Raw genomic sequence first — 461373 nt, forward strand, 5'->3', positions numbered from 1 at the left:
ATGCCCCCGGTGAACACGGTGCTCGGCACCATCGACCAGGCCGGCCTGTCGGTCCTCGACAAGATCGCCGCCGCGGGGGTGGCCGGTAATCGCGACAGCGGTCTGCCCACTTCCCCGGTGACGATCAGCTCGGTACGGATCGGCTGACACGAAAGCTGTTGCGCCGACTTGGCGCGCGCAACGGCTTATGGTCGGTGGGTGTCGACGGATGTATTCGGACATTACGAACTGCGCGAGTTGCTGGGCCGCGGTGGCATGGGGCAGGTTTTTCGTGCCTATGACACCAGCACGGATCGCGTGGTTGCGCTCAAGGTGCTGCCCGCGCATCTGGCCGACGACGAAGAATTTCAAACCCGCTTCCGCCGGGAAGCACGCATCGCGGCGAGCCTGAGCGATCCGCACATGGTGCCGATCCACAGCTACGGCGAGATCGACGGCCGGCTCTATGTCGACATGCGGCTGATCGAGGGCCGCGACCTGGCCGCCTACATCGGCGAAAACGGGGGCCGGCTCAGCCCCGAACGCGCCGTCGCGGTCGTCGAACAGGTTGCCGCAGCACTGGATACCGCCCACGGAGTCGGGCTGATCCACCGCGACATCAAGCCGTCTAACATCTTGGTGTCGGCCCGCGATTTCGTCTATCTGATCGACTTCGGGCTCGCGCGCACCGCCGCCGACACCGCGCTGACCCACACCGGGCACACGATGGGCACGATGGCCTACATGGCCCCGGAGCGCTTCCGCGGTATCGCCGATCACCGCGCCGACGTCTACGCGCTGGCCTGCGTGCTCTACGAATGCCTGACCGGACGCCTACCCTACCCCGGCGACAGCATGGAAGAGCAGCTCAACGGGCATCTGAACATCTCGCCGCCGCGACCTTCGGCCGCCTCGGCGGACGTATCGCAGGCACTCGACGCGGTGGTGGCCCGCGGCATGGCAAAAGACGTCGACCAGCGCTTCCAGACGGCCATCGAACTCGCGCAAGCGGCCAGGGCGGCGCTGACGGGCCCCACCGCCACGGCGGCGTGGAGTCCGCCCCCACCCCAAGCTCCGGCTGGGGCGTCGCAGCCGGCCGGTTCGTCGCAGCAACCCAACCCGGGGAATTCACGGCGATTGATCCTGGGCATCGTCGGCGGATCGGTGGTGGCACTCGCCGCGGTGGTGGCGCTGGTGATCGTCCTGGTCACCCACAGCGGCGGTGGATCCTCAACGGGCACAACCAGTACGGCGGTGCGGTTTCCGGTGCACACCAAGGCGCCCCGGCCCGGCGTCGCGCCGGGTGCCCCCGTTCCGGCACTGCCGGTGTTTGCGCCGCCTCCCGACCTCGGCGCCAACTGCCAGTACCCGCCGACGCAGGATCAGGCACTCAAGCCCGCCAATCCTCCGCCGTCCGGCAGGGTGTCCACCGATCCGCCCGTGATCAGAGCCACGATCTCCACCAACGTCGGTGACATCGGCCTAGAACTTGACAATGCCAAGGCCCCGTGCACGGTGAACAGCTTCGTCAGCCTGGTGAAACAGCAGTTCTTCAACGGCACCCAGTGCGGCAGGCTGATTACCCAGTCCGACTTCGGACTGCTGCAGTGTGGCGGTCCGGAGAACGAGGGCAGCGGCGGACCCGGTTATCAGTACGCCGACGAATACCCCGTCAACCAGTACGGCCCGAACGACCCCGCGCTCAAACAGCCCGTGTTGTATCCGCGCGGCACCGTGTCGATGGCCAATGGCCTCGCACCCGACACTAACCAGAGCCAGTTCAACATGTTCTACAAGGACAGCGTGTCGGAGCCGACCTTCACGGTCTTCGCGACGATCGACGAAGCGGGCCTGGCGACGATCGACAATATCGTGAAGGCAGGTGTTCTCGGCAACACCGACGACGGCCTGCCCGCCAAGACGGTCACGATCACCTCGGTGCGGATCGACTGAAAACTACGCGGCAGACGTCACGCGGTAGACGTCGTACACGCCTTCGACATTGCGCACGACGTTGAGCAGGTGCCCGAGGTGCTTGGGGTCGCCCATCTCAAAAGTGAAGCGGCTGATGGCAACTCGGTCACCGGAGGTGGTGACCGACGCCGACAGGATGTTCACCTTCTCGTCGGCCAGTACCCGGGTGACATCGGAGAGCAGCCGGTGACGGTCGAGGGCCTCGACCTGAATGGCCACCAGGAATACCGACGACGGCGACGGCGCCCAGAGCACCTCGATGATCCGCTCGGCCTGCTGCTGCAGTGACGCGGCATTGGTGCAGTCGGTGCGGTGCACGCTGACTCCGCCGCCGCGGGTGACGAAGCCCATGATCGGATCACCCGGCACCGGGGTGCAGCACTTCGCCAGTTTGGACAACACACCCGGGGCGCCTGGCACCGAAACGCCCACGTCGTCGGTGCTGCGCGGCCGGCGCAACATCGTTGTCGGCGTGGACCTTTCGGAGAGGTCATCTTCGGCCTGGTCGATGCCGCCGAGCTCGGCCAGCAGTCGCTGCACGACGTGGCGCGCCGACACATGTCCCTCACCGATCGCGGTGTACATCGCGGACACGTCGGTGTAGTGCAGCTCGCGGGCCACCGCCGCCATGGCCTCACCATTGACCAAGCGCTGCAACGGAAGTCCGCCGCGGCGGACCTCGCGGGCCATCGCCTCCTTGCCGGCCTCCAGCGCCTCCTCGCGGCGCTCCTTGGCGAACCACTGCCGGATCTTCGCCTTCGCCCGCGGCGACACCACGAACTGCTGCCAGTCCCGCGACGGCCCGGCGTTGGGCGCCTTCGAGGTGAAAACCTCGACGACTTCCCCGTTTTCGAGCTTGCGCTCCAGCGCCACCAGTCGCCCGTTGACGCGGGCGCCGATGCACCGGTGGCCGACCTCGGTGTGCACGGCGTAGGCGAAGTCCACCGGCGTCGACCCGGTCGGCAGCGTGACCACGCCCCCCTTGGGGGTGAACACGAAAAGTTCTTGCACCGCAAGGTCGTAACGCAACGACTCCAGGAACTCGCCCGGATCGGCGGCCTCACGTTGCCAGTCAAGCAGCTGACGCATCCAGGCCATGTCGTCGATCTCGGCGGCGGCATGCGGATGCAGAACACCGTTGCGGCCCTTGGCTTCCTTGTAGCGCCAGTGCGCGGCGATGCCGTATTCCGCGGTGCGGTGCATGTCGCGGGTGCGGATCTGCACCTCCAGCGGCTTGCCCTCCGGCCCGACGACCGTGGTGTGCAGTGATTGGTAGACACCGTATCTGGGCTGGGCGATGTAGTCCTTGAACCGCCCCGCCATCGGCTGCCAGAGCGAGTGCACCACGCCCACCGCGGCGTAGCAGTCCCGGATCTCGTCGCACAGGATGCGGATGCCGACCAGGTCGTGGATGTCGTCGAAGTCACGGCCCTTGACGATCATCTTCTGATAGATCGACCAGTAGTGCTTCGGGCGCCCCTCCACGGTCGCCTTGATCTTCGATGCCCCCAGCGTGGCGACGATTTCAGCGCGAACCTTGGCCAGGTAGGTGTCCCGGGACGGCGCGCGCCCGGCGACCAGGCGAACGATCTCCTCGTACTTCTTCGGGTGCAGGATCGCGAACGACAGGTCTTCCAGCTCCCACTTGACGCTGGCCATGCCCAGCCGATGTGCAAGCGGCGCAATCACTTCCAACGTCTCGCGGGCTTTGCGTGCCTGCTTTTCCGGCGGCAGGAAGCGCATGGTCCTCATGTTGTGCAGCCGGTCGGCCACCTTGATCACCAGCACCCGTGGGTCGCGCGCCATCGCGGTGATCATCTTGCGGATGGTCTCGCCCTCGGCGGCGTTGCCCAGCTCGACGCGGTCCAGTTTGGTGACCCCGTCGACGAGGTGGCCTACCTCTTCGCCGAATTCCTCGCTCAAGGCCTCCAGCGTGTACCCCGTGTCCTCGACGGTGTCGTGCAGCAGCGCGGCCACCAAAGTGGTGGTGTCCATGCCCAATTCGGCGAGAATGTTGGCGACGGCCAGCGGGTGCGTGATGTAGGGGTCGCCGGAACGCCGCAATTGACTGGCGTGACGCTGGTCGGCTACCTCGAACGCCCGGTTGAGCATCGAGAAGTTCGCCTTCGGATAGATCTCCCGGTGCACCGCCACCAGTGGCTCGAGCACGGGATTGAACGCGCTGCGCTGGGCGGTCATCCGCCGGGCCAGCCGGGCCCGGACCCGACGAGACGCGCTGCTCGTCGTCTTCAGGGTTTCGGTTGGTGGCTCCGGCGCCTCAACAGGCGGTAGCGAGTCGGTGGGCGGCACAACGGCTTGCGCCGTGCCTTGCTCATCCGCCACGTTGGTCACCTCCGACCTCGAGGATATCCCGCGCGGCTAGACGCGGCTCAAGCTTTGTACCTCCAAAGGCGCTACCGCCTCCCGGCCGCCCAGCGCGGTGATCTCCACCAGCACGGCCGCGCCGGCCACATTGGCTCGGGCTCGCTGCAACAGGCGGTTCGCCGCGCCGAGAGTCCCGCCGGTGGCCAGCACGTCGTCGATGATCATGATGCTGGTTCCGCGTAAGTCCAGACCGTCGGCCGGAATCTCGATCGCCGCGGGACCGTACTCGCGGTCGTACTCCTCGTGCAGCACCGGCGGCGGCAGCTTTCCCTCCTTGCGGATGGACAGCACCCCGGTGCCCAGCCGGGCGGCGACGGCCGCGGCCACCAGCGACCCGCGTGACTCGATGCCGGCGACAAGATCGACGCCGGCGCAGATCTCGGCCAGCGGGCCGATGACCGCGGTCATGGCCGTCCGGTCGGCGAACAGCGGGGTGAGGTCCTTGAACTGGACTCCCTGCTTCGGGAAGTTGGCAACGTCACGGGTCAACGATGCGATGAGGTCGGCCAAGGCCCTGTCCTCGCGAGTACTCGTCACTGCATCAAAGCCCATCGGTCCATGTTCCAGCCCGCGCCCCAGCGGGTCGGATTCGCGCTGACTGCGTACATCTTTTTCGACATCAGCAACGTGCGCTGCTGGCGATAAAGGGGCAAGGTCGGCATATCTCCCCAGAGTACCGGGGCTCCCTCCGCAAGCAGGCGAACGCGCTCGGCCGGGTCACCGGACACCGCAAGCGCCCCGATTATCCCGTCGACCTGCGGATTCTCGTAGGCGGACAGGTTGTTGCCGTTGCCGCTGTGCAGATCGTAGGCGTCCATCGCCGACGATCCGGTGGACCCGCTGCCGCTGGCTCCACCCGTGCTGGCCAGCAGAACGTCGATCTTTCCGTCCCGCAGCGCCTGGGGTCCCGAGGTGTCGAGGGTGACGTTGGAGACAGCGATGCCGGCCGCGGCGCACGACTTCGTGATGGTCCCGACGGTGACGGCGAGCCGGGCGTTGGGCCCCTGGTAGCCGATCCGCACCGCCAGCGGCGCGCCGGTCAGCGCGGCGCGGGCGGCGACGGGGTCCGCCTTGTTGAACGGGCCCGCCTCGGCGGCACCGTCGGCCTGCGCGACGGCATCCTCCGCGACCGGAGACAGTCGCGAGTTGGCGATCGGGACCCCGGCGTCGTGCGCGATCACGTCACGGGGCGTGCACAGCGCGAACGCGTGGCGGGCGTTGGGCTGCGCCAGCGGTCCCTGCGGGGCGAAGATCAGCTGCTCGATGCCCGCCGACGCCGCGTCGATCCGCTCGTAGTTGTCCGGCGTGGCCAGCGTTCCCGACGACCCGGCCGCGACATCCACGACGTCGACGCTGCGGTTGTTGACCCGGTCCTGGATGTCGGGGGCCTGCGGCGACACGGTGATCCGCTTGGTGATCGCCTTGGGACCCCACCATCGGTCGTTGGCGACGAGCACCACCGCGCCGTCGTCGAGAACGGATTCGATTTTGTACGGGCCCGACGACGGGAAGCGCTTGAGGATGTCGTCGTGTTTGAGCCCGGGCTTGAGGTCCCAGGTGGTGTTCCACAGCTGCGCGATCTGGGCGACCAACGCCGCGTTGTTGCTGAGCAGCGTCGCGGTCACGTCGATGTTCAGCTGATCGGCGATGACGTGCGACGGCATCATCGTGGTCGCGGCGAAGAGCTGGGTGTAGTCGACGACGCCGCGGTCCGGGATGAACGACACCCGCGCCTTCTTCTGCCCCGGTATGCATTCGATGTTGGCGATGTCGACGTAGCCGGCCTGGGTGGCGGCGTCGAAGCCGGGAAACCGGCCCGACTGGGCTGCCCAGGCGAGCACCAGGTCGTCGCAGGTTAACGGCTTGCCGTCGGAGTAGACCGCGTTGTCGGCGATCTGATAGTCGAGGACCAGTGGCGAACCACTCACCACCGAGACGGAGCCGAAGTCGTGGTCGGCAACGACCTGTCCGTCGGGTCCGTGATAGCCGAACCCGGTCAGCGTGCGGGCGAACGCCTGCGCCCCGGCCGACGCGAATCCGACCGTGGTGTTGGTGTTGTAGGTGCTCAGCCGGCCGTCGACGACGTAGTCGATCTGTGAGGCGGCGCTACTCGAGCACCCCGTGACCGTGGCCGCGACGACGAGCGGCGCGGCCAGGGCAACGGTCGCGGCCCGCCTGAGCATCCCGGCTACCGCCGGCCGGCGTTTCGCTTGCCGCTCGGGCGCCGGGTACCGGTGGGTCGGACGGGCCGGGCACCCGGCGCCGGCTTGCTCGGTGCGGACCCGGCCGACGCGGCCGCGGGCTTCTTGGTCTCCCGCGTGGTGGTCTCGGTGCCGGAAGCATCGTCGCTGGAACTGTCCGCCGGCTCGGGCGTGCCGGGCTTGCGTCGCTTGAGGACGCGGCGGGTGTGGGTTCGCACCAGCTCGGTGCGCTCACGCAGCGTGACCAGCAGCGGGGTGGCGAAGAAGATCGACGAATAGGTGCCGACCAGGATGCCGACCAGCTGCACCAGCGCCAGGTCCTTCAGCGTGCCGACGCCCAGCAGCCACACCGCCACCACCATCAACGCCAGCACCGGCAGGACCGAGATCAGGCTGGTGTTGATCGAGCGCATGAAGGTCTGGTTGATCGCCAGGTTGGCTTCCTCGGCGAAGGTGCGCCGGTTTCTGTGCTGGAAGTCCTTGGTGTTCTCTTCGACCTTGTCGAAGACGATGACGGTGTCGTACAGGGAGAACCCGAGGATCGTCAGCAGGCCGATCACCGTGGCCGGGCTGACCTCGAAGCCGACCAGCGAATACACGCCCGCGGTGACGGTCAGGTCGAACACCATCGTGGTCAGCGCGGAGATGGACATGTAGCGCTCGTAGCGCACCATGATGTAGACGCTGACCAGCACCAGGAACACGCCCAGCGCCATCAGCGCCTTGTTGGTGATCTGATCGCCCCAGGTCTCCGAGACCGCCGAGTCACTGATCGCCGCTTTGTTGGGCTTGCCGTCGGTACCCTTCGGTTGGAATGCGTCGAACAGCGCGTTGCGCAGCTTCGTCGTCTGGTCGTTGGACAGCGTTTCCGAGCTGATCTGCACGGTCGCCGAGGAGCCGTTGCCGACGATTACCACCGACTCGGCGTCACGACCCAGCGTCTTGCGGAACACGTCCTGCACCTGCGAGGTCGCGACGTTGCCGCGCGGGAACGAGACCGTAGTGCCGCCCTTGAAGTCGATCCCGAAAGTAAAGCCGCGCAGCAGGATCGACAGGATCGCGATGGCGACGATCGCCGCGCTGATGCCGTACCACAACCGGCGCCGTCCGATCACCTCGAACGCACCGGTTCCGGTGTAGAGCCGCGAGATGAAGCTGTGGTGCGGCTGCTGCGCGCTGGAATCCGACGTCAGCTCAACCGCGTCGTCACTCGCTTCGGTGAGTTCGGCCTTATCCTTCGACGTCATCGCGTTACCCCCGTCCCGTCTTCACGTTCGGCGAAGCGTGGCGTTCGCGGGCGACCTGCTGGACCGCGCCCAGACCGTTGTACGCGGGCTTTGCCAGCGTCCGGGACTTCGAGGCCAGGAACACCAGCGGCCAGGTCACCAGGAACACCACGACGACGTCGAGGACCGTGGTCAGCCCCAACGTGAAGGCGAATCCGCGCACCTGGCCGATCGCCAGGCCGTACAGCACCGCCGCGGCGAGGAAGGTGACGGAGTTACCCGACAAGATCGTCCGGCGGGCACGGTCCCAGCCTCGTGGCACCGCCGACCGGAAGCTCTTGACTTCGCGTATCTCGTCCTTGATGCGCTCGAAGAACACCACGAACGAGTCGGCGGTGGTACCGATACCGATGATCAGACCGGCGATACCGGCCAGATCCAGGGTGTAGTTGATCTGTCTACCCAACAGCACCAGGATCGCGAAAATCATTGCGCCGGAAGCGATCAGGGATACCGCGGTCAGCAATCCCAGCACCCGGTAATACAGCAGCGAGTAGAGCAGCACCAGGATCAATCCGATTCCGCCCGCGATCAGCCCCGCGCGCAGCGAGGTCAATCCCAGTGTCGCAGAGACGGTTTGGGCCTCCGACGATTCGAAGGACAGCGGCAGCGAGCCGTATTTCAGGACGTTGGCCAACTGCTTGGCGGTCGTGGCGGTGAACGGCGGGTCGCCGCCGGAGATCTGGGTGCGACCGCCGGGGATCGCTTCCTGGATCATCGGCGCGCTGACGACCTGGGAGTCCAGCGTGAACGCGGTCTGGGTGCCGATATGGGCAGCGGTGAAATCGGCCCAGGTGTTCGCCGCGGCGGGCTTGAACTGAACGTCGACGACGTAGCCGATGCCGCGCTGGTTCATCGTCGAGCTGGCGTCCTGGATCTGATCGCCACTGATGATCGAGGGCCCCAGCATGTATACGTACTTGTGGTCGGTGGAGCAGGTGATCAGGGGCAGCGCAGGGTCGTCGTTACCGGCCAGAATGTCCTCTTTGTCGCAGTGGGCGGCCATCCACTGCTGAGCAACCATCTGGATGTAGGGGTTGTTGCTCTGCCGGAAGTCCTTCATCACCTTGATGCGGTCGGCGAGGTCCTTGCGCGGATCGGGCGGCCCCGGCACCTCCGGCGGCGGCGCATCGGCGGCCGGGCCGCCGGGTGCCGGCGCGGGGCTTGGAGCGGGTGCCGGGCTAGGCGAAGGCGGGGGGGCCTGCGGGTAGGGACGCGGCTGCGGCGCCGGCCGCCCGGACGGTGCGGGGTGGCCGGGAGGCGGTGCGGGCTGCCCGGCGGGCGGCGGTGCGGGCTGCCCAGCAGGCGGCGGTGCGGGCTGCCCGGCAGGTGGCTGGCCGGCGGGCGGCTTGGGTTCGGCGGCCTGCGCCGGCGAGGAGTTCAGCACCGGGCGAATGTAAAGCCGGGCGGTCTGTCCCAGGTTGCGGGCCTCGTTGCCGTCGTTGCCGGGCACGGTGATGACCAAGTTGTCTCCGTCGACCACGACCTCCGAACCGGAGACGCCCAGACCGTTGACGCGCGCGCTGATGATCTGCTGCGCCTGGGCCAGCGCTTCCCGGCTCGGGCGCGAGCCGTCCGGGGTGCGCGCGGTCAGCGTGACCCGGGTGCCGCCCTGCAGGTCGATGCCCAGCTTCGGGGCGGCGTGCTTGTCCCCGGTGAGAAACACCAGCAGGTAAGCGCCGATCAGCAAGACGAAGAAAACCGACAGGTGGCGGGCGGGGTGCACCGGCGCCGAAGACGATGCCACTTTCCTTATATCTCCTTGGTGATCGGTCTCTTACCCCGACAGAGCCTACGTGTCCGCCGCGCGGAAACCGCCCATCGGACCCGGGTGGTTACTGATCTTTGGTCACGCGACTCTCGTCCGCGGGACCTTGGGCGTCGGATTCCTCCAAGTCGGATTCCTCCAAGTCGTCGTCCTCGTCGAAGTCGTCCTCCGGCAGGATCTTGTCGCGGATGGCCAGCTTCATCCAGGTGGTCACCACGCCGTCGGCGATCTCGAGGTCGACGGTGTCGTCGGTGAGGGCGACGACGGTGGCCTCCATACCGGACGTCGTGTGCACGCGGTCCCCCGGCTGCAGCGACTCGTGCAGGTCGATGGTGGCCTGCATCGCCTTCTTCTGGCGACGCGACGCCAGGTACATGAACCCGCCCATGATGAGCAGGAACGGCAGGAACAAAACCAAACTCTCCATCGAACGTGCCTGTCTTTCGTATCGGTATTGCTGGGCTTTCGAGGATCCAGTGTGCCCGTCCAGTCTGGCAGGCCGCGGGTCGCAACCGATCGGCACCTGCGTGGACCGTCCGGGACGGGCGCCGCAGCCGAATCCTCGGCAGGCGTCAAGACGCCTGGAACAGTTAGGCTTTCAGCGCGACGCGACGCGCGTGTCGCCGGGAGGAGGATGTCGTGGCCAGCCTCGAACAGACCCGCCAGCTGGTTACCGAAATCCCCGGTCCCCGGTCGCTGGAGCTCAACAAGCGCCGCACCTCGGCGGTGTCCCACGGCGTCGGCGTCTCCCTGCCCGTGTTCGTCGCGCGGGCCGGCGGCGGCATCGTCGAGGACGTCGACGGAAACCGGCTGATCGACCTGGGCTCCGGCATCGCCGTCACCACGATCGGCAACTCCTCGCCTCGGGTGATCGACGCGGTGCGCGAGCAGGTCGCCGAGTTCACCCACACCTGCTTCATGGTCACGCCGTACGAGTCCTACATCGCGGTGGCCGAAGAGCTGAACCGGATCACCCCGGGTTCGGGCGAGAAGCGTTCGGTGCTGTTCAACTCCGGCGCCGAGGCCGTCGAGAACGCCATCAAGATCGCGCGCTCCTACACCCGCAAACCCGCCGTCGTCGCCTTCGACCACGCCTATCACGGCCGCACCAACATGACGATGGCGCTGACGGCCAAGTCGATGCCGTACAAGAGCGGCTTCGGCCCGTTCGCACCGGAGATCTACCGGGCACCGATGTCCTACCCCTACCGCGACGGCCTGCTCGATAAGGATCTGGCCACCGACGGCGAACTGGCCGCCGCGCGGGCGATCAGCGTGTTCGACAAGCAGATCGGCGCCGCCAACCTGGCCGCCGTCATCATCGAACCGATCCAGGGCGAGGGCGGATTCATCGTCCCGGCCGAGGGCTTCCTGCCCGCGCTGGTGGACTGGTGCCGCAAAAACAATGTGGTGTTCATCGCCGACGAGGTGCAAAGCGGCTTCGCGCGCACCGGGGCGATGTTCGCCTGCGAGCACGAAGGCATAGAACCTGACCTGATCTGCACCGCCAAGGGCATCGCCGGCGGCCTACCGCTCTCTGGGGTGACGGGTCGCGCCGAGATCATGGACGCCCCGCACGTCAGCGGCCTGGGCGGCACCTTTGGCGGCAACCCCGTCGCCTGCGCGGCGGCCCTGGCCAGCATCGAGACCATCGAGAAGGACGACCTGATCGCGCGGGCCCAGCAGATCGAGCGGCTGACCACCGACGTGCTGCTGCGGATGCAGGCCGGCGACGACCGGATCGGCGACGTGCGCGGCCGCGGCGCCATGATCGCCGTCGAGCTGGTCAAGTCCGGCACCAGCGAACCCGACGCCACGCTGACGAACAAGCTGGCCACCGCGGCCGGCGCCGCCGGAGTCATCGTGCTGACCTGCGGCATGTTCGGCAATGTGATCCGACTGTTGCCCCCGCTGACCATCAGCGACGAGCTCCTGATCGAGGGCCTCGAGGTCCTGCGCCTGCTGCTGGCCGACCTGTAACTCGCGGCCTACCGTGGCCGACTGGTCCGCCGGCACGCACACCCGGCCCGCCAGCGCCTTGCTTCGACCGGCCGGGCATCGCATCGTCGGTCCGTACCCTGGTGGGCGATCTCACAGCGAAGCCCCAGGCAAAATCCATTGAGGAATACCTTTAGCTTCGCTAACGTTCTAACTGTCAGCGCAACGTCGCGCCAACAGCCTGAACTTCTCAGCAATGCAAGGAACTGTTATGTCGACTACCACTCGCGAAGAGCGGCTCGAACGCCGCATTGAGAATCTGACCGCCACCGACCCACAGTTTGCCGCCGCCAAGCCGGACCCGGCGGTCGTCGAGGCCCTCGATCACCCTGGACTGGGACTTTCGCAGATCGTCCAGACCGTGCTCGATGGCTACGGTGACCGCCCGGCCCTGGGCCAGCGCGCCGTCGAATTCGTCGAGGACCCCAAGAGCGGGCGCACCGTGCTGGGTCTGCTCCCCCGCTTCGACACCATCACCTACACCGAGCTGCGCGAACGCGTCGACGCGGTGGCCCGCGCCCTGACCGACGACGGGCTGCGGCCGGGCGACCGGGTGGCGGCGCTGGGCTTCAACAGCGTCGACTTCACGACGATCGACGTCGCACTAGCAATGGCCGGCGCGGTGTCCGTCCCGCTGCAGACCAGCGCGGCCGTCGCGCAGCTCACGCCGATCGTGACCGAGACCGAACCCGCCGCCTTCGCGGCGAGCGTGAACCAGCTGGCCGACGCCGTCGAGCTGATCCTCGGCGCCGACCACCGGCCCAGCAAGCTCGTGGTGTTCGACTACCACCCCGAGGTCGACGACGAGCGAGAAGCCGTGGACAGCGCCCGCGCGCGGTTGACCGACGCCGCGGTCCCCGTCGAGCCGCTAGCCGATGTGCTGCGGCGCGGCGCTGCGCTGCCTGCCACACCGGCCGCGGACGTCGACAACGACGCACTGGCCCTGTTGATCTACACCTCCGGCAGCACCGGCGCGCCCAAGGGCGCGATGTATCCCGGGCGCAACGTCGGCAAGATGTGGTGCCGGTCCGGCCGCAACTGGTTCCGCGAGACCGTCGCGTCGATCACCCTGAACTTCATGCCGATGAGCCACGTGATGGGACGCGGCATCCTCTACGGCACGCTCGGCAACGGCGGCACGGCCTACTTCGCCGCCCGCAGTGACCTGTCCACCCTGCTGGAAGACCTCGAGCTGGTGCGGCCCACCGAGATGAACTTCGTGCCGCGCATCTGGGAGACGTTGTACAGCGAATACCAGCGCCGCGTCGACCGCGGCGGCACCCACGCCGAGGTGATGCACGAGATCGCGCAGGATCTGCTGGGCGGGCGGTTCATCTTCGCGGCGACGGGCTCGGCACCCACCTCCCCGGACCTGAAGGCGTGGGTGGAAGAGCTGCTCGACATGCACCTGCTGGACGGCTACGGCTCGACCGAGGCCGGGATGGTGCTGTTCGACGGCGAGGTGCAGCGTCCGCCGGTAATCGACTACAAGCTGGTCGACGTGCCGGACCTGGGCTACTTCGCGACCGACCGGCCGTACCCGCGCGGCGAGCTGTTGCTCAAGACGGAGAACATGTTCCCCGGCTATTACAAGCGCCCGGAGACCACCGCCGGGGTGTTCGACCCGGACGGCTGCTACCGCACCGGCGACGTCGTGGCGGAGATCGCGCCCGACAAGTTGGTGTACGTCGACCGACGCAACAACGTGCTCAAGCTGGCGCAGGGCGAGTTCGTCACCGTGGCCAAGCTGGAGGCGGTGTTCGGCAACAGCCCGCTGGTGCGCCAGATCTACGTCTACGGCAACAGCGCGCACCCCTACCTGCTGGCGGTCGTCGTGCCCAGCGAAGAGGCACTGCAACGCTATGGCGCCGACGAGCTCAAGCCGCGCATAGCCGACTCGCTGCAGTCGGTCGCCAAGGAGGCCGGCCTGCAGTCCTACGAGGTGCCGCGCGACTTCCTAGTCGAGACAACACCTTTCACGCTGGAGAACGGTCTGCTGACCGGCATCCGCAAGCTGGCGTGGCCAAAGTTGAAGCAGCACTACGGCGAACGGCTCGAACAGCTGTACGCCGACCTGGCCGCAGGTCAGGCCAACGAGCTGAGCGAGCTGCGCGGCAGCGGCGCCGACGCGCCGGTGCTGCAGACGGTGAGCCGGGCCGCGGCCGCCCTGCTGGGTGCGGCCAGCACCGAGCTGACGCCCGACGCCCACTTCACCGATCTGGGCGGAGACTCGTTGTCGGCGTTGACATTCGGCAACCTGGTGCACGAGATCTTCGAGATCGACGTGCCGGTGGGCGTGATCGTCAGCCCGGCCAACGACCTGGCCGCGATCGCCGCCTACATCGAGGCCGAACGCCAGGGCACCAAGCGGCCCAGCTTCGCTTCTGTTCACGGGGGGGTGCACGGTCGCTTCGAACCCGGGCAAGCCGTCGAGGTGCACGCCAGCGACCTGACGCTGGACAAGTTCCTCGACGCCGAGACCCTGGCGGGCGCACCGAACCTGCCGGCGCCCACCTCGGACGTGCGCACTGTGCTGCTGACCGGCGCCACCGGCTTCCTCGGCCGCTACCTGGCCCTGGAATGGCTGGAGCGCATGGACCTGGTCGACGGCAAGGTGATCGCGCTGGTCCGCGCCAAGTCCGACGACGACGCCCGCGCCCGGCTGGACAAGACCTTCGATAGCGGTGACCCCAAGCTGCAGGCGCACTACCAGCGGCTGGCCGCCGATCACCTCGAGGTCATCGCCGGCGACAAGGGCGAGGCCAACCTCGGCCTGGACGCGGCAACCTGGCAGCGGCTGGCCGACACCGTCGACCTGATCGTCGACCCGGCCGCGCTGGTCAACCACGTGCTGCCCTACAGCGAGCTGTTCGGCCCCAACGCATTGGGCACCGCCGAGCTGATCCGCATCGCGCTGACCGGTAAGAAGAAGCCGTACGCCTACGTGTCCACGATCGGTGTGGGCGACCAGATCAAGCCGGGTGCGTTCGTCGAGGACGCCGACATCCGCGAGATCAGTGCCACCCGCCAGATCAACGACAGCTACGCCAACGGCTACGGCAACAGCAAGTGGGCCGGCGAGGTGCTGCTGCGGGAGGCCAACGACCTGTGTGGCCTGCCGGTGGCGGTGTTCCGCTGCGACATGATCCTGGCCGACACCAGCTATGCCGGTCAGCTCAACGTGCCGGACATGTTCACCCGCATGATGCTGAGCCTGGTGGCCACCGGCATCGCGCCGGCGTCGTTCTACGAGCTCGACGCCGACGGCAACCGGCAGCGGGCGCACTACGACGGGCTGCCGGTGGAGTTCATCGCCGAAGCCGTCTCCACGCTGGGGGCGCAGAACGTGGAAAGCTTCCAGACCTACCACGTGATGAACCCCTACGACGACGGCATCGGAATGGACGAGTTCGTCGATTGGCTGATCGCGGACGGCAACTCGATTCAGCGGATCGCCGAGTACGGCGACTGGCTGCCGCGGTTCGAGACCGCGCTGCGGGGGCTACCGGAGAAGCAGCGCAATGCCTCACTGTTGCCGCTGCTGCACAACTACCAGAAGCCGGAGCACCCGATCCGCGGATCGATCGCCCCGACCGATCGGTTCCGCGCGGCGGTTCAGGACGCGAAAGTCGGCCCGGGCAAGGACATCCCGCACATCTCGGCGCCGATCATCAACAAGTACATCAGCGACCTACACCTGCTGGGTCTGCTGTAAGAACAGAAAGGTCGCCGGCCCGTCGAGGGCCGGCGACCTTTCTGTTTGATTGCCTAACTCTGGGGGTGCGGCCAGCGCATGTACGACGACGCGCCCGGTGCGGGCGCGGCGTCCGCGCGGTGCTTGCGCCAACCGCCGGTCTTCGGCCCGTCGGACGATTCCACCCGCGGGGTGGTCAGGGCGTCCGGCTGCACCTCGCGATGCGGCTCTTCGAGCCCTGACATGTAAACGGGCTCGCTGGCCGCCGGCACCGCTGCCGACCGCACCCGCGCGAGGGCCTCGATATCGCTGGCCAGTCGCACCGCCAGCCGCGCCAGCGCGATGCCGCCGACGAAGACGATCAACGCGCCGAGACCGGAGAAGTATGAAATCTCGAGCGCCGCGCGCTTGCGGTCGGTCACTGCGACCGGGTCTCCGGCAGACCCGATCCCCAGCATCGGGGCGACCTGACCACCGATTACGAACCAGGCGCCGGCGACCACCGCCAGCCACCCGCCCACAATCGCGGTGATCCGATTTCCGGAAAAGATCAGCAGTAGGCCGCCGAGCGCGGTGACGCCACCCGGCAACACCTCGAGCCAGCCGCGAGCCGTGTTCCATGCCCACTCTTTGTCGGGCGTGTACGCGAAATCGAAGTACGGGCCGATGAACGGTATCAACGCACCCCAAGCACCCAGAACGATCAGGACCAACCCGCAAACCGCACCGCGCGAGCGTGGCATCCACAGCCTGCCCGGATGGCCATCTTGTGCGTAGTTCATTTACATCCCCCTATTGACGCCGGACTACTTCAGCATCGCGTGGGTACCCTGCGCTGCACGGTTGTAACCTCTGGCGGCTCCCCGATGCCGTGACCAGAGTGAACCGTGATTCTCGTGTTATGTAACGAGGCCGATGACCAGCAGCACGATGGCGATCAACGGAAATATCCCCTGTGCCACCGCGGCCCGGGCCTTGTCCGGCGCCGACACCACCAGCACGACCGCGGCCGCGGCCATCGATCCGACGCCGGCAAAGACCAGCGCGGCGCCCACCGCCTGATGTCTCATCGCGAACTCGGCGATCCCGATCCCGGTGACGATCCCCAGGAAAAGGTTGTAAAAGCCCTGATTGAAGGCGAGCAGCTTGGTGGTCTCGGCCTCCTGCTCCGTGGTACCGAAGGTGGCGCGGGTACGCGGTGAGGTCCAGGTCAGCGACTCCATCGTGAAGATGTAGACGTGCAGCAGCGCCGCAAGCGCGGCGAATGCCAATCCGGCGGTGATCATGGCGCCTCCTCTTCCGATGGTCGCGACCCGCTTCGCCCAGCGCGCAACGCTCGCGATCGCTGCTACTCGAACAGCCCCGGTTGGGCCCAGCTGGTGGCCCCGGCCGGCGGTGTCATACCCAGATGAGTCCAGGCCAGCGCGGTGGCCACCCGGCCCCGCGGCGTCCGCGCGATCATGCCGGCGCGCACCAGGAACGGCTCGCACACCTCCTCGACGGTGGTCGACTCCTCCCCGACCGCCACCGCGAGCGTCGAAACCCCGACCGGCCCGCCACCGAAGCTTCGGGTCAGCGCCGACAGCACCGCCCGGTCCAGCCGGTCGAGCCCCAGCTCGTCGACGTCGTAGACCTCCAGCGCGGACTTGGCGACATCGCGGGTGATCACCCCGTCGGCCCGCACCTCGGCGAAGTCCCGGACCCGGCGCAACAGCCGGTTGGCGATCCGCGGCGTGCCGCGCGACCGTCGCGAAATTTCCACGCTGGCCGGAGGTTCCAGCTCGATGCCGAGGATCCCGGCCGAACGTACCAGCACCCGTTCGAGATCGGCCGGCTCGTAGAAATCCATGTGCGCGGTGAAACCGAAGCGGTCGCGCAGTGGCCCGGTCAGCGCGCCGGACCGGGTGGTCGCGCCGACCAGCGTGAACGGCGCCACCTCCAGCGGAATCGACGTTGCCCCAGGGCCTTTGCCCACCACGACGTCGACCCGGAAGTCCTCCATCGCGAGGTAGAGCATCTCCTCGGCCGGCCGGGCGATGCGGTGGATCTCGTCGATGAACAACACGTCGTGCTCGACCAGATTTGACAGCATCGCGGCCAGGTCGCCGGCGCGCTCCAGCGCCGGCCCCGAGGTCACCCGCAGCGAGGACCCGAGTTCGGCGGCGATGATCATCGCCAGCGACGTCTTGCCCAATCCCGGAGGGCCGGACAGCAGGATGTGATCCGGTGTGCCGCCTCGATTTTTGGCGCCCTCGAGGACCAGCTGCAGCTGTTCGCGGACCCGGGACTGGCCGATGAACTCCCGCAGCGAGCGGGGCCGCAGGCTGACGTCGATATCGCCCTCCCCGACGGTCAGCGCCGGCGACAGGTCGCGATCCGCGTAGTCCTCGGAGTCGTCGCTCATTTGGACTTACCGAGCAGCGACAGCGCGGCCCGCAACGCGTCGGAAGTCGTTGCCTGCTCGCCCTTTTCGCGGCTGGCCGCCAGCACGTTGTTGGTGGCATCCTCGGCCTGCTTGGCCGCGAAGCCCAGGCCGACCAGCGCCTCGACCACCGGGCCCCGCACCGCGTGGCCATTGATGCCCGCCCCCGCCGGCGCCGCCACGGGCGTGCCGGCCGCATAGATCTTGTCGCGCAACTCGAGAACCATCCGCTCGGCGCCGCGCTTGCCGATCCCGGGCACCCGGGTCAGCGCCGTGACGTCGCCGTCGGCCAGGGCCTGACGCAGCGCCGCGGCGTCGTGCACGGCCAGGGTCGCCATCGCCAGCCGCGGCCCGACGCCCGACACCGACAGCAGCGTCAGGAACAGGTCGCGTGTCTCGCCGTCGATAAAGCCGTACAGCGTCTGCGAATCCTCGCGAACGATCATCGCGGTGATCAGGCGGGCTTCGCTGCCGGTGCGCAACGTCGCCAGCGTCGACGGCGTGGCGTTCACCCGGTAGCCGACTCCGGCGGCTTCGATCACTACATGGTCGAGCGCCACCTCTAGCACCTCACCGCGCACCGAGGCGATCATCGGCCCGCTCCCGCCCTCGTGGCCTTGGCCTTCGCCGCCAACTTGGCCCGGTAGGCCTGGCGCGCCTCGGCGGCCATCGCCTCGGCCGCCGCCATCCGGGCCAGCATCGGCGCTCGCCAGCAATGGCAGATCGCCAGCGCCAACGCGTCGGCGGCGTCGGCCGGCGTCGGTTTGGCTTGCAACTCAAGGATTCTGGTGACCATCGCGGTGACCTGAGCCTTGTCGGCGGCGCCGTTGCCGGTGACCGCGGCCTTGACCTCGCTGGGGGTATGGAAGTAGACGCCGATATCGCGTTTGGCCGCCGCGAGCGTGACCACGCCACCGGCTTGCGCGGTGCCCATCACGGTCGACGCATTGTGCTGGGCAAACACCCGCTCGATCGCGACGACGTCGGGACGATGCGTGTCCATCCAGTACTCGACGGCGTCGCTGATGGCCAGCAGTCGTGCGGACAGCACGGCATCCGACGGGGTACGCACCACGTCGACGTCCAGCGCGACGATATTTCGGCCGCGCCCGCTTTCGACCACGGACAGCCCGCATCGGGTGAGTCCGGGGTCGACGCCCATCACGCGCATAGCAGCTCCAACTCCACTTCTTGCAAATACGGTGGCCCGAACAGCTGTTCGATAGCGTAGCGGTCGGGTCCGACGGCACCGGACAGGACACGCGGACCCGGGAAAAGCTGTTAACTTAAGCCGACGTTCGCTCCACCGCCGCGGCGACGGGAGGGTTTGCGTGGGAACAGTGCTGGTGGTGCTGGCTGCGGTGCTGTTCATCGCGTCCATCGTCGTGCTCGTCATCGCGGCACGGCGACCTAAGTCGGCGGCCGCGCCGCGCGGGCGCCGCGACCCCCTGTCCTTCGACGCGATGCCGCAGTTCGGGCCCCGGCAGCTGGGACACGGCGCCATCGTCAGTTACGGCGGCATCGACTACGTGGTCCGCGGGTCGGTGACGTTCCGCGAGGGGCCGTTCGTGTGGTGGGAGCACCTGTTGGAGGGCGGCCAGCTGCCGACGTGGTTCGCGGTCGAGGAGGACGACGGTCGCCTCGAGCTCGTCATGTGGGTCACCCGCAAGGACATCACGCTGCAGCCCGGGGACCGGTACCTGGTCGACGGGATGGCGTTTCACGAGTCGGAACGCGGCCGCGCTTCGTATACGACCGAGGGCACGACGGGCCTGCCGGCCGGCGGCGAGATGGAGTTCGTCGACTGCGCCAACGCCGACCAGACCGTGCTGCTCTCCTTCGAGCGCTGGGCACCCGGCACGCCCTGGGAGATCTCGACGGGCAAGCCGGCGTCGCCGGGCGAGCTCACCGTCTACCCGGCGCCCGCGCCGGGCTCCCCGTAGGACCGCGAGGTGCCGCTCTATCAGCTCGCCGTAGCTCCCGCCGACGTGTCCGGGAGCAGGCTGCGGCTCGCACTCAACGCTCCTGCGCCACCGCTGCTGGCCAGTCATTCCCTGCGGCATCCCGACGGCAGCGCGCTGCGGCTCGGGGTGCTCGGCGCCTCCCACCTCGTCACGGTCGATCACGTTGCCCACACGTTCTCCGAGCAGGTGTCCTGCACCGCCGACAGCGAGGCCGGCAAGCTGCCCGAGCGTGCCGAAGCCTGCGGATATTCGCTGGAATCGGCCACCACCACGCGCGACGAGGCCACGTTTCGCCAACTGGCGCGTGAGCTGCGCGAGCGGTGCCGAGCCGATACCGCTTGGCTCGGCGGCACCTTCCCCGGTGATGATGCGGCACTGACCGTGCTGGCCGCCGAACCCGACGGCCCCGGCTGGCGCTGGCAGACGTGGCACCTGTACCCGCAGCGTCCGCTGGGGTCTGGCGGGGTGGTGGTTCACACGGCGAGCCGGTGGCGGCCGTGAGCCGCAAACAACTGTTCTGGCTCGGCGGCGGACTCGCCGCGGCGTCGGTGGTGTCCTTGGTCATCGGAATCGTATTGCTGCAGAAGGACATTGGCGGATATATCGCGAGCAACTATCGCGAGTACGCTCGCGACGTCAACGCCACGCGATACCTGTGCAGCGGATCGCCCGATCAGGTGGCCGACGCGCTCGCCGACTATCAGGAACCCGAGGCTCGGGCCGACAACGACAACACCGAGTACCTGCGCTACAGCGACAACATCGTGACCGTCGGCCCGGATGGCAGCCACCCGTGCAGCATTCGCGTCGAAAGCCTCAGCGCCGGTTACAGCCACGGGTCCTACGTCTTCCTCGGCCCCGGGTTCAGTCCCGGATCCCCGTCGAGTGGTTCCGGCGGCAGCCCCGGCGGCCCGGGCGGCACCAAATAGCAAAGGAGACAACCGTGTACCTCGCCTTCGATATCGGAAACGTGGATCTCGATCCCGTCCTGAAAGGCGTCGTCGCGACGCTGCTGTACTTCGTCGTCGGCATGGCCGTCCTGCTCGTCGGGTTCTACATGGTCGACGTGCTGACCCCGGGCAAGCTGCGCCAGCTGGTCTTCGTCGACCGCCGGCCCAACGCCGTCGTGGTCGCCAGCGCCATGTACGTCGCGCTGACCACCGTGATCGTCAGCGCCATCGTGAACAGCTACAGCCAGCTGGCGCAGGGACTCGTCGGCGTGGCGGTGTACGGGTTCATGGGTGTGATCCTGTTGGGAATCGCACTGCTGACACTGCATCTGGTGATCCCGGGCAGCTTCCACGCGCACGTCGACGACCCCGAGCTGCACCCCGGCTCGTTCGCGGTGGCGCTGATGCTGTTGGCGGTCGGAGGAGTGACCGCCGCCGCGGTGTCATGACCACTACGCAGGAGGCCGCACGGTCGGCGACGACGCGCTGGCGAGCCCTGCTGCTCGCCGCTGTCGCGGCCTGCGCGGCGTGCGGCATCATCTACGAGTTGGCGCTGCTGACGCTGTCGGCCAACCTCAATGGCGGCGGCATCGTCGCCACCTCGCTGATCGTCGCCGGCTATATCGCGGCGCTGGGCGTGGGTGCACTGCTGGTCAAGCCGCTGCTGCGGCATGCGGGCATCGTCTTCGTCGCGGTCGAGGCGCTGCTGGGCATCGTCGGCGGGCTGTCGGCCGCGGCGTTGTATGCCGTGTTCGCGTTCCTGGACGGCGCGATCGGGTCGACGTGGGTGCTGGCGCTGGGCACCGCGCTGATCGGCGGTCTGGTCGGCGCCGAGGTGCCGCTGCTGATGACGCTGCTGCAGCAGCGGCCGGGTGGCCCCGCCAGAAACGCAGCAACGGATTCCGGCCGCACGCTGGCCAATCTCAATGCCGCCGACTACCTGGGGGCGCTGGTCGGCGGGCTGGTCTGGCCGTTCGCGCTGCTGCCGCATCTCGGGATGATCCGCGGCGCCGCGGCGACCGGCGTCATCAACCTGGTCGCGGCGGCCATTGTGGCGATGTTCCTGCTGCGGCGGGTGATCTCCACCGCGCAGCTGGCCACGGCGCTGTGCGCCCTCACCGCGGCCCTCGGGCTGCTGATCGTGCTCCTGGTGCACGCGCACGACATCGAAATAACAAGCCGCCAAAGGCTTTACGCCGACCCGATCATCGCCTACCGGCACACCGCCTACCAGGAGATCGTGGTCACCCGCCGCGGCAACGACACCCGGCTTTATCTGGACGGCGGCTTGCAGTTCTCCACCCGCGACGAATACCGCTACACCGAAAGTCTCGTCTATCCGGCGCTCGGCAGGGGCGCCCGCTCGGTGCTGGTGCTGGGCGGCGGCGACGGGCTGGCGGCACGAGAGCTGTTGCGCCAGAAAGGTATCGACAAGATCGTGCAGGTGGAGCTCGATCCCGCGGTGATCGAGATCGCCCGCACCACGTTGCGCGACGCCAACGCCGGGGCGCTGGACGACCCGCGGGTGTCCGTCGTGATCGACGACGCGATGCGCTGGCTTCGGGCCTCGGCTCCGCAGCTGCGACCGCCCGGCGGATTCGACGCCGTCATCGTCGACCTGCCCGACCCGGACACCCCGGTGCTGGGCCGGCTGTATTCAACCGAGTTCTATGCCCTCGTCGCGCATGCACTTTCACCGAACGGGCTGGTCGTCGTCCAGGCCGGCCCGTTTTCCACGCCGACGGCGTTCTGGCGCAAGGTGTCATCGATGCGTTCGGCCGGATATGCGGTCACGCCATACCACGTGCATGTGCCGACGTTCGGCGACTGGGGTTTCGCCCTCGCCCGGCCCGGCGACATCGCGCCGATCCCCACGATGCCCACCGACGCGCCACCGCTGCGCTACCTTAATCCGCAGGTGCTGGCGGCCGCGACGGTGTTCTCCGACGACATCGCGCCGCGGCCGCTGGAGCCGTCGACGCTGGACAACCCGCGCATCGTCGAGGACATGCGGCACGGCTACGACTAGTTCGCTAGTCCTCGTCGAGAGCGGCCAGCACCTCGTCCGACAGGTCGACGTTGGTCCAGACGTTCTGCACGTCGTCGCTCTCTTCGAGCGCGTCGACGAACTTGAACACCTTGCGCGCGCCGTCGACGTCGACGGGCACGCTGACCGACGGCTGGAAGCTGGCCTCGGCCGAGTCGTAGTCGATGCCGGCGTCCTGCAGCGCGGTGCGCACCGCGACCAGATCGGTCGGCTCGGAGATCACCTCGAAAGTCTCGCCCAGATCGTTGACGTCCTCGGCGCCGGCGTCCAGCACGGCGGTCAACACGTCGTCCTCACTTAGCCCGTTCTTCTCCAGCGTGACCACGCCCTTGCGGGTGAACAGGTAGGACACCGATCCGGGATCCGCCATGTTGCCGCCGTTGCGGGTCACCGCCACCCGCACCTCGCCGGCCGCGCGGTTGCGGTTGTCGGTCAGGCATTCGATCAGCACCGCGACGCCGTTGGGCCCGTAGCCCTCGTACATGATCGTCTGGTAGTCGGCGCCACCGGCTTCCTCGCCGGCGCCGCGCTTGCGGGCGCGCTCGATGTTGTCGTTGGGCACCGAGGTCTTCTTCGCCTTCTGAATGGCGTCGTAGAGCGTCGGGTTGCCGGCCGGGTCCCCGCCGCCGGTCCGGGCGGCGACCTCGATGTTCTTGATCAGCCGGGCGAACTCTTTGCCGCGGCGCGCGTCCTTGACGGCCTTCTGGTGCTTCGTGGTCGCCCACTTGGAATGGCCGCTCATCGTCGTCCTACCTCGCTTTTCCTCTTGCTTCTTGACCAGACGAGTCTACGTGGACGCTCGGGGCGGGTTGCCCGGCCACTGCCACGGGCCGGTTTCGGACCCTGACATTTGGAGAACCCGGTACACGTGAATCAGCCGAAAGAACCCGAGGACGCGACGAAGTCGACCGAGGAACAGCGCCAGCATCAGGAACAACTCGAGCACCAGCACGAGGACCCGGACGCGCCGGGCTTGCACCAGTCCCAGCGCAATGTGCCGGACGAGACCACGCGCTAGCTGCGGCCCGTGACGATGTCGACGAACAGTTGATGGATGCGCCGGTCCCCCGTCATCTCCGGGTGAAACGCCGTCGCCAGCTTCGGCCCCTGCCGGACGGCGACGACGTGTCCCGCCGCCCTGGCCAACACCTGCACGCCATCACCGACGCGCTCGACCCACGGCGCCCGGATGAACACCGCCCGCACCGGGCCGTCCAATCCCGCGAACTCGACGTCACCTTCGAACGAATCGACTTGACGTCCAAAAGCGTTGCGTCGCACCGTGATATCGATCCCACGCAGCGGTAGCGCCTGGCGTCCATTGGCGCCGGCATCGAGAATCTCGCTCGATAGCATGATCATTCCGGCGCACGCGCCATACGCCGGCAGCCCGTCGGCCAGCCGCGCCCGCAGCGGCTCGAGCAGGCCGAGGTCGAGCAGCAGGTGGCTCATCGTGGTGGATTCGCCGCCCGGGATGACCAGCCCGTCGATTGCCTCGATCTCGCCGCGGCGGCGCACCGGCATCGACTCGGCTCCTGCGTCGCGCAGCGCGGCCAGATGCTCCCGGGTGTCGCCTTGCAGCGCCAAGACGCCGATCTTCGGGCGGCTCACGACTGGTATCCGCGTTTGAAGCGGGTCAGCCCCTCCTGCATGACCGCAGCGACCATCTCGCCGGACTGCGTGAAGATCTTGCCCTGGCACAGCGAGCGACCGCCGCTGGCCGACGGCGAGGACTGGTCGTAGAGCAGCCACTCGTCGGCCCGGAATGCACGCATGAACCACATCGCGTGGTCCAGCGAGGCAACCTGCAGATGCTCGCGCACGTCGAGGTGGGTGACCTGCGCCGAACCCAGCAGCGTGAGGTCGCTCATGTAGGCCAGGGCGCAGATGTGCAGCACCGGGTCGTTCGGCAGCGGGTCACGGTGCCGGAACCACACCTGTTGCTGAGATGCCTTGCCGGGCAACAACTCCAAGCGCTCGCGCGGCACGATGCAAACGTCCCACTCCTCGAACTGCTTGAATCCGGCATCGTCGAAGACCTTGATCGAATCCAGCCCGGGTAGGCCGTCGGGCGGCGGCGCGGCCGGCATCGGGTCCTGGTGGTGAATGCCTTCCTGATCGGTCTGGAAGGACGCCCCCATGTTGAAGATGATCTCGCCGTGCTGGATGGCGTTGACCCGCCGAGTGGCAAACGAACCGCCGTCGCGGGTGCGCTCGACGAGGAAAACCGTGGGCTCCCTGGGGTCCCCGGGCCGTAGGAAGTAGCCGTGCAGCGAGTGCACCTGGTAGCGCGGGTCGACGGTGCGCACCGCCGAGACCAGCGACTGGCCGGCGACGTGGCCTCCGAAGGTGCGCTGCAGGAATCCGGATTCCGGGCTAAAGACGCTGCCACGGTAGATGTTGACCTCGAGTTGCTCGAGATCAAGGATCTCTTCGATAGCCACAGATCGTTCTTACCAGCCGCGTTGGGCCAGGCGGTGCGGCTCCGGGACCTGCTCGACGTTGATGCCGACCATCGCCTCGCCGAGGCCGCGCGAGACCTTGGCCAGCACGTCCGGATCGTCGTAGAACGTGGTGGCCTTGACGATCGCGGCGGCGCGCTGGGCGGGGTCGCCGGACTTGAAGATGCCCGAGCCGACGAAGACGCCCTCCGCGCCCAGTTGCATCATCATCGCCGCGTCGGCCGGGGTCGCGATGCCGCCCGCGGTGAACAAGGTGACCGGCAGCTTGCCGGCCCGGGCCACCTCGACGACGAGATCGTAGGGTGCTTGCAATTCCTTTGCGGCAACGAATAATTCGTCTTGCGCCAACGATGTCAGACGACGGATCTCACCGCCGATGGCCCGCATGTGGGTGGCCGCGTTGGATACGTCGCCGGTGCCGGCTTCGCCCTTGGAGCGGATCATCGCCGCACCCTCGCTGATGCGCCGCAGCGCCTCACCGAGATTGGTTGCCCCGCACACGAACGGCACGGTGAACTTCCACTTGTCGATGTGGTGGGTGTAGTCGGCGGGCGTGAGCACCTCGGACTCGTCGACGTAATCCACGCCGAGGCTCTGCAGGATCTGCGCCTCGACGAAATGTCCGATACGAGCCTTGGCCATCACCGGGATGGTGACCGCGGAGATGATGCCCTCGATCATGTCGGGGTCGCTCATCCGCGACACCCCACCCTGCGCGCGGATATCGGCGGGTACTCGCTCCAGCGCCATGACCGCGACGGCGCCGGCGCCCTCCGCGATGCGGGCCTGCTCCGGGGTGACGACGTCCATGATGACGCCACCCTTGAGCATCTCGGCCATGCCGCGCTTGACGCGCGCCGTTCCCGTCACTGCCTGGCTGGACTGTGCGCCGCTTTCCACTAGCCCCTTCTCTCCTTGTCCCATTCGAGCTTCCACTCTAGTGGTTGGCACAAAATCGGTTTTTCCGCCGTTTGTGTGAGGTTTCTATGGCCGTTTGATGTTCATGTGAGTTTGCTATGGACCGGTTGACCTGTGTCACACACGCGGCAAATAGCCGCGAAATCGTGTTAGAAATACCGCCGGATATCCGCAGCACGCCATTGCGCTCCTTTGCCGGATATCCATCGGGGGGCGTTGGCCCTCGTCACTTCGGCCGCGTCGCTTAGCGTTTGGCGTTCGGCCTTCGGCCTTCGGCGTTTGGCGTTTGGCCGAGAACGACGACCAAGAAGGGGGTCTATGTTGCTGGACTACGGACTGTTGCCGCCGGAAATAAATTCCGCACGCATGTATGGGGGGCCGCGGTCGGGGGCGATGTGGGCAGCGGCCGAAGTCTGGGACACCGTGGCAGCCGAGTTGGGTTATACGGCAAGCGCTTTCGATTCGACGGTGTCGTCGCTGACCGGCGGGCCCTGGCGGGGCCCGGCGTCGAAGGCGATGGCGACCGCGGCCGCTCCGTACGTGCAGTGGTTGACCGCGACGTCGGCAAACGCGGAGCGGGTGGCCATCCAGACCCGATTATCGGCCGGTGCGTTCGAGGCGGCGTTTGCCGCGACGGTGCCACCCGAGGTCGTCGTGGCCAACCGCACGCTGCTGATGACGCTGATCGCGACCAACATCTTGGGTCAGAACACCGCGGCGATCGCGGCGACCGAGGCCGAATACGCCGAAATGTGGGCCCAGGATGTGGCGGCCATGGTGGGCTACGACGCCAGCACCACGGCGGCCGGGGCCGGGCAGACTCCGTTCAGCGCACCGCCGCTGACGCTGACCAGCCTGCCCACCGCTAGGTTCGTCCCCTTGGGTGAACAGTTGTTGGAATCGATGATGCAGACGCTGACGGGTCACCTGACGGATCCGATGACGCAGCTGCAGATGCTCTCGACGCCGGCCCAGTTCGCGATGGAACCGATGAATAACCTGATTGGCCAGGCCATGTCCGGCTCCAACTCGTTGCCGAGCACTGCCGGCGGCGTTTCGGCGGCCCATCCGCTGCTGGCGTCCGCCGTGAGTCCCGAGACGAGTCGCGTGGTCAGCGCGAGTACCGGACGGGCGGCCTCGATTGGTCCGTTGTCCGTGCCGGCGAGCTGGGTCAATGCCACGTCGGCGGCGCCCGCAATTCCGGCGATGGCCGAGGGGTCCACCGCCACCGTGAGCCCGATTTCGGCGAGCGCGGCCACAACACCACCCTCGATCAACATGCCCGCCCGATTGGCAGGCGCCGCGGCGGCCGCCGCGGCCCGCAAAGGCTCCGACATCGCGCCCGGTGCTGGCCTCGCCGTCAGGCGCTCCCGATGACGTTCGTGATCACCGACCCCGAAGCGATAGGGACGGCGGCCGGCGAGTTGCGCGCGCTCGGTTCGGCGCTGCATGAGACGAACGCCGCAGCGGCGGCCCCGATGACGGGAGTGCAACCGCCGGCGACGGATTCAGTATCGGTGCGAACGGCGGCACAGCTGGTCGCACAGGCTGAGCAGTATCAGGCGCTCAGCACGAAGGCGAAACTATTTCACGACCAGTTCGTCAATACCCTGCGCGTCGCGAAGAACGCGTATGCCGAAACCGAAGTCGCCAACAAAGCGACCATGCGGGCGGCGTCGGCGCAGGACAACGTCGCGCTGATCATGGGCGGCACCGGAAATCCGAAACCGAGCGTCGAGTACATGACCTCGGTCCAGCTGGCGTTCCTGCAGAAGTACCCGGGCTACCGACTGGTGAGTCTGCATACTCCGGAAGAGCTCTGGCCGATCACCGGCCTCAACAGCCGAACCTTCGGCAGATCGGTCGCCGAGGGTTTCGCAACCTTGAACAACGCAATACTGGACCAGACCGCCGCCGGCAACAAGGTTGTCGTGATGGGCTATTCGCAGAGCGCAACCATCGCCAGCATGCAAATGCGATATCTGGAGGGCCTTCCGGCCGCCCTACGGCCCAGTACGAACCTGCTGGACTTCGTCTTGGCGGCCAATCCGAACAACCCGGCGGGCGGCGTTCTGACGCACCTGATCCCGGGATTCGGAGAGTTTCGCTTCGCCACGCCGCTGACGACGTCTTATGCGACGTCGATATTCACGCTGCAATACGACGCGATCGCCGACTTCCCGAGGAATCCGTTGTGGCTTCCGACTGGCGTGAACTCGCTGTTCAGCTTGCTCAAAGCGCACCACATGGCTACCTACGTCACCGCCGCAGACACTGTCACCGCCATCCAAACTCAGATTGGCAACGTGACGATGAACTTCATGCCCAACCTGCAATTACCACTGCTCGATCCGCTACGGATGTACGTCCCCATCCTGGGAAATCCGGTAGCAGACTTGCTCCAACCGTTCCTCAAGCCGGTCGTCGACCTGGGCCATCTCGGGTTGCTCCCAAGTCCACTCAGCGTCACGGGAGCCATCGGTCCCGGCACCGCGGCGGGAATCACGAATCCGTTGGTGGCCGGGTTGCCGGCACCGGGCTCCACCGGAATGCCGCCACTGATCCCCACCGGTATGGCGAGCGGGTTCTAGCTCGGCGGATGGACTGCAGCCGGGGCAGCCGGCCCGATGTCGTGGTCGGCCACCGCGACGGATTTTCAACACCTGTTCAGCCGGTAGATGCGACGAGCGTCACATTGTGCTAAATATTGTGACGGCTATTTGCGCAGGCCGTGGCTGCTGGTGCGAATCAAAGGGTGGGATCCCTCGTCACACCGGCCGTAACGGTGGGCCGAGAAGAGGTCCCGGATGTTGCCGGATTTCGTGCTATTGCCGCCGGAGATCAATTCCGCCCGCATGTACGCCGGCCCGCGCTCGGGGACCATCTGGGCGGCCGCGGCGGCCTGGGACGCGCTGGCCGCGCAGTTGGCCTCGGCGGCAAGTGCCTTCGCGTCGACGGTGTCGACGCTGACCGGCGGGGTCTGGCAGGGCCCGGCGTCGATGATGATGGCAACCGCGGCAACTCCCTGCGTGCGGTGGTTAACCGGGACGTCGGCAAAGGCAGAGCTGGTGGCCAACCAAGCCCGCTTATCGGCGGGCGCGTTCGAGGCCGCGTTCACCGCCACGGTGCCCCCCGAGGTCGTCGCGGCCAACCGTGCCCTGCTGATGATGCTGATCGCGACGAACATCCTGGGTCAGAACACCGCGGCGATCGCGGCGACCGAGGCCGAATACGCCGAGATGTGGGCCCAGGACGTCGCGGCCATGACGGGCTACGACGCCGCCACCACCGCGGCCGAAGCCGGATGGACACCGTTCAGCGACCCGCCCCTGACGCTGTTTGGCCTGCCCCCCACCCCCACTTACCCCTCGCCCCTCGACCAGCTGATCAACTCGCTGCTCAATTCGCTGACCCAGCAGCTGACGAACCCGATGACGCAGCTGCAGATGCTCTCGATGCCCGCGCAGTTCGCGATGGAACCGATGCAAATGGCGATGGGCCAGCTCATGTCCGGCGCGAATCCGTTGCTGAGCAGTGCCGCCGGTGTCCCGTCGGTGAGTCCGGTGCTGACGTCGACGGTCGGTCCGGGGATGGGCGGTACGAGCGCGGTGCAGCTCGCCGGCACGGTCTCGGCAGGCATCGGCCGGGCCGCCACGGTCGGGCCGTTGTCGGTGCCCTCGACCTGGGCCAATGCCACGCCGGCGGTACCCCGGATTCCCGCGGCGACCGGGGTGGCCAGTGCCGCGGTAAGCCCGGTGTCGGCGGGCGTGGGTGCAACGCCGTCGCTGCCCTCGATCAACGTGCCGGGGCGATTGGGGCCACGGTCACTCCGGCGGTGGCCGCGGCCCCCAAAGCCGTGGCACCTCGCGCGGCAGCCGAGTAGGCAGGCGGCGCGCCGAATGAACTACGTGATCGCCGACCCCGACGCGATAGGGACAGCTGCCGACGAGTTGCAAGGGATCGGGTCGGCCCTGGAAGCCACGAACGCGGCCGCGGCAGCCCCGACGACCGGAGTGCTACCACCGGCCACCGATTCGGTATCGGCGCGCACCGCCGCATTTCTGGACGCGCAGGCCGCGCAATACCAGGCGCTCAGCGCGCAGGCGGAACTGTTCCACAACCAGTTCGTGCAAACCCTGATCACCGCGCAGAACGCCTACGCAGAAGCCGAGGTATCCAATACGGCCGCCCTGCAGTCGACCTCGGGCAACCAGATTGCGCTGATCATGGGCGGTACCGGCAACCCGACACCCAGTGACGCCTATTTGCAGGAGGTCTACCAAACGTTCGTCCTCCCGAATTACCCTGGCTATTCCGCGAAGGGTCGATACACGCCCGAGCAGTTGTGGCCGCTCACCGGCATCAACAGCCAAACCTTCGGGCAGTCGGTCCAAGAGGGCATCGCGATACTGAACAACGCGATCATGACCCATAGCGCCGCGGGCGACCAACTCCTTGTGGTCGGCTACTCGCAGAGCGCCACGATCGCCACCATGGAGATGCGCTATCTCGACTCCCTGCCCGCCGTCCTGCGGCCGAGCCCCAACCTGCTGAACTTCATGATGCTCGCCGATCCGAACAATCCGGTGACCGGCGGTATCCTGACCCGCTTTATCCCGGGATTCTTCACCGGATTTCACGTGCCGACGCCGTTAGACACCATCTACACGACCGCCATTTACGGCATCCAGTACGACCCCGTCGCCCAGTTTCCCGCAGGCATTTTCAATATCTCGGCCGACCTCAACGCCCTTTTCGGCTTTCCGCTGCACACCCAGACTCCGTTGCTGACCGCTGCGCAACTTGCCACCGCGATCCAACAGCAGATTGGCAACACCACCTACTTCATCGTTCCCACCATGAACTTGCCGCTGTTGGATCCGCTGCGGATGATCCCCATCTTGGGCAACCCCCTGGCCGACTTGCTGCAACCGTTCCTGCAGCCGTTGGTCGAGTTCGGCTACGCCACTGGGCTGCCCGGGCCGCTACAGTCCATCAGCTCGCTCGCCATTGCCGGCGCGAGCCCGGGTATCTCGGTCCCGCTGGCTACGGGACTGCCGCCGCTGGCCTCCGTCGCTGTCGCCAACGGGTTCTAGCTCAGCGGATGGACTGCAGCTGGGGCAGCCGGCCCGGTGCGTCGTTGTCGGCCACCGCGACCGCGTCGGAAAGCAGTTCGGCCAGCTGGCGCGGGTACACGGTCTGCCCCGCGGCCACCAGTTCGGCGATGTCGTCGGCGTCGCACCAGCGGTGGCAGTGAATGTAGCGGCGTTCCAATTCGGTTCGGCCCGTGCAGACCGGCTCGAAACGCTGGGTACGCCGCACGAAGAAGAATTCCTCGCTGTCGATCAGCACGTCGTTGAATTCGAAGACCTCGTCGCGCCGCCAGATCGGCCCGACCATGTCGGCCGCTTCGACCCGTAACCCGGTCTCTTCGCCCAACTCTCGCGCGGCGGCCTCGGCCAGCCGTTCGCCCGGGCGTACCTCGCCACCCACCGTGAACCACCACCGGGGCGCCGATTCCTCGATCGCCGGATCCGAACCGCACAGCAGCAGCACCGCGCCGGTCTCGTCGAGCAGCACCACCCGGGCCGAGGTCCGGTGTTTGGGCACCCCGTGACCGGTATACGACAGTGCATGCGGTCGCTCGACGATCTCGAAATAGCTTGGCAACGAAGCTGTTCCACCGAGCCGCAGGGCACGCACCGGCCGCCGCGCGCCGAGCGCGAGAGTGTCGCGGACCGCGTCGTTGTGGAACCGGCGGGCCAGCAGCAGCCGGGCCTCGGCGTCGGCCAGCTCGGCGATCAGGCCGGCCGGCACTGCCGCGGGGTCAACCATCGCCAGCGCCGCCGACAGCTCGTTTTCGGCGTTCTCCCGCGACTGCCGGGGCGCCCGCTCGGCGGCGTCGGCCAACCCGGCCAGTCGCCGGCCTTCGGGGCTATTCGTGGAGCCACCGTAGGCGTCGATCGCCACGGCGCGCGCGACCACCGCGCGCCGCGCCAGCGCGCTGTCGAGGGCTTGCCAGGACAGGTCGTAACGGATGTTCAGGCGGTTCAGCCGCTGCGCCGTCTGCAGTGCCCAGCCACCGATCGTCGCCAGCACGGCGATCAGCACGATCAGCAGCAGGATGACGAGCAGCGGCCAGGCCATCAGCCGGCCACCGTAACCTTGACGCCCGAGCCGGCGACCGTTTCGTATACCCGCATGATCTGGCTGGCCACCACCTGCCAGTCGTAGCGGGCGACCGCATCGCTGGCCGCGGCGACGTAACCCTCACGCAGCGCGTCGTTTTCGAGCATCTCGATCAGCCCGTCAGCCAGCCCGGCGGCATCGCCGACCGGCACCAGCCGGCCGGCCTCGCCGTCGCGCAGCACCCGGCGGAAGGCGTCGAGGTCGCTGGCCACCACCGGCGTGCCCGCGGCCATCGCCTCTACCAGGACGATGCCGAAGCTCTCACCGCCGATGTTGGGCGCGCAGTAGACGTCCGCACTGCGCATCGCCGACGCCTTTTTGGCGTCGTCGACCTGACCGAGAAAGCGCATGTGCTGCGCCAAAGCGCCTGCGTCCGTGCGCAATTCGTCCTCGTCGCCGTGGCCGACGACCAGCACCTGCAGGTCCGCAAAACGCTCCACCACCCGCGGCAACGCCTCCAGCAGCACCTCCATACCCTTGCGTGATTCGTCGAAGCGGCCGAGGAACAACACCGTCTTGCCCGGCCGTGGATACCCGTCCAGCCGCGGCGCCGAGCCCAGCGCGGCGACGTCGACCCCGTTGGGAATCTCCACTGCGTCAGACCCGAGCGCCTCCATCTGCCAGCGCCGGGCCAGGTCTGACACCGCGATCCGGCCGATGATCTTCTCGTGCAACGGCCGCAGCAGGCCCTGAAAGACGGACAGCGTCAGCGATTTGGTGGTCGAGGTGTGAAAGGTGGCCACGATCGGGCCCTCGGCGATCCGCAGGGCCCACATCGACAGGCTGGGGGCGTTCGGTTCGTGCAGATGCAGCACATCGAACTCACCTTCTAGGAGCCACTTTCTGACCCGGCCGTGCACCGCCGGATTGAATTGCAGCCGCGCCACCGAGCCGTTGTAGGGAATCGGGATGGCCTTGCCGGCAGAGACGACGTACTCGGGCAGGCAGACGTGCGGCGACGCGGGAGCCAGCACGCTGACCTGTTGGCCCCGGTCGCGTAACACCTCGGCGAGCTGCAGGACATGCGACTGCACCCCGCCCGGCACGTCGAACGAGTAGGGGCAGACCATCCCGATTCGCATCAGGCTTCCTTCAGCCGGGCACGTCTGTCGTCGGAGAGATCGGCCAGCCACTGCGGCTGCAGCATGTGCCAATCCTCAGGGTGGGCGGCGATGTTGGCGGCGAACCGATCCGCCAGCGCCTGAGTGATCGTTTTGACGTCGCCGCTGGAGCAGTCCAGCGGCGTGCTGATGGATACCCGCCAGGCGTCGCCCTCATTCCAGCAGTGCGCCGCGCACAGCGCCGCCCCGGTTTCGATCGCGAGCTTGGCCGGCCCGGCCGGCATCCGGGTGGGCTCGCCGAAGAAGTCGACCTCGACGCCGGTGCGGGTGAGGTCCCGTTCGGCCATCAGGCACACCACGCGGTTGGCCCGCAGCCGTTCGCTCAGCACCTCGAAGGGGGGCCGGTCGCCACCGGACAGCGGCAGCACCTCGAAGCCGAGGCTTTCCCGGTAGGCGATGAAACGGCGGTACAGCGATTCGGGTTTGAGTCGCTCGGCGACGGTGGTGAAGGTGCCGCGCGTCTGCGCCAGCCACACCCCGGCCATGTCCCAGTTGCCGCTGTGTGGCAGCGCCAACACCGCGCCCCGGCCCACGGCCAGGGCCGCATCGATATTGTCGGCCCCGAGGAACAACTCATCGATCTTCTGGGCCAACCGGCGATGGTCCATGGACGGCAGCCGGAAGGCCTCGCGCCAGTAGCGGCCGTAGGACGCCAGCGAGGCCCGCATCAGGCTGTCGGGCACCTGCGCCGGCGGCACCCCGATCACCCGGGCCAGGTTCTTGCGCAGCTGCTCAGGTCCGCCATTGCGGGCGGCGTAACGCGCCCCGGTGTCGAATACGTTGCGCGCGGCGAACTCTGGGACCGCGCGCACCGCCATCCAGCCGGCGGCGTACACCCAGTCGCTCGCCGTCCTGGTCAACAGGTCGCGCGGCGCCGTGAGCGCCTTGAGGCCGGGCGGAGTGGAGATCACGGCGTACCTGTTTCGCGGCTTCCCGGATTGGGCGGCAGGGGTTCGGCCGCGCCGGGCGAGGTTCGCACCGCACGCAACCGCTGTACGCAGGTGACCACGCTGGCCGCGGCGAGCACCCACATCGCCACCGGCAGCGCCGGCGGCCAGGCTACGAACGGAAAGTCCGACACCCCCGCGCCGACCAGCACAATGATCAGCCGCTCCGGTCGTTCGATCAGGCCGCCGTCGCCACGCAGGCAGCTGGCCTCGGCCCGGGCCTTGATGTAGGAGATCACCTGGGAGGTGACCAGGCAGATCAACGTCGCCACCGCCAGCGGTTTGTCGTGGAGGCTGAAGACAATCCACCACAGCAGACCGCTGAATACCGCGCCGTCGCTGACGCGGTCGCAGGTGGCGTCGAGCACCGCGCCGAACCGGGTGCCGCCGCCGCGCTCGCGGGCCATCGCACCGTCGACCATGTCGAAGAGCACGAAAAACCAGACCACACACGCACCGGCGAACAGCTTGCCCATCGGGAACAGCACCAGCGCTCCTGCCACCGACGCAATGGTGCCCACGATCGTGACGGCGTCCGGCGTCAAACCCAGCCGCAGCAGCGCCCGGGCCGTCGGAGTGGTGAGCCGGGCGAATGCGGCCCGGGACAGGAAGGGCGCCTTACTCACGGCTGCTTGGCCCACTCGGTGGCCAACAACTGCCGCGTCTCTCGCAACAGCTGCGGGATCACCTTCGCGCCGCCGACGATCGTGATGAAGTTCGCGTCACCACCCCAGCGCGGCACCACGTGCACGTGCAGATGTTCGGCCAGTGAGCCGCCTGCCGACGTTCCCAGGTTCAGGCCGACGTTGAAGCCGTGCGGCCGCGACACGTTCTTGATCACCCGAATCGCCTTCTGGATGAAGGCCATCAGCTCCGCACTCTCGGCGACGGTCAGGTCCTCGATCTCGGACAGCCGCCGGTAGGGCACCACCATCAAGTGCCCGGGGTTGTACGGGTAGAGGTTGAGCACGGCGTAGACGAGTTCGCCGCGCGCCACCACCAGACCCTCCTCGTCGGGCAGTTGCGGAATGTCGGTGAACGGCTCCTCGGGTTTGCCGTTGTCGCGCGTGGCCGGCGCCTCGGCCAGATACGTCATCCGGTACGGCGTCCACAGCCGCTGCAGTTGGTCGCGATCGCCGACACCCCTGTCGAGAATCGTGTCCTCGCTGTCCTGCTCACTCACCGCCGGCTACCTTCACCAGTTCTTGTGTGGGAGCGGCATTCTCGCGGTCTGCGATCCACTTCACGATGGTATCGATCGCGGCGTCGACGGGCACGCCGTTGATCTGGGTGCGGTCACCGAAGCGGAAGCTGACCGCCCCGCCCTCGACGTCACGGTCACCGGCCAGCAACATGAACGGCACCTTCTGGTTGGTGTGGTTCACGATCTTCTTGGCCATCCGGTCGTCGCTGGTGTCCACCTCCACCCGGACACCCCGCGACCTCAGTTGCGCGGCAACATCTTCCAGGTAGGCCGCGTGCTCGTCGGCGACCGGGATACCGACCACCTGAACCGGCGCCAGCCACGCCGGGAAGGCCCCCGCGTAGTGCTCGGTGAGGATGCCGAAGAACCGCTCGATCGACCCGAACAGCGCCCGGTGGATCAGCACCGGCCGCTGCCGGGTGCCGTCGGACGCGGTGTATTCCAGCTCGAATCGGTCCGGCATGTTGAAGTCGAGCTGAATGGTCGACATTTGCCAGCTGCGACCCAACGCGTCCTTGACCTGCACCGAGATCTTCGGGCCGTAGAACGCCGCGCCGCCGGGGTCGGGAACGAAATGCAACCCGGAGGCCACGGCCACCTCCTGCAGGACTTCGGTGGCCTCGTCCCACATCTCGTCGGAGCCCGAGTACTTCTCCGGGTCCTTGGTGGACAGCTCCAGATAGAAGTCGTTGAGCCCGTAGTCGGCGAGCAAGTCGAGCACGAAGCGCAACAGCGAGGTCAGCTCGTCGCGCATCTGCTCTCGCGTGCAGTAGATGTGCGCGTCGTCCTGCGTCATGCCGCGCACCCGGGTCAGCCCGTGCACCACGCCCGACTTCTCGTAGCGGTACACGCTGCCGAACTCGAAGAGCCGCAACGGAAGCTCGCGGTAGGAGCGACCGCGGGACCGATAGATCAGGTGGTGCATCGGGCAGTTCATCGGCTTGAGGTAATAGTCCTGCCCGGGCTTGCGGACCGTGCCGTCGGCGTTGAACTCCGCGTCCAGGTGCATCGGCGGGTACATGCCGTCGGCGTACCACTCCAAGTGACCCGAGGTGATGTACAGCTGCTCCTTGGTGATGTGCGGGGTGTTGACGAACTCGTAGCCGGCCTCGATGTGCTTGCGCCGCGAGTACTCCTCCAGCTCCCGGCGGATAATGCCGCCCTTCGGGTGGAAAACCGCTAAGCCGGAACCGATTTCGTCGGGGAAACTGAACAAGTCCAGCTCGACGCCCAGCTTGCGATGGTCGCGCCGCTGCGCCTCCTCGAGCAACTCCAGGTGCTTGTCGAGTGCCTCCTGCGACTCCCAGGCGGTGCCGTAGATGCGCTGCAGGCTGGCGTTGCTCTGGTCGCCGCGCCAGTAGGCCGCCGAGCTTCGGGTGAGCTTGAACGCCGGGATGTGCTTGGTGGTCGGGATGTGCGGGCCGCGGCACAGGTCGCCCCAGATCCGTTCGCGGGTACGGGGATTGAGGTTGTCGTAGGCGGTGAGTTCATCGCCTCCGACTTCCATCACGTCGGGATCGCCCGACTTGTCGTCGACGAGTTCGAGCTTGTAAGGCTCGTTGGCCAGTTCCTCACGCGCCGCGTCCTTGGATTCGTAGACCCGCCGGTCGAACAGCTGGCCGTCCTTGACGATCTGACGCATCCGCTTCTCCAGCTTGGCCAGGTCCTCGGGGGTGAACGGCTCCGCCACGTCGAAGTCGTAGTAGAAGCCGTCCGCGATGGGCGGCCCGATTCCCAATTTGGCCTGCGGGAACAGGTTCTGGACGGCTTGGGCCAGCACGTGCGCGGCCGAATGCCGGATGACGCTGCGGCCCTCGTCGGTGTTGGCCGCGACCGGGACCACCTCGGCGTCGGCGTCGGGTACCCAGCTCAGGTCACGCAGCTTGCCGTCGGCGTCACGCACCACGACGATCGCGTCCGGTGTACCCCGGCGCGGCAACCCCGCCTCCCCGACCGCCGCGGCCGCCGTAGTCCCGGCAGGAACCCGGATCGGGGCTGCTGGGATCGATTGTGCGGGGGCGCTCATTGCGTTGGGTCTCCAGGGCTTAGTTTGCGTTGGGGGTCACCAATCATCCTGATTGGTCGATGCCATGCTATCGGGGCGCACCTCAAAGAGCCCGGGGCATTACTGGTTAACCGGGCTCACCCCGTCTCGGCTACCGCCCAGTCGGCGGTTGCGCCGCGTGAGCGCGCACCGGATCCCGATGTGGCGCGGCCCGCAGCTGCGACACCGTGGGTCGACGGTTGTCGGTGTCATAGAAGAACCGCAGCACGCGGGCCGGGAAGTAGCCCACCAGCAGGACCGCGATCGTCGTGCGTGCTGCGCGGCTTTTGCCTCCGTGCGCCGTGATGGTTCTGGAGTAGCGCGTGGCATAGCGATAGAACTCGCGCGGGGAGCATTCCAGCCGTCGACCGGACGTGGCCGCAATCAGTGTCGGCTCGTAGCAGACATTGAAGTGGTTCTCGAAGAGCGTCAATGCCAGGTCGATGTCTTCATGCAGCAGATCTTCTGGATCCAGCCGCGTCTGCTCGCGGACCGCCCTCCATGCCGAGCTACGAATCGCCATATTCGCCCCGAGCAAGAACGGTTGGTCGCTGCAGCTGAATCGCAACCAGGCGCGGACCATGCAGTCCATCCGGAAGAACAGTCGCCGGATTGGCATGTCGTAATAGCTGACAGGTCCCGTTGCCGCGGCGATTTTCGGCTCCGCAAAGCGGCGGCGGACGGTGGCCACCCAGTCGGTGGCAATGACGGAGTCGGCGTCCACCCGGCCGATCACGTCGCTTCGCGCATGGTCGAATCCGCGGTTGCGGGTCGGCGCAATGCCCTGAGTCTCACTTTGATCGAGCAGGCAAATGCCCATCTGAGGCTGCTGCGCTTGGTATCGCCGCACGATGGACTCGGTGCCGTCGGTCGACCTGTTGTTGACGACGATGATTTCGTCCGGCGGCGACGTTTGGTGAAGGCAAGACTCGAGGCAGCTGCCGATGAAAAGTTCTTCGTTATGGGCCGGGATAACGATCGCGACGGACGGTCGGATGTCGGTCAATTGCGGACGCCGGGCCGGCCTGAGCGCAACCGCCGGCCTCGCCGCGAGTACCGCGGCGGTCACTGTGCGCCACATGCTGAACCTGGTCGTGACCATAGCTACCTCGGTAGCTGAATCTACACCTGTGCAATAGTCTGTCAAGACAATAATTTGTCAGGGTTATCATTCGCCGAAACGGGATGGGTCAGGGCTGGCCCGGCTTGAGTTTCACGAACAACGCGTCGGCTTCGGCCAGCAGCGTGTCGCCGTCGGTCAAGCTGCCCGACACAAAGATCTTGCGGCCGTCCACGCTGTCGACGCCGGCGTCGAACTGCAGCTCTTTTTCGATCGGCACGATGCTGCGGTAATTGATCTTCAGGTACGCGGTGCGCTGACGGGGGCTGCCGGTGAGCACCGACGCGGTCAGGCCGAGCACCGTGTCGAACAGCATTCCCAGCGATCCGCCGTGCACGGCGCCATTGCGGCCCAGGTGAAACCGAGCGAAGCGGGCCGTGCCCTCGATCCGACCGTCCTCGGTCTTGCGGGACGACAACGGCACGGTGAGGATGTTGCCGCGCACCGGCAGGTCCATCCGACGGCCCGACGGTGACGCCCATTCGTCGGCGTCGTACGGGCTGAGCAGCGCGGACAGCTTCTCCAGCGTGTCCGCGGCCTCGCTGATCACCTCATCGGGCGCGTCGACGGCGCGCGCATGATCCTGCAGCTTGCGCACCGCGTCGATGAACCGGCCGTAGTCGGGTCCACCCTGGGTCGTCGGTACGGGTGGGTTGAATCCCCCGCCCGGGTGTTCCTGATGCTCGCCGGCCACCAGACCACCGTATTGGGTGGCCCGCTACTGCGCTCCGGCAGCCGCCAGGGTCTCGAACTCCTCGTCGGTGAGTGTGATCTCGGCGGCGGCCACGTTCTCCTCCAGGTGCGACACCTTCGACGTGCCCGGAATCGGCAGCATCACCGGCGAGCGCTTCAGCAGCCAGGCCAGCGCCAGCTGCGACGGCGTGGCGTGGTGGTCCTTGGCGATCCGTTGCAGCGGGCCGTCGGCGGCGGCGAGCGGCCCGGCCGCCAGCGGGAAGTACGGGATGAAGCCGACGCCCTGTTCGGTCGCGGCGTCGAGCAGCGGTTCGGCCCGGCGGACCGTCAGGTTGTACATGTTCTGCACCGAGACGATCGGGGTGATCTGCTGCGCCTCGTTCAATTGGTCGACGTTGACCTCGGACAGCCCGATGTGGCGGACCTTGCCCTCGTCCTTCAGCTTGGCCAGCTCACCGACCTGGTCGGCCAGCGGCCACTTGGGGTCGACGCGGTGCAGCTGCAGGAGATCGATGGTCTCCACACCCAGGCGACGCAGGCTCATCTCGCATTCCTGGCGTAGGTAGGCCGGGAAACCCATCTCGATCCAGGCATTCGGACCGGTCCGCAAGAACCCGGCCTTGGTGGCGATCACCAGGTCGTCGTAGGGGTACAGCGCCTCTCGGATGATCTCCTCGGAGATGTACGGGCCGTAGGAGTCCGCGGTGTCGATCAGGTCCACGCCGAGCTCGACGGCGCGGCGCAACACCCGGACGCATTCGTCGCGATCGGCGGGTGGGCCCCAAACGCCCGTGCCGACGATGCGCATCGCCCCGAACCCGAGGCGGTTGACGGTCAGATCGCCTCCGAACGTGAACGTTCCGGACGCGGAGGCAACGGTTTTCGAGTTTTGTGCGGTCACCTCTACGACCGTACGCTCGGGCGCGTGGACCTAGCAGCGCTCGAGCAGCTTCCGCTGACATACCGGGAGGTGGGTGCGACGGCGGCCGGCGACCGGCCGGTCGGATATCACCACCAATACGTCGAGCGTCAGATCGGCACGGGGCGGCAGCGGTTCGAGCAGGCCGCCGATGCGGTCATGCATTGGGGCATGCAGCGCGGCTCGGGCCTGGGGGTGCAGGCCAGCAGCGAGGTCGTCGTGCTCGACGCGATCGTGGTGGTGCGATTGGTTTTTCTGCCCGCGCCGTGCCGGTTGTTTTCATCGTCGACGAGCCCGACATCCGGGGCTTCGGCTACGGCACCCTGCCCGGGCATCCGGAATGCGGTGAGGAACGCTTCGTGGTGCGGCGCGAGCCGGCGACGGACGCGGTTTTCGCGGAGGTGACGGCGTTCTCCCGCCCGGCGACCTGGTGGAGCAAGGCCGGTGGCCCGGTGGTGAAGATCGGCCAGCGCCTGATCGCGCAGCGCTACCTGCGCGCGGTCTGACGGCCGGGCTAGGCGCCCCAGCTAGTGAGCAGCCGCAAGGCGCCGGTGCACATCGCGTCGATGACCTCGGCGACCGATGCGTCGTCGCGGATCATGCCGACTGCCTGACCGGTGTGCACCGCGGCGATGCTACGGTCATCGGCTTTGATCGAGGCAGCCAACTCATCGTGAGCCGATTGGTCGCCGGCAAGCGCGTCCTCTTTACCCATCCAGCGCGTGACGAAGTCGTTCGCCAGCACCCGCGACGGAAACCGCGTTGGCCAAGCCAGATCCTCGGCGATATCGAAGATCCGAGTGACGACGGTGTCGGTGGCCTCGGCTGCGATCACCGCGCGGCGACTACCGTCACTAGTCAAACTCTCCGGACACGCCATCAACCGCGTGCCCACCCACGCTCCGCTGGCTCCAGCCGCCAGCACCGCAGCCAGGCTTCGTGCTGTGGCTACGCCGCCACCCACCAGGACCGGCACCGACACCGCGTCCAAAACTGTGTCGAGCAACGGTAGCGTCCCGAGCTTCGTATCACCGTGCCCGCCACCCTCCGAACCGCGCGCCACCACGATGTCGATGCCCCCGTCAACCGCTTGACGAGCTTCGGTAGCGTCGAATACTTGCGTGACAGTGGTGATTCCGACTTCATGAGCCTTGGCGACCCAGGACCAGTCGGTACCGAAACTGACCGACAAAAGAAGCGGGCGCGCCGCCAAGGCATCCTCTAACAGCCCCGGCTGGCCGCGTACCACCCAGTCCACCAGGCCGATTCCGAATCGCCCCTCGACATGTTGCAACTGGGCTGCCAGCGATTCCCTAGTTGCCGAAGTGCCCATGCCGACCATGCCCAAGCCACCAGCCGCGGTAACCGCTGCAGCTAGCCGACCGCCCGCGACCCCGCCTATTGGAGCGTTAACGATAGGCACCCGCAGGCCGAAATCCTTTGACCATGAAGTCAATAGCATGTGGCTAGTGTGTCACAGAAGGAATGGACTTCAGTACCGTCAGCACGACCACCGAATCCTCGATCGCGGCAAGAGCGTGCCGCTCCAGCGGTATCGCAACGTAGTCGCCCGTCTTACCATCCCAGGAGTCGCCGGCGGTCGTCAGGCGCACGTGACCCTGCAGCACCTGCAGCGTCGCCTCGCCGGGGCTGTCGTGTTCCGAGAGGTCGTGGCCGGCGAGCAGTGCGAGCACGGTCTGCCGGAGTTCGTGGTCGTGGCCGCCATGGATGGTGTGCGCGGCGCGTCCGCTGTGCGACTGCCGGGCTTCGGCCAGCTTTTCGGCGGCCAGGCTGGTGAGTGAGATCGATTGCATTGCTGCGTCCCCTTGGTGTGACGGTGGGCTATCCGTGGTGTCAAGCGGTCAATAGGAGTATCCCCGCCACGGTCAACGCGACGACCTTGACCACCTCTAAACCGACGTAGGCGTGGTGGGCGCGGGAGCGGGGTGCGTCCAGCCCGGCCAGCACCTGGTCCGAGCGTTGAGTCAGCCGGGGACGCACCGCGATCAGCTGGATCGCCAGCATGGCGAACGCGACGGCAAACGTGACGCCGATCCGCCTCGGCATCGGGCCGTCCACCACGACCGCCAGGATCACGATGGCGAACGCGACCTCGACGGTGTTGAGCGCCCGAAAGACCAAGCGCCCGATGCCAAGTCCGATCTGCAGGGTGACGTTCGGCGCCCGGAACTTCAGCGGCGCCTCCAGGAACGAGATCGCGAGCACCATGCCGAGCCAGACGAAGGTGACCGCGACTGCGACTGCCATTTCGGTGCTCACGGACAGGCCTCCTGCAACTCGAGATGTGCCACACACAGATCGGGTTCGGCGAACGCCTCGAGACGGTCGACGCCAACCGGGGCCCCCCAGGTTTCCAGCGCGCCCTGCATCAGTCCAAGGTGCACGGCACAAACGACGGCGGTTCGGCTTTCGGCGAGCTCCAGGAACGGGCAGTGCCGCAGGCCGACCTGCTGCTCCCCGTCGGCTCGCCGCCGCTCGGGTGCGAAGCCGAGCCGATCGAGCACCTCGACCAGGTGGTCGATGGCCTCATCCGGGGTCGGCGCCTCGCGCGGCGCCTGGCTCCAATCCAGCCGTCGTCCCCACGCCCGCCCCGCGGCCCGCGCCCGGGCGGCGGGATCCGTGTCGGCCGCGAACGCCATCGTCAGGATCTCGGCCAGCAACCGGTAGTGCCGCGTCCCGCCGCGATCCATCTGACGGACCGCCCGGAACATCAACGGCGGACGCCCCGGCCCCCTGCGGCCCGACTCAACCCGCTCCACCAGGTCGTCGCCGATCAGGCTGTCGAGGTGGAAACGAATGGTGTTGGGATGCACGCCCAGCGCGTCGGCGATCGCGACGATGGTCATCGGCTCGCCGGACGTTCGCAGTACCCGCAGCACCTCACGACGGCGGCTCGCGGACTCCCCCGCCGGCGTGGCTTCGGATGGCATGGGTGCCTCACGCTCCTTCGGAAACGTCGGCTTTCGGTGCGGCCACCACGGGCGCCTCGACGCCGAGCGCGCCGAGCTTGGCCGCTCCGCCCGGCCACCCCATACAGGGCCTTCCGACGCCGTAGGTCATGCGGTAGAGTTTACACAATTGCGATTGTGAAAACTAGAAGGACGGGAAAGACCATGGCTCCCATGTCAAGTCGCACCGACGACAGCGTTGCGGGCCACTGGCTGCTGGCGCGGCTCGGCAAACGTGTCCTTCGCCCCGGCGGCGTCGGGCTCACCCGCACGATGCTGGCCGGCGCCGAGGTCACCGACGCCGACGTCCTCGAGCTGGCGCCGGGCCTCGGCCGCACCGCCGCCGAGATTCTCACCCACCGGCCACGGTCGTACGTGGGCGCCGAGCAGGACCCCGACGCGGCCGAAGCCGTTCGCGGCGTGATCGCAGGATCCGGAACGGTCCGGCTCGCCGACGCCGCGGACACCGGACTGCCCGACGCCAGTCGCGACGTGGTGATCGGCGAGGCGATGCTGACGATGCAGGGCGACTCCGCCAAGCACGCCATCGTCGCCGAGGCCGCGCGCGTGCTGCGCCCGCGTGGCCGCTACGCGATCCACGAGCTCGCGCTGACACCCGACACCGTCTCGGAGGAGATCAGCACCGAGATCCGGCAGTCGCTGGCCCGCGCAATCAAGGTCAACGCGCGGCCGCTGACGATCGCCGAATGGTCGCGGTTGTTGTCCGACCACGGCCTGGTCGTCGACCGCGTCGTCACCGCACCGATGGCGCTGTTGCAGCCGCGCCGGATCGTCGCCGACGAGGGGCTCTCGGGTGCGCTGCGATTTGCCAGAAACCTGCTCCTCAATCCAGACGCGCGCAAGCGGGTGCTGACGATGCGCGCCACGTTCCGCAAGCATCGTGAGCGACTGACCGCCGTCGCGATCGTCGCCCGCAAGCCCGAATAGCCACCTGCCTCGTCCTGTTGCGTGCGACCAGCCGGCGCGCCATCCCTAGCGGGCGTTGCTGTTGTGCGGGACGCCCGCGGACGACCTCTCTACGCGGCGTTTGATGCCGAGCAGCAAGCCCCGCGTGCCGAAGGCGACCACCGGCCTGAGCAATTCCATGGCGAACACTTCACCCGGTCGGCGCAGCGCGACCCTGGCTCGGGTCAACAGTCGCACCCGGTCCTCCCAGTGCGGCTGAACGTGGAACGACCACACCGCATCCCAGCGCGGATCCGATGTCGTAGCGCGCAGCACCAGGTACTTTTCGGGCACGATCTCCGCGACGCTGAATGTCACGCCGTCGGGCAGGCCGAGCCAACCTTCGGGAGCCAGCCGGACGGGATCCCCCACCGCGAGTTGTTGCCATTGCGCGTGCACCCGATCGGTGTGGCGATAACCGAGACCGGCGAGGTTCATCACCGCCTCGCAGCCGTAGAAACCGCCGCGGTCCAGGCCCATCTGCATCAGCCAAGGCCAGACCGCCGCCGTGGGGGCGTCGATGTAAATCGCTTCGGTGGTCTGCACGGCGGGATCGGCCACCAACCTATCGCCGGGCAGCACCATCCGGCATTCCGCTTTGGTTGTGCCCCAGTTGCGGTAATAACGTCGGGCGCCGTACAGCAGCGCCAGCAGCACAGCGGTCTTGGCGACCGGTCTGATCAGGTGCGTCACCTTTCGATCTGACCACGTGTGCATCCGCACCGGTAGGGGCCGAAGTCCCCTTTGCCTGCATCAACGCACGCCTACGGCGGATTCGAGTTCGGCAAGGCAGTGCTCGGTAAGCGGTATCAGGGCGTCGATATCCGGCATCGCATCACGACCGGCCGCATAGCCGAATCCGATGCGGTCGGAATACGAGCAGGTCGTCACGTTGAGCGCCATTCCGTCGTAAACGGTCGACACCGGATAGATCTCTTCGACATGCGCACCGTTCCAATACATTTCGTCCGACGGGCCCGGCACGTGCGAAATCGGGATGTTGAACCCCGTCCGTATCCTCGGCGTGAACGGCAGCAGCGGAGAAATCACCGTGGCGGCGATGCTCGCCGCATTCGTCAGCAGCGACGCCGCCGATCCCCGTTTCGCCACCCAGTGTTTACCTTCCGACATCGACCGGTGAATCAGACCCAATCGCGCGATCGGATCATCGAGGTTGGTTCCCAACGGGCACAGCCATAGACCAAACATGTTGCCGTGCTGGTCAATCGACGGTTCGCCTCGGCGCGCGCGCACCGTGATCGGGCAGACGCCGACCAATGACTGGTTCGGCAATTCGCCGTGGTCCCGCAACCAGAGCCGCACCACGCCGGCGACCATCGCGGTCACCACGTCGTTCGCGGTGACCCCGGCCGAGTCCTGCACCGCCTGGATGCGCTGCTTGGACCAGCTGCCCGCGCAGACCGTCCGCTCGGAGCCCAGCCGGCCGTTGAATCGCGTGTAGGGCGCTCCAAATGGCCACCCGGTCGTGTAGCCCACCAAGCCGTCGACCATCGTCGATAGCTCTCCGGTGACGACCCGTTCGATCAGGCCGACCCCCGACGTCGCGGTGTCGACCAGAGCCCGCACCGGTGCCGTCAACCGGGACAGCAATCCCGTCGACTCGCGCGGCAACGCGGAGTCGTCGGTGTGGTCGGCATAAAACGGCGGCATCGACCGACGCTTCGGGTCACTCGTCAACGCGTCGGCGATCATTCGGAGACCGGCCACACCGTCGATCAGGGTGTGGTGCACCTTGATGTAGAAGGCGAATCGCCCATCGTCGAGACCGTCGATCAGATACGACATCCACATCGGACCGGACCTGTCGAGGCGTTCGGCATCCAGCTCGCCGATCAATTGCCAGAACGCGCCGTCGCCACCAGATATGGTGCGGCGCAAGCAATGTCGACTCATATCGAGGGTGGTGTACTCGCGCCACATCCAGATGCCGGCGGTGTCGACGCCACGGTGCGGATATCGGCGAAGCCTGGGATCGATCGATTCGTTTGCGGCGAGTGTCTCCCGATACAGTTCGTCGACGTAGGCCGGGCCGGCATCCGCGGGCGGCGCCAGGATCAGCACAGCGCCGGCATGCATGGGGCTCGACACCAACTCGGCGGCCATCATCGCCGCGTCCAGCGGGTCCAGCGGATGCATGTCAACCTCCGCAACTAGGCCGGGCGGTAGCGCTGCGTGGCCGCTGCGTCCAGAAGCCCGGACTGCAGCAGTGCCTCCCACACAAATCGCTGCACGGGTTGTGAACGAAAGAATCCGGTGTGGCCACCGCGGTACCAGACGATTTCCGGTTTGCCCCAATGCTCCCAGAGCCGCGTGACCTGCCGGCGTGGATGAACCACACGGTCGGCGATGCCGGCGTAGATGAAGCGGCCCCGCATGGGCACGAGCGGAGTCAGCGACAGCGGCGACACCATGCGCCCAATGGGCTCGGCCAATTCCATTGTCTGACGGCGAGGGTCGTCGGGCCCCAGACCGGAGTGGCGCCCGAGCAATTCGACCAGGTCAGCCACGGGTACGCCGAGTATCGCGCAGGTGAGGCCCTTGTCGAGGCTGGCGACCAGCGACGCGACATAGCCGCCGAGTGACAGGCTGTTCAAGCCGATCAGAGATTCGGGCTCCTGCAACCGAATCCAGGACAACAGCCGGCGGATATCCCACACCGCCTGGGCGGTCGCATGCACGTCGTCGAGCACATCCTCCCCCGGGAACACCGCCCCCTTTGGCAGGCCATGCGAGCGCGGCCCGTGCATCGGGAGGACCGGCATCACGACGTTGAGTCCGAGTTCATCGTGCAGTTTCCACGATCTGAACAGAGCGAGATCGAGTGCGGCACGACCCATTTCGGTTCCATGAACGCACACCAGCCAGGGACGTGGTTCCGGGTGGCGCAACAGCAACGCGTACTCGCGGTTGTTCGCGCTGTAGCTCAGCCAGCGTTGCGCGCCGGGCTCGCCCGCATGTGGTGCGTATCCGCTGCCGAAGAAGGTGCGGTGGAAGGAACGTCTGCGATCTTTGACCTTTCGAATCTCGACGTCGCTAAGCTCGGGCGGCTTCCCGAAGAAGCCCTGTGGCTTGTCCAGCCATCCCTTGTTCCCATAGAACGCGACTGCGTCGGTCACCTCGCGCGTGATGCGCGCGAAATCCTCCGGCCGGCTGACCGGTCGGCGTGCCTTGAGGCCCATCAAGACGATCTCGTCGCGAAAGGCTTGCGCCGCCAAGGCAATGGTGGGCCGGGCGATCGGAAGTTCGTCCGGCCCACCAAGGTAGTCGCGCCACGACCGGGTGATGTACTGCCCGGTGTGCACGAAGGGAGTGATGGCTCCACCCAAGGCGCCGGCGGGTGCGCCTCGCGCAAGCACGCCACGCTGGTGTGCGTCGTCTTCGGTGGGCATCGCCATGGCGGCACGCTAACACCTTGTCGAGCGGCGCGTTAGGGACCTACGGCCCGTTACACATCGCGAAAATCTCGCTGGGACAAAGGACTTTAGTCACTCGTGCCGGTCCGCGGAACGTCGTAGCGTCGGGGTGCACGCGAGAGGACTAGATGAGGGCGCTGGCCGGGCGGTTGCAGATCACCAACTGCCCGGCCACCGCGTATTCAACCGACGGCCCGGGAACTCTCGACCCGTTTGCGGAGGCGGGCCGCCAGTGCCGCGGCACGATCCAGGTCGTGATCATTGGGCCGGTCCCGGTTGATCCCGCCGATGAATCCGAACGGCCCCACCGTGTCGAATCCCCGGCTGGAAAACGAACCGATCACCTCGAAGCCCTTCGCCTCGAGCATCTTCCGTATCGGCTTGTGATAGCCCAACAATGGAATCTCCCGGGCACCGCTGGTGAAGAACGTGAAGGCCGAGACACGGTCCGCGCGTGGCACGTGGCGTATCAGGCTGCGCAGCCTGGGATCCACTGCCATGTAGTAGATGCCGGATCCGAAACCCACTAGGTCGTATCCGCCCAGCGTCGCGGGGTCGACCGACTCGGGTGTGACCACCTCGCATTCGAGCACCTGCGCCATCCGATCGGCGATGCGGCGGGTATTGCCGTGTGATTTCGAGGAGCACACGATCAGTGCCTTCATGGATGGACTCCTTTCTGCGGAATTCCATGCTGCGTCCCGCCCCGGGCATCCGGTAAAGGCGCAAAGGCACGAAGGACCCGGGGCGTTGGTCACTTGTCGGATGAGGGCAACCAGACCACGGGACTAAAGGCCCACACCAAAGGGCTAACGGCTCTGGCCGACCGCGCTCGCCCTTCATACGGTTGACCAACAGTAAAGGCCAGACAAACAGCGAAGGTATGCCATGCGATCCGAACGCCTCAGACGGCTGGTGAAGGCGGAAGGTCCTTTCGCCTCGGTGTATTTCGACGACTCACACGACACGGCCGGTGCTGTCGAGCAACTCGAAGCGAAGTGGCGCGATATCCGCAGAGACCTCGAAGACATGGGGGCGGGAACGGCGCTTCTCGGCACTCTCGAGGGTGTGGTGCTGCACCACCGCCCCGCGGTGGGCCGGCGCGGCCGAGCTCTGATCGCGACCAGTGATCGGGTGCTGGTCGACGAACAGCTCAGCAGCCCTCCCCCGAGCACGGTGGTTCGCTTCTCGGCGTACCCGTACATCTTGCCCCTGGTCACCGGTGAGATGCGGCGACCGGTTTACGTGTTCGCCGCGGTCGACCACACCGGCGCCGATGTCAGCCTGCACGAGGGCGAGACTGTCCGATCCACCAGCATCGAAGGTGCGGGCCGCCCGGCGCATAAGCCGGCGACCGCGGGCTGGAACGGGTACGGCGATCTCCAGCACGCGACCGACGAAGCCGTCCGGATGAACTGCCGCGCGATCGCCGATCACTTGACCCGGTTGGTGGACGACGCGGATCCCGAGGTCATTTTCATCAGCGGAGCGGTACCCGCCCGGGCGGATCTGCTTGCCGAGTTACCACAGCGAGTGGCCGAGCGGGTCTCGCAGTTGCCCGGCGGTGCCCGCAAAGGCCGTGCCGGCGAAGACGAGATCGACGACGTGACCACGGCGGAGTTCGCTCGGCGTCGCGGCCTCGAATTGACCGCCATCGCCGATCGCTTCGAATCCGAGATCGGGCGCGGCTCCGGCTTGGCGGCGCAAGGGCTCGGCGCGGTGTGCGAGGCGTTGCGTGCCGGCGACGTCGATACCCTGATCGTCGGTGAGCTGGGTGACACCACTGTGGTCACCGGCCACGCGCTGACCACCATCGCGCCGGATTCCGATGTGTTGTCCGAACTCGGCGAACCCGCCGAGCGCATCGCACGAGCCGATGAGGCGTTGCCCTTCGCCGCGATCGCCGTTGGCGCATCGTTGACCCGGGCCAACGATCTGATCGCACCCGCCGACGGGATTGCCGCCTTGTTGCGGTATGCCGCCAACGAACGCCTGTCCAGTCAGCAACCGTAGGAGCGGGGGCGATCACCATGATAGACAAGGAAATCCGGGTGGCCGTCGGGCCGGCATCGGTGGTCGGGCAGCTCACCATCCCCTCACACCCCAAGGGTGTCGTGGTGTTCGCGCATGGCAGCGGCAGCAGTAGACACAGCCCTCGTAATCGCTATGTCGCCGACGTCCTCAACAGGGCGGGGTTGGCCACGGTGCTTTTCGACCTGCTGACGCCCGAGGAAGAAGGTGATCGGGCCAACGTCTTCGACATCGGATTGCTCACGCGCCGATTGATCCACGTCACGGCGTGGCTGGCCGCGCAACCCGATACCGCGTCATTGCCGGTGGGTTACTTCGGCGCCAGCACCGGGGCGGGCGCCGCGCTGGCGGCGGCCGCTCATCCCGGTATCAAGGTCGCGGCGGTGGTGTCGCGCGGCGGGCGGCCCGATCTGGCGAACGGATTACTTCGCAAAGTGGAAGCTCCGACCCTATTGATAGTCGGTGGGCGCGACGAGACGGTTCTCGAGCTGAACCGGCAGGCGCAGGCGGCGATCCCAGCCGAGTGTGAAGTCGCCGTGGTTTCCGGTGCCACCCACCTGTTCGAGGAGCCGGGCACACTTGAACAGGTGGCCGCTTTGGCGCGCGACTGGTTCCTCGGCCACCTCGATCCGGCGGCGCCCGAGAATTTCACGAAATAGCCTGGCGAACAGCCGCTCTCGTGGTGTGCTGCGCATTGCTTTGAAAGCGGCGGTCCCGGAAGGGGTAGGAGGAGTCCGGGACCGCCGCGGCTTTCAACCCACCGGCAGGCGCAGAGATGCAGGCGCGTGACCGGTTCGTGGGTACTGGCCTGGATATCGATTGACGCCAAGGCGAACAGCTGATTCGCCAAGTCGGACAGTGCCCGGGCAATGGCGAGTTCGTCGCCGATCCGAGCCACCGGCTCGTCCGCCGGATCGAGTCGTGCCCAACCGACACCGACGAACTTCTGACCCGACCAGGACAGACGCGCCTTCGCCCGGGTGCGCTCCTCGCGTTCCTCACGGGTCTCCCTATCCTGCCGTCCGATTCGCCCACGTTGGCGCATCGTTGATCGATGTATTAGATGCGACCATCGCGGGGCAGGTACGAAGTAGGGGCGGAAGTCCCTACTCCCGGAGTCGTTTGTAGGTTGCGCGACGCGCCACTGCGCGATGTTGAACTTAATCGACATTCTCGTTCGTATTAATCAACAATTTCCCTGACATATATCGAGGTACCCCTAGGGTATGTGCAGTGTCCGACCCCTCGACGTCCACCGGGTACACGCACGCCTCGCGCGGCCGGCGGGCGTCGCATCACGCGGGCGACGACCGAGAGAAGGCAATTCTGGCCACCGCGGAGCGGCTCCTGGAAGAGCGGCCGCTGGCCGACTTCTCTGTCGACGATCTGGCGAAAGGCGCGGGCATCTCCCGCCCCATCTTCTACTTCTATTTCCGGTCGAAGAACGCGGTGCTGCTGTCGTTGCTGGACCAGATGAACACCAAGGCACACGCGGCCCTCAAGTCGCTGCGGGCCACGCTGTCCGGCGACCCGGCGACGCTGTGGCGCAACCGGATCGAGGCGTTCTTCGAGGTGTCGGGATCCCACCGCGCGGTCGCGGTGGCCGGTGCGGCGGCCAAGTCCACCAACCCCGAGGTCCGGCACGTGTGGGCGACGCTGATGCAGAAATGGATCACGTTCACCACCACCGCGATCAAGGCCGAACGTGAGCGGGGCGCCGCACCGGACACCATCGCGGCCGAGGATCTGTCCATCGCGCTGAACATGTTGAGCGAGCGGGTGATGGCCGCCACGTTCACCACCGAGGAACCGGCGATCCGCGAGGACCGGGTGATCGACACCCTGGTGCACATCTGGCTGGCCAGCATCTACGAGGACGGCAACGCCTCGGCCGGGCACGCCACGCTGGCGCTACGGGATACCGTGGCCTCGCTTGCCGACTACCCGCTCGGCACGACGTAGGCTCTCGTCGATCAACCGGTCGACGGCGCCGAAATAGGTTGGCGACGAAGGCTTTCCGGCTAGGTCGGCGATCGCCCGTTGCTCACCGAGCACCTCTGCCGCCCCGAGGTTCTCGGCCATCCGCGCGGCGTGCACCCGCAGCCCGGCCAGCAGCTCGCCGCACTGGGAGCCCGCAATCACGGTCCGCCGGGCCAGGGTCCGCAGCGTGTCCCACTCGGCATGCCACGCGCCGTCGGGACGTTCGTCGTTGGCCAGCGCCGCCGCGGTGTGCAGGGCAGCCGCCAGCTGCGGTGTGGATAGCGCGGTCCGCCGGATCATGATGGACAGCACCGGATTGCGCTTGTGCGGCATCGACGACGAGCCGCCACGCCGATCGGCGGCCGGCTCGCTCAGCTCGCCGATCTCGGGACGAGCCAGCGTGACGACGTCCGACGCGATCCGGCCCCAGCCGTCGGTGCAGCCGAGGAAGGCGTCGGCCGCGGCGGTAATCGGCGTCCGGGTGGTGTGCCATGGCGTCCGCACATGCAGGCCTAAAGTTGCTGCCGCAGTGTGCATTACCCGTTCGGCAACTTCCGTCGGGTCGCCCGCGCGGGTGAGCAGCGTCGCGAGTTCGGTGGTGGCCGACCATGTTCCGACGGCACCACCCAGCTGGATCGGGGTGACCAGACCGCTAAGCCGTTCGTACGCGTCGACGACGCCGTCGCACCACCGGGCCGCCTTGGCGCCGAACGTGCTGGGCGCGGCGTGCTGGGTGAGCGTACGGGCCACCATCGGGGTGCCCCGATGCAGGTTCGCGAGCGAGGTCAGTGCCGAAACCTGTTCGCGTAGCTGTGTTCTCAGCTCGTCGGCGACGGCACGCACGCCCAGCATCAGCGCGGTGTCCACGACGTCCTGGCTGGTGAGCCCGCGGTGGATCCACGGGCGGATGCCGGGCGTGGCCCGCTGGCGCAGCAGCTCGACCACACCGACGATCGGGTTGCCGCTGTCCTCGGCGCCCAGCGCGAGCGCTGCCACGTCCTCGTGGCCCACCAGCCGCGACAGGTCGGCGTCGGCCGGCGCCAGGCCCGCGGCAGCCAGGGCGCCCAGCCAGGCGGATTCCACCGCCACCATCGAGCCCAGCAGCGCGCGATCGGTCATGTGCTCGCCGGCGCGGTGATCGCCGGGCCACAACAGATTGGTCATCCCCCGGCATCCCGGTACGCCAGAAACACGGTCTCGCGCGGACCCTGCAGGTGAATGTCGAACCGGTAATCGGCTCGGCTTTCGGCCACGCACAATAGGGTTGCCCGCCGGCCGGCGTCGAGGGTCCCCAACACCGGGTCGAGTTGCGCGCCGGGCAGATAGGCGCGGGTGAACAGCCCGTCCAGCAGTCCGCGAGCGAAGACGACGAGGGCGAAGAACGGCGGGCTCGCGATGGTCGTGAAGCAATAGCTCCCGGCGGCGTCCGTTGCGGCCCTGCCCCATCCGGCGTCGGCCTGCCAGAGTTCGACGACCGCGTCCGGGACCGGCTCGCCGGCCCCGTCGAAAACCGTGCCGCGCAGCCGGATCGCCGCGGGGTCGTCGACCAGGTGGGTGCGGCACGGCAGCCCGAGATCGAGGAACGGACCGACGGTTTGCCCAGGGGTGCAAGCCAATTCAGTCATATCCGGAACCGCCGGCCAGCACGATGTCCCATCGATACCCGGTCGCGAACTCCGGCTCGGTGAGCCCGTGGTCGTAGTCGGCGATCAACCGTTGGCGCGCGGCGGGATCCAGCACCGACTGGAAGATCGGGTCCAGGCCGAACAACGGGTCGCCCGGGAAGTACATCTGGGTGACCAGGCGCTGGGTGAATGCCGTGCCGAATAGCGAGAAATGGATATGCGCCGGGCGCCAGGCGTTGTGGTGATTGCGCCACGGATAGGGGCCGGGCTTGACGGTCACGAATCGGTACGTTCCGTCGGGCCCGGTCAGGCAGCGGCCGGCCCCGACGAAGTTCGGGTCCAGCGGAGCGGGATGCTGGTCGCGCTGGTGACGGTAGCGGCCGCCGGCGTTGGCCTGCCAGATCTCCATCAGCTGGCCGGCCAGCGGTCGCCCCGACTGGTCGAGCAGGCGCCCGGCCACGACGATGCGCTCGCCGATCGGTTCGCCGGGATGGCCGGCCGTCAGGTCGGCGTCGAGGGGATCGACCTCACGCTCGCCGAAACACGGCGCGCAGCGCTCGAGGTCGTCGGGATCCACCAGCAGCAGGGGTTGTTTCGGGTGGCGCAGCGCGCTGCTGCGGTACGGCGGATAGTCCAGCCGGGGCCGCGGGTCCGTACCGCCGGCGTGCCGAGCCGCGAGTTCGGCGATCTCCGCCGTGATGTCCCCCTGCGACGCGACGCGCTCCGGTGCGGCCCTCACGAACCGTGAGGCTACCCGCCTAATTGACCAGCCCGGGCATTCTGCAAGATTCTACTAAGCGGAATTTATTTCTGTAAAACAGAGCAACGGGGTGCTGGTGGCAGAGAACGGCCTGTTCGAGAATGTGCGCCGCGGCATGATCCCCGCGCACATCTACAACGACGACGAACTGTTCGCGCTCGAGAAAGAGCGCCTGTTCAGCCGGGCGTGGACGTTCGTGGGCCACGAATCGGAGATCCCGCAGGACGGCGACTACGTGGTGCGCCGAGTCCTCGACGATTCGTTCATCCTGACCCGCGACGCCGACGGCGAGGACGACCGCACGCGGCGCCGAGTTCGGCGCGTCGCCGTTTCCGAAACCGGGAATGGCCCACTTCGACGAGGACAAGTACTCGCTGAGCCAGCGGGTCGCGCGGATGGGCACCGAACATGTGTGGGCCGAGGATCCGCCGTCGCGGCTGCGCCACTTCATCACCAACGTGCGCACCTTCGAAGACGACAATCCCGGGCACCTGGTGGTCGAGTCGGCGGAGCTGCTATTCCGCAGCCGCGGCGACGTCAACGAGAGCGCGCTGCTGTCATGCGGTCGCGAAGACGTGCTGCGCTGGTGCGATGATCGGTGGAAACTCGCCCGGCGCACGATCAATGCCGACGAGTCGGTGTTGCGGATGCAGAACCTGGCGGTGTTCCTGTGAATGACGAACTCGAGCGGCTGATGGCGGGTGCGGTCGGCGAACCGCTCACGGTGGCAAACGAATTCACCGAGATCGTGATGCAGCGGGTCGACACCCGCAACGGAGCGCGACTGCTGATCCGCGCACCCAGAACGGGACGGTGGATCAGCCTGGACGCACTAGAGGTGGAGGCGCTGACGTGGCAGAACCCTCGAACGCTGGCGGCGATGGTGGGGAACTCGGGGGCGCCGCTGCTCCCCGATCCGCAGTGACCGCCTGGTTGCACGGCAAACGTGCATTGGTCGTGGGCGGCGGATCCGGAATCGGGCAGGCCGTCATCGACGCCTTCCTCGCCGAAGGCGCCAGAGTTGCTGTCCTGGAACGCGATCGGCAGAAGTGTGACGCGCTGTCCACGCAGCTGCCCGATGTTCGGGTGGTTGAAGGGGACGCGATCACCAGCGAGGCCAACCAGCGCGCCGTCACCGCGGCGGTCGATTCGTTCGGCGGGCTGGACATCCTGGTCAACTGCGTCGGAGTGTTCGACTTCTACCGGGGCGTGGCCGATCTCGACACCGACAGTCTCGCGGCCGCGTTCGACGAGATGTTTCACACCAACGTGCTGAGCCATTTGCAGTCCGTCAAGGCTGCGGTGCCCGCGCTGCGAAACGGGACCGAGCCGTCGATCGTCCTGACCGAGTCCGCGTCGTCGTACTACCCCGGCCGCGGTGGCGTGCTGTACGTGTCGTCGAAGTTCGCCGTGCGCGGGCTGGTGGCGTCGCTGGCTCACGAGCTCGCGCCTGCGATCCGGGTCAACGGCGTGGCGCCCGGCGGCACCCTCAACACCGACCTGCGCGGCCTGAACAGCCTGGGGCTCAACGACACCCGGCTCGACGACTACCCGAACCGGGCACGTGACGTCGCCGCCCGCACCCCGTTGAATGTCGCGCTGTCCGGGCCCGACCACGCGTGGTCGTTCGTGTTCTTGGCCTCCAGCCGGTCCCGCGGGATCACCGGTGAAACCATCCACCCCGACGGAGGGTTCGGTATCAGCACACCGAAGGCCAAACCACGATAACCGGCGAGCTGGACGGTCAGCGGACCCTGGTCGCCCTGGGCTGCCGGGTGGCCGCGGCCCGCGGCCTGGTCGACGGGATGCTCGGCCACCTGAGCCTGCGCGTCGACGACCATCACCTGCTGGTGCGCTGCCGCAGCGAATCCGATACCGGCGTGGCCAACACCGTGCCCGGCGACATCCGCCTGATCCGATTAGACGGCAGCGCCGGCGCCAGTGGCGAACTCGAGGGGTACCACGTTCCCAACGAACTGCCCATCCACGTCGAGACCATGCTCGCCGACGCGCAGCACCGGGCCGTCGCGCACCTGCACCCTCCGGCCGTCGTCGCCGCGGATCTGGCCGGCATCACGATCCGGCCGATCTACGGGGCCTACGATATTCCCGGCGCCTGGCTCGCGCGCGGCGGCGTGCCGGTTTACCAACGCGCCGTGCTGATCCGCACCAACGCGCTGGGCAAGGAGATGGTGACCGCGATGCGGGGGCGGCCGGTGGCGATCCTCCGCGGGCATGGAATCACTAGTGCCGCAACCACTGTGCAGCAGGCCGTGCTGCAGGCGATCAGCCTCGACGCGCTGGCCCGGATGTCGTTGCGGGTGCTGTCGGCCGGCGGCACGCTGCACGACATCGACGACGCCGACTGGGAGGATCTGCCCGATCTGGGGCCGGCCTTCACCGCCGAGGCGGCCTGGCGGCATGAGGTCGCCCGGTTGCGGGCCGACTGACGTCAAGGTCACAAGTTCGCATCTGCTGGCGACACTCGACCGTTACGAACGGGATTGGCGCGGCGGCCGACTTAGCCTTTGCAGGTGACCGAACTGGACCGCCGGCGATTCCTGGTCGCGCTCGCCGCCACCGTCGCCGTCACGGGTATCTCGTTGTCGTCGGCGAACGGGACGAAGGAGACCGTGGCCCGCGCCGACGCTCTCGGACCCGCGCCCAACCCGGTCGCCCCGGCACCGCCCAAACTGTTGCCGCCGCCGGGACCGGCCGCGCGTGTCGCACTGCCCGGCGGTTCGGTGCTCAAACAGCTTCCCGGCAACGGCGATCTGCTAGCGTGGACCGTCGACGACGGGGTCGACACCGATGTGGTGCGGGCCTACACCCAATTCGCCAAGGACTCCGGCGTGCGGCTGACCTATTTTGTCACCGGAGTCTTCAAGTCCTGGACGGAGAATGCCGCGCTGCTTCGCCCGCTCGTGGACTCCGGGCAGATCCAACTGGCCAACCACACCTGGACGCATCCGGACCTGACGAAACTGTCGCCCAAGCAGATCGCCGACGAGCTGAAGAGCACCGACGCATTCCTGCACGACACGTATGGCGTGGACGCCGCACCATACTTCCGGCCGCCGTACGGCCACCACAACGCCGTGGTCGATGCGGTGGCCGCCGATCTGGGCTACCAGGTGCCCACGCTGTGGAATGGCGACTTACGCGATTCGGCGCTGCTTCCCGAAGACCAGATCGTCAAGCTCGCCGACCAGTACTTCACGCCGGAGAACATCGTGATCGGCCATCTCAACCACGCACCGGTCACCCGGGTGTACGGGCAGTTGGTGGAGATCATCCGGGACCGCAAGCTGCGAACAGTCACACTCAACGATGTTTTCCTGCGCCCGGAAATCCCGTACCGGACACCGAGTTTCGCTAACTAGGCAGCGGACTCAGCTCAGCTGGTCGCCAATCTCCTTGGCTGCCTTGACAAGTACGGCCGCCACCGCCGGGTGCCGCGCGCCGTCGAGGCGGTGCCGCGGCGCGGCCGCATTGAGCGCAAGCCGCAGTCCCGGAGCGCGGGTCGGTATGGGTACCGCGACCGAGGCGACGCCTTCCTCGCTCTCCTCCTCGTTGATGGCGTAGCCCCGGTCGCGGATGCGGGCGAGCTCGTCCTCCAACTCGGCGCGGCTGCCGATCGAGCGCGCGGTGATGCGCTCGAGTTGCTGGTCGGGCAGCAGCGCATCCAATTCCGGCGGCGACAGCTGGGCCAGCATGACCTTGCCCGTCGAGGTGCAGTGCGCCGGCATCGTGCGCCCCAACCGGGAGGCCACCCGGACGGCAGCCGGGCCCTCGACCGCGGCGACGAAGCGGACGTTGGCGCCGTCGAGCATCCCGATGTGCGTGGTTTCCCGGAGCTGCGCGGACAGACCGCGCAGGACCGGCGCGGCGGAGCCCTGAATGTCGATGCGGCCGAAGATCGCAAAAGCCACACCGGTGAGCGACGGACCGGGCAGGTAGGCCTTGGACACCGGGTCTTGCCGGACGAAACCGCGATAGGTCAGCATCGCCAGCAGCCGGTGTGCGGTGGACGATGCCACGCCCAGATAGCGAGTCGCCTCGCTCAGCCGGATCTGAGGCTGCTCGCCCAGCAGGAGCAGCAGCTTGAGCGCGTTGTCGACCGATTCGATCGGGTACTGCGGCACAAGCGAATCGGTGGCCGGCTCGTTCGCGGCCCGCTGCTGCTTCTTCGGCACGAATTCACGGTACTCAGCTGGCGCGGGCTGCACGACTCACAGCACGCTCAGAACCGCGGAGCCGAGCAGTCCCGCCGCGACGACCACACCCGTCGCCGTCACGATGGCCTTCCAGCCGAAACTGCGGGCGACCATGGCGACGCCGGGGACACTGATCGCGGGAAGCGTGATCAGCAGTGCACCAAGCGGGCCCGACGAAACGCCGAGCAGCGCCAGGCTCTGCAGGATGGGTATCTCCCCTGCCGTCGGAATGACGAGGAGGGTGCCGACGATCGCCGCCAGCACGACGATCAGCAGGCCTCGGTGCGGAGGCTGAGTCAGGGTCACCAACCAGCCGCGAAACGCCCCGACGACCAGCACCATGATCGCGTACTCCGGCAGCAGGACTAGGCATAAGCAGAGCAGTGAGCGCACGAATCTGCTTGCAGTTCAGCCGGATTCATTGGCAGGTGGCGCGATCGCCGTCGGCGCGGGTTGCCCGGACGCGCCGGTGACCAGTCCCACCGCCACCGCAACGCCGATCACCGTCACGACTCCGACGACCGCCCTGGTCAGCGTCCATTGCCAGGGGGCGACGAAGAACAGGAAAGCCAGTACCGCCGGATTCAGTAGCGGATTCCCGAGCCAGTAGGCGATAGCCGCGGTGCGCGTGACGCCGTTGCGCCGCAACGTGACAGCGATCGGAGCGGCGCAGCATGTGCACATCATCGAGGGCATGCTCGCGACTCCTCCGGCCAGCGCGCTCGACACCAAACCCCGGCGATTCAACAGCCGCGGCGGCGTACGCGTGAAAGAAGGTCGTGGCCGCATGCCAGGTCGGACCGTCGCCCGCCCGCACGCCACCGACCGCGAGGATGTTCGACCCCGACCAGTGACGAGTCCGCTGCGCCGTCAAGGCTTTGGCGAGATACGGCGTCCACTTCGCCCAGAGCAGCCCCAGCACGAACACACCCAGCGTGACGAGAACGCCGATCGTGACGCCCCGCCGCGGAGTCCAAGTCGATTCAGACATCTTGTGCAGCTTGATCTTTCGCCCACCGGTAGTCGGCCTTGCCGGATGGTGACCGTTGCAGACGATCGCGGAAGACCACCGCCTTCGGCAGTTTGTAGCGCGCGACATGGCGGGCCGCCTCGGCGATGATGCTGTCCGCCATTTGTTTTTCGGACGCCTTTTCTCCGTCGGCCAGCGCGACGATGGCGACGACTTCGTTACCCCACCGGGCGCTGGGCCGGCTCGTCACCACCACGTCGTACACCGCCGGGTGTTCGGCGATCGCGGCCTCGACCTCCTCGGCGAAGATCTTCTCGCCCCCCGAATTGATCGTGACCGAGTCGCGACCCAGCAGCTCGATCTCGCCGTCGGCGAACCAACGGGCACGATCGCCGGGCACCGAATGCCGGATCCCGTCGATCATCGGGAATGTCCGCGCGGTCTTCTCCGGGTCGCCGAGGTAGCCCAGCGGTATCAGGCCCTGCTGGGCCAGCCAGCCGATCTCGTCGTCGCCCGGGGTGAGGATCCGGGTCAGGTCCTCGCTGACCACCACCGCGCCCGGGTTCGGCGCGAAGCGGCCGGATGCGCTCTGCGCGCGGCTGCACGCCTGCATCATCTGGGCTCCGGATTCCGAGGCGCCACCCGCGTCCAGGATGGTCAGGTGGGGCAGCAGGTCCAGGAAACGCTGCTTGAGCGGTGCGCTGAGCGCCGCGCCGCCGGTGATCAGCAGCAGCAGCCCGGACAGGTCGTAATCCCCGGACTCGAGCGCGTCGAGCAGGGGCCGCCCGAAGGCGTCGCCGACGAAGGACATCGACATCACCCGTTCGCGGCTGGCCAGCGCCAACGCCTCGGCCGGATCGAAGTGGGTGGTCGTCGCCGCCATCACGAACGGCCGGCCGCCACACAGGCTGATGAAGGACGCCCACTGCGCCGCGCCGTGCATCAACGGCGCGCAGGTCATCGAGCCGGGTCCCGGCAGCCGCGACCGCTCGACGATGTCCTCGATGCTGGTCACCGTCTCGCCGCCGAACGGCGGCCGTCCGCCCATCGCGTTCATATAGATGTCGTGCTGGCGCCACAGCACTGCCTTGGGCATCCCGGTGGTGCCGCCGGTGTAGAGCACATAAAGATCGTCGGGCGACAGCGCGAGATCGAGGGGCTCGTCGGATAGCCCCCCCGTCGTGAGAAGCCAGCAGTTCCTCGTACCGCACCGCCCCGGGCAACGGATCGTTGCCGGACTCGTCGTCGACGTGGATCAGCCGCATCGGCGGCAGCTGGGTTGTCTCCAACGCCTCGGCCAGGGTCGGGGCGAACCGCGCCTGATACATCACGGCTTCCGCGCCGGCATTGCCCAGCAGATAGACCAATTCGTCGGCGACGTAACGATAGTTCACGTTGAACGGGGCGACCCGCGCCAGGTATGCGCCCAGCATGCCCTCGAGGTATTCGTTGCAGTTGGCCATGTACAGCCCGAGATGACTTTGCCCGGATTCGTGCGGAGCCAGTTCGTCACGTTCCCGGCGGGCGCCCAGTCCCCACGAGTGCAGCGCTTGCGCGAGCCGCCGGGCGCGTTCGGCAGTTTGCGAGTAGGTGAATCGTCGGTGTCCAAACACAATGCAGTCGCGATCCGGATTTGCGGCCGCGACCGCCGAGAACACTTGGGCGAGATTGAATTCCACTGACTCTCCTCACACCGACAGGCCCGGCGACAGTCACGCTACGCCAGCGTTTCGCGGCCGACGTCGCGCCTCGGGATTCGAATCGGGTTTACTCTCGGCATCGTGTACGGAGCTGCGCGGGCCGGATACTCCAGATACGTCGCCCTCGGCGACAGTCAGACCGAAGGTCTGTGGGACGGTGACGAAACCACCGGTCTCGTGGGATTCGCCGATCGGCTCGCCGTGATGCTCGACACCCTCTACCCCGGCTTGCAATACGCCAACCTCGCCGTCCGGGGTAAAAAACTGGGCGATGTGCTCACCGAGCAGATTCCGCCGATGCTGGCGATGAAGCCGGATCTGATCACCATCTGCGTCGGGATGAACGACGTCATCCAGCCCGGCCGACAGTTCCCCCGGGCGCTGGCCGAGCTCGACTACGTCTATGCGGCGCTGGCCAGATCGGGCGCAACGGTGGTGACGACGACGTTCCCGAACGTCGCGCAATTCCTGCCGTTCGGCCGCATCGTGTCCAAACGGCTGGCCCGGATGAACAACGCGATCACAGTCGCCGCCGGCCGCTACGGGTTCAAGCTCGTCGATCTGTACAACGCGGCCTCGATGCGCGATTGGGACACCTGGAGCTTCGACCGGGTGCACGCCTCGCCCAAAGGCCATATCCTATTCGCCGCTGCCGCCGCCGAGGCCCTCAATTTGCCTGACAGCAGCCATGATTGGGCCGCAGCGCACCCGAATCCAACGCAGCTGTCCATTGCCGCGGGCGCCTACGGGCGGCTGCGCTGGACGCAAGACAACTTCTTCCCCTGGCTCTGGCGGCGCATGCGCGGGCTGTCCGCGGCCGACGGGCGCTTCCCCAAACGCCCCGAACTGGGACCCGTGAGCATGCCGCACGCCGCGCCCATCGACGACATTGCGGTACCGGGTCGCCAACAGTCAGGCATCCTTGACCCATGAACGTCGAGGCTTTGCTGCAGTCCATCCCGCCGCTGGCGGTCTACCTCGTGGTCGGCGGTGTGGTCGGCGTGGAAAGCCTGGGCATACCGCTACCCGGTGAGATCGTTCTGGTCAGCGCGGCACTGATGTCGTCTCATCACCACCTTGCTGTGAACCCGGTCGGTGTCGGCGTCGCGGCCGTGATCGGGGCGGTGATCGGCGATTCGATCGGCTACTCGATCGGGCGGCGCTTCGGCATGGGACTCTTCGACAAGCTGGGCCAGCGGTTTCCCAAGCACTTCGGCCCCGGGCACGTCATGCTGGCCGAGCGCCTGTTCGACCGCTGGGGAATCCGGGCGGTGTTCTTCGGTCGCTTCATCGCACTGCTGCGGATCTTTGCCGGGCCGCTGGCCGGCGCGTTGAAGATGCACTACAAGCGGTTCCTGGCCGCCAACGTGTCCGGCGCCATCTGCTGGGCGGGCGGCACGACCGCGCTGGTCTATTTCGCTGGGATGGCCGCCGAACGATGGCTGGAACGGTTCTCCTGGATCGCGCTTGTGATCGCGATCATCGTCGGCCTGATCGCCGCAATCCTGCTGCGCGAACGTACATCCCGCGCGATCGCCGAACTCGAGGCCGAACACGCCGCGCAACACGGAAGCGCCGCCGCCGACCCGGCGTGATCAGCCGGCCGCCTCCCCGATCTCGGCGACGGTCGCCGGCCGGTGTTGCTCGATCAGCGGTACGGCCATCTTCTGCGCGCGTCGGGCCGCGTCCAGGTCGCCCACGGCCGCGAGAATGATGGCCCCCTTCATCAGGATGTGCCATGACGAGGCGAAGTCCTCGACGTCGGTGAGCCCCGCCGCCAGCGCCCGGCGGCGCACGATGTCGCGGACGTGGTCGATGTGGGCGATACAAGCCTGTCCGGCGGGATGATCGGAACCCAGCTCGAGCAGCACGTTGATGAACGAGCAGCCCTCGTAGCCGTCGCGGAGCTGGAACCACTCGTGCATGACGTCGAAGATCGCCAGCAGTTGTTCCTCGGGCGTGGTGCCGCGCTGCTCGGACTGCGCCTCGATCAACCCGTGCGTCCAGATCTCTTCGCGGCGCTGCAGGACGGCCAATACGAGGTCGTTCTTGGTCGCGAAATGCCGGTACAACGTCGCCTTGGCCACGCCGGCCCGGTCGATCACCTCGTCGGTGCCGACCGCATGAATCCCACGCCGGCTGAACAGCTCATATGCCGCATTCAGTATCCGTTCACGAGCAGACGGAGCAGCCGGCACGACGTCGGAGGTTGCCATATTTCGGCTTACGATACTCTTAACCGCCACAGGTAGACAGACCGCCCTGTCTCGTTATACAAAGGAGATCCGCACTTCGCGGAAGGTTCGTCTTCAGACACCAGGACGGACATCCATCGCGGCGCCAATCGGTGCCGGGTTAGGAGTCCCCCATGACGACGATTATCGAATCCTCGCCCCCTGCCTCGGGCCCGCGCTTGATGCTCAGCACTCGGCTGATCTACGAGCTCGGCGACCCGCACAGCACGCTGCGGGCGACCACCGACCGCCGCGGCACGGCGGTGGTCATCTACGCCGGCGGGGAGATCGATGCCTGCAACGAGGAAACCTGGCGCCGCCTGGTCAGCGAAGCGGCCGGCGTCGTCACCTGCCCCGGGCCTTTGATCGTCGACGTCACCGATCTGGATTTCATCGCCTGCTGCGCGGTCGAGGCGCTGGCCGCCGAAGCAGAGACCCTGCGCCGGCGCGGCGTCGAACTCCGTCTGGTCAGCCCGCAGCGGATCGTCGCCCGCATCGTCGACGCGTGCGGCCTCGGCGGCGTGCTGCCCATCTACCCGACCGCGGACTCCGCCCTGGCTCGCTGATCACGGTTGCCGGGCTGGATGCCTCACGTACCGAGCTTCGGCGTCGAGGAAGAGTTCCTCCTCGTCGACGCCGAGACCGGCGAGCCGGCGCCACGCAATGGGGAGGTCGCCGCGCAGGCCCAGCGCCGGGGCGTGGATCTGCAGCTGGAATTGAGCAGCTGCCAGGTCGAAACCGCCTCCGGTGTGGCCACCGACAGCGCCGCACTCGGTGCTGAACTCGCCCTGCTGCGACGCACCGCGGCGCAGGCCGCCGACGCCAGTGGAGTACGGCTCCTGGCGCTGGGACTGCCGCCGGTCACGCCGCACGAATTCCCCGTCACCGACACCCAACGCTATCGGCAGATCGGTGAGAAGTTCGGAATGGTCGCCCACGAGCAGGGCATCTGCGGATGCCACGTGCACGTCGAGGTACCCGGCCGGGCGGCCGCGATCAAGGTCAGCAACTGGCTGCGGCCGTGGCTGCCGACTTTGCTTGCGCTGTCCGCGAATTCGGCTCTCTATCGCAATACCGACACCGGCTACGCGAGCTGGCGCAGCATCCTGTGGCGGCGCTGGCCCGCCGCCGTTCTTCGCCTCACCGGAGCAGTACGACCACACCGCGCGCATGCTGGTCGACAGCGGGGTGATTCTCGATCGCAAGATGGTCTATTGGGACGTGCGCCCGTCGGCCAACTTGCCGACGGTCGAGGTGCGGGTGGCCGACGTACCGGCGACGGTCGAGGAAACGGTGCTGCTGGCCACCCTGATCCGGGCCGCGGTGATGACGGCGCTGCAGGCCGACGGCCGCGGCGACGACGGCGGGCGGCTACCGCCCGCAATCCTGCGAGCGGCGTACTGGAAGGCAGCCCACGACGGACTGTCCGGACACTTGATCGACTCCGTCGGCAGCGCGGCGCCGGCGCGCCAGAGGTTAGACGAACTGGTGCAGCGGGTCCGCCCGGCGCTCGACGAGCTCGGCGAATACGACCGCGTCACAGCCGAACTCGACCGCATCATGGCGCAGGGCAATGGAGCGATGAGGCAACGGAAGGCCTGGCAACAGCGCGCCGACATGATGGACGTCATCAACCAGGCCGCCGCCGACACCGCGGGTTAGACCGTGACCAGGCGATAGAGGCCGATCAGTCCGACCACGATGATCGTGGCGCGCAATGCATTCGGCGATAACCGTCGTCCGTAGCGCGCGCCCACCCACCCACCGATCAGGGAGCCCACCGCCGCAACGACATTCACCAGCAGCGCCAGCAAATTCTTGGCGGCGTTCATCCGCTGTACCGACTCCGGCAGCAGCGCACCCATCACCCCGACCAACAGGATGCCCTGGGCGGCGGTGAAGTATCCGCCGTACACACCGATGGCAAACGTTCCGAAGACGAGTACCGCCAGCCGGGCCGGCGTCACGTGTTCGGGTGATCGCCCGGCTTCTTCGGCCCGCCGTCGCGCCCACGCCTGAATCCGCGGCCCGACCAGGACCAGCACCAGGGCTAGCACCAGCAGTGCCGGCACAACCTTGGCGAACACCGTCTCGGGCAGGTGCAGTAGCAGGAACGCGCCCACCGCGGCGCCGGCCAGCGACGCCGGGATCTGCCAACGCAACCGATCCCACTGCCCGTTCAGTTCGACGCGGTAGCCCCAGGTGCCCGACACGCTGCCCGCCACCAAACCGACCGCGTTCGACATCGTGGACGTCACCGGCGGATAGCCCAACGCGACCAACGTCGGGAACGTGATCAAGGTCCCCGAACCGACGAGCGCATTGATTGCGCCAGCGGCGAACCCGGCCAGGGCGATCAAAACCATATGCGAATGCGACACTGCCGACGACGATAGTCCGGTGCCGGATTGCGCCGACAATCGGGCAGCTGAGCGGCTTTTCGTCAGGCCGGCGGTGCTTCGGAGCCACGGTCGACGCCGGTGCGCAGCCTGACCGAGGCCGAATACGCGAGGCTGCGGAAGTGCAGCACGGGGTCGTCGGACGGCTCGATGCCGTCGGTGACCCGCATCGGGTCGAATACGACGATGTCGCCGTCGTGTTCGCGCTCGGTGTCGAGACCGGTGATCTCGATGGTGCCGACGGTGACCGTCTCGGCGCTTCGCCACGGCGCCGACGGGTCGATCGTCGAATCCTGCGGCCCGGCGATCTGAACGCGGCAGTCGAACCGGACCGGCCCTTGTGCCAGACGCGCTTTCAGCTCGTCGGTGAGGAAGTCGGGAGCCGCACGGTGGGCGTCGGATCCGGACAGGTAGTGTTCGCCGGCGGCCGGAATCAGATGGTAGCGAACAAATCTGGCGTTGCCGTCGGCGCTGATCCACCGGAATGCGTGCAGGCCGTGGTACTCGATGGTGGCGTAGCTGGCCGGCACCTTGTTGGCGTCGCGCACCACCGGCAACGCGCCGAGCAGCCGGGGATGGGTGACGAAGTACTTCGCCAGCCGCAGCGGCGTAGTCAGGCCGGGCCGCATGGCCTTGAGCAGATCGACGAAGCCTTCGGGCTTGCTGGAGACGAACAGCCGGGCGGTCTGCGTCGACACGTCGGTGGTGGATCCGTCGGGCAGGGTGAACTTCACCGCCATCCCGCGCACCCCGGGCGAGCCGTCGGCCTGTTTCGGGTTTCCGGATCCGTTGGAGAAACGGATCAGCGCGGGAACTTCCGCGCCGTCGAGATGCTTTGCCAGGGAGAGCTCTCCCCCATCGCGGGTAGCGGTGAACGTACCGCGGTACAGCGTGCCTTTCGCGTGTAGCGCCCGAGCGCCGGGTTGGGCTCCCCCGGTGCCGCGAATCGCCTCGATCGCATCGTCAGCGGTGACCATGCGCGAATCTTAAAGCGCTACTGCGGAAAGCCGAAGAGTTTGACGACACCGTGATCGCGACCAGCGGTGTAACCGCCGTCGACGGCGATGGCCTGACCGCTGACGAACGACCCGTCGAGCGACAAAAGGAACGCCGCCGTGGCCGCGACCTCGTCGGGGCGGCCGAGCCGTTGCAGCGCATGCTCCTCGGTGATCGATGCCAGCGGACCCTCCATCCCCGGCAGGCCGAAAACACTTTGGGCCATCGGTGTATCGATGAAGCCGGGGCAGATGACGTTTGCCCGGATGCCGCTCGGGCCGTAGTCGAGCGCAATGTTCTTGGTGAGCAGCACCACCCCACCCTTGGCCGCGTTGTAGGAGCTGCCGCCGGCGGTGCCTTCCAGTCCCTCGATGCTGGCCACGGTCACGATCGAGCCGCGTTCGCCGTCGACCCGGTCTTGCTCGATCATCGTGGCCAAGGCCGCCTTGGCCACCAGGAACGTGCCGGTGAGATTGATCCCGATCACGCGATCCCACTCCGCGCGGTCGAGCAGATGGACCGGGCCACCCCCGGCGACACCGGCGGCGTGGAACACTCCGTCGAGACGGCCGGGCACCGCGGCGAACACGGCCTCGATGGCGGCCTCGTCGGTCACGTCGGCCGTCACGAAGTGGAAGTCGGGACCCAAGTCGGGCGGGGATTCCAGGTCGGCTCCGATCACGGTGCCGCCCTCGGCTACCAGGCGCCGCGCGGCAGCCAGGCCGATGCCCGATGCCGCGCCGGTGACGACGAACGTGCGATGACGGGCGCGATCAACATTGACCATGTGTTGATTCCTTCATGAGGGGGTTTGCCCAGTCATGGTTACACACGTTGTCAACACGATTCTGCTAGGCCGTAACTCCCACTGTCGCACTAACATTTTCAGTGTGGAGTTGCGTCATCTTCGTTATTTCGTAGCGGTCGCCGAAGAGCTCAATTTCGGTCGCGCCGCCAAGCGGTTATGCATTGCCGGACCGTCGCTTTCGCAGCAGATCAAGGTCCTCGAACGGGATCTGCGGGTGCGATTATTCGATCGCGACCGGCGCTCGGTCACCCTGACCGCGACGGGTGCGGCGTTGCTGCCGTCGGCCCGCACGCTGCTGGATCAGGCAGATCAGTTGCGGCGGTCGGCAATCGGGCTGTCGCTGGCCGAGCCCGTGCGGATCGGGTACGCGCAATGGCTTCCGCCGGACCTGGCCGACCGAACCTCCGCGGTGGCGAAGGTGCACATCGACACCTGGGTGCTGCCGTCGCACGCGCAGGTCACTCGGGTCGCCGAGGGCGGTGTCGATTTGGCGATCTGCGGGGTGCGCTCCTCCGATCTGGACCGGCATGGCCTGAATGCGCATCTCATTGGCGCCGAACAGCTCTACGCGGTCAGCGTCGGCTCGGACACGTCGGCGGTCGACGCGGCCGACACGGTCGTGCTGCTCGACGCGGACTCCGGCAGCTGGTTCTCCTGGAACCGGTACGGGGAGCAATTCGCCCGGGAGACCGGCGCGCGTACGGTGCGGATCAGCGACGGCGGGCTAGCTGCCCCAATGTTTTTCGAGCACGTCCGCCGGCTGGGCCGGCCGGTGCTCAGCTCTCCCAAGGCCCAAACCGTCGGGCTGCCAGCAGATCTCGTGCAGCGCCCGATCGCCCCGCCCGCACCCTTTTGGACGTGGTCGCTGGTGTGGCGGCGCATCGAGAACCGGGAGACCGTGCGTGGGGTGATCGACGCGCTGACGGACGCCGCCGAAGTGCCCGATCTGGACGAGGCCTGGCTGCCCTTCACCGACCCCTACCGATCACGAATCACCCTGGCAACCGCCTGATGTTGGCGTCTCGCCAATATTGTTGCAGTTGACTGGATTCCGCGAAGCTGCCGGCACCGTGCGCGTCGACCAGGATCGACAGCGCTTCGACGACCTGCTGGGCGGCATAGCCCAGCCGGGCGCGAAACTCCGCACGGGCGGCATAGCCGAATGTCCGCCCGTCGACGGCCGCGTCGTCGACGCTGGCAGCCATATCGAACGCGTGCAGCCGTGCCGTGGACAGGCGCATGGCGGCCTCGGCGATCCGTATCTGTAGGCCAACGGATTCGCGCTGCCGCGAAATCGTGGTGCCGGCAAGTCGTTTGGTCTGCGCGTTGTCCGCCACGAAACGCAGCGCCGCGCGGCCGACTCCCAGCAGCGGGGCCAGCAAGGGCACCATCACCGCCACGACGGCGGGCAGCCGGTACATCGGTCCGTCGGCCGTCGGCGGTAGAGTTCCCTCGGCGATCGCGCCGAGGGATACCGCCCGATAGTCGGGAACGAAGACATCGTCCGCGACCCAGGTGTCACTGCCCGTTCCCCGCATACCGACAGTGCGGCCCGAACCGGGCGGCCATCGAGCTCGCCGACGCCCCCAGCACCACCAACCACGACGCGGAGGCGTCGGCCTCGCCCAGTGCCTCGCCCACCTCCAGCACCGTGCGCGCACCGACGGCGTAGCCGCCGAAGCGCTTGGGCGTCTGCAGCCGAAACATCCCGGCCTTGGTGAGGGCGGCGTCGACCGGGTCCGGTAGCCGGCGCAGTGATTCACCTGTTGCGGCGTGTTTAACCAAAACAGGTTGCAACGCGCGGGCTTGGGCGACAACTTCCTCGTGGGTGGGGATGTCGCGTGCCAGGGCACCGTGATTCATCACAGCTGATCATTCGCTGGAAGCGGTGTCCATTTCCATGACCGGTTTGCTCCCAGGATAGAGTCTTCTACTCTCACCGAAACTCGTTGTGGACACGGTGACTAGCCTTGGCTTGACTGAACTTGGGGAATCCATGAGCTTCGATGAGCGGAGGAGTAATGCCGCCAGCCGACGTCACCACCGGGACGACGGAGACTCTCGTCGGGATGGTCGAGCAACACGCCCAGGGCCGGCCCGACGACGTGGCGATCCACTTCGGCGAGCAGCAGTGGTCGTGGGCACAGTGGGCGTCGCGGATTCGCCAGACCGCCGGCATGCTGCGGGCCGCCGGTTTGCAGCGCGGCGAGGTGGTGGCGTTTCTGGACAAGAACCACCCGGCCTGTCTGGAAACCCTGCTGGCGGCCACGTCGATCGGCGCGGTGGCCACGATCGTCAACTGGCGGGTGATCGGCGACGAGCTCGTCCACGTGCTCAACGATAGCGGTGCGCGTGTGCTTGTCGTCGGCGCCGAGCTGGCGTCCGCGGTCGAAGCGATCCGCGCGAAAACCCCTGGTGTGGACCGCATCATCGTGGTGGGCGGCTCCGGCGACGAATACGAGACCCTGGTCGCCGCGGCCTCACCCGTCGATGTCGACCCCGACGTCGCGGACACCGACGCAGCCATCACTATCTACAGCTCGGGCACCACCGGGCGCCCGAAAGGTGTTCAGCTGACTCAGCGCGCGCTAGTCAATCACATCGTGAATCTGTCTCCGCCGTTTCCGTTTTCGGATGGGGATGCCAACCTGGTCGCCATGCCGCTGTTTCACGTCGGCGGTATCGCGTACGCGTTCTTCGGCATCCGGGCGGGCGTACCGACATTCCTGACTCGCGAACCCGAGGCGGCGACACTGATCGGCGCCGTGAAAGCCGGTGCGACCCATGCCTTTTTCGTGCCGCCGGTGATCGCCCGGTTCCTGGACGCCGGGGAGGCCGCCATCGGGGCGCTCTCGGGTCTGCGCTACCTGGTCTATGGGGCGGCACCGATGCCCCTGCCGCTGCTGCAGCGCGCGCTGGCGGCCTGGCCCGAGATGAACTTCGTGCAGGTGTACGGCCAAACGGAGCTGTGCGGCGCGATCTCGGCGCTGGACGCTGACGACCACCGCAATGCCAGCCGGCCCGAGCTGCTGATGTCGGCCGGAAAGGCCGCGCAGGGCAACGAGATCCGCATCGTGGATCCCGAGTCGGGTGAGCAGCTACCGCACGGCGAGCCCGGTGAGGTGTGGGCGCGTAGCAATCAGCGGATGATCGGCTATCTCAACCGGCCCGAGGCGACCGCCGACACCATCACCGCCGACGACTGGCTGCGCACCGGCGACATCGGGCGCCTCGACGCCGACGGCTACCTGTTCATCGAGGACCGGCTGAAGGACATGATCATCACCGGCGGCGAGAACGTGTACGGACCCGAAGTGGAAAGCGTGCTCCTGCAACATCCCGAGATCGACGACGCCGCGATCATCGGGGTGCCCGACGACCAGTGGGGCGAATCGGTCAAGGCGATCGTGGTGACAGGTGCCGAGCTGGAGCCCGCCGGGGTCATCGAGTTCTGCCGGCAGCATCTGGCCGGCTATAAGTGCCCGCGCACAGTCGATTTCGTGGACGCGCTGCCCCGCAATGCGAGCGGGAAGATACTGAAAAATCAGCTCCGCGAACCATATTGGAAGGATCGCGACCGCAGGGTGTGACGCCGGCTGCATGATCCACGACGAAAGGGCGAAATGAGCAGACCGTTCGAACCCATCAACACCGGCATCGCCGCTCACATCGGCAAGTACGCCGACGCGGTACGCATCCCCGCAGGCTCGGAGGTTATCTACACCTCCGGCACGCCCGGGCTGCGTCCCGACGGAACACTGCCGAAGGACTTCACCGAAGAGGCCACCCAGGCGTGGCGCAACGTCGAGGAGGCGCTGAACCGCGCCGGGGCCAGCTTGTCCGACGTCGTCAGCGTGCGGCAGTGGCTGACCGACGCGGCCGACATTCCGGCCTACTCGGCGGTGCGCTCGTCGGTGATCACACACGAGCCCGTCGTCTCCATGCTGGCGGTGATCCCGGCGCTGGTCTGGCCGAATATCCGGGTGGAAGTGGAAGTCACCGCGATCCGCAGACCGGCGATGTTATGCCTGCACTCGACCCGATATCGATTCTCCGCGAATGCAATCAGGGGCGACATGGGCGAGGTAGTCGACGCGAAGCGACGGGACGGCGCGATCGCGGTCCTGGGTGGCCCCACGACGGTCATCGACATCGGCGGCCGCAGGATCGTGATGGACCCGACCTTCGACCCGCCCGGGCCGCACGACTACCTCGACAAACTGACCGGTCCGGCGGTCAGCGCCGAGGACTTGGGGCAGGTCGACGTGGTGCTGATCAGCCACGACCAGCATCCCGACAATCTGGACACCGCCGGCCGCCGGTTCGCCGAGGCAGCACCGTTGATCGTCACCAATCCCGGCGCCGCGGAACGGTTCGGGCCACCGGCGGTGGGGCTCAAACCGTGGCAGTCCTACTACTTGCCGGGCGGGCCCGGACGCGTTGCGGCACAAGCGGTTCCGGCTGTGCATGGTCCGGCCGACGGGATGCGCGACATGGAGGGCCACGTCAACTGCGAGGCGACCGGATTCGTGCTGTACGGACCCGGCCTGCCCACCATCTATCTCAGCGGGGATAACGCCTCGATGAGTGCGGTCGGTGAGGTGGCCGACCGGATCGGCGAGATCGACGTCGTGGTGCTGTTCGCGGGGGCCGCGAGCGTGCCGAGCAAGGAGCGCGGGCGCCCGCTGACGCTGACCTCGGCCCGCGCAGCCGCGGCCGCCGAGATTCTGGGCGCCAAGGTGGTGATACCGGCCCACGTCGACGGCTGGGCCCACTTGACCGAGGGCCCGGCCGAGCTCGCGGCGGCATTCGACCAGGCGGGCGTCAAACGGTTGCTGCGCACCGCCCCGCACGGTGAATGGATCGACCTGAAGGACTAGGTGCGGCGTTACACGTAGGGCAGGGTCGCGACCTCGACGGTCTCGGTCATGCTGAAGAGCAGGTTGCGGTGCTTGTCCTGCAGTGCGGTCGTCGCCTCGCCGACCGGTTTGCCGCACTGGGGGCAGGTCGTGGTGAACCGCGGCTGGTCGTGTTCGTCCGGCCAGAACCGGCGCGGTCCCACCTGCACTCCGGGGTCGTAGACGACTTGCTGATGCGGGGCCTCTTTGAGAATCCGGCCCACGGGATGCATTTGCGGACACTCGAGTTTCAGCGTGCCGATGCCTTCGTTGTTAACCATTGCTCGTCCCCGTCCTTAGTCGCGTCCGATGCTCATTGTTGTCCTCACGCGCTGGGCGTGAACGTGTAGGTCTCGCCGTGCGCCAAGTAGACGAACTTCGTCGTCGCCGACGACGCCTCGGCGGCCTTCTTGAAGTCGTCGAGGCCCGAGAGGAACACCGAGAAGTCGTTGTAGTGGATCGGGATCGCGGTGCGCGGCTGGGTGATCTCGACGGCCCGCACCGCCTGCTGGCCCGTCATCGTGACGACCGTGACCAGGAACGTCGTGCCACCGGTGTGGATCAGGCCGAGGTCGATGTCCGGGTAGCGGCGCGGAATGTCCTCGAGATCGTCGACGAGCATCGTGTCCCCGGTGATGTAGAGCCGGTAGAGCTGCTCGCCGTCGCGGCTGAAGTCGAGCAGGTGCCCGTTGACCGGCATCAGCAGCTCGTTGACCTCCTCTTCGGCGGAGTGCTTTCCCGGCATCGCGGTGATCGTCAGCGTCGCGTCGCCCTTGTGCACCCGCAGCGATTCCCAGGTGTCCAGCGGGTAGCCCCGCTGGAAGCCGAGGCCCCCGAGCTTGTCCACCGCGTCGGCCGTCGACACGATCGGCAGTGTCTTGTCGAGCTCTCGGGCGGCGACGTCGTCGAAATGGTCGCCGTGGTAGTGGGACAACACGATCAGATCGATCGGTGGCAGGTCGGCGATCTGGCAGGCCGGCTCGACTTCGCGGCGCGCCCAAATGCCATGGCCCAGAAAGACATGCTCGCCCTTGTGCAGGAAGGCCGGATCGGTCAGCACCGTCAGGCCGCCGAAGCGGATCAGGGTGGTGGCGTTGCCGATGAAGTAAACCTCGCCCTCGGTGAAATCCGCTGTCCCCGTGCTGGTTAGCTCTAAGGAAGTCATGGTGTGCTCTCCGGCCTCCGGTATGGCTTCGTTCAGTCTGGACCGGATCGCGCGGGCGTGCCAGGGGTGAAATGGCGCTCTAATCCGAGGACCGGGCGTGGACCCAGGCCGTTATCGGCCGGCGCTGCGCCTCATGAACCACTCTGATTGGACAGTGCGGGCAGCACGAGAGTGTCGGTGACCTGTCGCAGGAACTTCGCGTCGACGGTTTGCCCGTTCAGCACTCGTAGCAGGCTCATCGCGGTCAGGACGTTGGCGACCAGGGACCAGTCGCGGTCGGCGGGGATCTCCCCGCGGGCCACGGCGCGGGCCAGAACAATCGAGATCTGACGTCCGCCCCGCAGCAGCATCAAATCGTCGAGGGCCGTGGCGAGTTGGGGATCGCGGGTGGCTTCCAGCGCGACGCGCAGCAACAGGTCGTTGGTGATCAACCCTTCGTCGTGGCTGACGGCGCGGTCGATCAGGGTGTCGATGTCGCCGGTCAAACTTCCGGTGTCAGGGGCGTCGTCGGTGCGCAGGTCGGGTCGCCAGTAGACGAGGACATCGGTGATCAACGCCGCCTTCGACGACCACCGCCGGTAGATCGCGGCCTTGCCGACGCCGGCGCGCGCGGCGATGTCGTCCATGTTGGTGGCGTCGTAACCGTTCTCGGTCAGCGCGGCAAGGGCGGCGTTGAGAATCGCGATATCCAGCGATCGGTCGAGCTTGCCAGCGGTGCGTTGGCGAAGCTTCGGTTCCATCTCACTCGTATGCCCGATACCTGCCTGGGTGTCACGCTTACCCACGCGGACCACTACACCGTTGTCAGTTGCCGGACGGGTGCGGTGTCGCTCTCGGGTTCTGCGGCAGGCTTACGCATCTTGAAGGTATCCAGCGGCCACCAGAACCAGCGGCCCAGCGCGGCCGCGATCGCCGGCGTCATGAAGGCCCGGACGATGAACGTGTCGACCAGCAGGCCCATCCCGATCGCGGTGCCGAACTGCCCGATCACCACCAGGTCGCTGACGATCATCGACGCCATCGTGGCCGCGAAGATCAGGCCGGCCGCGGTGACCACCCGGCCCGACGCGCCCATGCCCCGGATGATGCCAGTGTTGAGGCCCGCCGGGATCTCCTCCTTCAGCCGGGAAACGAGCAGCAGGTTGTAGTCGGACCCGACGGCCAACAAGATGATGACCGTCAGCGGGAGCACGATCCATTGCAGGCCGATCCCAAGGATGTCCTGCCAGAGCAGCACGGACAGACCGCAGGCGGTGCCCAGCGACGCCAGCACCGTACCGACGATCACCAGGGATGCCACCAGGCTCCGGGTGATCAGCAGCATGATCGAGAAGATCAGGATCAGCGTCGCGATGCCGGCGATCGTCAGGTCGATCTTCACGCCGTCCTGCATGTCGCTGTACATCGAGGCGGTGCCGGCCAGCGACACCTTCGCGGACTCCAGCGGAGTTCCCTTGATCGCGTCGGCGACCGCCTGCTTGATGCCTTGGACGTGCCGGATGCCGTCCACCGAGGCGGGGTCGCCCTGGTGGGTGATGATGAACCGCACCCCCTTACCGTCGGGCGAGACGAACATCTTCAGGCCGCGCTTGAAGTCGGGGTTTTTGAAGACTTCGGGCGGCAGATAGAAGCTGTCGTCGTTCTTGGCCTCGTCGAAGTAGTTGCCCATCATCGTCGAGCCTTCGGCGTTTTCTTGCATGTGCTGCTGAATGCCCGCCATCGAGCTGTGGGTGGACAGCATGTAGTCGCGCATTCTCTGCATCGACTCGATGGTCTTCGGAAAATCAGCGAGCAGTTGCGGCATCAACGTATCGAGCTTGTCGATGTCCTTGGTTGTTTTCCCGATGTCGTCGGCCATCAGGTCGATGTCGTCGAGCGTGTCGAAGATCGACCGCAGAGACCAGCACACCGGGATGTCGAAGCAGTGCTTCTCCCAATAGAAATAGGAGCGAATCGGGCGCCAGGTGTCTTCGAAATCGGCGACGTGCTGGCGCACCCCCTCGATGTCGGACTGCAATACGTGCATATCGGCAGTCATCTCGTGGGTGGTATCGGTCATCTGCTTCATGACGCCATACATGTGTTGCATGACGGCGATCGTTCTGCCCATCTCGTCGGCCTGCTCGAGCATCGACGCCATGCTGTCGTTCATGAATTTCGCGGTCTGCAGGGTGCTGGAACTGTTCATGGCGATCACGAACGGGATCGAGCTGTGCTCGATCGGCGCGCCCAGCGGTCGGGTGATGGTTTGCACCCGCCCGATGCCGCGTTCATGGAAGACGCTCTTGGCGATTCGGTCGATGATCAGCATGTCCGCCGGATCGCGCAGATCATGGTCGGCCTCGACCATCAGCAATTCGGGGTTCATGCGCGCCGGGGTGAAATGCCGCTCGGCCGCCGTCTGCGCGACGTTGGCCGCGATGTCCGGCGGGGTGAACTTCTTGTCGTTGTAGGTCGGGACATAGGTGGTCAGGCTGACGAAACCGATCACGGCGATAAAGAACGTCACGACGATGATCGGTACTGGCCACCTCGTCACCATGGTGCCGACTTTGCGCCAACCCCGTTCCGACACTTTACGTTTCGGATCGAAGAAGCCGAATCTGGACGCGACCGCGAGTAACGCGGGAGCCAGCGTCAGGCCCGCCAGCATCGTCACCACCAAGGCGATGGCGCACGGGATGCCCATCGTCTGGAAGTACGGAAGCTTGGTCGCGGTCAGGCACAGGCAGGCGCCGACGATCGTCAGACCCGATCCCAGGATGATGTGCACGACGCCGTTGTAGGCGCTGTAGTACGCCTGCTCTTTATCTTCGCCGCGGGATCGGGCTTCGTGATAGCGGCCCAACAGGAAGATGAAATAGTCGGTTCCCGTGGCGATGGTCAGCATCGTGACCATGCTGACGGCGTACGGGGTCAGACCGATGATGTCCAGATTGCCGGCGGTCGCCACGATGCCTTCCGCGGCATAGAGCTCGAAGCGCACCAGGATCAACGCCAGGATCGCGTTCTTGAGCGAACGGTAGATGATCAGCAGCATCACGAAGATGACGCCGATCGTGACCAGCGTCATCAGTTCCATGCTGTTGTGCGCGGCGATCAGCGTGTCGGTATTGAGCGCGGTGTTGCCGGCCACGTAGGCCTTGACCCCCGGCGGGGGCGGCACGCTCTTGACGATCTTGCGGACCTCGGCGACCGACGCGTGGGCGGGAGTGGTGCCCTGGGCGCCGTCGAGGAAGACCTGCACGTACGCGGCCTTGCCGTCCGGGCTCTGGGAGCCGGCGGCGGTCAGCGGGTCGCTCCAGAAATCCTGGAGGAACTGGACGTGCTTGCTGGCCTTGAGCTTGGCGACGATCTGGTTGTAGAAGAGGTGCGCGCTGTCGCCGAGCTTGTCGTCGCCTTCCAACACGACCATCGCCGAGGAGTCGGTGTCGAACTCCTGGAACTTGTGGCCGATGTTCATCATGTGTTTGAAGGCCGTCGCGTCCCGCGGAGTCATGGGCACCGAGTGCTTGCCCGCCACCTCGCCGAGCCCCGGGGTGAACAGCGTGGTTCCGAGCGCGACCAGAAGCCAGAACAGGATGATCGGCACCGCCATGACGCGGATCAGGCGGGCGATGCGGGAGCGAGAGCCGGGCTCGTTACTCATACGGATTTCACCAAGCAGTAGATGAACGGTTGGTATTCGTCGAGACTGCGGTCGTCGCGGACTTGGCCGTCGACGATGACCCGGCATCGGATGTGGCGCATGCCGGTGTCGCCCTGGGCGACGATGTTGGCCGACATCGACGGCAACGTCGTCACGATGGTGTACGACCAGGGCAGCGGTGCGTTTTCGACGAGGTGGGGTTGCCCGTTTTCATCGAGGTAGTTGACGCTGACGCTGCCGCCGCCCGAGGGAGCCGTGACCTCGTAGGTGATGTGCTTGGGATTGAACGGCTTCGTCTCGGCATTCACATCACCGCGCGCGACGGCGGTGTTGGCACCGAAAGTGGCACGCACGCGAAGCACCACATATCCGCCGAGCGCGACGACGACGACAAGAAGTAGCGGTATCCACGCCTTCTTGAACCATCGATACACCCGTATCCCCTCCTCTGACGGCCACCGCCGAGCGCCCGCGACACCAAACATGTGTTGTCGGCACCCGCGTCGAGGTTGACGTGCCGGACCGCACCCGCCAACGGAACTGAAGTTCCACAGCTGGGTAGTTCAGAACTGTACAGCATTGGAGAGAGGTCCGCCGAGACGGGCCGTCCCCGCCTGGCGGGGGTAGCTTTGCTGCCCGCGGCTTGAATCCCTTGGATACCGGGATATTTGGGGGTGATGGGCCGGCTGACGGCCAGGCCTGCGATTTAAATGCAGGTCAGATTGTGTGGTCCCGGCTGGGATCGAACCAGCGACCTTCCGCGTGTGAAGCGGACGCTCTTCCACTGAGCCACGGGACCGGCGCCGAGAGGCGAACGACGTCGAAGACTAGCACGAACGGTCGGCTACCAGCACATGACTTATCCGCCCCCGGGGGTGTCGCGATAGCCTAGAGCGACAACGCGCCGAGAGATTTGTGCGTGCCCGCTCGGGTGGACTATCGTCGTTCTTCGCACCGGGCGACGATCTCGCTCGTTGCGCGCGGATGTAGCGCAGTTGGTAGCGCATCACCTTGCCAAGGTGAGGGTCGCGGGTTCGAATCCCGTCATCCGCTCGAAGGTGCAAGAGGCATCAACCCCAGCGGTGGAGTGGCCGAGTGGTGAGGCAACGGCCTGCAAAGCCGTGCACACGGGTTCGATTCCCGTCTCCACCTCCATATATTTCTCCCAGCGCGATTAGCTCAGCGGGAGAGCGCTTCCCTGACACGGAAGAGGTCACTGGTTCAATCCCAGTATCGCGCACCAGAGTTCTTGCAGGTAACCAGCTGTGCCTAGCCGGGCTAACTAGCACTCATGCAATAACCATGCAATAGCCGAATGGCTCGAACGATTCTTCCATGAGTCCACGGCAGCCCGACTCGCAAGTTGCCCGATTTCAGCAGCTTCAGCCGCAAACAACGCCGGATACACCACAATCAGTAGCCGTGGCCGCATCGCCATCGACTCCTGTGCGAAAACCTGTTGGTCCATACTGGTACGAGAACCTGGGCGAAGACGAGTTCCAGAAGCTTTGCCATGTCCTGATCACCAGCAAGTTTGACAACGTCACCTGCTATCCAGTCGGACAGAAGGATGGCGGTCGAGACATCAAGCAGCGGATCGCATCCGGCGAGATTATCTATCAGGTCAAGTGGTCAAAAGATTCGGTGAAGAACCCTCTGACGTGGCTGGAGCAGGCCATAGCTGGGGAGTCCAAGCAAATCAAGGCCCGAGTAAAGGCCGGGGCGACACACTACGTTCTGATGACCTCCGTTGCTGGAACGGCCGCGGCCGCTACCGGTCCGAAAAATTACGGCGCCGGCACAATCAACAAGCTTGAAACGGCGTTGGCAGGCTACGCAAGCGAATACGGCCTCGCCTCCATGGAGTGTTGGTGGCGTGATGAAATCGATGCGCGAGTTTCTGTGCTGCCCCGATCGGTACTGTGGCGGTTCCAACGAATGCTTGCTGGCCCAGAAGCAATGCGATTCCTGCTCCAGGCAGATGATTCAGAAGCTTCAGAGGCGAAGCTCGCGCTGCTCGTCCGCAAGGCGGTCCAAGCGCAGTGGTGGCAAGACATCAAGGTGAAGTTCAAGCAAGCCGAACTCGACAACGATGACTTAGAGGACCTGTTCGTCGATGTCAAAACCTATCCGAACCCGAAGCGGCTTAAGGACCACGCCGCTGTCATCCAGACTGGGGCGACGCCGATTGGTGCGGTGCACTACTTGGTGCATTCGCAGACGCCGTTCACGCTGGTGCGCGGCGAGCCGGGACAGGGAAAGTCGACTCTCGCACAATACGTTTCACAGGTCTATCGGTCAGAGTTTGTCCCTGACGAGCCGGGAACCATACTGAAGCGCCCTGCTCTCAAGGCGTCCCAATCGCGAGTGCCCTTAAGGATAGATCTGCGCGACTATGGAGCGTGGCTGGATGGCACCGATCCGTTCGTCGAGTCGAACCTGACTACCAAGTCACCAGCTAAGCCGCGCAAGTTCGGCGCCGTTGAAAGATTCCTTGCTGTCTTCCTAGCTGCCCTCACAGAATCCGACAGCATTGAGATGGCCACGGTGAATGACTTGCTGGACCGATTCCCCGTAATGCTCGTTTTCGATGGCCTGGACGAGGTAGCGCAGCGCGAAACGCGTCAGCGAGTGGTTACCGAGATTGAAAAATTCATTGGTCGATGGAGGGGCGGCAGTACGGTACCTCCGAAAATTGTTGTCACAACAAGGCCGAACGTCTCGAAGCTGCCCGAGCCAAGCTCTCAATGGTTCGAGCCAATCACGCTGTTAAAGCTCGATCACCAGCTACGCCTGGTCTACTTGCGCAAATGGTGCGCTGCGAGGGGCATCGTCAGCCGCGCCCGCCGGGAACTGATTCATAGCTTCGACACACGTACCGCTGAGCCACACATCGCACAACTGGCCGAGAATCCAATGCAGTTGACGATTCTGCTCTACCTCCTGCATCTGCAAGGCCATTCGGTCCCTGATAAGAGGACACCGCTCTATGACGATTACATGAAAACATTCCTGAACCGTGAGGCCGAAAAGAGCGCTTCGGTGCGCGAGAACCGCGACAATCTTGAAGAGGTGACCGCTTATCTCGGCTGGCATCTACAGGCTCTGGCCGAGCAGCACGGGAGCATTGGTCGGCTCAGCACTATCGATTTGAAGACCGAGATTTTCCGGTACCTGACAGCTGCACAGAAGGATACCGGTTTGGTCGATGCGTTGTTCACAGACGTAACCGACAGGGTATGGGCATTGGCCAGTAAGGCACAGGGCACGTTCGAGTTTGACGTTCAACCGGTCCGCGAGTTCTTCGCCGCCAAATACTTGTCTCAGTTCGCGTCCGCTGACAAATCCGAGGTTTTGAAAGCGTTAATCCGACGGCCTTTCTGGTTCAACACCAGTCGGTTTTTCGCAGGGTTTGCTCATGCGAACGAGGTCGGCGGACTGGTCGACGCCCTCACCGAAGAGCTGACAGAGGCCAGGCACCCACTATCTGAGCGTGTTGCAACGTGGACGCTGCTAGCAGATGGCGTCTTCTCTTCAAAGCAGACAGCACAACGCCGTGCAGTTAATTTGCTCAGTGATGACCTGGGCGTCCGTCTGCTTCGGTATATCAACGCTACCTCCGAACCGCTGCCTAACCTGCCGGCTGACCGCGGATGGGCGATGCTGTGTGAACAGTTGCTGGACGCGGCCTTGGCACAGCCCGTGAGCGCGCTGTCCTATGAGCGACTAGACCTGGCGGCCACACTCGCTACAGATGTGGAGCCGATCAGTCAGTGGTGGCTCCAACATGCCCGTCCCGAGTTTGGTACGGCAGACGAGCTGCCATGGTTGCGTCTTGGTGCGTCCGTTACAGCCGGACGCCTCCTCGAGTCCGGAGACTTGGACACACTGGCGCTCGCAGATTCCGCTGCGGCGCCCTCAGCGATCGCTTGCGGTGTCGCGCCGCCACTAGGGTCGTCAATGGAGCAGGCGATGTTGGCCGCGATCCTATCTGGGCACTGTTCGGACGTCATTTCGCCGCGGACCGGCTTCATTCCGGACTTCGTTAACGCGCTAGCACCTCGCGAGTTCATTCACCTAGCCAAGGCAAACGATCGGAGCATCTTCGAGATGCGCTCCGCCCACTGTGACGAGCTGATGCCAACGCTTAAGCGCCAGGATGCTTTTCGGCGCCTCAGAAAGCGAGAACCAGTGTTCGACAAGGTTCAGCGTGCAATGAACACAGTTCGCCGCTCACCCAACACCGTCGCGCCCTGGAGCGGCGCAGCGGAGCTTTTGCGCCAACTTTATGGGCCGTCCTGGTTATGCACCGAGATCGCGATTATCGGCGCTGCGATCGACCCGAATACGCGACGCGATGTCGGGCCGATGAATCCCAATCGTTCGACGTTTGGGCCCGAGATCGATTACGGCCGTCTCGTGAACGACACGCGACGTAACCGAAATAACGTGGGGTGGTGGCTCGACCAGCGCAGTGCGCTCGCTGCGTCGGACCGCGCGGTATGGGTATATGCACTTGCCGCAGTCGCGAGCCCCACTGTCGTACGCGCCTGCCTGGGTGAGTTAGCTGAAGATATCGATGCGCTCAATTCCGAGCGTGTTACTGCCCTCATGGCGAGCTCAAGCCGGCTGGGATTGTCACAAATTAGCCGCCGACTGCCATCAGACATAGCCGCCTCGGCAATGGCGCTATCGCTCTCCGTATGCCTACTGGTCGCCCATCACACGGATCTGCTGAACGCCGAGCCGAACCTTCTGACTAGCTTCACGCCTGAGCTAGCTACCCAAGCCGCCCAATTTGGCCCTGCAGGCTGGCCAGCGTTGTACATCGCAGGAATGGCCCTGTATAGCACGGAGTCGCAGGACTGGCTTGAGGTCCTTGAAGCCTTCGGAGCCGCTGCCGTAGGCGGTGTCGCATATGGCCCGCTGCCCGGAGGGCTATGCGAGCAAATCCTCAATAATTCGGCCCGTTACCCGTTGCAGTGGGTCCAGATCGCTGAAGCTTCTCGATCGCGACGGAATACAGAATTGCCATTACTTTCTGTTACCGGCTCGTGGTTCGAAGATTAACGCTAATGCTTGTATCTCGCTAATCGCACTGAGAAGTTGGAGTGGCTCCCTCATACCTTGCTCAATCAGGGAGGGAGCACGGAATATGAACTCTGGAACATACCGCAGGCAAGCCAATTGGAAGCAGGCGCTAAGGCTTGGACACAGCTGAACCTACGGGCACACCATCCCGAAGCTTCGGAGAATCAGGCGAGCGATAGTTCAGCTCGTAATGGCTAATTCTGATCCTGCCGGAAACTTCCTGGACGCAGAGTTGGGGAAATTCGGCTTCGCGAGTGTGTCAGCCCTAGCGCGGTCGAAGGGGACCACCCCCAGGCAATGCTCCATGGTTGCTATAGGACCCCGGTTGCTGCGGTTGTATGGTCCGAACTGCATAGCTAGCTATCTCCTGCATTTGCCCAGTTACCGCAATGCATCGGCATTTTCCGGGGTTGCGGTCTCATGATATTCGGCCCCAACGCGCTGGTTGCATGTTTGCGGACGAGGTCAGACCTGTTCCTGCTGGTCAGCTTCTTGGCAGTATCGTTTGCCAACCGGATAAGCCGGCTTCAGTTACAGATGCTTCAGAGTTAGCGGACAAGCCCACTCTGACTTTGCACGCCACTTGTCAGACTGCCCGCAAGAGTCGGTCAGCCGTTCACCAAGCCGGGACGACAATGGTCCATGGACAAAGACGCTGTGAGGCGGCGAAGGCGGAACAGGTGATCACCTACGACGCCTGGAGCGATGGTGCACACTGCCGTCACTGTCAGCGGCTCGTGGCTAAGGGGTCGGCGCACGAGGAGGGCGGCCTCCGATGTGATGCGCACTGGGACTGTGCCCGTCGCGCGAGGCTTGAGCAACGGGCCCGTGACGCCGAACCCAGCGCGTCGGAGCGCAGCCTGCGCGGTCGAATCGGTGCCTACACGCGGTGGGCCAACACCGGGGATCGGTACACGGCCACAAGGGCTATGCGGGAGGGCTTCTACGCGAAGTTTGAGCGCGAGGTCGACCCGGAAGGCAAGCTCACTCCTGGGGAGCGCGCCAAGCGCGCCGAGTACGCCCGCAAGGCTCATATGCAACGGATGGCGCTGAAATCCGCACAGGTGCGACGCAGGCGGCGTCAGCCGTGAGCCGGCGCTACATCAGCATTCCCGAAGCCGCCGAATACCTCGGCATCAGTACAAAGTTCGTGCGAAAACTGATCATGGAGGGCAAGATCAAGGGCTACCGCATCGGCAGCTATGCACGCCACCGCACGCTCAGGGTCGACCTGGATGAGATCGATGAGAAGCTCATGCAACCGATTGGGTTTTACTGGAACGATCCCTTTGCAATGCCACGCAAACGCGAGGGCCGACAAGTTCCGGATCGGTCAAACGCGGTCAAACGGGTCGAGGAATCAGCGGCGGTCAAGAAGATCGCCCAGCGAAGTTCGCGACCACCCAAGCGCTACTGCAAATGCGGGCACACCGATGCGGGTCACGGCCTCAAAACAACCATCGCACCCGGCACTATCAACCCACCCAAGATTGGCGCGTGCTGGACATGCGGGTGTAAGCAGTTTGTCGAAGACGCCGGTGGCCGAACGAAAGAGGGAAGTCAATGACGGTGGTTGAACGTAAGCTCCCAGGCCAACCCGCGACACGCGAAGAAGCTATCCGTGAATACGAGAGTTGGCGTTGGGCCAACGTGAAGGAAGGCCCTGGGCAAGCTGCGATCTTCGCTCTGCTCACCCCCAAGCCCGAGGAGATATTCCGGTGGCGCATCCAGCTGGACTGCGGCTGCATCCGCGAGGTGCAAACTCGTGGTGATGATGTTCAAGAGCTGCTGGCGCAATCGGATAGCTACCACTTCACCTCGGTAAAGGCGTCAGAACGGGACCGTAGAGAGGCCAACGAGCGGTTTAACGCAGACTGGCAAGAGGATCGTGAGGCCGAAGCCGCCGGTGAAGAGCCACCAGTTAGGCCAAAAAGACCCAGTTTGAAGGGCAAGGAAAAGCTGACGGCGGGTCAGTGGTTGTGCGAATACAACAGCGAGTGCCCGAGGTACCGGTGGTGGGGCGGCGGTCCCGTGCGGGAGATCGTCGAGTGGATCAGGCGCCGCGATCAACTACACATCTGCGAACCACTAGAAATCGACGGCGAGATGATCGGGTCCAGGAAAGAGTATGCCGTGTGGGAGGTGCTGCTCAGTTGTGGGCACTACGAGCAGAAATGGGTCGACGATCTCGACTGGAAGCCTGAAGACGGCATCGGCCACAAAAAGCCCGGCAAAAACGGGTTCCTGCCGCTCGATGAGCTTCTCTCCGAGATCGTCAAGGACAGGGAGCAGGACGACGAGCGGTTTTGGCGCCGCGTATATGCCGAGAACCACCCTGACCCGGTGCCGTTCGCCCAGTGCAAGACCTGCGGCAACTTGCGATCCATGGTGGCCTACGAGCGCGTTGGGTTCCTGGCGCCCAAGCCGAAGCCGATCAAACCCGTCAAGCCCAGACCGAAGCCCCGCAAAACGTTGGAGCGGCAGTTGCAGAAACTGGAAGCCGAAGCCGCGGCACTACGGAACGAGTTAGAGAGTCGCCGACCCGATGAGTGACGCCGACTGCTATATGACCGGGGGCTAACCTCGCCTGCGGGCGTCGTCCAGCCATTTCTCTACATCAGCGCGCCGGTACTTCACATGCCGACCAAGCCTGAATGATCCGGGCCCGGTACCGGCATATCGGAAGTATCGCAGGGTGGCGACCGGGATCTTCGTCATCGCTGAGACTTCGGCTGTTGTGAGGATTTCGCCGCCAGGATCTGGTGCAGACGCTAGCGGTTCCGGGGCTAGCAGGCTTTCCGCGATGGATAGCAGCGCGTAGGCACTCGCTAGCTTCCACGGCGAGACATGGGCCTCATCGATCCGGTTCGCCGCTTGGACCGCCTTGTCGTGCCAGTTCACCATTGACCTTCCTTATCGCGGATGCCGTCGACATGCGCCAGACTGACGACGTTTCGAAGCACATACGTGTCGGTCACAAGTCATAGACTGAGCGCGGCAGATTGGAGCCGCATGATTGCTGCGCGCGAGCTGGCCGCCGACTGCGGTGTCGATGTGGGCGACGTGCTTACAGCCCTTGCAGCAATGCACGAGTTAACGCTCGGACCTGATAGTGGTGTGCGCGAACACGCTGCCAACCTAATTCGCGAACGGTTTCGCGAGCCAAAGCCCCGCAGGACAGGGAATACTCCAACGCCCGGCCTGGGACCAGATGAGCAGCTACAGCGGCTACGTGACAAGCTCGCGAGTAATACGGGCCATCCTTCAACGCCAACCGTCAACTTCTCCGTGACACCATCGCGCCGGCCACGCAAAAAGGATCGAGGATGGCGCCCAGGCGACACACCCCTCCCCAAGGTAGTCAAAGCACTAGCAGACCAGATTGTCGAATGGAATTACGCCCCGAAACGCCCCGCTGGTGTGATCTTCGCCGAAGAACTCGCTACGGCGCGCCAACGGCAAACCGAATGGGCCAAGCAATGTTTTGAGCAAGGAGTACTGCTCAGCGACGAGATAATCGTAGGCTGGGTCAGAGCCTTCCCAGACATGGTGCTGCCGCCGCGCGAAGTAGTCCGACTCGCTGCCGCGGGCCTGACGCCAAACGGTGCCAAACTCCGCCTATGGTACGGGCGGTGCAGAGACGACCGACCAATGTTGTTGGACCAGATTCGTATGGGCGACATCTCGGTCGAACAGGCGGTCGCCGATGTGATGGAGTACGAGCGCGGACAGGGCGGTTAGCCAGGCCGAACGCTAGGCGGATACGGAAACCCCCGCGTTAGCTAACACCGCATTGCGTATCTGACCCGGCGTTTTTGGTCGCCGTGCGCTCGGGGAGCGAGTAAAAGAAAAGGCCCCCCGGGGCATCGCGCCTCGGAGGGTACCTTCTTTTTTCGCGAGGCTCATGTCCTCGCCTCTGGTACCAGTCTAGCAAGGAGGTAGCTTGTGCTTCAAGGAGCGAGGTTGCAGGCCGTGACCAGCCACATCACCCCGGCAAGATTCGCTACTTACCTCACTGCGACCCAGAACAATACAAGCGCCGCCTTAAACCTATATCGATGGAACATCGAGATGGCCGGTGCTATGTATGAAGCGCTTGGCGTCGCCGAGGTATTCCTGCGCAACGCAGTTGACGCACAACTCAAGCTCTGGAACGCCGCTCAGCCGCCCCATCGTGGACGTGGCATCTCCTACAACCACGAGTGGGTCAAAGTCCCAGCAGCCCCGCTATGGGGCGTCCTTAATCCCAGACGGCGCGGAGCGCCAGGCAACTATTCCACCTACGATGACGCATTTCGCCGTGCTGAAAACGACCGGAACGCACGTGCGCCGGGTCATCGCCGACACGGCCACGCCATAGACCACGACGACGTTGTAGCGCACCTGACGTTCGGGACCTGGAACTCACTGCTTCCCCCGGAAGGACCGGTCTACAACGCCACCGGGGCTCAAACCAAGGCCGCAAGCGGCATTATGGAACAGCGCAATCCAGCATGCCTTCCCCCATCACCGCGACCCGGTTGTGATCAAGTTCTGGGTAGAGCGCCTTCATAGTGTGCGCAACCGCGTCGCCCACATGGAACCCCTAGTAGACATCGAGCCGATGAGCTATCACCGCACCATCGCGCGGCTGCTCAACGCGATCGACCCGACGCTGAAAGATTGGTACACGGCAACGAGCCGTATCCCCGAGATCTGCCGACGTCGCCCAGTGCTCTAGGGCGCCCCTATATATCCAACTGCAGCTATATATCCAACTGCAGCGCGCGGTACACGGTTGCCCTGCTAACTCCCAACGTGGACGCGATTGTGCTAGCCGATTCACCGCTGGCGTGCATCCGCTGGGCTAAAGCAGCTTTGGAGGCATCGAGTGCCTTGGGTCGACCAATCGCCTGACCACGCGCCCGACGCGCCTCCCGCGCCGCCTCCCTACGCTCGCGACCTAGCTCAAGTTCAAGCTCAGCCAGGCTGGCGAGCACACCGGCAACCATCCGTCCCGTCGCGTTCGACGTGTCAATCCCCTCACGCAGCGAGCGGAGCACGATGTCACGCCGACCCAGGTCACGGATCGTCGTCATCACCTCGGCCGCGTTACGTCCAAGCCGGTCAATACCAACCACAACGATTGCGTCCCCAGGCCGGGCATAGTCGAGCAGTGCGCCTAGGCCCGGCCGCTGCTCGCGCGTTGACGTTCCCGACAGCTTGTCGCTGTAGACGCGCTTGGGATCAACCCCCGCCGCGGTAAGTGCATCAAGTTGTTGGTCTAGGGACTGGTGGCCGGTCGAGACGCGGGCGTAGCCGATCTGAACACCCGTGGGGGCGGTGGCGGTGGTCATGCCTCAAGTATGTCTCAAAAGTCTCAGAACTACAAGTATTGAGACGATGGTTTTGAGCCAACTTCTGCGACAGCACGACCTGGGACTTCCTACGCCACAATGTGACCTGTCCGAGGTGTCTCAGTTCTAAAGAATTGAGACAGTCGGAGAGGGGTCAAGCGCGGCAAACTCCCTACGTCGCCTGCCAAACCCAGCCGGGAAGCTGCCGAAGTCGCCGTTCCCGGTCAGCAGCGAGCGTGCCGTTGCGGTGAGCGGCGCGTTGGATGCCCACCCATGAACCTAGCCTCAAATCCTTCACGCTGTAGGCACCTGGTACGCGCGTGTGGCCATGTTCGTGCGCATACTTCTCAACTAGCTGGAACGCTCTCTCCCAACTGTCTGCGTGGGGATTCCACGTCCACCCTGGAACGTCTTCAAGGCGGAGTTGCCGTTTCACGTCAAGGCTGCCTCTGGCGTAGTCACGTCGTTGGCGGGCGAACCAGGTGCCGAGCGGGTAACCCATGAACGGGATGCGTTGAGGAACAAGGCAATGCCCCTCGTTTCTGACGAAGTCAATAAGTTTTTCCATGCCCTCCTCCCAGCTCGCTGCCCGATGGTCCCAAACCCAACCTGGAAGGCTTTCAAGCCTGCGGACACGCTCGGCGCTGAGGTTTCCCTTCCTGTGTGCACCTCGCTGGATACCGACCCACGCACCGAGTCTGAAGTCCTCAACCGTGTAAGAGTCGGGCACTCGGGTGTTGCCGGTAGCCTCAGCGTACTGCTCAAGCAGCCGGAACGCTCTCTCCCAACTGTCTATGTGGGGTTTCCACGTCCACCCCGGAACATCTTCAAGGCGGCGCTTGCGCTCTGGGGCAATGGTTCCGTCGACGAACGCAGCGCGTTGAGTCATAACCCACCCGCCGAGCCGGTAACTCCCGACCTTGTACGCGACGGGTACTAGCGCGTGCCCGTGTTCAGCGACGAACTTCAGCAACTCCGAGAAGCCCCGCTCCCATTGGTCAGTCTTAGGGTTCCACCGCCAGCCCTTGACTGCCTCCAGGCGTCGCACGCGGTCGGTGCTGAGATCGCCTCTGGCGTATGCGCGCCGCTGGCGCTCTACCCAGTCCCCGAGCTTTTAGCCCTCGAAAACACGGCCGCCCGGAACGTCTGGATTTCCCTCAGCTTTGGCGTACCGCTGGAGCAGCGCAAAGGCTCCCTCCCACTGCTCTCCTTTGACATCCCACATCCATCCGGGCAGCGCCTCCAGCCGCCGCTTGCGGTCTTCGGAAAGTTCTCCAGCCGCATTCTTACTTCTTTGAACACTCACCCATCCGCCCAGGGCGAACCCATCCAGCTTGCAGGACTGCGGTACAAACGAGGTGCCCTCGCGTTCAACATATTTCAACAGTTTCGCAAAGCTGTCCTCCCAGCGGGCGTCAAAGGTGTCCCACACCCAGCCTGGAAGAGCGTCGAGACGGCGGTATCGGTCGGGGTCCAGCCGCCCGGCAGCGGCGGCGCTGCGTTGGACAGCCGCCCAACTACCGAGAGCGACGCCCTTAAACACATACGCGCTCGGCACGTTCACGTTCCCGTGCTCTGAGGCATATTCCATCAGGAGGGAGAACTTCTCATCCCAGGCGTCGTTCTTAGTGTGCCAGGACCAGCCGGGCAGTGCTTCAAGGCGCTTCACGCGGGCGGGATCGAGATCGTCTCTATTTCGGAGCTGCCGCTGAGAGTTTGCCCAAGCCCCTAGCGCGAATCCGGATTCGTCGATGTACTTGACCGGCATCCGCGCGGTTCCGGTTCGCTCGACAAACTCGACGAGGTGCGCGAACCCCTCCTCCCATTGCTCGTCCTTGACATCCCACATCCACCCCGGAAGCTGCGAAAGGCGCTCTTGGCGTTCTCGTTCCAGCTTCCCGGTCGTGTAGGCGCGCCTCTGTGTCGTCACCCAGATGCCAAGTTTGAATCCCTCATAGACGCACTGGTACTGCACTCGGGCGTCGCCGAACTCATCGACGTAGCGGCGTAGTGCGGCATACCCGTCTTCCCATAATTGGAGCCGTGAGTTCCAACTCCACCCCTTGAGTTGTTCCAGCCGTTCACGCCGGTCATCGGTCAACGTGCCTGCGGCATAGGCGTTTCGTTGGACGTTGATCCACTGACCGAGACGCAGGCCATCCGGACTTCGGTAGCTGAAGGGCACCCGCGCGCTTCCACGTTCGGCGACGTAGGCGAGGAGGTGGTTGAACCCTTCCTCCCAACGCGCCGCGATGTCGTCCCAGGCCCAACCGAACAGACTCTCCAGCCGCGCTATGCGATCGGTGGTCAGCTCACCCTTAGTGTGCGCGACACGTTGTCTGCTAACCCAGCGGCCGAGCGGGAATCCTTCATAAGTTCCACCGCTTGGAACTCGTGCGTTCCCGTAGACGCCGACGTAGTCCGCCAGATGGGCGAATCCCTCCTCCCATTGCTCCATGAAGGGATCCCAACTCCAACCGGCGATAGCTTCCAGTCGTCGTCGTCTGTCGCCGTCAAGGGATCCCTTGCCGAACTTCTGACGCTGCGTCGAAACCCACCAGCCCAAATTGAAATCATCAACCCTGTACGCGCGTGGTACTCGGGCATTCCCATGGACCCGGACGTATTTCACGAGGAGTGCAAACCCCGTCGCCCACTGATAGTCATAGGGATCCCACGTCCAGCCGGCGAGAGATTCCAGTCGCCGCTGTCGATCGCTTTCAAGTGTTCCCTTGGCGAACTTCTGCCGCTGGGCTTGGACCCACGCGCCAAGTTGATCGTTCGACCGCGGCGCCCGAGCATGTCCATTGGCTGCTACGAAGTCCCGAAGGCTTCTGAATGTCTGTTCCCACTGTTCGTCGTGGGGATCCCACGCCCAGCCCGGCAGCTGCTCCAGACGCTGCTGACGTTCCTCGGAGAGAACTCCTCGGCGTCTGAACGCGCGCTGGTTGGTGACCCAGTTATCAAGTTTGTAGCTGTCGGACGAGTATCCCCGCGGTACGCGTGCATGGCCGTGCTCTTTGGTGAACTGCTCCAACAGCCCGTACCAGAACTCCCAGGGGGCGCTGGTTTCTTCGACCAGGCGGGCGTCAAATGCGTTGGAGAAGTCGCGCCCTATCGCGTTGGGGAGATCGACGTGAATCTTGTCCGGCAGCCGCGGACTTCCACCCTTGCGCCCGAGTTCGCGGCGTAGCTCATCAAGCTGGCGGCCCAGCTCCTCGTCGTGTGCCCGGCGCGCCCGCACCACGTCCCACACCGGCTTGAACACGGAACTGTTCAGAGCTATTTCGGGGTCGGCGTAGGTATCGACGAAGACCGGGATGACAATGGTGCCGACCTTCTTCTCGTCGGACTTGCGGATGGCACGGCCCACCGCCTGCACGATGTCCACCTCGGAACGGCGGGGGTCGATGAAGGCCACGCCGTCCAGCGTTGGCACGTCCACGCCTTCCGCCAAACAGCGGGCGTTCGCGAGTAGGCCCCGGTCGTCGTCGTCGAGGCGTCCGAGGTGCTGGAGCAAGACATACCGGTCACCGGCGGGCATCTCACCCGAGGCGTAGCGGGACCAGAGTTCACCCTTCGGGCGCTGCCGGGATGGCATCCAAGCCAGCACGTCCGGCATGGAGGCAGCGAACTCCCGCGCCCGCTTGACTCGTGAGTGGAACGATATAACTCGGTGTAGATCGTACTTCCGTATGGCCTTCATCAGCCCGATCTGTCCCGCCAGGGACGCGGCGTCGGTGACCTTTACGCCGTCACGGGTGACGAGCACTCCCTTCTTGGCCCACTCCAGATAGGTGGCATCATCCACACTGACGATGGCAACTTGGTAGTCCGTCAGAAGATCACGGTTGATGGCTTCTCCGAACCCGAGGCGGTGAAACACCTCGCCGAATCTGCCTTCGTCGTCCATTGAGGCGTACTCGAACTCCGCCTCCTCGGCGGCTTTCAGCACGCGACCGGTGAAGTAGCGCGGGGTCGCCGTCATGAACAGCCGCCGCTTCGCCTTGATCTCCATCGGGTCGAGGACCGTGGCGAAGTCGGACGAAACCGGTCCTGCACAGCGATGTGCCTCGTCGGCGACGACCAGGTCGAAGCTCGGAACCCTTCCCAACGTGAACGCTTTGGCGATCTGTGGCGAGGACTGGTAGGTGGCGAACACCACCTGCGGACCGGACCGCCGCCGCAGGAAAGCCGCTATCTCGGAAGGGTCGGTCTTGACAGGTACACAGAGGTCGCTGGTGTGCTCCAGCGCCACATCATTATCCCGAGCAACTGTATCGTCGGAACACACTGGCAGCGAGACGAACTCGGCGGCGCAGTTGGCTCGCCACACGTTAAGCGTCTGCTTCAACAGCGACAGCGACGGAACCAGAACCAGGGTCCGCTCGGCGGCCAGCTTCTCGCGAATGAACAGCGCCGTCAACGTTTTGCCGGTTCCACAGGCCATGATCAACTGCCCGCGATCCGCAGACCCGAACCCCTTGACGACCTTCTTGATCGCCTCGCGCTGGTAGTCGTGCGGGCGGGCTGGTTTGCGCGGGCGCGGCGCACGAAGCGCCGTCGGCGACGCTGGCCAGTCTACGTCGGCGGCCTGGAGGTCGTTGAGCCGGAAAAAGCTGACACGCTTCTCCTGATCCTGGATCGTGCGCTTGCCGATGCGGTCGATGAGATTGGTGGTGGCGATCAACATGCGGAAGGTGAACACTTCGCGCCCCGACTCAGCGAGGAACGTATTCACATCTCGCTTGGTGACCCTGTAGGCGGGGTCGTAAGCCTTGGCCTGAATAGCCCACAAGTTTCCGGTGCGGTCTTCAGCAACCAAGTCAATACCAGCATCCCCGCCCCATCGGCCCGTCCACTCGTTCCACAGCCAGACTCGGCGAAGTTCGTGTTTGTAGACCGGATCGTTGGTTAGGAACCACTGGCAGATGCGCTCGAACTGCTTGCCTCGCACCCTCGGGTCGGGGTCGAGGCGGGCGAACAGGTCGCTGAATGTCGCCACGGCGGGGATGCTAGTCGAGGCATACGACGGCAAAGACATTTTCGCAACGCTGCGGCGGGTTGTTAGCGCGGCGCCTTAAACGAGCTGTGTAAGGACGATTGGTCAACACGCCACGCAGGGCGACGGGGCAACGCCACAAACGTGCAGAGGTACATTACTTTGACTACTCCGCCGAAGCCGGTAACGCATGGCACGAGGACGTGAAAGCCCTAGTCAGCGCGTTACTCTTGGGTGCAACCCCTATGCGCGTATCGGTCGCGTAACACGTCACAAGGCGCACGCCTCTTCTAATGCCTGCTTTTTGATTCGCGGATCGATTCCCTTGACCAGACCGCTGTGCCCTATTTCCCTGCCTCTGGCAACTAGTCCTTCATCATCCCACCGAGATACCGCACGCTGGGCGCGACGGTTTGATGACCCCAAGGTGTTACGAGCTTCCCTTACGGTTGGTCTGGTGACGCGATGGGCGCGCAGCATCGCAAGATCCTCGGCGAGCTGTCTGACGTCATCCGCCTTCTGCTTGCGGGTTGTCGTGACCAGGCCACCGCGAAAGTTATAGCCTAGCTTGTTATCATCTTTGGCGAGCAGTTCAAAGGTGCCGATTACTGGCTTGATTTGGCCCGTGGGATAGTGCTTGCGAATCCCGCCATGCCTGTCTTTGTGTAGCTCCAATTTCGCCGTGCCGCCTTCTCCTGGCCGGAACTGCTTTTCGGCAGTAACCCGGACAGCTAGGCCACCTACCGCGCGGGTTTTAGCCATCGTGCCGGTTGGTCCGTGGGCTCTCGAATCAGCGTTCTTGGCAAGATGGTCAACCACTAGTACAGCTGCGCCTTCACGTGTTAACGGCTTGATGACTTCGGTATGCACAACAGTGAAGTCGTCAGCACTGTTTGAGTTGTACTTGAACAGTGGGAGAACTTCACCGAGTGAGTCAATCGTGACAACATCCGGTTTGAATACCAGCTGATCACCAACGACCTGTTTGAGACTTAGCGAGTCATGGGGTTCGGCAAGTCGGAAACGACTGGTGTCTGTCAGGATATCGAGGTCGACACCAAGATTGATTAGGTTGGTAACTATGCTTTCTGCACCGTTGTGGTCTAGATCAATGACGGAAGCTCTTCCCCCTTCCGCGAGCATCGAGGCGACAGCGGCTAGACATAGCCAAGTTTTCCCGGATTCTGTATCCCCGAAGATGAGGTTGAACTCACCGGAATAGAAGAGTGAAAAATCATCGGAGAATTGGAGCACATCCGGTTCCGGGGCGCTGAGACCACCAGCCAGGAGCGCAGCCACGTCTACATAAAGATCGTGCATTGTTACTCACCTTTGATAGATATAGGGGTTGCGACCACCGGTAACTCCTTAACCAGCGGTTTTGCCTTGCGGCGTGGTGCTGTTACTGCTTCAATGTGGGAACGACTCTCCCAGTTCACGTACCAGCAACGCTCGGACGACTCCCTGACGAGTGGTTGCCGAGAGTTCTGCATGCTCACGCAGGCGCGCATCGAGCCACGCCGGCAAAGACACAAATAGTGCTACTTCCATTTACTGCTCCAAAGCAAGATTCACAGACTGCGAATCAATGAGACGACGAGAATAATTTCTCGCTATTTAGGGGCCATGGAGTTACGTTTCACGGCTTTTCGTCCCACTTGCTGCGTAACTTCTCAAGTTTGAGAATGAATTCGTAAAACTGTTCGCCCGAAAACTCGATCGGTACGTCGTGGAAATATTCTTCCCCGTCATACCATGCGGGGGAGATTAAGAGGCAGTCATCTCTCTGCGCAAGGAAGATTGTCATGCCATCGCGAGCATGGACAAAATCGATCATCTGATACCGCCCACCGGACGCGCCAATCGGCTAATAGAATCCCTGTCGACTCGAATCAATCTTGGCCCTATTCGGGTAGCAGTTAGGCGGCCATTGGCGATCCACCTGCGCACCGTGCGCTCATCAACGTCGAAATACTTGGCCGTTCTTTGGATGGAGACTTTCGCGGGCAAGTCGTGGCTTGCCTGAGTATTAGTGTTCACGGATATAAGTTTACGAAGATTTGCTGCTTCCCGAATAGCAAACTTTGCGTCTATGCAATTCCGCAGCTCTCGCTATTCTTTCGCCGCCAAATCCGGTCTCTTAGCAAGCTCAGAGAGCGCCGCAGCTATGGCCTTGTCCCTGCCCTCGGCCTGGTGCTGGTATCTCATCGCAGCCTGTGGGGTGGAGTGACCTAACCGTGCCATCAGCTCGGCCAGGGTTGCTCCCGTTTGTGCGGCCATCACGGCTCCGCTGTGACGTAAGTCGTGAAACCTCAGGTCGGGCCGTTTTGCCTTAGCGCGGGCTCTATAAAAGTGCCGATACAAAGTTGATGGCTGTAGGTGGTGCTCCCCCGACTTGGGTGGGAACAGGAGCGAATCCGGCTCTTTGCCAACGTGTTCCGTCAAGTGACGTTTGACCGCCGGCAGTATGTGAGGCGGGATTGCAACGTCGCGTTTCCCGGCGTCGGACTTGGGGTCGCCAACCGACCACCCCTCCTCCACGCGAACGGCAGCCCTGCGAACGTTAATTACCGCGTCCTCAAGATCGATGTCGTTCCGCCGCAACTCAACCAGCTCCCCGAAGCGCAACGCGCACCAGGACGCCAACAACACCATCAAACTTAGGTTCTCGGGCATCTCTGCCGTGATGATGTCTAACTGTTCCAGGGTGGCCGGCTTGGGCTTGACCTTCCGCTCTGTGGTGCCAGCGCCACGAATCAGGCACGGATTCACATCTATGATCCGATCCCGTGTGCGGGCAGTTTCCAGAATGGTCCGCAACAGGCTGTACGTGTGCGCCCGGATTGTGGGCCTGTCCTTCAGCGTGCGGGCATACCACCTATCCACCGACTCCATGCTGATCTCTCGGAGCGCCTTCGCCTTGAAGGTTGGATAGACGTGATGCTTCAACAGCGCCTCGTAATGCTCGCGGGTGCGCGGCTTAATCGGTCGGCCCCGAACGGTGCGAGTCTCTAACCACTTCTTCGCGTAGTCACCGAACTTGATTTCAGCCTTCCGCTTGGCTTTCTTCTGCTCGATGGTCGCGGGTGGACTCCACAGTTCACGATCAATCTCGCGTCGGCGGTCGGCTAACCAGGCTTCAGCGTCCTCGCGCGCATCGAAAGTCTCGGGCGCCTTGTGCAACTTGTCGTCCGGGCCTACGTAGCTGGCTTGGTATCTGCCAGACGGCTGACACTGCCTGATACGTCCGAAACCGCGTCTTCTCCGGGCCATCGCTCCCCTCTATTGCATGCGCCGTTCCATGCAATATACATGCAATAACTATGTCGGGACGCGCCCCCTCGTGCCTGGTTGCGCCGGAGGTACTGTGTCGCATCGCAGCAGCTAAATCACTTGTTGGCGCAGTTCACACAGTTGCTCAATGGATTTATCTGGTACAAGTTCAATCCCAGTATCGCGCACCACAGTTCTTGCAGTTCGAGGCAGTTTCTGGCGTCGGCCACCGAGTTCGTGGCCTGAAAACACCTCGGACCAGGGCGGCGGCGTGACCGCGAAGTCCGTTCGGCATTGCCGCAATATGTGATTTGCCAAGGCTTTTCGCGTCGCGCCAAACGCCGCAAAAACCAGGTTTTCGAGCGTGAATGCCCGCTGTTGTGGGCAGAGCTGCGGATTGGGGAACCGGGAGATCCTGGTCTGATCACGACCGCCTGCCGGGAATAAACGCCACCACCTGCGAGTTCGGTCGAATTACGCCCACCGGTCCAGGGCCATGTGTGTCCCCCTCACTCGGAGGCTTCCGATGGATACCCCAGCAGACCTCGTCGTCACCGGAACGCCGGTGCACACGCTCGACCCGCAGATGCCCACCGCCGAGGCGTTCGCGGTGACAGGTGGGCGGATCGCCGCCGTGGGGGCGGCCGACGACATAGCCGCCCTGGCGGGACCGCGCACCGAGGTGCTCGACGCCGAGGCGATCGGCGGCCGCGCGGTGGTTCCCGGACTCGCCGACGTCCACATCCATCTCGGCCTGGGCGGTACTCAGGCGGTGTATGAGCTCGTTGTCGCTCCCACGGACTCTCTCGACAGCGTGCTCGACAAGGTGCGCGCGTGGGCAGCGGGGCTCGGCCCGGACGAGTGGATCGCCGGCGGCGTCGTCGCCAGTCCAATCATCGACGTGCTTTGCGGGAAGCGGGCGATCGAGCGGCTCGACGAGGCCGCCGGCGGCCGGGCGGTGGTGTTGCGCGACCAGTCCCTGCACAACCGATGGGTGAGCTCGCGGGCCCTGGAGCTGATGGGCGTCACCGAGAGCACTCCCGAACCCGACGACGGAAATTTGTACGCGACTCCGAAGGACGCCTGACGGGGGTGTTGGTCGAGCAGGCCTCGGTGATCGCCGAGGAGGCCATGCAGGCGTCGATCGTCGACCTGCCCGGTCGGCACCGCGCGGCATACCGCCGCGCTCTGGAGATCGTCAACTCGTGCGGCATCACCGCCGCGCAGGACGCGGCAATCCTGGAGTATGGGCTGGCGGCTCTCGCCGAACTCGACGACGCGGGGGCGCTATCGGCGCGCGTCGTCGGCTCTCTGCCCGTGCGCCCCTTCCTGGACGTGGGCCCGACCGGTGACCCCCTGCTCGCCGCAGCACCGGGCTACCGTCGCGAGCGCGTCCGGCCCGACTTCGTCAAGTTCTTCCTGGACGGGGTGCCGATGACGCGCACCGCGCTCATGCTCGGCCCGTACCGCTGCCACGGCGACCACGAGGACCCCGCCGACCGCGGCGCGCCTTTTTGGAGCCACGATGACCTCGTCGGTGAGCTGCGGCGCTGCGCCGATCTCGGCCTCGGCGCGAAGCTGCACTGCGCCGGCGACGGCGCTATGCGCCTGGCACTCGACGCTATCGAGCAGGTCCGCATGAGCCACGGCACCGGTCCGCGTTACCAGATCGCTCATGTTTTGTTCATCGACGAGGTGGACCTGCCCCGCTTCGCAGCGCTCGACGTCGTGGCGGACGCCGCGCCCTACATCTGGTCGCCGAGCCCGATGATCGACAGCATCGCCGAACAGGTACCCGAGTCGACGATGTCGCGCATCTGGCCGTTCCGTGACTTCGTCGAGTCCGGGACCCTGCTCGCCGCCGGGTCGGACTGGCCGGTCATGCCGCTGCCGAACCCCTGGCTGGGTCTCGGCACGATGGTCACTCGGTCTGACCCCGACGGCTTCTCGCCGGGACGGCTCAACGGTGCGCAGGCACTGTCGGTACAGCAGGCGCTCGCCGCATTCACCCGCAACCCAGCGCTCGCGATGGGCCTCGGGGACATCACCGGCGCGCTGCGGCCCGGCCTGTCCGCCGACTTCGCCGTGCTCGACCGAGATCCGTTCACCGTCGACCCGAACGAGATCGCCGGCACGGTCGTTGGACAGACCTGGTTCGAGGGCCGACGGGTGTACGAGCACGCGCTCTGAGTGCAAGCCGTTGCGTCCGTGGGCCGCGCGTAGCTCGCCAGGACGGTCATGTTGCCGTCTAACGCGATAGTCCATCTCAACGCGCCGATGCCCGCCGTCCCGAATAGTTGCGGGGAATTGCGAGACACCTTGCAATGCAAGCTATTCCGCCACAACGGGTTCACCAAGACGGACACGATGGCGACCCGTGAAACCGTGGGCTACCGTTCAATCATGCCGATCCCCGTAGACCTGTCATGGTTCTATACGCTCAATCTGCACGACCGAGTCAACCTGCTGAACAACCCGCGTCAATCACTGATATCTCAGTTCGTTGAACGCATTCTCGCTCAGGTCAAAGAGCACGGGATACGGCAGCAAGAGGTAGTAGACGAAACACAGTGGAGCGGCACCTCCAGCTGGAAGCTCACTGCGTCGATGGTGGCAAAACTGGAGGAGGACCGTCAAAGGCTTGATACGTGGTTCGACTCACTAACACCCACCGAGCGCACCCACGTCATCGCGCACCGCCGCGACGAGGGCACGCAAGCCGCATCCAAGGCACTCGGCGTCGACCCAGGCATGGCTCATCCCTATCTCGACATGAAGGCAACAAAACTCGGTCTGCCTTGAACCAATGTCACTGTGCTTGAGCGCAAATCGAACATAAGCCGTTTCCCGCACCCCATATCGGGTAGGCCACAAGCGTGACTGCCTCCGAGCAACCACCTCCAGAAGGTGACGAACAGCCCCCGCAAAAGGGCGAGCAAAAAGACGACGCGTCCCCCGACGACGATCCCACGTCGGCGCCACCGGGCGAGACTTTAACTGGAGGCGAGTGATCGGTGAAAGTAGTTGGGGTGGCCTGCGGCGACCTGCGTGCCGATGCGCCCGTCGACATCGGCGTCACGACCCGAGACCGAGACGCCTCATCCATAATGCAGTGGTGTCGATCGGCAATCGAGACCTGAGGGGTGCCATACGCTGTGCCCCTTAAGCGTGTCGACGAGTTGAGGCCGGGCGACCGGATACGGATGAAGATCGGGCGGGCCACCGTCGTTGCCGTCGAGCCCCTCGCCGACGATCGCACCTTGATCACTTTCGCTTACGGGACGAAAGGCGCCGCCGACAACGATCTGACGGTCGATGTCCTCGCCGAGGATGAGTGGGGCGATTGAGCCGACTCGACTGGACTCAGCGGTGACTCACCCGGTCAGGATCGTCGGGAACGGACTGCGGTCGGCCGGCAGGTCGGCGGGAAAACACGGCGAAATCGCTTGCAGCGTAGGCGCATAGCCAGGCTGATACCGGGCGATGATCTGCAGGATGTATCCGTCGGGTGCATAACCGAAGCGGTTGGGCTTGTAGAAGCCGTCGCGCTCGTACACCTGCCAGCCCCAGCTCTTCCAGACGTCACCGGCCTTGGCGACGATCGCATTCGTATCGACGCCCGCCGGCAGCGTGAGATCACCATTGGTCGCGAATTCCAATGGCGGAGTCCCAGTTTCGACGTCCTTGCACGGATGAACGGTGCCACCGCCGGCGTAGCGGCTGGCGTCCAGCGTCATCCCGGGCGGCAGCGCCTGCAGTGTCTTCTTGAGGTAGCCGATCACCGTATCCTGGGCCTGCTGTTGAGTTTTCGGGACAACGGGCTCAAGCTTCCATCCGGGCGGTGGCGGTGGTGTGGCTTCCATCGATGGACCTCCCAGTGGAGTAGCGCCGGTCGGCGTCTGCGGTCCCAGCGGACGATCGTGGCTGCAGGCACCGACCAATACGACAATCAACAGGACGCCGAGAACACGGTTCACCACGTCGAGCCTCCCCCACCGCCAGCCTGCGGCGGCGGGACACCGGCGATCACCGCACCGAGATTGAGCAGCGCCGGATTGCCCTCACTCCAGTAGCTGCTGTGGGCCGCGACGCTCGGCGTCAGGCCGAGCAGGTCGCTGCTCGGGCCGGCAGCCGCGAACAAGCGCGTCGCACCGAAGTCGTTGGCCGTCGGATCGTGGCCCAGCGTCATGTCGGTCACCAGCTCGATGATGTCATTGCGGGCCCGCATGGCATAGACATGCGCGCCGGGATCAAGATTCAGATCGCCGGCGTGCGCAACGAGCATGCCGGGGCTGCCGACCGCGACGACGTTGTTGGCGTCGAGATGATGCCCACCGGACGCGGCCCCGCCGACCAGCGTCGAGCCGTAACTGTGCCCGATCACCGTGTCGATCGACGGCGCTCCGACGTGCGACGCGCGCTGCCCGCTCTGGAACGCTTCCAGCGCTCCCCCGCCCGCCCGGGCTCGATCGGGCCACGCCGCCTCGACGAGATCCATCGGGCGGTCATAGCCCATCCAGGTCGTCACCGCGACATCGCCCGGCTTCAACCCAGGGTCGGCCGCCATCGCGGAGTTGTACATCGCCAGGGACTTCAGGTCGCTGCCCTCGAAGGCCGCGAGGTCCTGGCCGGTGCCGGGCACCAGGATCGCATTGCGCTTGGCATAGTCGGGGTTTCCGATGGCCACCGCCCCGCGGCCCCGGTCGTCGATCAGGCCGAGGTAGCGCGGCACGCCCTCCTTGCGGTCCAACGCGGTCTGCACCGCCCGGTAGCCGTCGAGGCTGTGCCGGGCCGACACCAGTTGGGGCGCCAGCGCATTGAATTCGCCGGCCGTCGCGTCGCTGTGATCGCCCATGTAGATCTGGGCGGCCAGTTCGTCGACGCGGTGCTGCAGACGGTCGACGTCGGCTTGCGCCTGCTGCTGCAGCTCGGGCAGATGAAGCCGGTTGTAGTGGTCCCGGCCCAGATGGTCCGGCGGGTCCCACCGCATCCCGGGGTGATTGCCGATGCTGTGGTCTTGGCTGTAGAGCCAGTCCTTCTCCTCCGGCGTGAGCTTGTTCCACAGCTCGGCGAACTGCCGGGGATCCTGCGGCAACGGCTGTTGCAGCGCCCGCTGCACGTCGGGCCGGTTGTCATGGGGCCCGGGTGGAATGAGCGCGTCGCCGTCGGCCATGTTGATCGCCTCCGCCAACTCCTGGTCCACGGCATTGGCCTCGGCGACGATCGCGTTCAGGCGTGTCTGCAGCTCGGCGCGCTGCGCCTGCATCCTCGCCCATTCGGCCGCGGTGTAGCGCGATTGGGGAATCGCCACCACCTGGCTGGTCGCGGCGTCGACCTGCAGGCGCGCACTGGCCGCGTCCGCGCGCAACGTGGCGAGGTCGGCCTTGACCTTGTCGATCCCGCCGGCGGCCTGTTCCGCGGCCCGCGCGACGACGAGCGCCTCGTTCCCGTGGGCGTCGAGGTCTTGTCGAACCGCCGCGTTCTGGTGCACGGCGGCCTCGCGTGACGCGCCCTCCCAGGTGGCGAACACCGACAGCGATGCCAACTCACGCGAGGTGTCGAAGGCGCTCCGCGAGCGCGCGGAGGCCGCGTGAAACACCTCGCGCACCGCATCGGCGTTCCAGCGGTCAATGTCTGCGACCGATAAGGCCATACCCCACTGTTCTCAGCCGCGACCACTGAGCGCGGCGGCCCTGGCTGCAACGTCGGCAAGCGCCTGCGCCCGCTGCGCCTCGGCCGCCGCATGCGCGACGGCGGCGTCTTGCAGCGCAAACCCGTGGTCCCCGACCCAGCCCACCAACGCCTGCGACACCGGCAGCCACCGGGCCGCCCGGGTGCTCAGCGCCGCCGCCGACGCACCGGCCCACCCGTATTGCGCGGCCTCCATCCGGTTGTCGGCCGTCAGGAACCCTGCCGCCAGATCTTCGGCCTGACCACTCACGTGCCGTCCCGACGTCGTCAACTGCTCGACATCGATTTTGATGTCAGACACCGTCGGGATCCCCTTCCCCCCAAGTGATCACGTCAGCACTGCGCATCTGCGGAGCCTAGGCACATCGGGCGCCGGACGCACTTCACCCTGTGCAAGGGACGCCGCCCGATAGCCAACATGCCGACAGTTGTAGCTCACCCGCCGAGAGAGCCCACGGGTATGAACTTCGCCGCGATTGCAGACTAAAGGATTTGCTCGAACCCGGTAAACGCACGAATCAGCACGATGCGGTATGGATTAATCGGAAATGGCAAACTCAGAGATTTGGCATAGCGGCATGAGAATTCATCAGCACGGATAACGCGGAAATAACAAACTTCGGGATTTATCGATTATTTATTGGACGCCTCAAATGTCACACCAGCCACAGACCACCATTGAGGGCGCGAGTCGGTGGCGGGCTAGTGCCCAGATGCGGCGAGGGTTGGCGATAGCGGGTCGAGTGAGTCGATGCCAGCCGGCGAAGACTGCCTGACGGCAGCGGAACGAAGCGTGCGAAGAGTGCTCTGAGCAGCGAGTTTCTATCCGAAGAACGGGGACATCCGGCTTTCGCCGTCGTGGGGAGAGTCGCAGGAAGTGCACTGCATCCCGGCGCCGTTGCCGACGCATTCGGCGACGCAATCGGAGCTTCCGATGCCGATCGTGAGCAGGAACGCCCCCACCGAAGCGAAAAATAATGCTGCGACAGTTTCCATTTCAGACCTCCCGCCCAACCCTGAATTAATTGCGACGCGCATACCACCAACTCAGAGAATCTAATCCACAAAAATGCTCTAAATTGTCGGCGGCGTCAAGTTCAAATTCGAAGTAATCAAGATCAATACGTTGCAGATCAAGATCAGTAGCTGGGCGCGCGTCTAGAACATCAAAATTTTCGAAAACCTAACGAATTCGGCAGGACGACGCGCCGGGGTGTGTGGTATCAAGCGAAGGCGCCATACGAAGTTCCAGCCCGCACTGCGAGGGCTACCGAGTCGGGGCGATGAGATTGTGCTACGTCCCAGCGACGTCGGGCGGGCGGTCCAGCGCAATAACCTTGGGACACAGGCAGACTCAGCGGCGTGCGCTGCGCAGAGTTCAGGGATGTCGACCGAAAAATTAAGTGAAGCGGCCACCGAGGATCCTCCCGGTGGCCGCCTCGTCGGCCATTGAATGATGCTAGCTTTCGGTCTCGATTCGCGTGCCGTTTTCGCAACTTCTTGCCGAGATCCGAAACCGCACACCGCAGGCGGCCGTAACGGCGCAGGTCACGGGCCCTCGACGGCCATGCGTGATGCCGTTGCGGTTGCCCGTCTTTCAGCGAGCCAGTGGCTTGTAGAACACCAAGCCGTTGCCTTTGTTGTCGTAGACGACGGCCCGGCGTTCGTGGGCGTCGTCATACGGCCCCTTCACGATGCCGCCGCCGCTGGCCTCAACCGCCTTGGCCGCCGCATCGACGTCGGCGGTCTTGATGCCGACGACGACCTGCCCGGGGATGGGATGGTCCACGTCGGTCGCCAGGGCAAGAGTGACCGGGCCACCGTCGAGAGCCGCGAAATGGGCGCCGTCGCGGAATTTCAGTGCCATGCCCAGGGTCTCGCTGTAGAACCTGATCGACTCGTCCAGGTCGTCGGTCGACAAGATGATCATCTTCACTTCGTGCTCGCTCAACGGATACCTCCTCTGTACTGGGTCGCTTCCAGACTAGGCAGAGGTCAGCGGCGAAACACCACCCATCTCATCGCGCTGTACATGTACGCCGCTTCGCACAGACCCGCCACGATGCGCGACAGCTGGTACTGCAGCCCGAGGGCCGTCAACAGTGTGGTCACCCCGAGGATGAAGGCCAGGTAGTTGACGACGACCACCACGACGTAGACCGCGACCTGGGAGCCGACGGCGCCGTGGGACTGAAAGTTGAAGGTGCGGTTGAGCACGTAGCTCAGTGCGAAGGCGCACACGTAGGAGACGGTGACGGCGATCGGCACCGCGAGGTCGAGCCCGTCGCGCAGCGTGGTGAGCAGTGCCAGGTCGACGCTGAAGGTGAAGCCGTTGATCACGCAGAAGCCGAGAAACGTCGGGGCGATGAGCGAACCGAGCCCGAACGGCAGCCGGCCCACGACGGCCTCGCACATCTTGTGGAAGCGGTCGACCGCCGGCGTCCGGCTGACCTGCGATTCGGCAGTCACGCGGCTACGGTGCCATGACCGGGTATCCGCCACATGATCAGTGGGCCAACTCTTCGCCCGGCGGGCATCACTTCGCCGGGAGCTTGACGACCCGGTCGCCGGTGTAGTCGGTGACGTAGATGTTGATGGCTTTGTCTACCGCGATGCCGCTGGGATGGTTGAGCCCGACGAACGGCAGCACCCTCTGTCGCTCGGTGCCCGCCTCCATTTTCAGCACCCGGTTATTCGTGTAGTCGGTGACGAAGATGTCGCCCCCGCTGTCCACCGCCACGCCGCTGGGGTCTCCGGGGGTGAACAGGCCGCTGAACGGCACCACGGTCTGGCGGCCCGTGTCCGCGGCCAGCTTCACCACCCGGCTGTTGCCCGAGTCGGCGATGTAGACGTTGCGGGCATTGTCCAGCCCCACCCCTTCGGGCCCGTTGAGGCCGGTGAACGGCAGTTCGATCGGGGTGGTGGAGCCGGGAGCCAGCTGTAGCACCCGATTGGCGTCGGTGTCGGCGAGATAGAGGGCACCCGCATCGTCGGTCGCCACCCCCTGGGGCCGGTGCAGGCCGGTGAATGGCAGCACGACCGGGGTGGTCGAACCGGCTGCCAGCTTGAGCACCCGATTGTTGTTGGTGTCGGCCACATACAGGTTTCCGGCGCTATCCCCCGCCACGCCCTCCGGCGAGTTGAGGCCGGCGAACGGCAACTCGACCGCGACGCTCGAGCCCACCGCCAGCTTCAGCACTCGATTGTTGATGTCCTCGGCGACGTAGACGTTGCCGGCGGAGTCGACCTCCACATCCGCCGGATGACCAAGCCCGTTGAACGGCAACGTGATTTGCGGACCGAATAAGGGGTCGTGATGTTCGGCGGACTGCTTACCGCGATCGCTCTCCAGCATCCCGACGATGACGACGAAGGCGACCACAACCGCGGTCACCGTCAACAGCGCAATGGGAATCAGGATGGCGGGCCGCCGCCACCACGGGGTCCGCGCCGCGGTGTCGTCCTCGCCGGCCGACGGCTGTTTGTACGGTTCCGGATCTGACCACTCGTCCGACGGCGCTTCGACCGCGAGATAGGAGGTGACCGGCGCTGGCGCGGGCGCGGGCGCGGAATACGTTTGTACGGCCCGGCGAGGCTCCGGTTGCGCCACCGGCTGTTCGGCTTGCGGCGGGGGCGGGTCCCGACGCGGCCGGTTGGCGGGCGGGGTGATGGCGTCGCGGGCGGCGCCGGCCAACTCGACGGCGGTGGCATACCGGTTGGCGGGGTCTTTGGCCATGCCGGTGGCGACGACCTTGTCGAGGTGGGCGGGCACGCCGGGCTGGATCACCGACGGCCGGGGCGGCGGGTTGCTCAGGTGCGCGGCGAACAGCCAGCTGTCCCCGGCGAACGGCGGCTGTGCGGTCAGACATTCGTAGAGGACACAGGCCAGCGAGTAGATGTCGGCGCCGGGGTCGGCCTCGCGAGCCCCGGACCGCTCGGGCGCCATGTATTGCCGGCTGGCAATCTCGTTGTCGGAGTTCGTCAATCGCGATTCGTACCAGGGTGCCAACCGGGCGATCCCGACGTCGACCAGATAGGCGAAGTCGTCGCGATCAAGCAGGATGTTGGACGGTTTGACGTCGCCGTGCACCAGGCCGACCTCGTGCACGGCGTGCAGGGCCTCGGCCACCTGCTCGACGATGTAGACCGCGCGGGCCGGCTCGAGCGGCCCGTCTGCCAACACCTGTTTGAGGTTGCTGCCTTCGATCAGCTCCATGTCGAGATAGAGGCGCTCGCCGATTTCGCCGAAATCGTGGATGGGAATGATGTGCGGGTTGTTCAGGCGTGCCGCCGCGGCCGCTTCCCGGCGAAACTGCTCCGCGATCGCGGGGTCGGCGGCCAGTTCGGGCGGGAGCACCTTGATTGCGGCGGCGCGGTTGGCGGTCGCGGTGTCGTACGCGCGCCACACCTGCCCCAGATCGCCTCGGCCCAACAACTCGACGAGCCGATAGCGGCCGAACTCCTCTCCCTGCACCGGCTCACCATACCCAGCCCGGCACCCCAGTGGAGGTCAAAATTCGGCGCCCGTCGTCGCCGTTAACCTGAAGCGCTCAGCTAACTTTCACGCGAATAACATCATGGTCACCAAAAGCCGCGGGTGGTGACCCGCAGTGCCAAGCCCGCTCTCGGAGCGAGCCCGGCCAGTCTACGACTTGGGCGCCTTCTGGGCGTCGATGTCCATGTCCGGGCAGAACGCCTCGACCGCCGCGAAGGCGATCAGCTTGGTCTGCTGCTGGCTGTAGCCCATGTTCTGAATGCGCTGCAGGGCTTGGTCCGGCGGGAGGATGTTGTTGCGCAGCTCATTGCACAGGGTGGTCCCCACATGGACGATCGTTTCGTGGTTGCTGTACTTGATGTTGTTCTGGTCGAGGTAGGAGATGTAGTCGGGCGTATTCTCCGGATCTGCGTTCGCGACTGCTGGCACTGAACACAGCAGTGCGGAGAAGGCGATGGAAGACGCCGCGAGTGCTGTTTTCATAGGTCGGAGCATAGGATCACTCCCGAACTTTTACGTGAACGAAAAGCAAACGGCCGCCCCCACGGTGGGCCACAGCAACAATCGGCAACGCTTGTTGCCGCGCCGGATCGGCCACGGTGGCTAGAGTTCCCCAGTTAATGGCACGACTGATCGACCTCGCCCCAGCCGCGATCCGGGAAACCGTGAAGAACTTCGCGGCCGGGTTGCTCTGCGCCGCCGGCGTCCCGGCGTTAGCCCGGCGACGCCACCGGGACATGCTCGCGATCGTGATGTTCCACGGCGTGCAGGACGAGCCGCTGTCACCGGCATGCTGGCATGTCCTGGACTCGGCGATGTACCGCCGCCAACTCGAATACATCCGCGATCATTTCACCGTCCTTGCCCTCGAGGAGGCGCTGACGCGGCTCGTCGCGGGGACGCTGCCGCCCCGCGCGCGCTGGCGATCACCTTCGACGACGGCACCCGCAACCTGGCCACGCACGCGGTCCCGGTGTTGCGCGAGCTCGGGCTCCCCGCGGCGGTGTTCCTGGCGACCGGCCCGATGGGCAGCGCCGAAACCCTTTGGCCCGACCGGCTTTGGCTCGCGATCGCACACACCACGGCGAGCGAGGTCGATCTGGGCGCGCTGGGACTGGGCACGCGTTCGCTCGACGGGACCGCCCACCGCGGCAAGGTCTACTCGACCGCGGTGCAACGGCTCAAGGACCTGCCCGACGCGCAACGGATCGCGGTGCTGGACGAGATTTTCGCCGCACTGGGCTTCGGCGATGACGGCGACGGGGGCCCGTTCCGGATGCTGTCCTGGGACGAAGCGCGGCAGATGGCCGGCGACGGTCTGGTGACGCTGTATCCGCATTCGGTGACCCACCCGATCCTGGCCCGCTGCGGCGACGACAAGCTGGAGCGCGAGATCGCGGATTCCTGCGCGGCTCTCGAACGCGAGACTGGCCGAATACCAACGGTTTTCGCTTATCCGAATGGCAGGCCGCAGGATTTCGACACCCGGGCGCGCGACATGCTGCGTGGCCGCGGCGTGCGGTGGGCGCTGTCGACTGCGCCGGGATTCGCCGACCGTCGCAGCGATCCGATGGCGCTGCCGCGGCTGGCGGTCGGCAGCAACTCGTCCTTCGACTACTTCCGGCTCATGGTGTCCGGCGGGCTGCCCCGGCGCTAACGCCACGTCAACGTCGCCGCGCTGCGGCGGCAAGCCACACGTCGTGCATCCCTTCGCGCCAGCGGTCGATGGCGAATTCGCGCGCACGCGCGTAGGCCGCCGCGGCGAGCCGATTGCGCAGCCCGGCATCGACGACGAGCGACTGCAGCACCTCGGCGAGCTGGGCCGCGTCGCCGGGCCTGACCAACACACCGTTGACACCGTCGTTGACCACCTCCGGTATCGCCCCCACCGCGGTGGTCACCGGGACCACGCCGTTGGCCATCGCCTCCAGCACCGCCATCGGGAGGCCCTCGCTGTAGCTGGGCAACAGAAAGATCGCCGACTCCGCCAACAGCCGGTCCCTGTCGTCCGGCCCGACCCAGCCAACGACGTCGATGGTGTCCTCCAGCGCGTTGGAGCGGACGAACTGCCGCACCTTGTCCACTTCCCCGTCGCCGGCCAGCGTGACCCGCACCCTGCCGCGAATCTTGTTGGGCAGCATATTGATCGCCCGGACCAGGTCGTAACTGCCCTTGTTGCTACCCAGCCTGCCCAGCGACACCACCCGCAGCGGCTCCTCGGTGTGCGGCGACGGGACGGTGGCGGGCATGACCACCGGGTTGTAGAGGACACGGATGTTGGCCTCGTTGAAACCGAGGCTCGAACGGAATCCCTCGAAGTGGGCGCGACCGAGCACCACCGAGAAGTCGGCACGCAGCGCCGCGCGTACGGCCCTGCGCTGCAGCCACGACAGATCGTCCAGCCACGCGAAGAAGTGGGAGCTGTGGCAGTGAACGATCGTCGGGATGCGGCGATGCCGCGCAACGAATAATGCACGTGCAGCACCTCGACGGAGCCGAACAACAGCAGCACCGACGCCCTCAGCATGCCCGAGATGCCCGTCCACAGCTGCGCGGCCAGCGAGTCGTCGACGTAGGTGGTGACCAGGCGCAGTCGGAATCGCGAATCGGCGTCCTCGATCAGCAAGCGCATCATCGTCGCCATGCCGCCGCGGCTGTTGGGTCCCGCCGGCGCGTTCCCGATCGTCAGCACCCGGATCGGACGGCTGACCGCGTCCGTCACTCGTGTGCCTTACATCCCAGCATCGTGCACCAGAGTTCTCACCACTCAAGCTAGCTTCACCACAGGACGCTGCGGAACAACAGCGCGTCCGCCACGAGTCCGACACCGACGACCAGAAATAGTATTCGAACCGAGATCGGACCGTAGCGGGTAAGCCCGCGCACGATGCCACGCTGGATCCGGACCGCTCGTTTGGTCTTTCGAGTGGCCAGGAACAGAATCAACAGCGACGGCGTGAGCGCCGCCGCCCAATAGACGTAGATCAGCAGCGGCCAGGCGGGCGGTCGCGGATGCAGCGCGGCGAGCATCGCCAAGCCCGTGATGTAGGGAATCGACGTCGGCGCCTGCCCGATGCCGACCGCGGCGCCCAGAATTCCGAGCAGCCAGGGGCGTTGGCGCATTGCCGCCAGCGCCCAGCCCGGAGCTGACGTCTGCGCCGTCAACGGAAAGTAGGCCAAGCACATCAGCACCACACCGAGCAACAGTTGGCACCAAAACCGAAGCGCCGGAGTGATTCTGAAGTCGACGGCGTGCGTCAAGAAGCCAAGTCCGAGTACCGTGCAGACGCCGAATGTGGTGGTGACCGCGAACAATCCGGCGATGAAACTCAAGCCGCCCGGGACCGGCGATCGGCGGTCGAGGCGGCTGGCGTAGACGACGGCTGAGACAACGCCCACGTTCAGGACATTCAGCGAGTCGAGGAAGGCCAGACCGGCAAGCGCCAGCAAAAGAGCTTCCATGATCGCACCGAAGTTACTGCATCCGATCCTGGACTGCCCTCACGTGCGTAACCAAACGGTCGTTCGCCCGAGAAAATAAGAGAACGCGAAGGACGCTGTGGCGCGGGTCGCCGTGCGGCTTGCGCCCCACCGGGACGAACCGGCAAGGTCGTACGTCGACGTGTGGGAAACTCCGCGAGTGAGGTTCTCCCCTTGAAATTTGCGCTCGCAGGCTACGGCAGCCGCGGCGACATCGAGCCCTTCGCGGCCGTCGGCAGGGAGCTGCTGCGTCGAGGTCACGATGTGTCCATGGCGGTCACGCCGAACATGATCGGCTTCGTGGAGTCGGCGGGGCTCGCGGCGGGCGCGTTTGGGCCGGATCCGCCGCAGAACAAGGACTTCTCGCACACGACGCTGCAGAACCCGATCCTGATGATGTCCGCGTTCACCGATCAGATCCGGGCGGCGTGGGTGCAGTGGGGCACGTCGTTGCTGACGCTCGCTGACGGCGCCGACCTGGTGCTGACCGGCAAGAGCGAGCAGGGACTGGCCGCCAATGTGGCCCAGCACTACGGCATTGCGCAGGCCGCGCTGCACTTCTTCCCGGACGGCGCGACGAGCCCGAATGACATGTTGGCGCGCCTTGCCGCCGAGGCCGAGGAGACTCAGCGCGGCGACCTGGGTTTGGCGGAGATTCCCGAATCCGCGCCGCTGGAGATCCAGGCCTACGACAAGCTCTGCTTTCCCGGCCTGGACGCGCAATGGGCCGAACAAGGTCTGCGCCGGCCCTTCGTCGGCGCGCTGACGCTAGAGCTGCCCGCGGATGCCGACACCGAGGCCCTGTCGTGGATCGACGCCGGCACGCCGCCGATCTACTTCGGCTTCGGCAGCGGCGTGCGGGTCACCTCGACCGACACCGTCGCGGTGATCGCCGAGGCCTGCAGGCAGCTGGGCGAGCGAGCGCTGATCTGCAGTGGTCCCAACGACTTCACCGCCGTTCCGCCGTTGGACCACGTCAAAGTGGTCGGCGAGGTGAACCACGCGACCGTCTTTCCAGCGTGCCGCGCGGTCGTCCATCACGGCGGCGCCGGCACCACGGCCGCGGGTCTGCGGGCCGGAGTCCCGGCGCTCGTCCTACCGCTCGGGGTCGACGATCAACAGGTGTGGGCGGCGACCGTGCAACGGTTGAAAGTCGGTGCAGGCCAAGAGTTTCGGGCGACAACCCTGGATTCTTTGGTGGCGGAGCTGCGCTGCATCCTTGCTCCGGAATACGCCACCCGGGCCCGCGCGATCGCCGCCTTGATGACCACGCCCGCCGAGAGCGTCACCCGGGCCGCCGATCTGCTGGAAGAGGCCGCCCGCGCGGGACGCTAGCGTCATATCAGCCGCGGCTGTATAGTTCTGCGAATGCTGACCTGTGAGGCGCGGGAATCCGCGCTGGCCCGGCTGGGACGGGCGCTGGCGGACCCGACGCGGTGCCGCATCCTGGTGGCGCTGCTCGACGGCGTGCGCTACCCCGGTGAATTGGCGGCCCAGCTGGGCCTGACCCGATCGAACGTCTCCAATCACTTGGCATGCCTGCGCGGTTGCGGCTTGGTGGTGGCCGCCTAAGAGGGACGACAGGTCCGCTACGCGTTGGCCGACCCGCACCTTGCCCGCGCACTGAGCGAGCTGGTCCAGGTGGTGCTCGCCGTCGACACCGATCAGCCGTGCCTCGACGAGCCCGCCGCCACCAAGAGCAAGACGGGCGTTACGCGATGAACGACAAGGATGCCCCGAGCCCGGTCGGCCCGATGTTGCCGCTCTCGGTGTCTGCGCCGGACTGCCGCAACGACGGGTGCTGCGGCACCGAGACCACGAATCTCGTTGAACCGCACCGTCGTACCGTTTTGCAACGACGGGTGCGGCTGCTCGTCTCGGCGACGATCACCTACAACATCATCGAGGCCGTCGTCGCACTCTCGGCCGGCGCGGTGGCGTCGTCGGCTGCGTTGATCGGGTTCGGGCTGGACTCGGTGATCGAGGTCTCCTCGGCCGCCGCGGTGTACTGGCAGTTCTCCGGGAGCGACCCCGAGGCCCGCGAACGCGCCGCGCTGCGGGTCATCGCCCTGTCGTTTTCGCGTTGGCGGGCTACGTGACGGTCGAATCTATTCGTTCCCTGGCCGGCGGGGAGACCGCCGGAACCTCCACCGCCGGAATCATTTTGGCGGCCGTGTCGCTGGTGGTGATGCCACTGCTGTCCTACGCCCAGCGCCGCGCCGGCCGCGAGCTGGGTTCGGCCAGCGCCGTGGCCGACTCCAACCAGACCCTACTGTGCACCTACCTGTCCGGTGTGTTGCTGGTGGGGCTGCTGCTGAACTACCTGCTCGGCTGGGCGTGGGCGGATCCGGTGGTGGCATTGGTGATCGCCGCCGTGGCGGTCCGGGAGGGCCGCACCGCCTGGCGGGGTGAGCACTGCTGTTGAGGTGAATTGTGCCGCATCGCGGCACAATTCAGCGGTCTAGCCGGGCTGCCCGGCCTTGATGGCCGCGTCCTGCTTGCGCGCCACGTCGAGGGCGATCTCCGGCGGCACCGGGTCGCTCGGTGCGCCCTCGAACTCGATCAGGGCGACGATCTTGCCCTCACCGAAGATCACCGACGTCTTCGCCTTGCTGCCGTCGGCCGAGGGCCCCGAGACGATCGTGCCGCCGACGCCCACGTCGGCGGGCGCCTGTGTTCCGCCCTTGATCGCGCCGTTCTGCGGGTCGGTGTAGGACTTGGTGAGCGAGTCACGGTCCTTGTCGGCCGCGGCGGGGTCGGGGTACACCAGCAGCGAGTCGATGATGCTGCGCGAGCCGGCCTGGTTGGTGTACACACCCTCGATGCCCGGCGCCGGGTCGGTCAGCTGCCGCGTCTTGGGCGGGTTGAAGCTATCGCCGGGCACCAGATGTCAGTGGCCTTGATCAGCAGGCCGCTGTAGTCCGTGGGCTGCGCGCTGGTCGACGTCGGTGCGGCCGACGAGGACGCCGCCGACGAACTCGATGTCGACGATTTCGATGACGACGACGGGCTGGACGACTTGTCGCCACCACATCCCGTGACCGCCACGCCGACCACCAGAGTGGTTGCCGCCAGACCGGCTGCCGCCACCGATACCTTCATCACGATTGGCTCCCTTGAGTGTCGTCCCGATTTGCTAGCTTCTCGCGCAACATAGCGGATCTCGGGCGAACTGGAAATGAATCACCCTAAATAATCTCCCGATTAACAAACCACACCGCGGCGCCGAACGCTACCGCCAAGGCGTCGGTCGCATTGCCGGGATCCGAACGGCGGCCGACGGCGCACGGGGCCGCTCAGCCCCGGCCGAACCGTTCGCGCATTTGCGGATCGTTCTCCCACCACAGCCCGGAGGGGGCAGCCCGTTCGCTCTCGACGGCGTCCGTGCGATCCAGTTCGGCATCGACCTCGACGGCGTGCGCCCGTTCATCGCGTGACAACGCGCGCATCAACAGCAGCACAAACGGCAGCCCGACCACGTCGCCGAGAATCCACAGCACGCCCGCGCCGATGGTCTGGTCGAGCCGCTGATCGGGACCCCACGTGCGGTGCAACGCCGCGTAATACGCCTCGGCGATCAACGAGCCCTGCCAGATGACCAGTCCCAGCAGTCCGTCGCCCAGGGTCTCGGCGACCGAGATCAGCAACGAGATCAGCTGGGGATACCTGCGGGGCACGGGATCTGATTGCAGCCGGGCGTAGAAGTAGCCAAACCCTATGACTACCAACCCTATTCGGGCAGGTGCGCCGACCCATTCGGATTCCAGGGCCGCCGGGTACCAGGGCGTCAGGTAGAGCAGCCACGGCGTGGCCAGCATCGCCAGCGATGTCGTCAGCGGGTGTACCAGCATCCGGGCCCAGCGGGTGCCCAGCAGCCGGTCGATGCCCTCACGGCCGACCGCGTCGCCCAGGACGGTGATCGGCTTGCCCTGCGCGAGGAAGAACGGCACCACATACAGCAGCAGCAACACCTGCAGCGCGCGCATCCAGAACAGCACGTAGGCGTAACTGCCGACCGCGCTGACGGTGGCCACGGCCCAGAACGCGATGCCGACGCCGAAGCATCCGGCCTGCGCCGCCCCGACCGTCCGGGCGCCGCGGGCGTTGCGGTAGCACCACGCGTACGCGGCCGCGGCCAGCACGATCACCGCCGCGGAGATGGGATCCAGATGTGCGGTCGCAACCAAGGCGCCCCATGTCAGCGGAGCCGGATCGGTGGGCATGGCCCCCAGCGTATTGCCGCCGCCTAGTTGCCGACCGCGCCCTCGGGCTTGGGGCCCCGGCCCTCGCCGGTCAGGTAGTGGGGGCAATACGCGCCGGCCGCGATCGCCGTGAACTTCGCCGCACCATTATCGGCGAATCCGGGATTGTGCAGCTGCAGGTTGTTGACGATCTCTTGGTCCGAATGTCCCGCGTCGACGAGCTCACACACCGTCTTGCCGGCCGATATCGCGGCGGCCGGGTCCTGGAAGGTGAGCCCCGCGTCCTTGAGCTCCTTGAGGAAGGCGGCGTCGGCGGCCGGATCCGGCGCCGGACTGGGGCTCGGGCTGGGATCGGCGTGGGCGGGCACAGCCAGGGCAATCGTGGTGGCGACGCTGAGCAGCGTCAGGAGGCGCCTCATCACTCCACAATCCCAGAGATGTGTCGACGATGCATCCGCCGAGTCGGGCGGGCGAGCGGAGTTCAGATGGTGTTGGCTTGGACGACGTGGCTGCCATCTTGATTGTTCTCGATGTCTTTGTCGGCATCATCGCCGTGGTCGGATTGATTTTTACCTGGAATCGGCTGCGGGCACGACGCAGAAGGTCGGGCGCCAAGGGTGTCGTCCTGGTTGTCGATCGACTCACCCCGCGCCGAAGGAATATGGCTCGCCTGCAGGTGAGCCTGCGGATGATCGGGCCGACCGTGCGCTACGAGGTGGGACTCGATCTCGAAGTGGACGGCAATCCGTTCGAGGTGTCGACACCCAAACCCGAGATACGTCCGTCGATGGGCTGCGAGGACGATGAAATGTCCTGGGGCTTCGAGATTTCCGAAGACGAACTGGACAACGTCTGGGTGATCGCGTCCTGGATGGCCGCCGAGAACGCCGACCTGCGGATGGCCGCGATCGCGTCGAATCTGAGCACGGAGCAAACCTACGAGTGGCGCTGGGCGGCTGACTGGCGCATCTCGGGTGCGGGCCATTGGCGAAAACGACGACACCCGACGACTCCCCCACGCACCGTGGCGGGAATGGGGCCCCTGGAACTGGGCCGGGCGCCGGGCCGGGGGCGGGCGGCGCGACCCGTGGCCGACGCCCCAGAACAGCAGTAGCGCGGCGTTATTGGGGGCCGTTGGTAGCGGTGGTGTGCGGCAGCGCACCGGGGCAATAGGCGGTGGCCGCGATCGCCGCAAACTTCGCGGCGTTCTCTTCGCGGAGTCCGGGATTGCGGTCTTCGACGGTTTTGACGACGTCCACCATCTGCGTGCCCTGGCCGACCGCCTGACACACCCACTTACCCGCCGCGATCGCCCGGCCCGGGTCGGGGAAGGTGACGCCGGACGCCTGCAGCGCGGCAAGGAACTGGTCGTCCATGGGATCGGCGCACGCGGGGGCAGCCGTGCAGAGCATCGCGACGGCGCTTACCAGCATCAGGAGGCGTGTCATAGCTCACTGATCGTCGCAGACCCGCGGCAAACTCGCATCCCTCTTTCGGGTGCCGGCGCCCAAACGGTCACCGGCACCGGCCGAGCGCTGGTCACGGCGGCTGGCCGGGGTTGTCCGGGCCGGTCCAACCCCTCCCGTTCGGCGGAGTCGGTGTGCAATTATTCGAAGATGCGCCGCTGGCTGATCGTCCTGTCGACCCTGCTCATCGCCGCCGCCAGCCCTGCCGGGGTTGCCGCGCCGCGCGCGTGGGCTCAGGACGCGCCGATCGGACACATCGGCGACACGCTGCGGGTGGACACCGGCACCTACATCGCCGACATCACCGTCAGCAGCGTGACCCTCTGCGACCCGCCGCCCGGGTTCGGCTACACCCGCAGCGGCGTGCCGATCAAAAGCTTCCCGGGCAGCACCCCCAACCGCGCCGACGTGACGGTCCGCGCGATCCAGGTGCCCAACCCGTACATCATGGCCGCCGCGTTCAGCTTCGACGGAGTGACGCCGTTCGCCGATGCCTACAAGCCGCGCGCCACCGACGCGCCCGACGCTCTGGACAACGTGCTCGTCAACGCGCCCAACGGCGCGATCGTGCGCGGCGGAGTGTATTGGGATGCCTACCGCGATCCCGTCTCCAACGTCGTGCTGCTGGACCGCAAGACGGGCAGGCACCTCGCACAGTGGAACCTCTGACGCTTGACATCCAGCGCGTCGCGGCGGATTCCGTCGACCTGACAGAGCTGGCTAACGTTGCGGCCCTTACCTTTCCGTTGGCATGCCCGCCCACCGCGACGCCGGAGAACATCGCGTCGTTCGTCTCCACAAACCTGACGCCCGCCCGCTTCGGCGAGTATCTCAACGACCCGAACCGGGCCATTCTGACCGCGCGGCGCGACGATCGGATCGTCGGTTACGCCATGCTTGTTCGCGGCGTCTCGCAGGACCCCGGCGTGCAGCGGGCAGTCGAAATCCGGCCGGCCGCAGAGCTATCCAAGTTGTATCTGCTGCCCGACTGCCACGGCAGCGGGGCATCGGCGGCACTGATGCAGCGCGCGCTGGCGGCCGCGGACGACTCGAAAGTGCGCTGCGTGTGGCTTGGCGTCAGCAAGGCAAACCAACGCGCACAACGCTTTTACGCCAAGAGCGGCTTTAAGGTCAACGGCACCAGGACGTTTCAGGTCGGCGATCACCTCGAGAACGACTACGTCATGATTCGCGAGGCTGGGTAGCCGCGGCGGTCAGCGCAAGCAACCGCGACGTGGCCCGCAGGTACTTCTTCCGGTAGCCACCGGCCAGCATCTCCTCGCTGAAGATGCTGTCCAGTTTCGCGCCGGACGCCACCACCGGAATGCCGGCGTCATAGAGGCGATCGGTGAGCGACACCAGCCGCAGCGCGACGTTCTGATCGTCGATACCGTGCACACCGGTCAGGAACACCACCGTCACACCCTCGATCAGGCTCAGGTAGCGCGACGGGTGCATGGTCGCCAAGTGCGCACACAGCGCATCGAAGTCGTCCAGCGTCGCCCCCGCCACGTCGGCCGCGCGGGCGACGACCTCGTCGTCCGACAGGGGCGGCGGCGCGGGCGGCAGACCGCGGTGCCGGTAGTCCGGACCCTCGATCCGCACGGTGGTGAAAATGCTTGCCAGCGTGTTGATTTCGCGCAGGAAATCCTGCGCGGCGAAGCGTCCCTCCCCTAGCTGCTCGGGCAGCGTGTTCGAGGTGGCGGCCACTGACACTCCCCGCTCGACCAACGACGACAGCATCCGCGACACCAGCGTGGTGTTGCCCGGATCGTCGAGTTCGAACTCGTCGATGCAGACCGCCGTGTAGTCGGCCAGCAGGTCGATGCATTCGGCGAAACCGAACACCCCGGCTAACTGGGTCAGCTCCCCGAACGTCGCGAACGCCTTGGGACGAGGGCCGGGCAGCCGGTAGTAGGCCGAGGCCAGCAGGTGCGTCTTGCCGACGCCGAATCCGCCGTCCAGGTAGATGCCCACGCCGGACAGCACCGCCCGTTTGCCCAACAGCTTGCGCCGGCCCGCGCGCCGCTCGACGGCCTCGCGGCAGAAGTCCTGACACGCCACCAGCGCGGCGGCCTGCGTCGGCTCCGCCGGATCCGGGCGATAAGTCCCGAAGCCCACGTCGGCGAACGTTGGCGGCGGCCGCAATTGGGCGATGAGCCGTTCCGGCGACACGGTCGGATGCCGATCCACCAGATGCTGCACGCCCCCGGAATCTTCCGCAGACACCGACCCGTGCATGCGCAAACTCTAACGGCGTGCTGCAATCGTCCTCATGCCCGAGTCAGGCACCGGCAAAGCCGCCGACACCGCGATGACCCTGCTCGGGTCGGGACGCGAACTCGACGACGGCGAACTCCCCCAGCTCTACGCCTACCCGGATACCGACGACACCTGGGTGCGGGCGAATTTCATCACCAGCATCGACGGCGGTGCCACCGCCGAGGGCAAGACCGGCCCGATGGCGGGGCCCGGTGACCGGTTGATCTTCTTCCTGCTGCGCGAGCTCGCCGACGTGATCGTCGTCGGCGCGGGCACCGTGCGGGTGGAGGGCTATTCCGGCGCGCACGCAGGAATAGCCGAACGCCAGCGCCGGCAGGCCCGCGGGCAAAGCGAAGTGCCGCAACTGGCCATCGTCACCAAGTCCGGCCTGCTGGACCGGGAGATGGGGGTATTCACCCGGACCGAGGTGCCGCCCCTGGTGCTCACCTGCACCGCGGCGGCCGACGAGACCCGCCACCTGCTCGGCGATCTGGCCGAGGTGATCGACTGCTCCGGCAGCGATCCCAACAAGGTTGACGAGGCCGCGTTGCTTGCGATCCTGCGGGCCCGCGGCATGCGCCGGGTGCTGACCGAGGGCGGCCCGATGCTGCTCGGCTCGTTGATGCAGCGAGACATGCTCGACGAGCTGTGCCTGACGATCGCGCCGTACATCATCGGCGGGCTGGCCCGGCGGATCGCGACGGGCCCGGGCCAAGCGCTGAGCCGAATGGACTGCCAGCACGTGCTGACCGACGACGCAGGCTACCTCTACACGCGCTACGTGCGGGCTTAGCCCGGTGACGATGCGCCCCGCGCAGCGAGGCGAGGAGGAGGCGGGCAATCCAGCACAGCCCGGGGCATGGCTACTGTGGTCGGCATGAGTCGGCACCTGACGCCCGCGACCGTCCTGGTCCCGTTGACGGTCGTCGTCACCGCTTTGCTGACCGCCTGCGTTCCCGGCCTGCCCGCCGACCCGCGCTTCGCGACCAACGCCGGCGCACGACCGCAGGGCGCGGCCACGACGAAACCCCCACCCGCCGGTCCGCCTCCGATCGCCGCCCCCAAGAACGACTTGTCGTGGCACGACTGCACGTCGAAGGTGCTCAGCGACGCCGGCGTGCGCAACGCCCCCGCCGGAGTTCAGCTGGATTGCGCGAACTACGACGCCGACCTCGACCCGGTCAACGGCGGGACGGGAACCGTCACCGTCGGTGTGGTCCGCGCGCGGTCGAGTCAGACCCCGAAGGACGCCGGGCCCGTCGTCTTCACCACGGGCTCCGACATGCCGTCGTCGGCGCAGCTGCCGGTGTGGCTGTCCCGGTCGGGCAACGATCTGCTGGCGGCCCACCCGATCGTCGCCGTGGACCGCCGCGGCATCGGCATGTCGAGCCCGATCGACTGCCGGGATCGCTCCGATCGCCAGGCGATGCGCGATCAGGCCCAATTCCAAACCGGCGACGATCCGGTCGCCAATCTGTCCGACGTGTCCAACACCGCGACAACCAGCTGCACTGACGCCATCGCCCCGGGTGACAGCGCCTACGACAACTCGCATGCCGCCTCGGACATCGAGCGACTGCGCAGCCTCTGGGACGTGCCATCGGTCGCGCTGCTCGGCATCGGCAACGGCGCCCAGGTCGCGCTGGCTTACGCGTCGTCGCGTCCCGACAAGGTCGCCCGGCTGATGGTCGACTCCCCGATTGCGTTGGGGGTCAACGCCGAAGCGGCCGCTGAGCAACAGGTCAAGGGCCAGCAGGCCGCGCTCGACGCGTTCGCCGCCCAGTGCGTCGCGGTGAACTGCGCGCTCGGTCCCGATCCCAAGGGCGCCGTCAGCGCGCTGCTGGCCGACGCCCGGGCCGGCCGGGGGCCCGGCGGCGCCTCGCTGGCCGAGGTCGTCAACGCCATCACCGTCGCGCTGGGCTTCCCGTCCGGCGGCCGCGTCAACGCCACGACGAGTCTGGCCAGCGCGCTGGCCGCGGCCCGCTCCGGTGACACCAACCAGTTGAACAGCCTGATCAACCACGCCGACGCCACCGAGGACTCCGACGGTCAGTTCGTCAACTCCTGCAGCGACGCGATCAACCGCCCGACCCCGGACCGTGTCCGTGAGCTGGTGGTCGCCTGGGGCAAGCTCTACCCGCAGTTCGGCACCGTCGCCGCGCTCAACTTGGTCAAATGCGTGCACTGGCCCACGATCTCGCCGCCGGCACCGCCCAAGGAGCTCAAGGTCGACGTCGTGTTGCTGGGCGTGCAGAACGATCCGATCGTCGGCTCCGAAGGCGTCGCCCAGACGGCGGCCACGATCATCAACGCCGGCGCGGCCAGCCGGCGGGTGATGTGGCAGGGCATCGGTCACGGCGCCAGCATCTACACGCCCTGCGCGATTCCGCCGTTGGTCGGCTATCTCGACACCGGCAAGGTGCCCGCAACCGACACATACTGTCCCGCCTGAGCTGACGGCCCCGCGCCGCGGTGTACGGTGCGCTGGTGACGGCAGCTGACTCGACCCGTACCGGCCTGCGCAATTCGGTGCTGGCCGCCTTCGGTCCCCAGACCGGGCCGCCGAGTACCGCGACCATCTTGCGGTCGGTGCTGTGGCCGGTGGCGATCCTGTCGGTGTTGCACCGCAGCATCGTGCTCACGCTGAACGGCAATATCACCGACGACTTCAAGCCGGTGTACCGCGCGGTGCTGAACTTCCGGAACCACTGGGACATCTACAACGAGCACTTCGACTACGTCGACCCGCACTACCTGTACCCGCCCGGCGGCACCCTACTGATGGCGCCGTTCGGATACCTGCCCTTCTCGCCGTCGCGCTACCTGTTCATCCTGATCAACACGGTGGCGATTCTGATCGCCTGGTATCTGCTGTTGCGGCTGTTCAAGTTCACGCTGGCGTCGGTGGCCGCACCCGCCCTGCTGCTGGCCATGTTCTGCACCGAGAGCGTGACCAGCACCTTGGTGTTCACCAACATCAACGGCTGTGTGCTGTTGGCCGAGGTGCTCTTCTTGCGCTGGCTGCTGGACGGGAAGGTCTCCCACCAGTGGTGGGCCGGGTTCGTCATCGGCCTGACGCTCACTCTCAAACCCGTGCTGGGTCCGCTGCTGCTGCTGCCCCTGCTCAACCGACAGTGGCGCACGCTGGTGCCCGCGCTGGTGGTGCCCGCGGTGATCAACGCGGTTGCCTGGCCGCTGGTCAGCGACCCGATGGACTTCGTCACCAAAACGCTGCCGTACATCGGCGGCACCCGCGACTACTTCAACAGCTCGATCGAGGGCAACGGCGTCTACTTCGGGCTGCCCACCTGGCTGATCGTGTTTCTGCGAATTCTGTTCATCCTGCTCACGATCGGCGCGCTGCGGCTGTTGTACCGCTACTACCGCACCCGGGATCCGCTGTTCTGGTTCACCGGCTCGTCGGGGGTGCTGCTGCTGTGTTCCTGGCTGGTGCTTCCGCTGGCCCAGGGCTACTACTCGATGATGCTGTTCCCGTTCCTGATGACGGTGGTGCTGCCGAACTCGCTGATCCGCAACTGGCCGGCCTGGCTGGGGATCTACGGCTTCATGGCGCTGGACGACTGGCTGATTTACAAATACATGAGGTACGGCCGCGCACTGCACTACCTGAAGATCACCTACGGCTGGTCGCTGCTGTTGATCGTCGCGTTCACCGTGCTGCTCTTCCGCTACCTGGACGCCAAGGCCGAAAACCGGCTGAACGACGGCATCGATCCCGCGTGGCTGACGGCTGGGCGCGAGCGAGCTAGCGTGGACGCATGACTTCCGACGTGTCGCAGCCCAAATTGCAGCTCACCGATGACGAGTGGCGCAAGAAACTCACTCCCGAGGAGTTTCGGGTGCTGCGTCGCGCCGGCACCGAGCGCCCGGGTGTCGGTGAGTACACCGACACCAAAACCCAGGGTGTCTACGAGTGCCGGGCCTGCGGGAAGGAGTTGTTCCGCAGTACCGAGAAATTCGACTCGCACTGCGGCTGGCCGTCGTTCTTCGACCCGGCCAACTCCGACGCGGTGATCCTGCGCCCCGACCATTCGATGGGCACGACGCGCACCGAGGTGATCTGCGCGAACTGCCACAGCCACCTGGGTCACGTGTTCGCCGGTGAGGGTTACCCGACGCCGACCGATCAGCGGTACTGCATCAACTCGATCTCGCTGCGCCTGGTGCCGACCGAGGGCTAAACCTTTTCCGCGACACGTAAATGGTTGCGAGGACACGCCGCACGTCGTCGCAATGGTTTACGTCTCGCGGCAGCAGCCGTCTCGCGGCAGCAGCGGGCAAGGCCGCGGCAGCGGGCCTGTCCGTCAGTCGGTTCGGGTGGCGTGGACTTCCCAGAACGGGGCGTGCACCCGACCGTTGACCAGCCAGGGTTCCATCGCCCGGAAGCGTTTCAGCATGTCCTCGGTCCGATCGGCCATGTCCGGGTTACGCGCGGCCATCATCTCGATCTGCTCGGCGCTGATGTTGACCTGGTAGGTGGTGGTGCCCAGGTAGCTGATCTCCCAGCCGCCGGCCGGTAGCACGTCACGAAAGTCGTTCTCGGACAACGACCGCATCATCGTAAATCCGTTGACGTCGTGCGCGCCGAACTCGAACATGTAGAGGCGGGCACCCGGCTTGGTGGCCCGCCGCAGCGCCTGCGCATACGACCGCGCGAGCTCGGGCTCGCTGCTGAAGGTGTGGTAGAAGGCGCAGTCGACGACGGTGTCGAACCGGTTCTCCAGCCCGTCCAGCTTGGTGGCGTCGGCCAGCTCGAAATTGACTGATACACCGGCATTTTGGGCGTTCTCCCGGGCCCGGTCCAGCGCGGCAGCCGACCCGTCAATGCCGGTCGCCGAATAACCCTTGGTGGCGTAGTAGATCGCGTGGTGCCCGGGCCCGGTGCCCGGGTCGAGCACCTCACCCTTGATCGCGCCGAGGGCGACCAGCTGCTGGACCACCGGCTGCGGACCGCCGATGTCCCATGGTGTGGCGGCGGGCAGACCGTGCGACATCCGCTCGTCGCGGTACATCTCCTCGAAGCGGGTGGGATCGTTGGGGTCGAATTCGGTTGTCATGGCAGCGAATTCACCAACTGCTCGATCGCCACCCGCGGGCCGGTGAAGAACGGCGTCTCCTCGCGGGTGTGCCGTCGGGCGTCGGTGGCGCGCAGCTCGCGCATCAGGTCGACGATGCGGTGCAGTTCGGGCGCCTCGAAGGCGAGGATCCATTCGTAGTCGCCCAGCGCGAACGCCGGAACCGTGTTGGCGCGCACGTCCTTGTACTCGCGCGCGGCCATGCCGTGCTCGGCCAGCATCCGGCGGCGTTCCTCGTCGGGCAACAGATACCACTCGTAGGACCGCACGAACGGATAGACGCAGATGTAGGCGCCGGGCTCCTCGCCGGCCAGGAACGCCGGGATGTGGCTCTTGTTGAACTCCGCCGGGCGGTGCAGCGCCACGCTGCTCCACACCGGCGCGCTGACCTGGCCCAGGGCGGTGGTGCGGCGGAAATCGGCGTAGGTGGCTTGCAACGCTTCGACGCGCTCGGCGTGCGTCCAGATCATGAAATCGGCGTCGGCCCGCAGACCCGCGACGTCGTAGAGGCCGCGCACCACGACTCCGCGTTCTTCCTGCTGCTTGAAAAACCGGGTCGCGTCGTCGATAACGGCGTCGCGCTGCTCCCCGAGCTCGCCGGGCTCCACCGAGTACACCGAGAACATCAGATAGCGAATCGTCGAGTTGAGAGCGTCAAAGTCGATCTTGGCCATGAGAACTATCGTGCCACTTCCGTGCCGGCGGCCTCGCCGGCACCGATCACGCGCTCGACGGCCTTGCCGGCCGCGCCGATACAGGCCGGCACGCCGATCCCGTCGAGGTAGCTGCCCGCCACGGCGAGGGTCGGCGGCAGCCCGGCCCGCAGCGCCGCGACCACGTCGGCGTGGCCCGGCCCATACTGCGGCATAGCCTCGATCCACCGCTGCACCCGAGCCTCCACCGGGTCGACGGTCAGCCCGAACACGGCCTTTAGGTCTTGGCGCGCCCAGGCCAACAGCTCCTCGTCGGAGGCGGTGGCGGCCAGATCGTCGCCGTATCGCCCGAACGAGAGCCGCAGGAATTGCAGGTCGCCGCCGATGCCCCATTTGCGCGACGAAAGGGTAATCGCCTTGCAGCGCAACCGCTCACCGCTGGCCGCCAGTACACCGGAGCACTGCGGGAACGCCGTATCGCCGGGCACCGCGAGCGCGACCACCACTGACGACGCGCTGGTGATGCGGCGCGCGGCGGCGTGCGTTTGCGGAGCCACACGAGAGATCAGGCGCGCCAGCCTCGGGGCGGGGATCGCCAGGATCACCGCGTCGGCATTGCACCGCGCGCCGGTGTCGTCGCCCAGCACCCAGCCCCGCCCGGCACGCTCGAGCCGGTCCACCGCGGCCCGAACCCAGCGTGCCCGGGCGCGCTCGACGAGCTCGTCGAGCAGCACCTGATAGCCGCGATCCAGCGCGCCGAACACCGGCGCGCCCGTCGTCGGCGGCAACCCCCGGCGGACCGCGTCGGTCAGGCTGGTAGCGCCGCGATCCAGCGCCGCGGCCACGCTGGGGGCCGCGGCGCGCAGCCCGATCGTGGCCGCCGAGCCCGCGTACACCCCACTCAGCAGCGGGTCGACGGAGCGCGCCACGGTCTGCTCGCCGAACCGGTCGCCCACCAATTCCGCGGCGGCCGGGTCGCTTCCGGGCTGCCAATCCAGCGGGCGGCCCGGCTCAGCGTCGATACGCGCGACGGTGGCCTCGTCGACCAGTCCGGCGACCGACGCCGCCGACGAGGGAATCCCGACGACCGTGGCCGCCGGCAGCGGGTGCAGTTCCCCCTGGCTGTAGATCAGCGGCCGGGCGCCGGTGGTGCCCAGCTGACGATCCGACAGGCCCAGCTCGGCCAGCAGCGCCGGCATCTCGGGCCGGCGCAACACGAACGCCTCGGCGCCCAGATCCATCGGCCGTCCGCCGAGCTGCTCGGTGCGCAAGATGCCGCCGAGCCGATCATCCGGCTCGAACAGCGTGATGGTGGCGTCGTCGCCGGCCGCCTGACGCAGCCGGTAGGCCGCGGTCAGGCCGGAAATCCCGCCGCCCACAACGCAATACGACCGCGGGGTCATAGCGAATGGACCAGCGACACCAGGTCGGTCAGCACACCGGGGTCCGTCTCGGGCAACACTCCATGGCCCAGATTGAAGACGTGTCCCGCCGCACCGGCGTCGACGGCACGGCGGCCGTCGTCGACGACGGCGCGCGCCGCGCGTTCCACCACCGGCCAGCCCGCCAACAACACCACCGGATCGAGATTGCCCTGCAGCGCCGTGCCGGGCCGCACCCGGGCCGCGGCATCGGTGAGCGATGTTCGCCAATCCACCCCGACGACCGTCGGGCCCGCTTCGCCCATCGCACCCAGCAATTCGGCCGTCCCGACCCCGAAATGTGTCATCGGAACGCCGTATTCGGCCAGCGTCGCGAACACCCGGCTGCTGTGCGGCAGCACATATTGGCGGTAGTCGGCCAGCGACAGCGTGCCCGCCCACGAGTCGAACAGCTGGATGGCGTCGACCCCGGCGCCGATCTGGGCGCGCAGGAATTCGACGGTGAGATCGGCCAGCTTCGACATCAGCGCGTGCCAGCTGGCCGGCTCAGCCAGCATCATCGCCTTGGTGCGGGCGTGGTTGCGGCTGGGGCCGCCCTCGACCAGATAGGACGCCAGCGTGAAAGGCGCACCGGCAAAACCGATCAGTGGCACCTTGCCCAGCGCGTCGACCAGCAGCGAAACCGCCTGACAGATCGGCTGAATGGCTTGTGGTTCAAGGGGTTTCATCGCTTCGATATCTGCGTCGGTGCGGATCGGATGCGCGATCACGGGTCCGACGTCGGGCACGATGTCCAAGTCGATGCCCGCGGCGCGCAGCGGAACCACGATGTCGGAGAACAAGATCGCGGCGTCGACGTCGTGGCGCCGGATCGGCTGCAGGGTGATCTCGCAGACCATCTCGGGCTGCAAGCACGCCGCCAGCATGCTGGTGCGTTCACGCAGCGCGCGGTACTCGGGCAGCGAGCGCCCGGCCTGCCGCATGAACCACACCGGCACCCGGTGCGGCTTGCGGCCGGTGACGGCGGCCAGGTGGGGCGACTCGGGAAGTTCGCGACGGGTACTCATCGGAGTCAATGCTGCCACGGGCGCTCGGGCGGCGACCCTGCAGCAGTGGCGCCGCTGCGTAACATCAACCCGGTGTCAGTCGCACCGATCTCCGTCAACTACGACGAATTCCCCAGCCTGCGCTTCGAACACGGCGACGAAACCGGTTTAGCAGGCGTCCTCACGGTGGTTCTCGATGCGCCCGGGCTGAACTCGGTCGGGCCACAATTGCACCGCGACCTCGCCGACGTTTGGCCGGCCATCAATCGCGATCCGGACGTGCGCGCCGTCCTGATCCGTGGTGAGGGCAAGGCGTTTTCGTCCGGTGGCAGCTTCGAGCTGATCGACGAGACCATCAACGACTACGAAGGCCGAATCCGCATCATGCGTGAGGCCCGCGACCTGGTGCTCAACATCGTCAACTTCGACAAGCCGCTGGTCTCGGCGATCCGGGGACCCGCCGTCGGCGCCGGCCTGGTGGTGGCGTTGCTCTCCGACATCTCGGTGGCCGGACGGAGCGCCAGGATCATCGACGGGCACACCAAGCTCGGGGTGGCGGCCGGCGACCACGCCGCGATCTGCTGGCCGCTGCTGGTCGGCATGGCCAAGGCCAAGTACTACCTGCTCACCTGCGACACCCTGCTCGGCGAGGAAGCCGAGCGCATCGGCCTGGTCTCGCTCTGTGTCGACGACGACGAGGTGCTGGCGCGGGCATCGCAGGTCGCCAACGACCTGGCGCAGGGTGCCCAGAACGCGATCCGGTGGACCAAACACAGCCTCAACTACTGGTATCGCATGTTCGCGCCCGCCTTCGAGACGTCTCTGGGCCTGGAATTCTTGGGTTTCAGCGGCCCCGACGTGCAGGAAGGGCTAGCGGCCCACCGCGAGAAACGACCGGCCCGATTCAACGGCTGAACACCGCTTGAGAAGGCTAAACAGCGAATGAATACGTCTTGACACAACCCGGTAACAGCTTGGTCGCGACGGGTTTGGAAACCGGCGCGCCTGTCGCGGCGTGTCGCGCGATAGGTCTAGCGTCGGACGCTGTGACCCGCGCATACGACGATGCGGAGCGGGAGCGACGAGAAGGAGTGGCGCCAGTGACCTCAGTCGAACCGGCCCCATTCCGCGAGGCGGTGGCGGCCATGAACGCCGTCAGCGCCCGGCCGGAGATCGAGCTGGGCCCGATCCGTCCGCCACAGCGCCTCGCGCCCTTCAGCTACGCGCTTGGAGCCGAGGTGAAGCACCCCGACCTCGAGATCGTCCCCGAGCGGTCGGAGGGCGACGCGTTCGGCCGGCTGATCCTGCTTTACGACCCCGACGGCGCCGACGCGTGGGACGGCACCACCCGCCTGGTCGCCTACATCCAGGCCGACCTCGACTCCAGCGAGGCCGTCGATCCCCTGCTGCCCGAAGTGGCGTGGAGTTGGCTGGTCGACGCCCTGGAGACGCGGACCGACCAGGTCACGGCGCTGGGCGGCACGGTCACCGCCACCACCTCGGTGCGCTACGGCGACATCTCCGGCCCGCCGCGCGCCCATCAGCTTGAGCTGCGGGCATCGTGGACGGCGACCACGCCCGCTGTCGGCGGGCATGTCGAGGCATTTTGCGAGGTGCTGGAGCACGCCGCGGGCCTGCCCCCCGCCGGGGTCACCGACCTGAGTTCGCGGTCACGCGCCTGACATGGGTGAACCGGCGGACCGCAGGCCCGACGGCACCGCGCCCGATAGCAGCGCGCCGGAGTCCACCCCGCTGCTGCACCCGGCCGAGGGCATACCCGACCTGTCGGTGACGGTCCACCAGATCGCGGACGCCGCGCAATTCCTCGCCGGCGGGCATGGGCCGTTCGCGGTGGACGCCGAGCGGGCGTCGGGTTTCCGCTACTCCAACCGGGCCTACCTGATCCAGATCCGGCGGGCCGGAGCCGGCACCGTGCTCATCGACCCGGTCAGCCACGGCGCCGATCCCCTGACCGCGCTGCGGCCCGTCGCCGAGGTGCTTGGCACCGATGAATGGATCCTGCACGCGGCTGATCAGGATCTGCCCTGCCTGGCCGAGGTCGGCATGCACCCGCCCGCGCTCTATGACACCGAGCTCGCCGGGCGCCTGGCCGGCTTCGAGCGGGTGAACCTCGCGGCGATGACCGAACGGCTGCTGGGCCAAGGTCTGGTCAAGGGCCACGGCGCGGCCGACTGGTCCAAGCGGCCGCTGCCCACCGAGTGGCTCAACTACGCGGCGCTCGACGTGGAACTGCTGGTCGAACTGCGCGCGGCGATCTCCGCGGAGCTGGCCGAGCAAGGCAAAACCGATTGGGCCGCAGAGGAATTCGATTATCTGCGCAGTGCGGGCAGCCGGGAGGCCACGCCGCGGCGGGACCGCTGGCGGCGCACGTCGGGCATCCATCGGGTACGCGACCGCCGCGGTCTGGCCGCGGTGCGCGAACTGTGGACCACCCGCGACAACATCGCCCAGCGCCGCGACATCGCGCCGCGGCGCATCCTGCCGGATTCGGCCATCATCGAGGCCGCGATCGCCAATCCGAAGACGGTCGAAGACCTGGTCGCGTTGCCGGTGTTCGGCGGGCGCAACCAGCGCCGCAGCGCGGCAACGTGGTTGAGCGCGCTGGAAGCCGCCCGCGAGAGTCAGGACCAACCGGAAGACGCCGAGCCCGCGAACGGGCCGCCCCCGCCGGCGCGGTGGAGCAGACGCAAACCGGAGGCGGCCGCGCGGCTGGAGGCGGCCCGGGCCGGGCTATCGGAACTGTCGGAGCGGCTGAAGATTCCGACCGAGAACCTGGTCTCGCCCGACCTGGTGCGGCGTCTGTGCTGGGACTGGGCCGACGCGCCGGACCCGGTCGAGGCCGTCGAACAGTTCTTGTGCGCCGGCCAGGCACGGGCCTGGCAGCGCGCGCTCGTCGATCCCGTGCTGGCGACGGCGCTGCAGCCGCCGCCCAAGGCCTAGGACAGCTGAGCGCGCTACGGGGCACTGGCGATCATGCGGCGCTCAGCCTGATAGGAACCTGTGGAAACCATATTGACTGCGGTAGAAATTCGTGCGGACCGGAAAAATTGGTGCGCTGGGCCTGGTCGAATCGCTGTTAGGCTCACGATAAGACACGATTCCCAGCGCCGAGAAGGATTCTTGAAATGGCCGTTGCAGCATCAGAAATTGGCGGCCTGGTGGGGAGTCTAGCCGGAATCGGCAGGAATATCGCCGCCAAAGATTGGATTGCCACGGGTATCGGCTCCGGCGCATTCGGGATGGAAACCACCAAAGTCATCGTCAAAGGCATCGCCGAGCGAAGAATAAAAGCTGAGATAGAGCGTGGCCTTCAGGAGCGAAGCAATCCCTGGGCGGCAGAGGTGCCGATTATCGAGTGGGGCATCGTCGCCGTCACGGTCTTCGAATACTGCCTCGGTCTCGGTGATGCCACCCAAGGAGTCGAATTCGAGAACGGCCGTTCGAAGCTCGACCTGCCCAAAAGGGACCTGGAGTCGGCCATCCCGGACAGCAGATGGCAGGGCGCCGCGTCGGAGGAGTACGCCAAGGACAACCAGGCCCAGTTGAATCGCGTAGTGCTGATGCAAAATCAAGATACGGCCATGATGGACGCCCTCGCCGCCGAAGTCGCTCAGCTCACCGAAATACGCCGCGCCGTCGCGGGAATAAAGGACGGGCTCACCGGATGCATCTTCGTTGCACTCTTGATCAAAACGTATGGCAGCGAGGCCTCGTCGTTGGTCTTTCAGAAAGTGGTCACCCTGGCCGCGATCGGTGCGACCGTGAGCGCTATCGGCTATATTGAATTTTATTCGGGCACCGAGATCAGACCCAAGGTAAAGAAGGTCGTCGAGGAATACGAGAAAATTATCGCCGAAATGACCAATTACCTGTCAGCTTCTCCCATCGCATCCACTGCCGGCACGGCGCCGGCGAAAGGTTCCACAGTCTCCAGTTTTTCCACCGGGCCCGGCGCGGTCGACATGCCGGACACGTCCGCGTCAGCCGGCGTGGCCACACCGACGGTCGTTTCCCGCCCGAGCCGGCCGATCCGCGCGCCGGGCCAACCGGCGAGCGACCAGCCCGCGTCGATCCAGCCGACCGAGGACCCCACCCGAGCCGAAGCGCCGGGGCAAACCTCGCCCCTGCCGAACCGGGTCGCGCCGCAGTCGGCCGGGACCGCTCGGCAGCGCAAAGCACGCGAACAGGCCGAACCCGCGGAGGCTGCCCCCGGGGAAACCACCCGCAGCGAGGGCGCAGCCGCCGGCACCGAGGCCGTCGCGCGCACCCCCGCCGAACTCGCGGAGCCCGGGGCCGAGCAGGCGTCGGGACCAAGCCGGCCACTGGCGAACTGAGTACGAGGAGAATCCGATGACGGATCTGAGCGTCACATCGAGATATCTCGTCGACGTGCTGGCGCCCGCGCACCAGCGGACGGCGGAGAACTTCAAGGGGTCCGCCACCGCGGTCGACGGAGTCGGCGTCAGCGTCTGGGTCAACCATGGTATGGCCTGCGGCCCCGGTAACGATGCGGTGGTCGAGGTCGAGGCTCGCCGCGCGCAGGCGATTGACCTCATGGTCAAGGTTGCCGGCGACCTTGCCACAAAGCTGCGTGAGGCCGCCCAGCTGTATGAGGCCACAAACCGTCAGGCCGCCGACAACCTCGACAGACAGCTGCGTCCCCGCTGACCCGGCCCATTGCCCAGCAAGCTTGACTTCCGAGAGTAGGACGCCATGCCCCAACAACCGCGTGAGAACGAAGACAACCTCTTCGCCGCGATGGATTTCTCCGCTGCTGACGAACCCGAGGTAACGGCGCTGGCGGCCATCGATGCGGTGACGCGGCCGCCCGCGCAGGAGGAATCCGAAGACGACGTCCCATTGTTTACCGTGACCAATCCTCCTGGGACGGTGTCGGTTTCGGCCCTCGGGGACGGCGCGATCGATCGGGTGGATCTATCGGCGGATGCCACCAGCCTGACCGAAGCGGAGCTGGCCGAGGAGATACTCGTGATGGCGCAGCTGGCGACGACCAAGGGGCAAGCCGCCCAGCATGAATTCCTGTTCGAGAAGATGTGCGAGCTCGGGGCCGACGACCCCGATGCACTGAACGATCTGCTGGAGAAGGGAATGGAATTGGCGTCGCCGCAACGCGCGGCCGAGGCGCAGGCCCGGATATTCGCGACCCGATACAAGAACGTCTGAAGTCGGTCAGGCCACGCCCAGCGTTTGCTTCATCAACCCGACAATGCCGGCCAGCGACTCGACCAGCCGCTGCTGCCCGACTTCGTTGGCCGCGTTCGCGGCGGCAACCGCGTTGCGCAGCGCCTCGTTGACGCGCTCTCGCACCGTTTCGGCACCCAACCGCAGCAGGCCATCCTCGATACGCAGGTCGGTGAGGTTACGCCGCCCGTTCACCGTTGCTTCGACAGTTTTGGATTCGTCTGTGGCCGTGAAGAGTTCGGTGTTGGTGCGGTACAGCTCATCTTCGAGGACCGACTGCAGTTGCTGCCCGTATTCCATCGCCTCGGCCATTTGCGGGTGGCGTTCTGCGCTCATAGACGAGGTCCTTCACGTTGGGCTGGTCTGGCTGTCGCGTGGACAAGCTTCGATTGTAGCCATAGTCCACGATTTCCATTGTAATGCTTCGGCCGCCCGTGCTGCGCACGAAATCGTCTAGTCGAGGTGCTCGCGAATCTCCGCTTCGGATTCGCTGCTGCCCAGCGCGGCAACCCAACCGGTGATCCGGCGGGCCACGTCCTGGTCTGTCAGCCCGAGATCGGCCAGTACCTCACCCCGTGAGGCGTGTTCGTAGAACTCCTGGTCCAGGCCGACGTCGCGGCAGGGGATGTCGATCTCCGCGCGGCGCAGCGCGCCCGAAATCGCGGACCCCACACCGCCGTTGACGCCATTGTCCTCACAAGTGACGAGCAGCTTGTGCTGCACCGCCAGCTCGAGAACACCCTCGGAGACCGGCAACACCCAGCGCGGATCGATCACCGTCACACCGATCCCCTGGTTGTGCAGCCGCTTGGCCACCGCCAGCGCCATCGAGGCGAACGCGCCGACGGCGACCAGCAGCACGTCGTGGTTCAGGCCATCGGCGGGCACCGCGAGCACGTCGACTCCCGACCGTTGCTCCAGGGCCGGAATGTCTTCGCCCACATCTCCTTTCGGAAACCGCAGCGCTGTCGGGCCGTCGTTCACCTCAAGTGCCTCGCCGAGCTCTTGGCGTAGCCGGGTGGCATCTCGCGGCGCGGCGACCCGCATGCCGGGCACGATGTTCAGCATCGACAGATCCCACATGCCGTTGTGGCTGGCGCCGTCGGACCCGGTGACCCCGGCGCGGTCGAGCACCAGGGTGACGGGCAGCTTGTGCAGCGCCACGTCCATCATGATCTGGTCGAACGCCCGGTTGAGGAACGTCGAGTAGATGGCCACCACCGGGTGCATCCCACCCATCGCCAGCCCGGCCGCTGACGTCATCGCGTGCTGTTCGGCGATGCCGACGTCGAACAGCCGGTCCGGGAACCGTTGCCCGAACGCCGTCAGGCCGGTGGGGCCGGGCATCGCGGCGGTGATCGCCACGATGTCGCGGCGCTTTCCGGCGTATCCGATCAGCGCCTCGGAGAAGGTGGCCGTCCAGCCCGGACCCGGGATCTTGGTGGCCTGCCCGGTCGCCGGGTTGATCGGCGCGGTGGAGTGCATCTGTTCGGCCTCGTCGGCCTCGGCCGGGGCGTAGCCCATGCCCTTGCGGGTGGCGACGTGCACGATCACCGGGCCGCCGAAGCCGCGGGCGCGGCGCAGCGCGGCCTCCACGGCCCGTTCGTCGTGACCGTCGACCGGGCCGACGTACTTCAGCCCGAGGTCGGTGAACAACAGCTGCGGGGCCAGCGAGTCCTTGATGCCGGCCTTGACGCTGTGCATGAAGTGATAGCAGATCTCGCCGATCAGCGGCACCGCGCGCACGACGTCACGGCCCTTTTCCAGCACCTGCTCGTAGGCCGGCTGCAGCCGCAGCATGGCCAGGTGGTCGGCGACGCCGCCGATCGTGGGCGCGTAGCTGCGGCCGTTGTCGTTGACGACGACGATGACCGGCCGTTTGGAGGCGGCGATGTTGTTCAGCGCCTCCCAGCACATGCCGCCGGTCAGCGCGCCGTCGCCGACGACGGCCACCACGTGCCGGTTGCGGTGCCCGGTCAGCTCGAACGCCTTGGCCAGGCCGTCCGCGTAGGACAGCGCCGCACTGGCGTGGCTGGACTCCACCCAGTCGTGCTCGCTTTCGGCGCGCGACGGATACCCAGACAGGCCGCCCTTTTTGCGCAGCGTCTCGAAGTCCTGGGCGCGCCCGGTCAGCATCTTGTGCACGTAGGCCTGGTGGCCGGTGTCGAAGATGATCGGGTCGTGCGGTGAGTCGAACACCCGATGCAGCGCCAGCGTCAGCTCGACCACGCCGAGGTTCGGGCCCAGGTGGCCCCCGGTCGCAGCCACCTTGTGAATCAGGAACTCGCGGATCTCCTGAGCCAGATCGCACAGCTGCTGTTGGGACAGGTATTGCAGATCAGCCGGGCCGCGGATCTGTTCGAGCATCACGTCAGTCTACGCAGCCGAGGCCGGATCTAGCCCGCTACGAAGGGCCGAAGAGCTCGGCGAGGGTGTCATGAAGTTCGGGATCGGCCAGGACGACGACCTCGTCGCCGGCCTCGAATGCGGTATCGCCCCGCACCGGCACCAGGCGTGTCGCGCGCACGACGATGCTCACCCAGATATCTCCGGCACGGTCACCAAGATCCTCGATCGTGCAGCCCTCGGCCGCGGATCCCGCGGCGACGTGCAGGCGGTGGACGCCCTCTGGTTCGTCCTGGAGCCGAACCCCGATCTGCCACGGCTGCGTCTCGACGGTGCGCAAGGGCAGACGCAGCAGTTGTGCGATGCCGGGCACCGAGCTGCCTTGCACCAGAACCGAGAACACGACAACCACCACCACGATGCCGTACAGACGTTCGGCGTCGGCGACGTGCGCGGCCCGCAGGAACTCCCCCAACAGAATCGGCACCGCACCCTTGAGCCCGGCGACGAGGATGAAGACGCGTTCGTTTCGCTGCAGCCGGACCGGAACCAGGCAGGCGCCCACTGCGATCGGCCGAATCACCACGGTCAGGGCCACGCCTAGGATGAGCCCGGGAATCCACACGTCGGCATGGGCAACCACGTTGAGGTCGACGGTCAATCCCAATACGGCGAATGCGACGATTTCGGCCAAACCGGCCAGGGCGGCGTGGAATCGCTTGATCTCCGGCTTGTACGGCGCGCGGGCGTCGCCGATCACGATGCCGGCCACGAACACGGCCAGAAATCCCGAGCCGTGCGCCAGCGTGGCGATACCGTACAGCATCAGGCTGGACGCCAGCGTCCGCAGCGGGTAGAGGCCTTCGCTGGGCAGCGCCACCCGCCGCATGAACACGAGCAGCGCGCGGCCGCCGAGGAGCGCGACGGCCAGGCCGATCACCATTTGCAGCACGAATTCGGTTCCCACACTGGCGAAGCCAGCCGCGCTGAGGCCGCCTGCGGCGATCAGGCTGCCCATCAGCGAGATGCCGACCGGATCGTTGGCGCCGGACTCGCCCTCCAGGATGGTGCTGCTGCGGCCGGCGATCTGTCGCTTGCCCAGGACCGAGAAAACGACGGCCGGATCGGTGGGAGCCACCGCGGTGGCGACCAGAACCGCAGGGAACCAACTGATTCCGCATGCGTAGTGCAGCATCAGTGCCCCGCCGACCGCGGTGAGGGCGGTGCCGACGACGCCGACCGACAGGATCGGGAGGACCGCCGCGCGAAACCGCGCCGGCCCGATGTGCATGCCGCCGTCGAAAAGCACCAATACCAGCGCGATGGTGATCACCCGCTCGACGGTCGACTCGGCCGGTGCCTGCACCGCGGGCACGGCGTGCACCACCACGGCGGCACCGACCAGCACCAGCAGGGGGACCGGGATTTTGACCCGCTCGGTCAGGCGGTTCGCCATTACCGCGACCAAACCGACGGCGCTGCAGAACAAGACGATCAGTGCGTAGCGGATGGTCTCGTTCACGACGACGATCCACCGGCGAGCATGAATGCCTTTCGATCGGTTGACAGTGTTCTTTCAAGACATCGCCGACCAGACTTCCCGGCACACCGTGAGGGAGTCTAGCGGATCAGATCTGCCGGAGCGTCATTGACCAGAGCACTCCACCCCGTTGTGTTGCCGCGCAGGAGTGCGCTTTTCGAGCCTGCGTTGATGGCGCCGAGCCTGCGCTCACGGGCGTGTGTAATCGTGTCACTGGCACTCTGAGCGCAGTCTCGCTGGGCGTTTGGACCGCCGGCGTACTAAACCTTTCGGGTCAGCAGCGCCACGCATTCGGTGTGATGAGTCAGCGGGAAGGCGTCAAAAACCTTGATCTTCTCGACGGCATAGTCATGACCGAGGTACAGACCGATATCGCGCGCGAAAGCCGCTGCCTCACAACCGATGTGCACGATCCGAGGAACACCGGCCACGGCCAGCAGACCGATCACGTCACGCCCGGCACCCGACCGCGGCGGATCCAGCACCGCGACGTCGGCGCCGGCTTTTTGCGTCGCCACCGCACGGCGCACCGAATCGCAGACGATATCCACCTGCGGCAGGTCAGCCAGTGCGGCCCGCGGGGCGCGCGTCGATGCGCGGGAGGTGTCGACGGTCAGGACCCGTCCGGACTCCCCCACCGGTTCGCCGAGGGCGGCCGCGAAAACTCCCACGCCGCCGTAGAGATCCCACACCCTCATGCCGGTGCCGGGTTGTGCCCATTCGGCGACCAGGCCGCTGTAGACCCGCGCCGCATCCCGGTGCGCCTGCCAGAACGCGGTCACCGGCACCTCCCAGCTGCGCGGCGCGACGCGCTGGATTGCCTCGTAATTGCCCTGCACCACATTGGTCGTCGTGCGCCCGCCCCGGCGCAGGGTGCGCACCACATGCCGGCGTCCGTCGTCGTCGAGGGCGATGTGCAGCTGTGCGGCAGGCGACAGGTCGGCCGCCGAACAGGCCTGGGCGACCCCGTCGAGCATGCCCGGCGGCAACTGCGCGCACCGCAGGTCGGTCACCAGCTCGTCACTGTGATAGCGGTGAAACCCGGGGCGGGCGTCGGCGCCCACCGCGAGGCGCACCCGGGTGCGCCAGCCGGTGGCGCCGGAGTCCGAAAGCGGTTCCGCCTCACCCCTCCAGTGATGCCCGCCGAGGCGCTCCAGCTGATTGGCCACGACTTGGGCCTTGAGCGTGCGAACCGCCTCCGGGGCGGCGAATGCCAGATCGCAGCACCCGGCGCCGTCGACCCCCGCGATCAGGCACAGCGACTCGGTCCGATCCGCCGACGCCTCGAGGACTTCGACAACCTCTGCGTGCCAATAAGATCCGCGGTCCGCGGTGACGCGCACCCGTACCCGTTCGCCGGGTAGCGCGTAGCGCACGAACACCACCCGGCCTTCGTGATGCGCCACGCAGCTACCGCCGTTGGCGGGGGCGCCAGCGACCAGCGTCAGCTCCCCGGCTGACAGTGATGCCTCAGCACTCACTGCGTTGTCCTTTAGTCGAAGATTCCGCGGCGGGTGTCACCGGGAGCCGCATGCGGCTGCAGGGTCTTGAGCCGCTCCGACGAACTCAGTTGCCAGGGAACCGAAGTCACCATTACGTTGGGCATGAACAGCAGCCGGCCCTTGAGCCGAAGTGCGCTCTGATTGTGCAGCACCTGCTCCCACCAATGGCCGACGACGTACTCCGGGATGAATACCGTCACCACCGTGCGCGGCGAGTCCTTGCTGACCCGCTTGACGTAATCGAGTACCGGGCGGGTGATGTCTCGATAGGGCGAGGCGATCACCTTCAATGGCACGCTGATCTCGCTCTCCTCCCAATCATGCACCAGCGCACGGGTTTCCACGTCGTCCACGCTGACCGTCACGGCCTCGAGCACATCGGGGCGGGTCGCGCGCGCATAGGCCAGCGCGCGCAGGGTCGGCAGATGCAGCTTGGACACCAGCACCAAGGCGTGGTTGCGGCTGGGCAGCACCACGTCGTGCTGGGCGGCGGCCTGCTCCTCCAATTCCCGGGAGACGGTGGCGTAGTGCTTGCGGATCATCTTCATGATTACGAACAGCGCGCCCATCGCGACGATCGCGATCCACGCCCCGGCAAAGAATTTGGTGACCAACACCACCAGCAGCACCGCGCCGGTGGACAGCAGACCGACGGTGTTGATCACGCGCGAGCGCTTCATCTTGCCCCGCGCCCTCGGGTCGGTCTCGGTGCGCAGCAGGCGAGTCCAGTGCCGAACCATGCCGATTTGGCTCAGGGTGAACGATATGAATACGCCGACGATGTAGAGCTGGATCAGTGCGGTCACCTCACCGCGGAACGCGATGACGAACGCGAGAGCCGCCGCCGACAGGAAGACGATCCCGTTGGAGAACGCCAGACGGTCTCCGCGGGTGTGCAACTGGCGCGGCAGATAGCTGTGCTGCGCCAGCACCGAGCCCAGCACCGGGAACCCGTTGAACGCGGTGTTGGCCGCCAGCACCAAGATCAGCGCGGTCACCGTGGCGATCAGCAGAAACCCGATGTGGAAGCTGCCGAACACCGTCTCCGCCAGCTGCGTCACCAGTGTCTTCTGGTAGTAGTTCGCCGGCGCACCACCGAGCTGAGTGGCCGGGTCGTCGACCAGCTGCACGTGGATCTGCTGGGCCAACACGATGATGCCCATCAACAGCGTCACCGCGATGGCGCCCAGCATCAGCAGCGTCGTTGCGGCGTTGCGCGACTTGGGTTTCTGAAACGCCGGCACGCCATTGCTGATCGCCTCGACACCGGTCAGCGCCGCGCAACCCGACGAGAACGAGCGGGCGAGCAGAAACGCGAACGCGAAACCGACAATCTGGCCGTGCTCGGCATGCATCTGGAAACCGGCGGACTCGGCCCGCAACGGATTGCCCAGCACGAAAATCCGGATCAGCCCCCACCCGATCATCACGACGATCCCGACGATGAATGCATACGTCGGGATCGCGAAGGCCACCCCGGACTCTCGGATCCCACGCAGGTTCAGCGCCATCACCAACACGATGGCGATCACGCAGAACCACACCTTGTTCTGTGCCACGACGGGGACCGCGGAACCGATGTTCGCCATCGCCGACGAGGTCGAAACAGCAACGGTAAGAACGTAATCCACCATCAACGCACTGGCCACAACCAGGCCGGCGGTCTCGCCCAGGTTCGTGGTGACCACCTCGTAGTCGCCGCCGCCGGACGGGTAGGCATGCACGTTCTGCCGGTAGCTGGCCACCACGACCAACATCACCGCGGCCACGGCGAGCCCGATCCACGGCGTCAGCGCATAGGCGGCCGCCCCGGCCACCGAGAGCATCAAAAAAACTTCCTCGGGCGCATACGCCACCGAGGACAGAGCGTCGGAGGCGAACACCGGCAAGGCGATGCGTTTGGGCAGCAGAGTGTGGCTCAGCCGGTCGCTGCGTTGCGGTCGCCCGATGAGCAACCGGCGCGCTGCGGTTGAAAGTTTGGACACGAGAGCCAAGAGTAAGCGCAACAGGCCAAGCCGGTAGCGTTCAGTGGGCGAGAATGTTCCGGACGGAAATCGGCTGGCCACGCAGTTCGCCGATGGAACGACACATACTCCGAAGCAGCCGAGAGGACCTGACGTGCGGGTGGTTGTAATGGGCTGCGGCCGGGTGGGCTCGTCGTTGGCCGACGGACTGTCCCGGATCGGCCACGACGTCGCGGTGATCGACCGCGACAGCTCCGCGTTCAACCGGCTGAGCCCCGAGTTCGCCGGCGACCGGGTGCTGGGCCAGGGGTTCGACCGGGATGTGCTGCTGCGGGCCCGCATCGAGGACGCCGACGCCTTCGCCGCAGTGTCGTCCGGGGACAACTCCAACATCATCTCGGCCCGGTTGGCGCGCGAGACGTTCGGCGTCAACCGGGTGGTTGCCCGCATCTACGACGCCAAGCGCGCCGAGGTCTACGAACGCCTCGGCATCCCGACGATTGCCACCGTGCCGTGGACCACCGATCGGCTGCTCAACGCGCTGACCCGGGAGAGCGAGACCGCCAAGTGGCGTGACCCCACCGGTACGGTCGCCGTCGCCGAGGTCGTCCTGCACGACGACTGGGTGGGCCGACGCGCCACCGAGCTGGAGCAGGCCACCGGCGCCCGCGTGGCCTTTCTGATCCGGTTCGGCACCGGCATCCTGCCCGAACCGAAGACCGTCATCCAGGCCGGCGACCAGGTCTACATCGCCGCGATCTCCGGCCGCGCAGCCGAGGCGGTGGCCATTGCCGCCCTGCCGCCCAGTGAGGACATCGATTCGGGGGCCGGGCATTGAGCCCGAGCCGCCCGACCGCGACTAAGGAGCACCGCTCATGAAGGTAGCCGTCGCCGGGGCCGGTGCGGTCGGCCGCTCGGTCGCTCGCGAGCTGATCGAGAACAACCACGACATCACCCTGATCGAACGCAACCCCGACCACGTCGACGTCGACGCGATCCCGGCCGCGCACTGGCGTCTGGGCGACGCCTGCGAACTGAGCCTGCTGGAATCGGTACACCTCGAGGATTTCGACGTGGTGGTCGCCGCGACCGGCGACGACAAAGCCAACGTGGTGCTGTCCCTGCTGGCCAAGACCGAGTTCGCCGTGCCCCGGGTGGTGGCCCGGGTCAACGACCCCCGCAACGAATGGCTGTTCACCGACGCCTGGGGCGTCGACGTGGCCGTGTCCACGCCGCGGATGCTGGCGTCGCTGATCGAAGAGGCCGTCGCCGTCGGCGATTTGGTGCGCCTGATGGAATTCCGCCGGGGTCAGGCCAACCTGGTCGAGATCACGCTGCCCGACGACACGCCCTGGGGCGGCAAGCCGGTACGCCGGCTCGAACTGCCCCGCGATGCCTCGCTGGTGACCATCCTGCGCGGGCCGCGCGTGATCGTGCCGGAGGACGACGAGCCACTGGAGGGCGGCGACGAGTTGCTGTTCGTCGCGACCACCGAGGTCGAAGAGGATCTGCGCAAGCTGCTGCTGCCGGCGGTCGCGCCGCCGGCCAGCTAGTCGGTGACGGTGTCGGCGTCGATCGCCGGTTCGAACGCCTCGCCGGCGCCCGCGATGGCGCGCTGCGCCGCCTTGATCGCAGCGTAGGTCACCAGCGCGGCCAGCGCGGTCAACGGCCAGCCCATCCCGATGCGCGCCGCGGCCAGCCAGCCGGTCTGATTGGCGTCGTAGAGCAGACGCTGCACCACGAACCGCGCCGCGAAGACCAGTACCCAGCACAGGGTGGCGATGTCGAACGCGTAGACGGCCCGGGACACGTTGCGCCAACCGCGGTCACGCCCGGTGGCCCAGCTCCAGGCGTAGCCGACCAGCGCCCGTCGGATCACGACCGACACCGCGAAGACCACGGCCCACAACAGCGACACCCAGATGCCGAGCAGGAAGTAACCCTTGGAAGCTCCGACGATGTAGGCGATCAGCGCGCAGACGGCCACCCCGATGAACCCGGAGAACGCCGGCTGGGTCGAGTCGCGGCGAATCAGCCGCCACACCAAGACCAGCGCGGCCACCCCGAGCGCGGCCCCGATCGCGGCCGGCAGACCCGTCAGGCTGGACGCCGCCACGAAGACGACGACGGGCAGCGACGAGTAGACGAGACCGCTCATCCCGCCTAGCTGGCTCAGCAGGCGTTCTGGGTTGATGCGATTGGACGTGTTACGGGGCAGAGTCAACGCTGAATTTCGTAGTGCGGGTTGTAGATGGCCTTTGTTCCGTTCTCCAGCTTGCCCATCCGGCCGCGCACCCGCAAAGTGCGTCCCGAGTCGATGCCGGGGATCCGGCGCTGGCCCAGCCAGACCAGGGTCACGGTGTCGCTGCCGTCGAACAGTTCGGCCTTCACGCCCCCCGCGCAGCCCTTGCCGTTACATTCCACGCTGCGCAGCGTGCCCACCATCGTGACCTCTTGGCCACGTTCGCAATCGATTGCGCGCTGTGCGCCGGTGCTGGCGACCTCGTCGGACAACTCCTCGGAATCGAGCTGCTCCGGGTCCTCCGTCAGCCGACGGGTAAGGCGGCGCAAATAACCCTGAGCCCCCATGGCCACTCCTGACAATTCCGAAAAGCTGCGGTGCTTTCACCTATGCCAACGCACACCGTAGACCTGTTGGTTCCCCGGCGCCAACCGAATGAAACTGTGATTGTGGAACGCGTGTCGCGCCGGGCAGTATCGGGGCGTGGGTGTGGATCTGCGCGGTATCACGACCGTGCTGTTGCCCGGAACGGGATCCGACGACGTCTACGTCAAACGGGCGTTTTCCGGGCCCATGCGTACCGCCGGCGCGCGGCTGATCACCCCCGCGCCGCGGCCCGATGGTTTGGTCGACGGCTACCTGTCCGCCTTGGACGACGCCGCGCGCGAAGGCCCGATCGCGGTCGGCGGAATATCGATCGGCGCGGCGGTGGCGGCGGCGTGGGCACTCGCGCATCCAGGCCAAACGGTGGCCGTGCTGGCCGCCCTGCCCGCCTGGGCGGGGCCGCCGGGGTCGGCGCCGGCGGCGCTCGCGGCGCGGTATTCCGCGTCGGCGCTGCGCGCCGACGGCCTGGCCGCAACGACCGCACAAATGCGCGCCTCCAGCCCGGCCTGGCTGGCCGACGAGCTGAGCCGGTCGTGGTGTGCCCAGTGGCCGCTGCTGCCCGACGCGATGGACGAAGCGGCCGCCTATGTCGCGCCGAGCTGTGACGAACTCAACACGCTCGCCGTTCCCCTCGGCGTTGCCGCGGCGGTCGACGATCCGATCCATCCGCTGCAGGCCGGCGTCGACTGGGTGGCCGCCGCGCCACGCGCGGCGCTGCGGACGGTGACGCTCGATCAGATCGGCGCCGACAGCGCCGCGCTCGGGGCGGCCTGCCTGGACGCCCTGGCCGACGCGTAGTCGCCTGCCGGCTAGCCGCCGGTCGTGGTGCGCAGTTGCTGCATCGCCGAGCCGTCCACGCTGCGGCGCGCGGCCGGCTCGTTGGGCGGCTGTTCCCCCGCGGCCTGCTCGGCGGTCTGCGCCTCGGCCTGCTGCACGGCGGCCTGACGCAACTGCTCGGCCATCGGCTCGGGGAGGTTCACGGCCAGCGGCGTGCGCACCGGCAGCGGGGTATCGCCGCGGCGAACCACGGTGTCCGCCAACGCCGCACGCGCCTCATGCTCGAGTGCCTCGATGGTTTCGTGCGGGCCGTTGACCACGCAACGGATCATCCAGCGGTAGCCGTCGACCCCGATGAACCGCACCACTCCCGACGCGGTGCCAACCACCTCGCGGCCCCACGGACCGTCCTTGATGCTGACTTCGGCCGAGTCCTTGCGCAGCGACTCGGCGAGCTCGCTGGCCACCTCACGCCACAGGCCGGCCGTCTTGGGTGCGGCGTAGGCGGCGATCGTGAACCGGCCGTTGGGCGTGACGACCCACACCGCGCTCGGGACGCCGGTCTCGGTCAGCTCGACCTGGAGCTGGCCGGCCTCCGGCATCGGGATGAGCACCGAGCCCAGATCGAGCCGGGCCAGCTCCGCGACCGAGGGGTCGTCGAAGTCGTCGATGTCGAACGGGCCCTCCAGCTCGTCCTCGAACTCGTCGTCGACGGGGTCGGCAGCGGCCACGACCGGCTCGCCGCTGTCGTCCTTGCCTGATTTACCGAATGCAGCCATCAGCGCCGTTCTCCCCCGCAAGCGGGTGGTACCCCCACCTCATCGCGGACCTCCTTGTGCATCGTCACCGGCGCTCACAAACTCGCATGTCCGCCGGAGGAACCGTGACCACCATCGCCACGGGATGTTTCGGCCAGGCCCGCCTCGTCGAACGAGGCGACCTCGACCAGCTCGACCAACTCAACCCGTTGCACCAGCAGCTGGGCGATGCGATCGCCGCGATGCACCACGATCGGCTCGGCCGGGTCGAGGTTGATCAGCGAGATCTTGACCTCGCCGCGATAGCCCGCGTCGATCGTACCCGGACTGTTGACGATCGAAAGTCCAACCCGCGCAGCCAATCCCGAGCGGGGATGCACCAAGCCGACCATCCCGAACGGGATGGCAACCGCCACGCCGGTGCGGACCAGGGCGCGCTGACCGGGGTTCAGCGTGACGTCTTCTGCGCTGAATAGGTCAACCCCCGCGTCGCCCTCGTGCGCGCGGCTAGGCAGTGGGAGCTCGGGGTCGAGACGAACAACTTTCACTTCAAGGCCAGACTGGCCGACACGGGGCCACAGACTACCCTTGACCGAGTGTCAAGTACGCGCGTCGCGCCGCACAGCGTGCGATATCGCGAGCGATTGTGGGTCCCATGGTGGTGGTGGCCACCGGCCTTCGCGCTGGCGACGTTGATTGCTGTCGAGGTCAACCTGGGAGTCGAGGCACTCCCCGACTGGCTGCCGTTCGTCGTGCTGTTCATCGTGGCCATCGGCGCGCTGCTGTGGCTGGGCCGCATCGAGATCCGAGTCACCGCCGGCGCGGACGGTGTGGTGCAGCTCTGGGCGGCCGAAGCCCACCTGCCGGTCACCGTGATCGCCCGATCCGCGGAGATCGCGCCGACGGCGAAGTCGGCGGCACTGGGACGCCAGCTCGACCCCGCGGCGTATGTGCTCCATCGCGCATGGGTAGGGCCGATGATTTTGCTGGTCCTCGATGACCCAGACGACCCGACGCCGTACTGGATGGTGAGCTGCCGTCGCCCCGAGCGGGTGCTGTCGGCATTGCGCAGCTGACTTACGCCGCGCAGTCGGTGCAGATCATCACGCCGTTCTTCTCGCTGGCGAGCCGGCTGCGGTGTTGAACCAAAAAGCAGCTCGAGCAAGTGAACTCGTCAGCTTGCTTCGGAATGACCCGAACCGATAGCTCCTCGCCAGACAGGTCGGCGCCAGGCAGTTCAAAGTTCTCGGCGGACTCGGATTCGTCCACGTCGACGACAGCCGATGCCGCCTCGTTCCGTCGAGCCTTCAGCTCCTCCAGCGAGTCCTCCGAAACGTCATCCGTTTCGGTACGCCGTGGAGCGTCATAGTCGGTAGGCATCGTCCAATCCCCTCACATGCCTGCGTTACCTCAAGCAACGCTTTGTACCAGCGTCGAACGCATCCACCAAACGATTCGTGCCCGGAACCCGGTGTATTCGGCTGTGATTTACCTCACACACCCGAATTGACCCTCATATTTGGCTTTAAACAGTGGATTTAGTGTGCGGCTAGAGTGCAGCTGTGGTCGCACAAATCACCGAGGGTACAGCCTTCGACAAGCACGGTCGGCCGTTTCGGCGACGCAATCCCCGACCGGCGATTGTCGTGCTGGTCTTCCTGGTGTTGGTGACGGGCGTCGCATGGACGGTGGCGCTGACGCGACCCGCGAAAGTTCGCGAAGCCGAGGTGTGCAACCCGCCCCCGCAGCCGACGAGCGGGTCGGCGCCGGCGCAACTCGGCGAGCAAATGTCACGCACTGCAATGGCCGACGTGTCGCCCGCCAAACTCAGCGACACCAAGGTTCGCGTTCTCAACGCCAGCGGCCGCGGCGGCCAGGCCGCCGACGTCGCCGGAGCGATGAAGGATCTGGGCTTCGCGCAGCCGACCGCGGCCAACGACCCGATCTACGCCGGCGCCCGGCTGAACTGCCAGAGCCAGATCCGCTTCGGGACGGCCGGACAGGCCACCGCCGCCGCGGTGTGGCTGGTCGCCCCGTGCAGCGAGCTGTTCAACGACAACCGCGCCGACGACTCCGTCGACCTCGCGATCGGCACGGAATTCACCGCGCTGGCCCACAACGACGACATCGACTCGGTACTCGCCAGCCTGCGTCCCGGTGCCACCGGAGCGTCAGATCCCCAGCTGCTGTCGAAGATTCACGCCAGCAGCTGCTGACTCAGTCGGCGATCGGCGCCAGCCCGCCGAATTGCTCGAGTGCCGCCAACAGTGCGTCGGCAATTCCGGGCGCGGCCGCCACCACCAGTCCGGCCTCCGATCCGGGCGAGCCGACGGCTGGCCCCAGCACCCGCGCGCCGGCCTCGGCGGCGATCAACTCGCCGGCCGCGCGATCCCACACCTGCAGCCCGTGCTCGTAGTAGGCGTCCAGCCGCCCGGCCGCGACCATGCACAGGTCCAGCGCCGCGGAACCGATCCGCCGCACGTCTCGCACCAACGGCAGCAGCCGCGCCAGCAGCGCCGCCTGGGTGGTGCGGCGTGGAATCGAATACCCAAATCCGGTGCCCAACAACGCCATCGACAATTCGCCGACGTCGGCGCACCGCAACGGCTGCGTGCCGTGCGCATCGACGACGTGCGCGCCGAGACCCTGTGCCGCCGAATAGACCCGGCCCCCGACGACATCGGCGACCGCGCCGGCGACCGACACGCCGTCGACCTGTACCCCGACCGACACCGCGTAGGCCGGGATCCCGTAAACGAAATTCACTGTGCCGTCGATCGGATCGAGCACCCAGGTGATCGCATCGTCGGAGACCGCTTCGCGCTCGTCCGGTCCACCGCCCTCTTCGCCGAGAATTGGGTCACCGGGCCGTAATTCGGCCAATCGATCGCGCAGTAGCCGTTCGGTCTCGGTGTCGACCACCGTCACCGGATCGGTCGGCGTGCTCTTTGACCGCACCGCGTCGCTGTCGGTCCCGCCCGCCCGGGCGCCGAACACCTCGGCGCGGCGAGACCTGACGAACTCGGCGGCTTCGGCGGCCAGCGTTTCGGCTACGGAGCGCAGCCCTGCGAGCTCGGCGTCGGATCGCGTCACCGGTCCATCGCAACACAGTCGGCCGGCGCGGCGCAGACCGGCGACACCCAACCGGATTGCCCGACCGCAATCGCATCGTCGCCAGCTAAGGTGTGACACAGCCCAGATCTCGCCAAGGAGATGTCGATGACCAGCACCGACTCGGCCACGGACACACCCGCTTCCGGGGCAGCTGCCGGCACGCCGCAGCGCCGCGGCTTCGGCATCGACGTCGGGGGCAGCGGAATCAAAGGCGGAATCGTCGACCTGGACACCGGTCTGCTGATCGACGACCGGGTCAAACTACTGACCCCGCAACCCGCCACGCCGTCGGCCGTCGCCAAGACCATCGCCAAGGTCGTCGACGAATTCGGGTGGACCGGTCCACTCGGCGTGACCTATCCCGGTGTGGTCACCCATGGCATCGTCCAGACCGCCGCCAACGTGGACAAAGCCTGGATCGGGACCAACGCGCGCGACGTGATCCGCGGCAACCTGAACGGTCAGCAGGTGACGGTGCTCAACGACGCCGACGCGGCCGGACTCGCCGAGGAACGTTACGGGGCGGGCAAAGGGCACGAGGGCCTGGTCGTGCTGCTGACGTTCGGAACCGGCATCGGCTCCGCCTTGATCCACAACGGGAAGCTGATCCCCAACACCGAGTTCGGCCATCTCGAAGTCGGCGGCAAAGAGGCAGAGAAACGAGCGGCGTCGTCGATCAAAGACAAGAACAAATGGAGCTACCCACGGTGGACCAAAGAGGTGACCCGGGTGCTGATCGCGATCGAGAACGCGATCTGGCCCGACTTGATCATCGCCGGCGGTGGCATCAGCCGAAAGGCCGATCAATGGGTGCCGCTGCTCAAAAACCGCACCCCGGTGGTGCCGGCAGCATTGCTCAATACCGCCGGAATTGTCGGGGCAGCGATGGCGTCGACCGCCGACGTAACGCACTGAATTTTCCCCGCTAGGGCGGTACGAGCGCACACTGTCGTTACAATGGTCCACGGCGAACCGCCCGACAGAAAGCGTGCGAGCCTCCACGCTCATACCAACGCCGACATTCGACATAGCAGACACTTTCGGTTAACCATGCCCAAACCCACCGAAAGTGAGTCCAACCGAAGGGGTGTAAGTGGCAGCGACCAAGACCAGCGCGGCAACCGATGAACCGGTGAAGCGCACCGCCACGAAGACCCCAGCCAAGCGGCCGGCGGCCAACGGCACCGCGCCGGCCAAACGCGCGACCAAGACCGCATCGCCGGCCGCCAAGCCCGCCGACGACGACGCCGAGAAGAAAACCCGCACCCCCGCCAAGGCCGCCGCGGGCAAGGCGCCGGCGGGCCGGGGCACCAAGGTCGCGCCCAAAGACGGCGACGACGAGAACCCGGACGGCGTCGACGAGACCGCAGCCGAGGACCTCGACGGCGAGCCCGATCTCGAGGGCGAAGACCTCGACATCGAAGCCGACCTCGTGCTCGACGACCTCGAAGACGAGGTCGTCGCCGACGACACCGAAGAGGGCGACGCCGAAGCCGCCGACGGGGACGACGACGACGCCGAAGAGGGCGCGACCGACGCGAAGCCGGCGGCGGCCAAGAAGCCGGCCGACGAGGACGAGGATATCGCCGAGCCATCCGAAAAGGACAAAGCCTCCGGCGATTTCGTCTGGGACGAAGACGAATCCGAGGCGCTGCGACAGGCCCGCAAGGACGCCGAGCTCACCGCGTCCGCGGACTCGGTTCGTGCGTACCTCAAGCAGATCGGCAAGGTGGCACTGCTCAACGCCGAGGAAGAGGTCGAGCTCGCCAAGCGGATCGAGGCCGGTCTGTACGCCACCCAGCTGATGGCCGAACTGGTCGGGCGCGGCGACAAGCTGCCCGCCGCCCAGCGCCGCGACATGATGTGGATCTGCCGCGACGGCGACCGCGCCAAAAACCATCTGCTGGAGGCCAACCTGCGACTGGTGGTCTCGCTGGCCAAGCGCTACACGGGCCGCGGCATGGCGTTCCTGGACCTCATCCAGGAAGGCAACCTGGGCCTGATCCGCGCGGTCGAGAAGTTCGACTACACCAAGGGATACAAGTTCTCCACGTACGCGACGTGGTGGATTCGCCAGGCGATCACCCGCGCGATGGCCGACCAGGCCCGCACCATCCGCATCCCGGTGCACATGGTCGAGGTGATCAACAAGCTGGGCCGCATTCAGCGCGAGCTGCTACAGGATCTGGGCCGCGAGCCCACGCCCGAAGAGCTGGCCAAGGAAATGGACATCACGCCGGAGAAGGTGCTGGAGATCCAGCAGTACGCGCGTGAGCCCATCTCGCTGGACCAGACCATCGGCGACGAGGGCGACAGCCAGCTCGGTGACTTCATCGAGGACAGCGAAGCGGTCGTGGCCGTCGACGCGGTGTCGTTCACATTGCTGCAAGACCAGCTGCAGTCGGTGCTCGAGACGCTCTCGGAGCGCGAAGCCGGCGTAGTACGGCTGCGCTTCGGTCTCACCGACGGCCAGCCTCGCACCCTCGACGAGATCGGCCAGGTCTACGGCGTGACCCGTGAGCGCATCCGTCAGATCGAGTCGAAGACGATGAGCAAGCTGCGCCATCCCAGCCGCTCTCAGGTGCTGCGCGACTACCTGGACTAGGGCACCCCAGACTGCTTGCCGTACAAGGCAACTCGTCTCGAACGCGCCGCAATGCGACGGAATCCGCTTGGGCACGCGGAAATTGAGCTGCGCCGGCCGTCGGCGTCGCCGTAATGTGACGCCCATGTCCACCACCCGCACGCTCGTCTCGTCAGGATCCGACTTCGAATCCATGGTCGGCTATTCGCGCGCGGTGCGAGTAGGCCCGCATGTGGCGGTGGCCGGTACTACCGGCACCGGACCCGAGGATGACATCGCCGCGCAAGCCCGGGACGCCTTGCGCCGCATCGAGATTGCCCTGGCCGAGGCGGGGGCATCGCTGAACGACGTGGTCCGCACCCGCATTTACGTCACCGACATTTCCCGATGGCGCGAGGTCGCGCGGGTGCATGCCCGGGTCTTCGGAGAGATACGTCCGGCGGCGACCATGGTCGAAGTCTCGGCGCTCATCGCTCCCGAGCTGCTGGTGGAGATCGAAGCCGACGCCTACGTGTCGTGAGAAGGGTCCCCCGCACCCTCTTGAGGACCCGCGAGAGGCGGAAAGGTTCCCGAGGGCCCCGGCGAATACGGCGTGACCCGTTTCACAGCAGCGACCGGCAGCGGTCCGTACAGATGCGGAAACAGCATCGCCTCCGGATCCGTCGGCACACCCGGCTCCCACCGCACGGGCGAGTCCAGCAAAGCCGGGTCGATGTACAGCAGCACCAAATCCCGACGGCCGCGGAAGAGTCGGTTGGCCGGCAGATGCACCTGTTCGGGCGCCGACAGATGGATGAAGGCGGCGCCCGCGGCGGCGTCGGGACGGATTTCACCGCGATGCGCAGCGTCGGACCACTCGTCGGTTCCGCACAGGTGTACTAGCAGGTCGGCAGCGTTTGTCACAGCCGTTAACTCTAGAAAACCCTACGAAACCAAACGTTTACAGCCCGTGAGAAACGACACACCCGATAACGATCGGGGAACAACGCCAAAACGCCGAACGTCTGAGAAAGTGGATCAAAGAGAACGGAGAAGCCAATGAATGCAACTCTGACAACACGCGAGCTGACTCGAGCTGACCGCTGCGACCGCTGCGGTGCCGCCGCTCGCGTACGCGCCAAGCTGCCTTCTGGAGCCGAACTTCTCTTCTGCCAACATCACGCGAACGAGCACGAGGCAAAGCTCGTTGAGCTCGCCGCCGTGCTGGAGGTCAGCGGAAGCTAGGTCCACCGAAACTCGCCCGTACACAATGTGAGGTGTGGGCGGATTCATCGGTAATGCTGGACCGGTATGAGTGATCAGACCGTAAGGCCTTCCCGCCATCACATCTGGCGAATCACGCGAAGGACGCTCGGAAAAAGCTGGGACGACTCAATCTTCGCCGAGTCCGCGCAAGCGGGCTTTTGGTCGGCGCTCTCGACACCACCGCTGCTGTTGGGAATGCTGGGCAGCTTGGCTTACGTGGCGCCGTTGTTCGGGCCGGACGCGCTGCCCAGCATCGAGAAGAGCGCGATCTCGGCAGCGCACAGTCTCTTCTCGTCGAGCGTCGTCAACGAGATCATCGAGCCCACCGTGCGCGACATCACCGCGCACGCCCGCGGCGAGGTGGTGTCGCTCGGCTTTTTGCTGTCGTTGTGGGCGGGGTCGTCGGCCGTCTCGGCTTTCGTCGATTCGGTCGTCGAGGCACACGATCAAACGCCACTGCGCCCTCCGGTGCGCCAGCGGTTCTTCGCGTTGTTCCTCTACGTGGTGGGGCTGGTGGCCGCCGTCGTGTCCGCGCCGGTCCTGGTGGTGGGCCCGCGCACCGTGTCCGAACACATCCCCGACAGCCTGGCCAACATGCTGCGCTACGGCTACTACCCGGCACTGGTCCTGGGGCTGATCATGGGTGTCGTCATTTTGTACCGGGTGTCACTGCCGGAGCCACTGCCGACGCATCGACTTCTCTACGGTGCCGTCCTTGCCACCGCCGTGTTCGTGATCGCGACGCTGGGCCTGCGGGTCTACCTGGGCTGGATCACCAGCACCGGCTACACCTACGGCGCGCTGTCCACCCCGATCGCGTTTCTGTTGTTCGCCTTCTTCGGCGGATTCGCGATCATGCTGGGCGCCGAGCTCAATGCCGCGATCCAGGAGGAATTCCCGGCGGGGCGCACCCACGCGCACCGGCTACGCAACTGGCTGTTTGCGCGTTCGCCCGCCCTGAAGAAGACGGCCGAAGCGCTGCAGAATCCGGTGACGACTAATCCCGCCACCCAAGACCGCGATGTCGTGCCGGCGGAGCCGACGACCTGATCAGCCCTTCTTGAGCTGCTCGTAAATCTTCTTGCAATCCGGGCACACCGGTGAGCCCGGCTTGGCCGCCCGCGTCACGGGAAAGACCTCACCGCACAACGCGACCACATGGTTACCCATGACCGCGCTCTCGGCGATCTTGTCCTTCTTGACGTAGTGGAAGAACTTGGGGGTGTCGCTGCCGGTCCCGTCGTCGACGCGTTCGTCGGTGTCGGTGCGTTCGATCGTCTGGGTCTGCATACGTGCCATTGTGCCTGCCAAGGCGCCCCAACCGGAATCGGCCGGATGTGGGACAGTGGAGTGATGAAGCGCGGCCCGGAGTTGGGGTTCGATGACGATGGCCGGCCGGTGCTGATCACTGCCGCCGAACCGTCATACGAAGAACAGCACCGCGCGCGGGTCCGTAAGTACCTGACGATGATGTCGTTTCGCATCCCGGCACTGATCCTGGCCGCACTGGCATACGGCGCCTGGCACAACGGCCTTATCTCGCTGGCAATCATCGCCGTGTCGTTGCCGCTGCCCTGGATGGCCGTCCTGATCGCCAACGACCGGCCGCCCCGCCGCAAGGACGAGCCCCGCCGGTTCGACGATGCCGCTCGGCGCACCCCGTTGTTCCCGACGGCCGAGCGGCCGGCACTCGAGGCGCCGCGCCCCCCGCGGCCGCAACCGGGCTCGCCCGACCGCGAGTACAACCCGGGTCCCGGATACGACGCCGGTTCCGGTTAACCGGCGTCTGAGCACACTTCTCAGGACATTCTCAGGTCGACGGCACATTTGTGCACGTCAAAGCGTGTGAGATGACGGCGGTGCGGGAACTCTCAGGGCTGAAATGTCGTTTAACACCGTAACAGCTACAAGCCAATCGGGAGGCCGCCATGGCGAATGCCATCACAGGCAGGATCGACACCAGCGATCTAGATGCTCAGAGCCCTGCAGCGGACCTCGTGCGCGTATATCTGAACGGCATCGGGAAGACGGCGTTGTTGACCGCCGCGGACGAAGTCGAACTGGCGAAGCGCATCGAGGCCGGACTATACGCCGAGCATCTGCTCGCGACGCGGAAGCGCCTTGGCGAGAACCGCAAACGCGATCTTGCCGCCGTCGTACGTGATGGGCAGGCCGCGCGCCGTCACCTGCTCGAGGCCAACCTGCGTCTGGTGGTCTCACTGGCCAAGCGCTACACCGGCCGGGGGATGCCGCTGCTCGACCTGATTCAGGAGGGCAACCTCGGACTGATCCGCGCGATGGAGAAGTTCGACTACACAAAGGGATTCAAGTTCTCGACGTACGCCACGTGGTGGATCCGCCAGGCCATCACCCGTGGTATGGCCGACCAGAGCCGCACCATCCGGCTGCCCGTTCACCTCGTTGAGCAGGTCAACAAGCTGGCCCGGATCAAGCGGGAGATGCACCAGAACCTGGGCCGCGAAGCCACCGACGAGGAACTGGCCACCGAGTCCGGCATCCCGGTCGAGAAGATCAACGATCTGCTCGAGCACAGCCGCGACCCGGTAAGCCTGGACATGCCGGTCGGTTCCGAGGAGGAAGCCCCACTGGGCGACTTCATCGAGGACGCCGAGGCGATGTCGGCGGAGAACGCGGTGATCGCCGAGCTACTGCACACCGATATCCGCAGTGTGCTGGCCACTCTCGATGAGCGTGAGCACCAAGTGATCCGGCTGCGTTTCGGTCTGGACGACGGGCAGCCGCGGACGCTGGACCAGATCGGCAAGCTATTCGGTCTGTCCCGCGAGCGGGTCCGTCAGATCGAGCGCGACGTGATGGCCAAGCTGCGTAACGGTGAGCGCGCCGACCGACTGCGCTCGTATGCGAGCTGAGGCACCCCACTCAGCCGCGTAGCGCCCACAGTATGCCCGCCGCAATTCCGCGGCGGGCATACTTGCTTGCCTAGGGATGCGTTAGACCCATTTCGGCAGCTGGCCAAGTAGACTCGGCGTCAATGGAGGGTGCTGAATGAACGACCTGGTTGATACCACCGAGATGTACCTGCGGACCATTTACGACCTCGAGGAAGAGGGCGCCACTCCACTGCGTGCCAGGATCGCCGAACGACTCGACCAGAGCGGGCCGACCGTCAGCCAGACCGTCTCCCGGATGGAGCGCGACGGACTGCTTCACGTGGCCGGTGACCGGCACCTGGAACTCACCGACAAGGGGCGCGCCCTGGCGATCGCCGTCATGCGCAAACACCGCCTCGCCGAGCGACTGCTAGTCGACGTCATCGGGTTGCCGTGGGAAGAAGTCCACGCCGAGGCATGTCGGTGGGAGCACGTGATGAGCGAGGATGTCGAGCGTCGGTTGGTCAAGGTGCTCAACAACCCGACCACCTCCCCGTTCGGCAACCCGATTCCGGGTTTGCTGGACCTGGGCGTGGGTCCGGATTCCGGCGGCGAAGACGTGAACCTGGTCCGGCTCACCGAGTTGCCGGCGGGGTCGCCGGTCGCGGTCGTCGTGCGCCAGCTCACCGAGCATGTGCAGGGCGACATCGATCTGATCGCGCGGCTCAAGGATGCCGGCGTCGTGCCGAATGCGCGGGTCACCGTCGAGACGGGCCCCGCCGGGGTCACCATCCTGATACCCGGGCACGAGAACGTCACGCTGCCGCACGAGATGGCGCACGCGGTCAAGGTCGAGAAAGTCTGACCCCTACCCGGCGCAGCGGCCGAACACCCGCTGCGGCGGCAGCTGCAACCCGAGCCGCTTTGCCAGCCGGTAGCCGGTCGCCGCGAGTTCGCGGATCTGTTCCGGTCGCAGACCGGATTGCAACGCCGTATCGAGCATGCCCGCCATCCGGTGGTTCGGATCGCAGCGCAGCGCGGCCTCCAGCGACACCCCGGCCAGCGGGCCGTCGCCGCGGACGTAGTTGCAAAATGCCAGCAACACCAGCGCCTCGACCCGCCACGGCGGGGGCAACGTGCGCGCCAGCGCCGCCCACAACGCCTCGGCTTCCCCGGCCTTCTCGCCGACCGCCAGCGCGTACAACATGTCGCGCACCTGTGCGTCGTGCAGCGCGCAGCCCAGCACGGCCAGCTCGGCGTCGGTCAGCGGTTGCCCGCCCCCGACGCGACCGGCCGCGGCCAGCGCGCTTTCCACGTCGCGACGGCCGCAGCCCGCCGGATCCGTGCGATGCGCCGTCGCACGGGTTTGCGCCTGCTCGCCGAGCACATCGGTCAGCGCGGCGCTGCGGGCCGGATCCTCGACCGCCAGAACGGCCTGCAGGTCGGCGCGACGTGGGTACAGCCGCCGGCCTTGCAGCACCGCCTCGGCGGCCAGGGGCGACGCGGACGGATCGTCGACTGTTCCGCTCGCGCCGCAGCCGTCCACGCAATGCCACCGCCCGCCGTGGGCCACCCGGTCCACCACATGCGCGGCCCAGAGCTCAATGTTGTACTCCGACAACATCTCTGCGAGCATCGTGCACAACTGCCGATACTCGTCGTTGCATTGCGGACATCCGGCGCCGTCCTCGTTGATGATCACGGCGATCGCGGCCTCGGGCGCCGCGGCGGCGGCCACCTCGACCAGGTGCCCGATTCGGCCGGTGAGCTCTTCGCAGAGATCGACCCTCAGCACCGCCCCGAGCTCACCGCCGTCCAACGACACCAAGACCAATGAATTCTCCGGAACAAAGCCGAGAACGGCCGGTAGCGCGGCGATCAGGGCGCCGGGACGGTTCAGTTCAAAATCGGGTGCATGCGGTGTCATGAGGCACAACGCTGATGGCCGCCACCGTCAGATCCCGCTCGCACACCGCCGTCGGGCCATTCGTCTGTGGAGAAAGTCTGGACTGTGGGCTTTATCGTCTATCCCATGGGATCGATGCAGGAATACGACATGATCGTGATCGGCTCGGGGCCGGGCGGGCAGAAGGCCGCCATCGCCTCGGCCAAGCTGGGCAAGTCTGTGGCGATCGTCGAACGCGGCCAGATGCTGGGCGGCGTGTGTGTGCAAACCGGCACCATCCCGTCAAAGACGTTGCGCGAGGCGGTGCTCTACCTCACCGGGATGAGCCAGCGCGAACTCTACGGCGCGAGCTACCGCGTCAAGGAGAAGATCACCCCGGCCGACCTGCTGGCCCGCACCCAGCACGTGATCGGCAAGGAAGTCGACGTGATCCGCAACCAGCTGATGCGCAATCGCATCGACCTGCTGATCGGACACGGGCGGTTCATCGACGCGCACACCGTCGAGATCGAAGACCCCTCCCGACGCGAAAAGCTAACCATCAGTGGCAAATACATCGTGATCGCCACCGGCACCCGGCCGGCGCGACCGCCCGGCGTCGAGTTCGACGAACACCGGGTGCTCGACTCCGACGGAATCCTCGACCTCAAGTCGCTGCCCACCTCGATGGTGGTGGTCGGCGCCGGTGTGATCGGCATCGAGTACGCGTCGATGTTCGCCGCGCTGGGCACCAAGGTGACCGTCGTGGAGAAGCGCAACGACATGCTCGACTTCTGCGACCCCGAGGTCGTCGAGGCGCTGAAGTTCCATTTGCGCGACCTGGCGGTGACGTTCCGGTTCGGTGAAGAGGTGACCGCCGTCGACGTCGGTTCGGCCGGCACCATCACCACTCTGGCCAGCGGCAAGCAGATTCCTGCCGAGACGGTGATGTATTCCGCTGGGCGCCAAGGCCAAACCGACCACCTGGATCTGCACAACGCCGAGCTGGAGGCCGACAACCGCGGCCGGATCTTCGTCGACGACAACTTCGCGACGAAGGTGCCCCACATCTACGCCGTCGGCGACGTGATCGGTTTTCCCGCTCTGGCCGCGACGTCGATGGAGCAGGGGCGCCTGGCCGCTTACCGCGCGTTCGGCGAAGCGTGCGACGGCATCACCGACCTGCAGCCGATCGGCATCTACTCGATTCCCGAGATCTCCTACGTCGGTGCCACCGAGGTGGAACTGACCAAGGACGCGATCCCCTACGAGGTGGGCATGGCCCGCTACCGGGAGCTGGCCCGAGGCCAGATCGCCGGCGACTCCTACGGCATGCTCAAGCTGCTGGTGTCCACCGACGACCTCAAGCTGCTCGGCGTGCACATCTTCGGCACCAGCGCGACCGAGATGGTGCACATCGGACAGGCCGTGATGGGGTGCGGCGGCACCGTCGAGTACCTGGTCGACGCGGTGTTCAACTACCCGACGTTCTCCGAGGCCTACAAGGTCGCCGCGCTGGACGTGATGAACAAGGTGCGCGCGCTCAACCAGTTCCGCCGCTGACGTCAGCCGCGATCGCGAGCGCGGCGACGCCGGGCGAGGCGGATCGCCGCCAACGGGTCTAGCAGGTGTCGTCCACGTCGACCGGCACCGAGTCACCCGGGCCGCCGGCTTCGGCGCGGGCCAACAGCGCGACGATGTGGTCGTCGAACGGTGCGGAGTAGGACACGTTCTCGGCGCAGCCCCCACGTTCGAGCCCGCCGATCAGCCCGACGACCGTGGTGCCGTTGACCCACGGCGCGCCACTGGTGCCGCCGACCAGGCCTTGGCATACCAGCGAGGGAAATCCGCCGTCGGTCACCGCCGTGCTGCCCTGACAGCCGATCGGCGAGCCGCCCACCCCGCTCGGATACCCCACCACGGTGACGCGGCTGCTGGGCGGCGGGGCCGAGCCCAGGGTCAGCGCCAGCCCCGCCCGCGCCTCCACCGAACCACCGTGGTCGCTGTTGACCCGCGCGATCGCGTAGTCGGCGTGCGGATCTTTACTGGCGACCCAGCGAGGGTCCAGATAAATGTTGTCGGCCGTCCACAGATCGGGGGGCACCCCGTCGCCGGACAAACCGGGCACGAAAGTGATCTGGGCAGCTCCGGCCAGGCAATGCGCGGCGGTCAGCACCAGGTTGCCGGTAGCGGAATGCAGCACCGAGCCCGTGCACACGTGCTGGGCGCTGCCGTCCAAGAAGATTGCTCCAACCCGCCGGTCCGGATCCACCGGGGCCGCGACGGGGCCCGGCTCGGGCTGACTGAGGCGCTGCACGGTTTTGGTCGGTTTCGGGGTCTGCGTGCTGGTGGGCAGCGACACATACAGCACGGAGTGCCCGCACGACGCGAGTATCGTCGCCAGGCTGACCAGTGGGCATAGCAGCAGCATCCGGACCTGCATCGGCTCCCATGATGCCCGACCACGGGGGTGGGAGCGGAATTCGACGCATCTCGCCGCGGCGGTAGATTTGCTGGCAGAGCCGGTGTCGCGGGAATTGTTCCATCCGGATTACGTTCGAGCGTCATCCCGTTTCAAGTACTGGTGCCAATTGATTCGGGGGACACTGGTTAGGGCACCCTGGAGCAACCCCCGAGAGGAGGCAAGCCCGATGTCTAACGAGCGCAGCGACGACGACCTGTACTACCAGCCAGGGCAACCCGGCATGTACGAGCTGGAGTTCCCGGCTCCCCAATTGGTGACGTCGGACGGCCGCGGCCCGGTGCTGGTACACGCTTTGGAGGGCTTCTCGGACGCGGGCCACGCGATACGGCTGGCCGCCGCCCACCTGAAGGCCGCCCTGGACACCGAGCTGGTCGCGTCGTTCGCGATCGACGAGCTGCTGGACTACCGCTCGCGCCGGCCGCTAATGAGCTTCAAGACCGACCATTTCACCAGCTACGAGGACCCGGAGCTGAGCCTGTACGCGGTGCGCGACAGCGTCGGTACGCCATTTCTGTTGCTGGCCGGTATGGAACCGGATCTCAAGTGGGAGCGCTTCATCAACGCCGTGCGCCTGCTGGCCGAGCGGCTGGGAGTGCGGCAAACCATCGGCCTGGGCACCGTTCCGATGGCCGTTCCGCACACCAGACCCATCACGCTGACGGCGCACTCCAACAACCGCGAGCTGATCACCGATTTCCAACCGTGGATCTCCGAGATTCAGGTCCCGGGAAGTGCGTCCAACCTGCTGGAGTACCGGATGGGTCAGCACGGCCATGAGGTGGTCGGTTTCACCGTCCACGTCCCGCACTACCTGACGCAGACCGACTACCCCGCCGCCGCGCATGCGCTGCTCGAACAGGTCGCCAAGACCGGGTCGCTGGACCTCCCGCTGTCGGGGTTGACCGAGGCAGCGGCCGAGATTCGGGCCAAGATCGACGAGCAGGTCGAGGCGAGCGCCGAGGTGGCTCAAGTGGTGGCCGCCCTCGAGCGCCAGTACGATGCGTTCATCGACGCTCAGGAAAACAGGTCGTTACTATCGCGCGACGAAGACCTTCCTAGCGGCGACGAGCTTGGTGCCGAGTTCGAGCGATTCCTAGCCCAGCAGGCGGAGAAGAAGCGCGACGACGACGACCCGGCTTAACCGTCCGACGGGGCGCGACAAAAAGGGTGGCGAGATGACTGAGCGGAAGCGCAAGAGCAATCTTCGTCCAGTGCGGGAAGCGACCACCCCCCGCCTCGAGTACCGCACCATCCACGGGTACAAGCGAGCGTTTCGCATTGCCGGCTCCGGGCCGGCGATCCTATTGATCCACGGTATCGGCGACAACTCCACAACCTGGAATACCGTGCAGGCCAAGCTCGCCCAGCGGTTCACGGTGATCGCCCCCGACCTGCTGGGACACGGGCAGTCCGACAAACCGCGCGCCGACTACTCGGTGGCCGGCTACGCCAACGGGATGCGCGACCTGCTGTCCGTGCTCGACATCGAGCGCGTGACCATCGTCGGGCATTCGCTCGGCGGCGGGGTGGCGATGCAATTCGCGTACCAGTTCCCACATCTGGTCGAGCGGCTCATCCTGGTCGCCGCTGGCGGCGTCACCAAGGACGTCAACGTCGCCTTCCGGTTGGCCTCACTGCCGGTAGGGACGGAGGCGTTGGCGCTGCTGCGGCTGCCCCTGGTACTGCCGGCCGTCCAGCTGGCGGGACGGCTCGCGGGGCTGGCGATCGGATCGACCGGGCTGGGTCGCGATCTGCCGAATGTGCTGCGCATCCTGGATGATTTGCCGGAGCCGACCGCCTCATCGGCGTTCAGCCGGACGTTGCGGGCCGTCGTGGACTGGCGCGGGCAGATCGTCACGTTCCTGGATCGATGTTATTTGACCGAGGCTATTCCGGTGCAGATCGTCTGGGGAACCAAGGATGTGGTGGTTCCCGTGCGCCACGCGTGGATGGCACACGCCGCGATGCCTGGATCCCGCCTGGAGATCTTCCAAGGCTCGGGCCACTTCCCGTTCCACGAAGACCCGGCCCGCTTCATCGACGTCGTCCAGCGCTTCATTGACACCACCGCACCCGCCGAATACGACCAAGCGGCCCTTCGCGGGTTGTTGCGCACCGGAAGGGAGTCCGCGGTCACGGGCTCGGCCGACACCCGCGTCGCGGTGCTCAACGCGATGGGCTCCGACGAACGCAGCGCGACTTAGACAATCGATCGGTTTGACCCGGCCCGTACAGTCGGGCCATGGGTATCGATGTGACGGTGTTGCGTGTCTTCACCGACCGAGACGGCAAATTCGGTAATCCCTTGGGCGTCGTCGACGCCGCCGCGGTCGCTCCCGCCGCGCGTCAACAGCTGGCCACCCAATTGGGTTACAGCGAAACGGTATTCATCGATCTTCCGGCCGCCGGCGCAACCACTGCCCAAGCCACCATCTACACCCCGCGCACCGAGCTTCCGTTCGCCGGGCACCCGACCGTCGGGGCGTCGTGGTGGCTGCGCGCCAACGGCACGCCGATCAACACGCTCGCGGTTCCGGCCGGCGTCGTGCAGGTGCACTACACGGGTGACCTGGTGGGCGTCACCGCCCGCTCGGAATGGGGTCCCGAATACGCCATGCACGAATTCGACTCCGTTGACCGGCTTCTCGCGGCCGACCCGGACGAGTTTCCCGAGGACACCGCTCACTACCTGTGGGCCTGGATCGACCGGTCGGCCGGCTCGCTGCGCTCCCGGACGTTCGTCGCGAACCTCGGTGTGCCCGAAGATGAAGCGACCGGCTCCGCCGCGCTACGGATTACCGACCATCTCAGCCGCGACCTGAGCATCACGCAGGGCCGGGGATCGATGCTAGAGACCGGGCGGAGCCCCGAGGGCTGGGTCCGGGTCGCCGGCCGCGTCGTCAACGACGGTGTGACACAACTGGACTGAGCGAGCGTATTCAGGACTCTCGATGCAGCACCGCACCGAGATGATGCTGCAGGGGCTGCCCTACCGCGCCCATCCGTACCGAATACGACAGCTGGTCGCCTTCGATGCGCAGGGAACGGCCAAGAGCGGAAACCTCTTTGGCGGTCGGAGTCAATCCGACCGACGTGGTGGCGAGTTCGATTTCGATCAGATCGCCAATCACGGAATAGGTGCCGACCTCGATTTCGGTGACGCCACTGGGGTGAGCCAGCACCAGCTCGACATGTCCGGGCTGCGGCACTCGAAGGTAGCCGGTCTCGGCGTGCATCGGCTTACCGTCGGCCGCCCCCTTCGTTTTTTGCCCGTAGGCCAGAAACGGTTTGCCCACATGGGAAAACACAATCTCTTCGAGGTACTCGAAGGGCTGGATCGTGGGGTATTCGCCCGAACCGCGGCCGGCCCAGGTGCCGAGCAGCGGCGCGAGCGCCTCGAGGTCAGGATGCAAGTCGCCGGGCATAGGCGTCAGCTCGGTGTCGATACTTTGCGGTGCTTGCGAAGCGCCGCGATCTCGCGTTCGAAATCGTCGGCAGACGAAAAGGATCGATATACCGAGGCGAAGCGCAAGTAAGCCACCTCGTCCAGGTCGCGTAGCGGGCCGAGGATCGCCAGGCCGACCTCATGGCTGGGCACCTCCGGCGAGCCGGCGGCACGCACGGCGTCTTCCACCTGCTGGGCCAGCAGATTCAGCGCATCCTCGTCGACCTGACGGCCCTGACATGCGCGGCGCACCCCCTTGATGACCTTCTCGCGGCTGAACGGTTCGGTGACACCGCTGCGCTTGACGACGGCCAGCACCGCGGTTTCTACCGTCGTGAAGCGGCGCCCACACTCCGGGCAGGACCGCCGGCGCCGAATGGCTTGGCCTTCATCGGTTTCCCGGGAGTCGATCACCCGGGAGTCGGGATGGCGGCAGAACGGACAATGCATGACCGCTCCTTCGCTGTGCCGGCATCTCGCGGAACACTCCGAGCGTACCCGTGCGCTCCCCCGCCGGGCCAATGCAGCCGTCACAAGCGGGCTGCCGCCGATGGGGGCCCCGAGGAGCGTTGGCGTACAGCGGTTTTCGCACCACGCGGTTGCGCGGTCAGCCGACCGGCGCAATCAGGGTCTGGCCGGCGGCCAGCGCCGGCGAGCTCAGGTTATTGAGTTCGCGGATGCGCTCGGCGACCTGGCGGGCCGGTGCCTCCGGGGCGACCCGGTGTGCGAGGTCCTGAAGGGACTCGCCCGGCTCGACCTGCACGACGGACAACCGGTCCGGCACCGGAGCGGCAGCGGAGTCGCCGTTGGCGATCTGGCCGAGATTCGCGACCAGGCCCAGCCAGAGGGTGATGATTCCGGCCATCAGGGCTAGCCCGATCGTCGTCCCCAGCTTGACCGGGCGGCTGCGATGCGGCGCGTCCGACATCGAGACACCGGTGCCGCGGTAGCACATCGGCGCTCCGGCGGGCCGTGACTGGGCAGACCGGCGCGACCGCAGCACGCGCTCCTGGTCGTAGCGAGGCCGTGCGACCAGCCCATCGCTCGGGCTCGGGCGCCGCACGTTGCTGGTCCGCGGTGAGACTGTGTGCATGAGCGTCATGTGCGTTCCTCCGGTCAACTAATCCTCGCTCGCGTGTTCGACACTATCGCTCGTGTGTTCGAAATTCGAACATTTGAGCGGAGCGTGTCGCACGAGCAAAACGCTAGACCACGCCACCGACAGAACTGGGGTGTCGCCAGAACTGTCATGCCGCCGCGAATACCCGGTCTACGTAAAAGTTACACACGTGTGATTCAGCCGTTCTAGGGTCTTTAGCCTCCATATGCATCGTCACGACACGCCAGTCGAACACATGTTTGATTCTCGGGTTCGGGGAGGCTACATTCAGTGCCATGAGCGACAGCAAGGACACCTCGGCAACCGGCTCCAACGGCCCGCTGCATTCCGTGGATTCATCGCTTACCCAGCGGCAACGCACCATCTTGAACGTCATCCGCGAGTCGGTGACCAGCCGTGGCTACCCGCCCAGCATCCGGGAGATCGGCGACGCCGTCGGCCTGACGTCGACCTCTTCGGTGGCTCACCAACTACGCACCCTCGAGCGCAAGGGGTACCTGCGCCGCGACCCGAACCGCCCGCGGGCCGTCGACGTCCGCGGCGCCGATGATGCGAGGGCGGCCGCGCCGGCCACCGAGGTCGTGGGTTCCGACGCCCTGCCGGAACCCACGTTCGTCCCGGTGCTCGGGCGCATCGCGGCCGGTGGACCGATCCTGGCCGAGGAGGCCGTCGAGGACGTCTTCCCGCTGCCCCGCGAGCTGGTCGGCGAGGGCACCCTGTTTCTGCTCAAGGTGGTCGGCGACTCGATGATCGAAGCCGCGATCTGCGACGGCGACTGGGTCGTGGTACGGCAGCAGAACGTCGCCGACAACGGCGACATCGTCGCCGCCATGCTGGACGGCGAGGCCACCGTCAAAACGTTCAAGCGTGCGGGTGATCAGGTGTGGCTGATGCCGCACAACCCGGCGTTCGATCCCATCCCCGGCAATGACGCGACCGTGCTCGGCAAGGTCGTGACGGTGATCCGCAAGGTATAGCGCCGGCACCTGCGGCGCGTCAGTCGGCTTTCACGAAGCCGTTGACCAGCGCGGCTTCCTCGCTGGACAACCAGATCTCGGCGAGCGTGTCGTGGTACAGGTCGCTGTCCGGGGTGTAGTAGAGCCCGAAGCGCGCGCTCGCCTTGATCGGATAGCCGTCGGGTATCTGGTACGGGTCTTCCAGGGGCAGGTGGATGGTCGGGCGCCCGGCCGGGCCGAGCGCACCGAAGCTCGCGGCCGACGCGATGTCCATTTCGTCGTCGGCGTCCGCGGCCGCGTGCCGTCCAGCTCTGCGGGCGGGGCCGGCTGCGGCACCGAGCGCCGCCGCCAGGCCGGATGCTGCCTCACCCGCGGCGGCACCACCGGCAGCCGCAGCGCCCGCGGCGGCAGCACCGGACGCGGCGCCGCCGGCAAGGTCCGGCGGGGTATGCGCCACGGCGACATCGGGATACGCGGCCTCCGGCTCTTCTTCGGGATAGGCCGCCCCCTCCTCGTCGGCACCGGGATAGCCCGCCTCCGCGTAGGCGGCATCCTCGTCGGGGAATTCCGGATAACCGGCGGCGACCGCATCGGCATAGTCGTCCTCCGCGACGGCCTCCGGATACGCGACCTCAGGCACGTCGGCATCGTCGGGGTAGCCCGCTTCCGGGAACTCATCGCCATAGCCGGCCTCGATCAGATCGTCCGCCGACACCACAGGGATGGAATCGGTGTCGACCGAGTCGGGATCCCGCTCGTCGACCGCTAACTCGTCCCACTCCTCCTCGGAGACGCGCCGCGCCGGCTCGCCATAGCCCCCGTCCTCGTCCAGGTCGGCCGATTCGGGTCCGTGCGGCCACCGAGCCACCGGCACACCAGCGGCGTCCCGGTGCTCGGGTGCGTGGGCGTCGCTGAACGACAGGTGTTCGGTGGAGCTGTCCGCGTAGTCGGGTCCCCAGCGCGGTTCGCCCGCATCGTCATAACCGCCGACGTCGACGTCGCGCTCCAGGTCGTACGGCGCGCTGTTGCGGCCGGCGCGATGCCGGCGCCACCGCAAGGCCACGAACACCGCCAGCAGCACCAGTACCAGCAGCGGTACCAGGGCGAACAGGTACCACCAGCTCCAGGTGAACCACTTCTTGGCGTGCGGCGGCATCGCTGTACTGCTGGGCTGGTTCTGCCCCGACACCTGCAGGCCCGACAACAGCGGGGCCAGGTTCGCCGGGTCGGTGGAGAAGGCGTTCTTGGCGCGGCTCCAGGAGATCTTGCCGCCGGTGAACTTCTGCGAGATCACGTCGCCGTCGACGGTCTGATCGCCGACCGGCGCGCCCAGCTTTCCGGTGGGACCACGCAGCTTGTCCCAGGCGGACTTCATCGCGCCGCGCACCACGAAGGCGCCGTGGTCGGAGGTCCAGAAGATCACCGGCTTATCGGCCGCCGAGAACGTGACGATCCGGCTGTTGGGGCTGACGCCGCCGTCGGACTCGTTGGCGGTCGGGAAACCCAGGTCGCTGCTGACCGGGCCGCCGACGGCCTCGTACTTCGCCAGGATGTCGCTTTCGACGGCGGCCGCCCCGGTGGCCGGGCTGAAGAACACCTTGCCACCGGCGAAGTTCTGGACGACGCCGTCGCCGCCGATCGGATTCGGACCACCCTGCTTGGCGCCCAGCGGACCGTTGACGCCGCCGGCCGCGCGCCAGGCCATGTTGATGGCCGCGGCGGGATCGATCGCAACCTGCAGGCCCTTGAGCTGTTCGGCCAAATTCGCCGGCTCGGTGGTGAACTCCTTGGTCTTGCGGTTCCAGGAGATCTGGCCGTTGCTGAACTTCTGCGACGACACCTCGCCGTCGTAGTTCTCGTCGGAGACCGGGGCGCCGAGCACGCCGCCCGAGCTGCCGAGCCGGTCCCAGGCGGCGTTCAGCGCGCCGCGCACGACGAACGCGCCGTGATCGGGCGTCCAATAGATCACCGGCTTGTCGCTGGCCGAGAACGTCGCCACGCGGCTGTCCGGACCGGCCAGGCCGGGCACCTCGTTGATGGTCGGAAAGCCCAGATCGCTGCCTGCCGCGCCGCCCAGCATGTCGTACTTTTCCAGGATCGGGCCGTAGATGAATTTGGCGCCGGTGGCGGTGGTGAAGTACATCTTGCCGCCGTCGAAGTCGCACACGAAGCCGTCGGCGACCGGGTAGACATCGCCCTTGCGGGGTCCGAGCGGTGAGGTGTCGCCGCCGGCCTTGCTCCACTCGGCCATGATGGCGGCTTCGGCGTCACCGATCGGCGACGCGGAGACGGTGGGTGCAAACAGCACGATGGCCAACGCTGTGGTCGCCACGCTGATCAGCGCCCGACCGGCGAGCCTGCGCACGTGACCTCTCTTCCCGTTCACCAAGCCTCCCAGCCGACGGATATGCCCTTATGTATGGCCATGCCCGTACCCTGTGGCCCCTGCGAGGGTTGGTATCCCAAACGCGGGTTACGAACCCCACCGAGTTCGTATTATCGCCGGGCTCGCATAACTTTGCTCCAGCGAACGAGAAATACGAAGGCAATTCGCGAATATTACGAAAACGGAGACCACTCCGATGTCGAAATGATGCGGGACGACGATCGTGTCGCGACCGATCCTGCCTTGGCACACGCCGAGGGTGGGCGATTACGCGCTGCACGCAACCGATAGGCGTGCGCCGACCGCACGCGCGGCGCCGGCTATCCACTCGAGCAAAAGAGCGATTCATGGGCAACGACTATTTTGCCGCAAACCCAAGCAATGACAGCGTAAGCCGACTAGTTCTGCTTGGTTCGTGTCACCATCCGCGCGGGCCGCGCCCGTACGTCGACGATTCGTTGTTGCGTGACAGCAAGATTGGTTCACCGCTGCCGACGTTAGCCGACCGGGGTCGCAACCACGCGGCTAGACCCCGAGGCTGCGCCCGACGATCTCTTTCATGATCTCGGTTGTGCCGCCATAGATGGTCTGCACGCGGGCGTCGAGATAGGAACGAGCGACTGGGTATTCGCGCATGTAGCCGTAGCCGCCGTGCAGCTGCAGACACCGGTCGATCAGGTGCACCTGCTTCTCGGTGGAGTACCACTTGGCCATCGCCGCCTGCTCGGCCGTCAGCTTCTTGTCCAGATGCAAGCGCAGGAACTCGTCGACCATGATGCGCACCACGGTGGCCTCGGTCGCCAGCTCGGCCAGCACGAAGCGGCTGTTCTGGAAACTGCCGATCGGCTTGCCAAAGGCTTTGCGCTCCTTGGTGTATTGCAGTGTCGCGTTGAGCACCTGCTCCATCGCGGCGGCCGCCATGACCGCGATGTTGATCCGTTCCTGGGGCAGATTCTGCATCAGGTAGATGAAGCCCTTGCCCTCCTCGCCGAGCAGGTTTTCGACGGGAACCTTGACGTCGGTGAACGACAACTCCGCGGTGTCCTGCGCGTCGAGTCCGATCTTGTCCAGATGTCGGCCGCGCTCAAAGCCTTCCATGCCGCGTTCAACGACGAGCAACGAAAAGCCTTGCGAGCCCTTGTCCGGATCGGTCTGCGCGACCACGATCACCAGGTCGGAGTTGATTCCGTTGGTGATGAACGTCTTTGCGCCGTTGAGTACGTAGTGATCACCCTGTTTGACCGCGCGGGTTTTGATGCCCTGCAGGTCGCTGCCGGTTCCGGGCTCGGTCATCGCTATTGCGGTGATCATTTCCCCGGTGCAGAACTTCGGCAACCAGCGTTGCTTCTGCTCTTCGTTGGCCAGCTCCAGCAAATACGGCGCGATGATGTCGTTGTGTAGTCCGAAGCCAATCCCGCTGTATCGCCCGGCGGTGGTTTCTTCGGTGATGATCGTGTTGTACCGGAAGTCGGGGTTGCCGCCGCCGCCGTACTCTTCGGGCACCGCCATGCCGAGGAATCCCTGCTTGCCGGCCTCCAGCCAGACACCGCGGTCGACGATCTTCGCCTTCTCCCACTCGTCGTGGTACGGCGCTACATGGCGCTCGAGGAAGGCCCGGTAGGACTCGCGGAACAAATCGTGCTCGGGTTCAAACAGGGTGCGCTGGTACTTGATTGCGCTGCTCATGGAAAACCTCCGGCCGCCAGGAACTCTGCCGCCCAACATATACCAACCAGACGGTTGGTCGGCAGCTGGCCCGGGGCGGATCGGGGTCGGGCCATCGCGCCGTGCCGCGGCTACGAGACCTCGCCGCCCCGGGCTAGGAGACCTCGTCGCCCGCCGCGCCGAACTCCCGCAGGCTGGCGGCCAGCGCCACCGGAACCCGGGCCTTGATCCGCGTGCCCACCGAGTTGTGCTCGGCCTGCTCGACGCGACCATCGGCGTGCACGCGCGCCACCAGGTCGCCGCGGTCGTAGGGAATCACCACGTCGACCGCGGCGTCGATGGGAGCGGCCAGTTCGGACATCCGCCGGTGCAGCGCGTCGATGCCGTCGCCGGTGTGTGCCGAGACAAACACCGCGCCGGGCAGCGCGTGCCGAAGCTTGGCCAGCATCAGATCGCTTGCCGCGTCGATCTTGTTGACCACCAGTAACTCCGGCGGCGGCTCGCCCTTGTGGTCGGAAATGACCTCGGAGATCACCTGGCGCACCGCGTTGATCTGGGCGACCGGGTTGACGTCGGAGCCGTCCACGACGTGCACCAGCAGATCGGCGTCGACGACCTCCTCCAGCGTCGAGCGGAATGCCTCGACCAGCTGGGTGGGCAGGTGACGCACGAAGCCGACCGTGTCGGTGAGCACGAACGGGCGTCCGTCATCGAATTCGGCACGCCGGGTGGTGGGCTCCAGGGTGGCGAACAGCGCGTCCTGCACCAGCACCCCCGCCCCGGTGAGCGCATTGAGCAGGCTGGACTTGCCGGCGTTTGTGTAACCGACGATCGCAATGGACGGCATATCGCTGTGCAGGCGACGACTGCGCCGGGTGTCGCGGGCCTGCTTCATGTCCTTGATCTCGCGGCGCAGCTTGGACATTCGCTCGCGGATGCGGCGCCGGTCGGTCTCGATCTTGGTCTCACCGGGACCACGCAGGCCCACACCGCCGCCGCTGCCGCCGGCGCGGCCACCGGCCTGCCGGGACATCGACTCACCCCAGCCGCGCAGCCGCGGCAGCATGTACTCCATCTGAGCCAGCGACACCTGCGCCTTGCCCTCGCGGCTGGTGGCGTGCTGGGCGAAGATGTCCAGGATCAGCGCGGTGCGGTCGATGACCTTGACCTTGACGGCCTTCTCCAGCGCGGTCAGCTGGGCCGGCGACAGCTCGCCGTCGCAGATTACGGTGTCGGCGCCGGTGGCCAGCACCACTTCGCGCAGCTCCTGGGCCTTGCCCGACCCGATGTAGGTCGACGGGTCGGGCTTATCACGGCGTTGAATCAGTCCCTCGAGCACCTGCGAGCCCGCGGTTTCGGCCAGGGCGGCCAGCTCGGCCAGGCTGGCCTGATTGTCGGCCGCACTGCCTTCGGTCCACACCCCCACCAGCACAACGCGTTCCAGCCGCAGCTGCCGGTACTCGACCTCGGAGATGTCGGCGAGTTCGGTCGACAGCCCGGCAACGCGGCGCAGTGCCGATCGGTCTTCGAGAGCCAGTTCGCCGACGCTGGGCTCGGCCGGCTGGTCGTGGTACGGGGTTTCAGGGTGTGTCATAGGCAATTAGCAATAGTGCACGCCAAATCCGAGACGTGCATCCGAATTATTGGGCGCTCCACCAGTCCTCGCTCACTAGGCCACGCGCCAACAGCACCGACGGCCCGCGCAGGTAGCTGGTGGCGTCGGTGACGGTGACGACGACGTCGCCCCCGGGCACCCGCACCGTCAACGTCCCGGTGTCCGCCCCGGCGTCGGCGAGTGCAGCCACCGCGGCCGCGACCGTTCCGGTTCCGCAGGAACGGGTTTCGCCCACCCCGCGCTCGTGCACCCGCATCTGCACCACGCCCCCGGTGGCCGCGGTCAGCACTTCGACGTTGACGCCTTCAGGAAACTGTGCCCGGTCGAACTGCACCGGCGCGGCGACATCCAGCGCGGCGAGCTCCTCGCCGGTCAGCTGCGGGTCGACGCACGCCAGGTGTGGATTGCCGACGTCGATGGCCAGCCCGCGCAGCCGCCTTCCTCCGACGAAGGCCTCCCCCGCCCCCAGCCGGTTGGCCTTGCCCATGTCGACGGTGACGTCGGCGTTGGTCGGGCCGACGTGGTGCATCGTGACCAGCCGCGGCCCCGCCAACGACCCGACGACGAAGTCGTCGCGGGACTCGCACCCGCTGGCGCGCAGGTAGTGCGCGAACACCCGCACGCCGTTGCCGCACATCTGCGCGGTCGACCCGTCGGCGTTGCGGTAGTCCATGTACCAGTCGTCCGCGCCGACGCCGTCGGGCAGTCGATCGAGCACTCCGGCCTCGCCCGCGGCGCGCGCGGTGGTAATCCGCAGCACGCCGTCGGCGCCCAACCCACGGCGGCGGTCGCACAGGGCGGCCACCCGCGCCGGGGTGAGCTCCAGCTCGGCGTCGAGGTCGGGCAGCAGCACGAAGTCGTTCTGGGTGCCGTGGCCCTTGGCGAAGATCATGCGCGCCGCTCCTCCGATCCCGGCTGCGCCGGGAGCATCGTCGCGGCGCGGATCACCTGTTCAGGGTACGTGCCGCCACGCCCGCAGCGCGTCCGAGACGACGCGGGCCCGGTCGGCCTCGGTCGCGGTGCCCACGTCGACCCAGTGCACCCGGTGGTCGCGGCGAAACCACGACCGCTGGCGTCGCACGTAACGCCGGGTGCCGACGAACGTCAGTTCCTGCGCATCGCGCAGGGCATCGGGGTCGTCGGCATCGAGAGCGGCAAGCACCTGCGCATAGCCCAGCGCTCGCGACGCGGTGACGCCGTCGCGCAGTCCGTCGAGCAGCAGTTCGCGGACCTCGTCGACCAGGCCTTGGGCAAACATCGTCTCGGTCCGGCGGGCCAATCTCTCGTCGAGAATGGTTGTGTCACAGTCTAATCCGACGATCGCCGTGCTCCACCGCGGAGCGCCGATGCGGGGCGCGGACGCGGCGAACGGCTGGCCGGTGAGCTCGACGACCTCGAGCGCGCGCACCGTGCGACGGGCATCGGTCGGCAGGATCGCCGCGGCGGCGGTCGGGTCGACGCGGGCCAGCTCGGCGTGCAGCATCCCCACCCCGACGTCGGCGAGGCGCTGCTCCCAGCGCGCCCGCACCGCGGGGTCGGTGGCGGGAAACGTCCAGTCGTCGAGCAGCGACTGCACGTAGAGCATCGAGCCGCCCACGATGACCGGCACGGCGCCGCGGGCCGCGATCGCCTCGATGTCGGCGGCGGCGGCTCGCTGATAGCGCGCGACGGTCGCGGTCTGAGTGACGTCCAGGACGTCGAGCTGGTGATGCGGGATGCCGCGGCGCTCGTCGACGGGCAGCTTGGCCGTCCCGATGTCCATGCCGCGGTAGAACTGCATGGCGTCGGCGTTGACGATCTCGGCGCCCACCTCGCCGCTGAGTTGCTCGACGACGTCGAGGGCCAGCTGCGACTTGCCGGTCCCGGTGGGGCCGATGATCGCCAGGGGTCTCATGCGTCGACCCGGCGCGCCCGGCGTACCGCCGAGCTTGCGATCGCCGCGGGTCTCACGGCTGCCAGGCCCCGGCGAAGTACCCCACCCCGTAGGGCGCTCCCCGATACAGCTCCTTGGCCGAATGCGGGCCCGGCTCGGTCAGCCCGGCCAGCACACCGAAGGCGACCCGCCCGAGGATCCGCTCCGGCAGCCGGGCCAGTGCGGCGCCGTCGCCGTCGGCGAGGGCGTCGTCGAGCGCCAGCTGGGCATCAAGGCCGGCGGGGTCATAACCGCCGGGCGCGCCGGGCGTCAGCGTGTTCGCGCCGTCGGCGACGACCAGCACGCCGACCGGGTCGGGTGCGTGGTCGATCTCGGCGCGCAGCCGCCTGCCGATCCCCAGCGCCGTGTCGGCGTCGTGGTCCCCGCGGTAGACCCGCACCAGCACGCCGGCGTCGGGGCGGGCCTGGCCGCGCAGCCAGCCGGCGATCAGCGCACACAGCGGGAAGTCGGCCACGGCCCCGGCGGCTCGCGGCGAGAGTTGGACGCGCACGTCGGCGCCGTATCCGGCGAAGCTGCCGATCACGTGGGGGCCCAGCGCATCGTCGGTGCCGCCCGTCCCGATCGCGATCCACCGCGGTGCAGGCAGCAGCGCGGCCGCCGCCTGCACCGCGGTGGCCAGGTCGGCCAACTCGGCGGCCGCCGCCCCGGCGAGCTCGGGCACCAGCAGCGGTGTGGAGGGGACGATCGCGATGGCGCTCAGCACGAGATCAAACTAATCGACGCCCAGTGGGCCAACCGTCAGCTGCGGCACTCCGCCTCGGCGAGACGCACCTCGCCCGATCGGCGCAGTGCTTTTTTCGCCAGCTTCTCCGCGAGACTGCTCGACATCGTCGCCGCCTCGCCGCGGGCCAGGGCCACGGTCGCCACGGCCACCACCACGACACCGATGGCGAGAGCCACCTTCGCGATCCCGTTGCAGTCGAGGTACTCACCGAGCACGGCCATGCCGAGGATCGAGCCGACGACCGGCTTGGCCACCACCGACGTCGGCAGCGAGGCGGTCAGCGAACCGGCGCGGAACGACGACTGCTGGAAGATCATGCCCGCGAGGGCGGCGGCGATCCACGCATAGAACTCCGGTGCGCTCAACAGCGCACCAACGCCATCGCCGACGATCACCACCACGGCCTTGGTCAGCACCGCGAACAGTGCCAACGACGAACCCGCGACGATGGCCAGCAGCACCGCGGCCACCGAGCCTGGCCACTGCCGGGCGCCCCACACGCAGAACACCAGTGCCGGCCCCATCACCAGGGCCACCACCATCCAGGTTTGCACCGAGCCACGCGAGGCACCGGGATCCGGATCGCCCACGACGACCACCACGGCCAGCGCGGCGGCGAGCAGCAGCGCCCAGGTCCATTCCCAGCGGGTGACCGAGCGCCGGGTCATCCGCGCATAGATCGGCAGCGCGAACAGCAGCGCCGTCACCTGCAGCGACGTGACCAGCATCACCGAGCCGAGCGTCAGCGCGGCGGCCTGCAGCGCGTAGTTGGCGATGGCTCCGCCGGCCCCCAGCCACCATTTGCCGTCGCGCACCGACATCCGGAAGAGCTCGAGGTGGCCCACCGGCTTGTCGGTGATCTCCTGCGCTGAACGCTGACGCACGACGTTCCCCAGTGCCGACGCGAACGCGGCGAGCAGGGCGAGAACCACGGCGATATCGGTTTTCTCCATCTGCGACCTCCTCCCCGACATCCAGCCGCATGGGCCATCATCTGCGGCGGGTATTCACTACCCGTTTCGGAACCGTTTCCGTCGTGTGAGCGGAGAAATGACCCGCGTCACATTCCGGAGAAACGGTCCTGCGCAATAACTAGTTCACGAACCTATGCGGAACCTGTGGCTCGGCTATGGCTGGCCGGTGACGTCCGAACGACCGAAAATCCCGCCCCCCATGGCGTCCCCGCCGCGAAGCCGGCCGTCGTTCCGCTCGGTTGACGACAACGATCCCGACCGCCGTGCAGCGGGTCAAGTCAGCGATCCCACCCACGCTATCTTGGCGTGCCCCCTCCAGCCCCACAAGTACCAGCAACACCAATTGTCACTCACACGGTACCGGCTCGGCGCGGTGCCCCTACGGCCCCGGAGACGGTGGAACCGAACCGTTACCCGGCCTCGGTGCGGAAGCTAGGCCAGTTGCCGAGCGGCGTCACCGAGCGCCGCCTCGACCCGTTTGCTGGTCGCGACGGCGTCGACGCGGGCGAGCTCGGCGGTCGCGGCCACCGCCACCGCTGATTGCGGGCCAGCTTTGCGAACAGCTGCATCTGGCCGAGCGAAGTGTCGGTGATCCGGTGCGTCGCGCGTTGCTGGAGGACGTCGCCGATCGCGACGCACAGCGCGGAACTCAACGCGAGCAGCGCGGCGATATCCACCTTGTCCATACGCGGGTTCTCTCCGAGGTCACGGGCGGTCGACGGGGAAACGTGCTGGGTGCACCCACTGTTGCACAGCGGGCGGTCCCAGTCGCGACAATCAGGTTGCGGCATACGGCCCCCAAGCTGCTTGAATACTGGTGGAATCGGTGACGGAGCAGCTGTCGACCGCAACAGTCTCCCGACCGTAGAGGCGCCGCTATGCGCGGCAGATGCGCGGGCAACCGAGCGCGCGAAAGGGTGTAAATGAGCATGACCGATGACGAGCTCCGCTCCAGCGACGCGCCCAAGCCGGCACCGCGTCCGGGGCCGCGACCGGGTCCCCGCCCAGGACCGACACCGCGACCCGGCGCCCACCCGGTGGTGTTGCCCCCCACCAGCAATCCGCACCAGTACGGACGCGTCGACGACGACGGGACGGTGTGGCTGGTCAGCTCGGCCGGCGAGCGCATCATCGGTTCCTGGCAGGCCGGTGACCGTGAGGCGGCATTCGCCCACTTCGGCCGGCGATTCGAGGACCTGAGCACCGAGGTCACGCTGTTGGAGGAGCGACTGGCCTCCGGGAGCGGCGATGCCCGCAAGATCAAGGCCAACGCCGCCGCGCTGGCCGACACGTTGCCGACGGCGTCCGTGCTGGGCGACATCGACGCGCTGGCGGGCCGGCTGACCACCTTGGTGGAGCAAGCCGATGCCACGGTCGTCGCCGACCGCTCGCGGCGCGACGAGCATCGAGCCGCCCAGACCGCCCGCAAGGAGGCGCTCGCCGCCGAGGCCGAGGAGCTGGCCGCCAACTCGACGCACTGGAAGGTCGCCGGGGACCGGATGCGCGAGATCCTCGATGAGTGGAAGACGATCAACGGCCTGGATCGCAAGGTCGACGACGCGCTGTGGAAGCGCTATTCGGCGGCGCGCGAAGCGTTCAACCGGCGGCGGGGTTCACACTTCGCCGAGTTGGACCGCGAGCGCGCCGGAGTGCGGCAGTCCAAGGAACGGTTGTGCGAGCGGGCCGAGGAGTTGTCCGATTCGACGGACTGGGCCGGCACGAGTGCCGAATTCCGCAAGCTGCTGACCGAATGGAAATCGGCGGGGCGCGCGACCCGCGAGGTCGACGACGCGCTGTGGAAGCGGTTCAAGGCCGCCCAGGACGCCTTCTTCTCCGCCCGCAATGCCGTGTCGGCGGAAAAGGATGCGGGATTCGCGGCCAACGCCACCGCCAAGGAGGCGCTGTTGGCCGAGGCCGAGAAGATCGACACCGGCAACCACGAAGCCGCCCGGGCGGCGCTGCGGGCGATCGCCGACAAGTGGGACGCGATCGGCAAGGTGCCCCGGGAGCGGTCGGCCGACCTGGAGCGGCGGCTGCGCGCCGTCGAGAAGAAGGTGCGCGACGCCGGCGAGGCGAATTGGTCCGACCCCGAGGCGCAGGCCCGCGCCGAGCAGTTCGCGACCCGCGCCGAGCACTACGAGCAACAGGCCCGCAAGGCGGCCGCGGCCGGGCGGACCAAGGAAGCCCAAGAGGCACAGGCCAACGCCGAACAATGGCGGCAGTGGGCCCAGGCCGCCGCTGAGGCGCTGACCCGCAGGTCCTAGCGACCCTCTGGTTGGTCCGGGGGCGACTCGGCTCCGGGACCCGCGGGCGTGTCCTGGTCGCCCAGGGTCTGCAGCAGCGTCCTGGACTGTTGCTCGGCGCTGATCCGGCGCCGCTGCTCCTCGGACGCGAGCTGCACGAGCGTGCGCGACCAGACCACGCGGGCCCAGTGAAACGTCAACAGAATCACGGTGATCCAGGCCACCCACAGCCCGACACCGGGGCCGGGACTGCCGGCGGCCGCGGTCTGGCGAGACCACACGGCCAACAGGCCGGTCGCGCCGGCTATCGACGAACCCGCCAGCGCGATCCAGGCCAGCACCCAGCGGCGGGTCAGCAACGCCAGCATCGAGAACCCGACGCCGAAAACCAGTGCCAGCCACGAGAAGACCTTCGACGGCAGCGACAACGCGGCCGCTGCGGCGCCATGGCTGCTGAACAATACGTCCCAACCGCGAACCTGGCCGGTGTGCGGCAGGATGAACGATCCCAGCAGCACGAACACCAGGATGGCGACGATGAATGCCCTTGGGCCGGGGTCGATTTCGCGCGCAACGCGACGTTCTGCAGCCTCAATTTCGGCGCGCAGGGCGTCAAAATCCGTGTGTTCTTTCTTCATCATCGATTACATCCCAACGGTTCGACCGATTCGATCGCCGGCCCGATGCCGGGCATGCCCAACCCGATACCGCGCGGGCGCTGTCCGGCGGCGTGCGCGTCACCGGCTCTGGTGCGGCGGTGGTTCAGGATGCCGGCGTCGGCGATCAGGTGATGCGGTGCGGCCTCGGTGACCGCGGTGGTGATGATATCGCCGGGCCGCACCGAGGTGTCGGCGGCGAAGTGGACCAGCCGGCCGTCGCGCGCCCGCCCCGTCATGCGGGAGGTGCGCGCGTCCTTGCGACCTTCGCCGGTGGCGACCAGCAATTCGACCCTCTGGCCGATCAGTGCGCGGTTGCCCTCCAGCGAGATCTGCTCCTGCAGTTCGATCAGCCGCATATAGCGTTCCTGCACAACATCTTTCGGTAGCTGCCCGGCGAGTTCGGCGGCCGGGGTACCGGGCCGCTTGGAATACTGGAAGGTGAACGCGGCCGCGAACCGGGCCTGGCGCACCACGTCGAGGGTGGCCGCGAAGTCCTCTTCGGTTTCGCCGGGGAATCCGACGATGAGGTCGGTGGTGATCGCCGCGTGTGGCATCACCGCGCGAACCCGGTCGATGATGCCCAGGTAGCGCTCGGCACGGTAGGACCTGCGCATCGCGCGCAGCATCCGGTCCGACCCCGACTGCAACGGCATATGCAAGGCCGGGCAGACATTCGGCGTCTGGGCCATCGCCTCGATGACATCGTCGGTGAACTCCGCCGGATGTGGAGAGGTGAACCGCACACGTTCGAGGCCGTCGATGCCGCCACAGGCCCGCAGCAATTCGGCAAAGGCGCCACGGTTGCGGGGCAGCGCCGGATCGGCGAACGAGACGCCGTAAGCGTTGACGTTCTGTCCCAGCAGCGTGATTTCCAGCACGCCGTCGTCGACCAGCGATCGCACCTCGGCCAGGATGTCCGACGGGCTCCGGTCGACCTCCTTGCCCCGCAGCGACGGGACAATGCAGAAGGTACAGCTGTTGTTGCAGCCCACGGAGATGGAAACCCAAGCAGCATAAGCGGATTCGCGAGCGCTGGGCAGCGAGGAGGGAAACTCCTGCAGCGCTTCGACGATTTCGACCTGGGCGACCTTGTTGTGCCGAGCCCGGTCGAGCAGCGTCGGCAGCGAGCCGATGTTGTGCGTGCCGAATACCACGTCGACCCACGGCGCCTTGCGCAGCAACGCTTCTCGGTCCTTTTGGGCCAGACAGCCGCCGACCGCGATCTGCATGTCGGGGTTGTCGCGCTTGCGCGGGGCCAGGTGGCTGATATTGCCGTACAGCTTGTTGTCGGCGTTCTCGCGCACCGCGCAGGTGTTGAAGACCACCACATCCGCGTCGGTGCCCTCGTCGGCGCGCTGATAGCCGGCCGCCTCGAGCAGACCCGCCAACCGTTCGGAGTCGTGGACGTTCATCTGGCAGCCGTAGGTGCGCACCTGGTAGGTACGCGCCTCCGAAACGTCTCGGGCCACCGTCGAAGTCACGGGGCCATGGTACGGCGACCAGCGCCCGAGGCATTAACCCGCAGGTTGTTACACCCGGCGGCGTTCCCGCTCGGCGTTCAGCTCGGCGAGGACGACCTCGCAAGCCAGGTTCTGGCTGTAGCCGCGGCGGGCCAGCATTCCCACCAGCCGGCGAGTGATCCGCGTGTCGTCCGCACCGAGCGTGTCGCGCCGCAACTTGGCCCGCACCAGTTCTTCGGCCCGGTCTCGCTCGGCGCCGGCGTCGAGGGCGGCCAGCGCCGTGTTGATGGTCTCTTTGTCGACGCCTTTGGTGTGCAGCTCGGCGGCCAAGGCGCGCTTACTCTTTCCCGCGCGGGCGTGCCGGGACCGCACCCACTGTTCGGCGAAGTCGGCGTCATCCACCAGCCCGGCGGCGGCCAGCCGGTCGAGCACCCGGGCGCTGACGTCGCCGGGATATCCGCGTTTTGCGAGCTGACCGGACAACTCGGCCCGGGTGTGCGACCTCGCGGTGAGCAGGCGCAGGCACAACGCCCGCGCCTGCTCTTCGCGGGATGGCTCAGAAATCGACGGGGGCGGGCAAGACGTCGTCATCGGTTACCACTGCGCCAATGCCCATCTTTTCCTTGATCTTCTTCTCGATCTCGTTGGCGATGTCGGCGTTCTCCATCAAGAAGTTGCGGACGTTCTCCTTGCCCTGGCCGAGCTGTTCGCCCTCGTAGGTGAACCAGGACCCGGACTTGCGGATGAAGCCCTGGTCCACGCCCATGTCGATCAGCGAGCCCTCTCTGCTGATACCCCGGCCGTAGAGGATGTCGAACTCAGCCTGCTTGAACGGCGGGGCCACCTTGTTCTTGACGATCTTGACCCGGGTGCGGTTACCGACCGCGTCGGAGCCGTCCTTGAGCGTCTCGATCCGGCGCACGTCCAGGCGCACCGACGCGTAGAACTTCAAAGCCTTTCCACCCGTGGTGGTTTCCGGGCTGCCGAACATCACGCCGATCTTCTCGCGGAGCTGGTTGATGAAGATCGCCGTTGTTCCCGAATTGTTCAGCGCACCAGTCATCTTCCGCAGCGCCTGGCTCATCAGCCGGGCCTGCAGGCCGACGTGGCTGTCGCCCATCTCGCCCTCGAGTTCCGCGCGCGGCACCAGTGCGGCCACCGAGTCGATGACCAGAATGTCCAGGGCACCGGAGCGAATCAGCATGTCGGCGATCTCCAGCGCCTGCTCACCGGTGTCGGGCTGGCTGACCAGCAGGGAATCGGTGTCGACGCCGAGTTTCTTGGCGTACTCCGGGTCCAGGGCGTGCTCGGCGTCGATGAACGCCGCGACGCCGCCGGCCGCCTGGGCATTGGCCACCGCGTGCAGGGCAACGGTGGTCTTACCCGAGGACTCCGGGCCGTAGATCTCCACGACCCGGCCGCGGGGCAGCCCGCCGATGCCAAGGGCCACGTCCAGCGCGATGGATCCGGTCGGAATGATTGAGATCGGTTGACGTGTCTCGTCGCCGAGACGCATCACCGAGCCTTTGCCGTAGCTCTTCTCGATCTGGGCCATTGCCAGTTCGAGGGCCTTTTCGCGGTCGGGCGCCTGCGCCATGGTGTCTCTCCTGTGGTCGTTGTTCTTCTGACCGGTATCGGTCGGTTGGCCGAGACGTTAGACAGCCCCACCGACAGATTCGCTCGAACGATCCCCACAGTAGACGAACACCTGTTCGATTCGAGTTCGACACGCCGTACGGATTCGGTGTGGCAATATCGTCCGAAAAGGCGTCGACGGGCCCGCGTACTACTGAGGAAACCGGTGCGAATCCGGTGCGGTCCCGCCACTGTGATCGGGCACATCACGACCCGAGAGCCAGATACTCACCGTCGGCGCTTCCTCACTAGACGCTGGGGCGGATCTCCCCAGAGAGGCTGGATGCGCACGCATGGATATCTCCGGCATGCTCGACGCAATATCGTCCTACAAGGGGTTTTCGCGCTGACCGTGGGCGGCGCCGCGACAGGATGGCACCCGGTCCGCCGGGACTACGCCGACGGCTTTGCCGGTTTGATCGACACCACCGCACAGCGCTACAACACCGCGGACCTACGGATCGGCGCCTCGCTGGTCCACCTCGGCCACGCCACCCGGCTGTGGTCACCGGTGCTGGCCTGCGCGTTGGCCCGCGGCGTCGTCCCGGACCTGACAGACCTGCAGCGTGCCGACGACGGGGCGCAGCTACGCCTGCCCAAACCCGTCGGAGAGCCGGTCACCGACGTCGCGGCACAGTTGTATCACGTTGTGGTGCAACACCATATGCAGCCGTTTGCGGCCGGCCTGCAGGTCAAACTGGCGCCTGCCCTGCTGGCGGGCAACATCGCGTCCGCGCTCGTCGGCGCGTCACGGGCGCTGCTCGCCGCCCGGCCCGACCTGCGCGCGCGGATCGTCGAGAGCACCGAAGCGCTGCTGAACACGGGCGTGCTGTCCGGGTCCGGCGCCATCACCGGCTCCCATCTGGGGTTCAAGCGCGACAGCTGCTGCCTGTTCTATCGTCTCCCCGGACGATCCGTGTGCGGCGACTGCGTGTTTCGCTCAGCGCCGCGAGCCGGCCGGCGCTGAGCGTGCCTGGCGGCTCACCACTGCTCGCGCGGCACGTCGAAGTCGACGCACAACGCCCGCCACACGTCGCGGGGCTCGACGCCATCCTCGATCGCTTGGGCGGCGGTCCGCCCTCCGAAACCCGGGAGCACGTGGTCTACCAGCACCGATGCGCCGTACGCCGCGCCGAATCGCAGCACCACCCGCTCGTTGAACTCCGTCAGCCGCACGCCAGCCAACATACCGAGCCGGGTCATTTCGTGAGCCCCAGCGCTTGGTGGCATACCCGCACCGGGTCGGCGACGCGGTGGATGCCAGACGCGGCGGTGCGCGCGGCTTCGCGGTAGCGGGGCGCCGCCAGCACATCGTTGACCGCCTCCACCAACGCGTCGGCGGTCAGCGGCCGGATCAGCCGCGCGCTCCCCTGCCGCGTCACCCGATTCGCGAGTTCCCACTGGTCGCCGCCGCCGGGCACCACCACCAGCGGCACACCGGCCAGCAGCGTCTTGGCCAGCATTCCGTGGCCACCGCCGCAGATCACCAGATCGGCGTGCGCCAGCAGCTCGTCCTGGCGTCCCAGCCCGACGGCCGCCCACGGCGGCACCGTCAGGTCCGGTCCGTCCAGCCGCGACACCAGCAGGCGCGACCCCGCCGGCAGCGTCTCCCCCGGCGTCAGACAGCCCAGCGCGACTTCGGCCAGCCCTTCGGTGCCGATCAGGGCGGTCGACGGCGCGATCACGACCACCGGCCCGGAACCGTCGGGCACCTCGAGGATGCGATCGGTCGGCTCGAAGTGCAGCGGTCCGACCACGACGGCCTCGTCGGGCCAGTCCGGGCGGGACACTTCCAGCGCGGGCAGCGTGGCGATCAGCCGTCGCAGCGGCCCGGGATCGCGCGCCGGCAGGCCGATCTCGGCCCGGGAGGCCTGACGCTGCCGCAGGCCCGCGCGCACCGATCGAGCCGTCAGCGCCCGCATCGTGGCATCGCGCAGCCGCCCGCGAATGCCGGTACCGGGCTCCAGCCCGCTGCCGATCGGCGGCAGCCCTTTCGACGGCAGGTACAGCGGATGCGGGTTGAGCTCGATCCACGGGATCCCGAGCAGCTCGGCGGCCATGCCGCCGCCGGCGGTGATGACGTCGGACACCACCAGGTCGGGTGCCAGGTCGCGCAGCGCCGGCACATTGAGCACCGCCATCCGGGCCGCACGCCGGTGGATTCGGGCCCCGGCGTCGACGTCCTCGTCGGTGGCGGCCAGACCGTCCAGCGCGACGGCGCAGACACCGGCGTCGCGGGCGGCCTGGATCCATTCCTCGCCGGTGAACAGCGTGGGCTCGTCGCCCGCGTCCCGGAAGCGCTGACACAGCGCGATCGCGGGAAACGAGTGCCCGGGATCCGGCCCGGCGACGACGGCGACTCGCACCGCCTTACCCTGCCACAGCGTCCGAGGAGCACGCGCCTACGCTGGCACCATGGCCGAGCTGACTGGGACAGCCGTCGCGAACACGCGCACGGTCGAGACTTTTCTGAACGCCCTGATGGACGCGGACTACGAAACCGCGGACGCCTCGCTGGACGACAACCTCGTCTACGAAAACGTCGGATTGCCGACGATCCATGGCCGCACCGCGGCGATGAAGCTGTTCCGCCGAATGGACGGCCGGGCGGGGTTCGAGGTCAAGATCCACCGCATCGCCGCCGACGGCGCTGCGGTGCTCACCGAGCGCAGCGATGCGTTGATCCTGGGCCCGCTGCGCCTGCAGTTCTGGGTGTGCGGGGTGTTCGAGGTCCACAATGGACGAATCACGTTGTGGCGGGACTACTTTGACTTCTTCGACATGACCAAGGCGTTGCTGCGCGGAGTGGCGGCGCTGGTATTGCCGTCGCTCAAAGCCTCGTTCTAGCCGATTCCCGGCGGCTTCTAGCGGCTTCTAGCGGGGCGGCAGACCGCCGAGTTCGTCGAATGCCCGCGCCCAACCGGTGAGGCGATCGGTGGTCTCGACCAATTCGGCCCGGTAGCGCTGGTGCGCGTCCGCTAATCCATCACCGTTCGCCGACGAAACCAACTGCGCTGCGGCGGTGACCATTTCGTTGTACTGCCGGACGCCGGCGCTGAGCTGAGCGGTGAACGCGTTGATGGTCGGCACCAGGTACGCCCGCGACGATTCCGAGTTGTGCGCTGCGCGCTCCATCGACACCACTTCCGCGGCGGTGGAGGCCATCGCCGCGGAGGTCTTGTTCGCCGCCGCGGTCAGGTCGCCGATCTCGTCGGAGGGCAGCATCGCGCCGCGCTCGATGACGCCCAGCAACGAGAAGAACCCGCGCTCGGAGGCGCCGAGCGCATACATCGCCGGGCGCGCCGCGGAGCCCGGGGGCGGCAGTCGTCGGGCGTTGAGCGGCCGGCTGGCCGGCAGCGGCTCGGCCTTGAGCCAGTGGTAGCGGAAGAACAGCAGCGTCGCGGGAATCACCTCGATCACCGCGATCGCGCCGGTGATCTGCAGCAGCAGCACGAACCAGCCCCACCACGCCAGCACGGCCGTGACCACACCCCAGAACACGCTGCCGACGGTGAAGATCCAGGCCCAGCGCAATGCTCGACGGCGACGGCGCAGCAGCCGGGCCCGCGGATCGGCGGCCGCACTGATCTTCTGGGCGACGAAGCCGGACAGATCGGCGGCGGTGTCCAGCCCGTGCTGCAGCAGTGCCCGCCAAGGACGGCGCTGCGCTGTCTTCACCGCCATGTCATGCCGACCGTCAGGCTACTGACCGAAGGGTTTCTCGGCGATTTGTCCCTCGGCGGGGGTGGCCGGCGTGGGTCCGGGGGCCGCGGGTGTTACGCCCGTCGGCAGGGCCTCGCCCCGCATCGACGCGCGGATTTGCTCGAGCCGGGAATGACCCGCCATCTCGACGCTGGCCTGCTGCACCTCGAGCATCCGGCCCTGCACCGAATTCTGGGCGAGCTCGGCGGAGCCGACCGCATTGGCGTAGCGGCGCTCGATCTTGTCGCGCACCTCGTCGAGGCTCGGGGTGTTGCCCGGCGGGGCGATCTCGCTCATCGACCGCAGCGATGCGCTGACCTGCTCCTGCATCTTCGCCTGCTCGAGCTGGCTGAGCAGCTTGGTGCGCTCGGCGATCTTCTGCTGCAACACCATCGCGTTGCGTTCGACGGCCTTCTTGGCCTGCGCCGCCGCGCCCAGGGCTTGGTCGTGCAATGTCTTGAGGTCTTCGACGCTCTGCTCGGCGGTGACCAGCTGAGCCGCGAACGCCTCGGCGGCGTTGGTGTACTCCGCGGCCTTGGCGGCATCGCCGGCGGCGGTGGCCTGGTCGGCCAGCGTCAGCGCCTGACGCACGTTGACCTGAAGCTTCTCGATGTCGGCCAGCTGCCGGTTGAGCCGCATCTCCAGCTGACGCTGGTTGCCGATCACCTGCGCGGCCTGTTGGGTCAGCGCCTGATGTGTTCGCTGGGCTTCCTCGATGGCTTGCTGAATCTGGATCTTGGGGTCGGCGTGCTCGTCAATTTTCGCGTTGAACAGCGCCATGACGTATTTCCACGCTTTGACGAGCGGATTGGCCATGAGTTAGGTCCGCCTTCGCTTCTTGTGCCGGTTGGGCCTGTCGCTCAATTTATCGGGTCGGCGCCGATCCCCCCACCCCTGGCGCGCTCAGACCGCCGCGAGCGTCGCCACCGGCGGGATGACGACCTTGGTGCTGGCATCGATGGAGGTCGTGCTCGCCTCGGCATTGGGCTGAGCGCGCTCCTCGCTCGCCATCCGCTCACCAGCATCGGTGAGCACCGTCGACACCGGGACGTCCAGCGCGTCGCAGATCGCGTTCAACAGCTCGCTGGAGGCCTCTTTGCGGCCACGCTCGACCTCCGAGAGATACCCGAGGCTCACCCGGGCCGTGTCCGATACCTCGCGCAGCGTTCGGCCCTGTGTCGTTCGGGCCAGGCGCAACACCTCGCCGATGACCTCGCGCACCGATGGCGACATCCTGCTCTCCTTCGTCTAGAGCAAAGCTGCTTCATCAGGTCAACGCCAGCAGCGGCCGTCTAGGTTCCCGTGCGCCGCACTTCCCTGACGGTCGAGACCACGTAGTCGATTCCGGTGACCACGGTCAGCAGGATCGCGGCCGCCATCACCACCGACGCCGCCACCAGGAACGGCCCCGACAGCGGCAGCACGAACAACCCGATGGCCACCGCCTGGACAAACGTCTTGAGTTTGCCGCCCCAGCTGGCCGGGATGACACCGCGCCGAATCACGGCCAGCCGCAACAGCGTCACCCCGATCTCGCGGCTCAGGATCAGCACGGTCACCCACCAGGGCAGGTCGCCGAGCATCGACAGTCCCACCAGCGCCGACCCGATCAGCATCTTGTCGGCGATCGGATCGACGAATGCGCCGAACTCGGTCGCCATGCCGTAATTGCGGGCCAGCAGGCCGTCCAGCCGGTCGGTGATACATGCCACCGCGAACACCACGAACGCCGCGATCCGCGCCACGGTTTCGTGACCGCCCCCGGCGAACAATGCGAGCAGGAAGATCGGAACCAGCACCAGCCGCGACAACGTCAGGACATTGGCGAGGTTGGCGATGCTGACACGCCCTGCCACGGGTCCTGTCTGCGGCTGCCCCGACACCGCAACAGAATAACCGGTGACCAGCACAGCCGCCCCGGATGTCAATACTGTTACCCGTGACCGAACGTTCTCTGGATAGCCAGAAGCTGGTAGTCCGGCGCGCGCGCACATCCGACGTCCCCGCGATCAAGCACCTCGTCGACACCTATGCGGGCAAGATCCTGCTGGAAAAGGCCCTGGTGACGCTGTATGAGGCCGTCCAGGAGTTCTGGGTGGCCGAACTGGACGCCCACGTGGTCGGCTGCGGCGCGTTACACGTGTTCTGGTCGGATCTCGGCGAGATCCGCACCATCGCGGTCGATCCCGCGGCGACCGGACACGGTGTCGGCCACGCGATCGTCACGCGGCTCATCGACGTCGCGCGAGAGCTGCAGCTGAAACGGATCTTTGTGCTGACCTTCGAAACCGAGTTCTTCGGCCGGCATGGGTTCACCGAGATCGAGGGCACGCCCGTCACCGCCGAGGTGTTCGAGGAGATGTGCCGCTCCTACGACATCGGTGTGGCCGAATTCCTGGACCTGAGCTACGTCAAGCCGAACATCCTGGGCAACACCCGGATGCTGCTGCACCTCTGACGCGCTGCCCATCCGCCTAACGTGCTCTGGTGGCTACTCGCCGTCGTCGTCGGATCCGTCGGCGTTGGCCCCGCCGCGGATCAAAGCCAGCGTCCCGGCCAGTTCGTCGGGCTTGACCAGCACCTCGCGCGCCTTGGATCCTTCGCTGGGCCCGACGATGCCGCGGGTCTCCATCAGGTCCATCAAACGGCCGGCCTTGGCGAAGCCGACGCGCAGTTTGCGCTGCAGCATCGACGTGGAGCCGAACTGGCTGGACACCACCAGCTCGACGGCCTGCAGGAAGACGTCCATGTCGTCACCGATATCGGGGTCGACGTCCGTGCGCTCGGCCGTGGGCTTGGCGGTGGTGACGCCGTCGGTGTATTCGGGTTCGGCCTGGTCCTTGCAGGCGGCGACGACGGCGTGGATCTCCTCGTCGGTGATGTAGGCGCCCTGCAACCGCAGCGGCTTGTTGGCGCCCATCGGCAGGAACAGGCCGTCGCCCATGCCGATCAGCTTCTCCGCACCCTGCTGGTCGAGGATGACCCGGCTGTCGGTCAGCGACGACGTAGCGAAGGCCAGCCGCGACGGCACGTTGGTCTTGATCAGGCCGGTGACCACGTCGACGGACGGTCGCTGGGTGGCCAGCACCAGGTGGATGCCTGCGGCGCGGGCCTTCTGGGTGATGCGCACGATCGCGTCCTCGACGTCACGCGGTGCGGTCATCATCAGGTCGGCCAGCTCGTCGACGATCGCCACCACGTACGGGTAGGGCCGGTACTCACGCTGGCTGCCCAGCGGCGCGGTGATCTCGCCACTGCGCACTTTCGCGTTGAAGTCGTCGATGTGACGCACCCGCGACGCCTGCATGTCCTGGTAGCGCTGCTCCATCTCCTCGACCAGCCAGGCCAGCGCGGCCGCGGCCTTCTTCGGCTGCGTGATGATCGGGGTGATCAGGTGCGGAATGCCTTCGTAGGGCGTCAGTTCCACCATCTTCGGGTCGATCAGGATCATCCTGACCTCTTCCGGGGTGGCCCGGGTCAGCAGCGACACCAGCATGGAGTTGACGAAGCTGGACTTGCCGGAACCGGTGGAGCCGGCCACCAGCAGGTGCGGCATCTTGGCGAGGTTGGCCGAGATCATCTCGCCCTCGATGTCCTTGCCCAGCCCGATGATCAGCGGGTGGTGGTCGCGGCGGGTCGACGGGTCGGTGAGCACGTCGGCCAGGCGCACCATTTCGCGGTCGGTGTTGGGTACCTCGATGCCGACCGCGGACTTGCCGGGGATCGGGGCGAGCATCCGGACGCTCTCGGTGGCCACCGCGTAGGCGATGTTCTTCTGCAGCGCAGTGATTTTCTCGACCTTGACGCCCGGCCCGAGCTCCACCTCGTAGCGAGTCACCGTGGGACCGCGGGTGCAGCCGGTGACCGCGGCGTCGACCTTGAACTGGGTCAGCACCTCGCCGATGGCCTCGCCCATCTGGGTGTTGGCGGCGCTGCGCTTCTTGGGCGGGTCGCCGGCCACCAGCAGGTCCATCGACGGCAGCGTGTACGGACCCTCGACGACCCGGTCCAGCACCTGGGTGTCCTGCTTCTTGGCGGCCCGACGGCGGCTTTTGGGGACGGCCGGAACGGTCGGCGTCTCGTCGGCCGGCGGCTCGTCGAGCGAGACGGGAGCCTTGGCGGCGGACGGCCACGCCGGCGGCTCCTCGTCGGGTGTGCCGTCGTCGTAGTAACCATCGGAAAAGTCTTCGCGCGCTTCGTCATCGGCGTAGCCGTCGTCGTCCTCGTCGGCGTAGTAGTCGTCCACGAACGGCATGCCGAACAGGGCCCGCGTCATCTCGGGCAGCTCGCGGATGGTAGTGCCGGTCAGCAGCAGCAGGCCGAACAGCGCGCCGATGAACAACAGCGGTGCGGCGATCCAGGGCGTCAGCCCGTCGGCCAGCGGGCCGCCGATCGCGAAGCCGATGAATCCCGCTGCGCAACGGCGCATTTCGGGGTCTCCCGGCGAACCCGACCACAGGTGACGCAGCCCGAGCAGCGAAAAGCTGATCATGCTCGCACCCAGAATCAGCCGCGGCCGTGCCTCGGGGTTGGGCGCGGTGCGCATCAGCACCACCGCGACCGCCCCGAGGACGGCCGGCAACGCCAGGACACCGGCACCGATGAACGTGCGCAGCACCGTGTCGACCCACGCGCCGACTGGCCGCGCCGCATCGAACCACGAGCTCGCGGCGACCACGACGGCAAGGGCCAACAGCACCAGTGCGACCCCGTCGCGGCGGTGCCCGGGATCGATGTCACGGGCCCGCCCGATCGAGCGCGCCGCGCCGCCGGTGCCCCGTGCCGCCATCAGCCAGGTGGCCCGGATGGCCCGCGCGCCGGTGATCCCGGCGGCAACAAGCAGGGACCGGTGGTGCCGTTTGCGGGGCCTATTGGCCTTCTTGCGGGGAGGTGCGGGTCGCGCACTTCGCGACCCGCTAGACCGCGAAGTGGCCTTTGACCTGCTCGTTCTGGTTCCGGAGCGAGCAGCGGTCTTACTAGCCATGGGCTCCAGCCTAGTCGCATGAACCCCATATTCACCATCTGCCACACGGGTCACAAACGGGTGTCAATTCGGTCGCCCAAACGCCTCGGCGGGGACGAAACGACCCCCCTCAGCCGCGACGGGCATGCCGGCAGCCGCTATTCGCGCGTGAGTCAGGGTGACAATCATCCCGCCGCTACCCCTCAAGGAGCTCCGCATGCCCGTCGTCGTCGCCACCCTGACCGTCAAACCCGAGTCGGTCGACACCGTCCGCGACATCCTCACCGCGGCGGTCGAGGAGGTTCACGAAGAGCCGGGTTGCCAGCTCTACTCGGTGCAACAGAGCGGCGAAACGTTCGTCTTCATCGAGCAGTGGGCCGACGAGGAGGCACTCAAGGTGCACAGCACGGCGCCCGCCATCGGCAAGCTGTTCGCGGCGGCCGATGAGCACCTGGCCGGAGCGCCGGACATCAAGACACTGCAGCCCATTCCCGCGGGCGACCCGGACAAGGGACAACTGCGCAAGTGACAGCGGATGGCCCGGGCGGGCCGCTGAAGGGAAAGGTCGCGCTGATCACCGGTGCGGCCCGCGGTCAGGGCCGTGCCCACGCGGTGCGACTGGCCAGCGACGGCGCCGACGTGATCGCGATCGACATCTGCGCGCCGATCGCCAGCGTTCCCTACGCCCTGGCCACGCCCGAGGACCTGGGGGCCACCGTCAAACTCGTCGAGGACACCGGCGCCCGCATCGTGGCCAAACAGGCCGACGTGCGGGATCGCGAGTCGCTGTCGGCCGCGGTGCGGGCCGGTATCGACGAGCTCGGTCGGCTCGACATCGTGGTGGCCAACGCCGGCATCGCCCCGATGCAATCCGGTGACGACGGCTGGCACGATGTCATCGACGTCAACCTCACCGGTGTCTACAACACCATCAAGGCCTCGATACCCACGATGGTCAAGCAGGGCGACGGCGGGTCGATCGTGCTGATCAGTTCGGCCGCGGGCCTGGCCGGCGTCGGCAGCCCGGACGCCGGCTCGGTCGGCTATGCCGCCGCCAAACACGGGGTGGTCGGGCTGATGCGGGTGTACGCGAATCTGCTTGCCCAGCAAATGATCCGGATCAACTCGATTCATCCCTCCGGCGTGGAGACGCCGATGATCAACAACGAGTTCACCCGCGAATGGCTGGCCAAGATGGCCGCCGCGACCGACACGCCCGGAGCCATGGGCAACGCGATGCCGGTGGAGACGCTGGACGCCGAGGACATCGCCAACGCGGTGGCATGGCTGATGTCCGACCAGGCGCGCTACATCACCGGGGTGACCTTGCCGGTCGACGCGGGCTTTTTGAACAAGTAGCTGCCATAGCGCGAAACCCCGCTGCACAGACCGCTTTTGGCCCGATGGTGTTGGCCGCCGTCGAACAGAACGAACCGGCCGGGCGCCGCCTGGTGGACGACGACCTCGCGGACCTGTTCTTGCCGGCCCCACTGCGCTGGCTAGTCGCCACCACCCGGTCGGCGCCGATCCGCCGCCTGATGATCCGTTCATCGGAATGGGCCGGCCCCGGACTGTGGGCAAACCTGGCCTGCCGCAAGCGTTTCATCGCCGATAAGATCACCGAATCGCTCGACGACATCAATGCGGTCGTGGTCCTCGGCGCCGGGTTGGACACCCGGGCCTACCTGCTCAACCGGCGGGTCCGCATCCCGGTCTTCGAAGTGGACCTGCCGGTCAACATCGCCCGCAAGGCCAAGACGGTGCAGCGGGTGCTGGGCGGCCCACCGCTCTCGGTTCGCTTGGTGGCCCTGGATTTCGAGCGCGACGACCTGCTCACCGCGCTCGCCGAACACGGCTATCACACCGATTACCGGGCGTTCTTCATCTGCGAAGGCGTCACGCAGTACCTCACCGAGGCCGGAGTGCGGCGCACCCTGGACGGACTGCGTGCGGCCGCGTCGGGCAGCCGGCTGGTGTTCACCTACGTTCGCCGCGACTTCATCGACGGGACCAATCGCTACGGCACCCGCACGCTGTATCGCAAAGTACGCCAGCGCCAACAACTTTGGCATTTCGGCATCGAACCCGACCAAGTCGCCGACTTCATCGCCGAATACGGATGGCGACTGGTCGAGCAGGCCGGACCGGACGAACTGGTCGGGCGTTACGTCGAGCCCACCGGCCGCAAACTCAAAGCGTCGCAGCTGGAATGGTCGGCCTACGCGGTCAAGACGTAAGGCGTCAGCGATCGAGGAGCTGTCGGTCGATATTCTTGCCCGCTTCGTCGTCGGCGCTTCCGTAGACGGCTTTCGCGGTGCGCAGCTTGCCGGCGAGCTCGGTTGACGCCTTGCTCATCGCGTCGGCCGTCTTCTTCCGCGCGGCGGCGGCTTTGGTGAAGGCCACATTGGACGCACCGCTGATGATGCCGTGGGTGACCCAAGTGGCGACTTCCACATTGGAGCCCGCCGATGAGGCAGTGGTGGCCTGGCTGGCCGCTTGGGTTTGCGATGTCGCCAACTTGTCGAGGTGTTCCGGTGTGACGGTTAGGTCAGCCATGGTTACTTCTCCTTAAACCCTGATTTGGTGAATCACGCTGTAGTCGGCGACTGCGCCGGTTCGTCGCGGACCGGTGTTACCGCGATTGGCGCGACCCCGGCCGTACCCGCACCAGCGCCCGCGGCGCCGTAGCCCGCGGGTGCTTCGTTGAGTAGCTCGGGCAGCACCGGCTCGTGCTCCTGGGCGGTAACGATGTCCTGCAGTTGCGTCTTGGCCTGGCTGACCAGGTTTTCGGGCCGGGACACCCGGCTGGACAGGTTGGTGGCCTGTCCTGACATGGCGGCCGCCTGAACCAGCGTGGGCATGGTGCCCGTCGGCGTGGACGAGGACGCGTAATCCGGCGCCGCAGGTGCCGCCGCGGGGGCTGCCGGCGCCGCAGGTGCCGCCGCGGGCGCTGCCGGTGCCGCGGGTGCCGCGCCGCCCGGGCCGGCCGCGCTCTGCTTCGGGCGCTCGTCGGCCGGCGGTGACGCGACCGTCGGGGCGCCGGCGACGGCGGAGAACGTCGACAGGCCAGCCGAGATGGTCTCGAAGCTCGATACGGTCGAGCCGCCCGAGGCGGCCACCTTCGACTGCGCAACCGAATCGTTCTGAACGGTCCCCGCGGCCAGCGCGGCGTAGCTCGACGCCAACGCATCTGCCTTCTTCCCGTTCTCGATCGAATAGCCCAGCAAAGTACCCAGGAAGGCAACAGCAGCCGAAATCCCCAAACTGGCAACGGAGATCGCGAAGACCTTCGCCGCGATGGGGCCGGCGGGGGCCGGCACCGCGAACGTCATGACCATCTCGATGATCAGAGCTGTCGCAAGCAGAGCGTTCAAGATGCCGAAAGCCAATTGCATGTGGGTGACCCAGTCGGCCTGGTTTTTCACCAGGGCCGCCAGCTGGTTGTCCAGGTCGGCCATCGTCTGCGCGATATTCTGCAGCGACTTATCTTGGCCGGCATAGGCTTCCGAAGCGTCGCCCACCCAATCGGTGTCGGGAAGCGCGGACTTCAGGTGGGCGGCGAGGGTGGTGAATTGCTGTGATCCGGTTTTGAGGGAAGCTCCGTCGTACGGTGTCCCGAATCCGGTTGTCAGCTGCAGAAGCTGGACGGTGGTCATGGTCCAGGAGATGATGCTGACCCCTTTGGCGAAGTCGTCGATCCCCTTTTCTCCGCCCATCTTCTGGCCCAAGGCGAATTTCTCGAGCGTCGAGAGGGACTGCACGTGGCGATCCATCGCCCTGCCCGCAATAAACCCCCCAAAAGACCCAAGGGCGGCGGCGGTATTGGTCGCCGACGTCGCCCAGCCTTCGGCGCCCGGTTCGGAGCCGCTCCAGCCACCGAAATCGAGGCCCAGGCCGGCACCCTGTTGACCCAGGTTGGCCAGGCTGGCGAGACACCTTGCGGCAGAGGTAAATACAGACATCGGAGGTTCCCTTCATGCTTTCAGATTTCGTGCACGACGGGCCCGGGCATCGCGTCGTCAACTGAGCGTAACCCCGGTCGCGGCGTGGTTGCTGCACCAATTTTTTCGCGCATCAACTGCAACTGACAATCAGATTCAATCAAGAAAACAGCCGATAAATGCGTGCGGTCGGGACGGAAAAGTAGCCCTAAACTTGAGGAAATACTGGACCGAAAACGTGACCAGTTCAGACCCGCATCAACGCTGCTGCCGGCAAGGAAAGGACGCCAACGATGACCGACCAAATGCACCCGCAGGTGGCCGAGGCGCTTCGGCAAGCGCAACAGTTTCAGTCGGTCCTCGACGACCACATGCATCGAACGGACACCGGCACCTTCGCGGCCACGGACGAAACCGAAACCGTCACAGTGACCCTGAACGCGCAACTGGTTTTGACCGACGTCGATATCGAACCGGGCCTGCTCAGGCTGGGCGCCGCGACGGTGGAGGAGCGCATCAACGACGCGCTGCAGAAAGCGGCTGCCGTAGCGACCGCTACCAACGAGGCCGAGGAAGAGCGCCTGGTCACGTCCCTCGCCGAAATCACCGGCTCGCTGAGCAGCATCCTGGGCGTGACCTAAACGAACACCGAAAAGTACCGCGGCAGTTTACGTTTCGCGGAACAGCGTCACACCTCGATGACGGTGGGCACGATCATAGGGTGCCGGCGATAGGTTTCGCCGACCCATTTGCCGACGGTGCGCCGCACACCCTGAGCGATCCGGACCGGGTCGGTCACGTTGTTGGCGACCAGCGCTTCGAGCTCTTCTTCCACCTTGCGCACGACGGGCTCGAGCGCCTTGGGATCCTCGGAGAATCCGCGCGAATGCAGATGCGGCGTCGCGGCCGGTCGCCCGGTGCCGCGGGTGACCACCACCGTCACCGCGACAAACCCCTCGGACAGAATCAGCCGCTCCCCCAGCGTGATATCGCCGACATCGCCGGTGACCAGCCCGTCGACGAACATCATGCCGACCGGCACCGCCCCGGCGATCGTCGCCCTGCCCCCGACCAGATCGACGCTGACGCCGTTCTCGGCCAACAAGATTGACTCCTCCGGCACTCCGGTGGTGGCGGCCAGCTTGGCGTTGGCGCGCAGCATGCGCCACGTGCCGTGCACCGGCATCACATTGCGGGGTCGCACCCCGTTGTACAGGAAGAGCAGCTCACCGGCGTAGGCGTGGCCCGAAACATGCACCCGGGCTTGGGCATTGGTAACCACCCGGGCGCCGATCTTGGACAGCGCATCGATGACGCCGTAGACGGCCTCCTCGTTGCCAGGGATCAGCGAGGAGGACAGCACGACCAGGTCTCCCGCGGTGAGCGTGATACTGCGATGCTCGCCGCGCGACATCCGCGACAACGCCGCCATCGGCTCACCCTGGGTGCCGGTGGTGATCAGCACCACCCGCTCGGGCGCCATCATCTCCGCCGCCCCGATGTCGATCAGGTCGGAATCGTCGACCCGCAGGAATCCCAAATCGCGGGCGATGCTCATGTTGCGCACCATGGACCGCCCGACGAACGACACTCGTCGGCCCAGAGCCACTGCGGCATCGATGATTTGCTGCACCCGGTCGACGTTGGAGGCGAAGTACGCCACGATCACGCGACCTTCCGCACCGCGGATCAGCCGGTGCAGGGTCGGGCCGACTTCGCTTTCGGAGGGCCCGACACCGGGATGCTCGGAGTTGGTCGAGTCACACAGGAACAGGTCCACCCCGGCGTCGCCCAGCCGCGACATGCCGGGCAGATCGGTGGGCCGGCCGTCCAGCGGGGTTTGGTCGAGCTTGATGTCGCCGGTGTGCAAGACCGTTCCCGCGCCGGTGTACACCGCGATGGCCAGTGCATCGGGAATGGAGTGGTTCACCGCGAAATATTCGCAGTCGAACACGCCGTGACGGCTGCTTTGCCCCTCTTTGACCTCGACGAACACCGGCTTGATGCGGTGCTCGCGGCACTTGGCCGCGACCATCGCCAAGGTGAACTTCGAACCGACCACAGGGATGTCGGGCCGCAGCTTGAGCAGGAACGGGATCGCCCCGATGTGGTCCTCGTGCGCATGCGTCAGGACCAGCGCCTCGATGTCGTCGAGCCGGTCTTCGATGTGGCGTAGGTCGGGCAGGATCAGGTCGACGCCGGGCTCGTCGTGGGTGGGGAACATCACCCCGCAGTCGATGATCAGCAGCCGGCCCAGGTGCTCGAACACCGTCATGTTGCGGCCGATTTCGCTGATGCCGCCCAGCGCAGTCACCCGCAACCCACCTGCGGTCAACGGACCTGGCGGGCTGAGGTCTGCTTCCACTGTCAGGCCACCCTTTGGGTCACCGAAGCACCGAGGCCGCACGCATGTCGGCGACCAGGGCGTCGATCTGCTCGGGCGTCGCCGCCACCTGCGGCAGGCGGGGGTCGCCGACGTCGATGCCCTGCAGTCGCAGACCGGCCTTGGACAGCGTCACTCCGCCCAGGCGGCTCATCGCGTTGCACAGCGGGGCGAGCGATACGTTGATCTTGCGGGCGGTCGCGACATCACCGGAATTGAAGGCGGACAACAACTCCCGTAGCTGGCCGGCGGCCAGGTGCGAAATCACGCTGATGAAGCCGATTCCGCCCATCGCCAGCCAGGGCAGGTTGAGAGCGTCGTCGCCGGAGTAGTAGGCCAATCCGGTTTCGGCGATGATCTGGCCGCCGCTGTGCAGATCGGCCTTCGCGTCCTTGATCCCGACAATGTTCGGGTGGGCGGCCAGCGCGCGGATGGTGTCGGGCTCGATGGGCACCACCGACCGCGGCGGGATGTCGTAGAGCAGCACCGGCAGCTCGGTCGCGTCGGCGACGGCGGTGAAATGGGCGATCAGCCCGCGCTGCGGCGGCCTCGAGTAGTACGGCGTGACCACGAGCAGCCCGTGCGCACCCTCGGCCGCGCAGGCCTTCGCCAGCTTGACGCTGTGCGCGGTGTCATAGGTGCCCGCGCCGGCGATCACGCGGGCCCGGTCGCCCACGGCTTCCAGCACGGCGCGCAGCAGCTCGATCTTCTCGTCGTCGGTGGTGGTCGGCGACTCGCCGGTGGTTCCCGAGACGACCAGGCCGTCGCAGCCGGCGTCGACCAGGTGGTTTGCCACCCGCGCCGCCGCGGCGGTGTCAAGCGAGCCATCGGCGGCAAACGGCGTCACCATTGCGGTCAGCAAGGTTCCCAGACGCGCGGGCGCATCGAATCCGACGGAGCTCACGGCTCCCAGATTACCTGGCGGTGCCAAACCGATTTCGCCGCCGCGCGCGCCCGAACCGCCGCGCCCCGCGCGAGTGTGCGTTGACGGCCGCGGGTGTGCATTGACGGCGCCCTGGACTCCCACTCGACGAGAGCCGCCACCTGCAGCCTTCCCCGGCTTCACCGCCTCAGGCTTCGGTGGCTAACGGACTGGTCGCGACCTCGGTTCCGTCGGCAAGAGTGGAGATCTCGAAATCGGCGAATACCGCCGGCGCCACCTCGATCAGCTGGCGCAGACATTCGATGGCCAGCCGCCTGATTTCCACGTCGGCGTGTTCGCTGGCGCGCATCGCGACGAAGTGCCGCCAGGCCCGGTAATTCCCGGTTACGACGATGCGGGTTTCGGTGGCGTTCGGCAGCACCGCACGGGCCGCCTGCCGGGCCTGCTTGCGCCGCAGCACCGCGTTGGGCTGGTCAGCGAACTTGGCTTCGAGCTTGGCCAGCAGTTCGGTGTAGGTGGCGCGGCTGGCGTCGGCGGCCTCGGCCAGGATCTGTGCCAGTTCGGGGTCGTCCTCCAGGCCCGGCGGCACGACGATCCGCGAGTCCACCTCCGGCACGTAGCGCTGGGAGAGCTGCGAATAGGAGAAATGCCGGTGCCGGATCAGTTCGTGGGTCAACGACCGCGAAATGCCGGTGATGTAGAACGACACGCTCGAGTGCTCGAGCACCGAAAAGTGGCCGACGTCGATGATGTGCTTGATGTAGCCGGCATTGGTCGCGGTCTTGGGGTTGGGTTTCGACCAACTCTGATAGCAGGCCCGGCCGGCGAACTCGACCAGTGCAGGCCCGCCGTCGGCGTCGGTGGTCCACGGCACGTCCGGCGGCGCCAAGAACTCGGTCTTGGCGATCAGTTGCACGCGCAGCGGCGCGGTCTCGGCCACGGCGCCTACCTTAGCCCGGCGACGATGCGCGCCGCGGAGTGGCGGGAGGTGGGGGACCCCCACCCTCTTGCGGGGGGCGAGCCGGGCAATCTAACTGGGGCGGGGGTCCTGCTCGATCCGGACCTGGCCCGACATCAGCAACGGCAGCAAGGCATCGCGGAAACCCGACAGCCGCAAGGATTCGCTGCGCCGCGCGTGACACAGCGCGCCCAAACCGGTGATCGTCTGCGCCGCATGGGCGGTCAGGCTACGGACGTCGCGCACCGCGACATCCATCAGGTCTTGCGGTGCAATCCGTTGCCGGCTGGTCGAGGTTCCGGCGACCTGTTGGCGCAGTCGCTGCGAGACGTCGGGTTGCCGCATCGCGGCCCACAGCGCCGAGGTGTCGACACCGTTGGGTTTGAGCACCACGAATTCCGTACTCGCCACTGCCATTTCGGAGGGCAGTTGCACCACATTCCAGATGCGCGGGATCCGGGGATTCAGCTTGGCGACCAGCACGCACGGTTGCGACAGCACGAATTTGCCGCTTTTCACCGCCGCCCGCTCGACGCGTTGGGGTGTGGCGCCGTCGTCGAACGCCGGAAGACTGAAATGTGCGACGAAGTCGTCGAATTGGCGCGGATCGCGAACTGCCGTGGACCGTTGCGCCAGGGTCGACAGCGCCACGTGGTCGGTGAGCGGTTCGACGAGTGCGAGCATCAGCTGCTCGGCGGCCTCGATCACGCGTTCATTCGCGGCGACCTTGTCGTCGAAAGCGCCGAGCAGCGCGGCAATCCGCCGCCGCTGGTATCCCGGGACGGCCGGCACCGAAACGTCGCGCAGAATTGCCTGATTGAGCAGGGGCTGCCCCGATCCGGCCCGGTGATCGCCCAGCCGGCAAGTTTGCAACGCGTAGTACCAATAGCGGGTCTCGGCGGGCTCCTTGGCCCGGCACACCAGCGCGTTGTCGGTGACCCACACGTCGGAATCGCAGTAACGCAAGCTGCCGCAATAGGATCCGACCCGACCGAGCACGATCAAGGAGCCGCTCGCGTTTGACTGCGCCGCAAAACCGATCGCGCCGTTGGCGCCGTAGACGGGAAACGGCCCCTCGGGCACCCGGGCCGGCAGGCCGGTGCCGGTGCGGAGGTCGAGATACTCGCCGAGCGTCGCCCTCAGCACAATCGACGCACCTGCTGTCGCAACGCCGTCTCCCAGCGCGCGGATTCGTCCAGCGCCGCCAAAAGATCCTGGGTCAGCCGCGCGATCTTCTCGGCGGCCGGCTCCGCGTCCTGGCCGGCTGCCGGAGCACCGACATAGCGCCCCGGTGTGAGCAGGTAACCCGCAGCGGCGATGTCGTCCAGCGACACGGATTTGCAGAATCCCGGAATATCCTGGTAAATCGAGCCTTTGGCGGATTTCGAGCCGTACCAGGCGTGATAGGTGTCACCGATCCGGGCGATATCCTCGTCGCTCAGGACGCGTTCGGCGCGATCGACGAGATGGCCGAGGCCGCGGGCGTCGACGAACAGCACCTGCCCGGACCTGTTCCCCTTGTCAGTCGCGAAGAACCATAGGCACACCGGGATTCCGGTGCTGCGAAATAGCTGCTCGGGCAGCGCGATCATGCACGACACCAGATCCGCGTCGACGATCCGCGCGCGAATGTCGCCCTCGCCGAGCGTGTTCGACGACATCGAGCCGTTGGCCATCACCACGCCGGCCTTGCCGCCCGGCGCCAGCTTGGCCAGGATGTGCTGAATCCAGGCGTAGTTGGCGTTGCCGGCGGCGGGAACACCGAAACGCCACCGCGGGTCGTATTCGTCGCGGGCCCAATCCTTGATGTTGAACGGCGGATTGGCCATCACGTAGTCCATCGCAACGCCGGCGTGCAGGTCGTCGACGAACGTGTCGCCCCGGGCTAGGCCCGCATTGTCGATGCCGTGGATGGCGAGGTTCAGCTTCGCCATTCGCCAGGTCTGTTCGACGCCCTCCTGACCGTAGATGCGGACTTGCGTCGGGTCACCGTCGCGAGCGGCGATGAAATTCTCGGTCTGCACGAACATCCCGCCCGAGCCGCAGCACGGGTCATAGACTCGCCCGCCGTCCGGTTCCAGAACCTCCACGATCAGCCGCGCGATGCTGGGCGGCGTGAAGAACTCCCCACCCCGTTTCCCTTCCGCGCGAGCGAAATTACCGAGGAAGTACTCGCACACCTCCCCCATCAGGTCCCTGGGGCCGCTGCCGAATTGCGCGTGTGCCAACAGCTCGATCAACTCGCCGAGCCGGCGCCGGTCGAGATCTTCGTAGATCAGCGGCAGCATTCCGGCCAGGGCCGGGTTCGCCGCCATCACGGCGCCCATCGCATCGTCGGCCAACCGGCCCACGTTGTCCGCTTTTGCGTTGTCCGCCAATATGTTCCAGCGCGACCCGGAGACGTACTTGAGGAACACCAACCCGAGGATGACGTCCTTGTACTGACTCGCCGACAGAGAACCGCGCAGTTTCTTGGCCGCCTTCCACAGCGTGGCCTTGAGTTCCTTGTCGGTCGCCATCAGCCGACCCGCTTGGCGGCGGTGCGCAACTGGCCGGCCAGATCGCCGCGGCCCGAGACGGTGACCCCGCCCAGCCCAAGCCAGGACGCCATCGAAGCCAGCTCGCCGGCCAGCGCGGCGGCCACCCGGGAGCGCGACGCCCGGTCGGCGCCGCCGGCCTCGGCGAACGCGCCGACCACCCGCAGCGTGCCGGCGGCGCGATCGGCCTTGAGGTCGACCCGCGCCATCAGCTCGCCGTCCACCAGCAGCGGCCACACGTAATAGCCGTACTGGCGCTTGGCCGCCGGAGTGTAGATCTCGATGCGGTAGTGGAAATTGAACAGCCGCTCCACCCGGGGCCGGAAGAAGATCAACGGGTCGAACGGACATAGCAGTGCGGTGCCGCGATCCACCCGGGGCACCGTCCGGCGCGCGTGCAGATACGCGGGCGCGGACCAGCCGTCGACCTGGACCCGCTCGATCTCGCCGGCGGCGATCAGCCCGGCGATGGCCGGCTTGACCTGTTGGGCGGAGAGCCGGAAGTAGTCGCGGATGTCGGCCTCGGTGCCCACGCCCAGCGCGGTGGCCGCGCGCAAGCAGAGCTCGCGGATGGCGTCGGCGTCGTCGATCTCGCGGGCCAGCACGGCGGCCGGTAGCACCCGTTCCACCAGGTCGTAGTGGCGGGCGAACCCGACCCGGGTGGCCGTGGTCAGCACCCCGGCCGCGAACAGCGCCTCGGCCACCCACTTGGTGTCGCTGCGACTGCCCCACCAGCTGCCCCGGGGTCCGGCCGTTTTGGCCTCGAGGTAAGCCTCGATCTGTCCGGCGGTGCTGGGTCCGAGTTCGCCAACCGCGTCGATGATCTTGTCGGCAAGCTTGGGATTGGCCTTGACGATGTGAGTGCCCCATCGACCGTGCCGGTACTGGCGCATCCGCCACCGCAACAGCGGCCAGTCGTCGACGGCCATCAGCGCGGCCTCGTGCGCCCAGTACTCGGCCAGCAGCCGCGACGAGCGCGGGCCCCAGGCGGCGCGGTCCAGCACGTCGCGGTCGTAGGGCCCGAGCCGGCTGAACACCGGCGCGTAATGGGCACGCACCGCCACGGAGACTGAATCCAGTTGCAACACTTGAATTCTCGAGATCAACCGGCGCAGGTGCGCGCGAGTGATCTCGCCGCCGGGTCGCGGCTCGGTAAACCCTTGGGCCGCAACGGCTATCCGCCGGGCCTGTGCGGCGGTCAGCCTCCTGATCGACACGCGCCGAGAATACCGGTCAAGGCGCCGCCTTCAGCGCAGGCTCACCCCGCGCTGACCTTATCCTGTGCCGGCACCTCACTCGGTGCCGGCAGATTCTGTTGTTCCCGGTACGCCGACTCGAGCGCGGCCGGAACATTCTCCAGATCGCGGTAGACGCTCAGGAGTTGCTCCAGGATCCTGATCCGACGCTCGGCGGCGGCGTCCACCACTCGCCGGGCCTCCTCCCGATCCCGGTCGATGCGCTCCTTGGCGTCGGCGAGCAGCTGCTCACGCACCCGCTGGGCATCGTCGCGCATGCTGGCCAGTTCGGCCTCGAGAGCTTCCTTGGTTTCGCGATACCCGGCCTCCATGGCCTTGTGCTGCGCGGCCATATCCGCCAACACCTCACGGTGCTTGCGTTGTTCGGCCTCGATCTCCGCTTCGGCCGCGCTGATCAGCGCCTCCGCCTCGGTCCGCGCCTCGGCCTGCATCTCGGAAATCTCGTCGACCGTGCGGGCCAGCATCTTTGCCGTCCGTTGTTGCATCGCATGCGGCGCGGGTGAGGTGTCGGTGAGCAGCGCGACCTCCTTGCGCAGCGATGCCGTCTCCTCAGCGGAGTCCTTCAGCCGGGCCCGCAGGCTTTCGACGTCGTTGAGCAGCAGATTCTGCTTGGTGGTCAACATCTCGATGTGCGCGTCGACCGCGGCCGAGTCGTAGCCCATGAACTTGCGGGTGAATGCCATTGCCGGTTCGGTGATCACTGCCAATTTCCCCTCCCTGGAAATGCCGTAAACCGCGTTGCGCCGACCCCACCGACCCCGTCGAGTATGTCAGGGCCGGGCCATCGGCGCAGAGAAGCCGCCGAGGCGAGCGCTCAGGCTCGACGATAGCTGTGGAAGCGATATCGCAGGCCAGAGCGGCTGACCTGCCATTCCCCCGTCTCGCCGAGCCATGTCTCGTCGAGGATCGGGGCCAGCGCGTCCTCGTCGTCGCGCACCAGGTCGACCTCGATCTCGGTGACCTCACAGCGGCTGGCGCGCGGCAGCGCGAGCGCATAGATCTGGGCACCGCCGATCACCCACGCCTCGGGGTCGGTCAGGGCCTCATTAAGGGCTGAGTCGATGGAGCCGACCACTTCGGCTCCATCGGCGACGAAGTCGGCCCGGCGCGACAGCACGATGTTTCGGCGCCCGGGCAGCGGCCGCACCTTGGCCGGCAACGAGTCCCAGGTGCGCCGGCCCATAACGACGGTGTGACCCACCGTCACCTGCTTGAAGCGGGCCAGGTCTTCGGGCACGTGCCAGGGGATGTCGCCATTGCGTCCGATGACACCGGATGTGGACTGAGCCCACACCAAGCCGAGACAGGTCATACAGCGACGGGAGCTTTGATCGCCGGGTGCGGATCGTAATTCTTGACGACGACGTCTTCGTAGGTGTAGTCGAAGATCGAATCACGGTGTGCCAAAAGAAGTTCCGGGTACGGCCGCGGATCGCGATCGAGCTGGGTCCGCACCTGCTCGACGTGATTGTCGTAGATGTGGCAGTCGCCGCCGGTCCAGACGAACTCGCCGACGCCCAGGCCCGCCTGGGCCGCCATCATGTGGGTGAGCAGCGCGTAGCTGGCGATGTTGAACGGCACCCCCAGGAACAGATCGGCGCTGCGCTGGTAGAGCTGGCAGCTCAGCCGCCCGTCGGCCACGTAGAACTGGAAGAACGCGTGGCACGGCGGCAGCGCCATCTGCGGGATTTCGCCGACGTTCCACGCCGAGACGATATTGCGCCGGGAGTCCGGATCGCTACGCAGCAATTCCAGCGCGGCGCTGATCTGATCGATGTGCTCTCCCGACGGAGTCGGCCAGGATCGCCACTGCACGCCATAGATGGGTCCGAGATCGCCCGTGTCGCTGGCCCATTCATCCCAGATCGTGACGCCGCGCTCCTGTAACCAGCCGACGTTGGAGTCGCCACGCAGGAACCACAGCAACTCGTAGACCACCGATTTGAGGTGGACCTTCTTGGTGGTCAGCAGCGGGAAGCCGGCGGACAGGTCGTAGCGCAACTGCCGGCCGAACAGGCTGCGGGTTCCGGTGCCGGTGCGGTCCGATTTGGCCGAACCCGTCTCGAGGACCAGGCGCAGCAGGTCCTCGTAGGGCGTGGGGATCGGCACGCGAAAAGCTTAGCGGCGATCGCAGGCGCGGCGAAGCCGGGCGCGGCGGGTCGGCGCCAATTATTTTCCGTCCACATCTCAGGAGTAGAACGGTGCCATGCCGAACATCACCGACACGATCGCCACCGCCGACGGCACCTGCACCGTCCATCTGTTCACCCCCGAAGGCCCGGACACCGGAGCCCCCCACCCCGCCGTCATCATGTACCCCGACGCGGGCGGCGTGCGCGACACCTTCCAGCAAATGGCGGCCAAATTGGCCGGATTCGGTTACACGGTGCTGCTGCCGGACGTGTACTACCGCAACGCCGGGTGGGCCCCGTTCGACATGGCCAGCGTGTTCGGCGACGAACAGGAGCGCAAGCGCCTGTTTTCGATGATCGGCAGCCTGACCCCAGACAAGATCACCGGTGACGCCCGCGCGTTCTTCAACTACCTGGCGGCGCGCCCCGAAGTCTCGGGTGAACGTTTCGGCGTCTGCGGCTATTGCATGGGTGGGCGCATCTCGGTGCTGCTGGCCGGCCGGGTTCCCGACCGGGTCGCGGCCGCGGCGTCCTTCCACGGCGGCGGCCTGGTGTCCGACACCGCGGACAGCCCGCACCTGCTCGCCGACCGGATGACGGCCACGGTCTACGTCGGCGGCGCCGAGAACGACGCGTCGTTCACCACCGACCACGCCGAACAGCTCGACAAGGCGCTGACGGCGGCCGGCGTGCGGCACACCATCGAGTGGTACGCCGCGGCCCACGGCTTCGCGGTCCCCGACAACGCGCCCTATGACGCGGCCGCCGCACAACGCCATTGGGAGGCGATGACGGAGCTCTTCGGTTCGGCGCTGGCGCGCTAGGGCTTTCCGCCGCTCACCGCATCGAGCAACAGCCTTGCGGCCACCGCCGCGCCGTCGGCGCGGGTCGTCGCGGCCACCGCCGTAGCTCGGGCGCGGGTCTCGTCGGCCAGGGTCACCTCGAGTGCGGCCGCTAGCGAGCCCGGGGGCGGGGTCCGGCCGTCGCATGCGGTGCCGATGCCCAGCTCGGCCACCCGGCAGGCCCAGTACACCTGGTCAGCGCCCTGCGGCACGACGAGCTGGGGCACGCCGGCCTGGGCTGCCGTCGTCGTCGTGCCCGCGCCGCCGTGGTGCACGACGGCGGCCACCCGACCGAACAGCGCCTGTTGGTTGACCTCACCGACACCCAGGCAGTCGTCGCGGTCATCGGTCGGGACCAGCTCGGCCCAGCCGCGAGACAGCAGCACGCGCCGGCCCTGGGCGCGGATCGCCTCGATCGCCATCGGGACGACCTCCTTGGAACCCCACAGCGGCATGCTGCCGAAGCCGACATACACCGGAGGCGTGCCGGCGTCCAGAAACTCCTCCAGCTCGGCCGGGAGCGGGCGTTCGTCGTGCAGCACCCACGCGCCGGTTTGTACGACGTGCAGGTCCGTCAGCCGCTGCCACGGGCCCAGCGTCGGGTCGGCCGCCAGCCAGGGGTGGTTGGTGTAGGCGTAGGAACGCACGTCGTCCACCGGGCCCAGGCCGATCGCCGCCCGGTGGCTGTTGAGCGTCGGGCCGAACAGCGCATTGGCGTTGCGGGCGTTGTAGTTCCACATCATCCGGTTGTCGATCTCGCTGGTCCCCATCGCCCGCCCGACGTACTCGGGCGGCGGGTGGTAGGGCGACGGCAGGTGGGTCGGGTGGTAGCTCGCGTAGATGTAATGGATGCCAAGTTTGTCGGCCACCGACCGTGCGCCGGCCGCCGTCCACACCAGGGCGGTCGACACGATCGCGTCACATCCCTGCGCCGCGGCGGCGACGGTGTCGAACTGTGCGGCGAGTAGCCCGAGCACGTGCCCGCGCAGGTCCTCCTCCGACGACTGCGCCGCCCCGATCGTCACCTCGCGCACCGAGGGACCGAATCCCACCAGTGGGATGCCGAAACCTGCTGCCCGATCGGCGAATTCGTCGTCGGGCGGCGCGCACACCACTGCCTGGGCCCCGAGCGCCTGCAGCTGCACCGCGACTCCAAGCAGTGGTTCGACGCCGCCGCGCGTGTCGTAGGTCGACAGCAACACCCGCATGGCGCTCAGCCGGCCGGCAGGTCTACCAGGCCGGCCAGCCGGGTCCGATGGCGGTAGGCGGTGCCGAACGCCAGCTGATCGCTCTTGGCCCGCTTGAGGTACAGATGGGCCGGATACTCCCAGGCATGCCGATGCCGCCGTGCAGCTGCACGCACTCCTCCGCGGCGTGCACCGCGATACCGCTGCAGTAGGCCTGCGCGACGGCCGCGGCGATGCTCGCGTCCGGATCTTCCCGGGCGCTGGTGTCCGCCGCGTAGCGGGCCGCCGCCGTCGCCGATCCGACTTCGAACCACAGATCCGCCAGCCGATGTTTGATCGCCTGATAGGACCCGATCGCGCGGCCGAACTGCTTGCGCTGCTTGGCATACGCCAGCGTGGTCTCGAGACACCACTGCGCCAGGCCCAGCTGTTCGGACGCCAGCAGCGCCGCACCGGTCTCTAGCGCGGCGGCCACGGCCGCATCCGCACCGGGGCCGATCACGGTGGACGATGCCGCCGAAAACTGAATATTGGCAAGCGATCTGGTCATGTCCAGGGCCAGCAGCGGTGACACCTCGACCCCGGCCGCATCGGTGGAGATGGTGTGCAATTCCAGTCCGTCGGCACCCGCGACCGGCACCACCAACACGTCGGCCTCGGCCGCACCGGCGACGCTGCTGACCGCTCCGGTCAGGCCGTCGGCGTCGCTGCTCACCCCCGCGATCGGGTCGCCGGGAGCGGTGGACAGCGGCACCACCAGCGCCGCGGTCAGCTCGCCTTCGGCCAGCGCGGAAAGGGTTTCGGTCGCGCCCGCCCTAAGCAGCGCGACGGTGGCGAGCACCGCACTGGACAGGAACGGCACCGGCGCCACCGCACGGCCGATCTCCTCCATCACGACCGCGGCCTCGCGGGCACTCGCGCCGGCACCGCCCAGCGATTCCGGCACCAGCAGACCCGCCACTCCGAGCTCACCCGCCAGCCGCCGCCAGACCCCGGAAAAGTCTTGCGGCGCCGGGTCATAAGCCCGGGCCACCACCTCGGGTGGGCACTGCTCGGCGAACAGCTGGCGGACGCTGTCACGCAACGCGTCTTCGGTGTCGGAGTAGAGCAGGTCCCCGGTGCTCATCGGGCCCCTTTTTCCAGGTCCGACCAAGGCCTGTCCTTGTCGACGCGGTGCTCGCCGGGCAGGCCGAGAATCCGCTCAGAAATCGTGTTGCGCAAGATTTCCGACGTGCCGCCCTCGATCGAGTTGCCGCGCGCCCGCAGGTATCGATAGCCGGGATTGCGACCGATCAGGTCGACGACTTCGGTTCTGCGCATCGTCCAGTCGTCGTACTGCAGGCCGGATTCCGCGTGCAGCTCGATATCGAAGCCCGAAAGGGCTTGCGCCAGTTTGGCGAACGCGATCTTCATACCGGCGCCCTCCGGTCCGGGCTGGCCCGCCTGGGCCTGCTGTCCGAGCCGGTCGGCGGCCAGCCGAAGGACCTCCGCCTCGACCCAGAGGCGCATCAGCTCGTCGTGCATCGCACAGTTGCGCAGCCCCGGCTCGTCCCGCCACGCCTGGGTGATCTTCCCGACCATTCCGCCCTCTCGCGGGACGCCGGAACTGGCGCCGATCGCGACGCGTTCGTTGTTGAGTGTGGTGGTCGCGACTCGCCAGCCACCGCCCACGGCCCCGAGGCGATTCGCGTCGGGCACCCGGACGTCGGTGAGGAACACCTCGTTGAACTCCGCCTCGCCGGTGATCTGACGCAGCGGCCGGACGTCCACGCCCGGTTGCGTCATGTCGCAGAGAAAGTAGGTCAAACCCGCGTGCTTGGGCACTGTCGGATCGGTGCGGGCAACCAGGATGGCCATCTGCGCGTGCTGCGCCATCGACGTCCACACCTTCTGCCCGTTGACAATCCAATCCTCAGGGTTATGCGCGTCGCGCACCGCGCGGGTGGCCACACCGGCCAGGTCCGAGCCTGCGCCCGGTTCGCTGAACAACTGGCAGTAGACTTGTTCGCCGGTGAACAACGGGCGCAAGAACTTTCGCTTCTGCTCGTCGGTGCCGAAAGCCGCGATGGTCGGGGCCGCCATGCCCATCCCGATGAAGTTCTGGGGAGTGCCGCCCACCGGTGCGCCCGCGGCGAACAGCCGCGCGTTCACCGTTTCCTGCGCCTTGCGCGGTAGATCCAGCCCTCCGAAGCCCTGCGGAAGGTGCACCCACGCCAGCCCGGCATCGAATTGCGCGCCAAGGAATTCGCGGGGCTCGGTGGTCGCCGGGTCGTGTTCGTCCAGGAGCGCCTGAATCCGTTTGTCGAGAAAGTCGGTGCTCATGATTTGACTTCGGGCCTCATCTGGAAGCCTTGCGCGCCGCCCAGCAGGAGACCGCCGTCCATCACCAACGTCTCACCGGTGATCCAGCTCGCCGCGTCGGAAACCAGGAAGGCCACCGCGTTCGCCACATCGGCGGGCTCTCCGATGCGGCCGAGCGCAATCTGCGACGCCAGCGGATCCTCGTGGTCCTTCCACAGCGCCTCGGCCAATCGGGTACGAACCACTCCCGGGGCGATCGCATTGACCCGCACCCGCGGCGACAGTTCCAGGGCCAGTTGTTTGGTGACGTGGATCAGCGCCGCCTTGGTGGCGTTGTACAGCCCCATTGCCGGCGACTGGTGCAGCCCACCGATGGAGGCGGTGTTGACGATCGAGCCACCGTGCTCGCCCATCCATGCCTTGACAACAAGCGATGTCCAGAGCAGCGGAGCCCACAGATTGACGTCGAAGATCTTGGTGAACCTCGCGTGATCCTGGTCGATCAGCGGGCCGTACGCCGGATTGGTGCCGGCATTATTGATCAAAATGTCGACGCTGCCGAACTTTTCCAAAGCCAGGTCCACGCAGTTGCGCGCGGCGTCCTCGTCGACCGCGTGCGCGCCGACGCCCAAGGCCCGTTCCCCGACTTGCGCCGCGGCCGCATCGGCCGCTTCCTGTTTGCGGGCGGTCAGCACCACATTGGCGCCCGCGGCCGCCAGCTGCTGCGAAATGGCTAACCCGATTCCGCGCGACGCCCCCGTGATAATCGCAGTACGGCCGGTCAGATCCAGTGTAATCATCTTGGTACACCTTTTGTTTTGTGGGGGGCCGGAGCTCGCAGCTGACGAACGCCGATTGCAATCAATCTTGCGCAGAGAGGTTTTGTCCGCGCGCGTGCGTGGTATGCGAGTCGCATGTTAGCGAAATTGACCTTCCTGAAACCACTGGTGGTCGGCGGCGCAGTTGCTGCTGCGATCGCCGCCACACCGATCGCCGCTGCAGAAAGTTTTGCGACCGGCCCGGCCATGTCCGGCCCGGCGCCCACCCACATCGTCTTCAAGGACGGCCCGGGTGGCGGCGGCTGCGACGCCAACGGCAACTGCGGCTCCGGCGGCCAGAACAGCGGCCCGGGCGGCGTTCCCGGCGGTACTGGATGTTTGCCGGGCGTTGGCTGCGGATCCGGCCACGCCTGATTCCCCTTCCGACACGACCCTTCAGGCTCCCGTCAGCCTGGTGATCCAGGCGCGGGAGTCTGAAGGGTCGATTACGTCGTCCAGCTCGAACGTCGTGGCGGCCCGAAGCGCCTTACCTTGTTGGTAGGCCGCCGCCACCAGCTTCTCGAATAGCTGCTGACGTTCGCCGGCATCCGACGCGGCGGCCAGCTCCTTGCTGAAGCCCAGGCGTACCGCGCCTTCTAGGCCCATGCCCCCGATCTCCCCCGCCGGCCAGGCGACGGTGAACTGCGGAGCATGAAAAGAGCCGCCCGCCATGGCCATTGCGCCCAATCCGTAACCCTTGCGCAAGATGATCATTCCGAGCGGTACGCTCAGCCGCGCACCGAGCACGAACATCCGGCCGAACCGGCGCACCGCGGCTTGCTTCTCCGCGTCCGGCCCGACCATGAATCCCGGTGTGTCGCACAACGACACCACCGGCAGCCGAAACGACTCACACAACGTGAGAAAGTCGCCGGCCTTGTCCGCGGCCTCGGCATCGATCGCGCCCCCCAGATGGTGACTGCTGTTGGCCAGCAATCCGTATGCCACACCTTCCACCCGCACGAGCGCTGTGACGATGCCGACGCCATAGTCGGGGCGCAGCTCGAGAATCGAGCCGACGTCCACGATCGACTCGATCGCCCGGCGCACGTCGTAGGCGCGTAACCGGTTCTCCGGCACCACCTGTCGGGCCAGGCGCGGTTCGGGTGCCTGCCAGTCGGGGATGCTGCCCCGAAAGTACGACAGGTACTGTTTGGCCAGCGAAACCGCGTGCGCCTCGTCATGCGCGACCAGGCTCACCACCCCGTTGTGCCGCTGCACGTCAATCGGACCGATCGCCTCGGGCGGGTACACCCCGAGCCCACCGCCCTCGATCATCGCCGGCCCGCCCATTCCGATGTTGGCGTCCGGGGTCGCGATAATCACGTCGCACACCCCGGCCAGTGCGGCATTGCCGGCGAAGCAACGCCCGGAGACGATGGACACCAACGGCACCTGGCCGCGCAACCCGGCGAGCACCCGGAACGTCGGCACGTCCAGCCCGGCCGCGCCACCGACATCGGTGTCGCCGGGCCGCCCGCCACCACCTTCGGCAAACAGCACTACCGGCAAGCCTTTTCGGGCGGCCATGTCGAAAATCCGGTCCGTCTTGGCATGGTTGCGCATGCCCTGCGTCCCGGCGAGCACGGTGTAGTCGTAGGACACCACCACCGCCTCGGCGGCCGCCCGGCCGAATCGATCGGCACCGATCGTCGCCAACCCGGCGACCAGGCCGTCGGCGGGGGTGTTAGCGATCAGGTCCTCGTCGGGGCGCCGGCTGCGCTGGGCGGCGATGGCCAGCGCGCCGTACTCGATGAAGCTGCCGTCATCGATCAGGTCGGCGATGTTCTCGCGGGCGGTGCGACGCCCCTGCTGGTGCCGCTTGGCCACTGCCGCTTCGCGACCTTCGTCTAGGGTGAGTAGATGGCGCCTGCGGACTTCGTCGAGGTCGGCGCGGGGCGCGTCGAGATCGACTGCGGCGGAAGCAGACTCGCTGCTGACGCCGGCCCCGGTGCGGGCGAAGACCACCAGCGGGTCTCCGGTGCCGACGACCTGGCCTGGTGTCACGAGATTGCGGACCGTCCGCAGCGCATCCGGCGCAACGAGCACGTGCTGCATTTTCATCGCTTCGAGCACGACCAGCTGGTCGCCGGGCGAAAGCTCTGCGCCCTCGGCTGCGACTTCGACGACGGTTCCGGCCAGCTGGGCGCGCAGCGCTTCCTCGCCGGGATACAGCTCGACGGACACCACCCGGGCGTCGTGCTCGTGCGTCAGCGCCGCGGCCGCCAGTTCGGGCAGCTTCGCGTCGAGGAAACCCGTCGTCACCGTGCCGGACTCAATATCGCTGTCGGACAACAGCCCTTGTAGGAATCTGATGTTGGTTTGGACACCCTCGACCCCGAATTCGGCCAGCGCGGTGCGCGACTTGCGCAGCGCAGCCGTAAACGACGATCCGTGGACATGGGTGATGACCTTGGCCAGCAGCGAGTCGTAGCGCGCGCTCAATGCCAAGCCCGTCCGCCCGTACGTGTCGACGCGCACTCCCGGACCGCTCGGCGGCGAGAACACCGTCAAGGTGCCCGCCGCCGGTAGCACGGTCCCGTCCGCGGTGAGGGTTTCCATGTTGACCCGGGCCTGGATCGCGATGCCGCGCCGGGTGGCGGGCTCTCCGATGACTTCGTCACCGTCAGAGGCGATTCCGGACGGCAACCCCAACTGATAGTAGGAGGCGCCGCCGGCGATGGCGAGCGCGGCGGCGACCAGGTCTACCCCGGTGGTCTCCTCGGTGATCGTGTGCTCGACCTGAATGCGGGGGTTGACTTCCAGGAAGACGTACGTCTCACCGGACACCAGGAATTCGACGGTGGCCAGCCCCCGCAGGCCGACTCTGCCGCAGAGCCGGACCGCGGCCAGGTGCAGATCACGACGCAGCGCATCCGAAAGCCCTTGCGCGGGTGCTACTTCCACGATCTTCTGGTAGCGCCGCTGGATGCTGCAGTCACGGTCGCCGAGGCCCAGCGCATGCGTGCGGGGGCCGGCCGGCGCGGCGACGACCTGCACCTCGATATGCCTGGCGTCGTCGAGTAGCGCCTCGGCGAATACCGCGGGATTGCCGAACCCCAACTGCGCCTCCGCGGCACACTGCCGGTAGGCGTTGTCGATCTGGTCGGCATTGTCCACCCTGCGCATACCGCGCCCACCCCCGCCGGCCAGCGCCTTGAGCATGATCGCCCCGTCCTGAGCAGCGAAGAATGCCCGGACCTCCTCGACACTGCTCGGCCCTACGGTGGCCGGCAGCACCGGCAACCCGGCGGCGGCCGCGGCGGCGCGCGCCGCGGATTTGTTGCCGACCGTCTCGAGCACGTCGGCGTCCGGTCCGACGAACGTGTAACCGGCGGCCGCACAGGCACGAGCGAAATCGGCGTTCTCGGACAAAAAGCCGTAACCCGGGTGGATCAGACCCGCGCCGGAATTCTTCGCCGCAGCGAGTATGGAGGACTGGTCCAGGTAAGCGTCCGGACCGCTGCCCGGCAAACCGATCGCTTCGTCCGCCGCATGCACGTGCGGGCTTTCGGCGTCATCCTCGGCGTAGGCCGCGACCGTCTGCATGCCTAATTCGGTTGCGGTGCGGATGATCCGGAGCGCAATCTCGCCGCGATTGGCGATCAGCAACGGCGCTGTCATCGGAGCGGCTCACCCCATCGCACTTCGCCGCGAAGCCTGGCCTTGAGTAGTTTGCCACCGGCGTTGCGCGGCAGCGGTTCGGAGGCCACCGTTACGTATTGCGGGATCTTGTAGTCGGCGAGCTGCCCGCGGCAGTGGTCGAGCACGGCGGACACATCGATCTGCGTTTCACCGGAGAACAGCACGGCTCCGACCTTTTCTCCCATCACGTCGTCGGGCACCGCCAACACGCAGGCGTCCGCGACATCCGGCGCGGCCAGCAGCACCGCCTCGACCTCGACGCTGGAGACGTTCTCGCCGCCGCGATTGATGATGTCCTTGAGCCGGTCGACGATGTGCACCCGGCCCGCGGTGTCGACCCGCACCACGTCGCCGGTGTGCAACCAGCCGTCCACGATGGTGGCCTCGGTGGCTTCCGGTCGATTCCAGTATCCGGCAGTCAGATTGGCGCCGCGCGCCACCAACTCACCGACGGCCGGGTCGTCTCGGCTGGGGATCACGCCGAGGTCCACCGAGGGGACCGCGTACCCCACGGTGTCGGCGTGGTCGAACGCCTCGGAGTCGGGCAATACGGTCATCAGCGAGGCGGACTCGGTCATGCCGTAGCCGTTGAACACCGTAGCTTGTGCAAACGCCTCCTTCACCGACCGCACCAACGAGGGAGCGATCGGCGCACCGCCATAACCCACCCAACTAACCGCGGAAACGTCGGCGTCGGCGAAAGCCTTGTGCCGCAGCAGCAACGAATAGATCGCCGGCACCGTCACCATGGACGAAATCCGTTCGCCGGCCAAGGTGGCGATCAGCTGGTCCAGGTTCAGCGCGGGCATGATCACCGCCGCTCCCCCGACCCGGGCCGCCGCTAAAAGCTGTGTGTTGCAACCCGTTACGTGAAACAGCGGCACCGAGATGAGTGTGCGCAGGCCCGCACCGATATCGCCGGGCAATCCCGAACAACGGGCATGGTTTTCGGTGTTGGTGACGAATGCCTCGTGGGTGGTCGGCACGCCCTTGGGGTGGCCGGTCGTGCCCGAGGTGTAGAACAGTGCGGCCGTGTCGGCCTTTTCGAGCCGCTCGGTCACATACGGTTGCCCGTCGGGCAGCGGCGCATCCGCGGCCAGGTCCACCCGCACGCCCGCGTCGGACAGCACGAACTCGACCTCGGGCTGCGCCGAGCGGGTATTGACCGCCACCGCAATGCCGCCGGCCATCACCGTGCCCCAAAACGCGAGCACCCAGTTGATTCCCGCGGGGTGGCGCACCGCCACGCGGTCACCGGGTTGCACCCCGGCCGCCCGCAGTCCGCCCGCGACCCGCGCGGCGCGGTCCCACAGCTGCCGGTAGGTCAATCGGTCGCCGCCGACCTAGACGACCGCCTCGTCATGCGGGCTGCCGTCGACCTGCCCAGCCAGCATGTCGAGCAGCGTGGCCGGCAGCTCGTCGTAACGCGGAATACCGTCACGGTCGCGCGACACACCCGTCAGCGGAAACGGGTTGTGGTCGCGTGAAATGTCGATCACTGGAGGCATGGCCGGTCGTTACTATCCGGTGTCCTATCGTGATAGCGGTGACGATCGAGGATTCCGCCATCATGCCCGAGGCATTCTTCACTGTCGACGGCGACTCCTACGTTCCGGGCCCGCTGACGCAGGGGCCATGGGGCGCGGCGATGGGCGGCCAGATCGTCGGCGGCCTGTTGGGTTGGGGTATGGAACAATCAGGCATCGATCCCGACTTCCAGCCCGCCCGCCTGAACGTCGACCTGTTGCGACCCGTGCTGATGCTACCGGTGCAGATTCAAACCTCGATTCAACGCGAAGGCCGCCGCATCAGGCTGGTCGACGCCGCCCTGGTTCAGCGCGGCACAACGGTCGCGCGGGCCAGTGCGTTATTCCTGCGCCGCGGCGAGCATCCCGACGGCCAGGTGTGGTCCCTTCCGGTGCAGATGCCGAAGCTGCCGACCTGCTACGACGAGTTCCCGGCCGACACGCCTTTTCTCATCTGGGGATACGGGGCCACGTCGGAGGGCAGTCCCGGGATCGCCGCCGGCGAGTGGGAGCAGTCCCACGCTCAGAAGTTCGCCTGGGCGCGGCTGTTTCGGCCGATGGTGCACGGCCACCCGCTGACACCGTTCACCCGCCTGGCCTTTGCCGGCGACATTACCAGCTCGCTTACGCATTGGGGCACAGGCGGATTGCGCTACATCAACGCCGACTACACCGTGACCGCAAGCCGATTGCCCGACGGCGAATTCATCGGGCTGGCCTCCCAAAGCCACTACGGCACGGCCGGTGTGGCCACCGGCGCGGCCACCCTGTTCGACTGCCACGGCCCGATCGGCACCAGCTCGGCACTGGCCGTGGCCCAACCCGCCGACGCGTTCAAACCGCCCTACACCTAGGCCATCCTCGTCGAACTCGTAGGCCGTTCTGGTGCGGCATTCTCAGCCCGACGCGATTTATCCCATCAACGTCGCCGCGACCGTCGCGCCGAGTTCCCAGCACGCCTCAACGTCGGCCTTGGTCGGCTTACCCGACACCACCGCGTACTCCGCCGCCTTCACCCAACCCAGGCCTGTGGTGATCCCGTCGACCGCGCGCTGCGCGCCTTCGGCGCCCTCGTTGCCGTGCAGGTACAAGCCGAACGGTCGCCCCTGCGTCGAATCGAGCAATTGGTAATAGGCACAGTCGAATGCGTGCTTGAGTGCGCCCGAAATATAGCCAAGGTTGGCCGGCGTGCCGAGCAGATAGCCGTCCGCCTCCAGCATTTCGACCGGCGACACGGTGAGCGCCGGCCGTCGAATGACCTCCACCCCCTCGATCTCGGGGTCCGTCGCCCCGGCCACCACCGCCTCGAACATCTCCTGGCAGTGCGGCGACGGCGTGTGGTGCACGATCAGCAGCGTCTTGCTCACGGGCGCCCCTCCAGCCGGACCGCCGTCTTCATGGCTTCGCGGGCGCGGCGGCGATCCCCCGCATAGTCGTAGGCCCGGGCCAGCCGATACCAATGCCGCCAATCGTCGGGGTGGGCTTCCACTTCGGTGCGCACGCTGGCGAACAGCTCGTCGGCCGCATCGCGCTGGATGCGACCCGACGGACGCCGCGGCAGCGTGCTGGCATCGATTTCCATTCCGTCCTCAGCGATCAGGCGGGCCAACTTCTGGTGTGCGAACCCGGCCCGCAGCGTCGTGATCATCGCCCACAGCCCGATCACCGGCATGATCAACACCGCCAACCCGAGGCCGACGGCTGCCGCGCGGCCCGAGGCGATCATCGCGACGGCCAACCGCCCCAGCAGCACGAAGTACACCAACATCGCCGCGCACAGGAACGCGATCAGCAATTGCGTGCGCAGCGACCTGCTCATTGCAGGTTGAGCAGGGGCTCCAGCCCCACCGTCAGTCCAGGGTGTTCTTTGATGCGGCGCACCGCCAGCAGCACGCCGGGCACGAACGACGTGCGGTCCAGGCTGTCGTGGCGGATGGTCAGCGTCTCCCCCTCGGTGCCGAACAGCACCTCCTGGTGCGCGACCAGCCCGGCCAGCCGCACCGAGTGCACCGGGATTCCGTCGACGTCGGCGCCCCGGGCGCCGGGCAGGCCGGTGCTGGTGGCATCGGGGTTGGGGGGCAAGCCTTTTCGCGCCTCGGCGATCAGCTTGGCGGTACGGGTCGCGGTGCCCGACGGGGCGTCGGCCTTATGCGGGTGATGCAGCTCGACGATCTCGGCGGAGTCGAAGAAGGGCGCGGCCTGCTTGGCGAAATGCATCGATAGCACGGCGCCGATCGCGAAGTTCGGTGCGATCAGCACCGAAGTTTTCGGGCTGTCGGCCAGCCAGGCCTCGACCTGCTGCAATCGCTCCGAGGTGAAGCCGGTAGTACCGACCACGGCGTGAATTCCGTTGGCGATCAAGAACTCCAGGTTGCCCATCACCACGCCGGGGTGGGTGAAGTCGATGACGACCTCGGTGTCGCCGTCGGTGAGCAGGCTCATCGGATCGCCGGCGTCGACCTCGGCAGACAACGTCAGATCCTCGGCGGCCCGCACCCCGGCCACCATCGCCGACCCCACCTTGCCCTTGGCTCCCAGCACTCCTACCCGCATGGCCTTCACCCTAGACGTGCGGTTCTCGGGGTTTGTCCACAGTTGCGCCTTTGTCCACAGGTGGCGCGTTTGCCGTGGCTGCGGGCGATTTTGGACCATAGAATTCGAACATGCATTCGATTGAAGTTCCGGCAGAGGTGTCGGCCGCCCTGGACGCGCAGGACGCCGGCGATGCCGCGATCCGCGGCTTGAACTTCGATACGTTGAGCCCCATCGTGCGGCTGCGCGTGCTCGAACGGATGGAAGCCTCGCACCGGCGGCGGATCGCGGCGAGCCACGACGTCATTGCGAGCTTGGCGAAGGAGGAGCCCGCCGATGTGGGTGGCCCCGCCTACAAGGTCATCGCCGATCGGCTACGGATCAGCTACGCTGAGACCCGCCGGCGGGTTCGGGATGCCCAACAGCTCTCTGCGCGTGTGACTCTCACCGGCCAGGAGCTGCCGCCGGAGCTGCCGGCCACCGCCACGGTCTGGCGAGAGGGCAGGCTTGACGCGCAGCATCTGCGCGTGATTCAAGCCTTCGTCCGCGACCTTCCCGACGCGACACCCGCCGATGCCGTCGAGGACGCCGAGCGTTTCCTGGCCGAGCAAGCCACCAAACTGCGTCCCGATCAGCTGGAACGGGCCGCACATCGAATTGCGTTGCACATCAACCCCGACGGGAAGTTCTCCGACTCGGACCGCGCGCGCCAGCGCGGCTTCGCGTGGTGCGGTCAGCGCAGCGACGGGATGAGCATCGGAAAGCTTGTCGCCTCACCGGAATTGCGCGCCAATCTCGACGCGTGGTTCGCGCGATTCGCCGCGCCCGGCGTGTGCAACCCGGATGACGAATACCCGTGCACCACTGACGAACCCGCCGAGGATTTGGTGAGCCATGACGCGCGAACGCCCGGACAGCGTCAACACGACGCGCTCAATGCGCTAGTTCGCGGCCAGTTGGGCGACCCGAAGCTCGGTCAGCACAACGGGTTACCGGTCAGCGTGATCGTGTCGACGACGCTGCAGGAGCTGAGGACCGGCGCGGGCCGAGCGGTGACGGGCGGGGGAACACTGCTGCCCATGCGAGACCTGATCCGGATGGCCAGCCACGCCTATCACTACCTCGCCGTGTTCGACGAACATCAAAGTCGGCCACTGTATCTCGGCCGATCTCGCCGGGTCGCCACATCCGATCAACGCGTGGTCCTCTATGCGAAGGATCGCGGGTGCACGCATCCGGGCTGCGACGCACCAGGCTATTGGTGCGAGGTCCACCACGTCGACGAGTGGGCCGCCGGCGGCACGACCGATGTCGACAATCTTACGTTCGCGTGCCGGCCGCACCACAAACTAGCCGGAGCAGGTTGGCGGACAAGGAAATTGGCCAACGGCAACACCGAGTGGATCCCACCGCCGCAGTTTGACCTCGGCGCGCGCACCAACGACTACCACCACCCGGAACGGTTGGCCGGTAATGACGAAGCGGGCTCAGGTTAGAGCTTGAAGCGCCCGGCGAACCCGCGCAGCGGCAGGTCCGCACTGGTGATCAGTCCGGGGGGCGCCGCCACTACCGCCCTGATCGAGGCGAGGGCGGGCATGCCGGTCACGGTCATGCCGATGGAGGCGAAGTTGTCCGGGTTGGACAGGTCGACGCCGGGTTTGGGGAAGATCATGTGCTTGTTGTAGACGCACGGATCGCCCTTGATCGCAGTGATGTAGCAGCCCTTGATATCCCAGTGCGGATCGGTGTGCGGGGTCATCTGCCATTCCAGATGCGTCTCGACCCGGGGCACCCCGTCGACCATGCCCTGGTACTTGATGTAGTTGCCGCCCAGCGAACCCTTGGGCAGGATGTGCCAACCCAGGTCGACGTCCTTGGTGCAGGCACCCAACTCGTAGCTGAACTTGACCTCGTCGAGTTCGACGTCGAAGCAGTCGGCCATCAACAGCACGCTGTCGGCGAACACGCGGGTGTACTTCTCCAGCTTGGCCGGGATCGACGGGTCATCCACGGGCAGGCCGTAACCCACCTCGATCCAGGTGTCCTTGGAGTGGTGACACGAAACGTCGACGGACTCGATCGTGGTGACATTTTCGATGTCGGCGACATCGGCCGAGCACACCACGCCGAGAATCTGGTTGAGCCCCGGGTTCATCCCGGTGCCATAGAACGTTGCGCCGCCCTTTTCACATGCCTCGGCCAGCAGCTGGGTCACCGGTTTGCCGGACGGGTGCGGGTGGTTCGTGTCGCGGTGCCACCCGGTGATCCAGTCGGCGGTGGTGACGATATCGATGCCCGCCTCAAGCACTTGTACATAGAGGTCCTCGTCGGGAAACACGCCATGAAAGGTGACGACGTCGGCTCCGCTCCCGATGATCTCCTCGACGGACCCGGTGAACTTCACCCCGTTGGACCCCACGCCGGCGAACTCGCCCGTGTCCTTGCCGACCTTCTCCGGCGAATAGGCATGCACCCCAACGAGTTCCAGATCCGGCTGGGTCGCGATCCGCCTGATCATCTCCGAACCGACGTTTCCACTTCCGGCCTGGAAGACGCGGATCGGTCCAGCGGGTGCGTTCATTGCATTCAGCCTTTCTGGGATGCTGCGTACACTTCGGCGGCACTGCTACCGATGCCGTCGGGATAGAACTGCTTGGCCCACTTGCGAATTGCCGTGAACCCTTCGTACTCGTCGGTGGCCAGCGCGGGCGGATCCGAATACCGCTGGTGTTGCCAGATTTCGACGTCCTGCTCGAACTGCCGGATGACTTCTCGGCCGAACTCCTGGGCCTTCGTCTCGGCGCGGACCGGATCCTTGTGCGGCGTGCGGCCGATGTACACCATGAACCGGATATCTGAAGTGAACTCGTCGACCGGGGTGATCGCCGAGATTGTGCGGTTGTCGACCATGCCCCAACTCTTGGTCACCGCGATTCCCAGTCCGCCGTTGATCGCCTCGACGCCGCTGTTGACGTCCTCGATCCGCTGCCCGTCGTCACCCTCGAACGTGATGGTGAAATCCACGAAAGACACCGGTTCGCCGAAGTCGTGGCGGGTGAAGACCGGCACGATGGGCGTGTTGTGCACGTACTTGAAGTGCGCGAAGTCCACCCCGTTTTCCAGCACATACTGCGGATGCAGCTCCAGGCCAGCGCGGTACAACCGCTGCTGCGGGTAGTAGCGTTCGGCACTGCTGCCATCGCCGAACGCGGCGAACACATCCGGGGCCTCGAAGAACGGCTCACGACGCTGCTCGTCGTGCCAGATGTAGACCGACTCGTTGCGCTCCACCACGGGATAGGTGCGCACCCGACGCCCCCGGTTGGGGCGGTCCTGATACGGAATGCACACGTTGCGCCCCTCATTGCTCCACTGCCAGCCGTGGAACGGGCACTGCAATACCTCGCCGACGACCTTGCCGCCATAGCCGAGATGCGCGCCCAGGTGTTCGCAATAGGCGTTCATGACGGTGAGCTGGCCGGACTCGGCCCGCCAGGCCACCAACTCCTGATCGAAGTACTTCATCTTGTGGACGTCCCCGACGCTGATCTCCTCGGACCAGGCGACCTGGAACCATCCGGTCGGTTTCATCGACAACGGCGGCTTAGCTATCGAACTCAGCCATCAGAGCTGCCCTCCTCGCAACGAATGATAGCGGCGCCGGTCAATAATCACAGTACCCTCTATGAACAAATTAGCCTGCTCGGCCGTCGCATGCAAGCAATCGATTAGGATCGGCCGATGGCGCAGCGGGCTACCAGGCACGTTTCGGAGGCTGGAGTCGTTGGCCGGCGGCCGAACCGCCGCGGCAGCGCGACGCGCGAGAACATGCTCGAGGCCGCGCTGCGGTCGCTGGGCTCGGGCGAGCCGGGTTCGGTGTCGGCCAATCGCATCGCCAAAGACATCGGCGCCACCTGGGGCGCGGTCCAGTATCAGTTCGGCGACACCGACGGTTTCTGGGCGGCGGTGCTGCACCGCACCGCCGAGCGACGCGCGGCAACGTTTTCGTCACTGGCGACGCCGATCGATCCGAACGCGCCCCTGCGTGAGCGCGTCAGCGCCATCATCGAAACCTTGTACCGCGGTCTGGCGTCGCCGGATTCGCGCGCGATCGAGAATCTGCGCGCGGCTCTCCCCCGCGACCCCGATGAGCTGGAACGCCTCTACCCGCGCACCGCCGCGGAGTTGTTCTCCTGGGGCAAGAGCTGGCTGGAAACGTGCCAGCACGCCTTCGCCGGGCTCGACGTCGATCCCGACCGGGTCCGCGAGGTGGCCGCGCTGATCCCCGGTGCGATGCGTGGGCTGGTGTCGGAGCGTCAACTTGGGTCGTACGCCGACCTGGACCTGGCCCGGCGAGGTCTGACCAATGCCCTGGTCGCCTATCTCGAGCATTCGCGGCCCGACTGACCCTAAGGTGGCCCTGTGCAATCGAAGGACGTCAAGATCCGTAGGGCCGGACCACGCGATTTCGAGAGGGTTGCGGCGATGCACTATCCGGTGTGGCGGCGGTCCTTCGCCGGAATTCTGGAAGATCACCTGCTCGACCTGATCGCGACGCCGAAACTGTGGGCCACGGTGAAGTACCCGGAAGCGCTGCATCAGCCGGGGTGGGGCATGTGGGTTGCCGAGGCTCGCCACAAGCTGCTGGGGATGACGGTCTTCGGACCCGACGCCTCCAACACCGACGACGTGCAAATAGACGCCCTCTACACCGCAGACGAAGCCAAGGGGCTCGGCGTCGGCGTGCGCCTGCTCAACAAAGCGGTGCGCGCCAGTCCGTCGGGTGAGGCGGTCTTGTGGTGCGCGGAAAAGAACGCCGGAGCGCGAAAATTTTACGAAGACAATGCTTTTCAATTTGACGACCGCACCCTCATCTGGGAGCCGCTGCCCGGCGTAACGGTGCGCCACGTGGGTTACCGGCGTCATCGATCAGCACCGGAAGGCTGAGCGTACTCAGGCGTCGATGACCAGCCGGTCTGCCTTGGCCCGCGACACGCAGACGAGCATCTCGCCGTCGCCGACGACCGTGCGGCCGCGGTGATCGACTCGTCCGGCAAGCACTTTGACCTTGCACGTCCCGCAGAAACCCTGCTGACACGAGTATGGGGTGGTCGGATCGAGATCGCGCATCACGTCCAGCGCCGACCGGTTGGCCGGAACACGCAGCAGCCGCTGCGAGCGAGCCAGCTCGAGCTCGAATGCAACGCCGTCGACCACCGGCGGCGGGCTGAAGCGCTCGTAATGCAATGGTGCGTCGGCGTGTTCGTTGCGGGCAATCCGGACCGCCTCGAGCATCCCGCCCGGTCCGCAGACGTAAACGGCCGTCGTCGGCCCGGCGCCGGCAAGCAGGTCGTCGACCGCAGCACACCGGCCGTGTTCGTCGTCGGCCCACACGGTCACCCGCTCTGGCGCCACCGCCACCACTTCGTACAGCAACGGCATGTACTCCCGGCTGCGCCCGGCATAGAGTGCGCGCCAATTGGTTCCGCGCTGCTGGGCCACCTGGATCATCGGCAGGATCGGCGTCACGCCGATGCCCCCGATCACGAACAACACGTCACGTTCGGCCGTGCCGAGATAAAAGGCATTGCGCGGGCCCTCGAAAACCAGCGTGTCGCCTACGGAAAACGCGTCGTGCATTTCGATCGAACCGCCCCCGCCGTCGGCGATCCGGCGCACGGCGATGCGGTAGTCGGTGCGCCGCCCGGGCGGACCGCAGAGCGAGTACTGACGTCGCCGTCCCGAGGGCAGCACCACGTCGATATGCCCACCGGGCGTCCAGGCAGGGAGCAACCCGCCATCCGGGTCGGCCAGCGTCAATGCGACGACATCGGGCGCGACGAGTTCGCGCTTCGTCACGACGGCGGATTGGGTGCGCCACACCGGCTTGATACGCGAGGGCTCCCACCGCGAGACCGAGCTGAATCCGTCGAACAACACCCGGATCCCCCACAACACCGTGCCGAGGCGGTCGCGGTCGCGCCGGCCATAGAGGTCGGCGGGCCTACTGGTCCAGATGCTTTCCCGCACAGGCGAATCTCCCCCACTCTACTTAGGTTGGCCGAATGTCCAACCGCGCGAGCAGCCGAATCGCCCCCGGGCTGATCCGCCGCATCGCGTAGCCGATCCGCGACTCGGCGGCGATCGGTAACACCGCGGGGCCGGTCTTGACGGCCTTGACGATCGCCTCGGCAACGGCCTCCGGGGTGTAGTTGCGGCGACGGTAGGCCACGCCGGCCTTGTCCCGGGCGCGCTCCTGCTCGTCGTCCGACATCCCGGCATAGATCGTGCTTTTGGCGATATCGGTGTTGACGAACCCGGGGCACACCGCGGTCACGGTGATGCCCTCGTCGGCGAAATCGGCTCGCAGCGATTCGCTGAACCCCAGCACCGCCGCCTTCGTGGTGCTGTAGGCGACCATTGATTTCGAGGGAAGGTACGCCGACGCCGACGCCACGTTGATGATCGTCCCGCCCTCGCCGCGCTCGACCATCTGCGCGCCGAAAGCCCGGCTACCGGAGATGACTCCGCGCAGATTGATCCCGATGATGTCCTCCCAGTTGCCCGAGCTGGTCTCCAGAAACCGGCCCGCCATCCCGATGCCGGCATTGTTCACCAGGATGTCGACCACGCCGTGGTCGTTGAGGACCTGCGCGGCAAGGTCGTTCACCGCCTCTTCCTCGCTGACGTCGGCTTGGTACACCGCGGCCTCGGCGCACGCGGCGCGAACGGCGTCCGCGGTTTCGTTGGCCGCGGCGAGGTCTCGATCGACGATGACCACCTTGCGGGCACCGTGACGGGCCAGCTCCACGGCCGTGGCCCGGCCGATGCCGGCGCCCGCGCCCGTGATCAACGCGAGCTTGCCGGGGATCTCGCGCGGACCGGCGTGTGTCTCGGTTGCGGCGACCGTGCCACCGACGCTGCGATCGACCCACTCGCTGGTCAGCCGCGCCACGACATCGGGGCGCGAGGTCACCACCCAGTGGCCGCCCTCGATCGAAACCACCCTGCCCCCAGCGGGAATCGCGCCGGTAAAACGCTGCAGGGCGGGAGTCACGAACAGGTCCATGCGCGGCACCAGCACCTGGACCGCGACGTTGGTTTTCGGCAGCTCGCGTCCCGGCGACAGCATCGGCGAGGGCATGTTGGCCCGGTACAGGTTCAACCCGTTGACATAGTCGGCGATCGACCGCTGCGTCGCGCGGCGTTGGCTACGCGTGCTCGACCGGCCGATGCGTTCAACGGCCTCAACGACTTTCACGCCGATTCCGGAATAAAACGCCGCTTCGGGCACGCCCGGGCACAGAAAGAACCCGATGTAGGTCGACGCCAACAGCTGCCCTGCCACCTGAGCCAGCGACCGCGGGTTGCGCGCCGAGCGCAGGAACCTGCCGGCGTACTCCAGGTGCGGGCCCGAGATCGAGGTGAACGAGGCGATCTTGTCCATCACCGATACGTCGGTGATGGCCGCCCACGCCTGAATCGAGCCCCAGTCGTGGGCGAGCAGGTGGACCTGCTCGACCTCCAGGCTGTCGATCACCGCACCGAGATCGGACACCAGGTGCTCGAAGGCATATCCGGATTGCTTTGCCGGGCGCGATGATTCGCCGGCGCCGCGAACGTCGTAGGCGACGAAGTTGTATCGGCCGGCGTAGTTCCGCGCGAATTCCTCGGCGACCGGATCCCAGACGTGGTGATTATCGGGCCAGCCGTGAATGGCCAGGATGGTCGGGCGCGCAGCATCGATTTCGGTGTAACGATGAACGGCCAGGGCCACACCGTTGGACGCCGTGAATCCGAAGTTGATGGTCATGGATCAGTGCGAGGCCCTGGCCGCGGGAGAGACGGCCAGATAGTCGACCGCCTGTCCAAGCCCGCCCAACTGCGAGGGATGGAAGCCCGGCCGGTAGTAATCGGCGATACCACGCAAAAATCGTAGCGGGCCGGGCAGCAAACCTCGCCGGGCCGCTTTGACGTAGTCGCGCCAGCGCGGCTTGGTGCCCGGCGCCAGCAGTGGGTCCACCGAATACAGGTAGCGCACACCGCGAATCCACAACAGCAACATCGCCGGCGAGACCACCAGCTGCGCGCGCACCTGCCGCCAATACCCCGCCCGCAGATGCTTCATGGTGTCGAAGGCCACCGCCTTGTGCTCGACTTCTTCGGCGCCATGCCAGCGAAGCATGTCCAGCATCACCGGGTCGGTTCCGATCGCATCGTGTGCCGGAGTGCTCAGAATCCACTCGCCCAAGATCGCGGTGTAATGCTCGATCGCGGAGACGAACGAGACCTGCTCGAGCAACCAAGCGTCCTGGCGCCGCTTGCTCCAACCCGGCCGGGACCCCAGCACCTTTTCGATCATCCACCTGACCTGGCCGGTGTAGGGCGTCACGTCGATGCCCCGCGCGTCGAACCGGGCCAGCACGCCCGAGTGCGCCTGAGAATGCACCGCCTCCTGGCCGATGAAGCCCTGCACGTCGAGGCGCAGCTGGTCGTCGCGGATCAGTGGCAGCGCCCGCTTGAACACCTCGACGAAGAACTCCTCGCCCGCCGGCAGCAGCAGGTGCAAGACGTTGAGCATGTGCGTGGTGAACGGCTCGCCGGGCACGTAATGCACCGGCAGCGTCGCCCAGTCGAATGCCACATCACGCGCCTCGAGCACGAGACGCTCATGGTCCAACGACGCCCCCGACCTTCCTGAGTGCGGACCCGCGGCCTGGTCGTCGACGGTGAACATAAGGCCCCCTACCTGGGCATTTACCCCGGCCAACAGTCGTCTTGGTGAACTTCGGGCATCGCAAGTATAAGTTCGCGACGCGGATATGCGAAACCGCCGGTACCGGATTTTCGGGTTTTCAGGTTTTCCCGGGGCCTAGATCGGGGCCGCTCCACGGAGATGTTCGAAGATCAATGAGGTCTGCGTCCCAGCGACGTCGGCGTCGGCGTTGAGGTTCTCCACCACGAAGGAACGCAGGTCCTCGGTGTCGCGGGCCGCGACATGCAGGATGAAATCGTCTGCACCGGCGAGGAAGTAAACATCCATCACCTGTCGCCGGCCGCGAATCTGGTGGATGAAGCTGCGAATGTTGCCGCGCGCGTTGGACTGTAGGGTCACCGAGATCATCGCCTGCAGCGGCATCCCCGCCGCGACCGGATTGATGTCGGTGTAGAAGCCGCGGATCACGCCGAGGTCCACCAGCCGCCGCACCCGCCCATGACACGTCGACGCCGCGATCCCGACCGCCTCGGCAAGCGCATTGTTGGTCATCCGCGCGTCGGCGTGCAGCAGGCTCAGGATTCTGCGGTCGACGGCGTCGAGGTCCGCGGGCCGAACATTCTTCGGCGCATTCGCCAGTTTGCCCGCGGTATCCGTTGACTTATCGGTCATAAGCAGATCTTATGAAATTAACATCAGCCTGCTTGCCGCTTCGTCGAAATTTCTTCACAATCAAGGCATGCGAGTCGGCATTCCCACCGAGACCAAAAACAACGAATTCAGGGTGGCCATCACCCCGGCAGGCGTCGCCGAGCTGACGCGCCGCGGCCACGAGGTGCTCGTCCAGGCGGGCGCCGGAGAAGGGTCGGCAATCACCGACATGGAGTTCAAGGCAGCGGGCGCGCAGCTGCTCAGCTCCGCCGACCAGGTCTGGGCCGATGCCGACCTGCTGCTCAAGGTCAAGGAACCGATGCCCGCCGAGTACGCCCTGCTGCACTCCGGGCAGGTTCTGTTCACCTATCTGCACCTAGCCGCGTCGCGTGCCTGCACCGGTGCGCTGTTGACGTCCGGCACGACGTCGATCGCCTACGAGACGGTGCAGACCGCCGACGGCGCGCTGCCGCTGCTGGCCCCGATGAGCGAGGTCGCCGGGCGGCTGTCCGCTCAGGTCGGTGCGTATCACCTGATGCGGACCCAGGGTGGCCGGGGCGTGCTGATGGGCGGGGTGCCGGGCGTCAAGCCGGCCGACGTCGTGGTGATCGGCGCCGGAACGGCCGGCTACAACGCGGCCCGGATGGCCAGCGGCATGGGGGCCAGCGTGATGGTGCTGGACCTCAACGTCGACAAGCTGCGGCTGCTCGACGCCGAGTTCACCGGCCGCATCCAGACTCGCCACTCGTCGGTCTACGAACTGGAAGGCGCTGTCAAACGCGCCGACCTGGTGATCGGGGCAGTCTTGGTGCCCGGCGCCAAGGCGCCGAAGCTGATCACAAATTCGCTTGTCGCACAGATGAAACCTGGGGCGGTATTGGTGGATATCTCGATCGACCAAGGCGGCTGCTTCGAAGATTCGCAGCCCACCACGCACGACGACCCGACGTTCGCGGTGCACGACGCGCTGTTCTACTGCGTGGCCAACATGCCCAGCGCGGTCCCGAAGACTTCGACCTACGCGCTGACGAACGCGACCATGCCGTACGTGCTGCGGTTGGCCGACCAAGGCTGGCAAGACGCCTGCCGGTCGGATCCTGCTCTGGCAAAAGGACTCTCGACACACCAGGGCGCGCTGCTGTCCGAACGCGTGGCCGCCGACTTGGACTTGCCGTTCGCCGAGCCGGCCGGCGTGCTGGCCTGACGCTCAGCCCGGACCGGTCAGCCAGCCCAGCACCGATTTCGTCACCTCGGCGATCAGCGGCCGCAGCGCATCGGCGTCACGATCAGCCGACTGCGAGCGCGTCATCACCGACAGCGACACGCGTTGCCCGCTCGGCCCGTAGACCATGCCGATGTCGTTGGTGCTGCCGTAATCCCCGTTGCCGGTCTTGTCGGCGGTGGTCCACCCCGGCGGCAGGCCCGCCCGCATGCTCGAGGTCACATTGTCGCGCATCCACCGTTCCAGCTGGCTTCGCTGTGCCTCGCCGAGAACCGTTCCGGTGAGCAGATTTTGGATTCCGGCGCCCAGGGCCCGCGGGGTGCTGGTATCGCGCGGGTCGCCGGGGATCGCGGCGTTCAATTCGACCTCCCACCGGTCGAGCCGGGTGCGCTCGTCGCCGATGGAGCGGGCGAAGTCGGTGATGGCCGGCGGTCCGCCGACCTCCGCCAGCAGCAGGTTGGCTGCCGCATTGTCGCTGTGCTGCAATGCGGCCGCGCACAGCTGCGCGAGCGGCATGGTGTTACCGGCTTGCGGAGCGGTCACCGGGGAGTTGGGCAGCAGCGCGGCCGGATCGATGAAAACCCGTTGCTGCAAATCCAATTCACCCCGTTGCGTCTTCTGCAGCACCCGCGCCGCGGCGTAGGCCTTGAACGTCGAGCACATCGCGAACGGATCGTCGTCGCGATGGGCCAAGGTGCGTCCCGAGCCCAGATGTGTCGCGAAAAGCCCGATGTAGGCGTTGTATTGGCGTTCCAGCTCGGCCAGGCGGTCGTAGAACTGCGGCGGGTCGGCGTGCGCGGTGGCGCAGCCGCTCAGCGTCGGAACCGTCATGGCGGCCAGCAATAACCGCCGGCGGGTGAGTCCTGGCACTAGTCGTCGGGTGTGAGGCTAGCGACGATATCGGCCACCGGACCCGGCTGCGCCTTGCGGAACGACGTTCCCGCCCACAGGCTCATGCCCTGCGGATCTTCCCGCTCGGCCGCGGCCTCCCGGATCGGCAGCGTCATCTGGTTGACCTCGGGATAACCCAGCGGCGCCACGTTGTCGAACAGGCGAATGAATTCGTTCTCCAGACTCCGCGCATACCGGCCGGAAAACGCCCGGGTGACGATGGTCTTGGAGAAGAGTTGATTCTTCATCGCGACACGTTGCCCGGTGTTGGTGCCCGCTTCATCGCTGAGCAGCAACGCGGTTCCGACCTGTGCGGCCACCGCTCCCCTGCGTAACACGCCCGCCACATCCTCGGCGGTGCCGAGCCCACCCGCCGCGATGATCGGGATGTCGCGGTGCGCCCGGTGAATGCGGTCGATCAGCTGATGCAGCGTTTCGCTGCCGGGATCCATGTCGGGCGCGAAGGTGGCGCGGTTTCCGCCGGCGTTGGGGCCCTGGACCACCAGGCTGTCGGCACCGGCGGCGACGGCCACTCCGGCCTCGTACAGCGATGTCACCGTGACCATCACCAACAGCCCCAGCGCGCCCAGCCGCCGGATCACATCCGGCGACGGAACTCCGTAGGTAAATGACACCAGCTCCGGGCGCAGGTCGGCGACGACTTCGAGCTTGCCCGCCCAATCGTCGTCGTGGCCGAATTCGGGCCGGCCCACATAAACCTGGTAGTGCTCGGCGATCGATTCGAGCGCTTCCGCGTAGAAGTCCAGAGCGACCCAGTCGGCGACACTGGGTTGCGGCACAAGCAGGTTCACGCCGAGCGGGCCGGTGGTCGCGGCGCGCGCCGCGGCGACGTCTTGCGCAAACTGATCCGCGCTCACGTATCCCGCCGGGACGAAGCCGAGTCCGCCCGCGTTGGAGACCGCCGCCGCCAATGCCGGGCTGCCGGGTCCGCCCGACATCGGGGCGCCCACGATCGGCAGGGCGATATCCCAAAAGCCCAGTACCATCCGGCTAGTCCGGCGACGGCGAGCGCCGGCACGGCGCGAGTAATAAGACGGACATTGAGCTACCGTACCATCGCTCGAAGTTGTTGCGGCAGTGATCGTTTGGAAGCATACGGTCCGAGGACCGCGGCGCCGAAGCGCTTGGTCAACAATTGGGCGGCCACCGCGTTGACCTGATCGACGGTGACGTCGTCGATCTTGCGCAGGACGTGCTCGATGCTGCGGTGCTTGCCATAGTTCAATTCGCTACGACCGATGCGGCTCATACGAGAACTGGAGTCTTCCAGGCCAAGCACCATCCCGCCACGCATGGAACCCTTTGCGATTCGGCACTCCGCCTCGGTGATGCCGTCGCGGGCCACCGATTCGAGCACCTCGCTGGTCACCCGCATCACATCGGCGAAGCGGTCGGGCAAGCAGGCGGCGTACACCGACAGCGCACCGCTGTCGGAGAACATGTCGACCGAGGAGTAGACCGAGTAGGCCAAGCCGCGCAGCTCGCGAACCTCTTGGAACAGCCGCGAACTCAGCCCGCCGCCCAGTGCGGTGTGCAGCACCGACAACGCCCAGCGATGTTCCCAGCCGCGTCCCGGGGTGCGCACACCCAGCAACACGTGGGTCTGCTCGGCGTCCCGCTTGGCCACCGACAATCCCGGTTGCCCGGTGACTCGTCCGGCACCCTTGCGCGGCGAAATGGGCTGGCGCCCACGCACCAGACGCGATCCGAAGTACTCGCGCACCAAACCGACCACCTCGTCGTGGTCGACGTTGCCGGCCACCGCGACGACCATCCGTTCCGGCGTGTAGCGCCGCATGTGGAAGGAGTGCAACTGCGCCCGGGTCATCGCCGACACCGATTGCGCGGTACCGATCACCGGGCGCCCGACCGGATGATCGCCGAAGAGCGCCGAGAGGAACATGTCCCCCAGCGCGTCCTCGGGGTCGTCGTCGCGCATCGCGATTTCCTCGAGGACGACATCGCGTTCGAGTTCGACGTCTTCGGCGGCGCAGCGGCCGTTGAGGACCACGTCGGCGACTAGGTCGACGGCCAGCTCGAGATCGCTGTCCAGCACGTGCGCGTAGTAGCAGGTGTGCTCCTTGGCGGTGAACGCGTTCAGCTCGCCGCCAACAGCGTCCATCGCCTGGGCGATGTCGACCGCGGTACGGGTCGGCGTCGACTTGAACAGCAGATGCTCGAGGAAGTGCGCCGCACCGGCGACGGTCGCGCCTTCGTCGCGCGATCCGACACCGACCCACACCCCGACCGACGCGGACCGCACCGCCGGCAGGTACTCGGTGACCACCCGCAGGCCGCCCGGCAACGTGGTGCGGCGCAAGGTGGCCTGCGGCGCGGCTTGCGCCTCGGCGGCTTGCTTGCCCCGCCGCAGGGCACCCACTCGGCCGGAGCGCGCCCCGGCCGTCTCGTCAGCTGCTGGCCTTCTAGACGGAGCTGGCGGCATCGGCCGGCGCGGTCTCCTGAAGGGCTCCCGCATCGGCGGGCGCTGCGCCGTCTTCGTCGACCAGGACCAGCGAGATCTTGCCCCGCTTGTCGATGTCGGCGATCTCCACGCGCAGCTTGTCGCCGACGTTGACCACGTCCTCGACCTTGGCGATGCGCTTGCCCTTTCCGAGCTTGGAGATGTGCACCAGACCGTCGCGGCCGGGCAGCAGCGACACGAAAGCACCGAAATCCGTTGTCTTCACCACGGTTCCGAGGAATCGCTCGCCCACCGTCGGCAGCTGAGGGTTGGCGATGGCGTTGATCCGGTCGATCGCGGCCTGCGCCGAAGGACCGTCGGTGGCGCCGACGAACACGGTGCCGTCGTCCTCGATGGAGATCTGGGCGCCGGTCTCCTCGGTGATCGCGTTGATGACCTTCCCCTTGGGCCCGATGACCTCACCGATCTTGTCGACCGGCACCTTGATGGTGGTCACCCGCGGCGCGTACGGGCTCATCTCGTCGGGGGCGTCGATGGCCTCGGCCATCACCTCGAGGATGGTCAGCCGCGCGTCCTTGGCCTGCGCCAGCGCACCCGCGAGCACCTGCGACGGGATGCCGTCGAGCTTGGTGTCCAACTGCAGCGCGGTGACATAGTCCTTGGTGCCGGCGCACTTGAAGTCCATGTCGCCGAACGCGTCCTCGGCGCCCAGGATGTCGGTCAGCGTGACGAAGCGACGCTCGGTCTTGCCATCCACCTCGACGTCGTCGGAGACCAGGCCCATCGCGATACCGGCCACCGGCGCCTTCAGCGGAACACCGGCGTTCAGCAGCGCCAGCGTGGACGCGCAGACCGATCCCATCGACGTCGAACCGTTGGAGCCCAACGCTTCCGACACCTGACGGATCGCGTAGGGAAATTCCTCGACGCTGGGCAGCACCGGAATCAGGGCCCGCTCGGCGAGCGCGCCGTGCCCGATCTCACGCCGCTTCGGCGAACCGACCCGGCCCGTCTCGCCGGTGGAGAACGGCGGGAAGTTGTAGTGGTGCATGTACCGCTTGGAGGTCTCCGGTCCCAGCGAGTCGATCTGCTGGGCCATCTTGACCATGTCCAGCGTGGTGACACCGAGGATCTGGGTCTCGCCGCGCTCGAACAGCGCGCTGCCGTGCGCCCGCGGAACGACGGCGACCTCGGCCGACAACGCGCGGATGTCGGTGATGCCACGGCCGTCGATGCGGAAGTGGTCGGTCAGGATGCGCTGGCGGACCAGCTTCTTGGTCAGCGAGCGGAACGCGGCGCTGACCTCTTTCTCGCGGCCCTCGTAGGTCCCAGAGGCCCCGGTGAGCCGCTCGAGCACCTCGCCCTTGAGCTCGTCGGTGCGCGCATCACGCTCGGCCTTGCCGCCGATGGTCAGCGCCTTGGCCAGCTCGTCGGTGGCCACCGAAGCGACCGCGTAGTAGACGTCTTCCTGGTAGTCCGGGAACGTCGGGTAGTCACCGACGGGCTTGGCGGCCGCGTCGGCCAGCTCCTGCTGAGCCGTGCACAGCCCGGCGATGAACGGCTTGGCGGCCTCCAGGCCTTCTGCCACAACGGTTTCCGTCGGCGCCTGGGCGCCGCCCTCGACGAGCTCGATGACCTTTTCGGTGGCCTCGGCCTCGACCATCATGATGGCGACGTCTTTTTGGTCGCCTTCACCGACTTTGCGGCCGGCGACGACCATGTCGAACACGGCCCGCTCGAGCTGCTCGACGGTCGGGAACGCGACCCACTGGCCGTCGATCAGCGCGACCCGCACGCCCCCGATGGGGCCGGAGAACGGCAGCCCGCTGATCTGGGTGGAGGCCGACGCGGCGTTGATCGCCAGCACGTCGTACAGGTCGTTGGGGTCCAGGCTCAGGATCGTCACGACGACCTGAATCTCGTTGCGCAGCCCCGAGATGAACGACGGCCGCAGCGGGCGGTCGATCAGCCGGCAGGTCAGGATCGCATCGGTGGACGGCCGGCCTTCGCGACGGAAGAACGAGCCGGGGATGCGCCCGGCGGCGTACATCCGCTCCTCGACGTCGACCGTCAGCGGGAAGAAGTCGAAGTGTTCCTTGGGCGCCTTGCTGGCGGTCGTCGCCGACAGCAGCATGTTCTCGTCGTCGAGGTAGGCGACGACGGCGCCGGCGGCCTGCTGGGCCAGCCGGCCGGTTTCGAATCGGATGGTGCGGGTACCAAAGGTCCCATTGTCGATCGTGGCGGTCGACTCGAACACGCCTTCATCAATTTGAGCTACAGACATAGGTGTCCGTACAGCCTCTCTGAGTTATTCAGCTGTTTCGCGTCGTCACCCGCGACCCGGAGGCCCGGACCAGCTCACCGGCCCGGAAGGACCCGCGAGCCACCCCTGCGAACAACCCTCAAAGAGTCTGAATACGGCTACGGCCGTCGATCGAAGCGGCCGACCTACCCCAGATCCGGGGAGCCCGGCTGCCACTACCGAAGACCGCCCGATACAGACTGGGCTGTTCCCGTCGTGACACGCTGGAACGGAGCACGCGGATCTGCGTGGACCGCACCGTTTGCCCGGGCCAGACAGGCCCAGAACGCTCCCACTCTACATGGGCGAACTCGCCCACCAGAATGGTGTGGGATGGGCGCTGCGTCAGCGACGCAGGCCCAGCCGGTCGATCAGCGAGCGGTAGCGCTCGACGTCGATTTGCGAGATGTACTTGATCAGCCGGCGCCGCCGACCGACCAGCAGCAGCAGGCCGCGCCGCGAGTGGTGGTCGTGCTTGTGCACCTTGAGGTGCTCGGTCAGGTCGGCGATGCGCTTGGTCAGCAGCGCGATCTGCGCCTCCGGCGATCCGGTGTCGGTGTCATGCAGGCCGTATTGGCCCAGAATTTCTTTTTTCTGCTCGGCAGTAAGCGCCACGAAATAACCCCATCAATAGGTCCGCGAATGTTCTGTGTCCAGGCACGGCCGCCGCGAACCGCAGCACGCGCCGATGTCGGAGGGAAGTTTAGCAGCCAGGAAGGTCCGGCCTCGAATCGTCGGACGCTGGTGGGAACCGCCCGACATGCGGTCAGTCGGAGAGCAGCGAACGCGTCCGATCGGTGTCCACACCGATCGCGTCCACCAACTCCTTCACCGAACCGAACTTCTCCTGTCCGCGGATGCGGGCGACGAAGTCCAGGGCGACGTGCTGTCCGTAGAGGTCAGCGGTGGTATCGAGGACGAACGCTTCGACGGTGCGGGTGCGTCCGGAGAATGTCGGGTTGGTGCCGACGGAGACGGCGGCCCGGTAGCGCTCGCCCGGGATGACGGTGCCGGTTACCGGCCCATGCCCGAGCACGGTGAACCAGGCGGCATACACGCCGTCGGCCGGGATGGCCGAATACATCGGCGGCGCGACGTTCGCGGTGGGAAAACCCAGCTCGGCACCGCGCCCGTGACCGCGGACGACGACACCTTCGACGCGATGCGGGCGACCCAGCGCCTCGGTGGCCGCCACCATGTCGCCGGCGTCCACGCAGGAGCGGATGTAGGTGGACGAGAACGTCACGTTCTCGTTGCTGTGGTGCTCGGACAGCAGCGACATCGACTCCACCGCGAACCCGAACCGTTCACCGGCCTTACGCAGCGTGTCGACCGTCCCGATTGCCTTCTTGCCGAAGGTGAAGTTCTCCCCCACCACGACCTCGATCACGTGCAGGTTCTCCACCAGCAGCTCGTGCACGTAGCGCTCCGGCGTGAGCTTCATGAAGTCCGTGGTGAACGGCATCACCAGGAAGACGTCGACACCCAACTCCTCGACAAGCTCGGCGCGTCGGGTCAGGGTGGTCAGCTGCGCGGGATGACTGCCCGGATAGACCACTTCCATCGGATGCGGATCGAACGTCATCAGGACGGCCGGCACGTTGCGTGCCCGACCGGCTTTCACCGCGTGCGAAATCAATTCGGCATGACCTCGGTGCACGCCGTCGAACACCCCGATCGTGAGCACGCATCGGCCCCAGTCAGTGGGGATCTCATCTTGGCCGCGCCACCGCTGCACGACCGCAAGCCTACGGTGCACTCCGGCCCGACGCGCCGTAGGATCCCGATTCCGCTGTGGCGGGCCCGGCGTTTCGACTCGACCACCGGGCCGGTCAGCACGCCAGACCAGACGTAGTTTGCCTAAACTTTGCGGTTGTGAGGGCTGACGACGAGGCTGGCGGTCTCACCGCGGTTGGCCAGGACTATCTCAAGGTCATCTGGAATGCCCAGGAGTGGTCGGTGGAAAAGGTCAGCACCAAGATGCTGGCCGACCGAATCGGGGTGTCGGCCAGCACCGCCTCGGAGTCGATCCGCAAACTCGCCGAGCAGGGGCTGGTCCACCACGCGAAGTACGGCGCGGTGACCCTGACCGACGCCGGCCGGCGCGCGGCGCTCGAAGTGGTGCGCCGGCACCGGCTACTGGAGACGTTCCTGGTCAACGAGCTCGGCTACGGCTGGGACGAGGTGCACGACGAGGCCGAGGTGCTAGAGCACGCCGTCTCCGATCGCCTGGTGAGCCGCATCGACGCCAAACTCGGCTTCCCGCAGCGCGACCCGCACGGTGACCCGATCCCGGCGTCCGACGGCCAGGTCCCCACCCCGCCGGCGCGCCAGCTGTGGGCGTGCGGCGAGGGCGAAACCGCGACGGTGGCCCGCATCTCCGACAAGGACCCGGAGATGCTGCGGTACTTCGACAGCGTCGCGATCAACCTCGACTCGCGGCTGCGGGTCGTCACGCGCCGCGAATTCGCCGGCATGATCTCGGTCGCCATCGAGGCCGACGGCGCCGAGACCACCGTCGACCTGGGCAGCCCGGCCGCCCGGGCAATCTGGGTCGTCCCCTAGCCCGCAACCGCGGGCCGGGCGGCCTGTTGCAGCGCGGACAGTGCCTCGCGGGCCTGGTCAAGCGCGAAATCCAGGCTTTCGACGCGCGAGCGGATGCTGCCGGATAGCTGGTCGGTTCGATGAGCGCTGAGTGCCGGCGTCAGGTAGGTGCGGACGCGCCTGATCGCGGCGGCGGGACTTCGGTCGTTCTGCACGACGGCGAGGTAGAGCTGCTCGACCGTCCAGTGCACGATTTGCTCGATGGGCACGTCGTCGCGCACTTCCCCGGCGGCGCGGCCGGCCTCGATCGCGGGCCCCAGCGTGGCGTTCGCGATCGCCTCGGCTTCGGCGCCGAAGTCGCCCCCGGGCCTGAGCGCGAAAAACTCGCGGACAATCGGGTCGTTGGGCAATTCGCCGACCAGATAGACGAATGCCGCCTCGAGCTTGGCGAATGTGCCGACCTGGCGGTCCATTTCCGTCACGCATTCGCGCGTGAAGCGATCTGCCCGCGCCAGCGCGACCGCGACGACGAGCTGATCGCGCCCGCCGAGCTTGCGGAACGCCGTGGCCCGCGACACGTGGGCCGCCGCGGCAATCGCCTCGATGGACAGTTCCTCGACTCCGTGACGGTCCAGCCACGCGTCGGCGGCCCGAATCAACCGGTCCCGCACGCTATCCGGGAGCACGAAGACGACCCCGCGACGGCCGAAAGCCGGCCAACAAAGTGATGTGCACCACAGCAGTGGTGGTACTGTAAGGAGGTCGAATCTCAGGGAGGAGACTTTCGATCTGAAAGTCGAAGGGGCCGCGCCGCTCGACTCGAGGAGAGACCATGGAGACCGCCGCCTGCCCAGCCCTGCCCAAACTGGAATCGCTGCCGTTCGCGAACGACCGGAATCAGGCGTGGCAAACGCTTCTCGCCGCGGGAAAGGTCGCGGTATCCGACGCCGGCGTCTATTTCCTGAGCTCCGCCGACGTCGTGGAGCAGGCGGCGACGTCGCCCGGCCTGTTCTCCTCGCAAGGAGCCTTCGATTTCTCCGGAAGCCCCTTTCCACTGGTGCCGATCGCGTCCGATCCGCCCGAACACACCCGCTATCGCAAGACGCTGGACAAATTCTTCGGCCCCCGCCGGATGGCCGAGCGAGCACCGGAGCTGCGTAAGCAGCTGGGCGAGCTCATCGACGGAATCAAGGCGTCCGGCGATACCTGCGACGCCATGAGCGCGCTGGCCATTCCGTTCCCCTCGCAGGTGTTCTTGACGCTGTTCGGCCTGCCGCTCGCCGAGCGGGACCGGTTGCTGCTCTGGAAGGACGCGCTGCTGAACTTCTCCGCGGCCGAGGGCACCACGGCATCCCCCGAGGCGCTGGCCCAAAGCGGCGAAATAATCACCTACCTGGCCGAACACATCGCCGCCCGGCGCAGCAACAGCGACGGCGACGATCTGCTGACGCAGTTGCTGACCGACACCAGCGAGGGTGCGCTCACCGATCAGGAGGTCATCGGGCTCTGCGTCCTGTTCATCATCGCGGGCCTGGACACCGTGACCGCGGCCAGCGGGTTCGCGCTTTACGAACTGGCCCGCAACCCGGCGCTGCGGGCCAGGCTGATCGCCGACGAGGGTGCGATCCCCGACTTCATCGAGGAACTGCTTCGCGTCGACTCGCTGGTGCCCTATGTCCCGCGGATGACCACCGAAGACGTCGACGTCGCCGGCGTGACGATTCCCGCGGGCTCACAATGCTGGCTCGGCCTCGGGACGGCCAACCACGATCCCGAGCGCTACCCCGACACCGACGCGTTCCACGACACCCGCAGCAGCCACTTCGCGTTCGGTCGCGGTCCGCACCGCTGCCTGGGTTCACACCTGGCCCGCCTCGAGCTGCGCCTGATCATCGAGGAATGGAACCGGCGGATTCCCGAGTACTCGCTGCTGACCGAGCCTACAGTCGGATGGCCTTGCGGCACACTGCATTTCGGCCAACTTCAGCTCAAGATCGGCTAGCTCAGCAGACCCTTCGCGATGTGGGTTACCTGGACCTCGTTGCTGCCGGCGTAAATCATCAGCGACTTGGCATCGCGGGCCAGCTGCTCGACGCGGTATTCGGCCATATAGCCGTTGCCGCCGAACAACTGCACGGCCTCCATCGCCACCTCGGTGGCCGTCTCCGAGGAGTACAGCTTGACCGCCGACGCCTCGGCCAGCGTCAGCGGCTTGCCGGCCTGCTGACGCTCGATCGTCATGAACACCATGTTCTGCACGTTCATCCGGGCGATCTCCATCTTCGCCAGCTTCAGCTGGATCAGCTGGAACTGCCCGATGTTCTTGCCCCACAGCGTGCGGGTCTTCGCGTATTCCACACAGAGCCGGTGACATTCGTCGATGATGCCCAGCGCCATCATCGCGATCCCGATCCGCTCGGCGGCGAAGTTGTCGCGGGCTGATTCGCGGCCGTCGCCGCTGGCGTGCTGTTCGCTCTCGCCGAGCAGCCGGTCCGGGGTCAGCCGCACGTTGTCGAAGAACAACTCGCCGGTCGGCGAGGACATCATGCCCATCTTCTTGAACGGCTTGCCCTGCGTCAGGCCTTCCATCCCCGCGTCGAGCACGAAAACCAGCACCGGACGGTTCCGCTTGTCCTGCTTGTCCGGGCCCGCGTTGCCTTCGTCGAGTTTCGCGTAGACGACCAGGACGTCGGCGTAGGGCCCGTTGGTGATGAACGTCTTCTGCCCGTTGAGGATGTAGTCCTCGCCATCGCGCTTCACGTAAGTCTTCATGCCACCGAACGCGTCCGAGCCGCAGTCCGGTTCGGTAATCGCCCACGCCGCAATCTTTTCCAGCGTCATCAGCTCGGGCAGCCAGCGCTCCTTCTGGGCCAGCGTGCCGCGGCTCATGATGGTCGCCGCGCCCAGGCCGAGGCTCACCGACGCGGTACTCAGCAGTCCGATGCTGACCCGCGCGATCTCGGAAACCAGCACTGCGACCATCGACTGCTGGCCGCTCATGCCGCCGGAATCGTCTGCGCTGCTCTGCTTTTCACCGCCGGCCTCGGCGCGCTCGCGGTCCAGCATCTTCTTGACCGACTCGGCGGCCATGGCGTCGAGGCCGAACTGGCTGAAAAACTTCCGGGCGATCGGATACGGCGACAGCGCACCGGTTTCCAGTTCGTCCAGATGCGGGCGAATCTCCTTGTCCACGAACTGACGAACGGCATCCCGCATCATCAGATCGGTCTCGGACCACTCGATCATGGTGTTTCCCCCGGCCGCGCGCCGCTCAGCGCTCGGCCCGCTGGTACGCGGTGACGACGGCGGCCCCGCCCAGCCCGATGTTGTGTTGCAGTGCGGCGCTGACGTTGTCGACCTGACGCTTGTCGGCCTGGCCGCGCAGCTGCCAGTTCAGCTCGGCGCACTGCGCCAACCCGGTCGCACCCAGTGGGTGGCCCTTGGAGATCAGGCCGCCGGACGGGTTGACCACCCAGCGTCCGCCGTAGGTGGTGTCGCCGTTGTCGATCAGCTTGGGCGCCTCACCCTCGCCGCACAGGCCAAGGGCTTCGTAGAGCAGCAGCTCGTTGGCCGAAAAGCAGTCGTGCAGCTCGATCACCTGGAAGTCCTCCGGCCCCAGGCCGGACTGGTGGTAAACCCGTTCCGCCGCTTGCACATTCATGTCGTAGCCGATCAGACCCTTGGCGCTGCCGTCGAAGGTGGACTTGAAGTCGGTCGTCATCGCCTGCCCGACGATCTCCACCGCCTGACCGGCCAGCGAGTGCCGGTCGACGAAAGCCTCCGAGGCCAGGATCGCCGCGCCCGAACCGTCCGAGGTCGGCGAGCACTGCAGCTTGGTCAGCGGGTCGTAGATCATCTTCGCGGCCAGGATGTCGTCGAGGGTGTACTCGTCTTGGAACTGGGCGAACGGATTGTTCACCGAATGCTTGTGGTTCTTGTAGCCGATCTTGGCGAAGTGCTCGGCGGTGCTGCCGTACTGCTTCATGTGTTCGCGCCCGGCCGCGCCGAACATCCAGGGCGCCACCGGGAAGGCGAACTCGCTGATCTCGGCCATGGCCTTGACGTGCTTGTCCATCGGATTGGTGCGGTCTTCATAGGTCGACGACAGCGATCCGGGCTTCATCTTCTCGAACCCCAGCGCGATCGTGCAGTCGGCCAACCCGCCGCGAATCGCCTGCGCCGCCAGGAACAGCGCGGTGGAGCCGGTCGAACAGTTGTTGTTGACGTTGACGATCGGGATGCCGGTCAGGCCCAGCTCGTAGAGCGCGCGCTGCCCCGCGGTCGACTCGCCGTAGACGTAGCCGACGTAACCCTGCTCGATCTCGCTGTAGTCGATGCCCGCGTCGGTCAACGCGTTAGTCCCCGACTCCCGCGCCATGTCCGGGTAGTCCCAGCCCTCGCGGCGGCCCGGCTTCTCGAACTTCGTCATGCCGACGCCGATGACATAAACCTTGTTGGACATAGCGCGCGCCTTCCGGAGATGTGGGCAAGTTGACACCCGTCTAGTCCGGAGCTTAGCGGGGCACACTTGGTCGCTGGAACCCCCGCCGCGGCTCGCGCGCCCGACGCGTCAGGCAGGGTCGACGAAGACCGGGTCCTCCCCCGACATGCCGGCCACCACGGCGGCAAGCTGATTCGGCTTGCCGATCAGCCCGACTTGCAGCTCGGATTCGCGTTTGAGGGCGGCCGCGGCGTCGTTGCTGAGCCAAGTTTCGTCGTAGAGGCGCTTGGCGGCGCGGACGGCATCGGGTGATTTCCGCGCGATCTCGTCGGCGAGTTCCAGCGCCGAGGCCAGCGGGTCGTCACTGATCCGGGTCACCAGTCCGAGCGCCAAAGCCTCGCTGCCAGGCACAATGCGGCCGCTGAAGGTCAACTCCTTGGCAACGTCGATCGGCACGAGTCGTGGGAGTGTCTGCGTGATGGCCATGTCGGGAACCAGCCCCCACTTGACCTCCATGATGGACAGCTTCGCATCGGGTGCGGCGATCCGGATGTCGGCGCCCAGCGCGATCTGCAGACCGCCGCCGAAGCAATTGCCGTGAATCGCGGCGATGACCGGCGCCGGCACCAGCGACCAGTCATAGGCCACCCGCTGTGCGAAGTTGGCCACCCGGTCGCTGTCGCGCTCCAGCAGAACGCCGGTGCCACCGCTTCCGGACATGAAGCTCGCGACGTCCAGGCCCGAGCAGAAGCTCTTCCCCTCGCCGTGCAACACGACCACGCGAACCGAATTATCTTGCGCCAGTTGCGCTGCCGCATTCATCAAGCCCTCGAACATGGCTTGGTCCAGCGCATTGTGCTTGTCGGTGCGCACCATCGTCACCGTGGCCACGCCACCGTCCCCGATACGCACCCGGACCCTGTCTTCGCTCACTCGTGGAACTTACCGCGACGTTTAACCCGAGCCACTGCAGGGCAGGCTGGATATCGGTGCGACGCGCCCAATCCCCGCCCGATATGCGTACGCTCGAATGAACACCAACGACGAAAGAATCACGACCATGAAGGCAACGGTCACGCCCGAAGCCGCCCCCGTGATCGCCGAGATCGCCCAGCGCCACGGACTATCCCAAGAAGCGGTGTTGTCCATGCTGTTCGCGCTGCGCGCCGGCGGCGGCACCATGGCCCAGTTCTCGATTCCCGAGCTCGGCGGCAGCGGGCAATGGATGCGCGGCGGGATGACGATGGTCGGCGACATGTTCGACAACGCGCTGAAGGCGCGCGTCGACGCGCTGTGCAACGAGCTGGTTGCGCTGCTGGCCACGACCACGGTATTTCCGCCCTCGGCGGCGCACTCCGAGGCGGGGATGCTTGCGTCGAACAACTGGTGGCCCGCCGACCTCGGGGTGCCCAGCGCGGCGGGCGCCCAAAACGACGTGCGCTATGCGTTCTTCCCCGGCACTCGGCGGCTGGCGATCCAGATCGGCGGTGTTACATGGGTTTTCGACACCGGGGAGCACCAGATCGGCGGCGTGCAACAGCAGCAGGGCGGCGGCTACGGCTCGGTGGTTTTCACCAGCCAGTTGGGCACCTTCGGCGTATCGAGTTTGCGTGACCTCGGGGCGCCGCCGACGACGCAAGCCCAGTCCGCCGCACCCCCGCCGGCTCCCGCTCCACCCGCTCCGCAGTATCAGTCGCAGCAGTCCGGCCTGCCGCTGCAGTTCACACCCGAGCCGCCGCGGGCCGCGGCCGGCCGCACCCGAGCCGTCCAAGCCCACTTCCGGTCAGTCCGAGGATGCCGCGGCCATCGTCGCGGCCATCGAGTCGCTCGCCGGATTGCATCAGCGCGGCATCCTCTCCGACGAGGAGTTCGCCACGAAAAAGGCGGAACTGCTCAGCCGGCTCTGACGGCCTAGAGGGTCGCGGGGCGAATCACCACGACGGACTTGGTCCGCGAACCCTCGTCGCGCAGCAGCGCGATCACCCGGCCGGCGTCGTCGCTGGCGGCATACACACCGTCGATTCCGGCCGGTGACAACGGCCGGCCGTGGCCGGTCGCCTGCGCCTCGTCGGGGGTCAGCACCCGGCGCGGGAACACCAGCAGGCAAGCGTCGTCCAGGGTCCAGCTCAGCCGCGGCTGCGCGACGAGTTCCTCGAGTGTGCGCGCCTGGTCGAGCCCGAAGCGCCCGACGCGGGTGCGCCGCAACGACGTCAGATGCCCGCCCACCCCGAGCGCGTTGCCCAGGTCGCGGGCCAGTGCACGGATGTAGGTGCCCGACGAGCAGTCGACGTCGACGTCGAGGTCGATCAGCGAGCCGGGCCGCCGCGTAGCCGACACCTCGAACCGGTCGATGCGCACCGGGCGGGCCTTGAGGTCGACGGCCTCCCCCTCGCGGACTAATTGATAGGCGCGACGGCCGCCGACCTTGATCGCACTGACCGCCGACGGCACCTGCTCGATGTCGCCGCGCAGCGCGGCAACGGCCGTCGCGATCACCTCGTCGGTCAAATGCGAGGCCGAAATACTGTGCAGCAGTTCACCTTCGGCATCTTCGGTGGAGGTGGTCTGGCCCAGGCGGATTGTGGCGGCGTACGACTTGCCCGACGCCGTCAACAGGCCGAGGATCTTGGTGGCCCGGTCGATTCCGAGCACCAGCACGCCGGTGGCCATCGGGTCCAGGGTGCCGGCGTGGCCCACCCGCCGGGTGGAAAAGATTCGCCGGCAGCGCCCCACCACGTCGTGGCTGGTCATACCGGCCGGCTTGTCGACGACGAGAATGCCTGGGCCGGTGGGGCTTTCGGTCATAGCACGATCGCGGTGAGCACGATCCCGCGGTCGACCGACCAGCGACCGCGCAGCGCGGTCAGCGGCGGACCCGACAGCGCCTCCGGATCGATCAGAATCTGCGAGACAAACGTGCCGCCCGCCGGTCCGTCGGCCTCGAAACTGATGCGGGCGTCTTCGAAGCCCAGCCATCGCTTGGTCAGTGGGAACCACGCCTTGTACGTTGCTTCCTTGGCGCAGAACAGGATTCGATCCCAATGCAGACCGCCGGGCATTGCCTGGGGAATTTCGTTGCGCTCGGCGGGCAGGCTGATCGCATCCAGCACGCCGCTGGGCAACACGTCGTGCGGTTCGGCGTCGATGCCCACCGAGCGCACCACGGCGCTGCGCCCCACCACCGCGCCGCGATACCCCGTGCAGTGAGTGAGGCTGCCGACCACGCCGTCGGGCCAGCAGGGTTCTCCCTTGTCGCCCTTGAGGATTGGCACCGGCGGTAGGCCCAGCTCGCCCAGCGCGATGCGCGCGCAGTACCGGACGGTGATGAACTCGTTGCGCCGCTTGGCAACCGACTTGGCGACCAACGGCTCCTCTTCGGGTAACGGCGCCAGACCGGGCGGGTCGGAGTACAGCTCCGAATACGCCATCGAATGCGCCACTTCGGAGGTCGCCGGCAACACCGACGACACCAGCGTGTCCGCGGTCATCGCGATTGCCGCTGCCGCAATTTCTCCCGGAACTGCGCGGCCTGCGCCTTCATCTCGGGAGTGATCACGAAGTGCCCGCCGAAGTCGTTGAGGTAGCCCGGCGCGTACTGCGGGTCCGGCAGCACCTGACGCAGCCAGGTGTACGGCTTGCGGCGCCGCCATTCGCGCGGGTAGCCGACCGAGACTTCTTCGAAACGCACGTCGTCGTACCAGGTGGTCCGCGGGATGTGCAGGTGGCCGTAGACCGAGCAGATGGCGTTGTAGCGGGTGTGCCAGTCGGCGGTCTTGGTGGTCCCGCACCACAGCGAGAACTCCGGATAGAACAGCGCGTCGCAGGGCTCGCGCACCAGCGGGAAATGGTTCACCAGGACGGTCGGTGTCATCCAGTCGAGTTGCTCCAACCGCGCCCGGGTGATGTCCACCCGCTCGCGACACCACGCGTCGCGGGTGGGGTACGGCTCCGACGAGAGCAGGAATTCGTCGGTGGCCACCACGTTTTGCTGGCGTGCGATTTCCAGGCCTTCGGCTTTGCTCCGCGCCCCCTCTGGCAAGAAGGTGTAGTCGTAGAGCAGAAACATCGGCACGATCGTGGCCGGGCCACCGCGTTCGGTCCACACCGGGTAAGGATGATCCGGCGTGATCACGCCCATCTCGTCGCAGATGTTGACCAGGTAGTCGTAGCGCGCCTTGCCGAACACCTGCATCGGATCGCGATTGGTGGTCCACAGCTCGTGGTTGCCCGGCACCCAGATCACCTTGGCGAACCGGCGTCGCAGCAGGTCAAGGGCCCAGCGGATCTCGTCGGTGCGCTCGGCGACGTCTCCGGCGACGATCAGCCAGTCCTCAGGCGAGGACGGATGCAGCGATTCGGTGATCGGCTTATTACCCAAGTGACCTGTGTGCAAGTCGGATACCGCCCACAGTGTCGGTTGGGGGGTCGGCTGCGCACCGTTAGTCGAGTCCCGTGTCACCACGAGTAACCAGCCTAACGACCGCTGGTGGCCCCCCCGCTGCGCCGCGGCTTTCGGCCGGCCCTTCGGCGTTTGCCGCCGACCGATTAGAGCAAGTTTAGGCTTGACTGTGACCTTTCGCACGTGACTTGTAAACTCCCGGCAAAAGGGACGGCCGAGGGTAGGGGGTGTCATGTTCAGCAAGGTGCGCCTGCTCGGGGCGCTCGGTGCGGTGATGACAGCGGTCATAGCGGGCACCGTGGGCTTGCACAGCGCGCCGCCGCCTGCCAGCGGCAAGACCGTGGATCTGCGGTCCACCGCGCAGCCGATGGAAACCACTATGAAGAGCCCGATCATCGCGACCACCGATCCGAGCCCGTTCGATCCGTGCCGGGACATCCCGTTCGACGCTTTGCAGCGGCTAGGGCTGGCGTTCACCCCGCCGGAGCCCCAGGACGGGCTGCGCTGCCAGCTCGATGCGGGTAACTACCAGCTGGCCGTCGAGCCCATCATCTGGCGCACCTATGAGCAGTCCCTGCCGGCGGACGCCCTCGAGACCACGATCCAGGGACACCGCGCCGCCACGTACTGGGTGCTCAAGCCAACCTACCACAACAGCTACTGGTTCTTCTCCTGCATGGTGGGCTTCAAGACCAGCTACGGGGTGCTGCAGCAGGCGCTGTTCTACTCGACGGTTTACTCCAACCCCGAGGTCGACTGCCCGTCCACCAACCTGCAACGGGCCAACGACCTCACGCCGTACTACAAGTTCTAGCGCCGTCTTTGTGGCCGAAATGAATTCGCGCCGGCGTCAATTTTGATTGCCGGCCGGCCTTACCCTGGTGGACGTGAGCATGACATCGACCCGACCCGCCGAGCCCGCGCTGCACAGCCTGACCCAGGCCGGCGTCAGTGCCGCGGGCCGGCTCCTGGGTCTGCGGCCGGCCACCACCGGCTACACCGTGAATCGAATCGAAGTCCCGATGCGCGACGGGGCGCGGCTGGTGGCCGATCACTACGCACCGGCCACGTCCACGCCGGCCGGCAGCGTGCTGGTCCGCGGACCCTACGGGCGTGCGTTTCCGTTCTCGTCGGTGTTCGCCCGGCCCTATGCCGCCCGCGGTTACCACGTGGTGCTGCAGAGTGTGCGTGGCACGTTCGGGTCCGCGGATGATTTCGAGCCGATGGTCAACGAGGCCGCCGACGGCGCCGATACCGCCGCCTGGCTGGTCAAGCAGCCCTGGTTCACCGGCCGCTTCGCCACCATCGGGCTGTCGTATCTGGGTTTCACGCAGTGGGCGTTGCTGCAAGACCCGCCGCCGGAGCTGGCCGCGGCCGTCGTCTCCGTGGGCCCGCACGACTTCCACGCCGCGATATGGGATACCGGCTCGTTCACCACTGACTTTCTCGCGTGGAGCTACATGGTGTCCCGGCAGGAGGACCCCAGTCGCCTCCGGGCCGGAATCCGCCAGCTGCAGGCTCCCCGCAAGCTCACGCAGGCTGCCGCCGGGCGGCCGTTCGGTGAGTCGGCACGCGCACTGCTCGGCACCCGGGCACCGTGGTTCGAATCCTGGGTGGAGCACCGCGATCAGGACGACGCGTTCTGGGAGCGAATGCGGTGCGACGCCGCGCTGGATCGCGTCCAGGTGCCGGTGCTGCTGACCGGTGGCTGGCAAGACGTCTTCATTGGCCAGACGTTGCAGCAGTACGCGCACCTGCGCCGCCGCGGCGTGGACGTGGCGCTCACGGTCGGGCCCTGGACCCACACCCAGATGCTCACCAAGGGGTTGGCGACCAACGTCCGCGAGACCTTGGAGTGGCTGGACATCCATTTGGGGGGCAGCACGACAGCGAGCCGGTCCAGCAGGGTTCGGGTCTGCGTCACCGGCCAGGGCTGGCACAACCTGCCCGACTGGCCGCCGGTCACTTCGCCGCGCGCGCTGTATCTGCGGCCCGGCCGCTACCTGGACGACACGTCGCCGACCGACCTGCCGAAGCTGCCGCCGGCGACGTTCCGCTACGATCCCGCCGACCCGACACCGACGATCGGCGGTCCGCTGTTGTCCATAGCCGGCGGTTACCGCGACGACAGCCGCCTCGCGCTGCGCGACGACGTCCTGACGTTCAACAGCGCGACCCTGCTGCACGATCTGGGCGTGTACGGCAGTCCGGTCGTCGAGCTGGCACACCACGCCGACAATCCGCACGTCGACCTGTTCGTCCGGGTCAGCGAGGTCGACGCGAAGGGCCGGTCGCGCAACGTCAGCGACGGTTACCGGCGGCTGAGCGCGCCCGCGAAGACCGTCAAGATCGAACTCGACCCGATCGCGCACCGCTTCCGCGCCGGCTCGCGCATCCGGCTGCTGATCACCGGCAGCTGGTTTCCGCGCTACGCGCCCAACCCGGGCACCGGCGAACCGACGCTGACGGCCCGGCAATCGAAGCCGGCCACCCACACCATCGCCTATGGACGCTCCCGGCTGCTGCTTCCGGTCGGCCCGCTCGACCCCTCAGCCAACGGCGTCGCGAACCCGGGCGGCGACCGCGGCTAGCGAGGCTTGGTCATGAACGGGGTCGTGGACCGGCGCCGCCACGGCCGGCAGCACGGGCAGCTGCACCCAGCTGGTGCAGCCCCCGTACTCGGGCGTGCGGGTCAGACGGATAGGCTCGAGCAGCGGACTCACCGACACCACCAGCGCGGCGAGTTTGTGCTTGGGCCGGAAGTCGAGCCGGTCGGCGCGCACCGACTCGGCGGTCCAGATGTGCAAGTCTTCGATCTCCGAGAGCCGCTCGGGTCGGTTGACCGCGAGTACCGCAACCACTTTCGCGGCCACCCGGACCACCAGCCGATCCTCGGTGCTGTCGGCCGCCGCGGCGGCAAGCAGGTCGCGATGCTCGGGCCTGACGCGCTCGGCGTGGCTGTGCGCGATCGTCGGGAACAGCAGGAACTCGTTGGATGCGACCTGGAACCGCTTCTCCCCGATGCCGCCCTTGCGCAGCAACACATACTGGCGGCCATCGAGCAGTGCATGCACGGCCGCGCTCCACTCCTTGAGCGCGGGCGTCGTTGCGGTCAGCGTCATTTCGTCGCGGCGAGGCGGGCGATGACCTCGGGCCGGCGCAACGGCGGGACGGTTTTGGGTGGTTGGCGGCGCGGAGGCAGGGACTCCAACAGGCGCGTCGTCGTCTGTGTCACCTCGGTCACGGCGGCCTCAAACGCCTCGAGGTTGGCCGCCGACGGGCGGCTGACGCCACTGACTTTGCGCACATACTGCCGCGCGGCCGCGGCGATTTCCTCGACCGTGGCCGACGGCTGCAGACCACGCAGTTCGGTGATGTTTCGGCACATCCCTCAAACATAGGCGGCGTTTGGCCGCTCAGCGGCAGCAATCGGCTCGACGTTCGCCTGACGACGATGGCACCCGCGACCAGCAACACACGAATTTCGGATTTTGTTGGCGCCGGAGCTATCGGAACCGGATGAATACTGTATACAGTAGTCCTTTCGCGAGCTTCGCACACCGGCTCCCGCACCGCCGACCACGGCAGCGGACCGACGGCAAGACGAGGGAACCAATGGATTTTGGGGCGTTGCCACCCGAAGTGAATTCAGGCCGAATGTATTCGGGCCCCGGACCCGCGACCCTGCTGGCCGCCTCCGCGGAGTGGGAGGAATTGGCCGCAGAGATGCACCTCGCCGCCAGTCAGTGCGAGTCGGTGGTTGCCCAACTGATCGGTGAGTCGTGGCGGGGCTCGTCGGCGACGGCGATGACGCAGGCGGTTTTGCCGTACGCCGGATGGGTCAGGAGCACGGCCGCACGATGCGAGGACGTGGCCACCAAGGCCACCGTCGCAGCGTCGGCGTACGAAACCGCCTACGCGATGATGGTGCCACCACCGGTCATCGTGGCCAACCGCGCTCGCCTTGCGGCATTGATTGCGAGCAACCTCGTCGGGCAGAACACGCCCGCCATCATGGTTGCTGAGGCCGAGTACAGCGAAATGTGGGCCCAAGATGCGGCGGCAATGTACAGCTATGCGGCCAATTCTGCTGGTGTGTCCGGACTTTCATCCTTTGCTCCTCCGCCGAGCACAACCGATCCCGGTGAGGGGGCTTCGGCCAAATTGTTGAACTCGGCGGCATCGACACTGCGAGGACTCGCCGGCCCCGGAAACGGCGCATCGATCGCGATGGGTGCCGGGGCGCCGCTGGCATCGTCGGGGATTTCTTCCTCCCTGACGATGCTGTCGCGGCTGGCCAAGACCTCCGCCAAAAGCCCGGGTACAAGTACCACCGCCGGAATGCAGGCGGCCGCCCAACTCGCCACCTCCGCGATTACCGCCCTGCTCGACATCCCCAGTAGCACCGCGCCCGAGATCGGCACCAGCGCGCTGGGTTTCGGCTCGGACGGCTTGGGCTTGGGCACCGACATCAGCGGGTTCGCTCTCGACCTGGCCGGCTCCGGCCTCGAATTGGTCGGCGGTGACTCGCTTTTGGGTGCCGAAGAGGCGGTGCCCGCCGAACTCGGTGCGATCGGTCCGCTGGACCTGCTCAACCCATTGGCCGACCCCTGGTCGGCGGGGTTGAGCGGCGAGCCGTCGGCGGCCCTCAGTCATGCGTCCCAACTGGGAACCCTGTCGGTGCCGCCCGGCTGGGCCGATGCGCTATCGAAGGACGCGGGCAGCCAAGGCATGCACGGTGCCGCTTCGGCGGGCTACCACGGCCCGGCACATCGACACGCCGGCAAGCTCCCCGTCGGTGGCATGGTGGGCCACGACGGCGGCCGACCGGCGCACCGAGTGGGCGTGCAAACCTCCCTCATTCCACGTTCACCGATAGGAGGCTAGCCAAGTGCCATCGGCCAATGTGATGACCCACTTCACTTTTCGTCATAGCGGGCCACCCCACAGACCATGACAATGGGTACATCGGCGAGTCCTGACCCGATTACGCGACGGGAGGAGATCCGTTGATCCGACCATCGTTCGGTGACGCGTTGCGGGAATTGCTGTTCTGCACCCACCGCACCGTCGATGATGTGATGGACGCCTTCTTCGATCAGGCCTACCAGCATCGCGACAACGGAAAGTCTTACACGCGGGACGAGTTCGCCGTCCTCGCCGCGACCGCGCGCTCGGATATCGCCCACGGCGACGTGTACACGCTCGAAGAATTCCGTTTCTGGAATCGCTATGCCGCACGATTGGTCGTCGAGGTCACCAAAACCGGTGGTTCGGCCCACCATGTCGAGGTCCACGTGATCGGCCAATACTCGATCGACGGCAGATTCCTGAGGCTAAGTCAAGCTCGCATGTCGGTGCCCAGCGTGGAATTCGTTGTGGGAGACAAGCTCCGAGCCCAACCGGTTGCCTAACCCTTGATCAGCTCGCCGACGTGGGCGGCGACGGAATCCGCCAGTCCCTGCAGGTCGTAGCCGCCCTCCAGCACCGCCACCAGCCGGCCGTCACAAAGCCTCTCGGCCGAGTCCATCAGCTCGCGAGTCACCCAACCGAAGTCGTCGGCAGTCATCGTCAGCGAGCCGAGGGGGTCACGCTCGTGTGCGTCGAACCCCGCGGACACCAGAATCAACTCCGGAGCGAACTTGTCGAGCGCGGGCAGTATCCGTTGCCGAAATGCCTCGCGTAACTCGTCCCCGCCGTCGCCCGGCTTGAGCGGTGAGTTGAAGATATTGCCGACCCCGGCTTCTCCTATGGCGCCCGTCCCCGGAAAGAGTGGCATCTGATGGGTGGACGCGTACAACACGTCGGAATCGGAGTAGAAGATCTGCTGCGTGCCGTTGCCATGGTGAACGTCGAAATCGACGATCGCGACCCGCGTCAGTCCGTATTTCCGCTGCGCATGCCGCGCTCCGATGCTGATGTTGTTGAACAGGCAAAAGCCCATCGCTCGTTCGGTTTCGGCATGGTGGCCCGGCGGCCGGCAGGCCACGAAGGCGTTCTGGACCTGCCCGGTCAGCACGCTGTCGATCGCCTGCAGGGTGCCGCCCACCCCCCGCAAGACCACTTCCCACGTCGACGGCTCCATCATCGTGTCACCGCCGTCGAGGTACACATAACCGTGCTCCGGACGGGCGGCTTCCAGGTCGTCGACGTAGCGGTTCGTATGCACGTAGCGGGCCGTGGCGAGGTCGGCCGGCTCGGCGTGCTCGCGCACCAGTGAGTCGAATTGCGGCGCACTGAGTACCGCTTCCACGATGCGGTAGCGGTCCGGCCGTTCCGGATGACCGGCGGCAGTCCTGTGGTTGGCGAAACTGGGATGGTGCAGCAGCAGGGTGGACATGGCGGCGAACCTCTTTCAGGGTCATGGGCAACCAGACCGAATGATGATCTTCTGCCTGAACACCGTATGCCCCCAATTGCAGTACCGCCGAGGAGCCGGATCGCTGATCGATTTTCGGTATCAGCCAAAAGACGATTCGGTGCTTTCGCGGATCAACCGTTCGGTGACCACGGTCAGTAGCCTGGCGGCGTATTTCGTGCAGCGCGAAAGATCGGGCTCGAGTTCATTGAGGGTGCGCACCGCGCCGAAGCCGGCGGTCTGGGCCTGGGCGCGCGTCAACGTCGATACTCCGGCGATGGCGAAGGTCGGTACGCCGTGTGGTCGCGCGCATCGTGAAACGCCCACCGGGGCTTTGCCGCGCAATGACTGGCCGTCGAGGGATCCCTCGCCGGTGACGACCATCCTGGCGTCCAACAGCTTTCGGTCGAGGTCGACGAGGTCGAGGATCATTTCGATGCCCGGTCTCATTCGTGCTTGCAGCACGGCGAGCGCGGCAAATCCCACCCCTCCCGCGGCACCGGCACCCCGCGCATCACGGTAATCGGCACCGACAGCTTCTTCCACCAGGTCCGCCCATTTGGACAGGCTGCTGTCCACTTCGTCGATCTGGTCGTCGAGAATCCCTTTTTGCGGTCCGTAGACCGCGGCCGCACCAAGTGGCCCGCACAGCGGGCTGTCCACGTCGGCGGCCAGCGTGACCGTGGCCCTGCCGAGGCCGGGATGCAGCCCGCCGAGATCGAGGTGAGCGGCGTCGGCCAGACCCCGGGCACCGTGTGCGATCGGACGGCCGTAGCGGTCGAGTATCTCGACGCCCAGCGCCATCAGCATTCCCGCGCCGCCGTCGGTGCTCGCGCTGCCGCCGACACCGACGACGATGTCCCGGCAACCGTCGTCCAGCGCCTGGGCGATGACGCTGCCCAGCCCATAGCTCGTCGCCGTCACCGGGGCCGGCGTTGCCGACGGAAGCCGTTGCAGGCCACAGATATCGGCTAACTCGACGACCGCACGGCTGCCCTTGCGGGCGTATGCGGTATGGACCAGCGCACCGGTCGGCCCACACGCGGCGGCGTCGACGGGTTCGAAGCCGGCCGCCAGCACGGCCTCCAGGGTGCCCTCTCCCCCGTCCGCGACGGGGCAGAGGATCGGAGTGATCCTCGGGTCCGCGCGGCACACGCCTTGCGCCATTGCCCGCGCAGCCTGCTCGGCCGTCAACGAGCCCTTGAACTTGTCCGGCGCCAATACGACGTTGCCCTTCATGAGCAGACCATCCCATCAAGGTCGAGTCGCACACTTGCTGCGAAGGGTTGTCCGGCGGACGGTGCGGGAATCAGGCAGGGAATCAGGCAAGGGCGGGTATTCCGGTACGCGGAATGCCGCTTTCTCAACACGCTGACACGCCCGGCGCGCGGTTGTCAAAGGCTGGGCCCACGACATCCGCTGTGGTCATCGAATCCGCTTATCAAGTCTGACAATTCGGGTTGTACGACTCTCGCCGATTCTTGACAGGCATTGCGAACATCGCATTGACTCGTTTCGTATTTCGATGCGGCAATTCCGCGATACGGAAGACGGATCCGCGGCCAGGCGAAAATGGAAGGACAGCGATGGCTGGTGCGACCTATACGGTGAACTGCTCGATCCTTTTCACCGACCTGCCCGTGCTGGAGCGGCCGGGCGCGGCTCGAACGGCAGGCTTTGAAGCGGTGGAGTTCTGGTGGCCGTTCATCGAAGCGACGCCCCCGGAGCCCGACATCAAGGCCTTCGTCCGCGCCATCGAGCAGGCCGGGGTGCAGTTGTCCGGACTGAACTTCTTCGCCGGCTACATGGCCGGCGGCGACCGGGGAATCCTGTCGGATCCCGCACTGACGACCAAGTTTCGCGAAAATGTGCAAGTAGCCATCGAGATCGGCGAAAGCCTAGGTACCCGGGCCTTCAACGCCCTGTACGGCAACCGCATCGACGGCATCGCGCCGGCGGTGCAAGACGAGGTCGCGGCCAAGAATCTTGCCTACGCGGCGCAAGCCGCACAGCGCATCGGCGCGACCGTGCTCGTCGAGCCGGTCAGCGGCGCGCCCCGCTATCCCCTCGAGACGGCGGCCGATGCGGTTCGCGTCATCGACCACGTGCAAGCCGAGGCGGGTGCCAACAACTTGCGCCTGTTGGCGGATCGGTATCACCTGTACGTCAACAACGACGATGTGACCGCGGCCCTGCTGTCCAATTACGAACGGATCGGGCATATTCAGATCGCCGATGCGCCCGGGCGCGGGGAGCCGGGCACGGGTGAGATTCCGCTGGGAGAATATCTCGCCATCTTGCTGGGGCGTGACTACAGCGGCTACATCGGCTTGGAATACAAGGCTTCTCGGCCCGACACCTTCGACTGGTTGCCGCTGGCCGAACGAGGTCGCGGAGCGGTCAACATCGAATCCCTGAAGACACTGACAGGAACGAGGAATCAGTGAGCACGATCGCCTTTATCGGCCTGGGCATCATGGGCAGCCCGATGGCCTGTCACCTCGCCCGCGCCGGCCACAGCGTGATCGGTTACAACCGCTCGCCGGGTCGCGCCGCGGAGCTGATCGACGCGGGCGGGACGGAAGCGGAATCCATTGCCGACGCCGTGCAGAACGCCGACGTGGTGGCCGTGATGGTGCCCGACTCCCCCGACGTGCAAAACGTGTTGCTCTCGGAGGGTGGTGTTTTCGCCCACACCCGGCCCTCGACGCTGGTGATCGATTTCTCCTCCATCCGCCCCGATGTCACCGCCGAGCTGGCCACGCAAGCCTCCCAGCGCGGCCTGCGGCTCATCGACGCCCCGGTGTCCGGCGGTGAGCCCGGCGCCCGGAACGCGACGCTGTCGATCATGGTCGGCGCCGCCGATGACGACTTCGCCGCTGCCAAGCCGCTTCTCGAGATCGTCGGTAAGACCATCGTTCATGTCGGCCCCAACGGGGCGGGGCAAACCGTCAAGGCCGCCAATCAGCTGATCGTCGCGGGCAATATCGAACTCCTCGCCGAGGCAATCACGTTCCTGCGTGCCTACGGCGTCGACCTGGACGCGGCCGTCAAGGTGCTCGGTGGAGGCCTGGCGGGCTCGGCGGTGCTGGATCAAAAGGCCCCGAAGATGCTGGCACGCAACTTCGATCCCGGCTTCCGGATCGAACTGCACCACAAAGATTTGGGCATCGTCACCAGCGCCGCCCGCGAAGCCGGGGTGGTCATCCCGCTCGGCGCGGTCGTCGCGCAGCTGATGGCCTCCGCGCTGGCCAACGGGGACGGTTCTCTCGACCACTCCGGCCTGCTGCGCGGTGTCGAACGCCTGTCCGGACAAAAGGAAGGTGGGATCCAGTGACCCGGATGCGTACGGTCGACGCGGCCGTCAAGATCCTCGAAATCGAGGGCGCTACACAGACATTCGACCTGCCCGGCGCGGCGATCAATCCGTTTTACTCGGCGATGCGGGCCCACGGCGGAATTCGGCACCTACTGGCCCGCTACGTCGAGGGCGCCAGCCACATGGCCGAGGGCTACACTCGTGCCGCGCCGGGCAACATCGGCGTGTGCATCGGCACCTCGGGCCCGGCCGGGACCGACATGGTGACTGGATTGTATTCAGCCAGTGCCGATTCCATTCCCATCCTGGCGATCACGGGTCAGGCGCCCGTCGACAAGCTGCACAAGGAGGACTTTCAGGCAGTCGACATCGCGGCGATCGCGGCACCCGTGACGAAGATGGCCATGACAGTGTTGGAACCCGGGCAGGTCCCCGGCGCCTTCGCCAAGGCGTTTCACCTGATGCGCTCGGGCCGGCCCGGCCCCGTCCTGATCGATCTGCCCATCGACGTCCAGCTCGCCGAAATCGATTTCGTCCCGGCGGCGTACGCTCCGCTGCCGGTCTACAAGCCCGCGGCGACGCACACGCAGATCGCCAAGGCGCTCGACATGCTGGTCACCGCCCAACGCCCGGTGATCATCGCCGGTGGCGGGATTATCAACGCCGACGCCGCCGAACTACTCGTCGAGCTGGCCGAGGTGCTCGATGTCCCGGTGGTGCCCACCCTGATGGGCTGGGGCACGATTCCCGACGACCACCGGCTGGCCGCCGGCATGGTCGGGTTGCAGACCGCCCACCGCTACGGCAACGCCACCCTGCTCGAATCGGATTTCGTGCTGGGCATCGGCAACCGTTGGGCCAACCGGCACACCGGCGGACTCGACACCTACCGGCGGGGCCGCCGCTTCGTCCATATCGATATCGAACCCACCCAGATCGGCCGGGTCTTCGCGCCCGATCTCGGCATCGTGTCCGATGCCAAGGCGGCGCTGGAACTCCTGGTGGCCGCGGCGTCCAAGCGGCGGGCAGCGGGCGATCTCCCCGATTGGGCCGGCTGGGTCCACGACTGCCAAGAGCGCAAACGGACGATGCACCGCAAGACTCACTTCGACGACATTCCGATCAAGCCGCAGCGTGTGTACGAGGAGATGAACCGGGCGTTCGGCCGTAATGCACGCTACGTCACCGCGATTGGACTCTCACAGATCGCCGGCGGTCAATTTCTGCAGGTCTTCAAACCTCGGCACTGGATCAACTGCGGACAAGCCGGGCCGCTGGGATGGACGGTTCCCGCCGCGCTGGGCGTGGTCGCCGCGGACCCCACCGCGACGGTCGTGGGTTGTCGGGTGACTACGACTTCCAGTTCCTCATCGAAGAACTCGCCGTCGGCGCGCAATTCAACCTGCCCTACGTCCATGTCGTGGTCAACAACTCCTACCTCGGGCTGATCCGGCAAGCGCAGCTCAACTTCGACATGAACTACTTCGTCTCCCTGGCATTCGACAACATCAACGCCCAGGAATCCGGTGACCATGATCTGCCCAAGGGCTACGGTGTCGACCATCGTCGGGTAGCGGAAGGATTGGGCTGCAAGGCGATCCAGGTCAGTGACCCCGCGCTGATCGCGCCGGCGCTCACACGCGCCCAGCAACTAACCCGCGAACACAAGGTGCCCGTGGTGGTCGAGATCTTCCTGGAACGAATCACTAACATCGCGATGGGCACCGACATCGACAAGGTCGTCGAACACAACGAGCTGGCGACCACCATCGACGATTCACCCACCGCCGCACTGCTATTCGACTGACCCGTCGCCTGCCGTGCCCTGCCCCGCCGACCGTACCAACGGTGTCCAGTCGGTGGAACGCGCGTTCGGCGTGCTGGAGATCCTGTCCGCGATGGGCGGCACGGGCTCGCTCGGTGAGCTCGCCGCACGCGCGGACCTCCCCCAACCCACGATGCACCGGCTGGCCCGAACGTTGCTCGGCATGGGGTACCTGCGGCAGCTGCCCAACCGGCACTATTCACTGGGGCCCAGGCTGATTCGCTTGGGCGAGAGCGCGGCTGCGCTCATCGGCATGTGGTCGCGTGTGCATCTGAGCGAGTTGGTCCACCGCACCGGGGAGACCGCGAACATGGCGGTGATGGACAATGACATGGCCGTCTACGTTGCTCAGGTCCCCTCCCCGCATTCCATGCGGATGTTCACCGAGGTCGGGCGGCGGGTCTATCCGCATTGCACCGGAGTAGGCAAGGCGCTGCTGATGCAGCTCCCCGACGAAGCCCTGCGGGCGCTGGTGGCGCGAACCGGGATGCCCGCGGCGACCGAGAATTCGCATACGACGGCCGGCGGGTTACTGCAAGACATCACGTTGTGTCGTGCCCGGGGCTACGCGGTCGACGAGGGTGAGCAGGAAATCGGCGTGCGGTGCTTTGCCGTGCCGGTGCCCAACGCACCGTCCCTGACGGCCATTTCGATCTCCGGTCCCGCGGTCCGGGTCACGTTGAACTCGGCGCCGATGATTACGCCGCTGTTGAAGCGGGTAGCCCGCGACATCGCCGCCGAGTTCGACAAGGGTGCCGCCGACTAGACCCCGCGCCCGGCGGCCGCGGCGTTGCCGGCCTCGGTCACCGCGTACGAATCCGCGCTTTGCGCCATTGCTTTCACCAGCATCTCGTGGATCGCCGCGGCCTGGGCGCTGACCGACCGATACATCTGGGCGTGCACCATGAATTGCGCTGCGACAAGCGCGGATACCTCATCCGAAGCCGCGGGGAGAACGCCGCTGGTGACGCCGGCCGCGGCCGCGTTGTGGGCGTTCATCGCACCGCCGATGGCACCCAGCTGTGCGGCCGCTCCGGCCAGCGCTTCGGGGTGGACATTGACGAATGACATGTGCTGTTCTCCTCAACGCTTGGCGGCCGACAGGCCCAACGCCGCGGTCCCGCCCGCAATGGCGTAGCGCATCGCGACCGCCCTCAGCCGCCGCCGCACCACACGGGCCGCCGCCGAGACGAACTCACCCGGGAAGTCGCGCCGGCCGTCCCCACGGCCGGCCCAGTACGGCGGTTCGCCGCGGTGGATCGCCGCCTCGGCCTCTTCCACGATGCGCGCCATCGTGGTCACGGTATGCGCCGGATAGGCGCCGACGCTGGTCTCCGCGGACAGCATCACCGCGTCGGCGCCGTCGAGCACCGCGTTGGCCACATCGGAGACCTCGGCCCGGGTCGGGCGCAGGTCGGAGACCATCGAGTCGAGCATGTGCGTGGCCACGATCACCGGCTTGTCTGCATCGCGGCACAGCCGGATGACTCGCTTTTGGACCAGCGGTATCTGTTCCAACGGCATCTCGACACCGAGGTCACCGCGGGCCACCATCAATCCATCGAAAGCCTCGACGATCGCCGGCAGGCACGAGACCGCCTCGGGTTTCTCTAATTTGGCGATGACGGGCACTCGCCTGCCGACCTCACCCATTACGGCGTGGGCCGGCTTCGCCTCCTCGGGTGCGCGCACGAACGACATGGCGATCATGTCCACGCCGAGCTCGAGCGCGAATTTCAGGTCGTCAATGTCTTTGTCGGACAACGTGGGAGCGCTGACGGCGACACCAGGCAATGAGATGCCTTTGTTGTCGCTGACTCGTCCGCCGTGAATCACCTCACAGCCGACGTCCGTGCCGTTGATCTCCACCACCGCCAAGTCGATTCTGCCGTCATCGACCAGCAGCCGGTCGCCGGTTTTCACATCCGAGGCCAGACCGCCGTAGGTGGTGGACACCCGGTCGTGATCGCCCGGGCAGGCGTCGGTGGTGATCGCGACCTTCTCGCCGAGGCTCCAGACCACCGGCCCGTTGGCGAACCGGCCCAGCCGAATCTTGGGACCCTGCAGGTCGGCGAGCACCTGAACCGGCCGTCGGCCTCGATCGGCGATCTGACGGACCAGGTCGTAGCAGGCCGAATGCTCGGCATGCGTGCCGTGACTGAAATTCAGTCGCGCCACATCCATTCCGGCCTCGACGAGTTCGGTCAGGCGCGGCGCGGTGGCGGTTGCGGGGCCCAGCGTGCAGACGATCTTCGTGGTGCGCATCCCAGGTGTCCTTTCCTCTTAACGCAGGGCGGCTTGTGGTTGTCGTGGCGAAATCTCGGCACTGAGGGACGGCGCCAATCCGGTGCTACGGGCGAGCAGGCTGGTGGCGGCGTGGACCGTGCGCAGGGTCGGCGCACCGGCTCCGGTCAGGTCGGCGAGCTCGACGACCGCGAATACGATAGCATCCAACTCCAGCTCCTTGCCCGCTTCCAGGTCCTGCAGCATGGAAGTCTTGTGGTGGCCGATGTTTTCGGCACCGCGCAACCGCTTCTCGATCGAAATCTCCGGTTTGCTACCCAATCTCGCGGCGATGTCCAGGGTCTCCTCCATCAGTTGGATCACGACCCGCCGCGTGTTCGGGTCCTGGCACATCTGCACCATCGTCGCTCTGGTCAGCGCGCTGAGCGGGATGAACGCCACGTTGCCCATCAACTTGATCCAGATGTCGTCGCGCAAATCAGGCTCCACGGGACACTTCAGCCCACCGGCGATCATCGCTTCGCTCAACGCCTTACAGCGCGCGGAGAGCTCTCCCGAGGGCTCCCCGATGGAAAAGCGAGTCCCCTCCAGGTGACGAACCACGCCGGGTGCCTCCAGCACCGTCGCCGGATACACCACGCAACCGATCGCGCGCTCCGGCGACAGCAGGGCGCTCGTCGCTCCACCGGGATCGACGGCCTCGATGCGGTGTCCCTGATACGGACCCGGCAGCTGGTGGAAATACCACCAGGGAATGCCGTTCTGCGCGGCGACAATCGCCGTGTTCGGGCCCAGTAGCGGCTCGATCAGCGGACCCGACGTCGGATAGCTGTGCGCCTTGAGGCCCAGGAAGACATAGTCGACCGGCCCGATCTCGGCCGGAGAGTCCGTCGCGCGCGGATTCGCGACGAAGTCGCCGCGCGGACTGAGCACGCGGACACCATTTTGCTGGATGGCCCGCAGGTTGTCGTTTCGCGCAATCAAATGAACGTCGGCGCCGCCGCGGTGCAACGCCGCTCCCCAATAGGCACCGATGGCTCCGGCACCGACGACCGCAATCCTCACAGAGTCCCCTCTCGCATCCCGCATGCACAGAGCCGTCCGGCGACTCGGCTTCATTATTGCATACAGTATGCGCTCCGTGTATGTTGAAGCCAACGCGCTCTCGTCGAGACGTCGCGGACCGTCACCCACGCCGGATCGCGCTGAGCGCGCCCTTAGACCAGCCAAGAAAGAGGAATATGCCTGCGATCGGAGTGCCTCGCGAAACCGTCTCGGGCGAAAGCCGAGTCGCATTGGTACCCGGCGTCGTCCAACGCCTACGCTCCGCCGGCCACCATCTCGTCGTCGAGACGGGTGCGGGAGACGGCGCGTTGATCCGCGACGAGGACTATCGAAAGGCCGGGGCCGTGATCGGTGACCCCTGGTCGGCCGACGTGGTGGTCAAGGTGAGCCCGCCGACCGCGGTGGAGATCGGCCGGTTGAGGCAGGGTGCCCGCCTGATCGGCTTCCTCGCCCCCCGCACCCGACCGGAGCTCAGCGAACAGCTGCGCCGAGCGGGTGTAACCGGTTTCGCGATGGAGGCCGTGCCCAGGATTTCGCGTGCGCAGACCATGGATGCGCTTTCCTCGCAGGCCAACGTCGCGGGATACAAGGCGGTGTTGTGCGCCGCGGAATGCTCGACGCGCTTTTTTCCGATGATGACCACAGCCGCCGGAACAGTGAAGCCGGCAACGGTTTTGGTGCTCGGTGTCGGTGTTGCCGGGCTTCAGGCGCTCGCTACGGCAAAGCGACTGGGCGCGCGCACCACCGGATTCGATGTCCGCCCCGAGGTCGCCGAGCAAGTCCGCTCGTTGGGAGCCAAGTGGCTCGACGTCGGTGTCACCGCGGCGGGCGAAGGCGGCTACGCCCGCGCTCTGACGCCCAGCGAGCAGGCCGAGCAGCAAGGCCGGCTGACCCAGGCGATCCAGGGCTTCGACGTGGTCATCACCACCGCCCTCGTGCCCGGCCGCCCGGCACCCAAACTGGTCACCGCCGAGGCGGTGCGCCTGATGCGCAGCGGCAGCGTGGTCGTCGACCTCGCCGGAGAAGCCGGGGGCAACTGCGAACTCACCGTACCGGGAGAGACGGTGCGCCGGCACGACGTCACGATCGCGGCGCCGCTGAACCTTCCGGCCAGCATGCCCGAGCACGCCAGCGAGCTCTACGCGCGCAATGTCGCGGCGCTGCTGGAACACATGCTCGACGGGGCGGACCTGCGCGACTTGTCCGACGAGATCCTCGACGCGTGCTGCGTCACCAAATCCGACAACGAATTGACGGGAATCCGATGACGCTGATCGCCAACCTGGCAATCCTGACGCTGGCCGGGTTTGTCGGCTTCGCGGTGATCTCCAAGGTGCCCAACACGCTGCACACCCCACTGATGTCCGGTACCAACGCAATTCACGGCATCGTGTTGCTTGCCGGCCTGGTACTCGTCGGCCGGTCGAGCACCGACGCCTTCGACCGGCTGTTGCTGGTGATCGCCATCGCCTTCGGGGCGATCAACGTCGTGGGCGGCTTCCTGGTGACCGATCGCATGCTCGGCATGTTCAAGAAGAAGCCCAGTGTTCCGACCGGAAAGGTTGCGTCGGCGAAGTGAATGAACTCATCGCGGTTCTATACATTGTCGCGTTCGCGCTGTTCATCCTCGGCCTGTCCGGTCTGACTGGCCCGCGCACCGCGGCGCGCGGCAATCTGATTGCCGGCGTGGGCATGACGATCGCGATCGTGGCCACGCTGCTGACTCCCGGCACCAGTAACTGGTTGCTGATCGTGTTCGGGCTACTCCTCGGGTCGGTGATCGGTGTGCCGGCGGCGAAGCGGGTCAAGATGACCGCGATGCCTCAGATGGTGGCGCTGTTCAACGGCGTCGGCGGCGGCGCGGTGGCGCTGGTGTCGTGGGTGGAGTTTCGCGACACCCACGGCTACTCCTGGGCTCCGGTCTATGTGGCGATCGCCTCGCTGTTCGCCGCCATCGTCGGCTCGCTCTCGTTCTGGGGATCGCTGATCGCATTCGGAAAATTGCAAGAAGTGTTGCCAGGCAGGCCAATCGGACTGGGACGAGCCCAGCAGCCGCTCAACTTGGTACTGCTGCTCGCGGCCGTCGCCTGCGCCGGCGCCATCGGAGCCGGCCAGCGCGCACCGGTCGTCTTCATCGGTGTGCTCGTCTTCGCCGCGGTGCTCGGCGTGATGGTGGTGTTGCCCATCGGCGGTGCCGACATGCCGGTGGTGATCTCGCTCCTCAACGCGCTGACCGGACTCTCGGCCGCGGCGACCGGACTGGCGCTGGACAACACGGCGATGATCGTCGCGGGGATGATCGTTGGAGCCTCGGGAACCATCTTGACCAACCTGATGGCAAAGGCGATGAACCGTTCCATCCCCGCTATTGTCGCCGGCGGGTTCGGTGGCACCGGCGCCGGCGCGGTCGGCCCGGACGGGGGCGCCGACCAGACCGTGCGCCAGACCAGTGCCGCCGATGTGGCGTTGCAGATGGGTTATGCCAGCCAGGTGATCATCGTGCCCGGCTACGGAATGGCCGTGGCACAGGCCCAGCACGTGGTGCGTGAAATGGCCGGTCTGCTGGAGGGGCGCGGCGTCGAGGTCCGGCATGCCATCCATCCGGTAGCCGGTCGCATGCCCGGCCATATGAACGTCTTGCTCGCCGAGGCCGATGTCCCTTACGAGCAGCTCAAAGAGATGGACGAAATCAACGGCGAGTTCAGCCGCACCGACGTGGCCCTGGTGATCGGCGCCAACGATGTGACAAACCCTGCGGCACGGTCGAATCCGGCATCCCCGATCTTCGGCATGCCGATTCTCGACGTCGACCAGGCCAGGTCCGTCATCGTGCTGAAGCGTTCGATGAATCCCGGATTCGCCGGAATCGAGAACGAGCTGTACTTCAACGAGAAGACCTCGATGCTGTTCGGCGACGCGAAGGCGTCCGTCGCCGAAATCACCGAGGAACTCAAGGTTTTGTGACATCGCGGCGAGACGGGCCGCGCGAGAAGAACACGCTTGACCGCCACATCAGCGCGGCGGCAGGAAAGCGCCGAAGATCGGCGGTTAGAAAGGAATCGAGATTCAATGTCAAAAGTGGTTTGCGTCCTCTACGACGACCCGGTAACCGGATATCCCAGCGAATTCCCGCGCGATGGCCTGCCCCACCTGGACAGCTACCCGGACGGGCAAACGCTGCCCACCCCGTCGGCCATCGACTTCGCCCCGGGCGCACTACTGGGCAGCGTCTCCGGTGAACTGGGCCTGCGGCGCTACCTGGAGGGTCTCGGTCACGAGTTGATCGCGACCTCCGACAAGGAAGGCGCCGACTCGGAATTCGACCGCCACCTCGCCGACGCCGAAGTGGTTATCTCACAACCATTTTGGCCGGCATATCTGACCGCCGAGCGGATCGCGCGCGCCCCCAACTCAAGTTGGCGGTCACGGCGGGCATCGGGTCGGATCACACCGACCTGGACGCGGCGATCGACGCCGGGATCACGGTCGCCGAGGTCACATTCTGCAACAGCATCAGCGTCGCCGAGCACGTGGTGATGATGATTCTGTCGCAGGTCCGCAACTACCTGCCCTCCTACCAGTGGGTCATCGACGGCGGTTGGAACATCGCCGACTGCGTGCAGCGTTCCTACGACCTCGAGGGAATGCACGTCGGCACCGTCGCGTCGGGCCGAATCGGGCTCGCCGTGCTGCGCCGCTTGGCGCCGTTCGACGTGCACCTGCACTACACCGACAAGCACCGGCTCCCGCCGAGGTCGAAAAGGAACTGAACCTGACCTATCACCCCAGCGTGCAAGCCATGGTGCCGCACCTCGACGTCGTGACGATCAACGCTCCGCTGCACCCGGAGACCCGTGGGCTGTTCGACGACAAGCTGCTCGCGACGATGAAACGCGGTGCCTACTTGATAAATACGGCCCGAGCCCTGATCTGCGACCAGGATGCGATTGTGCGTGCGCTGGAGAGCGGTCAATTGGCGGGCTATGCCGGCGATGTGTGGTACCCACATCCGGCGCCGGCCGATCACCCGTGGCGCACCATGCCCCATCACGGCATGACACCGCACATCTCCGGCTCGTCGCTGTCGGCGCAGGCTCGGTATGCGGCCGGCACCAGGGAGATCCTGGAGTGCTACTTCGGCGGCAAGCCGATCCGTGACGAATACCTGATCGTCGACGGGGGCGCGCTGGCCGGCGTCGGGGCGCGGTCGTACACCGCGACCGCCAAATCCGCCTAGCGGCGGATCGGTTGCCGCGCTGAGCTGAAAAGCCCACGGGGCTGGCGAGCAGATCGATATTCTGCTCGCCAGCCCCGTGATTTTTTCTTGACCGTGTAAGTGCCACGAATCACGTCGCAATGTTTGCGATCTGGCATTTACCAACTCAGCCCGGCCGCATCCTGTATAAAACCTTGAGAATCGCTGCACATTTCGCGGTGCCGTAGCGGCCCAGTTGGATGTTGTGGACTGTATGCTACGTACGCAATTCTCGAGTAAACCTCGATTAACCAGGACGGGAGTGAGGGAAGACTTCATGGCCACCACCGGCGCGCCGAGCCAAGCTGGGTCGCGAATGAGGTTGGAGCGACCGGCGCCGTTGCGCGAGGCCGCCTACGAGGCGCTGATGGAGCTGATCATCACCCGTGAGCTGCGACCCGGGCAGCACTTGGTGGAGAACGAGTTGGCGGCCCAGCTCGGTGTCAGCCGCCAACCCATTCGAGAGGCGTTGCAGCGCTTGCAAAGCGAGGGCTGGGTCGACCTGCGCCCGGCCCTGGGCGCATTCGTGCACGTGCCCACCGACGCCGAGGCCGATGAGCTGTTGGGAGTGCGCACCCTGCTCGAGGCCGAGTCGGCCAGGCTGGCCGCTCGCGCCGCCAAACCGCCCCAGGTGGAACGCCTCTGGGAGCTGCACCGGACTGGAGAAAAGGCACTCGCCGGCGGCGACAAAGAGGGTCTTGTCACCGCCAACGATGCCTTCCACTCTTATATCGTTGCGATGTCGGCCAACAGCGTGCTGGCCAACCTGATCGGACAGGTCGGGCGCCGGGTGCGGTGGTATTACGAGCCCATCGCATTAGCCCGTGGCAAGGATGCCTGGGACGAACATGCCGAGCTGATCGAGGCCATCGCCGGACGCAGTGGCAAGCGGGCCGGAGACCTGATGCGCCGTCACACCGAACGCACCCGCGAGATCTACCACCAGCGGCGTCAGGAAGCCGCCGAAGGCGCCGAGGGCGTGGCCTGACCGACCGGCGCCGGAGCCGTCACATCCTTGTTTCTCCGCCGTCCCGGCTGCCGCAAAAACGCCGCGGTTACCGCTGAGAGCAGCGCGCTTGCCGCCGCCAGCCAGTAGGCACCGGTGTAGCCCCAGGCGTCAATCACGCTGGCGCCCACGCCAATTCCCAGGATCGAGCCAACCAGCTTGGCGCTGTAGACGATGCCGTAATTGCTGGCGTTGTTGTTTTCGCCGAAGTAGTCGGTGGTTAGCGTCGCGAACAGCGGATAGAAAGCACCGCCGCCGAACCCGACGAGGACCGCGAAGAAGATGAAGGCGATCTCGTTCTTGGCCAGCCCGGTGTAGAGCAGACCGATCAGGGCGACGACCGACACCAGCAGCACGACCAGCAGCGTCTGCTTGCGACCGATCCGGTCCGAGACATAGCCGGTCGCCGTGCGGCCGACGCCATTGATGATCGACAGCGCGCCCGCCGATGAGGCCACGATCATCGCGCCGAAGCCGAGGTGTTTGGCGAGCGGAACCATGTAGCTGATGCCGAACAGCGAGACACCGGTCGTGATCCCCAACGACAGCCAGATCAGCGGCAACATGCCCGTCTTGATCGCCTCCAGCGGGCTGTACTGGCGCACCGCCGGGGGATTTTTCTGCAGGCTTCTGACGTTGGCGTTGGCGTCGGCGTGCTGCAGCGGGTCGACATCGGCCGGCCACCAGTTCTTGGGCGGGTCCTGGAAATACAGGCCGCATACCGTGAGAACGATCAGCATGAATGCGCCTACCAGGTCGAGCACCCACTCGTAGGTGTTCGGGTGCAGCGCATAACTGAAGATGAAGATGAAAGGTACTGCGCCGTAGGCGAACCCGCCGCACACGAACCCGGTCTTGGCGCCGCGCCGCTCGGGATACCACTTACCGACAATGGTGATTCCCGTCGAGTACACCAACCCGACGCCGCAGCCACCGCATACCGCGAATCCGAGGAAGGCCACGACCAGATTGCTGCTGTGCGCGACGGTGACGAAACCCAGCGCGGACAACACGGCGGCGGCCAGCATGGTGGACCTGGCCGAGGTGATTCCCTTCTCCCTCAGCCGGCCGGCGGGATAGGCGACGGCCGCCTGAAACACCGCCCACACCGAGAGCAGCCAGAAGGTTTCGGACAGAGTCCAGCCGTGGGCGTGGCGCAGGATGTCGGCGGCGGCGCCGTAACCGTATTCAAAAACGCTGACTGCCATCATCGCGATCCACGGCAGCCAGACCATCGAAGCCCGGGATCTGCCGAGCAGGTCGCGATCGGTTTCGCCGACGCGATAGACGCGACCGTTCGCGTCGATCACCTCGCGATAGGAGGTGAGAGTTGAAGACATCGTTGACTCACTTTCGGAAAAGGGCATGACGGGGTGGCTCGATGACTGCTCGCGTCCGACGACGCGGCAACCATCGAGTTGACGGTTTGGTTTCTGGCTTCGGGGGAAGTTCGGATCCGTAGTGTCTAAGGCGGTGCACGGCCGGCGATTTCGCCCGCACATCGCAGCCCGTTGGCCACGCCCGACATCTGAAGCCGTGGCCGGCCAGTCATGATCCGCCTCGGTCGTTCACCGAGTTGCGCGCGGCCCTCTCCCACAACCGGGTCCTTCTCCACCGAGCCGAGGGGTCTCTAGACGAGTCTCATGCCAGTGCCAGTTCAGATCACGCCGGCGCTTCTGAAGCGCTGCAACTCATCTGGCGAATAACCGAGTTCCTCGCAGATCTCCTCGGTGTGCTCGCCGAGCAGCGGTGAACGCACCACATCGACGGGTGAGTCGGACAGCCGTAGCGGGCTGCCGACGGTCTTGAACGCACCGCGCTCGGGGTGCTCGACGGTCACGATCGCGTCCAGATCAGCCAGTGTCTGGTCCTCGATCAGCTCCTTGGTGCTGAGCACCGGGCCGCAGGGCACGTTGAGAGCATTGAGCGCCTCCATGGCCTCCCATTTGGTGTGCCGTTGACTCCAGTCCTCGATCAGAGCAAAGACCTTGTCCAGCTTGGGTAGCCGGTCTTCCTGCCGGGCCCAGTCCGGATGATCGGCGAGGTCGGGCCGTCCGATCAGCTCGGCGAGCGGCGCCCATCCGGCGGGCTGAACGATGACGTAGATGTAGTCGTTGGGGCCACCGCCTTTGGTGCGAACGGCCCAACCGGGTTGGCCTCCCCCGGACGCGTTGCCCGACCGCGGCACCTCGTCGCCGAAGCGCTCATTGGGGTATTCGTGTAGCGGGCCATGCGCCAGCTGCTGCTGATCGCGCAACTTCACCCGACATAGGTTGAGCACGGCGGCCTGCATCGCGACCTCGACACGCTGGCCACGGCCGGTGTTGGTGCGCTGGAACAGCGCGGCCAGGATGGCGGCGACGAGTTGAATCCCGGTGCCGGAGTCGCCGATTTGTGCGCCCGTGGCAGTGGGCGGCCCGTCCTCGAAACCCGTGGTGGCCATGGCTCCACCCACCGCCTGGGCGATGATTTCGTAGGCCTTGAAGTCGACGTACTTGCCCGGGCCGAATCCCTTGATCGACGCATAGATCAACCGTGGGTTGATCTGCTGCAGCCGAGCCCAACTGAAACCGAACCGGTCGACGACGCCGGGGCCGAAGTTCTCCACCAACACATCGGAGCGCGCTACCAGTCTGCTGAAGATCTCCTGACCGTCTTCGCTTTTCATGTTCACCGTCACACTGCGTTTGTTGCAGTTCAGCATTGTGAAATAGAGACTGTCCACCTCGGGGAGGTCGCGCAGCTGGCCCCGAGTGACGTCTCCGCCGTTTGGTGTCTCGAGCTTGACGACGTCGGCGGCCAACCAGGCCAGCATCTGCGTCGCAGAGGGACCCGACTGCACGTGAGTCATATCGAGCACCCGAACGCCGTCTAATGCCTTACCCATGAGATCTCCCCTGAGGTGTGTCGTTATGCCTGAAAGGTCGCGTCGTGCCGGGCACCGAGAGCTCCACTGCCCGTGTGGATTCGGATCAATGGCCGGGAGGCGATGCCCACCACTACCTCAGCTTTCTGCGCCTGCTGCCCGTCCGCTTCGCCGCACAGCAGGAGACCGCGAAGCAGCGGATGTGGCTGCAACGGCCGGAGCGTTCGTTGCCTTCTGCAGACTGTATACCGTATACGAACAGTGTCCCCAATCACAGGCGAATTGTCTAGCGCCGTACCTTCGCCAATACCTATCAGACACCGGCACCGATGGAATGGACGTCGCCAAGCCCCGGCGGGCAACGAATTAGCCGAACAAAGTTGTTTGCCGAATAATGTTGCGCCAGCTCCGCTCACGAGCCGAAAGCCCCTCATTCTCGAGGTCGCTCCCCTGCCCCTGGACACACAGTGTGATCAGTAGTACAACAAATGCATACTGTATGTATAGGAGAGTTATGATATCCGGCGGTGAGGGAAACTCGGGCCTACAAATTCGAGCACATGGCTGCTCGTACCGTGTCGGCGAACGCCCGCACGACATCATGGCGCGCTCGAGAAGCTGGATGCTGTGGCTGCCATGGACGGCGATGGCCGGTATCAGCGTGCTCCAATTCGGCTACGGTGTCGCGGTTATCGCCGTTCAGCAGCCGCATCACCCGCTTTCCCCCGGCGCCTTCTGGGTACTGGCGTTGTGGGTGCTCTTCCAGGCGGGCGCCACCGCGGCCACGCCACCGCTGAGACGGCGGTGGAAAATTCACCCGTCGGCCGCGATGTCGATCGGCGCTGTCTTGTCCGCCCTTGGCCCGCTGACGCTTTCGTGCACGGGCAATCTCGCACTCGCGGTGCTGGGCTACTCCGCGTTGTGCGGTATCGGCGCCGGGATGGTTTACGCCACTTGCCTTTCCACTGTTGCCCATTGGTATCCCGAGCAACGGGGTGCGAAAGTCTCGCTGGTGTCAGGCGGGTTCGGTTGCGGCGCGGTCCCGTTCGTCGTGTTGTTCGCTTTCGCACTCCACCCCCACAACATCGGGCCGGTGTTCACCGCGGTCGGGGTGTGTGTCCTCGTCGTAGTGACGTTGTGCGGCGCCCTTTTTCGCGACCCACCCGCAGACTGGTGGCCGGCTGAGGTCGACCCTCGACTGTGGGGCTTCGACAAGCGGATAAACCGCAGCCTATGGGGCAATGCGCCGGCGATACGCCAGTATTGGCCCAGTGAGGCCGCACGCACCTCGGCCTTTTGTGTCGTCTACGCCATTGCGGTGGTGGCATCGGCCGCGGCGCTGTTGAGCATCGTCTACGTGCCGGCCATCGCCATAACCCATGGCTTGTCGCTGGCCGTCGGCGCGATCGCCGTTGCGGTGCTGGCACTGGTCAACGGCGGGGGACGTATCATCGCGAGCCGGTTCTCGGACCGATACGACAGACGTCAAACGTTGAGTCCCGCACTCGGAGTCGAGGTTTTGGCGCTGGTGGGCCTGGCGTACTCGGCCTCGGCGGGCTCCACCGTCGGATTCGTCACCTTTGCCGCGCTCGGCGGGCTGGCCGGCGGCGCCTTCTATTCGCTGTTCATCAATCTCGTCGCCGACTACTTCGGCGAGCGCAGCGCGGTCGGGAACTTCGGGCTGCTCTACAGCGCCAAGGTCTTCGGCGGTCTGATCGGGGTGGGCCTGCCCGCGCTGTCGCTGCCTGCCGGACGGCTGGGAGCGGCCTTCGTCGCCGTCGGCTTGCTCTGCTGGTGCGCCGCCATCGCACCACGGTGGCTTCGGCGCCCCGGTTATCCCGTTTGCCGCCTGTCGAATTGACACATTCGGCACGTGGCAACGAAATGGCCCCAGGGAACGAATCCCTGGGGCCATTCCCGCCGTGACCCGGCGATTTGAGGGGCTCGGCCCGCCCCTCACTAGATGACTATCGCTTCCTTCCGCCATCCGGCGATGGTGTCCGAGTCATAACCCAATTCGGCCAACACCTCGTCGGTGTGCTCACCCAGCAGCGGTGCACCCTTGATCTCGGGCTTGAAGGAGGAGAACTTGATCGGGCTGCCGACCGTCAAGAACGTGCCGCGCCCCTTCTGCTCGACCTCGACAATGGTCCCGCTCTTGCGCAGATCCTTGTCCTCGGCGAGATCCTTCATGGACATCACAGGCGCGCACGGCACCTCCCACTCGCGCAGGATGTCGACTGCTTCCCACTTCGTCTTGTCCGCCAGCCACTTCTCGATCTCGGCGAAGATGTCGAAGAGTTTGTCCTGACGGGCCCGCGCGGTGCTGTAGCCCGGGTCGTCGACCCACTAGGGGCGACCGATGGCCTCGGCAGTGCGCTTCCAGTTCTGCTCTTGGATGGTGAAGTAGATGTAGGCGTTGGGGTCGGTCTCCCAGCCCTTGCACTTGACCACCCAGCCGGGCTGGCCGCCACCGCCGGCGTTGCCGCCGCGCGGCACCGCGTCGCCGAACGTGCCATTGGGGTACTGCGGGTACTCCTCCAGGTAGCCCACCCGCTCCAGGCGCTGTTGGTCGCGCAGCTTGACCCGGCACAGGTTGAGCACGGAGTCCTGCATGGACGCAGACACCTTCTGGCCCTTGCCGGTCTTGTCGCGCGCGATCAGTGCGGTCAAGATGCCGATCAGGAGGTGCATACCGGTGTTGCTGTCGCCGAGGGCGCCCCCGGCCACGGTCGGCGGCCCATCCCAGAAGCCGGTGGTGGAAGCGTTGCCGCCGGCGCACTGCGCGACGTTCTCATAGACCTTGAGGTCGTTCCACGACGAGTCGTCGTTAAAGCCCTTGACCGAACCGAAGATCAGCCGCGGGTTCCACTCCTGGATCTTGTCCCAGGACAACCCCATTCGGTCCATCGCCCCTGGAGCGAAGTTCTCCACCAGCACATCGGCCTGGCGGATCAGCTTCTCCATCACCTCGACACCTTGCGGAGATTTCGTGTTGATCGCCAGCGAACGCTTGTTGCTGTTGAGCATCGTGAAGTACAACGCGTCGACATCCGGTATGTCGCGCAACTGATTACGCGTCACATCGCCACCAGTGGTCCGCTCGACCTTCAGGACGTCCGCTCCGAACCAGGCGAGCATCTGGGTGCAGGCGGGCCCCGCCTGCACCCCGGTGAAGTCGATGACCTTGATGCCAGACAACGGCAGTTCGCTCATCACAGATTTCCTTTCTTTCTCGTGCTTTCGAGTTGTCTTATATCGACGTCTTGCCTGGTAAGCAGGCATCCCAGCGCACTTTCAGCCCGGGTTGGTGATCCCCTTGGGATTGAGGTGAGCGATGTTGCCACTCTCGGTCCCGTCCGACGGATCGATCAGGCAATCGATCAGTGCCGGCCGCCCCGACGCCAGGGCCTCCCGCAGCGCCGCGGCGACCTCGTCGGGCGTTTCGGCCCGGTAACCCGCACCGCCGAAGGCCTTGATCATGAACTCGTGGTGGGCCTCCAGCGCCGTCGGCGCCGGGTCGTCTGATCCCGAGTTCTCGTCACCGCGATACACACCGCTGTTGTTGAGGATGACGGTGACGATCGGCAGCTTGTAGCGGCAGATTGTCTCCAATTCCATTCCGCTGAAACCGAAGGCGCTGTCACCTTCGATCGCCACCACGGGTTCACCGGTCTCCACGGCGGCCGCGATCGCATACCCCATCCCGATGCCCATCACGCCCCAGGTCCCGCTGTCAAGGCGCCGGCGCGGCCGGTACATCGCGATCGTGCTGCGCGCCAGGTCGAGTGCGTTAGCCCCCTCGTTGACCACACATACTTGCGAATTGTCTTGCAACACATCGCGGATCGCCTGCAGTGCGCCAAGGAATTTCATTGGCGCAGCAACGCGGGCGGCGGCCAGACGGTCCGCCATCTTGGCGACATTTTGCGCCGCCTTGGCTGCCAGTTCCGCACGCCATTGTGCCGACGCGCTGATCTGACCCGGCTTGGCGCGGTCCACCAGTGCCTGCATCACCGAACCGATATCGCCGACCAGCGGGGCCGCGATCGGCTGATTGCTGTCCATCTCGCTGGCTTCGATGTCGATCTGGATGAACTTGGCGCCCGAATTCCACTGCGGCGCATCGCCATGTCCGAGTAACCAGTTCAGCCGCGCCCCCACCAGCAGGACGACATCGGCGCGGCGCAGCGCCAGCGATCGGGTCGTGGCCACCGACTGCGGGTGATCGTCGGGCAGCAGCCCTTTGGCCATCGACATCGGCAAGTAGGGCACCCCGGTGCTTTCCACGAATTCTTTGATCTGCTCGTCCGCCTGTGCGTATGCAGCGCCTTTGCCCAGGACGATCAACGGTCGCTGGGCGGTGGCGAGCAATTCGATCGCCGCATCTACCGAGTCGAGGTCGGGCAGTTGGCGTGGCGCCGGATCGACCACGCGCCAGAGCGTTTCGGCAGCGGACTCGGCGTCGAGAACCTCGCCCAACACGGCTGCCGGGATGTCTAGGTAGACCCCACCGGGACGCCCGGAAGCCGCCGTGCGAATTGCCCGCGCCACACCACGGCCGATGTCCTGGGCCCGAGACACCCGGTAAGCCGCTTTGACGAAGGGTCGGGCCGCGGCAAGCTGATCCATTTCCTCATAGTCGCCACGCTGCAGATCGACGAGATGGCGCTCACTTGAGCCCGAAATCTGCACCATTGGAAAGCAATTGGTCGTCGCATTGGCCAGCGCCACGAGTCCGCTGAGAAATCCGGGTGCTGATACCGTCAAGCAGATGCCGGGCTTCTGGATCAGGAAACCGGCGGCCGCCGCGGCGTGTCCCGCGGCGCTCTCGTGACGAAAACCGATGTAGCGGATACCCGAGGCCTGCGCGGTCCGCGCCAAGTCGGTGATGGGAATGCCCACCAGCCCGTAAATGGTGTGCACATCGTTGAGCCGGAGCGCGTCGACCACCAGATGTATCCCATCGGTGAGGGCCCCGGCGTCTCCAGCCTCGGTGTCTTCGATGGGAGCGGCGGTCATTACAACTTCTCTTTCCGGCGGTAGACGCCTTGGTCGAATTTCTTTCTCGCTCTTCACTTTTCCTCAATCTCAAAGCCACGTCCAAGACCTGATGGCACTCATCAGATAACTGGGAGTTATCACGGTCCGCTGCGGTCCGGAGTTTCAGACAACTCGGTTATTCGCGAAGCGATCAGGCCACAAAAGATCCCCTCACCGCGGTACTCGCGACGGTCGCGCCCGCATCGAATTCACCGTCCACGTCTTGGCCCGGGTAGGTAAAATCCTCGCGGCCAAGGGGTGCGCCCACCGCCACGTTCAAAAATGCCCTTGCCGCAGCAGAACCCGGAGCAGAGGCATGGATCGCGATCGCGATCGGCGCCCGTTGATCCGGCTCGACCAAGCGCAAACCCCGCATTGCGCCGGTCATCGGCATCGAACGAAACCACGTGTGCGGCACCACGCTTGCCCACGCACCCGTGGCGACGTGAGCGTAAAGCGATGCCATCGAGTCGGTCTCGATCTGCGGTACCACCGCGGCGCCGACGTCGGCGAAAGCATTGTCGATGAATTGCCGAAATCCGACGTCCGGCGCCAGGAGCGCAAGCGGCAGCTGGGCCGCTTCCGACCAGGTAATGCTGGTCGCCGCCGACACCAGCTGCTTTCCCGCCACCAGCAGCACGCACTGTTCCTCGTAGAGCGGCACCACTTCCAGGTCCGAGCGCTCGTGCGCATCGAAATGCGCAATGGCGGCGTCGAGCTCGAAAGAGCGCAGCTGGCGCACCAATTCTGTGGTCGGAAAATGGGATGTGACCTTCACCCGGGCCAGTGGGTGCAACGAACAAAAGGCCGCGATCGGCAGCGCCGTCATCGTCGATACCGCCCGCCCGGACCCCAATCGCAACACGCCCGAAATGCCCGACCGCAATGCGGCCGCTTCGGCTACCAGACCGTCGTGAACCGCGAGAACCCTTTTGGCCCACACGACAAGCCGTTCACCCTCCACCGTGAGACCCTCGAAGTTTCGTCCGCGATTGATCAACATGACGTTGAGTTCGCGTTCCAGCTTCGCAATGGATGCCGACAGCGCCGGCTGGGAGACGTAGCACGCCTCGGCCGCGCGCGCGAAGTGTCGCTCCCTCGCCACCGCAACGAAGTACTCGAGTTGACGTAGCAGCATGAAGGCTCCTCCTCGCCGGCCGACCCAGCCCGCTGATGGCCAGTCGTAAACGACTCAGCAGACTGTATGCAGTATGCATTATTCATTAGACTACTCGCCAGTAGGAACCCCGTTCAGCGATGAGGCTCACTCATCGCGGTTCGCGACATAGAAAGGGAACAAATGTGAACAGCCCGGATTCACGCGTGGCACCGCACGCCGCGGACACCGACATGAGTGCGGAATGGCTTGCCCAGGCGGTCGTAGCCGCGACGCCGGAGGCGCTCGTGGTGTGCGACGCGAGCGGGACGATCCGGTTGTGGAACAACGGGGCGCAGCGCGTTTTCGGCTACTCCCCGTCCGAGGCGATGGGACAGAGCCTCGACATCATCATCCCGGCAAAGCTGCGGAAACGACACTGGGACGGCTATCACCAAACGATGGCCACCGGGCAAACCCGTTACGGCGAGCAACTGCTGAGCGTGCCCGCTACGCACCGGGACGGGCGCCGGCTGTCGATCGAATTCAGCGTCGCCCTGCTGCACCACGACGACGGTCGCATCGTCGGAATATCCGCGATCATGCGCGAGGTGACCGAGCGCCGCGACGCGGAGCGGGCGCTGCGCGGCCGGCTTGCCGAACTCGAGGCGCGCCTGGTCGACCTCGAGAGCGCGACCACTTGATCTCCGGTGCCCGGCCGACCGCATCGGTGTCCGTCGCGACCCTCTACGGTGATGCCATGAGCGACGACATTCTGTTGGTCAGCACCGACGAGCGGGTGCGCACCCTGACCCTGAACCGGCCGCAGTCGCGCAACGCGCTGTCCTCGGCGCTGCGGGATCGGTTCTTCGCGGCGCTGGCCGAGGCCGAAACCGACGACGACGTGGACGTCGTGATCCTGACCGGGGCCGATCCGGTGTTCTGCGCCGGACTGGATCTCAAGGAGCTGGGTGATTCGACGGCTCTGCCCGACATCTCGCCGCGGTGGCCGCCGATGACCAAGCCGGTGATCGGCGCGATCAACGGAGCCGCGGTCACCGGCGGGCTGGAGCTGGTGCTGTACTGCGACGTCGTGATCGCCTCGGAGCAGGCACGCTTCGCCGACACCCATGCCCGGGTCGGCCTGCTGCCGACCTGGGGACTGAGCGTGCGGCTGCCGCAAAAGGTGGGTGTCGGCCTGGCCCGGCGCATGAGCCTCACCGGCGATTACCTGTCCGCCGCCGACGCGCTGCGGGCCGGGCTGGCCACCGAGGTGGTGCCGCACGACCAGCTGCTACCCGCCGCCCGCCGCGTGGCCGCGTCGATCGTCGGCAACAACCAGGACGCGGTGCGCGCACTGCTGAGCTCCTACCATCGCATCGACGAGTCCCAGACCAGCGAGGGCCTGTGGCTGGAAGCCATGGCGGCCCGGCAGTTTCGGACCACCGGCGACGACATCGCCGCCAATCGCGAGGCGGTGCTGCAGCGCGGTCGGGCGCAAGTCCGCTGACGGCGGTCCGCGCAATCACCGCGATGACGGAATTCAGCCGGCGCCGGGCAAATGGAAATGGCCCGGCCGCGGACCGGCCATCGCGCCGCAATTTCGCTTTATATGCCGTTGACCTGTACCGCGAAAATTTTTGATCGCCAGCCGCGCCAATAGACAATACGATCCCAAGAACGACCCGAAACTATTCACCAGAGCAGGAGGAATCGATGCGCATTATCGTCGACCTCACGATGCGGGTTCTCGGCGTCCTGGCCCTGGTCACCGCGTCGGCGATGGTATCCGGGCAGCACGCGGCCGCACAGCCGCCGCCGCGTTTTCCCAATCTCGACGGATTTACCGCGGTTGCGGCCGACGGATATCTGACGACGTCGCTGCCGGGCAGCTCGCCCCGGATTAGTTTCTCGGCACCGAACTCGGTGGTGTGCGACTTCTATGGCGGGCCGGCGCCCGTGCCGCAACCATCACAAGACATTAAGTGCAATGGCGAAGTGCCCGGAATAGACGACGTTCTCTTTCCCGGCGGCGGGCACCCGAGACCGGGCGACTGCGTGGAGGGCGCGGTGAATTTCAAGGGGCCCGGCTACGAATTGAGCCGGATGTCCTACAGCGGATGCGGCGGCAACCCGGCCGCATTGCCCTATGCCGGTAAACCATTGGCCGCCGGGCAGAAATTGTCCTACCTCAACGTCACCTGCGCGGTGGGCGCCGACAACCTGATCGCCTGCCTGGATACCACCAGCGGGGACCACGGATTCGTCCTGCAGTCGGTGGGAAGCTGGGCGTTCTAGCCCAGCGCTAACCAAGCGCAGTACGCAGCGAGGCCACCGCGTCGTCGATCGACCCGGAGGTCGAGTAGCCGGCGGCCAGCCGGTGACCACCGCCGCCGAACACCGACGCGACCGCGGCCAGATCCACGTCGGCCTTGGCGCGCATCGACACCGACCACTGTTGCGGGTCAACCTCTTTGAACACCGCGGCCACCTCGGCCTGCTGCGTGGTGCGCACGATGTCGACGATGCTCTCGACTTCCTCCGGACGCGAGTTGGTCCAGTCCTGGTTGTCGACGACCGCGTAGACCAGCCCGCGCCCCTCGACCGCGTCCGGCACCAGTTGCGCCGAGCCCAGCACCCGGGACAGCAGCGGTAGCCAGACGAACGGGTGGGTGTCCATCAGCGTTCGGCTGATCTTGGCGTTGTCCACGCCGAGTTCGACCAGCCGGGCGGCTAGCCGGAAGGCGCGGGCGCTGGCCCAGCGGAACGAACCGGTGTCGGTGGTCAGGCCGGCGTAGATGCAGTGTGCGACGTCGCGGTCGATCGACTTGCCCCAGGCATCGAGAAGTTCGGCCACCAACAGCGTGGTGGAGTCCGCCGACGGGTCGACGTAGTTCGCGGTGCCGAACATCTCGTTGGAGGCGTGGTGATCGATCACCAGCAGCGGCTGCTCCGGCCCGAGCACGTCGCCGAGCGCGCCGAGCCGTTTTTTGCTCGGAACATCCACCGTCACAACCAAGTCCACGTCGCGGCGCATCGCGTCGGGGGTCACCAGCAGCTCGCACCCTGGCAGCGAACGCAGCGACTCGGGCAGGGTCGACGGAGCGGCGAAGCTGACCTCGACCTGCTTGTCGCTCCGATCGAGCACCGCGGCCAGTGCCAATCCCGCGCCGATCGTGTCGGCGTCGGGATGGACGTGGCAGATCACCCCGATTGTCGTTGCCGCCGAAAGCAATTCGGCCGCAACGATCGCGTCGACCCGCGTCCCCGCGCGGGGGGCGCGGGCCAGCTCAGTCTTGGGGTCGATGGTCGTCACCGGTGTCCCCAGCGTCGTGCCCGCCCGCTGCCCCCGTGCTCTCACGGTATGGGTCGGCCTCCCCGGCCGGCTTGGCTCCCACCCGAACTCGCGCCAGGTCCGCGTCGGCGGCGCGGGCACGCGCCAGCAGCTCGTCCATCCGCGCCACGGTGGCCGTGGTCGTGTCCCGGGTGAACGTCAACGTGGGAGTGAACCGCACGCCGGTGCCCGCACCGACCATGGTGCGCAGCGTTCCCTTGGCCCGGTCCAGCGCGGCGGCGGCCGCCTCGTAGTCGGGCTCGTCGTCCAGCGTGGGTCCCATCACCGTGTAGAACAGCGTCGCGTCATGCAGGTCGGCGGTGACCTTCGCATCGACGATGGTCACCCCGTCCAGCCCCGGATCCTTGATCTCGAATTCGATCGCCGAGGCGACGATCGTGTTGATCCGTTTGGCCAGCCGGCGCGCCCGCCCGGGGTCGGCCATCAGACGCGCTCTTTCTCGACGCGTTCGAAGGACTCGATGACGTCGCCTTCCTTGATATCGGAATAGGTCAGCGTCATACCGCATTCGAAGCCGTCGCGAACCTCGGTGACGTCGTCCTTCTCGCGGCGCAGCGAGGAGATCGTCAGGTTGTCGGCGACCACGATGTTGTCGCGCAGCAGTCGGGCCTTGGCGTTGCGGCGCACGATTCCGGAGGTAATCAGGCAACCGGCGATGACACCGACCTTCGAGGACCGGAAGATCGCCCGAATCTCGGCGCGGCCCAGCTGGTTCTCCTCGTAGATCGGCTTGAGCATGCCGCGCAGGGCCTTCTCGATCTCGTCGATGGCCTGGTAGATCACCGAGTAGTACCGGATGTCCACGCCTTCGCGGTTGGCCAGCTCCGTCGCCTTGCCTTCGGCACGCACGTTGAAGCCGATGATCACCGCGTCCGAGGCCGACGCCAGGTTGACGTTGGTCTCGGTGATGCCACCGACACCGCGGTCGATGACGCGCAGCTCCACCTCGTCGTCGATCTCGATTCCCATCAGGGCCTCTTCGAGCGCCTCGACGGTACCGGCGTTGTCGCCCTTGAGGATCAGGTTCAGCTGGCTGGTTTCCTTCAGCGCCGAGTCCAGGTCCTCCAGGCTGATCCGCTTGCGCGACCGTGCCGCCAGCGCGTTGCGCTTGCGGGCGCTGCGCCGGTCGGCGATCTGGCGGGCGATGCGGTCCTCGTCGACGACCAGCAGGTTGTCCCCCGCACCGGGCACCGAGGTGAAACCGATGACCTGCACCGGCCGCGACGGCAGCGCCTCGTGGACGTCCTCGCCGTGCTCGTCGACCATCCGCCGGACGCGGCCGTACGCATCGCCGGCGACGATCGAGTCACCGACGCGCAGCGTGCCGCGCTGGATCAGCACGGTGGCAACCGGTCCGCGACCGCGGTCCAGGTGCGCCTCGATCGCCACACCCTGGGCCTCCATGTCGGGGTTGGCCCGCAGGTCCAGCGCGGCATCGGCGGTCAGCAGCACCGCCTCCTCGAGCGCCTCGATGTTGGTGCCCTGCTTGGCCGAGATATCGACGAACATCGTGTCGCCGCCGAAATCCTCTGCCACCAAACCATATTCGGTAAGCTGGCCGCGGATCTTGGCCGGGTCGGCGCCTTCCTTGTCGATCTTGTTGACTGCCACCACAATCGGCACGTCGGCCGCCTGCGCGTGGTTGATCGCCTCCACCGTCTGCGGCATCACGCCGTCGTCGGCGGCGACCACCAGGATCGCGATGTCGGTGGCCTTGGCACCGCGGGCACGCATGGCGGTGAACGCCTCGTGACCCGGGGTGTCGATGAAGGTGATCAGCCGCTCGCTGCCCTCGAAGTCGACGGCGACCTGGTAGGCACCGATGTGCTGGGTGATGCCACCGGCCTCGCCCTCACGGACGCTGGCGTTGCGGATGGTATCCAGCAACCGGGTTTTACCGTGGTCGACGTGACCCATCACGGTCACCACCGGCGGACGGGTCTGCAGATCGTCCTCGCCGCCCTCGTCCTCGCCGTAGGTGAGGTCGAACGACTCCAGCAGCTCACGGTCTTCGTCCTCGGGACTGACGACCTGGACGACGTAGTTCATCTCGCTGCCCAGCAGCTCGAGCGTCTCGTCGCCGACCGACTGGGTGGCGGTCACCATCTCGCCGAGGTTGAACAGCGCCTGCACCAGCGAGGCCGGGTTGGCGTTGATCTTGTCGGCGAAGTCGCTCAGCGATGCGCCACGGGCCAGCCGGATGGTTTCGCCGTTGCCGTGCGGCAACCGCACCCCACCGACGACCGGGGCCTGCATGTTCTCGTACTCGGCGCGTTTCGCCCGCTTCGACTTGCGACCACGGCGCGGCGCGCCACCGGGACGGCCGAACGCACCGGCCGCACCGCCGCGCTGGCCGGGACGGCCCTGGAAGCCGCCGCCACCGCCGGGCGCGGCACCGACGCCGCCACCGCCGCGGTAGTTACCGCCGCCGCCACCGCCGCCGGGACCACCGGGGCGGCCACCACCGCCGGGACGGGGACCGCCGCCGGGACGGGGGCCGCCGCCGCCGGGACGCGCCGATCGTTGGAAGCCACCGGCGCCGCCGGGACGCGGCGGCATGCTGCCGGGCGATGCACCGCCGCCCGGTCGGGGCGCGCCGGGCCGGGGCGCACCCGGGCGTGGCGCCTGCGGACGCGGAATGGGCCGGTCAACGGGCTGCGCCGACGAGAACGGGTTGTTGCCGACGCGCGGGGTGCGTGCCGCCGGCTTCGGGATCGGGCCGGGCCGCGGGCCGGGCGTCGCACCGGGCGACGGCGGCTGCTGGCCGGGCGCCTGACCACCGGGTGCCGGCGGTTTCGGTTGCCCGGGGGACGGAGCCGAGGGACGCGCGGGCGACGGCGCGGGCCGTCGGGGCGCGGGCGTCGGCTCCACGGGCGTGGGGGTCCCGGCTGCCGGGGCAGGCTTGGCGACGGGCGCCGGGGCGGCGGTTTCGGCGGGTTTCGCCGGGGCGGCGGTCGCCTCACCGTTGCCGGAGGGCTTCTGAATCGCCTTGTCCAGGGCCCGGTCGAGCGCGCGGTCCGGGCTCTTCGGGGCGCTCTTGGCGCCGGCCGCGGGCTTGCCGCCACCGAACGACTCGCGCAGCCGGCGAGCAACCGGGGCCTCTACGGTCGACGATGCGGATTTGACGAATTCGCCCTGTTCATTCAGTCGGGCGAGAACTTCCTTGCTGGTGACACCGAGTTCCTTAGCCAACTCGTGTACGCGGGCCTTACCTGCCACTACATCTCCTGTCTATGAGGCGACAGCAGCGGGCCGCGCCTCGGGTTTAGCTATGACGCATGGTCATCGGGACTTCACGGTGTGCTCATGTTCTTCGCTACCTGTTCTGTTGCCGGGCGAGTCGAGCACCTTTAAGTGCTCGACCAACGCGGATGTGTCCGGTGGACGGTCGATGCGCAGCGCTTTGGTGAAAGCCCGCCGCCGAATCGCTTCGTGTACGCACCGCGACGCGGGATGCAACCACGCACCCCGCCCCGGCAGAGGCGTCGCCGTGTCAACGAGTACGGCGTATTCGCCGTTCCCGGTAGACACCGCCACCACTCGGAGCAGTCCGACGGCCAACTCTCGCTTTCGACACCCGACACACGTCCGCACAGGTCCACTCGTTCTGTCCCGGTGAGGGTGCGCCGCGCCCGAAGGCTCGCGCTGGATCACGGCTCAGTCTAGCGTCACGGAACCGATGGTCAGAACCACCCGCAACCGCACTGTAACGTGCGCGCCCGATCGCGCTTGCGGCCGCGAAAAACCGGCTTCGCCAAACTCAAAGCGCACCGGTGACGTCGGGCTAGTGATCGTGGGCCACCGGATGGCTGGCGCCGTGCTCCGGGTGGTCCTCGGACGGCCCCCCGGAACCGGTGGGCGAATCGCCGCGAATGTCGATGCGCCACCCGGTCAGCCGGGCGGCCAGCCGCGCATTCTGCCCCTCCTTGCCGATGGCCAGGGACAACTGGAAGTCGGGCACCACCACGCGGGCGGCGCGGGCGGTCTGGTCGATGACCGACACCGACACCACCTTCGCCGGCGACAACGCATTGGCGACGAACCGGGCCGGGTCCTCGTCGTAGTCGATGATGTCGATCTTCTCGCCGGACAGCTCGCTCATCACATTGCGGACCCGCTGCCCCATCGGACCGATGCAGGCACCCTTGGCGTTCAGGCCTTGCACCCGGGACGCGACCGCGATCTTGGAGCGGTGACCCGCCTCGCGCGCCACGGCCACGATCTCCACCGACCCGTCGGCGATCTCCGGGACTTCCAGCGAGAACAGCTTGCGGACCAGATTGGGGTGGGTGCGCGACAGCGTGATCATGGGCTCGCGCGAGCCTCGCGTCACGCCGACCACGTAGCAGCGCACCCGGTTGCCGTGCTCGTAGCTCTCGCCGGGGACCTGTTCGGCCGCCGGGATGACGCCCTCGGAGGCCTTGGTTTCGCTGCCCATCCGCACCACGACCAGACCGCGGGCATTCGCGCGGCTGTCACGCTGGATCACGCCGGCAACGATTTCGCCCTCGCGGGTGGAGAACTCGCCGTAGGTGCGCTCGTTCTCCGCGTCCCGGAAGCGCTGCAGCATGACCTGACGTGCGGTGGTCGCCGCGATGCGGCCGAAACCCTCGGGGGTGTCGTCCCATTCGCTGATGACGTTGCCGTCCTCGTCGACCTCGCGGGCCATCACCTTCACCACGCCGGTCTTGCGGTCGATCTCGATCCGCGCGTCGTTCTGGTGACCCTGGGTGTGCCGGTAGGCGGTCAGCAACGCGGACTTGATCGTCTCGAGCAGCTCGTTGACCGAGATGCCCCGGTCCACCTCGATCGCGTGCAACGCGGCCATGTCGATGTTCATGTTCCGGCCTCCGCTCCCCGGGCCTCACCCGCACCCGCCAAATCCAGCTCGGCCGCCGAAGGCGACGAAAATTCCACCTGGACAACAGCTTTCGCAATCTCCGCGAGCGGGACCTCGCGCACCGCCCAGCCGCGGCCGTCACGGACCACCAGTGCCACCGCGTCCGCGCGGGTCTCCCCCACCCGGCCGGTCAATTGTGAACCGTCCGACAATGACAGCTCGACCTTGCGGCCGCGCGCCCGGCGGAAGTGCTTCTCGGTGGTGAGCGGGCGATCCACGCCGGGCGAGGAGACCTCGAGGACGTAGCTGTCGCCGACGCTGTCCAGGCCGTCCAGCAAAGCCGAGGCCGAACGTGAGAGGGTCGCTACGGTGTCCAAGTCCAGTGCGGTATCGCCATCGGCAATCACTTTGATTCGGGGCGGACGCGCCCGGGAATCGATCACCACGTCTTCGATTTCATAGCCAGCGCGCGCGAACTCACCACCGAGTAGCTCGATCACCTGCGTCTGCGACGGTAGGCCGGTGGTCACGGCGAGCTCCTCATCTTGAGTTGTCCGGTCATCTGGCTGATGTTGCCGCCCAGCCATCTTGGGGCGGCTTCCCGCGTCCCGGTGGAACACATAGCTGCCGTTCCGCCAGAACCAGCTACTAACGATACGCCAGGAATCGGGTCTGACGAGGTGATCGCGTAGGTCGAGGTCCACCGCGACAGGCCCGGCCTGCGGCCAATGGCAGGATGTTGTGCGTGCCTAGCGCTGTACCCGTCACCAGCAGGCGGGGTGTGCTCGCCGGGGGTGCCGCGCTCGCCGCGCTCGGGGTGGTCGCATCCGCCTGCGGTGAGTCCCCGCCGAAACCCCCCGCGGTCGAACAGCTGCTGGGTCCGTTAGACCAGGCCAGACACGACAGCGTGCTTGCGGGTGCCGCCGCCGCGGCCGTCGGCGTCGCGCCGCAGATCGCGGCCGCACTGTCGGTGGTCGCGAACCAGCGCGCCGCACACGCCCGCGCACTGTCCACCGAGATCGCTCGGGCGGCCGGCAAGCTCACCGCCTCATCGAGCGAAACGACCAGCCCCAGCCCCAGCCCGGCCGCGCCCGCGGGGCCAGCGCCGCCGCCTCCCCCGGTGTCCGACGTGATCAGTGCGCTGCGCGTCTCGGCGGACAATGCCACCCGCCTGGTCTCCTCCGAGTCGGGCTACCGCGCGGGGCTGCTCGCCTCGATCGCCGCCTCGTGCACGGCGTCCTACCTGGTTGCGCTGGTACCCGGGGGGCCGTCGATATGACCTCGGGCCAAGACGCCGACAACGCGGCGCTCTGCGACGCGCTGGCCGTCGAGCACTCGACCGTCTACGGCTACGGCATCGTCTCGGCGTTGTCACCGCCCAGCGTCAACAACCTCGTGTTGGAGGCGCTGCTGCAACACCGCCAGCGCCGCGACGACGTGATCGCGATGCTGGCCGCCCGCAAGGTCACCCCGCCGCCCGCCGCCGCCGGTTATCAGCTACCGCTGCTGGTGGGTAGTCCGGCCGACGCGGCGCGCCTGGCGGTGCGGATGGAGAACGACGGCGCGACGGCATGGCGCGCGGTCACCGAGCACGCCGAGACCGCCGAGGACCGCGCGTTCGCCGCGACGGCCCTGACGCAGAGCGCGGTGATGGGTGCGCGATGGAGCCGCGTCCTGGGCGCCTGGCCGATCACGACCAGCTTCCCGGGCGGCAACGAGTAGCGGCGTGGCGATCGCAAACGCGGCGAAGCCGGGTATAGCGGGTCGCCACCATCGAACACCTAGCCGGTCAGCGCCGCCACGATGTCGGTGGCCAGCGAGGTGCCGGCCACCAGCTCTCGAGTCTGCCCGCCGAACCGGTCGCGCAGCTCCACCACGCCGTCGGCCCAGCCCCGCCCGACCACGACGACCCAGGGCATCCCGAGCAGCTCGGCGTCCTTGAACTTGACCCCGGGCGAGGCGGTGCGGTCGTCGAGCAGCACCTCGAGCCCCAACCGATCCAGGTCGGCGGCCAGCGCCGTCGCTCCCTCGCGCGCCTGCGCGTCCTTGTTGGCGATCACCAGGTGCACGTCGAACGGCGCGATGGACGCCGGCCAGCGCAGGCCCAGCTCGTCGTGCTGCTGCTCGGCGACGACGGCGACCAGTCGCGACACCCCGATGCCGTACGAACCCATCGTCAGTCGCACCGGCTTGCCATCCTCGCCGAGCACGTCGGCGGTGAACGCGTCGGTGTACTTGCGGCCCAGCTGGAAGATGTGCCCGATCTCGATGCCGCGCGCCATCACCAGCGGGCCGGCCCCGTCGGGAGACAGGTCGCCTTCGCGCACCTCGGCGGCCTCGATGGTGCCGTCGGCGGTGAAGTCGCGTCCGGCGACCAGGCCGACCACGTGGCGGCCCGGCTCGTCGGCGCCGGTGATCCAGCTGGTGCCGTCCACCACCCGCGGATCGACGAGGTAGCGAACCTCGTTGTCGCGCAATGCTTTCGGACCGATGTAGCCCTTGACGAGGAATGGGTACTTGGCGAAGTCCGCGTCGTCGAGCAACGCGTATTCGGCCGGCTCCAGCGCAGCGCCGAGCCGTTTGTCGTCAACCTCGCGATCTCCGGGCACCCCGATGGCCAGCAGCTCCCACTCGCCGCCGGGCTGGCGGATCTTGAGCAGCACGTTCTTCAGCGTGTCGGCCGCGGTGACGGTGCGGCCGAGACCGGCGCCGTTGGCCCACTGGACCAGGGTGGCGATGGTCGGGGTGTCACCGGTGTCGTGCATGACGGCCTCGGGCTGCCCGTCGATGGGCGTGGCCTCGGGCTGGGCGGTGATCACCGCCTCGACGTTGGCGGCGTAGCCGGATTCCACGCACCGGACGAAGGTGTCCTCACCGATCGGACTCTCCGCCAGGAACTCCTCGGACGCGCTGCCACCCATCGCGCCCGACACCGCCGACACGATGACGTAGCGGACCGCCAGCCGGTCGAAGATGCGCTGGTAGGCCTCGCGGTGCGCGTGGTAGGCCGCTTTGAGGCCGGCCGCGTCGGTGTCGAAGGAATAGGAGTCCTTCATGACGAACTCGCGAGCCCGCAGGATGCCGGCCCGCGGCCGCGCCTCGTCGCGGTACTTGATCTGGATTTGGTACAGCGTCAGCGGGAAGTCCTTGTAGGAGCTGTACTCCCCCTTGACGGCCAGGGTGAAGAACTCTTCGTGGGTGGGGGCGAGCATGTAGTCGTTTCCGCGACGGTCCTGCACGCGGAACACCCCGTCGCCGTATTCGGTCCAGCGATTCGTCGTCTCGTACGGCCCACGCGGCAGCAGCCCGGGAAAGAGGATCTCCTGGCCACCGATCGCGTTCATCTCCTCGCGGACAACGCGTTCGATGTTGCGCAGGACCCGCAGCCCCAGCGGCATCCAGCTGTACAGGCCGGGCGCCACCTGACGGATGTATCCGGCCCGCACCAGCAGCTTGTGGCTGGGCACTTCGGCGTCGGCGGGGTCGTCGCGCAGCGTGCGCAGGAACAGCTCGGACATCCGGGTGATCACAGCGGGCCAGCCTAGTAGGTCTGTGGCGCGCGGCCGGTTCGCGGCTTGCGCCGAGGCTGAAGATTCGCAGGCAAAGTACGAATACAGGCCTGCAGAACTACAGGCTCGGTGCGATGCGACCGCCGCCGGGAGCTACAGCTCGCCGGCGTCGATGGCTTCCTTGACCTCTTGGGCGTGCGCGACCTGTTCCGGGGTGTACCCGATGAACAGGGCGGCGGCGCCGACGATGACGGCCGTTCCGGCCACCCACAGCAGTCCGTAGGTGTAGCCGTGGTCGAGCGCCTGCAATTGCGCGTCGTTCATCACCTTCACCGGGCCGGTGGTGCCGCCCAGGTACAGCGTGCGCGAGGTGATGACGGCCTGGATCACGGCCAGCACCAGCGGCCCGCCCAGGCTCTGCAGCATCAGCGTCATGGCCGACACCGGACCGATCTGGTCGAACCCGACCCCCGCGATCGCGGCGAGCGTGAGCGGGACGACGACCATGCCGATGCCGATTCCGCCGACGACGATCGGCAGCACCAGGTTCGGGAAGTAGGGCACCCCGCGGTGCATGAATGCCCAGCCGTAGATCATCGCGAGCAGCAGCAGCCACCCGCCGCCGATCGTCAGCACCCGCGGCGAGAACCGCGACACCAGTTGCGAGGAGATGCCGAGGCCGATTCCCATCGCGATGACGAACGGGATGAATCCGACGCCGGCGCGCAGCGCGCTGTAGCCCAGGATGTCCTGGACGTACAGGCCGATGCAGACGGTGAGGCTGAACATCACGCCGCCGGCCAGCAGGATCGCGGCGAACGTGACCAGGCGGTTGCGGTCGCGGAACAGCTGGAACGGCACGACGGGATTTTCGGCGGTGCGCTCCACGATCGCGAACGCGATCGCGGCGGCCACGGCCACCGCGCCCGAACCGAGGGTGATCGCCGACATCCAGCCCTTTTCCGGGCCCATCGAGAAGGCGAAAACCGCGGCGGTGCAGGCCAGAGTGGCCAGCATGGCCCCGGTGGCGTCGAGCTTCATCCGTTCCCGGTTGGTCTCGCGCAGCGCGGTGCGGGCCAGGTAGATCATCACCAGCCCGATCGGCACGTTGACCAGGAACGCGAGCCGCCACGACCACTCGGTCAGCGCGCCGCCGACGACCAGACCCATCACCGAACCGATCGCGGTCATCGCGGCGAACACCGCCGTGGCCGCGTTGCGCGCCGGACCCTTGGCGAACGTCGTGGCGACCAGGGCCAGACCGGTCGGCGACGCGATGGCCGAGCCGACACCCTGCGACAGCCGGGCGATGACCAGCGTCACCTCGTCCCAGGCCACCGCGCACAGCACCGAGGAGATCGTGAACAGCGTGACGCCGACGATGAAGGTGCGTTTGCGCCCAATGGTGTCGCCGAGGCGCCCGCCCAGCAGCATCAGCCCGCCGAAGGTGAGCACGTAGGCGGTGATCACCCAGCTACGGCCGGCATCGGAGAGGCTCAACTCGTTTTGAATCTTAGGAAGCGCGACGATCGCGACGGTGCTGTCCATCGTTGCCAGCAGCTGCATACCACCGATGGCGATCACGGCCGCGATGAAGCGGCGCGACGGCAACCAGGCCGGGTAATACCTGCTAGTGCGGGTGGCGGCGGTCGCGGAAGCAGTCTCAGACGGGCGCTCGGTGCGCTCCGATGCCGGACGATCGGCGCGCGCGGCGGTCCAATTCCGGGCCGCGCGCTCGGTCTCGTTGAGGGCCGTCATAACGGGTTACCTTACAGTAATCTTAAGAATCGTTTAAACCGCGAATGCCGCCACGGGCCCGATCACGATGATCGCGGGAGGTCTGATCCCCTCCGCCCGAACCTTCTGCGGCGTGTCGGCAAGCGTGGCACGCAACGTATGTTGCGCCGGCGTCGTCCCGTGCTGAACCACCAATACCGGCGTATCCGCAGGTCGGCCGCCTTTTAGCAGTTCGTCGACGAACAGCTCGATGCGTTCGACGGCCATCAGCAAAACGATCGTGCCCGACAATGAGGCCAGTGCATTCCAATTCACTAACGATTCGGGATGCCCGGGTGCCAGGTGGCCGCTGACCACCACGAACTCGTGATTTACCGCCCGATGAGTGACCGGAACACCGGCCAGTGCGGGCACCGCTATGGCGCTCGTCACACCGGGGACCACGGTGACCGGAATGCCGGCGTCGGCGCACGCGATCACTTCCTCATAACCGCGGGCGAACACGAACGGGTCGCCGCCCTTGAGGCGAACCACGAAGCGTCCGGCGCGGGCCCGCTCGATCATGACGTCGTTGATCGCGTCCTGGGCCATCGCGCGGCCGTACGGGATCTTGGCGGCGTCGATGACCTCGACATGCGGCGCCAGCTCGGCGAGCAGTTCGGGCGGGGCCAGGCGATCGGCGACCACGACGTCGGCCTGGGCGAGCAGCCGGCGGCCACGGACGGTGATCAGCTCGGGGTCGCCGGGACCGCCGCCGATCAGCGCGACCCCGCCGCGCACCACATCGGAACTCACCGGGCTTTCCGGTGTGATCAGCCCCTGCTGCAGCGCCTCGCGGATAGCCGACCGGATCGCCGCCGACCTGCGGTGCTCACCGCCGGCCAGCACCCCGACCGACAGCCCGGCGTACTCGAACGACGCCGGGGTCACCGCGGTGCCCTCGATGGCGATGTCGGCGCGCACGCAGAAGACCTGACGACTGTCGGCCTCGGCGACGACGGCCTCGTTGACCGCGGCGTCGTTGGTGGCCGCGATCGCGTACCAGGCTCCGTCGAGGTCACCGTCGCGGTATTCGCGCACCGTCAAGGTGATTCCGCTCATCGCCTCGACGGCGGGCGTGGCGGTGCGGGTGATCACGTGGACGTCGGCGCCGCTGGAGATCAGCAGCGGCAGCCGGCGCTGGGCGACCGAGCCTCCGCCTACCACGACGACCTTCTTGCCGGTCAGCCGCAATCCGACGAGGTAGGGGCTCTCGGTCACCCGGCAAGCCTAGTAGTCCCCACCCACGCGCCCCTTCCGCGACGCGAGTCTAGCCGCGCTGTGACTTTCCGTTCGATTTTTCGCAGAGGGGTTAGGCTCGCGAGCCCTCGGCACGGCGATCATGCCGGGCCCGGCGAGCGCGCCGCTCGCGCCACGAAGCGCGCCACCGCATCCGGGACGGCGGCGGGGTGCGTGTGTAGATACGACGCGTGCACGCCGTTGTGCACGACGCCGTCGCGCATCGGCGCCGCATCGTGGTCGGCGCCCCGGTAGACCCAGGCGGGTTGGTAGCTCTCGGTGAAGGTGATCACGGTCCGGTGGAATTCGTGTCCGACCACCCGTGCCCCGGCGGGATACAACGCCGAGTCGGCCACCGCGACCGCGTCGCGATACGCCAACTTCAGCCGTGGGGTGAACCGCGCCGATCCGCCCAACACCCCGCACATCGGGTACCCGTCGAGTTCGGAAGCCAGATAGATCAGGCCCGCGCACTCGGCATGCACCGGCGCACGCCCCGCCGCTAAGTCGTGAATCTGTTGTCGCACCACATCATTGGCGGACAGATCGGCGGTGAACTGTTCGGGGAAGCCGCCGGGCAGCAGCACCGCGTCGGTACGATCGGGCAACACGTCGGCCAGCGGGTCGAACTCGACCACCTCGGCCCCGGCGGCACGCAGCAACTCGGCGTGTTCGGCATAGCCGAAGCTGAAGGCCTTGCCGGCCGCCATCGCGACCGTGGCACGACCCGCCGTTTCCCCCACCGCTTCCATCGGATCCCACGGCGCGACGTTGACGCCGCTTCGTGCCACCGCCAGCACAGCGGCCAGGTCGACGTGCCGCGCGACCAGGGCGGTCATCGCCTCGACCGCCAGCCGGGCCCGCCGTCCGTATTCGACCGCGGTGACCAGGCCCAAATACCTTGTCGGCAGCTCTAATTCGGCGGCCCGCGGAATAGCGCCCAGCACCGGGACGCCGGTATGCTCGCAAGCCTGTCGCAGCACCTGCTCGTGCCGGGCCGATCCCACCCGGTTGAGAATCACGCCGGCGATCCGGGTTGCCGTGTCGAACGTCGAAAAGCCGTGCAGGAGTGCGGCAATGCTGTGACTTTGACCGCGCGCATCGACCACCAGGATCACCGGCGCGCCCACCAGGGCGGCGACGTGGGCGGTGGACCCCGGTGGCGGGGACGACGCTTCGGGCCCGATCCGCCCGTCGAACAGTCCCATCACACCCTCGATCACCGCGATGTCTGCACCGGCGGCGCCGTGCGCGTAGAGGGGACCGACGAGCGCTTCGCCCACCATCACCGGATCGAGGTTGCGTCCGGGCCGGCCCGCGGCCAGCCCGTGATAGCCGGGGTCGATGAAGTCCGGGCCCACCTTGAACGGCGCGACGGTATGCCCCGCCTGGCGCAACGCGCCGATCAAACCCGTTGCGATCGTGGTCTTTCCGCTGCCCGAGGCGGGCGCGGCGACGACGACCGCGGGGGCATTCACCACTCGATGCCCTTCTGGCCCTTGCGCCCCGCATCCATCGGATGCTTGACCTTGGCCATCTCGGTGACCAGGTCGGCGGCCTCGACCAGCCGCGGCGGGGCGGCGCGTCCGGTGATCACCATGTGCTGATGACCGGGCCGGGCCGCCAACACCTCCACCACCTCGTCGGCGTCGACCCAGCCCCACTTCAGCGGGTAGGTGAACTCGTCGAGCACATAGAAGTCGTGACGCTGCTCGGCGAGCCGGCGCGAGATCTCCGCCCAGCCGTCGGCGGCCGCGGCCGCGTGATCGTCCTCGCTGCCGGATTTACGCGACCAGGACCAGCCGCTGCCCATCTTGTGCCATTCGACCGCGCCCCCGACGCCGTGTTCGTCGTGCAGCTCGCCGAGCCGGCGAAAGACGGCTTCCTCCCCCACCTTCCACTTCGCGCTCTTGACGAACTGAAACACCGCGACGTCCAGGCCCGCGTTCCACGCGCGCAACGCCATTCCGAACGCGGCCGTCGACTTCCCCTTGCCGTCGCCGGTGTGCACCGCCAGCAGCGGCAGGTTGCGCCGGGCCCGGGTGCTCAGTCCGTCGTCCGGAATCTGTACTGGGGTTCCCTGCGGCATCGGCGTCTCCTCGATCAGGCCACGCTGCGGACGGCTCGCGTCAGATGGTCGGCGTGCAGTTGCTCCAGCCGCACGGCCGGTGCGCCGAGTTGGCCGGCCAGCTGCGCGGCCAATCCCAGTCGTACATAGGACGTTTCGCAGTCCACCACCACCGCAGCGGCGCCCTCGGCGACCAGTCGCGACGCCGCGATTCGGCTGCGGCCCAACGGGTCCGGGCCCGCGGTGGCCCGGCCGTCGGTGAGCACCACCACCAGCGGACGCCGCGCCCGGTCGCGTGCCCGTTCCCGGACGATCAGCTCGCGCGCGGCCAGCAGGCCCTCGGCCAGCGGGGTCTTGCCGCCGGTGTCGAACCGGGCCAACCGCCGGGCCGCGATGTGCGCAGACGACGTCGGCGGCAGCAACAACCGCGCTTGCTGCTGCCGGAAGGTGATCACCGCGACCTTGTCGCGCCGTTGATAGGCGTCGCGCAGCAGCGACAGGGTGGCACCGCTGACCGCGGCCATCCGGTCGCGGGCGGCCATCGACCCGGACGCGTCCACCACGAAGATCACCAGGTTGCCTTCGCGTCCCTCGCGGACCGCGCGGCGCATGTCGTCGGGGCACGGGCGCAGCGGCCCGGCCCCGGCGCGCTCGGCGGCCGACAGCAGGGTGGCGAACAGGTGCAGTCCGTGCGCCGCGGGATCGTTGACGTCGGCGGCGGCCACCACACTTCCGGCGCGGTTGCGGGCTCGCGAGCGTCGTCCGGGCGCTCCTTCGCCGACGCCGGGCACCGTCAGCGCCCGGGTGCGAAAGGTTTTCGACGGCGGGGCGCTGGGTCGCGTCGCAGGCGGGCGCATCTTCGCAGCAGGAGGTGAATCCTGTTGTGAGGCAGCATCGTTGACGGACTGACCGCCGCCGGGCGGATCCGGCTGGCCGCCGCCGGGCGGATCGGGCTCGGGCTCGTTGCCCGCCCGCTCCAGCGCCTGATCCAGCTGCTCGCGGTCGATACCCGGGTCGTCGAATGGGTCGCGGCGGCGCCGATGCGGCAGCGCCAGTTCGGCCGCCACCCGAATGTCGCGCTCCTCAACCGTGAGCGCATCCCGCCACGCGGCGTGGGCGACCGCGGTGCGGGCCACCACCAGGTCGGCTCGCATCCCGTCGACGTCGAACGCTGCACACAATGCCGCGATGCGCCGTAACTCATCGTCCGGCAACACCACATCGTCGACGAGCGCGCGCGCCGCCGCGATCCGCTGGGCCAGCTCAGCGTCGGCGGCGGCATAACGCGTGGCGAACCCGTCCGGGTCGGCCTCGTAGGCCATCCGCTGCCGGATCACCTCCACCCGTACGTCGACGTCACGCGAGGCATGCACATCGACCGTCAGACCGAACCGGTCGAGCAGCTGCGGGCGCAGTTCGCCTTCCTCCGGATTCATCGTGCCGATCAGGACGAACCGGGCCTCATGCGAATGCGAGATGCCATCGCGCTCGATGTGCACCCTCCCCATCGCGGCGGCGTCGAGCAGCACGTCGACCAGGTGATCGTGCAGCAGGTTGACCTCGTCGACGTACAACACGCCGCCGTGGGCACGCGCGAGCAATCCGGGCGAAAAAGCATGCTCGCCGTCGCGCAACACTCGCTGCAGATCCAGCGAGCCGATCACCCGGTCTTCGGTTGCGCCGAGCGGCATTTCGACGAGGCCCGATCCGTCGCCGTTACTTCCGGTCGCCGCCGACAGCAGCGCGGCCAAGCCGCGGACGGCCGTCGACTTGGCGGTGCCCTTCTCGCCGCGGATCAGCGCGCCACCGATTTCCGGGCGCACCGCACACAGCAGCAGCGCCAGCCGCAACTGATCGTGACCGACGATCGCGCTGAACGGATAGGGCTTCACGGCTTCGCCGTGACGCCGGAGCCGGGCCGCAGCATCGGGACGTGCGGAACGCCGTCGTCCAGGAAGTCGTCGCCCTCGCGGACAAAACCGTGCTGCGCGTACATCTCGGCCAGATAGGTCTGCGCGTTGATCCGGCACGGATAGTCGCCGACCTCGGCGAGCGCCGCCCGCAACAGCCGGTTGGTTTGGCCCTGCCCGCGGACGGCCCGTTTGGTGCACAGCCGCCCGATCCGGAACACCTTCTCGCCCCCGGCATGCTCCTCCATCAGCCGCAGCGTGGAGATCACCTCGCCGTCATGCGTTTCCAGCCAGAAGTGCCGGGTCTCGGCGAGCAAATCGCGCCCGTCCAGCTCCGGATAAGGGATGGCCTGCTCGACGACGAATACCTCGACACGCAGCTTGAGCAACTCGTAAAGAGTTTGCGCGTCAAGGTCTTTGGCCCAGATGCGGCTTAGCGCTTCGGTCATGGGCGCCGCTCCTCCTCATCGCTTCGTCCCCCGCACACGGGCGGTACCCGCACTGGATCGTCGACGTCGCACGCTATTGGGCGCCGCTTCCTGCTGATCACTGTTCGCATCGCTGCCCGGCCCGGTTCATGAGGCGTTCAACTGTAATACCTTGGCGCTCCACGTTCTCACCTCGTCGTAGAGCGCCGGTTCGGTCGATAGCTGGGTTCCCAACGAGGGCACCATCTCTTTGAGCGTGGGCAGCCAGGACTGGTAGCGGTCGGCAAAGCAACTCGCCAGCACGTCGAGCATGATCGGCACGGCAGTCGAGGCGCCGGGCGAACCACCGAGCAATCCGGCGATGCTGCCGTCGCCAGCGCACAGGACGGTGGTGCCGAATTCGAGCGCTCCGCCCTTTCCCTTGGCCCGCCGGATCACCTGCACCCGCTGACCGGCCACCGTCAGCTGCCAGTCCGAAGGCCGGGCAGCGGGCGCGAATTCGTGCAGCGCCTGCATCCGGTCGCGTTCGCTGAGTCGCAGTTGACGGATCAGGTAATCGAGCAGCGTCATCTCGGTGATGCCGACCCCCAGCATCGACACCACGTTGTCCCGCCTGACCGATCGGGGCAAGTCGCTGAGGTGACCATGCTTCAAGAATTTAGGCGACCAGCCGGCATACGGCCCGAAGACCAGCCACGACTTGCCGTCGACGAACCGCAGGTCCAGATGCAGCGCCCCCAGCGGCGGTGCCCCCGGCGCGGGGGTGCCGTAGACCTTGGCCCGGTGCGCGGCGATCAGGTCGGGGTTGTCGGTGCGCAGGAACCGCCCGCCGATCGGGAAGCCGGCGAAACCCTTGACCTCGTCGATGCCGGATTTCTGCAGCAACGGCAGCGCGTCACCGCCGGCGCCGACGAGCACGAATTTTGCATTCAGCTTGCGTTTTTCGCCGGTGCGGCGATTCGCGATCCGTAGCGTCCAGCCGCCGTCGGATGCCCGGGTCAGGTTGCGGACCTCGTGACCGAACAGCGCGGTGGCACCACCCTGCACGCAGTAGCCGATCAGTTGCTTGGTCAGCGAACCGAAGTCGACGTCGGTGCCGTCGGGGGCCCAGTTGAGCGCGACCGGCTCGGCGAAGTCGCGTTCGGCGGCCATGAACGGCAGCCGGCGGGCGAATTCGTCCGGGTCGTCGATCAATTCCGTTCCGGCGAACAGCGGGTTGGGTGCCAGCGCCTGCTGGCGCCGCCGCAGATAGTCGACCCGCTGCGCGCCGTGCACGAAGCTGACGTGCGGGACGGGGTTGAGGAACCGTCGATCGGTGAGGATGCCGTTCTCGACCGCATAGGCCCAGAACTGGCGGGTCACCTGGAATTGCTCGTTGATCGACACCGCCTTGGCGATGTCGATCGAACCCTGCGAGCCGGGGCGCTCCGGGGTGTAATTCATCTCGCATAGCCCGGCGTGCCCGGTGCCGGCGTTGTTCCAGGGGCTGCTGCTTTCGGCGGCGACGGCGTCGAGGCGCTCGATCACGGTGATCGACCAGTCCGGCTCCAGCCGCCGCAGCAGTGCGGCCAGGGTGGCGCTCATGATGCCGGCGCCGACCAGCACGACGTCGGTGCGCGCCGTTGTGTCTGACACCGAAATGCCGGCCCTTTCTGGTCCTTACCGGGTTCCTACTTGGCCCTTCTGCGTCTTTTCCGGGCCGGTTATTCAGGCTATCCCGACCGGCGCGACCGCACCGACCTGAAGCAGCGGCGATCAGCAAAAGGTGCGTCACGCTAAGCTGACCTGGTGACTGGCTGGGTGCCCGATGTCCTGCCTGGCTACTGGCAGTACACCATCGCACTGGGACCCGATCCCGCCGGCGAGGGCGACATCGTCGCAACCCTGATCCGGCGTGGCCCCGAAGCCAGTGCGGCCGGCGGTCTCGAACACGCGGTGCTGACGGTGCACGGTTACACCGACTATTTCTTCAACACCGCGCTGGCCGATCACTTCGCCAACCGCGGTTTCACCTTCTACGCGTTGGACCTGCAGAAGTGCGGCCGGTCGCGGCGCGACGGCCAGACCCCGCACTTCATCACCGATCTCGCGCAGTACGACACCGAACTCGAACGCGCCCTGGCCGTCATCCGCGAGGCGGCGCACGACGTCCGGGTCCTGATGTACGGCCATTCCGCCGGCGGCCTGATCGTGCCGCTGTGGCTGGATCGGTTGCGACGGCGAAACGCCATGGCGCACGCGGGCATCGGCGGCTTGGTCCTGAATAGCCCGTTCCTGGATCTGCATGGCCCGGCGGTGCTGCGCCTGGGAATGACGTCGGCGATGATCGCCGGCCTGTCGCGGGTGCGGTCCAAGGTCGTGTTGCGCGGCACCCGCAAGGGCGGATACGGCACCTCGCTGCACCGCGACTACGACGGCGAGTTCGACTACAACCTGGAATGGAAACCGTTGGGCGGCTTCCCGATCACCGCGGGCTGGCTGAACGCCGTGCGCCGCGGCCAGGCCCGGCTGCACCGCGGCCTCGACGTCGGGATGCCGAACCTGATCCTGCGCTCGGACCACAGCGTGACCGAAACCGAAAATCCGATCGACATGCAACGCGGCGACGCGGTCCTCGACGTCACCCAGATCGCAAGGTGGGCCGGCTGTATCGGGAATCGCAGCGCAGTCGTCCCGGTGATCGATGCCAAGCACGACGTGTTCCTGTCGCTGGAGGAGCCGCGTGCGGTCGCCTACCGGGAACTGGATCTGTGGCTGGACGGCTACCTGCGCACCACGAACACCGACGCCTCGGCATCGTTCGGAAAGGGGTGACGGAGTGGAGACCTACGACATCGCGATCATCGGAACCGGTTCGGGCAATACCATTCTCGACGACCGCTTCAACGCCAAGCGAGTGGCGATCTGCGAGCAGGGCACCTTCGGTGGGACCTGCCTGAACGTCGGATGCATCCCGACCAAGATGTTCGTCTACGCCGCCGAGGTCGCCCAATCGATCCGGGAGGCGTCGCGCTACGGCGTCGACGCGCACATCGATCGGGTGCGCTGGGACGACATCGTCTCGCGCGTCTTCGGGCGCATCGATCCGATCGGCGTTGGCGGCGAGGACACCGCAACTCCGAACCCAACATCGATGTGTACAAGCAGCACACCCGATTCGGTCCGGTCCAGTCCCACGGGCGCTACCTGCTGCGCACCGACGCCGGCGACGAGTTCACCGCCGATCAGGTGGTGATCGCCGCGGGGGCACGGGCGATCATTCCCCCGGCGATCCTCGAGTGCGGCGCCCGGTACTACACTAGCGACACGATCATGCGAATCTCGGAATTCCCAGAGCATCTGGTGATCGTCGGGGGTGGTTTCGTGTCGACCGAATTCGCCCATATCTTCTCCGCGCTGGGCTCGCGGGTCACGCTGGTGGTCCGGGGCTCTGCCCTGCTGCGGCACTGCGACGACACCCTGTGCAAACGCTTCACCCGCATCGCGTCCAACAAATGGGAACTGCACACCCACTGTAATGTGATGAGCGCCGAGAACCGGGGCTCGGGCATCGCGGTGCGACTCGACAACGGTCACACCATCGACGCCGACGCCCTGCTGGTCGCGACCGGCCGGGTCTCCAACGCCGATCAGCTCGACCTCGAGCAGGCCGGTATCGCCGTCGAGGACGGCCTGGTGGTTGTCGACGAGTACCAGCGCACCACGGCGCGTGGGGTTTTCGCGCTCGGCGACGTCTCGTCGAAGTATCAGCTCAAGCACGTCGCCAACCACGAGGCGCGGGTGGTGCAGCACAATCTGCTCTGCGACTGGGACGACACCGCGGCGATGACCGTCACCGACCATCGTTACGTGCCGTCCGCGGTGTTCACCGATCCCCAGATCGCCTCCGTCGGGCTCACCGAGAACGAAGCCATCGCACAGGGTTTCAAGGTTTGGGTGAAGGTGCAGGACTACGGCGACGTCGCCTACGGCTGGGCGATGGAGGACACCACCGGGATCGTGAAGCTCATCGCCGAACGCGAGAGCGGGCGCCTGCTGGGGGCGCACATCATGGGGCATCAGGCCTCGTCGATCATCCAGCCGCTGATCCAGGCGATGAGCTTCGGGCTGACCGCCCCGGAGATGGCCCGCGGGCAGTACTGGATCCATCCGGCACTGCCCGAAGTGGTGGAGAACGCGCTACTGGGCCTGCGCTGAGGCGGCGGGCTCGCCGGCCTGGCACTGCGGGCAAAGTCCACGCAACGTCAGACCGGCCCGCTCCGACAGGGCGAACGCACTGCCCTCCATCGCGTGTTCGAGCGCGGAGCTGAGCTGCCGCGCGGGCACTTCGATGATCGCGCCGCACCGCGTGCAGACCGCGTGGTGATGCGGGGCGGTGGCCAGCCCGTAGGTCGTGACGCCGCCGTCGAGGGTCAGCGCGTGCAGCACCCCCTGTTCAACCAGGGTGGTCACCGTGCGGTAGATGGTGGCCACGTCGGGTGGCTGACCGCCGACGGGCAGCGTGTCCCGTACCCGCTGGTGGATCTCCGCGACGGACAGATGTCCACTGACGGGTTCGAGCACCGCCAGCACCTGAATCCGCGACGTCATCCTGCGCAATCCGCGGGAGCGCAGGAAGTCGCCGATGCGTTCGGTGACCGCGGGGTCGAGGGCCGACGGATTGGACGTCACCCACTCAGTCTTGCGCCGGACATCCCGGATTGCCAGTCGCGTCCGTCACCCAGCGGGTAGGCCGTCCTGCGAATCACTTGCATCCAGTTCGCGCCGGAACTTAAGGTCTAGGCGATGGCCAGTACTGTGTTCCGGGTGCCACGGACCAGATTGAGCTTCCCGACTCCCGAGAGCACGCCCTAACCCGGTTCCACGGGTATTCGTCGCGGCCGCGCGGGTGTAGAAACGAATTCATGGGCCCACGCCCGACGCCGGTGACCGGCGATGCATGAGCTTTCGCTGTGCGAGGCGATCGCCGGCCTGGTCAAGACACACGCTGACGGGCGGCACGTCGACGTGGTCCGGGTCCGCATCGGCGCGCTTCGCCAGGTGGTTCCCGATTCGTTGTCGTTCTGCTGGACCCTGGTTCGGGAATCGGAGAACATGCCCGACGCCGAGCTGGAACTCGAGTGCATCGGCGCCGAGGTGCGCTGCCGCGCCTGCGGCCGGGACTCGGAGATCACCTCGGCCTGGTCGATTTGGTGTCCGCGCTGCGACAGCTCCGACGTCGAGGTACTGCACGGCAACGAGTTCCTGGTGACGTCGCTGGACGTCTCGTGAATAGGGGGCCTCGGAGCTGCTAGGCGTCGTGCGGCGCCACATCGAAAGATGTTGAGTATGGGTAGGTTTCATCGGCAGTGCGCGCACCGGCGCCGGCATGGGCACCTGGCTCGGTTGGCTGAAACGATTCGCCGAAAGCGTCGTGGACCGAACCGCGGGACCGTCTTGCAGATCATTTGCAAGACAATACCGTTGCCCATGGTGGGCCGGGCCTACTCCACCTCGTAGTACTTAGCCAAACTCAAAGCTTGGCGGGGTTGTCGTCGACATCTCGAAAGCTCTTGCCGCACAGCGTAAATAGGTCAACGTGCCGGCAGGGAGAATGTTTGTTTTACTGCCGGTCAAGGGAGAAACGTTGACAACCCCGGAGGGCGGGAGTAGACCCAAAACCAGCGCTGCGCAAGTGGGCCGACGGTCGACTCCGGCGGCGCAGGGGCCCCAGCCCGGCCCCGGAAAGCTGCAGCATGCCAACGGAAGCAGCAGTCAAAGCAGAAGAAACGTTGATCCATGTTCTGTGGATCAACTCGGGCCTCAGTTGTGACGGTGACTCGGTGGCGTTGACTGCCGCCACCCAGCCCAGCGTCGAGGAGATCGCTCTCGGAGCTCTTCCCGGTCTCCCCAAGGTCGCCGTGCACTGGCCCTTGATCGACTTCGAGTGCGGGCCCAACGGAGGCGCGGACGACTTCCTCGAATGGTTCTTCAGGGCCGACCGCGGTGAGTTGGAACCGTTCGTGCTCGTCGTCGAGGGATCCATTCCCAACGAGAAGATCAAAGACGAAGGATATTGGTGCGGGTTCGGCAACGACCCGGCGACCGGCCAGCCGATGACCACCAGCGAATGGCTCGACCGGCTGACACCCAAGGCCACCGCGGTCGTCGCGGTCGGGACCTGCGCCACCTACGGCGGCATCCACGCGATGGCCGGCATCCCGATCGTCTGTGTGCCCGGCTGCCCGATCCACCCGGACAACCTGTCCGAGACGCTGACCTACCTGCTGTACATGGCGACCGGCCAGGCGCCGATGATCCCGCTCGACGACGCGTTGCGTCCCAAGTGGCTATTCGGCAACACTGTGCACGAAGGCTGCGATCGCGCCGGCTATTACGAGCAGGGTGATTTCGCCACCGAGTACGGCTCGCCGAAATCCATTGTCAAACTTGGCTGTTGGGGCCCGGTCGTGAAATGCAACGTGCCCAAGCGCGGGTGGATCAACGGAATCGGTGGGTGCCCGAACGTCGGCGGGATCTGCATCGGGTGCACGATGCCGGGATTCCCCGACAAGTTCATGCCCTTCATGGACGAGCCGCCGGGCGGCAAGCTCTCCAGCACCGCGTCAGGGTTGTACGGGAGCGTGATTCGTAGTTTGAGGGGTATCACGGCCCGAACCGTCGACAAGGAACCGCGCTGGCGCCACAAGGGCACCGAGCTCGTCACCGGGGCCCGCCGCACCTGGTAGGTAGCGGCGCGCTTCGCTCACACATCACGACTTAGCCCTTGGGGCAGAGAGCAGTAATGCGATGACAACCATCATTCCCAAGCCGACGGAGGAAAAGAAGGAACCAGGCCAGCTCGTCGAGATGGCGTGGGACCCGATCACCAGAATCGTTGGCAGCCTCGGTATTTACACCAAGATCGATTTCGAGAACAAGGAAGTCGTCGAGTGTCACAGCACATCGTCGATCTTCCGCGGCTACTCGATCTTCATGAAGGGTAAGGACCCCCGCGACGCCCACTTCATCACCAGCCGAATCTGCGGCATCTGCGGCGACAACCACGCCACCTGCTCCTGCTACGCGCAGAACATGGCCTACGGCGTCAAGCCTCCACATCTGGGCGAGTGGATCGTCAACCTGGGTGAGGCCGCGGAATACATGTTCGACCACAACATCTTCCAGGAGAACCTGGTCGGCGTCGACTTCTGCGAGAAGATGGTCGCCGAGACCAACCCGAGCGTGCTGGCCCAGGCGGAGAAGACCGCCGCACCGCACGCCGACGCGCATGGCTACAAGACGATCGCCGACATCATGCGGTCGCTGAATCCGTTCAGCGGCGAGTTCTACCGCGAAGCGCTCGCGGTGAGCCGCTGGACACGGGAGATGTTCTGCCTCATGGAAGGTCGCCACGTGCACCCGTCCACGCTGTACCCCGGCGGCGTCGGTACGGTCGCGACCATCCAGCTGATGACCGACTACATGACCCGGCTGATGCGCTACGTCGAGTTCATGAAGAAGGTCGTGCCCATGCACGACGACCTGTTCGACTTCTTCTACACCGCACTGCCCGGTTACGAGAAGGTCGGGCTGCGCCGCACGCTGCTGGGTTGCTGGGGCTCCTTCCAAGATCCCGAGGTGTGCAACTTCGAATACAAGGACATGGAGCGCTGGGGTAACGCGATGTTCGTGACGCCGGGTGTGGTGGTCGACGGCAAGCTGGTCACCCACTCGCTGGTCGACATCAACCTCGCCATCCGGATCCTTTTGGGCAGTTCGTATTACGACGACTGGACCGACCAGGAGATGTTCGTCAAGACCGATCCGCCGGGCAACGCGATCGACCGGCGGCACCCGTGGAACCAGCACACCAACCCGCATCCCCAGAAGCGGGACTTAGACGGCGGCAAGTACAGCTGGGTGATGTCGCCGCGCTGGTTCGACGGCAAGGACCACCTGGCGCTGGACACCGGCGGCGGCCCGCTGGCCCGGTTGTGGGCCACCGCGCTGGCCGGCCTGGTCGACATCGGCTATGTCAAGGCGACCGGGAACAGCGTCAAGATCAACCTCCCCAAGACCGCGCTGAAGGGTCCGGTCGAGTTCGAGTGGAAGATACCGCAGTACGGCAGCAACACGATCGAGCGGGACCGGGCCCGCACCTACTTCCAGGCCTACGCGGCGGCGTGCGCGCTGCATTTCGCCGAGAAGGCTTTGGAGGAGATCCGCGCCGGGCGCACCAAGACGTAGGAGCGCTTCGAGGTGCCCGACGAGGGCATCGGCTGCGGCTTCACCGAGGCGGTGCGCGGCGTGCTCAGCCACCACCTGGTGATCCGCGACGGCAAGATCGCGAACTACCACCCGTACCCGCCGACCCCGTGGAATGCCAACCCGCGCGACAGCTTTGGTACGCCGGGCCCCTACGAGGACGCGGTCCAGGGGCAGCCGATTTTCGAGGAGAACGACCGGGAGAACTTCAAGGGAATCGATGTCATGCGTACCGTGCGCAGCTTCGACCCCTGCCTGCCATGCGGCGTGCACATGTATCTGGGGAAGGGCAAGACCCTGGAGAGACTGCACACACCAACGCAATCACCCGCCGGGGAGTGAGATGGCGGATCGCCCGGAGCAAGCCCGAGAAGCCTCCGAAAGCGAAGCGCAGTGGCGAACTGCGGGCGATCGGATCCAGACACTCCTGGATTCCTGCGCGGCGGGTGGCACGGCCTCCTACGAGCGCGCACAGCAGCTGGTCCGTGAGGTGGTCGGGCTCTACGGAGCCGGACTGGAGCGGATCGTGCGATTGGGTGACCCAGGTTTGACCGAGCGGCTCGCCACCGACGACCTGGTGGCCAGTCTGCTCCTGGTTCACGGCCTGCACCCGCACGACGTGCATCGCCGGGTGTCCGACGCGCTGGACCGGGTGCGGCCGTACCTGGGCTCGCACGGCGGGGATGTCGACCTGCTCGAAATCGCCGATGGCCCTACCGTGCGGCTGGCGTTCACCGGCAGCTGCAAGAGCTGTCCGTCGTCGGCGGTGACGCTGGAGCTCGCCGTCGAGGACGCGGTGCGTGCCGCGGCGCCCGAGATTTCGGCGATCGAGGTGGTCACGGCCCAACCCGCGTCCGAGCCGAACGTGATTCCCGCGGAATCGCTGCTGACGCACGTGCATTCGAACGGATCGACGACGCACGCGAACGGCTCCAGCTGGCATCCGCTGCCCGAATTGGCCGAGCTGGAGCCCGGCGACGTCGCGGGATTCCTGCTGCCGGGCACCACGGTGGTGGTGTGCCGGGTCGGCGATCTGCCACTGGCCTACGTCGACCATTGCCCGGTATGCGACGACTCGCTGGCGGGTGCGCAACTGCGTGAGACGCTGCTGGGCTGCCCGCGCTGCGGCACTCAGTTCGACATCGTGCATGCGGGCGCCGGCCCCGACGGAGCTCACCTCGAGCCGCTGCCCCTGCTGCTTCGCGATGGGGTGCCGTCGGTGGCACTGGCCGAATCGATGGGAGCCGGCGCATGACAACCCCTTACGACGTGCTGGCTCGCATCACGAGCGCCCGGTCGGCTCCCGAGGCGGCTGGCGAGCGTTGCGAGATGTGCTCGGAGCGCATCGCTGACGAGCATCAGCACGTGGTCAATGTCGCCAGCCGGCAATTGCTGTGTGTATGCCGCGCCTGCTATCTACTGTTCACCGATACGAACGCCGAATTGCACTACCGCGCGGTGCCGGACCGATATCTGGCGTTCCCGAATTTCGCGCTGGACCGGCGCGCCTGGGATGCGTTGCAGATCCCGGTCGGCGTCGCGTTCTTCTTCACCAATTCCGCACTGCGGCGCACCGTGGCGTTTTACCCCGGCCCCGCCGGGGCCTGCGAGTCCGAGCTCGACCTCGACGCCTGGAACGCCGTCCGCGCGGCCGACTCCCGAGTCGGGCTGCTCGCCGAGGACGTGGAGGCGCTGCTGGTCCGGGTCAGTGACGAATTCGCGCACCCGCAAAGCTATCTCGTCCCGATCGACGCCTGTTACGAATTCGTCGGCCGGCTGCGCATGCTCTGGCGCGGATTCGACGGCGGCCAGGAAGCGCGGCAGTTCATCGACGAGTTCTTCGCGAAGATCGCGGCCCGCGCCACCGAAACACTCCCGGGCGCGCCGTCATGACCGTCGAGGTGCGCTACGAAATCCTCGACGTCGCACCCGAGCCGTACGCCGTCAGCCCGGTGCTCACCGCCCGCTTGAGCGTCAAAGCCGACGGGGACGACCCGGTGCACGCCATCGCGCTGCGCTGCCAGGTCCGCATCGAGCCGCCGCGACGGTCGTACTCCGACGACGAGGCGGCCGGGCTGATCGACTTGTTCGGGCCGCGCGAGCGCTGGGCCAGCACCCAGCACAGCTTCCTCTGGCAGCACTGCACCGCGATGGTGCCCGGATTCGCCGGGCACACGACGGTGCCGCTGCCGCTGGATTGCACCTACGACTTCGAGGTCGCCGCCGCCAAGTATCTGCATGCGCTGCGCGACGGCACGGTTCCGCTGCAATTCCTGTTCAGCGGAACCATATTCGTCCAATCCGAACGGGGCTTCTCGGTCCAGCAAGTGCCGTGGGACCGCGAGCACCGCTACGACATGCCGATCGACGCCTGGCGGGCGCTGATCGCCCAGCACTACCCCAACACCGGTTGGGTGCGGCTGCGTCGCGAAACCATCGCCGCACTGGCCAACTACAAGTCGGCGCGCGGGATGCTCGACCTCGATGACGCGGTCACCTCGCTGCTGGATGCCGAGCGGACGACGGCATGACCACGTCAAGCTGGGACCGGGCCCGTGCCGTCGCCGACGCGGTGCTCTACGAGGGCTACCTGCTCTACCCGTACCGCGGCACCTCGAGCAAGAACCAATCACGCTGGCAGTTCGGCGTTCTGGGGCCGCCGGGCGCGGCCGACGCCGGCCTGGGCGAAGACGACGGAATAGCGGCGCAGTTCCTGGTCGAGGGGGCCGAGCGCGAACACGGCGGCCGATTCGAGCCCGTCGCCGAGCTCGCGACGCCGGCCGGATCCTGGCTGACCTGGGACGAAGCCGTCGAGTGCGAAACATCTTTCGGCCCAATCGCATTCGATGACCTCCCGTTGACATTGCCGGTGTCGGCGCCGGACGCCACCGAAATCGAACGACTCGCCAGTGGCCGTCTGGTCCGCGAGCGCAAGCAGATCCGCGGCGAGCTGACCGTCTCGGCCGAACCCGACGGCGCCGTGCGCAGGGTCTCGGTACGGCTACACAACGTGGGACACGCCGCGGTGGACAAGGACGACGCGATCGCGCGGTCCATGATCGGCAGCCACCTGATCGCTGAAGTCATTGGCGGCCACTTCATCTCGATGCTCGAGCCGCCGCCCGCCGCGGCCGATGCGGTGACCCGGTGCGCCCAGCATCGCTGCTTCCCGGTTCTGGCCGGCTCGCCCGGCAGCCAGGATGTGCTGCTGATCTCGCCGATCATTCTCTACGACCACCCCGAGGTCGCCGAGCAGAGCAACACCGCGCTGTACGACTGCACCGAGATCGACGAGATCCTGACACTGCGCGTGATCACGATGACCGACGACGAGAAGGCGCAGGCGCGGGCCACCGATCCGCGGGCCGCGCGGATCATCGAACAGTGCGACGCGATGTCGCCCGACGCGATGTCTCGTCTGCACGGCGTGCTGCGCGACCCGCACCGGCTCGACATTCCGGCCGGCCTGGTCCCGGAGATTCCCGAGGGCGTCGACTGGTGGGATCCACTGGCCGACAATGCCGTTCGGCCCGAGATCGACGCGGTGCTGGTGAACGGGATCCGGGTCGCCCGGGGCAGCCGGGTCCGGTTACGCCCGCGGCGCAACGCCGACGCCCAGGATATCTTCGTCGCCGGCAAGGCCGCCCGCGTCACGTCGGTGCACGAGGACGTCGAAGGCAACAAGCACGTCGGCGTGGTGGTCGGGGACGACCCGGCCGCCGAACTACACGACTGGTACGGCCGCTACCTGTACTTCTCTCCCGACGAAGTCGAGCCGCTGGAAGCAGAACACAACAGCAAGGAAAGGAGTTCGACATGGAGGTCGTAGGTTGGATATTCATCGCCGTCATGGCCCTGGTGGTCGGGATCGCGGTGATCCTGGGAGTCGTGTCGCTGCCCGACGCCCGCCGCTACCTGAAATTGAGGCGGATGTAGCCGCATCGGACACCGCAATGACCGCGCGCATCCTGGTGGCCGGGATCGGCAATATCTTCCTGGGCGATGACGGATTCGGTTCCGAAGTGGTCCGTCATGCCGCGCTGCCACAAGACAATCCCAGCGTCCGGGTCACCGACTACGGCATCGCCGGCATGCACCTGGCATACGACCTGCTCGAGGACTGGGACACGCTGGTCCTCGTCGACGCGGTACCCAGCCGCGGTCGCCCGGGCACCCTGCACGTGTTCCAGGCCGACCATGACTCCGGCAGCGCCACAGTCGGTTTCGACGGCCACAGCATGGATCCCGCCGCGGTGTTCGCCAGCCTGCGAGCGCTCGGCGGCAACCCGCCCTACACGGTCGTCGTCGGGTGCGAGGCGGGCAACGTCGAGGAAGGCATCGGACTCACCGACCCGGTCGCCAAGGCCGTGCCGCGGGCGGTGCACGCCATTGAGGAGATCGTCGCCGCGCTACAGACTCCGACGGCCCGCCCGGTGCACGAGGAGTGTTGACATGTGTTTGGGGATCCCCGGTCAGGTGATCAGGATGCTGGACGGTTACGAGGGCCAGCTCGCCCTGGTCGAGGTCGCGGGCGAGCAGCGCAAGGTCAACGTCGGCATGTTGCCGGAAGAGACGTTCGAATGCGGTGACTGGGTGATCATCCACATGGGCTTCGTGGTCGAGAAGACCGATCGGGCCGGCGCCGAGCAGGCGATGGCAGGTCTCGAACTAATGGGCAGGGGCGCCGGCGACCCCAGTCACCCGGAGGGCGGTTGAGATGACCGGCCTCTCCTCGTCGGGGCCCCTGCTGCTGCGGTCCGACTGCGCTGACACGCAGATCCGGCAGCGCTTCACCGTGACCGGTGTGGTCCAGGGGGTCGGCTTCCGGCCGTTCGTCCACCGGATCGCGAGCGAACTCGGCCTGGCCGGGTTCGTCGGCAACGACTCCGGCGCGGTGTTTCTCGAGGTGCAGGGCGATCCCGCCCACGTAGCGGAGTTCGGCCGCCGGCTGCGCACCGACGTCCCACCACTGGCCCGCATCGACGCCGTCGGCGTGACGCACGTGACGGCGGACGCCGGTTGCCCGCCCGATTTCCGGATCGTGGCAAGCCGAACGAACGCCGGTGCCAGCACACCGATTCCGCCCGACATCGCGGTGTGCGACGACTGCGTCGCCGAACTGTTCGACCCGCGCAACCGACGCTACCGGCATCCGTTCGTCACGTGCACGAACTGCGGGCCGCGGTTCACCATCATCCGCGGGGTCCCCTATGACCGCCCGGCTACCACGATGTCGGAGTTCGCCATGTGCCCGCGCTGCGCGGCCGAATACCACGACCCCGCGGATCGCCGGTTCCACGCCCAACCGATCGCCTGCCCGGAATGCGGTCCCTCGCTGTGGTTCTGGTCGCGGGCCGGACGGGTCGCCGGGTCGGACGCGGCGCTGGCGGCCACGCAACAGGCGCTGGCGGCGGGCGCGGTCGTGGCGATCAAGGGCATCGGCGGCTACCACCTGGCGTGTGCCGCCGACGATGAAACGGCCGTCGGCGCCGTGCGGTCACGAAAAGCGAGGGGCGCCAAGCCCTTCGCGATGATGGTCCGCGACCTCGACGTCGCGGGTCGCTACGCCCATATCGACGACGCCGAGGCCGCGGTGCTGCGCAGTCCCGCACGCCCGATCGTGTTGTTGCGCCGCCGCCCGGACGCTCCGGTCGCCGAGGCCGTTGCGCCCGGGACCCCGCTGCTGGGACTGATGTTGCCGTACTCCCCCGTCCACCACCTGCTGCTGGCGCCCGCACCGGATGCGCTGGTACTCACCAGCGCCAACCGCTCCGACGAACCCATCTGCTTCACCGACGAGGATGCCGCGTCCAGGCTTCCGGGCCTCTGCGACGCGATCCTCGATCACGACCGGCCCATTCACGTGCCGTGCGACGACTCCGTCGTACGCGTCTTGAAAGACGAGGGGGCCGGCGTCGAACTTCCGATCCGGCGCTCGCGCGGCTATGCCCCGCTGCCGGTCGACCTGGGGCACCGCGGTCCGGCGGTGCTGGCGGTGGGTGGCGAGCTGAAGAACACCTGCTGCCTCACCGACGGTTCACGCGCCTACCTGTCCGGTCACATCGGCGACATGGCCAGCTGGGAGACGCTGCGGGCGTTCGAGCGTGCGGTGGGCCAACTCAGCGAAATCCGCGGCGAGCCGGCCCGATTGGCCGCCGACCTGCACCCGGGGTATCACACCCGGAGCTGGGCCGAACGGCGTGCCGGCAATCGGCCGCTCGACCTGGTCCAGCACCATCGCGCCCACGTGGTGTCGCTGTTGGCCGAGCACGGCCGCGTTGGCGGACCCGTCGTCGGCGTCTCCTTCGACGGCACCGGCTACGGCTGCGACGACACCATCTGGGGTGGGGAGATCCTCGTGCTCGGTCGCGACAGTCACCGCTTCGCGCGCGCCGGCCATCTGCTCCCGGTGCCGCTGCCGGGCGGCGACGCCGCCGTGCGCAATCCGTGGCGGATGGCGCTGTCGCAGTTGTGGACCGCCGGCGTCGACTGGACCCCCTCGCTGGCGCCGGTCGCCGCGGCCACGGCCGCGGAATTGCGGCTCACCCGTTCGCAATTGGAGAGCGGCGCCGGATGTGTGCCGTGTTCGAGCATGGGCCGGCTGTTCGATGCGGTCGCCTCCCTGTTGGGGGTGCGCCACCGCATCGACTACGAAGGCCAGGCCGCGATCGAACTCGAGGCGCTGGCCGAGCGCGCCGGCGCCTCCGGGCCGTCGCTGCCGCTGACGGTACGGGCCGACGGGGTGATCGATCCGGCCACCTGCGTGCAGACCATCGTCTCGGCGCTGTCCGCGGGCACACCGCCGGCCCTGCTGGCGGCCGCGTTCCACCGGGCGGTCGCGAACGCCGTCGCCACGGTGGTCACGCTGGTCGCGGGCCCCATCCGGCTGGTCGGCCTCACCGGCGGCGTGTTCCAGAACGTGCTGCTGCTACGCGCCTGCCGTGAGTTGCTGCAGCGCAACGGGTTCGAGGTGCTGATCCATCGCATCGTTCCGCCCAACGACGGCGGGCTGGCGCTGGGCCAGGCGATGATCTCGATGCTGACCGCGCTCGAGGAGGCCACCTCATGACGACGATCGCCGCGATCGACCGCGGACTGGGTGCGGAGTTGGCCTCGGATCTGGCCACTGACTTGGCGGCCACCGCATTCACTTTGGCCAAGCGGTTCGCCGCGGGCGCGACCATGTGGTCGATCGCCCCGTCCTGGGAGCCGCACGCGCTGCACATCGCGGTCGAGTTCGTGCACCCGGTGATCGTAGGAAAGCGGGCGCTGCCCGCCGTCGCGCTCACCGGGCCCGATCTGGTAGACGTGGCTCGGGTTTCGGTGCGCCCCGGCGACATCGTGATCGCGGTCAGCGATGCGGACAACGCGGAGGTTCGCTCGGTGATGCGCCGCGGGCCCGCATGGGGTGCCACCACGATCTGGATAGGCAGCGGCGAACGGCCCCGGCCGGGCCTGGCCGATCATGTGCTGTGGCTCGACGACTCCGATCCGCGGGTGCCCGCAACCGGCGGCTTCGTGTTGTTCTATCACCTGCTGTGGGAACTCACCCACGTCTGTTTCGAGCATCCCGGGCTGCTCAAACCCGGCTCGTCGCACTGCGACACAACTCAAGACGTTTGCGTCACATGCAGCGACGAGGGCCTCCTCGGTAAAGTGGCGGCCGCCTCGGCCGGCGAGACAGCCACCGTGCGCACCGCGCGCGGAGCCGAGGACGTGGTGACCACGCTGATCGGCCCGGTCGCCCCGGGAGACTTGGTGCTCGTGCACGCCGGGACCGCGATCAGCCGAATCGACCAGGACGCTTGATGAGCCACGACGAACCCACCAACTTCCTCTACCCGTTCATCGACGCCGAAGAGGACGACCCCACCTCGCTACTCGCCGACCTGGCCGCGTCGGCGCGGGCGAAAGCGGCCGAAAGCCTGGCCTTGCGGCGCACCACCCTGGAATCCAACGCCGACCTGCTGGACTCGGCGGCCACCGAGACGGCGCGCCGGTTCGCCGCCGGCGGGCGGATGTTCACCTTCAGAAACGGCGGCAGCTGCACGGATTCCACGACTCTGGCCGCGTTGTTCGCCCGGCCGCCGATCGGCAGGCCGCTACCGGCCTGGTCGTTGACCGCAGATCAGGCGATCGTGACCGCGCTGGGCAACGACGTCGGATTCGAGCTGGTGTTCGCCCGTCAGCTGATCGCCCGTGCGAAGGCCGGTGACATCGCGATCGCGATGTCGACCAGCGGCAATTCGCCGAATCTGCTCACCGCGCTGGCCGAGGCGCGTCAACGCGGGCTGTACACCGTCGGATTCTCCGGCTATGACGGCGGCGCCTTCGTGAACAATCCAAATGTGGACGCCTGCTTCGTTGTTCGATCGCAAAGTGTACATCGGATCCAGGAATCGCAAGCGCTGCTGGGCTATCAGCTGTGGCTGGCGGTTCACGAACGATCGGGCGACCGGGGGCTGGGGGGGGCATGAACAACTACCTTTCGTCGGGTCCGCGCTTCGGCGAGGGCGAGGTGATCGAGCGGATCGAGTCGTTCCGCAGGCGCCGGCCGCGGTTGCTCGACGACCACGTGACGCTGGCGCACGGCGCCGGCGGCAAGGCGTCGGCGGCTCTGGTGGACGCGGTGTTCGTGGAGGCGTTCCGCAATCCGACGCTGGAGTCACTCGGCGACGGCGCGGTGCTGACCCTGCCCGGCGGCGAGCGGCTGGCGATGTCCACGGATTCGTTTGTGGTGCAGCCCAGGCGATTTCCCGGCGGTTCGGTCGGTGAGCTGGCCGTGTATGGCACCTGCAACGACCTGGCGATGACCGGCGCCGTGCCGGCCTGGATCTCGGCGGCGTTCGTGCTCGAAGAGGGCTTCGCGATCGCCGAGCTCAAAGAGATCGTCGCCGATATGGGCGCGGCCGCCGCAAAGGCCGACGTGCGGATCGTGACCGGTGACACCAAAGTGGTGCCCAAGGGTGCGGCCGACGGGCTGTTCATCACCACCGCGGGCGTCGGCGTCATCCGGGCCGGGCGCGCGCTGTCGGCGGATTCGGTACGCGTCGGCGACAAACTGCTGTTGTCCGGGTCGATGGGTGATCACGGAATGGCCGTCATGCTCGCCCGCGGCGACTTGGCCATCGAGGCAGACATCGCCTCGGACACCGCCTCCGTCAGCCCGCTGGTCGAATTGCTGATGGCCGCCGCGCCGTCCACCCGCTGGCTGCGCGACGCCACCCGGGGCGGCGTCGGCACGGTCTGCAACGAGCTGGCCCAGGCCTGCGGCCTCGGGGTGGTGCTCGACGAGGAGCGACTTCCGTTGCAGGCAAAAGTCAATGGCGCATGCGAGCTGCTCGGCATCGACCCGCTCTATGTCGCCAACGAGGGCAAGTTCGTCGCCGTCGTCGCACCGGAGGAGGCCGAGGCCGGACTGGCCGCCCTGCGGTCGCACCCGCTCGGAGCGCGGGCAGCCGAGGTCGGGGAAATCGTCACCGAACCCGCGGAGAGCGTGGTACTGCGCACCGGATTCGGCGGGACGCGGATCGTCGACATGCTCGTCGGAGATCCGTTGCCCCGAATCTGCTGAAAGGAGCGTGGCGATCGCAAGCGCGGCGAAGCCGGGCGCAGCGGGTCGCCACGAGAAAGGAGATAGCGTATGTACCTTGGAATTCCGGGGCGGATCGTTGAAATCAACGATCCCGCACACTATTTGGCGAAGGTCGACGTCGGCGGCGTTCAGCGCGCGATCAGTGTGCGCCTGCTGGAAGACGACATGCCAGAACCCGACGAGTGGGTGCTGGTCCACGTCGGGTTCGCGATGGCCAAGATCGACGAAACCGAGGCGCTGCTCACCTTGGCCGCGATCAAGAAGCTTGGCGACGCCTACACAACCGAAATGCAAGCCTTCGACTCGTCGGCCATTATCTAGGGGGACGGCAATGAAATTCGTCGACGAATTCCGCGATCCCGTGGCGGCCCGCAAGCTGCTCGTCGCCATCGAACACCTGGCCGGTGCCGGCGACGAGCGATTCAAGTTCATGGAGGTGTGCGGCGGGCACACGCACACCATCTACCGGCACGGCATCGAGCACCTGCTGCCCGACAGCGTCGAATTGGTACACGGCCCGGGCTGTCCGGTCTGCGTGATCCCGATGGGCCGCATCGACGACGCGATGTGGCTGGCCCGTCAGCCCGACGTGATCTTCACCTGCTTCGGCGACATGATGCGGGTACCCGGTTCGAACGGGAGCCTGTTGGACGCCAAGGCCCGCGGCGCCGACGTCCGATTCGTCTACTCGCCGCTGGACGCGTTGAAGGTCGCGATCGACAACCCGGACAAGCACGTGGTGTTCTTCGCGATCGGCTTCGAAACCACCGCGCCGTCAACCGCGGTCACGCTGGTGCGGGCACGCGAGCAGGCAGTGCCGAACTTCAGCGTGTTCTGCAACCACGTCACGATCGTGCCGCCGATCAAGGCGATCCTGGAGTCACCGGATCTGCGGCTGTCGGGTTTCATCGGCCCCGGGCACGTGTCGACCGTGGTGGGCAACCGGCCGTATCGATTCGTCCCCGACGTGTATCGGAAGCCGTTGGTGGTGGCTGGGTTCGAGCCGCTGGACATCCTGGCCTCGGTCGCGATGCTGTTGCGTCAGATCCGCGAGGGCCGCTGCGAGGTGGAAAACCAGTACAAGCGGGTGGTGCCCGAGCATGGCAACCCGGCCGCGCTGGCGTTGATGGGCAAGGTGTTCGCGCTGCGCCCGCATTTCGAGTGGCGCGGCCTGGGCTTCATCTCACAAAGCGCGCTGCGGCTGCACGACGACTTCGCGGAGTTCGACGCCGAGCTGCGGTTCGCGATGCCCGGCGTGCGGGTCGCCGACCCGAAGGCGTGTCAATGCGGCGAGGTGCTCAAGGGGGTGCTGAAGCCCTGGGAATGCAAGGTTTTCGGCACCGCCTGTACCCCGGAGAGCCCGATCGGCACGTGCATGGTGTCCCCCGAGGGCGCGTGTGCGGCCTACTACAACTTCGGCCGCATGCACCGAAACGCCGCCAAGCTGGTGGCACGGTCTTGAACCACCCGGGCGTCGAGATGTTCGCGCGTTACGCCTACGCGCCCAATGCGCTGGGCTATTGCGGCCCGCCGCTGGGAGCGACGCTGCGCGACGGCACGGTCGATCAGGTGCGCGCCGCGGCGGCCGGATTCTCCGGAGCCTGGCCGTATCTGCGGGTGCTGTCCGCGCTGACAGGCATCGCCGACCCGCTGGATCACCGCCTGGTCGAATCGTATTGGCTGGGCGGCGGTGTCGGCGCCGGCGTCGATCCGCGAGAATTCCTCGACGAGCTGCTGGCCATCATCGGCTCCCAGGCCGGCCGCTACTGGTCACACCTGACGCCGGAGCTCGCCGGCGAAGCCGCCGGCAACCACTGCTTCCACGTATTCGGGGTGTATCCGTGGACGCGGTTTCTGGGCCGGGGCTCCAACGAGCACCCGCTCGGCGTGCTGGATAACTGCCGGATCACTTGGGGCACAGTTGTTTCCCGCACAGGAGACGACGTCGAGGTGAGATGCCGGCGGCTGGTGTGCGATGGCGAGGCGCTCGCGCTGTCGCAGCCGTCGGTGCGACTGCTCGACGTCTGGGCCGACGGGTACAGCGCGGTGCCCGACGTGGCCGTCGGCGACGAGGTCGCGGTGCACTGGGGCCGGCTGTGCGGCCGGCTGGACCCGCAGCAAATTCGCGCGCTGTCCGAGAGCACCGACCGGCAACTGCGGGTGACCAGCCGACGGCTGGCGCACGTCTAGCCGTGCCAGACTGGGGCCATGTCCGGTGCCCCGCTTGGTTCCCTGTGCGACGTGCTTCCCGCCGCGGCCGCGCTACTCGGGGTTCCGGACGCCGTCGACCGGCTCACGGTCACGGAATCGATTGCCGAACAGGTTGATCGGGTCGCGGTCGTGCTGGTGGACGGCATGGGCTGGCACCTGTTGCCGGAATTGGCGGGCAGCGCGCCGCTGCTTGCCTCGGTGCTGGCCGGCGCCGTGGGGCGGCTGAGCGAACTCACCTGCACCTTCCCTTCGACCACGCCGAGCAGCCTGGTGTCGCTGGGCACCGGCGCACGGCCGGGTGAGCACGGCATCCTGGGCTTCACCCTCAACGTCCCCGGCACCGAACGGGTACTCACCCACATCTATTGGCGTGACGACCCGCCGTCGGCCCAGTGGCAGCCGTTGCCAACCTGGTTCGAGCGGCTGCGGCGACGCGGGGTCGCCGCACGGGCGGTGCTACCCGCGCTGTTCATGGGCAGCGGACTGACGGATTCGGCGTACCGCGGCGCCGACTTTCGCCCCAGCAAGCCCGAGGACAACTACGCCCAGCAGCTTGTCGACGAGTTACACGCGGCGCCCGGCCTGGTCTACGGCTACATCGCCGACCTGGACACCGCCGCGCACGTGTTCGGTATCGGATCGCCGCACTGGCATGAGGCGGCCGCGCGTGTCGACGCGCTGCTGACTCGCCTGGTCGACGCCCTGCCCGCGAACGCGGCGTTGCTGGTGACCGCCGACCACGGCGGTCTCAATGTGCCGCCGCAAGCCCGCGTCGACCTGGATACCGATAGCCGGCTGAGCCAGGGAATCCGGGTGGTCGCGGGCGAACCGCGGGTCCGTTACCTGCACACCGCGCCGGGCGCGGCAGCCGACGTGCGGGCGACCTGGAGTGGGCTGCTGGACGGCAAGGCCGAGGTCTACAGTCGCGACCAGGCGGTGGCCACCGGGATGTTCGGACCCGTCGATCCGGGCCATCTGGCGCGCATCGGAGACGTCGTCGTGATCTGCACCGGCGACACGGTGGTGCTGGCCACCAAGCGCGAGCCCCCGGAAGTGGCCCGGCTCATCGGGTTTCACGGCGGGGCCGCCGACGCCGAAATGGCGATCCCGCTGATCGTCTTCGGATAGTGTGCGCGCGGAAAGTCAGCTCTACCTTTTGGCGGTATTGCGGTCGGCCTTGAGTCGGGCGTTGAGCAGCTCGAGTTGGGTGTAGTCGGTTTGCAGTTGGCTGTTTTTGGTTTCGAGCTCGAAGATCTGGGCCATGCCGGCGAGGTTGATACCAAGGCTGGCGAGTTCGGTGATCCGCTTTAGGCGTGCCAGGTCGTTTCGGCTGTAGCGGCGGGTGCCCCCATCAGTGCGCGTCGGGGTCACGAGTCCGCGGCGCTCGTAGAGCCGCAAGGTTTGGGGGCCGATGCCAGATAGTTCGGAGGCTACCGAGATGCCATAGATGCCCCGGTCATTTGCCGGGGCGGGATCGCGCTGCTGGCTAGTCATGTCCCTCCAGTCATGGTATGTCACAAGATTTTTGGTTCAGTTGCTTGCCCAAGTCTGATACCCGTGCTATATAAAAATATGTGCCCTGAGGCATAGATTATCAGATCGCAGGACACAAGATTGGAGAGTTGGAGGTGCCGACCATGTTGATGCGGACCGACCCGTTCCGGGACCTCGATCGGTTCACCCAACAGGTGTTGGGGACCGCGGCCCGCCCGGCGGTGATGCCGATGGACGCATCGCGCGAAGGCGACGAGTTCGTCGTTGAGTTCGACCTGCCGGGGATCAACGAGGACTCGCTGGACCTCGATATCGAACGCAACGTGGTGACGGTGCGCGCCGAGCGCCCGGACGTCGACCCTGCCCGCGAGATGCTGGCCGTCGAACGCCCCCGCGGAGTCTTCAGCCGGCAATTGGTCCTCGGGGACAACCTCGACACCGACAAGATCGCTGCGTCCTACGACGGAGGAGTGCTGCGGCTGCGGATCCCGGTGGCAGAGAAAGCCAAGCCCCGCAAGATCACGGTCGGGCGCAGCAACGGCCACAAGCTCATCAACGCCTGATCGGCCGGTGAGAGTGCGGCAGGAGTAGCACGATGACGCACATCAACACCGTGGCGGCGCCGACGAACAACGCCACTAGCGACACTGCGGAACCAGTCCTGCACCTGGATCCCGACGTAGCCGCGCTGTTCGCCGAGATCGACGCCATCTTGTGCGCGGCACTGGAACCTGCGCGCCGCCCACCGGCACCACCAGCCACCGGATGCGCCTTGCTAGAGCCCCGGTCGGCTGGCTGGTCATGGGGTGTACTGGTCCGCCCTCAGGCCGGACCAGTACACCCGGTCCGGGCCGTCCAACGCAGCCCTCCGACCCACGCCCGCGACCAACATCGAAAACCCTGAGTGAAAGGTAGGTGATGGCATCGTCGCAGGCCTAGCCGAGCAGCCCGCGTCCCCGGCCGCAAACTCGGGCGTTCCGCACCCGTCCCTGGGCGGATACGCCAATGCCTAATCTCGGCAATTGCACCGGGGCCGGGCCGCCGGCCACTTCCTAGCCGCCCCCGCGACTGCCCTCGGAGTTCGGGATGGAAACTTCCCTGGCGACCTCCCGCAGCGCGTCGCTTGAGTTCGGCAGTGTCGTCCTCGCGCTGGAGGTCGTTGAGCCGCTTGGCGTTTCAGCCCTCGGCCCGCCGAACTGGTTGCGCCAGCAGCGCTTACAGCACCGGAGACATCAAGTTCGTGGTGCACAGCCAATTAACCCGCCGCCCCAACACATCGGTTAATGCCCAACCATTTCACAATGGCATGACCGAGGACACGGTGAATCCGGAAATGCACAACAGACTCGGATCGACCTCACAGCTCGCGGCGACCGATGACCAGGTTCGTCCGGTACAGTTGGTCCACTGTGAGCATTCGAGGCGCGGGTCACCCTCGAGGGTGGCGGCCGGCCATCGCGGCTATTGCGGCGCTGAGTTTGTTCGTCAGTCTCATCGCCGGTTCTGCATTGCGGTCCCAATTTTCGGCGGCCACCCTGCCCGAGCCCGCGGCCTGGTCGCAGGTGACTCCGAATTCCGCGCACGCGCACACCAATAGCGAATCTGCGGCCGCGGTCCACTTGCAACATGCCAGTTCATGGGATGCGTCGCCGATCAATAAGAAGCCGTTCCACAGTATGTGGATGACGCACGACCGCCCGGACGTGTGGCCACGCTTAGCGTCGCACTCGGTGTTGTCCGTCTTGCCTCCTTCGTTTGCCAGCACGGTCTTTCAATCCCGCGTCGTGCACACCAGCGCACCTGCGGCCGAATGCGGCGACCACGAATTATTGATACTGCTCTGCGTAACTCGTAGCTGATGGGACAGCACTAGTCCGTTGGCCCGCCTCACCTTTGTCCCTGCGGCGTTGTGAGTCCTATTACAACTTTCACAACAGCGAAGTGCGACAGCCCCATCGCGGCGTTCTGTTTCGCAGCTATGTCTTGAAGGGAAACTCCATGTTTTCACCATGCTCGACTGGCCTCAAAGCGAGATAGCAATGGATTTCGCAGCGCTACCTCCGGAAACCAACTCGGGCCTGATGTATTCGGGTCCCGGCTCACGATCGATGATGAACGCCGCCGTCGCGTGGGGCGGGCTGGCAACTCGCCTGTATGAGGCAGCGGCGCAATGCAGTTCGGTGACCTCGAAACTCACGCCCGCAGAGCAAGGGGCGGCGGCTCATATCGAGTGGCTGAATAGCGTTGCCGCGCAGGCCGATCACGCAGCCAGGCAGGCCAAATCGGCCGCAAGCGCCTACGAGTTGGCGTTGGCGGCGATGGTGCCCCCGTCGGCGATCCAGGCCAACCGCATGCTGCGGGCGTGGCTGGTCGAGGGGAACTGTCTGGGCCAATCCAGCCCGGCGATCGCGGATGCCGACAGCGACCACGACCAGATGTGGGCCCAGGATGTCGACACCATGCACACCTATGCCCGGGCCTGCGCCGACGCCGCGGCCGTGACGCCGTTCCCATCGCCGCCCGCCGAGGTGGGTGCCGGGCAGGGCAACTGGGAGCTGCGCGTGGCACCGGCCGTCATCTCGGCCGCCCGCCAAGTGATTTCGGCGATCCCGCGGGCTCTCGACGCGCTGGCCGAGGCGCCGCCGACGGCTTTCGACACGCATCTGTTGCCGGTGACCCCGGCACTGTCGAAACTCGGATCCCTGTGCGCGCCGTCAGACTTCGCGATCAATCGACTGAACTTTCTGAACAAACATACGGCGCTGCAAAGCGCGGCAACGTTGTTGTCCCGCTCACCAAACCGTAGCCGCGGTGCGACGTCGGGACTGGGCCGCGCGGTATCGATCGGGACGCTGTCGGTGCCGCGGGGATGGCTGGCCGAGACACCACACCCGGCGACCCCGGACCGCGGTTGGGGGTACGAGCCGATGCATTTGGTCGAGACCGGTCACCCGCCGAAATGGCCGCAGACCCGTTAGCGGTCAGACGCCGTCCGCGTGGTCGCCGCATACGAGCTCGCGGCGTCGACGATCGCCTGGAACAGCCGCAGGTCGTCGAGGAACTGCTCGGGATGCCACTGCACCGAGACGACAAAATTGTCCCCCGGCACCTCCAGCCCTTCGACGACGCCGTCGGCGTCCCACGCGCTGACGATCAGGCCGTCGGCGACCTTGTCGACGGCCTGGTGGTGATAGCACCACGCATCGGCGGACTCGCCGAGCAGCCCGGCCAGGCGGGTACCCGCAACCGTGCGAACCGGCAACTTGGTGAAGCGCCCGTAGCCCGCGTGATGCCCGCGGTGGCCGAGAACGTCGGGCAGGTGTTGGTGCAGCGTTCCGCCGAACGCGACATTGAGCATCTGGGTGCCGCGGCAGATGCCGAGCACCGGCAAACCGCGGTCCAGCGCGCCCCGCAATAGCGCGAATTCGAACGCGTCGCGCAGGGTGCGGGGCGCGTCGGTCTTCGGATGCGGTTGCTGGCCATAGGCCGCCGGGTCGACGTCATAGCCGCCGGTGATCACCAGCCCGTCCAGGCTGTCGAGCAGGCTCGCGGTGATGTCGGGGTCCACCGGCTGCGGCGGCAGCAGCACCGCGACACCGCCCGCCTTGATGACACCCTCGAAATAGTTCGCGCCCAGATACCCTGCCGGAATGTCCCATCCGTCGGACTGCACTTGCTCGAGGTAACTGGTCAGGCCGATCACCGGTCGGCGTCTTCCAGAGGCGTTCACGCGGTTACCAGGTGCTGGTACGCAGGACGATCTCGGCCGCCAACTGCGCGGTCGACTCCTGGGCGTTGCGCCGCCCGAGCAGGTCGACGCTGCGGTAGTCGGCGTAGACGAACCGCTGGCTGTTGCTGGCCACCGTGCGTCCGGCCGGCGTGCTGGCCAGCACGGTGGTACCGATCTCCACCGGCGGGCAATGGTTGTCGCGGACCACGCCGTTGACGTCGGCCACGCGTGGATGTCCGCGGTCGACGACGACCAGACCGACAAACCGGCCCAACTTGGTGGCGGCCAGCTGCCAGGCGATGTCGCCGCCGGCGCGGTCGCCCACCACCACCGCCCAACCGATGCCGAGCCCGTCGAGAATGCCGATCACCGACTTCGGGGTCAGCCGCGGGTCGAGGCCGATGACGACGGTGCGCAGCGACGCGGTGTGGAGGCGCTCGCAGACCGCGTCGTAGGCGGCCAACTCGCGCTGCTCGTCGCCGAGGATGACGACGACGACACCCTTCTCAGGACCGGACACGCTCACCGGGACGGGAAAGCCGTCGAGCGTGGTCATCATCGAGGGCACTTACGCACGCTACAGCCAATATTGGCACTGCGCGAGGTTCTCCGGGTCGCACGCAGCCTACGGCCGCAGCCGGCTTGCGATGTGCGGTCGCGGCGGCGGACCGTCGAGCAGGCCAAGGACGGCGTCCATATCGAGGTGCGACGCCAACAGCTCGGCGGCCACATCCAGCTGGGCGTCGCGCCGCGCCACGACGTCGGTGTCGTCGGCCACGACGAAATCACGACCGGCGGCCTCGGCCACCGTGGTCAGCCAGTCGCGGCGAAAGTCGTCGTTGTCGAGCAGCCCGTGCCAGTGGGTGCCGAACACCGCGCCGTGCGCGAGACCGTGCAGGTCGTCGCCCGCCTGAAACCACGGCTCGTTTACGTAGCGGGCCAGCCGGCCGTGGTGGATTTCGTATCCACGCAGCGGCCGCTCCCAGCGCCGCAGCACCTTGGCTTGCGCGAACACGATGTCGGCGTCCAGCAGGCCCAGCCCGTCGACGACCCCGGCGCCGGACTCGACCCCGTCCTCGATGCGCCGGCACAGCATCTGGAATCCCCCGCAGATGCCCAGCACCGGCTTGCCGGCCCTGGCGTGGGCGACGATCCCGTCGGCCAGGCCGCGTTCGCGCAACCATGCCAGGTCCGCGACGGTCGCCTTGCTGCCCGGCAGCACCACCAGGTCGGCGTCGGACAGGTCGACCGGGTCGGAGATCCAGCGCACCAGCACCCCCGGCTCGCAGGCCAGCGCCTCGATGTCGGTCGAGTTGGAGATTCGGGGCAGCCGAACGGCGGCCAACTTCAGCCACTCGCCGCCGCGCGGCGGCGCCGGCCTGCCGACGACGCGGTGCGCGATGACCGAGAGCGAGTCCTCGGCATCCAGCCAGAGCTCATCGGCGTAGGGCAACACCCCATAGGTCGGGCGGCCGGTCAGGTCGAAGAGTTGCCGCAGTCCCGGCTCGAGCAGCGCGGGGTCGCCGCTGAACTTGTTGACGACGAAGCCCGCGATCAGCGCCTGGTCTCCCGCCTCGAGCACCGCGACCGTCCCGAACAGATGAGCCAGCAAGCCGCCGCGGTCGATGTCGCCGACCAGGATGACCGGTAGTTGCGCGGACCTGGCCAATCCCATGTTCGCCAAATCTGTTGCACGCAGGTTGATTTCGGATGGAGATCCGGCACCCTCACAGATCACCACATCGAATTCCTCACGCAGCGCCGCCAAGTCGTCAGCCACAACTTGGGCGAGCCGGTCGCGGTGCCCGAAATAGCTTGCGGCGCTGACCGAGTCTGCGACGCTACCCCGGATCACCAGCTGCGACGTCCGGTCGCTGCCCGGTTTCAGCAGGATCGGGTTGAACCGCACGCTGGGCTCCAGCCCCGCGGCGCGGGCCTGAATCGCCTGGGCCCGGCCGATTTCGCCGCCCTCGACGGTGACCGCCGAGTTGTTCGACATGTTCTGCGCCTTGAACGGCGCGACCCGCACGCCGTCGCGGGCCAGCAGCCGGCACAGGCCGGCGACCACCACCGATTTCCCGGCATCGGAGCTGGTGCCCGCGACCAGCAGCGCGCCGTTCAAGCGATCACGGCAGCGTCAGGATCTCGGCGCCGGTATCGGTGACGAGCAGGGTGTGCTCGAACTGTGCGGTCCACTTGCGATCCTTGGTGACCACGGTCCAGCCGTCGTCCCAGATCTCGTAGTCCAGCGTGCCGAGATTGATCATCGGCTCGATGGTGAACGTCATGCCCGGCTGGATCTCGGTGGTGACGGACGGTTGGTCGTAGTGCAGCACGACCAGCCCGTTGTGAAACGTGGTGCCGATGCCGTGGCCGGTGAAGTCGCGAACCACGTTGTACCCGAATCGATTTGCGTACGCCTGGATGACGCGGCCGACGACCGAGAGCGCACGCCCAGGCTTGACGGCGTTGATCGCGCGCGTCGTCGCCTCCCGGGTGCGCTCAACCAGCAGCCGGTGCTCCTCGGACACGTCGCCGGCCAGGAGCGTGGCGTTGGTGTCGCCGTGCACGCCGTCGATATAGGCGGTGACGTCGATGTTGACGATGTCGCCGTCGGCGATCACCGTCGAGTCCGGGATGCCGTGGCAGATCACCTCGTTGAGTGACGTGCAGCACGACTTCGGGTAGCCCTTGTAGCCCAGGGTCGAGGGGTAGGCGCCGTTGTCGACCATGTACTCGTGCGCGATGCGGTCCAGCTCGTCGGTGGTCACCCCGGGCGCGACGGCCTTGCCCGCCTCCTCGAGTGCGCGGGCCGCGATCCGGCCCGCGACGCGCATCTTCTCGATTACCTCCGGCGTCTGCACCCACGGCTCGGTGCCCTCTTTGGCGGTCGGCTTCCAGGCGTATTCGGGGCGCGGGATGCGGTTTGGCACCGGCAGAGTCGGGGACAACACGCCGGGCGAAAGCGCGGTGCGAACAGGCATCCCGCTAGCTTAATCGCAGGCGGCGCGCCCCCGTCGGCCGTCGAGTGTGTGCTCAGGGCCTTGAGTGTTGCGCTGGGCGGCATTTCGCCCGCCGTTTTCCCGCCGAGAGCGCACACTCGACGCCGCCAGTCCGGGCGCCGTCAGCGCACGCGCGACGGCCAGCGCAGCGAGCGGCGCGGTCCCCGGATGGTCACCGAGCCGCACACCACCCGCCCGGTCAGCACCACATGCGGCCTGCCCTCACCGGGGGCATCCTTGCGGCGGTCACGGGCGCTGCCCCCGTAGACCTCGACGTCGTCGATCGAGGCGCTGGCGCCCTCGGGCAGCCAGATGTCGACCGAGCCGAACCGAACGTCGAGCTCGACGACCACCACCGGGCCGGCGAACCGCGCCTTGGTGAGCTCAAGTTTGACCGACCCCAACCGGCGTACCAGCGCCAACCGGGTGGGCACCGTCCATTCGCCATGCCGCCGCAGCGAGCCGGCCCAGCCGCGCAGCTCGACCCGATCCGCCGCCGAGCTGACGATCGCGCCCGGCCCGGGCAGGTCGCCGACCAGGCCGTCCAGCTCACCCTGGGTACGCGCATGGGACACCCGCGACGAGCGCTGCTCGAACTCGTCGATATCGATCAGGCCGAGCGCAACGGCGTTGTGCAGTCGCCGCATCGTGCCGTTGCGGTCCGCATCGGAGACGCGCAGCGTCACCATGTCCCCGCCGGTATCGGTCATCTACGCAATTTACCGCCGGTTCGGCTTCAGGTCAGATAGCCCGGCGGCAGCGACTCGAACATGAATTTGGTCATCCGGACCGCCCACTCGGAGCTGCCACCCCCGACGATCAACGCGGCGAAGGCTAGGTCGCCGCGGTATCCGGCGAACCACGAGTGCGATCCTCCCGGGAACTCGGCCTCACCGGTCTTGCCGTAGATCTCGCCGCAGCCGTTGATCTCCTTGGCGGTCCCGTTGGTGACCACCAACCGCATCATCGGCCGCAGCGCGTCGATCATCTTCGGGCTGATCGGGGTGCTGTCACCCTCGACCGTCGTCGGATGGCCCGCGATCAGTTGCGGCACAGGGGTTTTCCCGGCCGCGACGGTGGCCGCCACCAGAGCCATGCCGAACGGACTGGCCAGCACCCGGCCTTGGCCGAAACCGTCTTCGGTGCGCTCGGCCATGTCCACCGTCGGCGGCACCGAACCGGTCACCGTGGTGATGCCGTCGACCGTGTAGTCGAGACCGATCCCGTATTCGGCGGCGGTCTGCGTCAGGCCCCGGGGCGGCATCCTGCTGCTCAACTCGGCGAACGTGGTGTTGCACGAACTGGCGAACGCGCGGGACATCGACACCACACCGAGGTCGAAGCCGCCGTAGTTCGGCACGGTCCGATGTCCGATGTCGAGATGGCCCGGGCAGCCGACCATCGAGTTGGGCGTGGCCATGTCGCGGTCGACGGCGGCGCCGGCAGTGATCATCTTGAACGTCGACCCGGGCGGAAAAAGGCCGTTGGTGGCCGGCAGCCCGTCGGCGTCGGCGCCGCCGTTCTGCGCGATCGCGAGGATCTCCCCGGTCGACGGCTTGATCGCAACGATCATCGCCTTGCCGCCCTTGTTGTCCACCGCGCGCTGGGCGGCGTTCTGCACCAGCCGGTCCAGCGTGATCGACACCGACGGGGCCGGCGCTCCTTCCACCTCGTGCAGCACCGCGACGTCGACGCTGTTCTGGTTGACGCTGACCACCCGCCAACCCGCCTGACCGTCGAGTTGGTCGATCACGGCCTTCTTGACCTGACCGACCACGGCGGGCGCGAAATGCGGGTCGGTCGCCAGCATGTCGGCCTGCGGTGTGACGACGATGCCGGGCAGCCTGCCGAGCGCGGGAAACACCTTGTCGTTATCGGCCGGAAGCAGCGTCACGCCCAGGTCCACCTGGTTGGGTGTCGAGCTGGCCTGCTCGGCCAGCAGCTGCGGGTCGGTCAGCGTGTCGTTGAAGGGCCGTAGCACGTCGACGATCGTGTGAGTGGTGAAACTCAGCGACTGCGGGGGTCCGGCCTTGGTGGCGTCCAGCGTGTAGTGGTAGCGATACCCCGGCGCCAGCACATCACTGCCGCCGAGCTCGTTCACCGAGGCCCGCCGCGGCTGATCGGCGCGCAACGCGAAGGTCTGGTGCTCCCCGAGCTTGGGATGGAGCCCGGTGGGCGTCCAGCGCACCTCCCAGTGCCCCTCGTCACGGGCCATCTTCAACTGGCCGTCATAGCTCCACACCCGGTTTTTGGGCAGGTGCCAGCTGAACCGATAGTCGACCGTGCCGGTGTCCTCGGCGTACTTGGAGCTGAGGATCTGCGCGTCGAGGTGGGTCGCCTGCAGCCCGGCCCAGGCCGCGTTGAGCGCCTCGCGGGCCTCGTCGGGGTTGTCGCTGAGTTGGGCGGCCGTCGCGGTGTCGCCAATGGCCAAGGCGCGGAAGAACTTCTCCGCGGCCGGGCCCGGACCGTCGCGCCGCGGCGTGCAGCCGGACAGCGCGACGGCCGCGACGAGCAGCAGGGCCGCGGCAACCGAAACGGCTGATACTGGTGAGGTTTTTGTGGCCATCGTTACTGATGTTAAGAACTGAGCCGGTTGCACCGGCGCCGACACACCGAGACCTCACCGTGATGTGGCGCGTGCTACCCCGATTTCCGGGTACCTCGACTCAGACGAGGCAACAGTTCAGGAGGCGGCAATGGCGCGAGGCACGAGAGGACCCAACAAGACTGACAACCTGCGCCGGGTCAGCGTCAACCCGCCGCGCTGGCGCAGGGGCCGATGGCTACTGGTTACCGAGGCCGTCGTTGTGACGATGATCGGCCTAGCCGGATTGCTAGGAGTCGTTTTCGGCGCGCCCACCGGGGCCGGCTTCTCGCTGGTCGGTATCCCGTTGACCGCGACGCTGAGCTGGGTGATGGTGGGCCACGGCGCGGCCGCGGCCCTATCGGCGACGCATCGGCGCTTGGCGTTGCTGTTCTGTGCGGTCACTGCCACGGTCACGCTCGGCTTCGTGATCGTGGCCGCGGTAGCCGGTGTTCATCAGTCCCCAGGACCGATGGGGTTCACCCCCGCGACCATCCTGTGGTGGGCTGTTTTGTTCTGCTACAACTTCGCACTGGGCTTCTGGCTGATTCCCGACCGCATCGAGGGTCCCGCGTGGATACCCCGGCGCCGCACGGCTGGACGCCCCAGCAGACCCGAGGGGAAACCCGGCTAGTCCAGCAGGACGGTGGCGAAGGTGCCAACTTCGGCGAAGCCCACCCGGGCGTAGGCGGCCCGGGCCACCTCGTTGAAGTCGTTGACGTAGAGGCTGGCGATGCGCCCGCTGCCGACGATCACCGCGGACAGCATCGCGGTGCCGCGAGCTCCGAGGCCGAGGCCGCGCCACTCCGGATGCACCCAGACGCCCTGGATCTGGCCGACCGCGGGCGATTGCGATCCCACCTCGGCCTTGAAGACGACCTGACCGTGCTCGAAGCGGGCCCAGGCGCGGCCGGCGGCGATCAGGCTGGCCACCCGGCGGCGGTAGCCGCGACCGCCGTCGCCGAGCCGCGGGTCGATGCCGACCTCCCCGATGAACATGTCGACCGCGGCCACCAGGTAGGCGTCCAGCTCCTCCGGCCGCACCTGGCGCACCTCGGTGTCGAGGTCACACATCGGGTGCTTGGCCAGCGCCATCAGCGGTTGGCGTTCACGCACGTCACGCGCCGGGCCCCAGGCCGTCTCGAGCCGCTCCCACATCGGCAGCACCAGGCTGGCCCGCCCGACCAGCGAGGAGCAGCGCCGGGTCCCGCTCATCGCCTCGTCGGCAAAAGCATTCAGGTCGGCCGGCAGCCCCCGCAGCGGGATCAGGTTGGCGCCGGCGAAGCACAGCGACTCGTCCGCGCCGCGACGGGTCCACAGCTCCCCACCGATCGCGCCGGGATCGATGCCGTGATCGGCGACTCGGGAGGCGACCATGCAGGACCCGATCGGGTCCTCGTCCAATACCCGCCACACCGCGGCGGCGTCACGCACCACGGACACCCGTCTGTCGCCGACGAGGCGAAACAGGGGCGGTGCCGACATCTGGCGAACTCTCTGTGGTGCGAACGACAGGGCCAGTAAGACCGAAGCTGGCTCTATCAGCTTACGGTGACAACGGGCGTCCCGCTTGCTGTTGTGCCAGGACCGTTATCACTTTCCTCGCCCAATTCGGAAGCCAACCGCATCGCCTCTTCGATCAGCGTCTCGACGATCTGTGCTTCCGGCACCGTCTTGATCACCTCGCCGCGAACGAATATCTGGCCCTTGCCATTTCCGGAGGCCACGCCGAGATCGGCCTCGCGGGCCTCCCCCGGACCGTTGACGACGCAGCCCATCACCGCGACCCGCAGCGGCACGTCGAGCCCGTCCAGGCCCGCTGAGACGGCGTTGGCCAGGGTGTAGACGTCGACCTGCGCGCGACCGCACGACGGGCAGGAGACGATTTCCAGCCCGCGCGGCCGCAGGTTCAGCGACTCGAGAATCTGAATGCCGACCTTGACTTCCTCGACCGGCGGCGCCGACAGGGACACCCGGATGGTGTCGCCGATGCCGCGGCTCAGCAAGGCGCCGAAGGCTACCGCCGACTTGATGGTGCCCTGGAAGGCCGGACCGGCCTCGGTCACACCGAGATGCAGCGGGTAGTCGCACTGAGCGGCCAGCTGCTCGTAGGCGGCGACCATCACGACGGGGTCGTTGTGCTTGACGCTGATCTTGATGTCGCCGAAGCCGTGCTCCTCGAACAGCGACGCCTCCCACAGCGCCGACTCGACCAGCGCCTCGGGTGTGGCCTTGCCGTACTTCTCCATGAACCGCTTGTCCAGGGAGCCGGCATTGACGCCGATGCGGATCGGAATACCGGCCGCGCCGGCCGCCTTCGCGACCTCGCCGACCCGGCCGTCGAACTCCTTGATGTTGCCCGGATTAACCCGCACCGCGGCACATCCGGCGTCGATCGCGGCGAAGATGTACTTCGGCTGGAAGTGGATGTCGGCGATCACCGGGATCTGGCTGTGCCGGGCGATCTCAGCCAGCGCGTCGGCATCCTCCTGACGCGGGCAGGCCACCCGGACGATGTCGCAACCCGCGGCCGTCAGCTCGGCAATCTGCTGCAGCGTCGTGTTGACGTCGTGGGTCTTGGTGGTGCACATCGACTGCACCGAGATCGGGGAATCACTGCCGACCCCGACGTCGCGGACCATCAATTGGCGCGTCTTACGCCGGGGCGCAAGCGTGGGCGCCGGCGCCTGCGGCATGCCCAAGCCAATGTCCACTGTTCGACTTCCTTCGGGTGGTTACGGAAATGGTTACTGAAAGAGCCTGATCGGGTTGACCAGGTCGGCGGTCACGGTCAGCAGCATGTAACCGACCACGAACACCAACACCACGTAGGTCGCCGGCATCAGCTTGAGGTAGTTCACCGGCGCCGCCGCGACCATGCCGCGAGCCGACCGGATGACGTTGCGGATCTTTTCGAACACCGCGACGGCGATGTGCCCGCCGTCGAACGGCAGCAGCGGCAACAGGTTGATCGCGCCCAGGATCAGGTTCAGCTGCGCCAGGAAGAACCAGAACGCTACCCATAACCCGTGGTCGACGGTGTCGCCGCCGATGATGCTGGCGCCGACAACGCTCATCGGCGTCTGCGGATCGCGCTGTCCGCCGCCGATCGCATGCACCAGCGCGCCGACCTTGCCCGGGATCGCGATCAGCGCCTTGCCCACCTCGGCCGTCAGGTCGCCGGTGAAGGCGAAGGTGGCAGGGATGGCGCCGAGCACGCCGTAGTGGGTCGGCGCGACTTTGACGCCGCCCACGCCCATGGCGCCGACCGTCGAGGGCGCGGACTTCGCGTCCTGCCCGCTGCCCAGGTAGCGCTGGGTTTGGGCGATGTCGACGTAGGCCGTGATCGGGGTGCCGTCGCGTTCGACGACGACCGGGACGGTGCCGTGCAGCTTGCGGATCGCGGCGGCCATCTCGTCGAAGGTGGACACCGTGGTGTCGCCGACCTTGACGACGACGTCGCCGGGGCGGATGCCGGCCAGCGCCGCCGGGCCGGGACCGGTGCAGTCGCCGAGCTTGCCCGGCGCGACTTCCGGTGCAATACAAGCGGTCTCGCCGACGATCGCCCGCGTGGGCGGGTGGAGGTTGGGCAGTCCCCAGATCAGGGCGATCACGTAGATCAGGACCAGGCAGATGATGAAGTTCATGCCCGGGCCGGCGAACAGCACCGCGACCCGCTTCCACGTCTTCTGCTTGTACATCGCGCGTTCGGTCTCGTCGGGCGCCAGCTCCTCGACCGGGGTCATCCCGGCGATGTCGCAGAAGCCGCCCAGCGGCACGGCCTTGACGCCGTACTCGGTCTCGCCGCGCCGGGTCGACCACAGTGTGGGGCCGAAGCCGACGAAATACCGGCGCACCTTCATGCCGGTCGCACGCGCGACCCACATGTGGCCGCACTCATGCAGGGCCACCGAGATCAGGATGGCCAGCGCGAACAGCACAATGCCGATTGCGAACATCATCAGGCGCTAGGACCTTTCTAAGACCATTCCCGAGACCTTTTCCGAGACTGCAGCGGGGCGTGTCGTTGCGACCGAGCGCTGCGCTCGCTCCCGCGCCCAGCGCTGGGCGTCTAGTACCTCATCCACGTTAGCCGGTGTTACGGCCCATTGGTCGGCGGCGCTCAGCACGTCGGCGATTGTTCTGACGATGGCCGGAAAGCCGATACGACCGTCCAGGAAGGCGGCCGCGGCCTCTTCATTGGCGGCGTTGTAGACCGCGGTCATGCAGCCGCCCGTCTCCCCGGCGTGGCGGGCCAGCTCGACAGCCGGGAAAACGTCGCTGTCCAACGGCTCGAATTCCCAGGTAGACGCGGTGGTGAAGTCGCAAGACGCGGCCGCGCAGGGCACCCGCCGCGGCCAGCCCAGCGCCAGCGAGATGGGCAGCCTCATGTCCGGCGGGCTGGCCTGGGCGATCGTCGAGCCGTCGACGAACGTGACCATTGAATGAACAATCGACTGAGGGTGCACCACGACCTCGATGCGGTCGTAGGGCACACCAAACAGCAGGTGCGTTTCGATGAGTTCGAGTCCCTTGTTCACCAGCGACGCCGAGTTCAGCGTGTTCATCGGGCCCATCGACCAGGTCGGGTGGGCACCGGCCTGCTCGGGGGTGACGGCCTCCAGATCGGCGGCCGCCCAGCCCCGAAACGGTCCACCCGAGGCGGTCAGCACCAGCTTGGCGACCTCGTCGGGCTCGCCGCCGCGCAGGCACTGGGCCAGCGCCGAGTGCTCGGAATCGACGGGCACGATCTGCCCCGGTCGCGCCGCCTTCAGGACCAGTGGACCGCCGGCGATCAGCGATTCCTTGTTGGCCAGCGCCAGCCGGGCCCCGGAGTGCAGCGCCGCCAGGGTCGGTCGCAGGCCCAACGCCCCGACCAGGGCATTGAGCACGACGTCGGCCTGGGTCTCCTCGACCAGCCGGGTGACCGCTTCCGGACCGTGGAAGGGCACGTCACCGAGCGTTGCGGCGGCGCGCTCGTCGGCGACGGCGATGTTGGTCACCCCGGTCTCGGCGCGTTGACGGGCCAGCGTGTCCGGGTTCGACCCGCCGGCCGCCAGCCCGACGACCTCGAAGCGATCCGGGTTGGCGGCGATGACGTCCAGCGCCTGGGTGCCGATGGAGCCGGTGCTGCCCAGCACGAGCACGCGGATCGGGGCGTCGGCCGTCGCGTCGGTGGTAGGCGTGGTCACTCACTCATTGTGCCCCCTGGACGTTCCCTGCCTTGCCCCTGCGCTCAGGGCGGGAAATCCGCCGAAATAGCGCCGTGGACACAGACTGAAAGCCTGGAGTGCAGTCTCGACGCGGCGAGTGCCGCCGGTGATGCCGTGTGCCAGAATCTGTGAGCAGAAGACGATCCGATCCGAAGGGAATCGCCGTGGCCAATACCGAGTTGGAGCACTACAACGGCGTCGACCCCGCCGAGGTGCCATCGGCCGCGTGGGGGTGGAGCAAGATCAACACCCGCACCTGGCACGGCGTCGGGGTGTTCGGCGTCATCTTCTTGCTAGCGATGCTGCGCGGCAATCACGTCGGCCACGTCGAGGACAACTTCCTGATCGGGTTCGCGGTCCTCGCCCTTTTCATCCTGATCCGCGACATCTGGGGTCGCCGGCGCGGCTGGATCCGCTAGCGCCGCGCGCGTCGGTGCCAGGCGCTCACCAACGCCGCGGCCGCCACCAGCGCGACCAGCGCGACGATCCACGGCCACATACCGTGCTGGTGCACCCAGCCGGCCAGCGCACCCTGAAACCGGCCGGCCCCCAGAATCACCGCGTCCCGGGGATCGGCCGCGGCGCTACGCAGCCGTAGCTCGTAGAGGCCGTAGTAGCCGACGTAGAGCCCGACCAGGATCAGCAGCGCACCGCCGATCCGGTTGACGAACGGCAGGATGCGCCGCAGCCGGTCGGTCAACGCTGAGCTCGCGGTCGCGGCAGCGACGGCGAGCACGCCAACCACCAGGGTCAGACCGGCGACGTACGCCAAGTAGATCGTCACGCCGGTGAGCACCGATCCGCTGCGCAAGCCCGCGGCGGTGACCGCCAGGAACGGCCCGATCGTGCATGACAGCGACGCGATCGCGTAGCTGATGCCGTAGCCGTACATGCCGGTCAGTCGCGTCGGGGCCCACCGCGGCCCCAGCGACCGCGGCGTCAACGCGGTCAGTTCCCGCCCCGAGAGCAGCCAAATCCCAAGCGCGACAAGAACAATCCCGATCACCACGGTCGCGTACGGCAGGTATCGCTGCACCACTGTGGCCGCCGAGATGGTCAGCGCGCCAAACACCGCGAACACCGTGAGGAACCCGAGCGCCATGCCGGCGGTGGCGGCCAGCGCCCGCCCCAGGCCGCCTAGCGGACCGGGGCCCGCACCGTCGCGCTGGCCGCGCACCACGAGCAGCAGGTAGGCGGGCAGCATCGCGAACCCGCACGGGTTCACCGCGGCCACCAATCCGGCAGCGAATGCCAGACCGACCAGCCCCTGGTTCACTTCAGCGCGGCCACCCGGCCGGCCAGTTCCTGCTGGGACATCGCCGAGGTGGGGTTGTTGACGAACGTCGAGCTGCCGTCCGCCCGGTAGAACACGCAGGCCGGCTGCCAGGGCGCGTTATAGCGGGCCCAGATCGAGCCGTCGGCGTCGTTGAGATTGGTGAACTTCAGGCCGTACTTGGAGACGAAGGCCTGTTCCGCGCCGACGTCCGAGTGCCCGGCGATGCCGATGAACGTGACACCGGGATTGGCCGCCGCCACCTGGCCCACGCCCGGCGCCTCGGCGTTGCAGAACGGGCAGAACGGCGCCCAGAACCACAGCACCGCCGGTTTCCCCTGGAGGCTGGCGCCGTTGAACGGCGCTCCGCTCAGCGTGGTGCCGCTGAACTGCAGCCGATCGTCGGCGGCCTGCGCCCGCGGTGCGGCCGACACCAGGGCAACCGCGACAAGCCCCGTCAGGATGAACGCGGCAAACATCTTGAACCGTGCTAACAAGCGAATCGTCATGCCAACCCCTTTGCTGGACTGCTACTTCAGATCACGGGGTACCCACCTGCCCGGTTCAGCGCTCCTCGAAGGCCAACTGTCCACAGGCGGTACCCGAACCGCCTGAGCTCCAGCTACCCGCCTTCGGCGGCCAACTGTCCACAGGCGGCGCTGATCTCGCGGCCCCGGGTGTCGCGGACCGTGCACGACACACCCTTTGCCCGCACCCGCCGGACGAACTCGCGCTCGGTGTCCTTGGGGCTGGCGTCCCAGTCGCTGCCCGGCGTCGGGTTGAGCGGAATCAGGTTCACGTGCACCAACGGACCAAGAGCGCCGTGCAGTCGCTTGCCGAGCAGGTCGGCCCGCCACGGCTGATCGTTGACGTCGCGAATCAGTGCGTACTCGATCGACACCCGCCGGCCGGTCACGTCGCCGTAGTAGCGAGCGGCATCGAGCGCCTCGCTGATCTTCCAGCGGTTGTTGACCGGGACGAGCGTGTCGCGCAGTTCGTCGTCCGGTGCGTGTAGCGACAGCGCCAGCGTCACGCCCAGCCGTTCGTCGGCAAGCTTGCGGATCGCCGGGGCCAGGCCGACCGTCGACACCGTCACCGAGCGGGCCGAGATGCCGAAGCCGTGCGGCGGCGCGTCGGTGATGCGCCGCACCGCGGCCAGCGTCCTGGCGTAGTTGGCCAGCGGCTCCCCCATACCCATGAACACCACGTTCGATAGCCGGTCACCGAACTCGTCGCGCAGCGCCACCGCGGCGGCGCGCACCTGCTCCAAAATCTCGGCCGTCGATAGGTTGCGGGTCAATCCGCCCTGGCCGGTCGCGCAGAAGGGACACGCCATGCCACAACCGGCCTGCGACGAGATGCACACGGTGTTGCGCTGCGGATAACGCATCAGGACCGACTCGAAGGTGGTTCCATCGATCGCCCGCCACAACGTCTTTCGCGTCTGACCGGCGTCGCAGGTGATTTCGGTGGCGGCGGTGAGCAGGGTCGGGAACATCGTCTGGGCGACCACGTCGCGTACGGCCGCCGGCAGGTCGGTCATCTGCCGTGGATCGGCGATCAGCCGGCCGTAGTACTGGTGGGCGAGCTGCTTGGCCCGAAACGCCGGCAGCCCGAGCTCCGCGACGGCAGCCGCCCGGCCCCCCGCGTCGAGGTCGGCGAGGTGGCGCGGCGGCCTGCCCGCGCGCGGTTCTTCGAACACCAGTTGTTGGACCATGACCTGTCCAGTATCGGTCAGCGGCGGGCAGCCTAGGCAACCAAGGTGAGCACGATCCAGGCCGCGACCGCCGAGGGCAGCACGCCGTCGAGCCGGTCCATCAAGCCGCCGTGGCCGGGCAGCAGCCGCCCCATGTCCTTGATGCCGAGGTCGCGCTTGACCTGGGATTCGACCAGGTCACCGAGCGTGCAGCTGAGCACCAGGACGAGGCCCAGCAGCGCACCGATCCATACCGGTTTGCCGGCGAGCAGGGTGGCGGCCAGGATCGCCGCGGTGATCCCGCACACCAGTGAGCCGACGAATCCCTCCCAGGACTTCTTCGGGCTGATCGCCGGGACCATCGGATGTTTGCCGAAGAGCGCTCCCACGGCATATCCACCGGTGTCGGACGCAACGACGGTGAGCATCAGGCAGAACACCCGTCCCGCGCCGTCGTGGGGATAGACGAGCAAGACGCCGAAGGAGGCGAACAGCGGGACCCAGGCGGCCAGGAAGACGGTGGCCGATGCGTCGCGCAGGTAGTTCGACGACGAGCCGGCAGCGGAATCACTGCGGCTGGGATCCGGCATGAACAGTCGCCAGACATTGCAGGCCACGACCGTGGCGCCGAAGCCGGCCAACGCGCCGGCGGCGTGGAATGGCCAGGTCAGCCAGACGGTGACCTGGCCACCGATCAGCAGCGGGATGACCGCAATGACGTAGCCGGCCTCGCGCAGCCGTCGCACCACCTCGTGGCTGGCCACGAGAATCGCGATGGCGACGATCAGCACCCAGAACCGTGGAGCGAATACCAGCGTGGCGACCAGCAGCCCGCCGATCGCGGCGCCTACCGCGATCGCGGCAGGCAGGTCGCGTCCGGCCCGCGATGTCTTCTTAGCGGGTTTCTGCAGGGTGTTTTCGGCCCCCCGCGCGGACTCGTCTGGCGGGGTGCCTGGACCGGCATCGAAGGTTGACAATGTCTGGGTTGCTGAGCGGCCCCTAGACCTCCAGCAGCTCGCCTTCCTTGTGCTTGACCAGCTCGTCGATCTGGTTGACGTACTGCTGGGTGGTTTTGTCCAGGTCCTTTTCGGCGCGGCCGACCTCGTCCTCGCCGGCCTCCCCGTCCTTGCGAATCCGGTGCAGTTCCTCCATCGACTTGCGCCGGATGTTGCGCACCGAGACCTTCGCGTCCTCGCCCTTGCCCTTGGCCTGCTTGACCAGCTCGCGGCGGCGTTCCTCGGTCAGCTGCGGTACCGCCACCCGGATCAGGGTGCCGTCGTTGCTGGGATTCACCCCGAGGTCGGAGTTGCGGATCGCCGTCTCGATCGCGTGCAGCTGGCTGGCCTCGTACGGCTTGATGACGACCAGCCGGGCCTCCGGAACGTTGATGCTGGCCAGCTGGGTGATCGGGGTGGTGGTTCCGTAGTAGTCGATGACGATCCGGGAGAACATGCCCGGGTTGGCGCGGCCGGTCCGGATGGTCGACAAGTCGTCACGGGCCACGGATACGGCCTTTTCCATCTTCTCTTCGGCGTCGAAGAGAGCCTCATCAATCATCGCGTCTTCCCCTCAAGTGGTAACCAGCGTTCCGATCTTCTCACCAGCGACCGCCCGAGCGATATTGCCGTTAGTCAGCAGGTTGAACACCAAGATCGGCATCCCATTGTCCATACACAGGCTGAACGCGGTGGCATCGGCTACCCGCAGCCCGCGGTCGATGACCTCCCGATGGCTGATGGCGGTGAGCAACTCGGCCTCGGGATTCACCCGCGGGTCCTCGGTGAACACCCCGTCGACGGCCTTGGCCATCAGCACCACGTCGGCGCCGATCTCCAGGGCGCGCTGCGCGGCCGTGGTGTCGGTGGAGAAGTACGGCAGCCCCATACCGGCGCCGAAGATCACGACGCGGCCCTTCTCCAGGTGGCAGACGGCGCGCAACGGGATGTAGGGCTCGGCCACCTGACCCATCGTGATGGCGGTCTGGACGCGGGTGTCGATGCCTTCCTTCTGCAGAAAGTCCTGCAGCGCAAGGCTATTCATCACGGTGCCGAGCATGCCCATGTAGTCCGACCGGGTGCGCTCCATGCCGCGTTGCTGAAGTTGTGCACCGCGGAAGAAGTTGCCGCCGCCGATCACGACGGCCACCTGCACGCCGTCGCGGACCACCTCGGCGATCTGGCGGGCCACCTGCGCCACGACATCGGGATCCAGCCCGACCTGGCCGCCGCCGAACATCTCGCCGCCGAGCTTGAGCAACACTCGCGAGTACTTGGCGCGCGGCTGGCCGGAGGGTTGTCCGTGGTCGGGTGAAGAGGTCGGCACGCCGTTGGTGCTGGTGGGCTCGGGCTGCGTCATCAGACTCCTCGCATGACAGTGCCATCCCAGGCTCGGTGGCACAGGGACCCGACCCGGAACGGCAATTCATATCCTGCCCCATCGCAGCACAATCTGGCGCCAGCGGGGTGGATTATTTGCGCGGCTGGCGGGCCGGGTCGTTACCGGAAGCCGTCTGCGCAGGTCACAGACGGATGGGGCGCCGTCACGACTTTGCTTCCGGCATCGGATGTTTGAGGTCCCGACGGCCTGGGAATCCGCATGAACGCGGCGGGGAGATCGTGGTCTTGAGAAGCAGGGCCGGAATACGCCGCGCCACGAAATCGATCGTTAGCCGATCGTACGAGCGCGTCAGTCGCTCGCCTCTCGTACGCCACTGAGGAGGAGTTAGTTCATGGCGGACAAGGAAAACTCTGGACCCGCGGAAGCCGTCAAGGGCGTTGTCGAAGACGCCAAGGGCAAGGTCAAGGAAGCTGCCGGCGCGCTCGCCGGTCGCGACGACCTCACCCGTGAGGGCCAAGCTCAGCAGGACAAGGCGGAAGCCCAGCGCGACGCGGCCAAGAAGGAAGCCGAAGCCGAGGCCGCCCGCGGCGCCGCGACGGTAGCCGAGGAACGGCAGAAGGCCAACCAATAGCTTGATTCCAAGATGGGTCCGGCCCGAATTGACGGGCCGGACCCGTCGATATTTCCGGGCCGTTTTCAAGCCCACCCACTTCGGCGGGCATTAGCCCGAACGTGAGCAACAAAGAAGGCATAGTTAACTCCTGAATGGGGTACTCAGCGCTGCGCTAGCGGACATCTCCCTGAGGTGCCGAAGCGGTCGGGGGCGGCGACAGACCCTCATGAGGTTTGGAGATGTCTTTGGACGTGCTACTGCTTTCCAATGCCGACGATTTCGCATCGGCGTTGCCCACCTTGCAGACGTTGACGCAAACCATTCGCCGGGCCCCACTCTCCGAAGACCTCGACGCACATCATGACAGTGCTGACGTGGCCATCATCGACGCGCGCACCGATCTGGCGGCGGCCCGCAGCGTGTGCCGCGGCCTGACGGCCAATGTGCCGGGCATCGCGGTCGTGGCTGTCGTCGCCCCGGCGCACTTCGCGTCGGTGGACGTCGACTGGCGCCTCGACGACGTGATGCTGCCCGCCACCGGCGCCGACGAGCTGGAGGCGCGGTTGCGCCTGGCAATCAAACGACGTCGCAGCGCGGTGGACGGCTGCCTGAAGTTCGGTGACCTCGTCCTGCACCCCTCGAGCTTCGCCGCGTCACTGTCCGGCAAGGATCTCAGCCTGACGGTCACCGAGTTCAGATTGTTGAATTTCCTTGTGCAACATGCCGGTCGGGCCTTCAGCCGCACCCGTCTGATGCACGAGGTATGGGGATACGACTCCAACGGACGGGTCCGTACCGTCGACGTTCATGTGCGTCGGCTGCGCGCAAAGCTAGGCAGCGAACACGAATCGATGGTCGACACCGTGCGCGGTGTCGGCTACATGGCGGTGACGCCGCCCTATCCGCAGTGGATCGCCAACGAGACCACGCCGAGCCCCGACCTCAACGGCCGCGGACACCGCTGAATCGCAGCGTTGTTCAACTACTTTCGATTGTCACGCGAAGACCGGTAGCGCACGCATGCGTGCCAGCGCATCCATTCCCTGCTGAATGCCGTCTTGGACCTCCCGGTACTTTTCGTCGACGTAGTCGTCGTCCTCGGCGCGTGCGGGATCGTGGTCCAGCTCGACCGCCGGCAGGAACCGCGTCCTGATCTTGGCGGGCAACGGCAGCTGCGGAAGCGCGGCCGGCGCGATGCCCCACGGCAGTGAGATCGCCAGCGGAAAGACCTTGAGCCGCAGCAGCCGGTCGAGACGCAGTGCCTTCGACAGACGATCACCGCGGATCAACACCGGCATCGCGTCCGCACCGCCGACGGTCGCGATCGGCACAATCGGCACGCCGGCTCGAATCGCCATCTTCACGAAGCCTTTGCGCCCCGCGAGGTTGGCCTGATCGCGCTCGATCCAGGGGCGCAGCGAATCCACTTCTCCGCCAGGCCATAGCGCGACGTCTCGTCCCTCGGCGAGCGCCGTGGCGATGGCGTCCGGAGCTGCCGGAAGCACACCCATCGATCGGAAATAGCGGCCGAAAAGTGGGATCGCCATCAACGCATCGTGAGCGGTGCCGTGCAAGGTGCGTTCCGGGCCGAAGTGCCGCCACCATTGCAGACCGACAGTCCAGGCATCCCAGACGAACGGGGCGCCGGAGTGAATCCCGACCAACAGCGCCGGGGGCTCGGGGATGTTCTCCCAGCCGTCGATCTCCATCCGAAACCAATAGTCGACCAACAGATTCCAAGCGAACTTCTGGCGTTGCAGGGCGGTCTCGTCCTGGCCGCTGAGATCCCATTGGGCGGCACGCTGCGCCACCCAGCCGGTCAATCCACCACGGTGCTCGTCGCGCTTTTCTTCCATCGTCGCGCGGGCCTGTTCGGCATGCTGTTGGGCTTGTTCGCGCACCGCGGCCGGCCTGTGATCTGTGTTACCCATTCCTGCCGGGTACCCCGTTGAGCGGCGGTCAATTCAGCGGATTGTCGGGCGAAAACGCTTGGCAAGTCGACTATTACGCAGACCTCACCGCGCCACGATGGGTGGCGCGGGGAGGGTGTGCGGCAACTAGGCCTTGGTCAGGCTTAGGTGTTCGCGCGCGCGTTGGGAGCAGGGCTCGGTAACGCACCTGGCGCCGGGCTGGTGTTCGGTGCCATACCCGGCTCCGAACCACCCTGCATGTTCGACGTCCAGATCAGGATGTCTTGCGTGCCCTCGTTGTAGACCACGCCGTTTGGCGGCGCGCCGGTCACGTCGAAGTACAGCGTGCCGGTCGACTCGCTGCCCTGCGGGATCGGCGCCGGGTTGAGGCTGCCCGGAGCGCCCACCTTGTCGATCACCCGGTAGTTCTGGCCGTTGGGTCCGCGGGCGATGAAGTCGTTCACCATCGGGGTGACCACCCCGCCGTCCGACCGTGCGGTGACGTCAGCCTGGTAGAGCGTGCCCTTCGGGGTATCGCCCGGGATGGTCACGTTGCTCGGCTGCAAATTGCTCACCGTGTAGTCGGTGACCAGCGGTCCCGCGATGAGCTGCTGGCTGGTGCCGAAGCCCTGGATGTTGGGCGCTGCGGCCGCCGTCGCCGCACTAAACGCGCTGACAGCAGCAATACCGGCGGCTCCGATGACCGTTTTCATAGCAGTAGAAGTGAACTTCATTGCTAATTACCTCTCAGTTCCGTCGTTTCATTGTTTCCCCGCGATGATTTCCCTCCGGCACGGATTATCATCGCACCATTTCCGCATAACCAATACGCCACGAGGCCAAACATCGGAGCGTTGAGCTGCGACAACAGCAGACCACGTGATCGCAACCGGTTCGCCACAGAACGCGCACACACCTCAAGCGTCAAATTCAGCCTCAAATGCCACAGCGGAGCCCTGTAGCACAAATAGAAATTCCCCGGGGTAAATAGCGCGGGGAACTTCGTGGCGAATTCGCTGATCGCCGGGGGTCTACACGTGGCGCGTCCAGACCAGGAAATCGTCTTCGCGGTCGGTGTACACCACGCCGATCGGCTGCTGGCCGGTCACGTCGAAGTACAACTCTCCGGTCCTCTGTAGGCCTTGATCCATCGGGCTGGGGTCAAGACCGCCCGGGACCGGTCCTTGGTTCACGACCGGATAGACGGTGCCGTTGAACGCTCTCGCCGCGAAACGAGAAATCTGCGGCTGGACCGTTCCGGCGTCCGATTTCGCCGTTACGTCGGCCTGGTAGAGCCGCCCGGCGGGCTGGAATCCCGGGATCGTCACGTCGCTGGGCCGCAGGTTGCTCACCGTGTAGTCGGTGATCAGCGGGCCGTCGACTGCCTGTTCGGTAGCCCCAAAGCTCTGCACGTTGGCCGGCGCGGGCCCGGCCGTCAGGATGCTCGCCCCGGCGATTCCCGCGGCGCCAAGAGCCGCTCTCAGTGTCCTCGTGGTGAATGTCATTGTGGCCCCCCATCTCTGGTGCGTGTCCTGTCTACGCCGATACCCGTGGGGGTCCGAGGGTCAAACGGGGGGCTCGCCGAATTGAGGCGACGTTCAAGCGCCGTGCGCGCCGGTGTTACTTGATATTCGCCGCGACGTAATGACATCGCGTTGGGCGGTGCCTGCGTCGCACCGACGCGCAAATATGTCAAGATCGCTGACATGGTTGCGACCGAAGATGCTCCGCTGGGTTACCTGCTCTACCGGGTGGCGGCCGTGCTGCGACCCGAAGTTGCGGCCGTGTTGAGCCCGCTCGGCCTGACGCTTCCCGAATTCGTTTGTCTGAGAATACTTTCGATGTCGCCGGGGCTATCCAGCGCCGAGCTGTCGCGCAGCACCAACGTCACACCGCAGGCGATGAACACGGTGCTGCGCGGGCTGGAAGAGGGTGGGGCGGTGGAACGGCCGGCGTCGGTGTCCTCCGGGCGTGCGCTGCCGGCCACCCTGACCGGTCAGGGGCGCGCGCTGCTGAAACGTGCGGAGGCCGCGGTTCGGGGCGCCGACGACCGCATTTTGGGCAAGCTGACCGCGACGCAGCAGCGCGAGTTCAAGCGCATGCTGGAAAAGCTCGGGTCCGACTGACCCCGGTTAGCCCGCCGCCTGGATGCGCGCCCACGGCCGCGCCTCTTCGAGCTCGTAGGCCAGTTCCAGCAGCAGCGCGTCCTGCCCCAGGTCCGCGGCGAGCATCATGCCGACCGGCATCCCCTCCGCCGACTGCGCCATCGGCAACGAAATCGCCGGGTCACCGGTGACATTCTGCAGCGGTGTGAATGCCACCCAGTCGATCAGGCGATCCATGACCTGCTGGTATTCGGTGGGCGCGAGGTGGCCGACGCGCGGCGTCAGGTCGGCGAGCGTCGGCGTGAGCAGCGCGTCATAGGTCTGGTAGAACTCGGCGCTGAACCGCCGCATTCTGCGCAGCCGCAGGATCGCCCCCGGCAGCCGATGCAGGTTGCGGGCGGTGTGCCGCTCCAGGCCGAGTGTCAGGGCGTCCAGCCGGGTCCGGTCGAACGTGTCGCCGAACACGCGCTTCCCGGTGCGCACCTGCATCAGCGCGAGAAATCCCCAGTACAAAACGAAGTCGTCGACGAAGCTGTCCGGCACCGGTTGGTGATCGATGTGTTCGACACGGTGTCCCAGCTCTTCGAGCACCCCGGCGGTCTTGAGGGTCAGCTCCCGCAATTCCGGGCCACACTCGCGCAGCACCGAACGCGTGGCCACCGCGATGCGCAACCGCTGGCGACCGGGCCCGGTGACGTCTCCGACCGGCGCCAGCTTGGCATTACGCCAGATGCGTTCGGCTTCCCGGTAGAAGGCCGCGGTGTCGCGCACGGAGCGGGTCAGCACGCCGTTGGCGACGATGCCCACCGGCATCCGGCGCAGCTCCGCGTCAAGCGGTAACCTGCCGCGCGACGGCTTGAGACCGACAATCCCGTTGCAGGCGGCCGGGATTCGGATCGAGCCGCCGCCGTCATTGGCGTGTGCGATCGGCACCACCCCGGCAGCGACGAACGCGCCCGATCCCGACGACGAGGCCCCGGCGGTGTACTCGGTGTCCCACGGGTTGCGTACCGGCCCGAGACGGGGATGCTCGGCGGCTGCGCTGAACCCGAATTCCGACATCTGGGTTTTGCCCAGCGGCGTCGGTCCGGTGGCCAGATACACCCGGGTAAACTCGCCATCGGCAACTGCGTTGCGCGGCGCCCACGCATCGGCACCCCGCATCGTCGGCTGGCTGGCGACGTCGACGTTGTCCTTGAGGAACGTCGGGACGCCTTCGAAAAACTGGGCAGAACCGCTCGACGGCGGGGCCGACGCGGCTTTGCGAGCCTGCTCAAATGCCTTGTACGCCAAGCCGTTCAGGGCAGGGTTGACGGCCTCGGTGCGAGCGATCGCCGCATCGACGGCCTCAACTCTGTCGACCCAGCCGGCCCGGATGGCATCGCTGAGCCCGACAGCGTCGAGATCACCGAGGGCATCGTCACCGAAAGCGTGCACACGTCGCATAGTTATTGACGCTAGCCGCTGACGTTTACTGCTCGGCGCATGGCCCGCCTCCTCAGCGGCCGCTGCACGGCCGCATCGTCACCGGGCGGGGCAATGGCCCGCCTCCTCAGCGGCCGCTGCACGGCCGCATCGTCACCGGGCTAAGCCTGACCCACCTCGAAGCGGACGAACCGGGTCACCGTGACACCGGCCTCGTCGAGCAGAGCCTTGACGGTATTCTTGTTGTCGGACACCGACGGCTGCTCGAGCAGCACGACGTCCTTGAAGAAGCCGTTCAGCCGGCCCTCGACGATCTTGGGCAACGCCTGCTCCGGCTTGCCCTCTTCTTTCGCGGTCTCCTCGGCGATGCGCCGCTCACTGGCCACCACGTCCGCCGGCACGTCCTCGCGGGTGAGGTAGCGCGCCTTGAGCGCGGCGATCTGCAGCGCCACGGCGTGCGCGGCCTCGGCCCCTGAAGCCCCCGAGCCGGTGTACTCGACGAGCACGCCGACGGCCGGAGGCAAGTCCGCGGCCCGCTTGTGCAGGTAGGTCTCGACGGTGCCGTCGAAGAAGGCGGCCCGGCGCAGTTCCAGCTTCTCGCCGATCTTTGCGGACAGGTCGGCGACGGCCTGCTCGACCGTCTTCGTCGTCGACCCGCCAGAAATGGAAGCGGCCTTGAGGGCGTCAACGTCGACAGCCTTGGATTGGGCTGCCGCGGAGACGATCTCGTCGGCCAACTTCTGGAACTCGGCGTTCTTGGCGACGAAGTCGGTCTCGCTGTTCAGCTCGATCAGCGCGCCGTCCTTGGCCGCGACCAGACCTTCGGCCGTCGCGCGCTCGGCACGCTTGCCGACGTCCTTGGCACCCTTGATCCGGAGTGCCTCGACGGCCTTGTCGAAGTCGCCGTCGCTTTCGGCCAGTGCGTTCTTGCAGTCGAGCATGCCGGCACCGGTGAGCTCACGAAGACGCTTGACGTCGGCAGCGGTGAAGTTCGCCAATGATCAGCCTTCCTACGAGGATTCCGTTGTTTCGGTTGCAGCTCCAACGGCGTCGGTGGTGGCTGTGGTGGTCGCGGTCGTGGTCGCCGAAGCCAGCAGCTCCTGCTCCCATTCGGCGAGCGGCTCGGCGGCCTCCGCCTCGGGCTTGCCGTCGCCGCGGCCGACACCGGCACGCGCCTGCAGGCCCTCGGCGACCGCGGAGGCGATCACCTTGGTCAGCAGCGCCGCCGAGCGGATCGCGTCGTCGTTGCCCGGGATCGGGTAGTCGACCTCGTCGGGGTCGCAGTTGGTGTCCAGGATCGCGATGACCGGGATACCGAGCTTGCGGGCCTCGCCGACGGCGATGTGCTCCTTGTTGGTGTCGACGACCCAGATCGCCGACGGCACCTTGGCCATGTCGCGGATACCGCCGAGGCTGCGGTCCAGCTTGTTCTTCTCGCGGGTCAGCATCAAGATTTCCTTCTTGGTGCGCCCTTCGAAGCCACCGGTCTGCTCCATCGCCTCGAGCTCCTTGAGGCGCTGCAGACGCTTGTGCACGGTGGAGAAGTTGGTCAGCATGCCGCCCAGCCAGCGCTGGTTCACGTACGGCATGCCGACGCGGGTCGCCTCGGCCGCGACGGACTCCTGGGCCTGCTTCTTGGTGCCGACGAACAGCACGCTGCCACCGTGGGCGACGGTCTCCTTGACGAACTCGTACGCCTGGTCGATGAAGGTCAGCGTCTGCTGCAGGTCGATGATGTAGATGCCGTTGCGGTCGGTGAAGATGAACCGCTTCATCTTGGGATTCCAGCGACGGGTCTGGTGCCCGAAGTGGGTGCCGCTGTCGAGCAGCTGTTTCATGGTCACGACGGCCATGGTGATGCCATTCCTTTATGTCGGTTGTCGCCCGGCATCGGCTGAAGCCAGGCCCTGGCGCCTGCTGCGATGCCGGACCCTGTTAAGGGACCGCCCGGCACGCGGTGCGAACTCCTAGTGGAACGGGAGACGCGGGGCAGACGCGCGAAGTCAGCCCACGAATGAGCTGCGTTCAGCAGTTTACACCGACTCAGCTGGTGCTTTTCCCCAGCACGTATCCACAGTGCGGCGGGCGTGCACAGCTTGGGCCAACGTGGGTAGCCGTGTCGCCGAAGCCACGCTGAACTTGTGGGGTGCGGTGGGCGGTGCTGATCGTGGGCTTGAACCTGAACCTAGCGCTGATCAGCGCAATCCCAACCGCGGCGGACGATGTCCGGTTGGATTGGCCGCTGCGGCCGGCCCCGGCGGTCGTCCGGGGATTCGACGCGCCGTCGCCCGACTGGAAGCCCGGGCACCGCGGGGTGGACCTGGCCGGACGTCCCGGTCAACCGGTGTATGCCGCGGGCCGCGCGACCGTGGTGTTCGCCGGGCTGCTGGCCGGACGCCCGGTGGTGTCGCTGGCTCACCCCGGCGGCTTGCACACCAGCTACGAGCCCGTCCGGGCGGCGGTCCGGACAGGCCAGCAGGTGACGACGCAGACGCGAATCGGCGAGCTGATGGCCGGGCACGGCGGCTGCCAGGTCGCGGCGTGTCTGCACTGGGGCGCGATGTGGGGTCCGGCGTCGGGCGCCGACTATGTCGATCCGCTCGGTCTGCTGAAGTCCACCGTGGTCCGGCTCAAGCCGCTCGACGGCTAGGCGGGCCATGACGCTAGGCGCGCGGATGGGCCTGATCGTGCACGGCCCGCAGTCGCGATACCGCGACATGGGTGTACAGCTGGGTGGTCGCCAGGCTGGAATGGCCCAGCAGCTCCTGGACGACCCGCAGGTCGGCCCCGCCTTCGAGCAGATGCGTGGCGGCGCTGTGCCGCAGCCCATGCGGCCCCATATCAGGCGCGCCGTCCACCGCGGCGATCGTCTGGTGCACGACGGTGCGGGCCTGGCGGACATCGAGCCGACGGCCCCGCGCGCCCAGCAGCAGCGCCGGCCCGGAATCCGCGGTGGCCAGCGTCGGACGCCCGTCGGCCAGCCAGGCTTGCAGCGCGTCGGCGGCCGGCACCCCGAACGGCGCGGTGCGTTGCTTGTTGCCCTTACCGAGCACCCGCACCGTCCGATAGCGGGTGTCGACGTCATCTATGTCCAGCCCGCACAGCTCGCTCACCCGAATCCCGGTGGCGTACAACATCTCGACGATCAGCCGGTCGCGCAGGGCAAGCGGGTCTCCTTGCTCGGCACCGGATTTTGCGGCGGCCATGGCGTCGCGCGCCTGATCCTGACGCAGCACCGCCGGCAGCGTGCGGTGCGCCTTGGGCACCTGCAGCCGCGCACCGGGGTCGACGGTCAGCAGACCGCGTCGGAGCGCCCACGCGGTGAATGTCTTGACCGCCGAGGTGCGCCGCGCCAGCGTCGTGCGCGCGGCCCCGGCCACCGCCCCGCTGGACAGCCAGGTCCGCAGCAGCGGCAGGCTCAGATCCTTCAGCGCGGCTCCGCGCTCGTCGAGGAAGGCGAACAACGAGCGCACGTCGCCCAGATACGCGCGACGAGTATGCGCGGAACGCAGGCATTGCAGTTCCAGATACTCGTCGAACTCCTCGAGAATCGCCTGCACTCCCCCACCGTCGCAGGCGCGGCCCGCCGCTCGTTAGCCGACGCGCCGAAGCGTGTCCGGGGTGAGATCTTTGAGCGCGGGATAGCCGTCAACGGCCATGATCAGGTCCGCTTCGGCCAGCAGCGAGCGCAGCACGTGCACGATGCCCTCGACGCCGCCGAGCGCCAGCCCGTAGGCGTACGGCCGGCCGACCCCGACGGCCGTGGCGCCCAGCGCCAGCGCCTTGACGATGTCGGCGCCGCTGCGGATCCCGGAGTCGAACAGCACGGGCAGGCCGTCAGCCGCCTCGACCACGCCCGGCAGGCAGTCCAGCGCGGGCAGGCCGCCGTTGGCTTGGCGCCCCCCGTGGGTGGAGCAGTAGATGCCGTCGACGCCACCGTCCTTGGCGCGCCGGGCGTCGTCGGGGTGACAGATGCCCTTGATGATCATCGGCAGCTTGGTCAGCGATCGCAGCCAGGGCAGGTCGTCCCAGGTCAGTGGGTTTCCGAAGGTCGTGATCCATTGCAGCACGGTGCCCTGCGGGTCCTCTTCGGGCGGGCGCGCCAGGCCGGCGCGAAACACCGGATCGCTGGTGTAGTTACTCAGGCAGAGCCCCCGCAGCTGCGGAAAGTTGGCCGTGGACAGGTCGCGCGGGCGCCACCCGGGAATCCACGTGTCCAGGGTGATGATGATGCCCTTGAAGCCGGCGGCTTCGGCCCGCTGCACCAGGCTGGCGGCCAGGTCGCGATCCTTCGGCGTATACAGCTGGAAGAAGCCGGGGGTGTCACCGAACTGCGCGGCGACCTGTTCCAGCGGGTCGGCGGTCAGCGTGGAGACGACCATCGGGACACCGGTGGCCGCGGCCGCGCGCGCGGTGGCCAGGTCGCCGTGGCCGTCTTGCGCACAGATGCCGATCACGCCGATCGGCGCCATGAACACCGGTGACGGCAGGGTCAAACCGAACATCTCCACCGACAGGTCGCGCTCGGCGGCGCCGACGAACATGCGCGGAATCAGGCCCCAGTGGTCGAAAGCCTCCCGGTTGGCCCGCTGGGTGCGTTCGTCGCCGGCGCCCCCGGTGACGTAGGACCACACCGACGGCGGCATCGCCTGCTCGGCGCGGGCCTCCAGCTCCGCGAAGGCCATCGGCAGCTTGGGCGCGATGCCGGACAGGCCCTGGAAGTAGATCTCGTTCTGGTAGTCCGCGAAACGGGGTGAGAATGCCATGGAAACGAGAATGCCAGCCGGCTCTCAGGCTGACGAGCTTGCCGACTCCGCTTCGGCGAGTTCCTTCTTCCACTGCCGGAAGGTCTCTTCGGTGCGGCCGCGTCGCCAGTAGCCGGAGATCGACGACGCCCACTTGGCGTCCACCCCACGCTGTTTGCGGATGAAGGGCCGCAAATTGTGCATGACCGCTTGGGCCTCGCCGTGGATGAAGACGTGCACCTGTCCGGGCAGCCACAGCGTGGTGGTGACCGCCTCGATCAGCGGCGCGAAATCGCCGGCGCGATCATCGCCCACCAGATCGGCACGGCCCCCGCGGTAAATCCAGTTGACCTGCACACCTTCCGGCGCGACCAACTCGATCTGGTCGTCGGGGCCGGCCACTTCGATGAACGCCTTACCAATCGCATTGGAGGGCAACGCTTCCAGCGCGGTGGCGATGGCCGGCAGCGCCGACTCGTCACCGGCCAGCAAATGCCAATCGGCCGCGGGGTCGGGCGTGTAGGCACCGCCGGGACCCATCAAATAGATCACCTGACCGGGTTGAGCCTTGGCCGCCCAGACACCCGCCACGCCGTGCTCGCCGTGCACCACGATGTCTAGCGAGATCTGGCAGGCCGCGGCGTCGACCTTGCGCACGGTGATGGTCCGGACCGAGGGCCGTTTCTCCGGGGGCAAGACCGCGAAGCTGTCCTGGGTCAGCGGCTGGGGCAACCCGGCCTGCCACGTCGATGTCGTCGGCGACGAACACCAACTTGACGTAGGAGTCGGTGAAGTTGCTCGGCACAAAGGTGTCGAACTGACTGCTCCCCAACGTCACCCGCTTCATGTGCGGCGTGATTTGTTGGGTACCGACGACTTCGAAACGTTGAAGTGGTCGACCTGCCACGTGCCCTCCTGTTCCGCCCCGGCCCCAGCCGACTATACGAGTCGGGTCGTCGCCGCAGGTCGGCCGCCACCGCGGTGCGCAAATGCACCGTAATGGCCGCCGATACCGTGACAATGGGGGCATGAGCGAGGCCGAGGGTCTGGACATTCCGCCGTTGGCGCCGTCGCGGACGCTGTCCGGCGGCGTGAAGCCGTTGCTGGTGCTGGCGAAGATTCGCGGCATCATGGATGCCTTCACATTGTCCGAGCCCGAGCTGACGCTCGGCGAGATTCGGGCTCGAACGGGTTATCCGACGTCGACGGTGCAGCGGCTGGTGGCCAATCTGGTGGCCGAGGAATTTCTCGACCGGGTGGGCGATCGCTTCCGGATCGGGGCTCGCATCGCGTACTGGGCGGCGCCGGTCACAAGCAGCATGGGCTTGCTGGACGCGGTGTCACCGGCACTGGAATCGTTGCGCGACGCCAGCGGTGAGACGGCGTGCTTCTTCCGGCGCGAGGGACATTTCCGGGTGTGCGTCGCCATCGCCGAGAGCCGCCACGGAATCCGCCGCGAGATGCACGTCGGCAAGATCATTCCGCTCTACGTCGGCTCGGCGGGCCGGGTCCTGATGGCCTGGGACGACAAGGCATTGGAAGAGGTGCTGGCGTCCGAGTTGGTCCGGTTCACCGATGCGACGGTCGTCGATCCAGAGTTGTTGCGCACCAAGGTCGAGCAGACGCGGCGGATGGGCTTCGCGATCACCAGCGGTGAACGCGACGAGGGTGCCACCGGCGTGGCGGCCCCGGTGTTCGATTCGCATGCTCGGGTATTGGGTGCGCTGATGATCAGCGGGCCCAGCTTCCGGTTCTCCGCCGAGCTCGCGGAACTGTGGGCCGACAACGTTGTTGGTGCCGCCGACCAGGTGACGCGCACGCTCGGTGGTCGACTGCCGTATTGAGCTAGCCCGCGAACGGCGGGCGTGCCATCACGGTGGGCTTCAGACCGTATCTGGGGGTCCGGAGTCCTCCGCCGTCTCCCCCACCGGCGGGTGGCAGGCCACCGATCACGTTTCCTCCTCCGAAGCCCGCATCCGGCGCCTCCCGGATATTGCTGATCGCAGCAAGCGGCGCCGCGGCGTGCTCCGCTCCCACCACGCTGCCGTTCGACCAGAGCGGCGGAACCGACAAGCGCCCGACCGTGCCCGCGGTGCCAAGCCCCGCGGAAACCACACTGCCACCACCGATTAACGCTGGGGTCGAAGCGGGTATGGCGGCGGGCACGGCAGCCGCAGCCGCTCCCCCAAGCGCGCCAGAGGACTTTGCGATCGTCATAAAGGTGTTGGCGATGCCGGCGGAGAAGAAGGGCAGGCCCTCCGTGTTGTAGAACGTGGTGGAAAACGGCGCGTAGAAGGTGAAGAGATCACCCAGCCATCCCAGCGGGCCCGAGGTCAGCGCGTCCTTCACCGGATCATCAGCCGGTGCGGCAGCCTGCATACCGGTGGACAGCTTTTCCAACGCCGACGTGATCTTGCTCATCCTGCTGTGCAACGCGTTTTGCGCGGTCCCCGCCGACGTGCCCGTGGCCTTGGTGACCGCGGACTCCTGGTTTCCGGTACCGGCCGGGTTGGTCATCTGGGGTGCCGAGGTAAACGGTTTGACCGCCGAGGTGTTCGCGGATCGGCCCGCATAGTTGTACATGGTCGCGGAGTCGATGGACCACATGACCTCGTACTGGGCTTCCAAAGCCGCTATCTGCGCGGTGTTTTGGCCCAGTACGTTGGTGGCCATCTGCTGCGCCAGGTGGACACGATTGGCGGCGATCACCGGCGGCGGCACGATCGTGGCATGCGCCGTTTCGAAGGCCGACGCGGCGGACATGGCTTGACTGGCCGCATGCTCAGCCGCAGCGGCAGTGGTTCTCATCCATTCCACGTAAGGGGTGACGGCCTCGGCCATCGATGCCGAAGCCTGCCCCAACCACTCCTCGCTCGACAACGTGTTCACCACCCTGTCGTAGGCTACGGCAGCCGAATTCAGCTCAGCGGCAAGAGTATTCCACTCAGAAGCCGCCCCCGTCATCGACGCCGAGCCCGCACCCGCGTACATCAGCTCCGAATTGATCTCCGGTGGTAACGCCCCAAAGTCAAGCATCACGAACCCCTTAACCAGCTGCGATCACGTTGGCGGCCTCGGTAGCCGCGTACGATTCCGAGCTGAAATCCAATGCGTTGACAAACATCTCGTGAATCGCCATCGCCTGCGTACTGACCTGCTGATACAGCTGTCCGTGGGCGGCGAACTGCGCCGCGGTCAGTATCGACACGCGGTCTGCGGCAGCGGGAATCACCCCCGTGGTCGGCGGCGCAGCCGCCGCATTCCGAGCCGCCAGCGCGGAGCCGATAGCCCGCAATGCACCAGCCGCTGCCGCCAACGCTTCCGGTTGCGCAGTAACAAAGGACATGTGATCTCCTTACTCAATAATCTTTCGGCTCGACGAGCCTCGTTTCGAATTCTGTTGCCCACCATGGCGTTATCCGGCCGATGGTGGGCGGGTGGTAAAGCGGGGGAGAAATCCGTATTCGCGGGGCGGCAAGCCGCCGCGGTCACGTCTGCCGCGAGCCGACGCCATTTGGCGAAGTAGTGCCTCTGGTCCGTTCGACGGCCCGCTGACACCCTCGAGGCGGATCGCCGCGGCGATGGACTCTTCTTCTGCCGCCTTGGGCGCTGTCGCGGACCAGCTCGCTGGAACCGATAACGAGCCGACCTTGATTGACGAAGCCAGGTTCGCCGAGATCAGCCCACCCCCGAGGTTGACCGGTGCCGCGAGGGCGGGCGTAGCGGCCAAGCCGGCTGCGGTCGCGCCGGCGAGATGCTCGGGCCACAGCGCGCCTATCTGCGAGAAGATCAGGGAACCCACATAGATCATCGGCCAGTAGATGACGTCCAGAGGACCGAACAGCAGTCCTTTTATCTGGCTGGACAAGGTATTGACGATGTCGTTGATCGACGTCTGCGTCGCCGGCGGTGCGTCAGTCCCCGCCGCTACGGCCGCGGCCTCACCGACCGCGGCTTGCTGTTGGGCCAGCCCGGCTTGGTCGGTGGTCTGGGTCGGCTCGGTGAAGGGGATGAGCTGCGAAGCACTCTCCGCCAAGCCGGCATAGCCGTTCATGGCGACGGCGTCCTGCGCCCACATCTCGGCATAGCTCGCCTCGGTCGCCACGATCGCCGCGCTGTTCTTACCGAAAAAGTTTGTCGCGACAAGCAGCATCAATCGCGCGCGGTTTTCGGCGATCACCGGCGGAGGGACCGTCATCGCAAAGGCCGCCTCGAACGCCGACGCGACGGCCCGTGCCTGGGCGCTCGTCTGTTCCGCCAGCCCGGCCGCAGCGCTCAGCCACGAGATATAACGAGTAGCCGCGGCCAGCATGGATCTCGCTGCCGGGCCGAACCACGACGAAGAGGTCAACTCGGTCGTCATCGATGAGTAGCCGGAAGCGCTCGAAGCCAGTTCGGCCGCCAGGTAGTCCCAGGCCGCGGCCGCGGCCATCATGGGTCCGGATCCCGCTCCGGCATACATTCGGGCCGAGTTGATTTCCGGCGGCAACGCGCAGTAGTCGAACACCGCTACTCCTGGGCACTCATACCGGGTTGATCTCCTCGAGGCTGCGTCGCGATGTGCGCGGCCCCAGCGCGAGGACGGCGGCGATGACGACGGCCAGCGCCGTTGCCACCACGGTGAACATGGCCCCCGCACCGTAGTGCTCGAGAATCGGAATCAACACGAAAGGCGCAGCGCCACTGGATAATCGGGACAAAGAGTAAGTCCACCCGACGGCCGTGGCGCGCACGGTGGTCGGGAAAATTTCCGCCTGATAGACGTGATACACGTTGGAGAAGACGTTGCTCGTCGCGGTGGTCAAGAAGCCGAACGCGACGATCAGGGCAACCGAGGACTGCGTCGCGAACAAAAGGCCGAACACCGCGACTGCCACGATCGAGCCCACGAGCAGGAACTTGCGTTCGAATCTCGCCAGCAGCGGGATCGCCATCAGGGAGCCGATGGGATACCCCACAAACGACCACGCGCTGAACAACATTGAGGGCGTGAGGTCGTAGCCCCGGCTGACCAGCACCAGCGCGGCCAGGGTGCCAAAGCCGTAGTAGCCGTAGGTCTGAAACATGTGGAACACCGTCAGCATCGCCACCCGGCGGTTGTAGGGGGCACGGCGCAGTTGCGCCAACGCCGATTGTGCCGGTCTCCCGACGCCGGCACGGGAGGCGCCGGGAGGATTATTTGATTGCGCCGCAAGCAGATTCGATCCGGCAGCAAAGATGTTCAATGCCCGCTGCGCCTCCTCGAGTCTTCCCACCGACGCCAGCCAGCGCGGCGACTCGGGCAACCAGCGGTTGAGGACGAACACGATCACGGCGCCGCCGCCACCCAGGGCCAGCAGCCAGCGCCAACCCGCGATGCCCAGCGGCGAGTGCCGGGTCAACCACCACGCCAAAAACGCGGCGAAGGGCACAGCCAGAAATGAACAGGTGTAGGCATACGACGCCATCCGGCCCCGGTTTTCTTTGGGCAGGACGTCGGCCAAGTAGGAGTCGGCCACCGGATACACCGCGCCGATCCCGACACCGGCCAGGAATCGTGCGAGCACCAAGAACGCCGGATTCGGCGCGAATGCACCCGCCAGGGAGAAGGCCGAAAACCAGCTGAGCCCGACCAAGAACGCTTTGCGGCGACCTATCCCGTCGGCGAGCCGACCGAAAACCGCCGCACCGATGAACATGCCGATGAAGGACGACGCCAGCACCAGCTTGAGCGCGGTACCCCGGACGCCGAAGTCGTGACTGAGCGTGGCGCTCAGGGTGCTGGACAAAAAGATCTCGTACATCTCGAAGAACAGGCCGAGCCCGACCGCGACGACGACCTTGCGGTGCACCGCCCCAACCGGCAGGCGATCCAATTGCGCGCCGACAGAGTCGATGGTCACTGCCGAGATCGGCGATGCGGTCATTCCCTGAGCCTCTCGTCGTCGAGAGCCCGCCGCTTTGGCGACAGCTCTTACAAAGTGGTTTGTTACTTGCATTGTGAGCCAAGCAACACTGTCCGACTGTAGCGGCTCCGATCACGGGATGGAAGCGGGTCTTGCCATATTGTGGGTAGCAATGCACGATGTGGGTTACAGGAGGAATCCAGTGAACAATGCCAACGGACCGCTCGACCGGGTACGCGTCCTCGAGCTGGGCAATTACATCGCCGCCTCCACTGCGGGGCGGCTACTGGCCGATTTCGGTGCCGAGGTCATCAAGATCGAGCGGCCGGAAACCGGTGACGAGCTGCGCACCTGGCGGCTGTACTCGGGCACCACCTCCATGCTGTTTCGCACTATCAACCGCAACAAGAAGTCGGTGGTGGTCGACCTCAGGAGCGAGCGGGGTCAGCAGATCGTGCGGGAATTGGCCCGCAGCTGTGACATCGTGCTGGAGAATTTCCGCCCGGGGACCCTGGAACGGTGGGGCATCGGCCCGGACGAGCTCGCCGCGGAGAACCCCGACCTGATCATCGTGCGGGTGTCGGCCTACGGGCAGACCGGACCGCGACGGCACCAGCCGGGTTTCGCCGCGGTGGCCGAAGCGATGGCAGGTCTGCGCGGGCTCACCGGCGAACCGGATCGTCCACCGGCACGCACGGGCGTGTCCATCGGCGACTCCATCGCGGGCATCTACGCCGCGTTCGGCGCGCTGGTCGCGTTGCATCAACGCCAGAAGGACCGTGTCGCGGGACGTCTCACGTCGGTGGCCGACCGCACCGTGGACGTCGCGCTGACCGAAGCGATCTTCTCGGTGATGGAATCGCTGGTCCCGGAGTACGACGCCTACCACGTCACACGTACCCGAAGCGGTGGGCGCATGGAGGGGATCGCCCCGTCGAATGCCTACCAGTGCGGCGATGGGCGCTGGGTGGTGATCGCCGGCAATGGCGACGGCATCTTCCGCCGGTTGATGAACCTGATCGGCCGTGCCGATCTCGCCGAGAGCCCGCGACTGGCCAACAACGCGCTGCGCTGGCAGGCCCGCGACCAACTCGACGAAGCGATCGGCGCGTGGACCGCCGCGCGGCCCGCGGACCAGGCACTGTGGGCGCTCGAGGGCGCCGGCGTGCCCGCCGGTCCGATCAACACCGCCGCCGACATCAAGGCCGACGCGCAATTCCTGGCGCGGGGCATGATCCAGCACCTGCCGGTGTCCACCGGCACGGAGTTCCTGCCAGACGTGGCGTTCCCGGGCATCGTGCCGCGGATCGGAGAGGGCGCGCGGGCGATCCGCACCCTCGGCCCGGATCTCGGGGAGCACACCGAAGAGATACTCGGCGCCGCCGCGGCGGGGCCGAGCCTGGACCCTTCCACTATCGAGGAGCTGACCGGATGACGACCACGGTGCGGTTGCGCGACGTCACGTTGCGTGACGGCTTACAGCTGACCGGCAAGCTGCTCGGCAGGGACACGAAAGTCGAGCTGGCGCGGGTGCTGCTGGACTCGGGCGTCGACGCCCTGGAGATCGGGGCGATGGCGCGGCCCGACAAGGTGCCGCCGATGGCCAATACCCTCGAGGTCATCGAGGCGCTGACTCCCGAAGAGCTGCAACGGTGTTGGGTGTGGACGGCCACGCCGCGCGGCATCACCCGGGCAATCGAGGCCGGCGCGCGCAACCTCGAATACTGCCTATCGGTCAGCGACCAGCACAACTACGAGAATGTCGGGCGCACCACCGAGCAGAGCATGGCCGCGCTGCCCGAGGCCGTCGACTTCGCCGCGGTCGCCGGCGCCCGGCTGCAGCTGTCCCTGGCCACCGCGTTCACCTGCCCGTACAGCGGAGCGGTCAATCCGCAACGCGTCGTCGACCTGGTGTGCGACGGCCGCGCGGCGGACATCTCGAGCGTGGTGCTGTGCGACACCCTCGGCCAGGCCACGCCCGAGCAGGTGCGACAACTGATCACGCGCGTTCACGAGGCGGCACCCCAGCACCAGATCGTCTTCCACGGGCACGACACCTGGGGCCTGGGGGTGGCCAACACCATCGCCGCCATCCAAGCGGGCGCCGCGATGGTCGACGGAGCACTCGGCGGGCTGGGCGGCTGTCCTTTCGCCCCGGGGGCAAGCGGCAACACGTCGACCGAGGATCTGCTGTTCGCGCTGCAACCCCCGTGGCTCACTCCCCCGGTGTTCGCCGGCATCGTGACCGCCGGTGGGCGACTCCTGGACGAACTCGGCGAGCCGAACCGCTCCCGCGCTGCCGAGGGCGCGCGGTCTTCCGTGGATGTGTTTCCCTGGGTCACGTAGCTCGCATCCGCACCTCCCCCGCTCGGTCGCGGGTGCGCACGATTCGCCAGCACCCACCGTCACGCTCGGCCAACCCGGCCACCTCGAGAATCGCCAGCGGTCCGAGCACCTGCTCGGGCATCAGCCCGGAGCCGACCGCGATCTCGTCGACCGTTGCAGCGCCGCGACCGGGTAACGCCTCGTACACCTGACGTTCGGCCTCGCCCAGCCCGTCCAACGCCGTCGCGGGCCGAGGTTCTTCGACGGCGAGTTCACCGATGCGGCCGACGAGTTCGACGATGTCGTCGGCCCGAGTGACCAGCTCGGCCCCGTTGCGCAACAGCACGTGACAACCCACCGACGCGGACCTTGTCACTCGTGCCCGAACCGGATATCCGACGTCAACCGTGCAGCGACTAGTGGCCAATCTGGGGGAAAATATTGTGGATCGGCACGGTTAGCGCCAAATCGGGCATCGCTGAGCATTGCAGGCACGTGTTCTGCGGTGGCAGGATCCAGGCGTCATGACCGTCTAGCATTCGTGATTGCGGCGGACCGCCACGACGTCGGGTGAATACATGTCGCTCACCGCGGATGGTCTTGCATGTTGCTCGTCACCCTGACGGCGGCGAATCCATCGGAAAGAGCTTGGTAATTCAGGAAAATCGTGCATTTTGAGGCATATCAGGGTAGCGAAAAACGTGGCGACTGTGGGCAATATGGCCGACCGCGCAATCCCGTGCGCATATCTCATGCGCTCTGCCGCGAGCACCAGATCACCACTGCTAAGCCCGGATTGACTCCCAAGCATGGCATCAAGGATGGACGCCATGCACGCACTGGCCAACACGGCAGAAAACAAGCCCGCCGCGGTGAGCAGTCCAGAACCCGTGCCGGCGAGATCTGGTGACAGATTTCGTAAGGTCACGGTCACGACAGATGTGCTGGCCAACGAAGTACCCATACCCATGACGGCGGTGAGTATGCAAATTACCCAAATCGGAGTTGTAGGCTCGAGCTCAGTTACCAATAGTGTCAGCACCGTCAGCATCACGCTAAATCCACTTACTGCGAGAATCCGTGGTTGTATCTTGGAAGTAAGTCGACCCACTATTGGAGCCGTCAGAACGACGGCAACGGCCAGCGGTAAAAATAATAGCGCGGCACCGACGGGCGACATATCCCGTACGTTCTGAGCGTAGAGCATCAGTGGCATACCCAACGACGTGACGACAAACGTGCCAATTGTATTAGCTGTAAGTCCCGCAGAGAAATTTCGGTCTTTGAAAATCCGCGTTGCGATCAGGGGTTCGGTAGCGTACTTCCACTGGTGAAGGATGAAGACAGCGGCGAAGAGCAGACCCAAGGCGAGAACTTCACTCACCGTGATGGGGGAGCCGGCGATGCGAGCCCAGTGATACCGCGGCCCGTTTTGGATTCCGAAGACTGCAAGCGCGATTGCGGCTCCACTGAAGACCGTTCCCAACATGTCGAGATTGTGAGACGAATTCGGTAGAACAGGAACGTAAGCGGCGGCTAGTGCGAATGCAATGACACCGATCGGCAGGTTGATCAGAAAGACCCACTGCCACCCCAGATGAGTGACGATAGCGCCCCCAACGATCGGACCGCAAAAAGCCGCTAATCCCCCGACCGTCGCCCACAATGCAATCGCGGGTCCGCGATTCTGTGCTGGAAAGATTCGCGTCACGACCGCCATAGGTTGCGGCGCCATCAACGCGGCACCAACGCCTTGAACAGCACGAGCCACGATGAGAGCCGTGAACGTGTGGGAGAAACCGCAGCCCACTGAAGCCAATATCAATATTAAAAGCCCTGCAAGATAGATGTTGCGCTGCCCGAAACGGGCGCCTAATTGTCCACCGGGGAGAATCAAGACAACATACGAGACTAGGTATCCACTCGAAACCCACCCGACCTGAGCAATACTTATGTGGAATTCTGTGAGCATAGTCGGTATTACGACCACCACTGCGCTCGAATCAAGCAGAATCATAAAGTAGCCGACGCTCATCACCCATAATGCCAGCCGACGACTTTTTGATTCCACAACCATGGGACAGGTCCCCCCCCCCACGGTGCAGTAGACGCCTTGCTCTGAATCCAGAGTTGACCGGATAGCCCCTAACGATCCGAGACATCAGAGCAGTCCGAGCTGTTGCAGGTTGGTGATGTATTGGATGATGATCGGCGCCGTGACGTGGGGGATGTCGTTGGTGGGGCCGATTTGGGCTTGTTGCACCGCTGCACGGAATCGGTCGGTCGATGGTGTGCGTTCACGGGGCGGCGGTGGGGCTTTGAGCTCATTGGAATCACGCTGCAACACCATCTCCAACAGTGAGTTCTGACGCTGTGGTTCCGTTAAAGCACGCAGGCCAGTCTCCAACCGCTGAAACCACTCCCCGAAGTCATCGACACGCTCGATCGGGTAGCCGGCTTCAATCACCCAGTCGACGTACTGATCGGGTCCGATGCCGTCGTCGTCGTGAGGGTTCATGACGTGATAGGTCTCGAACCCGTCGGTTACTTGGGCGCCCAGCGTTGTGATCGCCTCGGCAACGAACTCGACGGGTAGTCCGTTGAAGTGCGTGGGCTGCCGATTGCCCGCGTCGTCGAGTTGGAAGAACGAGGTCGGTGCCACCCCGGTGGCCACCACGCTGAGCACCGTCCGGGTGACCATGTCCGACATGTGGAGCTGGCCCGTATACGTGGTGTCGGCAAGGATCATCCCGGAACGAAATACCGCGACCGGGAGCCCGCATAGGTCGTTAGCTTCCCGTAGTAGCACCTCACCAGCCCATTTGCTGTTGCCATAGCCATTGGTCGGGCTGTTGTCGACGACCCGGGTCGGGCTGATACTGCGGATGTCCGCATCCTCGGTAAACGAGGCCGGCTCGATCTGGCGGCCCACATCGGCGGTCGACACGTACGTGAACGGCTTGAGCCTGGTGGTGAGTGCGAGTCGGATCAGCTCGGCAGTGCCCACGACGTTAGACGCAAACACTTCGCTGTAGGGCAGAAAGCCGTTGACATGGGCTGCTGAATCGACAATCAGATCGACAGTCTCGGCCAGCCGCTGCCAGGTTTGCTGGTCCACGCCCATGTTGGCTTGGCCCTTATCGCCGGCAAGGACCTCCAGATGATCGGCGGCCAGTTCCTGGAAATGACGCAGCAACTGCGCGTCACCGCTGTCGAAAGTCTTCTCCAAACGTTGGCGAGCATCCTCATCGGACTTCGCCCGCACCAGGCAGACCAGCTTGCCGCCGGCCCGCTCCATCCGTTCGAGCCATTCCAGTGCCAAGTAGCGTCCGAGGAATCCCGTAGCTCCGGTGAGCAGAACAGTCCGCGCCTCTGTGACCGGACCCGGCACCGTGGTGGCGCCGGCCAATGTCTCGGCATCGATGAATTTGTCCAGGGTCAGATCGCCGGCATGCACCTCGGTGGCGCCGCGGCCGTGTACGGCCGCATAGAGCTCCGACACTGCCTCCTGCGCGCTGGTGTAGTTCTGCACCTGCTCGTTCAAGCCGCTCACGGACGGCGCGTCGAAGACCGTGCGTACAGCCAGGTTGGTGCCGAAGGCGTTGTTGACTGCGGCGAGCACCCGCATCACCGACAACGAATCCCCACCCAGATCGAAGAAGGAGTCATCAACCCCGACCCGCTCCACACCCAACACTTGGGCGAAAATCCCGGCCAGGATCTCCTCAGCGGCGCTTTGCGGTGCCCGATACCGTTGCGCATCCCCATATTCAGGAGCCGGCAACGCCCGCACATCCAACTTGCCGTTGACCGTCAACGGCAACACATCCATAACGACCACAGCCGCGGGCACCATATACGACGGCAACCGCCGCCCCAGCTCCTCGCGCACCACCACCGAATCCACCATCCCGGCCACGGATTCGGTGACATAACCGACCAGCCGCTTGACCCCCGGCGTGTCCTCACGCGCGATCACGACCGCCTGATCCACACCTCTAAACCAGCAAGTGCTGCGCGTACTTCACCCAACTCAATGCGATACCCACGAATCTTGACCTGCTCATCAACACGCCCCACATACCGCAACTGACCATCCGGACCCCAGGACACCACATCCCCAGTCCGATACATCCGCGCACCCACACCCCCAAACGGGCACGCCACAAACCGCGAACCAGTCAACCCCGACCGACCCACATACCCCACACCCACACCACGACCAGCCACATACAACTCACCGGCCACACCCACCGGCACCGGACGCAACCACCCATCCAGCACCAAAAAACCAAGATGGCTCAACGGCACACCAATCGGGGAAGCACTGCTGTCGACATCGCCGAGCGTGACCTCACGAAACGACGCATGCACCGTCGTCTCGGTGGTCCCATACATGTTGATCAACCGCGGCAAACCCGCATGGTTGTCCAACCACGCCCCCAGCCGCGCCGGCTCCAACGCCTCACCAGCGAACACCACAGCCTCAAGCGTGAGTTGACTCGCCAACTCACGCTGCGACACATCAACACTTTGCAACGCATAAAACGCCGACGGGGTCTGACTCAACACCGTGACCTGCTCGGCCACCAACAACGCATGGAAATCCTGCGGCGAGGACACCACCTCATCAGGCACCACCACCAGCCGGCCCCCACGCAGCAGAGCACCCCAGATCTCCCACACCGAAAAGTCGAAGCTATTGGAGTGGAACTGCGTCCACACACCTTCACGTGGCAGTCTGGAATCCAGCGAGTCGATCAGGTCGGTGACGTTGTGATGCGCAATCCCAACACCTTTAGGCACACCGGTGGTGCCCGAGGTGTAAATGACATACGCAATATCGTCAGGAGCCGGACCCGCGGTCACCGCGGTCGCCGGCTGAGCCGCGATCGCCGGGTCATCAACATCAATGACCCACAGATCACGGCCAGCCAGACCCTCGAGGCGCTCAGCAAGGACCGCTGTGGTGATCACCGCGACCGGCGCGGCATCGGTGAGCACGAACTCGATGCGGGTATCAGGCACACTGGGATCGATCGGGACATAGGCCGCCCCCGACTTGAGCACCCCCACAATCGCCGTGATCGCCCGAGCACCACGCGGCATCACCAACGCCACACACTGCCCAGCCCCCACACCACGGCCAACCAACCACTGCGCCACCCGGTTTGAAGCCTCATCCAGTTGCCGATACGTCAACGACGCACCAGCGAAACTGACCGCCACCGCCTCTGGGACGCGGGTGACCTGCTGGGCGAACAACGCCGGCACCGACACCGGTACGGGACCCACCACCTCGAGCACGTCGCGGTTACTCCACCGATCCAACCGCGCCCGCTCACCAGCCTCGAGCACCTCGATCGACGACAACCGGACACCCGGCTCAGCGGTCATCGCCTCCAACACCCGCTGCAACCGCTCGATCAACGTTTCGATCGTGGCGGGGTCGAACACATCAGTGTCGAACTCGAGACGAAGCGCCAATTCATGGCCGGGAGCAACCTGAATCGACAAGGGATAATGGTTGTATTCACGGCTGCTAAACCCGGTGATCGCTAACCCGTCAGCACCCAGCGGGGCCTCGGTATCGACCGGGTAATTCTCAAACGCAAACAACGTGTCGAACAACCGGTCATGCCCGGCCACCCGGTGGATCTCGGTCAGCGAAAGATACTGATGATCCAATACTTTCACGTGCTCATCGGTGAGCTGCTCCAACAACTCGATACTCGTCGTCGCCGCGGTGATCGTGGCGCGTACCGGCACGGTGTTGATCAACAACCCGACCATCGATTCCACACCCACCAACTCGGCCTCACGCCCGGAGACCGCAATACCGAACACCACATCCTGGTGACCGGTCAACGACACCAACAACTGCGCCCAACCGGCCTGAAGCACCGTGTTGACCGTGGTGTGACAACGACGCGCCAACACACCGATCGCCTCAGTAAGCTCAGCGGTGAGTTCACACGATTCAATTCCGCGTTGCCCCAACACCATCGGCTCAGACGGACCCACCAACGTCGGAGTCTGCAACCCGGCCAACACTTCACCCCACGCAGCCCGAGCACGATCGAGGTCTTGCTCAGCCACCCACGTCACAAACCGGCGATACGGCGTCGCCACCGCCAACCGCTGCCCGTAATAACTAGCAAAGATCTCCTGCAACAAGATCGGCAACGACCAGCCATCCAACACGATGTGATGATTAGTCAACACAAACCGGTACTGATCTGGTGCCGTGCAGATCAACGCCACCCGAGAAGCCGGCTGATGCTCCAGATCACACACCGCGCCACGCTCAGCCGCACACACCTGCTCAATCTGCACCTCAACATCACCAGCATCAGCAGCGCAAGCCGTGAGGTCTACATACCGCCACCCCACCACAGGATCGGCCGAAATCACCTGCACCGGCTGATCGAACTGCTGGCTAAACCGCGCCACCAAATGCGGGTGACGACCCACCACCACAGCCACCGCATCACGCAACCGACCCACATCAAGAGCCCCCCGTAACGCAATATCGAGCTGCACCGCATACACATCACCGTGATCCCCCACCGCGCTGTGATCCGCCTGGGCGATATTGGCGTGAAAAAGCAGCCCCTGCTGCAACGGAGTCAACGGCAACACATCAGCCACCACACCCACTGACACCAACTCATCAATCTGCTGCTGACTCAACACCACCGGCGCAATATCAGACGGGGTCAACCCACCCCCGCCACCACGAACACACGCACACATCCCGGCCAACGCCTCAAACCACAACTCACTAAGCCGACCAACCGCCGCCTCATCGACCACCGAAGGCGCCCACATCCAGTTCGCACTCAGCGACGGGCCAGCAGCACCATCGATAGTGACCGCATTGAGTTCCACCGAGTGCGCCAACGGCATCGGTATCGCCCCAGTAACACCCACCGAGGACACACCCTGCTCACTGAAAAGCCATAACTCATCGGACAACTCGCCCGGGCCCGCACCCACACGCCCCAAATAGTTGAACCCGATGGTGGGTTCAGGCCCCGACAATTCCACCTCAGGGTTCAGATACCGCAACAACCCATACGTCACACCATCAGGCAACGCCCGTAATTGTTCTTTGACGTCTTTGATCACCGCACCCAACGCGGGATCCCCGGCCACCACCTGCGCCCACGACAACCCACCCAGCCTCAACGACACCGGATACTTCGTCGTGAACCACCCCACCGTGCGCGACAAATCAACATCACCAGCAAGCTCTTCGTGACGGCCGTGACCCTCAACATCAATACCCACCGGCACACCATCACCAGCACCAAGGAACTGCGCCCACGCCAACCCGTACGCAATCAACAACATGTCGTTGATCCCCGCATGAAACGCCGCCGGCACCTCACCCAACAACATCCGAGTCGTCTCAACATCCAACGACGCCGACAACCGCCCCGCCGTAGCAAACGTATCCACACCCGGCGTCACCGCCGCCAACACCGCCGGGTGTCCAACACCTGCTCCCACACCGGCAGCTGCGCAACAACCTCAGGCGCTAACGCATACTCGGCCAACACCGAGGACCACCGCTGAAACGACGACCCCGACGCCAACAACGCAATCGGCGCACCAGCCCGATGCTGAGCCCACCCAATATTGATGTCTTCCAACAAGATCCGCCACGACACCCCATCAACAGCCAAATGATGCACAATCAGCACCAACTGAGCCGTCGAGGCCACCCACAACGCGCTGAGCATCACCCCGGCAGCCGGATCCAACCGCGACCGCGCCCCTACCAACGCCTCATCACTGAGCACATCCACCGACGCCACACACCCCGCGGCATCCACCGACCCCGCCGGCGGCACCCACAACGACCAACCACCCACACCATCGTCATCCACACGCAACCGCAACATCGCATGCCGATCCAGCAGCGCCTGCACCACCACCACCACATCAGCCAGGCCCACCCCGGCTGGAGCCGACACCACCACCGTCTGGTTGAACTGCCCTACCGGGCCATCCACACCCTGCAACCAACGAATGATCGGAGTCGCCACCACCGACCCCACACCCTCATCAACAGCCACCTCACCGGCAACCCCACCACCCGAGCCAACCGCGCCACCGACTGCTCCACAAAAATGTCCCGCGGCCGACACACCAACCCCGCCGCACGAGCATGCCCCACCACCTGCATCGACAAGATGGAATCCCCACCCAGATCGAAGAAGGAGTCATCAACCCCGACCCGCTCCACACCCAACACTTGGGCGAAAATCCCGGCCAGGATCTCCTCAGCGGCGCTTTGCGGTGCCCGATACCGTTGCGCATCCCCATATTCAGGAGCCGGCAACGCCCGCACATCCAACTTGCCGTTGACCGTCAACGGCAACACATCCATAACGACCACAGCCGCGGGCACCATATACGACGGCAACCGCCGCCCCAGCTCCTCGCGCACCACCACCGAATCCACCATCCCGGCCACGGATTCGGTGACATAACCGACCAGCCGCTTGACCCCGGCGTGTCCTCACGCGCGATCACGACCGCCTGATCCACACCCTCTAAACCAGCAAGTGCTGCGCGTACTTCACCCAACTCAATGCGATACCCACGAATCTTGACCTGCTCATCAACACGCCCCACATACCGCAACTGACCATCCGGACCCCAGGACACCACATCCCCAGTCCGATACATCCGCGCACCCACACCCCAAACGGGCACGCCACAAACCGCGAACCAGTCAACCCCGACCGACCCACATACCCCACACCCACACCACGACCAGCCACATACAACTCACCGGCCACACCCACCGGCACCGGACGCAACCACCCATCCAGCACCAAAAAACCAAGATGGCTCAACGGCACACCAATCGGGAAGCACTGCTGTCGACATCGCCGAGCGTGACCTCACGAAACGACGCATGCACCGTCGTCTCGGTGGTCCCATACATGTTGATCAACCGCGGCAAACCCGCATGGTTGTCCAACCACGCCCCCAGCCGCGCCGGCTCCAACGCCTCACCAGCGAACACCACAGCCTCAAGCGTGAGTTGACTCGCCAACTCACGCTGCGACACATCAACACTTTGCAACGCATAAAACGCCGACGGGGTCTGACTCAACACCGTGACCTGCTCGGCCACCAACAACGCATGGAAATCCTGCGGCGAGGACACCACCTCATCAGGCACCACCACCAGCCGGCCCCCACGCAGCAGAGCACCCCAGATCTCCCACACCGAAAAGTCGAAGCTATTGGAGTGGAACTGCGTCCACACACCCTCACGAGGCAGTCTGGAATCCAGCGAGTCGATCAGGTCGGTGACGTTGTGATGCGCAATCCCAACACCTTTAGGCACACCGGTGGTGCCCGAGGTGTAAATGACATACGCAATATCGTCAGGAGCCGGACCCGCGGTCACCGCGGTCGCCGGCTGAGCCGCGATCGCCGGGTCATCAACATCAATGACCCACAGATCACGGCCAGCCAGACCCTCGAGGCGCTCAGCAAGGACCGCTGTGGTGATCACCGCGACCGGCGCGGCATCGGTGAGCACGAACTCGATGCGGGTATCAGGCACACTGGGATCGATCGGGACATAGGCCGCCCCCGACTTGAGCACCCCCACAATCGCCGTGATCGCCCGAGCACCACGCGGCATCACCAACGCCACACACTGCCCAGCCCCCACACCACGGCCAACCAACCACTGCGCCACCCGGTTTGAAGCCTCATCCAGTTGCCGATACGTCAACGACGCACCAGCGAAACTGACCGCCACCGCATCACCGACCCGGGCGACCTGCTGGGCGAACAACGCCGGCACCGACACCGGTACGGGACCCACCACCTCGAGCACGTCGCGGTTACTCCACCGATCCAACCGCGCCCGCTCACCAGCCTCGAGCACCTCGATCGACGACAACCGGACACCCGGCTCAGCGGTCACAAGGCCGTCAAAAGCTAGCTCCAAACGGGCCACGTGCATGGCGATCTCATCGTCGGTGTAGCGATCTGGATTCCACCAGAAGTCAATTCGCGGCACGCCGTCACTCAGGCGGGGATAGACGTTGACCGAAATGTCTTGTATCGGGAAGATGGTCAATACATGACTCGCCGCTTCCGAAGAACCGAAACGAAGCGGAGCATTGAAGTCCAGGATGTTGATAATCGGACCGAACTCCACGTTCATGCCAAGACGAGTAGCATCGGCAACCAGGTTCGGCCAACGACGGAACTGTTGATGCCGCAACGCACCAATCAGCGTTGTAGCGACCTGATCAGTCAATGCACCGATGGTGTCGCTTTCATCGACGCGGATGAGCAGCGGGACCATATTAGAGACCATGCCCGCAGATTTTTTCAGCGCCGCAGTTGTACGAGCAGAAACCGGCAACGACATCCAAATATTCTGGCGCCCTGTTGTTTTCGAAATGAACGCGGCAAGCGTGGCAACTACCCTCGCAGCGTAGAGCTGATTACCCTGGGTGTTCAGCAGTCGATGCTTACACACCAATTCGCGCACCATCGGATAACGTGGTGCCACCAACCTATTTACCCCTGCTAGGTCAGTGACGTCCATGGGCTCGCGCACCACGGACTTCCAGTACTCCGCGTCGATGGCACTACGCGAAGATTCCTGATACTTCCGGTCGGCGTCCCGGAGGAAAGCAAAATCGGAAAAGTCGACGTCAGCGGTGACATCGACAGCGGCGTCCTCGACCGATCCCGAGTAAACAGCTGCCAGATGCCGGACAAAGTTACTGGCGCCGTACCCGTCAGAGAGAGTATGGTGCGTACGTAGGTAGAAAAACGACATCCCATCGCTGATCCGCAACAGCGCGAACTCGGTGAGTCGGTCACGGAGCAGATCAAGGGGTTGGCGGCAGTCATTGTTCATCCATTGATGAGCAGCCGCTACGGGATCACACTCAGCACGCAGATCAATACACCGTACGGTTTCCGGAAATGAACGGTCCACCACAAAGATCGGTTCACCGTCCCGCAAGGCCAACCGCGCACAAGGCGTGCCGAACCGCGTCGCCGCAGCTCGGTAGGCAACCGAAAGCCTCTCGAGGTCGACAAAGTGATCGATCATCAAATAGCCGGCGAAGTTATAGGCGACTTCGGGCTGGAGTTGTTGGGCAGCCCACATCGACCACTGCGCAGCAGTTAAAGGTCCCAATACATCCGATTGCGCACCGAAATTGAGCATGAGAAAGCGACCCCCTAATCTAACCCGTCACGCCAGAATCTCAACGTCGATTTTCATTGAGATGGCTTATCGCACAACACGAGACACGCGCTAACAACCTTGGCAAAGCCCCACGCGGACCACGCCCTAAGACAAACTGGACTTGTGTCCTTGGCTGCTCAGTTGACCGGCTGTAGCGTCACATTGAGGCAATCTTTTACTGCGCAAGCCCTCCGTCGGGCTGCGCACTTGCCAATCTCTCACGCAAACTTCTCGGCCGTATGTCAGGCCAGTTCTGTTCGATGTAGTCCAGACACGCGGCACGATCCGCCTCGCCGTAGACGACTCGCCAGCCAGCTGGAACAGAAGAAAACACCGGCCACAAGCTGTGTTGGTCTTCGTCGTTGGCTAGGACGAGGAAGCTGCCCTTATCGTCATCAAACGGGTTGACGCTCAACAGATCCCCCTGGTTGCAGTCAGTTTGTATACAGATCCCCAAATCTATACGATTCGCTAGATCATATGTGATCTACGTAGGGCACACAATCCCCGCGACAGTGTCTTCGGTGTAAATAATCCGCAAAGAACAAACGACCAAACGTAGTACTGCCTTGGGGCGCTGGGTGATTCGTCGGTACTACGGAATCCGTCGCGCGGGTGAGCCAGTGGCCGTCGCGGGTGGCCCCGATCGAGATCGCTCAGGCCATCTTGTTTCGCTGGGAGCTCCACACGTTGATCGATGCCGGAGTCACCCAGGGCACCCCCAAGGGTGGAGGCCGATAAGCTTGCTGCCGCCTCTAAGCGCATCGCGCAGCTCGACGCCGAGCTGGTCTTGACCCGTCGACACCCAGTGGACTCGATCAACCGACGGTCCACCGCAGCTTTTCCTAATGTCATTGTCGTTCAATGATATTGAGCGCCGCTCGGCGCTGTTTTGCCGTGCGGAGGTGCGAGACCGCCACGTTCCCGCTGCCAAGGTTTGAAGCGCTGTTCGGTGTGATGGCCACAGTGCTGACTCCGACGGGCTTGCATCTGTCGGAAGACAAGACCCACCGGAGCCGAACCGCTCCCGCGCTGCCGAGGGCGCGCGGTCTTCCGTGGATGTGTTTCCCTGGGTCACGTAGCTCGCATCCGCACCTCCCCCGCTCGGTCGCGGGTGCGCACGATTCGCCAGCACCCACCGTCACGCTCGGCCAACCCGGCCACCTCGAGAATCGCCAGCGGTCCGAGCACCTGCTCGGGCATCAGCCCGGAGCCGACCGCGATCTCGTCGACCGTTGCAGCGCCGCGACCGGGTAACGCCTCGTACACCTGACGTTCGGCCTCGCCCAGCCCGTCCAACGCCGTCGCGGGCCGAGGTTCTTCGACGGCGAGTTCACCGATGCGGCCGACGAGTTCGACGATGTCGTCGGCCCGAGTGACCAGCTCGGCCCCGTTGCGCAACAGCACGTGACAACCCACCGACGCGGACGATGTGACCGGTCCGGGCACCGCGGCCACCATCCGGCCCAACGCCCGCGCCCAAGCCGCGGTGTTCGCGGCGCCGCTGCGCAGCCCCGCCTCCACCACCACGGCGGCCCCCGCGAGTGCGGCGACCAGGCGATTGCGGGTCAGAAACCGGTGCCGAGCCGGGGTAAGTCCGGGCGGGTATTCGCTGATCAGCAGGCCGTGCTGACCGATGCGGTGCAGCAGGGCGGAATGCCCTGCCGGATATGGGATATCGATCCCGCTGGCCAGCACCGCCACGGTGATTCCGTCGCTCGCCAGCGCCGCACGATGGGCCACCCCGTCGATCCCGTAGGCGCCGCCGGAGACCACAGCGACGTCGCGCTCGGCCAGGCCCGCCGCCAGATCGGCGGCCACCTGCTCGCCGTAAGCGGTGGCGACGCGGGTGCCCACCACCGCGGCCGCGCGTTGGGTCACCTCGTCCAGGCGCGCGGGACCCAGCGCCCACAACACCAGCGGCGGCGCGCCGCGAGGCCTGGCCGCGGCACCGCCGAATGCCGAGAACGCGACCAGCGGCCACTCCGGGCAATCGGGGGTGATCAACCGTCCGCCGCGCCGGGCGAGCAACTCGAGATCGGTTGCAGCGGAGTCTATTTCCCGCCTAGCCGCGGTGCTCCGCGCCAGCTCGTCACTGACCAGTCCGCGCCCGACCCGGTCGGCCGCCTCGACCGGGCCGACGCGGCGCACCAGGGCGGCGAGTTCCGGGCACGGCGGCTCGGCCACTCGCGACAGGTACGCCCACGCCGGCCAGCTGGGATCGTCGAACACCGCGGTCATCGTTGCGCTTCCAGCTGCCGGAAGCTCAGTGCGGCGGCCACCTCGTCGAGCCCGGGCACGCTCCGGCCGGCCAGGTCGGCCAGGCTCCACGCGACGCGCAACGTGCGATCGAGTCCGCGGATGCTGAGCAGCCCGCGTTCCACCGCGAGGCGCAGCGGATCCATTGCCTTGCTGCCGGGCCGGAACTTTCGTCGCAACAGCGTTCCACTGACTTCGGCATTGGTGCTGATACCGTGTGGCCGCCAACGCTGCGCCGCCGTATCGCGGGCCTGGGCCACCCGCTGGCGCACCTGCGCGGACGATTCGCCGTCGGCGACCGCGAACGCGCCGGTGCGCACCGCATGCATCTGCACCCGCAGGTCCACCCGATCCAGCAACGGACCCGACAGCTTGCCCAGATAGCGCCTTTTGGTTGCGGCCGGACACATGCAGTCCTGCGGATCGGCCGGCGCGCACGGGCACAGGTTGGCGGCCAGCACCAACTGGAACCGGGCCGGGTAGCAGGCCACCCCGTCGCGGCGTGCCAGACGAATCAAGCCGTCTTCCAACGGTGTTCGCAATGCCTCGAGCGCGCTGAGGCTGATCTCGGCGCATTCGTCGAGGAACAGCACTCCGCGATGCGCCCGGCTGACCGCGCCGGGGCGGGCCATTCCCGAGCCTCCGCCGACGAGTGCGGCAACGCTGGAACTGTGGTGGGGCGCCACGAACGGCGGCCGGGTGATCAGCGGCGTGTCCCCGGACAACAACCCGGCCACCGAATGAATCGCAGTGACCTCCAGCGCCTCACTGTCGGTCAGGCGGGGCAGCAATCCCGGAAGACGCTGCGCGAGCATGGTTTTGCCGATGCCCGGCGGCCCGGTCAGCATCAGGTGATGCGCCCCGGCGGCGGCGACCTCGACCGCGAAACGTGCCTGCGCCTGCCCCACGACGTCGGCCAGATCACCCGCCGGCTCCGGGTCTGTCGCAGCCGGGCTGATCCGCTCGTCCAACCGGACCGACCCACCGAGCCAGCCCTGCAGTTGTCTTAGCGTGCGCACGCCCCAGACGTCGATCCCGTCGATCAGGCTGGCCTCGGCCAGGTTGTCCACCGGGACGACGACGGTGGGCCAGCCCTCACGTTTGGCGGCCAGCACCGCGGGCAGCACCCCGCGCACCGGCCGCACCCGGCCGTCCAACGACAGCTCGCCCAGCAACACCGCCTTCTCCAGGCGTTCCCACGGATTCTTGCGCTGTGCCGAGAGCACGGCCGCTGCCAGCGCGATGTCGTAGACCGAGCCCATTTTCGGCAGCGTCGCCGGAGACAGCGCGAGCGTGAGTCTGGCCTGCGGCCAGTCGTTTCCGCAGTTGGTCACCGCCGCCCGCACCCGATCGCGCGACTCCTGCAACGCGGCGTCGGGCAGTCCGACGAGGTGGACACCGGGTAGCCCCGAGGTGATATCGGCCTCGATCTCCACGATGTGACCGTCGAGTCCGCGCACCGCGACTGAGAACGCGCGACCCAGCGCCATCAGCCGATCCCCTGCAGGTGCGAGATCTCCGGCATGCGCCGGCGCCCGATACGGACGCCGATCACATCGATGCGGACCGCCGCCCAGCGCCCGTCCTGAGCGGCCAGCCAGAGCCCCGCCAGCCGGCGCAGCCGCCGGACCTTGCGGGGCGTGACGGCTTGCGCCAGGCCCCCATACCCGTCCCCGGTACGCGTCTTGACCTCGACGAACACCACCGTGCGGGTGACGTCGTCGGCGGCGATCACGTCGAGTTCGCCGTAGCGGGAGCGCCAATTGCGGTCCACGATGCGCAGCCCCATCCGCGCCAGGTATGCCACGGCGTGGGCCTCACCCAGCGCTCCCAGCTCGATGCGGGTCATCCTCTTTTCGGCCTCGGAGGCCCTTGCGGTCGTCATGCGACCAACCTGCCCACCCGGCCCGACATGACCCGCCGCGACGGGCACCCGACGGCCACCGCAGGGGTCGGTTATTCACAGGCGGATTTCTATCCACAGCCACCGACGAAGCACCCTGCACTGCAGCGCTATTCGAAATCGAAACTAGGTGATCCGGTCCGCGCGGCTGTACACGTTCATCGAGTCGGCACGCAGGAACGCGACCAGCGTGAGCCCGGACTCGTCGGCCAGCGACACCGCCAGTGACGACGGTGCGGACACCGCGGCCAGCACCGGAATCCCCGCCAACACCGCCTTCTGGGTGATCTCGAACGACGCCCGGCCGCTAACCAACAGCACCGCACCCGTCAGCGGTATCCGCTCGTGCTCGACCGCCCACCCGACCACCTTGTCGACGGCGTTGTGCCGACCGATGTCCTCGCGGACCACCAGCATCGTGCCGTCGGCGTCGAACAGCGCCGCTGCGTGCAGTCCGCCGGTGCTGTCGAAAACCTTTTGGGCGCTGCGCAGTTGGCCGGGCATCGCCTTGAGTGTGGCGGATGTCACGGTGACGGGATCGTCGCCCGCCGAGAAGCGGCTGATCACCCGGACGGCGTCCAGCGACGCCTTGCCGCAGACCCCGCACGAGGAAGTGGTGTAGAAGTTGCGGGTGACGTCGAGGCCGGGTGGTTTCACCCCGGGGGCCAGCGTCACGTCCAGCACGTTGTAGGTGTTGGCGTCGCCCTCGCCGCGGCCGCCGCAGTAGCGGATGGTCTGCACCTCGTCGCGGCGCACGATCACGCCCTCGGTGAGCAGAAAGCCTTGTGCGAGTTCAATATCCGAGCCGGGGGTCCGCATCGTCACGGTGACCGGCGTGCCGTTGACCCGGATCTCCAGCGGCTCCTCCACGGCCAGCGTTTCGGGCCGGGTGACCGCCTGACCCGCGTTGAGGTGCGTCGCGCGGCGGCGCGCGGTTACGTTCCCCACGGCTATATCACCTCGGCCGAAGGCTGAAACGAACCCTGAAACCTCACCAAGCCAAACTACATTGGCACGCGGCCCGGCGGGCCAACACGCCGTCTGACGTGCGGCCATTCGGGCACCGGTCGGTCCCGAGTGCTCTAGGGTCGATTTGGCTCGTCGGTTGGACGAGCATGGGTAACACAGCGGTTAAGGGTTGCGTCGGCGGCACGCCGTACGACACAGCCGGAATGAGGCACCACATGGCAGATGAACCACAAGGCGACGCGTCGATGCCGGGCGGCGAGAAAGCCGATCCAGCGACGGTTTTCGCGGCCCTCGCCGAGATCATTTATCAGGGCTCGGACGTCACGGAGATGTACGCGGCCATCTGCGTCGCCGCGACATTGACCGTGCGCGGCTGTGACCACGCCAGCCTGTTGGTGCTCGACGGCGATCGCTATGTCACCGTCGGCGCCAGCGATGCGCTCGCCAAGAAGATCGATCAGATGGAGCTGGACGCCGGCGACGGCCCCTGCCTGGATGCCATCGAAGAGGAGACCCCCAGATCGACACCGACCTGACGACGCCGTCGCATTGGCCCAAGCTGGCGGCCCGGCTGCTCGCGGAGACTCCGGTGCGCGGAGCCATGGGGTTTCGGCTGCTGGTCAACAAGCGCAAGGGCGCCGCGCTTAACCTGTTCAGCGACACCCCCAACAGTTTCGACGAGGAGTCGGCGGGAACGGCGGCGGTGCTGGCCTCATTCGCCAGCGTGGCCATCAACGCGGTAGCGAAGGGCGAGGATGCCGCCAGCCTGCGCCGGGGGCTGCTGAGCAACCGCGAAATCGGCAAGGCCGTCGGGATGCTGATGCTGCTGCACGGCCTGACCGAAGACGAGGCGTTCGACCTGCTGCGCCGGCACTCCCAGGCCATGAACATCAAGCTGGCCGACGTCGCGCGCGAGGTCATCGAGCGTCGCGGCGGCCTGCCGCCCGACGGTGAGACCGAACTTCCGTCCGGGAAATGACCTATTCGGGGAGCCGCAGTTCGGGCTTCTCGACCTCTTCGATGTTGACGTCTTTGAAGGTGACCACCCGCACCTGCTTGACGAACCTGGCCGGCCGGTACATGTCCCACACCCAGGCGTCGGACAGCCGCAGCTCGAAGTAGACCTCGCCGTCGGCGTTGCGCGGCACCATTTCGACGCTGTTGGCCAGGTAGAAGCGTCGTTCGGTTTCCACGACGTAGCTGAACTGGCCGACGATGTCTTTGTATTCGCGGTAGAGCGAGAGCTCCATCTCGGTTTCGTACTTTTCGAGATCTTCGGCACTCATCTGCTCAAACGTCCTTTTCCCTGCCCGTTTTCCTGACTCCCCGTTCGCGACAGCATGGTCGCCGGGCGAGCAGTCCGCTCCCATCTTTCCTCACGAGGGTTCGCCACGCTCGCCCGGAGGGTCCGGTTTGCATTCGGCCACCACCCGTGCGCCGGAGCCGTCCCCGGATACCGAGGCCACGCGCCGGACGTTGATGAACGAATAGCGGTGCTCGGCGCAGGGCCCGAGCCGGCTCAGCGCCGAACTGTGCGCCGCCGTGGTGTAGCCCTTGTGGTCGGCGAAGCCATAGCCGGGATGATCGGCGTCCATCGCGACCATCAGCCGGTCGCGGCTGACCTTGGCCAGCACGCTGGCGGCGGCGATGCAGGCCGCGGCCGCGTCCCCACCGACCACCGGCAGCGACGGCATCGGCAGCCCCGGCACCCGAAAGCCGTCACTTAGCACGTAGCCGGGCCGCACCGACAGACCGGCCACCGCGCGCCGCATGCCTTCGATGTTGGCGACGTGCACCCCGCGCCGGTCGACTTCGGTCGACGGGATGAACACGACGTGATACGCCACCGCGTAGCGGCAGATCAGCGGGAACAGCTTCTCTCGCACCTTCTCGGTGAGCTTCTTCGAATCATCAAGGGCAGCAAGGCTTTCCAGGCGATTAGGCCCCAGGACACAGGCCGCCACCACCAGCGGGCCCGCGCAGGCGCCGCGGCCGACCTCGTCCACCCCGGCCACCGGACCCAGGCCGCTGCGATGCAGCGCGGATTCCAGGGTGCGCAGTCCTGTCGATTTGCGGATCACCGTCCGCGGCGGCCAGGTGGTGGCCATGGCTACTGGCCTTGCTGTGGGTTCACCGAACCCACGCCACCCCATCGCGTCGGCGGCCAGACGATGAACCTGGCCTTGCCGATGACGTTGTCGACCGGCACCGTCCCCGAGCTCGGATCGCCGGTGCACAGAATGCCTTTGAGCGCGTCGGTCGGGGTGCTGGTGCAGTGGGCGCGCGAGTCCGCCGAATGGGTGCGGTTGTCACCCATCACCCACAACCGTCCGTCCGGGACGGTGACCGGCCCGAACTCACTGCCCAGGCACGGGTACACCGCCGGGTCGGCCATCATCGTGGCCGGCTTCAGGTACGGCTCCTTGAGCGGCTTGCCGTCGACCGTCAGCCCGGTGTCGGCTCGGCACTGCACGGTCTGCCCGCCGACCGCGATAACCCGCTTCACCAGATCGTTCTCGTCCGGGGGCACGAATCCGATGAACGACAGCCCGTTCTGGACCCAGCGCAGCGCGGTGTTGGTGGAACGGATCGACTTGTATCCGGTATTCCAGTTCGGCGGGCCCTTGAAGACGATGACGTCGCCGGGATGCGGCGAGCCGAAGCGGTAGGTGAGCTTGTCGACCATGATCCGGTCGCCCACACAACCCGAACAGCCGTGCAACGTGGGCTCCATCGACTCCGACGGAATCAGGTACGGACGGGCGACGAACGTCAACATGACGTAGTAGAGGACGATCGCGGTCACCGCCAGAATCGTCAGCTCGCGCAGCGCCGACTTCTTCTTGGGTTCCGGCTCGTCGGACGCTTCCGGGTCGGACTCCCCGGCGTCGGGTTCGGACGGGGCGCCGGGCTCGTCGGCTTCGGCCCCTCCGGTCAAGGGCACGTCCGGGGCGCGAGTGGAGACCTTCGGCTCCGACTGACCAGCCTCGGGCGGGGGCTCGGGTGAGTCCGTGGAATCCGTCACGAGATCAGAGTATCCAGCGCGTTGAGGGTGTCGCTAAAGCGTCTGGGCGTGCCGCACCGACCGCCGAGACGCGCGCAGTCAGCGCTTTTCCTTGATCTTGGCCTTCTTGCCGCGGAGTTCGCGCAGGTAGTAGAGCTTGGCGCGGCGGACGTCGCCACGGGTCACCACCTCGATGTGGTCGATGGTCGGCGAGTGCACCGGGAAGGTCCGCTCGACGCCGACGCCGTAGCTCTCCTTGCGCACCGTGAAGGTCTCGCGGATGCCACCGCCCTGCCGGCGGATCACCACACCCTTGAACACCTGGATACGCTCCTTGGCGCCCTCGATGACCTTGACATGCACGTTGATGGTGTCGCCCGGGCTGAAGGCCGGGATGTCGTCGCGCAGCGACGCCTGATCGACGAAGTCCAGCCTGTTCATGCGAGTGACACTTCCTTGAGGTCGCGGCGTGCGGCAACTGCCCGCACGCAGGGGTGGTCGTTAAGCCGATTTCGGGCTTTGGGTGGTATCTCGCAGCAGGCAAGAGGCGGCCCGGCCTGCCGGCAGCCGCTGGAGACAACTGATCAATTGTGCCAGACACCCGGCGTGCATTGAAAATCACAGGTAAACCCCGCGGTTCATGGCGCGCCGTAGGCGCTGGTGAATGGTACATATAGCTGGGGTCAAAACACGCTAGTCACTACCCGAACTCGAAGACGCCCGGGCAGATTGCGGTACGGCCGCCCAGATGCAGGTTGACGTCAGAGAACTTGGGAGAAGAACAGATGCGGGTACGCCCCCACAACGCACTCGCCGCCTTCGCGGCGGTGACGCTGGTGCTGGCGGGGTGCGACGAGGCACGGCTCGCGGAAAAACCCCAGACGAAGGTATCCAGCACGTCCGCGGACACGCCCGATCACCAGCCGCAACTCATTCAGCTGCTGCTGGACACCGTCGACACGCCCGGTTTGGCCGCGGCGCCGCAGGTAGTGCAGACCTCATTCGGCGGGCTGCAGGCACGCATTCAGCAGGCGACCGACCAGGCCGCCGCCGCCGGGGCCACGCTCTCGGTGGGCATTCTGGACCGCAAGACCCACGAGCTGATCTCCAACGGCAACACCCAGATCATCGGCACGGCGTCGGTGGCCAAGCTGTTCATCGCCGACGATCTGCTGCTGCAAGAAGCCCAGGGCAAGACCACGCTGTCCCCCGACGATCGTCAGGCACTTGACCTGATGCTGCAGTCGTCCGACGACGGCGCCGCGGAGCGGTTCTGGGGTCAGGATGGTGGTGACAACATCATCACGCAGGTGGCGAACCGCTACGGGCTGACGTCGACCACCCCGCCGTCCGACGGGCGCTGGTGGAACACGATGAGCTCGCTGACCGACCTGATCCGCTATTACGACGAGCTGCTCGACGGCACCGGCGGTCTCTCCGAGGACCGGGCCAAGGTCATCGTCAACGACCTGGCCCGCTCCACCCCGACCGGAATCGACGGGTACCCGCAGCGGTTCGGCATTCCCGACGGTCTGTTCGCGGAGCCGGTGGCCGTCAAGCAGGGCTGGATGTGCTGCATCGGCACCGAGTGGATGCATCTGTCGACCGGCGTGGTGGGATCGGACCGCCGCTACATCGTGGTCGTCGAGTCGCTGCAGTCCTCCGACGACACGACGGCACGCGACACGATCACCCGGGCCGTCAAGACGATGTTCCCCAACGGCCGAATCGGCTCCAACTCCGTCTAGGGCTCGAGATCGGGGCGGCGCTCGCGGGTGCGTTGCAGCGAAACCTCCCGGCGCCAGGCCGCGACACGCGCGTGATCGCCCGACAGCAGCACGTCGGGGACGTCGAGACCCCGCCAGCTCGGCGGCCTCGTGTAGCTGGGCCCCTCCAACAGGCCGCCCAGCACCGGCGAGTGCGAATCTTCGCGATGCGACGCGGGATTGCCCAGCACGCCGGTCAGCAGCCGCAGCACGGATTCGATCATCACGACCGCCGCCGACTCGCCGCCCGGCAGCACGTAGTCGCCGATCGACACCTCCTCGACCCGCATCCGGCGCGCGGCATCCTCGACGACGCGGTGGTCGATGCCCTCGTAGCGGCCGCAGGCGAACACCAGGTGTCCCTCGGCGCTCCAGCGCTGGGCGGTGGCTTGCTTGAACAGCGCGCCGGCCGGGGTGGGGACGACCAACAGCGTTTCGCCGGAACAGATTTCATCCAGCGCCTCACCCCACACCGGCGCTCTCATCACCATCCCGGGCCCGCCGCCGTAGGGCGCGTCGTCCACCGAGTGGTGCACGTCGTGCGTCCACCCCCGCAGGTCATGAACCCGCAGATCGACCAGGCCCGACGCAATCGCCTTGCCGGGCAACGATTGCCGCAGCGCGTCCAGATAGTCCGGAAAAATCGTCACGACGTCTATGCGCACCGGCTACCCCAAATCCAGCAGGCCCTCGGGCGGATCGATTTCGACCATCCGGTCGTCCAGCGACACCGAGGTGACGATCGCATTCACGAACGGCACCAGCACTTCCCGGGTTTCGGCGCCATCACGTCGGTGCACCGCCAGTAACTCCCCGGCCGCCGTGTGCAGCACCACGGCGACGACGCCGAGATCCTGTCCCGCGGTGGTCCGCACCGCCAGGCCTTCGAGCTGGTGGTCGTAATAGGTGTCGGCCTCGTCGATCGGTGGCAGGTCGTCGGAGTCCACCACGAACAGGCTGCCGCGCAACGCGTCGGCGGCATCGCGGTCGTCCACTCCGGCCAACCGCACCAGCAGCCGGCCGCCGTGTTCGCGCGCGGCGGCCACCACATAGCTGCGTTCTTCGCCGCGACCGCGGGATGGCTTGGCACGCAACGTGCTACCCGACGCGAACCGATCGGCGGGGTCGTCGGTGTGAACTTCCACGACCACCTCGCCGGTGATGCCGTGTGCTTTGACGACGCGCCCGACGAGCAGCTCCATGAGCACCGGCCTACTGGTCGGTGTCCACCACGTCGACGCGGATACCGCGGCCACCGATGCCGGCGACCAGCGTGCGCAACGCCGTCGCGGTACGGCCGCCGCGACCGATCACCTTGCCCAGATCCTCGGGGTGCACGTGCACCTCGACAGTGCGTCCGCGCCGGCTGGTAACCAGATCCACCCGGACATCGTCCGGGTTGTCCACGATTCCGCAGACCAAATGCTCGACAGCGTCGACGACGACCGTACTCATCGCGACAGTCAGCTTTCGGCGGGCGCGTCGGCGGGAGCCTCGGCGGTTTCGGAGGCGGCTTCAGCTTCGGCCGGGGCCTCCGCGGCGGCCTCGTCGGCCTTCGCGGGCTTCTTGGCCGGGGCCTTCTTCTTCGGCTTGGTGGCCTCGGTGGTCGGTCCGCCGTCGGCCTCGGCCAGCGCGGCGTTGAACAGGTCCAGCTTGCTGGGCTTGGGCGGGGCGACCTGCAGGCTGCCCTCGGCGCCGGGCAGGCCCTTGAACTTCTGCCAGTCGCCGGTGATCTTCAGCAGCTTGACGACCGGTTCGGTCGGCTGCGCACCGACCGACAGCCAGTACTGGGCCCGCTCCGAGTCGATCTCGATCAGGCTCGGGTCTTCCTTGGGGTGGTACCGGCCGATCACCTCGATCGAGCGGCCGTCGCGCCGCGTGCGAGCGTCGGCGACGGCGATGCGATACTGGGGGTTGCGGATCTTGCCAAGCCGGGTCAGCTTGATCTTCACAGACATGGTTAAGCGAATTCTCCTGTGTGTGTCACGCTGCAATTCAGCGATCCGGGCGGGATGCCCGGATCCGGTTTTGCCTCGCGTGTATGACCGGGGCGCGATCGTAATCGCGCGACGGACAGCCGCCCATTGTGCCAGAACGAGGGCCTTCGGCAGAAATTCACCAAGAGCCGCGGCACCGGGTCACACGATCTTCTGGAAAACCTTCGTCTCGACCCGGCGCGTCATCCGCCAGCCCTGCTCGGTGCGCACGAACTCGTCGTCGTACCAGAGCCCGCAGAACATCACCTGGTCTCCGGGTTTGCCGGAGTCGCCGGGAAAGACCATCGGGTTGAAACAGATCACCCGGGAGGACGCCTTGTCCCCGTCGATCTGGACCGAGAAATTCCCGAGCATGTGCGCGTACACCTGGAACGTCGGCAGCACCTCGGACAGCCATTTCTTGACCTCCGGGTAATGGCCTTCGATGCCGCCCAACGCCGTGTAGTCGATGTAGGCGTCTTCGGTGAATACCTTGTCCAAATCGTCGAATCGCCGCTGGTCGATGGCGGTGGAATAGTCCACCATCAGCTGCTGGATCTCCAGACGGTCGGAAATTTCGGCCAGTCTCAACATGCATCGATTCAACACCCGGGATATCGGGCCGGCCCAGCCACCCCGAAGAGCCGTCAGTTTCCTTGTGTTTCAGCGTGTTTCGCGACTCGTTTCGCTTCCAAGGCGGCCGGCGTGTTGCGGAAGCTGATCGCCAACCGGTTATAGGTGTTCATCGTCGCGATGGCGATCGTGAGGTCAACCAGTTCTTTCTCGTCGAAGTGCGCGGCCGCGGCCTGGTACGCGCTGTCGGGCGCGCCCGTGGTCGAGATCAGGGTGACCGTCTCCGCCCACGCCAACGCGGCGCGCTCGCGGTCGTCGAACAGCTCGCCGGCCTCCTGCCACACCGGAACCAGCGCGATCTTTTCGTTCGACACCCCCAATTGGCGCAATTCCCGGGAGTGCATGTCGATGCAGTAGGCGCAGCCGTTGATCAGCGAGACCCGCAGGTATACAGCGGTCAGCAGCACCGGCGACAGACCCGACTGGCTCACGTAGAGATGCACGTCGCCCAGTAGTTTCACGCCCCGCGGGGCCACCGCTTCGTAGTCGATTCGTTCACCCATAGCCGTCTCCTCCCCTTTCCCATACCACGCAAAGCCGGCAAGGAGAATAATCCCAGCTATGAAAGCAGGGATCGCCTGCTTGGCAACGACAATGCTGGTGTGGGCCGGCCTGGGTTCACCCGGCGTGGCCGGGGCCGCCCCGGGTGCCTGCGCGCCGGGCAGCGCGTGCCAGCGCTGGTGCCCGGGTGACCCCGATCCAGCGGGCCGGCCGATTCCCTGGGACCCGAACGTCTGCCATGACTTCTACTGGGACTACGCGGGCGTGCACGACACCGGCACCGGCGTCTTCTACTCCTGGCAGTCGCTGCCGTTCAAGCACCCGCCGCCGCCGGGGCCGGTCCCCACGCAGACGTCCTACCTGCCGCTGCCCCCGCTGCCGTTCTGCCCTGTTCCGCCCTGGTGTCCGTGAGGCAAGAGGCGTCGGCCGGGCCCGGAAGTTAAACTCTGCGGCCATGCGGAAACTCATCGCCGCAGCTGCTGGGCTGCTCACGGTCGCGGGAATCACCGCCGCCACGTCCTGGGCCGACGATATGCAGCCGATCGGCTCGCTGCCGATCCCCGACGGCCCCGCGCAGACCTGGATCCTGGCCGACCTGGATAGCGGCCAGGTGCTGGCCGGACGCGACCAGAACCTGGCCCACCCGCCCGCGAGCACGATCAAGGTGCTGTTGGCGCTGGTGGCACTGGACGAGGTGAGCATGGACTCCACCGTCGTCGCCGACGTCGCCGACACCCAGGTCGAGTGCAACTGCGTCGGTATCAAACCCGGCCGCAGCTACACCGCCCGGCAGCTGCTCGACGGCCTGCTGCTGGTATCCGGCAACGACGCCGCCAACACGCTGGCGCATCTGATGGGCGGCGCCGACGCCACGGTGGCCAAGATGAACGCGAAGGCCGCCTCGCTCGGCGCGACCAGCACCCACGCGGCCACCCCGTCCGGTTTGGACGGCCCCGGCGGCTCCGGGGCCTCGACCGCACACGACCTGGCCGTCATCTTCCGGGCCGCGATGGCCAACCCGATGTTCGCCCACATCACCGCCGAGCCGTCGGCGATGTTTCCCGGCGATCATGGCGACGAGCCGATCACCAATCAGGACGAGCTGCTGACCCGCTATCCGGGCGCGATCGGCGGCAAGACCGGGTTAACCAACGCGGCCCGCAAGACCTTCGTCGGCGCCGCCGCGCGCGGTGGACGCCGGTTGGTGGTCGCGATGATGTACGGCATGGTCAAACCGGGCGGACCGACCTATTGGGATCAGGCGGGCAGCCTGTTCGACTGGGGTTTCGCGCTCAACCCGTCGTCCAGCATCGGCTCGCTGTAGAGCCTCAACGGCCCTCGATCGGAACCAGTCCGGTTATCAGCTTGGACAGCAACGCAATTCGTTGCTCCTCGATGTCGGGCTCGGGGAAAATCCCGCGCACGATCGCCGCGCCGTCGAAGACGTTGGTCATCAACGCCACCAGCACCGGGAAGGTCTCCTCGCCGATCGCCTCGGCACCCGGAAGCGCCCGCGCGGCGTCGAGAATCTTCGCGGTGTACTGCGCCAGGACGTCGCGCAGATGGGTGTTGAGCTTCTCGTCGGTACGCGCGGCGATCATCAATTCGTAGAGCACCGCGTTGGTGGGGCCGCCGGTGATGTCCCGCAGAATCGTCAGCGCCGCTTCCAGCGCCGGCTGGTCGGCCGGGATTTGGGCGACCTGCTTGGTGAACGACTCCACCTGCCGGCGCAGCACCTCCGACGCCGTCGCCGCCATGAAGTCGCTCATCGTCTCGAAGTGACGGAACAGCGCCCCCACCGACACCCCGGCCCGCTTGGTGATCACGGCGGCCGAGGCTCGCGCGTAGCCGACCTCGACGATCCTGGCGATGGACGCCTCGAGGAGCCGCCCGACGGTCTCCTCGCGGCGTTGCTGCTGGGTTCTTGCCATGAGAGGCCGCTCAGACCAGTGCGGCCGAGTGCCGCGCGCGCCGACCGGCCCGCAGGTACCGGCCCGACTTCACGGTCTGTCCGTAGCCCTCACGGAACTCGCCCGCCCGGAAGACCACGGCGCCGCCCACACCCGTGGCGACCACGGCCTCGTCGTTCCGATTGACCATGCGCCGCAGACCGCCGTAGAAGGGGACCTCTTCCTCGTGGTAAGCCTCGACCTCGTCGTTGAGGCCGGCCGGGTCGATCACCACGAAGTCGGCCCGGTCGCCTTGCCGCAGGGTTCCGGCGTCGATGCCGAACCAGTCCGCCAGTTCGCCGGTGAGCCGGTGCACGGCCCGTTCGGTGGTCATGAACGGTGCCCCCGCCCGGTAGGCGTCCCGAGTTCGCTTGAGCAGCTTGATCGGAAAGTTGTAGAAGGCCATATTGCGCAGGTGCGCCCCGGCATCCGAGAAGCCCATGTGCACGCTGTCCTCGTTGGCCAGCGCGTTGAGCAGCTTGGGCCGGTGGTTGGCGACGATGGTGGTCCAGCGCACGTTGCGTTCCCCGTTTTCGACGAGCACGTCGAGGAACGCGTCGAGCGGGTGCAGCCCGCGCTCGTCGGCGATCGCGCCAAAGCTCTTGCCGATCAACGACTTATCGGGGCACTCGACGATCACGGCGTCGTGGAAGTCGCGGTGCCACAGCGACGGGCCCAGCTTGACGCGGTCGAACTCCTTGCGGAACTCGCGGCGGTAGGCCTCGTCGGCCAGTAACTCGTTGCGCTGCAACTGGTCACGCAGGTGCAGCGCGGCCGTGCCCGCGCCGAACTCTTCGAAGACCGGCAGGTCGATTCCGTCGGAGTACAACTCGAACGGTACCGGCAGATGCTGGAACCGCACACTCGATCCGAGCAGCTTGTTCGCCAGCCGGGTCGCCGGCCCGAACACGTAGACCGCCAGCGGATTGGACTTGGCATCCGCGGACACCAGCAAGCTCATCCGAACCCCCTTGCGGCGTCCGAATATTCGACTGTTCTCCAGGAAGAACAGAATGGCCGTGGCCGCCCTGTTGACGTCGGGCGCGCTCTGCAGCATCCGACCCCGCTTGCGCAGCACTTTGATCAGCTTGCGGCGCTCGCGCCAGGTCGCGAAGGTGGACGGCAGCGCCCGCGAGCGGAAGCGGTCGCCGTCGAGCTTGTCGATCGCGGCGTCCATGCCCGACATGCCCAGCATCCCGGCCTCGAGGGCCTCGTCGAGCAACGCCGCCATCTTCTCCAGTTCGGCGTCGGTGGGCTTGACGGTGGCGTCGGTGGCCCGATCGAGCCCGAGCACGGTGCTGCGCAGATCCGAATGACCAAGCAGCGAACCGACATTCGGCCCGAGCGGCAGCGCGTCGATTGTCTCGATGTATTCCGCGGCGTTTGACCACGTTCGCTTGGAGTTCAAAGCGCCGAGCACGTAGTTGCGCGGCACCGCCTCGACCCGGCTGAACAAGTCGGCGGCGTCTTCGGAGTTCGAGTACACCGTCGACAGCGAGCACATGCCGAGCAGCACCGTGGTGACACCGTGGCGCACCGACTCGCGCAGGCCCGGGTCCAGCAGCACCTCGGCGTCGTAATGGGTGTGCACATCGATGAAGCCGGGCACGATCCACTTGCCCGCCGCGTCGATCACCTCGGGGCAGCCCGTCTCGTCGAGCGGCCCGGAGGACACCGTGGCCACCACGCCGTCGCGGATACCCAGCGTGCGGGTGTGTGGCGCGCTGCCGGTTCCGTCGAACCACAAGCCGTCGCGGATGATCACGTCGTAAGCCATTGTCGCCTCCAAAGTTATGTTGCAGCGAGCCTATCATAGATAGTGAGCACTCGCAATCTTTTCTGGAAACACCCTCAGCCGCAGGTCACGCTGTTGCGTGGGTTAGCGACCCGGCGTGGCTGGTGCCCCGGTCGGCTTCGGGGCGCTCGGGGTCGTGGATGCGGCGGGGGCCTGCACGCCGGCGATTTCGGGGACCGAGATCGGGTCCGGCACGTAGACACCGGGCGGGGTGTCGGCGGTGCGGGCCAGCTTCGCGGGGACACGGATCACCGACCCGCGCTGAGCACACTCGTCGGTCTGCACGACGAGGTCCGTTTCGCCGACGAGGTCGCCCTGGGGGTTGGGCCGCAGGGCCAGCGTCTGCACGGTGGTCTGCGACTTGGCTACCCCGGTCGGTCCCACGCACGCAAATGGCACCGTCTCCGGCCGCGCCTGCCATTGGCCGTCGGTGTACTGAAAGATGACCGGACGACCGGCGCCGTTGGCCACTTGGCTGTGGTCGTTGTCGTCCAGCAGCACCGCGGCGGCCGAGCAGTAGGACGGCGTGCACGACGAGCGCAACGCCCACCACGTCGTCACGTCCGGCGGTTGCGGGCTCGGCGTGTAGTCGAAGGTCTCCTTGGATCGCTGCGCATCGAGGCGATAAGTGCCGTCCAGCGGGTTCGGCGGACCGGATGGGGTGCTGGGCGGCGGCACGGCGGCCGCCGCGGGCGGGCTGGGCGGGGTGCTCGCCGCGCGCGCCGCTGTCGACTCCATCTTTCGCCCGGTGAAGATGCCGAACGCGAACAGCCCGATCAGCAGCACGATCGCCGCGGCACCGACCACGATCTTGCGGGGCCTGCGCCGCGTCGGCAGGGCGGCCGGCGCCTCGACAGCCGGTTGGCCGGTAGATTCGCCATCGTCGAGGGGCCAGTCGTAGGCCGGGTAATCCAGGACGACGACCGCATCGGGACTGCGATCCCCCGTCTCCACCACGGACAGCGCATTGGCCGCATTGGCGAACTCCCGGCAACTCGCAAAGCGGTCGGCGGGCCGGGTGGCCAGCGCTCGCGCGAACACCCGATCCAGCTGCGCCAACTCCGGCCGCTGTTCGCTGAGTTTGCGCGGCGCGGTGTTCAGCAACTCGCGCAGCGCGGCCGACGGACTGAGATATTCGGTCGGCGGCGCGCCCGTCAACAGGTGAAATGCCGTCGCCGCCAACGCATACTGATCGGCGCGCCGACCGACGTCGTCGCCCATCAACTGCTCGGGCGCGGCGTAGCCCACCGTGCCGACCGGCACATGCGAGCCGACCACGCCCGAGTGCTCGCCGAGCGGTCGCGCTACCCCGAAGTCCGACAACAGAATCCGTTGCTCGCCGTCACCGGGACTGGTCAACAGGATGTTGGCCGGCTTGACGTCGCGGTGCAGCAACCCGCGCTGGTGGGCATAGTCCAGCGCGTCGGCCGCCGCGGTGATGATCGCGAGCACTTCGCCGACCGGCCACACCGCCGGAAACCGGTCCTTGAGCAGCTGCGCGGCGTAGTCCACCGCGATCCACAGCTGTCCGTCGAAATCGCCGCGGTCGTGCACCGCCACGATGTGCTGGTGATGCAGGCTCGACACGGCGGCGGTCTCGGACAGAAAGTCCCGGCGAAACTGACGGTCCGACGACAACGCCGGCGACAGCACCTTCAGCGCCTGCCAGCGCGCCGAACGGGGATCCTGAACAAGGTAGACATCTCCAGTCACCCCGGATCCGAGCCTTCGAGCGACGGTGTAACCGGAAAAAACCGCGCCGCTGGCCAACGCCATCGGCTTATTCTGTCCGCGACCGCGACGCCCCGCTGATCAGGCGCCCGGACCGCAAGCGCCTTGTTTCAAGGCCGAAAGATGTTGCCGCGCAGGATCACCAGGTCGGGTTGGCTCAGCACACCGGGACCCGTACGCGGGTCTTGGGAGTAGCACACCAGGTCCGCGGACGCCCCGTGCTCACACCCGGGACGGCCCAGCCAGCGGCGGGCATCCCAGCAGGCGGCGCCCAACGCGTCGGTAGGGCTCATTCCTATTCCCTTGAGAGCCTCGACTTCGTCGACGATGCGGCCGTGGGCGATCATCGTGCCGGCGTCACTGCCGGCGTAGATCGGAACGCCCGCAGCCGCGGCCGCCGCGATCCGCTCGCGGCAGCGCGCGTACAGCTCCCGCATGTGCGCGGCGTAGGTCGGGTAGCGCTTGGCGGCGTCGGCGATGCCGGGGAAATTGTCGATGATGTTGATCAGGGTGGGAACCAATACGGTTCCGTGCTCGAGCATCAGCGCGATGGTCTCGTCGGTGAGCCCGGTGCCGTGTTCGATGCAGTCGATCCCGGCCTTGATCAGCCCCGGCATCGCCTCGTCGCTGAAGACGTGGGCGGTGACGCGGGCGCCGTGCGCGTGGGCGGTGTCGATCGCGGCCTTGAGCACATCGTCGGACCACAGCGGGGCGAGATCGCCGATGCCGCGGTCGATCCAGTCGCCGACCAGCTTGATCCAGCCGTCGCCGCGCTTGGCCTCTTCGGCCACCGCGGCCGGCAGCTGCGATTCGTCTTCGAGCTCGACAGAGAAACCGGCCTGATAGCGCTTGGGCTTGGCGATGTGCTTGCCGGCCCGGATGATGCGCGGCAGGTCGTCGCGGTCGTCGAGGCTGCGGGTGTCGGTCGGCGAGCCGCAGTCGCGCAACAGCAGCGCGCCGACCTCGCGCTCGGCCTCGGCCTGCACGATCGCGTCGTCGATCGGGATCTCGCCGTGGTGGCCGAGCCCGACATGGCAGTGGGCGTCCACCAGCCCGGGCAGGATCCAGCCGCCATCGAAAACGGTGTCGGCCCCGGCAACCCGTTCGGTGCTGATGTGACCATCGACGATCCACAGTTCGATCGCGGTCTCTTGGCCATTCTCCGGGGGCAACCCCCGACCCCGCACGTGCATCGGCACCGCGCGGCTACTTTCTTCCGGTCCAATGGTGACGACCCGCTTCGCCCGGCTGCGCCGCGCTCGCGATCGTCACGGCTTGCCTGGGAACTTGAGCTTGGACAGATCGAAGTCGGCCAGGCCGGGCGGCAGCTCGTTAAGACCCTCGGGCATTTGCGACAGATCGGGGAATCCGGCGGGCATGCCCGGCATGCCGGCGCCGAGCGGGTTGCGAGCCTTGGGCGGCGTGGGACCGCGGCCGCCCTTCTTGCCCTTCTTCCCCTTGGCTCCCTTGGCTTTTCGGGTCGCGGACTTGCGGCCCATGCCCGGGATGCCCATGCCGCCCAGCATCGACGACATCATCTTGCGGGCCTCGAAGAAGCGGTCCACCAGCTGGTTGACCTCCGACACGGCGACGCCCGACCCGTTGGCGATGCGCAGTCGCCGCGAGGCGTTGATGATCTTGGGGTCGGCGCGCTCCTGCGGCGTCATGCCGCGGATGATCGCCTGCAACCGGTCCAGCTGCCGGTCGTCCACCTCGGCCAGCGCGTCCTTCATCTGCCCAGCGCCGGGCAGCATGCCCAGCAGGTTGCCGATCGGCCCCATCTTGCGGATCGCGAGCATCTGCTCGAGGAAGTCCTCGAGCGTCAGCTCGCCGGAACCGATCTTGGCCGCGGCGGCCTCGGCCTGCTCGGCGTCGAAGACCTGCTCGGCCTGTTCGATCAGGCTGAGCACGTCGCCCATGCCGAGGATGCGGCTGGCCATGCGGTCCGGGTGGAAGACGTCGAAGTCTTCCAGCTTCTCGCCGGTAGACGCGAAAAGGATTGGGACGCCGGTGACCTCGCGGACCGACAGCGCGGCACCACCGCGGGCGTCGCCGTCGAGCTTGGTCAACACCACGCCGGTGAAGCCGACGCCCTCGCGGAACGCCTCGGCGGTGGTGACCGCGTCCTGACCGATCATGGCGTCGAGCACGAAGATCACTTCGTCGGGGTCGACGGCGTCGCGGATCGCCGCGGCCTGGCTCATCAGCTCGTCGTCGATGCCCAGGCGGCCGGCGGTGTCGACGATCACGACGTCGTGGTGCTTGGCGCGGGCCTCCGCGATCCCCGCCGCGGCGACGGCGACGGGATCACCCGGCCCCGACCCGGGCGACTCGCCGGGATGCGGCGCGAACACCGGCACACCGGCGCGCTGACCGGTGACCACCAGCTGGTTGACGGCCGCGGGCCGTTGCAAGTCGCACGCCACCAGCAGCGGCGTGTGCCCCTGGCCGCGCAGCCAGGCGGCCAGCTTCCCGGCCAACGTGGTCTTACCGGAACCCTGCAGACCGGCGAGCATGATCACCGTCGGCGGGGTCTTCGCGAACGCCAGCTGGCGGGTCTGCCCCCCGAGGATGCCGATGAGTTCTTCGTTGACGATCTTGACGACCTGCTGCGCCGGGTTGAGGGCACCGGACACCTCGGCGCCGCGGGCCCGCTCCTTGATCCGGGCGACGAATGCTCGCACGACGGGCAGCGATACGTCGGCTTCCAGCAGGGCGAGGCGGATTTCCCGTGTCGTGGCATCGATGTCGGCGTCGGTCAGTCGACCCTTGCCGCGCAGCCCCGCCAGGGCACCGGTCAACCGGTCGGAGAGCGATTCAAACACCCCGCCAGCCTAGTGGTGATCGCGAGCGCGCGGCTGGCCGGGCACTCGGCGCCCACTGTGCGGCTGGCCGGGCACTCGGTGCGATGACCGCCAGGCGGGAAACACTCTTGACGGCGTCGCTGACGACAGCAAATGTCAGCTCATGCTCGAGGTCATCGACAAGGGATCCTGCAGCCCGGACCATCCGGTGCCGCTGCTCTTCGTGCATGGCGGCTGGCACGGCGCGTGGTGCTGGGACGACCACTTCCTGGACTACTTCGCCGACGCCGGCTATCGCGCCGTGTCGATCAGCCTGCGCGGACACGGCGCCAGCCCCACCACCAAGCCGCTGACCAAGGTGTCCGTCGCCGGCTACCTGGATGATCTGCGGTCGGTGGCCGACGACCTGGGCGGCGCGCCGGCACTGATCGGCCATTCCCTGGGGGGCTTCGTGATCCAGCGCTACCTCGAACAGCACAGCGCGCCGGCCGCGGTGCTGCTGGGCTCCGTACCGCCGACGGGGGTGCTCAGCCTGGCGATACGGGTCTGGCGTCGCCGGCCGTCGATGACCTTGCAAGCCTGGAGCGACCCCACGCTGCTGAAGTTCCTGGCGACCCCCCAGCTGACCCGCGAGTACCTCTTCTGCGCCGACACGCCCGAGGCCATCGTCGAATCCTGTCGGCAACGCGCCGGAGCCGAGAGCGTGCGCGCCGCGATGACCGATCCGATCGTCCGCCGGGTCAGAACCCGGCGGGTGAGGACGCCGATCCTGGTGCTCGGCGCGCTGTACGACGGCTTCGTCAGCGTCAACGAGGTGCGCGCCACAGCGCGCGCGTATGCGACCGAGCCGGAGTTCTTCGCGATGGGACACAACATGATGCTCGAACCGGGCTGGGCCGACGTCGCCGAACGGATAGACACCTGGCTGCAGACCCGCGACTTGGCGGGCCCGTCGCGGGTTTCGGGATAACCTGGTTGCGTCGTTCCAACGCCGAAAAGCGTTGCCATGCTACATTTCACACCCGCCTTCACACCGGTTAGCATCGCGGGCCGGGGCCTAAGACTTGTGAAAGGGCGCGACCTGACGACGGCGCGCCGGAGGGGAGTCGTGTCGATGCAGCCGGTCAGCGCCGCCGACGCGAGCGTTGGAGCCTACACTCGACCGCTGCGAGGCTGGCAGCGCCGCGCGTTGGTGAAATACCTGGCCGCCGAGCCGCGCGACTTCCTCGCCGTGGCCACCCCCGGATCCGGGAAGACGACATTCGCGCTGCGGGTGATCGCCGAACTGCTGAGCAGTCGCTCCGTCGAGCAGATCACCGTCGTCGTGCCCACCGAACACCTCAAGGTGCAGTGGGCGCAGGCCGCGCTGCGGTACGGCATTTTCCTGGATCCGAAGTTCTCCAACACCAGCGCCGCGACCTCGCCGGAGTATCACGGCGTGATGGTCACCTACGCCCAGGTGGCGTCGCACCCGACGCTGCACCGGGTGCGCACCGAGCAGCGCAAGACGCTGGTGATTTTCGACGAGATCCACCACGGCGGTGATGCGAAGACCTGGGGCGACGCGATTCGCGAGGCCTTCGGCGACGCCACCCGCCGACTTGCCTTGACGGGCACACCGTTTCGCAGCGACGACAGCCCGATCCCGTTCGTCAACTACGAGTCGGGAGCCGACGGGATACGGCGTTCTCAGGCCGACCACACCTACGGCTACGCCGAAGCGCTCGCCGACGGCGTGGTGCGCCCGGTGGTGTTCCTCGCCTACTCCGGACAGGCGCGCTGGCGCGACAGCGCCGGCGAAGAGCACGAGGCCCGCCTGGGCGAGCCGCTGTCCGCCGAGCAGACCGCGCGGGCGTGGCGCACCGCGCTGGACCCGGCCGGCGAATGGATGCCCGCGGTGATCACCGCCGCGGATCAGCGACTGCGCCAGAAGCGCGTGCACGTGCCCGATGCCGGCGGCATGATCATCGCGTCGGACCAGACCGCGGCGCGCGCGTACGCCAAGCTGCTGACGAAGCTGACCGGCGAGGCACCGACGTTGGTGCTCTCCGACGATCCCGGATCGTCGGCCCGGATCTCCGAGTTCTCCGATGCCACCACGCGCTGGCTGGTCGCGGTTCGCATGGTCTCCGAGGGAGTCGACGTCCCCCGGCTATCGGTTGGGATCTACGCCACCAGCGCCTCGACCCCGCTGTTCTTCGCGCAGGCCATCGGCCGGTTCGTGCGGTCCCGACGGGCCGGCGAGAGCGCGAGCATCTTCGTGCCGTCGGTACCCAACCTGCTGATGCTGGCCAGCGAGCTGGAGGCGCAGCGCAACCACGTGCTGGGCGAACCGCACCGCGAATCCCTCGACGATCCGCTTGACGCCGATCCCGCCGTCCAGGAACAAAACGAAAAGTCGGACCTGGAAAAGGGTTTCACCTCGCTGGGCGCCGACGCCGAACTGGATCAGGTCATCTTCGACGGCTCCTCGTTCGGTACCGCCGCCGCGGCCGGCAGCGACGAGGAGGCCGACTACCTCGGCATCCCGGGCTTGCTCGACGCCACCCAGATGCGGGCGCTGCTGCACCGCCGCCAGGACGAGCAGCTGCAGAAGCGGGCCCACCTGCAGAAGGAAGCCGGGCAATCCGCTTCGGTGCCGGCGGGGTCGGGGTCCATGCACGGCCAGCTGCGCGAGCTGCGTCGCGAACTCAACGCCCTGGTCTCGGTCGCCCATCACCGCACCGGCAAGCCGCACGGCTGGATCCACAACGAACTGCGCCGGCGCTGCGGCGGGCCGCCGATCGCCGCGGCGACCCGCGATCAGCTCCAGGACCGCATTGTGGCTCTGCGGCAACTGAATTCGGAGCTAAGGTGACCCGGCGCCGATCGGGGTTCCGGCATCCCCGGCGCTAGTCGCCGACGGGCTCCTCGAGCACCTCGACGATCGGACCGCCCAACACCGTCAGCAGATTTTGCTCGATCGCGGCGCGCGCCTCGTGGTCGGTGTCCAGGGCACCCGAGTCGACCGGCATCGTCACGCAGAACACATCGGCTGCCGTCGATCCGAACGTGTTGACCTTTGCCCAGGCGATGTCGGCTCCCGCCCGCTCCAGCGCCCGCGCCAGCAGCGCCAGCAACCCGATCCGGTCCATCGCGCGGACTTCGACGACGAGCTGTTCGGGCGCGGCGGCGTTGAGCCACAAGATGCGGGGCGGGGCGGTCGACCGGGTCAGTGGCGCACCGGCCTGAATCTCGCCGGCGCGGGTCATCGCCGAGTTGGCGGCGTCGGTGTCGCGCTTTTCCAGCGCGCCAAGGACATCGACGTCGCGATTGAGGGCACCGACGAACTGCTGACGCAGCAGGCCCGCCTCGGGCGGCGAACCGAACAGCGGCGACACCACGAATTCGGTGATCGCGACACCCTCGTGAGTGTTGACCGTCGCGGAGTGGATCCGCAGTGAGTTCAGCGCCAGTACCGCGGCGGCCTTCGACACCAGTCCCCGCTGGTCCGGTGCGACCATCACGGCGTGGAGCCGTTCGCGCTCCCCCGGCTTGATCTCGACATGCACCCCATGGTCGGCTGCAAGCGAAATATAGTGTGGTGCAGTTGGTTCCACTTCCGGCAGCGGTTCGCCGGCCATCACCAGCCGGCAGCGACGCACCAGGTCCTCAACCAGCGAGGCTTTCCAGTCGCTCCACACACCCGGCCCGGTGGCTTTCGAGTCGGCCTCGGCCAGCGCGTGCAGCAGCTCGAGCAGCTGCCGATCCCCGCCCAGCGTTTCCGACACGGACTCAATGGTTTTCGGATCGTTGAGGTCACTTCGGGTGGCCGCGACAGGTAACAGCAGATGGTGGCGGACCATGCCCGAAAGCGTCTCGACGTCCCGGGGTGCCAGCCCCAGGCGCTCGCCGATCGGAACCACCAGATCGGCCCCCAGCACACAGTGGTCGACGCCGCGTCCCTTGCCGATGTCGTGCAGCAGCGCGCCGATCGCCAACAGGTCCGATCGGGCGACCCGCGTGGTCAGCGGGGCCGCATTGACGGCGGTCTCGACGATATGACGATCCACGGTCCACACGTGGGACACATCGCGCGGCGGAAGGTCGCGGACCGCGTCCCATTCCGGAAAGAGCCTGCTCCACAAGCCGGTTCGGTCCAACGTCTCGATCGTGTCCACCATCGGGGGGCCGGACAGCAGCACCACCAGCAGGTCGTCCAGCGCCTCCCGCGGCCACGGTGTCGGCAGGTCGGGCACGCTGGCGGCCAACCGGCTGAGCGTGGCGGCCCCGATCGGCAGGCCACTGTTGGCCGAGGCGGCGGCCACCCGAAGCACCAGTCCGGGATCGTGTTCGGGTTGGGCCTCGCGGGCGAGCACGATCTCGCCGTCGTACTCGACCACGCCCTCGTCCAGCGGTCGCCGCTTCGGGCGTCGGACCAGCGCGGTGATGCCGCGCCGCGGCAGCGCGTTCTGCGCGGTGCGCAATCCGCTTTCGGCGTGGTACGCGATGGTGCGGCCGACGTCGGAAAGCATGCGCGCCAAGGCGAATCGGTCACCGATGTGCAGGGCGGCGCTGATCTCGTCGGCGAACTGGGCCAGTACCTGATCGCGCCCGCGCCCGGACACCCGATGCAGTTCGGTGCGGACGTCGAGCAGGGTCAGATACGCGTCGTCGAGCGAGCCCCCGGGGCTCTCCGGGCGACTCATGCCGCGGCGGTCGATCAGTTGAGCCACGCCCAGCGCATCGAGCAGCTGGACGTCACGCAGGCCGCCGCGGCCGGACTTCAGGTCGGGCTCGGCGCGTTGCGCGATGCGGCCACACCGCTCCCAGCGGGCGTTCGTCATTTCCACCAGCTCGTCCATCCGGGACCGAATCGCGGTGCGCCACTGCTTTCTTGCGCCGGCGATCAACTCCTCGGACTGCGCCAGATCGCCGGCGATGTGACGAGCATCCAGCAGACCGAGGGCGGCGATCAAGTCGCCATTGGCGACACTGAGCGTTCCGGATACCGTGCGCACGCTGTGGTCGAGCCGAACGTTGGCATCCCACAACGGATACCACAGCCCGTCGGCGAACCGCTGCAGCACATCGTCAGAGACGTTGTTGTGCAACAACATCAGGTCCAGATCGGAATAGGGCAACAGCTCCCGGCGGCCCAGGCCGCCGACTCCGACGAGCGCAAACCCACTGGTTTCGGTGATGCCGAGCTCGGTGGCCTTCGCGATCAGCCAAGACTCATGCAGATCCAGCCAGGCGTGCCTCAGCTCGGCCGCCTGCAGGGTGGCACCCTCGGACAGCAGCGTACGCCGCGCAGCGGCTAAATCGCTTGGCACGATTGCGATTTCTGCTTGCGCGGCGTCCGCCTTGGCTGTCCCGGACAGGTCGGGCTCGGTCGGTTTCATAACCTCCCGGCCCGCCCGGCCTGGATTGTCAATTTACGGATAGCGTCATATCGCATCGGTCCCGCGCTCACCGGTGCGCACGCGCACAATGGTTTCCACGGGGCTGACCCAGACCTTGCCGTCACCGATCTTGCCGGTGCGAGCGGCCCGGACGATGCTGTCCACGACCTTGTCGACGACGGAATCGTCGACAACGACCTCGATCCGGACCTTCGGCACGAAATCGACCGAGTATTCAGCACCCCGGTAAACCTCGGTGTGCCCCTTCTGCCGTCCGTAGCCCTGGACTTCGCTGACCGTCAGCCCCAGGACGCCTGCGTCCTCCAGAGCCGTCTTGACGTCGTCGAGGGTGAACGGCTTCACGATCGCGGTAACCAGCTTCATGATTACTCCGCCTCCACTTTCTCGGCCGCGACTGCTTCGTCCAGTCCGTTAGAACTGTCCGGCAGAGTGGCACGGGGAAGAACCGACGATGCGGCCACTGCCAAATCGTAACCGCTCTCCGCGTGCTCGGCCTCATCGATGCCGGCTGCCTCCGCTTCCGGATTCAGCCGCAGCCCCATCGTGTACTTCAGTATCAAGGCGATGATAAGCGTCACGACAAACGAGAAGCCAAGCACGCTGAACGCGCCGACCGCCTGTCGTTCCAGCTGATCCCAGCCACCGCCGTAGAACAGGCCCTTCGACACGCCCGTCACACCGTTGATCGCCACGCTCTCCGGGGCGGCCAGCAGGCCGACCAGCAGGGTGCCGGCCAGACCACCGACCAGGTGCACCCCGACCACGTCCAGCGAGTCGTCGAAGCCGAGCTTGAACTTCAGCCCGACCGCCAGCGCGCACAGCACACCGGCGACCAGGCCGATGATCAGAGCGCCCAGCGCGTTGACCGACGAGCAGGACGGGGTGATGGCGACCAGACCGGCCACGATGCCCGACGCCGCTCCCAGCGTGGTGGCCTTGCCGTCCCGGATGCGCTCGGTGAGCAGCCAGGCCAGCATCGCCGTCGCCGTCGCGATCGTGGTGGTCATGAACGTCGCACCCGCGGCGCCATTGGAGCTGGTGGCCGAACCGGCGTTGAACCCGTACCAGCCGAACCACAGCAAGCCGGCACCGAGCATCACGAACGGCAGGTTGTGCGGACGGAACAGCGTCGTGGGCCAGCCTTTGCGCTTGCCCAGCACCAGCGCCAGCGCCAGGCCCGCCGTACCGGAGTTGATATGGACCGCTGTTCCACCTGCGAAGTCGATCGCGTGCAGCTTGTTGGCGATCCAGCCACCCTTCTCGGCCGCGAAGCCGTCGAACGCGAAGACCCAGTGTGCGACCGGGAAGTACACGAACGTCGCCCATAGGGCGGAGAACACCAGCCAGGCGCTGAACTTCAGACGGTCGGACACCGCGCCCGAGATCAGGGCGACGGTGATGATCGCGAACATCAGCTGGAGCGCCACGAACACCGTCGCGGGCAACGTGCCGGCAAGCGGAATGTCCGTCGCGGCAGTGCCTTTCGTCGGATCGGCGGCTACGGCGTTGCCACCGATCAGGCCCTTGAGGCCCCAGTACTCGGTGGGGTCGCCAATCAGGTTGGCCTTATCAGTGCCAAACGAAACTGAATAGCCATATAGCACCCACAGCACCGTCACCACACCCATGGCGCTGATACTCATCATGAGCATGTTGAGCACACTTCTGGCGCGCACCATACCGCCATAGAAGAACGCCAATCCTGGCGTCATCAACAGCACCAGCGCTGAACTCGCCAGCATCCATGCGGTATCACCGGTATTGGGCTGGCCCATTACTGGGAAACTCACTCGCTATCACCTCCGGTCGGCCCTGAACGGGTCATCAGACATGTGCCCGATGACCTGATCCAGAACCTTGCGCAATGGTTGTTTCCGAGATGGGGCCTCCGTGTTTCGGCGTTATTAACGAAACGGGCCTCGTGTTAGGGGTTTCAGCCGAGCAGGGCATCCACAAATGCGGCCGGCTCAAAAGGCGCCAGATCGTCGGGACCTTCGCCCAGGCCGACCAGTTTCACCGGCACGCCGAGTTCTTGTTGCACCCGGAAAACGATGCCGCCCTTGGCCGTTCCGTCCAGCTTGGTCAGCACCGCGCCGGTGATGTCGACGACGTCGGCGAACACCTTCGCCTGAGCCAGCCCGTTCTGCCCAATCGTAGCGTCGAGCACCAGGAGCACCTCGTCGACGGCGGCGCGCCGGGTTACCACGCGTTTGACCTTGTCGAGCTCGTCCATCAGGCCCACCTTGGTGTGCAACCGCCCCGCGGTGTCGATCAGCACGACGTCGGCGCCCGCCTCGATGCCCTTGTCGACGGCGTCGAAGGCCACCGCCGCCGGATCGGAGCCCTCGACCCCGCGCACCACCTCGGCTCCCACCCTGGCCGCCCAGGTCTGCAGTTGATCCGCGGCGGCGGCCCGGAAGGTGTCGGCGGCGCCCAGCACCACGCGCCGGCCGTCGGCCACCAGCACCCGCGCCAGTTTGCCGACCGTCGTGGTCTTTCCGGTGCCGTTGACGCCGACGACCAGCAGCACCGACGGGTGGTCGTCGTGCGGCAGCGCGCGGATCGAGCGATCCATCTCGGGTTTGAGCTCTTTGATCAGCACGTCGCGCAGCACCGCCCGCGCGTCGGCCTCGGTGCGGACATTGCTGCTGGCGAGTCGGCTGCGCAGCTGCGCGACCACCGACTCGGTGACGACCGGCCCCAGGTCGGCGACCAGCAGGGTGTCCTCGACGTCCTGCCAAGAGTCTTCGTCCAGGTCGCCGCCGCCGATCAGCCCCAGCATGCTGCGCCCGAGCGCGTTCTGCGATCGGGCCAGCCGGCCACGCAGGCGTTCCAGCCGGCCTTCGGTCGGCGCGATCTCCTCGATCTCCGGGGCGTGCTCGGCCGGTGCCGGGGCCTCCGGCTCCGGGACCTCGGGGGCCGCCTCCGGCCGCAGAACCCCGGGCGCCGAAACCTCAGCCGCGGGGGCTTCCGGCTCGGGCAGCTGGACATCGGAGATCGTGCGCCGCGGCGCGTCGCGGGGAATGGTCGCGTCGTCTCCCACGGCGGGTAGCCCGGTGGCGTCGATCGTCGGTGCGCCCTGGCTGAAGGTGATGCCCGACGACGCGGTGTAGCCACCGGAGCGGTCCAGTGCGGTCGGCTCGGGCCGGGACAGGCTGATCCGCCGGCGGCGGTACCGCGTCAGCCCCAGGACCAGCGCAGCGATGACAACCAGCACGCCTACGACGGCGATGGCGATCCAAAGACCTTGCCACACGCTAACATTGTTTCAGGGCCACGGCGGCCAACTCACAGCGGCAGTCGCCGCCCGGGCCCTAAGCAGAAGTAGTGGCGAGCGGCTGAACCTCTTGGCCGCGCATGCGCTGCGAGATCACCGCGGTGATGCCGTCACCCTGCATGGTCACGCCGTACAGCGCGTCGGCAACCTCCATGGTCGGCTTCTGGTGAGTGATGATCAGCAGCTGCGAGCGCGCCCGCAGCAGCTCGAACAGCGAGATCAGGCGGCGCAGGTTGGTGTCGTCGAGCGCCGCCTCGACCTCGTCCATGATGTAGAACGGCGACGGGCGGGCGCGGAAGATCGCCACCAGCATCGCGACGGCGGTCAGCGCCTTCTCGCCACCGGACAGCAACGAGAGCCGGGTGATCTTCTTGCCGGGCGGACGTGCCTCCACCTCGATGCCGGTGGTGAGCATGTCGTCCGGGTTGGTCAGTCGCAGCCGGCCCTCGCCGCCCGGGAACAGCACGGTGAAGACTTCCTGGAATTCGCGTTCCACGTCGACGAACGCGTCGCTGAACACCTGCAGGATGCGGGCGTCGACGTCGGCGACGACGTCGAGCAGATCCTTGCGGGCCGCCTTGACGTCCTCGAGCTGGGTGGACAGGAAGTTGTAGCGCTCCTCCAGCGCGGCAAACTCCTCGAGGGCCAGCGGATTGACCCGGCCCAGCTCGGCCAGCTCCCGCTCGGCGCGTTTGGCCCGCCGCTCCTGGGTGGGCCTGTCGTACGGGATCGGGGCGGGCGCGGTGACCTGCTCGCCGCGCTCGCGGGCCAGTTCGAACTCGGCCATCTCCAGCTCGGAGGGCGGCAGCGCGATCTGCGGGCCGTACTCGGCGATCAAATCCGCGGGGCTCATGCCGAACTGCTCGAGCACCATCTGTTCGAGCTGCTCGATGCGCATCGCCGCCTGGGCGTTGGCCACCTCGTCGCGGTGCAACGAATCGGTCAGCGTGGCCACCCGGACGCCCAGCGTCTGCACCTCGGTGCGCACCGCGGCCATCGCCGTCGACCGCGCCTCGCGTTCGGCGACCATGGCGTCGCGGATCTGCGATGCCGCGGCGACCACCCGGTCCAGCCGCGCCGCGAGCAGCCGGCCCGCGTCGGCCACCGCCGCCGCCACCGCGGCCGCCCGCAGTCGCGCGGCGTGTGCCTGCTGGGCCCGCACCCGCGCCTCACGCTCGGCGGCGGCCGCGCGGCGCAACGAATCGGCCCGACCGCGCACGGCGTTGGCCCGTTCCTCGGCGGTGCGCACCGCGAGCCGGGCCTCGACTTCGACGCCGCGGGCGGTTTCGGCCGCGGCGGCGATCCGCTGACGATCGACGGGGTCTTCGGCGGGCGCGAGCTGGCTGGCCTGCGCGTTGCGCAGCCGCGTCTCGAGTTCGGTGACCTCCTCGACGGTCTGGGCGCGCCCAGCCTCCAGCTCCTCGCGCTGGCGCAGCAGCCGGTTCCAGTCCTCGTCGGCGGTGCGGGCATCCTGCCCGAGCCGGCCCAGTTGCTCGTACATCGCCGAGATCTCGGTGTCGGACTCGTTGAGGGCGGCCAGCGCCTGCTCGGCGGAGTCCTGCCGGCCGCGCTGCTCGGTCAAGGCGCCGGACAGCGCGGCGCCGAGCTGCGCCACTTGCGACTCGGCGGCGGCCAGCTCGCTGCTGGCCTTGTCGATCTCCGAGGTGAGCTCCAGCGTCGACGGCTTGCGGTCCGAACCGCCGCTCACCCAGCCGCGGCCGACCAGGTCACCGTCAAGCGTGACCGCGCGCAGCTGCGGGCGGCCCGCCACCAGATCCAGCGCCGCACCCAGGTCGTCGACCACAGCGACACCGGACAGCATCGCGACCATCGCGCCGCGCAACCGCTGCGGGGCCTCCACCAGGTCGAGCGCCCAGAGGGCGCCGTCGGGCAGCGGGGCGGCCGGCGGCGGTTCGCCGACGGGCCAGTCCCCCAGCACCAGGGCCGCGCGGCCACCGTCGGCTTGTTTCAGCGCCGCGACCGCCGAACGGGCCGCGGCGAAGTCTTCCGCGGCCAGCGCGTCGGCCGCGGATCCGAGCACCACGGCCAGCGCCGCCTCGTACCCGGGACGGCCCTTGACCAGCTTCGCGACCGACCCGAAAAGCCCTGCACCACTGTGGTTTTGGGCAAGCCACGCCGCGCCATCCTTGCGCTCGAGACCCACCGAGAGCGCGTCGATGCGGGCGCGTAGTGACGCCACCCGGCGCTCGGCTTCGCGCTCGCTGGCCTGCAGCTCGGCGACCCGCTCGTCGGCCAGCCGCAGCGCGGCCACCGTCCGCTCGTGGTGTTCGTCCAGGCCGACCTCGCCCTGATCGAGTTCGCCGACGCGGCCCTGGACGGTTTCGAACTCCGCCCGGGTCTGCTGCGCGCGGGCGGCGCCGTGTTCGATGCGCTCGGACAACCGGGCGACGCTGTCGTCGATCGATTCGACCCGGGCCCGCATCGTCTCGACCTGGCCGGCCAGCCGGGCCAGGCCCTCGCGCCGGTCCGCCTCGGCCCGGACGGCGGCCAGGTGGGCCCGATCGGCCTCGGCGGCCTCACTTTCACGCTCGGACAGGTCGGCGCGGGCGGCCTCCAGCCGGGTCCGGGCCGCGTCCAGCTCCGCCAGCAGCTGCCGTTCGGCGGCCGCGACCTGCTCGGCCTCGGCGTCCAATGCGTCGGGGTCGGTGTCGCTGGTCGCCACCGGCTCCAGATCCAGGTGCTGGGCGCGTTCGCTGGCGATGCGCACCGTGGCGCCCACCCGTTCGGCCAGGGCGGAGAGCCCAAACCAGGTGTGCTGCAAGGATTCGGCGCGCACCGAGAGTTGGGCCAGCGCGGTCTCGTGCGCGGTCAGCTCCTCGGAGGCGACGGCCAAGCGAGCCGCGGCCTCGTCGTGCTCGCGGCGCATGGTGGCCTCGGCCTCCAAGATCGCGTCCCGCTGCACCTGGCGATTGACCAGGTCGTCGGCGGCCAGCCGCAGCCGCGCGTCGCGCAGATCGGCCTGGATGGTCTGGGCGCGGCGGGCCACCTCGGCCTGACGGCCCAGCGGTTTGAGCTGGCGGCGCAGCTCGGTGGTCAGGTCGGTGAGCCGAGCCAGGTTCGCCTGCATCGCGTCTAGCTTGCGCAGGGCTTTTTCCTTGCGCTTGCGGTGCTTGAGCACGCCCGCGGCTTCCTCGATGAACGCGCGGCGATCCTCGGGCCGTGACTGCAGGATCTCGTCGAGCTTGCCCTGCCCGACGATCACGTGCATCTCACGGCCGATGCCGGAGTCGCTCAGCAGTTCCTGGACATCCATCAAACGGCAACTGGTGCCGTTGATTTCGTATTCGCTGGCGCCGTCGCGGAACATCCGCCGCGTGATCGAGACCTCGGAGTACTCGATCGGCAGCGCGTTGTCGGCGTTGTCGATCGTGACCGTGACCTCGGCGCGGCCCAGCGGGGCGCGCGACGAGGTGCCGGCGAAGATGACGTCTTCCATTTTGCCGCCGCGCAGCGTCTTGGCGCCCTGCTCCCCCATCACCCACGCCAGCGCATCGACCACGTTGGATTTGCCGGAGCCGTTGGGTCCGACGACGGCGGTGATGCCCGGCTCGAAGCGCAGAGTCGTCGGCGAAGCGAAGGACTTGAAGCCCTTCAGCGTCAGACTCTTGAGGTACACGACGAGCCAGACTACCGCTCAAATTGCCCAAGCCGCCGTCATCAAGGGGTGTCGGCTCGCTGCAAATACACCCGTTGTTCACACTCTGACGCACCGGCCACAGTGGCCACTTCAGTCACTGAAAACAGGGCCGCGATGCGTTGCGAAATGTGATGGTGCCGGCGCTATCGCTCGACGAACCCCTCGAACCGTTCTTGCGGTTGCGACCAGTCGGCGACGACCTTGTCGACGCGGCCGGGCCGGGACGGCCAGGAATGGCCGCCTTCCAGCAGCTCCAGCAATTTCTCCGCCGCCTCCCGCGGTCCGTGCGCGACGACCAGCACGCGACCGTCGGCCTGGTTGGCGGCGTAGCCGGTCAGCCCGAGCTCCAGCGCCCGGCAGCGGGTCCACCAGCGAAAGCCCACCCCCTGGACCAGGCCGTGCACCCAGGCGGTGAGCCGGACGTCAGGGTCCGGCATGGCCGGTCTCGGAAGCGATCTCGAACTTGACCGTGGTGCCCGCCTTCAACGTGCGCCCGACGGTGCAGACCAGGTCGATCGCCCGGTTGACGACCACGAACAGCCGTTCGGCGTCGTCCTCGGACAATCCCGACAGGTCCACTTCGAGGGTTTCGGAGAGCAGCGGATAGATCTCTTCGTCGCGGTCCGCGTCACCGGAAACCCGGACCACCGCCCGGTAGTCGTCACCGAGCCGGCGGGCCAGCGGCTGATCGCTGGACATCCCGCTGCAGGCCGCCAGCGCGATCTTCATCAATTCGCCGGGCGTGAACACCCCTTCGACGTCCTCGGAGCCCACCAGAACCTGCGCGCCCCGCGAGCTATGGCCGGTGTAGCGGCGTGTCCCGGTGCGTTCGACCCACAGTTCCGTCATGGCTCATTTCTACCGGGGCCGGCGAATGCGCACTCAGCGGACTAGCAACGACAGCAGCTTCCTACCGAAAGACAATGAGTTCGAATCGTTTTCGGACGAGACCACCACCTGCTCGTCGACGCGGCGGCGCAGTTCGCGTTCGAGCGCATCGCGCAGCGTGGCGGACGCCCCCGGACAGCCGTCGCAGGCCCCCGCCATGCGCACGGTGACCTGATGACCGACCACCGAGACCAGCTCGATCGACCCGCCGTGCGAGGCGGCCAGCGCCCCCACCGACCCGGACAACAGCTCCTCGACCGCGACTTCCAATTTGCCTGCGGGAAATGATGTTTCGTCGACAGTCCAGCCCGCCGAGTCCAGCAGCGCCTCGCCGAGCGCTTCGCGAATGTCGTCGCCCACCTCGCGCCAGCCGCCGGCCGCGGCGATCGTGATCAGGATGCCATTGCCGGCCACCACGATTTCGTCGATCACGCCGGCGTCCAGCAAGGCACCCAGCCTGCCCGGGACGACGCGGACCCTGCCGCGCGGCGGTAGTTGCTCCGCCGGGACCACCCAACGGAGCCGACGCGGATCCTCGGTGGCCGTGGCGTGAATCGGAATCATGCGCCGAGGGCTATCGCGACTTGTCGGGCGGCAAAGGCCATCAACCAGGCCAGGACGAACATGTAGGACCACGCGATCGCCGGCCACTTCCAGGAGTTGGTTTCGCGGCGCATCACCGCAACGGTCGACATGCATTGCAGCGCATAGATGAAATACGCCATCAACGCGATCACGGTCGGCGCGGTGAACACCTTATGACCCTCGTCGTCGGTCAGCGCGACCAGCGCCTCGTGCGGATCGTCGGGGCTCTCCGCCGCCGCCACCTGGCCCAGCGTGGACACGAACACCTCGCGCGCCGACATCGAACCGAGTAGCGCGATGTTGACGTGCCAGTCGAAGCCGAGCGGTTTGAACACCGGTCCGACAAACTTGCCGACGTCGGCGGCAAGGCTGTGGTCCATCACGTACGCGGTGGCGTCGGTGGGCGACATCTTCGCGGTCTCGGCCTCGCGCGCCGGCAGATTGAGCAGCACCCACAGCACCACCGACGTGCCCAGAATGATCGTTCCGGCCTTGCGCAGGAACATCTTTGCCGAATCCCACATCGTGATCAGCACATTCTTGGGCGACGGGAAGCGGTACGGCGGCAGCTCCATCGTGAACGGCAGCAGATCGCTGCGCAGGACCGTCGATTTGAATATCGCGGCGGCGATCAGCGCCGAGGTGCCGCCACACACGTACAGCGCGAACATGGCGATGCCCTGCGCGCTGAAGCCACCCCACTGCGTCTTCGGCGAGACCAAGATCCCGACCAGCAGGGTGAACACCGGAAGGCGGGCCGAGCAGGTCATCAACGGCGCGGTGATGATGGTGGCGATCCGGTCCTTCGACGACGGCAGCGTCCGGGTGGCCATGATCCCTGGGATCGCACAGGCAAACGACGAGAGCATCGCGACGAAGGCGCGGCCTTCCAATCCCGTAGCGGCCATCACCCGGTCCATCAGGAACGCGGCCCGCGCCATGTAGCCGACGTTCTCCAGCAGCGCGATCAGTAGGAACAGCAACACGATCTGCGGGATGAACTGCAGCACCGTTCCGACGCCGCCGATCAGGCCCTGGCCGAGCAGCCCGCGCACCACGTAGTTGCCGACGTGGTTGCTGACCAGGTTGCCGAGCCAGGTGAGCCAGTCGCCCACTTGATCCTGCAGCGGCGCGGCCACGGTGAACACGACCTGGAAGAAGCAGAACATCACCGCGAAGAAGATGACGGTGCCCCACAGCGGATGCAGCACGACCGCGTCGATCCGCCTCGAGCGCCGATCCGGTTGCGGTGCAACGTAATCCGCTGCATCCAGCACCGATTTGCCCCAGGCGTCGACCGCGCCGTCCTCGCCCGGGGGCAGGATCGGGGGCCGTTTCCACTGGCCGAACGACGTCAGCCGGCCGCGCAGGGTATCGACGCCCACGCCACGGTTCGCAATCACCGCGAGGACGGGGACACCCAGCGCCGTCGACAGCGCGTCCAGGTCGATGCCGCCGCCGCGGGCGGTCAACTCGTCGGTCATGGTCAGCACCAACAGGCACGGCAGGTCCTGCCGCAGCACCTGCGCCACCAGGATGATCGAGCGGTGCAGCGTGGTGGCGTCGGCGACGATGACGATCGCATCGGGCCGGCCGTCGCCGTAGACCTCGCCCCCCAGCAGGTCGCGCACCACCGCCTCGTCCGGGCTGATCGGGTCGAGGCTGTAGGTGCCGGGCAGGTCCTCGATCGCAATCTCGACGCCGTCCACCCCGGTGGTGCCGACGCTGCGACCGACGGTGACGCCCGGGTAATTACCGGTCTTGGCACGCAGCCCGGTCAGGTGGTTGAACACCGAAGTCTTGCCCGCATTGGGACTTCCGACCAGGGCGATCCGCGCCATCCCCGCAACGGCGACCGCGGAGCCGCCTTCCTCGTGGCATGACGTCACGCGTCAGTCCCCGCGGCGACCTCGATCAGCCTCGCCTCCCGCAGACGCAGGCACAGTTCGGTGTCTTGAACTCGGTAGATGGTCGGGTCGCCCATCGGGGCCCGGCGGATCACCTCCACATCGGAGGCCGGCCGAAACCCCAACTGCCGCAATCGGCCCGCCACCACTTCGGAGGCCGCCGAGGCGACGCCCACGATCGTCGCCCGCTGGCCCGGCGACAGCTGAGCCAGCAGGGTTGGCGAACCCGAAAGACGGTCTGCGTTTCGCGCCGATTTGAGCATTACCCGCCCCAACGCCGGAGGCTTATCATCCCGGTAAGGATAACCTTTGAATGCTGAGGATAGCCTAAATTTTTCGTGAAACCCGTTAACCGCGCGGCCGCGGCTGACATCGCGGGCAGTAGAACGAAGATCGGTTCATGAACTTCTCGCGGCGCATCACCGCGCCGCAGCGCCGGCAGCTTTCGCCTTCGCGCCCATAGGCATCCAGGGATCGGTCGAAGTAGCCCGACTCGCCGTTGACGTTGACATACAGCGAATCGAACGAGGTCCCGCCCTTGGCGAGCGCCTCGCGCATGACGTCGGCGGCGGCCTCCAGCACGGCGGTCAGCTGGCGGCGGGTCAGCGTGTCGGCCACCCGGGCACCGTGAACTTTGGCCCGCCACAAGGCTTCGTCGGCATAGATATTGCCGATGCCCGACACCACCTGCTGATCCAGCAGCTGGCGCTTTATCTCGGAATGCTTGCGCCGCAACACCTTCACCACCGCATCGATGTCGAAGCGGGGGTCCAGCGGGTCGCGCGCGAGGTGTGCGACGGGCAGCGGCACCTGGCTGCCGTCGATTTCTATGAGTTCGGCAAGCATCCAGCCTCCGAAGGTCCGCTGGTCGGCGAAGCTCAGCACCGTTGCGTCGTCGAGCACCGCGGAGATCCGGACGTGATCGGACCGCGGCACCTTGCCGAGCAGCATCTGCCCGCTCATGCCGAGGTGGACGACCAGCGCGGTATCACCGTCGAGCAGCAGCCACAGGTATTTGCCCCGCCGGTCGGTTCCGTCGATCCGCGCACCGAGCAGCCTGGCGGTGAGGTCGGCGGGCCCGGCCTCGTGGCGGCGCACCGCGCGGGGGTGGTGCACCCGAACCGCGGTGATCGTCTTGCCCACAACATGGGCCTGCAAGCCGCGGCGCACCACCTCGACCTCGGGCAGTTCAGGCATCTAGATGGACGTCGTCCCCGCGGTGTCCAACGCTTCCAGCGTTTTCCAGGTCGCGGCGGCCGCCTTCTGCTCGGCTTCCTTCTTGGAGCGGCCGACGCCCGACCCGTATTCGGTCTCCATCACGACGACCACCGCGGTGAATTCCTTGTCGTGGTCCGGGCCGGTGGAGGTGACCTGGTAGGACGGCGCGCCCATCCCGCGCGCCGCGGTGAGCTCCTGCAGGCTGGTCTTCCAGTCCAGACCGGCGCCCAGCGTGGGCGCGGCGTCCAGCAGCCCCCCGAACAACCGCAGGATCACCTCGCGTGCCGTTTCGATGCCGTGCGCCAGGTAGATCGCGCCCAGCAGCGATTCCATCCCGTCGGCCAGGATGCTCGACTTGTCGGCTCCACCCGTGTTCGCTTCGCCGCGCCCCAGCAGCAGGTGAGCACCCAGTCCGCCGTCACACAGGTGGCGGCCGACGTCGGCCAGCGCCTGGGTGTTGACGACGCTGGCCCGCAGTTTGGCCAGGTCACCTTCCGACCGGTCGGGATGACGGTGGTAGAGCTCGTCGGTGACGGTCAGGCCCAACACGGCGTCGCCGAGAAATTCCAGCCGCTCGTTCGTCGGCAATCCGCCATGCTCGTAGGCATAGCTGCGGTGGGTCAACGCCAACGAGAGCAGTTCCTCGGGCAGGCTAACCCCGAGCGCATCGAGCAGCGGTTGCCGGGAGGTCACCGGTCACCCCCGGCGGGATCCGGGTCACCGGCATCGTCGGAGAGCATGTCCACCAGCTTGGCCCATCGCGGATCGATGTTGTCATGGTGGTGGCTGGGGTCATTGGCCAGCGGCACGCCGCATTCGGGGCACAACCCGGGGCAATCCGGCCGGCATACCGGCGCAAACGGCAGGTCGAGCCCGACGGCGTCGATGATCGGCTGCTCGAGGTCGATGCGGTCGTCGACGACCCGGCCGACCTCGTCTTCCTCGGTGGTCGCCTCGGTGGTGCTGTCCGGATAGGCGAACAGCTCGGTCAACCCGACCTGCACGTGCCCGTGCACCTCGGTCAGGCACCGCGAGCACTCGCCGAGGGTCGGTCCCGACACCGTTCCGGTGACCAGCACGCCTTCCGACACCGATTCGACCCGCAGATCCATGTCCAGCGGGGCGCCCTGCGGGATCGCGATCATGTCCAGTCCGATGCGCAACGGGCTGGGCACGGTGTCGCGTAGCGTCACCATCGAACCCGGTCGTCGCCCAAGCCGCGCGACGTCAACCGTCATCGGCGAGGCCGGATGTTGCTGCGCAGTAGTGCGGTGTTCGCGCGCCATAGGAAAAATCTTACGGCGCCGTCCAGGTACTCCGGGCGGTGCTTCGCCCATCCGCCCAGGTGGCCAGGTGGCCACCCTCGGCACCGGGTCCGGCGGGCTACCCGCTAGCGCGTGGCGTAGTCGTGCGTGCCGGCCGCCGTCCGCAGTTGGTGGCGTCCGCGGCCCACCGAACGAAGCGTGCCGTTGAGGAACTCCTCGAACTCGGCGAGCTTGTTGTCGACGTAGATGTCGCATTCGCCGCGCAGCCGGTCGGCCTCGGCGTGTGCGGTGTCGATCAGCCGGGTGGACTCCGCGTTGGCGGCCTGGACCACCTCGTTCTGCGAGACCAGGCGCTGCTGCTCCTTGATGCCCTCTTGCACGGCCTTCTCGTAGGAGATGTTGCCGTTTTCGATCAATCGGTCGGCTTCGGCCTGGGCGCGGCCGACGCTCGCCTCGTACTCGCGCTTGGCCGCGGTGGCGATGCGCATTGCTTCCTCACGCGCCTCGCCGACCATCCGCTCGCTGTGCTGGCGTGCCTCGTTCACCATCCGATCGGCCTGCGCCTTGGCGTCGGACAGCAGCCGGTCGGCCTCCGCGCGGGAGTGGTTCAGCAACGACTCCGACTCGGTGGTGGCCGAGGACACCATCGAGTCGGCATGCGACTTGGCGTCGGACAGCATCGAATCCCGCGCATCGAGCACGTCCTGGGCGTCATCCAGCTCGCCGGGGATCGCGTCCTTGATGTCGTCGATCAGCTCCAGCACGTCACCGCGAGGCACCACACAGCCGGCCGTCATCGGCACGCCGCGGGCTTCTTCGACAATGGCGCCCAATTCATCCAGCGCTTCAAAGACTCGGTACACGGCCATACCCTCCTGGCATCTTGCAAAAATCCTGTTGTTACCAGTGTGCCTGGCGTTACCTCTGTGACGGCGGTGGCGACACCGGTGTGTCGGGCATTGGCCACCGGGCTTGCCGCGACGGGCGCGGCGGCGCCGCCCGGCAGTCGTGGTATCCGTTGCCTAAATGGCAACATGACGTGGCAATCACCCCACGAAATGGATTCTTCCAGGAATTCCGCGGCGCCGCCCGCGCAGGTCCGAATGCCTCTCATCACCACCGGGCCGATCGTGTGGTGGCGGCCGGGCGTCCAATCACACCGCGATAGGCTGGGCGGGTGGACGGGCCCGCTGACCGAAATTCCGGCAACGCCGGCGCGCCGACGTTATTTATCTTTCCGCACGCCGGCGGATCCGCGACCTATTACGTCCCGTTCGCCAAGGCGTTCTCCGCCAATATCAAACGCATCGCCGTGCAATACCCCAGCCGGCGCGATCGCGGGCTGACCGAGCTCGCCAGCATTCCCGAGTTGGCCGACGAAATCTTCAACATGATGGCGCCTGCGGCGAAATCCGCAGGTCAGCTCGGATTTTTCGGCCACAGCATGGGCGGGCTGGCAGCCTTCGAAGTCGCGCTGAGATTCCAATCGGGCGGGACACCCGATCAGCGCGCTGTTCATCTCGTCCTGTGCGGCGCCGGGTCACATCCGATACAAGGAATTGCAGGGGTCCGACCACGAGATCTTGAGCTTGGTCGCCCAGGTCACCGAGACGAATCCCGAGCATCTGGCAAATGATGAATTCGCCTCGAGCATCCTGCCCACATTGCAAAGCGTCCGGACCATTGCCGCCGATACCCGGCCCCCGGAGATAAAGCTGTCCTGCCCGATCCATGCATTCGTCGCCGATGACGACATCATCGTGGCCGAGGAGAACATGACGGCCTGGGCCGAACGCACCACCCGGGAGTTCTCCATCCGAGTGTTCCCCGGGGACCACTTCTACCTCAACGTCAATTTGCCGGAGCTGGTGAAGGACATCGAAGAAGTGGTGCTCGACTCGCCCGGCGAGAGTTAGCTGGGCGATCCGCGATCGGGCGGTCGCACCGTCGGCGATTGATCGCCGACGCGAGTCGGCAGCAACCATGGGTCGGGGCCGGGTCGGCACCGGCACGGACCCTGCGACATCGTGCCGGGCGGCGCGGGGTTGACGGCCACGGTCCGGCCGTCCTCGGGGCGCCCCGGGTCGCTCCTCGACGAAAATGGTGCGCAGGTCCCAGAACCTGGCGGCGCCCCGACCCGAGTAGGCGGGTGAGATTCGTCTCACTCTACTGGTTACCCGTAACCCCTGCCTCACGAGCACCACCGGTTACGTGCCTGAAGTATCCCTTTTGAGCTGCAGCAACGCGAAAATCTGGCACTATAGTAGACACACGCCAAATAGGGCAGTATGGGGCTGCGCCCAAAATCGGTGGATTTTTTAAATTCCAAGACGTCCCAATGAAAGACTGCTTACGTTGGTTATTGAGACGGATGGTCGGGGTGGACGATCGTTATTTTGTGGCCGTCCAACTCTTGCGCGCCGACGTTTCCGCCAGCAGCTGCCGTGTCACCGGGGGCGCTCCGCAGAGGAGCCGCGAACGCTGCTGAACGGAACGGCATGCAGGGTGCGTGCAGCTAGCACCCGCAGCGACATGGAAGGTGAAGCGACCCCGGTGACCGACTCGTCCATCCCTGCTTTGCTGCACAATCGGGCCGAACAGCTCACCGCGACGGCTTCCGATTCGGTACGCACGGGCGCCGCCGCATGACGTCGAGCATCGGCGGCGAAGCTGATCTTCGCCACTGGCTTGTCGACTATTTGGTGACAAACATCGGCCGGACACCGGACGAGGTCGACCCCGAACTGTCGCTGGCCGATCACGGCGTGAGTTCTCGCGAGGTGGTCGTACTCTCCGGTGAATTGTCGGAGTTGCTGGGCAGGAAGGTCTCGCCGGTCGACTTCTGGGAACACCCGACGATCAATGCGCTGGCTGCACACCTGAGCGCGCCCGTGCCCGACGCCGACTCCGACGCCGCGCTCAAGCGACCGGCCCCCAACTCGCTCGACGAACCGATCGCGGTCATCGGGATGGGCTGCCGCTTCCCCGGCGACATCTCGGGACCGGACGCCTTGTGGCAGTTCCTCTGCGATCGCGGGTGCACGATCTCCGAGGTGCCGCCGGAGCGCTGGCAACCGTTCGACAACGGTTCACCGGAGGTGGCGGCGGCGCTGGCCCGCACCACCCGGTGGGGGTCGTTCCTGCCCGACATCGACGCCTTCGACGCGGAGTTCTTCGAGATCACTGCCCACGAGGCGAACAAGATGGACCCTCAGCAGCGGCTGCTGCTGGAAGTCGCCTGGGAAGCCCTAGAGCACGCCGGGATCTCCCCGAGCTCGCTGAGCCGGACGCAGACCGGGGTGTTCGCCGGGGCATGCTCGACCGAATACGCGGCCATCACGCTGGGCGATCTGCCCCGGGTCGACGCGTGGAACAACACCGGCGGAGCGATGAGCATCATTGCCAACCGGCTCTCGTACTTCCTCGACCTGCGCGGCCCGTCGGTGTCCGTCGACACGGCATGCTCGTCGTCGTTGGTGGCCATCCACCTGGCCTGCCAAAGCCTGCGCACCCAGGATTCCCACCTGGCGATCGCGGCCGGAGTGAACGTGTTGTTGTCCCCGACGGTATTTCGCGGTTTCGACCAGGCCGGCGCACTGTCCCCGACCGGCAAGTGCCGCGCGTTCGACGCCGCGGCCGACGGGTTCGTGCGCGGTGAGGGCGCCGGGGTGGTCGTGCTCAAGCGGCTCACCGACGCGCAACGCGACGGCGACCGGGTGCTCGCCGTGATCTGCGGCTCGGCCGTCAATCAGGACGGACGTTCCAACGGGCTGATGGCCCCCAACCCCGCGGCCCAGATGGCGGTGCTGCGCGCCGCCTACACCAATGCCGGGATGCAGCCGAACGAGGTCGACTACGTCGAAACGCACGGCACCGGAACACTGCTGGGAGATCCAATCGAAGCGCGCGCGCTCGGCACGGTGCTCGGTCGTGGCCGTTCGGCAGACTCTCCCCTGCTGATCGGCGCGGTGAAGACGAACATCGGGCACACCGAGGCGGCGGCCGGGATCGCGGGCTTCATCAAGGCGGTCATGGCGTTGCAGCGCGGCCAGATTCCGCCGAACCAGCGCTTCGAAAGCGCCAACCCGCACATCCCGTTCACCGAGCTGCGGATGAAGGTCGTTGACACACAAACGGATTGGCCGCAGACGCAGCATCCGCGCCGGGCCGGGGTATCGTCCTTCGGCTTCGGCGGCACCAACGCGCACGTCGTGCTCGAGCAGGGCCAAGAGGTGGCACCCGCGCCGGCCCCCGCCGCCGAGCCGAGCATCTCGACGTTGGTGGTTGCCGGCAAGACACCGCGACGGGTGGCCGCGACGGCGTCCGCGCTGGCCGCGTGGATGGAAGGCGCCGGGGCCGACGTGACCCTGGCCGATGTGGCGCACACGCTCAATCACCACCGGGCCCGACAGTCCAAGTTCGGCACCGTCGTAGCCCGCGATCGCGCCCAAGCTGTGGCGGGGTTGCGCGCGTTGGCCGCGGGCCGGAACGCGCCCGGGGTGGTGGGTGCGCAGGAAAGCGACGAAGCGCGGCCCGGCACGGTGTTCGTCTACTCGGGCCGCGGATCGCAATGGGCCGGAATGAGCCGCCAATTGCTGGCCGACGAGCCCGCATTCGCCGCGGCGGTCGCCGAACTGGAGCCGGTGTTCGTCCAGCAGGCCGGGTTCTCGCTGCACGACGTGCTGTCGAACGGGAACGAGCTCGTCGGTATCGAACAGATTCAGCTCGGCCTGATCGGCATACAGCTGACGCTAACCGAGCTGTGGCGCTCCTATGGTGTGGAACCCGACGCGGTGATAGGTCACTCGATGGGCGAGGTCGCCGCCGCCGTGGTGTCCGGGGCGCTGACGCCGGCCGAGGGCCTGCGCGTGACCGCGACGCGCGCGCGGTTGATGGCGCCGCTGTCGGGACAGGGCGGGATGGCGCTGCTCGGACTCGGCGTGGCCGCCACCGAGGCGTTGATCCTGGAGTACCCGCAGGTGACGCTCGGGATCTACAACTCCCCGAGTCAGACCGTGATCTCCGGGCCCAGCGAACAGATCGACGAGCTGATCGCCCGGTTGCGCGGCCAGAATCTCTTCGACAGCCGGGTGAATATCGAAGTGGCGCCACACAATCCGGCAATGGACGCGCTGCAGCCGGCGATGCGCGCGGAGCTGGCCGACCTGGCTCCGCAGGCGCCGACGATTCCGATCATCTCCACCACCTACCCGGATCTCGACATCCGCCCGGCCTTCGACGCCGAGCACTGGGCCATCAACATGCGCAACCCGGTGCACTTCCAGCAGGCCATCGCTCATGCCGGAAGCCCGGCCGGCGGGCCTTATCACACCTTCATCGAAATCAGCGGGCACCCGTTGCTCACCCAGGCGATCAGCGAAACCCTGCACAGCGCCCAGCACGGCAGCAAATACGTGAGCATCGGTAGCCTGCAACGCAATACCGACGACACCATCAGCTTCCGCACCAGCGTCAACACCGTGCGCACTACGCATCCGCCCCAGACCCCGCATCCTCCGGAGCCGCACACTCAGATCCCCACCACTCCCTGGCATCACACCCGGCACTGGATCGACTCGACCCCCATCGCCCCGCAAGCGCCGGAAGCTGTGCACCGCAACAGTTCTGGGCTGCTCGGCGCGGCGGACGGACAGCTCGACGACTCCTCGTACCAGCTGGCGTGGCCGACCGTTCCGTTGGCGGGGACCGAACTGGTGGCCGCCGCCGAGTGCGGACGTTGGCTGGTGATCGGCGATCCCGACCTGGCGACCCAGCTGGCCGCCGAAACGGTGGCCGCCGACGCCGATCCGGTGGAATTGGCCGAGGCGCTGGGCGAAGTCGACCATGTGTTGTACGCGCCCGCAGTGGCCGGCGATCCGTTCGATATGGGGTCGGCCTATCGGCTGTTCGACCAGGTGCGCCGGCTCGTCGCGGTGCTCGCCGCCGGCGACTCGTCGGAGAAGTTGTTCCTGGTCACCCGCAACGCCCAGCCGGTCTTCGAGGGCGATCGCGCCAACCCCACGCACGGACTGCTCTGGGGCCTTGGTCGCACCATCGCTCTCGAGCATCCCGAAGTCTGGGGTGGCATAGTCGATTTCGATTCTTCGGTGCCGCCGGCGATCGTGGCCAGGCAGCTGCTGGAGGAAGTCGGCAGCAGCGACGGCGAAGACCAGGTCGTCTACCGGCGCGGCGCGCGCCACGTGGCCCGGCTGCACCGGCGGACGCTGCCCACCGAATCACCGGTCACGCTGGACGCCGACGGCTGTCAGCTCGTCATCGGGGCCACCGGAAACATCGGTCCGCACCTGATCCGCCAGCTCGCCGCGATGGGCGCCAAGACGATCGTCGCGGTATCCCGCGACCCCGGCCTGCGGCTGCAGGCACTGGCGGAAACCCTTGCCGCGGAAGGCACGAACCTTGTCACGGTGGCCGCCGACGCCACCGACGACGTCGCGATGAGCGCGCTGTTCGCCCGGTTCGGCAGCGATCTGCCGCCGCTGCACGGGGTCTACCTGGCGGCCTTCGCCGGTCAGCCCGTCCTGCTCGGCGAGATGACCGACGACGACGTGCGGGCGATGTTCGCACCCAAACTCGACGCCGCCGCGCTGCTGCATCGGCTGTCGCTGACGACAACGTCGTTGCGCCACTTCGTGCTGTTCTCCTCGATCTCCGGACTGACGGGCTCACGCTGGCTCGGCCACTACGCCGCCACCAGTGGTTATCTGGATGCGCTGGCGTACGCCCGTCGCGTCATGGGATTGCCGGCGACCACCGTCAACTGGGGACTGTGGAAATCGCTGGCCGACACCGACGAGGCCAGCCAGGTCAGCGTGGGATCTGGGTTGCTGCCGATGGACGACGAGGTGGCGATCGGCACGCTGCCGCATGTCATGAGCCCCGCAGCTGGAGTGCATTCCGTTGTGGTGCAAGCGGATTGGCCGCTGCTGGCGGACGCATACCGAGCCCGCGGATCGCTGCGGATCGTCGACGACCTGCTGCCGCTGCCCGGCGAAACGGCCATGGGCGAAAGCGAGTTCCGCATCTCGTTGCGCGCGTGCGAGCCGGAACGTCGCCACGGCTTGCTGTTCGACCGGGTCGCCACGCTGGCCGCCACGGCGATGGGGCTGCGCACGGGCGAGGCACTCGATCCGTCGACCGGGTTCTTCCAGTTGGGGATGGACTCGCTGATGAGCGCGATGCTGCGGCGGTCGCTGTCGGACGATCTCGGTGAGGCACTGCCGGTATCGGTGGTCTTCGATTACCCGACCGTCTACAGCCTCACCGACTATCTGGCCACCGTGCTGCCCGAGCTCGAAATAGACGCCGAACCCGTCGCCGACGCCTACGACGAGCTCGACGAGGACGCGTTGCTCGCCGAACTTTCGAAAAGGCTACGAGGCTCTCGATGACTGCCGCCACACCGGACCGCCGGGCGATCATCACCGAGGCGCTTCACAAAATCGATGATCTGACCGCGCGGCTGGCAATCGCCGAACAGGCGAGCACCGAACCGATCGCCGTCATCGGAATGGGCTGCCGGTTGCCTGGCGCCGTCAACAGCCCCGAACAGTACTGGGATTTGTTGTGCGACGGCCGAAGCGGCATCGTCGGCGTTCCGCCCGAACGCTGGGACGCCGAGGCGCTGTTCACCGAGGACCACACCATCCCCGGCACGATCTGCAATCGCGAAGGCGGCTTCCTGTCCGACTGGCAGCCAGACGAATTCGACGCCGAGTTCTTCGCCATCCCGCCCCGCGAGGCCGCGGCGATGGACCCGCAACAGCGGTTGTTCATCGAGGTCGCCTGGGAAGCGTTGGAAAACGCCGGGATTCCGCCGCACACGCTGCAGGGCACCCAGACCGGCGTCTTCGTAGGCGTGACCGCCTACGACTACATGCTGAAGATGTCGGGCTCGGTGCGGCCCGACGAGCTGGACGCCTACCTGTTGACCGGAAACTCGGCGAACTTCGCCGCGGGGCGCACGGCCTATCTGCTCGGCGCCCGCGGTCCCGCGGTTGTGCTGGACACCGCGTGCTCGTCGTCGCTGGTGACGATTCATCTCGCCTGTCAGAGCCTGCGCTGGCGCGAGAGTGACACCGCGCTGGTCGGCGGCACCAACCTGCTGCTCAGCCCGGTGGCCAGCATCGCGTGCTCGCGGTGGGGAATGCTGTCGCCCGACGGGCAGTGCAAGACCTTCGACGCCGGCGCCAACGGCTATGTGCGCAGCGAAGGCGCCGGCGTGGTGGTGCTCAAGCGGCTGTCCGACGCGCAGCAGGACGGCAACCGCATCCTCGCCGTGATTCGCGGCTCGGCGGTCAACCAGGACGGCGCCAGCAGTGGAGTGACGGTGCCCAACGGCCCGGCCCAGCAGGCCCTGCTTCGCCAGGCGCTGAAGGTGGCCAGGCTGACGCCGGCCGACATCGACTACATCGAGGCGCACGGAACGGGCACCCCGCTGGGCGACCCGATCGAACTCGACTCGCTGAGCACGGTTTTCGGTGAACGAGAGGGCCGGGCGCCGCTGGTGCTCGGGGCCGTCAAGACCAACCTCGGCCACCTGGAAGCGGCTGCCGGGATCGCCGGATTCATGAAGACCGTGCTGGCCGTCGGACATGGCCGAATCCCGAGGAATCTGAACTTGACCGAGCTCACTCCCCATGCCAGCCAAGGTGTTTCGCGGCTGAGGATCGCCACCGAAGACATGGAATGGCCGTCGACCGAGGGACCCCGCCGGGCCGGGGCCTCGTCGTTCGGTGTGAGCGGGACGAATGCACACGTGGTGATCGAGCAGGCGCCGGATCAGGTACCCGCACAGCAGGGCCCGCCGCCGGCGGTGTCGACGCTGGTGCTGTCCGGTAAGTCGGCGCAACGCGTGGCGGCGACGGCCTCGGTGCTCGCCGACTGGATGGCCGGGCCGGGTGCTGCGGTGCCGCTGGCCGACGTGGCACACACGCTCAACCACCACCGGGCCCGGCAGCCCAAGTTCGCCACGGTGGCCGCCGTCGACCGGGACCAGGCGGTCGCGGGTTGCGCGCGCTGGCCGCCGGTGAGCCCGCCCCCGGCGTGGTCGGTTGCCCGGACAGCGCCGTCGGACCGGGCACCGTATTCGTCTATTCGGGCCGCGGATCGCAGTGGGCCGGGATGGGCCGCCGGCTGCTGGCCGACGAGCCCGCATTCGACGCGGCCCTCGCCAAACTCGAGCCGGTTTTCGTTGCGGAGGCCGGGTTTTCGCTGCGCGAGGTGATCGCCGGCGGCAAGGAATTGGTGGGCATCGAGCAGATTCAGCTGGGTCTGATCGGGATGCAGCTGGCGCTGACCGCGCCGTGGCGCTCCTACGGGATCACGCCGGATCTGGTGATCGGCCATTTGATGGGCGAGGTGGCGGCCGCGGTGGTCGCCGGCGCGCTGACACCCGCCGAGGGACTGCGCGTGACCGCGACCCGGTCGCGACTGATGGCCCCGTTGTCCGGGCAGGGCACGATGGCCATGCTCGAACTCGACGCCGCCGCCACCGAGCAGCTGATCGCGGACTATCCGCAGGTCACCCTCGGGATCTTTGCCTCGCCACGCCAGACAGTCATCTCGGGACCCACGGCGCAGATCGACGAGCTGATCGCCACCGTGCGCGCGCAGGGCCAGTTCGCCGGCAAGGTCAACATCGAAGTCGCCCCACACAACCCGGCCATGGATGCCCTGCAGCCGGCGATGCGGGCCGAGCTGGCCGACCTGCGCCCGCGCCCGCCGAGCATCCCGATCATCTCGACGACCTACGAAAACCTCGACCGTTCAGTGGCATTCGACGCCGAGCACTGGGCCACCAACATGCGCAACCCGGTCCGCTTCCAGCAGGCGATCGCTCATGCCTTTAACCAGGCCGGTGGGCAAAGTCACACCTTCATTGAGATCAGCGGGCATCCCCTGTTGACCCACGCCATCACCGAAACCCTGGCCGCGGCTGACGGCGACCGGGCCGGCTATCTGAGCATCGGCACCCTGCAACGCGATGCGCATGACACCCTGACCTTCCACACCAACCTCAATGCCGCTCACACCGTCCGTCCCCCGCAGACCCCGCACACCTGCGGGCGGCAGACCGTACTGCCGACCACGCCCTGGCAGCACGGACGGTACTGGATCTCCCCCAGCGCCACGGCACACCATGCGCCAAACACGCACCCGCTGTAGGGCTTCGGGGTCACCGACCCCACCAACGGCACTCGGGTGTGGGAGTGCGAGCTCAACCCGGATCTGTTGTGGCTCGGCGATCACGTGATCGACGATCTGTGCGTGCTGCCGGGCGCGGCCTATGCCGACGTCGCGCTCGCCGCCGCGACGGAAGCGTTCGCGGAGTCCGCGGACTCCGACGGCCGGCCGTGGATGATCCGGGAACTCAGCCTGCAGCAGATGCTGCAGGTGACCGACGGCACGGTGCTGGTCACGACGCTCACCGGTAACGAGCAAACGTGCCAGATCGACATGCGCACCCATAGCGCGTCGTCGGGATGGATCAAGCACGCCAGCGCTACGGTCGCCCGCGACAGCCAGCCCGCTCCCACGGTCGTCGATGGCTCGAATGATGTTGCGGCCGAAATCAACCCCGACGAGTTGTACGAGCGGCTGCGCGCCGCCGGGCAACAGCACGGACCGGCGTTTCGCGGCATCGCCGGGCTGACCGTGACGGCCTCGGGTGCCGCCCGGGCCGACGTGCGGCTGCCCTCGTCGGCCAAGGCCGGTTCCCGCAACTTCGTGCTGCACCCGGTCATGATGGATATCGCGGTGCAGGCACTCGGCGCCACCCGGGCCGCGACCGATCTGGCCGGCGGACAGAACGCCCGCCAAACCCTGGTGCTGCCAATCCGTTTCGCGGGTATCCACGTCTACGGCGATATCGCCGACGGGGTGTGTTCGACCGGCTCCCTGTCGGCCACCGACAGCCCGGATCGGTTGCTCGGTCAGGTCGTGCTGACCGACGCCAACGGCGATCGGCTACTCGTCATCGACGAAGTCGAAATGGCGGTGCTCGGGTCGGCAAGCGGTGCGGCACACGATCACCTGCTCACCTTGGAGTGGGAGCCGGCCCCGCTGGACAAAGAGGCCGCCAGTCTCGGCGGATTGTTGTTGATCGGCGAGCCCGCCGTGGGCGATCCGCTGCTGCCCGCCTTGCGGTCGTCCCTGAGCGACAGCGTCGCCGCAGTCGACGTGGTGTCCCCGGCCGACACCGTGCAGCTGCGCGCGGCTATCACCCGAAACCCCTGGGACAGCATCGTTGTGCTGTGCCCGCCGCGCACGGTCGACGAATCGCTTTCGGAGACAGCTCAACTGGACCTGGCGCTGGCGCGCACCCTGCTGATCGCGGACATCGCCAAGAGCGTGACGCGGATGGGTGCCCGCAACAGCCCGCGGCTGTGGATCGTCACCCGCGGCGCACAACAGGTCGACGCCGAGGAGTCGATCACGTTGGCGCAGACGGAGCTTCGCGGCATCGCCCGGGTGCTGACCTTCGAGCATCCCGAGCTCAAGACCACGATCGTCGACGTCGAGGCGGCTGGGGCCGGCGCCGGCTCGGTGGCCGCGCTGACGAGTGAGTTGCTCGCGGGCTCCGACGCCGACGAGATCGCGCTGCGCGACGGGCGTCGCTACCTGAACAGGCTGGTGCCCGCCCCCACCACCGCCCAGGGCGAGCCGCTCGGCGAAACCCGTCACACGAAAGTGAACCTGGACACCGGCGGCGCGGTACGGCTGTCGATCGACGAACCCGGACGGCTGGATGCGCTGAGACTGCATGCGGTGAAGCGGGTTCCGCCGAATGCCAATCAGGTCGAAGTCCGGGTGGCCGCGGCGGGCCTCAATTTCAGTGACGTGCTCAAGGCGATGGGGATCTATCCCACTCTCGACGGCGCCCCGCCCATCCTCGGCGGCGAGTGCGCCGGCGTCGTCACCGCCGTCGGCAGCGATGTCGACCCCGTGCGGGTCGGTCAGCGCGTGATTGCGATCGGCCCGGGCAGCTTCGGCTCGCACCTGACGACGCTCGCCGACCTGGTCATCCCGATCCCCGACACGCTGGGAGATCCCGAGGCGGCCGCGTTCGGCATCGCGTATCTGACCGCTTGGCACTCGCTGGTCGAGGTCGGGCGACTGGCCCCCGGCGAACGGGTGCTGATCCATTCCGCCACCGGCGGTGTGGGGCTCGCGGCGATGGCGATCGCCAACATGGTCGGGGCCCGGATTTACACCACGGCCGGTTCGGATGCCAAGCGCGACATGCTCGCCGGGCTCGGCGTCGAGTACGTCGGCAATTCGCGGACGGTGGATTTCGCCGACGAGATCCTCGAGCACACCGACGGCTACGGCGTGGATGTCATCCTCAATTCGCTTCCGGACGAAGCGATTCAGCGTGGCGTGCAGATCCTGGCGCCCGGCGGCCGGTTCATCGAGCTCGGCAAGAAGGACGTCTACACCAATGCGACCCTGGGATTGGCCGCATTGACCAAGAGCGCTTCCTTCTCCGTCGTCGACCTCGACCTGAATCTGAAGCTGCAGCCGGCGCGCTACCGCGCGATGCTCTCCGAAATCCTGCGGCACGTCGCGGACGGCACGCTGCGGGTGCTGCCCGTCACCGCGTTCTCCCTCGACAACGCGGCCGACGCCTTCGCGCTGATGGCGTCCGGACGCCACACCGGCAAGATCGCCGTCACCGTACCGGCGACCGGCCGCATCGACGCGATCGCGGGAACCCCGCGGCCACTGGTCAGCCCGGACGGCGGCTACCTCATCGTGGGCGGCATGGGCGGCCTCGGGTTCGTCGTGGCGCGGTGGCTGGCCCAACAGGGCGCGGGATTGGTTGTGGTGAACGGGCGTTCGGCACCCGGCGCCGGCGTGACGGCGGCGATCGCGGAGCTGAGCGCCGCGGGGACCCGGGTCGAGGTGGTCACCGGCGACATCGCCGAACCCGGCACGGCCGAGCGGCTGGTCCAAGCGGTCCACGACGCCGGCTTCCGGGTGGCCGGGGTGCTGCACAGTGCCATGGTTCTCGACGACGAAATCGTGCTGAACATCTCGGATTCGGCCGCGCGGCGGGTGTTCACCCCGAAAGTCACCGGCAGCTGGCGGCTGCATCAGGCCACCGCCGAACTGGACGTCGATTGGTGGCTGACTTTCTCGTCGGCGTCCTCGCTGCTGGGTACGCCCGGTCAGGGGACGTACGCCGCCGCCAACTCGTGGGTCGACGGCCTGGTCGCCTACCGGCGCTCGCGCGGACTACCCGCCGTCGGAATCAATTGGGGCCCATGGGCCGAGGTGGGGCGCGCCCAATTCTTCGCCGATCTTGGCGTCTCGCTGATCACGGTCGACGAAGGGCTGGCGGCCATGCAGCAGCTGCTGTCGGTCGACCGGGCCCGCACCGGCGTCATCCACCTCGACGCCCGGCAGTGGTTCCAATCCTTCCCCGCCGCGGGCGGTTCGTCGCTGTTCGCGAAGCTGCACGACTCGACCAAACTGGAGCGGCGTGGCGGCGGCGCGATCCGCGCCGAATTGGATGTCAGCGATCCCGCCGAGCGCCCGGATCGGCTGGCGGCCGCAATCGCCGACCAGATCCGCGCGGTGCTGCGCTCCACCGAACCGATCGCTCACGACCGGCCGATGGAATCGCTCGGCCTCGACTCGCTGATGGCCCTCGAGCTGCGAAACAGGCTGGAGGCGAGCCTGGGCACCACGCTGCCGGCCGCCCTGGTGTGGGCATATCCGACGATCCACGACCTGGCCGGCGCCATGTGCGAACGTCTGGGCTACGAAACGGTGGCCGAACCCGGCCCCGAGCCGGACGCGGAAGACGAACTATCCGACGAGGAAATGGAATTGCTGTCCGACCTCGTCGCGGCGAGCGAGCTGGAGACGGCAACTGGGGGCAGTGAGTAATGACAAGTCTTGCCGAACGCGCGGCACAGATGTCTCCCAAAGCGCGCGAGGTGCTCGCGCGTGAGCTGGTTCGCGCGGGAACGGCATTTCCGACCGACGTCGCCGAGCCGATAGCGGTCGTCGGGATCGGCTGCCGGTTGCCCGGGAATGTGACCGGGCCCGAGAGCTTCTGGCTGCTGCTCGTCGACGGCCGCGACGCCGTCGGCGAGGTGCCCGCCGATCGGTGGAACGGGGATGCGTTCTACGATCCCGATCCGCAGGCGCCGGGCCGGATGACGACCAAATGGGGCGGCTTCCTCGACGACGTCGCCGGGTTCGACGCCGACTTCTTCGGCATCACCCCACGTGAAGCCGTCGCGATGGACCCGCAGCAGCGGATCCTGCTCGAGGTCGCCTGGGAAGCCCTCGAACACGCCGGGGTGGCGCCGGATTCGTTGAGCGGCAGTCGGACCGCCGCGATCATGGGTGTGTCGGCGTGGGACTACACGATTCTCAACCTCGAGCGCAACACCGAGATCGACGCCTACATGAGCACCGGTAATCCGCACAGCGCCGCGGTGGGCCGCATCTCGTACCTGCTGGGGCTGCGCGGCCCCGCCGTCGCGGTCGACACCGCGTGCTCGTCGTCGTTGGTGGCCATCCACCTGGCCTGCCAGAATCTGCGGCTGCGCGAAAGCGACGTCGCGCTCGCGGGCGGGGTGCACCTGTCCCTGTCGCCGTTCACCAGCATCGCGCTGTCCAAGTGGTCGGCGCTCTCGCCGACCGGTCGGTGCAAGACCTTCGACGCCCTGGCCGACGGCTTCGTGCGCGGCGAAGGCTGCGGCGTGGTGGTGCTCAAGCGGTTGGCCGACGCCGTTCGCGACGGCGATCGGGTGCTGGGCGTGGTCCGCGGTTCGGCGATCAACTCCGACGGCCGGTCCAACGGCATGACCGCGCCGAATGCGGCCGCGCAGCGCGACGTGATCACCACCGCGCTGCGGATGGCAGACGCCACGGCCGACAGCGTGAATTACATCGAAACCCACGGCACCGGAACGATTTTGGGCGATCCCATTGAATTCGAGGCGCTGGCGGCCACGTATGGCGGCGGCGACGGGCAATGCGCGCTGGGTTCGGTCAAGACCAACATCGGGCATCTGGAGGCCTCGGCCGGCGTCACCGGATTCATCAAGGCGGTCCTGTCGGTGAATCGCGGATTCATTCCGCGCAACTTGCACTTCAACCGATGGAACCCGGCCATCGACGCGTCGGCGACGCGACTGTTCGTGCCGACCGAGGGCACCGCGTGGCCCACCGACGGCCTCCGCCGGGCCGCGGTGTCGTCGTTCGGACTCAGCGGCACCAACGCACACGTGGTGGTCGAGCAACCATCGGCCTCGCCCGCACCGGCCTCGGTCGAGCCGGTGGTGTCCACGTTGGTGGTGTCGGGCAAGACGCTACAGCGGCTGGCGTCGACGGCCGCGACGCTGGCCGACTGGATCGCCGGTCCCGGAGCCGCGACACCGCTCGTCGACGTCGCGCACACCGTGAATCATCGGCGCGCCCGGCACAATTGGGTGGGCACCGTCGTCGCGCGCGATCGCGAAGCCGCCGTGGCGGGTCTGCGGGCATTGTCCACCGGCACGCCGGCCCCGGGTGTGGTGGCGCCGGCGGAAGTCATTACCAAGGCCGGCCACGGATCCGGCACGGTGTTCGTCTACTCCGGCCAGGGCGCACAGTGGGCCGGCATGGGCCGCCGGCTGTTGGCCGACGAACCCGCCTTCGCCGCCGCCATCGCCGAACTGGAGCCCGAATTCGTCGCACAGACCGGCTTCTCGCTGCGCCAGACGCTGGCCGACGGTAGCCCGGTCACCGGCATCGACAAGGTTCAGCCGCTGCTGGTGGCCATCCAGCTGGCGCTGACCGCGCTGTGGCGCCATCACGGCGTGGTACCCGACGCGGTGATCGGGCACTCGATGGGCGAAGTGTCCGCCGCGGTGGTGTCCGGTGCGCTGACCCCCGCCGAGGGGTTGCGGGTGATCGCCACCCGCTCAAGGCTGATGGCGCAGTTGTCCGGCCAGGGCGCGATGGCTTTGCTCGAACTCGACGCCCTCGCGGTCGAAGCGCTGATCGCCGATCACCCGGACGTCACGCTCGCCGTGCACGCGTCACCGCGCCAGTCGGTGATCGCGGGCCCACCCGACCAGGTGGACGCGGTTATCGCGGCGGTCGCCGCCCGCAACCTGCTGGCCCGGCGCGTCGAGGTCGACGTGGCATCCCATCACCCGATCATCGACCCGGTGCTGCCGCAATTGCGCTCGGCGCTAGCCAATTTGGTGCCCAAGCCATTCACCATCCCGATGATCAGCACCGCCAGCGAGGATCGTGCACCCGTGCTCGACGCCGACTACTGGGCGGCCAATCTGCGCAACCCGGTGCGTTTCCACCAGGCCATCACTGCGGCCCATCGGGACGCCGACGCGCCCTACCACACGTTCATCGAGATCAGCCCGCACCCGTTGCTGACGCATGCGATCAACGACACCCTGGGTGAAGCCAACGCACGCACCCTCGGCACCTTGACGCGCGACACCGACGACACGGTGACGTTTCACGCCCAGCTCGCCGCGCAGCTCGTCTCCAAGCCGAACACGGCGACCAACAACGCCGACGGTCGGCTGGCCGACATCCCGGTAACGCCCTGGGAACACACGCATTACTGGATCGCCGACCGCTCGGCGGTATCGAACTCCGTCGCCACCCACCCGTTGCTCGGCACGCACATCGAGGTGCCGTCCAGCCGCGACCACGTCTGGCAGGCCGACGTCGGTACCGACGTGTCGCCCTGGCTCGCCGACCACAAGGTGTTCGGACAGGCGACCATGCCCGGCGCGGGATTCACCGAAATCGCTTTGGCCGCAGCCAGTGAGGCGTTGGGCGTGCCGGTCCAGGCGGTGTCGCTCAACCAGCTCGAGGTCGAGCAGATGCTGACCCTCAACGACCACACCCAGTTGACCACCCAGTTGATGCGGGGTGTCGACGACAAGATCCGGATCGAAATCTATTCCCGCTCATCCGGTAACGGCTGGACCCGGCACGCCACGGCCAAGGCCGAACTACGCACGCCGGAAACCACTTTCGAACAACCCGCACCTACCGGCGGCAACGACGAGACGGCGGTCAGTCCGGCCGAGGTGTACACGGCGCTGCGGCAGGCCGGTCAATTCCACGGTCCCGCCTTCGCCGCGCTGACGGCAGTGCGCCGACTGCCCGGCGGTGCGGTCGAAACCGAGATCGTTCTTCCCGACGAGTCACCGTGGCATCCCGACTTCCGGCTGCACCCGGTCATCCTGGACGCGGCCCTGCAGAGTCTGGCGGCCGCGATCCCCGACGACGAACTCGCCGGATCCGCCGAGGCCAGCTATCTCCCGGGCTCCTTCGAGTCGGTGCGGGTGTACCGCAATCCCGGTCGGCGGGCCCGTTGCCGGGCTCAGCTGTCCGGCCTCGACGAAGGCGGCGCGGGAAAGCTCGGCAGAATCGTGTTGACCGACGACACCGGGGCCGTCGCGGCGGAGATCAACGACATCTACGTGCGCCGGGTCGAACGGCGCAGCGTACCACTTCCCTTGTCGCAGAAGGTGTTCGACACCACCTGGGTGCCCCGGCCCGTCGTTGCCGGGCCGGCCGACGTCCCGGGCAGCTGGCTGGTGCTCACCGAGGGGCAACCACCCGAGGCCGCCGCGTTCATCGAGGGATGGCGGTCACCGGCGCACCGCGTCGTCACCGCCGACCTGCAGGACGAATCGGCGGTGCTCGCCGCGTTCGCCGACACCGCGGGCGATCCCGAACGTCCGCCCGTCGGCGTGGTGGTGTTCGTCGCGGCCAACCCCGAATTGACCAGGGACGCCATCGTGGCGGCGCGCGAAACGGTGTGGGCCGTCTCGACCGTCGTGCGGGCGATCATCGGCGGCTGGCACGGCCAGCCGCCGCGGCTGTGGCTGGTGTCCGGCGGCGGCCTCCCCGTCGGTGACGAAGCCGGTCGGCCGGGGATCGGCGCGCTCAAGGGCCTGGTGCGGGTGCTGGCCTAGGAGCATCCCGAATTGCGCACCACCCTGGTCGATCTCGATCTCGCCTGCGGCCCCGTCGCCGCGCTGACCGCCGAGCTCGAATCGGCGGCGACCGGCTCGATCGACGACGTGGTCGCCTGGCGGGGTGAGCAGCGCTACGCCGAGCGGCTGTCGCGTGCGACGCTCGACCAGCCCACCGGCGGCGACGTGGTCCGCTCCGGCGCGTCCTACATCATCACCGGCGGCCTGGGCGGTCTCGGCCTGGTGTTCGCACGCTGGCTGGCCGATAGCGGCGCGGGCCGCATCGTCCTCAACGGCCGCAGCGAGCCCTCGGACGAACAGCGCGCGGTGCTGGCCGAGCTCGAGCGCACGACCGAGATCTCGGTGGTCTCCGGCGATCTCGCGGTCGACGGCGTGGCGGAGCAGTTGGTGGCCGCGGCCGGTGAGTCGACGCTGCGCGGCATCCTGCACGCGGCCGCGGTGCTCGACGACAGCCTGGTGTTCTCGATGACCAAGGACAGCATGGAGCGCGTCTGGGCGCCCAAGGCCTTCGGAGCCCTGCGGCTGCACGAGGCCAGCCTCGGCTGCGAATTGGATTGGTGGCTCGGGTTTTCCTCCACCTCGTCGCTGTTGGGCGGTCCGGGGCAGGCCTCGTATGCCTGCGCGAGCGCCTGGCTGGACGCGCTGGTCGACTGGCGCCGGGCATCGGGTCTGCCTGCGGCGGTGATCAACTGGGGCCCGTGGGCCGAGGTCGGCCTGGCCCGCACCCTGACCGGTGGGCCGCTGGATCCGATCACCCCGGCCGAGGGGGTCGCGGCGCTGGAGCCATTGCTCGCCACCCGTCGCGGCCACACCGGTGTCGCCCGGTTGCGCGCCGACCGGGCGCTGATCGCCTTCCCCGAGATTCGCAACCTCGGCTACTTCACCAGCGTCGTCGAGGAACTCGAGGCGGCCGGTGACGGCGGCAACTGGGCTGGACCCGAGGCGCTGAGCGGGCTCGATCCCGCCGAGGCGCAATCGGCGATCGCCGACCGGTTGCACGCCCGCATCGCCGCGGTGATGGGCTACGCGGAACGATCAGCTGTCGACGCGGACCTGCCACTGGTCGAACTGGGCATGGATTCCCTGATGGCGGTACGTATCCGCAACTCCGCGCGCGCGGATTTCGGTGCCGAACCGCCGGTGGCGCTGCTGCTGCAGGGCGCGACGCTCAACGATCTCACGGCCGAGCTGCTGCGCCAGCTCGGGCCTACCGGTGACGCGCAAACACACCAGCAAGACGGTGCTGTTCGCGACCGGGCACAGCAGCGCGCGGCGGCGCGCCAACAAGCCGCACAGCGGCGGAAGCGAGGACGCTAGCAATGAGCACGAACGCGGAGTCTTTCTCAGAGACTTTGCCGGACAACGCGATCGCGGTGATCGGCATGGCCGGTAGATTCCCGGGCGCCAACAACGTCTCGGATTTCTGGGACAACCTTGCCCGCGGCGAAGAGTCGATCGTCACACTGTCCGAGCAAGACCTCCGGGCCGCCGGCGTCGGCGACGAGGTGCTGGCCAATCCCGGGTACGTGCGGCGTGCGCCGCTGGTCGACGGGTTCGACGAGTTCGACGCCGAGTTCTTCGGGTTCCCGCCGCAGCTCGCCCGCAAGCTGGACCCGCAACACCGGTTGTTCCTGCAGTGCGCATGGCATGCGTTCGAGGACGCCGGCTGCGACCCCGCGCGGTTCGACGGCGCGATCGGCGTGTACGGAACCAGCTCGCCCAGTGGTTATCTGATGCACAACCTGGCATCGCACCACGGCGGCGGCGCCTTTATGGCGACCGGACTCGACTTCGAACAGTTCAACCTGTTCCTGCAGAACGACAAGGACTTCCTGGCAACCCGGGTCTCGCATCAATTCGACCTACGCGGGCCGAGCATCTCGGTGCAAACCGCGTGCTCGTCATCGCTGGTCGCCATCCATCTGGCCTGCCAGAGCCTGCTGTCCGGCGAATGCGATATGGCGCTCGCCGGCGGGTCGTCGCTGGCCATCCCGCACCGGGTCGGTTACTGGAACTCGCCGGGGGCGATGGTGTCGGCGGCCGGTCACTGCCGACCGTTCGACGTGCGGGCCGACGGCACGGTTTTCGGCAGCGGGGTCGGGATCGTGGCACTCAAACCGTTGCAGGCCGCCATCGATGCCGGCGACCGGATCCACGCCGTCATCCGCGGGTCGGCGATCAACAACGACGGATCCATGAAGATGGGTTACGCCGCGCCGAATCCGGCCGCACAGGCCGACGTCATCGCCGAGGCCCATGCGGTGTCCGGTATCGACGCCTCGACGATCAGTTACGTCGAGACACACGGAACCGGCACCGCGTTGGGCGATCCGATCGAAGTCCAGGGCCTCAAAGCCGCATTCGCCGTGTCCGAGACACCGCGGCCCGGACCATGTGTCCTGGGGTCGGTCAAGTCGAACATCGGCCACCTGGAAGTAGCGGCCGGCGTGGTGAGTCTGATCAAGGCGATTCTGTGCCTCAAGCACAAGGCGATCCCCGGGACCCTGCACTTCACCAGTCCCAACCCGGAACTGCACCTCGAAGAAACTCCGTTCACCGTGCAACGCGAATACGGCCCGTGGGAATGGGACGGTGTGCGCAGGGCCGGTGTCAGTTCGTTCGGGGTGGGGGGCACCAACGTCCACGTCGTCTTAGAAGAAGCACCGACAGAAGCGCCGGTTGCGGCCGCCGATCGCCCCCAGGTGCTGCTGCTGTCCGCGCGAACCACTGCGGCACTTGAGGACTCGCGTACGGCCCTGGCCGCGACGCTGGAGAGTCCGGACGGCCCGGGCCTGGCGGAGGCGGCGTTCACCCTCGCCGGTCGTCGCAAGCATGCCATCGCGATGGCGGCCGTGGTCCACGACCGTGAGCACGCCGCGAAGGTGTTGCGGGCCGCCGAGCACGACAATGTTTTCGTCGGGGACTTCGTCGGCCACGGCGAGACCGGCGAATCGGCCTCCGACCGAGTCGTTTTCATGTTCCCCGGGCAGGGGGCTCAGCACGTCGGGATGGCCCGCGGGCTCTACGACACCGAGCCCGTGTTCGCCGAACACTTCGACACCTGCGTCGCGGGATTCCGCGACGAGATGGGCATCGACTTGCGCGCCGAGATATTCGGCGACGTTACAACGGATTTGGAGCGCATCGACCGTTCCCAGCCCGCGCTGTTCACGGTGGAATACGCGCTTGCGAAGCTGGTCGACACCTTTGGCGTGCGTGCTGGCGCCTACATCGGATACAGCACCGGCGAGTACATCGCGGCCACCCTGGCCGGAGTATTCGACCTCGAGACGGCGATCAAGACGGTGGCCCTGCGTGCCCGTCTGATGCACGAATCACCGCCGGGCTCAATGGTCGCCGTGGCGCTGGGTCCCGACGACATCGCCGAGTACCTCGCCCCCGGGGTCGACCTCTCCGCGGTCAACGATCCCGGCAACTGCGTCGTCGCCGGGCCGAATGACCGGATCCGCGCGTTCACCCAACGGCTTCGGCAGGGCGGGATCACCGCTCGGCGGGTCCGCGCCACCCACGCATTCCACTCCAGCGCAATGGATCCCATGGCGGCACAGTTCCAGGGATTCCTCTCCGGTGTCGACCTTCGCCGCCCGAACACGCCGCTGCTGTCCAATCTGACCGGGACCTGGATGACCGACGAGCAGGCCACCGACCCGGCCAGCTGGGCACGCCAGATCAGCGCGACAATCAGGTTCGCCGACGAACTCGACGCGCTGCTGACCGATCCGGACCGGGTCCTGGTCGAGATGGGCCCGGGCGGCAGCCTGACCGGCTCGGCGATCCGGCACCCCAAGTGGTCGAGCAGGCACCTCGCCGTGCGACTGATGCGTCACCCCGTGCAGAACACCGACGACCGCGACGCCTTCCTGCTCGGCCTCGGCCAGCTGTGGGCGGCCGACGTGACGGTGGACTGGTCACCGATCACTGGGCCCGTGCCCGGCATTGTCAGCTTGCCTGGTTATCCCTTTGCGCGCGACCGGCATTGGGTCGACCCGAAACCTCTCGCGTGGACCGAGGCGCCCGCGCAGACCAACGGCTCGTCCACCAACGGCGCCGCCGTTGCCCCGGCGCCGGTCAACGGTCAGTCGGCCACCGAAGCGACGCTGCATCGCATCTGGATGCAGTGCCTGGGTGTTACCTCGCTCGACCGGAACGCCAATTTCTTTGATCTGGGCGGGGATTCGCTGATCGCGATCGGCATCTCGACCAGTGCCAACAACTCCGGGCTAACCGTCACCCCGCAGCATCTCTACGAACACCCGACGTTGGCCGGCCTGGCCGCAGCGCTGGACGCCGAGTTCACCGGCGCCGGGCTGACGACACCGCCGGACGCCGAGGCGTATTCACCGGTGCCCGCGAATATCGCCGGTTTCCTCGAACACGGTGTGCAGGAAGCCAATCGCTGGCGGGTCCCGCTGATCTTCGCACTCGCCCCCAGCGTCGGGATCGAGGACGTGCGCGCCGTGCTCACCGCGTTGGCGAACCACCATGACGCGTTGCGCCTCGAGCTCGTCGACCGCGCGGGCACCTGGGAGCAGCACATCGGCGCACCAAGGGAATTCGCGCACCTGTCGTCGCGAACCCTGCCCGACGACCTGGCAGACGAGCGGGCGGCGGTACTGGACCTGGTGGCCGAGCTGGCCGCCACGGACGACCTGACCGCTCCGTTCACCGCGACCCACATCACCGGTGGCCACGACGGTTCCTATCTGGTGCTGTCCGCTCACGAGATGATCGCGGACATCGCCTCCCGCGAAGTCCTGCTGACTGACCTGTTCACCGCCTTGTCCCAGCACCTTGCCGGCGAAGACATCCTGCTGCCCCCGACCAGCGCCGGCTGGCGCGATTGGTCGCTGCGGACCGGTACTCTGGCGACGCATCCGGCGGTGGTGGACACCCGCGACTTCTGGCTGCAGAGCTTGACCACGGCGACGGTGCAGCTGGGCGATCCCACGATCACCGAGCGGCCGCGCGCCGGCGACCTGCGGAGGCTGCCGTCGACGCTGAACAACGCGGAGACAGCCGAAGTCGACGATGCCCGCCGCAGGCTCGGGGTGTCGATCGAAGAGGTTCTGCTGGCGGCGTTGGGCCGCACGATCGCCCACACGGTCGGCGAGGGTGTGGTTTCGGTCGACCTGGAGGGCAACGGCCGTTCGGTGCTGAGGCCGGACGTCGACCTGCGCAGAACCATCGGCCGGTTCACCACGATCTATCCGGCCGCGCTGCGCTGCACGAAGACGGGGGATGCGACCGGGCTGCTGGCAGGCGTGAGCGAGAGCCTGAAATCGGTACCGCATTTCGGCGTCGGATACGGACTGCTTCGCTACGTCTATGCGCCCACCGCGCGCACGCTGGCCGCCGCGGGCGGCTCGGACATCCACCTGCGCTTCGTCGGCACGGTTCCGGAGCCGCCCCCGCTGGACGCGCCGCTCCAATTCGATTCCGATGCGGCCCTGCCGGTGCGGGATCCGATTCCGGGCCTGGGTCATGCGATCGAACTTCGGGTGTACCGGTATTCCGGGGCGCTACATCTGGATTGGTGGTACGACACCCGCCGCGTCCCGCTGCAGCGGGCACAAGCACTCGTCGAGCGATTCCCGATCGCATTGCGGGCCCTGCTGTCCGACGCTGTCGACGCCATCCCCGACGACGCCGAGACGGGCTCACAACCCGTCGAGCTGGCGCTGGTGGACTTGTCGTCGTTTGACTGAGGGGAACTCAATGAGCAACGCACAGCAGGGCTTTGACAAGGCCGTCATCGTCGACAAGGTGCGCAAAACCTTCGGCGATTTCGTGGCCCTGCACGAGGTCAGCTTCGAGGTGGGCCGTGGCGAGGTACTGGGCCTGCTCGGGCCCAACGGGGCGGGCAAGACCACGCTGGTCGACATATTGTCGACCCTGAGCCGCCCGGACGAGGGCCGCGCGCTGGTGGCCGGCTACGACGTAATGTCCGAGCCGGCCGGCGTGCGCCGGTCGATCATGCTCACCGGACAGCAGGTGGCGATCGACGACACCTTGACGGGTCTGGAAAACCTGTTCATGTTCGGTCGTCTGTACGGGCTGAAGAAGTCCGCCGCGCGCAGCCGGGCCGCCGAACTCATCGAGGAATTCGATCTGGTCTATGCCGGCGATCGGCGGGTCAAGACGTACTCGGGCGGGATGCGCCGACGCATCGACATCGCGTGTGGTCTGGTGGTGCCCCCCCAGGTGGTGTTCTTGGACGAGCCGACCACCGGCCTGGATCCGCGTAGCAGGCAAGGCATTTGGGATCTGGTCGGCAATTTCAAGGATCGCGGCATCGCGACGCTGTTGACCACCCAATACCTCGAGGAAGCCGACGCGCTTGCCGATCGGATCATCGTGATCGACCACGGTCGGATCATCGCCGAGGGCACGGCCGACGAGCTCAAGGCACGCACGGGCGGCAGTTATCTCGAGATCGTTCCGCGGGATCTGCACGATCTGCCGGTGATCGCCGAGATCCTGGCCTCACTGATGCGGGAAGAGAAACGGGTGGCCCTGACCACCGAGTCCGACCGGATCGCGATGCCGGCCCCGGACGGCGCCAACACGCTTGTCGAGGCCGTGGGAAGACTCGCCGCTGCCAATATCGCCGTTGCCGACGTTGCGCTGCGCCGCCCGTCGTTAGACGACGTATTCCTGGCGTTGACAAAGGATCCAGCCCATTCCATCGCCGAGGCGGTCAGGTGACCGCGAGCGTGATGCGGCCCCACCCGTCGATGCGCACCCAGTGGTGGGTGCTCACCGCCCGCTTCATCGCACCCACCCTGCGCAACGGTGAGCTCGCGATCACCATCGCGGTCTCGGTGGTGTTCACCGCCGGCTTCTACATCCCGCTACACCAGATCATGGGTAACGTCACCCGGGGTGTGGCCAGCAGCTACGCGCAGTACTTGATGCCGTTGATCGCGTTGGAGGCCATCACGTTTGCCGCCATGTCGACCGCGTTTCGGGCGGCGACGGACTCGGTGCAAGGCGTCAATCGCCGGTTCCGATCCATGCCGATCCCGCCGTTCACCCCGGTGGCCGCCCGCATCTCGGCCGCGCTGTACCGGTGCGTCGTTTCGTTGACGGTGGCCCTGGTCTGCGGCTACACCATAGGATTTCGCTTTCGCGGCTCGGCCGTAGACACCGTCGCGTTTTGCGTGCTGGTGCTCGTGTTCGGGGCGGTGCTGTCCTTCGCGGCGGACCTGTTGGGCACGGGAACCCGCAATCCCGAGGCGATGGCACCGATGCTGACGTTGCCGCCGTTGATCTTTGGATTGCTGTCCGTCGGTGTCCAGCCGGTGGAGCAGTTTCCGCACTGGGTCCAGCCCTTCGTTCGCAACCAGCCGATCTCGGCGCTGGTCGACAGCCTGCATGCCGCGGCCGGCGACGTCGCACCCTTTGACACATCGCTGACCTGGTCGGTGCTGGCGCCGACGCTGGCGTGGTTGGGTGGATTGGCCGCGATCCTGGTCCCGGTATCGGCGATCGTTTTGGCGAAGCGGGCATGATGACACTGGTTTACCGGGAATACGAGGAAATCCTGCCGGTGGCTGTCGAACGCCGTGTGCACGAGAACTCCGCGCGAGTACTGCTTCCGCAAACCCTGGTCCAGACCCGGCGGATACTCACCAAGTGGTCACGCGACATCACCGCGATCATCATGGTCACGGTATTGCCCGTGTTGTTCCTGATCACCATGAATATCGTTCTGGGCCACGCGGTTACCCAGGTCGCCGGCTATGACGCGCTGTTCAACACGGTTCCGATGAACGTGCTCGCCGCCGCGGTCAACGGGTCGGCGGTCGGTGCGATCGGGCTCATCGGCGAGCGCGACGACGGCCTGCTGCGCCGACTGTGGGTGGTGCCCGTCCACCGCGCGTCGGGTGTCTGCTCGCGCATCGTCGCCGAGATGGTCCGGATCGTCATCACCACCGGGGTGGTGCTGGGCGCGGGAATGCTGCTGGGTTTCCGGTTCAAGCAGGGCTTCCTGCCGACCCTGACCTGGTTGGCCATCCCGGTGTTATTCGGGCTCGCCTTCGCGACCCTGATCACGACGATCGCCTGGTATGCGTCGAAAAACTTTCTGCTCGAGTCGATTACGCTGGTACACCTGCTGGCGATCCTGTTCTCGACCGGGTTCCTGCCGGTAGACCAATTTCCGAAGTGGATACAGCCGGTGGTCACCCACCAGCCGATCAGCTGCGCGATCGACACGATGCGCGCACTAGCGCTGGGCGGTCCGGTGCACTCGCCGATGATCGAGACACTGCTGTGGGCCGCCGGCATCACCGCGGTGTGCATCGCACCGACGCTTCTCGGCTATCGACGGGCCAGCACGCGCAGATAAGGGGATGTCAGCAGTGTTTTCCGGATCCGTGATCCGCAAGCTCGCGCACAGCGAAGAGGTGTTCGCGGTCAATGAGACCTACTTCGGGCTGAAGATACAGATCATTGGCGACGTCGATATCGACGCGATGGCAGATGCTTTCGATGCGCTGCTGCAGATCCATCCCATCTGGGCCGGCCACCTCGAGCAGGCCGACGACGGCCGGCATCAGATCGTCGCCGAGGACGTCATGCATCCGGGGCTGTGGGTAGTCGACGAGCACACGTCGGAGGCCGCGATCGCCGGCATGCGGCTGGATCAGGGCCAATCCCTGCTGAACCTGCGTTTGGAAGTCGGTAGCGAACAAAGCGAATTGACGCTGTACGCACACCATGCCCTCGCCGACGGGCACCATGTGTTCGGTCTGTTCGAGGAGCTGCTGTCCCGCTATACCGCGGTGGTGGAAACCGGCGATGCCGGGCCGGTGGTCCCGCAACCCGCGCCCGAATCACTCGAGGCGTTGCTCGAAGCGCGCGGGGTGGCCAAGCAGGAGCGTTCGGGGCTCGAACGGCTTTTCCCGGCGGCGTTCGCCTATGACCTGCCTGCCGTCGAGAAGCCGTCGGTCGTGTCGAATCCCGATTTGATGCAACACATTCCGGTGGCCCGAATCCGGTTCACCGAGCAGGAGACATCGGATCTGGTGGAGTTGGGCCGCGCCAATCGGCTCAGCCTCAACTCGCTGGTGGCCGCGGCGCTGCTGCTGGCCGAGTGGGAACTGCGCAACACCCCGCACATTCCGATTCCCTACTTCTACCCGGTCGACCTGCGCTACCACCTGACGCCCCCGGTCGGTGCGACCGAAGGCACGATGCCGCTGGGGCTGGCGAGTTATCTGGCCGAAATCGGGCCCGATACCGATCTCGTCGGCCTGGCCGGTGACATCGTCGAGGCGTTTCGCGCCGACCTGTCGGAGGGACTGATCCAGCAGTCGTCGCTGCATTTCCGCCTGCAGTACGAAGGGAGCCTGCCCGGGCTTCCACCATTCGTGATGTGCACGGACGTCGGCTCGATTCCCGGCCTGCGCACCCCGGACGGCATCCAGATCAGCGACGTGGGGGGCGAATTCCACTTCGCGGCCCACGCCCCCGTCGATCTGTACAGTTGCTGGACCTTTGCGGGCCGGCTGTACATCGAGCGCCACTCGAACCTGCCGGGCTACGAGGAGGCCCTCAAGGGTGTCCATTCCCTGCTGTGCGCTGCTCCCGCCGAGGACAGCTGGATGATGGAGTGAGCACCGAGCGCGAGCTCGACATCGTCTTGTACGGCGCCACAGGCTTTTCCGGCAAACTGACCGCCGACTACCTCGCGCGGTGCGGCTCCCGGGCGCGCATTGCGCTTGCCGGTCGAAGCGCCGAACGCCTGCTGGCCGTGCGCCAGACCCTGGGTCCGGGCGCTTCCGATTGGCCCGTGATCGTTGCCGACGCCTCGCGGCCGTCGACGCTCGACGCGATGGCCGCCCGAACACGGGTGGTGCTGACGACCGTCGGCCCCTACGCCCGGTACGGCCTGCCGTTGGTGGCCGCCTGCGCCGCGGCCGGCACGGACTATGCCGACCTGACCGGTGAGCCGATGTTCGCCCGCAACGCCATCGACCACTACCACAAGCAGGCCGTCGACACCGGCGCCCGAATCGTGCTGTCGTGCGGATTCGACTCGATCCCTTCGGATCTCAACGTCTACCAGCTGTATCGCCGGGTAGTCGGGGACGACGCCGGCGAACTGGCCGACACAACCCTGGTGTTGCGCTCCTTCTCCCAATTCGGGGCGTCCGGCGGCACGGTGGCATCGCTGCTGGGAACGATGCGCACGGCATCCAGCGACCCGGAGGCCGGTCGGCTCCTCGACGACCCCTACACGCTGACCACCGACCGCGCCGCCGAGCCAGAGCTCGGTCCGCAGCCCGACTTCGCCCGCCGACGAGGACACGACATCGCACCCGAGCTGGACGGCTTCTGGGCCGCGGGGTTCGTGCTGGCGCCACACAACACTCGAATCGTGCGACGCAGCAACGCCTTACAGGGCTGGGCGTACGGCCGGCGGTTCCGCTACTCCGAGGCGATGAGTCTGGGCAAGTCGGTCGCGGCACGGGTCGCGGCGACGGTAGTCAGTGGCGCACTGGCACGCGTTTCCGACTTCGGCAATCGGCACTTCGGTCGACTGCCGCCACAGTTGGTGGAGCGCATCACATCGAGCCCGGGCTCCGGCCCGAACGAGACCCGCCGGACGCGCGGTTACTACACCGTCGAGACGTACACGACCACGACGACCGGCGCCCGCTACCTGGCCACGTTCACGCAGCATTGTGACGCTTACCAGGGGGCGTCGGTGATGCTCGGTCAGTGTGGTTTGGCGCTGGCACTGAATCGCGACCGCCTCACCGAGTTACGCGGCGTGCTCACTCCCGCCGCGGCGATGGGCGACGCACTGCTGGCGCGGCTGCCGGACGCCGGGGTGTCCATCACGACGACCCGGCTGACCTGAAAGCCGTTCTCCTAGACCGGTGTTGGCGCTAGCAGTGTGATCACCTAGCGCGTAGTTTCGGGTCTGCTGTTGAAGTGATTGACGAGCCGCTCGAGACGGTCCGAGTCGTATGCGGGGCGCAGTCGCCCGGTACGGCCGAGGGTGACCAGTCCGTGCAGCGCGGCCCAGAAAACTTCGGTAAGAGTGTCGGTTTCCTGTTCGTCGGCCACCATGGCGACCGCGTTGTGCAACGCGGCGAACGCCGTCGTCAACTCAGGTGGTGTGTCTTCGGCGGCGAAGCGCAGGGTGGTCGCACGGGTGAACATCGCGTCGTAAACCGCCGGGTTATCCCGGGCGAAGGCCAGGTAGGCGTGGGCGATCCGGGTCAGGGTGTCACCGGCCGCCTCGGTGTCGGCATGGGCTTCCCGGATCACCTCGGCGAGTTCGACGAACCCGTCGAGGGCGACGGCGTCGGCGATTTGCTCCATCCCGGTGAAGTGCTTGTACAACACCGGCTGGCTGTACTCGATCTCGGTGGACAGCCGACGGGTGGTGACGGCATCCCAGCCCTCGGCCTCGGCCAGGTTGCGCGCCGTTCGGATAATCAGCTGCCGACGGGCGGTGCGCTCGCGCTCGCGACGATCCTCACTGGCCATACCGCAATGTAGCACTGCTAGATCTTCTAGCAGTGCTATTGACTCGGGAGTGCTAGGGGGTTAGCGTTGCTAGCACTTACTACCGAAGGGAGCGCCGAAATGGTGTTCGACCTCGCCCGTATCGCCGCGCTGATCGCGGTGCTGGGCATCGCAGTGGGCTATGGAACCGACGTGTTCTGCGCGATGGTGATGCGACCTGCCTTGGCGCTGGTTGACGACGACGCCGTGGTCGCGGTCATGGGACACGTGCATCGCTACGGCGACCGGCGCATGCCGGTGCCTGGAGTGCTCGGCATCGTCGCCACGGCGACCAGCGCAGTGCTGGCCACAATGGCCGCGCACTGGGCGCAGGCGATCGCGGCGACCGCCGCGCTGATGCTGCTGTCGATTTGGCTCGTGCTATATATCCGCGTCAGCGCACCCATCAATCGTCAACTGACCGCAGCCGCTAGCGCTGGGAATCGACTCTCGAACAGACATGCGCTGCAAGCGAAATGGGACTCTGTGATCGACGTTCGCGCGGGGCTGCAAGGACTTGCGGTGACCGCACTCTGCCTGGCGCTGATTGTCTGATGCGCCCGTAGCAGCCCCTCATAACCAGCCCCACCGTTCAGACGACACTGCTCGACCCGACATCGTTCTCACCGATTCACTGACACCCCAGGAGTGTTCGACATGACCGCCACCCTCATCGGCTACCCGCTGGCGGGACTCCTCGCCGCGGCCATCATCTTCATCGGCGCGCGTTTCCTCGTCGCCCCGCGCGTCGCCGCCGCCGGCTACGGAGTGCTACCCGACCTGGACCAGCCGGGTGCGGGCGCCTACCTGAGCGTCAAGGGCGTGCGCGACACCACCACGGGGCTGTTCGTCTTCATTTTGATGGCCGCGCGCGCGACTCACCTGGTTGGCTGGGTGATGCTGGCCGCAACCATCATTCCGCTCGCCGATGCGGCCATCGTGCTGCGCAACGGCGGCTCGCGGTCGATCGCGTGGGGTGTCCATGGCGGCACCGCCGCCGTCATGCTCATCACGACGGCGCTCCTGCTCAGCTGATAGGCACGGCGCGATCAGGCTTTCGCCACGACGTCGTCGGCCACCAGCGTCTCGGCCAGGTGCACGCTCAAGGCCTGGGCCGTGTTGTGGGTGGCGATGGCCTTGGGAGTGACCCGGATACCGATCTCGGCTTCGATGCGAGTCCGCAGCTCCAGATTGCCCAGTGAGTCGAGACCGTGCTCGACGAACGGGCGGTCCGGATCGACCGTGCGGCGCAGGATCAGGCCGGTCTGCTCGGTGATCAGACGTTGCAGCCGGGTGGGCCACTCGTCCTGCGGTAGCGATCGAAGTTCGGTACGCAACGTGCTCTCACCACCGTGGTGCCGACCCGCGTGCTGGAAGGCTTCCGCGAACGGGCGGCGCGAAACCAGCTCGGCGAGCCAGGACGTCCCCAGCGTCGGGACGTAGCCGGCGTAGGCGCGGTTGTAGCGCAGGAGTTCGGTGAACGCGTACGCGCCGTCGTCGGGAGCGATCATGGCGGTGCGCCCGCTCTCCGCCAGGTGCGTGGCGCGGCCGACCTCGCCCCATGCCCCCCCACCCGATCGCCAGCGCCGGCAGGCCCAGGCCGTGCCGCCACGCGATGAAGGCATCGATCCAGCTGTTGGCTGCCGCGTAAGCGCCCTGCCCGGCCGAGCCCACCAACGCGGCCGCGGACGAGAAGCAGCAGAACCAGTCCAACGGCTGGCCGGCCGTCGCCTGGTGCAGGTTCCATGCGCCGTAAACCTTTGGCGCCCAGTCACGGTCGATCACCTCGTCGGTGATGTTGGGCAACGTGGCGTCCACGACCACCGCCGCGGCGTGCAGCACCCCGCGCAGCGGGAGCCCGGTGGCGGTGGCCGCGGCCACCACCCGGGCCGCGGTGTCGGCCTCGGCCATGTTGCCGGACTCGACGACGACGTCGACCCCGCCCGCACGGATCCGCTCAATGGCCTGACGCGCCTTGGGAGTTGGGTTGGCCCTGGCGGTCAGCACGATCCGGCCGCAGCCCGCCTTGCCCATCTCGGTGGCCAGGAACAGCCCGAGCCCGCCCAGTCCGCCGGTGATGATGTAGGCACCGTCGCCGCGGAACACGTTGGCCCGCTCCGGGGGCACCAGCACGGTGCTCTGCCCCTCGCGCGGGACGGACAGCACCAGCTTGCCGTTGTGCTCGGCCGCACCCATCACGCGAATTGCCGTGGCCGCCTGGTCGAGTGGATAGGCGGTGTGCTCGAGCGGCGGAAACTCGCCGTCTCCGACCAGGCGGTAGACGGTGCGCAACAGGTCCCCCACCTGCTGCGGATGGCTGGCCGCCATCAGCGCGAGGTCGAGGTAATGGAACGTGAGGTTGCGGCGGAAGGGGTACTGACCAAGGCGAGTGTCGCCGTACACATCGCGCTTACCGATCTCGACGAACCGTCCGCCGATCGCCAGCAGTTCGAAGCCGGCGCGCTGGGCGGCGCCGGTGACCGAGTTGAGCACGACGTCGACGCCGTAACCGTCGGTGTCGCGGCGGATCTCCTCCGCGAATTCGGTGCTGCGCGAGTCGTAGACATGCTCGATGCCCATGTCGTGCAGCAACGCCCGCCGCTGCGGGCTGCCCGCGGTGGCAAAGATCTCCGCCCCGGCCGACCGGGCGATCGCGATCGCGGCGCGCCCCACCCCGCCGGTCGCGGAGTGGATCAGCACTCGCTCGCCGGGCTTGATCCTGGCCATGTCCTGCAGGCCGTACCAGGCGGTGGCGTACGCCGTGGTGGCCGCGGCGGCCTGCTCGGCATCCAGGCCGGCCGGCAGCGTCACGGCAAGTTTGGCGTCGCAGGTGACGAACGTTGCCCAACCGCCGTTTTCGGATACGCCGCCGACCCGATCACCGACCTGATGATCGGTGACGCCGGGCCCGACCGCGGTCACCACGCCCGCAAAATCCATGCCCAGCCGCGGTTGACGCCCGTCGACGCTGGGGAACCGGCCCATCGCGATCAGCACATCGGCGAAGTTGAGGCTTGATGCGGTGACCGCGACCTCGATCTGTCCCGGCCCCGGCGAAGTGCGTTCGAAAGCAACGAGTTCCAGGCCCTCCAGGTCGCTGGGAGTGCGGATCTCGAGACGCATGCCGTCGAGCTGATGGTTCGCGATGGCGGTGTGCCGCTCGCCGGGGCGTAGCGGGGCCGAGCGCAGCCGGGCGGTGTACCACTGCCCAGCGCGCCAGGCGCTTTCGTCCTCGTCCGAGCCGGCCAGCAGCTGGCGCGCCAGCAGCGCGACGTCCGTATCCTCATCCAGGTCGATCTGGGTGGCACCCAGCTCGGCGTCCTCGGCGGCGATCACCCGCATCAGCCCGCGCAACCCCGCCTGGTCCAGGTTGGGCCGGTCATCGGATAGCACGGTCTGGGCGTTGCGGGTCACGACGTACAAACGGGGCGGCTCGTCGGAGCTTTCGCCGAGAGCACGGGCGATCCGCACCAGGTGTCGCACCTGTTCGCGGCCGCGGGCCGGGCACTGGTCGTCGTTGTCGACGGCCGGTCGCCCGGCCAGCACCACCACACCGCCGACGTTGTTGATCGGCGGGTCCGGCTGCCCGGAGCTCGGCCAGCGACCGATTTCGCATTGTGCGCCTTCGGTTTTCAGCGCATCTGCGAGCCGGGCGGCCAACGGGTCGTCGGCATCGGCGACCGTCAGCACCAACCAGGCGCCGGCCGCATCGTCGGACCCGGCGGGCAGGTCGCGCGGCTCCCAGTCGATGGCCAGCAGGCGCTCGGCCAGCACTCGTTGGCGCGCTCCGCTCTCGGAGACATCGCTACCCACGCGCAGCCCGCGCACGATCAGCAGCACGATCCCGTTCTCGTCGAACACGTCGAGGTCGGCTTCCATCCCGATCTGGCTCGCCTCGGTGACCCGGCTCAGGCAGTAGCGGGCGTTCTGCAGCGACCCGTAGCTGCGCAGCCGGCGCACTCCCAGCGGCAACAGCAGACCGCCATCGGCGATTTCGCCACTGCGCTCGTGGGCCGCGACCGACTGGAAGCAAGTGTCGAGCAGCGCGGGATGGGCGCGAAACGCATTGTGCTGCAAGCTACCCAGCGGTCCGAGTTCGGCCAGCACGGTGCCGCTCGCGGCGCCGCCGGTGTGCGCGGCGACCAGGCCCGAGAACGCGGGGCCGAACCGGACTCCGCGGTCGTCGAACCACTCCCGCAGCCGCGTGCCTTCCACCCGGTTCGGATGTGCGCCGAGCAGGGCTGCGACGTCGTGTACAGGCGGTTGACCCAGGTCGTCGATGGACCGGAGGGTCGCGACGGCTCGCCGCGTGTACTCCCCCTCTTCGTCGGTTTGCACCGCGAAGGAGACCACACCGGGCGCTTGTACCGATGCGTCGGCGCTCAGCGCCGTCTGGTCATCGAGCAGCAACATTCGTTCGAACCGGATATCGCGGACCTCAGACGCGTCGCCCAGCGTCGCGCGGGCGGCGGCCAGCGCCATCTCGCAGTAGGCGGCTCCCGGCAGAGCCGCAACGGCGTGCACCTGATGGTCGGCGAGCCAGGGCTGTGCGGCGGTGCCGACTTCGCCTTGCCACACATGACGTTCGGGCTCCTCGAGCAGCCGCACGTGCGCGCCCAACAGGGGATGCACCGAAACGGTGCGGCCACCCGCCGCGGCGGCTCCCTCGCCGTCGCGCAGTTGCGCGCGGTGCTCCCCGGCGCCGATCCAGTGCCGGGTGTGATGCCAGGGCGAGGCGGGCAGCGACACATGCGGTTCGGGCGGGTGCGGCGTCTGGGGTGGATGACTGCTGTGGCTCGCGTTGAGGTTGGTGTGGAACGCCAACGTGTCGTCGGCATCGCGCGCCAGGGTGCTGACGATCCGGTACTCGCCGGCTCCGAGGGTGTCGTTGATGGCGTGGGCGAGCAGCGGGTGCGGGCTGATTTCGATGAAGGTGGCGTAGTGCCCACCGGCCTGGCCAGCAGCATGAGCGATGGCCTGGCTGAACCGAACCGGGTTGCGCAGGTTGGCCGCCCAGTGGTCGGCGTCGAACACCGGGCTGTCGTCGTCGGGGCCGGTGGTCGTGCTGATCACCGGGATGGCCGGGGTGTCCGGCACCAAATCGGCTAACTCAGTGCGCAATTCGGGCAGAATCGACTCGATGATGGAGTGATGGGAGGCCACGTCGACCTCGATGCGCCGGGCCAGCCGGTCGGCGTCGGCCACCACGGCCATCACCGCGTCGACCTGATCGGGCGGGCCGGCGATCACCGTCTGGCTCGGCGAGGCGTACACCGCGAGGCTCACCTGCGGGTAATCGGCCAGCAGCGTCTCGGTGGCCGCAGCGTCGGACTCCACCAGCGCCATCGCGCCCTGGCCGGACAGCCGCGACATCAACCGCGACCGGGTGGAGATCACGCGCAACCCATCGGCGACGCTCAACGCCCCGGCCACCACCGCCGCGGTAACCTCCCCCATCGAATGCCCGATCACCGCGTCCGGCTCGACGCCGTAGGAACGCCACAGCGCCGTCAGCGCCAATTGCACACCCACCAGCAGCGGCTGAATCCGGTCGATACCGGTCACCGGCAGGCCCTCGGCCAGTACCTGCTGCAGCGAAAAGCCGGCGTGTGCAACGAATATCGGCTCCAACTCGGCAACCGCCGCCGCGAAGGCCGGTTCGTCGGCCAGCAACTGCCGGCCCATCCCCGCCCACTGTGAGCCCTGACCGGAATAGACGAACACCATGCCGGGTCGCGCCGTTGCGTGGTGCGGGGCCACCACCCCGTCGGCCGGCTTACCCGCCGCCAGCGCCCGCAGCCCCGCGGTCGCCTGCGCGCGATCACGCGCGCAGACCGTGCCGAACAGTGCATGCCGCGACCGGTGGTGGTTGAGCGTGTGCGCGACGTCGGGCAACGCCACGTCGGCACCGTCGCCGTCCATCCAGTCGGCCAATTCCGACGCCAGCGAGCTCACCCGTTCGCTGGTCTTGCCCGACACCACCAGTGTGCTGACCGCCGGATCTGGCCGGTGAGCAACGGGATCCGTCACGGGGGCCTGCTCGATTACCACATGAGCGTTGGTGCCGCCGAAGCCGAACGATGACACCCCCGCCCGCCGCGGTAGCCCGGTATCCGGCCAATCCGTAGATTCGGCAACAACTTTCAGGCGCATCTCGTCGAACGGGATGTGCGGATTCGGGTTCTTGTAGTTCAGGTTCGGCGGGATGTGGCCACGTTGCACCGCCAGCACGGCCTTGATGAGACCGGCGATCCCGGCCGCCCCCTCCAAATGACCCATGTTGGATTTGACGGCGCCGAGCAGCAGTGGAGCATCCTCGGAACGTCCGCGACCCAGCACCGTGCCCAGGGCCCGCGCCTCGATCGGATCGCCTAACAGTGTTCCGGTTCCATGGGTTTCGACGTAGTCGACCTGATGCGGCGCGAGGCCCGCGTTGCTACACGCCGCGCGCAGTACCGCCATCTGTGCGGCCGGGTTCGGCGCCATCAGCCCGTTGGATCGGCCGTCCTGGTTGACCGCCGATCCCCGCAGCACGGCCAGCACCCGATCGCCATCGCGCACCGCGTCGCTGTGCCGCTTGAGTATCACCGCGCCGCATCCTTCGCCCCGGACGAAGCCATCCGCGTCGGCGTCGAAGGATTTACACTGACCCGTCGGCGATAACGCTTCGGCTCCGTCGAAGCTGCGGAAGATGGCCGGCGACAACAGCAGGTTCACGCCCGCGGCGATGGCCAAATCGCAGTCCCCGCTACGCAGGCTCTGAGATGCCATGTGCACGGCCACAAGTGACGACGAGCAGGCCGTGTCCACCGACACGGATGGACCACGAAGATCCAGAACGTAGGAGAGCCGGTTGGCGATGATACTCAGTGCGCCGCCGATGTTGCTCCACGCGTCGACGCGAGTGAGATCCGTTCCGGCCAGGTACCCATAGTCGCTCGCACACGCTCCGGCGAAAACCCCGGTCTGCGATCGCCGCAGTGATTCCGCGGGAATCCCGGCATGCTCCAACGCTTCCCAGGCCACCTCCAGCAACAACCGCTGGTGCGGGTCCATCGCGTTCGCCTCACGCGGGGAGATCTCGAAGAATTCGGCGTCGAAACCGTCGACGTCGGTCAACACCGAAGCCCGCCGCGTAGTGGCGGCCAACGCGGTCGCGATCTCCGGCGAGCCGTCATCGAACGGCAGCCATCGGTCGGCGGGCACCTCCGCTACCGACGAACCACCCTCACACAGGAACCGCCAGTACGCGTCCGGCCCCGAAATGTCGCCGGGGAAGCGACATCCCAACCCGATCACCGCGATCGGCTCGTCGGCCCAGCCACGCTCCGCCGGGGACGCGTGAGCCTCGGACTCCGACTCGGGCGTGGTCAGAAATTGCACCAATTCGTTGATCGTGGGGTGCTGCCAGAAATCCAACGGCGACACCGGCCGGCCAACCACTGTCGCCAACTCGCCCGAGAGTACGACCGCATCTCGCGATCCCACTCCCAGGTCGTTGAACGCGACATCGAGGGCTACATCGTCACGATCACAACCGATCTCGTTGACGAGGTAGTCGATCAACCAGCGCTCCAGCCCCCCGGCCTCGTCAGGACCGGCCGAGGTCACGCCGAGACGTCCAAGCGCTCAAACTCTTCGAGCCGGTAGGACTCGATACACGTCGACCGGCGCACCTTGCCACTGGTGGTCAGCGGAAGCGAACCCGGGGCCACCAGAACAAGATCGGCGATCCGGACGCCGTGTGCGCTCGATATCGCGGCGGCGACGTCGCGCCTGATCGAGCGGAGTTTCTGCTGAGCATCCTCGTCGGCGCCGGCCCGGTTCTTGACCTCCGCGATCGCGACCAGCTGCTCGGTGGTGTCATTGGCAACCGAAATGGCGGCCACCCGGCCCTTGGTGATCTGCCCGATCGTCGATTCGATGTCGTCCGGGTAGTGGTTGCGTCCGTCCACGATGAGCAGATCCTTGAGGCGGCCCATGACGAACAACTCGCCGTCGGCGATGAACCCCAGGTCGCCCGTCCTCAGCCAGGGACCCTCGGGGGTGCCCGCGGACGGGGCGGTGAGCCGGGCAGCGAACGTGCGCTTGGTCCGCTCCGGGTTGCGCCAGTACCCGTTGCCGATGTTCGCCCCGTGCGCCCAGATTTCGCCGATGACACCGGGCGCCGTCTCGGTCTTGGTTTCAGGGTTGACGATCCGCACCAGCGGCGACTTCATCGCGCCCTAGCTGATCAGGTCGCTACCGCCTTGCTCCTCGGTGCAGGGCTTGGCCTGACCGCCCGACAATTGCTCGTACTGGAAACGCACGGATTTGGGCGCCTGGCCCGTCTTCGCGCTGGCGACGTACAGCGTCGCCTCGGCGAGCCCGTAGGACGGCCGGATCGCCGTCTCGGACAGGTTGTACCGGGAGAATCGCTCCATAAAGCGTGCGATCGACGCCGGCTGCACCCGCTCACTGCCGTTGGCGAGGCCCACCACGTGGCCGAGATCGAGGCCGACCATGTCGTCATCGGAAATTCTGCGCACCGCCAGGTCGAACGCGAAGTTCGGCCCGCCGGAGAACGGCCGCGGATTGCCGGCCAGCAGCCGCATCCACCGGGCCGGCTCGATCAGAAATGCGATCGGGCTGGTCAACACCGCCGGAAGCCCCCACACGATGGGATAGCAGATTCCCTGGATGAGCCCCATGTCGTGGTAGAAGGGCAGCCACGAGACCAGCGTTTCCGGCGGTCCGGAAATATCGAACAATCCCGATTCCAGCTGCTGGCAGTTGGTGACCACGTTCTCGTGCGTGATCACGACCCCGGCCGGTTGGCCCGTCGATCCCGACGTGTACTGCAGATACGCCTCCTTGGGAAGCGTGTATTCGGCCGGACTGAATTCGCCGCCGGAGTAGTAGTCGAGCGAGTCGACTTCAATGACCGTCGGTGCGGCCGAACCGCCGTGCGCCTCCGCATATTTGACGACGCCGTCGACCACGGCGGATGTCGTGATAATGGCGGCCGGCGTGCAATCCTGCACCGCCGACGTGATGCGGCTGTCGTGGGCGCCGAATTGCGGAACCGACAGCGGAACGGCGATGAAGCCCGCCTGCAGTGCCCCGAGAAAACCTACGACGTAGTCGAGGCTCTGCGGCGCCAATATCGCCACCCGATCGCCGGTCGCCCCGACGCGCCGCAGCTCCTCGGCAACCGTCAACGCGCGCCTTTGCAGCTGCGACCAGGTCAGGCTCTCGGCGAATCCTTTCGGATCCACGTCGTAGTCGAGGAATGTGAATGCCGTGTCATGAGGCTGCCGGCGAGCGTTCTCGCTCAGCGCGGCAGGAATGGAGGACTCGAGAACGGACATAACGCTACCTTCCGATTTCTTTCAAAATGTCGGTGCGCATCGCGTCCCCCACGGGATGCCACGTTCTGGTTTTCTCGCAGCACCACCCCATGCCACTAACCGATACGAACTTCTATCTGTGCGGCACCACCCTGGATGAGAAGACTTCAAAGGTGAGGTGGATGTCCGCGGGATCGTCGGCGGCGGCGACGCGGTGCCGCGACCGCACGGCTTTCGCGACCGCGCCGAACTGGACTCCGACGATCGGCTCCACGCTCTGTTCGACGGAGTGTAGTGCCGCGCGGTTCGGTGATGATCCCGTCGGCTCGCGCTTTTCCGGCGTCGGGTGTACCCCCGCCGGGGCGCTGGGCCGACATGAGCGGGCACCCGCGGTCATCACCACCTCCACGGCGACGAACCTACCCGTTCTGGTGCGGCCACGTTGGCGAATCGTCGAAGTCGCTGACCTGCCAATATCGCCGAGCGACCTGGACGCGGGTCCCATAAATACGCCGCACGGGCGTAATCCGCGCGCATACGCGATGATCAACACAGACGAGAGGACGCGGCCCATGGCAGGCAAGGCGCTGGCAGCAATCGAGCATGCCCTGGCACTGGCCGGGTCGATGACGTGGGAAATCCTGTGGGCGCTGATCCTGGGCTTCGCCCTGTCGGCGGTGGTGCAGGCGGTGGTGCGGCGTTCCACGATCGTGGCGCTGCTCGGCGACGACCGCCCGCGCACCCTGGCGGTAGCGGCCGGTCTGGGGGCGGCATCGTAGTCGTGCTCGTACGCGGCGGTGGCCTTGGCCCGGTCGTTGTTCCGCAAGGGGGCCCATTCCACCGCCGCGATGGCATTCGAGATCGGTTCCACCAACCTCGTGGTCGAGTTGGGCATCATCTTGGCGCTGCTGATGGGCTGGCAGTTCACCGCTGCGGAGTTCGTCGGCGGCCCGCTGATGATTATCGTCCTGGCCGTCTTGTTCCGGCTGTTCGTCCGGTCCCGCCTCGTCGACGCCGCCCGCGAGCAGGCCGAGCGGGGACTCGTCGGCTCGATGGAGGGCCATGCCGCGATGGACATGTCCATCAAACGCGAGGGCTCGTTCTGGCAGCGACTGCTGTCGGCGGAGGGCTTCACCTCGGTTTCGCACGTGTTCGTGATGGAGTGGCTGGCGATCCTGCGCGACCTGGTACTGGGCCTGTTGATCGCCGGTGCGATCGCGGCGTGGGTACCGGAAACCTTTTGGCGAGGTTTCTTTTTGGCCGACGACCCCGGTTGGGCGGCCGTGTGGGGACCGATCGTCGGCCCGGTCGTGGCGATAGTGTCCTTCGTCTGCTCGATCGGCAATGTGCCGCTGGCCGCGGTGCTGTGGAACGGAGGCATCAGCGGCGTGATCGCGTTCATCTACGCCGACCTGTTGATCCTGCCGATCTTGAACATCTACCGGAAGTATTACGGCACTCGGATGATGCTGACCTTGCTCGGCACGTTCTACACCTCGATGGTCGCCGCCGGCTATCTGGTCGAATTGCTGTTCGGCACAACAAATCTCATCCCAACCAAGCGCAATGCCACCGTGATGGAAGCATCGATCTCGTGGAACTACACCAGCTGGCTCAATATCGTCTTCCTGGTCATCGCGGCGGTGCTGGTCGTCCGATTCGTCACGTCCGGCGGAATGCCGATGATCCGCATGATGGGCAGCTCCCCGGAGGCCTCAGACGGTCACCATCATCACTGACGACCGCTACGACATCGCTCGGGTGGCCATCCACTGATCGGTGTCGATCACGTCGCGCCAATTCAGCGCAACGGTGTCCAGCGCGTCCTCGATGCACGCCCAGATCGACGCCAGCGGCGTTGCGCCCGGGGCAGCAGCCGCAATTCTGTTCTCCACGGCCAGGTTTGGCGGATTCGGCGCATCGCTGAACGGCGCAAGACCGTTGATGGCGTCGATGACGCGGTGTCGACGGTGCGCGTACGGCGATGCGCTCAGCTCCTCGGGCATGATCGGCCGGCCGCAGATATAGTCCTGCGCGCCGTGACGATACGGCACCTCGAGCTTGTGGCTCACCGGCTGCTGCGGCAATCCCCCGGCGAAATACACCGGCACTATCGGCAGCGAGATCTCGATCGCCATGTCCAGCAACGTGGAGGTGAGTCGCTCGACCCGCTGACCGGAGTGGACATGCCGTGTTCCGTCGGCGTGCACCATCGTTGACACCCCACGCTCGCTCTTGATCTGTTCCACCAGGTGCAGGAACTGCTGCGGGTTTTGCTGATCGAAGTATCGGATGGTGTGCAGCTGCCGGCCCGCTACGGTGTCGAGCAGCCGCAAAAGCTGACCGATCCAGCGGTTTTCATGTTTAGCGTGAGCGATGGGCATGACCTGGGTGCCGGTCAGCCACGACGCGATTGTGGTGCCCAGCAGCGATTCGATTTGCACCTGATGATTGCCCAGCAGTAAGACCGGGCGGCCCCGAATCGCCGCCATCGCTGCTGGGTCCGCGACGATGGCGTACCGGTCTTAGCGCGACAGCAGCGCCCCGTGCAGAACATCGCCGAACCCGTCCGGCTGCATGCCGAGCTTGGCGGCCCGCCAGTCGCGCACCGGTCGCCAATCCGTCTGCAACGACGCGCTGGCGCGGCACACCCGCGGACCCGGTTGCTCGATCTCGACGCAGATGCGCTCCAGCGGCAGCGCCGGACAACTCACCTGGCCATAGACGACACCGGACACACCTATCGCACCCACCCCGCCGGTGCGGATCTGTTCGCACAGCCGCGCGGCCCGGCGTGTGCCGCACCCACCCCGCCACGACGTGACCGATCCGAGCAACGACACGCGCGGATCAGTCAGGCCCGCACACACTACCGCCGCCAACAAGCCCGCAACGAAGAAATCGCCGCCCGCAAGTTCCGAAACCACATGCGCGACATGCTGTTCGCGTTCAAGGGCACACCCAGCACAAGCCCCTTCTGCACCTGGGTCAACGACCCCCGCGAACCTGAAGAACTACCCGCCGACTGGACCCCCAACGACCACGCCGCGCCACCCCTGCCCGACGACCCGCCCTATTAATAACCTCATTCAGAATCGCCCGACAGCCGCTGGCGCAGCCGGCGATTCACCGACTCCGGCAGCAGGGCCGAGACGTTGCCGCCCATCATCGCGACCTCTTTGGCCAGCGACGACGACACGAACGAATACTGCGGCGCGGTCGCCACGAAGAACGTGTCCACGTTGGCGATGTGCTTGTTCATCTGCGCCATCTGCAACTCGTATTCGAAATCGGTGCCGGTGCGCAGGCCCTTGACGATCGCGGTCATTCCGCGCGACGTCACGAAGTCCACCACCAAGCCCTGTCCGACCTCGACGCGCACGTTCGGCAGATGAGCCGTCGCCTCCTCGATCATCGCGACCCGCTCGTCGATGTCGAACATGCCCTTCTTGGCGGGGTTCGTCAGGATCGCCACGACCACCTCGTCGAACTGACCCGCGGCGCGTTCGAAGACGTCGATGTGGCCCAACGTCACCGGGTCGAATGAACCCGGGCATACGGCACCGCTCATAAGCGAACAACGTAGCAGGGAGGATCAGCCGACTTCGGCCAGCTCCAACCGGGTGTCGCCGTAAATCCGTTCCGGCCACGGCGTCCACCGCTCCGGCCAGGTCAACGGCGCGCTGGCGGCGGCGCGCTCGATGACGGCGACCGTCCCCCCTCGCACCCAGCCGTGGGTGCTCAGGGCGACCAGCACCGCGTCGACCTCCGCGGTCTCGACGTCGTAGGGTGGGTCGGCCAGCACCAGATCGACCGGTGAGGCAGTGCCACCTGCCAGCGCCGCGGCCACCGCGCCTCGGCGCAGCGTCGCGCCGGGAAGCCCCAGGGTCTCGATGTTGGTCGCGATGACGGCCGCGGTGCGCGGATCGGACTCGACGAACAACGCGGACACCGCGCCGCGTGACAGCGCCTCCAGACCCAGGGCGCCCGAACCCGCGTAGAGGTCCAGCACCGATAGGCCGGTCAGATCCAGCCGCGCGGTGACGATGTTGAATAACGACTCGCGCACCCGATCGGTGGTCGGCCGGGTTCCGCGCGACGGCACCGCGATGCGCCGCCCGCCGGCGACACCACCAACGATGCGGGTCACGCGCGCCACTCCCGCTCAACGCCGCGCCCAACAACTACGCCACCGATGATGCGGGTCAGCTGAGCACCACCAGCAGATCTCCACCCTCGACCTGCGCGGTGCTCGACACCGCCACCCGCGCCACGGTGGCGTCTTTCGGAGCGGTGATCGGAGCCTCCATCTTCATCGCCTCGATCGTGGCGATGGTCTGACCGGCGCTCACCCGATCTCCCTCGGCCACCGAAACGGCGACGACGCCGGCGAAGGGTGCGGCGATGTGGTCGGGATTGCTTCGTTCGGCCTTCTCGGCAGCCGGGATGGTGCTGGCAATGCTGCGGTCGCGCACCAGCACCGGACGCAGCTGGCCGTTCATGATGCACATCACCGTGCGCATGCCACGCTCGTCGGGTTCGGAGATGGCCTCGAGCCCGATCAACAGATCGACCCCGCGTTCCAGCTTCACCCGGTGCTCTTCACCCTGACGCAAACCGTAGAAGAACTGGTTGGCCGACAGATGCGACGTATCACCATAGATGTCCCGGTGCTCCTCGAATTCCTTTGTCGGGCCGGGGAATAGCAGCCGATTAAGGGTGGCCTGACGCTTCGCGCCGGTCAGAGCCAGGACCGCCTCGTCTTCCGCGCTGAGCTCCTGGACGGGCTTGGCGGGCCCACGGCCTTCCAGTGCGGCGCTGCGCAGCGGCTCCGGCCAGCCACCGGCCGGGTCGCCCAGCTCGCCGCGCAAGAAGCCCAGTACCGATTCCGGCATATCGAATCGTGCTGGTTCCGAAGCGAATTCGTCGGCGGTGAGCCCCGAGCCGACCAGGGCCAGCGCCAGGTCGCCCACCACCTTCGACGACGGCGTGACCTTGATCAACCTGCCCAGTACCCGATCGGCACCGGCGTAGGCCTCTTCGATCTCTTCGAACCGATCGCCGAGCCCCAGCGCGATCGCCTGCTGGCGCAAGTTCGACAACTGGCCGCCCGGGATCTCGTGGTGATAGACCCGTCCGGTCGGGCCCGGCAGCCCGGATTCGAAGGGCGAGTAGACCTTTCGCAGGGCCTCCCAGTACGGCTCCAGCGCGCATACCGCCGACAGCGACAGGCCGGTGTCGTGGTCGGTGTGCGCGGCGGCGGCGACGATCGAACTCAGCGCCGGCTGGCTGGTGGTGCCCGCCATCGGCGCGGCGGCACCGTCGACGGCGTCGGCACCCGCCTGCCAGGCGGCCATGTAGCTGGCCAGCTGACCACCCGGGGTGTCGTGGGTGTGCACGTGGATCGGCAGGTCGAAGCGACTGCGCAGCGCGCTCACCAGTTGACGGGCCGCCTGTGGCCGCAACAATCCGGCCATGTCCTTGATGGCCAGGACGTGCGCGCCGGCCTCGACGATCCGCTCGGCCAGGTTGAGGTAGTAGTCGAGCGTGTAGAGCCGCTCCCCCGGGTCGGACAGGTCCCCGGTGTAACACATCGCGACTTCGGCTATCGCCGTACCGGTTTCGCGGACGGCGTCGATGGCCGGGCGCATTGACTCCAGGTTGTTGAGCGCGTCGAAGATGCGGAAGATATCGATGCCGGTGGCGGTCGCCTCCTCGACGAACGCCGACGTGACCAGTTCCGGATATGGCGTGTACCCCACGGTGTTTCGGCCCCGGAGCAGCATCTGCAGGCAGATGTTGGGCATCGCCTCGCGCAGCGTGGCCAGCCGCTCCCAGGGGTCCTCCTTGAGGAAGCGCAGCGCCACATCGTAAGTCGCACCGCCCCAACACTCCACCGACAGCAGCTGCGGCATAGTCCGGGCCAGATAGGGCGCCACCATCATCAGCCCGCTGGTGCGCACCCGGGTGGCCAGCAGCGACTGGTGAGCGTCGCGGAACGTCGTGTCGGTCACGCCCACCGCGGGCGACTCACGCAGCCAGCGCGCAAAGCCCTCGGGACCCAACTCGACCAGCCGCTGTTTCGATCCGGCCGGCGGCGCCGCCTCGAGATCGGCCGGATCTATCGGGGGCAGCTTGTCGTGCGGATAGACCGTCGACGGGTGGGTGCCGTGCGGATGGTTGACCGTCACGTCGGCCAGGTAGTTGAGGATCTTGGTGCCGCGATCGGCCGAGCCGCGTGCGGTCAGCAGCTGCGGCCGCTCATCGATGAACGAAGTGGTGATCCGGCCGGACTGAAAGTCCGGATCATCCAGAACCGCTTGCAGGAAAGGAATATTCGTCGATACCCCGCGAATCCGGAACTCCGCGATGGCGCGACGGGCCCTGGACACTGCGGTGTGAAAGTCGCGTCCCCGGCAGGTCAGTTTGACCAGCATCGAATCGAAGTGCGCGCTGATCTCCGCGCCGAGGTTGGTGCTGCCGTCCAGCCGGATGCCGGCACCCCCGGGACTGCGGTAGGTGCTGATCCTGCCGGTGTCGGGGCGGAACCCGTTGGCCGGATCTTCGGTGGTGATCCGGCATTGCAGCGCGGCGCCGTGTGGCCGGATGTTCTCCTGTCGCAGGCCCAGATCCTCCAGCGTCTCACCGGAGGCGATGCGCAACTGGCTGGACACCAGGTCGACGTCGGTGATCTCCTCGGTCACGGTGTGCTCGACCTGAATCCGCGGATTCATCTCGATGAAGACGTAGTGTCCGCTCTCGTCCAGCAGGAACTCCACGGTGCCCGCGCAGCTGTACCCGATGTGCCGAGCGAAGGACACGGCGTCGGCGCAGATCTTGTCGCGCAGCTCGGCGGAAAGGTTTGGCGCGGGCGCCAATTCGATAGCCTTCTGGTGGCGACGCTGCACGCTGCAGTCGCGCTCGTGCAGATGGATCACATTGCCGGCGGTATCGCCCAGGATCTGCACCTCGATGTGGCGTGGTTTGATCACCGCCTGCTCGAGATAGACCGTCGAGTCGCCGAACGCCGATTCGGCCTCACGACTGGCGGCCTCGATCGCTTCGCGCAGCGCATCGATGTCGGTGACGCGGCGCATGCCTCGCCCCCCGCCACCGGCAACGGCCTTGACGAACAACGGAAACCGCATGTCCGCCTCACCAGACTCCAAGGCCGAAACCAGCTCGTCGACGGACGCCGACGGCGCCGAGGAAGTGAGCACCGGCAGCCCGGCCTCGCGCGCGGCCTCGATAGCCCGCGCCTTGTTTCCGGTCAGCTCAAGGATTTCCGCGCCGGGGCCGACGAACGTGATACCGGCGGCCGCGCACGCCGCGGCCAATTCCGGGTTCTCCGACAGGAAGCCGTACCCGGGATAGACGGCGTCGGCGCCGGCCCGGCAGGCCGTTTCCACGATCTCGTCGACCGACAGGTAGGCGCGCACGGGATGGCCGACGTCGCCGATCTGATAGGACTCATCGGCCTTGAGCCGATGTACCGAGTTGCGGTCCTCGTACGCGTAGACGGCCACGGTCGTAACGCCGAGTTCGTAAGCCGCGCGGAACGCACGGATCGCGATCTCGCCGCGATTGGCCACCAGCACTTTGGAGATCACTATTGACTCCTCATATTTACAGCAGCGTCGACCAGTAGTCCCAGAACCGCACCATGATCAGCAAAAACACCGCGGTAAACCATAGCGCGGTGATCGACCACCGCCATTGATAGAGCACCCGTACCGCCGCGCTGCGGTCGAGTACCGGGCCAAACGCGATGGACCCGACCACCACCAGCAGCGTGATCGTCATCGCCCAGACGACCATGCAGTAGGGGCACAACGCTCCGATCCGGTACAGGCTCTCGTAGATCAGCCAATGCACAAACACCGCGCCGACCAGCAAACCGGCCGCCAGCACTGACCAAAACCATTGGGGTATGGACACTTTCGCCACGGCAAGCACGCCGACCACCAATACCACGGTGAACGCCACGATGCCGAGCAGTGGGTTCGGGAATCCCAGCACCGACGCTTGCGGCGTGACCATCACCGAGCCGCACGAGATGATCGGATTCACGTTGCACGACGGCACGTACGACGGATTGCGCAGGATGTCGATCTTCTCCACCGTCAGCGTCATCGACGAGATCAACCCGACCGCACCGGCGATCAGCACCCACCAAGCGCTGCGCGTCGGTACCGACGAGTCACGCGTCGAAACCAGTGTCGGTTCGCCGGATCGCTCGGCTGGTTCGACCGACACCGTAACCGTCACGAAGCCGCGGGAGCGACGGCCGTGTCGATGCCCGGAACGTCACCGACGATGGTCTTGATCTTGGCGACCAGCGCATCGGGCGTCGACGGGTCGTAGTTTTCGCCGTTGATCTTGATCGTCGGGGTCGCGGTGATGCCCGCGGCGGAGGCTTCCCCGGTGACCTTGGTCAGGTACTTCCCGCTGTTGATGCAGTCCGGCACCTTGCCGACGACGCCGGCCTCGCGGGCCAGCTCGATCAACTTCGCGTTATCGGGGAAGTCGGGCCCCCGCTCGTCGGGCTGGACGCCCTTGCTGAACAGCGCGGCGTGAAAGCGCCGGAACGCATCCATGTTCTCGTCGGCGACGCACAATGCCGCCGACCCGGCCCGCGACGAATAGTTCTGACTCTTGGAACTGTCGAGGATCGCGACCATCGAGTAGTCGGCCGCAATGGCGCCGGCGTCGATCAGCTTGGACACCGTCGGTCCGAACGTGCGCTCGAAGTTACCGCAGGCCGGGCAGAGGAAATCCTCGTAGAACGTCACGACGGCCTTGGGGTTGGTGGTCCCGGGCTGAGTGACCAGCTTGCTCGACGTCACCCGGACCGTGTCGCCCTGACCGCCGACGCCGCCCTTCTTGTCGTGATGCGACGTCACGATGTAGAACACCAGCGCGACCGCGAAGACGATGATGAATGCGGTGCCGCCGATCTGAATCAGCCGGCCGGACTTCCCGTCTGACGCCTTCAGGTCGAATCGGGGGGGACGTTTCGATTTGTCGGCCACAGCTTCGGTGATCCTTCTGTGTTTGGGTCGGCTAGCGGGCGTGTCCGTAAGCCGCAGACAGCGCTTCTAGATTACCGGCGAGCGCGCCCCGGCAAATCAGGCCCGGCTCAGGTGGGCGCGCAGGGCAGAAATCAGATCGCTGGTTGCGGCCGCGCTGCCGCCCCCGAGCTGAAACAGGCTGGCGAAACCGTGCGTCAGCGAACCCAGGCACCGCAGGTCCACCGCGGTGCCCGCGGCCTGCAGCGCCGTCGCGTAGCGCTCGCCCTCGTCGCGCAACGGATCGAATCCCGCAACGGCGATCAGCGCGGGCGCCAGCCCGGACAGCGACTCGGCCAGCAGCGGCGATACCCGCGGGTCCCCCTCGTCGATGCCGGTGCCGCGCAGGTACTGGGCGGTGAACCAGTCGATGTCCCGCTTGGTCAGCAGGAAACCGCGGGCAAACAGGCCCAGCGACCGGGTCTGCGCGGTGAAGTCGGTCCGCGGGTAGATCAGCCACTGCAACAGCGGCGCCGGGCCACCCTCGTCGCGCGTCAGGTGGCACACCAGCGCGGCCAGGTTGCCGCCCGCGCTGTCTCCACCGACCGCGACACGCCCGGGGTCGCGCCGAGCTCGGCGGCGTGCTCGCAGGCCCACTTGAACGCCGCGTAGGCGTCGTCGATCGCGGCCGGCGCCGGATGCTCGGGGGCCAGCCGGTAGTCGATCGACAACACGTGGACACCCGCGTCACGGCAGGTCAACCGGCACAGCGCATCGGCGGTGTCCAGGTCGCCGAGCACCCAGGCCCCGCCGTGATAGAAGACGAGCAAGTCCGACGCCGTACCGCTGGCGGGGCGGTAATGCCGCGCCCCGATCTCGCCGGCGGGCCCGGGAATGGTCAGGTCGTCGACCGTGACGTGTATCTGCGGGCCGGGCAGCGACAGCAGCGACTGACGCATCTGCGCGCGAGACGCCGCCGGGTCGGCGTTGACGGCCAAGCCGTCGATACCGCCGAGCCGCATGCCAGACAACATCAGCTGCAGGGTGGGATCGAGCGTGTTGCCGTCGATGATGATCGAGCGGCCGCCGAACATCACCCGCTTGGCCGGAGTCGGAATCCACGGAATGACCTTGACGCCAACGTTGGTGACGACGTCTTGCATGCGACCGCCCCAGCGAGTCGATGCGCGCCTGGCTTCCAGATGCAGCCCCGGTGCGCCTGGCAGACTCTGTGTCATGTCCGGCCCCCTTGAAAAAAACGTAGTCACCCTCAATGACGGTCACGCGATCCCCGCCGTCGGGTTCGGAGTCTTCCAGGTCCCTCCGGCAGAGACCGAGCAGGCGGTGAGTACAGCGCTGCAAGCCGGGTACCGGCATATCGACACCGCCGCCTACCGCAATGAACGGGAAACCGGGCGCGCGGTTGCCGAGTCCGACGTGCCGCGCGATCAACTCTACGTGGTGACCAAGCTGTGGAACTCCGAGCAGGGCTACGACAGCACCCTGACGGCGTTCGATGCCAGCATGGACCGCCTCGGCCTCGACTACCTGGACCTCTACCTGATCCATTGGCCGATGCCGGCGCTGGGCAAGTTCGTCGAAACCTTCAAGGCTTTCGCCCACCTGCGCGACCAGGGCCGGATCCGCTCCATCGGAGTCAGCAATTTCGAGCCCGAGCATTTGATGGTTCTCATCGATGCCATCGGCATTGTTCCCGCCGTCAATCAGGTCGAGTTGCATCCCCGTTTTCCGCAGACGGAATTGCGAAAAGTGCACGCCCAGCACGGAATCGCGACCGAGGCGTGGGCACCGCTGGGGCAAGGAGCGCTGCTGACACACCCCACCGTCGCGGCCGTCGCCGAAGGACGTGGGCGGACACCAGCCCAGGTGTTGATCAGATGGCATATACAGCTCGGTAATATCGTCATCCCCAAGTCGGTCAACCCTGCACGGATTGCGAGCAACTTCGACGTGTTCGATTTCGAACTCACCGCCGATGAAATGGCGACGATTTCCTCGCTCGACGACGGCACACGGCTTGGTCCTGATCCACGAACTTTCAGTTTCACAGGTAGGTGAATGACGTTGACTGGCGACGCGGGACTCGCCGTACCCTCGATCACTCTTAACGACGAGAACACGATGCCGGTGCTCGGCCTCGGCGTCGCGGAGTTGTCGGAGGACGAGACAGAACGTGCTGTATCGGCAGCACTGGAAATGGGCTGCCGGCTGATCGACACTGCCACGGCCTACGGCAATGAAGCCGCCGTCGGGCGCGCCATAGCCGCTTCCGGGATCCCCCGCGCGGACCTGTTCGTCACCACCAAGCTCGCCACCGCCGACCAGGGGCTCAAAGGGGCGCAGGATGCCTGCGAGGCCAGCCTCGAACGGCTGGGCCTGGATTACCTGGACCTGTACCTGATTCACTGGCCGGCCGCCGCGCTCGGCAAGTATGTGGACTCCTTCGGGGGGCTGCTTCAGCTGCGCTCCACCGGACACACCCGTTCCATCGGTGTCGCCAACTTCACCGAGGAATACCTGGAGATGGTCATCGACCTGGTCTTCACGACGCCGGCCGTCAATCAGATCGAGTTGCACCCACTGCTCAACCAGGACGACATGCGCAAGACAAACGCGCGGCACAATGTTGTGACGCAGTCCTACACACCGCTGGCCCTGGGCAAGCTGAACGACAACCCGACCGTGAATTCCGTCGCGGGCGAATACGGCAAGACGGCCTCGCAGGTGCTGCTGCGATGGAACCTGCAACTGGGTAACGCGGTCGTCTTCCGCTCCGCCAACCCCGAGCACATCGCCACCGACTTCGACGTGTTCGATTTCGAATTGGCCGCCGAGCACTTGGACGCGATCAACGCGCTCAATGACGAAACCCGGCTGCGTCCGGACCCGAACACCTACGAAGGCGCCTAGCGAGGTCCCGCCGGGCAGGTGGCGGCGGCCTGACGCAGCGCGCCCGCCGACGCCTGATCCACCGGCAGCTGGTAACCGCGCAGCACCGCGATGAACTGCATCGCGTACTGGCAGGCGAACGCGCGATTGGGCGGCATCCATAACGCCGGCGGCAGGTCGCCCTTGTCCTGATTGGCCTGACCCTGCACGGCCAGCAGGTTGGCCGGGTCGTTGGCGAACCGCCGCCGCTCGGCATCCGGCCAGCCGGAAGCCCCCATGTCCCACGCGTAGGCAAGCGGGACGATGTGGTCGATCTGCACGGATTCGCCGACCTTCGCGCCCCGTTGGAAGGCGATCGTCGTGTTGGTATACGGGTCGTGCAGGGTGCCGGTGGCCACGGCGGTTGGGCACCGCTTGATCGCGACGAAGGTCTTGTCGACGAGATCGCGGTCGAGGATGTCGTCGCGGGTGTCACAGCCGTTGCGACCGCCCGGGGCGTCGTTGTCGTCATCCCAGGAGTCGCCGAACGCCGACCGGCGGTAGTCGTAGTGGTGCACCCGAAGCGGTGCCACCGCAATGCCGGCCAGCACATCGGTTCCCGGTGCCACCGTGGGAACGTCGGCCCGCGAGGCGATCTCGGCGTGCTTGGCCGACGTCGAACCCAGCGTCTGGTATGCGACCAGCACCGCGAGCACCGCGGCCGTCGACAACCAGAGGAACGTCTTGCGCGTCACGACTTGTCCAGGTATTCGATGCGTTCGGTATCGGTGAATTGTGCTGCCAGCGAAGCCAATCCGGGATCGTCGGGGTTGTCCTCGTACATCCGGGTGCAGAATTCCCGCGCCGCTTCGATAAACGCCAGGTGATCGGCCAGCGACAGCAGCCGCAGATTGATCGCCCGGCCAGACTGGTTGCGGCCCAGCACATCTCCTTCCCGGCGCTCTTTGAGATCCAGCTCGGAAAGCGCGAAACCGTCCAGGGTTCCGGCGACCGCGCGCAGCCGCCGGCCGGCCGGCGATGTCTCCGAGCTCCAGGTGGCCAGCAGGCACAGGCTCGGATGCTGGCCCCGGCCGATGCGGCCACGCAGCTGATGCAATTGGCTGATTCCGAACCGGTCGGCGTCCATCACCAGCATCACCGTGGCGTTGGGGACGTCGACTCCGACCTCAATGACGGTGGTGCACACCAGCACATCGATCTCACCGGTGCGGAATGACGTCATAACCGCGTCCTTCTCGTCGGCCGGCAACCGTCCGTGCATCAGACCCAGCCGCAGGCTCGCCAGCTCGCCGGATCGCAGCCTCTCGAACAGACCCAACGCGGTCTCCGTCGGGCGTGCATCTGCTTGCCCCTTGTCCGACTCGTCGCTCTCGTCGATGCGGGGTGCCACCACGTACGCCTGCCGACCGGCCGCCACCTCCTCGCGGATGCGTTCCCAGGCGCGGTCCAGCCAGGCGGGTTTGTCCTTGACGAAGATGACGTTGCTGGTGATGGGCTGACGGCCGCGCGGCAGCTCGCGCAGCGTCGAGGTCTCCAGGTCGCCGTACACCGTCAGCGCGACGGTGCGCGGGATGGGCGTCGCCGTCATCACCAGCAGATGTGGGGTAATGCCTTCGGGAGCCTTGGCGCGCAACTGATCTCGTTGCTCGACGCCGAATCGGTGTTGCTCGTCGACCACCACCATGCCCAGGTTGCGGAATGCCACCACGTCTTGCAGCAGGGCGTGCGTCCCGATGACGATGCCGACCTCACCGCCGGCGATCTCACGGCGGACCTGGTTCTTCTGCGCGGTCGACATCGATCCGGTCAGCAGCGCGGCCCGGGTCGCGTTGTCGGCCCCGCCCAGCTGGCCGGCCATCGCCAGCGGACCGAGCACGTCGTTGACCGACCGGAGATGTTGTGCGGCAAGAACTTCGGTGGGAGCTAACAGCGCACACTGATAGCCCGCGTCGACCATCTGCAGCATCGCCAGCACCGCGAGGATCGTCTTGCCCGAACCGACCTCACCCTGCAGCATCCGGTTCATCGGGCGACTGGCCGCGAGTCCTTCGGACAGCACGTCGAGCGTTTCACGCTGCCCCGCCGTCAGCTCGAAGGGTAAGCGGCCCAACAGTTCCGCGGCCAGACCGTCGGATCGCCGCGGCGCCGGTGGTCCCGATTCGGACAGCTCACCGTGTCGGCGCGACGCCAGCGCCCACTGCAGGCCGACGGCTTCGTCGAACGTCAATCGTTCGCGCGCGCGTCGGCGCTGCGCCTCGTCCTCGGCAAGGTGAATCGCGCGCAGTGCCTCGTCCTCGGGCATCAGGCTGTGGGCCGCGATGAGTTCGGCGGGCAGCGGATCGTCGACCGGGTCGAGCACGTCGAGCACCTGGCGCACACAGGCATAGATGTCCCAGCTCTGCAGTTTGGTGCTGGCCGGGTAGATCGGAAAGAAGCTGCGCTCGAACGCCGACATCAACACCTCGCCGCTGACGGCCTGCGAGGCGTCGGCGATGCTCTTGAGCGACTTGCTGCCGCGATTGCGTCCGGTCGGCGAGTCGAGGATCAGAAAGTCCGGGTGCGTCAGCTGCATGACTTTTCTGAAGTAGCCGACCTCGCCGGACAGCATCACCTTCGTGCCCTTGGTGAGGCCCTTGCTGAGGTAGTCCGCGTTGAAGAACGTCGCGGTCACCTTGCTGCGGCCGGTGCCCAGGGTGATGCGCAGGCATTTGCGCTTCGGGTTCTTCTTCATCGGAAACGTGTCGGTGTCGGTGATCGTGTCGACGAGGGTGATGTGCTGGCCCTCTTCGGGCCGCTCATCGTCGGCATCCCACTTCGTAGCGCCCTCGGTGTAGCTACGCGGGTAGTGGCGCAACAAGTCGTCGACCGTGCGGATGCCGAACACCTCGTCGAGTGGGCGCGCGGCCTTGACGCCCAACACGTAGTCCAGGCGCGTGCTCAGCGACACGTCGGTCACTCGACGCCGATCAGCAGGGCATCGCCGCGATGGCCGGTGCGGTAGGTCACCAACTCGGTGCCCGGATGGTGGTCGTGCACATGCTCCTGCAGGGTGCTGGTCACCGCGTCGCCGTCGGGGCCGATGCCGAGGCCGACCAGCACGGTCACCAGGTCGCCCCCGGAGGCCAGCAGCAGATCGAGCAGGCCGATCGCCGCCCCGGCCGCGTCGGCGGCCACGATCAGCACCTCGTCGCCCGCGATGCCCAGGCCGTCGCCCGGTTGACAGCGACCCGCCCAGGTCAGCGCGCTCTCGGTGGCGACCCGCACCGATCCGTACCGGGTGCTCCCGGCAGCGCGGGCCATCGTGTAGCCGTCGTCGACCGCCTGCCGGTCCGTTTCGTGCACGGCCAGCGCGGCCAGCCCCTGCACCATCGACCCGGTCGGGATGGGCACCACGTCGATGCCCCAGCCGATGGCCGCGGTGCAGCCGGCGACCAGTTCCTCGGCGGCCACATAGCCGTTCGGTAGCACCATCACCTGTGCGGCACCGGCGTCGACAACTGCCCGCATCAGCTGGTGAGCGCTGATATCCGCGGTCGGGTCGCCCGCATCCGGGTCGGGCTGCAGCACGTGGGCGCCCTCGCCGGCGAACAGCTCGGCGGCGCCGTCCCCGTCCACGACGGCCACCACCGCCCGTTCCTTGGTCCAGCTACCCGCGGGTCGCCCGACGGTCCCGGCGCTCAGCGCCGAGACCACGATCCGGCTCAGGCGCCCGGCAGCCAGTCCCGCTTCGACCGCGGCGCCGGCATCGTCGGTGTGCACGTGCACGGAGTAGGTGGCCTGATTGGTGAACGGCCCGGCGGCGATCGCGACGGAATCACCCAGGCTCATCAACCGGTCCCGCAGGGCCGTCGCGGCTGGCGGATTAGAGCCGTCCAGCCGGTACATCACCTCGAATTGCGGCGTCGGCCGTTCGAGCACGGCCGACGTGGGCTCGGCGCGCGGCGAGAGCTCGTAGACGGTACGGGCGGGTGGCTGGCCGCCGACCGTCGACCGCAGCGCGTCCAGCAGGACCAGCAGACCGCGCCCGCCGGCGTCCACGGCGCCGGCTTCGGCGAGCACATCCAGCTGCTCAGTCGTCTTTTCCAGCGCGACGACGGCCGCGTCGCCGGCCGCCGTGATCGCCGCGACCAGCCCGTCGTTCGCGCACTCCTCGACGGCGTCGGCGGCCGCACGCAGCACCGAGACGATGGTTCCGGGGATCTCCCGCCCCCCCATCGAGGTGATCACCAGCTCGACACCGCGCCGCAATGCCGCCCCGAGCAGCGCCGCGTCCATATGCGGCAGTTCACCGCCGGCGCCGGCCGCCGCGGTCGCGGTGACGTCGGCGATGCCGCGCAGGATCTGCGACAGAATCACCCCGGAGTTGCCGCGAGCACCGTTGAGCGCTCCCGACGACAGGGCGGACGCCACCCGGGAAACGCACCCGGGGCCCGCGTCCGCGCCGGTCCCGGCGTTGGCCTCGGCCAGCGCGGAACGCATCGTGAACAGCATGTTTGCCCCGGTATCGGAGTCGGCGATCGGGAAGACGTTGAGGCGGTTGATCTCGTCGATGTGGGTGATCAGGTCGCTCACGGCGGTGTGCGCCCAATCCCGCAGGGCCGGTGCGTCAAGCAGACGATCCGAACTGCCCACAGTGACCCACCTCCTCCGCCGACCGGCCTACTGAGCCTAGCCAGCGGGCGCGACACACTCAGCGTTAAGCCGACCGCCAGCTGTGGATCGTTTTGGAGGTTGCCCGGATGAGTCGGTATCCTGGGCTGTCGCGGCGCGATCTCTCCGTGCCGAACCCCGAACATTTGAGGAGCTTGAACGATGGCCGCTGTGTGCGATATCTGCGGGAAAGGCCCCGGCTTCGGTAAGTCGGTGTCGCACTCCCACCGGCGCACCAGCCGGCGCTGGGACCCGAACGTTCAGGTTGTGCATGTCGTGAACCGTCCCGGTGGCAACAAGAAGCGGGTCAACGCGTGCGCGTCCTGCATCAAGGCCGGCAAGGTCCTCCGGGGCTAGCACCTACATCACGACGTGCCCGGCGTCGACCGGGATCGACACGCCCGTCACGTAGCGGGCACGAGGGCCGACCAGCCACAGCACCGCTTCCGTCACGTCTTGCGGCTCGACTAGCGGCACGTCGGGCAGCAGCATCTGCGCGACGGCCGGGTTCGGATTCTCCAGCATCCGGTTCACCACGAAGTCGCTGAGGATCATCGGCGTCGTGACGCCGGCCGGATGAACCGAATTGACCCGAATTTTGTGTGGCGCATAGGCATTGGCGGCCGACCGCATCAACCCCACCACGCCGTGTTTGGACGCGGCGTAGGCGAACATCGCCGCGCTGCCGTCACCGCCCTTGCCGGTCAGCCCCTGTGATGAGCTGATCATCACGATCGACCCGCCCCGGCCCTTGCGGATGATCGACGGCACCGTCGCCAGCAGCGTGTGCCAGACGCCCTTGAGGTTGGTGTCCACGATCGAGTTGAACACCGGCTCGGAGCGGGTTTCGGTGTCGCCGATCGCCACCACGCCGGCGTTGGCGATGACGATGTCCACCTCGCCGAGAGCGTCGATGCCCGCCTGTACCCCGGCCTCCAGCTGCGGCAGGTCGCGGACGTCGGCGACGACGGGCACCGCCGCGCGGCCCGCGGCTTCGACCAGTTTTACGGTCTCGTCGAGGTCCGATTTGGTCCCCAGCGGATAAGGAATCGCGTCGATATCGGCGCAGATGTCGACGGCGACGATGTCGGCACCCTGTTCGGCGAGCGCCACGGCGTGGCTGCGGCCCTGGCCGCGCGCCGCGCCGGTGATGACGGCGACGCTGTTGTCGAGTTCACCCATGGCTATACCTCCAGCCTCGTGCCGGTCTCTTCCTCGGCGAAGGCCGCCAGGCGGGCAGCCACGTCGTAGTCGGACGCCAGCGGGGTGCGCCCGATCAGCGCCGGCTCGCCGCTCAGGCCGAACCTGCCGCTGACACCGACGAAGCTACCCGGCGGCACGGGTTCGCTGATGCAGTACAGCGTGGTGGCCGCGCCTTCGTCGATGTCGTTGGCGAACCGGTCGGCCACCGCCGTGGCGCCCCTTTGCACCAACGACATCAACGGCGCGTCCGAGATATTCGACAGGTTCGAGGCCACCCACCCGGGGTGGGTGAGTTGGGTGACGATCGGCGATCCCGCCGCGCGCAGCCGGCGATCCAGCTCGAGCCCCCACAGCATGACCGCGAGCTTGGACCGCGCATACGACCCCAGCCGGGTCCACTTGTTGTGGCGCAGGTGCATGTCGTCGAGTCGCAGCGTCGCCGACTTGTGGGCGTCGGAGCCGACATTGATGATCTGCGAACGCACCCGGGGCAGCAGCAGGTTGGTCAAAGCGAACGGCCCGAGCAGATTGGTGCCGAGCGTCATCTCGAAGCCGTCGACGGTTTCCTTGCGATGGTCGGTGAGTGTGCCGGCGTTGTTGACCAGGATGTCGATGTCCCCGTCGAGCTGGGCGGGAAAGGCTCGCACCGAGGACAGGTCGGCAAGATCGAGCTTGATCACCGACGTCGGGCCGTCCATCGCCGACATCTCGGCGGCGCGCTGCTTGCCCAGGTCGGTGTTGCGCACCGCCAGGATCACGTGGGCACCCGCTTTGGTCAGCGCGCGCGGTTCCCAGGCCCACTCCATTGGTAGCCCCCGTCACGACGACTCGTTTGCCGGTCAAGTTGCCGAGGCGGCTCGGCGTCCAAGGTAACGTCACGGCGACTAAGAGTAATGGCCGGTTCTATGTAAGTTGGGTCAGTTCTGCCAACATGGTCTGCGTGAGCGAGAGCGGACGCGAAATCACCAACCTGATCTACACCTACGCCGAACTCCTCGACGGTGGTGACCTGGACGGGGTGGCCGCGCTTTTCGAGCATGGCCGCATCTGCGGCGTCGAGGGCGGTCCGCCGGAGACGGTGTTCGAGGGTTCCGCCCGGGTGCGGCAGATGTACGAGATGGCCACTCGCATCTACGAAGACGGCACCCCGAAAACCAAACACAACACCAGCAATGTGCAGCTGCACATCGACGACGACGCGGGCACCGCACGCAGCACCTCCTACTACTGCGTCACGCAGGCCACCCCCGAGCTTCCGCTACAGGTGATCGTCACCGGGCACTACAAGGACACATTCCACCGCGTGGACGGCACCTGGTGGTTCGACAGCCGGGTCATGTTCGTCGACCAGGTCGGCGACGTCAGCCGGCATCTGAAGTTCTGAGCAGCGCGACACTTGACGGCGCTTTTGGCTCGACGAGCGACTCACCTTGCACAACAAGCGTTTTGCACAGCACATCGGAGGAACCGCGCATGCCTGAGAATCCAGTCTCGACCGCATCCCAGCGCGAACAGGAGCTGGCTGCCCTCGACCTGATCGAGCATCCGACCGTCAAGGCCGCCTATCGAACGGTGGCCGAGACGTGGCTGGGCCGGGCCAAGGCGTCGGACGCGATGCGCGAGCGGTTCGACGATTCGTTCGCCGAGGTGATGTTCTCCGCGGCGGTGTGGTCGTCCAACCAGGACAAGCTACGGCCCAAGGTCAGCTGCATCACGCGGCTGGCCCACCCGGTGCAGGGCCGTCGCATTCCCGGATCACGTTGGGGCATCGACAATCCCGACAGCGTCTACCGGGTGATCCCGATTTCGGGCGACGAGCGCTACGAGATCCGTGGCCGCGTTGGCGCCCACCGGATGACCGAGAACTACTTCACGCTCTGGGATGCGCACATGGGTACCGTCGACGTGCTCAACGGCCGCACCATGGCGGTCGAACCCGATGGTAGCTACACGATCTCCGTCGACGCCGACCCGGCCAACGGCCGGCCCAACCATGTGCAGAGCACGCCGGAGGCCCACGAGTTCTACATCCGCGACGTGTTGCTGGACTGGGGCCGCGACGACCCCAATCACATTGAGGTTCAACGACTTGGCGGCACCCCGGTAACACCGGCGCGCACCCTCGACGAGCAGGCCGAGGCGACCGCAGCGATGATGGATTACTTCGCCAACTTCACCGGCAAGCTCAGCCACGGCGTGTACAAGATGCCCGCCACCATTTCAACCTGGCCTGGTCGGCGGACAAGGTCGGCGCGATGCGCAACCGGGTTTACGTGATGGGCCGCTTCGAACTCGAACCCGACGAGGCATTCGTCGTCGACCTCAGCGACGGCGGCGCCGAGTACTTCACCGTGCCGCTGAGCAATATCTGGGGTACCACACTCGATCTGGTCGATCGCACCGGCAGCCTCAACAAGGCGCAGTCCGTCCCGAACCAGGACGGCACCTACACCTACGTGATCTCGCCCGTCGATCCCGGCGTCGCGAACTGGATCGACTCCGACGGCCTGCACGAGGCCATCCTGACCCTGCGCATGGCGGAATTCGGCGAGACCGGTCCGCGCGAGGACCTCGGCGCGCGCGGACGGATGGTCAAGCTCGACCGGCTCGACGCCGAGGTGCCGCAGCTGCCGCGGGTCCGCGCCGAGCAGCGGGCCGACGAGTTGGCCGAGCGGCGCAAGGCGTATCTGCGCCGCCTGCCGGAAGGGACGGCCTGAGATGGCGCGCTGGCTGATCACCGGCTGCTCCACCGGCTTCGGGCGCGAGATCGCCCGCGCCGCACTGGAAGCCGGCCACAGCGTGGTGGTGACCGCGCGCCGGGCCGAGGCGGTGGCCGATCTCGCCGGCGAACACGGCGACCGGGCCGTGGCCGTCGCGCTCGACGTCACCAACGCCGCGCAGATCGCCGCGGCGGTGTCCGCGGCCGACGAGGCGTTCGGCGGGATCGACGTCCTGGTCAACAACGCCGGTCACGGTTACCTGTCCTCGGTCGAAGAGGGCGAGGACACCGAGGTTCGAAAGCTGTTCGACGTCAACTACTTCGGGGCCGTCGACATGATCAAAGCGGTGCTGCCCGCGATGCGTGCCCGCGGCGCCGGCCACATCATCAACATCTCGTCGATGACCGGCCTGGTGGCCAACCCGCCCAACGCCTACTACTCGTCGACCAAGTTCGCGCTCGAGGCGGTGACCGAAGCGCTGGCCACCGAGGTGCGACCGCTCGGCATCAAGGTGACCGCGATCGAGCCGGGAGCGTTTCGCACCGACTGGGCGACGCGGTCGATGAAGGAATCGGGCAGCCCGATCGCCGCCTACGCCGACGTCGCGGCGCGCAAGGACCTGATCAAGCAGTTCGCCGATCACCTGCCCGGCGACCCGCGCAAGGTGGCCGAGGCGGTGCTGATGGTGACGACGCTCGACGAGCCGCCGCTGCGGCTACTGCTGGGCCGCGACGTGCTGAAGGCCATGCGCGACAAGATCACCGCGATGTCGGCGTCGATCGAGGAATGGAAGGCCGTGACGAAGGACGTGAACTTCCCGCAGTCCTGAGCCGGTCAGGGCAGCCGCCAATCGATCGGGTCGGCTCCCATCCCGGTGAGCAGGTCGTTGGCGCGGCTGAACGGACGCGAGCCGAAGAAGCCGCGCGAGGCGGACAGCGGCGACGGATGCGGCGACTCGATTGCTACGCAATTGCCTTCTGCCAGAACTGGTTTGAGCGTCGACGCGTCGCGTCCCCACAGGATCGCCACCATCGGCTGCGAGCGCCCGACCAGGGCTCGGATCGCGCACTCGGTGACGGCCTCCCAGCCCTTGCCGCGATGCGACGCCGGATTGCTCGGACGAACCGTCAGGACCCTGTTCAACAGTAGCACGCCGCGCTGCGCCCACGGCGTCAGATCGCCGCACGAGGGTTGCGGGTAACCGAGGTCGGCGGAGTATTCGTCGAAGATATTCGACAGGCTGCGCGGCAGCGGACGCACCTCGGGAGCCACCGAGAAGCTCAGGCCCACCGCATGTCCCGGCGTCGGATAGGGGTCTTGACCGACGATCAGCACCCGCACCTGATCGAATGGAAACGTGAAGGCGCGCAACACGTTCGGACCGGCGGGCAGGTATTTGCGGCCGGCCGCGATCTCGTCTCGCAGAAATTGCCCCATGTTGGACACCTGCTCGGCCACCGGCTCCAGCGCGGCGGCCCACCCCTGCTCGACGAGTTCACTCAACGGACGTGCGGTCACGTAGCTATTAAAGGACACCTCAACCCTCGAACGACTGCCAGCCCGCGTATCCCCGCCACGGCGCGCCATCGACGAGCACCCGGGCCGGCCCGTCGAGCACCTGCCCGATGACGCGCCAACCGGGTGGCGCCGGGCCGCCGAAACACGCCACCAGGGCGTGGTCCTCGCCGCCGCCCAACACCCACGACCATGGATCGATACCCGCCGCCGCGCCGGCCGCGCTCAGCGCGTCGCGATCGGGAGCCAGCGCCGCGGTGTGTAAGTCGATACCCACACCCGACGCGTCGGCGACGTGGCGCAGATCGGCGACCAGGCCGTCGGAGATGTCGATCATCGCCTGCGCGCCCGCGGCCGCGGCCACCACGCCCTGGCCGTAGGGCGGCTCGGGCACCAGATGGCGGGTACGCAATTCGTCGAACCCGCTGATCTCGTTGTGCCACAGCGAATATCCGGCCCCCGAACGGCCGAGTTCACCGGCGACGGCGACCACCGCACCGGGCTTCGCCCCCGACCGCAATACCGGCGCCCGGCCGCCCAGGTCGCCGAGCACCGCCACCGACAGCACCCACAGCGGGGAGCGGACCAGATCACCGCCGACGATCCCGGCGCCGACTCGCGCGGCCTCGGCCCACATTCCGTCGACCAGGGCGTCCGCGTCCGCCGC

398 protein-coding genes, 4 tRNA genes, 42 pseudogenes and 1 riboswitch (2 of these 445 cut by a window edge) are annotated in these 461373 nt (G+C 66.9%); of the genes and pseudogenes, 175 read left to right on the forward strand and 269 right to left on the reverse strand.

Annotated features, from left to right (window positions below; genetic code table 11):
• Positions 1-147 (forward strand): annotated as a pseudogene (locus G6N54_RS31265) (protein kinase domain-containing protein); it begins 1651 nt to the left of the window's first position.
• A gap of 51 nt (positions 148-198) precedes the next feature.
• On the forward strand, positions 199-1932 hold the full coding sequence (locus G6N54_RS06765; RefSeq protein ID WP_269475879.1) for a protein kinase domain-containing protein: 1734 nt from the start codon (positions 199-201) through the stop codon (positions 1930-1932).
• 3 nt (positions 1933-1935) lie between these two features.
• Here the strand turns inward: G6N54_RS06765 and G6N54_RS06770 are convergent, their stop codons facing one another.
• From G6N54_RS06770 to yajC, 6 genes are all read right to left on the reverse strand, one after another.
• Entirely contained in the window at positions 1936-4296 is a 2361-nt protein-coding gene (locus G6N54_RS06770; protein ID WP_163789166.1) for a RelA/SpoT family protein, read from the reverse strand.
• A gap of 36 nt (positions 4297-4332) precedes the next feature.
• The gene (locus tag G6N54_RS06775; RefSeq protein WP_163789168.1) at positions 4333-4890 is read right to left on the reverse strand and encodes an adenine phosphoribosyltransferase; all 558 of its coding nucleotides are present in this window, start codon (positions 4888-4890) and stop codon (positions 4333-4335) included.
• Positions 4872-6521: an ABC transporter substrate-binding protein gene (locus G6N54_RS06780; RefSeq protein ID WP_163789170.1), complete on the reverse strand. Its 1650-nt coding sequence runs from the start codon at positions 6519-6521 to the stop codon at positions 4872-4874. Before G6N54_RS06780 ends, G6N54_RS06775 begins: the two co-directional genes overlap by 19 nt.
• 5 nt (positions 6522-6526) lie before the next feature.
• On the reverse strand, positions 6527-7786 hold the full coding sequence (gene secF, locus G6N54_RS06785; protein ID WP_163789172.1) for a protein translocase subunit SecF: 1260 nt from the start codon (positions 7784-7786) through the stop codon (positions 6527-6529).
• Between the two features lie 4 nt (positions 7787-7790).
• On the reverse strand, positions 7791-9572 hold the full coding sequence (secD, locus tag G6N54_RS06790; protein ID WP_163789173.1) for a protein translocase subunit SecD: 1782 nt from the start codon (positions 9570-9572) through the stop codon (positions 7791-7793).
• An 88-nt stretch (positions 9573-9660) separates the two neighbouring features.
• Positions 9661-10020: a preprotein translocase subunit YajC gene (gene yajC, locus G6N54_RS06795; protein ID WP_163789175.1), complete on the reverse strand. Its 360-nt coding sequence runs from the start codon at positions 10018-10020 to the stop codon at positions 9661-9663.
• 212 nt (positions 10021-10232) lie between these two features.
• Between yajC and gabT the strand changes: the two genes are divergently transcribed.
• Both gabT and car read left to right on the forward strand, forming a co-directional pair.
• The gene (gabT, locus tag G6N54_RS06800; protein WP_163789177.1) at positions 10233-11573 is read left to right on the forward strand and encodes a 4-aminobutyrate--2-oxoglutarate transaminase; all 1341 of its coding nucleotides are present in this window, start codon (positions 10233-10235) and stop codon (positions 11571-11573) included.
• 229 nt (positions 11574-11802) lie between these two features.
• Positions 11803-15306, forward strand: a complete 3504-nt coding sequence (car, locus tag G6N54_RS06805) for a carboxylic acid reductase (protein ID WP_163789179.1) — start codon at positions 11803-11805, stop codon at positions 15304-15306.
• A gap of 53 nt (positions 15307-15359) precedes the next feature.
• Here car and G6N54_RS06810 read toward each other — a convergent pair whose 3' ends face one another.
• The 5 genes from G6N54_RS06810 to ruvC all read right to left on the reverse strand — a co-directional run bounded on the left by G6N54_RS06810 (position 15360) and on the right by ruvC (position 18878).
• Positions 15360-16067: a hypothetical protein gene (locus tag G6N54_RS06810; protein WP_163789181.1), complete on the reverse strand. Its 708-nt coding sequence runs from the start codon at positions 16065-16067 to the stop codon at positions 15360-15362.
• A gap of 117 nt (positions 16068-16184) precedes the next feature.
• Positions 16185-16571 (reverse strand): DUF1304 domain-containing protein, encoded by a 387-nt coding sequence (locus G6N54_RS06815; RefSeq protein ID WP_163789184.1) that lies wholly within the window; start codon positions 16569-16571, stop codon positions 16185-16187.
• Positions 16572-16633: 62 nt separating this feature from the next.
• Positions 16634-17689 carry a Holliday junction branch migration DNA helicase RuvB gene (gene ruvB / locus G6N54_RS06820; protein ID WP_163789186.1) on the reverse strand — a complete coding sequence of 352 codons (1056 nt, stop codon included), beginning with the start codon at positions 17687-17689 and terminating at the stop codon, positions 16634-16636.
• A complete protein-coding gene (gene ruvA / locus G6N54_RS06825) occupies positions 17686-18300 on the reverse strand; it encodes a Holliday junction branch migration protein RuvA (protein WP_163789188.1) in 615 nt (204 codons plus the stop codon). The genes ruvB and ruvA overlap by 4 nt, the downstream gene beginning before the upstream one ends.
• Positions 18297-18878, reverse strand: coding sequence for a crossover junction endodeoxyribonuclease RuvC (ruvC, locus tag G6N54_RS06830; protein WP_163789189.1), 582 nt, complete (start codon positions 18876-18878; stop codon positions 18297-18299). Before ruvC ends, ruvA begins: the two co-directional genes overlap by 4 nt.
• 160 nt (positions 18879-19038) lie before the next feature.
• On the opposite strand from ruvC, the gene G6N54_RS06835 reads away from it, so the two are divergent.
• From G6N54_RS06835 to G6N54_RS06855, 5 genes are read left to right on the forward strand one after another with little or no spacing between them, the layout of a single operon-like run.
• Positions 19039-19650, forward strand: a complete 612-nt coding sequence (locus G6N54_RS06835) for a DUF4178 domain-containing protein (protein ID WP_163789191.1) — start codon at positions 19039-19041, stop codon at positions 19648-19650.
• Positions 19651-19659: 9 nt separating this feature from the next.
• Positions 19660-20172, forward strand: coding sequence for a DUF2617 family protein (locus G6N54_RS06840; protein WP_163789193.1), 513 nt, complete (start codon positions 19660-19662; stop codon positions 20170-20172).
• Positions 20169-20600, forward strand: coding sequence for a DUF4247 domain-containing protein (locus tag G6N54_RS06845; protein ID WP_163789195.1), 432 nt, complete (start codon positions 20169-20171; stop codon positions 20598-20600). Before G6N54_RS06840 ends, G6N54_RS06845 begins: the two co-directional genes overlap by 4 nt.
• A 14-nt stretch (positions 20601-20614) precedes the next feature.
• Positions 20615-21070 carry a DUF350 domain-containing protein gene (locus G6N54_RS06850; RefSeq protein WP_163789197.1) on the forward strand — a complete coding sequence of 152 codons (456 nt, stop codon included), beginning with the start codon at positions 20615-20617 and terminating at the stop codon, positions 21068-21070.
• Complete coding sequence (locus G6N54_RS06855; RefSeq protein WP_163789198.1) at positions 21067-22650, forward strand: polyamine aminopropyltransferase; 1584 nt, start codon at positions 21067-21069, stop codon at positions 22648-22650. The genes G6N54_RS06850 and G6N54_RS06855 overlap by 4 nt, the downstream gene beginning before the upstream one ends.
• Positions 22651-22654: 4 nt before the next feature.
• On the opposite strand, the gene G6N54_RS06860 is transcribed toward G6N54_RS06855, so the two are convergent.
• Positions 22655-23410: a YebC/PmpR family DNA-binding transcriptional regulator gene (locus G6N54_RS06860; protein WP_163789200.1), complete on the reverse strand. Its 756-nt coding sequence runs from the start codon at positions 23408-23410 to the stop codon at positions 22655-22657.
• A 126-nt stretch (positions 23411-23536) separates the two neighbouring features.
• On the opposite strand from G6N54_RS06860, the gene G6N54_RS06865 reads away from it, so the two are divergent.
• Complete coding sequence (locus G6N54_RS06865; protein ID WP_163787989.1) at positions 23537-23686, forward strand: hypothetical protein; 150 nt, start codon at positions 23537-23539, stop codon at positions 23684-23686.
• On the opposite strand, the gene pdxT is transcribed toward G6N54_RS06865, so the two are convergent.
• The 3 genes from pdxT to pdxS are packed head-to-tail and all read right to left on the reverse strand — an operon-like array spanning position 23683 to position 26000.
• Positions 23683-24279, reverse strand: coding sequence for a pyridoxal 5'-phosphate synthase glutaminase subunit PdxT (gene pdxT, locus G6N54_RS06870; RefSeq protein ID WP_163789202.1), 597 nt, complete (start codon positions 24277-24279; stop codon positions 23683-23685). The genes G6N54_RS06865 and pdxT overlap by 4 nt on opposite strands.
• Positions 24276-25112, reverse strand: a complete 837-nt coding sequence (gene tesB / locus G6N54_RS06875) for an acyl-CoA thioesterase II (protein WP_163789204.1) — start codon at positions 25110-25112, stop codon at positions 24276-24278. The genes pdxT and tesB overlap by 4 nt, the downstream gene beginning before the upstream one ends.
• A 9-nt stretch (positions 25113-25121) precedes the next feature.
• Positions 25122-26000, reverse strand: a complete 879-nt coding sequence (gene pdxS, locus G6N54_RS06880) for a pyridoxal 5'-phosphate synthase lyase subunit PdxS (RefSeq protein ID WP_372513165.1) — start codon at positions 25998-26000, stop codon at positions 25122-25124.
• 366 nt (positions 26001-26366) lie between these two features.
• Here pdxS and G6N54_RS06885 point away from each other — a divergent pair, with 366 nt between their 5' ends.
• The 4 genes and pseudogenes from G6N54_RS06885 to G6N54_RS31010 all read left to right on the forward strand — a co-directional run bounded on the left by G6N54_RS06885 (position 26367) and on the right by G6N54_RS31010 (position 31144).
• Positions 26367-27425 carry a PPE family protein gene (locus G6N54_RS06885; protein WP_163789208.1) on the forward strand — a complete coding sequence of 353 codons (1059 nt, stop codon included), beginning with the start codon at positions 26367-26369 and terminating at the stop codon, positions 27423-27425.
• On the forward strand, positions 27422-28639 hold the full coding sequence (locus tag G6N54_RS06890) for a PE-PPE domain-containing protein (RefSeq protein WP_163789210.1): 1218 nt from the start codon (positions 27422-27424) through the stop codon (positions 28637-28639). The genes G6N54_RS06885 and G6N54_RS06890 overlap by 4 nt, the downstream gene beginning before the upstream one ends.
• 216 nt (positions 28640-28855) lie before the next feature.
• Positions 28856-29383: pseudogene (locus tag G6N54_RS31820) on the forward strand (PPE family protein); the annotation flags it as partial.
• Positions 29384-29554: 171 nt separating this feature from the next.
• Positions 29555-31144, forward strand: a complete 1590-nt coding sequence (locus tag G6N54_RS31010) for a PPE family protein, SVP subgroup (protein WP_456299237.1) — start codon at positions 29555-29557, stop codon at positions 31142-31144.
• A 1-nt stretch (position 31145) separates the two neighbouring features.
• Here the strand turns inward: G6N54_RS31010 and G6N54_RS06900 are convergent, their stop codons facing one another.
• From G6N54_RS06900 to G6N54_RS06940, 9 genes are all read right to left on the reverse strand, one after another.
• Positions 31146-32195, reverse strand: a complete 1050-nt coding sequence (locus G6N54_RS06900; protein WP_163789214.1) for an NUDIX hydrolase — start codon at positions 32193-32195, stop codon at positions 31146-31148.
• Positions 32195-33319, reverse strand: coding sequence for a glycosyltransferase family 4 protein (locus G6N54_RS06905; RefSeq protein WP_163789216.1), 1125 nt, complete (start codon positions 33317-33319; stop codon positions 32195-32197). The genes G6N54_RS06900 and G6N54_RS06905 overlap by 1 nt, the downstream gene beginning before the upstream one ends.
• Positions 33319-34269, reverse strand: coding sequence for a phosphatidylinositol mannoside acyltransferase (locus G6N54_RS06910; protein WP_163789218.1), 951 nt, complete (start codon positions 34267-34269; stop codon positions 33319-33321). The genes G6N54_RS06905 and G6N54_RS06910 overlap by 1 nt, the downstream gene beginning before the upstream one ends.
• Positions 34266-34931, reverse strand: a complete 666-nt coding sequence (gene pgsA / locus G6N54_RS06915) for a phosphatidylinositol phosphate synthase (RefSeq protein WP_163789220.1) — start codon at positions 34929-34931, stop codon at positions 34266-34268. Before pgsA (G6N54_RS06915) ends, G6N54_RS06910 begins: the two co-directional genes overlap by 4 nt.
• Positions 34928-35488, reverse strand: a complete 561-nt coding sequence (locus G6N54_RS06920; RefSeq protein WP_163789222.1) for an HIT family protein — start codon at positions 35486-35488, stop codon at positions 34928-34930. The genes pgsA (G6N54_RS06915) and G6N54_RS06920 overlap by 4 nt, the downstream gene beginning before the upstream one ends.
• Positions 35481-37535 (reverse strand): threonine--tRNA ligase, encoded by a 2055-nt coding sequence (gene thrS, locus G6N54_RS06925; protein ID WP_163789224.1) that lies wholly within the window; start codon positions 37533-37535, stop codon positions 35481-35483. The genes G6N54_RS06920 and thrS overlap by 8 nt, the downstream gene beginning before the upstream one ends.
• A gap of 130 nt (positions 37536-37665) precedes the next feature.
• Positions 37666-38655, reverse strand: a complete 990-nt coding sequence (locus tag G6N54_RS06930) for a glycosyltransferase (RefSeq protein ID WP_163789226.1) — start codon at positions 38653-38655, stop codon at positions 37666-37668.
• An 88-nt stretch (positions 38656-38743) separates the two neighbouring features.
• Positions 38744-39370: a PaaI family thioesterase gene (locus G6N54_RS06935; protein WP_163794561.1), complete on the reverse strand. Its 627-nt coding sequence runs from the start codon at positions 39368-39370 to the stop codon at positions 38744-38746.
• A gap of 21 nt (positions 39371-39391) precedes the next feature.
• Positions 39392-40267, reverse strand: a complete 876-nt coding sequence (locus tag G6N54_RS06940) for an aldo/keto reductase (protein ID WP_163789228.1) — start codon at positions 40265-40267, stop codon at positions 39392-39394.
• 69 nt (positions 40268-40336) lie between these two features.
• Between G6N54_RS06940 and G6N54_RS06945 the strand changes: the two are divergent.
• Positions 40337-40791 (forward strand): annotated as a pseudogene (locus tag G6N54_RS06945) (DUF1990 domain-containing protein).
• Between the two features lie 8 nt (positions 40792-40799).
• Here G6N54_RS06945 and G6N54_RS06950 read toward each other — a convergent pair.
• From G6N54_RS06950 to G6N54_RS06965, 4 genes are read right to left on the reverse strand one after another with little or no spacing between them, the layout of a single operon-like run.
• Positions 40800-41747 (reverse strand): NAD(P)H-dependent flavin oxidoreductase, encoded by a 948-nt coding sequence (locus G6N54_RS06950; protein ID WP_163789231.1) that lies wholly within the window; start codon positions 41745-41747, stop codon positions 40800-40802.
• A 4-nt stretch (positions 41748-41751) separates the two neighbouring features.
• Positions 41752-42099 carry a cupin domain-containing protein gene (locus G6N54_RS06955; protein WP_163789233.1) on the reverse strand — a complete coding sequence of 116 codons (348 nt, stop codon included), beginning with the start codon at positions 42097-42099 and terminating at the stop codon, positions 41752-41754.
• A gap of 40 nt (positions 42100-42139) precedes the next feature.
• The gene (locus G6N54_RS06960) at positions 42140-42553 is read right to left on the reverse strand and encodes a hypothetical protein (protein ID WP_276056231.1); all 414 of its coding nucleotides are present in this window, start codon (positions 42551-42553) and stop codon (positions 42140-42142) included.
• An 8-nt stretch (positions 42554-42561) separates the two neighbouring features.
• Complete coding sequence (locus G6N54_RS06965) at positions 42562-43236, reverse strand: helix-turn-helix transcriptional regulator (protein WP_163789236.1); 675 nt, start codon at positions 43234-43236, stop codon at positions 42562-42564.
• Between the two features lie 183 nt (positions 43237-43419).
• Here G6N54_RS06965 and G6N54_RS06970 point away from each other — a divergent pair, with 183 nt between their 5' ends.
• Positions 43420-44202: a class I SAM-dependent methyltransferase gene (locus G6N54_RS06970; RefSeq protein WP_163789245.1), complete on the forward strand. Its 783-nt coding sequence runs from the start codon at positions 43420-43422 to the stop codon at positions 44200-44202.
• Between the two features lie 45 nt (positions 44203-44247).
• Here the strand turns inward: G6N54_RS06970 and G6N54_RS06975 are convergent, their stop codons facing one another.
• The 4 genes from G6N54_RS06975 to G6N54_RS06990 all read right to left on the reverse strand — a co-directional run bounded on the left by G6N54_RS06975 (position 44248) and on the right by G6N54_RS06990 (position 48319).
• Entirely contained in the window at positions 44248-44904 is a 657-nt protein-coding gene (locus G6N54_RS06975; RefSeq protein ID WP_276056232.1) for an SRPBCC family protein, read from the reverse strand.
• A gap of 69 nt (positions 44905-44973) precedes the next feature.
• The gene (locus tag G6N54_RS06980) at positions 44974-46377 is read right to left on the reverse strand and encodes a wax ester/triacylglycerol synthase family O-acyltransferase (protein ID WP_163789250.1); all 1404 of its coding nucleotides are present in this window, start codon (positions 46375-46377) and stop codon (positions 44974-44976) included.
• A gap of 14 nt (positions 46378-46391) precedes the next feature.
• Positions 46392-47630 carry an alpha/beta hydrolase family protein gene (locus G6N54_RS06985; protein ID WP_372513166.1) on the reverse strand — a complete coding sequence of 413 codons (1239 nt, stop codon included), beginning with the start codon at positions 47628-47630 and terminating at the stop codon, positions 46392-46394.
• Positions 47631-47836: 206 nt separating this feature from the next.
• The gene (locus G6N54_RS06990) at positions 47837-48319 is read right to left on the reverse strand and encodes a flavodoxin family protein (protein WP_163789252.1); all 483 of its coding nucleotides are present in this window, start codon (positions 48317-48319) and stop codon (positions 47837-47839) included.
• Positions 48320-48542: 223 nt separating this feature from the next.
• On the opposite strand from G6N54_RS06990, the gene G6N54_RS06995 reads away from it, so the two are divergent.
• Together G6N54_RS06995 and G6N54_RS07000 are read left to right on the forward strand one after the other, a co-directional pair.
• Positions 48543-49667, forward strand: a complete 1125-nt coding sequence (locus G6N54_RS06995) for an Rv2629 family ribosome hibernation factor (protein ID WP_163789254.1) — start codon at positions 48543-48545, stop codon at positions 49665-49667.
• A gap of 23 nt (positions 49668-49690) precedes the next feature.
• Positions 49691-50344, forward strand: a pseudogene (locus G6N54_RS07000) (dienelactone hydrolase family protein); the annotation flags it as partial.
• 116 nt (positions 50345-50460) lie between these two features.
• On the opposite strand, the pseudogene G6N54_RS07005 reads toward G6N54_RS07000, so the two are convergent.
• Positions 50461-50730 (reverse strand): annotated as a pseudogene (locus tag G6N54_RS07005) (dsRBD fold-containing protein); the annotation flags it as partial.
• A gap of 188 nt (positions 50731-50918) precedes the next feature.
• Between G6N54_RS07005 and G6N54_RS07010 the strand changes: the two are divergent.
• Entirely contained in the window at positions 50919-51647 is a 729-nt protein-coding gene (locus tag G6N54_RS07010) for a TetR/AcrR family transcriptional regulator (protein WP_163789257.1), read from the forward strand.
• Here the strand turns inward: G6N54_RS07010 and G6N54_RS07015 are convergent.
• Genes G6N54_RS07015 through pcaH form a run of 3 tightly spaced genes read right to left on the reverse strand, consistent with a single transcriptional unit; the run spans position 51597 to position 54029 of the window.
• Positions 51597-52829 carry a lyase family protein gene (locus G6N54_RS07015; protein WP_163789258.1) on the reverse strand — a complete coding sequence of 411 codons (1233 nt, stop codon included), beginning with the start codon at positions 52827-52829 and terminating at the stop codon, positions 51597-51599. The two genes, G6N54_RS07010 and G6N54_RS07015, sit on opposite strands and share 51 nt — an antisense overlap.
• Positions 52826-53290, reverse strand: coding sequence for a peptidase associated/transthyretin-like domain-containing protein (locus tag G6N54_RS07020; RefSeq protein ID WP_163789260.1), 465 nt, complete (start codon positions 53288-53290; stop codon positions 52826-52828). Before G6N54_RS07020 ends, G6N54_RS07015 begins: the two co-directional genes overlap by 4 nt.
• Positions 53283-54029, reverse strand: a complete 747-nt coding sequence (gene pcaH, locus G6N54_RS07025) for a protocatechuate 3,4-dioxygenase subunit beta (RefSeq protein ID WP_163789262.1) — start codon at positions 54027-54029, stop codon at positions 53283-53285. The genes G6N54_RS07020 and pcaH overlap by 8 nt, the downstream gene beginning before the upstream one ends.
• A gap of 136 nt (positions 54030-54165) precedes the next feature.
• On the opposite strand from pcaH, the pseudogene G6N54_RS07030 reads away from it, so the two are divergent.
• The 6 genes and pseudogenes from G6N54_RS07030 to G6N54_RS07055 form a co-directional block, all read left to right on the forward strand.
• Positions 54166-54342: pseudogene (locus tag G6N54_RS07030) on the forward strand (aromatic ring-hydroxylating dioxygenase subunit alpha); the annotation flags it as partial.
• Positions 54332-54724: pseudogene (locus G6N54_RS07035) on the forward strand (3-phenylpropionate/cinnamic acid dioxygenase subunit beta); the annotation flags it as partial. The pseudogenes G6N54_RS07030 and G6N54_RS07035, both read left to right, overlap by 11 nt.
• Positions 54725-54744: 20 nt before the next feature.
• Entirely contained in the window at positions 54745-54975 is a 231-nt protein-coding gene (locus G6N54_RS07040) for a dihydrodiol dehydrogenase (RefSeq protein ID WP_163794563.1), read from the forward strand.
• Complete coding sequence (hcaB, locus tag G6N54_RS07045; protein WP_163789264.1) at positions 54972-55778, forward strand: 3-(cis-5,6-dihydroxycyclohexa-1,3-dien-1-yl)propanoate dehydrogenase; 807 nt, start codon at positions 54972-54974, stop codon at positions 55776-55778. Before G6N54_RS07040 ends, hcaB begins: the two co-directional genes overlap by 4 nt.
• Positions 55775-56500, forward strand: a complete 726-nt coding sequence (locus G6N54_RS07050) for a class II aldolase/adducin family protein (RefSeq protein ID WP_163794564.1) — start codon at positions 55775-55777, stop codon at positions 56498-56500. The genes hcaB and G6N54_RS07050 overlap by 4 nt, the downstream gene beginning before the upstream one ends.
• 93 nt (positions 56501-56593) lie before the next feature.
• On the forward strand, positions 56594-57433 hold the full coding sequence (locus G6N54_RS07055; protein WP_163794565.1) for a polysaccharide deacetylase family protein: 840 nt from the start codon (positions 56594-56596) through the stop codon (positions 57431-57433).
• Between the two features lie 9 nt (positions 57434-57442).
• Here the strand turns inward: G6N54_RS07055 and G6N54_RS07060 are convergent, their stop codons facing one another.
• The 4 genes and pseudogenes from G6N54_RS07060 to G6N54_RS07070 form a co-directional block, all read right to left on the reverse strand.
• The gene (locus G6N54_RS07060) at positions 57443-58246 is read right to left on the reverse strand and encodes an IclR family transcriptional regulator (protein ID WP_163789265.1); all 804 of its coding nucleotides are present in this window, start codon (positions 58244-58246) and stop codon (positions 57443-57445) included.
• Positions 58247-58282: 36 nt separating this feature from the next.
• On the reverse strand, positions 58283-58660 hold the full coding sequence (locus tag G6N54_RS30320; protein ID WP_232073456.1) for a permease: 378 nt from the start codon (positions 58658-58660) through the stop codon (positions 58283-58285).
• 15 nt (positions 58661-58675) lie between these two features.
• Positions 58676-58963, reverse strand: coding sequence for a hypothetical protein (locus G6N54_RS30325; protein WP_232073458.1), 288 nt, complete (start codon positions 58961-58963; stop codon positions 58676-58678).
• Positions 58964-59250: 287 nt separating this feature from the next.
• Positions 59251-60916: pseudogene (locus G6N54_RS07070) on the reverse strand (acyl-CoA synthetase).
• Positions 60917-61018: 102 nt separating this feature from the next.
• Between G6N54_RS07070 and G6N54_RS07075 the strand changes: the two are divergent.
• Together G6N54_RS07075 and G6N54_RS07080 are read left to right on the forward strand one after the other, a co-directional pair.
• A complete protein-coding gene (locus tag G6N54_RS07075; protein WP_163789267.1) occupies positions 61019-61870 on the forward strand; it encodes an SGNH/GDSL hydrolase family protein in 852 nt (283 codons plus the stop codon).
• On the forward strand, positions 61867-62532 hold the full coding sequence (locus tag G6N54_RS07080; RefSeq protein ID WP_163789269.1) for a DedA family protein: 666 nt from the start codon (positions 61867-61869) through the stop codon (positions 62530-62532). Before G6N54_RS07075 ends, G6N54_RS07080 begins: the two co-directional genes overlap by 4 nt.
• On the opposite strand, the gene G6N54_RS07085 is transcribed toward G6N54_RS07080, so the two are convergent.
• The gene (locus G6N54_RS07085) at positions 62533-63153 is read right to left on the reverse strand and encodes a TetR/AcrR family transcriptional regulator (protein ID WP_163789271.1); all 621 of its coding nucleotides are present in this window, start codon (positions 63151-63153) and stop codon (positions 62533-62535) included.
• A 200-nt stretch (positions 63154-63353) separates the two neighbouring features.
• Between G6N54_RS07085 and G6N54_RS07090 the strand changes: the two genes are divergently transcribed.
• Positions 63354-63737, forward strand: coding sequence for an anti-sigma factor antagonist (locus G6N54_RS07090; protein ID WP_163794566.1), 384 nt, complete (start codon positions 63354-63356; stop codon positions 63735-63737).
• An 18-nt stretch (positions 63738-63755) separates the two neighbouring features.
• Positions 63756-64833: pseudogene (locus G6N54_RS07095) on the forward strand (glutamate--cysteine ligase).
• Here the strand turns inward: G6N54_RS07095 and G6N54_RS07100 are convergent.
• From G6N54_RS07100 to G6N54_RS07110, 3 genes are all read right to left on the reverse strand, one after another.
• On the reverse strand, positions 64830-65552 hold the full coding sequence (locus G6N54_RS07100; RefSeq protein WP_163789273.1) for a sulfite exporter TauE/SafE family protein: 723 nt from the start codon (positions 65550-65552) through the stop codon (positions 64830-64832). The pseudogene G6N54_RS07095 and the gene G6N54_RS07100 overlap by 4 nt on opposite strands.
• Positions 65553-65614: 62 nt before the next feature.
• The gene (locus G6N54_RS07105) at positions 65615-66547 is read right to left on the reverse strand and encodes a catalase family peroxidase (protein ID WP_163789274.1); all 933 of its coding nucleotides are present in this window, start codon (positions 66545-66547) and stop codon (positions 65615-65617) included.
• A 17-nt stretch (positions 66548-66564) separates the two neighbouring features.
• Complete coding sequence (locus G6N54_RS07110) at positions 66565-67353, reverse strand: SDR family NAD(P)-dependent oxidoreductase (RefSeq protein ID WP_163789276.1); 789 nt, start codon at positions 67351-67353, stop codon at positions 66565-66567.
• Positions 67354-67456: 103 nt separating this feature from the next.
• Between G6N54_RS07110 and G6N54_RS07115 the strand changes: the two genes are divergently transcribed.
• Positions 67457-68386, forward strand: coding sequence for a LysR family transcriptional regulator (locus tag G6N54_RS07115; protein ID WP_179969179.1), 930 nt, complete (start codon positions 67457-67459; stop codon positions 68384-68386).
• Here G6N54_RS07115 and G6N54_RS07120 read toward each other — a convergent pair.
• Both G6N54_RS07120 and G6N54_RS07125 read right to left on the reverse strand, forming a co-directional pair.
• Positions 68367-68912 carry an acyl-CoA dehydrogenase family protein gene (locus G6N54_RS07120; protein ID WP_163789278.1) on the reverse strand — a complete coding sequence of 182 codons (546 nt, stop codon included), beginning with the start codon at positions 68910-68912 and terminating at the stop codon, positions 68367-68369. The genes G6N54_RS07115 and G6N54_RS07120 overlap by 20 nt on opposite strands.
• Entirely contained in the window at positions 68893-69237 is a 345-nt protein-coding gene (locus G6N54_RS07125; RefSeq protein WP_163789281.1) for an acyl-CoA dehydrogenase family protein, read from the reverse strand. Before G6N54_RS07125 ends, G6N54_RS07120 begins: the two co-directional genes overlap by 20 nt.
• A 158-nt stretch (positions 69238-69395) precedes the next feature.
• Between G6N54_RS07125 and G6N54_RS07130 the strand changes: the two genes are divergently transcribed.
• Together G6N54_RS07130 and G6N54_RS30330 are read left to right on the forward strand one after the other, a co-directional pair.
• Positions 69396-70964, forward strand: coding sequence for a long-chain-fatty-acid--CoA ligase (locus tag G6N54_RS07130; protein ID WP_163794568.1), 1569 nt, complete (start codon positions 69396-69398; stop codon positions 70962-70964).
• Positions 70965-70997: 33 nt separating this feature from the next.
• Entirely contained in the window at positions 70998-72254 is a 1257-nt protein-coding gene (locus G6N54_RS30330) for a Rid family hydrolase (RefSeq protein WP_163789283.1), read from the forward strand.
• Positions 72255-72262: 8 nt separating this feature from the next.
• Here G6N54_RS30330 and G6N54_RS07140 read toward each other — a convergent pair whose 3' ends face one another.
• From G6N54_RS07140 to G6N54_RS07165, 6 genes are all read right to left on the reverse strand, one after another.
• Positions 72263-72553 (reverse strand): hypothetical protein, encoded by a 291-nt coding sequence (locus tag G6N54_RS07140; RefSeq protein WP_163789285.1) that lies wholly within the window; start codon positions 72551-72553, stop codon positions 72263-72265.
• A 44-nt stretch (positions 72554-72597) separates the two neighbouring features.
• A complete protein-coding gene (locus tag G6N54_RS07145; protein ID WP_163789286.1) occupies positions 72598-73437 on the reverse strand; it encodes an MBL fold metallo-hydrolase in 840 nt (279 codons plus the stop codon).
• 131 nt (positions 73438-73568) lie between these two features.
• Entirely contained in the window at positions 73569-74177 is a 609-nt protein-coding gene (locus tag G6N54_RS07150) for a TetR/AcrR family transcriptional regulator (protein WP_163789288.1), read from the reverse strand.
• Positions 74178-74230: 53 nt separating this feature from the next.
• Complete coding sequence (locus G6N54_RS07155; RefSeq protein ID WP_163789290.1) at positions 74231-77086, reverse strand: MMPL/RND family transporter; 2856 nt, start codon at positions 77084-77086, stop codon at positions 74231-74233.
• Positions 77083-77520 carry an MmpS family transport accessory protein gene (locus G6N54_RS07160; RefSeq protein WP_232073461.1) on the reverse strand — a complete coding sequence of 146 codons (438 nt, stop codon included), beginning with the start codon at positions 77518-77520 and terminating at the stop codon, positions 77083-77085. Before G6N54_RS07160 ends, G6N54_RS07155 begins: the two co-directional genes overlap by 4 nt.
• Positions 77521-77813: 293 nt before the next feature.
• Positions 77814-77885 (reverse strand) — tRNA-Val (locus G6N54_RS07165).
• Positions 77886-78066: 181 nt separating this feature from the next.
• Here G6N54_RS07165 and G6N54_RS07170 point away from each other — a divergent pair.
• From G6N54_RS07170 to G6N54_RS07200, 7 genes are all read left to right on the forward strand, one after another.
• Positions 78067-78139, forward strand: a tRNA-Gly gene (locus G6N54_RS07170).
• A 28-nt stretch (positions 78140-78167) separates the two neighbouring features.
• A tRNA-Cys gene (locus G6N54_RS07175) sits at positions 78168-78241 on the forward strand.
• Positions 78242-78254: 13 nt separating this feature from the next.
• A tRNA-Val gene (locus G6N54_RS07180) sits at positions 78255-78329 on the forward strand.
• A 92-nt stretch (positions 78330-78421) separates the two neighbouring features.
• Positions 78422-82156 carry an NACHT domain-containing protein gene (locus G6N54_RS07185; protein WP_163789294.1) on the forward strand — a complete coding sequence of 1245 codons (3735 nt, stop codon included), beginning with the start codon at positions 78422-78424 and terminating at the stop codon, positions 82154-82156.
• A gap of 701 nt (positions 82157-82857) precedes the next feature.
• The gene (locus tag G6N54_RS07190) at positions 82858-83268 is read left to right on the forward strand and encodes a hypothetical protein (protein WP_163789296.1); all 411 of its coding nucleotides are present in this window, start codon (positions 82858-82860) and stop codon (positions 83266-83268) included.
• The gene (locus tag G6N54_RS31270) at positions 83265-83744 is read left to right on the forward strand and encodes a helix-turn-helix domain-containing protein (RefSeq protein WP_163789298.1); all 480 of its coding nucleotides are present in this window, start codon (positions 83265-83267) and stop codon (positions 83742-83744) included. The genes G6N54_RS07190 and G6N54_RS31270 overlap by 4 nt, the downstream gene beginning before the upstream one ends.
• Positions 83741-84730, forward strand: coding sequence for a hypothetical protein (locus G6N54_RS07200; RefSeq protein WP_163789300.1), 990 nt, complete (start codon positions 83741-83743; stop codon positions 84728-84730). Before G6N54_RS31270 ends, G6N54_RS07200 begins: the two co-directional genes overlap by 4 nt.
• A gap of 24 nt (positions 84731-84754) precedes the next feature.
• Here G6N54_RS07200 and G6N54_RS31015 read toward each other — a convergent pair whose 3' ends face one another.
• A complete protein-coding gene (locus G6N54_RS31015; protein WP_163789302.1) occupies positions 84755-85081 on the reverse strand; it encodes a helix-turn-helix transcriptional regulator in 327 nt (108 codons plus the stop codon).
• A gap of 108 nt (positions 85082-85189) precedes the next feature.
• Here G6N54_RS31015 and G6N54_RS07210 point away from each other — a divergent pair, with 108 nt between their 5' ends.
• Both G6N54_RS07210 and G6N54_RS31275 read left to right on the forward strand, forming a co-directional pair.
• Positions 85190-85918 (forward strand): hypothetical protein, encoded by a 729-nt coding sequence (locus G6N54_RS07210; protein ID WP_163789303.1) that lies wholly within the window; start codon positions 85190-85192, stop codon positions 85916-85918.
• 835 nt (positions 85919-86753) lie between these two features.
• The gene (locus G6N54_RS31275; protein ID WP_332107606.1) at positions 86754-86897 is read left to right on the forward strand and encodes a hypothetical protein; all 144 of its coding nucleotides are present in this window, start codon (positions 86754-86756) and stop codon (positions 86895-86897) included.
• Between the two features lie 25 nt (positions 86898-86922).
• Here the strand turns inward: G6N54_RS31275 and G6N54_RS07220 are convergent, their stop codons facing one another.
• The 8 genes and pseudogenes from G6N54_RS07220 to G6N54_RS07250 form a co-directional block, all read right to left on the reverse strand.
• Positions 86923-87513 carry a recombinase family protein gene (locus tag G6N54_RS07220; protein WP_163789305.1) on the reverse strand — a complete coding sequence of 197 codons (591 nt, stop codon included), beginning with the start codon at positions 87511-87513 and terminating at the stop codon, positions 86923-86925.
• 172 nt (positions 87514-87685) lie between these two features.
• Positions 87686-88561, reverse strand: a complete 876-nt coding sequence (locus G6N54_RS07225; RefSeq protein WP_163789307.1) for a helicase associated domain-containing protein — start codon at positions 88559-88561, stop codon at positions 87686-87688.
• Positions 88553-88615: pseudogene (locus G6N54_RS31280) on the reverse strand (hypothetical protein); the annotation flags it as partial. The gene G6N54_RS07225 and the pseudogene G6N54_RS31280, both read right to left, overlap by 9 nt.
• A gap of 12 nt (positions 88616-88627) precedes the next feature.
• Positions 88628-92518 (reverse strand): DEAD/DEAH box helicase, encoded by a 3891-nt coding sequence (locus G6N54_RS07230; RefSeq protein WP_163789309.1) that lies wholly within the window; start codon positions 92516-92518, stop codon positions 88628-88630.
• A 267-nt stretch (positions 92519-92785) separates the two neighbouring features.
• Positions 92786-93835, reverse strand: coding sequence for an AAA family ATPase (locus G6N54_RS07235; protein ID WP_163789311.1), 1050 nt, complete (start codon positions 93833-93835; stop codon positions 92786-92788).
• 319 nt (positions 93836-94154) lie between these two features.
• The gene (locus G6N54_RS07240) at positions 94155-94352 is read right to left on the reverse strand and encodes a hypothetical protein (RefSeq protein ID WP_163789313.1); all 198 of its coding nucleotides are present in this window, start codon (positions 94350-94352) and stop codon (positions 94155-94157) included.
• Positions 94349-94555, reverse strand: a complete 207-nt coding sequence (locus G6N54_RS31020; protein WP_264078181.1) for a helix-turn-helix domain-containing protein — start codon at positions 94553-94555, stop codon at positions 94349-94351. The genes G6N54_RS07240 and G6N54_RS31020 overlap by 4 nt, the downstream gene beginning before the upstream one ends.
• A 72-nt stretch (positions 94556-94627) precedes the next feature.
• Positions 94628-95788, reverse strand: a complete 1161-nt coding sequence (locus G6N54_RS07250; protein ID WP_163789315.1) for a tyrosine-type recombinase/integrase — start codon at positions 95786-95788, stop codon at positions 94628-94630.
• A gap of 586 nt (positions 95789-96374) precedes the next feature.
• Between G6N54_RS07250 and G6N54_RS07255 the strand changes: the two are divergent.
• From G6N54_RS07255 to G6N54_RS07265, 3 genes and pseudogenes are all read left to right on the forward strand, one after another.
• Positions 96375-97978: pseudogene (locus G6N54_RS07255) on the forward strand (amidohydrolase).
• A gap of 177 nt (positions 97979-98155) precedes the next feature.
• On the forward strand, positions 98156-98590 hold the full coding sequence (locus G6N54_RS07260) for a hypothetical protein (RefSeq protein ID WP_163789317.1): 435 nt from the start codon (positions 98156-98158) through the stop codon (positions 98588-98590).
• A 353-nt stretch (positions 98591-98943) separates the two neighbouring features.
• Positions 98944-99135, forward strand: a complete 192-nt coding sequence (locus tag G6N54_RS07265; RefSeq protein ID WP_163787990.1) for a hypothetical protein — start codon at positions 98944-98946, stop codon at positions 99133-99135.
• Between the two features lie 27 nt (positions 99136-99162).
• Here the strand turns inward: G6N54_RS07265 and G6N54_RS07270 are convergent, their stop codons facing one another.
• The 8 genes from G6N54_RS07270 to G6N54_RS07305 all read right to left on the reverse strand — a co-directional run bounded on the left by G6N54_RS07270 (position 99163) and on the right by G6N54_RS07305 (position 106457).
• On the reverse strand, positions 99163-99768 hold the full coding sequence (locus tag G6N54_RS07270) for a hypothetical protein (RefSeq protein WP_232073465.1): 606 nt from the start codon (positions 99766-99768) through the stop codon (positions 99163-99165).
• A complete protein-coding gene (locus tag G6N54_RS07275) occupies positions 99762-101441 on the reverse strand; it encodes an alpha/beta hydrolase (RefSeq protein ID WP_163789318.1) in 1680 nt (559 codons plus the stop codon). Before G6N54_RS07275 ends, G6N54_RS07270 begins: the two co-directional genes overlap by 7 nt.
• 12 nt (positions 101442-101453) lie before the next feature.
• Entirely contained in the window at positions 101454-101780 is a 327-nt protein-coding gene (locus G6N54_RS07280) for a hypothetical protein (RefSeq protein WP_232073480.1), read from the reverse strand.
• 521 nt (positions 101781-102301) lie between these two features.
• Positions 102302-102475, reverse strand: coding sequence for a hypothetical protein (locus G6N54_RS07285; RefSeq protein WP_163789320.1), 174 nt, complete (start codon positions 102473-102475; stop codon positions 102302-102304).
• A gap of 601 nt (positions 102476-103076) precedes the next feature.
• On the reverse strand, positions 103077-103430 hold the full coding sequence (locus tag G6N54_RS07290) for a VOC family protein (RefSeq protein ID WP_163789321.1): 354 nt from the start codon (positions 103428-103430) through the stop codon (positions 103077-103079).
• Between the two features lie 44 nt (positions 103431-103474).
• Positions 103475-103894: a GtrA family protein gene (locus tag G6N54_RS07295; protein WP_163794573.1), complete on the reverse strand. Its 420-nt coding sequence runs from the start codon at positions 103892-103894 to the stop codon at positions 103475-103477.
• A gap of 121 nt (positions 103895-104015) precedes the next feature.
• A complete protein-coding gene (locus tag G6N54_RS07300) occupies positions 104016-105953 on the reverse strand; it encodes a serine/threonine-protein kinase PknD (RefSeq protein ID WP_163789324.1) in 1938 nt (645 codons plus the stop codon).
• A 171-nt stretch (positions 105954-106124) separates the two neighbouring features.
• The gene (locus G6N54_RS07305; protein ID WP_163789326.1) at positions 106125-106457 is read right to left on the reverse strand and encodes a DUF732 domain-containing protein; all 333 of its coding nucleotides are present in this window, start codon (positions 106455-106457) and stop codon (positions 106125-106127) included.
• Between the two features lie 137 nt (positions 106458-106594).
• Between G6N54_RS07305 and G6N54_RS07310 the strand changes: the two are divergent.
• Positions 106595-107631 (forward strand): annotated as a pseudogene (locus G6N54_RS07310) (polysaccharide deacetylase family protein).
• A 7-nt stretch (positions 107632-107638) separates the two neighbouring features.
• Here the strand turns inward: G6N54_RS07310 and G6N54_RS07315 are convergent.
• On the reverse strand, positions 107639-108520 hold the full coding sequence (locus G6N54_RS07315) for a glycosyltransferase family 4 protein (protein WP_163789327.1): 882 nt from the start codon (positions 108518-108520) through the stop codon (positions 107639-107641).
• A 232-nt stretch (positions 108521-108752) separates the two neighbouring features.
• Entirely contained in the window at positions 108753-109436 is a 684-nt protein-coding gene (locus G6N54_RS07320) for a GAP family protein (protein WP_163789329.1), read from the reverse strand.
• A gap of 192 nt (positions 109437-109628) precedes the next feature.
• On the opposite strand from G6N54_RS07320, the gene G6N54_RS07325 reads away from it, so the two are divergent.
• The 3 genes and pseudogenes from G6N54_RS07325 (at position 109629) to G6N54_RS07335 (ending at position 111879) form a co-directional block, all read left to right on the forward strand.
• Positions 109629-110789, forward strand: a complete 1161-nt coding sequence (locus G6N54_RS07325; protein WP_163789331.1) for a glycosyltransferase — start codon at positions 109629-109631, stop codon at positions 110787-110789.
• 33 nt (positions 110790-110822) lie between these two features.
• Positions 110823-111176: pseudogene (gene cmtR / locus G6N54_RS07330) on the forward strand (Cd(II)/Pb(II)-sensing metalloregulatory transcriptional regulator CmtR).
• A pseudogene (locus G6N54_RS07335) lies at positions 111173-111879 on the forward strand (cation transporter). The pseudogenes cmtR and G6N54_RS07335 overlap by 4 nt, the downstream one beginning before the upstream one ends.
• Positions 111880-111915: 36 nt before the next feature.
• On the opposite strand, the gene G6N54_RS07340 reads toward G6N54_RS07335, so the two are convergent.
• The 4 genes from G6N54_RS07340 to G6N54_RS07355 form a co-directional block, all read right to left on the reverse strand.
• The gene (locus G6N54_RS07340; RefSeq protein WP_163789332.1) at positions 111916-112338 is read right to left on the reverse strand and encodes a hypothetical protein; all 423 of its coding nucleotides are present in this window, start codon (positions 112336-112338) and stop codon (positions 111916-111918) included.
• The gene (locus G6N54_RS07345) at positions 112296-112559 is read right to left on the reverse strand and encodes a hypothetical protein (protein ID WP_163789334.1); all 264 of its coding nucleotides are present in this window, start codon (positions 112557-112559) and stop codon (positions 112296-112298) included. The genes G6N54_RS07340 and G6N54_RS07345 overlap by 43 nt, the downstream gene beginning before the upstream one ends.
• Positions 112560-112750: 191 nt before the next feature.
• Positions 112751-113677, reverse strand: coding sequence for a cytochrome c oxidase assembly protein (locus G6N54_RS07350; protein WP_163789335.1), 927 nt, complete (start codon positions 113675-113677; stop codon positions 112751-112753).
• A gap of 23 nt (positions 113678-113700) precedes the next feature.
• A complete protein-coding gene (locus G6N54_RS07355) occupies positions 113701-114075 on the reverse strand; it encodes a DUF732 domain-containing protein (RefSeq protein WP_163789337.1) in 375 nt (124 codons plus the stop codon).
• Positions 114076-114161: 86 nt separating this feature from the next.
• Between G6N54_RS07355 and G6N54_RS07360 the strand changes: the two genes are divergently transcribed.
• On the forward strand, positions 114162-114770 hold the full coding sequence (locus G6N54_RS07360; protein WP_163789339.1) for a hypothetical protein: 609 nt from the start codon (positions 114162-114164) through the stop codon (positions 114768-114770).
• 7 nt (positions 114771-114777) lie between these two features.
• Here the strand turns inward: G6N54_RS07360 and G6N54_RS07365 are convergent, their stop codons facing one another.
• Positions 114778-115104, reverse strand: a complete 327-nt coding sequence (locus tag G6N54_RS07365) for a DUF732 domain-containing protein (RefSeq protein ID WP_163789341.1) — start codon at positions 115102-115104, stop codon at positions 114778-114780.
• 168 nt (positions 115105-115272) lie between these two features.
• Here G6N54_RS07365 and G6N54_RS07370 point away from each other — a divergent pair, with 168 nt between their 5' ends.
• Both G6N54_RS07370 and G6N54_RS07375 read left to right on the forward strand, forming a co-directional pair.
• Positions 115273-115791 carry a hypothetical protein gene (locus G6N54_RS07370; protein WP_163789342.1) on the forward strand — a complete coding sequence of 173 codons (519 nt, stop codon included), beginning with the start codon at positions 115273-115275 and terminating at the stop codon, positions 115789-115791.
• A complete protein-coding gene (locus G6N54_RS07375; RefSeq protein WP_163789344.1) occupies positions 115779-116327 on the forward strand; it encodes a GNAT family N-acetyltransferase in 549 nt (182 codons plus the stop codon). Before G6N54_RS07370 ends, G6N54_RS07375 begins: the two co-directional genes overlap by 13 nt.
• On the opposite strand, the gene zapE is transcribed toward G6N54_RS07375, so the two are convergent.
• Positions 116305-117363: a cell division protein ZapE gene (zapE, locus tag G6N54_RS07380; protein ID WP_163789346.1), complete on the reverse strand. Its 1059-nt coding sequence runs from the start codon at positions 117361-117363 to the stop codon at positions 116305-116307. The two genes, G6N54_RS07375 and zapE, sit on opposite strands and share 23 nt — an antisense overlap.
• Before the next feature lie 34 nt (positions 117364-117397).
• On the opposite strand from zapE, the gene G6N54_RS07385 reads away from it, so the two are divergent.
• From G6N54_RS07385 to msrB, 4 genes are all read left to right on the forward strand, one after another.
• Positions 117398-118177: a pyrimidine reductase family protein gene (locus G6N54_RS07385; RefSeq protein ID WP_163789348.1), complete on the forward strand. Its 780-nt coding sequence runs from the start codon at positions 117398-117400 to the stop codon at positions 118175-118177.
• A gap of 66 nt (positions 118178-118243) precedes the next feature.
• Positions 118244-119836 carry an alpha/beta hydrolase gene (locus G6N54_RS07390; RefSeq protein ID WP_163789349.1) on the forward strand — a complete coding sequence of 531 codons (1593 nt, stop codon included), beginning with the start codon at positions 118244-118246 and terminating at the stop codon, positions 119834-119836.
• A gap of 20 nt (positions 119837-119856) precedes the next feature.
• Complete coding sequence (gene aftC, locus G6N54_RS07395) at positions 119857-121167, forward strand: arabinofuranan 3-O-arabinosyltransferase (RefSeq protein ID WP_163789351.1); 1311 nt, start codon at positions 119857-119859, stop codon at positions 121165-121167.
• An 8-nt stretch (positions 121168-121175) separates the two neighbouring features.
• Positions 121176-121586: a peptide-methionine (R)-S-oxide reductase MsrB gene (msrB, locus tag G6N54_RS07400; RefSeq protein ID WP_163794574.1), complete on the forward strand. Its 411-nt coding sequence runs from the start codon at positions 121176-121178 to the stop codon at positions 121584-121586.
• A gap of 123 nt (positions 121587-121709) precedes the next feature.
• Here the strand turns inward: msrB and G6N54_RS07405 are convergent, their stop codons facing one another.
• Genes G6N54_RS07405 through hemE form a run of 4 tightly spaced genes read right to left on the reverse strand, consistent with a single transcriptional unit; the run spans position 121710 to position 125582 of the window.
• Positions 121710-122462 (reverse strand): class I SAM-dependent methyltransferase, encoded by a 753-nt coding sequence (locus G6N54_RS07405; RefSeq protein ID WP_163789353.1) that lies wholly within the window; start codon positions 122460-122462, stop codon positions 121710-121712.
• Positions 122459-123154, reverse strand: coding sequence for a hydrogen peroxide-dependent heme synthase (hemQ, locus tag G6N54_RS07410; protein ID WP_163789355.1), 696 nt, complete (start codon positions 123152-123154; stop codon positions 122459-122461). The genes G6N54_RS07405 and hemQ overlap by 4 nt, the downstream gene beginning before the upstream one ends.
• Positions 123155-123159: 5 nt before the next feature.
• A complete protein-coding gene (locus tag G6N54_RS07415) occupies positions 123160-124536 on the reverse strand; it encodes a protoporphyrinogen oxidase (protein ID WP_163789357.1) in 1377 nt (458 codons plus the stop codon).
• Positions 124533-125582, reverse strand: coding sequence for a uroporphyrinogen decarboxylase (gene hemE / locus G6N54_RS07420; protein WP_163789359.1), 1050 nt, complete (start codon positions 125580-125582; stop codon positions 124533-124535). Before hemE ends, G6N54_RS07415 begins: the two co-directional genes overlap by 4 nt.
• Positions 125583-125669: 87 nt before the next feature.
• Here hemE and G6N54_RS07425 point away from each other — a divergent pair, with 87 nt between their 5' ends.
• From G6N54_RS07425 to G6N54_RS07450, 6 genes are all read left to right on the forward strand, one after another.
• Positions 125670-126476: an enoyl-CoA hydratase/isomerase family protein gene (locus G6N54_RS07425; protein ID WP_163794575.1), complete on the forward strand. Its 807-nt coding sequence runs from the start codon at positions 125670-125672 to the stop codon at positions 126474-126476.
• A 131-nt stretch (positions 126477-126607) separates the two neighbouring features.
• Entirely contained in the window at positions 126608-127243 is a 636-nt protein-coding gene (locus tag G6N54_RS07430; RefSeq protein WP_163789360.1) for a DUF3000 domain-containing protein, read from the forward strand.
• Between the two features lies 1 nt (position 127244).
• Complete coding sequence (locus G6N54_RS07435) at positions 127245-128522, forward strand: HRDC domain-containing protein (protein WP_163789362.1); 1278 nt, start codon at positions 127245-127247, stop codon at positions 128520-128522.
• A 185-nt stretch (positions 128523-128707) separates the two neighbouring features.
• Entirely contained in the window at positions 128708-129916 is a 1209-nt protein-coding gene (locus G6N54_RS07440; protein WP_163789363.1) for an EspA/EspE family type VII secretion system effector, read from the forward strand.
• 16 nt (positions 129917-129932) lie between these two features.
• Positions 129933-130250 carry an ESX-1 secretion-associated protein gene (locus G6N54_RS07445; protein WP_163789365.1) on the forward strand — a complete coding sequence of 106 codons (318 nt, stop codon included), beginning with the start codon at positions 129933-129935 and terminating at the stop codon, positions 130248-130250.
• 45 nt (positions 130251-130295) lie between these two features.
• Positions 130296-130766, forward strand: a complete 471-nt coding sequence (locus G6N54_RS07450; RefSeq protein WP_163789367.1) for a YbaB/EbfC family DNA-binding protein — start codon at positions 130296-130298, stop codon at positions 130764-130766.
• A gap of 6 nt (positions 130767-130772) precedes the next feature.
• Here the strand turns inward: G6N54_RS07450 and G6N54_RS07455 are convergent, their stop codons facing one another.
• The 5 genes from G6N54_RS07455 to G6N54_RS07475 all read right to left on the reverse strand — a co-directional run bounded on the left by G6N54_RS07455 (position 130773) and on the right by G6N54_RS07475 (position 138157).
• The gene (locus tag G6N54_RS07455) at positions 130773-131120 is read right to left on the reverse strand and encodes a YbaB/EbfC family nucleoid-associated protein (protein WP_163789369.1); all 348 of its coding nucleotides are present in this window, start codon (positions 131118-131120) and stop codon (positions 130773-130775) included.
• Positions 131121-131237: 117 nt separating this feature from the next.
• Entirely contained in the window at positions 131238-133151 is a 1914-nt protein-coding gene (gene dxs, locus G6N54_RS07460; protein ID WP_163789370.1) for a 1-deoxy-D-xylulose-5-phosphate synthase, read from the reverse strand.
• Positions 133152-133188: 37 nt separating this feature from the next.
• Positions 133189-134652 carry a cation:proton antiporter domain-containing protein gene (locus G6N54_RS07465; RefSeq protein WP_232073501.1) on the reverse strand — a complete coding sequence of 488 codons (1464 nt, stop codon included), beginning with the start codon at positions 134650-134652 and terminating at the stop codon, positions 133189-133191.
• 278 nt (positions 134653-134930) lie between these two features.
• Entirely contained in the window at positions 134931-136133 is a 1203-nt protein-coding gene (locus tag G6N54_RS07470; protein ID WP_163794577.1) for a class I SAM-dependent RNA methyltransferase, read from the reverse strand.
• A gap of 29 nt (positions 136134-136162) precedes the next feature.
• On the reverse strand, positions 136163-138157 hold the full coding sequence (locus G6N54_RS07475; RefSeq protein ID WP_163789372.1) for an APC family permease: 1995 nt from the start codon (positions 138155-138157) through the stop codon (positions 136163-136165).
• Between the two features lie 133 nt (positions 138158-138290).
• On the opposite strand from G6N54_RS07475, the gene G6N54_RS07480 reads away from it, so the two are divergent.
• Positions 138291-138974, forward strand: a complete 684-nt coding sequence (locus G6N54_RS07480; RefSeq protein WP_163789374.1) for a potassium channel family protein — start codon at positions 138291-138293, stop codon at positions 138972-138974.
• A 37-nt stretch (positions 138975-139011) separates the two neighbouring features.
• Positions 139012-139689, forward strand: a complete 678-nt coding sequence (locus G6N54_RS07485) for a potassium channel family protein (protein ID WP_163789376.1) — start codon at positions 139012-139014, stop codon at positions 139687-139689.
• Here the strand turns inward: G6N54_RS07485 and G6N54_RS07490 are convergent.
• Together G6N54_RS07490 and G6N54_RS07495 are read right to left on the reverse strand one after the other, a co-directional pair.
• Complete coding sequence (locus tag G6N54_RS07490; RefSeq protein ID WP_163789378.1) at positions 139686-140294, reverse strand: DUF3159 domain-containing protein; 609 nt, start codon at positions 140292-140294, stop codon at positions 139686-139688. The genes G6N54_RS07485 and G6N54_RS07490 overlap by 4 nt on opposite strands.
• A gap of 62 nt (positions 140295-140356) precedes the next feature.
• On the reverse strand, positions 140357-140725 hold the full coding sequence (locus G6N54_RS07495) for an OB-fold nucleic acid binding domain-containing protein (protein ID WP_163789380.1): 369 nt from the start codon (positions 140723-140725) through the stop codon (positions 140357-140359).
• A 136-nt stretch (positions 140726-140861) separates the two neighbouring features.
• On the opposite strand from G6N54_RS07495, the gene G6N54_RS07500 reads away from it, so the two are divergent.
• Complete coding sequence (locus tag G6N54_RS07500) at positions 140862-141560, forward strand: alpha/beta hydrolase (protein ID WP_163789382.1); 699 nt, start codon at positions 140862-140864, stop codon at positions 141558-141560.
• 11 nt (positions 141561-141571) lie between these two features.
• Here G6N54_RS07500 and G6N54_RS07505 read toward each other — a convergent pair whose 3' ends face one another.
• Entirely contained in the window at positions 141572-142318 is a 747-nt protein-coding gene (locus G6N54_RS07505) for a DUF3710 domain-containing protein (protein ID WP_163789384.1), read from the reverse strand.
• 74 nt (positions 142319-142392) lie between these two features.
• Complete coding sequence (gene dut / locus G6N54_RS07510) at positions 142393-142845, reverse strand: dUTP diphosphatase (RefSeq protein ID WP_163789386.1); 453 nt, start codon at positions 142843-142845, stop codon at positions 142393-142395.
• Positions 142846-142893: 48 nt separating this feature from the next.
• On the opposite strand from dut, the gene G6N54_RS07515 reads away from it, so the two are divergent.
• The gene (locus G6N54_RS07515) at positions 142894-143373 is read left to right on the forward strand and encodes a DUF3093 domain-containing protein (RefSeq protein WP_163789388.1); all 480 of its coding nucleotides are present in this window, start codon (positions 142894-142896) and stop codon (positions 143371-143373) included.
• A 1-nt stretch (position 143374) separates the two neighbouring features.
• Here the strand turns inward: G6N54_RS07515 and G6N54_RS07520 are convergent, their stop codons facing one another.
• The gene (locus G6N54_RS07520; protein WP_036468275.1) at positions 143375-143677 is read right to left on the reverse strand and encodes a DUF4193 domain-containing protein; all 303 of its coding nucleotides are present in this window, start codon (positions 143675-143677) and stop codon (positions 143375-143377) included.
• Positions 143678-143859: 182 nt separating this feature from the next.
• On the opposite strand from G6N54_RS07520, the gene cei reads away from it, so the two are divergent.
• The gene (gene cei / locus G6N54_RS07525; protein ID WP_163789390.1) at positions 143860-144513 is read left to right on the forward strand and encodes an envelope integrity protein Cei; all 654 of its coding nucleotides are present in this window, start codon (positions 143860-143862) and stop codon (positions 144511-144513) included.
• A 1-nt stretch (position 144514) separates the two neighbouring features.
• Here the strand turns inward: cei and G6N54_RS07530 are convergent, their stop codons facing one another.
• Complete coding sequence (locus tag G6N54_RS07530; RefSeq protein WP_163789392.1) at positions 144515-145390, reverse strand: inositol monophosphatase family protein; 876 nt, start codon at positions 145388-145390, stop codon at positions 144515-144517.
• Positions 145391-145516: 126 nt separating this feature from the next.
• Between G6N54_RS07530 and ppgK the strand changes: the two genes are divergently transcribed.
• The 3 genes from ppgK to G6N54_RS07545 all read left to right on the forward strand — a co-directional run bounded on the left by ppgK (position 145517) and on the right by G6N54_RS07545 (position 148515).
• Positions 145517-146326 (forward strand): polyphosphate--glucose phosphotransferase, encoded by an 810-nt coding sequence (gene ppgK / locus G6N54_RS07535; RefSeq protein WP_163789394.1) that lies wholly within the window; start codon positions 145517-145519, stop codon positions 146324-146326.
• A 178-nt stretch (positions 146327-146504) separates the two neighbouring features.
• Positions 146505-148016: an RNA polymerase sigma factor gene (locus G6N54_RS07540; RefSeq protein WP_163789396.1), complete on the forward strand. Its 1512-nt coding sequence runs from the start codon at positions 146505-146507 to the stop codon at positions 148014-148016.
• A 124-nt stretch (positions 148017-148140) separates the two neighbouring features.
• Entirely contained in the window at positions 148141-148515 is a 375-nt protein-coding gene (locus G6N54_RS07545) for a RidA family protein (RefSeq protein ID WP_163789398.1), read from the forward strand.
• Here the strand turns inward: G6N54_RS07545 and G6N54_RS07550 are convergent.
• Positions 148503-148898 carry a DUF952 domain-containing protein gene (locus G6N54_RS07550; RefSeq protein ID WP_163789399.1) on the reverse strand — a complete coding sequence of 132 codons (396 nt, stop codon included), beginning with the start codon at positions 148896-148898 and terminating at the stop codon, positions 148503-148505. The genes G6N54_RS07545 and G6N54_RS07550 overlap by 13 nt on opposite strands.
• Before the next feature lie 135 nt (positions 148899-149033).
• Here G6N54_RS07550 and G6N54_RS07555 point away from each other — a divergent pair, with 135 nt between their 5' ends.
• Together G6N54_RS07555 and G6N54_RS07560 are read left to right on the forward strand one after the other, a co-directional pair.
• The gene (locus tag G6N54_RS07555; RefSeq protein ID WP_163789401.1) at positions 149034-149219 is read left to right on the forward strand and encodes a DUF7455 domain-containing protein; all 186 of its coding nucleotides are present in this window, start codon (positions 149034-149036) and stop codon (positions 149217-149219) included.
• A 66-nt stretch (positions 149220-149285) separates the two neighbouring features.
• On the forward strand, positions 149286-150290 hold the full coding sequence (locus G6N54_RS07560) for a YihY/virulence factor BrkB family protein (RefSeq protein WP_163789403.1): 1005 nt from the start codon (positions 149286-149288) through the stop codon (positions 150288-150290).
• Here G6N54_RS07560 and G6N54_RS07565 read toward each other — a convergent pair whose 3' ends face one another.
• Positions 150291-150530 (reverse strand): DUF3039 domain-containing protein, encoded by a 240-nt coding sequence (locus tag G6N54_RS07565; RefSeq protein ID WP_197939577.1) that lies wholly within the window; start codon positions 150528-150530, stop codon positions 150291-150293.
• 45 nt (positions 150531-150575) lie between these two features.
• Here G6N54_RS07565 and G6N54_RS07570 point away from each other — a divergent pair, with 45 nt between their 5' ends.
• The 3 genes from G6N54_RS07570 to G6N54_RS07580 all read left to right on the forward strand — a co-directional run bounded on the left by G6N54_RS07570 (position 150576) and on the right by G6N54_RS07580 (position 152957).
• Positions 150576-151019 carry a DUF3099 domain-containing protein gene (locus tag G6N54_RS07570; RefSeq protein WP_163789406.1) on the forward strand — a complete coding sequence of 148 codons (444 nt, stop codon included), beginning with the start codon at positions 150576-150578 and terminating at the stop codon, positions 151017-151019.
• A gap of 149 nt (positions 151020-151168) precedes the next feature.
• Positions 151169-152131, forward strand: a complete 963-nt coding sequence (sigB, locus tag G6N54_RS07575) for a sigma-70 family RNA polymerase sigma factor SigB (protein ID WP_163789408.1) — start codon at positions 151169-151171, stop codon at positions 152129-152131.
• A 136-nt stretch (positions 152132-152267) separates the two neighbouring features.
• Complete coding sequence (locus G6N54_RS07580; RefSeq protein WP_163789410.1) at positions 152268-152957, forward strand: metal-dependent transcriptional regulator; 690 nt, start codon at positions 152268-152270, stop codon at positions 152955-152957.
• A 3-nt stretch (positions 152958-152960) separates the two neighbouring features.
• On the opposite strand, the gene G6N54_RS07585 is transcribed toward G6N54_RS07580, so the two are convergent.
• Positions 152961-154019, reverse strand: coding sequence for a DUF4192 domain-containing protein (locus G6N54_RS07585; RefSeq protein WP_163789412.1), 1059 nt, complete (start codon positions 154017-154019; stop codon positions 152961-152963).
• Positions 154020-154133: 114 nt separating this feature from the next.
• Here G6N54_RS07585 and sthA point away from each other — a divergent pair, with 114 nt between their 5' ends.
• Positions 154134-155540 (forward strand): Si-specific NAD(P)(+) transhydrogenase, encoded by a 1407-nt coding sequence (gene sthA / locus G6N54_RS07590; protein ID WP_163794578.1) that lies wholly within the window; start codon positions 154134-154136, stop codon positions 155538-155540.
• 58 nt (positions 155541-155598) lie between these two features.
• On the opposite strand, the gene G6N54_RS07595 is transcribed toward sthA, so the two are convergent.
• Complete coding sequence (locus G6N54_RS07595) at positions 155599-156420, reverse strand: trypsin-like serine peptidase (RefSeq protein WP_163789414.1); 822 nt, start codon at positions 156418-156420, stop codon at positions 155599-155601.
• A 208-nt stretch (positions 156421-156628) separates the two neighbouring features.
• Here G6N54_RS07595 and G6N54_RS07600 point away from each other — a divergent pair, with 208 nt between their 5' ends.
• Genes G6N54_RS07600 through G6N54_RS07610 form a run of 3 tightly spaced genes read left to right on the forward strand, consistent with a single transcriptional unit; the run spans position 156629 to position 159391 of the window.
• The gene (locus G6N54_RS07600) at positions 156629-157603 is read left to right on the forward strand and encodes a proteasome assembly chaperone family protein (RefSeq protein WP_163789416.1); all 975 of its coding nucleotides are present in this window, start codon (positions 156629-156631) and stop codon (positions 157601-157603) included.
• Between the two features lie 34 nt (positions 157604-157637).
• Positions 157638-158666 carry an alpha/beta fold hydrolase gene (locus G6N54_RS07605; RefSeq protein WP_163789417.1) on the forward strand — a complete coding sequence of 343 codons (1029 nt, stop codon included), beginning with the start codon at positions 157638-157640 and terminating at the stop codon, positions 158664-158666.
• Between the two features lie 38 nt (positions 158667-158704).
• Positions 158705-159391, forward strand: coding sequence for a PhzF family phenazine biosynthesis protein (locus G6N54_RS07610; protein WP_163789419.1), 687 nt, complete (start codon positions 158705-158707; stop codon positions 159389-159391).
• A 10-nt stretch (positions 159392-159401) separates the two neighbouring features.
• Here the strand turns inward: G6N54_RS07610 and G6N54_RS07615 are convergent, their stop codons facing one another.
• The 3 genes from G6N54_RS07615 to G6N54_RS07625 form a co-directional block, all read right to left on the reverse strand.
• On the reverse strand, positions 159402-159887 hold the full coding sequence (locus G6N54_RS07615) for a peroxynitrite isomerase (protein WP_163789421.1): 486 nt from the start codon (positions 159885-159887) through the stop codon (positions 159402-159404).
• 5 nt (positions 159888-159892) lie between these two features.
• Positions 159893-160357 (reverse strand): transcriptional regulator NrdR, encoded by a 465-nt coding sequence (gene nrdR, locus G6N54_RS07620; protein WP_163789423.1) that lies wholly within the window; start codon positions 160355-160357, stop codon positions 159893-159895.
• 157 nt (positions 160358-160514) lie between these two features.
• The gene (locus tag G6N54_RS07625; protein WP_163789425.1) at positions 160515-161009 is read right to left on the reverse strand and encodes a LysM peptidoglycan-binding domain-containing protein; all 495 of its coding nucleotides are present in this window, start codon (positions 161007-161009) and stop codon (positions 160515-160517) included.
• 293 nt (positions 161010-161302) lie between these two features.
• Here G6N54_RS07625 and lexA point away from each other — a divergent pair, with 293 nt between their 5' ends.
• Complete coding sequence (gene lexA / locus G6N54_RS07630) at positions 161303-162004, forward strand: transcriptional repressor LexA (protein WP_163789427.1); 702 nt, start codon at positions 161303-161305, stop codon at positions 162002-162004.
• Between the two features lie 19 nt (positions 162005-162023).
• On the opposite strand, the gene G6N54_RS07635 is transcribed toward lexA, so the two are convergent.
• From G6N54_RS07635 to G6N54_RS29430, 8 genes and pseudogenes are all read right to left on the reverse strand, one after another.
• Positions 162024-164348, reverse strand: coding sequence for an LGFP repeat-containing protein (locus G6N54_RS07635; RefSeq protein ID WP_163794579.1), 2325 nt, complete (start codon positions 164346-164348; stop codon positions 162024-162026).
• 546 nt (positions 164349-164894) lie between these two features.
• Positions 164895-166055 (reverse strand): acyl-CoA dehydrogenase family protein, encoded by a 1161-nt coding sequence (locus G6N54_RS07640; RefSeq protein WP_163789429.1) that lies wholly within the window; start codon positions 166053-166055, stop codon positions 164895-164897.
• 133 nt (positions 166056-166188) lie between these two features.
• Positions 166189-167628 carry a GTPase HflX gene (gene hflX / locus G6N54_RS07645; RefSeq protein ID WP_163789431.1) on the reverse strand — a complete coding sequence of 480 codons (1440 nt, stop codon included), beginning with the start codon at positions 167626-167628 and terminating at the stop codon, positions 166189-166191.
• Positions 167629-167674: 46 nt separating this feature from the next.
• A complete protein-coding gene (gene dapF, locus G6N54_RS07650; protein WP_163789433.1) occupies positions 167675-168541 on the reverse strand; it encodes a diaminopimelate epimerase in 867 nt (288 codons plus the stop codon).
• Between the two features lie 60 nt (positions 168542-168601).
• Positions 168602-169543 (reverse strand): tRNA (adenosine(37)-N6)-dimethylallyltransferase MiaA, encoded by a 942-nt coding sequence (miaA, locus tag G6N54_RS07655; RefSeq protein WP_163789434.1) that lies wholly within the window; start codon positions 169541-169543, stop codon positions 168602-168604.
• Positions 169544-169595: 52 nt separating this feature from the next.
• Positions 169596-170285, reverse strand: a complete 690-nt coding sequence (locus G6N54_RS07660) for a class III extradiol ring-cleavage dioxygenase family protein (protein WP_163789437.1) — start codon at positions 170283-170285, stop codon at positions 169596-169598.
• A 35-nt stretch (positions 170286-170320) separates the two neighbouring features.
• Complete coding sequence (locus tag G6N54_RS07665; RefSeq protein ID WP_170313033.1) at positions 170321-171259, reverse strand: DMT family transporter; 939 nt, start codon at positions 171257-171259, stop codon at positions 170321-170323.
• Positions 171260-171804: 545 nt separating this feature from the next.
• Positions 171805-171966: pseudogene (locus tag G6N54_RS29430) on the reverse strand (DMT family transporter); the annotation flags it as partial.
• A gap of 243 nt (positions 171967-172209) precedes the next feature.
• On the opposite strand from G6N54_RS29430, the gene G6N54_RS07675 reads away from it, so the two are divergent.
• The gene (locus tag G6N54_RS07675; RefSeq protein ID WP_163794580.1) at positions 172210-173544 is read left to right on the forward strand and encodes a DUF349 domain-containing protein; all 1335 of its coding nucleotides are present in this window, start codon (positions 172210-172212) and stop codon (positions 173542-173544) included.
• On the opposite strand, the gene G6N54_RS07680 is transcribed toward G6N54_RS07675, so the two are convergent.
• The 4 genes from G6N54_RS07680 to recA are packed head-to-tail and all read right to left on the reverse strand — an operon-like array spanning position 173541 to position 177239.
• Entirely contained in the window at positions 173541-174164 is a 624-nt protein-coding gene (locus G6N54_RS07680) for an Rv2732c family membrane protein (RefSeq protein ID WP_163789439.1), read from the reverse strand. The two genes, G6N54_RS07675 and G6N54_RS07680, sit on opposite strands and share 4 nt — an antisense overlap.
• Entirely contained in the window at positions 174161-175663 is a 1503-nt protein-coding gene (miaB, locus tag G6N54_RS07685; protein WP_163789441.1) for a tRNA (N6-isopentenyl adenosine(37)-C2)-methylthiotransferase MiaB, read from the reverse strand. Before miaB ends, G6N54_RS07680 begins: the two co-directional genes overlap by 4 nt.
• Before the next feature lie 48 nt (positions 175664-175711).
• Positions 175712-176233: a recombination regulator RecX gene (gene recX / locus G6N54_RS07690; protein WP_163789443.1), complete on the reverse strand. Its 522-nt coding sequence runs from the start codon at positions 176231-176233 to the stop codon at positions 175712-175714.
• On the reverse strand, positions 176199-177239 hold the full coding sequence (recA, locus tag G6N54_RS07695; protein WP_163789445.1) for a recombinase RecA: 1041 nt from the start codon (positions 177237-177239) through the stop codon (positions 176199-176201). The genes recX and recA overlap by 35 nt, the downstream gene beginning before the upstream one ends.
• Before the next feature lie 160 nt (positions 177240-177399).
• A riboswitch (cobalamin riboswitch) is annotated at positions 177400-177527 on the forward strand.
• Positions 177528-177570: 43 nt separating this feature from the next.
• Between recA and G6N54_RS07700 the strand changes: the two are divergent.
• Positions 177571-178244, forward strand: a pseudogene (locus tag G6N54_RS07700) ((2Fe-2S)-binding protein).
• A gap of 14 nt (positions 178245-178258) precedes the next feature.
• Here the strand turns inward: G6N54_RS07700 and G6N54_RS07705 are convergent.
• Both G6N54_RS07705 and G6N54_RS07710 read right to left on the reverse strand, forming a co-directional pair.
• Positions 178259-178453, reverse strand: a complete 195-nt coding sequence (locus tag G6N54_RS07705; RefSeq protein ID WP_408632596.1) for a DUF3046 domain-containing protein — start codon at positions 178451-178453, stop codon at positions 178259-178261.
• 23 nt (positions 178454-178476) lie between these two features.
• Positions 178477-179643 carry a glycosyltransferase gene (locus G6N54_RS07710; RefSeq protein WP_163789447.1) on the reverse strand — a complete coding sequence of 389 codons (1167 nt, stop codon included), beginning with the start codon at positions 179641-179643 and terminating at the stop codon, positions 178477-178479.
• Between the two features lie 49 nt (positions 179644-179692).
• Here G6N54_RS07710 and G6N54_RS07715 point away from each other — a divergent pair, with 49 nt between their 5' ends.
• On the forward strand, positions 179693-180124 hold the full coding sequence (locus G6N54_RS07715) for a limonene-1,2-epoxide hydrolase (RefSeq protein ID WP_163789449.1): 432 nt from the start codon (positions 179693-179695) through the stop codon (positions 180122-180124).
• A 27-nt stretch (positions 180125-180151) separates the two neighbouring features.
• Here G6N54_RS07715 and pspM read toward each other — a convergent pair whose 3' ends face one another.
• The 4 genes from pspM to pgsA (G6N54_RS07735) form a co-directional block, all read right to left on the reverse strand.
• Complete coding sequence (gene pspM / locus G6N54_RS07720; RefSeq protein ID WP_163789451.1) at positions 180152-180961, reverse strand: phage shock envelope stress response protein PspM; 810 nt, start codon at positions 180959-180961, stop codon at positions 180152-180154.
• Positions 180962-180979: 18 nt separating this feature from the next.
• The gene (gene pspA, locus G6N54_RS07725; RefSeq protein ID WP_163789452.1) at positions 180980-181795 is read right to left on the reverse strand and encodes a phage shock protein PspA; all 816 of its coding nucleotides are present in this window, start codon (positions 181793-181795) and stop codon (positions 180980-180982) included.
• An 87-nt stretch (positions 181796-181882) separates the two neighbouring features.
• Positions 181883-182212, reverse strand: a complete 330-nt coding sequence (clgR, locus tag G6N54_RS07730) for a transcriptional regulator ClgR (RefSeq protein ID WP_163789454.1) — start codon at positions 182210-182212, stop codon at positions 181883-181885.
• 59 nt (positions 182213-182271) lie between these two features.
• On the reverse strand, positions 182272-182862 hold the full coding sequence (gene pgsA, locus G6N54_RS07735) for a CDP-diacylglycerol--glycerol-3-phosphate 3-phosphatidyltransferase (RefSeq protein WP_197939578.1): 591 nt from the start codon (positions 182860-182862) through the stop codon (positions 182272-182274).
• A gap of 56 nt (positions 182863-182918) precedes the next feature.
• On the opposite strand from pgsA (G6N54_RS07735), the gene G6N54_RS07740 reads away from it, so the two are divergent.
• Complete coding sequence (locus G6N54_RS07740) at positions 182919-183437, forward strand: amino-acid N-acetyltransferase (protein ID WP_179969180.1); 519 nt, start codon at positions 182919-182921, stop codon at positions 183435-183437.
• A gap of 33 nt (positions 183438-183470) precedes the next feature.
• Here the strand turns inward: G6N54_RS07740 and G6N54_RS07745 are convergent, their stop codons facing one another.
• Positions 183471-185963, reverse strand: a complete 2493-nt coding sequence (locus tag G6N54_RS07745; RefSeq protein ID WP_163789460.1) for an FtsK/SpoIIIE family DNA translocase — start codon at positions 185961-185963, stop codon at positions 183471-183473.
• 196 nt (positions 185964-186159) lie between these two features.
• Here G6N54_RS07745 and G6N54_RS07750 point away from each other — a divergent pair, with 196 nt between their 5' ends.
• The 3 genes from G6N54_RS07750 to G6N54_RS07760 are packed head-to-tail and all read left to right on the forward strand — an operon-like array spanning position 186160 to position 188179.
• The gene (locus G6N54_RS07750; RefSeq protein WP_163789462.1) at positions 186160-186471 is read left to right on the forward strand and encodes a putative quinol monooxygenase; all 312 of its coding nucleotides are present in this window, start codon (positions 186160-186162) and stop codon (positions 186469-186471) included.
• Positions 186468-187301: a mycofactocin-coupled SDR family oxidoreductase gene (locus G6N54_RS07755; protein WP_163789464.1), complete on the forward strand. Its 834-nt coding sequence runs from the start codon at positions 186468-186470 to the stop codon at positions 187299-187301. The genes G6N54_RS07750 and G6N54_RS07755 overlap by 4 nt, the downstream gene beginning before the upstream one ends.
• A 5-nt stretch (positions 187302-187306) precedes the next feature.
• Entirely contained in the window at positions 187307-188179 is an 873-nt protein-coding gene (locus G6N54_RS07760; protein ID WP_163794582.1) for an SAM-dependent methyltransferase, read from the forward strand.
• A gap of 4 nt (positions 188180-188183) precedes the next feature.
• Here the strand turns inward: G6N54_RS07760 and G6N54_RS07765 are convergent, their stop codons facing one another.
• A complete protein-coding gene (locus G6N54_RS07765; protein ID WP_163789466.1) occupies positions 188184-188498 on the reverse strand; it encodes a type VII secretion target in 315 nt (104 codons plus the stop codon).
• A 32-nt stretch (positions 188499-188530) separates the two neighbouring features.
• The gene (locus G6N54_RS07770; RefSeq protein ID WP_163789467.1) at positions 188531-189904 is read right to left on the reverse strand and encodes an EspA/EspE family type VII secretion system effector; all 1374 of its coding nucleotides are present in this window, start codon (positions 189902-189904) and stop codon (positions 188531-188533) included.
• 272 nt (positions 189905-190176) lie between these two features.
• On the opposite strand from G6N54_RS07770, the gene G6N54_RS07775 reads away from it, so the two are divergent.
• On the forward strand, positions 190177-190524 hold the full coding sequence (locus G6N54_RS07775; protein ID WP_163789469.1) for a YbaB/EbfC family nucleoid-associated protein: 348 nt from the start codon (positions 190177-190179) through the stop codon (positions 190522-190524).
• Positions 190525-190571: 47 nt separating this feature from the next.
• Here G6N54_RS07775 and G6N54_RS07780 read toward each other — a convergent pair whose 3' ends face one another.
• The 9 genes from G6N54_RS07780 to G6N54_RS07820 all read right to left on the reverse strand — a co-directional run bounded on the left by G6N54_RS07780 (position 190572) and on the right by G6N54_RS07820 (position 200009).
• Entirely contained in the window at positions 190572-192248 is a 1677-nt protein-coding gene (locus G6N54_RS07780) for a ribonuclease J (RefSeq protein ID WP_163789471.1), read from the reverse strand.
• 19 nt (positions 192249-192267) lie between these two features.
• Positions 192268-193170, reverse strand: a complete 903-nt coding sequence (gene dapA / locus G6N54_RS07785) for a 4-hydroxy-tetrahydrodipicolinate synthase (RefSeq protein ID WP_163789472.1) — start codon at positions 193168-193170, stop codon at positions 192268-192270.
• A gap of 166 nt (positions 193171-193336) precedes the next feature.
• The gene (gene thyX / locus G6N54_RS07790; RefSeq protein ID WP_163789475.1) at positions 193337-194089 is read right to left on the reverse strand and encodes an FAD-dependent thymidylate synthase; all 753 of its coding nucleotides are present in this window, start codon (positions 194087-194089) and stop codon (positions 193337-193339) included.
• Positions 194090-194179: 90 nt separating this feature from the next.
• Positions 194180-195250 (reverse strand): restriction endonuclease subunit S, encoded by a 1071-nt coding sequence (locus tag G6N54_RS07795; protein WP_163794583.1) that lies wholly within the window; start codon positions 195248-195250, stop codon positions 194180-194182.
• Entirely contained in the window at positions 195247-196626 is a 1380-nt protein-coding gene (locus tag G6N54_RS07800) for a class I SAM-dependent DNA methyltransferase (RefSeq protein WP_163789477.1), read from the reverse strand. Before G6N54_RS07800 ends, G6N54_RS07795 begins: the two co-directional genes overlap by 4 nt.
• Positions 196626-197861, reverse strand: a complete 1236-nt coding sequence (locus tag G6N54_RS07805) for a winged helix-turn-helix domain-containing protein (RefSeq protein WP_163789478.1) — start codon at positions 197859-197861, stop codon at positions 196626-196628. The genes G6N54_RS07800 and G6N54_RS07805 overlap by 1 nt, the downstream gene beginning before the upstream one ends.
• 41 nt (positions 197862-197902) lie before the next feature.
• Complete coding sequence (locus G6N54_RS07810; protein WP_163794584.1) at positions 197903-198601, reverse strand: cell division protein DivIVA; 699 nt, start codon at positions 198599-198601, stop codon at positions 197903-197905.
• A 113-nt stretch (positions 198602-198714) separates the two neighbouring features.
• Complete coding sequence (locus G6N54_RS07815; protein ID WP_163789480.1) at positions 198715-199212, reverse strand: dihydrofolate reductase; 498 nt, start codon at positions 199210-199212, stop codon at positions 198715-198717.
• Positions 199209-200009, reverse strand: coding sequence for a thymidylate synthase (locus G6N54_RS07820; RefSeq protein WP_163789482.1), 801 nt, complete (start codon positions 200007-200009; stop codon positions 199209-199211). The genes G6N54_RS07815 and G6N54_RS07820 overlap by 4 nt, the downstream gene beginning before the upstream one ends.
• A 97-nt stretch (positions 200010-200106) precedes the next feature.
• On the opposite strand from G6N54_RS07820, the gene G6N54_RS07825 reads away from it, so the two are divergent.
• Positions 200107-200856, forward strand: coding sequence for an alpha/beta fold hydrolase (locus tag G6N54_RS07825; protein WP_163789484.1), 750 nt, complete (start codon positions 200107-200109; stop codon positions 200854-200856).
• On the opposite strand, the gene G6N54_RS07830 is transcribed toward G6N54_RS07825, so the two are convergent.
• From G6N54_RS07830 to G6N54_RS07845, 4 genes are read right to left on the reverse strand one after another with little or no spacing between them, the layout of a single operon-like run.
• Positions 200853-202082 carry a glycosyltransferase gene (locus tag G6N54_RS07830; RefSeq protein WP_163789486.1) on the reverse strand — a complete coding sequence of 410 codons (1230 nt, stop codon included), beginning with the start codon at positions 202080-202082 and terminating at the stop codon, positions 200853-200855. The genes G6N54_RS07825 and G6N54_RS07830 overlap by 4 nt on opposite strands.
• Before the next feature lie 22 nt (positions 202083-202104).
• Positions 202105-203187 (reverse strand): acyl-CoA dehydrogenase family protein, encoded by a 1083-nt coding sequence (locus tag G6N54_RS07835; protein WP_232073504.1) that lies wholly within the window; start codon positions 203185-203187, stop codon positions 202105-202107.
• Positions 203184-204383 carry an acyl-CoA dehydrogenase family protein gene (locus tag G6N54_RS07840; protein ID WP_163789488.1) on the reverse strand — a complete coding sequence of 400 codons (1200 nt, stop codon included), beginning with the start codon at positions 204381-204383 and terminating at the stop codon, positions 203184-203186. Before G6N54_RS07840 ends, G6N54_RS07835 begins: the two co-directional genes overlap by 4 nt.
• Positions 204380-205162, reverse strand: coding sequence for an SDR family oxidoreductase (locus G6N54_RS07845; protein ID WP_163789489.1), 783 nt, complete (start codon positions 205160-205162; stop codon positions 204380-204382). The genes G6N54_RS07840 and G6N54_RS07845 overlap by 4 nt, the downstream gene beginning before the upstream one ends.
• Before the next feature lie 135 nt (positions 205163-205297).
• Between G6N54_RS07845 and G6N54_RS07850 the strand changes: the two genes are divergently transcribed.
• Positions 205298-205555, forward strand: coding sequence for a PE-PGRS family protein (locus tag G6N54_RS07850; RefSeq protein WP_163794585.1), 258 nt, complete (start codon positions 205298-205300; stop codon positions 205553-205555).
• Positions 205556-205576: 21 nt separating this feature from the next.
• Here G6N54_RS07850 and G6N54_RS07855 read toward each other — a convergent pair whose 3' ends face one another.
• Positions 205577-208804 (reverse strand): acetyl-CoA carboxylase family protein, encoded by a 3228-nt coding sequence (locus tag G6N54_RS07855; protein ID WP_163789492.1) that lies wholly within the window; start codon positions 208802-208804, stop codon positions 205577-205579.
• Positions 208801-210333 (reverse strand): annotated as a pseudogene (locus G6N54_RS07860) (class I adenylate-forming enzyme family protein). The gene G6N54_RS07855 and the pseudogene G6N54_RS07860 overlap by 4 nt, the downstream one beginning before the upstream one ends.
• A 38-nt stretch (positions 210334-210371) precedes the next feature.
• Between G6N54_RS07860 and G6N54_RS07865 the strand changes: the two are divergent.
• Entirely contained in the window at positions 210372-211205 is an 834-nt protein-coding gene (locus tag G6N54_RS07865; protein WP_179969181.1) for an acyl-CoA thioesterase domain-containing protein, read from the forward strand.
• Between the two features lie 57 nt (positions 211206-211262).
• On the opposite strand, the gene G6N54_RS07870 is transcribed toward G6N54_RS07865, so the two are convergent.
• From G6N54_RS07870 to dapB, 3 genes are read right to left on the reverse strand one after another with little or no spacing between them, the layout of a single operon-like run.
• Positions 211263-211664: a flavodoxin family protein gene (locus G6N54_RS07870; RefSeq protein WP_170313085.1), complete on the reverse strand. Its 402-nt coding sequence runs from the start codon at positions 211662-211664 to the stop codon at positions 211263-211265.
• Between the two features lie 50 nt (positions 211665-211714).
• Positions 211715-212170 carry a tetratricopeptide repeat protein gene (locus G6N54_RS07875; protein WP_163789495.1) on the reverse strand — a complete coding sequence of 152 codons (456 nt, stop codon included), beginning with the start codon at positions 212168-212170 and terminating at the stop codon, positions 211715-211717.
• On the reverse strand, positions 212167-212904 hold the full coding sequence (gene dapB / locus G6N54_RS07880) for a 4-hydroxy-tetrahydrodipicolinate reductase (protein WP_163789497.1): 738 nt from the start codon (positions 212902-212904) through the stop codon (positions 212167-212169). The genes G6N54_RS07875 and dapB overlap by 4 nt, the downstream gene beginning before the upstream one ends.
• A 110-nt stretch (positions 212905-213014) precedes the next feature.
• Between dapB and G6N54_RS07885 the strand changes: the two genes are divergently transcribed.
• On the forward strand, positions 213015-214379 hold the full coding sequence (locus tag G6N54_RS07885; RefSeq protein ID WP_163789499.1) for an HNH endonuclease signature motif containing protein: 1365 nt from the start codon (positions 213015-213017) through the stop codon (positions 214377-214379).
• Here G6N54_RS07885 and G6N54_RS07890 read toward each other — a convergent pair.
• Together G6N54_RS07890 and G6N54_RS07895 are read right to left on the reverse strand one after the other, a co-directional pair.
• Complete coding sequence (locus tag G6N54_RS07890; RefSeq protein ID WP_163789501.1) at positions 214376-215464, reverse strand: NAD(P)H-dependent amine dehydrogenase family protein; 1089 nt, start codon at positions 215462-215464, stop codon at positions 214376-214378. The genes G6N54_RS07885 and G6N54_RS07890 overlap by 4 nt on opposite strands.
• A gap of 5 nt (positions 215465-215469) precedes the next feature.
• Complete coding sequence (locus G6N54_RS07895) at positions 215470-216495, reverse strand: Rieske 2Fe-2S domain-containing protein (protein WP_163794587.1); 1026 nt, start codon at positions 216493-216495, stop codon at positions 215470-215472.
• A gap of 129 nt (positions 216496-216624) precedes the next feature.
• Here G6N54_RS07895 and G6N54_RS07900 point away from each other — a divergent pair, with 129 nt between their 5' ends.
• Positions 216625-217290 carry a TetR/AcrR family transcriptional regulator gene (locus G6N54_RS07900; RefSeq protein ID WP_179969182.1) on the forward strand — a complete coding sequence of 222 codons (666 nt, stop codon included), beginning with the start codon at positions 216625-216627 and terminating at the stop codon, positions 217288-217290.
• Between the two features lie 78 nt (positions 217291-217368).
• On the forward strand, positions 217369-217830 hold the full coding sequence (locus tag G6N54_RS07905) for a GNAT family N-acetyltransferase (RefSeq protein ID WP_163789504.1): 462 nt from the start codon (positions 217369-217371) through the stop codon (positions 217828-217830).
• Positions 217831-217836: 6 nt separating this feature from the next.
• Here G6N54_RS07905 and G6N54_RS07910 read toward each other — a convergent pair whose 3' ends face one another.
• The 4 genes from G6N54_RS07910 to G6N54_RS07925 all read right to left on the reverse strand — a co-directional run bounded on the left by G6N54_RS07910 (position 217837) and on the right by G6N54_RS07925 (position 222271).
• Positions 217837-218913, reverse strand: coding sequence for a PDR/VanB family oxidoreductase (locus G6N54_RS07910; RefSeq protein ID WP_197939579.1), 1077 nt, complete (start codon positions 218911-218913; stop codon positions 217837-217839).
• Positions 218914-218935: 22 nt separating this feature from the next.
• Entirely contained in the window at positions 218936-220696 is a 1761-nt protein-coding gene (locus G6N54_RS07915) for an SDR family oxidoreductase (RefSeq protein ID WP_163789506.1), read from the reverse strand.
• Positions 220697-220699: 3 nt separating this feature from the next.
• Entirely contained in the window at positions 220700-221620 is a 921-nt protein-coding gene (locus G6N54_RS07920) for a metal-dependent hydrolase (protein WP_163789508.1), read from the reverse strand.
• Positions 221621-221755: 135 nt separating this feature from the next.
• Positions 221756-222271, reverse strand: coding sequence for an HTH-type transcriptional regulator AldR (locus tag G6N54_RS07925; RefSeq protein ID WP_163789510.1), 516 nt, complete (start codon positions 222269-222271; stop codon positions 221756-221758).
• A 67-nt stretch (positions 222272-222338) separates the two neighbouring features.
• Here G6N54_RS07925 and ald point away from each other — a divergent pair, with 67 nt between their 5' ends.
• A complete protein-coding gene (gene ald, locus G6N54_RS07930) occupies positions 222339-223454 on the forward strand; it encodes an alanine dehydrogenase (protein ID WP_163789512.1) in 1116 nt (371 codons plus the stop codon).
• Positions 223455-223457: 3 nt separating this feature from the next.
• Here the strand turns inward: ald and bla are convergent, their stop codons facing one another.
• The 6 genes from bla to G6N54_RS07960 all read right to left on the reverse strand — a co-directional run bounded on the left by bla (position 223458) and on the right by G6N54_RS07960 (position 230846).
• Entirely contained in the window at positions 223458-224303 is an 846-nt protein-coding gene (bla, locus tag G6N54_RS07935; protein ID WP_163789514.1) for a class A beta-lactamase, read from the reverse strand.
• Positions 224304-224341: 38 nt separating this feature from the next.
• Complete coding sequence (locus G6N54_RS07940) at positions 224342-225370, reverse strand: nitronate monooxygenase (RefSeq protein ID WP_163789516.1); 1029 nt, start codon at positions 225368-225370, stop codon at positions 224342-224344.
• Between the two features lie 59 nt (positions 225371-225429).
• Positions 225430-226827, reverse strand: a complete 1398-nt coding sequence (locus tag G6N54_RS07945; protein ID WP_163789518.1) for a M16 family metallopeptidase — start codon at positions 226825-226827, stop codon at positions 225430-225432.
• Positions 226808-229090 carry a polyribonucleotide nucleotidyltransferase gene (locus G6N54_RS07950; RefSeq protein ID WP_163789520.1) on the reverse strand — a complete coding sequence of 761 codons (2283 nt, stop codon included), beginning with the start codon at positions 229088-229090 and terminating at the stop codon, positions 226808-226810. The genes G6N54_RS07945 and G6N54_RS07950 overlap by 20 nt, the downstream gene beginning before the upstream one ends.
• Before the next feature lie 363 nt (positions 229091-229453).
• A complete protein-coding gene (gene rpsO / locus G6N54_RS07955) occupies positions 229454-229723 on the reverse strand; it encodes a 30S ribosomal protein S15 (RefSeq protein WP_036468159.1) in 270 nt (89 codons plus the stop codon).
• A 151-nt stretch (positions 229724-229874) separates the two neighbouring features.
• Complete coding sequence (locus G6N54_RS07960; RefSeq protein WP_179969183.1) at positions 229875-230846, reverse strand: bifunctional riboflavin kinase/FAD synthetase; 972 nt, start codon at positions 230844-230846, stop codon at positions 229875-229877.
• 137 nt (positions 230847-230983) lie between these two features.
• On the opposite strand from G6N54_RS07960, the gene mntR reads away from it, so the two are divergent.
• The gene (gene mntR / locus G6N54_RS07965; protein WP_163789523.1) at positions 230984-231673 is read left to right on the forward strand and encodes a manganese-binding transcriptional regulator MntR; all 690 of its coding nucleotides are present in this window, start codon (positions 230984-230986) and stop codon (positions 231671-231673) included.
• Here mntR and G6N54_RS07970 read toward each other — a convergent pair.
• Entirely contained in the window at positions 231670-232338 is a 669-nt protein-coding gene (locus G6N54_RS07970; RefSeq protein WP_163789526.1) for a TetR/AcrR family transcriptional regulator, read from the reverse strand. The genes mntR and G6N54_RS07970 overlap by 4 nt on opposite strands.
• Positions 232339-232484: 146 nt before the next feature.
• Here G6N54_RS07970 and G6N54_RS07975 point away from each other — a divergent pair, with 146 nt between their 5' ends.
• On the forward strand, positions 232485-233654 hold the full coding sequence (locus G6N54_RS07975) for a cytochrome P450 (protein ID WP_163789528.1): 1170 nt from the start codon (positions 232485-232487) through the stop codon (positions 233652-233654).
• Here G6N54_RS07975 and G6N54_RS07980 read toward each other — a convergent pair.
• From G6N54_RS07980 to G6N54_RS07990, 3 genes are all read right to left on the reverse strand, one after another.
• Positions 233651-234898, reverse strand: coding sequence for an acyl-CoA dehydrogenase family protein (locus G6N54_RS07980; RefSeq protein WP_163789530.1), 1248 nt, complete (start codon positions 234896-234898; stop codon positions 233651-233653). The genes G6N54_RS07975 and G6N54_RS07980 overlap by 4 nt on opposite strands.
• 25 nt (positions 234899-234923) lie before the next feature.
• Positions 234924-236114 carry a lipid-transfer protein gene (locus tag G6N54_RS07985; RefSeq protein WP_163789532.1) on the reverse strand — a complete coding sequence of 397 codons (1191 nt, stop codon included), beginning with the start codon at positions 236112-236114 and terminating at the stop codon, positions 234924-234926.
• A gap of 108 nt (positions 236115-236222) precedes the next feature.
• Positions 236223-237026, reverse strand: a complete 804-nt coding sequence (locus tag G6N54_RS07990) for a crotonase/enoyl-CoA hydratase family protein (RefSeq protein ID WP_163789534.1) — start codon at positions 237024-237026, stop codon at positions 236223-236225.
• 127 nt (positions 237027-237153) lie between these two features.
• Here G6N54_RS07990 and G6N54_RS07995 point away from each other — a divergent pair.
• Positions 237154-238000 (forward strand): annotated as a pseudogene (locus G6N54_RS07995) (SHOCT domain-containing protein).
• A gap of 4 nt (positions 238001-238004) precedes the next feature.
• Here the strand turns inward: G6N54_RS07995 and truB are convergent.
• Genes truB through G6N54_RS08010 form a run of 3 tightly spaced genes read right to left on the reverse strand, consistent with a single transcriptional unit; the run spans position 238005 to position 240552 of the window.
• Entirely contained in the window at positions 238005-238898 is an 894-nt protein-coding gene (gene truB, locus G6N54_RS08000; RefSeq protein ID WP_163789536.1) for a tRNA pseudouridine(55) synthase TruB, read from the reverse strand.
• Positions 238895-239581: a 4'-phosphopantetheinyl transferase PptT gene (gene pptT, locus G6N54_RS08005; RefSeq protein WP_163789538.1), complete on the reverse strand. Its 687-nt coding sequence runs from the start codon at positions 239579-239581 to the stop codon at positions 238895-238897. The genes truB and pptT overlap by 4 nt, the downstream gene beginning before the upstream one ends.
• Positions 239578-240552: a metallophosphoesterase family protein gene (locus G6N54_RS08010; protein ID WP_179969226.1), complete on the reverse strand. Its 975-nt coding sequence runs from the start codon at positions 240550-240552 to the stop codon at positions 239578-239580. Before G6N54_RS08010 ends, pptT begins: the two co-directional genes overlap by 4 nt.
• A gap of 172 nt (positions 240553-240724) precedes the next feature.
• Between G6N54_RS08010 and G6N54_RS08015 the strand changes: the two genes are divergently transcribed.
• Together G6N54_RS08015 and G6N54_RS08020 are read left to right on the forward strand one after the other, a co-directional pair.
• On the forward strand, positions 240725-241306 hold the full coding sequence (locus G6N54_RS08015; RefSeq protein ID WP_163789542.1) for a DUF3558 domain-containing protein: 582 nt from the start codon (positions 240725-240727) through the stop codon (positions 241304-241306).
• Between the two features lie 73 nt (positions 241307-241379).
• Positions 241380-243083, forward strand: coding sequence for a CocE/NonD family hydrolase (locus G6N54_RS08020; RefSeq protein WP_163789544.1), 1704 nt, complete (start codon positions 241380-241382; stop codon positions 243081-243083).
• Here the strand turns inward: G6N54_RS08020 and G6N54_RS08025 are convergent.
• Both G6N54_RS08025 and G6N54_RS08030 read right to left on the reverse strand, forming a co-directional pair.
• Complete coding sequence (locus G6N54_RS08025; RefSeq protein WP_163789546.1) at positions 243042-243614, reverse strand: DUF1802 family protein; 573 nt, start codon at positions 243612-243614, stop codon at positions 243042-243044. The two genes, G6N54_RS08020 and G6N54_RS08025, sit on opposite strands and share 42 nt — an antisense overlap.
• The gene (locus tag G6N54_RS08030; protein WP_163789548.1) at positions 243611-243880 is read right to left on the reverse strand and encodes a DUF2277 domain-containing protein; all 270 of its coding nucleotides are present in this window, start codon (positions 243878-243880) and stop codon (positions 243611-243613) included. The genes G6N54_RS08025 and G6N54_RS08030 overlap by 4 nt, the downstream gene beginning before the upstream one ends.
• Positions 243881-244107: 227 nt before the next feature.
• Here G6N54_RS08030 and G6N54_RS08035 point away from each other — a divergent pair, with 227 nt between their 5' ends.
• Positions 244108-245379 carry a PPE family protein gene (locus G6N54_RS08035; RefSeq protein WP_163789550.1) on the forward strand — a complete coding sequence of 424 codons (1272 nt, stop codon included), beginning with the start codon at positions 244108-244110 and terminating at the stop codon, positions 245377-245379.
• 122 nt (positions 245380-245501) lie between these two features.
• The gene (locus G6N54_RS08040) at positions 245502-245906 is read left to right on the forward strand and encodes a hypothetical protein (RefSeq protein WP_163789552.1); all 405 of its coding nucleotides are present in this window, start codon (positions 245502-245504) and stop codon (positions 245904-245906) included.
• Here G6N54_RS08040 and G6N54_RS08045 read toward each other — a convergent pair.
• Together G6N54_RS08045 and G6N54_RS08050 are read right to left on the reverse strand one after the other, a co-directional pair.
• Positions 245903-246832, reverse strand: a complete 930-nt coding sequence (locus G6N54_RS08045; RefSeq protein WP_163789554.1) for a histone deacetylase family protein — start codon at positions 246830-246832, stop codon at positions 245903-245905. The two genes, G6N54_RS08040 and G6N54_RS08045, sit on opposite strands and share 4 nt — an antisense overlap.
• Before the next feature lie 120 nt (positions 246833-246952).
• The gene (locus G6N54_RS08050; RefSeq protein WP_163789556.1) at positions 246953-248089 is read right to left on the reverse strand and encodes a glycerate kinase; all 1137 of its coding nucleotides are present in this window, start codon (positions 248087-248089) and stop codon (positions 246953-246955) included.
• A 347-nt stretch (positions 248090-248436) separates the two neighbouring features.
• On the opposite strand from G6N54_RS08050, the gene G6N54_RS08055 reads away from it, so the two are divergent.
• The 4 genes and pseudogenes from G6N54_RS08055 (at position 248437) to G6N54_RS08070 (ending at position 252760) form a co-directional block, all read left to right on the forward strand.
• The gene (locus tag G6N54_RS08055) at positions 248437-249297 is read left to right on the forward strand and encodes a hydroxypyruvate isomerase family protein (RefSeq protein WP_163789559.1); all 861 of its coding nucleotides are present in this window, start codon (positions 248437-248439) and stop codon (positions 249295-249297) included.
• Positions 249261-250187, forward strand: a complete 927-nt coding sequence (locus G6N54_RS08060; protein ID WP_163794590.1) for a 2-hydroxy-3-oxopropionate reductase — start codon at positions 249261-249263, stop codon at positions 250185-250187. The genes G6N54_RS08055 and G6N54_RS08060 overlap by 37 nt, the downstream gene beginning before the upstream one ends.
• Positions 250184-251976: pseudogene (gene gcl / locus G6N54_RS08065) on the forward strand (glyoxylate carboligase). Before G6N54_RS08060 ends, gcl begins: the two are co-directional and overlap by 4 nt.
• Before the next feature lie 52 nt (positions 251977-252028).
• Positions 252029-252760, forward strand: coding sequence for an IclR family transcriptional regulator (locus G6N54_RS08070; RefSeq protein ID WP_269475880.1), 732 nt, complete (start codon positions 252029-252031; stop codon positions 252758-252760).
• On the opposite strand, the gene G6N54_RS08075 is transcribed toward G6N54_RS08070, so the two are convergent.
• The 3 genes and pseudogenes from G6N54_RS08075 to G6N54_RS08085 form a co-directional block, all read right to left on the reverse strand.
• Positions 252757-253065: a PE family protein gene (locus G6N54_RS08075; RefSeq protein WP_163789561.1), complete on the reverse strand. Its 309-nt coding sequence runs from the start codon at positions 253063-253065 to the stop codon at positions 252757-252759. The two genes, G6N54_RS08070 and G6N54_RS08075, sit on opposite strands and share 4 nt — an antisense overlap.
• 42 nt (positions 253066-253107) lie before the next feature.
• Positions 253108-254259: pseudogene (gene pyk, locus G6N54_RS08080) on the reverse strand (pyruvate kinase); the annotation flags it as partial.
• Between the two features lie 18 nt (positions 254260-254277).
• The gene (locus G6N54_RS08085) at positions 254278-255303 is read right to left on the reverse strand and encodes a 2-dehydropantoate 2-reductase (RefSeq protein WP_163789565.1); all 1026 of its coding nucleotides are present in this window, start codon (positions 255301-255303) and stop codon (positions 254278-254280) included.
• Positions 255304-255479: 176 nt separating this feature from the next.
• On the opposite strand from G6N54_RS08085, the gene G6N54_RS08090 reads away from it, so the two are divergent.
• From G6N54_RS08090 to G6N54_RS08110, 5 genes and pseudogenes are all read left to right on the forward strand, one after another.
• On the forward strand, positions 255480-256571 hold the full coding sequence (locus tag G6N54_RS08090; RefSeq protein ID WP_163789567.1) for a Re/Si-specific NAD(P)(+) transhydrogenase subunit alpha: 1092 nt from the start codon (positions 255480-255482) through the stop codon (positions 256569-256571).
• On the forward strand, positions 256568-256882 hold the full coding sequence (locus tag G6N54_RS08095) for an NAD(P) transhydrogenase subunit alpha (protein WP_163789570.1): 315 nt from the start codon (positions 256568-256570) through the stop codon (positions 256880-256882). The genes G6N54_RS08090 and G6N54_RS08095 overlap by 4 nt, the downstream gene beginning before the upstream one ends.
• Positions 256879-258267, forward strand: coding sequence for an NAD(P)(+) transhydrogenase (Re/Si-specific) subunit beta (locus G6N54_RS08100; protein ID WP_163789572.1), 1389 nt, complete (start codon positions 256879-256881; stop codon positions 258265-258267). Before G6N54_RS08095 ends, G6N54_RS08100 begins: the two co-directional genes overlap by 4 nt.
• Positions 258268-258719: 452 nt before the next feature.
• Positions 258720-259540 (forward strand): annotated as a pseudogene (locus G6N54_RS08105) (NAD-dependent formate dehydrogenase).
• Between the two features lie 334 nt (positions 259541-259874).
• Positions 259875-260546, forward strand: coding sequence for a GntR family transcriptional regulator (locus G6N54_RS08110; protein ID WP_269475881.1), 672 nt, complete (start codon positions 259875-259877; stop codon positions 260544-260546).
• On the opposite strand, the gene G6N54_RS08115 is transcribed toward G6N54_RS08110, so the two are convergent.
• Positions 260510-261904 (reverse strand): OFA family MFS transporter, encoded by a 1395-nt coding sequence (locus G6N54_RS08115; protein ID WP_163789576.1) that lies wholly within the window; start codon positions 261902-261904, stop codon positions 260510-260512. The genes G6N54_RS08110 and G6N54_RS08115 overlap by 37 nt on opposite strands.
• 317 nt (positions 261905-262221) lie before the next feature.
• Entirely contained in the window at positions 262222-263451 is a 1230-nt protein-coding gene (gene frc, locus G6N54_RS08120) for a formyl-CoA transferase (protein ID WP_163789578.1), read from the reverse strand.
• Positions 263452-264052: 601 nt separating this feature from the next.
• On the opposite strand from frc (G6N54_RS08120), the gene G6N54_RS08125 reads away from it, so the two are divergent.
• Positions 264053-265291, forward strand: coding sequence for an MFS transporter (locus G6N54_RS08125; protein WP_232073506.1), 1239 nt, complete (start codon positions 264053-264055; stop codon positions 265289-265291).
• A 98-nt stretch (positions 265292-265389) separates the two neighbouring features.
• Here G6N54_RS08125 and G6N54_RS31825 read toward each other — a convergent pair.
• The 4 genes and pseudogenes from G6N54_RS31825 to G6N54_RS08140 form a co-directional block, all read right to left on the reverse strand.
• Positions 265390-265767, reverse strand: a pseudogene (locus tag G6N54_RS31825) (CoA transferase); the annotation flags it as partial.
• Between the two features lie 12 nt (positions 265768-265779).
• Entirely contained in the window at positions 265780-266646 is an 867-nt protein-coding gene (frc, locus tag G6N54_RS08130; protein ID WP_332107608.1) for a formyl-CoA transferase, read from the reverse strand.
• A gap of 81 nt (positions 266647-266727) precedes the next feature.
• A complete protein-coding gene (gene oxc, locus G6N54_RS08135; protein ID WP_163789582.1) occupies positions 266728-268452 on the reverse strand; it encodes an oxalyl-CoA decarboxylase in 1725 nt (574 codons plus the stop codon).
• Positions 268453-268624: 172 nt separating this feature from the next.
• A complete protein-coding gene (locus G6N54_RS08140; protein ID WP_163789584.1) occupies positions 268625-269611 on the reverse strand; it encodes a LysR family transcriptional regulator in 987 nt (328 codons plus the stop codon).
• Between the two features lie 164 nt (positions 269612-269775).
• On the opposite strand from G6N54_RS08140, the gene G6N54_RS08145 reads away from it, so the two are divergent.
• From G6N54_RS08145 to G6N54_RS08155, 3 genes are all read left to right on the forward strand, one after another.
• Positions 269776-270273, forward strand: a complete 498-nt coding sequence (locus G6N54_RS08145; protein WP_232073508.1) for a PAS domain-containing protein — start codon at positions 269776-269778, stop codon at positions 270271-270273.
• Between the two features lie 56 nt (positions 270274-270329).
• Positions 270330-271079, forward strand: coding sequence for an enoyl-CoA hydratase (locus G6N54_RS08150; protein WP_163789587.1), 750 nt, complete (start codon positions 270330-270332; stop codon positions 271077-271079).
• 206 nt (positions 271080-271285) lie between these two features.
• Positions 271286-271867 carry a hypothetical protein gene (locus G6N54_RS08155; protein ID WP_163789589.1) on the forward strand — a complete coding sequence of 194 codons (582 nt, stop codon included), beginning with the start codon at positions 271286-271288 and terminating at the stop codon, positions 271865-271867.
• A 7-nt stretch (positions 271868-271874) separates the two neighbouring features.
• On the opposite strand, the gene G6N54_RS08160 is transcribed toward G6N54_RS08155, so the two are convergent.
• From G6N54_RS08160 to rimP, 6 genes are all read right to left on the reverse strand, one after another.
• On the reverse strand, positions 271875-272885 hold the full coding sequence (locus tag G6N54_RS08160) for a DHH family phosphoesterase (RefSeq protein WP_163789591.1): 1011 nt from the start codon (positions 272883-272885) through the stop codon (positions 271875-271877).
• Positions 272860-273348, reverse strand: coding sequence for a 30S ribosome-binding factor RbfA (gene rbfA / locus G6N54_RS08165; RefSeq protein ID WP_163789593.1), 489 nt, complete (start codon positions 273346-273348; stop codon positions 272860-272862). The genes G6N54_RS08160 and rbfA overlap by 26 nt, the downstream gene beginning before the upstream one ends.
• Positions 273348-276143: a translation initiation factor IF-2 gene (gene infB, locus G6N54_RS08170; RefSeq protein ID WP_163789595.1), complete on the reverse strand. Its 2796-nt coding sequence runs from the start codon at positions 276141-276143 to the stop codon at positions 273348-273350. Before infB ends, rbfA begins: the two co-directional genes overlap by 1 nt.
• 63 nt (positions 276144-276206) lie before the next feature.
• Complete coding sequence (locus G6N54_RS08175; protein ID WP_179969184.1) at positions 276207-276578, reverse strand: YlxR family protein; 372 nt, start codon at positions 276576-276578, stop codon at positions 276207-276209.
• Between the two features lie 130 nt (positions 276579-276708).
• Positions 276709-277764, reverse strand: coding sequence for a transcription termination factor NusA (nusA, locus tag G6N54_RS08180; RefSeq protein ID WP_163789598.1), 1056 nt, complete (start codon positions 277762-277764; stop codon positions 276709-276711).
• Positions 277761-278294 (reverse strand): ribosome maturation factor RimP, encoded by a 534-nt coding sequence (rimP, locus tag G6N54_RS08185; RefSeq protein ID WP_163789600.1) that lies wholly within the window; start codon positions 278292-278294, stop codon positions 277761-277763. The genes nusA and rimP overlap by 4 nt, the downstream gene beginning before the upstream one ends.
• 206 nt (positions 278295-278500) lie before the next feature.
• Here rimP and G6N54_RS08190 point away from each other — a divergent pair, with 206 nt between their 5' ends.
• Both G6N54_RS08190 and G6N54_RS08195 read left to right on the forward strand, forming a co-directional pair.
• On the forward strand, positions 278501-279043 hold the full coding sequence (locus G6N54_RS08190; protein WP_163789602.1) for a hypothetical protein: 543 nt from the start codon (positions 278501-278503) through the stop codon (positions 279041-279043).
• Positions 279040-279486, forward strand: coding sequence for a ferritin-like domain-containing protein (locus G6N54_RS08195; RefSeq protein WP_163789604.1), 447 nt, complete (start codon positions 279040-279042; stop codon positions 279484-279486). Before G6N54_RS08190 ends, G6N54_RS08195 begins: the two co-directional genes overlap by 4 nt.
• Before the next feature lie 59 nt (positions 279487-279545).
• Here G6N54_RS08195 and G6N54_RS08200 read toward each other — a convergent pair whose 3' ends face one another.
• The 8 genes and pseudogenes from G6N54_RS08200 to mqo form a co-directional block, all read right to left on the reverse strand.
• Positions 279546-281294, reverse strand: coding sequence for a proline--tRNA ligase (locus G6N54_RS08200; protein ID WP_163789606.1), 1749 nt, complete (start codon positions 281292-281294; stop codon positions 279546-279548).
• A 132-nt stretch (positions 281295-281426) separates the two neighbouring features.
• Positions 281427-283031 (reverse strand): MFS transporter, encoded by a 1605-nt coding sequence (locus G6N54_RS08205; protein ID WP_163789608.1) that lies wholly within the window; start codon positions 283029-283031, stop codon positions 281427-281429.
• Between the two features lie 22 nt (positions 283032-283053).
• Positions 283054-284270, reverse strand: a pseudogene (gene cobA, locus G6N54_RS08210) (uroporphyrinogen-III C-methyltransferase).
• Positions 284271-284389: 119 nt separating this feature from the next.
• The gene (locus G6N54_RS08215) at positions 284390-285766 is read right to left on the reverse strand and encodes a cobyrinate a,c-diamide synthase (RefSeq protein ID WP_163789612.1); all 1377 of its coding nucleotides are present in this window, start codon (positions 285764-285766) and stop codon (positions 284390-284392) included.
• Complete coding sequence (cobO, locus tag G6N54_RS08220; RefSeq protein ID WP_163789613.1) at positions 285763-286377, reverse strand: cob(I)yrinic acid a,c-diamide adenosyltransferase; 615 nt, start codon at positions 286375-286377, stop codon at positions 285763-285765. Before cobO ends, G6N54_RS08215 begins: the two co-directional genes overlap by 4 nt.
• 14 nt (positions 286378-286391) lie before the next feature.
• A complete protein-coding gene (locus G6N54_RS08225) occupies positions 286392-288248 on the reverse strand; it encodes a magnesium chelatase subunit D family protein (RefSeq protein WP_163789614.1) in 1857 nt (618 codons plus the stop codon).
• Positions 288245-288715 carry a GNAT family N-acetyltransferase gene (locus tag G6N54_RS08230; protein WP_163789615.1) on the reverse strand — a complete coding sequence of 157 codons (471 nt, stop codon included), beginning with the start codon at positions 288713-288715 and terminating at the stop codon, positions 288245-288247. Before G6N54_RS08230 ends, G6N54_RS08225 begins: the two co-directional genes overlap by 4 nt.
• Before the next feature lie 126 nt (positions 288716-288841).
• Positions 288842-290329 (reverse strand): malate dehydrogenase (quinone), encoded by a 1488-nt coding sequence (mqo, locus tag G6N54_RS08235; RefSeq protein WP_163789616.1) that lies wholly within the window; start codon positions 290327-290329, stop codon positions 288842-288844.
• 153 nt (positions 290330-290482) lie between these two features.
• On the opposite strand from mqo, the gene G6N54_RS08240 reads away from it, so the two are divergent.
• Entirely contained in the window at positions 290483-291508 is a 1026-nt protein-coding gene (locus G6N54_RS08240; RefSeq protein ID WP_232073510.1) for an alpha/beta hydrolase, read from the forward strand.
• 4 nt (positions 291509-291512) lie between these two features.
• Positions 291513-292891 (forward strand): annotated as a pseudogene (gene mtr / locus G6N54_RS08245) (mycothione reductase).
• Here the strand turns inward: mtr and G6N54_RS08250 are convergent.
• Positions 292874-293365: a Fur family transcriptional regulator gene (locus G6N54_RS08250; protein WP_163789617.1), complete on the reverse strand. Its 492-nt coding sequence runs from the start codon at positions 293363-293365 to the stop codon at positions 292874-292876. The pseudogene mtr and the gene G6N54_RS08250 sit on opposite strands and share 18 nt — an antisense overlap.
• A 264-nt stretch (positions 293366-293629) precedes the next feature.
• On the opposite strand from G6N54_RS08250, the gene G6N54_RS08255 reads away from it, so the two are divergent.
• The 18 genes and pseudogenes from G6N54_RS08255 to G6N54_RS08335 all read left to right on the forward strand — a co-directional run bounded on the left by G6N54_RS08255 (position 293630) and on the right by G6N54_RS08335 (position 309875).
• Positions 293630-293965, forward strand: coding sequence for a hydrogenase maturation nickel metallochaperone HypA (locus G6N54_RS08255; protein ID WP_163789618.1), 336 nt, complete (start codon positions 293630-293632; stop codon positions 293963-293965).
• A gap of 464 nt (positions 293966-294429) precedes the next feature.
• Positions 294430-295422, forward strand: coding sequence for an NADH-quinone oxidoreductase subunit B family protein (locus G6N54_RS08260; RefSeq protein ID WP_163789619.1), 993 nt, complete (start codon positions 294430-294432; stop codon positions 295420-295422).
• A gap of 61 nt (positions 295423-295483) precedes the next feature.
• Positions 295484-297283 (forward strand): annotated as a pseudogene (locus G6N54_RS08265) (nickel-dependent hydrogenase large subunit).
• Between the two features lies 1 nt (position 297284).
• Positions 297285-298196 (forward strand): NifU family protein, encoded by a 912-nt coding sequence (locus G6N54_RS08270; protein ID WP_163789620.1) that lies wholly within the window; start codon positions 297285-297287, stop codon positions 298194-298196.
• Positions 298193-298834 carry a DUF5947 family protein gene (locus G6N54_RS08275; protein ID WP_163789621.1) on the forward strand — a complete coding sequence of 214 codons (642 nt, stop codon included), beginning with the start codon at positions 298193-298195 and terminating at the stop codon, positions 298832-298834. Before G6N54_RS08270 ends, G6N54_RS08275 begins: the two co-directional genes overlap by 4 nt.
• The gene (locus G6N54_RS08280; RefSeq protein WP_163789622.1) at positions 298831-299472 is read left to right on the forward strand and encodes a DUF6084 family protein; all 642 of its coding nucleotides are present in this window, start codon (positions 298831-298833) and stop codon (positions 299470-299472) included. Before G6N54_RS08275 ends, G6N54_RS08280 begins: the two co-directional genes overlap by 4 nt.
• Positions 299469-300770: a hypothetical protein gene (locus tag G6N54_RS08285; protein ID WP_163789623.1), complete on the forward strand. Its 1302-nt coding sequence runs from the start codon at positions 299469-299471 to the stop codon at positions 300768-300770. The genes G6N54_RS08280 and G6N54_RS08285 overlap by 4 nt, the downstream gene beginning before the upstream one ends.
• A complete protein-coding gene (locus G6N54_RS31505; RefSeq protein WP_372513163.1) occupies positions 300758-300877 on the forward strand; it encodes a DUF6893 family small protein in 120 nt (39 codons plus the stop codon). The genes G6N54_RS08285 and G6N54_RS31505 overlap by 13 nt, the downstream gene beginning before the upstream one ends.
• Before the next feature lie 17 nt (positions 300878-300894).
• Positions 300895-301392, forward strand: a complete 498-nt coding sequence (locus tag G6N54_RS08290) for a hydrogenase maturation protease (protein WP_163789624.1) — start codon at positions 300895-300897, stop codon at positions 301390-301392.
• Between the two features lies 1 nt (position 301393).
• Positions 301394-301657, forward strand: coding sequence for a HypC/HybG/HupF family hydrogenase formation chaperone (locus G6N54_RS08295; RefSeq protein ID WP_163789625.1), 264 nt, complete (start codon positions 301394-301396; stop codon positions 301655-301657).
• 1 nt (position 301658) lies between these two features.
• The gene (hypF, locus tag G6N54_RS08300) at positions 301659-304010 is read left to right on the forward strand and encodes a carbamoyltransferase HypF (protein ID WP_163789626.1); all 2352 of its coding nucleotides are present in this window, start codon (positions 301659-301661) and stop codon (positions 304008-304010) included.
• Entirely contained in the window at positions 304007-304750 is a 744-nt protein-coding gene (locus G6N54_RS08305; RefSeq protein WP_163789627.1) for a HypC/HybG/HupF family hydrogenase formation chaperone, read from the forward strand. The genes hypF and G6N54_RS08305 overlap by 4 nt, the downstream gene beginning before the upstream one ends.
• The gene (locus G6N54_RS08310) at positions 304750-305418 is read left to right on the forward strand and encodes a D-sedoheptulose-7-phosphate isomerase (protein WP_163789628.1); all 669 of its coding nucleotides are present in this window, start codon (positions 304750-304752) and stop codon (positions 305416-305418) included. Before G6N54_RS08305 ends, G6N54_RS08310 begins: the two co-directional genes overlap by 1 nt.
• The gene (gene hypE / locus G6N54_RS08315; RefSeq protein ID WP_163789629.1) at positions 305415-306515 is read left to right on the forward strand and encodes a hydrogenase expression/formation protein HypE; all 1101 of its coding nucleotides are present in this window, start codon (positions 305415-305417) and stop codon (positions 306513-306515) included. The genes G6N54_RS08310 and hypE overlap by 4 nt, the downstream gene beginning before the upstream one ends.
• Positions 306516-306584: 69 nt before the next feature.
• Positions 306585-306857, forward strand: coding sequence for a HypC/HybG/HupF family hydrogenase formation chaperone (locus G6N54_RS08320; protein WP_163789630.1), 273 nt, complete (start codon positions 306585-306587; stop codon positions 306855-306857).
• 10 nt (positions 306858-306867) lie between these two features.
• Complete coding sequence (gene hypD / locus G6N54_RS08325) at positions 306868-307998, forward strand: hydrogenase formation protein HypD (protein WP_163789631.1); 1131 nt, start codon at positions 306868-306870, stop codon at positions 307996-307998.
• Positions 307995-308726 carry a DUF6390 family protein gene (locus tag G6N54_RS08330; RefSeq protein ID WP_264078184.1) on the forward strand — a complete coding sequence of 244 codons (732 nt, stop codon included), beginning with the start codon at positions 307995-307997 and terminating at the stop codon, positions 308724-308726. Before hypD ends, G6N54_RS08330 begins: the two co-directional genes overlap by 4 nt.
• A gap of 18 nt (positions 308727-308744) precedes the next feature.
• Positions 308745-309875: an alkaline phosphatase family protein gene (locus tag G6N54_RS08335; protein WP_163789632.1), complete on the forward strand. Its 1131-nt coding sequence runs from the start codon at positions 308745-308747 to the stop codon at positions 309873-309875.
• Between the two features lie 21 nt (positions 309876-309896).
• On the opposite strand, the gene G6N54_RS08340 is transcribed toward G6N54_RS08335, so the two are convergent.
• Positions 309897-310241 (reverse strand): MerR family transcriptional regulator, encoded by a 345-nt coding sequence (locus tag G6N54_RS08340; protein ID WP_163789633.1) that lies wholly within the window; start codon positions 310239-310241, stop codon positions 309897-309899.
• Positions 310242-310384: 143 nt separating this feature from the next.
• Here G6N54_RS08340 and G6N54_RS08345 point away from each other — a divergent pair, with 143 nt between their 5' ends.
• Both G6N54_RS08345 and G6N54_RS08350 read left to right on the forward strand, forming a co-directional pair.
• Complete coding sequence (locus G6N54_RS08345) at positions 310385-310804, forward strand: Hsp20/alpha crystallin family protein (RefSeq protein WP_163789634.1); 420 nt, start codon at positions 310385-310387, stop codon at positions 310802-310804.
• A 1476-nt stretch (positions 310805-312280) separates the two neighbouring features.
• Positions 312281-313219, forward strand: coding sequence for a PPE family protein (locus G6N54_RS08350; RefSeq protein WP_163789635.1), 939 nt, complete (start codon positions 312281-312283; stop codon positions 313217-313219).
• On the opposite strand, the gene G6N54_RS08355 is transcribed toward G6N54_RS08350, so the two are convergent.
• The 6 genes from G6N54_RS08355 to G6N54_RS08380 all read right to left on the reverse strand — a co-directional run bounded on the left by G6N54_RS08355 (position 313216) and on the right by G6N54_RS08380 (position 319539).
• A complete protein-coding gene (locus G6N54_RS08355; protein ID WP_232073512.1) occupies positions 313216-313971 on the reverse strand; it encodes a gamma-glutamyl-gamma-aminobutyrate hydrolase family protein in 756 nt (251 codons plus the stop codon). The two genes, G6N54_RS08350 and G6N54_RS08355, sit on opposite strands and share 4 nt — an antisense overlap.
• Positions 313972-313975: 4 nt before the next feature.
• Positions 313976-314530 (reverse strand): alpha/beta hydrolase, encoded by a 555-nt coding sequence (locus G6N54_RS08360; protein WP_163794595.1) that lies wholly within the window; start codon positions 314528-314530, stop codon positions 313976-313978.
• A gap of 66 nt (positions 314531-314596) precedes the next feature.
• A complete protein-coding gene (locus tag G6N54_RS08365; RefSeq protein WP_163789637.1) occupies positions 314597-316093 on the reverse strand; it encodes a cobyric acid synthase in 1497 nt (498 codons plus the stop codon).
• 4 nt (positions 316094-316097) lie between these two features.
• Positions 316098-316955 carry a type I methionyl aminopeptidase gene (map, locus tag G6N54_RS08370; protein ID WP_163789638.1) on the reverse strand — a complete coding sequence of 286 codons (858 nt, stop codon included), beginning with the start codon at positions 316953-316955 and terminating at the stop codon, positions 316098-316100.
• 140 nt (positions 316956-317095) lie between these two features.
• Positions 317096-317683: a DUF1707 SHOCT-like domain-containing protein gene (locus G6N54_RS08375; RefSeq protein ID WP_163789639.1), complete on the reverse strand. Its 588-nt coding sequence runs from the start codon at positions 317681-317683 to the stop codon at positions 317096-317098.
• 26 nt (positions 317684-317709) lie between these two features.
• A complete protein-coding gene (locus tag G6N54_RS08380) occupies positions 317710-319539 on the reverse strand; it encodes a penicillin-binding transpeptidase domain-containing protein (RefSeq protein ID WP_163789640.1) in 1830 nt (609 codons plus the stop codon).
• 130 nt (positions 319540-319669) lie between these two features.
• Between G6N54_RS08380 and G6N54_RS08385 the strand changes: the two genes are divergently transcribed.
• Positions 319670-320191, forward strand: a complete 522-nt coding sequence (locus G6N54_RS08385) for a divalent metal cation transporter (RefSeq protein ID WP_163789641.1) — start codon at positions 319670-319672, stop codon at positions 320189-320191.
• On the opposite strand, the gene G6N54_RS08390 is transcribed toward G6N54_RS08385, so the two are convergent.
• Genes G6N54_RS08390 through dxr form a run of 4 tightly spaced genes read right to left on the reverse strand, consistent with a single transcriptional unit; the run spans position 320188 to position 324749 of the window.
• A complete protein-coding gene (locus G6N54_RS08390) occupies positions 320188-321042 on the reverse strand; it encodes a GNAT family N-acetyltransferase (RefSeq protein WP_163789642.1) in 855 nt (284 codons plus the stop codon). The genes G6N54_RS08385 and G6N54_RS08390 overlap by 4 nt on opposite strands.
• 56 nt (positions 321043-321098) lie before the next feature.
• Positions 321099-322271 carry a flavodoxin-dependent (E)-4-hydroxy-3-methylbut-2-enyl-diphosphate synthase gene (gene ispG, locus G6N54_RS08395; RefSeq protein ID WP_163789643.1) on the reverse strand — a complete coding sequence of 391 codons (1173 nt, stop codon included), beginning with the start codon at positions 322269-322271 and terminating at the stop codon, positions 321099-321101.
• Between the two features lie 33 nt (positions 322272-322304).
• Positions 322305-323519, reverse strand: a complete 1215-nt coding sequence (locus G6N54_RS08400) for a M50 family metallopeptidase (RefSeq protein WP_163789644.1) — start codon at positions 323517-323519, stop codon at positions 322305-322307.
• Between the two features lie 6 nt (positions 323520-323525).
• Positions 323526-324749, reverse strand: coding sequence for a 1-deoxy-D-xylulose-5-phosphate reductoisomerase (gene dxr / locus G6N54_RS08405; protein ID WP_163789645.1), 1224 nt, complete (start codon positions 324747-324749; stop codon positions 323526-323528).
• Between the two features lie 185 nt (positions 324750-324934).
• Between dxr and G6N54_RS08410 the strand changes: the two genes are divergently transcribed.
• Positions 324935-325189, forward strand: a complete 255-nt coding sequence (locus tag G6N54_RS08410; protein WP_163789646.1) for a DUF2631 domain-containing protein — start codon at positions 324935-324937, stop codon at positions 325187-325189.
• Here G6N54_RS08410 and G6N54_RS08415 read toward each other — a convergent pair.
• From G6N54_RS08415 to pyrH, 6 genes are all read right to left on the reverse strand, one after another.
• Complete coding sequence (locus G6N54_RS08415; protein ID WP_163789647.1) at positions 325186-326046, reverse strand: cytochrome c biogenesis CcdA family protein; 861 nt, start codon at positions 326044-326046, stop codon at positions 325186-325188. The two genes, G6N54_RS08410 and G6N54_RS08415, sit on opposite strands and share 4 nt — an antisense overlap.
• On the reverse strand, positions 326043-326552 hold the full coding sequence (locus G6N54_RS08420) for a protein disulfide oxidoreductase (protein WP_163789648.1): 510 nt from the start codon (positions 326550-326552) through the stop codon (positions 326043-326045). Before G6N54_RS08420 ends, G6N54_RS08415 begins: the two co-directional genes overlap by 4 nt.
• Before the next feature lie 113 nt (positions 326553-326665).
• Positions 326666-327760 carry a 23S rRNA (adenine(2503)-C(2))-methyltransferase RlmN gene (gene rlmN / locus G6N54_RS08425; RefSeq protein WP_163789649.1) on the reverse strand — a complete coding sequence of 365 codons (1095 nt, stop codon included), beginning with the start codon at positions 327758-327760 and terminating at the stop codon, positions 326666-326668.
• Positions 327761-327792: 32 nt separating this feature from the next.
• Positions 327793-328716: a phosphatidate cytidylyltransferase gene (locus G6N54_RS08430; RefSeq protein ID WP_163789650.1), complete on the reverse strand. Its 924-nt coding sequence runs from the start codon at positions 328714-328716 to the stop codon at positions 327793-327795.
• A gap of 22 nt (positions 328717-328738) precedes the next feature.
• Positions 328739-329296, reverse strand: a complete 558-nt coding sequence (gene frr / locus G6N54_RS08435) for a ribosome recycling factor (protein WP_036468078.1) — start codon at positions 329294-329296, stop codon at positions 328739-328741.
• A 12-nt stretch (positions 329297-329308) separates the two neighbouring features.
• Positions 329309-330094, reverse strand: coding sequence for a UMP kinase (pyrH, locus tag G6N54_RS08440; RefSeq protein ID WP_163789651.1), 786 nt, complete (start codon positions 330092-330094; stop codon positions 329309-329311).
• Between the two features lie 373 nt (positions 330095-330467).
• On the opposite strand from pyrH, the gene mbp1 reads away from it, so the two are divergent.
• Positions 330468-330707, forward strand: a complete 240-nt coding sequence (mbp1, locus tag G6N54_RS08445) for a microaggregate-binding protein 1 (protein ID WP_163789652.1) — start codon at positions 330468-330470, stop codon at positions 330705-330707.
• A gap of 221 nt (positions 330708-330928) precedes the next feature.
• Positions 330929-331654 (forward strand): winged helix-turn-helix domain-containing protein, encoded by a 726-nt coding sequence (locus G6N54_RS08450; protein ID WP_179969185.1) that lies wholly within the window; start codon positions 330929-330931, stop codon positions 331652-331654.
• Between the two features lie 30 nt (positions 331655-331684).
• On the opposite strand, the gene G6N54_RS08455 is transcribed toward G6N54_RS08450, so the two are convergent.
• The 3 genes from G6N54_RS08455 to G6N54_RS08465 form a co-directional block, all read right to left on the reverse strand.
• A complete protein-coding gene (locus G6N54_RS08455; RefSeq protein WP_163789653.1) occupies positions 331685-332620 on the reverse strand; it encodes a lysophospholipid acyltransferase family protein in 936 nt (311 codons plus the stop codon).
• Between the two features lie 143 nt (positions 332621-332763).
• Entirely contained in the window at positions 332764-333333 is a 570-nt protein-coding gene (locus G6N54_RS08460; RefSeq protein ID WP_163789654.1) for an MPT63 family protein, read from the reverse strand.
• Between the two features lie 297 nt (positions 333334-333630).
• A complete protein-coding gene (locus G6N54_RS08465; RefSeq protein ID WP_163789655.1) occupies positions 333631-334104 on the reverse strand; it encodes a DUF1942 domain-containing protein in 474 nt (157 codons plus the stop codon).
• A 201-nt stretch (positions 334105-334305) separates the two neighbouring features.
• Between G6N54_RS08465 and G6N54_RS08470 the strand changes: the two genes are divergently transcribed.
• On the forward strand, positions 334306-334725 hold the full coding sequence (locus tag G6N54_RS08470) for a MarR family winged helix-turn-helix transcriptional regulator (RefSeq protein ID WP_163789656.1): 420 nt from the start codon (positions 334306-334308) through the stop codon (positions 334723-334725).
• 6 nt (positions 334726-334731) lie between these two features.
• On the opposite strand, the gene G6N54_RS08475 is transcribed toward G6N54_RS08470, so the two are convergent.
• The 3 genes from G6N54_RS08475 to rpsB form a co-directional block, all read right to left on the reverse strand.
• Positions 334732-336150, reverse strand: coding sequence for an amidase (locus G6N54_RS08475; RefSeq protein ID WP_163789657.1), 1419 nt, complete (start codon positions 336148-336150; stop codon positions 334732-334734).
• A gap of 140 nt (positions 336151-336290) precedes the next feature.
• On the reverse strand, positions 336291-337127 hold the full coding sequence (gene tsf, locus G6N54_RS08480) for a translation elongation factor Ts (protein WP_163789658.1): 837 nt from the start codon (positions 337125-337127) through the stop codon (positions 336291-336293).
• Positions 337128-337139: 12 nt separating this feature from the next.
• On the reverse strand, positions 337140-337982 hold the full coding sequence (gene rpsB, locus G6N54_RS08485) for a 30S ribosomal protein S2 (RefSeq protein WP_163789659.1): 843 nt from the start codon (positions 337980-337982) through the stop codon (positions 337140-337142).
• A 353-nt stretch (positions 337983-338335) separates the two neighbouring features.
• On the opposite strand from rpsB, the pseudogene G6N54_RS08490 reads away from it, so the two are divergent.
• Positions 338336-338770 (forward strand): annotated as a pseudogene (locus G6N54_RS08490) (M23 family metallopeptidase); the annotation flags it as partial.
• Positions 338771-338792: 22 nt separating this feature from the next.
• Here the strand turns inward: G6N54_RS08490 and G6N54_RS08495 are convergent.
• From G6N54_RS08495 to G6N54_RS08505, 3 genes and pseudogenes are all read right to left on the reverse strand, one after another.
• A complete protein-coding gene (locus G6N54_RS08495; RefSeq protein WP_163789661.1) occupies positions 338793-339689 on the reverse strand; it encodes a tyrosine recombinase XerC in 897 nt (298 codons plus the stop codon).
• Positions 339690-339722: 33 nt separating this feature from the next.
• The gene (locus G6N54_RS08500) at positions 339723-340895 is read right to left on the reverse strand and encodes a lactate 2-monooxygenase (RefSeq protein WP_163789662.1); all 1173 of its coding nucleotides are present in this window, start codon (positions 340893-340895) and stop codon (positions 339723-339725) included.
• A 24-nt stretch (positions 340896-340919) separates the two neighbouring features.
• Positions 340920-341781: pseudogene (locus tag G6N54_RS08505) on the reverse strand (siderophore-interacting protein).
• A 121-nt stretch (positions 341782-341902) separates the two neighbouring features.
• Here G6N54_RS08505 and G6N54_RS08510 point away from each other — a divergent pair.
• Positions 341903-342718, forward strand: a complete 816-nt coding sequence (locus tag G6N54_RS08510) for an IclR family transcriptional regulator (RefSeq protein ID WP_163789663.1) — start codon at positions 341903-341905, stop codon at positions 342716-342718.
• 1 nt (position 342719) lies between these two features.
• Here the strand turns inward: G6N54_RS08510 and G6N54_RS08515 are convergent, their stop codons facing one another.
• The 4 genes from G6N54_RS08515 to G6N54_RS08530 all read right to left on the reverse strand — a co-directional run bounded on the left by G6N54_RS08515 (position 342720) and on the right by G6N54_RS08530 (position 346780).
• Positions 342720-343910: a PPE family protein gene (locus G6N54_RS08515; RefSeq protein ID WP_163789664.1), complete on the reverse strand. Its 1191-nt coding sequence runs from the start codon at positions 343908-343910 to the stop codon at positions 342720-342722.
• A gap of 10 nt (positions 343911-343920) precedes the next feature.
• Positions 343921-344220 (reverse strand): PE family protein, encoded by a 300-nt coding sequence (locus tag G6N54_RS08520; RefSeq protein ID WP_163789665.1) that lies wholly within the window; start codon positions 344218-344220, stop codon positions 343921-343923.
• 69 nt (positions 344221-344289) lie between these two features.
• Entirely contained in the window at positions 344290-345381 is a 1092-nt protein-coding gene (locus G6N54_RS08525; RefSeq protein WP_163789666.1) for a PPE family protein, read from the reverse strand.
• A 16-nt stretch (positions 345382-345397) separates the two neighbouring features.
• Complete coding sequence (locus G6N54_RS08530) at positions 345398-346780, reverse strand: MFS transporter (protein ID WP_197939580.1); 1383 nt, start codon at positions 346778-346780, stop codon at positions 345398-345400.
• A 151-nt stretch (positions 346781-346931) separates the two neighbouring features.
• Between G6N54_RS08530 and G6N54_RS08535 the strand changes: the two genes are divergently transcribed.
• Together G6N54_RS08535 and G6N54_RS08540 are read left to right on the forward strand one after the other, a co-directional pair.
• On the forward strand, positions 346932-348194 hold the full coding sequence (locus tag G6N54_RS08535; RefSeq protein ID WP_163789667.1) for a CaiB/BaiF CoA transferase family protein: 1263 nt from the start codon (positions 346932-346934) through the stop codon (positions 348192-348194).
• Entirely contained in the window at positions 348191-349105 is a 915-nt protein-coding gene (locus tag G6N54_RS08540) for a beta/alpha barrel domain-containing protein (RefSeq protein WP_163789668.1), read from the forward strand. Before G6N54_RS08535 ends, G6N54_RS08540 begins: the two co-directional genes overlap by 4 nt.
• Here the strand turns inward: G6N54_RS08540 and G6N54_RS08545 are convergent.
• From G6N54_RS08545 to G6N54_RS08560, 4 genes and pseudogenes are all read right to left on the reverse strand, one after another.
• Positions 349098-349460: pseudogene (locus G6N54_RS08545) on the reverse strand (DprA-like winged helix domain-containing protein); the annotation flags it as partial. The gene G6N54_RS08540 and the pseudogene G6N54_RS08545 sit on opposite strands and share 8 nt — an antisense overlap.
• A gap of 156 nt (positions 349461-349616) precedes the next feature.
• Positions 349617-351161 carry a DHA2 family efflux MFS transporter permease subunit gene (locus G6N54_RS08550; RefSeq protein ID WP_163789670.1) on the reverse strand — a complete coding sequence of 515 codons (1545 nt, stop codon included), beginning with the start codon at positions 351159-351161 and terminating at the stop codon, positions 349617-349619.
• 84 nt (positions 351162-351245) lie between these two features.
• Positions 351246-360311, reverse strand: a pseudogene (locus tag G6N54_RS08555) (amino acid adenylation domain-containing protein).
• A gap of 196 nt (positions 360312-360507) precedes the next feature.
• Positions 360508-360747, reverse strand: coding sequence for an MbtH family protein (locus G6N54_RS08560; protein WP_163789671.1), 240 nt, complete (start codon positions 360745-360747; stop codon positions 360508-360510).
• Between the two features lie 200 nt (positions 360748-360947).
• Here G6N54_RS08560 and G6N54_RS31025 point away from each other — a divergent pair, with 200 nt between their 5' ends.
• Complete coding sequence (locus tag G6N54_RS31025) at positions 360948-361073, forward strand: hypothetical protein (RefSeq protein ID WP_264078372.1); 126 nt, start codon at positions 360948-360950, stop codon at positions 361071-361073.
• Positions 361074-361406: 333 nt separating this feature from the next.
• Here the strand turns inward: G6N54_RS31025 and dprA are convergent, their stop codons facing one another.
• From dprA to fdhD, 4 genes are all read right to left on the reverse strand, one after another.
• The gene (dprA, locus tag G6N54_RS08565) at positions 361407-362573 is read right to left on the reverse strand and encodes a DNA-processing protein DprA (RefSeq protein WP_163789672.1); all 1167 of its coding nucleotides are present in this window, start codon (positions 362571-362573) and stop codon (positions 361407-361409) included.
• Complete coding sequence (locus G6N54_RS08570; RefSeq protein WP_163789673.1) at positions 362570-364081, reverse strand: YifB family Mg chelatase-like AAA ATPase; 1512 nt, start codon at positions 364079-364081, stop codon at positions 362570-362572. Before G6N54_RS08570 ends, dprA begins: the two co-directional genes overlap by 4 nt.
• A complete protein-coding gene (locus tag G6N54_RS08575; protein WP_163789674.1) occupies positions 364081-364476 on the reverse strand; it encodes a YraN family protein in 396 nt (131 codons plus the stop codon). The genes G6N54_RS08570 and G6N54_RS08575 overlap by 1 nt, the downstream gene beginning before the upstream one ends.
• 144 nt (positions 364477-364620) lie before the next feature.
• Entirely contained in the window at positions 364621-365442 is an 822-nt protein-coding gene (gene fdhD, locus G6N54_RS08580) for a formate dehydrogenase accessory sulfurtransferase FdhD (RefSeq protein ID WP_163789675.1), read from the reverse strand.
• Between the two features lie 236 nt (positions 365443-365678).
• Between fdhD and G6N54_RS08585 the strand changes: the two are divergent.
• Positions 365679-366442 (forward strand): annotated as a pseudogene (locus G6N54_RS08585) (GAF and ANTAR domain-containing protein).
• 1 nt (position 366443) lies between these two features.
• On the opposite strand, the gene G6N54_RS08590 reads toward G6N54_RS08585, so the two are convergent.
• From G6N54_RS08590 to rplS, 4 genes and pseudogenes are all read right to left on the reverse strand, one after another.
• Positions 366444-366749 (reverse strand): DUF2469 domain-containing protein, encoded by a 306-nt coding sequence (locus G6N54_RS08590; RefSeq protein WP_007171389.1) that lies wholly within the window; start codon positions 366747-366749, stop codon positions 366444-366446.
• Positions 366746-367571 (reverse strand): annotated as a pseudogene (locus G6N54_RS08595) (ribonuclease HII). Before G6N54_RS08595 ends, G6N54_RS08590 begins: the two are co-directional and overlap by 4 nt.
• A 2-nt stretch (positions 367572-367573) precedes the next feature.
• On the reverse strand, positions 367574-368488 hold the full coding sequence (lepB, locus tag G6N54_RS08600) for a signal peptidase I (protein ID WP_163789677.1): 915 nt from the start codon (positions 368486-368488) through the stop codon (positions 367574-367576).
• Between the two features lie 78 nt (positions 368489-368566).
• Positions 368567-368908, reverse strand: a complete 342-nt coding sequence (rplS, locus tag G6N54_RS08605; protein ID WP_163789678.1) for a 50S ribosomal protein L19 — start codon at positions 368906-368908, stop codon at positions 368567-368569.
• Between the two features lie 344 nt (positions 368909-369252).
• On the opposite strand from rplS, the gene G6N54_RS08610 reads away from it, so the two are divergent.
• Positions 369253-370215 carry a serine hydrolase gene (locus G6N54_RS08610; RefSeq protein WP_163789679.1) on the forward strand — a complete coding sequence of 321 codons (963 nt, stop codon included), beginning with the start codon at positions 369253-369255 and terminating at the stop codon, positions 370213-370215.
• Here G6N54_RS08610 and trmD read toward each other — a convergent pair.
• From trmD to G6N54_RS08640, 6 genes are all read right to left on the reverse strand, one after another.
• A complete protein-coding gene (trmD, locus tag G6N54_RS08615) occupies positions 370212-370898 on the reverse strand; it encodes a tRNA (guanosine(37)-N1)-methyltransferase TrmD (RefSeq protein ID WP_163789680.1) in 687 nt (228 codons plus the stop codon). The two genes, G6N54_RS08610 and trmD, sit on opposite strands and share 4 nt — an antisense overlap.
• A 3-nt stretch (positions 370899-370901) precedes the next feature.
• Positions 370902-371435, reverse strand: a complete 534-nt coding sequence (gene rimM, locus G6N54_RS08620; RefSeq protein ID WP_163789681.1) for a ribosome maturation factor RimM — start codon at positions 371433-371435, stop codon at positions 370902-370904.
• 10 nt (positions 371436-371445) lie between these two features.
• On the reverse strand, positions 371446-371688 hold the full coding sequence (locus G6N54_RS08625; RefSeq protein WP_163789682.1) for an RNA-binding protein: 243 nt from the start codon (positions 371686-371688) through the stop codon (positions 371446-371448).
• A gap of 8 nt (positions 371689-371696) precedes the next feature.
• Entirely contained in the window at positions 371697-372191 is a 495-nt protein-coding gene (gene rpsP, locus G6N54_RS08630) for a 30S ribosomal protein S16 (protein WP_163789683.1), read from the reverse strand.
• Between the two features lie 180 nt (positions 372192-372371).
• Complete coding sequence (locus G6N54_RS08635; protein ID WP_163789684.1) at positions 372372-372803, reverse strand: nuclear transport factor 2 family protein; 432 nt, start codon at positions 372801-372803, stop codon at positions 372372-372374.
• 53 nt (positions 372804-372856) lie between these two features.
• Positions 372857-373345, reverse strand: a complete 489-nt coding sequence (locus tag G6N54_RS08640) for a carboxymuconolactone decarboxylase family protein (protein WP_163789685.1) — start codon at positions 373343-373345, stop codon at positions 372857-372859.
• A 58-nt stretch (positions 373346-373403) separates the two neighbouring features.
• Here G6N54_RS08640 and G6N54_RS08645 point away from each other — a divergent pair, with 58 nt between their 5' ends.
• Both G6N54_RS08645 and G6N54_RS08650 read left to right on the forward strand, forming a co-directional pair.
• Positions 373404-373754, forward strand: coding sequence for a hypothetical protein (locus G6N54_RS08645; RefSeq protein WP_163789686.1), 351 nt, complete (start codon positions 373404-373406; stop codon positions 373752-373754).
• 43 nt (positions 373755-373797) lie between these two features.
• Complete coding sequence (locus G6N54_RS08650) at positions 373798-374667, forward strand: D-alanyl-D-alanine carboxypeptidase family protein (RefSeq protein WP_163789687.1); 870 nt, start codon at positions 373798-373800, stop codon at positions 374665-374667.
• 4 nt (positions 374668-374671) lie between these two features.
• Here G6N54_RS08650 and G6N54_RS08655 read toward each other — a convergent pair whose 3' ends face one another.
• From G6N54_RS08655 to ffh, 5 genes are all read right to left on the reverse strand, one after another.
• Positions 374672-375274: a TetR/AcrR family transcriptional regulator gene (locus G6N54_RS08655; RefSeq protein WP_163789688.1), complete on the reverse strand. Its 603-nt coding sequence runs from the start codon at positions 375272-375274 to the stop codon at positions 374672-374674.
• A gap of 10 nt (positions 375275-375284) precedes the next feature.
• Positions 375285-377069: an N-acyl-D-amino-acid deacylase family protein gene (locus tag G6N54_RS08660; protein WP_163789689.1), complete on the reverse strand. Its 1785-nt coding sequence runs from the start codon at positions 377067-377069 to the stop codon at positions 375285-375287.
• Between the two features lie 102 nt (positions 377070-377171).
• On the reverse strand, positions 377172-378863 hold the full coding sequence (locus G6N54_RS08665; RefSeq protein WP_163789690.1) for a serine/threonine-protein kinase: 1692 nt from the start codon (positions 378861-378863) through the stop codon (positions 377172-377174).
• A 65-nt stretch (positions 378864-378928) separates the two neighbouring features.
• A complete protein-coding gene (locus G6N54_RS08670) occupies positions 378929-380011 on the reverse strand; it encodes a metal-dependent hydrolase family protein (protein ID WP_163794598.1) in 1083 nt (360 codons plus the stop codon).
• Between the two features lie 75 nt (positions 380012-380086).
• Positions 380087-381643, reverse strand: a complete 1557-nt coding sequence (gene ffh, locus G6N54_RS08675) for a signal recognition particle protein (protein ID WP_163789691.1) — start codon at positions 381641-381643, stop codon at positions 380087-380089.
• A 142-nt stretch (positions 381644-381785) separates the two neighbouring features.
• On the opposite strand from ffh, the gene G6N54_RS08680 reads away from it, so the two are divergent.
• Together G6N54_RS08680 and G6N54_RS08685 are read left to right on the forward strand one after the other, a co-directional pair.
• A complete protein-coding gene (locus tag G6N54_RS08680; RefSeq protein WP_163789692.1) occupies positions 381786-382592 on the forward strand; it encodes an alpha/beta hydrolase in 807 nt (268 codons plus the stop codon).
• A gap of 144 nt (positions 382593-382736) precedes the next feature.
• On the forward strand, positions 382737-384479 hold the full coding sequence (locus G6N54_RS08685; protein WP_179969186.1) for a DEAD/DEAH box helicase: 1743 nt from the start codon (positions 382737-382739) through the stop codon (positions 384477-384479).
• A gap of 34 nt (positions 384480-384513) precedes the next feature.
• On the opposite strand, the gene G6N54_RS08690 is transcribed toward G6N54_RS08685, so the two are convergent.
• The 14 genes from G6N54_RS08690 to sepIVA all read right to left on the reverse strand — a co-directional run bounded on the left by G6N54_RS08690 (position 384514) and on the right by sepIVA (position 400688).
• Positions 384514-387006 (reverse strand): [protein-PII] uridylyltransferase, encoded by a 2493-nt coding sequence (locus G6N54_RS08690; protein ID WP_163789694.1) that lies wholly within the window; start codon positions 387004-387006, stop codon positions 384514-384516.
• A gap of 45 nt (positions 387007-387051) precedes the next feature.
• Entirely contained in the window at positions 387052-387390 is a 339-nt protein-coding gene (locus G6N54_RS08695) for a P-II family nitrogen regulator (RefSeq protein WP_085226323.1), read from the reverse strand.
• A 2-nt stretch (positions 387391-387392) separates the two neighbouring features.
• Entirely contained in the window at positions 387393-388802 is a 1410-nt protein-coding gene (locus G6N54_RS08700) for an ammonium transporter (RefSeq protein WP_163794599.1), read from the reverse strand.
• 158 nt (positions 388803-388960) lie between these two features.
• Entirely contained in the window at positions 388961-390283 is a 1323-nt protein-coding gene (gene ftsY / locus G6N54_RS08705) for a signal recognition particle-docking protein FtsY (RefSeq protein WP_163789695.1), read from the reverse strand.
• A 58-nt stretch (positions 390284-390341) separates the two neighbouring features.
• Entirely contained in the window at positions 390342-393941 is a 3600-nt protein-coding gene (smc, locus tag G6N54_RS08710) for a chromosome segregation protein SMC (RefSeq protein WP_163789696.1), read from the reverse strand.
• 164 nt (positions 393942-394105) lie between these two features.
• A complete protein-coding gene (locus G6N54_RS08715; RefSeq protein ID WP_163789697.1) occupies positions 394106-394399 on the reverse strand; it encodes an acylphosphatase in 294 nt (97 codons plus the stop codon).
• Positions 394386-394811, reverse strand: a complete 426-nt coding sequence (locus tag G6N54_RS08720) for an OsmC family protein (RefSeq protein WP_163789698.1) — start codon at positions 394809-394811, stop codon at positions 394386-394388. The genes G6N54_RS08715 and G6N54_RS08720 overlap by 14 nt, the downstream gene beginning before the upstream one ends.
• Positions 394812-394844: 33 nt before the next feature.
• Entirely contained in the window at positions 394845-395414 is a 570-nt protein-coding gene (locus tag G6N54_RS08725) for a NifU family protein (protein WP_163789699.1), read from the reverse strand.
• On the reverse strand, positions 395411-397324 hold the full coding sequence (feoB, locus tag G6N54_RS08730; RefSeq protein ID WP_163789700.1) for a ferrous iron transporter B: 1914 nt from the start codon (positions 397322-397324) through the stop codon (positions 395411-395413). Before feoB ends, G6N54_RS08725 begins: the two co-directional genes overlap by 4 nt.
• A complete protein-coding gene (locus G6N54_RS08735; RefSeq protein ID WP_232073517.1) occupies positions 397321-397605 on the reverse strand; it encodes a FeoA family protein in 285 nt (94 codons plus the stop codon). The genes feoB and G6N54_RS08735 overlap by 4 nt, the downstream gene beginning before the upstream one ends.
• A gap of 85 nt (positions 397606-397690) precedes the next feature.
• Positions 397691-398539 carry a DNA-formamidopyrimidine glycosylase gene (gene mutM / locus G6N54_RS08740; RefSeq protein WP_163789701.1) on the reverse strand — a complete coding sequence of 283 codons (849 nt, stop codon included), beginning with the start codon at positions 398537-398539 and terminating at the stop codon, positions 397691-397693.
• Positions 398540-399253, reverse strand: coding sequence for a ribonuclease III (rnc, locus tag G6N54_RS08745; RefSeq protein WP_163789702.1), 714 nt, complete (start codon positions 399251-399253; stop codon positions 398540-398542).
• Entirely contained in the window at positions 399250-399846 is a 597-nt protein-coding gene (locus tag G6N54_RS08750) for a YceD family protein (RefSeq protein WP_179969187.1), read from the reverse strand. The genes rnc and G6N54_RS08750 overlap by 4 nt, the downstream gene beginning before the upstream one ends.
• 104 nt (positions 399847-399950) lie before the next feature.
• Entirely contained in the window at positions 399951-400688 is a 738-nt protein-coding gene (gene sepIVA, locus G6N54_RS08755; RefSeq protein ID WP_163789703.1) for a cell division protein SepIVA, read from the reverse strand.
• A gap of 314 nt (positions 400689-401002) precedes the next feature.
• Here sepIVA and G6N54_RS08760 point away from each other — a divergent pair.
• From G6N54_RS08760 to G6N54_RS08815, 11 genes and pseudogenes are all read left to right on the forward strand, one after another.
• Positions 401003-401741, forward strand: a pseudogene (locus G6N54_RS08760) (thioesterase II family protein).
• Positions 401742-402470: 729 nt separating this feature from the next.
• Positions 402471-407234 (forward strand): type I polyketide synthase, encoded by a 4764-nt coding sequence (locus G6N54_RS08765; RefSeq protein ID WP_163789704.1) that lies wholly within the window; start codon positions 402471-402473, stop codon positions 407232-407234.
• Positions 407231-410371, forward strand: a pseudogene (locus G6N54_RS31510) (type I polyketide synthase); the annotation flags it as partial. The gene G6N54_RS08765 and the pseudogene G6N54_RS31510, both read left to right, overlap by 4 nt.
• 35 nt (positions 410372-410406) lie before the next feature.
• Positions 410407-413739, forward strand: a pseudogene (locus G6N54_RS31515) (SDR family NAD(P)-dependent oxidoreductase); the annotation flags it as partial.
• A pseudogene (locus tag G6N54_RS08780) lies at positions 413739-419144 on the forward strand (type I polyketide synthase). The pseudogenes G6N54_RS31515 and G6N54_RS08780, both read left to right, overlap by 1 nt.
• A gap of 2 nt (positions 419145-419146) precedes the next feature.
• Positions 419147-423553: a type I polyketide synthase gene (locus G6N54_RS08790; protein WP_163789708.1), complete on the forward strand. Its 4407-nt coding sequence runs from the start codon at positions 419147-419149 to the stop codon at positions 423551-423553.
• Between the two features lie 10 nt (positions 423554-423563).
• Positions 423564-424553 carry an ATP-binding cassette domain-containing protein gene (locus G6N54_RS08795; RefSeq protein WP_163789709.1) on the forward strand — a complete coding sequence of 330 codons (990 nt, stop codon included), beginning with the start codon at positions 423564-423566 and terminating at the stop codon, positions 424551-424553.
• Positions 424554-424564: 11 nt separating this feature from the next.
• Entirely contained in the window at positions 424565-425359 is a 795-nt protein-coding gene (locus tag G6N54_RS08800) for an ABC transporter permease (RefSeq protein ID WP_163794602.1), read from the forward strand.
• Positions 425356-426198, forward strand: coding sequence for an ABC transporter permease (locus G6N54_RS08805; RefSeq protein ID WP_232073523.1), 843 nt, complete (start codon positions 425356-425358; stop codon positions 426196-426198). Before G6N54_RS08800 ends, G6N54_RS08805 begins: the two co-directional genes overlap by 4 nt.
• Positions 426199-426211: 13 nt before the next feature.
• Positions 426212-427468: a phthiocerol/phthiodiolone dimycocerosyl transferase family protein gene (locus tag G6N54_RS08810; RefSeq protein WP_163789710.1), complete on the forward strand. Its 1257-nt coding sequence runs from the start codon at positions 426212-426214 to the stop codon at positions 427466-427468.
• Complete coding sequence (locus G6N54_RS08815) at positions 427465-428718, forward strand: saccharopine dehydrogenase family protein (RefSeq protein WP_163789711.1); 1254 nt, start codon at positions 427465-427467, stop codon at positions 428716-428718. The genes G6N54_RS08810 and G6N54_RS08815 overlap by 4 nt, the downstream gene beginning before the upstream one ends.
• A 44-nt stretch (positions 428719-428762) precedes the next feature.
• Here G6N54_RS08815 and G6N54_RS08820 read toward each other — a convergent pair whose 3' ends face one another.
• Positions 428763-429353 (reverse strand): TetR/AcrR family transcriptional regulator, encoded by a 591-nt coding sequence (locus G6N54_RS08820; RefSeq protein ID WP_163789712.1) that lies wholly within the window; start codon positions 429351-429353, stop codon positions 428763-428765.
• A gap of 99 nt (positions 429354-429452) precedes the next feature.
• Between G6N54_RS08820 and G6N54_RS08825 the strand changes: the two genes are divergently transcribed.
• Both G6N54_RS08825 and G6N54_RS08830 read left to right on the forward strand, forming a co-directional pair.
• Entirely contained in the window at positions 429453-429926 is a 474-nt protein-coding gene (locus G6N54_RS08825) for a DUF1772 domain-containing protein (RefSeq protein ID WP_163789713.1), read from the forward strand.
• 102 nt (positions 429927-430028) lie between these two features.
• Complete coding sequence (locus G6N54_RS08830; RefSeq protein ID WP_163789714.1) at positions 430029-430406, forward strand: DUF4267 domain-containing protein; 378 nt, start codon at positions 430029-430031, stop codon at positions 430404-430406.
• A 14-nt stretch (positions 430407-430420) separates the two neighbouring features.
• Here the strand turns inward: G6N54_RS08830 and pks2 are convergent.
• Positions 430421-436982: pseudogene (pks2, locus tag G6N54_RS08835) on the reverse strand (sulfolipid-1 biosynthesis phthioceranic/hydroxyphthioceranic acid synthase).
• Positions 436979-438721: pseudogene (locus tag G6N54_RS08840) on the reverse strand (AMP-binding protein). Before G6N54_RS08840 ends, pks2 begins: the two co-directional pseudogenes overlap by 4 nt.
• A 551-nt stretch (positions 438722-439272) precedes the next feature.
• Between G6N54_RS08840 and G6N54_RS08845 the strand changes: the two are divergent.
• Positions 439273-440439, forward strand: a pseudogene (locus G6N54_RS08845) (permease).
• A gap of 6 nt (positions 440440-440445) precedes the next feature.
• On the opposite strand, the gene G6N54_RS08850 reads toward G6N54_RS08845, so the two are convergent.
• On the reverse strand, positions 440446-441192 hold the full coding sequence (locus tag G6N54_RS08850) for a hypothetical protein (RefSeq protein ID WP_163789715.1): 747 nt from the start codon (positions 441190-441192) through the stop codon (positions 440446-440448).
• Between the two features lie 237 nt (positions 441193-441429).
• Between G6N54_RS08850 and G6N54_RS08855 the strand changes: the two are divergent.
• A pseudogene (locus G6N54_RS08855) lies at positions 441430-441780 on the forward strand (HNH endonuclease signature motif containing protein); the annotation flags it as partial.
• 5 nt (positions 441781-441785) lie between these two features.
• Here the strand turns inward: G6N54_RS08855 and coaD are convergent.
• The 6 genes and pseudogenes from coaD to G6N54_RS08885 all read right to left on the reverse strand — a co-directional run bounded on the left by coaD (position 441786) and on the right by G6N54_RS08885 (position 448946).
• Positions 441786-442271: a pantetheine-phosphate adenylyltransferase gene (gene coaD, locus G6N54_RS08860; protein WP_163789716.1), complete on the reverse strand. Its 486-nt coding sequence runs from the start codon at positions 442269-442271 to the stop codon at positions 441786-441788.
• A 24-nt stretch (positions 442272-442295) separates the two neighbouring features.
• Positions 442296-442850: a 16S rRNA (guanine(966)-N(2))-methyltransferase RsmD gene (gene rsmD, locus G6N54_RS08865; protein WP_163789717.1), complete on the reverse strand. Its 555-nt coding sequence runs from the start codon at positions 442848-442850 to the stop codon at positions 442296-442298.
• A gap of 55 nt (positions 442851-442905) precedes the next feature.
• The gene (locus tag G6N54_RS08870; protein ID WP_163789718.1) at positions 442906-446310 is read right to left on the reverse strand and encodes a pyruvate carboxylase; all 3405 of its coding nucleotides are present in this window, start codon (positions 446308-446310) and stop codon (positions 442906-442908) included.
• Positions 446311-446326: 16 nt separating this feature from the next.
• Positions 446327-446956 (reverse strand): vitamin K epoxide reductase family protein, encoded by a 630-nt coding sequence (locus G6N54_RS08875; RefSeq protein ID WP_232073524.1) that lies wholly within the window; start codon positions 446954-446956, stop codon positions 446327-446329.
• 8 nt (positions 446957-446964) lie between these two features.
• On the reverse strand, positions 446965-447732 hold the full coding sequence (locus G6N54_RS08880; protein ID WP_163789720.1) for a DsbA family protein: 768 nt from the start codon (positions 447730-447732) through the stop codon (positions 446965-446967).
• Between the two features lie 96 nt (positions 447733-447828).
• Positions 447829-448946: pseudogene (locus G6N54_RS08885) on the reverse strand (alpha/beta hydrolase).
• Between G6N54_RS08885 and G6N54_RS08890 the strand changes: the two are divergent.
• Together G6N54_RS08890 and G6N54_RS08895 are read left to right on the forward strand one after the other, a co-directional pair.
• On the forward strand, positions 448945-449787 hold the full coding sequence (locus G6N54_RS08890) for an aldo/keto reductase (protein ID WP_163789721.1): 843 nt from the start codon (positions 448945-448947) through the stop codon (positions 449785-449787). The pseudogene G6N54_RS08885 and the gene G6N54_RS08890 overlap by 2 nt on opposite strands.
• Complete coding sequence (locus tag G6N54_RS08895) at positions 449788-450639, forward strand: aldo/keto reductase (protein ID WP_372513255.1); 852 nt, start codon at positions 449788-449790, stop codon at positions 450637-450639.
• Here the strand turns inward: G6N54_RS08895 and G6N54_RS08900 are convergent.
• Genes G6N54_RS08900 through G6N54_RS08910 form a run of 3 tightly spaced genes read right to left on the reverse strand, consistent with a single transcriptional unit; the run spans position 450636 to position 455250 of the window.
• A complete protein-coding gene (locus tag G6N54_RS08900; protein ID WP_163789722.1) occupies positions 450636-451352 on the reverse strand; it encodes an HNH endonuclease family protein in 717 nt (238 codons plus the stop codon). The genes G6N54_RS08895 and G6N54_RS08900 overlap by 4 nt on opposite strands.
• Entirely contained in the window at positions 451349-453565 is a 2217-nt protein-coding gene (recG, locus tag G6N54_RS08905; RefSeq protein WP_163789723.1) for an ATP-dependent DNA helicase RecG, read from the reverse strand. Before recG ends, G6N54_RS08900 begins: the two co-directional genes overlap by 4 nt.
• Positions 453566-453570: 5 nt before the next feature.
• Entirely contained in the window at positions 453571-455250 is a 1680-nt protein-coding gene (locus G6N54_RS08910; protein WP_163789724.1) for a DAK2 domain-containing protein, read from the reverse strand.
• Between the two features lie 180 nt (positions 455251-455430).
• On the opposite strand from G6N54_RS08910, the gene rpmB reads away from it, so the two are divergent.
• Entirely contained in the window at positions 455431-455625 is a 195-nt protein-coding gene (rpmB, locus tag G6N54_RS08915; protein WP_163789725.1) for a 50S ribosomal protein L28, read from the forward strand.
• A 3-nt stretch (positions 455626-455628) separates the two neighbouring features.
• Here the strand turns inward: rpmB and G6N54_RS08920 are convergent, their stop codons facing one another.
• Both G6N54_RS08920 and G6N54_RS08925 read right to left on the reverse strand, forming a co-directional pair.
• Positions 455629-456450 (reverse strand): mycofactocin-coupled SDR family oxidoreductase, encoded by an 822-nt coding sequence (locus tag G6N54_RS08920; protein WP_163789726.1) that lies wholly within the window; start codon positions 456448-456450, stop codon positions 455629-455631.
• Positions 456451-456452: 2 nt separating this feature from the next.
• Positions 456453-457350, reverse strand: a pseudogene (locus G6N54_RS08925) (SDR family NAD(P)-dependent oxidoreductase).
• Between the two features lie 52 nt (positions 457351-457402).
• Between G6N54_RS08925 and G6N54_RS08930 the strand changes: the two are divergent.
• From G6N54_RS08930 to G6N54_RS08940, 3 genes and pseudogenes are all read left to right on the forward strand, one after another.
• Positions 457403-457855, forward strand: coding sequence for a nuclear transport factor 2 family protein (locus G6N54_RS08930; protein WP_276056671.1), 453 nt, complete (start codon positions 457403-457405; stop codon positions 457853-457855).
• Between the two features lie 89 nt (positions 457856-457944).
• A pseudogene (locus G6N54_RS31290) lies at positions 457945-459188 on the forward strand (hypothetical protein).
• A 1-nt stretch (position 459189) separates the two neighbouring features.
• Positions 459190-460020 (forward strand): oxidoreductase, encoded by an 831-nt coding sequence (locus tag G6N54_RS08940; RefSeq protein ID WP_163789728.1) that lies wholly within the window; start codon positions 459190-459192, stop codon positions 460018-460020.
• A 5-nt stretch (positions 460021-460025) separates the two neighbouring features.
• Here the strand turns inward: G6N54_RS08940 and G6N54_RS08945 are convergent, their stop codons facing one another.
• Together G6N54_RS08945 and G6N54_RS08950 are read right to left on the reverse strand one after the other, a co-directional pair.
• On the reverse strand, positions 460026-460709 hold the full coding sequence (locus G6N54_RS08945) for a uracil-DNA glycosylase (RefSeq protein WP_163789729.1): 684 nt from the start codon (positions 460707-460709) through the stop codon (positions 460026-460028).
• Between the two features lie 19 nt (positions 460710-460728).
• Positions 460729-461373, reverse strand: partial view of a thiamine-phosphate kinase gene (locus G6N54_RS08950; RefSeq protein WP_163789730.1) — the 3' portion only. It continues 321 nt past the right edge of the window; the window shows 645 of its 966 coding nt (coding positions 322-966); its start codon lies off the right edge, out of view — the gene reads right to left on this strand; it ends in the stop codon at positions 460729-460731.

Origin of the sequence: Mycobacterium stomatepiae (assembly GCF_010731715.1) — a bacterium.
Lineage (GTDB): Bacteria > Actinomycetota > Actinomycetes > Mycobacteriales > Mycobacteriaceae > Mycobacterium > Mycobacterium stomatepiae.

Coding starts and splice junctions, on each gene's coding strand:
- G6N54_RS06775 (WP_163789168.1), bottom strand. CDS start 4,890: ATGGGCTTTGATGCAGTGACGAGTACTCGCGAGGACAGGGCCTTGGCC.
- G6N54_RS06780 (WP_163789170.1), bottom strand. CDS start 6,521: ATGCTCAGGCGGGCCGCGACCGTTGCCCTGGCCGCGCCGCTCGTCGTC.
- secF (WP_163789172.1), bottom strand. CDS start 7,786: ATGACGTCGAAGGATAAGGCCGAACTCACCGAAGCGAGTGACGACGCG.
- yajC (WP_163789175.1), bottom strand. CDS start 10,020: ATGGAGAGTTTGGTTTTGTTCCTGCCGTTCCTGCTCATCATGGGCGGG.
- car (WP_163789179.1), top strand. CDS start 11,803: ATGTCGACTACCACTCGCGAAGAGCGGCTCGAACGCCGCATTGAGAAT.
- G6N54_RS06810 (WP_163789181.1), bottom strand. CDS start 16,067: ATGAACTACGCACAAGATGGCCATCCGGGCAGGCTGTGGATGCCACGC.
- G6N54_RS06815 (WP_163789184.1), bottom strand. CDS start 16,571: ATGATCACCGCCGGATTGGCATTCGCCGCGCTTGCGGCGCTGCTGCAC.
- ruvB (WP_163789186.1), bottom strand. CDS start 17,689: ATGAGCGACGACTCCGAGGACTACGCGGATCGCGACCTGTCGCCGGCG.
- ruvA (WP_163789188.1), bottom strand. CDS start 18,300: ATGATCGCCTCGGTGCGCGGTGAGGTGCTAGAGGTGGCGCTCGACCAT.
- ruvC (WP_163789189.1), bottom strand. CDS start 18,878: ATGCGCGTGATGGGCGTCGACCCCGGACTCACCCGATGCGGGCTGTCC.
- G6N54_RS06855 (WP_163789198.1), top strand. CDS start 21,067: ATGACCACTACGCAGGAGGCCGCACGGTCGGCGACGACGCGCTGGCGA.
- G6N54_RS06860 (WP_163789200.1), bottom strand. CDS start 23,410: ATGAGCGGCCATTCCAAGTGGGCGACCACGAAGCACCAGAAGGCCGTC.
- G6N54_RS06885 (WP_163789208.1), top strand. CDS start 26,367: ATGTTGCTGGACTACGGACTGTTGCCGCCGGAAATAAATTCCGCACGC.
- G6N54_RS06890 (WP_163789210.1), top strand. CDS start 27,422: ATGACGTTCGTGATCACCGACCCCGAAGCGATAGGGACGGCGGCCGGC.
- G6N54_RS31010 (WP_456299237.1), top strand. CDS start 29,555: ATGTCCGGCGCGAATCCGTTGCTGAGCAGTGCCGCCGGTGTCCCGTCG.
- G6N54_RS06900 (WP_163789214.1), bottom strand. CDS start 32,195: ATGGCCTGGCCGCTGCTCGTCATCCTGCTGCTGATCGTGCTGATCGCC.
- G6N54_RS06905 (WP_163789216.1), bottom strand. CDS start 33,319: ATGCGAATCGGGATGGTCTGCCCCTACTCGTTCGACGTGCCGGGCGGG.
- thrS (WP_163789224.1), bottom strand. CDS start 37,535: ATGAGCGCCCCCGCACAATCGATCCCAGCAGCCCCGATCCGGGTTCCT.
- G6N54_RS06930 (WP_163789226.1), bottom strand. CDS start 38,655: ATGGTCACGACCAGGTTCAGCATGTGGCGCACAGTGACCGCCGCGGTA.
- G6N54_RS06950 (WP_163789231.1), bottom strand. CDS start 41,747: ATGCTATTGACTTCATGGTCAAAGGATTTCGGCCTGCGGGTGCCTATC.
- G6N54_RS06955 (WP_163789233.1), bottom strand. CDS start 42,099: ATGCAATCGATCTCACTCACCAGCCTGGCCGCCGAAAAGCTGGCCGAA.
- G6N54_RS06960 (WP_276056231.1), bottom strand. CDS start 42,553: ATGGCAGTCGCAGTCGCGGTCACCTTCGTCTGGCTCGGCATGGTGCTC.
- G6N54_RS06965 (WP_163789236.1), bottom strand. CDS start 43,236: ATGCCATCCGAAGCCACGCCGGCGGGGGAGTCCGCGAGCCGCCGTCGT.
- G6N54_RS06970 (WP_163789245.1), top strand. CDS start 43,420: ATGGCTCCCATGTCAAGTCGCACCGACGACAGCGTTGCGGGCCACTGG.
- G6N54_RS06980 (WP_163789250.1), bottom strand. CDS start 46,377: ATGCATCCGCTGGACCCGCTGGACGCGGCGATGATGGCCGCCGAGTTG.
- G6N54_RS06985 (WP_372513166.1), bottom strand. CDS start 47,630: ATGCCCACCGAAGACGACGCACACCAGCGTGGCGTGCTTGCGCGAGGC.
- G6N54_RS06990 (WP_163789252.1), bottom strand. CDS start 48,319: ATGAAGGCACTGATCGTGTGCTCCTCGAAATCACACGGCAATACCCGC.
- G6N54_RS06995 (WP_163789254.1), top strand. CDS start 48,543: ATGCGATCCGAACGCCTCAGACGGCTGGTGAAGGCGGAAGGTCCTTTC.
- G6N54_RS07015 (WP_163789258.1), bottom strand. CDS start 52,829: ATGACCAATCTGTTGTGGCCCGGCGATCACCGCGCCGGCGAGCACATG.
- G6N54_RS07020 (WP_163789260.1), bottom strand. CDS start 53,290: ATGACTGAATTGGCTTGCACCCCTGGGCAAACCGTCGGTCCGTTCCTC.
- G6N54_RS07040 (WP_163794563.1), top strand. CDS start 54,745: ATGGCGGGTGCGGTCGGCGAACCGCTCACGGTGGCAAACGAATTCACC.
- G6N54_RS30325 (WP_232073458.1), bottom strand. CDS start 58,963: ATGCCCTCGATGATGTGCACATGCTGCGCCGCTCCGATCGCTGTCACG.
- G6N54_RS07080 (WP_163789269.1), top strand. CDS start 61,867: ATGAACGTCGAGGCTTTGCTGCAGTCCATCCCGCCGCTGGCGGTCTAC.
- G6N54_RS07085 (WP_163789271.1), bottom strand. CDS start 63,153: ATGGCAACCTCCGACGTCGTGCCGGCTGCTCCGTCTGCTCGTGAACGG.
- G6N54_RS07090 (WP_163794566.1), top strand. CDS start 63,354: ATGCTCAGCACTCGGCTGATCTACGAGCTCGGCGACCCGCACAGCACG.
- G6N54_RS07105 (WP_163789274.1), bottom strand. CDS start 66,547: ATGGTCACCGCTGACGATGCGATCGAGGCGATTCGCGGCACCGGGGGA.
- G6N54_RS07110 (WP_163789276.1), bottom strand. CDS start 67,353: ATGGTCAATGTTGATCGCGCCCGTCATCGCACGTTCGTCGTCACCGGC.
- G6N54_RS07120 (WP_163789278.1), bottom strand. CDS start 68,912: ATGCGGGGAACGGGCAGTGACACCTGGGTCGCGGACGATGTCTTCGTT.
- G6N54_RS07125 (WP_163789281.1), bottom strand. CDS start 69,237: ATGAATCACGGTGCCCTGGCACGCGACATCCCCACCCACGAGGAAGTT.
- G6N54_RS07130 (WP_163794568.1), top strand. CDS start 69,396: ATGCCGCCAGCCGACGTCACCACCGGGACGACGGAGACTCTCGTCGGG.
- G6N54_RS30330 (WP_163789283.1), top strand. CDS start 70,998: ATGAGCAGACCGTTCGAACCCATCAACACCGGCATCGCCGCTCACATC.
- G6N54_RS07140 (WP_163789285.1), bottom strand. CDS start 72,553: ATGGTTAACAACGAAGGCATCGGCACGCTGAAACTCGAGTGTCCGCAA.
- G6N54_RS07145 (WP_163789286.1), bottom strand. CDS start 73,437: ATGACTTCCTTAGAGCTAACCAGCACGGGGACAGCGGATTTCACCGAG.
- G6N54_RS07150 (WP_163789288.1), bottom strand. CDS start 74,177: ATGGAACCGAAGCTTCGCCAACGCACCGCTGGCAAGCTCGACCGATCG.
- G6N54_RS07155 (WP_163789290.1), bottom strand. CDS start 77,086: ATGAGTAACGAGCCCGGCTCTCGCTCCCGCATCGCCCGCCTGATCCGC.
- G6N54_RS07185 (WP_163789294.1), top strand. CDS start 78,422: ATGAGTCCACGGCAGCCCGACTCGCAAGTTGCCCGATTTCAGCAGCTT.
- G6N54_RS07200 (WP_163789300.1), top strand. CDS start 83,741: ATGACGGTGGTTGAACGTAAGCTCCCAGGCCAACCCGCGACACGCGAA.
- G6N54_RS31015 (WP_163789302.1), bottom strand. CDS start 85,081: ATGGTGAACTGGCACGACAAGGCGGTCCAAGCGGCGAACCGGATCGAT.
- G6N54_RS07210 (WP_163789303.1), top strand. CDS start 85,190: ATGATTGCTGCGCGCGAGCTGGCCGCCGACTGCGGTGTCGATGTGGGC.
- G6N54_RS31275 (WP_332107606.1), top strand. CDS start 86,754: ATGGAACCCCTAGTAGACATCGAGCCGATGAGCTATCACCGCACCATC.
- G6N54_RS07220 (WP_163789305.1), bottom strand. CDS start 87,513: ATGACCACCGCCACCGCCCCCACGGGTGTTCAGATCGGCTACGCCCGC.
- G6N54_RS07235 (WP_163789311.1), bottom strand. CDS start 93,835: ATGCACGATCTTTATGTAGACGTGGCTGCGCTCCTGGCTGGTGGTCTC.
- G6N54_RS07240 (WP_163789313.1), bottom strand. CDS start 94,352: ATGATCGATTTTGTCCATGCTCGCGATGGCATGACAATCTTCCTTGCG.
- G6N54_RS07250 (WP_163789315.1), bottom strand. CDS start 95,788: ATGGCCCGGAGAAGACGCGGTTTCGGACGTATCAGGCAGTGTCAGCCG.
- G6N54_RS07260 (WP_163789317.1), top strand. CDS start 98,156: ATGGCGACCCGTGAAACCGTGGGCTACCGTTCAATCATGCCGATCCCC.
- G6N54_RS07275 (WP_163789318.1), bottom strand. CDS start 101,441: ATGGCCTTATCGGTCGCAGACATTGACCGCTGGAACGCCGATGCGGTG.
- G6N54_RS07285 (WP_163789320.1), bottom strand. CDS start 102,475: ATGGAAACTGTCGCAGCATTATTTTTCGCTTCGGTGGGGGCGTTCCTG.
- G6N54_RS07295 (WP_163794573.1), bottom strand. CDS start 103,894: ATGTGCGAGGCCGTCGTGGGCCGGCTGCCGTTCGGGCTCGGTTCGCTC.
- G6N54_RS07305 (WP_163789326.1), bottom strand. CDS start 106,457: ATGAAAACAGCACTCGCGGCGTCTTCCATCGCCTTCTCCGCACTGCTG.
- G6N54_RS07320 (WP_163789329.1), bottom strand. CDS start 109,436: ATGGAAGCTCTTTTGCTGGCGCTTGCCGGTCTGGCCTTCCTCGACTCG.
- G6N54_RS07350 (WP_163789335.1), bottom strand. CDS start 113,677: ATGCCCACCGATCCGGCTCCGCTGACATGGGGCGCCTTGGTTGCGACC.
- G6N54_RS07355 (WP_163789337.1), bottom strand. CDS start 114,075: ATGAGGCGCCTCCTGACGCTGCTCAGCGTCGCCACCACGATTGCCCTG.
- G6N54_RS07365 (WP_163789341.1), bottom strand. CDS start 115,104: ATGACACGCCTCCTGATGCTGGTAAGCGCCGTCGCGATGCTCTGCACG.
- G6N54_RS07370 (WP_163789342.1), top strand. CDS start 115,273: ATGCGCCGCTGGCTGATCGTCCTGTCGACCCTGCTCATCGCCGCCGCC.
- zapE (WP_163789346.1), bottom strand. CDS start 117,363: ATGCACGGGTCGGTGTCTGCGGAAGATTCCGGGGGCGTGCAGCATCTG.
- G6N54_RS07385 (WP_163789348.1), top strand. CDS start 117,398: ATGCCCGAGTCAGGCACCGGCAAAGCCGCCGACACCGCGATGACCCTG.
- G6N54_RS07390 (WP_163789349.1), top strand. CDS start 118,244: ATGGCTACTGTGGTCGGCATGAGTCGGCACCTGACGCCCGCGACCGTC.
- G6N54_RS07405 (WP_163789353.1), bottom strand. CDS start 122,462: ATGACAACCGAATTCGACCCCAACGATCCCACCCGCTTCGAGGAGATG.
- hemQ (WP_163789355.1), bottom strand. CDS start 123,154: ATGGCCAAGATCGACTTTGACGCTCTCAACTCGACGATTCGCTATCTG.
- G6N54_RS07415 (WP_163789357.1), bottom strand. CDS start 124,536: ATGACCCCGCGGTCGTATTGCGTTGTGGGCGGCGGGATTTCCGGCCTG.
- hemE (WP_163789359.1), bottom strand. CDS start 125,582: ATGAGTACCCGTCGCGAACTTCCCGAGTCGCCCCACCTGGCCGCCGTC.
- G6N54_RS07435 (WP_163789362.1), top strand. CDS start 127,245: ATGGGTGAACCGGCGGACCGCAGGCCCGACGGCACCGCGCCCGATAGC.
- G6N54_RS07440 (WP_163789363.1), top strand. CDS start 128,708: ATGGCCGTTGCAGCATCAGAAATTGGCGGCCTGGTGGGGAGTCTAGCC.
- G6N54_RS07445 (WP_163789365.1), top strand. CDS start 129,933: ATGACGGATCTGAGCGTCACATCGAGATATCTCGTCGACGTGCTGGCG.
- G6N54_RS07450 (WP_163789367.1), top strand. CDS start 130,296: ATGCCCCAACAACCGCGTGAGAACGAAGACAACCTCTTCGCCGCGATG.
- G6N54_RS07455 (WP_163789369.1), bottom strand. CDS start 131,120: ATGAGCGCAGAACGCCACCCGCAAATGGCCGAGGCGATGGAATACGGG.
- dxs (WP_163789370.1), bottom strand. CDS start 133,151: ATGCTCGAACAGATCCGCGGCCCGGCTGATCTGCAATACCTGTCCCAA.
- G6N54_RS07485 (WP_163789376.1), top strand. CDS start 139,012: ATGAAGGTAGCCGTCGCCGGGGCCGGTGCGGTCGGCCGCTCGGTCGCT.
- G6N54_RS07490 (WP_163789378.1), bottom strand. CDS start 140,294: ATGAGCGGTCTCGTCTACTCGTCGCTGCCCGTCGTCGTCTTCGTGGCG.
- G6N54_RS07495 (WP_163789380.1), bottom strand. CDS start 140,725: ATGGGGGCTCAGGGTTATTTGCGCCGCCTTACCCGTCGGCTGACGGAG.
- G6N54_RS07505 (WP_163789384.1), bottom strand. CDS start 142,318: ATGGCTGCATTCGGTAAATCAGGCAAGGACGACAGCGGCGAGCCGGTC.
- G6N54_RS07520 (WP_036468275.1), bottom strand. CDS start 143,677: ATGCCTACCGACTATGACGCTCCACGGCGTACCGAAACGGATGACGTT.
- ppgK (WP_163789394.1), top strand. CDS start 145,517: ATGACCAGCACCGACTCGGCCACGGACACACCCGCTTCCGGGGCAGCT.
- G6N54_RS07545 (WP_163789398.1), top strand. CDS start 148,141: ATGTCCACCACCCGCACGCTCGTCTCGTCAGGATCCGACTTCGAATCC.
- G6N54_RS07555 (WP_163789401.1), top strand. CDS start 149,034: ATGAATGCAACTCTGACAACACGCGAGCTGACTCGAGCTGACCGCTGC.
- G6N54_RS07560 (WP_163789403.1), top strand. CDS start 149,286: ATGAGTGATCAGACCGTAAGGCCTTCCCGCCATCACATCTGGCGAATC.
- G6N54_RS07565 (WP_197939577.1), bottom strand. CDS start 150,530: ATGCAGACCCAGACGATCGAACGCACCGACACCGACGAACGCGTCGAC.
- G6N54_RS07570 (WP_163789406.1), top strand. CDS start 150,576: ATGTGGGACAGTGGAGTGATGAAGCGCGGCCCGGAGTTGGGGTTCGAT.
- sigB (WP_163789408.1), top strand. CDS start 151,169: ATGGCGAATGCCATCACAGGCAGGATCGACACCAGCGATCTAGATGCT.
- G6N54_RS07580 (WP_163789410.1), top strand. CDS start 152,268: ATGAACGACCTGGTTGATACCACCGAGATGTACCTGCGGACCATTTAC.
- G6N54_RS07585 (WP_163789412.1), bottom strand. CDS start 154,019: ATGACACCGCATGCACCCGATTTTGAACTGAACCGTCCCGGCGCCCTG.
- sthA (WP_163794578.1), top strand. CDS start 154,134: ATGCAGGAATACGACATGATCGTGATCGGCTCGGGGCCGGGCGGGCAG.
- G6N54_RS07595 (WP_163789414.1), bottom strand. CDS start 156,420: ATGCAGGTCCGGATGCTGCTGCTATGCCCACTGGTCAGCCTGGCGACG.
- G6N54_RS07600 (WP_163789416.1), top strand. CDS start 156,629: ATGTCTAACGAGCGCAGCGACGACGACCTGTACTACCAGCCAGGGCAA.
- G6N54_RS07605 (WP_163789417.1), top strand. CDS start 157,638: ATGACTGAGCGGAAGCGCAAGAGCAATCTTCGTCCAGTGCGGGAAGCG.
- G6N54_RS07610 (WP_163789419.1), top strand. CDS start 158,705: ATGGGTATCGATGTGACGGTGTTGCGTGTCTTCACCGACCGAGACGGC.
- G6N54_RS07615 (WP_163789421.1), bottom strand. CDS start 159,887: ATGCCCGGCGACTTGCATCCTGACCTCGAGGCGCTCGCGCCGCTGCTC.
- nrdR (WP_163789423.1), bottom strand. CDS start 160,357: ATGCATTGTCCGTTCTGCCGCCATCCCGACTCCCGGGTGATCGACTCC.
- G6N54_RS07625 (WP_163789425.1), bottom strand. CDS start 161,009: ATGACGCTCATGCACACAGTCTCACCGCGGACCAGCAACGTGCGGCGC.
- lexA (WP_163789427.1), top strand. CDS start 161,303: ATGAGCGACAGCAAGGACACCTCGGCAACCGGCTCCAACGGCCCGCTG.
- G6N54_RS07640 (WP_163789429.1), bottom strand. CDS start 166,055: ATGAGCAGCGCAATCAAGTACCAGCGCACCCTGTTTGAACCCGAGCAC.
- hflX (WP_163789431.1), bottom strand. CDS start 167,628: ATGACACACCCTGAAACCCCGTACCACGACCAGCCGGCCGAGCCCAGC.
- dapF (WP_163789433.1), bottom strand. CDS start 168,541: ATGATCTTCGCCAAGGGCCACGGCACCCAGAACGACTTCGTGCTGCTG.
- miaA (WP_163789434.1), bottom strand. CDS start 169,543: ATGAGACCCCTGGCGATCATCGGCCCCACCGGGACCGGCAAGTCGCAG.
- G6N54_RS07665 (WP_170313033.1), bottom strand. CDS start 171,259: ATGGAGAAAACCGATATCGCCGTGGTTCTCGCCCTGCTCGCCGCGTTC.
- G6N54_RS07675 (WP_163794580.1), top strand. CDS start 172,210: ATGACCGATGACGAGCTCCGCTCCAGCGACGCGCCCAAGCCGGCACCG.
- G6N54_RS07680 (WP_163789439.1), bottom strand. CDS start 174,164: ATGATGAAGAAAGAACACACGGATTTTGACGCCCTGCGCGCCGAAATT.
- recX (WP_163789443.1), bottom strand. CDS start 176,233: ATGACGACGTCTTGCCCGCCCCCGTCGATTTCTGAGCCATCCCGCGAA.
- recA (WP_163789445.1), bottom strand. CDS start 177,239: ATGGCGCAGGCGCCCGACCGCGAAAAGGCCCTCGAACTGGCAATGGCC.
- G6N54_RS07715 (WP_163789449.1), top strand. CDS start 179,693: ATGGCCGAGCTGACTGGGACAGCCGTCGCGAACACGCGCACGGTCGAG.
- pspM (WP_163789451.1), bottom strand. CDS start 180,961: ATGGCGGTGAAGACAGCGCAGCGCCGTCCTTGGCGGGCACTGCTGCAG.
- pspA (WP_163789452.1), bottom strand. CDS start 181,795: ATGGCCAATCCGCTCGTCAAAGCGTGGAAATACGTCATGGCGCTGTTC.
- clgR (WP_163789454.1), bottom strand. CDS start 182,212: ATGTCGCCATCGGTGCGCGAGGTCATCGGCGAGGTGTTGCGCCTGGCC.
- G6N54_RS07745 (WP_163789460.1), bottom strand. CDS start 185,963: ATGGCTAGTAAGACCGCTGCTCGCTCCGGAACCAGAACGAGCAGGTCA.
- G6N54_RS07750 (WP_163789462.1), top strand. CDS start 186,160: ATGCCCGTCGTCGTCGCCACCCTGACCGTCAAACCCGAGTCGGTCGAC.
- G6N54_RS07765 (WP_163789466.1), bottom strand. CDS start 188,498: ATGGCTGACCTAACCGTCACACCGGAACACCTCGACAAGTTGGCGACA.
- G6N54_RS07770 (WP_163789467.1), bottom strand. CDS start 189,904: ATGTCTGTATTTACCTCTGCCGCAAGGTGTCTCGCCAGCCTGGCCAAC.
- G6N54_RS07775 (WP_163789469.1), top strand. CDS start 190,177: ATGACCGACCAAATGCACCCGCAGGTGGCCGAGGCGCTTCGGCAAGCG.
- G6N54_RS07800 (WP_163789477.1), bottom strand. CDS start 196,626: ATGGCGACCGACAAGGAACTCAAGGCCACGCTGTGGAAGGCGGCCAAG.
- G6N54_RS07815 (WP_163789480.1), bottom strand. CDS start 199,212: ATGACCTGTCTCGGCTTGGTGTGGGCTCAGTCCACATCCGGTGTCATC.
- G6N54_RS07825 (WP_163789484.1), top strand. CDS start 200,107: ATGCCGAACATCACCGACACGATCGCCACCGCCGACGGCACCTGCACC.
- G6N54_RS07830 (WP_163789486.1), bottom strand. CDS start 202,082: ATGCGGGTGTTGCTGTCGACCTACGACACGCGCGGCGGCGTCGAACCA.
- G6N54_RS07835 (WP_232073504.1), bottom strand. CDS start 203,187: ATGAGCACCGGGGACCTGCTCTACTCCGACACCGAAGACGCGTTGCGT.
- G6N54_RS07840 (WP_163789488.1), bottom strand. CDS start 204,383: ATGAGCACCGACTTTCTCGACAAACGGATTCAGGCGCTCCTGGACGAA.
- G6N54_RS07845 (WP_163789489.1), bottom strand. CDS start 205,162: ATGATTACACTGGATCTGACCGGCCGTACTGCGATTATCACGGGGGCG.
- G6N54_RS07855 (WP_163789492.1), bottom strand. CDS start 208,804: ATGACAGCGCCGTTGCTGATCGCCAATCGCGGCGAGATTGCGCTCCGG.
- G6N54_RS07870 (WP_170313085.1), bottom strand. CDS start 211,664: ATGTTCGAGGCGGTGGTGGCCGGGGCGACGGACCCCGAGATCGAGGGG.
- G6N54_RS07875 (WP_163789495.1), bottom strand. CDS start 212,170: ATGAGCAGGTCGCTGCGCACGCAATTGCTGATCGCGTTCCTGTGCGCG.
- dapB (WP_163789497.1), bottom strand. CDS start 212,904: ATGCGGGTAGGAGTGCTGGGAGCCAAGGGCAAGGTGGGGTCGGCGATG.
- G6N54_RS07885 (WP_163789499.1), top strand. CDS start 213,015: ATGCATTCGATTGAAGTTCCGGCAGAGGTGTCGGCCGCCCTGGACGCG.
- G6N54_RS07890 (WP_163789501.1), bottom strand. CDS start 215,464: ATGAACGCACCCGCTGGACCGATCCGCGTCTTCCAGGCCGGAAGTGGA.
- G6N54_RS07900 (WP_179969182.1), top strand. CDS start 216,625: ATGGCGCAGCGGGCTACCAGGCACGTTTCGGAGGCTGGAGTCGTTGGC.
- G6N54_RS07905 (WP_163789504.1), top strand. CDS start 217,369: ATGCACTATCCGGTGTGGCGGCGGTCCTTCGCCGGAATTCTGGAAGAT.
- G6N54_RS07915 (WP_163789506.1), bottom strand. CDS start 220,696: ATGACCATCAACTTCGGATTCACGGCGTCCAACGGTGTGGCCCTGGCC.
- G6N54_RS07920 (WP_163789508.1), bottom strand. CDS start 221,620: ATGTTCACCGTCGACGACCAGGCCGCGGGTCCGCACTCAGGAAGGTCG.
- G6N54_RS07925 (WP_163789510.1), bottom strand. CDS start 222,271: ATGACCGATAAGTCAACGGATACCGCGGGCAAACTGGCGAATGCGCCG.
- ald (WP_163789512.1), top strand. CDS start 222,339: ATGCGAGTCGGCATTCCCACCGAGACCAAAAACAACGAATTCAGGGTG.
- bla (WP_163789514.1), bottom strand. CDS start 224,303: ATGACGGTTCCGACGCTGAGCGGCTGCGCCACCGCGCACGCCGACCCG.
- G6N54_RS07940 (WP_163789516.1), bottom strand. CDS start 225,370: ATGGTACTGGGCTTTTGGGATATCGCCCTGCCGATCGTGGGCGCCCCG.
- G6N54_RS07945 (WP_163789518.1), bottom strand. CDS start 226,827: ATGCCGCCAGCTCCGTCTAGAAGGCCAGCAGCTGACGAGACGGCCGGG.
- G6N54_RS07950 (WP_163789520.1), bottom strand. CDS start 229,090: ATGTCTGTAGCTCAAATTGATGAAGGCGTGTTCGAGTCGACCGCCACG.
- G6N54_RS07975 (WP_163789528.1), top strand. CDS start 232,485: ATGGAGACCGCCGCCTGCCCAGCCCTGCCCAAACTGGAATCGCTGCCG.
- G6N54_RS07980 (WP_163789530.1), bottom strand. CDS start 234,898: ATGATCGAGTGGTCCGAGACCGATCTGATGATGCGGGATGCCGTTCGT.
- G6N54_RS07985 (WP_163789532.1), bottom strand. CDS start 236,114: ATGTCCAACAAGGTTTATGTCATCGGCGTCGGCATGACGAAGTTCGAG.
- truB (WP_163789536.1), bottom strand. CDS start 238,898: ATGACCGAAAGCCCCACCGGCCCAGGCATTCTCGTCGTCGACAAGCCG.
- pptT (WP_163789538.1), bottom strand. CDS start 239,581: ATGACCGCGGACACGCTGGTGTCGTCGGTGTTGCCGGCGACCTCCGAA.
- G6N54_RS08015 (WP_163789542.1), top strand. CDS start 240,725: ATGTTCAGCAAGGTGCGCCTGCTCGGGGCGCTCGGTGCGGTGATGACA.
- G6N54_RS08025 (WP_163789546.1), bottom strand. CDS start 243,614: ATGACGCTGACCGCAACGACGCCCGCGCTCAAGGAGTGGAGCGCGGCC.
- G6N54_RS08030 (WP_163789548.1), bottom strand. CDS start 243,880: ATGTGCCGAAACATCACCGAACTGCGTGGTCTGCAGCCGTCGGCCACG.
- G6N54_RS08035 (WP_163789550.1), top strand. CDS start 244,108: ATGGATTTTGGGGCGTTGCCACCCGAAGTGAATTCAGGCCGAATGTAT.
- G6N54_RS08045 (WP_163789554.1), bottom strand. CDS start 246,832: ATGTCCACCCTGCTGCTGCACCATCCCAGTTTCGCCAACCACAGGACT.
- G6N54_RS08050 (WP_163789556.1), bottom strand. CDS start 248,089: ATGAAGGGCAACGTCGTATTGGCGCCGGACAAGTTCAAGGGCTCGTTG.
- G6N54_RS08055 (WP_163789559.1), top strand. CDS start 248,437: ATGGCTGGTGCGACCTATACGGTGAACTGCTCGATCCTTTTCACCGAC.
- G6N54_RS08075 (WP_163789561.1), bottom strand. CDS start 253,065: ATGTCATTCGTCAATGTCCACCCCGAAGCGCTGGCCGGAGCGGCCGCA.
- G6N54_RS08090 (WP_163789567.1), top strand. CDS start 255,480: ATGCCTGCGATCGGAGTGCCTCGCGAAACCGTCTCGGGCGAAAGCCGA.
- G6N54_RS08095 (WP_163789570.1), top strand. CDS start 256,568: ATGACGCTGATCGCCAACCTGGCAATCCTGACGCTGGCCGGGTTTGTC.
- G6N54_RS08110 (WP_269475881.1), top strand. CDS start 259,875: ATGAGGTTGGAGCGACCGGCGCCGTTGCGCGAGGCCGCCTACGAGGCG.
- G6N54_RS08115 (WP_163789576.1), bottom strand. CDS start 261,904: ATGTCTTCAACTCTCACCTCCTATCGCGAGGTGATCGACGCGAACGGT.
- frc (WP_163789578.1), bottom strand. CDS start 263,451: ATGGGTAAGGCATTAGACGGCGTTCGGGTGCTCGATATGACTCACGTG.
- G6N54_RS08125 (WP_232073506.1), top strand. CDS start 264,053: ATGCTGTGGCTGCCATGGACGGCGATGGCCGGTATCAGCGTGCTCCAA.
- frc (WP_332107608.1), bottom strand. CDS start 266,646: ATGAGCGAACTGCCGTTGTCTGGCATCAAGGTCATCGACTTCACCGGG.
- oxc (WP_163789582.1), bottom strand. CDS start 268,452: ATGACCGCCGCTCCCATCGAAGACACCGAGGCTGGAGACGCCGGGGCC.
- G6N54_RS08140 (WP_163789584.1), bottom strand. CDS start 269,611: ATGCTGCTACGTCAACTCGAGTACTTCGTTGCGGTGGCGAGGGAGCGA.
- G6N54_RS08150 (WP_163789587.1), top strand. CDS start 270,330: ATGAGCGACGACATTCTGTTGGTCAGCACCGACGAGCGGGTGCGCACC.
- G6N54_RS08155 (WP_163789589.1), top strand. CDS start 271,286: ATGCGCATTATCGTCGACCTCACGATGCGGGTTCTCGGCGTCCTGGCC.
- rbfA (WP_163789593.1), bottom strand. CDS start 273,348: ATGGCCGACCCCGGGCGGGCGCGCCGGCTGGCCAAACGGATCAACACG.
- nusA (WP_163789598.1), bottom strand. CDS start 277,764: ATGAACATCGACATGGCCGCGTTGCACGCGATCGAGGTGGACCGGGGC.
- G6N54_RS08190 (WP_163789602.1), top strand. CDS start 278,501: ATGTTGTGCGTGCCTAGCGCTGTACCCGTCACCAGCAGGCGGGGTGTG.
- G6N54_RS08195 (WP_163789604.1), top strand. CDS start 279,040: ATGACCTCGGGCCAAGACGCCGACAACGCGGCGCTCTGCGACGCGCTG.
- G6N54_RS08205 (WP_163789608.1), bottom strand. CDS start 283,031: ATGACGGCCCTCAACGAGACCGAGCGCGCGGCCCGGAATTGGACCGCC.
- cobO (WP_163789613.1), bottom strand. CDS start 286,377: ATGCCGCAGGGAACCCCAGTACAGATTCCGGACGACGGACTGAGCACC.
- G6N54_RS08230 (WP_163789615.1), bottom strand. CDS start 288,715: ATGACCGAAGCGCTAAGCCGCATCTGGGCCAAAGACCTTGACGCGCAA.
- G6N54_RS08255 (WP_163789618.1), top strand. CDS start 293,630: ATGCATGAGCTTTCGCTGTGCGAGGCGATCGCCGGCCTGGTCAAGACA.
- G6N54_RS08260 (WP_163789619.1), top strand. CDS start 294,430: ATGCCAACGGAAGCAGCAGTCAAAGCAGAAGAAACGTTGATCCATGTT.
- G6N54_RS08270 (WP_163789620.1), top strand. CDS start 297,285: ATGGCGGATCGCCCGGAGCAAGCCCGAGAAGCCTCCGAAAGCGAAGCG.
- G6N54_RS08275 (WP_163789621.1), top strand. CDS start 298,193: ATGACAACCCCTTACGACGTGCTGGCTCGCATCACGAGCGCCCGGTCG.
- G6N54_RS08280 (WP_163789622.1), top strand. CDS start 298,831: ATGACCGTCGAGGTGCGCTACGAAATCCTCGACGTCGCACCCGAGCCG.
- G6N54_RS08285 (WP_163789623.1), top strand. CDS start 299,469: ATGACCACGTCAAGCTGGGACCGGGCCCGTGCCGTCGCCGACGCGGTG.
- G6N54_RS31505 (WP_372513163.1), top strand. CDS start 300,758: ATGGAGGTCGTAGGTTGGATATTCATCGCCGTCATGGCCCTGGTGGTC.
- G6N54_RS08290 (WP_163789624.1), top strand. CDS start 300,895: ATGACCGCGCGCATCCTGGTGGCCGGGATCGGCAATATCTTCCTGGGC.
- G6N54_RS08295 (WP_163789625.1), top strand. CDS start 301,394: ATGTGTTTGGGGATCCCCGGTCAGGTGATCAGGATGCTGGACGGTTAC.
- hypF (WP_163789626.1), top strand. CDS start 301,659: ATGACCGGCCTCTCCTCGTCGGGGCCCCTGCTGCTGCGGTCCGACTGC.
- G6N54_RS08305 (WP_163789627.1), top strand. CDS start 304,007: ATGACGACGATCGCCGCGATCGACCGCGGACTGGGTGCGGAGTTGGCC.
- G6N54_RS08310 (WP_163789628.1), top strand. CDS start 304,750: ATGAGCCACGACGAACCCACCAACTTCCTCTACCCGTTCATCGACGCC.
- hypE (WP_163789629.1), top strand. CDS start 305,415: ATGAACAACTACCTTTCGTCGGGTCCGCGCTTCGGCGAGGGCGAGGTG.
- G6N54_RS08320 (WP_163789630.1), top strand. CDS start 306,585: ATGTACCTTGGAATTCCGGGGCGGATCGTTGAAATCAACGATCCCGCA.
- hypD (WP_163789631.1), top strand. CDS start 306,868: ATGAAATTCGTCGACGAATTCCGCGATCCCGTGGCGGCCCGCAAGCTG.
- G6N54_RS08335 (WP_163789632.1), top strand. CDS start 308,745: ATGTCCGGTGCCCCGCTTGGTTCCCTGTGCGACGTGCTTCCCGCCGCG.
- G6N54_RS08340 (WP_163789633.1), bottom strand. CDS start 310,241: ATGACTAGCCAGCAGCGCGATCCCGCCCCGGCAAATGACCGGGGCATC.
- G6N54_RS08345 (WP_163789634.1), top strand. CDS start 310,385: ATGTTGATGCGGACCGACCCGTTCCGGGACCTCGATCGGTTCACCCAA.
- G6N54_RS08350 (WP_163789635.1), top strand. CDS start 312,281: ATGGATTTCGCAGCGCTACCTCCGGAAACCAACTCGGGCCTGATGTAT.
- G6N54_RS08360 (WP_163794595.1), bottom strand. CDS start 314,530: ATGATGACCACGCTCGACGGCTTTCCCGTCCCGGTGAGCGTGTCCGGT.
- map (WP_163789638.1), bottom strand. CDS start 316,955: ATGCCTGTTCGCACCGCGCTTTCGCCCGGCGTGTTGTCCCCGACTCTG.
- G6N54_RS08375 (WP_163789639.1), bottom strand. CDS start 317,683: ATGACCGATACCGGCGGGGACATGGTGACGCTGCGCGTCTCCGATGCG.
- G6N54_RS08380 (WP_163789640.1), bottom strand. CDS start 319,539: ATGGCCACAAAAACCTCACCAGTATCAGCCGTTTCGGTTGCCGCGGCC.
- G6N54_RS08385 (WP_163789641.1), top strand. CDS start 319,670: ATGGCGCGAGGCACGAGAGGACCCAACAAGACTGACAACCTGCGCCGG.
- G6N54_RS08390 (WP_163789642.1), bottom strand. CDS start 321,042: ATGTCGGCACCGCCCCTGTTTCGCCTCGTCGGCGACAGACGGGTGTCC.
- G6N54_RS08400 (WP_163789644.1), bottom strand. CDS start 323,519: ATGATGTTCGCAATCGGCATTGTGCTGTTCGCGCTGGCCATCCTGATC.
- G6N54_RS08420 (WP_163789648.1), bottom strand. CDS start 326,552: ATGACGATTCGCTTGTTAGCACGGTTCAAGATGTTTGCCGCGTTCATC.
- rlmN (WP_163789649.1), bottom strand. CDS start 327,760: ATGGTCCAACAACTGGTGTTCGAAGAACCGCGCGCGGGCAGGCCGCCG.
- frr (WP_036468078.1), bottom strand. CDS start 329,296: ATGATTGATGAGGCTCTCTTCGACGCCGAAGAGAAGATGGAAAAGGCC.
- pyrH (WP_163789651.1), bottom strand. CDS start 330,094: ATGACGCAGCCCGAGCCCACCAGCACCAACGGCGTGCCGACCTCTTCA.
- mbp1 (WP_163789652.1), top strand. CDS start 330,468: ATGGCGGACAAGGAAAACTCTGGACCCGCGGAAGCCGTCAAGGGCGTT.
- G6N54_RS08450 (WP_179969185.1), top strand. CDS start 330,929: ATGTCTTTGGACGTGCTACTGCTTTCCAATGCCGACGATTTCGCATCG.
- G6N54_RS08455 (WP_163789653.1), bottom strand. CDS start 332,620: ATGGGTAACACAGATCACAGGCCGGCCGCGGTGCGCGAACAAGCCCAA.
- G6N54_RS08460 (WP_163789654.1), bottom strand. CDS start 333,333: ATGAAGTTCACTTCTACTGCTATGAAAACGGTCATCGGAGCCGCCGGT.
- G6N54_RS08465 (WP_163789655.1), bottom strand. CDS start 334,104: ATGACATTCACCACGAGGACACTGAGAGCGGCTCTTGGCGCCGCGGGA.
- G6N54_RS08470 (WP_163789656.1), top strand. CDS start 334,306: ATGGTTGCGACCGAAGATGCTCCGCTGGGTTACCTGCTCTACCGGGTG.
- G6N54_RS08475 (WP_163789657.1), bottom strand. CDS start 336,150: ATGCGACGTGTGCACGCTTTCGGTGACGATGCCCTCGGTGATCTCGAC.
- rpsB (WP_163789659.1), bottom strand. CDS start 337,982: ATGGCCGTCGTGACCATGAAACAGCTGCTCGACAGCGGCACCCACTTC.
- G6N54_RS08500 (WP_163789662.1), bottom strand. CDS start 340,895: ATGGCATTCTCACCCCGTTTCGCGGACTACCAGAACGAGATCTACTTC.
- G6N54_RS08510 (WP_163789663.1), top strand. CDS start 341,903: ATGAGCGAGGCCGAGGGTCTGGACATTCCGCCGTTGGCGCCGTCGCGG.
- G6N54_RS08515 (WP_163789664.1), bottom strand. CDS start 343,910: ATGCTTGACTTTGGGGCGTTACCACCGGAGATCAATTCGGAGCTGATG.
- G6N54_RS08520 (WP_163789665.1), bottom strand. CDS start 344,220: ATGTCCTTTGTTACTGCGCAACCGGAAGCGTTGGCGGCAGCGGCTGGT.
- G6N54_RS08530 (WP_197939580.1), bottom strand. CDS start 346,780: ATGACCGCATCGCCGATCTCGGCAGTGACCATCGACTCTGTCGGCGCG.
- G6N54_RS08535 (WP_163789667.1), top strand. CDS start 346,932: ATGCACGATGTGGGTTACAGGAGGAATCCAGTGAACAATGCCAACGGA.
- G6N54_RS08540 (WP_163789668.1), top strand. CDS start 348,191: ATGACGACCACGGTGCGGTTGCGCGACGTCACGTTGCGTGACGGCTTA.
- G6N54_RS08550 (WP_163789670.1), bottom strand. CDS start 351,161: ATGGTTGTGGAATCAAAAAGTCGTCGGCTGGCATTATGGGTGATGAGC.
- dprA (WP_163789672.1), bottom strand. CDS start 362,573: ATGACCGCGGTGTTCGACGATCCCAGCTGGCCGGCGTGGGCGTACCTG.
- G6N54_RS08570 (WP_163789673.1), bottom strand. CDS start 364,081: ATGGCGCTGGGTCGCGCGTTCTCAGTCGCGGTGCGCGGACTCGACGGT.
- G6N54_RS08575 (WP_163789674.1), bottom strand. CDS start 364,476: ATGACGACCGCAAGGGCCTCCGAGGCCGAAAAGAGGATGACCCGCATC.
- G6N54_RS08590 (WP_007171389.1), bottom strand. CDS start 366,749: ATGAGTGCCGAAGATCTCGAAAAGTACGAAACCGAGATGGAGCTCTCG.
- rplS (WP_163789678.1), bottom strand. CDS start 368,908: ATGAACAGGCTGGACTTCGTCGATCAGGCGTCGCTGCGCGACGACATC.
- G6N54_RS08610 (WP_163789679.1), top strand. CDS start 369,253: ATGCGGGTACGCCCCCACAACGCACTCGCCGCCTTCGCGGCGGTGACG.
- rimM (WP_163789681.1), bottom strand. CDS start 371,435: ATGGAGCTGCTCGTCGGGCGCGTCGTCAAAGCACACGGCATCACCGGC.
- G6N54_RS08625 (WP_163789682.1), bottom strand. CDS start 371,688: ATGAGTACGGTCGTCGTCGACGCTGTCGAGCATTTGGTCTGCGGAATC.
- rpsP (WP_163789683.1), bottom strand. CDS start 372,191: ATGTCTGTGAAGATCAAGCTGACCCGGCTTGGCAAGATCCGCAACCCC.
- G6N54_RS08635 (WP_163789684.1), bottom strand. CDS start 372,803: ATGTTGAGACTGGCCGAAATTTCCGACCGTCTGGAGATCCAGCAGCTG.
- G6N54_RS08640 (WP_163789685.1), bottom strand. CDS start 373,345: ATGGGTGAACGAATCGACTACGAAGCGGTGGCCCCGCGGGGCGTGAAA.
- G6N54_RS08645 (WP_163789686.1), top strand. CDS start 373,404: ATGAAAGCAGGGATCGCCTGCTTGGCAACGACAATGCTGGTGTGGGCC.
- G6N54_RS08650 (WP_163789687.1), top strand. CDS start 373,798: ATGCGGAAACTCATCGCCGCAGCTGCTGGGCTGCTCACGGTCGCGGGA.
- G6N54_RS08655 (WP_163789688.1), bottom strand. CDS start 375,274: ATGGCAAGAACCCAGCAGCAACGCCGCGAGGAGACCGTCGGGCGGCTC.
- G6N54_RS08660 (WP_163789689.1), bottom strand. CDS start 377,069: ATGGCTTACGACGTGATCATCCGCGACGGCTTGTGGTTCGACGGAACC.
- G6N54_RS08665 (WP_163789690.1), bottom strand. CDS start 378,863: ATGGCGTTGGCCAGCGGCGCGGTTTTTTCCGGTTACACCGTCGCTCGA.
- G6N54_RS08670 (WP_163794598.1), bottom strand. CDS start 380,011: ATGCACGTGCGGGGTCGGGGGTTGCCCCCGGAGAATGGCCAAGAGACC.
- G6N54_RS08680 (WP_163789692.1), top strand. CDS start 381,786: ATGCTCGAGGTCATCGACAAGGGATCCTGCAGCCCGGACCATCCGGTG.
- G6N54_RS08685 (WP_179969186.1), top strand. CDS start 382,737: ATGCAGCCGGTCAGCGCCGCCGACGCGAGCGTTGGAGCCTACACTCGA.
- G6N54_RS08690 (WP_163789694.1), bottom strand. CDS start 387,006: ATGAAACCGACCGAGCCCGACCTGTCCGGGACAGCCAAGGCGGACGCC.
- G6N54_RS08695 (WP_085226323.1), bottom strand. CDS start 387,390: ATGAAGCTGGTTACCGCGATCGTGAAGCCGTTCACCCTCGACGACGTC.
- G6N54_RS08700 (WP_163794599.1), bottom strand. CDS start 388,802: ATGGGCCAGCCCAATACCGGTGATACCGCATGGATGCTGGCGAGTTCA.
- G6N54_RS08715 (WP_163789697.1), bottom strand. CDS start 394,399: ATGCCGGACCCTGACGTCCGGCTCACCGCCTGGGTGCACGGCCTGGTC.
- G6N54_RS08720 (WP_163789698.1), bottom strand. CDS start 394,811: ATGACGGAACTGTGGGTCGAACGCACCGGGACACGCCGCTACACCGGC.
- G6N54_RS08725 (WP_163789699.1), bottom strand. CDS start 395,414: ATGATTCCGATTCACGCCACGGCCACCGAGGATCCGCGTCGGCTCCGT.
- G6N54_RS08735 (WP_232073517.1), bottom strand. CDS start 397,605: ATGCTCAAATCGGCGCGAAACGCAGACCGTCTTTCGGGTTCGCCAACC.
- mutM (WP_163789701.1), bottom strand. CDS start 398,539: ATGCCTGAACTGCCCGAGGTCGAGGTGGTGCGCCGCGGCTTGCAGGCC.
- G6N54_RS08750 (WP_179969187.1), bottom strand. CDS start 399,846: ATGGCGCGCGAACACCGCACTACTGCGCAGCAACATCCGGCCTCGCCG.
- G6N54_RS08765 (WP_163789704.1), top strand. CDS start 402,471: ATGACGTCGAGCATCGGCGGCGAAGCTGATCTTCGCCACTGGCTTGTC.
- G6N54_RS08790 (WP_163789708.1), top strand. CDS start 419,147: ATGAGCACGAACGCGGAGTCTTTCTCAGAGACTTTGCCGGACAACGCG.
- G6N54_RS08795 (WP_163789709.1), top strand. CDS start 423,564: ATGAGCAACGCACAGCAGGGCTTTGACAAGGCCGTCATCGTCGACAAG.
- G6N54_RS08800 (WP_163794602.1), top strand. CDS start 424,565: ATGCGGCCCCACCCGTCGATGCGCACCCAGTGGTGGGTGCTCACCGCC.
- G6N54_RS08805 (WP_232073523.1), top strand. CDS start 425,356: ATGATGACACTGGTTTACCGGGAATACGAGGAAATCCTGCCGGTGGCT.
- G6N54_RS08820 (WP_163789712.1), bottom strand. CDS start 429,353: ATGGCCAGTGAGGATCGTCGCGAGCGCGAGCGCACCGCCCGTCGGCAG.
- G6N54_RS08825 (WP_163789713.1), top strand. CDS start 429,453: ATGGTGTTCGACCTCGCCCGTATCGCCGCGCTGATCGCGGTGCTGGGC.
- G6N54_RS08830 (WP_163789714.1), top strand. CDS start 430,029: ATGACCGCCACCCTCATCGGCTACCCGCTGGCGGGACTCCTCGCCGCG.
- G6N54_RS08850 (WP_163789715.1), bottom strand. CDS start 441,192: ATGGCGGCGATTCGGGGCCGCCCGGTCTTACTGCTGGGCAATCATCAG.
- coaD (WP_163789716.1), bottom strand. CDS start 442,271: ATGAGCGGTGCCGTATGCCCGGGTTCATTCGACCCGGTGACGTTGGGC.
- G6N54_RS08890 (WP_163789721.1), top strand. CDS start 448,945: ATGTCCGGCCCCCTTGAAAAAAACGTAGTCACCCTCAATGACGGTCAC.
- G6N54_RS08895 (WP_372513255.1), top strand. CDS start 449,788: ATGACGTTGACTGGCGACGCGGGACTCGCCGTACCCTCGATCACTCTT.
- rpmB (WP_163789725.1), top strand. CDS start 455,431: ATGGCCGCTGTGTGCGATATCTGCGGGAAAGGCCCCGGCTTCGGTAAG.
- G6N54_RS08920 (WP_163789726.1), bottom strand. CDS start 456,450: ATGGGTGAACTCGACAACAGCGTCGCCGTCATCACCGGCGCGGCGCGC.
- G6N54_RS08930 (WP_276056671.1), top strand. CDS start 457,403: ATGGTCTGCGTGAGCGAGAGCGGACGCGAAATCACCAACCTGATCTAC.
- G6N54_RS08940 (WP_163789728.1), top strand. CDS start 459,190: ATGGCGCGCTGGCTGATCACCGGCTGCTCCACCGGCTTCGGGCGCGAG.